This is a genomic window from Cupriavidus plantarum, assembly GCF_905397285.1.
GTDB classification, from domain to species: domain Bacteria; phylum Pseudomonadota; class Gammaproteobacteria; order Burkholderiales; family Burkholderiaceae; genus Cupriavidus; species Cupriavidus plantarum.
The window spans coordinates 1-456381 of record NZ_CAJPUX010000003.1; the positions used below are offsets into that span (position 1 = coordinate 1).

The window sequence follows — 456381 nt, forward strand, 5'->3', positions numbered from 1 at the left end:
GACCTCCTCAGCGTGACAACCCCTTATGCCTGGTGACCATAGCGAGTTGGAACCACCCCTTCCCATCCCGAACAGGACCGTGAAACAACTCCGCGCCGATGATAGTGCGGATTACCCGTGTGAAAGTAGGTCATCGCCAGGCTCTTATGCTCAGAACCCCTCAGCGCACTCCGCTGAGGGGTTTTGTTTTTTGGGCTTTTGTTTTTTCGCAACGCGAATTTCCGGTCAGGGTACCGGAGCATTCCTGGCTCAATCCCCATCTGATATCTTCACCTTCAAGTTCTGCGCATTGTCGTGGAACGATGCAGTCAGCAACAGCAAAGCCGTGGTGCCAAGTTGAAGCATTGACATAGCGCCGTAGCGGCAAAGAAAGATTTGGGTGGGGGAAAGTCATGGGGGCCAAGATGTTTCGGCCAGCGGGTTGGGCTGGTGCGGCGGGCTTGCTGCTGCTTGCAGGATGCGCATCGACAGCACATCCCCCCGAGGACCCTGCCAGTCTTGCCGCCGCCTCTGCGGTCGATTGCAAGACGTTCGCCGCAAAAGCCGCCATGAAGGCGGCAGTCACTGCCCCGCTGCTTCCCACGCTCGATCCCCTGGAACTCGCCAACCGCGCCGGCAATCCGGAAGCGGATGCGGGTACCGGCGCGGGCGCGGTGGATGGCGAAGGCGAGATTGATGCCGTCATCGCGCCGCCATTGGCGACGCTGCCGCTGTTCTCCACCGCTGCGGGTCCCGCAAAGACGCCCGCTGGCTGGCAGCCCTGGACCATCAATCGGAACAAGACGCCGACGCGCTACGCGCTGACCCAGGTCGACGAGCGCGTGGTACTGCATGCGGAGGCCGACAATTCGGCGTCGGGCCTGTACGTGCCGCTCGAGCAGCGCGCTGCCGGGACGATTCGCTGGACGTGGAAGACGCGCGACGTTATCCGCGGCGCGGACAATGCCGAGAAGCAGCGCGAGGATGCGCCACTGCGTTTGTTCGTTGCGTTCGACGGCGACCATTCGACGCTGTCGCTGCGAGACCAGCTGATGTTCGAGATGGCCCGCATCACCACCGGGCGCGAGATGCCCTATGCCACGCTGATGTATATCTGGGGCGGGCGCCGTGGCGAAGGCACCGTGCTGTCCAACCCCCATACCGATCGCGTGCGCATGATCGTCGTCGACTCCGGCACGCGTCATGCCAACGAATGGCGCTGCCATGAGCGCGATTTGCGCGCGGACTACAAGAAAGCGTTCGGCACCGACCCCGGCAAGGTCATCGCCGTCGGCCTGATGACCGATACCGACAATACCAAGACGCGCGCCGAGGCCTGGTACGGCGATATCGCCCTGGACTGAACAGGGCGAGCCGATTAGATGGAGCAGACGAGCGGTTCGGACCGGTCGGCGAGCGCGAGCATTGCGAAGGTAGCGAGCCAGTGCGTGGCCACGTAGTGGCCATCCACGGCTTGCGACAGCGATGCCTCGAGGTGCGCCGACCAGGCTCGGACCGCGTGCGCCTGCATCGGTTCGGGAAGGGCGGGAGCGAGAAGCTTCCAGCACCACGCGCGCGACAAGTTCAGGCCGTCGAGGTGCGATAGCTTCGGATCCGAACGGTCGCTGACCATGACCGGCGTCATCCACGTGGCGAGATCCGCCTGCGTAGGGGCGAACATTTCCCACCATTCGTCGAAGTCGCAGCCGTCGAGCACGTAGCGCATCAGCACGGCTTCGGTCATGCCGCCCGAGAGAAATTCGTCGCCGCCCGGCTCATAGCGGGCCGGATAGCGTTGATCGTGACCGAACCAGCGATGGGCGCGGCGCACGATCGCGCGTTTCAGCGCCGGATGCGAGTCCGTGTTCGCGTACGACAGCGCCATGATCAGCGCGAAGGCGCTGTTGGCGTGCGTGCCCGTGCGAATCGGAAAATCCGCGATATCGAGATAGTCGATGAGACGTTGAGCGAGATAACCGGCCAGCGGCGCGCATGTGTTGGCCCAGCGTTTGGCCTGCGAGTCCGTGGCAGCGAGCGTGTGCAATTCCGCCTGCAGGCGCAATACCCACGCCCAGCCGTAGGGACGTTCGAACGTCCTGGAACCGGCGTGCTCGAAGTACGCAAGCTCCGTCGCGATGGCGTCGGGCTGCAGCTGCTTGTCGAGCGTGGCGCGGATCTCCGCGGCGATCTCGAGCGAGGGGCGCTGGGCCAGCACGCGCACCAGCAGCCAGTGCATGTGCACGCTCGAGTGCCAGTCGTAGCTGCCGTAGAACACCGGATGCATCGTGATGGGCTCGCCGATATCGTCCGGGCCCGTCATCAGGTGATCGACCTTGTACGGATATTTCCGGACGATGTTGTCGAGGGCGACGCGTGCAAAGCGCGTGCTTGTGGCGTCGTCCAGCAGCATAGACGTCATGAGGTCACGCCGGGGCGAGCCACTTTTCCACGAGCTTGACGAAGAACGTCGAGCCCACGGGCAGCAGTTCGTCGTTGAAGTCGTAGCTGGGGTTGTGCAGCATGCACGGGCCCATGCCATGGCCGGACTCGCGGTGCTTGCCTTCGCCATTGCCGATGAACAGGTAGCAGCCGGGCTTCTCCCGCAGCATGAACGAGAAGTCTTCGGCGCCCATCGTCGGCTCGTAGTGGCCATCGACGTTGCTCGCGCCGACGAGTTCGCTGGCGACGCCTACCGCGAACTCCGTTTCGGCCGGAGTGTTGATGGTCGGCGGATAGTTGCGGTGGAACGTGAATTCCACGGTGCAATCGAACGCCTGCGCCACCGCGCGGGACACCTCTTCCATGCGACGTTCGATCAGGTCCAGCACGGGCACCGTGAACGTGCGCACCGTACCGCCGAGCCACGCTTCGTTCGGCACGATGTTCGTGGCGTCGCCGGCGTGGAACTGCGTGACCGAGATCACCGCCGTGTCGATCGGGCGCTTGTTGCGCGTGATGATGCCCTGCAGTGCCGAGACGATTTGCGCGCCGACGAATACGGGATCCGCGCCGTTGTGCGGCATGGCCGCATGCGCGCCCTTGCCGCGCACGACGATCTTGAATTCGTTGCTGGACGCCATGAAGGGGCCGGCGGTGGTGCCGAACGAGCCGGCGGGCATGCCCGGCCAGTTGTGCATGCCGAAGACCGCGTCGCACGGGAAGCGCTCGAACAGGCCGTCCTTGATCATCTCACGCGCGCCGCCGCCGCCTTCTTCGGCCGGCTGGAAGATCAGGTTCACGGTGCCGTCGAACGAGCGGTGCTGCGCCAGATAGCGCGCGGCGCCAAGCAGCATCGCGGTGTGGCCGTCATGCCCGCATGCATGCATCTTGCCCTTGTGCTGCGAGGCATGGCCGAAGGTGTTGGCTTCCTGCAGGGGCAGGGCGTCCATGTCGGCGCGCAGGCCGATGGTCCGGTTGCTGCCGCCATTGCGGATCACGCCCACGAGGCCCGTGGTGCCGAGGCCGCGGTGCACCTCGATGCCCCACGATTCGAGCGTGCTGGCGACGAGGTCCGCCGTGCGCTGCTCTTCGAAGCACAGCTCCGGATGCGCGTGGATGTCTCGTCGGATCTTCTGGATTTCGGCTTGCGCCTGGAGGATTTCGGGGAGGAGTTTCATGATGCCGGTGGGTACTGGCGAATGGGGACACCCCAAGATCATACGACGACCGTCATCAAAGCGCCAAAGCATGCACTTGCGATCACGTTCGGGAGGCCACGCAGTCTCGCACGTGCCGCCACCACCCGCGCGGGTGGGTTTTCACGCATGGCGTGGAGGGGTTACTGCTGGAACAGTTCATGCTTGAAGTGCCCGGCCAGCCGCGCGAGATTCCACGATGCGTAACACGCCGCACCAAAACGGCGCGACGCGGCGATGCGGCTGATTGATCGATGGTCAGTTCATACAGATTCCGATACCGATAGGGGGATTCGCGCGATGTTCCTTCGCCATGCCAAGAAGGCGGCTCGACAGCTTTGCGGTGCAGCGCTGCTTACCGGGGCCCTCGGCCTCGCGGCAGCCGCACCGGTCCACGCAGCGGACCTGCGGATTGCCATGAGTTCGCCGCCGACCTCGATGGATCCGCATTTCTATAACCTGTTTTCGAATATCAACGTCTCGGAGCACGTCTTCGACACGCTGATCAAGCTGGATCCAGACAGCCGCGTGATCCCGGGCCTGGCCGAGTCCTGGAAGCTGGTCAACGACACCACGTGGGAATTCAAGATCCGTAAGGGCGTGAAGTGGCATGACGGCTCGGAACTGACCACCGAGGACGTGGTGTGGGCGCTTGACCGTCCGGCGACCATCCAGAACAGCCCGGGCAAGTTCGACGTCTACACGAAGGCGATCGTCAGCAAGAAGGTCATCGACAAGTACACGATCCAGCTGGTCACGGCCCAGCCGTATCCGCTGATGCTGAATGACCTGACTTCGGTCTTCATTGTGCAGAAAAAGGCGACGCAAGGTCTGTCGTCGGACGACTTCGCACAGGGCAAGGGCATGATCGGCACCGGCCCGTTCAAGTTCGTGAGCTACGCGCGCGACGATCGGGTCGAACTGGTGCGCAACCCCGACTACTGGGGCCCGAAGCCGGCGTGGGACAAGGTAACGCTGCGCTTCATCCCGAACCCCGCCACCCGGCTGGCCGCGCTGCTGTCGGGCGACGTGCAGGCGATCGAGAATGTGCCGACGCCTGACCTGCCCAAGGTGCGCCAGGATCCGAAGCTGAATTTCTTCTCCAAGATCTCGCACCGCGTGATCTACCTGTACTTCGATACCAAGCGCGACAAGTCGCCGTTCGTCACGACGAAGGACGGTCAGCCGATGGACAAGAACCCGCTGAAGGACGCGCGCGTGCGCATTGCCATCAGCACGGCCATCAACCGCCAGGGCATCAAGGACCGCCTGATGGAAGGCCTGTCCGAGCCCACCAACAACCTCGTGCCGTCGACGCTGTTCGGCTACAACCCGGAACTGAAGACGCTCAAGTACGATCCGGAAGCCGCCAAGAAGATGCTGGCGGACGCGGGCTACCCGCAGGGCTTCGGCCTGACGCTGCATACGCCGAACAACCGTTACGTCAACGACGAGCGCATCGCGCAGACGATCGCGCAGAACCTGACGCGCGTCGGTATCGTGACCAAGGTGGAAGGCATGCCGATGGCCACGTATGCGTCGAAGGGCGGCAAGCACGAATGGTCGTTCGGCCTGGTGGGCTGGGGCGCGCAGACGGGTGAAGTGAGCTCGCCGCTGCGCGCGCTGCTTGCCTGCGAAGACTCGAAGAAGGGCTTCGGTACGGTGAACTGGGGCGAGTACTGCAATCCGAAGATGGACACGGTGCTCGAGAAGGCCCTGGCAACCGTGGACGATAACGAGCGCTCGAAGCTGCTGCAGGAAGCGACGGCGATCGGCATCCTCGATGGCGGTATCATCCCGATCCACCATCAGGTGACGACGTGGGCGACGGTCAAGGGCATCTCCTATGTGCCGCGTACCGACGAACGCACCTACGCGCATAACTTCAAGCCGCAGTAACGTGGCCGGCCAAGCCGCCATCATGGCGGCTTGACGCGGGACTGGCCGATGGTCTGGTCGGCCGGTCTCGCGAAAGGATAGTGTCCCCAACATGCTGGTCTTCATCATCCGGCGCCTGATGCAGAGCATTGTCGTGCTGCTGGTCATGTCGCTGCTCGTGTTCCTCGGCGTATTCGCCATCGGCAACCCGGTCGACATCCTGATCAGTCCGCAGGCGGACCAGGAAGACATCAAGCGCACCATCGCGGCGCTGGGTCTCGACAAGCCCTTGTGGGAGCAGTACTGGATCTTCCTGCAGAACGCGCTGCACGGTAATCTCGGCACCTCGTTCGCGCACGGAACGCCCGCGCTCAAGCTGATTTTCGAACGCATGCCCGCGACGATGGAACTCGCGGTCTGCGCAATCCTGCTGGCCATCGTGCTCGGCATTCCGCTGGGCCTGATCGCGGGCCTGCGGCCGAACAGCGTTGCGGCCAAGTCGATCATGACGATCTCGATCCTCGGCTTTTCGCTGCCGACGTTCTGGGTTGGGCTGATGCTCATCGTCGTCTTCGCCGTGCAGCTTGGGTGGCTGCCTTCCAACGGGCGGGGCGAGACCGTGTCCGTGCTCGGCGTGCCTTTGAGCTTCCTGACGATGGACGGGATCCGGCATCTGATCCTGCCGGCCATCACGCTGTCGCTGCTCAATATCGCGATGGTGATCCGCCTTACGCGCGCGGGCACGCAGGAAGCGATGCTGCAGGACTACGTGAAGTTCGCGCGCGCGAAGGGCCTGTCGAGCTCCCGCATCGTTGGCGTGCACGTTCTCAAGAACATCATGATTCCGATCGTCACGGTGATCGCGCTACAGTTCGGCTCGATCATCGCGTTCGCGATCGTTACCGAGTCGATCTATGCGTGGCCCGGCATGGGCAAGCTGATCATCGACTCCATTCAACTGCTGGACCGGCCCGTGATCGTCGCGTACCTGATGGTGGTCGTGACGCTGTTCATCCTGATCAACCTCGTGGTCGACATCGTGTACAGCATGCTCGACCCGCGTGTTCGCATCGCCGACAACAAGGGCTGACGTCATGAGTCTTACTACCGCACCTCAAGGGACGCCAGCCGCCGCGGCCAGGCCGCAGCGCGAGCAGACGCCGTGGCGCCGCTTCGTCGGGCAGTTCGTGGCGAGCAAGCTGGCCGTTACCGGGCTGGTCGTACTGGCGCTGATTCTGCTGGTGGCGATCTTCGCGCCGCTGCTGTCCCCGCAAAATCCGTACGACCTCTCGTCGGTCAACATCCTCGACAACTTCCGCCTGCCGGGCGAGCGCGGCGACGATGGCATGCTGTTCGTGCTGGGCACGGACGAGCAGGGCCGCGACGTGCTGTCGGCGGTGATGTACGGGCTGCGCATCAGCATTGCCGTGGGCGTGGTCAGCACCATCATCGCGCTGATCGTCGGGGCGACGCTTGGCCTGCTGGCTGGTTTTCTCGGTGGCCGCACGGAGGCGATCGTCATGCGCGTGGCCGATCTGCAGCTGTCGTTTCCGCCGATCCTGCTCGCGCTGATCCTGCTGGCGCTGCTCGGCCGCGGCATCGGCAATATCGTGATCGCGCTGGTCGCGGTGCAATGGGCGTATTACGCGCGGACCACGCGCAGCGCGGCGCTCGTCGAGCGGCGCAAGGAATATATCGAGGCCGCGACGTGCCTCGGGCTGCCGGCGGGACGCATCATGTTCCGCCATCTGCTGCCGAACTGCCTGCCGCCGCTGATCGTGATCGCGGCGCTGCAGGTCGCCTCGGCCATCACGCTGGAGGCGACGCTGTCATTCCTCGGCCTCGGCGTGCCGGTGACCGAGCCGTCGCTGGGCTCGCTGATCGCCAACGGGCAGCAGTTCCTGCTGTCGGGCAAGTACTGGATCAGCTTCTTCCCGGGCATCGCGCTGGTCACCACGATCGTGGCCATGAACCTCGTCGCGGACCAGTTGCGCGACGTGCTGAATCCGCGTCTGCAGACGCAATAAACCAGGGAGCGCACGATGAGTCAGCCGACCTTGGTTGTCGAGCATCTCAAGACGCAGTTCTTTACGCGCGCGGGCGTTGCCCGCGCGGTCGACGACGTATCGTTCACGGTGCGCCGGGGCGAGATCATGGGCCTGGTCGGCGAGTCCGGGTCCGGCAAGTCGATGACGGGCTATTCGATCATGGGATTGATCGATCCGCCTGGCAAGGTCGTGGATGGGCGCATCGCGCTCACGAGCCGCGATGGCGTGACGCGCGACCTGCGCGCGCTGACCCCCGCGCAACAGCGCGATGTGCGCGGCAATCGGATCGCGATGATCTTCCAGGATCCGATGATGACGCTGAACCCCGTGCTGCGCATCGATACGCAGATGATCGAGGCGGTGCTCGCGCACGAGAACGTGAGCAAGGCGGTGGCACGCGAACGGGCCCGCAATGCGCTCGCACGTGTGGGCATTCCTTCGCCGGACGAGCGGTTGCAGTCGTATCCCCATCAGTTTTCGGGGGGCATGCGGCAGCGCGTGGCGATCGCCATCGCGCTGCTCAACAAGCCGGACCTGATCATTGCGGACGAGCCGACCACCGCGCTCGACGTAACCATTCAGGGCCAGATCCTCTACGAGATGCAGACATTGTGCCGCGAGTCCGGGACCGCCCTGATCTGGATCACGCACGACCTGTCCGTGGTGGCGGGGCTCGCCGATAGCGTGTGCGTGATGTATGCGGGCAAGATCGTGGAGTCGGGCAGCGTGCAGCAGGTGCTCGAGCGTCCGGAGCATCCGTACACGCATGGTCTGATCAGCTCGGCGCCATCGCGCAATCCGCGCGGCGCGCCGCTGCGCCAGATTCCGGGCATGACGCCGTCGCTGCTGAACCTGCCGGGCGGCTGTTCGTTCCGCGAGCGTTGCCCCTATGCGACCGATATCTGCAAGACCGAGCCGCCGCTCGCGCAGATGGCCGATGGCCGCGGCCTGCGTTGTTTCCACCCGGTCGTTGCGCAAGAGGAGGCCGCATGAGCGCACCTGTGATCGATTCCGCCCGCGTGCCGGGTCCCGCGGCGGCCGCCACGGCTGCGGGCGTCACCGAAGGCACGCCGATGGCGCCGCTGCTCGAGCTGCGTCAGGTGTCGAAGCGCTTCGTCAAGTCGCTCGACACGGCCGCCAAGATCGCCAACGTGCTCGGCGCGCGCATGCGCGAGGAGGTCGTGCACGCGGTGGATCGCGTCGACCTGTCGATTCGCTCGGGCGAGGTAGTCGGGCTCGTCGGCGAGTCGGGCTGTGGAAAGTCGACGCTCGGCCGTATGGCGGTGGGGCTGCATTCGCTCACCGAGGGCGAGCGGTATTGGCGCGGCACCGATCTCGATCGGCTGCCGCCTGAGAAGCGCCGCGAGCGGCAGCTTGCGATCCAGATGATCTTTCAGGATCCGTATGCCTCGCTGAATCCGCGGCTGCGCGTGCTCGATATCGTCGGCGAGGCGCCGGTGGTGCATGGCATCGTGCCGAAGGCGGAGCAGCGCGCGTACGTCGACGACATGCTTGTGCGCGTGGGGCTCGATCCCACGGTGCTGCGGCGTTTTCCGCATCAGTTCTCGGGCGGGCAACGCGCGCGGATCGGCATCGCGCGGGCGCTGGCGGTGCGGCCCGAGTTTCTCGTTTGCGATGAATCGGTGGCGGCGCTCGACGTTTCGATCCAGGCGCAGGTGCTGAACCTGTTCATGCGCCTGCGCGAAGAGCTGAACCTCACGTACCTGTTCATCTCCCACGACCTCGGTGTGGTGAAGCACATCAGCGATCGCGTGGTGATCATGTACCTTGGGCGCGTGGTCGAGTCGGCACCGACGGAGGACGTGTTCGCGTCGCCGAACCATCCGTACACGCAGGCCCTGCTGGCCGAGGCGCCGAAGCTCGAGGTGGGCAAGAAAACCTACGTAGCCATTCGTGGCGAGATTCCTTCGCCGCTGAATCCGCCCACGGGGTGCCATTTCCATCCGCGGTGCCCGCATGCGATGGAGCGTTGCCGCGTGGAGCAGCCGGCCTTGAAGGAGATTGCGCCGATGCGGTTTTCGGCGTGCCATCTCAACGATATGGCATGAGGGAGGCCCTCTCCTTTTTTGAAAAGGAGAGGACGACAGGACGGCTTAGCGGATGACCACGCCGCGCGAGTTGATGATCGTCATCTCGACGAATCGGGAGCCGACGTGGTTGTCGGGCCCGAACTGGACGATGAAGCCGCCGAGGTCCACGTTGCGCATGCCCTCGAGTGTCGTGACAAATTTCTCGCGCGTCAGGTCGCGGCCCGTGCGGCGCAGCCCTTCGACGAAGGCCTTCGCGGCGATGAAGCCCTCGATACTCGCGTAGTCGAAGTCGTTCTGGCGGCCCGCCGCCTGCAGCATGCGCAGGTATTCGCGTACCACCGGCAGCGTCGCGTTGCCGGGATGCGGCATCACCTGCGAGATGATCACGCCGCTGCCCTGCGGACCCACTTCCCTGGCGAGCGCCTGCGTGCCCACGAACGACACGTTGTAGAACTGGCCCGTATAGCCGCGGCGCAGCGCTTCCTTGACGAAGGCGCCGACGGTCCGGTACGCGCTGACGAGCACGACGGCATCGGGCTTGGCCTTCATGGTTTCCTGCATCGCGTCGCCGATCTCGACGGTGTTGCGGACCACGTTCGCGCGGGAGACGAGCTGCACGCCGCTGTCGGCCGGGAGTGCCTTGATCGCGTGTTCGACGCCGTCCAGGCCGGACTTGCCGTACGCATCGTCGTTGTAGACGACGGCCACGCGCTTGAGGCCGGTCGTGCGAATCTGCCGCACGATGGCCAGGGTTTCCTCGTCGTAGCCGGCGCGCACGTGGAACACGTAGCGGCTGCGCGGTTCGCGCAGCGACTGGGCGCCACTGAGCGGCGCGAAGAATGGGACGCGGGCCTGGTTCGCGAGCGGCACGGCCGCCTGGGAGGTCGGTGTGCCGACATAGCCGAACAGCGCGAATACCCGGCTTTCCTCGATCAGCTTCTTCGTATTCTTGATGGCCTCGTCTGGCTCGTAACCGTCATCGAGCGCCTGCAGTTCGATGCGGCGGCCGAACACGCCGCCCTGCTGGTTGATCGCGTCGAAGTACAGCCGCGCGCCCGCGTTCATCTGCTTGCCTAGCGCGGCGGTGGGACCGGTGAGCGCGGCGGACTGGCCGATGAGAATCGTATCGGCGGTGACGCCGACTTCCGCTGGCGAGGTGTTCGCCGCGAGCGCGGCGCCGGAGAGGCCGAAACCTGTTGCCATGGCGGCGGCGCACGCCACCAGCACGCCGGCGAGGCGCCGGCGCTTGACCCTTGATTGCAAAACCATTGTGATAGCCCCGTCAATCCAACAATTCGTGCTTGCTGCGTGCGCGGCCGCCGGTCTGTCGCCGGGCTGTTGCTAGCGCCCGGACATCATAATCCAAGAGTGTGAATTGCAACGGAAATATGACGGTTCCGGCTGTTCGGGCGAGGCAGCCGCGCCACAGCCGGGGCTACCGGATGGCCTGTCCGCGGGCGTTGAGGACGGCGAGCTCAACGAATTTCGAGCCGACGTGATCGTCGGGCGAGAACTGCAGATGGAAGCCGCCGAGATCGGTCGCGCGCATGCCTTCGATCGCGGCGATGAACTTGTCGCGGGTCGGATCGCGGCCGGCGCGGCGCAGGCCCTCCGCGAAGGCGAGCGCGGCGATGAAGCCTTCGAGGCTGGTGTCGCTGTAGGCGCCGTCCTTGCCCGCGGCCTTGAGCAGCCGGTGATAGTCGCGGACGAGCGGCAGCTTGGCGTTGCTTGGGCTCGGCATGACCTGCGAGACGACGACGCCCGCGGCCTGCGCGCCAAGGGCTCGGGCGAGCGAGAGGGCGCCTACCGAGGAGAGACAATAGAACTGGCCCGCGTATCCGCGCCGCAGCGCCTCGCGGATGATGGCCGCGGCGGTGCCGTAGGCACCGATGACTACGATGGAATCGGGCTCCTGCTGGAGCACGGCGGCCGCCGTAGCGCTGACATCCAGCGTATTCCGCGCCACAGTGTGCCGGCCGGTGATGCGGAGGTGGTCCGGCGTGCTGGCCTGCACCGCGCGCGCGATGCCATCGAGTCCTTCCTGTCCGAAGGTGTCGTCGTAATGGACCACCGCCAGCCGGCGCAGGCCGGATGACGCGATCTGGCGCACGATCGCCGCGGTTTCGCGGTCATAACCCGCGCGGACGTGAAATACCTGCCGGCTGCCCGGTTCGCGCAGCGTGCGGCTGCCCGTGAACGGCGCGAACAAGGGGATGCGCGCCTGCTCCATGAGCGGCAGCGCGGCCAGTGTCGTACTCGTGCCGACGTAACCGAACAGCGCGAACGTCCCGTCCACGATGAGCTTGCGCGTGTTGCGCAGGGCTTCGTCGGGCACGTAGGCGTCGTCGAGCGCGTGCAATTCGATCGTGCGGCCGAGAATGCCGCCTTGCCGGTTGATCTGGTCGAAGCAGAGCCGCGCACCGAGATTCAGCTGGGTGCCGAGTTCGGCCGCGGGTCCCGTGAAGGGCGCCGACTGGCCGATGACGATGGCGTTCGGCGTGACGCCGGGTTCCGGCCGGCTGCCCGGGCGGCTATCGGGTCGGCTATCGGGGCGGCTATCGGCGGGCCGCATCTCGGTGCGTGGCTCCGCCGCGCCGGCGGGGCGTCCGAGGGGGAACGGAGCGGCGAGCGCCGGCAGCATGCGGGTCAGGCGGGCGCAGAAGCGCCTGCGCCCGTCTCCGGAGGATCGGTTCATATCGAAGTTTCGCGAAATTATGTGGGGCGGGAAGCGTAAGACGGACGGGTGCGGCGGCGCGGGATTCGAATACAATCTTTAGAAATTCCCGCCGCCGTGCCTCGCGCCGTGCCTCGTGCCGTGCGTTGATTCGCGCGAGCCGGTCGTCTGTCCCCCGATTTCGTTTTTCGTCCCCCATGGCCACCAGCATCGTCCGCGCCGCCTGCCCCCACGATTGTCCCGATACCTGTGCCTTGCACGTCACCGTCGAGGACGGCCGCGCGATCAAGGTTGTGGGCGACCCCGATCACCCCGCCACCCGTGGCGTCCTGTGCACGAAGGTATCGCGCTATACGGAACGCACGTACCACCGGGACCGCCTGCTGACGCCGCTGCGGCGCGTGGGCAAGAAGGGCGAAGGGCGCTTCGAGCCGATTTCCTGGGACGCGGCGCTGACCGAGATCGCCAACCGGCTGTCCGACATCGCCGGGCGCGATCCGCAGGCGATCGTGCCCTATAGCTATGCAGGCACGATGGGCCTTGTGCAGGGCGAGAGCATGGCGGCCCGGTTCTTCCACAAGATCGGCGCGTCGCTGCTGGACCGGACGATTTGTGCCAACGCGGGCGCGACCGCGCTGCGCTATACGTTCGGCGCGTCGGTCGGCATGGACATCGAGTATGTGTCCGACGCAAAGCTCGTGATCATCTGGGGTGGCAATCCGATTGCCTCGAACCTCCATTTCTGGACGCGCGTGCAGGAGGCGAAGCGGCGCGGTGCGACGCTCGTGGCGATCGACCCGTATCGCTCGCTGACGGCCGAGAAGTGCCACCGCCATATCGCGCCGATGCCGGGCACGGACGGCGCACTGGCGCTGGCCATCATGCACGTGCTGATTCGCGACGATCTGCTGGATCACGACTACATCGCGCGGCATACGGTCGGTTTCGACGCGCTGCGCGAGCGCGCGGCCGCGTTCACGCCCGCGCGGGCGGCCGACATCTGCGGCGTGCCCGTCGACGACATCGAATGGCTCGCCGGTCTCTATGGCCGCACCGCGGTGCGGGAGCGCCAGCCGGTGGCCATCCGCCTGAACTACGGCATGCAGCGCGCCCATGGCGGCGGCCAGGCCGTGCGCGCGGTGGCGTGCCTGCCGGCGCTCGTCGGTGCGTGGCGCCATGCGGCGGGCGGCATGCAACTTTCGACGTCGGGCTTCTTCCCGGTCGACAACGTGGCGCTGCAACGGCCCGACCTGCTGCCGGACTGGCCTCGCGTGCCGCGCACGGTGAACATGAGCACGATCGGCGATGCGCTGCTCGACGACGGGCGAAGCGGCAACGGCCCGAAGATCGAGGCGGTGGTCGTCTACAACAGCAACCCTGTGGCGGTGGCGCCGGAATCCGCGAAAGTGGCGGCCGGTTTCGCGCGCGAGGATCTGTTCACGGTGGTGCTCGAACACTTTCAGACCGATACGGCGGACTATGCCGACATCGTGCTGCCCGCGACGACGCAGCTGGAGCACGTGGACGTGCACAAGGCCTATGGCCACACGTACTTCCTCGCCAACAACCAGGCCATCGCGCCGATCGGCGAATCGCTCCCGAATACCGAGATTTTCCGGCGGCTGGCCGCGCGCATGGGCTTCACCGAACCGTGCTTCCAGGACAGCGACGAGACGATCGCCGCGCAGGCTATCGACCGCAACGACGCGCGCGCCCAAGGCATCGACTGGGACACGCTGAAGGCCGAGGGCTGGCGCAAGCTCAACGTGCCAGCGGCGCCGTTCGCCGAAGGCAATTTCCCGTCGCCGTCGGGGAAGTGCATGTTCTATTCGGAAGCGATGGCGCGCGACGGGTTCGATCCGCTGCCCGCCTACGTGCCGCCCTACGAGTCACCGGCCACGGCAACCGAACTGGCCTCACGGTATCCGCTGGCGATGATCTCGCCGCCCGCCCGGAACTTCCTGAACAGCTCCTTCGTGAATGTCGATAGCCTGCGTGCGACCGAGGGCGAGCCGCATCTGGACATCCATCCGCGGGACGCGGCCGCCCGCGGCATCGCCGACGGCGCGATCGTGCGCGCGTTCAACGACCGCGGCAGCATGCGGGCGCGCGCGCGCGTGACCGAGCGTGCGCGGCAGGGCCTCGTCGTAGGGCTGTCGATCTGGTGGAAGAAGCTCGCGCCGGACGGCAAGAACGCCAACGAACTGACGAGCCAGCGCCTGACCGACCTGGGCCGCGCGCCGGTTTTCTACGACTGCCTCGTGGAAGTGGAGGCGGCGAACGAGACCGAAACCGAGGTTATCGCGCCATGATCGGGCGGCCGGCCAGCCGGCGCGTGGCGGGTGCGATCGTCGCACTCGCTGCCGCCTTGCTCCTGGCCGGCTGCGACACGCTGGGGTATTACTACCAGTCCATCGGCGGCCACCTCGGCGTGATGGCGCAGGCGCGGTCGCTCGACGATGCGATCGCCAATGCGAAGGACGCCAACGACGCGCGCCTCGCGCAGCGGCTGGCACTGGCCGGCAGGATGCGCGACTTCGCTTCACGGGAATTGCTGCTGCCGGACAACGGCAGCTATCGCCGTTATGCGAACCTGCATCGGCCCTATGTGGTGTGGAGCGTGTTCGCCACGCCCGAACTCTCGATGGACCTGCACAAGTGGTGCTTTCCGATTGTCGGTTGCATCACGTACCGCGGTTACTACGCGCAGGAGGATGCCGAACGCTACGCGGCGGATCTGCGCAAGGAGGGCTACGACGCCTACGTGGCCGGCATTCCCGCCTACTCAACGCTCGGCTATTTCGACGACCCGCTCCTGAACACGTTCGTATACCTGCCGGAAGGCGAACTCGCGCGGATGATCTTCCACGAACTCGCGCATCAGGTCGTTTACGTGCGCAACGACACCGCGTTCAACGAATCGTTTGCCACGGCCGTGGAGACCGCTGGCGTGGAGCGATGGTTAGCCGAGGACGCGTCGCCGGACGCGCGCGCGAGCTACCGTCTCTACGACGAGCGCCGCGTGCAGTTCCGCGCGATGCTGCTGCGTACGCGCGACCGGCTCGTCGCGCTCTATCGGTCCGATCAGGATGCGGATGCCAAGCGGCGCGCAAAGGCGCAGATCTTCACGGACCTGCGCACCGAGTATGAAACGCTGAAGACCTCGTGGGGCGGCTACAGCGGGTATGACCGCTGGTTCGACCGGCCGCTGACCAACGCGCAGCTGGCGGCGGTGGCTACGTACCAGCAATGGGTGCCTGCCTTCACTGCGTTGCTCGCGCAATGCCACGGCGACTGGAAGTGCTTCTATGCTGCGGCGGGGCGAATTGGCGACCTGCCCGCGAAGGAGCGCGATGCGGCGCTGCGCAAGCTCGCGCCGCCCGCCACGCAGGTCGAGCCGCTGCAGGCGGACCGCGCGGGACGGTGATCGCCAGCACCGGCGAATCTGAATCGTCCTAGTCCGGGCGCGCACATGCGAGAATTGCGCACCATGTCACACGCCCCAAAGAAGACTCATACCGGACCGCGCGCCGCCGAGGCGCTGACGCTTGCGGAAGACGGGCCGGCGCGCGCCCATGTGGCCGAACGGCAGGAAGCGCGGCGGCGGCAGATCCTCGATGCCGCGGCGCAGCTCTTCTATACGAAGGGCTATCCCGGCATGACGATGAACGACCTGTGCCGCGCGCTGGGCGTGACCAAGCCCGCCGTCTACTATTACTTCACCGACAAGTACGAGATCTTCGACATCCTGTGCCGGGAGTCCGCGCAGACGTGCCTGCCCGTGATTCGCGAGACGGCCGACGCGTCGCTGCCCGTGCGAGAGCGGCTGCAGGCCTGCCTGCTCGAGCTCGCGCGCCGATGCGTGCGCTGCCATATCGCGGCCACGCTGAGCTTTCGCGACAACCAGTACCTGAAGCCGGATACCGTGGCATGGCTCGAGCGCATGGCGCGCGATTTCTATGGCGACCTGTACGCGCTGCTGGAGGAGGGCCGCGCGGCCGGCGTGCTGGCGTTCGGCGATGCGCGCGTGACCGCGCATGCGATCGGCAGCATCATCGGCTTCATGTACACGTGGCACCAGCCGGGGCGCATGGACGACGAGCTGCTCTCGCGCGAACTGGCCGCAAACATGATGAAACTGGTGCTGCCCTGATAGGGGTAATCCCTCGCTGCCGATGTTCCGGTGTCGCATAATTCACGATTTCGATGAATCGTGATGTCGAGGACTTCGTCTAACGTGTTGTCTTAGGCGGGGCGCACGTTTAGGATTCCCCAAAAAAGCGAACGACCATTCAGAAATTCAGGAGACCGGCGTATGGAAAAACTGTGGCTGAAACAATATCCGGCAGGCGTCCCCGCGGAGATCGATGCCAGTCCGTATCGTTCGCTGGCCCAGTTGCTCGAGGAATCGTTCCGTACCTACGCGGCCAAGCGGGCATTCGTGTGCATGGACGCGTCCATCACGTATGGCGAACTTGACCGGCTCTCGCGGCAGTTCGGCGCATGGCTGCAGTCGCGCGGCCTGAAGCCTGGCACGCGCGTGGCCATCATGATGCCGAACGTCCTGCAGTATCCGGTAGTGCTGGCGGGCGTGCTGCGCGCCGGCCTCGTCGTGGTCAACGTCAACCCGCTGTACACGCCGCGTGAGCTCGAGCATCAGCTGAAGGACAGCGGCGCCGAGGCGATCGTCATTCTCGAGAATTTCGCGGCGACGCTGCAGGCGGTGCTGCCGAACACGCCGGTGCGTCACGTGGTGGTCGCCAGCATGGGCGACATGCTGGGCACGGTGAAGGGCGCGATCGTCAATTTCGTCGTGCGCAACGTCAAGAAGATGGTGCCCGAGTGGCAGTTGCCGAACTGCGTGCGCTTCAACGACGTCCTGCGCGAATCTCGCCAGATGATGCTGGCGCCGGTGAACACGGGGCCGGACGACATCGCGTTCCTGCAATACACGGGCGGTACCACGGGCGTCTCGAAGGGCGCCGTGCTGCTGCATCGGAATATCGTGGCCAATGTGCTGCAGTCCGAGGCATGGATGCAGCCCGCGCTCGACAAGGGCGCGAAGATCGACCAGGTGATCACGATCACGGCGCTGCCGCTGTATCACATCTTCGCGCTCACGGTCTGCTGCCTGCTGGGCATGCGCAATGGCGGCCTGTCGGTGCTGATCCCGAATCCGCGCGACATTCCGGGCTTTATCAAGGAGCTGCAGAAGTATCGCTTCAACATGTTCCCCGCCGTGAATACGCTCTACAACGCGTTGCTGAACCATCCGGACTTCGACAAGATCGACTTCTCGGGGCTGCGCGTCGCGAATGGCGGCGGCATGGCCGTGCAGGAGGCGGTGGCAAAGAAGTGGCTGGCGCGGACACGTTGCCCGATCATCGAGGGCTACGGCTTGTCCGAGACCTCGCCGTCGGCCACGTGCAATCCGACCGATACCGATGCGTTCTCGGGGACCATCGGATTGCCGCTTCCATCGACCGAACTCGCGATCCGCGACGACGATGGCAACGACGTGCCGCTGGGCCAGCCCGGCGAGATCTGCCTGCGCGGGCCGCAGGTGATGGCCGGCTACTGGAATCGTCCCGACGAGACCGCCAAGGTCATGACGCCGGATGGGTACTTCAAGACGGGCGACATCGGCGTGATGGATGAGCGCGGCTATACGAAGATCGTCGACCGCAAGAAGGACATGATCCTGGTGTCGGGCTTCAACGTGTATCCGAACGAGGTGGAAGGCGTCGTGGCCGAATGCCCGGGCGTGCTCGAAGTGGCCGCGGTGGGCGTGCCCGACGTGCATTCGGGCGAGGTCGTGAAGCTGTTTATCGTCCGCAAGGATCCCGCGCTGTCGGAGGAGTCCGTGATCGCGTTCTGCAAGGAGCGGCTCACGGGATACAAGCGTCCGAAGTACGTCGAATTCCGTACCGAACTGCCGAAGACCAACGTCGGCAAGATCCTGCGTCGCGAGCTACGCGACAGCCGTCAGGCGGCCTGACGCATCCCTGCACTTTCCCACGAAGTGCCCGCTCAACACTCGTTGGACGGGCCCATCTGCGGCTGCTGCGAGCCATCGACGTAGGTCAGCCGCACGCAGGTGCCGACGTCGAGCCCCGGCGCCGCAGGCGCATTGACGGACGCGACGGCGCCGTCCTGCGTGCGCACCTTGTACTGGAACAGGTCCACCTGTTGCGGCGGTGGCTGCTTGTTGAACAGCCGCGACAGGTCGAACGCGAAGCCGACCCCCACGCCACCGCCCCCGCCACCGCTGAACCCGCCCGCGCCCACGCCCACCCCTGTGCCGCCATAGGACGGCGCCTGCGTGACATCGACGCGTGAAAGATAGGTCTTCTCGGTAACCTGGCCGAGCTTGACGGTGGCGTTGATGGGCGTGACCTGCGGTGGCTGCGGCTGGCTGGCGCAGCCGGCGAGCGCCGCAATCAGCAAGCCACATATCGCGGAGGAAGCTGTAGCCCGCAACGATGACGGAAATGCGGGACCCGCTAAAGCGGAACCGGTTCGGTGGATGCGGTCGAGTGTCATGGCGTGGTCAGGCTGGTTTTGAGGGTGCCGAGCAGTCGGAACAGCGCGTCCCGATCGGCTTCGGCGAGCCCCGCGAATAAACGTTCGACCCACGCTTCATGCGCAAGTGCCATGCGCGAGAAGGCTTCGCGTCCGGCGGGCGTCAGCCGGATCAGATAGGCGCGCCGATCGTTGGGCAATGACTCTCGCGAGACGAGGCCCTCCTGCTGCAGCTGATCGGTGATGCCGGTGACGTTGCCACCCGTGACCATCATGCGGCGCGACAGCTCTCCCATCTTCAGGCCTTCGGGATGACGGTCCAGCTGCGACATGAGGTCGAACCGCGGTAGCGTGACCGAGAACTGCTGGCGCAGGCGAGAGCGGATATCGGTTTCGACCAGCGTGGTGCAGGTCAGCAGCCGCAGCCAGAGGCGCAGCGCCGCGTGGCCGCCCTCGCCGACGCGCGTCTCCAGATCCAGCGAGACGAGATCGGCGGGCGCCGGATCGTCGGGCGCCGCATGGGAGGCGGCACCGGTTGCGACGACATCCGGGTCGGTAACGGGTCGTGCGAGGGGCCTGGGCATGGCGAAGCGGCGGGCATTTGTTGATGCTTCAAGTATATGCCCATGGCCGCCACGCCCGGCGGGAGAGACTCAGTCGACCTTGGCGCCCGAGTCCTTCACGACCTTCGCCCATTTGACGTGCTCGGACTTGATCAGCGCGGCGAACTGCTCTGGCGTGTTTCCGCTCGGGTCCGCGCCCTGCGCGAGCATGCGTTCGCGCACGGCGGGCGTGGCCAGGCTCTTGGCGACTTCCTGCTGGATCTTCTGGATGATGTCGGGCGGCGTGCCGGCAGGGGCGAGCAGGCCAAACCACGAGCTCGCTTCGTAGTTCGGTAGCTTGGCCGCCTGCGCGACGGTGGGCAGGTCCGGCAGCGCCGGCGAGGGCTTGGCGCTCGTCACGGCCAGCGCCTTGATCTTGCCGCCCTTGATCAGCGCCATCGACGACGGCAGGTTGTCGAACATGACCTGCATGGTGCCGCCGGACAGGTCCGTGAGCGCCGGACCGCTGCCGCGGTACGGGAAGTGGACCATGTAGGTCTTGGTCTGCGTCTTGAAGAGTTCGCCGGCCAGGTGGATCGAGGTGCCATTGCCGCTCGAGGCCATGTTCAGCTTGCCGGGGTTGGCGCGCGCGTAGGCGATGAGGTCGTTGACGCTGTTGATGTGGTTCTGCTGCGCGAACGCGGGGTTCACCACGAGCACGTTGGGCACCGAGGCCACCAGGGTGATCGGCGCGAAGTCCTTGATCGGATCGAACGGCAGCTTCCCGTACAGCGACTGGTTGATGCCATGCGTGCCGACGGTGCCCATCAGCAGCGTGTAGCCGTCGGGCGCGGACTTGGCCACCATGTCCGCACCGATGTTTCCGCCCGCGCCGGGACGGTTATCGACCACGACGTTCCAGCCGGCCACCTTGGAGAGCTCCGCCGAGACGGCGCGGGCGAGGATGTCGGTGGTGCCGCCGGCCGCGAACGGCACGACGAGGCGGATCGGCTTGGTGGGGTAGGGGTCAGCGGCGTGCGCGGCAGGGAAGGCGAAGGGCAGCACGGCGCTGGACAGCAGCAGCGCGATGGCGCGGCGGCGAGGTTGTTGCATGGCGATGTCTCCGGAATGGGGCCGGGATGGGTCCGGTCTCGCCGCCCATTCTAGTTGCATGTGGCGCACATCGTGGATGAGGGAAATCCCACCGTTGGCGCTGGGGCCTTCGGCGGTGGGATTCCCTTGCGCCGGAGAATCAGAACTTGTGCCGCACGCCGACCGCCACGCCGATCATCGTGTTCTTGCCCTGTTGCGGGAAGTAGCCATTGGCGAAGCTGACCGCCGACGTGTCGAAGTTCAGGCCCGAGTTCTTGGAGAAGCCCGTGGTCAGGTACACGTCGGTGCGTTTCGAGAAGTTGTAGTCCGCCACGAAGCTGATCTGCCACGGGTTTGCCGGATTGTTCGACGGCGAGGCCAGCGTGGGGCGCAGTTGCTTCAGGTCCTGATAGAAGTACGCCAGCGTGAGGCTGAGCGGCGCGTTCACCTGATAGTTCAGACCGGCCCAGTAGTAGTTGTCCCGCTGGAGCTCGCTGCCATCGGGCGCGGAGATGCGGCCCCAGCGGTAACCGGCCATCAGCTTCGCGGGCCCGTACGTGTAGCTGGCAGCGGCGCCGATCTTCCGCGAGCGGCCCGGATCGTTGATCGTCGCGGTCGGGCGCCATTCGTCGTAAGCGATAGCCAGGCCAAGGGGGCCGGACATGTATAGCAGGCCCGCACCGCCGCCCGCGTTGTTGTCGAAGTTGCCGGGGGTTTCGCCCGCGCCGCCGTTCGCGAGCGGATTCAGGCCGATGGCCGCGACGCCCGTGCCGAAGCTCCAATGCGCTTCCGCGGTGAGCGCGCCGAACACGGCCGTGTACTTCACGGTGTTGTCGGAGCGGAAATTGGTGCCCAGCTGCGCGACCACGGGCTCGTAGATGGTGGCGTAACCGGTCGGCGAGAAGTTCGCGAACATGTCGAACATCGTCGTGTACTGGCGGCCGAAGGTCAGCCGTCCCAGCGAGTCGTTCTGCATGCCAACGTACGCCTGACGGCCGAACAGGCGGCCGCCTTGCTGCGATCGGCCGTCATCGACGCCGAAGCCCGACTCGAGCACGAACAGCGCCTTGGTGCCGCCGCCGAGATCTTCGGTACCGCGCAGGCCCCAGCGCGATCCGGACAGGCCGCCGCCCGTCTGCAGCCCGACGCGGCTGCCGCCGCCCGGTTGGTTGAAGCCGGGTGCAAGATGGTTGTTGTACTCGATCGGCAGATCGACCACGCCGTAGAGGATCACGCTGGACTGAGCGGTCGCCACGCCGGAGAACAAGCTTAATGACGCAAGCGCGAGAAGTGATTTCTTCATGCTCGGTTATCTCCATATAAGAATTATGTGGAGCGCGGAAGAATCTCCTTGCTGCCTCTCTCTCTCATTCGACCGCGCCCGGCTTCCTTGCGAAGCCGGAGAACACTCTAGCGCAGGGAGTCATGCTGTTGACCCTGAGGTAAACGTCTTGTCTGCTTTTCACAACTAAGGGTTTGTGGGGACGGAAGCCAGCACTGGCGCGGCATTGCGGGAGGCGTACACCGACGGCCGGAGTACAATGCGGGAAATCCCGGACCGGCGGCGCCGCGTTTTCGCATGACGACGAGGCCTGCTGGAAACTCCTCATTGCCTATCCATCGACATACATGGACTCCCTGATTCGAGAATTCGACGTGGCATTGCGCGCGATCGCGGGCGTGACCCGCGCGGGCCGCGAGAATCCCGCGAACCGTCTCGCGCCCGATACCGAACCGTTGTCGGCCGCCGAGCGCCAGCACGTGGCCGGGCTCATGCGAATCAACCATGTGGGAGAGGTTTGCGCGCAGGCCCTGTACCAGGCGCAGAAGCTCACGGCGCACAGCGCGCCGGTACGCGCGCAGATGGATCAGGCCGCGCGCGAAGAGGAAGACCATCTGTCGTGGTGCGCGGACCGGCTGCGCGAGCTCGGTTCGCGACCGAGCCTGCTCAACCCCGTGTGGTACGCCGGAGCGTTCGCGATCGGCTGGCTCGCGGGCCGCGCGGGCGATCGCGTGAGCCTCGGTTTCGTCGCCGAGACGGAGCGGCAGGTCGAGCATCATCTGACGAGCCATCTCGACAAGCTGCCGGCAGCCGATGGCCGCTCGCGCGCGATCCTCGAACAGATGCGCGACGACGAGATCCGTCATGGCGATGCCGCGCGAGACGCGGGCGGCGTGCCGCTGCCCAATCCGATCCGCGCGCTCATGCGTGGTGCATCGCGCGTGATGACCACTACCGCGTATCGCGTCTGAGCGCTGTCGGGCGCGGTCCGATCGCGGGCATTTTCAACGGCCTTTTCGCGCTGCCCGCGGGACCTGTGGAAAACCCGCGCGAGCCCTTGCGCGAGCGGGCCGCGCGGCAAAACGTTGTATCCTTCGCAACGGCGCAAATTCGCGTCGATCGCCCGCGCCAGCGGGGTGTCGTCGAGCCGTTCTCAGGTGGTTTCTCCGGTTTACTCCCTAAGATCTTCATTTCATTGATATTTCACTGTCATGGTGCGTGAAGTTGGCGCGCTAAGTCTTTGTTCTGATTCGAAAAACCCCCTTTTCTCTCCCCTTACACAGCCTTGACCGGCCAAAGTGCTTACTCTAAAGTGGGAAATTGTGTGAGCAAGTGTGTTTTTGTGTGATTTGGGGGTGCATTGCTGCGATCATTCCGGGAAGCTAACGGATTTGCAGCGAGGTCGGTCGCAAAAACGAGGGCAAGACGCGGGGGGAGAGTTTGTTCCAGGGAGCTTCGGCGCTGTCGCTGGATGCCAAGGGCCGGATGTCCATTCCGGCAAGGCATCGCGAGGCGCTGCATCAGCAGGCCGAGGGCCGGGTGACGCTGACCAAGCACCCGGATGGCTGCCTGTTGCTGTTTCCCCGACCCGAATGGGAATCCTTCCGTAGCCGAATCGCGGCTCTGCCGATGGACGCGCACTGGTGGAAGCGCATCTTTCTGGGCAATGCCGCCGACGTGGACATGGACGGCGCCGGCCGTGTGCTGATCGCACCGGAGCTGCGCAGTGCCGCCACGCTCGACAAAGAGGTCATGCTGCTCGGCATGGGCAGTCATTTCGAAATCTGGGATGCCGCGACGTACACCGCCAAGGAACAACAGGCGATGGCGCAGGGCATGCCGGACGCGTTGAAGCAATTCTCTTTCTGAAGAGGTCATGAGCCCTACCGGAACGCCGGGGACCACCGCCCTGCGCCATCGCACCGTGTTGCTGGACGAGGCCGTCGAGGCGCTCGTCTGGCGGCCCGACGGCGCCTACGTGGACGGCACCTTCGGCCGGGGCGGGCACAGCCGCGCCATCCTCGCGCGGCTGGGGCCGGCCGGAGCGCTCGTCGCGTTCGACAAGGATCCGGCAGCAATCGCAGAAGCGGGCACCATCCAGGATGCCCGCTTCTCCATTGAGCACGCGAGCTTCGGCACGATGGGCGAACGCCTGACCGGCCGCGCGCCGCTCGCGGGAGTGTTGCTCGACCTGGGGATCAGTTCGCCCCAGATCGACGAGGCGGCGAGGGGATTCTCCTTTCGTTTCGATGGCCCGCTGGACATGCGCATGGACACCACGCGCGGCATGACCGCGGCCGAATGGCTCGCGCAGGCGGACGAGCAGGACATTGCCAGGGTGATACGAGACTATGGGGAAGAACGGTTTGCTGTACAGATTGCAAAGGCGATTGTTGCTCGCCGGCGCGAACCCGGCGATGGCGGCCCCATCGCCACTACTGCCGACCTTGCCGCGCTCGTGGCGAAAGCCGTCAAAACACGCGAGAAGGGTCAGGACCCTGCGACCCGCACCTTTCAGGCTCTACGGATTTTCGTCAATCAAGAGCTTGAGGACCTCGAAAGAGGTCTGAAGGCGGCGTACGAACTGCTCCAGGTCGGAGGCCGCCTCGTGGTGATCAGCTTTCACTCGCTCGAGGACCGCATCGTCAAGCGGTTCATGCAGGCGCACGCGCGTCCGCAGATGGGGGCCGACCCCGCGCTACGCCGTGCGCCGCTGCGCGCGGCCGACCTGCCGCAGCCCACACTGAAGCTTCTTGGCCGCCTGAAGCCGAGCGACCAGGAGGTGGCCGATAACCCGCGCGCGCGCTCCGCCGTGATGCGCGTGGCCGAGAAATTGTCTTCAGGATCGGTGACGGCATGAACCGACTGACCTTCTTCCTGCTCGCCGCGCTGGTGTTCTGCGCGCTGTCCCTCGTCGGTGCCCAGCACCAGGCGCGGACGCTGTTCGTCGCCCTCGAGCGCGCGCAGGCGGAGGAGAAGCAGCTCGACATCGACTGGTCTCGCCTGCAATACCAGCAGAGCGCGCTCGGCAAGAGCGCGCGCATCGCCGACGCGGCCCGCACGCAGTTGAAGATGGCGTCCGTGATGCCGGGCAAGACCCAGTATCTGGCCGGCATCGCGCTGCCCGCGGCGGCGCCGGTCGCGAGCGCTCCGGCGCCGGAGGCAAGCAAATGAGCCTGGCCCGTCCGAGCCTCGGCGCGCGCGCGCGCGGCAACACGCGCAACAACGGCGCGGCGCGCCAGCAGGCGCAGCCGCAGTCGCGCCCGCGCACCGGTCAGTTCTCCGCGAGCCCGGTGCTGGGCCTGCGGCTGCCGATGTGGCGCTCCAAGTTCGTCGTGTTCCTGATGTTCGCGGCGTTCGCGGCGCTGGGCGCCCGCGCGCTGTGGATCCAGGGGCCCGGCAATCAGTTCTACGAAGCCGAAGGCAAGAAGCGCTTCCAGCGCACGCTGGAGCTGCCCGCCACGCGCGGCAAGATCCTCGACCGCAACGGGCTGGTGCTCGCAACGAGCCTGCCGGTGAAGGCCGTGTGGGCGGTGCCCGAGGACGTACCCAACGATATCGCGGCGGCGGACAGGCGCCAGCTCGCGAAGCTGCTCGACATGTCCGAGAAGGACCTGCAGCGCAAGTTCGACGAGGACAAGAGCTTCGTCTACCTCAAGCGCCAGGTGCTGCCGGACGCGGCCGACAAGATCGCCGCGCTCAAGATCGACGGTATCCACCAGACGCGGGAGTACAAGCGCTTCTATCCGGAAGGCGAGGCGATGGCGCACATCGTCGGCTTCAATAACGTCGAGGACAAGGGCCAGGAAGGCGTGGAACTCGCGCGCGAGGAACTGCTGGCCGGCAAACCGGGCGCGCGCCAGGTCATCAAGGACCGTCTCGGCCGCGTGGTCGAGGACGTTGGCATCCTGAAGACGCCGCGCGATGGCCGCGACATGCAGCTGTCGATCGACGCGAAGATCCAGTACCTGGCGTTCAACGAAGTGAAGGCCGCCGCCGAGCGCAGCAAGGCCAAGGCCGTAAGCGCCGTCGTGCTCGACGCGCAGACCGGAGAAGTGCTCGCGCTGGCCAACTGGCCGACGTACAACCCGAACGACCGCTCGCGCCTGACGGGCGAGCAACTGCGCAACCGCGTGCTGACCGATACGTTCGAGCCGGGTTCGATGATGAAGCCGATTACGATCGGCCTTGCGCTGCAGCTCAAGCGCGTGACGCCGTCGACGGTGGTCCAGACCACAGGCAAGTACAACTTCGAAGGCGCGACCATCACCGATACGCATAACTACGGCGCGTTGACGGTCGGCGGCGTGATCCAGAAGTCGAGCAACATCGGCACGACCAAGATCGCGATGATGCTCAAGCCGCAGGAAATGTGGGACATGTTCACCAGCGTCGGCCTCGGCCAGGCGCCGAAGATCGGCTTCCCTGGCGCGGTGGCCGGGCGCGTCCGGCCGTTCAAGAGCTGGCGCCCGATCGAGCAGGCGACGATGTCGTACGGCTACGGCCTGTCGGTGTCGCTGTTCCAGATCGCGCATGCCTATACGATCTTCGCGCACGATGGCGAGATCATTCCCGTATCGATGTTCAAGACCAACGGCCCCGCCACCGGCGAGCGCGTGCTGTCGCCGCAGGTGGCGCGCGACGTGCGCGCGATGCTCGAGACCGTGACCGCGCCCGGCGGCACCGCGCCCGAGGCGCAGGTGATGGGCTATCGCGTCGGCGGCAAGACCGGTACCGCGTACAAGCACGTGGGCCGCGGCTATGACCGCAGCAAGTATCGCGCGTCCTTCATTGGCCTGGCGCCGATGTCGAACCCGCGCGTGATCGTGGCGGTGAGCGTGGACGAGCCGACCGCCGGCAGCCACTACGGTGGCGCCGCGGCGGGCCCGGTGTTCTCGCAGATCATGGGCGGCACGCTTCGCGCGCTGAATGTCCAGCCCGATTCGCCGATCCGCCAGCTCATGGTTAGCGACAAGGTGCAGGAGAGCGAGCCATGGACGGGGACCCAATGACGGCCAAGCCGATGCTCCCCTCCGAAGTCTCCGCACAGGCCAGCGACGCGCTGGCCTGGCTGCATGCGCGGGTGCCCGCGGGCGCGCGCCTGACCGGCGATACGCGCCGGCTTGCGCCGAACGACGTTTTCTTCGCCTATGTGCTCGGGAACGCGCGCCTGTCGACGGATGGCCGACCGCATATCGCGAGCGCCATCGCCGCGGGCGCGTCGGCGGTCGTGTACGAAGCCGACGGTTACGCATGGAAGGACGGCGATGCCGCGCCGCATCTGGCCGTCAGCGGGCTGCACCGGCTTGCCGGGCCGATCGCCGCCGGCTGGTATCGCATTGCGGAGCGCGATCTCGCCGTGACGGGCATCACCGGCACCAACGGCAAGACTTCGTGCGCGCAGTGGCTCGCGCGCGTGCTGCAGGCCGCCGGTACGCCCTGCGCGACCATCGGCACGCTCGGCACGGGCTTTCCCGATGCGCTGCACATGACGGGCTTCACCACGCCCGATGCGGTCCAGCTGCAGCAGAGCCTCGCCGACCTGAACGATGCGGGCGCGCGCGCGGTGGCGATGGAAGTGTCGTCGCACGGGCTCGAGCAGGGCCGCGTGGCGGGGACGCGCTTCGCCGTCGCGGTGCTGACCAACCTGACGCAGGATCACCTCGACTATCACGGCACGATGGCCGAATACGAGGCCGCCAAGCGGTTGCTGTTCCAGTGGGATGGCCTGGGCTGCGCGGTGATCAACCGTGACGATGCGATGGGCCAGCGCCTGCTGGCGAACGATGCCGCCGGCACGACCGCGCCACGCGTGATCGAGTACGGCATCGATGGCGATGCGTCGCCGTCGGCGGCGCGTGCCGAGTGGCTGCGCGCGACGGACGTGCGCGCGACCGCGACCGGCACCGCATTCCATATCGACGGCAGCTTCGGCAGCGTGGACGTGACGACACCGATGATCGGCGCGTTCAACGTCAGCAACCTGCTGGCCGTGCTTGCCGCCGCGCTCGCCAACGGCGTGGCATGGGATGCCGCGATCGCCGCGCTGCGCGCGCTTGCGCCCGTGGATGGCCGCATGGAACTGTTCGGCGGCCACGAGGCGCCGCTCGCCGTGGTGGACTACGCCCACACGCCCGATGCGCTGGCCAAGACGCTGGACGCGCTGCGCCCGGTGGCCGCCGCGCGGCAGGGCCGCTTGTGGTGCGTGTTCGGCTGCGGCGGCGACCGTGACGCGACCAAGCGCCCGCTGATGGGCGAAGTCGCCGAGCGGCTGGCCGATGAGGTCGTGCTGACGAGCGACAACCCGCGCAGCGAGGACCCGCAGGACATCCTGGACGCGATCGCCGACGGCATGCACGACCGTGCGCGTGCGCGCCAGATCGAGGATCGCGCGGCCGCGATCCTTTACGCCATCAAGCATGCGGCATCCGCCGACGTGGTGCTCGTGGCCGGCAAGGGCCATGAAGCGACGCAGGAGATCCAGGGGCGCAAGCGTCCGTTCTCCGATCGCGAGCACGTGCGGCTGACGCTCGGTACCCGCGGGGTGTCCGCATGACCTCCGCAACGAACTCCACAATGAACGCATCGAGCAACATGATGACCACGCTGCAGCAGGCCGCGAGCTGGATCGACGGCGCGCGCGTGTCGGGCGATGGCGCCTGTGCGTTCTCGCGTGTGCATACCGACAGCCGGACCGTGGCGCCCGGCGACCTGTTCGTCGCGCTGCGCGGCGAACGGTTCGACGCGCACGACTTCCTTGCCGATGTGGTGGCGCGTGGCGCGGCCGCGGTGCTGGTCAGCAAAGACGTCAGCGTGGGCGTGCCGGCGATCGTCGCACCCGATACGCGCATCGCGCTGGGCGACCTCGCGGCCGGCTGGCGCCGCACCTTCACGCCGCCGACGGTGGCCGTGACGGGCAGCAACGGCAAGACCACGGTCAAGGAAATGATCGCCGCGATCTTCGCGGCGGCCGTCGGCGAAGCCGACCGCCTCGCCACGGGCGGCAATCTGAACAACGACATCGGTCTGCCGCTGACGGTGCTGCGCCTGCGCGCGCATCACAAGCTGGCCGTGCTCGAACTGGGGATGAATCATCCCGGCGAGACGATCTATCTGGCGCGTATCGCGCAGCCGACCGTTGCGGTCATCACTAACGCCCAGCGCGAGCACCAGGAATTCATGGTGAGCGTGGAGGCGGTGGCACAGGAACACGCGCATGCGATCGACGCGCTGCCGGCCGATGGCACGGCGGTGTTTCCCATCGATGCCGAAAGCGGTGGCGCCCATGCGGAAGTCTGGCGCAAGGCCGCGGGCCATCGCCCCGTACTGTCGTTCGGCACCGATGCGGGGGCCGACGTCCGTGCGACGGTGACGCTCGACGATGGCGTGCAGGTGCTGCACGTGACGGCGCCGGGCAAGACGTTCGACGTCCGGCTGCAACTGCTGGGCACGCACAACGTGCGCAACGCGCTCGCCGCGACGGCCTGCGCGCTCGCGGCCGGTGTCGACGTGGCGGCGATTCAGGCGGGACTGGCCGGTTTTGCGGCGGTCAAGGGCCGCCTGCAGGTCAAGCACACGCCCGCGGGCGCGGTGGTGATCGACGACAGCTACAACGCCAATCCGGATTCGATGCGCGCCGCGATCGACGTGCTCGCGGGGTTTGCCGCACCGCGCGTGCTGGTGCTCGGCGACATGGGCGAGGTGGGCGATCAGGGCCCGGCGTTCCATACCGAGATTGGCGCGTACGCGCGCGAGCGCGGTATCGACACGTTATGGGCGACCGGCGAGCTTGCCGTGCATACGGTGCATGCGTTCGGTCAGGGCGCCACGCACGTGGCGACCGCGGAAGCGCTGATACAAGCCCTGATACAAGCGCTGCGGGACGACAAGGGAGGGACGGCGGCCGATGCGGGCGCCGTGCTGGTGAAGGGATCGCGCTTCATGCGCATGGAACGGATCGTCGATGCGCTGGTCGCACCCACTTCCGTTCAATCACGTAAAGACTAACGATGTTATTGGCTCTGGCCCAGTGGCTGCAAAACGATTACAGCTTCCTGCGGGTCGTCAACTACCTGACATTCCGCGCGGTGATGGCCAACCTCACCGCGCTGGTGATCGGCCTTGGCTTCGGTCCGTGGGTCATCCGCCGCCTGACCGAAATGAAGATCGGCCAGGCCGTGCGCACGATCGGCCCGCAGACGCACCTGGTCAAGTCCGGTACGCCGACGATGGGCGGCGTGCTCGTGCTGATCTCGATCGCGATCTCCACGCTGCTGTGGTGCGACTGGGGCAACCGGTTCATCTGGGTGGTGATGCTGGTCACGCTGGGCTATGGCGCGGTGGGCTGGGTCGATGACTACCGCAAGGTGGTCTATCGCGATCCGCGCGGCATGTCGAGCCGCGAGAAGTTTTTCTGGCAGACGCTGATCGGCCTCGTGGCGGCGACGTACCTCGCGTTCTCGGTGTCGGAAGCGAGCAACGTGCGCGTGTGGACGCTGTTCCTCAGCTGGATCGAGGGCGGCTTTCTGGCGGACGTGCCGTACAAGACGAACCTGATCGTGCCTTTCTTCAAGGAGGTCAGCTATCCGCTGGGCGTGGCCGGCTTCATCGTGCTGTCGTACTTCGTGATCGTCGGCTCCAGCAACGCGGTGAACCTGACCGACGGGCTCGACGGCCTCGTGATCATGCCCGTGGTGCTCGTCGGCGGCGGGCTCGGCGTGTTCGCGTACGTGATGGGCAGCTCGGTGTACAGCAAGTACCTGCTGTTCCCGCATATCCCGGGCGCGGGGGAATTGCTCATCTTCTGCTCGGCGATGGCTGGCGCGGGGCTCGCGTTCCTCTGGTTCAACGCGCACCCGGCCAAGGTTTTCATGGGCGACGTGGGCGCGCTGGCGCTTGGCGGCGCGCTGGGCACGATCGCGATCATCGTGCGCCAGGAGATCGTGCTGTTCGTGATGGGCGGCATCTTCGTGGTGGAAACGCTGTCGGTGATGCTGCAGGTCACGTGGTTCAAGTTCACCAAGCGCCGTTACGGCGAGGGCCGGCGGCTGTTCCGCATGGCGCCGCTGCATCACCACTTCGAGTTGAGCGGCTGGAAGGAGACGCAGGTGACGGTGCGCTTCTGGATCATCACGATGCTGCTCGTGCTCATCGGGCTGTCGTCGCTGAAGCTGCGGTAATCGAACGTATCAACAAATCCATCGGATAGAAGGCGGGAATACGAAGTGTTTGGCGCGTTGCAGAAACCTCATGTGCTGGTATTGGGCCTCGGCGAGTCGGGGCTGGCCATGGCACGCTGGTGCGGCCGGAACGGCTGCCGCGTGCGCGTGGCCGACACGCGAGAGGCGCCTGCCAACCTGACCGCGCTGCAGGCCGAGGTGTCGAACGCCGCGTTTGCGGGAGGCGCCTTCACCGACGCCCTGCTGGAAGACGTGACGCTCGTGGCGATCAGCCCGGGCCTGTCGCCGAACGAGCCGGCCACGCGCGCGCTGCTCGACGCGGCGCAGGCACGCGGCATCCCGGTCTGGGGCGAGATCGAACTGTTCGCGCAGGCGCTCGGCTATCTGGAGGGCGTGTCCGGCTACGCGCCGCGCGTGCTGGCGATCACCGGTACGAACGGCAAGACCACCACCACCGCGCTGGCGGGGCGGCTTGTCGAACGCGCGGGCAAGACCGTCGCGGTGGCGGGCAATATCAGCCCATCCGCGCTGGACAAGCTGTCGGCGTGCATCGACAGCGCCACGCTGCCCGACGTCTGGGTGCTGGAGCTGTCGAGCTTCCAGCTCGAATACACGTTCTCGCTGGCCCCGCATGCGGCCACGGTGCTGAACGTCACGCAGGATCACCTCGACTGGCACGGCACGATGGAAGCGTATGCGGCCGCCAAGGCGCGCATCTTCGGGCCGGCCGAAAAGGGCTGCGTGCAGGTGCTGAACCGCAACGACCGCCTGACGATGGACATGGCGCGCAAGGGCGCGACACCCGTGACCTTCGGCACGGACCTGCCCGAACACGCCGGCAGCTATGGCGTGTTGCGAGAAGGCGGCATGCCGTGGATCGTGCTGGCTGAGCCCGATAGCGAGGCCGATGGCGAGCAGAAACCGCGCCGCCGCAGGCAGGCGGAGGCCGTCGAGGAAGCGGTGCCCGTGCGCCATAAGCGCCTGATGCCGGCGGACGCGCTGCATATCCGCGGGCTGCACAACGCGACGAACGCGATGGCCGCGCTCGCCCTGTGCCGCGCGATCGACCTGCCGATGTCGGCGCTATTGCATGGCCTGCGCGAATACCGCGGCGAGCCGCACCGCGTGGAGTGGGTAGCGACGATCGACGAGGTCGAGTACTTCGACGACAGCAAGGGCACCAATGTCGGTGCGACGGTGGCGGCGCTCAACGGGCTGGACAAGCGCGTCGTGCTGATCGCGGGTGGCGAAGGCAAGGGCCAGGATTTCTCGCCGCTGGCGGCGCCGGTTGCGCAGTACGCGCGCGCGGTGGTGCTCATCGGCAAGGACGCGGGCGAATTGCGCGCGGCGCTGGAGGCCACCGGCGCGAACCTCGTGGACGCGGCATCGCTCGAGGCGGCCGTGATCCAGTCGGCCGGGCTTGCTCACGCCGGTGACGTGGTGCTGCTGTCGCCGGCCTGCGCGAGTCTCGACATGTTCCGCAATTACGTGCATCGCGCCGAGGTGTTCCGCGGCGCGGTGGAAGAACTGGCACTGTCCCGGGGGATCCTGCCATGAGCGACACACAGGTCAAGCGCAGCGGTTTCATCGGCGCCACCATCGGCAACGCGTGGGGTGGCCTGCGCGATGCCGTCTCGGGGGTCAAGCCGACGCGTTCCCGCATGATGGAGTACGACCAGCCCCTGCTGTGGGTGTCGATCGTGCTGCTGGCGTTCGGCCTGGTAATGGTCTATTCGGCATCGATCGCGCTGCCCGACTCGCCGCGCTACGCCAACTATCGCGAGAGCCATTTCCTCGTGCGCCATGCGTTCGCGCTGCTCATCGGCCTTTCCGCGGCGCTCGTCGCGTTCCAGATTCCCGTCAAGGTGTGGGATCGCTACGCGCCCAAGCTGTTCGTGATCGCGCTGCTGCTGCTGATCGTGGTCCTCGTGCCGTTCGTCGGCAAGGGCGTGAACGGCGCGCGGCGCTGGATTCCGCTCGGTGTGATGAACTTCCAGCCATCCGAGCTCATGAAGCTCGCGGTGGTGCTGTACGCGGCCAACTACACGGTCCGCAAGCAGGAGTGGATGCAGACGGTGTCGAAGGGCTTCCTGCCGATGGGCGTGGCGGTGGTGGTGGTGGGTCTGCTGCTGCTGCTTGAGCCGGACATGGGCGCGTTCCTCGTGATCGCGGCCGTCGCTATGGGCATCCTGTTCCTCGGCGGCATCAACGGCAAGCTGTTTGCCGGCCTCGTCGGCGTGGCGGTGGGCGCGTTCGCGCTGCTGATCACCGCTTCGCCCTGGCGGCGCGAGCGGATCTTCGCGTACCTGAATCCATGGGAAGAAAGCAACGCGCTGGGCAAGGCGTACCAGCTCACGCACTCGTTGATCGCGTTCGGGCGCGGCGAATGGACCGGCGTTGGGCTGGGCGGCAGCATCGAGAAGCTGCACTACCTGCCTGAAGCGCACACCGACTTCATCCTCGCCGTAATCGGCGAGGAATTCGGCTTCATCGGCGTGCTCGTGATGATCGTGCTGTTCTACTGGCTCGTGCGCCGCGCGTTCGGCATCGGCCGCACCGCGCTCCAGCTCGACCGCACGTTCGCGGGCCTTGTCGCCAAGGGCATCGGCGTGTGGATCGGCTGGCAGACCTTCATCAACATGGGCGTGAACCTCGGGCTGTTGCCGACGAAGGGGCTGACGCTGCCGCTGGTCAGCTATGGCGGGTCCGGCATCCTGATGAACTGCATCGCGCTGGCGATCCTTCTTCGCATTGATTATGAGAACCGGGTGTTGATGCGCGGAGGAAAGGTATGACGGATCGCACGCTGCTCGTGATGGCTGGCGGCACCGGGGGGCATGTGTTCCCGGGGCTGGCGGTCGCGCGTGCGTTGCGCGAGGAAGGTTGGCGCGTGGTCTGGCTCGGCAATCGCACGGGCATGGAAGCGACGCTGGTGCCGAAGTACGACATCCCGATGGAGTTCATTCAGTTCGGCGGTCTGCGCGGCAAGGGTCTTGTGACCAAGCTGCTGTTGCCGCTGAACCTGCTGCGCGCGTTCGCGCAGAGCATCGGCGCGCTGCGGCGCGTGCGGCCGGACGTAGTGCTCGGCATGGGGGGCTACATCACCTTCCCGGCCGGGATGATGGCCTCGCTGCTCGGCCGTCCGCTCGTGCTGCACGAGCAGAACTCCGTGGCGGGCCTCGCGAACAAGGTGCTGGCGAAAGTCGCGGACCGCGTGCTGTGCGCGTTCCCGGACGCGCTGCCGAACAGCGAATGGACGGGCAACCCCGTCCGCGAGGAGGTCGCGCATCTGGCGACGCCCGAGCAGCGCTACGACGATCGCACCGGTCCGCTGCGCGTGCTGGTCGTGGGCGGCAGCCTGGGCGCGGCCGCGCTGAACGACGTGGTCCCGAAAGCCATCGCGCTGCTGCCCGAGGCGGCACGCCCCGTGGTCCGGCATCAGGCGGGCGCGAAGCAGATCGACCAGCTGCGCGCCAACTACGCCGCGGCGGGCGTGCAGGGCGAGTGTCTGCCGTTCATCGACGACATGGCCGCGGCGTATGCCGAGGCCGATCTGGTCATCTGCCGCGCGGGCGCGATGACGGTATCGGAAGTGGCGGCCGCCGGTGTGGCGGCACTGTTCGTACCGTTTCCGCACGCGGTGGACGACCATCAGACCACCAACGGCGCCTTCCTGTCGAAACAGGGCGCGGCGCTGCTGGTGCCACAACATGAACTGACCGCGCAGGGGCTGGCACAGACGCTGGCCAACCTGTCGCGGCCGCAATTGAAAGACATGGCGCGCCTTGCGCGCGGCCTGGCCAAACCGGAGGCAACCCGGCGCGTCGCCGAGATTTGCCGCCAGATGGCGGGTGCATGACAGAACGGAATCGATGAAGCATATCGTCAAGAACATCCACTTCGTAGGAATCGGCGGCGCCGGCATGAGCGGCATCGCGGAGGTCCTGTTGAACCTGGGCTACAAGGTCTCGGGTTCTGACGTGGGCAGCAACGCGGCCACCAAGCGCCTGGCTTCGCTCGGCGCGCGCGTGGCCCATGGGCACGACGCCGCGAACGTGGAGGGCGCCAACGCGGTGGTCGTGTCGACCGCCGTCACGAACGACAACCCCGAGGTGCTGGCCGCGCGCGCGCGCCGCATCCCGGTGGTGCCGCGCGCGGTCATGCTGGCCGAACTGATGCGCCTGAAGCAGGGCGTGGCGATCGCCGGCACGCACGGCAAGACCACGACCACGAGCCTCGTGGCCTCCGTGCTGGCCGAGGGCGGACTCGATCCGACCTTCGTGATCGGCGGCCGCCTGAACTCGGCGGGCGCCAACGCGCGGCTGGGCACGGGCGACTTCATCGTGGCCGAGGCCGACGAATCGGACGCGTCGTTCCTGAACCTGTTCCCGGTGATGGAAGTCATCACGAACATCGACGCGGACCACATGGACACCTATGGGCACGACTTCGCGCGGCTCAAGCAGGCGTTCATCGAGTTCACGCAGCGCCTGCCGTTCTACGGCATCGCCGTGCTGTGCGTCGATGATCCAAACGTGCGCGAGATCCTGCCGTTCGTGTCGAAGCCCGTCGTGCGCTACGGCTTTGCCGAGGATGCGCAGGTGCGCGCGGTGAACCCGCGTGCCGTCGATGGCCAGATGCACTTCACGGTTCTGCGCCAGCTCAACGGCCATACGGAGCCGCCGCTCGACGTGGTGCTGAACCTGCCGGGCCTGCACAACATCCAGAACGCGCTGGCGGCGATCGCGATCGCCAGTGAGCTCGAGGTACCCGACGCGGCCATCGTCAAGGCACTGCGCGAGTTCCACGGCGTGGGCCGTCGCTTCCAGCGCTACGGCGAGGTCGCGACGCCCGACGGCGCGGGCACCTTCACGCTCGTCGACGACTACGGTCACCACCCGGTGGAAATGGCCGCGACGCTAGCCGCGGCACGCGGCGCGTTCCCGGACCGCCGGCTGGTGCTGGCCTTCCAGCCGCACCGCTTTACCCGCACGCGCGACTGCTTCGAGGACTTCGTCAAGGTGCTGGGCACGGTGGATGCGCTGCTGCTGGCCGAGGTCTACGCGGCCGGCGAGCAGCCGATCGTCGCGGCCGATGGCCGTGCGCTGACGCGCGCGCTGCGCGTGGCCAACAAGGTGGAGCCCGTGTTCGTGGAGCAGATGGACGAGATGGCGCAGGCGATCCTGACCGCGGTCCGCCCCGGCGACGTGGTCGTGACAATGGGCGCCGGCTCGATCGGCGGCATTCCGGGACAACTGGTGTCCCATCGGCAACAGGCAGGAGGCCAGGCATGAGCTTCGTCGCCCATCCCAACATCGACCCGGCATCGCTGGGCAAGGTCGGCGTGCTGTTCGGCGGCCGTTCGGCAGAGCGCGAGATTTCCCTGCTGTCCGGCAACGGCGTGCTGGCCGCGCTTCAGGCGAGGGGCGTGGATGCCCATGGCTTCGATCCGGCCCTGCGCCCGCTGACGGACCTCGTCGCCGAGAAATTCGACCGCGTCTTTATCGCGCTGCATGGCCGCTACGGCGAAGACGGCACGATGCAGGGGCTGCTCGAGCAGTTCGGCATTCCCTATACGGGTAGCGGCGTGCTCGCGTCCGCGCTCGCGATGGACAAGCAGGCGACCAAGCGCCTCTGGATCACGCACAACCTGCCGACGCCGCGCTTCGCAATGCTACGCGCGGATACCGATTTCGCCGCAGTGGTGGCGGATCTCGGCCTGCCGCTGATCGTCAAGCCCGCGCGCGAAGGCTCGTCGATCGGCCTGACCAAGGTCACCGCCGCGGACCAGATGCGGGCCGCTTACGAGAAGGCAGCCTCGCTGGACCTGGACGTCATTGCCGAGTCGTTCATCGACGGCGACGAGCTCACCTGCCCCGTGGTAGGGGAGGGCGCCACCGCGGAAGCGCTGCCGGTCATCAAGATTGTCGCGCCCGAGTCGAACTACGACTATCAAAATAAATACTTCACTGACGCTACCCAATACTTGTGCCCGTCGGGCCTGCCTCCCGAGGTGGAAGCCGAGGTGCGCAAGCTCGTGGTCGACGCGTTCCGCGTGCTCGGCTGCCGCGGATGGGCGCGTGCCGACGTCATGCTCACGCGCACCGGCAAGCCTTACCTGCTCGAAATGAATACCTCGCCCGGCATGACCGGCCATTCGCTCGTGCCGATGTCGGCGCGCGCGGCCGGCATCAGCTACGAGGACTTCGTGCTGCAGGTGGTTGCCCAGGCCACGCTGGAGCTGCATCCGAACGAACACTGGAAACCAGAGTAACTCAAGTCACGCGAATCCGAACGAACGATATGTGGCATAACGCACGCCTGCTCAACATCATCGCCTCCGCGCTCTATGCGCTGGTGGCGCTGATGGCGCTCGCGGCCGGCCTGTTGTGGCTGGCCCAGCGGCCGGTGTTCGCCATTACCCATGTCGATCTGTCCTCGATGGACGGCGCCGCGCTCCGTCACGTGAACGGGCCGAGCGTGCGCGCCAACGCGCTGGGCAAGCTGTCGGGCAACTTCTTCACGCTCGACCTCAATGCCGCGCGGCAGGTGTTCGAGTCGGTGCCGTGGGTACGGCGCGCGAGCGTGCGCCGCGAATGGCCGAACGGCCTCGCGGTGGAAGTGGAAGAGCACGAGGCGCTCGGCACGTGGGGCGGCGCGGACAGCGGGCGCCTGATCAACACGTATGGCGAGGTGTTCGTCGCGAATACCGCCGAGGCGGAAGAAGATGCCCAGCTGCTGGCGCTCGACGGGCCGCCGGACAGCGAGGGCGACGTGGTCGAGAAGCTCGAGGTCATGCGTGAGTGGTTCAAGCCGTTGAAGGCGGAGCCGCTCGCCGTCGCGTTGTCGTCGCGCTATGCGTGGCGCGCGCGGCTGTCCAACGGCATGGTCGTCGAACTCGGCCGAGAGCAGACCGACGAGGACCGGGCCGCGATGGAAGCCCGGGTCAAGCGGTTCGTCACCGCGTGGCCGCAGGTCACCGAGCAGTGGGGCCGGCAGATCGAGTACGCGGATCTGCGCTATCCCAACGGCTTTGCGATCCGCGCGGCCAGCGTGCGCTTCCTGACCGATGCGCAGGCGGCGGCAGCGGCGAAGGCCGCCGCGGCAGGTAACAGTCCCAACAACAATCCGACGCGACTCAAGAGCAAGAACGCGGAGAAAACTCGATGAGCAAGGAATACAAGGACCTTCTGGTTGGTCTGGACATCGGCACCTCGAAGGTGGCGGCGGTGGTCGCGGAACTGCGCCCCGACGGCAGCTACGAAGTGATCGGGATGGGCCAATCCGAGTCCAAGGGGCTGAAGAAGGGGGTTGTGGTCAATATCGAGGCCACCGTGCAGTCGATCCAGCGCGCGCTCGAGGAAGCGGAGCTGATGGCCGACTGCAAGATCTCGGAAGTCTTCACGGGCATCGCTGGCAGCCATATCCGCAGCTTCAACTCGAGCGGGATGGTGGCGATCAAGGACAAGGAAGTCACGCAGACCGACGTGGCGCGCGTGATCGAGACCGCCAAGGCGGTCAACATCCCGACCGATCAGCAGATCCTGCACATCCTTACGCAGGAATTCATCATCGACGGGCAGGAGGACGTGCGCGAGCCGATCGGCATGAGCGGCATCCGCCTCGAGGTGAAGGTGCATATCGTGACGGGCGCGGTCAGCGCGGCGCAGAACATCGTCAAGTGCGTGCGCCGCTGCGGCCTCGAAGTGCACGACCTCATCCTGCAGCCGCTCGCCTCGAGCCTCGCGGTGCTGACCGAGGACGAGAAGGAGCTCGGCGTGGTGCTCGTCGATATCGGCGGCGGCACGACGGACATCGCCATCTTCAGCGAAGGCGCGATCCGCCATACGGCGGTGATCCCCATCGCGGGCGACCAGATCACGAACGACATCGCGATGGCCCTGCGCACACCGACGCCCGATGCCGAGGACATCAAGATCCAGTACGGCATCGCCAAGCAGGCGATCGCCGATCCGGAAGACATGATCGAAGTGCCCGGCGTGGGCGATCGCGGCACGCGCACGCTGTCGCGCCAGGCACTGGCCGCGGTGATCGAACCGCGTATCGAAGAGCTGTACTCGCTCGTGCACCAGGTGGTGCGCGAGTCGGGCTACGAAGAACTGCTGTCGTCGGGCGTGGTCATCACGGGCGGTACCGCGATGATGCCCGGCATGGTGGAACTGGGCGAGGACATCTTCCTGAAACCCGTGCGCGTGGGCGTGCCCGAGTATCGCGGCAACCTGCACGAGGTGGTGAAGAGCCCGCGCTATTCCACGGTCATGGGCCTGCTGCTGGAAGGCCGTGTGCAACGGATGCGCGGCCGCAAGGTGGCCGTGCAGAGCGGTTCGGTGAAGCAGGTGTGGACACGCATGAAGGAATGGTTCGTCGGTAACTTCTGACCCACCTTTCCTGGACGCTTGTTTTTCGTTTTTTTTAACTCGTTATTTTTGTTTTTTTGTTCAGAAACCAAGGGTTGCGGCGGGGAGGCTGCAGCGTTTGGGGACTGATTCTTCTCGGAGGCAGTGATGGACTTTGACATGATCGAATCGGAGATGCAGGACGGCACCATCATCAAAGTGGTCGGCGTGGGTGGCGCGGGCGGTAACGCCGTGCAGCACATGATCAGCCGCGGCGTGCAGGGTGTGGAATTCATCTGCATGAACACCGACGCGCAGGCGCTGAAGCGTTCGACCGCTTCGCGCGTGCTGCAACTCGGCAATACGGGCCTGGGCGCTGGTGCCAAGCCGGAAGTCGGCCGCAACTGCGCCGAGCAGGCGCGGGAGCAGATCGCCGACGCGCTGCGCGGTGCGCACATGGTCTTCATCACTGCCGGCATGGGCGGCGGTACCGGTACGGGTGCGGCGCCGATCGTGGCGCAGGTGGCCAAGGACATGGGCATCCTGACGGTGGGCGTGGTCAGCAAGCCCTTCGAGTTCGAAGGCGCGCGCCGCGCGAAGGTCGCCGAGCACGGCTCGAGCGAGCTGGAGTCGTCGGTGGACTCGCTGATCGTTGTGCTCAACGAGAAGCTGTTCGAAGTGATGGGCGACGACGCCGAGATGGACAAGTGCTTCCAGTGCGCGGACGACGTGCTGCACAACGCCGTGGCCGGCATCGCCGAGATCATCAATGTCGATGGTCTGGTGAACGTCGACTTCGAAGACGTGAAGACGGTGATGGGCGAGCAGGGCAAGGCCATGATGGGCACGGCCACCGTGTCCGGCGTGGACCGCGCGCGCCTGGCCGCCGAGCAGGCCGTGGCCAGCCCGCTGCTGGAAGGCGTGGACCTGTCGGGCGCCCGTGGCGTGCTTGTGAACATCACGGCCAGCCGCTCGCTGAAGCTGTCGGAAACCAAGGAAGTCATGAACACCATCCGCAGCTACGCCGCGGAAGATGCGACCGTGATCTTCGGTACGGTGTACGACGACTCGATGAGCGACGCGCTGCGCGTGACCGTGGTGGCGACGGGGCTGGGCCGCTCGGCCAAGAAGCAGCAGCCGATGACGCTGCTGAAGACCGGTACCGACAATAATCCGGTGCAGATGATGGCCGGTATGGTGGCGGCGCCGACGCATGCCTCGCCGGACTACAGCGGTCTGGATACGCCGGCGGTGTGGCGTTCGTCGCGCGAATCCGCATCGGCCCACGTGGCCGCGCTGCAGGAGAAGGGCGTCGATACGTACGACATTCCCGCGTTCCTGCGCAAGCAGGCGGATTGAGTCCCTCCGGCGGTGCCGCGCCGCGGCCGCGCCAGACCGGACGAGCCGCGCCCCACGCGCGTGACATGAGCGCTCCCCATCCGCTCTTGCCACGCGGGGCCTGACTCGTCCCGACCCTGGCGGGCCGTCACGCGACGCCGCGCAGGAAAGCCTCCGCCCGCATCCCGTTGCCGGGTCAGGCGTGCCAGTGGCCGCCTCCCCGGACTGTTGCCCGCCCTGCCCGGCGGCGGGATGCCGTCGTCCGCCCTGCAGTCGGCCTGCGCTATCGAAATGCGCGGGTGGACTGCAGGGCGGACGGCATTTCGGAAAACGTGTTTCAATTGCCACCCGCATGGCCGCCCGCATGTCCATTCATTGGACCGGGGCCGGATCGGCCCCTATGATGCAGGCAGGCTTCAACCGAAAGGACACCCAGCATGATCGCCGTTGGAAACCGCGTGCCCGACGCCACGCTCTATGAATTCTTCGAGGTCGAGGCCGGTGGCTGCGCGCTCGGTCCCAATGCGTTTCCGGTGTCCGAACTGGTGAAGGGCCGCAAGGTGGTGGTGTTTGGCCTGCCCGGCGCCTTCACGCCGACCTGCTCGGCCAAGCATGTGCCCGGTTACGTGGCGCTGGCCGACGCGCTGCGCGCGGCCGGTGTAGACGAGATCTGGTGCCATTCGGTCAACGACGCCTTCGTGATGGGCGCGTGGGGCCGCGAGCAGCAGACCGGCGGCAAGGTCCGCATGATGGCCGACGGCGCCGCGGAATGGGCAAGGGCGCTCGGTCTCGATCAGGACCTCGGCGGCCGTGGCCTCGGCGTGCGCGCCAAGCGCTATGCCATGGTGATCGACGACGGTGTGGTGACCCACCTTGCCGTGGAAGCGCCGGGTGAGTTCAAGGTCAGCAGTGCCGAATCGGTCCTTGCAGCGTTGCGCGGCTGATACGGCTGCACCTTCACATTGTGATCTTTTCGCTATATATGACGGTTTTGCTAACACCCCGAAACAAAGTGGTGCAGCGCAATACACAGGGCGGTGGTAGTATGGCGTTATTGAAAAGAGACGCCCATAGCTTTAAGCAATAGTAGCGACGTAGCACAAGGCGAGGCGGAACCATTGAGGCGGTCATGCTCAAACAGCGCACTATCAAATCTCTCGTGAAGACGGTTGGCATCGGGTTGCACTCGGGCCGCAAGGTGACCCTGTCCCTGCGTCCCGCGCCCGCGGATGCCGGCATCGTCTTCACCCGCGTCGACCTGCCCGAGCCGGTCGAGATCCCCGTGGCCGCATCGGCCATCGGCGACACGCGTCTGGCATCCGTGCTGCAGAAGAACGGCGCGCGCGTCTCGACGGTCGAGCACCTGATGTCCGCCTGCGCGGGCCTCGGCATCGACAATCTCTACGTTGACGTGGACGCCGAGGAAATTCCGATCATGGACGGCAGTGCCGCATCCTTCGTGTTCCTGCTCCAGTCGGCAGGGATCGAGGAGCAATCGGCCGCCAAGCGTTTCATCCGCGTCAAGAAGGCGGTGGAAGTGCGCGAAGGCGACAAGCTCGCGCGCCTCGAGCCGTTCTTCGGCTTCAAGCTCGCGTTCACGATCGACTTCCGTCATCCGGCCGTGGACAAGACGGGCCAGACGTTCTCGATCGACTTCGCCGATACCAGCTATGTGCGCGAAATCGCGCGCGCCCGCACGTTCGGCTTCGCGCATGAAGTAGAAGCGCTGCGCGAGATGGGCCTGGCGCGTGGCGGCAGCCTCGACAATGCGATCGTGCTCGACGAGCACCGCATGCTGAACAACGAGGAACTGCGGTACGGCGACGAGTTTGTCCGTCACAAGATCCTCGACGCGATCGGCGACCTCTATGTCGTGGGCCATCCGCTGATCGGTTCCTATGTCGCGCACAAGTCGGGCCACGGCCTGAACAACCAGCTGCTGCGCGCGCTGCTCGCGGACCAGGAAGCGTACGAGATCGTGACGTTCGACAAGGTGGAGGACGCACCTGTGGCGTTCCTGCCGCAGATCCAGCCGGCCATCGCCTGAGTCCGATTCCGCGGGTTCCAGACGCCGGTTCCATCGTTAACGCGCTGAGAAAAGCCCTCGCTACGAGGGCTTTTTTTTTGCCCGGCCGTTCCCGCACGCGTTTGCCGCCCATACACGCCGACACAAACCGGCGATGCGAATCGCGCCAATGCGGGCGTTTGCGCGCGAAGCGCCGCGGGGCGCCTGTCACGCTAGGGTATTCGCGACGTATTTGCGACATATCACAGGACTCCGCATGCATGCCCACCTCCCCGACACCACGCTGTTCTATGACATCGACGGCGCGGAGTACGACCCCGGCAGCGGCGAACTGCTGCGCAAGCCCGTGCTCGTGGTGCTGCACGGCGGTCTCGGTTTCGACCACGCGTATCTGAAACCCGGCCTCGGCCCGCTGCGCGACCACGCGCAGCTGCTCTATGTGGATCTGCGAGGGCAGGGCCGGTCGGGCCGTCCGCCGCTCGAGACCTGCACGCTCGAGCAGATGGCGGACGACGTGGCGGCGCTGTGCGCGTCGCTGGGACTGCCGCACGTGCATGTGTTCGGGCATTCGGCCGGCGGCTTCGTTGCCTTGCATCTGGCATTGCGGCATCCCGCGCTGGTCGCCGGATTGATCCTGTGCGGCAGTTCGCCGACGGTGCGGCCGATCATCGAGGACGAGGCGGCCGAGCCCGCGCCGTCGCTGGCATCGCGGGCCGGTCCCGAGACGCTGGCGGTGGCCGGCCGCGTTTTCGGTGGCGACATCACCGAGGAGAGCGTGGACGACTTCTTCCGGGAGGTGGGGCCGTTCTATGCGGCGCCCGCGCACATGCATGTCCCGCCCCGGCTGACCGCCCTCAGCACCATGGATGTCGCGATGATGCGGCATTTCATGACGGCGATCGCGCCAGGCTACGACCTGCGGCCGCGTCTCGGCGGCATTGCGGCGCGTACGCTCGTGATTGTCGGAAGGGAAGACTGGGTATGTCCGCCGCGCGCGAGCCGGGCGCTGGCGCGCGGCATCCCGGGCGCGCGGCTCGTCGTGCTCGACGACGCGGGGCATTTCACGTTCTCGGAGACGCCGGCGGCGTTTCTCGATGCGGTCCTCGGGTTCCTGCCGCCCGCCGCTCCCGTGTAGGCGGACGAGGCGGACGAGGCGGACGAGGCGGACGAGGCGGACGAGGGGGGGCGAAGCGGGCGGACTATCGAACTATCGCCGCCCGTGCCGCGCCAGCAGCGCGTCCACGGCCGCCTTCAGCGGCGAGTCCGGCAGACTGCGCGACAGCTGGTCCATGCTGGAGAGCCCCAGCGGCGTCATGTCGCGCCGGCGCTGCCGCACGACAGGGCCGGTGTCCCAGTCCCCGCGCCCGGCCTCCGGTTGTACCCGTACACGGATTGCGGTAACCTGCGAGCCCCGCTGCTGCAGCCGGGAAAGCAACGTCGGCGCCACCTGACGCACACGCGCCGCCGCGGCGCCGTGGGCGGCCAGCAGCAGCAAGGTGTGCTCCGACTGCGGACCACGATTGTCGTGCTTGATGCCGGCGACCGAGATGCCCGACCGCAGGCCCTGCAGGCCTTGTGGCAGCAGCGACAGGACTTCCGCTTCCAGAGACGCCAGATCCCGCGCCGTCCGCATCAGGGACGACACCGGACCGGCCTTTTCCAGCCAGTCGTTCAGCGGCTTGGCGGCCTGCGTCTGGAGCGCGTGGTGTGTGAACATTCGCATGCCGTGAATTCTAGCGTGCAATCCCGCGCCCACGAGAGCGCTGGAGCATGCCGGCATGCATGCCCGGTCGCCGGGCCTTGGTCGGAAGGGGTATGTCATGCAGGTCATCATGGTGCATCCGCGCGGCACGCGCGTGCTGCGGTTCGAACTCACGCGCCTGCGCGTCGCGCTGGCGGTCGTGCTGATATGCGCGGTCGTCGCGGGCGCCTCCTCGGCGCTGACGTGGCTGTTCGCGAGCCGGCTCGCCGGCAGCGCCGCCGTCGCGCGCGACAACGACTACCTGCGCGAGAACCTCGCGGTGATGGCGACCCGCGTGGGCGAGCTGCAGGCGCGGATGGTCCGCCTCGACGCGCTTGGCGAACGCGTATCCGGCCTGGCCGGCATCTCCCCGCAGGACTTCGACTTCCGGCACGTGCCGCCTCGCGGCGGTCCGGAAAAGCCCGCCCGATCGTCCGATCTGACGCTTCCCGACCTGGAGGCCGCGCTGCGCCAGCTCGGCGAGGACGCCGACCACCGCGCCGATTACTTCAACGTCGTCGAAACCACGTTGCAGGACCGTCAGCTCAGCGACAAACGCCTCCCGCGCGTGATGCCGGTCGCCACGGGTTACAACGCCTCCAGCTTCGGCGCCCGCATCGATCCGTTTTCGGGACGCCGCGTCCAGCACGACGGCGTGGACTTCGCGGCCCCCGCCGGCACGCCGATCGTCGCGGCCGCGGGCGGCGTCGTGGTGGCGCAGGAATGGCACCACGAGTACGGCAACATGATCGACATCGACCACGGCAACGGTCTCAGGACGCGCTATGCGCACGTGTCCCGCTCGCTGGTCCGCAACGGCGACCTCGTGCGCGCGGGCCAGAATATCGCCCAGGTGGGCAGCACCGGCCGCTCGACGGGCGCCCATCTGCACTTCGAGGTGCACGTCGATGGTCAGGCGCGGAATCCGGCAGGATTTCTGATGACCGCGACGGCCCCCGCGCCTACGGACCGCGCCGCCATTCGCTAGTAATGAACCCGGCTCCCGGGGTGGCGTCAAACCGGGGGTGGCAAGGGCCGGGCCGCACCACGCCCGCGTGATAAACTCGGCGTTTCGCGCCAGTTTTTTCCCGCGCCAACGTTTCCAATGTTCTCGCGCCGCGGCCCCAGATCCGTACGTTCCGAATCCGGCCGCGCGCAGGTGAAAGCACTCGATGATCACGGGCCTTCTCAAGAAAGTCTTCGGCAGCCGCAACGAACGGCTGATCAAACAATATCGCCGCACGGTCGCGCAGATCAACGCGCTCGAGCCGAAGTTCGAGAAGCTCTCGGACGACGAACTGCGCGGCATGACCGAGGCCTTCCGTCAGCGTCACGCCGGTGGCGAATCGCTGCAGGCGCTGCTGCCCGAAGCCTTCGCAGTCTGCCGCGAGGCAAGCAAGCGCGTCATGAAGATGCGGCACTTCGACGTGCAGATGATCGGCGGCATGGTGCTGAACGACAACAAGATCGCCGAAATGCGCACCGGCGAGGGCAAGACCCTGACCGCGACGCTGGCCGTCTATCTGAATGCCATCACGGGCAAGGGCGTGCACGTCGTGACCGTGAACGACTACCTCGCGCAGCGCGATGCCGAGTGGATGGGCCGCCTGTACAACTTCCTGGGCCTGTCGGTGGGCGTGAACCTGTCGCAGATGCCGCACGACCTGAAGCAGGCCGCCTACGCCGCCGACATCACGTACGGCACCAACAACGAGTTCGGCTTCGACTACCTGCGCGACAACATGGTCTACGACCCGTCGCAGCGCGTGCAGCGTCCGCTGAACTACGCGATCGTCGATGAAGTGGACTCGATCCTGATCGACGAAGCGCGCACGCCGCTGATCATTTCCGGCCAGGCCGAGAATCAGACGGATCTGTACCAGCGCATGAACGGCATTCCGAAGCTGCTCGAGCGCCAGATCGGCGAGGAGAAGGCGGACGGTACCGGCGTGGAGAAGCCTGGCGACTACTACGTCGACGAGAAGGGCCATCAGGTCTACCTGACCGAGGCCGGCCACGAAAAGGCCGAGCAGATTCTCGCGCAGCAGGGCCTGATCGCCGAAGGCGAATCGCTCTACGCGCCGCAGAACATCACGCTGATGCACCACCTGTATGCCGCGCTGCGCGCCTATAGCCTGTTCCATCGCGACCAGCATTATGTGGTGCAGAACGACGAAGTGATCATCGTCGACGAATTCACGGGCCGTCTGATGACGGGCCGCCGCTGGTCGGACGGCCTGCACCAGGCCGTGGAGGCCAAGGAAGGCGTGACGGTCCAGCAGGAAAACCAGACGCTGGCGACGATCACGTTCCAGAACTACTTCCGGATGTACGAGAAGCTGGCCGGCATGACCGGTACGGCCGACACGGAGGCGTACGAATTCCAGGAGATCTACGGCCTCGAGGTCGTCGTGATTCCGACCAACCGCCAGGCGCAGCGGAAGGATCTGCAGGATCAGATCTACAAGACGTCGAAGGAACGTTACGACGCCGTGGTGCGCGACATCCGCGACTGCTACGAGCGTGGCCAGCCGGTGCTGGTGGGCACGACGTCGATCGAAACGTCGGAGTACCTGTCCGACCTGCTGAACAAGGAAAAGCTGCCGCACCAGGTGCTCAACGCCAAGCAGCATGCCCGCGAGGCGGAGATCGTCGCGCAGGCGGGCCGTCCGAAGATGATCACCATCGCGACGAACATGGCCGGCCGCGGTACCGACATCGTGCTCGGCGGCAATGTGGAAAAGCAGGCGGGCTTCATCGAGGCGGACGTCAACCTGTCCGACGAAGAGAAGGCCGTGCGCATCGCGCAACTGAAGGACGAGTGGCAGTCGCTGCATGACGCGGTCAAGGCGGCCGGCGGCCTGCATATCGTCGGCACCGAGCGTCACGAGTCGCGCCGGATCGACAACCAGCTGCGTGGCCGTGCCGGCCGCCAGGGCGACCCGGGCTCCTCGCGCTTCTACCTGTCGCTCGACGACCAGCTGCTGCGCATCTTCGCGGGCGACCGCGTGCGCGCGATCATGGAACGCCTGAAGATGCCCGAGGGCGAGCCGATCGAAGCCGGCATCGTCACGCGTTCGATCGAGTCCGCGCAGCGCAAGGTGGAAGGCCGCAACTTCGACATCCGCAAGCAACTGCTGCAGTACGACGACGTCGCCAACGACCAGCGCAAGGAGATCTACAAGCTTCGTAACGACGTGCTTGAGGCGAAGGACGTCGGCGAGATGGTCGGCAACCTGCGCGAGAGCGAGCTCGTGGAAATGTTCCGCGAGCACGTGCCGGCGGAGTCGATGGAAGAGCAGTGGGACATCGCGGGCCTCGAGCAGCGCCTGCGCGACGACTGGAACCTGACGGTGCCCCTGGCCGCGACCATCGAGAGCGCGCAGAGCATCGAGGACGAGGAACTGCTGAACCTGATCATGACGGCGGCGCGCGAGCAGTACGACGCCAAGGTGAACCAGGTGGGCCGCGAATCGTTCGCGGGCTTCGAACGCTCGGTCATGCTGCAGAGCATCGACACGCACTGGCGCGAGCATCTGGCCGCGCTGGACCATCTGCGCCAGGGCATCCATCTGCGCGGCTATGCGCAGAAGGATCCGAAGCAGGAATACAAGCGCGAGTCGTTCGAACTGTTCGCGCGTCTGCTGGACGTGATTCGCGCCGAAGTGACGCGCGTGATCTTCAACGTCCAGATCCAGTCGCCGGAGCAGCTCGAGCAGGCGTCCGAGCAGATCGAGGAAGGCCTGGCCCATCTCGAGAACGTGCAGTACAAGCATGACGAGTTCGCGGAGGGCGCCGAGCCCGTCGAGGACGCTTCGCTGGCACGCCGCGGCACGGCCGCTGCCGCCGCGGTCGCGATGGGTGGCGACGTGGCGCTGGCGGGCATGCCGAAGGTCGGTCGCAACGATCCGTGCCCGTGCGGCTCGGGCAAGAAGTTCAAGCAGTGCCACGGCCGTCTGAGCTGATCTTGCTCTAACCGCCGGTTGTCTCGTTGATTCCGTTCATGCCCGCGCGATGCGGGCATGTTCGTCAGTAGGACCCCAATTCATTTCGCAGAGGTATCGCACATGGCCGTCAACCTTCCGCTGCCGAAGGCAGAGAACCTGAAATCCGTGGCCGGCGTCGAGCTGGGCTGGGCCGAGGCGGGCATCCGCAAGGCCAACCGCAAGGACGTGCTCGTGGTCCGCGTGGCCGAGGGCAGCACGGTGGCGGGCGTGTTCACGCAGAACCGTTTCTGCGCGGCGCCCGTGCAGGTGTGCCGCGAGCATCTGGCGGCCGGCAAGGGGATTCGCGCGCTGGTCGTGAACACGGGCAATGCGAACGCAGGCACCGGCGAGCCGGGCCTCGTGGCCGCGCGCGCGACGTGCGATGCGGTGGCCGCCAAACTCGGCATTGCCGCGGACCAGGTGCTGCCGTTCTCGACGGGCGTCATCCTCGAACCGCTGCCCGTGGATCGCCTGACCGCCGGCCTGCCGGCCGCGATCGCCAATGCCAGGCCCGACAACTGGCTCGCCGCCGCCGAGGCGATCATGACCACCGACACGCAGCCGAAGGCCGCCTCGCGCACGGTGCAGATCGACGGCAAGACCGTGACGCTGAGCGGCATCAGCAAGGGCGCGGGCATGATCCGCCCGAACATGGCCACGATGCTCGGCTTCATCGCGATGGACGCGGGCGTGGCGCAGCCGGTGCTGCAGAAGCTCGTGGCGCATGCGGCCGACCACTCGTTCAACAGCATCACGATCGACGGCGATACCTCGACCAACGACTCGTTCGTGCTGATCGCCACCGGCAAGTCGGGCCTTACGGTCGACCGCGCCGAAGGCCCGGCGTTCGACGCGCTGCGCGAAGCGGTGACCTCGCTCGCGCAGGAACTCGCGCAAATGATCGTGCGCGACGGCGAAGGCGCCACCAAGCTGATGACGATTCGCGTCGAAGGCGGCAACAGCGTGGCCGAGTGCCGCCAGATCGCGTACGCGGTTGCCCACTCGCCGCTGGTCAAGACCGCGTTCTTTGCATCGGACCCCAACCTCGGCCGCATCCTCGCCGCGATCGGCTATGCCGGCGTGAACGACCTCGACGTGAACCGCGTCAACCTGTGGCTCGACGACGTCTGGGTCGCGCGCGATGGCGGCCGCAACCCCGAGTATCGTGAGGAAGACGGCCAGCGCGTGATGAAGCAGGCCGAGATCACGGTGCGCGTGGCGCTGGGCCGCGGCAACGCGGAGGCCACGGTATGGACGTGCGACCTGTCGCACGACTACGTGTCCATCAACGCCGACTATCGTTCGTAATCCCTCAAGCCGCAGTCAACCGCAGCAGAACTCGCCCCGCCATGTCTGATCTTGCCAATCGCCTCGATGCCTTTCTTGCCCGACTCGAACAATGGTTGCCGCCGCAGCTGACTGATGCGGACTGGCAGGAGGCGGTAGCGTTCCGCTGGCGCAAGCGCCAGAGCCTGTTCGGCAACATCGGATACCTGCAGGCGATCAAGCAGCTTCCCCCGATCCATCTGGACGACCTCAAGAACATCGAGCGCCAGAAGGACGCGATCGTCGCCAATACGCGCCAGTTCGTGAACCGGCTGCCGGCGAACAACGTGCTGCTGACGGGCGCGCGCGGCACGGGCAAGTCCTCGCTGATCAAGGCTTGCCTGAACGCTTACGTGAAGGACGGCCTGCGCCTCGTCGAAGTCGACAAGGACGACCTCGGCGACCTCGGCGATATCGTCGAGCAGCTGTCCCAGCGCCCCGAGCGCTTCGTGATCTTCTGCGACGACCTGTCGTTCGAGGATGGCGAGTCCGGCTACAAGTCGCTGAAGTCGGCGCTCGACGGCTCCGTGGCCGCGCAGTCGGACAACGTGCTGATCTACGCGACGTCCAACCGCCGGCACCTGCTGCCCGAGTACATGAAGGACAACGAGACCTATCGGCACACCGACGATGGCGAGATCCATCCCGGTGAAGTCGTCGAGGAAAAGATCTCGCTGTCGGAGCGCTTCGGCCTGTGGCTGTCGTTCTACCCGCCCAAGCAGGACGAGTACCTCGCCATCGTCGGCCACTGGCTGTCGCACTTCGGCTGCACCGAAGAGGACATTGCCGCGGCGCGCGGCGATGCGCTCGTCTGGGCGCTCGAGCGCGGTTCGCGGTCGGGCCGCGTGGCGTGGCAGTTCGCGCGCGACTGGGGCGGCAAGCACGGCAAGCCGTACGCATGAGCGAGGCACGTATCGATACCGGCCTCGGCGCCGACGGCCAGCCGCGCAAGGTCACCGAAGTCGCCGTCGGCGTGATGGTGCAGCCCGACGGCCGTTTCCTGCTCGCGCAGCGTCCGGCCGGCAAGCCATACGAAGGCTACTGGGAATTCCCGGGCGGCAAGCTCGAGCCAGGCGAATCGGTGGAAGCGGCACTGGCCCGCGAGCTGCATGAAGAGCTCGGCCTCGACGTGCTGCGAAGCGAGCGCTGGCGCGTGCTCGAACACGACTATCCGCACGCGTATGTGCGGCTGTTTTTCTGCAAGGTCACGGCATGGCGGGGGGAGCCCGTCGGTCGTGAAGGCCAGGCGTTCGCGTGGCAGGCTGTACCCGTGGACGTTGCGCCGCTGTTGCCGGCCACGATTCCCGTGGTCGAATGGCTGGCGGAGGAAGCTGCAAGTCGTTGAAACGCGCCGGGCAGAGCGCGCTTTCCCACTACCAACGGAGTGTCCGCATGCAGCGTCTCGAACGTGTTGCCGACGATATTTCCCTGCCTGAACTGACCTTGCGCGGCGTCATCCTCGGCGCGCTCATCACGGTGGTCTTCACGGCCTCCAACATCTACCTGGGCCTCAAGGTCGGCCTGACCTTTTCCTCGGCGATTCCCGCAGCCGTCATCTCGATGGCAGTGCTGCGGCTATTCCCCGGCGCCAATATCCTCGAGAACAACATGGTGCAGACGCAGGCTTCCGCCGCGGGCACGTTGTCCTCGATCATCTTCATCCTGCCCGGCCTGGTCATGCTGGGGCATTGGCAGGGCTTTCCGTTCTGGCAGACGCTCGCGGTTTGCGGGGCTGGCGGCATGCTCGGCGTTATCTTCAGCATTCCGCTGCGCCATGCGATGGTCGTCAACAGCGACCTGCCGTATCCCGAAGGCGTGGCCGCGGCCGAGATCCTGCGCGTGGGCAGCGCCTCGCAAGCCGAGGGTGCTCATGCATCCACGGGGCTGGCGGACCTCGTGGCGGGCGGCCTCGCGGCGGGGCTGTTCAGCTTTGCCGCGGGCGGCTTGCGCGTGCTGGCCGAAGGCGCCAATGCATGGCTCGCCGCGGGCGCGTCGATCGTGCGACTGTCGATGGGCTTCTCACTGGCGCTCGTCGGCGCGGGTTATCTCGTCGGCATCGTCGGCGGGCTCGCCATGCTATTGGGCCTGATTCTCACGTGGGGCATCGCGGTGCCCTGGCTCACGGCGATCACGCCAATGCCGGCGGATGCGACGCTTGCCAGCTTCGGCACGAAGATCTGGAGTACGCAGGCACGCTTCATCGGTGCCGGGACGATCGCGATTGCCGCGATCTGGACGCTCGCCACGCTGTTCAAGCCGATGGTGGAGGGCGTGCGTGCGTCGATGGGGGCTTCCTTGGGTGCGCTCCGTGGAGCGGGAACACATGGGGGCGCCAGCATGGAGATTCCCCGCACGCAGCGCGACATGCCCGCCAGGTGGATCGGCGCGCTGACGCTGTTGCTCGTGGCGGTGCTGGCCATCACGTTCGGCATGTTCCTCGCCCCCGCGCCGCTCGCGGCGGGCCCGACGTGGAGGCTGGTCGCCTGCGCGGTGCTGTTCGCGTTCGTGTTCGGTTTTCTCGTGGCGGCCGCATGCGGCTACATGGCCGGGCTGGTCGGGTCGTCCGCAAGCCCGATTTCGGGCATCGGCATCATCGCGGTGATCCTCGTGTCGCTGTTGATCCTCGGCGTGGGCACGCTCGACGGATTGCTCGGTACGCCCGAAGGCGGCAAGTTCGCCATCGCGCTGGCCATCTTCACGACGTCCGCGGTGGTCGCCGTGGCATCGATCTCCAACGACAACCTGCAGGACCTGAAGACGGGCTGGCTCGTCGGCGCCACGCCGTGGCGCCAGCAGGTGGCGCTGCTGATCGGCTGCGTGGTGGGGGCCGCGGTGATCCCGCCCTTGCTGGAACTGCTGTATCACGCGTACGGCTTCGCGGGCGCGCTGCCGCGTCCGGATATGGATCCGAACCAGGCGCTGGCCGCGCCGCAGGCCACGCTGATGACCGCAATCGCCACCGGCATTTTCACGCATCAGCTCAACTGGACAATGATCCTGATCGGTGTCGCGCTCGGTGTGGTATTGATCGCGATCGACGAGGGGCTGCGGCGCCGGGGCGGCGTGGCGCGGCTGCCCGTGCTCGCGGTCGGTATTGGCATCTACCTCCCGCCGACCATCAGCTCCGCGCTCGTGGTGGGCGCGGTGTTGTCATGGTGGCTGCGGCGCGCGGAACGGCGCCGTGCCGAGGCGCACGGAGACGACGTGGCGCTCGCGCTAGAACACGCGGACCGGCGCGGGACGCTCCTTGCTTCGGGTCTGATCGTCGGGGAAAGTCTGGTAGGCGTGGCGCTGGCCGCGGTGATCGGCCTGTCAGGCCGCGAGGCGCCGCTCGCGCTCGTCGGCGAGGGGTTTGCGCCCACGGCCCAATGGCTGGGGCTCGTGGCGTTCGTGCTGGTATGCGTGGCGTTCTGCCGCCGCGTGCTGGCTGCGGCGAGGTAGCAGGCGAGGCAGGAGACGCGGCAGGAGACGCGGCTTCAGTCTTCGGGATCTTCCGGCAGGTCCGGCGAGGGCGTCTCGCCGGGCTTGCCGCCGATCACGTACTTCTCGGCGGCCCAGGCGCCAAGGTCGATCTGCTTGCATCGATTGGAGCAGAAGGGCCGGAACTTGTTCTCGGGCACCCATACGACATCGGTGCCGCAGGTGGGGCATTTGACAACGGCAGGCATCAGGGTTCTTGCGTCTGCAACTTCAGAAATTGCACAGTTTGAGCAGGAAGGGGATGTCGGCATCGACCGAGCGCGGCCGCATATCGCCGTCCTGCTGGGTAAAGCGGACCCAGAGCATGTACTTGTTAGCACTCATCTCGGGGATGAACGCCAGCAGCGATTCGTCGAGGTAGACCTGCATCAGCTGGTAGCTGCGGCCCGATAGCATCTGCTGATAGCTGCCGCCCGTCGCGATGACCTTGCCGCTCTGGCCCGACTCGCGCAGCAGGCGCAGCACGATCGATGCGCCCATGCGCAGCGACGCCAGGGGACGCGCCCATTTGAGGATGTCGCTGCGGCGGTCTTCCACCGGGCGGTGCTGCCACGCGTAGTAGGCGGGCAGGTCGAATTCGCAGGTGCCGCCGGGAATGATCGCGCGGCTGCGGATGCTGGTCAGCCATTCGTTCTCGGTCAGCAGCTGGCCGGCCTTGCCGAAGGTCTGGTTCAGCGCGGCGATGCCCTGTTCGATCTCGGAGATCACGGCCACCAGCGCATCCTGATCGATCTGCGGGTTCGCGCGCAGCGGCGCCAACGCCTGGCGCTGCCGCTCGAGTTCCTTGATCAGGTCCGTCTTGAGGTCGGCGCGGCCCGCCACGTCGATGATCTCGAACAGCGTCGTGATCGCGACATGGTGCTGCAGGGCGTGTTCCTGCGCGAGGAAATAATCCAGCCGATCGAACAGGTCTTCCAGCCGCAGAAGCGTCCTGATTCGCTCGTTGAAAGGATATTCGTACAGGATCAAGTCGTTGTCCGTGCTGCAGGCCGCTTGCGCCGTGTGGCGCCGAGTGGCGATGGTCTGGCCAGATGCGGCAGTTGGGTCCCGCGTCGCTTGCGGGCACTTACACCGTTCGGCGAGCCGAACTTCGGTGATTTGTGATTTTTCCCGCTTGTTTTCAGCGCATTCTATGCGAGTCAGGGCCTGACGACAAATCCAATTGTTACGAAATTTGGATCGCCCCGCGCCTCATCGCGCTCCATCGCGCATCATCGCGCCGCGATTCCCCCACGAGTGGCGCGGTACAGCGCATCGAGGCGTTCCACCTGTGGCGGCAGTGCCTCGGGCGGCCCGTCGTTGTCGATCACATCGTCCGCGCAGGCCAGCCGGTCCGCGCGCGTGGCCTGCCGGCGCATGATGGCTTCCACCTGCTCGCGCGTGAATCCATTGCGCGCCATCACGCGCGCGACCTGGGTTTCCTCGCGGCAATCGACCACGAGCACGCGGCCCACGCGCTCGCGCCACGTGCCGGACTCCACGAGCAGCGGCACCACATAGATCAGATATGGATGCGCTCCGGCCGCGCGAATCGCGTCGGCGCGCGCCACCGTCAGCGAGCGAATGAGGGGATGCGTGATGGATTCGAGCGTGCGTTTGGCTGACGGGTCCGAGAACACGCGCGCGCGCATCGCGTCGCGATCCATCGCGCCGTCCGGACGCAGGCAGGCGGCCCCGAAGGCCTCCACGAGCAAAGGAATGGCCGCGCCGCCCGGCGCCGTGATCTCGTGCGCGAGCAGGTCGGTGTCGATCAGCGCGGCGCCCCGCGCGGCGAACAGGTCGGCCACCCGGGTCTTGCCGGAGCCGATACCGCCGGTCAGTCCGATTTCGAGCATGCGTGCGGCAGGGAGGAAGTCGTCGATGCCGCAACGATACAGCAATCGCGGGACGCCTCCGCCCGGCGCGCGCGCGGCCTGGGTAAAAGGTCAGTGTATGCCGAGGTCCAGCGGCAGCAGGTCCGCGCCGAAGAACAGCACGAGCAGCCCCGCGCCCGCGATGAACGGACCGAACGGGAAGGGCGTTTCCCGCCCCTGCCGGCGCACCACGAGCATCAGGATGCCGAAGACCGCGCCGACCACCGAGGACAGCAGCACGAGCGCTGGCAGCGCCTGCCAGCCGAACCACGCGCCGAGCGCGCCCATCAGCTTGAAGTCGCCATAGCCCATGCCTTCCTTGCCACGCACGAGCTTGAACAGCCAGTACGCCGACCACAGCACGAGGTAGCCCGCGGCCGCGCCGATCACGGCATCGGCCAGCGGCACGAAGACGCCTTTGAGGTTCAGCAGCAAACCAAGCCACAGCAGCGGCAGCGTGATCTGGTCGGGCAGCAGCTGCGTGTCGGCATCGATCATCGTGGCGGCGATCAGCGCCCAGATCATGACCAGGGCCGCGAGCGCCTGCACGGTCGGACCGTAGTGCCACATCGCCAGCGCGCTGAGCACGGCGCTGGTCAACTCCACGAGCGGGTAGCGCACGCTGATCCGCGTCTTGCACCCCGCGCAGCGGCCCCGCAGGAACAGATAGCTGACGATGGGGATGTTCTCCCATGCGGCAATCTGGTGCCCGCAGTGCGGGCACGCCGAGCGGGGCACCACGAGGTTGTAGCGCTCGGGATGGGGCAGCGGTTCCCCGCGCAACTCGGCGATGTAGTTGGCCTCGTCGTGCTCCATCATGCGCGGTACCCGGTGGATCACCACGTTGAGGAAGCTGCCGACCATCAGGCCGATGAGTCCGGCCGCGAAGACGAGAAAGGCCGGCGGCAGCGCCGCCAGCTCCGATACCTGCAGCATGCGTTACACCACCTGTCCCAGCTTGAAGATTGGCAGATACATTGCCACGACCATGCCGCCGATCAGCACGCCGAGGATCACGATGATCAGCGGTTCGATCAGGCTCGAGATCGCGGCCACGGCGTCATCGACCTCACGCTCGTAGAACTCGGCGACCTTGAGCAGCATGTTGTCGAGCGCACCGGATTCCTCACCGATCTGCGTCATCTGCAGCACCATGTTGTCGAACACGTGCGTGGCCTGCATCGCGTTGGTCAGGCTGGTACCGATGCGGACGGCCTGTTCGATCTCGCGCGTGGCATCGTAATACAGCCAGTTGCCCGCGGCGCCAGCGACCGATTCCATTGACTCCACGAGCGGCGTACCGGCTGCGAACATGGTGGCCAGCGTCCGCGTCCATCGCGCAATCACGGCCTTGCGGAACAGGCTGCCGAAGATCGGCAGCTTCAGCAGCGCGCGGTCGTGAAACCGCTGGACCTTCTCCGATTTACTGCGCGCCCGGAAATAGCCGACGATCGCCACCATTGGCGCGAACACGATAAAGTACCAGTTGCTGACAAAGAAGTCCGAGATGCCGATGACGACCAGCGTCGGCGCCGGCAGGGCCGCGCCGAAGCTCGAGAACACGCCCTTGAAGGCCGGTATCACGAACAGCATCAGGATCACGGTCACCGCAAAGGCCACGGTCAGCACCGCGATCGGATAGATCATCGCGGACTTGATCTGGCTCTTCAGCGCAATGGACTTCTCCATGTACAGCGACAGCCGTTCGAGCAGCGCATCGAGGATACCGCCCTGTTCGCCGGCGTCGATGAGGTTGCAGTACAGCGTGTCGAAGTACTTCGGATGGCGGCGGAACGCCATCGCCATGCTGCTGCCGGCCTCGATGTCGAAGCGGATGTCGGACAGCAGTTGCGTGAAGTTCGGGTTCGCATGGCCGCGCGCGATGATGTCGATCGATTGCAGCAGCGGAATGCCGGCCTTGAGCATCGTCGACAGCTGGCGCGTGAAGTACGCGATGTCCTTCTCGGTAATCTTGCGGCCGCGCGCGGCCTTGCGCTTCTTGAGCTTGACGACCGTCAGGCCCTGCTTGCGTAGCGTGGCGGTGACCTCCGCCGCGCTCTCCGCGCGTTGCTCGCCGGTGAAGGTCTTGCCCTTGCGGTCCTTGCCTTCCCACTCGAAGATGTACTGCGTGGGCGCCTTCCGCCCTTTGGTTGAACCCGTTGTACCCGTTGCCCGGGACGATGCCGCTGTCCGGGCGCCCGCCGCTGGTGCGCGCGTCGCCATGTTGTGACCCCCGACAAAAATTTCTTATTGGACTGCTACGTCGTTACGTATTCGTGGTGGCCAGCACTTCTTCGAGTGACGTGACCCCCTGCTTGACCTTCAGCAGGCCAGCCTCGCGCAACGATAGCACGCCATCGCGGCGCGCCTGCTCGGCGATTTGCAGCGCCGTGCCGTGCGAAAGGATGATCTGCTGCATGGCTTCCGTGATGGGCATCACCTGATAGATGCCGCACCGTCCCTTGTACCCGCTGCCATTGCAGCGCTCGCACCCGACCGGGTGATACGGCTGCCAGGAGCCGTCGACATCGGCCTCCCGGAATCCCGCGTCCAGCAACACGTCGCGCGACAGGTCGCCCGCGCGCTTGCACGTGCACAGCCGTCGCGCGAGACGCTGCGCGGTAATCAGCAGCACGCTCGATGCGATGTTGAAGGGCGCCACGCCCATGTTCATCAACCGTGTGAGCGTGGTGGGCGCGTCGTTCGTATGCAGCGTGGACAGGACCAGGTGGCCCGTCTGCGCGGCCTTGATGGAGATATCCGCGGTTTCGAGGTCGCGGATTTCGCCGACCATGATGATGTCCGGATCCTGCCGCAGGAACGACTTGAGCGCGGCCGCAAACGTCAGGCCGGCCTTGTCGTTGACGTTGACCTGGTTGATGCCGGGCAGCTGGATTTCCGCCGGATCCTCGGCGGTGGAGATATTGATGTCGCCCTGGTTCAGCAGGTTCAGGAACGTATAGAGCGACACGGTCTTGCCGCTGCCGGTCGGGCCCGTGACGAGCACCATGCCGTAGGGGCGCTTGATCACGTCGAGAAGCAGGGCCTTCTGGTCGGGCTCGTAGCCGAGCTGGTCGATATCGAGCTTGTCGGACGAAGACTCCAGAATCCGCATCACGATCTTCTCGCCGAACAGCGTGGGCAGCGTGGAGACGCGGAAGTCGATCGCCTTCTCGATCGTTTCCTTGCCGTCCTTGTCCTTCGGCAGTGTAAGCAGTAGCTTCATGCGGCCGTCCTGCGGCACGCGCTTCTCCGAGATATCGAGGCGCGACAGCACCTTGATCCGCGTCGCGATCTTGTCGCGGATATCGAGCGGCGGCCGCGCGACCTCCTGCAGCACGCCGTCCACGCGGAAGCGAATGCGATAGAAGAACTCGAACGGTTCGAAGTGGAGGTCCGACGCGCCGCGCTGGAAGGCTTCCGTGAGCAGCTTCTGGAGGAAGCGCACGACCGGCGCGTCGTCGATCTCGTTGCCGGTGCCCTTGCGCGCGCCCGCCGCGGCGACGGGATCGTAGTCGATCATCTTCGTCGGCGTGGCGCCGATCCCGGGCGAAATGTTCTTGAGCGTGCCCGGCGCCTCGCCGGCCGACCGCACCTGCTTCATCAGCTTGTCGTGTTCGACCACGACCGTTTCCACGGGCAGGTTGAACTTCTGCTTGATGGCGTCGATACCGGCCTGGTTCGCGGGATCGGACATCGCGACGATCAGGCGGTTCTCGCGGCGGCCGAGCGGCAGCAGCCGATGCGCATGGAAGTCGCGGTTGCCCGCGAGCGCGGGCGGCACGCGCGCGAGGTTGTACTGCGCGAGGTCGAGCAACGGGAGCTGATACTTGTCCGCGGCAAAGATCGCGACGTCGTGCGCGCTCATCGTGCCGCTCGCGATGATCTCGTCGATCAGCTGCGTTTTCTTCTCACGCGCCGTCTGTTCCAGCTGGGCAAGCAACGCGGGCGCGATCCGCCGGCTCTGCGCCAGGGCGAGGCCTAGTGTCATGGCAATACGATGCGTATGAACGCGCCGCCCAGTGCGCCGGCAAAACAGCCCGGGGCCACGGCAACGCGCATGGTTGACTACGGCGGGAGCGGCGGGGCGAACGTCCCGGATTCGGGCCAGTTTGCCGGTGGGGTCACTTTTTGTAAAGCGAGGCGGGAGGCGGTGTTGGCGTTTGCGCGACAGTCCGCAACCCTACTTGCGCGGGGCTGTCACAAGTCAATGTGCAACGGGAGATTTGGTCGGGCGGGAAAAGGATCAGAATGGATCGGAAAAGCGCCCGGAAAGCAAAAAAGCCGCACATTGCTGTGCGGCTTTTTCTTTGAAATCTGGTCGGGGTGAGAGGATTCGAACCTCCGGCCTCTACGTCCCGAACGTAGCGCTCTACCAGGCTAAGCTACACCCCGATTTCGTTTTTTCTTCGCTGTGGTTTACTGCGCGTCGGGCGTTGTGTGTTACGACTGACGTTGCAGCGAGAAAGCACACAAGTCTATCAGCGTTTCTTTCAGTTGGGAAGGGGGAAATTGCATTGCCGCTTTTTCCGCGGCTTCCGCCTCGCGTTGCGCGGCCGCGAACGTCACGTCGAGCGCGCCGCTTGCGTGGATGGCCGCGAAAACCGCGTCGAAGTGTTCGGTGCCGCCCTGGACGATCGCGTCGCGCGCGAGTTCGCGTTGTTCCGACGTGCCGTGCTCGAGCAGATGCAGCAGCGGCAGCGTGGGCTTGCCCTCGCGTAGGTCGTCGCCGGCGTTCTTGCCCATCTGCTCCGCGCTTGCGGTGTAGTCCAGCATGTCGTCGATCAGCTGGAACGCGGTGCCGATGCGGCGGCCGTATTCGGCGGCCGCTTCTTCCATGGCCGCGTCCGCGCCCGCGAGTACCGCGCCGAGTTGCGCGGAGGCTTCGAAGAGCTTGGCGGTCTTGTAGCGGATGACCTGCAGGTACCGTTCGACGGTCACCTCGGGGTCATGCATGTTGAGCAGCTGGAGGACTTCCCCTTCCGCGATCACGTTGGTCGCGTTGGAGAGGATCTCCATGATGCGCATGCTGCCGGCGTCGACCATCATCTGGAACGCGCGCGAATAGAGGAAGTCGCCCACGAGCACGCTCGCGGCATTGCCGAACACCGCGTTGGCGGTCTCGCGGCCGCGGCGCAGTTCCGATTCGTCGACGACGTCGTCGTGTAGCAGCGTGGCGGTGTGGATGAACTCGACGACAGCCGCCAGTTCGTGGTGGCGATGGCCGTCGTAGCCGAAGGCGCGGGCCGACAGCAGCAGGATCACGGGACGCAGGCGCTTGCCGCCCGCGCCGATGATGTATTCGCCGATCTGCTCGATCAGCGGCACTTCCGATGCCAGTCGATGACGAATGACGGCGTCAACGGCGCGCATGTCGGCAGCGACCGGGGCAAGCAAGGCAGTGGCGGAAGACTGGGACAAGATGATCACCGTTACGCAAAACCGGTGGATTATATGCGAACCATGTGAGGGAATGGCTGCCGCGCGGCGCGGGTCCTATAATGCGCGCATGGACAAGACCCGCGCATCCCGCCGGCAGTCGCGACGCACCGTGTGGTGGATCGCCTTTGCCGCGCTGGCCGGCTTTCTGCTGGCCGATCTGACCTGACGCCCCGCGCCCGGCAAGTGCCTGAGCCGCCGCTGGCGGCCCGAGGCTGGCTATCTATTTGTTTCCTTTGCGCTTTTCCGCAAGCTGGTATAGAATTGCCGGTTCCTTCGGTCTGTCTCGGCTGTTCTGCCCAGGCATTTCGGAGTCAGGGGCGTAAGAAGCGGCGCCCGCCCGTGAGGGATTGGCCAACCTGGTTGGCTTGCCGGGCAGCATTTTTCGCTTCATTCACATCGAGAGGTTCGACAATGTACGCGGTCGTAAAAACCGGCGGCAAGCAATACAAGGTTGCTGCTGGCGAAAAACTTAAAGTAGAACAGATACCGGCAGACATTGGCGCAGAAATCACGCTGGACCAGGTGCTCGCAGTGGGCGCCGGCGACCAAATCAAGTTTGGTACGCCGCTGGTGAGCGGGGCTTCCGTCAAGGCTACCGTGATCTCCCAAGGTCGTCACGACAAGGTGAAGATCTTCAAGATGCGCCGTCGCAAGCACTATCAAAAGCGTCAGGGCCATCGTCAGAATTACACCGAGCTGCGCATCGACACGATCGTTGCCTAAGCGAAATTCGGCCTAGACAGGAGTAAGACATGGCACAGAAAAAAGGCGGCGGTTCCACGCGGAACGGCCGTGATTCGGAATCGAAGCGCCTGGGCGTGAAGGTGTACGGTGGCCAGGCCATCAACGCCGGCGGCATCATCGTTCGTCAACGCGGTACGCGCGTGCATGCTGGCGAAAACGTCGGCATCGGCAAGGACCACACGCTGTTCGCGCTGGTTGACGGTCACGTGCAGTTCGCCGTCAAGGGCGCTGCCAAGAAGCAGCAAGTCAGCGTCGTTCCGGCGGCCTGATAAGAGCCTTTGCAGCACGAAGGCCCCGCAACGCTTGCGGGGCTTTTTCATTTCTGGCGACAATGTTGAGGCCGCCAGCCGAAGCCCATACGGAAAATCATCATGAAGTTCATCGACGAAGCCCGAATCGAAGCGATTGCCGGCAATGGCGGCAACGGGAGCGCGTCGTTCCGGCGCGAGAAGTTTGTGCCGTTTGGTGGCCCCGATGGCGGTGACGGCGGCCGCGGCGGCAGCGTATTCGCGCAGGCCGACCGCAACATCAACACGCTGATCGACTTCCGCTACGCGAAGAAGCACGTGGCGAAGAATGGCGAGAACGGCCGGGGTTCCGACTGCTATGGCGCCGCCGGCGAAGATGTCACGCTGCGCATGCCCGTCGGCACGCTGATCACGGACATGGATACCGGCGAGATCGTCGCCGACCTGACCGAGCACGGCCAGACCGTCTGCCTTGCCGAAGGCGGCATGGGCGGCTGGGGCAACCTGCATTTCAAGTCGAGTACCAACCGCGCGCCGCGCCAGCAGGTGGACGGCAAGCCGGGCGAGCGCCGCATGCTCAAGCTCGAGCTCAAGGTCCTGGCCGACGTGGGTCTGCTCGGCATGCCCAACGCGGGCAAGTCGACGTTCATCTCGCATATCTCGAATGCGCGGCCGAAGGTGGCCGACTATCCGTTCACGACGCTCCACCCGAATCTGGGCGTGGTCCGCGTCGACCACGAGCAGTCGTTCGTGGTGGCCGACATTCCGGGCCTGATCGAAGGCGCGGCCGAAGGGGCGGGCCTGGGCCATCAGTTCCTGCGCCATCTGCAGCGGACCGGTCTGCTGCTGCATATCGTGGATCTCGCGCCGTTCGACGAGAACGTCGATCCGGTGGCCGAGGCGCGCGCGATCGTCAACGAGCTGAAGAAGTACGACGAGGAGCTGTACGCCAAGCCGCGCTGGCTCGTGCTCAACAAGCTCGACATGGTGCCCGAGGAAGAGCGCGCCGCGCGCGTGAAGGACTTCGTCAAGCGCTACAAGTGGAAGGGTCCGGTGTTCCAGATCTCCGCGCTGGCCGGTGATGGCTGCCGCGAACTGATCTACGCCATCAAGGACCATCTGGAGGCGATCAAGGCCGCGGAAGCCGCGGCGCTCGCCGATCCCGATATCCGGCTCGACGATCGCCTGCACAATGTGGACCGCGGCGACGGCGAATCCTGATCGCTCCCCGATCTTCAATTTTTTCGGTACCCCACCATGCAATCGGTCATCGCGCAGGCAAAACGCATCGTCGTCAAGGTGGGGTCGAGCCTTGTCACCAACGACGGCAAGGGACTCGATCACGACGCGATCGCGCGCTGGGCCGCGCAGATCGCCAAGCTGCGCGCGGCCGGCAAGGAAGTGGTGCTGGTCAGCTCGGGCGCCATCGCCGAAGGGATGCAGCGCCTCGGCTGGACGCGGCGTCCGCGCGAAATCCACGAGCTGCAGGCCGCCGCCGCCGTCGGGCAGATGGGGCTGGCGCAGGTCTATGAAACGCAGTTCGGCCGCTATGGCATCCGCACCGCGCAGGTGCTGCTGACCCATGCCGACCTGGCCGACCGGGAGCGCTACCTCAATGCCCGCTCGACGCTGCTGACGCTGTTGTCGCTCGGCGTCGTCCCGATCATCAACGAGAACGACACGGTCGTCACCGACGAAATCAAGTTCGGCGACAACGACACGCTCGGCGCGCTCGTGACGAACCTGATCGAAGGGGATGCGCTGGTCATCCTCACCGATCAGCGCGGCCTCTACACGGCCGATCCGCGCAAGGACCCGAACGCCGAGTTCGTGCACGAGGCCATGGCTGGCACGCTCGAGCTCGAGGCGATGGCCGGCGGCGCGGGCAGCGCGATCGGCCGCGGCGGCATGCTGACCAAGATTCTCGCGGCCAAGCGCGCGGCCAAGTCGGGCGCGCACACGACGATCGCGTCGGGCCGCGAAGCCAATGTGCTGGAGCGTCTGGCCGAGGGCGAAGCCATCGGCACGCAGTTGCTCGCGCCGACGGGCCGGCTGACCGCGCGCAAGCAGTGGATGGCGGACCATCTGCAGCTGCGCGGGCGCGTGATCATCGACGCTGGCGCGGTGGAAAAGCTGACGGGCGGCGGCAAGTCGCTGCTGCCGATCGGCGTGGTGGAAGTGCAGGGGGAATTCGCGCGCGGCGAGGTCATCGCGTGCGTGGATCCGGCGGGACTCGAAGTCGCGCGCGGCATCACCAACTATTCGAGCGCCGAGGCCCGCCTGATCGCGCGCAAGCCGTCATCGGAGATCGAGACGGTGCTGGGCCATCTGAACGAGCCCGAGCTCATCCATCGCGACAACCTGGTGCTGGTGTAAGGCGATGCGGTGCCGCGCGGGAGCGCGGCACCGCTCCGGATTACTTGCGGAAGGTCGGGGCGTACGCGCGCAGGTCGCGCACGAGCTTTTCCGGCTTGCCGGCGACGGTGCGGCCGTCGCAGAAATAATCGGTGGCAAGCGTCGACGCATAGCTGTTGCGCTGGCGCGTCGCCATCCGCTGCCAGTCGTCCATGCCGCGGTTCGAAATCCAGTCCTTGCTGCCGGTCGGCATCGTCGCGTAGATCTTGCGCTCGAACGCGTCGCAGCGCATGCCTTCATAGCTCACGTTCCGCGCGCCGGTCTTGCTCGTGATGACCACCGTGTAGCGCACGACGTTGTCGGCGCCCACGCTGACGGACTTGGCATCGACCGCGAAGTCGAAGTTGCCCGAGTCGTTGACGGAGAACGGAATCAGATCGGCGTCCTGCGGCGGGGCCGGCAACACCGTTTCGCCTTCCTTGAAGGGCTTGGTGTCGAACGGATCGAGCCAGGCGACCTCGCCGTCGTCGTGTTGCTTGCTATTGGTCTTGCAACCTCCCAGCACGAGGCAGGCTGCAACAAGCAGCAGCCCGGCGCGAGCGGCCGGGCCGGTAAAGCGTTTCATCAGGACTCCGTTTGGTCAGTAGGCGCCGGATCGGCCGGCGCGGCAGGTTCGGCCGCCATTGTCGCAGAGTGAGCGGGCGCGGCCGCAGCGGGCGCGCACGACGAGACCGCCGGGCGCTGTCCGCCTTGCCGGCCGTGGCCGCCATGATGGTTGCCGTACGGGCTCAGCGGCACGCGGCTGCGATGCAGGAAGCGCGACAACTCGGTCAGCGCCATCTGGTAGACGTCGCGCTTGAACTCGATGACGGCATCCAGCGGCACCCAGTACTGGCTCCAGCGCCACGCATCGAATTCCGGATGGTCGCTGGCGCGCAGCTGGATGTCGCAGTCGCGACAGACCATGCGCAGCAGGAACCAGATCTGCTTCTGGCCCCTGTAATGGCCGCGGATTTCGCGGCGAATGAACTTGTCCGGCACCTCATAACGCAGCCAGTCGCGCGTGCGACCGACAATCCTGACGTGCTCCGGAAGCAGGCCGACTTCTTCTTGCAGCTCGCGGTACATGGCCTGTTCCGGCGTCTCGCCGTACTTGATGCCACCTTGCGGAAACTGCCAGGAATGTTCGCCGATTCGCTTGCCCCAGAAGACCTCGTTGCGTGCGTTGATGAGGATGATGCCGACGTTCGGGCGAAAGCCTTCACGATCGAGCATGACTGCACCTCGAATCCTTTAGAATTACGTCGATTATAAAGGAAGCGCGCGGGTCGGCCCGGCGAGGGGAATGCTGGTTTTCCCCGAGCGGCAAGGGCAGTTTCAGGCGCGTCTGCCTGGACGTCGCGCACCCCCGTCTCGCCCACCGAACGAACTTACGCAGAGATCGCAGAGAAATCAACGGATGAAAGCCTCGCAATTCTTCATTTCCACGCTCAAGGAAGCGCCCGCCGACGCGGAAATCGTGTCGCACAAACTGATGATGCGTGCCGGCATGATCAAGAAGCTCGGCGCCGGCATCTATAACTACATGCCAGTGGGCCTGCGCGTGATCCGCAAGGTGGAGAACATCGTCCGCGAGGAAATGAACCGTGCCGGGGCGGTGGAGCTGTCCATGCCGGTGATCCAGCCGGCGGAGCTGTGGCAGGAAACGGGCCGCTGGGACAAGATGGGCCCGGAGCTGCTGCGCCTGAAGGACCGCCATGAACGCGATTTCGCCGTCCAGCCGACCTCGGAGGAGGTGGTGACGGACATCGCGCGCAGCGAAATCCGCAGCTACAAGCAGCTGCCGGTGAATTTCTATCAGATTCAGACGAAATTCCGCGACGAGCGCCGTCCGCGCTTCGGCATCATGCGCGGCCGCGAATTCACGATGAAGGATGCGTACTCGTTCGACCGCGACGTCGAAGGGCTAAAGGTCTCGTACAAGTCGATGTATGACGCGTACGTGCGCATCTTCCAGCGGTTCGGTCTCGAATTTCGCGCGGTGGCCGCCGACAACGGCGCGATCGGCGGCTCGGGCTCGCACGAGTTCCACGTGATCGCCGACACCGGCGAGGACGCCATCGTGTACTGCCCGACTTCGGACTACGCGGCCAACATGGAGGCGGCAGAGGCGCTGCCGCTGATCGCCAGCCGGGCCGCGCCCACGGAGGCGATGGTCAAGGCCTCGACGCCCGGCAAGGCCAAGTGCGAGCACGTGGCCGAGTTCCTCGGCATGCCGCTCGAACGTACGATCAAGTCGATCGTGCTGGCCAAGGACGCCGCGGAAGGTGCCAATACGGGCGCCGAGATCTGGCTGCTGCTGTTGCGCGGCGACCACGAACTGAACGAGGTCAAGGCCTCGAAGGTGCCGGGGTTGCTGGACTTCCGTTTCGCAACGGAAGCCGAGATCGTCGAGACGTTCGGCACGCCGCCGGGCTACCTCGGTCCCGTCGGCACGAAGAAGCCCGTCAAGGTCGTTGCCGATCGCACGGTCGCGAACATGAGCGACTTCTGCGTTGGCGCGAACGAGCGCGACTATCACCTGACGGGCGTGAACTGGGGCCGCGACCTGCCCGAGCCGATCGTCGCGGATATCCGCAACGTGGTGGCGGGCGACGCCTCGCCGGACGGCAAGGGCGTGCTGGACATCTGCCGCGGCATCGAAGTCGGCCACGTGTTCATGCTCGGCACGCGGTATTCGGAATCGATGAACGCGACGTACCTGGACCAGAACGGCAAGACGCAGCCGATGCAGATGGGCTGCTACGGCATTGGCGTGACGCGGATCCTGGGCGCGGCGATCGAACAGAACTTCGACGAGCGCGGCATCATCTGGCCGGCTGCGATCGCGCCGTTCGCCGTGGTGATCTGCCCGCTGGGCTACGACCGCTCGGAAGGCGTGAAGGCCGAGGCCGACCGCATCCACGCGGAGCTGCTCGCAGCCGGCGTGGACGTGATCATCGACGATCGCGGCGAGCGTCCGGGCGTAATGTTCGCCGACTGGGAACTGATCGGCGTACCGCATCGCGTGGTGGTCGGCGACCGTGGCCTGAAGGAAGGCAAGGTCGAGTACCAGGGCCGTCGCGATACCGAGGCAACGCAGGTCGCCGTGGCCGATATCGTCGCGCACGTGCGCGGCAAGCTCGCGAACTGAGTGCCATGAACGCCCGGCCGCACCGCTCCGCTACGCGCCTTCGTCCGCTGCATCGGCTGATGCGCGCGGGCGGTCTGGTGCTCACGCTGGGGCTGACGCTGACGGCAGGCGCGGCGTATGCCGGCGCGCAGAAGGAGGAGGCGCTGGCCGACTCCGTGCGCGGCGCGCTGGCCGCGGCGATCGCCGACAACCGGCCCGTGCGGCCCGCGTTCGCGAGCGGCACGGAGCGGCTTGGCTACCTGAAGTGGCTCGGCGAGATGTCGCGCCGCCTCGAGGCGAAGATCCCGGAGCCGCAGGTGCGCGTGGAGCTGATCGAGACCGTGTATTACGAGGCCAAGCGCGCGGGGCTCGAACCGGCGCTCGTGCTCGGTCTCGTCCAGGTCGAAAGCGGATTTCGCAAATACGCGATCAGCTCGGCCGATGCGCGCGGCCTGATGCAGGTCATGCCGTTCTGGGTGCGCGCGATCGGCGATGGCGACACGCGCAAGCTCTTCCACCTGCAGAGCAACCTGCGGTACGGCTGCACGATCCTGCGCCACTACCTCGACCGCGAGAGCGGCGACCTGTTCCTGGCGCTCGGCCGGTACAACGGCAGCCGGGGCCGGCCCGAATATCCGAACGCGGTGCTGGCGGCGTGGAAGCGCTGGCAGTATTCTGAAGCGACGGTGACCATGGCCGGCGACCCGGAGCCCGCGGCGCCCGCGCGGCGCGCATTGCCGCCGGAAGCGCCCGCGCGCAATCCTTTCTCGCCGCAGCGGATCACCAATCCATCCTGACGTAACGCGATCATGACCATCGAGACGAAGGGCGGCTATTGCTCCTCCTCGCCCGAGCTGGAGCACTGGCTGGCGCGACATATCGAACAGGGATTCGGCGCCGAGGCGCTGGTTCGCTCGATGCTGCGCTCGGGCTACGACGCGGCATTCGCGCGCGACACCGTGGCGGCCGCATTGGGACTGCCGATGCCGCCGACGGCCGCGGCGCCGATGCGTACGCCGATGATGGCGCCCGCATCCGTGGGGTTGTCGGCCGTGTCGGCGCAGCAGCCGGCGGGCAGCGACGTCGCGCAACAGCCGGGCGGCAACGCGTTCCGGCATCTCGGTCATACGATTCCCATCCTGTTCGCGCTGGAAGCCCCGCGGATTCTGCTGCTGCAGAACCTGCTGACCGATGCCGAGTGCGACGCGCTGGTCGCGTTGTCGCGGGGCAGGCTCGAGCGTTCGCCCGTGGTGAATCCCGATACCGGCGACGAGAATCTGATCGACGCGCGCACGAGCATGGGCGCGATGTTCCAGGTGGGCGAGCACGCGCTGATCGAACGCATCGAGGCGCGCATCGCGGCGGTCACGGGGCTTCCCGTCGAGCATGGCGAAGGCCTGCAGATCCTGAACTACAAGCCCGGCGGCGAGTACCAGCCGCACTTCGACTTCTTCAATCCGCAGCGCCCAGGCGAGGCACGCCAGTTACGCGTCGGCGGCCAGCGCGTGGCCACGCTCGTCATTTACCTCAACAGCCCGCCTGCCGGTGGCGCCACGGCGTTCCCGAAGCTCGGGCTCGAGGTGGCGCCGGTCAAGGGCAATGCGGTGTTCTTCAGCTATCAGTTGCCCGATGGCGGCCTCGACGATCGCACCCTGCACGCCGGGTTGCCGGTGGAGTCGGGCGAGAAATGGATCGCCACCAAGTGGCTGCGCGAACATCCGTACCGGAGCGCGATCTGACGCGTACCGGCACCTTTTAGCTAAACCGTACCGGTACTGTATAGGCGGAGCCGCCTAGACTTGGGTGTTCCATCGTTACCCGTTTCTGGAATTCCCATGGCTCTCGGTCAGCTTCTTGCCGGCTCCGGCATGTTCGCAGCGTTCTGCGCGTTCGCGCTCGTTTCCTCGATCACCCCCGGTCCGAACAACACGATGGTGCTGGCCTCGGGCGTGAACTTCGGCTTTGCGCGCACGGTGCCGCATCTGCTGGGCATCAGCATCGGTTTCTCGCTGATGGTGGCGCTGGTCGGATTGGGTCTGGGTTCGGTGTTCACCGCGCTGCCGTGGACATGGCACGTGCTGCGCGCGGTCGCCGCCGTCTATCTGGTCTGGCTCGCGTGGAAGCTGGCGACGTCGGGCGGCGTGCAGGACCGCGACGTCGCGCGGCCGATGACGTTCCTCCGCGCGGCGGCGTTCCAGTGGGTGAATCCGAAGGCGTGGGTGATGGCGGTGGGCGCGTGCAGCACCTACGTGCTGCACGGCAATGTCTGGCTCAACGTGCTGCTGATGGCGGGCGTCTTCGCGGTAATCAACCTGCCGAGCGTGGCGATGTGGGCGGTGTTCGGATCCGCGCTGCGCCGCTGGCTTGCGTCGCCACGCGTGCTGCGCGCGTTCAACGTGACGATGGCGCTGTTGCTGCTGGCGTCGCTGTGGCCGATCCTGGCCGGCCACCACGCCTGACCTTCATTCCCCTCGGCACTCTCCTCAGAGCAGCGCGCGAATCGTGCCGAGGTTGCGCCAGTAGCCCTTGGCGTCCATGCCGCAGCCGAACACGTAACGGTCCGGCACCTTGAAGCCGCAGAAGTCCGGATGCATGGGCTTCGGCTTCGACAGCGTCTTCTCGCACAACACGGCCGCGTGGAACTCCTTCGCGCCCATGTCCATGATGCGCTCGCGGATCGCGGCCATCGTCTCGCCTTCGTCGAGGATGTCGTCGAGCACGAGCACGATGCGGTCCTTGACCGATTCGCGCGGCGCCACGCGCCACTGCATCTCGCCACCCACCGTCTTGTTGTTGTAGCGCGAGAGGTGAATGTAGTCGAACTCCAGCGGAAACTGCAGCTTTGGCAGCAGCATGCCCGTGAAGACGACGGCGCCTCCCATCACGGACAGCACGAGCGGAAAGGCGTCACCCATGCGGGCGGTGATCTCGCCCGCCATGCGGTCCAGCGACGCTTCCACTTCCGCGGCGCTGACGATTTCCTCGGAGCTGGACCAGAGTTCGCGAGCCTGTTCTGCGGTCAACATGATCGATATCCTAGTTTGTGGAGGCTCAGCGGTTGAAGAGGCCCTTCATGCCGCCCTTCATCGCGCCCATCTGGCGCATCATCTTCATCATGCCGCCGCCCTTGAGCTTTTTCATCATGCCCTGCATCTGGTCGAACTGGTTCAGCAGCCGGTTGACTTCCTGCACCGGCACGCCGGCGCCCGCCGCGATGCGGCGCTTGCGGCTGGCCTTGATCAGTTCCGGCTTGGCGCGTTCCTGCGGCGTCATGCTGTTGATGATGCCTTCCATCCGGCGCACCTGCTTCTCCGCCTGATCCATGTTGGCGCCCTGCGCCTGCTGGGCGAACTGCGCGGGCAGCTTGTCCACGAGGCTGCCGATCCCACCCATCTTCTTCATCTGGCCAATCTGCGCCTTGAAGTCCTCGAGGTCGAAACCGCCGGTCTTCTTGATCTTCTTGGCGAGCTTCTCGGCGGCGTCCATGTCCACGCCGCGCTGCGCTTCCTCGACCAGCGCGAGGATGTCGCCCATGCCAAGAATCCGCTGGGCCATGCGGTCCGGATAGAACGGCTCTAGTCCGTCCAGCTTTTCGCCGACGCCGACGAACTTGATGGGGCGGCCCGTCACGTGGCGGACGGAGAGGGCGGCACCGCCGCGCGCATCGCCATCCAGCTTGGTCAGCACGACGCCCGTCAGCGGGAGCGTGTCGTTGAACGCCTTGGCCGTGTTGACCGCGTCCTGGCCGAGCATCGCGTCCACGACGAACAGCGTTTCGGCGGGCTTGAGTTCGGCGTGCAGCGCGGCGATTTCTTTCATCATCGCCTCGTCGATACCGAGCCGGCCGGCCGTATCGACGATCAGCACATCGTGATAATGCTTGCGCGCCCAGTCCACCGCGGCGCGCGCGATGTCCACCGGCTTCTGGTCCGGCTGCGACGGGAAGAAGTCCGCGCCGACCTGCTCGGACACGGTTTTCAGCTGGGCGATAGCGGCGGGACGATACACGTCGCACGACACGGTCAGCACCTTCTTCTTCTTCGTTTCCTTGAGCCACTTCGACAGCTTGCCGACCGTGGTCGTTTTGCCGGCGCCCTGGAGGCCCGCCATCAGGATGATCGCGGGCGGCTGGACGTTGAGGTTCAGCTCGCCGGCCTTGTTGCCGGCGGTGACGGCTTCCTCGCCGCCGATGACCGAGGTCAGCTCGCGCTGGACCACGCCGACCAGCGCCTGGCCGGGGGTCAGGCTCGAGACGACGTCTTCGCCGAGCGCCTTTTCCTTGACGCGGGCGATGAATTCACGGACCACCGGGAGGGCGACGTCGGCCTCGAGCATGGCAAGGCGCACTTCGCGCAGCATCTCGGCGGTATTGGCCTCGGTCAGTCGGGCCTCGCCGCGCATGGTCTTGACGACCCGCGCCAGGCGTTGTGTGAGGTTGTCCAGCATGGCAGAAAAGGGGGAAGTTCCGGCTAGGGTGAGGCGCCTGTGCGACGCTCGTCCACGGTCGTTGCAGGAGCTTGCGCCTGCGGGAGCCGCCGACAAGGGCACTAAGGTAAACTGCGCAAATGGTCATTGTACTGTATGCCCTGACGGCACTTCTCTATTGCGGCCTGGCCTTTCACGGCTGGTCGACACGGCACCCCCGGCTCGCGGCCGCCGGAGGCATGCCGCTGGGCCAGCCCGGCGCGGCTTCTGCGGCCCTCTCGTCCCCCGGGCCGCTCGGCGTGCCCCCGGGCGGCGGCCGCTCGGACAGCCAGCCGGCGTGGTGGCATCTGCTGATGCTGGCGGCGCTGGCGAGCCATGGCCTGCTGCTTCACGAGACGATCTTTCCGGCCGACCGCATGGTGTTCGGCTTCGCGTTCGCCCTGTCGGCGATGCTCTGGCTCGGTATCGGCATCTACTGGATCGAAAGCTTCTTCTTTTCGCTCGCGGGTCTCGGGCTGATCGTCGTGCCGGTGGCGATGATCGCGAGCCTGATGCCGCTGGCGTTCCCGGGCGCGCAGATCCTCGGCTATGCCGCGCGGCCGCTGTTCAAGCTGCATTTCATCATCGCCAACGTGGCATACGGCCTGTTCACGCTCGCCGCCTTCCACGCGTTCCTGATGTTGCTGGCCGAGCGCCGGCTTCATGGTTTCCAGGGGTCGCCGACGCACGAGCGCGTGCAGGGGCAGTGGCTGGGCCGCTGGCTGGACCTGTTGCCGCCGTTGCTGACGCTCGAGAAACTGCTGTTCCGGCTGATCGGCGCGGGCTTCCTGCTGCTGACGATGACGATCGCGTCAGGCTTCCTGTTCTCCGAGGAACTGTTCGGCCGCGCCTTCCGCATGGACCACAAGACCGTGTTCGCGATCATCTCGTGGGCCATGTTCGGCGGTATCCTGATCGGCCGGCATTTCCGCGGCTGGCGCGGCCGTACCGCGCTGCGCTGGGTCATCGCCTCGTTCGGCATCCTGCTGCTCGCGTATGTGGGCAGCCGCTTCGTGCTCGAAGTCATCCTGCATCGCCTCACCTGAGCGCCGCCTCATGGCAAGAATCCTGATCCTGCTGGCCGTCGTGCTTGGCATCCTGTGGTGGCTGCGCGGCCGTGGCGAGACGCGGCAGGTGCCGCCGCGCGGCAAGGACCGGCCCGCTGCACGGCCGGAAGGTCGCACGGAGGGTCGGACGGAAGGTCGGACAAACGACGGATCGGCCGATGCCATGGAGCCGATGGTCCAGTGCGCGCAATGCGGCGTGCATCTGCCGCGCAGCGAGGCGCTCGGCTGGCAGGGGCTCCATTACTGCCGGCGCAGCCATTTGCCCGATCACACAGAACCGGGCGGCACGCGCTCATGAGCACGCACCCGACGGGCGGCACCCCGCGCGCGGGCAAGACGGCGTCGCGGTCTTCGACGGGGGCCGGGCAGAAGGGCTCACAGACCGGCGCACAGACCGGCGCACAGACCGGCTCACAGACCGGCTCGCAGAAAGCCACGCAGAAGGGATCGCAGACGGGATCGCAAAAGGGATCCCAGAAGGCCGCCTACCGGCATGCGCCCAATCTGCTCGACAAGGGCACGCCGTTCACCAGCGGCAGCGTGTTGCGCCAGTTGTGGCGGCAGCCCGAGCCGCCGGAATTCCACTGGCGGCTGCTGCGCTATTTCTGCTGGACCCGGCTCGCCGTGGCCCTGCTGCTGCTCGGCTATGCGTGGCTGCCGCTCGATCGCGCCCCGCGCGTGCTGGTGGCCACCGAGGGCATGCGCGTGGTCCACGCCATGCCCGCGATCGTGCCTTACCTCGTCATCGCCATCCTGCTGGCGGGCGCCGCGTTCTGGCGGCGGCGGTTCCAGTTGCGGGTGCGCGTCGAGGTCCTGCTCGACCTGCTCATGCTGGCGGCGATCTTCCTCGTGGTGACCAAGGGCAGTCACGGCGAAGGCGTCGCAATGATCTTCCTGCTGCCCGCGCTCGAAGCGGGCGCGCTGACGAGCCTGCCGTTCGCGCTGTTCACGGCCGCGATGTCGGCGCTGGTCGTCATGAGCGAACCCTTCGTGCATACGCTGCTGTCGCGGCAGCCGGACGCGGATCTGCTCGGCTCCGGACTGTTCAGCCTGGTGTTCATGATCGCCGCGTTCGTCATGCATATGCTGGCCAACCGGCAGATCGCGCAGGAACAGCTGGCGCTCGCGCGCGAGCATGAACTGCGCATGCAGCAGCTGGTCAACCGCTTGCTCGTCAACGACATGCAGGATGGCGTGATGCTGGTGCGCGCGAACGGCGCGGTGGTCGCGGCCAATCCGGCGGCCGTGGTGCTGCTGGGGGTGCAGCCGCACGAGCGGATTCGCGAAGGGCAGATCCGCGCTGGCGAACGCGAGGGCGCGCTGTTCGACCTGCGCCGCATTCCGCGGCTGCAGCCGCTGATGGAGATGCTGCGCGACTGGCTGCGCACGAAGGACGACGTGCCCCGCATCCTGCAACTGCTGCCGCTGCCGGCGCAGCCGACCGCGGGCGGGCCGATGCTCCATACGCGGCTGCGCCTGCGTTTCGTGCTGCCGGGGCTTGCGGGTGTGCGTTCGACGCTGTCGCAGGCGTACACAGTGCCGACCTCCATCGATACCGAGGGCTGGAGCGACATGTCGCCGGAGACCGCGGCGCGCATGCGGCTGGCCATCGCGCAGAACGAGGCCATGGCGTGGAGCGCCGAGGACGAAGCGCTGTTGCGCAGCGAGATGCGGGACACGCTGCTCGTGCATATCGAGAGCTGGGAGCGGATCGCCGAACAGGTGCAGCAGGAAAAGCTGGCCGCGATGGGCCGCCTCGTGGCCAGCGTGGCGCATCAGATCCGCAATCCGCTCGCGGCGATCAGCCAGGCCAACGAGCTGCTGGCAGACTCGGTCCGCTCGGAGGGCATGCGGGCGGAGGCGGGTGCCGGATCGGATGCGGGCGGCGCGGGCATGGGACATCCGGCCGGCGGCGATGTCGACGCGCGGCTGCTGCGGATCATCAGCGACAACGTGCGGCGGCTCGACCAGGTGGTTTCCGACGTGCTGCAGCTGTCGCGCCGGCCCCGCACGGAGCATAGCTCGGTGAAGCTCGCGCAGGCGCTGCCCGAGATCGTGGACCGATGGCGGCTGGAAATGCGGTCGCGCGCGGGCACGCGCGCGGATGTCAATGCGAACGCCATTCGCATTACCGTGGACCTCGCCCAGCCACTGATCTTCGACGCCTCGCAGCTGCAGCAGGTGCTCGGCAATCTGCTGGACAACGCGTGGCGGTACTGCAGCCGGCTGCCGGGTTCGATCCGCCTGCTGGCGCATGCGTTGGATCAGCACCACGCCGAACTCATCGTCTGGAACGACGGCGCGGAGGTATCGCGCGAGCATCAGCGCAGCCTGTTCGAGCCGTTTTTCACCAGCAACGCCCAGGGGACGGGCCTCGGGCTGTTCATGGCGCGCGAGCTCTGCGGCGCCAACGATGCGCAGGTGCGCTACGGCACCATCGCGCTCGAAACGTTGCTGGATCGCACAGGGATGCTCGCGCCGGGCGCTCGCGATACACTCCCGGCCAAAGCCTTCGTGCTGACGATGCGCATCGATACGCCTGACGCGGCCGCCGGCCATTGAATGCCGAACGACCGAACGGCCCGAACAACGAGTACCCTCCTGCCCACCATGCCCGCCCGACCTCCCACCCTCGATCCGATTCTCGTTATCGACGACGAGGCCGATCTGCGCGAGCTGCTCGAGATATCGCTGCGCCGGATGGGGCATGACGTCGTCATGGCGGGCTCGCTCGCGGAGGCGCGCCAGCGGCTCGCCGAGCGGCGCTACAGCCTGGTGCTGACCGACATGCGGCTCGGCGACGGGCTCGGGATCGAGATCGTGCGGCAGCTGTCCGCCGCGCCGGAGCGCGTGCCCGTGGCGGTGATCACGGCCTATGGCAGCGCCGACAACGCGGTGGACGCGCTCAAGGCCGGCGCGTTCGACTACATCGCCAAGCCGGTCTCGCTCGACCAGCTGCGCACGCTCATCCTGAACGCGCTCGGGCGCAAGCAGAGCGATGGCGCCGCGGGAACGCCTTCCGACAGCGCCGAGGCGAAGGAGCTCGGCGAACGCATGATGGGACTGCTGCCCGGCCTCTCGCCGGCCATGCAGGAGGTACGCCGTTCGCTGTCGCGCCTTGCGCGAAGCATGGCGCCAGTAGTCATCAGCGGGGAGTCCGGCAGCGGCAAGGAGCGCGCGGCGCGGGCGATCCACGCGGTGAGCGCGCGCGCCGCGCATCCGTTCGTCGCGGTCAACTGCGGCGCGATTCCCGAGTCGCTGATGGAATCGGAATTCTTCGGCTACGTGAAGGGCGCTTTCACGGGCGCGGACGCCGAGCGCGGCGGTTTCTTTCAGGCGGCCAACGGCGGCACGCTGCTGCTCGACGAGGTGGCCGACCTGCCGCTGGCGATGCAGGTGAAGCTGCTGCGCGCGCTGCAGGAGCGGCGCGTGCGCAAGATCGGCGCGAACAAGGAAGACGTGGTGGACGTGCGCGTCATGTGCGCGAGCCACAAGGATTTGGCGGCGATGGTCGCGACGGGAGCGTTCAGGCAGGACTTGTATTACCGGCTGAACGTGCTGGAGCTGCGCATGCCGACGCTGCGCGAGCGCGCCGAGGACGTGCCCGTGCTGGCGCGCGCGATTCTGGAGCATCTGGCCGTGCGCTATGGCGATGCCCATCCGCGCCGCCTGTCCGGCCCGGCGCTGGCGCGGCTGACCGCGTATCCGTTCCCGGGCAACGTGCGCGAGCTCGAGAACCTGCTCGAACGCGCCTATGCGTTCGCGGAGGGCGAGGAGATCGACGTGGCGGACCTCGGGCCGCTCGAGGCTGGCATGGAGCGCGCGACAATGCTGCAGCCGCCGCCGTTGCCGCCCGTGGTGTCGAACACGGCGCCGGTGTGGGGCACGATGGGGGGCTGGTCCCCGACGCCAGCGGGCGCGCTATCACCCACCCACGTGCCCACCCACGTGCCTACCCATGCGCCCGTAGCCACCCACGTGGCTGAACCCGCGCCGGAGGCCGAGCCCGCGTCCGTCGCGGTGGATCCGCTCGCCCAGGCGCTTGGCGACGTCAGTTTTCCGATCGACCTGCCCGCGCGGCTGGAGGCCATCGAACGCGAGCTGATCCTGCGCGCGCTGCGGCAGACCGGGTTCAACCGCACGGCGGCCGCGCCGCTGCTCGGCCTGAACTTCCGGCAGCTGCGCTATCGCATCCAGCAGCTCGAGATCCGGGACGAGCGCGAGGGGCGCGACGTGGGGGTGGAGATCCCGGTCGACACCCTGCCCGAAATCCTGCGGGAGGGGGAGGGCAGCGATGGCTGATCGGGCCGCTAAAACCGCTGACGCCGCTGACGCCGCTGACGCTTCGCACGCTGCCCACGCCGCATCGGACGCGGACTTCGTGCCGAACGCTGACGGGTGGGTGCCCGCCGCGCGCCACCTGCCGTCCCCGAACTACGACGCACGGCCGGCCGACCTGCCGACCGACCTCGTGGTGATCCACAACATCAGCCTCCCGCCGGGGCAGTTCGGCACCGGCGATATCGAGGCGTTTTTCCAGAACCGGCTCGATATCTCGCGCGATCCGTTCTACGAGCAGATTCGCGACGTCCGCGTTTCCGCGCACTTTCTGATCGCACGCGATGGGGCGCTCATGCAGTTTGTCGCGTGCACGCAACGAGCCTGGCATGCCGGGCAATCCGAATTTCTCGGTCGCCCGCGCTGCAACGATTTCTCGATCGGCATCGAGATCGAGGGGACCGACGATGTGCCGTTCACCGCGGCGCAATATCGGACGGCGGCCGCGCTCGTGCGCGCGTTGCGGCTCGCCTACCCGATCGACGCCGTGGCCGGGCACAGCGATATCGCGCCGGGCCGCAAGACCGACCCCGGTCCGCACTTCGATTGGGATCGGCTCGCCAAACTGGCGCAACTGCCCCCCGCGCTGCTGCCATATCGTGCATGAGGCACCTGCCTCGTCACCAGCGTTGTCCCCGCTCCCTGTAGGCCTATCGTCGCCTTTTCGCCATAGAAATAAATTTAAAGGTATGTGCGGAAGCCCGCATCCCTTGGCGCATCGGGGCTGGCGGGAATGTGGCGCTGCCGCATCCGGAAAACAGAGGGCAAATCACCCTTGTCAAGTCTGTTCATTCGCGGCCGATTCACTATACTTAGCCCAGTTTTTCGAGGCGACCACAATATCTAGTGGTCCCCTCCAGGGACCGACCCCAATGTGAGGCGTGCGGCGGCATGGGATGTGCTGCCGGCGCCGCAGCAGCGGAGCGGGTCGGGGCAATACCAGAGTCCCTAGCAGAATGATCGCCAGTGCAGTGGGGTTCTCGCCCGGCAAAGCCGGAACCGAGAGTGTCTTCTGAAGCGCATTTTGCTAGGGACTTTGTCACTTCCAAATACAAGGGGAACTACCTCATGCAAACGGCCCAGAACGAACTCGCCACTGGCGTATCGAGCGCTGTCGGTGCAGCCGGCACGTCGCAGTCCACCTCCGCCGCTGCGGGAACGGGTTATCAGGACTACAAGATCATTCGCCGCAATGGCGCCGTCGTGGCGTTCGAGCCGAGCAAGATTTCCGTCGCCGTGACCAAGGCCTTCCTGGCCGTCAACGGTGGCACGGGTGCCGCCTCCGCGCGTGTGCGCGAACTGGTGGAACAACTGACGCAGTCGGTCGTGCGCGCGCTGCTGCGCAGCCGCCCGAACGGCGGCACGTTCCATATCGAGGACGTGCAGGATCACGTGGAACTGGCGCTGATGCGTTCGGGCGAGCATGAGGTGGCCCGTGCATACGTGCTGTATCGCGAGAAGCGTTCGCAGGAACGCGCGCAGGCCAATGCGCAGGCTGTGGCCCGCGTGCAGGAAGCCGGCGGCGTGGCCGTCAACGTGCTGGACGCCGGCGTCGTGCGTCCGCTGGACCTCGTGGCGCTGCACGAGCTCATCGACACGGCCTGCAGCGGTCTGGGCGAAGGCGTGAGCGCCGAGCCGATCCTGAAGGAAACGCTCAAGAACCTGTACGATGGCGTGCCGCTGACGCAGGTCTACGACTCGGCCATCCTGGCCGCCCGTACGCTGATCGAGAAGGATCCGGCGTACAGCCAGGTCACGGCCCGCATCCTGCTGCACACGATCCGCAAGGAAATCCTTGGCGCCGAAGTGACGCAGTCGGAAATGTCGGTGCGCTACGCCGAGTACTTCCCGAAATTCATCGCGCGCGGTATCGAAGCCGAACTGCTCGACGAGAAGCTGGCCACGTACGACCTGGCCCGTCTGGGCGCGGCGCTGGACGCCTCGCGGGACTTCCAGTTCAACTACCTCGGCCTGCAGACGCTGTACGACCGCTACTTCCTGCATATCGACGAGACGCGCATCGAAATGCCGCAGGCATTCTTCATGCGCGTGGCCATGGGCCTGGCGCTCGAAGAGAAGGACCGTGAAGCGCGCGCGATCGAGTTCTATCAACTGCTGTCGTCGTTCGACTTCATGTCGTCCACGCCGACGCTGTTCAACTCGGGCACGCGCCGTTCGCAGCTGTCCTCGTGCTACCTGACCACGGTGTCGGACGACCTCGAGGGCATCTATGAGGCGCTCAAGGAAAACGCGCTGCTGTCGAAGTTCGCGGGCGGCCTGGGCAACGACTGGACCAATGTGCGCGCGCTGGGTTCGCACATCAAGGGCACCAACGGCAAGAGCCAGGGCGTGGTGCCGTTCCTGAAGGTGGTGAACGACACGGCCGTGGCCGTAAACCAGGGCGGCAAGCGCAAGGGCGCGGTGTGCGCGTACCTGGAGACGTGGCACCTGGACATCGAGGAATTCCTCGAGCTGCGCAAGAACACCGGTGACGACCGTCGCCGCACGCACGACATGAACACGGCCAACTGGATTCCGGACCTGTTCATGAAGCGCGTGATGGAAGGCGGCGAGTGGACGCTGTTCTCGCCGGCGACCTGCCCGGACCTGCACGACAAGGTCGGCAAGGCTTTCGAGACCGCCTACCTCGGCTATGAAGCCAAGGCCGCCAGCGGCGAGCTCAAGCTGTTCAAGAAGATCCCGGCCGTGCAGCTGTGGCGCAAGATGCTGGGCATGCTGTTCGAGACCGGTCATCCGTGGATCACGTTCAAGGATCCCTGCAACATCCGCAGCCCGCAGCAGCACGTGGGCGTGGTGCACAGCTCGAACCTCTGCACGGAAATCACGCTGAACACGAACGACAGCGAGATCGCCGTCTGCAACCTGGGCTCGGTCAACCTCGTCGCGCACCTGAAGCAACTGGCCGACGGTTCGCACGTGCTCGACCACGAGAAGCTGCAGAAGACCATCCGCACCGCGATGCGCATGCTCGACAACGTGATCGACATCAACTACTACGCCGTGGACAAGGCGCGCAATTCGAACCTGCGCCATCGTCCGGTCGGCATGGGCATCATGGGCTTCCAGGACTGCCTGCACGTGCAGCGCGTGCCGTACGCCAGCGATGCCGCGGTGAAGTTCGCCGACACGTCGATGGAAGCGGTGTGCTACTACGCGTACCAGGCATCGACCGAACTGGCTGAAGAGCGCGGCCGCTACAGCACGTACGAGGGCTCGCTGTGGGATCGCGGCATCCTGCCGCAGGACTCGCTGAAGCTGCTGGCCGAAGAGCGTGGCGGTTACCTCGACGTGGATTACTCTTCGACGATGGACTGGGATGCCCTGCGCGCCCGCATCAAGCAGCACGGCATGCGCAACTCGAACTGCATCGCGATCGCGCCGACGGCGACGATCTCGAACATCATCGGCGTGTCCGCGTGCATCGAGCCGACGTTCCAGAACCTGTATGTGAAGTCGAACCTGTCGGGCGAGTTCACGGTGGTCAACGACTACCTCGTGCGTGACCTGAAGGCCCGTGGCCTGTGGGACGAGGTGATGGTTGCCGACCTGAAGTACTTCGACGGTTCGCTGGCCCGTATCGACCGCATTCCGCAGGACCTGCGCGACATCTACGCCACCGCGTTCGAAGTCGAGCCGACGTGGCTCGTGGAAGCCGCCAGCCGCCGCCAGAAGTGGATCGATCAGGCACAGTCGCTGAACATCTATATGGCCGGCGCGTCGGGCAAGAAGCTGGACGACACGTACAAGCTTGCATGGACGCGCGGTCTCAAGACCACGTACTACCTGCGCACGATCGCCGCCACCCACGTGGAGAAGTCCACGGTGTCGCGCGGTTCGCTGAACGCGGTGTCGTCGGGCGCGGACAACGGCGGTGTTTCGGCGCTGGACAAGGCGGCCGCCGCGGCGCCCGTGATGCCGGAAGCCGAGGGCGCGGTCTGCACGATGCGTCCGGGCGATCCTGGCTTCGACGAGTGCGAAGCCTGCCAGTAAGCATTGCCATGCCGGGCCGCGTTCATGACGGCCCGGTAGCGACCCAATCAATCGGAGAAACACTATGCTGAGCTGGGAAGACGACGCTCAAGCTGCATCCCAACCGCAGGCTGCACCGCAACCCGCGTTGCAACCCGCATTGCGCACTGCCGACGAGCAGGGCGCGCTGCCGCCGGCCGCCACGCAGCCCGCGGGCATTCTTGGCAATCTGCCGGCGTCTGGCGATCAGGCCTCGCGCCGTGTGAACGCCGCCGACAAGCGCGTGATCAACGGTTCCACCGACGTCAACCAGCTGGTGCCGTTCAAGTACAAGTGGGCGTGGGAAAAGTACCTCGCCGGCTGCGCGAACCACTGGATGCCGCAGGAAATCAACATGTCGCGGGACATCGCGCTGTGGAAGGATCCGAACGGCCTGACCGAGGACGAGCGCCGCATCATCAAGCGTAATTTAGGCTTCTTCGTCACGGCCGATTCGCTGGCCGCGAACAACATCGTGCTGGGCACCTACCGCCAGATCACGGCGCCGGAATGCCGTCAGTACCTGCTGCGCCAGGCCTTCGAAGAGGCCATCCACACGCACGCCTACCAGTACATCGTGGAGTCGCTCGGCCTCAATGAAGCCGAGATCTTCAACGCGTATCACGAAGTGCAGTCGATTCGCGACAAGGACGAGTTCCTGATTCCGTTCATCGACACGCTGACCGATCCGTCGTTCAAGACCGGCACGCCGGAGAACGACCAGAAGCTGCTGAAGTCGCTGATCGTGTTCGCCTGCATCATGGAGGGCCTGTTCTTCTACGTGGGCTTCACGCAGATCCTCGCGATGGGCCGCCAGAACAAGATGACGGGTGCCGCCGAGCAGTACCAGTACATCCTGCGCGACGAGTCGCTGCACTGCAATTTCGGTATCGACCTGATCAACCAGATCAAGCTCGAGAACCCGCACCTGTGGACCGCCGAGTTCAAGGCCGAGATCACCGAACTGTTCAAGAAGGCCGTGGACCTCGAGTACCGCTACGCCGAGGACACGATGCCGCGCGGCGTGCTGGGTCTGAACGCGCCGATGTTCAAGTCGTACCTGCGTTTCATCTGCAACCGCCGCTGCCAGCAGATCGGCCTCGAGCAGCTGTTCCCGAACGAGGAAAACCCGTTCCCGTGGATGAGCGAGATGATCGACCTGAAGAAGGAACGCAACTTTTTCGAAACCCGCGTGATCGAGTATCAGACGGGTGGGGCGCTGTCCTGGGACTAATGGAATCGTGAGACTTCCTGAAGTCAAAGCTTGAAAGCATAAAACAGGCGACGCACTTAGCGTCGCCTGTTCCGTTTTGTGGGCGTCACAGTACTAAACGCGGGTCAGTCCGCTAGCGGTCCAGACGTTGGTGACCGAACTAGACTCGTAGTGGCAGAGATGAGACAACTGCCCCGTGAAGGTGCTCATTGTCTCCATTACGCCAGCTGTTGCGGGACACAGCAGTCTCCCCACCTGAACGATGAGATCGTGCGCCACAGGTAGATTGAGATGGAAGATCGGCTCGTGATGTGCCACCCGATTGCGCAGCTGGCGGAGTTCTTCCAACTGCAGCTTTAGCCGGGCGCGCTTAGGGGCTTTTTGCGGCTTGAAGGCCCGATGCAGGCATGGTGTCCAAAGCGAATGTTCCAGACGGGGGGCCAGTAGGCGCGGCCAAAAGCCGAATGGGAGCTCAGCAATGATCTTTCCGGGCGGTATCGCGACGTCGCGTGGCCAATGCTTAGTCGAGCTTCGCTGAGCTTGGACAAGCTGAGCTCGCATTTGAACGTCCATCAGGGCGAGAAACTTAGTCACCTTGAACCAATCGCCGCCGTATTGCGCTGCCAGCTCGGCATCGAATTTGTTGCGTAGGGCGATCTCGACGTAGTGCAAGTCGGTCATGATCGCTGCGCTGATCTTTGCGTTTGCTACATACAGCCGCACTGCATGCGACAGGTCCTGTTTTGCTGCGCCGAGGTATTTACCTAGCCTATGACGGGTCAGCGTGGAGACGACACATTCCAGCCGCTCGCCGTCCAGTTGCAGTACCGTATCAATTGCTTCCATCGTCGTATTCCGAAATTGGTGGCAGCGGTAGCTAAGGGGCTTGCGTCTCCTTCCCAGAGAGGCGTACGATTCGCCGCTACGGAAGCCCCCGGTGTGACCTCTGCGAAAGCATGCCCCCGGGGGCAATTTCATTTGCGCGCAGCATGTTTGCTCACGAGCGCGCGGGCCGCACGGGCCGTAGCGGCATGGATTACTTCCCCCTCGTGTGAATCCAATCGATAGATTCTGTGTCGCGGCGTCCATCGCGGATATGGGATGATTCTCAATTTCGATACCTAGATGCTCATGGCCTGCGATAGGTAGTCCTTGAACTCATGGAGGACATTCGCGAAGCCAAGGAGTCGTCGGAACATACGCTTTTAGCCGTCTATGCACTTGAGACGATCCGGCAAATCGTCGAGACGGATCGGCAAGGGCCCGGTGCGGTGGGCGCCTAGACTGAAGTCATCGATCGCCGTGGTCGCAAGCCGTCAGCGACGCGATGCGATCTGTAATGGATCGATGTCTTCAGGAGCCCATCATGCAAACCCATACCTTCCGCGCTTCCACGCGGTTGCGCACGCTTGCCACGGTTGTTGCCTTTGCCGCCGCCACGGCGGTCTCGTTTTCGGCGCACGCGGCTGACGCTGCCGCCGGCCCTGTTACGCATGCCAGTCTGATGAAGGAGCTGTCGGAGCTGCGGGCGGTGGGCTATGACCTGTTCGATGACAATTTTCCCGAATCGCTGCAGCGGGCCGAGCGGAAGCTCGAGGCGAAGCGGCGGGCGCAGGAGCAGGGGATTGCCGTGCAGGGTTCGTCGGCGAGTTAAGTGTTATTTTATCCGGGTGCAATTGACATCTGATATTTCACCCGGATAGAATTCGCGCATCATTCATGCGTGGAGACACCGATGTCATCCCTCCAACAAGCCACCGCCTTTGCTGGCGATCAGCGGCTGGCTAGTGGTTCTTATCTGGAGGTTGCGCTAGCGATCCGCGACGCTGTGGCGTCAGGGTCCGACGCGACAGTTCTCGCTTTTGACGACGCCACCGGTCGCCAGATCGATTTCGATCTTCGGGGCACGGATGCGGATATTGCAGCGCGGCTGGCTGCGCCCGAGGCGCCCAATGCAACCAACGCAGGCGGCGAACGCAAGCGCGCCGGACGCCCTTCGCTCGGCGTCGCGGCGCGAGAGGTCACGCTGTTGCCGCGCCATTGGGAATGGCTGGGCGACCAGCCCGGTGGCGCGTCCGCGACCCTGCGCCGGCTCGTCGATGCCGCAAGCACCTCGCCGGAGGCCGACATGCGCCGCGCGCAGCAGACGGCAGACCGCTTCATGTCGGTGATGCTCGGCAACCAGCCCGGCTACGAAGAAGCCTCCCGCGCCCTCTACGCCGCGGACCGCGAACGCTTCATGACGCTGAGCCGCAAATGGCCCAAGGACCTGCGCGAGCACGCGCGCAAGCTCGCGGCGGGGGCGTTTGCAGGGTGAATGTGGTTAGCGACGAGGCCAGTCTGAGAACGCTACCCGTGTCAGGAGAACTTCCCCGTCAAGCCGCCATCGACCAGCAGTTCCGTGCCCGTGACGTAGGCGGCGGCGTCTGAAGCCAGAAAGGCGCAGGCGTTGGCGATGTCCCAGGCGGTGCCCATTCGTCCGAGGGGGACCTGTCTGGCGCGAGCCGTGCGGGCGTCATCGAGGCTTGTTTCGGAGAACATTTTGGCCACCGTGTTCGCGATACGTGGGGTGTCGATGAGGCCGGGGACGACCGTGTTCGCGCGGATGCCATTGGCGGCGTATTGCTGCGCCAGCATGCGGGTGAACTGGATCACCGCGGCCTTCGTCACGCAGTACGACAGGTGCGGGTAGCCGAGGTAGCGCATGCCCGCGACCGACGAGATCGTGATGAGCGCGCCGCGGCCTTGTTCGATCATGTCCGGGAGCACCTGGCGCGACGCCAGCAGCAGGCTTCTGACGTTGACCGATTGCGCCTGGTCGAAGTCCTCCAGCTTCGTGTCCAGCGGCCCGCCGGTTTTGCCGATGCCGACGTTGTGGTGCAGGACGTCGATCACGCCGAAGCGTGCTTTGGCCTCGGCGAACAGCCGGGCGACGTCGGCTTCGTCCGCCACGTCGCCGATGAAGGTGTCTGCCGTGCCGCCTTCATCGCGGATGAGCCGCGTGGTCTCCTCGGCCGACGCCCGGTCGCGGTCCGCGACGCAGACGCGGGCGCCCAGGCGCGCGTACGTGACGCACGCCGCCCGGCCGATGCTCCAGCCGGGACCCGCCGAGCCGCCGCCGGCGACGAAGATGGTGCGGTTGGCGAGACTCAGGGGGACTGCCGGCGAAGCAGCGGTGGTCGTCATCAGCCATGCTCCGTGTTTTTGCCGCCCTTGCCGCCCTCACCGACATACGGGATCGCATGCTCCACCGTATCCCAGATGAACCGCCCCGACGGACTCTGCTGTTCCTCGACGATATGGGCGACGAGCCCCGCCGCGCGCGAGATGACCGCGAAGCCGCGCATGACGGCCGTCGGCACGCCGATCTCGCCGAGCAGGGCAGCCACCGCGCCCGTGGCATTGATCGTGATCGGGCGGCCGGCGACCTCGTCCACCGCGGTGGACAAGCGTTCCAGCGCGCGGATATGCCGGCCGTCGAGTTCCGATTCCGCGCGGCCGAGCTCGAGCAGCTTGTACGCGCGCGGATCCACCGGTTTGTGCAGATGGTGGCCAAAGCCCGGCACCGGGCTTTTCAGGCCCTTGTAGTGGCGCGCAATCGCCAATGCCTCGGCATCCGGATCGTCGGCGGCGAGAATGCGATCGAGCAGCTGCGAGCAATTCTCCATCGTGCCGACGAACGAGCTACCCACTGCCAGCAATCCCGCAGACACAGCCCCTTGCAGGTTCTCCGGCGCGCTCATGTAGATGAGCCGCGTGGCAATCGCGCTCGGGGTCAGGCCATGCTCCATGAGCACGATGAGCACGACATCGGTGATGCGCATATCGACCGCGCGCGGTTCGCGGCCGAGGATCTGCATCAGCATGACCTCGGTGAAGGTCTTTTTGCCAAGCAGGTCTTCGACGAGATCGGCATCGCGGTAATGCAGGCTCGTGAGCGTGTGGGTGCAAAGGCGGGTGACGGGCGGTTCGTTGTGAGCCATGATGCTTGTCTCCTTCAGGCTGCGTGTTGCGAGAGCGCGAGCTCGCGCACGGATGTCTTGAGTACCTTGCCAACGGTCGACCGCGGCAGGCTGGTATGGAAGTGGATGCGCTTGGGCGTCTGCACGGGTCCGAGCCGCCCGCGCACGAAGGCGATCAACTCCTCCTCGGTCGCGGTGCAGCCCTCCCGCAGTTGCACGGCCGCGTGCACGGCCTCTCCCCACTTGTCGTCCGGAATCCCGAAGACCGCGCTTTCGTGCACGGCCGGGTGCTGGCCCAGCGCGTTCTCCACGTCGATCGGATATACGTTGAAGCCGCCCGTGATGACGACATCGCGCAGCCGGTCCTTCAGGTAGAGATAGCCGCGTTCATCGATGAGCCCGCGATCGCCCGTATGGAGCCAGCCATCGACGATCGTCTTCGCGGTCAGCTCGGGCAGGCGCCAATAGCCGGTCATGACGAGATCGCCGCGCGCGACCACCTCGCCGACCTCGCCAGTGGGCAATATCGCGCCCTCGGGCGACATGATCGCGACATCGCTGAACCACGTCGTGCGCCCCACGGAAGCCAGATTTGAAGGGTCTTCGAAATCCTCGGGCCGCATCACGGTGAGCAGTTGCGGCGCTTCGGTCTGGCCATAGGTGGTGGCCATCACGGGGCCGAAGAACTCGCGCGCGACGCGCAGTTTTTCCGCGGGCATCGGCGCGCCGCCATAGATCAGCCGTCGCAGGCGCGGATAGTCCGCGCGCGATGCACCCGGCAATGCCATCAGCATGTAGATCAGCGTCGGCGGCATGAACGCGATGGAGCCGCCGCGCTCGCGGAACGCCGTCCGCACCGCTTCCGCGCCGCTGCCATCCATGATGACGTGACAGCCACCCTGCGCGAGAATCGGCACGACATACGTTGACGTGCCATGCGTGACGGGTGCGGCCACGACGTAACGATCGTGCTCGTCGAAGCCCCACACGTGAATCTGGTTGACGATGTTCGCCACCCACGCGCGGTACGGCTGCATGACGCCCTTGGGCGCACCCGTCGTGCCGCCCGTGAACTTGATCGCCTGTGTCGCATCGCGATCGAGCGACAGCGTGGGACGCGGCGCGCCCGCATACCTCAGGATCTCGGCATCGAGCGCGCGCGTCGTTACGTGTTGTCCCGGCGCACCGTCCAGCAGCGCGGCAATGTCCTCGTCGAACACGAGGATCGACGGCTCGGTGGCATCGACGATCCGGCGCAGTTCGAACTGCGTGCTCTTGGGGTTGAGCGGCACCCAGATCTTGCCACTCGCGAGTACCGCGAGCAGTGCGGTCAGATGCGCGGTGGAGTTGCCCGCGCAGATGCCCACACGGCTCTGCGGCGCCGGGTCACGCGCCTGGAGCGCGGTGGCCAGCGCGGCCACGCGTTCGGCGAGCACGCGGTAGGTGACGGTGCCGTCCGGCGCATCGATGGCGATGTTGTCGGGCCAGCGGTCCGCGGCGCGCCAGAAGAAATCGATCGGTAGCATGGGGTTCCTTCGGAGACGAATACTCAGTTGACGCGCGCGCCCGATTCCTGCACGACGTCGCGCCAGCGCCTGATCTCGGAGAGGGCGAATGCGCGGCATTGCTCGGGCGTGCCGGGCTCCGGCGTGGCGACGAGTTCCTGCATGCGCTGGCGCACGTCCGGCGCGGCCAGCGACTTGTTGAGGGCGGCATTGATCTTGTCGACGATGGGCCGCGGCGTGCCGGCGGGCGCGGCGATGGCGAACCACGACTGGACGTCGAAGCCCGGGAAGCCGGACTCGGCAACGGTGGGGACCTCGGGCAGAAGGGACGAGCGTTGCGCGCTGGTGATGGCGATCGCGCGCAGGCGGCCCGCCTTGATGTGCGGCATGGCGGAGGGCGTGTTGTCGAACATCGACTGCACCTGGCCGCCGAGCAGATCGGTCACGGCGGGCGCGCTGCCCCGATACGGCACGTGCAGCATGTTGCTGCCGCTGCGCATGCGGAAGATTTCGCCCGACAGGTGGATCGACGAGCCCGATCCCGAGGACGCGAACGTGACGCCGTTCGGCGACTCCTTGGCGAAGCGGATGTACTCGGCCACGGTATGCACGGGCAGCTTCGGATTGACCACGAGCACATTGGGAATCTTGGCGATCATGCCCGCGAGCTCGAAATCCCTGACGGGGTCGTAGCCAAGCTTGTCGTAAAGGGAGGCGTTGATCGTATTGGCAATGGTGTACACATACAGCGTGTAGCCATCGGGCGGCGCCTTGGCGACGACCTCGGCGCCCACGTTGCTGTTGGCGCCCGCGCGGTTATCGATGACCACCGGCTGGTCAAGGTTCTCGCCGAGCTTCACGGCGACCAGACGCGCGAGCACGTCGGTGGCCCCGCCCGCGGCGTAACCGACCACGAGGCGCACGGGTTTGGTGGGCCACGCGGCGGGCTGCGCGTGGGCGGCCTTCGGGGCGATAAGGAGGGCGCCGAACAGGGTGCCGAATATGGTGCCGAATACCGCGGCGGCGGCCAGCAGGGCAGGGGCGGCCGACAGGCGTGTCAGCGTCGTCCGGACGGATGGGAAGGTCATGGTTGTCTCCTGGATGGAATGCCAGTCGCGCGCGTCCGTCTTGGTGGTTTTTGTGCCGCGCCGTGAGGCTGCGGCATACTGCGGACTGCATCGTCGACGTGGAAATTCTTTCCCATGAGTTCCCGAGCTGCCACCAGAAACGTCCGCCAGACGGACGATTCATCCCACATCAGGGCGACCCCGCAGTCGGCCGCGGCCGATTCGCCGGAGGCGGGCGCACGCGCATTGCGGCGCGGACTGGCGTTGCTCGACGCGATTCTTGCGGGCGGCCGGGAAGGCCTGCGGGTGGTCGATCTGTGCCGCGTGGCGGGCCTGGAACGGCCCACGGTCTATCGTTTGCTGGCAACGCTGATCGAGAGCGGCTACGTGGCGCCGCGCGGGCGTTTTCGCTATGTCACGGGACCGCGGCTCGCGGCGATGCCCCAGCGGCAGGCCTCGACGGACGTCGCCGAGCGCATCAGGCCCGTGCTGTCGCGTGTGAGCCAGGCCTGCGGCGATGCCGCGTTCGCGATCGTGCGCGACGGGCCGCTATCCCAGTGCGTGGCGCGGCATGTCGGCACGCATCCCGTGCAGGTGCTCGTGATTCAGGTGGGCACCCGGCAACCGCTCGGCGTGGGCGCGGCGGGACTCGCGTTGCTCGCGGCGCTGCCCGATGCCACCGTCGGCGAGATCATCGCGGCGAATGCCGAATCGCTCGGCCAGTACAACGGCATGACGCCCGACCGCATGCGCATTCTCGTGCGGGCAACGCGCGAGCGCGGATGGTCGGTCATCGGCAATCACGCGACGCGCAACGTGCTGGCGGTAGGCATGGCCGTCTCCAATGCGGACGGCGAGCCCGTGGCGGGCATCAGCGTGGCGACGACGCTCGCGCGCATGCCGCGCGAGCGTCAGCAGCTGATCGCGCGCGTCATGCGCGAGTCCGTGGGCGCCCTGCTGCCTCGCGGGCTGTAGGGCGCGGTTTGCGCTTGGGCTTGACCGTGCCCGCCCGCAACGGCAGTTCGGGGCGGCCGATCTCCGCCTGCAGGAAGTCGATGAACACGCGCAGCTTCATCGGCATCGCGGCACGGTTGTAGTAGTAGAGGTACAGCGCCGCGGGCGAGGTCCAGCCGTGCAGCACTTCGACGAGCCGGCCCTCCGCGAGCGCGGCGGCCGCGGACTCGCGCGCGAGGTAGGCAAAGCCGAAACCGTCGCAGGCCGCGCGCAGCAGCAGGCCGGTATCGTTGGACGACACGCGGCCCGTTACGGCCAGGCGCAGCGGCTTCCCTTTCTCCTGCCCTTTGACGCCGCCCTTCTTGCGGCCCGGCGCTTCGTCCCTCTCTTCGAACTCCCACTTGTAGAGCGCGCCGCTGTCGGCGCTGCGGTAGTTGATGCACTCGTGCTTGAGCAGGTCGCGCGGATGTCGGGGTGTGCCCCGCGCGGCCACGTATTCGGGCGAGGCGGCGACGATGAACGGCACGGACGCGATCAGCGGAATGGCCACCATGTCGTCGCCTAGCACGCTGTCGAAGCGAATGCCCGCATCGTAGCCCTTGGTGACGATGTCGACGAGGCTGTTGTCCACCGCTACGTCGAGGCTGATGTTCGGATGCGCGGCGAGAAACCGGCGGAGCAGCGGCTCGATGATCAGGCGGCTCGCGGTGGACGGAATGTTCAGGCGCAGCGTGCCCATCGCCACGTTCGACGCGACGGAGACATCGTGCATCGCGAGTTGCAGTTCCTCGAGCAGCGGCGCCACGCGATCCATGAACGCGCCGCCCGCTTCAGTCAGGCTGACGCTGCGCGTGGTGCGGTTGAACAGGCGCGCGCCGAGCTGCGCCTCGAGCGTGCGCACCGCATAGCTCGCGGCCGAGACGGAGATGCCCGAGGCGTCGGCGGCGGCAGTGAAACTCTGAGTCTCCGCCACGCGCATGAACAGGCGTAGCGACTGGAAATCCGGCTCGCTCATTGTGAAAATCCATTTCAAGAAGCTAGCCGATTATCGTCGTTTTCAGCAGAAAGCGTGCGGGGCTCGCAATTGCCTCAAAACGTCGCGGACGTTTTCAGAATCGGCTCACACACACACGGGCGCCGTGTTTCTACGATCGTGGACTTCGACCTGTCTGGAGTGTCCGCGATGCTTGCCGCCGTTCTTCACCGCCTGGGAGATGTTCCCCGTCTCGATGCCTTCGCCGAACCCGCGCTTGCCCCCGGCGAGGTACGCGTTCGCGTGGCCGCCGCCACGATCAAGCCGCTCGACGTGGCCATCGCCCGCGGGCATCACCACCGCAGCCCGCTCGTGCTGCCCGCCATCTGCGGCACGGACGGCGTGGGGTACCTGGATACGGGCGAGCGTGTGTACTTCACCGGCGTGCGCGCCCCCTATGGCGCGATGGCGACCTTCGCGCCCGCGCAATGCGTGGCGATGATTCCGGACGATGTCGATAACGTGACGGCCGCGGTGGTCGTGGACCGCGCGCTCATGGCGTGGCTGCCGCTGCGGTGGCGCGCGCGCGTGCAGCCCGGCGAGACCGTGCTGGTGGTGGGCGCGACGGGACTGCTGGGGCGCATGACGGTGCAGGCCGCGCGGCTGCTTGGCGCGGGACGCGTGATCGCGGCGGGCCGCAAGACGAGCGAGCTGGAAGCCCTCGGCGCGGATGGGGTAATCGATCTTCGCCTGCCGCCGACGCAACTCCATGCGGCGTTCGCGAGTCATGCCGCGGGCGGCATTGACGTGGTGATCGATTTCATCTGGGGGCCGATATCGGAGGTGCTGATCGCCGCGCTCTCGATGACGTCGGGACACGGCGAGCGCGGCGTGCGCATCGTGTCGACGGGCGAGGTCACGGAAGGGCCGATCGAACTGGCGGGCGCGCATTTGCGCGACGCGCCGGTACTGCTGATGGGGAACGGTCCCGGCAATCGCCCGTCGCCGCGCGAACTCGAGGCGATGATCGAGGAGATTCTCGGCCATGCCGCGGGCGGCGCCTTTCGCGCCGATGCGGAATTGCTGCTGCTGGCCGATATCGCGCAGGCATGGGAGCGTGCGCGCGCGTGCGAAAAGGCACGCGCGGTCGTGGTAAGGGTGGGATAGGGTAGTGCCCGCCCTCAGGCGGCCTTGCGTTCCTCGACCTGACGCTCCCCGCCGAGCGCGTCGGTGATGTCGCCGAGCATCTGCGCGAGTTCGCCGGCCATCAGCGCGAAATCGGCGTCGAAGCGCTCGTCCTCGTCATGCGCGGTGGCGTCGTTCTGTTCCTTGATGACGTCGAGCGGCGCCACGCGTTTGATGGCGAGCGATTCGGTCATGACGAAGGACACGCGATCGTTCCACGTCATGGCCAGGCGCGTGCAGCGCTTGCCAGCCGCGATATGGCGTTGCAGGTCCTCGGGGTCGAGCGGATGGCGCACGTAACGCACGGTGGCCTTGCTCTCGGCGCTCGATTGCAGCTCGATTTCCTGATCGATGCTGAACCCCGCGGGCGCGGTGTCCGAGGACAGCCATTCCGTCATCGCGGCCACCGGCGACTGGTTCACGTGCAGGCCGACGACCGGCAGTGGATCGATCGCCTTGAACAGCATGCCGCGCACTTCGTCGGCCTTGGCGGTACCGGCCGCGTCGATCGCGAGCCAGCCGTTGACGGGGTCGATCCATACGCGCGTGTCGCGGCGGATGCTGAACGCGCGCGGCAGCAGTTCGTCGGTGACCTGCTCCTTCAGTTCCTTGAGTTGCTTGCGGCCGGGCTTGAAGCCCTGTTGCTCCTCAAGCTCCGCCGCGCGCGCCTTCGTGACCTGATTGACGACGGTCGCGGGCAGCAGTTTTTTCTCGGTGCGCAGCAGCAGGAGCATCTGCTTGTTGACGCAATGGACGAGCGGGCCATTATCGCGGGGCGCTGCCCAGCCCTGCGTCTGGGGCTCGAGGCTCGTGCCGGGGAAGAACGCGTGCTTGGCGAGGCAGGCTTCCACCTCTTCCGCGCTCAGCGTCCACGGGGCGGAGAAGCGGTGCAGCTGAAGATTCTTGAACCACATGTGAATTCGGCGCCGGTCTCTGGCGAAAGGAGAAAGGGTCGAATTCTATCCGCTCGCGCGGCCGAGTCCGAAAAGCGCGCGAAAAAAAAAACGGGACGTCGCGGTGTGTCCGCGAGGTCCCGTCTTGCCGGCGTTTAGCCGAATCGTCGGTCAGATGTCGAGCTTCGAGATCTTCGTGCCTTCCAGGCTCAGGCCGGCCATCAGGCCCGCATTGGTCAGCGCGAAACCGACGATCGGCTGCTGGGCCGTGTTGGTGTCGAGCTGGCCGTTGGCGCCGATTGTCGCCAGCGCCACGGTGGCATCCGCGCCCGCGGTCCAGCCGCTGCTGTTGACGAATTTGTTGTACGCGTCCTGCGTCATGAACATCAGGACGAAGGCCTTGGACTGCGCACCGATCTGCCAGCCGATCGAGCCGGAGATCGCGCGGTAGTAGCCACGGTTGGCGCCGCCCGAGCGCAGCACGCCATCGCCGTACTCGCCGCCGACCACGAAGCCAGCCGACAGCAGTTTCGGGAACACGAGAATGCCGCGCGCGCGGTTGCCGAGCTCCTGGGAGCCACGCACGGAGCTGTACAGCCGGTTGAGCGTATCCGTGGCGCCCGCGTCGATCTCGCGCCGTTTGGCGGCCTTGTCGGACGTCGCGTCCGGACCGGTGGTGGTGCACCCAGCGAGCGACAGAGCGCCGAGGGACAGGCCGGAGATGCCCACGAGGCCGGCGCCGCCGGCGGACAGGAATGTTCTACGTTTCATTGGTTCCTCCAGGAGGGGTTCGTGTGTTGCAACCGCCTCTACAGCATAGGCGTACAACGCACATTCGCCAATGCGATGTTGTCTGACACGGAGGGGGTTCGCATCTGACAAGCACAGACATACTTTCTTGCAATTACTTGCAAAAAACCCGCGTCGGTTTGAAACAATGCAGCCTGTAGACCATCATTCAACCTCATGACGATCATCGAGATCGCTCTCTCAAACGCCCCCATGACGACATCTCACGCCGTGACTCGCTCCCTCCTGACTCGCCTCTCCTTCGCACCGCTCGCATCGCTGGCCGCCGCCGCGGTGCTGTCGCTCGCCGCCTGCTCTTCCTCGCAGCCGCCGGGCGACAGCGCGCAAGCCGCCAGCGCCGAAGCCGCCGCCGCCGCGCCCGGCCCGACGACCGCGGCGGGAGCCGATGCGGCCTGGCTGAAGCAGCGCGTCAAGTACATGGATTGCGTGCAGGAACGCGCGAAGGCCAACCTGGCCGCGAAGGGCACGTCCAAGGATGTCGCGGCGAGTGCGATCGACGCGTGCAAATCGCAGCTGTCCACCATGCACGACGCGTTCCAGGATTACCTTTCGGCGCAGATGTCGTCGTCGCATGGCAAGGCGAGCGCGCGGCAGGCCGCCGATCGCGTGACCAACGACACGCGCGAGAAGGCGCGGTCTTACCTGACCCAGTACGTCGAGCGCCAGCGCTACGAAGCCGGGCAGCGCTGAGCCCCCCGCTGAGCCCCCTTATAGCATCGCCAGCGGCTCTGGCCCGCGTGGCGGTGGAAAGATGCGGTCGAGTTCCGTCAGCTGCTGCGGCGTGAACGCGACCTCCAGCGCGCGCACGTTCTCGCGCAGCCGGTCGCGATGGCTGGTCTTCGGAATCGCGATGATGTCGTCGGACTGCAGCAGCCAACCGAGCGCGGCCTGCGCCGGCGTCATGCCGTAGCGCTCCGCGAAGGCGCGCAGCGCGGGCTGGCGCAGCAGGCGCGCCTGCTCGATCGGCGAGTACGCCATGACCGGCACGCCATGCTCGCGGAGCCAGGGCAGCAGGTCGTACTCGATGCCGCGGCGGCTCAGGTTGTAGAGCAGCTGGTTCACCGCGATACCATTGCCGCCCAGCACTTCCCAGAGTTCTTCCATGTCGGCGAGGTCGAGGTTGCTCACGCCGAAATGCCGGATCTTGCCAGCGGCCTGCAGGCGAAGAAACGCCTCGATGGTTTCCTCGAACGGCACACCGCCGCGCCAGTGCAGCAGGTAGAGGTCGAGCCGGTCCGTGCCGAGCCGGCGCAGGCTGCGTTCGCAGGCGGCGACCGCGCCCTCGAGGCCCGCGTTGTGCGGATACACCTTGCTGACGAGGAACACGTCGTCGCGCCGGCCGCCGATGGCTTCTCCCACCAGCGATTCGGACGCGCCCTCGCCGTACATCTCGGCGGTATCGATCAGCCGCAGACCGAGGTCGAGCCCGAGCCGCAGCGTGGCGATTTCCTCGGCGCGCGTGCGCGCGCTATCGCCGACGTTCCATGTCCCCATGCCAAGCGCGGGTACCGGCTCGCCGCCGGGCAGCATGACCGATTTCATGTGCAACCTCCGTCGATGTTCCGGTCAGACCAGACCGGTCGCGTAGTACACCGTGATAACGAAGAATACCGCCAGTGTCTTGATCACCGTCACCGCGAATATATCGCGATAGGACTCGCGGTGCGTCAGGCCCGTGACCGCGAGCAGCGTGATCACGGCGCCGTTGTGCGGTAGCGTGTCCATGCCGCCGCTGGCCATCGACACCACGCGATGCAGCACCTCGAGCGGGATGTGCGCGGCCTGCGCGCCCTGGATGAACGCGTCCGACATGGCCGCAAGCGCGATGCTCATGCCGCCCGAGGCCGAACCCGTGATGCCCGCCAGCGTGCTGACCGATACCGCCGCGTTGACGAGCGGATTTGGGATGCTGCGCAGCGCGTCGCTCACGACGAGGAACCCCGGCAGGGCCGCGATGACGCCACCGAACCCGTACTCCGAAGCGGTGTTGAGCGAGGCCAGCAATGCGCCGCCCACCGCCGCCTTGGTGCCGTCGGCGAAGCGCGTGCGGACGGCGCCGAACGCGGTAACCAGCACGACCAGAATGCCGAGCAGCAGGGCACCCTCGACGGCCCAGATGGCCGTCACGCCCGCGATCTTGGTTTCGATGGGATGCGGCAGGCCGGGCAGCGTCACGCTGTTCGACTCGCCGTACCAGCGCGGGATCATGCGCGTGAGCCAGAAGTTGGCCACACCCACCACGACCAGCGGTAGCAGAGCGAGCAGCGGCGGCGGCAGCTTGCCGCCTTCGCTGTGCTGCGGCTCGTTGAGCAGGTTGGTGCCGTAGCCCTCGCCACGCGCCATCGCGGCGCGGCGGCGCCATTCCAGATACGACAGCCCCACGATGATGATGAACAGCGATCCCACGACGCCGAGGATCGGCGCCGCCCATGACGTGGTCTTGAAGAACGTGGTCGGGATGATGTTCTGGATCTGCGGCGTGCCGGGCAGCGAATCCATCGTGAACGAGAACGCGCCCAGCGCGATCGCGCCCGGCATCAGGCGCTTGGGGATATTGCTCTGGCGATAGAGCTCCGCGGCGAACGGGTAGACCGCGAACACGACCACGAACAGCGACACGCCGCCATAGGTCAGCAGTGCGCAGACGGCGACGATCACCGCGTTGGCGCGCGAGCGGCCGATGTATCGGATCGCGGCGGCGACGATCGACTCCGAAAACCCGGAGAGTTCGACGACCTTGCCGAACACCGCGCCGAGCAGGAACACGGGGAAGTACAGTTTGACGAAGCCGACCATCTTCTCCATGAAGATGCCCGAGAACACCGGCGCCACGGCCGAGGGGTCCGTCAGCAGCACGGCGCCGAGCGCCGCGATGGGCGCGAACAGAATCACGCTGTAGCCGCGGTAGGCGGCAAACATCAGGAAGGCGAGCGCCGCCAACACGATGAGGAACGACATGAGGTCTCCAGATATGGGAATTTCAGCCCGGGCACTCTGCCACAGGTTTGCCGATTGCGTCGGCCACAGGCGCCGTAACAATTTGTGATGGGCGCTGGTAAGGCAAGCGGCCCGCTCGAGGCGGGCCGCAGTGCTTCTATATATAGAAGCAGAAACTATTCTCTGCATCGTGCGGGGGCCGATGGGGCGACGGCCGCGATGCGGGTTTGCCCGCATGCGTTGTCGCACGCCCGGCGCGCGACTCCCCGCGCTACTGATCGCGCTACTGATCGCGCTCCCAGGTCTGGGTGCGGCCGATCAGGCTGATGCCGATGAAGCCGCGTACGTTGAGTTTCCTGCCATCGTCGGCGAGCGACATCTTGCACTTATAGAGCTTGCCCGTTTCCGGATCGAGGATCTCGCCGCCCGACCAGTCGTTGTCGCCGGTCTTCCGCAGACCCGTCAGCAGCGTCATGCCCATGATGGGCTGGTCCTTACGCGAGTCGGTGCACTTGTCGCAGACCTTCACCTTGGTGTCGGTGCTCTCCACGAGGCTGCGTACGAGCTTGCCGCTGTACACGCCATCCTTCTCGGTGATCTCGATCAGGCCGCGCGGCTTGCCGGTGGCATCGTCGATGGTCTTCCACATGCCGGCCGGTGTCGCCTGCGCGAACGCGGCGGTGCTGGTGGCGAGCGCGAGCGTGAACAGGCTCGCGCGCAGAAGGGCTCGGGGTGTCAGGGTGCGCATGGCGATCTCCTTTGGTTTCTCTGGCGACGCCAATCTACTGGCGCGCGGCGTTCCCTGCAATCACCAACGATCGTTTGCGTACGCACCAGCACGTCAGTGGATGCCCCCCGCGAACGCAGCGTCCATGCGGGAAGTGCCGATTTTTGTCATGCAACAAACCGCGAGCCGAAGCATTCCTCTAGCGCTGCCCGCATGCGTGTTCGCACGATGCCGAACGCGTCGTCGATGCCGAGCGGAAGCGAAACGCCGACGCACGCCGTCGGTCGGTGCCAGCCTGTTCGTCGCGCCTCGCGCGACGGGTCCAACGTCGGTGGCGACGGCAACGGCAACGCCGATGGCAATGGCAACGTGTGGATGTCGGCGGATCGCTGGCAACGATCGAAGTCTGACCTCGCAAATGCCAGCGTCGCGCGTCGCGAAGACGAGGTCGACCGATGGTGGAGGGTGTCCGATCGCACGAACGCGGCATCGTGTCGTGACAAACCGTTGCGTTGGCGCATCACTCATCCGCGACGCGCGCGAGCGAGATCGCACGCGCGTCGTCGCGATTGGCGGACGCGTGCGCGCGCATCGTGCGCGACGTGTCGTCATGCCGCGCGCGCAACGGTCTTCGACGCGCGCGATGGCGGTCCGACACCGCCCCACCACGCGTGCCGCGATGGTGCGCCACGCCTGCGCGCGCGATCTTCACGTTTGCCGCAAACGTCCTATTCATGCGGGTTTGGAGCAGACGCATCGCAATGTAGCGAGGGCATGTCGAGGGTGTCTCGCACCATTCACGCGACGTCGCGCGCGGTCGTCGCACGCTGCGCCGACAACGTTCGCGACGGTGGAAATCGCGCGCTGCCGAGAAGTGAAATCGAGAGAGGAAAGGAACTTCGACGCGTAGATCGAAGTCGAGAGCAAGAGGACGTTCGATGATGCCGATGCATCGACGCGATGCGAGATCTAGTTGGAGTCGTTCGCACGCGCAAGTTTTTTTGCACTTTTTTCTTAACATCATCGAACAAACGAATTATGATTCGCCTTGACAAGCGTCTCACTTCATTGCAGCGCGCATCGAGACACGAAGCAAGAAGCAAGAAGTCACGATGAAGGGTTGCAGCGAGGCGATGGCAGCGAGGGTGGCAAGACGAGGTAGCAGTGGATCGATGCAGTCGATCAACGCAGCCACCCACGTAACAAGCCGAGGCCAACGCCGCAGCGCGTGAGACGCAGGCAGTTGAGCGGGTAGTCGAACGGGTAGCCAAGGAGCACCAGAACTTTGACGCAGAACAAGCCGAGCTGGCTTTTAAAAACGCGTGCAGTGTCCTGTAGCCCATTAACGGGGTGGGCGAGCTACCCCCTGACGATTGCCATCCGCCGTGCGCGAGGCCTTGCCCGCACCGTGGAACCGCTGACAGATATCTCCTCTTTCCGGACCGTGCGCCCAAGAGATGCGCGACGCGGACCGATCGAATTTTCCAGGGCACGGCTTGCCCGGGAGACGCGCGTGAAGACTGCCAATGCGGTCTTCGGCGATATTCCCCGCAGCCGTTTTCGCACCGCGGGTCGCGGTGTCCCTGCCACCGAATTCATTAGCGTGCGGCCAACGTTTTTCACGTGTTGCCGTGCGCCGATGAATCGCTCGCTCGACTGGGGTCAGGCTGTATCGCACCTCGGGTCGGTCGGGTCGCCAACTTAGGTCATTCGATATTCACGTTAGTGAAGGAGTTATCCATGGCAACTGCTGCAAAGAAAAAGCCGGCGGCTAAGAAGGCCGCCAAGCCGGCCGCCAAGAAGGCCGCCGTGAAGAAGGTCGCCGCCAAGAAGGCCGCTCCGGCCAAGAAGGCTGCCGCCAAGAAAGTCGCAACCAAGAAGGTAGCGGCCAAGAAGGTTGCAACCAAGAAGGTAGCTGCGAAGAAGGTTGCAGCGAAGAAGGTCGCGACCAAGAAGGTAGCGGCGAAGAAGGTCGCAACCAAGAAGGTTGCCGCCAAGAAGGCGCCCGCCAAGAAGGCCGCGGTCAAGAAGGTTGCCGCCAAGAAGGTAGCGACCAAGAAGACCGCCGCCAAGAAGGCTGCACCGGCCAAGAAGGCTGCTGCCAAGAAGACCGCCGCCAAGAAGCCGGCTGCGAAGAAGGCTGCTGCCAAGAAGCCTGCCGCGAAGAAGGCTGCCTCCAAGAAGGCTGCCCCTGCCGCGAAGCCTGCCGCTGCCCCTGCTGTTGCCCCCGCTGTCGTCGCCAAGACCGCGCTGAACCCGGCAGCGGCCTGGCCGTTCCCGACGGGCAACCGTCCGTAATCGTTTCGCCTTGCGCGAACGATCACGACAAGGAAGTACCTGCGCACGCCCTGTGCGTCGCAAAGACCGGATACCGCGTATCCGGTCGGCATGACGGAAGTCCTGCAGACCCGCCGAAGCGCTTGCCCGGCGGGTTTTTTCTTTGGGGCTTTCGTGAGCGGATATCGTCCACCAAAGAAAAACGCCGTGGCCTTGCGGCTCACGGCGTATCGGGTAGGCGTATCGGGTAGGTGTATCGGGGAGCGCGCGGTATCGAGCCGATACCGGACTTCCGGACCTCAGTGCGTGACGCGCGTGGTGCCGCCCGATGACAGCAGTCGTACGCGCTCGCCGGGGCGGAATACCTCGTCCGCTTCCTGCGTGATCGCGCGCATCTCGCCGTTGTCCAGGCGCACCGTGATCTCGAGCCCGCGGCGCTGCTGCAGCTTGTTCTCGGCCGCGCTGCCGGCGAGACCGCCGATCACCGCGCCGAGCAGGCCCGCCGCCACCGAACCACCGCCACTGCCGATCGTGCTGCCCGCCGCCACGCCGCCGAGCGCGCCGCCGGCGATGGTTCCGGCGCCCGTCTGCGGGCCCTGTATCAGCACTTCGCGCACGCCCTCGACCACGCCATAGCGGACCGTCTGCTCGCGTCCTGCCTGGCCGGTCGCGTAGACGCTGTTGGAGTTCGACCAGCTCGCGCAGCCGGACATCAGCGTGGCCGCCGCCAGCGCGGCGACCATCGCGATCCGTCCGCCATGCGTCGTGTGATGAGTGGAGTGGTTCATGGTGTTTCCCGTAAAAAAACAGACCCGAATGACGGACGGCCTGAGCGGTGACGCGCGCTACTGTGACCCTGTCAGCCGTAACGCTTATCAGCCGTAACGGTAACCGAATGCCGACTGGAAGCGGTTGCCGATCTCTTCGCGCGACAGCCAATGGTTCTGCGGACCCTGTTGCGCGATCTTGAGCGCGCCCATCAGCGAGGCAAGCCGGCCGGTGGTTTCCCAGTCCAGGCCATTCTCGATGCCGTAGAGCAGGCCACCGCGGAAGGCGTCGCCGCAGCCCGTGGGATCGACGACGCGCTCGGCCGGAACGGCCGGGATCGCGATCTGCTTGCCATCGGCAAAGACGCTCGCGCCGCGTTCGCCGTGCGTCACGATGAACGCGCGCACCTTGGCGGCGACTTCCGCGCTGGTCCACGCCGTACGCGACAGCAGTACCTGCGCCTCGTAGTCATTGACCGTCACGTAGCTGGCGAGTTCAATGAACTGCCGCAGGTCCTCGCCGTTGAACAGCGGCATGGCCTGGCCCAGATCGAAGATGAACGGAATGTCCGCTTCCGCGAACTGGCGCGCGTGGTGGAGCATGCCTTCGCGGCTGTCCGGCGCGACGATGCCGATGGCCGGGCGCTTGCCCGCCGCGAGCGCGTCGTTCACGTGCGTCTGCTGCGACTCGCTCATCGCGCCCGGGTGGAACGCGGTGATCTGGTTGTTGTCGAGGTCGGTCGTGATCATCGCCTGCGCGGTGAAGAGCTCCGGCAGCGTGCGAATGAAATCGGTGCCGATGCCGAGGTCGCGCAGGTACTGGAGATAAGGACCGGCATCCTGGCCGACGGTGCCCATCACGATCGGATCGCCGCCGAGCATCTTCAGCGTGTACGCGATATTGCCCGCGCAACCGCCGAACTCGCGCCGCATGCCGGGCACGAGGAACGAGACGTTCAGCATGTGAATCTGATCGGGCAGGATGTGTTCGCGGAAGCGTCCGTCGAACGTCATGATGGTGTCGTAAGCGACGGAGCCGCAAATCAGGCTGGCCATTCTTTCTCCAGATTTGCCCGGCCGTGCCGGGCGGTCAACATTGCAATAAAAAGAAGCCGATTACTTCAGTGCGGCAAGCGCGGCGTCGTAGTTTGGCTCTTCCTTGATCTCGGGCACGAGCTGGCTGTACGTGACGGTGTTGTTCTCGTCGAGCACCACCACCGCGCGCGCGGTCACGCCGGCGAGCGGGCCGGTCTTGATATCCACGCCGTACTGCGACTTGAAGTCGCCGCCGCGCATCAGCGACAGCGGCACCACGTTGGCCAGGCCTTCCGTCGTGCAGAAGCGGCCCATCGCGAACGGCAGGTCCGCGGAGATGGTCAGCACCACGGTGTTGTCGAGGCCGCTCGCGGCGGTGTTGAACTTGCGTGCGGAAGCCTGGCAGACGGGCGTGTCGAGGCTCGGCACGATGTTCAGGACCTTGCGCTTGCCCGCGAAGTCCGCGAGCGTGACGTCCTTCAGATCCTTGCCGACGAGTTTGAAGTCGGCGGCCTTGTCGCCGGCCTGCGGGAACTTGCCTGCGACTTCGATCGGGTTGCCGCCGAGGGTAACGTTGCTCATGGTGTGCTCCTGTGCTGATGTTGGAATCGGGATGCAATACGGGGACGGCTACGCGCGCTTTCGCGCGTTCACACGTTCGCACGGGCGCGCATTGGCGCACGCGGGATGCCTGCGAACAGGGTATCTCAGGCGTATCTCAAAGGTAGAAAATCAGGGGTAGAAAATCAGCACGCGGTAGTTGGCGGCCGCCTGCTGTGTCCGGAATCGTACCCGAACCGGCAGCTCGCTGCCCGCGCGCAGGCCGCTTGTCGCGAACCCGCGCTGCGCGGGTTCCAGATACTCGGCTGGCTGCAGCACGCGGCGCAGCAGCAACTGATCCTGCAGATCGGTCATCACGAGTTCGATGGCGGGCAGGGCGGTGGTCGCGCGGCCCTGGTTGCGCATCGTGACGGCGAGCTGATAGACGTCGGTGGATTCGTCCTGCTTCTGCAGTTGCGAGCTGTCGATGCGCAGCGCTTCCAGGTCGCGCCAGGGCGGCACCACGCAGTGCAGCGGCGCGCATGCGGCTTCCAGCGCGGGACGCAGCGCGGGGAAAGTGCCGGCCAGCTGGCTGCGTGCGAGATACGTCGCCTCCATCAGCGCGGCGATCGCGAGCATCGCGACTGCCACGCGCGCGAGCGTGCGCTTGCTCGTGGGCAGCGTGACCTTGTGCTCGCGCTGCCGCTGCGGGCCGCGGGTGTGGCGCAGGAAGTCGGGGGCGAAGGCGGGGGTGCGGGGCTTGTCCCGATCTTCGCTCGCGCGGCGGTCGCCTTCGCTGGTGCCTTCGTGCGTCCCTTCGCTATCTGTGCCCGCTGCCTTATCGTCCTGGTCCTCGCGGTGGCGGCGGCCCAGCCAGTGCTGAGCGGTCGACGCGTGGGCGGCGGCCGGTGCCGCCGCAGTCGAGTATGCGTCGGCGTCGGAGCGGGCGGTCTCGGAGGCGGCGGCCGCGCCGCCGGGGTCGGCGGCGCTTGCTGAACGATCGGCATCCGCGGCGCGGGCTTCGGCGGTCTCCGTACGCAGGAATCCGCTTGCGCTCGGAATCACCGGTGCCCCAAACGGATCGCTCGCGGTGGCTGGCCCGGCGCTATAGGCCCCCGCCGCGGGGATGCCTGCCGGCGGTGGTGTGCGCGCTGGCGCGGGGTCGTCGCCGAACGCGCCATGATCGAGCGCCGGCCAGGGGTCGGGCGGCGGTAAGGCCGGTTCGGCGGCTTCGGGCGGCTCCTGCGCGGTTCGCGCGTCGCGCGCTTGCGCTACCTCGGTATCGAGCCTGGCCTCGGCACGGACCTCAGCGTTATCGCGAACCTCGGCGTCGGCACGGGCCTCTGCGTCATCGCGGGCCTTGGCGTCTGCACGGGCCTCGGCGTCATCGCGGGCCTTGGCGTCTGCACGGGCCTCGGCGTCGGCACGGGCCTCAGCGTCATCGTGGGCCTCGGCATCGGTACGGGCCGCGGCGTCGTCGCGGGCCTCGGTGCTCTGCGCGGTCTCGCGTCCGGGCGCCGCTTGTTCTTCAGCCGCGCGCGCGGTGGCCGAGGCTTCGTCCGCCTTCGGCTTGGGCCCGGTCGCGGGCTCGTCGTAGCCGCCGAGCGTCTCGGACTCGGCCATCATCATCGTGGGCGAGTCGAGGGCGGGGACTTCGTAGCCGGGGTCGTAGCCCGGGTCGAACGGCTGCGACGCCTCGTGCGCGCGGGCTTCGGCCTGGCGTTGCTCGGCATGCGCGAGCGCGGCCTCCACCGTCAGCCCGGCAGCGCCGGGCGTGGGCGCAATCGATGGCGCGGGGCGCGACTCAGGCGGGGCGGAGGCTCCTGACGTACCGCTCGACGATTCGGGCGACGTACCGACCGACGTACCGTCCGAACCACCGCCCGAACCACCGCCCGAACCACCGCCCGACACGGGGGACGTGGAGGACGCGGAGGGGGACGAGGAGGACGAACGCGGCGACGCGGGCACCTCGATCAGGTGTTCGCGCGCGTCGAAGACGGTTTCACACTGGCCGCACCGCACCAACCCCTGCCGCAGCCGCAACTGATCCGCCACGAGCCGGAACGCGGTACGGCAGGCCGGGCAGCGCGTGACGAGCTTGACGGCGGCCATGGGTGGGCCTCAGGCAGACTGGGAAACCGAGGTCACGGGGCGGGTGCCGTGCAGGCAGACCCAGCCTTCCTCGCTGCGCCAGACCGTCATCGGCAGCCATGGCGCATAGGCGGCGGCCACTTCGTCGGCCTGCCGCTCGAGCACGCCCGAAAGCACGAGACGGCCACCGGGGCGCACGCGCGCACTCAGCATCGCCGCCATCAGCTTGAGCGGATTGGACAGAATATTGGCGACCACGAGGTCGTGGGTCGCTTCGGATACCGACTCGGGCAGCGCAAACTCGGCGGCGACGCGGTTGCGTTCGGCGTTGTAGCGCGACGCTTCCACCGCGTTGGGATCGATGTCGATGCCCAGGGTGTCGCCGGCACCCAGCTTCTTCGCGACGATCGCGAGGATACCGGAGCCGCAACCATAATCGAGCACGGTCTCGCCGCGATGCAGATGCTGTTCCAGCCATTGCATGCAGAGACGCGTGGTGGGATGACTCCCGGTGCCGAACGCCAGCCCCGGATCCAGTTCCAGGACCACCGCATCGGGCTCCGGTGCGTCGTGCCACGACGGCACCACCCATAACTTCTCGCCGACGCGAATCGGCTCGAACTGGGATTGCGTCAGGCGCACCCAGTCCTGATCCTCCACCGCGCGCAGCGCATGCGCGGGCACGGGACTCACGCCGAGCGCATTGGCGGCCGCCGCGAGGGCGAGCGCGGGATCGACGTCGTCACCAAACAGCGCGACCACCCGCGACCGGTCCCACGCAAGACGCGTGGGTTCCAGCCCCGGTTCGCCGAACAGCGGCTTTTCATCGGGCGTGTCGGCATCGGCGTCTTCCACCGACACGGACAACGCGCCCAGATCGAACAGGGCGTCGGACCAGGCCTCGGCCTGATCCTGCGCAACCTCGATCACACATTCCTGAAAAGCCACGGCTCTCCCTTGTTGCGATGCCTGCGAACTTCAGGCCTCTGGCCCTCAGGCCTTCTCGCCCTTGGCCACGGCCTTCTGCGCCAGGCGGTGTTCCAGATAATGGATGCTGGTGCCGCCTTCGACGAAGTTGGCGTCCAGCATCAGGTCACGGTGCAACGGCACGTTGGTCAGAATGCCGTCCACGACCATCTCCGACAGCGCGATGCGCATGCGGGCAATGGCCTGCTCCCGCGTGGCGCCGTACGTGATGATCTTGCCGATCATCGAGTCGTAGTTGGGCGGCACGAAGTAGCCATCATACGCGTGCGAGTCGACGCGCACACCGGGGCCGCCCGGCATATGCCATGCGGTGATGCGTCCCGGCGACGGCGTGAACTTGAACGGGTCCTCGGCGTTGATCCGGCATTCGATCGCATGGCCGCGCAGCTGCACGTCCTTCTGGCGGAAGCGGAGCTTTTCGCCAAACGCGATGCGAATCTGTTCCTGCACGATGTCGATGCCGGTGATCAGCTCCGTGACCGGATGCTCCACCTGCACGCGCGTGTTCATTTCGATGAAATAGAACTCGTTGTTCTCGTACAGGAATTCGAACGTGCCGGCGCCACGATAGCCGATCTTCTTGCAGGCCTCGGCGCAACGATCGCCGATGCGCTCGATCAGCCGGCGCGGGATGTGCGGCGCGGGCGCTTCCTCGATGACCTTCTGGTGGCGCCGCTGCATCGAGCAGTCGCGTTCGCCCAGCCAGATGGCCTGCCTGTGCTCGTCGGCCAGAATCTGGATCTCGACGTGACGCGGGTTCTCGAGGAACTTCTCCATGTACACCTCGGGGTTGCCGAACGCGCGTCCGGCTTCCTCGCGGGTCATGTTGACCGCATTGATCAGCGCGGCCTCGGTGTGCACCACGCGCATGCCGCGGCCACCGCCGCCGCCCGCCGCCTTGATGATCACAGGGTAGCCCACGCGACGCGCGGTCGCGAGAATCTCCTTCGGATCGTCGGGCAGGGCGCCGTCGGAGCCCGGTACGCAGGGCACGCCGGACTTGATCATCGCCTGCTTGGCCGAGACCTTGTCGCCCATCAGGCGAATGCTCTCGGACGTCGGGCCGATGAACACGAAGCCCGATTTCTCGACGCGCTCGGCGAAGTCCGCATTTTCGGACAGGAAGCCGTAGCCCGGGTGGATGGCCTGGGCGTCCGTGACTTCGGCCGCCGAGATGATGGCGGGCATGTTCAGGTAGGACAGCGGCGAAGGTGCCGGGCCGATGCAGACGGCCTCGTCGGCAAGCTTGACGTACTTGGCTTCCTTGTCGGCTTCCGAGTACACCACCACGGTCTTGATGCCCAGCTCGCGGCAGGCGCGCTGGATGCGAAGCGCGATTTCGCCGCGGTTCGCGATCAGAATTTTTTCAAACATGGTCTCTCTCTGCGAGAACAGAAGCGAGCCCGCGCGTGGCCGGGGGCGGCGCGGGAGGGGCTCGCGGCCGGCGGCGCCGGCCCGATGCGCATCAGCCGATGACGAACAGCGGCTGGCCGTATTCCACGGCCTGGCCGTTCTCGACCAGGATTTCCTTGATCACGCCAGCCTTGTCGCACTCGATTTCGTTGAGCAGCTTCATGGCTTCGATGATGCAGACGGTCTGGCCTTCCTTGACCGCGTCGCCGACATTGACGAACGCCGAAGCGCCCGGGGACGGCGCACGATAGAACGTGCCGACCATCGGCGACGTGACCACGTGGCCAGCCGGCAGTTGCGGCGCGGCGGGAGCGGCTTCGGCGGCCGGCGCGGCAGCTGCCGCGGGCGCGCCCGGCGCGGCGGGCAGCGCCTGTACTTGCGGCATGGCGATCGGTGCCACGACCTGCGGCGGTGCCTTCACGATGCGCACCTTGCCGTCGCCTTCGGTCACTTCCAGCTCCGAGATGCCGGATTCGGCCACCAGGTCGATCAGCGTCTTAAGCTTGCGCAAGTCCATCTTTTGTCCTCCAGAATCGGGTTGTCCGGTCACCATTGCGCGGATCGCGCGCACGGCGGCGGGGAATCGTTCATGACAAAGGCGCCTGGCGGTCGCCATGGCGCCTTGTCGTCAATCGGGTCGTCGGGCTAGCCGTTCGGCGCGGCTTCCTGTGCGAGCACATACTCGAGCGCCAGCAGGTATCCCTGCCAGCCCAGTCCGCAAATCACGCCTACCGCCTGATCGGAGAAATAGGAGTGATGACGGAACGGCTCGCGGCGATGCACGTTCGACAGGTGGACCTCGACGAACGGAATCGCCACCCCGGCCAGCGCGTCGCGCAGTGCCACGCTCGTATGCGTGTACGCGGCCGGGTTGATGATGATGAAGTCCACACCTTCGACGCGGGCCGCATGAATGCGGTCCACGAGCGCGCCTTCGTGGTTGGACTGGAACGTGTCCAGCGCCAATCCGGTCTCGGCGGCACGCTTGGCCAGCGCTTCGTCGATGTCGGCCAGTGTCGTGTGCCCGTACGTCTCCGGCTCGCGCGTTCCCAGCAAGTTCAGGTTCGGTCCATGGAGGACGAGCACCTTGCCGTAGCGGGCGGCGCGGCTAGCGGAGCGGTTTGCGGACACGTTCAGGGTCACAGTGACTCGACCAGATCAACGAAATTGCGCGGAGATTACCGTAGCTTAGAGGGATTTGTCTAGCGGGGGATACAGCGCGCACCACGGTGCAAGGCGCCTCTTCGGCCACTTTTCTGCATTTTGCGCGCCCGCCAGCGCTTGTGGGGCCTGAATTCTGCGGGATCGACGGGGATCGCCGTCAATTATCGGAATTTAGCGACGAGATCGCGTTTTACGCCCCGTCGCAAATCGCCGTCAGGTCCTGGGCCCGTCAGGTCTTAGGCAATACGGCGCGCAGTTCTTCCATGTGGACGCGCCCCAGTTTGGAGAACTTCACGGCGCCGTCGGGCGCGATCACCAGTGTGTAGGGCAGGCCGCCCTGCGCATTGCCAAGGCTGCGCGCCAGTTCGGTGCCCGCGAAACCGGCGACCGCGAGCGGATAGGCCACGGGCACCTTCTGCAGGAATTGTTCGATGTTCCTGGCGGAATCGATGCCAATGCCGATGAATTCTACATTGCGGGCGGTGTATTCCTTGTGGAGCGCCGTCAGTTCGGGCATTTCCTCCACGCAGGGGCCGCACCACGGCGCCCAGAAATTCACGACCAGCGTCCTGCCGCGCAGTTTGCTCAGATCGACCTCGCTGCCGTTCGGCGAGGGAAGTTTTGCCTGATACAGGGCCTCCACCGCGCCATCCGCGGCGGGCTTCGGCGAGAACACCGAATGGCTCGCGTAAACGCCGGCGGCAGCGGCGATCACGGCGAGCAATATCCACAGCCAGAGGCTGCGGCGGCGGGGCGATGGGCTTGGGGAGGTGGTCATGTTGGGTGCCGGAGGGCGTCTCTCTCTATATATATACGTTGAGATGTGATGTCGGGAGGCTCACGCGTCGAGCATGGCGCGCACCGCCGTCAGGTCGGCGCGCGCCACCCGGCCGCTGGCGTCGGCCCGCACGGCGCCGCGCTCGTCGTCCGCGTCATAGAGGGCGATATGCAGGCCCAGCGGGGCGCCCAGTACCTCGCGCACCTCGGCCGCCAGGAGCCGGGCCTCGCGGTGCGCCGGCCATTGCCCGCGCCATAGGAAGCTGAGCGTCTCCACGTCGGCGCGCCCGCCGAAGTGCCGAGACTCGCTGGTCTCGAAGTCGAGGCCGGCGTTGAGCAGGTGCAGCGCGACATCCTTGGGACTATCGCAGAAGCATTGCAGATAGATATCGGAGTGCTCGGTCGCCGTGCCGTTGAGGACCGCGCCAACCAGATAGGGCCGGAACGCGGCGAGATCTTCCATCGCCAGCACGGCGACCCGCCGCATCAGTTCGAGGATGCGTGGCTGGCTCTCGCCGTGGAACAGCGCCTGGTAGGCCCGCACTTCGGCCTCGATGGTCTCGTTATCGGGCAGCCACTCGCCCGCGACGCGGACGTCGCCGAGCAACTGGCGCGCGGCCTTGCGCTTGGCGGTGGCGTAGTCGGCGCCATCCTCGGCAATCATGCGCGCGGCGGCCTGCGCGATTTCTTCGCGCAGACGGGTGAGATCGGTAGGGGCATGTCGGGACATGCCGAAATGATACCGGACCCGTCCGCGGCCGTTGCTGCGGCATGTAAGCGCAAGTGACGGCGTGCGTTGGGGCGTACCCCCTCGGGTACAATCGACCGCTCCCTGCCCGGGCGCGCGCGAATGGTCCCCGGGCTTCAAGATTTCCCCCGACGCACCATGCATATTCATATCCTCGGCATCTGCGGCACGTTCATGGGCGGCCTCGCGGTACTCGCCCGTCAGGCGGGCCACCGCGTCACCGGCTGCGATGCCAATGTCTACCCGCCCATGAGCACGCAGCTCGAGGCGCAGGGTATCGAACTGATCGAAGGGTTCGACCCGTCCCAGATTTCGCTCGAGCCGGACCTGTTCGTGATCGGCAACGTGGTCTCCCGCGGGAATCCGCTGATGGAGGCGATCCTCGATCGCAATTTGCCGTACACGTCCGGCCCGCAATGGCTCGGCGAGCATGTGCTCGCGGGCAAGTGGGTGCTCGCGGTGGCCGGCACCCACGGCAAGACCACGACCACGTCGATGCTGAGCTGGATTCTCGAAGACGCCGGTTACGAGCCGGGCTTCCTCGTGGGCGGCGTGCCCCAGAACTTCGGCATTTCCGCGCGGCTGACGGCATCTGACTTCTTCGTCATCGAGGCGGACGAATACGACACCGCCTTTTTCGACAAGCGCAGCAAGTTCGTCCATTACCGTCCGCGCACGGCGATCCTGAACAACCTCGAATACGATCACGCCGACATCTTCCCGGATCTCGCGGCGATCGAGACCCAGTTCCACCACCTCGTGCGCACGGTGCCCCGTCAGGGCCGCCTCCTCGTCAACGGCAACGAACCGAGTCTCGCGCGCGTGCTCGAGCGCGGCTGCTGGAGCGAAGTCGAGCAGTTCGGCATGGGCAACTGGCGCGAGGGCAATGCCGCCACGCCGGTGCCAGAGGGCAAGGACGGCTTCGATGTCTGGTTCGATGACAAGGGACAGGAAGCGCTGCAAGGCACGGTGATCTGGGACCTGCAGGGCACGCACAACCGCATGAATGCGCTCGCCGCCATCGCCGCGGCGCGTCACGTGGGCGTGCCGCCCGCGCGCGCGATCGAGTCGCTGAGCCGCTTCGCCAATGTCAAGCGGCGCATGGAAGTGCGCGGCGTGGCGAACGGCGTCACCGTGTACGACGATTTCGCGCACCATCCCACCGCGATCCAGACCACGCTCGACGGCCTGCGCCGCAGGGTGGGGGAGGCGCGCATCCTTGCCGTGCTGGAGCCGCGTTCCAACACGATGAAGCTTGGCGTGATGAAGGCCCAGCTGCCCGCGAGCCTCGAAGGCGCGGACCTCGTGTTCGGCTATGGCGCGCCCGGCGGCAAGGACGCGCTGGGCTGGGATCTCGCCGAATCGCTTGCACCGCTCGGCGACAAGGCCGCGGCATTCCAGGACATCGGCGCGCTGGTGGCCGCCGTGCGCGCGGCCGCGAAGCCCGGCGATCATGTGCTGGTCATGAGCAACGGCGGCTTCGGCGACGTCCACCGCAAGCTGCTCGACGCGCTCGCTGCGCCGCTGGCGTAAAGGGAGCCACGATGCTGCTGTATCTGCACGGCTTCCGCTCGTCGCCGCAGTCGTTCAAGGCGCGGCTCGTGCAGGAGCGCATGCGCGAGTGGGGCGTGGGCAAGGCCTACGCCTGCCCGATGCTCGATGTGTCGCCGGCCGCCGCGATCGAACGGGCCGAGGCGGCCATCGCCGGTGCGCGGGCCGGGGGCGATACCGAAATCGCGATCGTCGGCTCGTCGCTCGGTGGTTTCTACGCGCGCTGGCTCGGCGAACGTCATGGCTGCCGGACGGTGTTGCTCAATCCGGCCATCCACCCGTGGACCGATCTCGAGAAGTATCTTGGCGATCAGCCGCTATGGCATGGCGGCGGCTCCGTGCGCGTGGAGCGCGCGCACCTGCAGGAACTGCTCGACTTGCGGGTCGAGGCCATCACCGATCCCGCGCGTTATTACCTGATTGCCGCGACCGGCGACGAGGTGCTCGACTATCGCGAGATGGTGGCGGCGTACCCGGGCGCGCACGTCCGCGTGATCGAGGGCAGCGACCATGGCATCAGCGAATTTGCCGACTACGTTGACGATGTGCTGAGCTTCTGCGGCTATCGCCCCGCCGCATGACGGGCCCACTCCACAGGCATGCCGGTGTTGCGCGGGCGCGCGGCGGCGGCGCGTGGCAGGCCCATCTGCCCTACGATGCGACCATTTCGCCGAACCTGCGCCGCTGGGTGACCGGCGACGCGGGCTCGCTGACCGCGCGGCTGATCTCCGCATCGGCGCAGTTCCGCGTGGCACGCCTCGCGCAACGGCTGGCCATGCCCTATGCCGACGAGTGGCGGGCGCTCGGCCTGCCCGCGCCGGCGCCCGTGCTCACGCGCGAAGTCATGCTGATCTGCGACGAGGTGACCGCCATTTATGCCCATACGATCGTGATCGCGCGCCATGCGCGGCGCGACTGGCCGTTCCTCCGCGGGCTGGGCGAGCGTCCGCTAGGCGGCCGGCTGTTCGTCGATCCGCGTGTCTCGCGCACGCCGTTCGAGTTCGCGCGGCTGCGGCCCGATCATCCGATGCGCGTGGCCATGCGGCGTGTGCTGCCGGACCTCGCGCGCGCGCCGATGCTGCCCGCGCGGCGGTCCGTGTTCCATCGCGGCGGCGGCGCCATGCTCGTCACCGAAGTCTTCCTGCCCGACCTCCAGTCGCGGCCCGCGCCCGTGCGCCGGCCGTGACCGGCGGGTCCGCTTCTTCCCGTCCCGAACCCGGCCGGGGCACCATTGCGGGGCCGCGGCGACGGCGGTGCGGTATCATGCCCGCTCCCCCCTCGTCGTCGAGCCCGGTGCGGTGTCCCGGCATTTCTGAAAGTACCGATCCATGCAGTTGTTGTTCGAAGAAGGCGGCGAAATTCGCGCCGGCACCGTGCTCGCCCAGCAGGGCGAGGCCTATCAGGTCGAATTGCCCGCGGGCAAGCGCACCAAGGTCAAGTCGCGCGACGTGCTGTTGCAGTTTGCCCAGCCGTCGGCGATCGAACTCGTGCGGCAGACCGGCGACCTGACGGCGGAGATCGATCTCGACTTCCTCTGGGAATGCGCGCCGGCCGACGAATTCGGCTTCGCGGACCTTGCCGGCGAGTACTACGGCGCCGGCGCCGATGTCGTGAAGCAGGCCGCGCTCGCCATGGCCCTCCATGGCAATCCGGTCTACTTCCGCCGCAAGGGGCGCGGCCGCTATCAGCGCGCGCCCGAAGACCAGTTGAAGGCCGCGCTCGCCGCGCTCGAACGCAAGAAGCAGCAGGCGCTGGTGCAGGCCGAGTATGAGGCCCAGCTCAAGGCGATGACGCTGCCGGAATCCTTCCGCGGCAAGGTCCTGCAGCTGCTGTTCCGCCCCGACAAGAACAGCCTCGAATACAAGGCGATGGACGCCGCGTGCACGGCGCTCGGCATGACACCGATGCGGCTGATGGTCGCCGTGGGCGGCATCGCGAGTCCGCGCGCGCTGCATGAGGCCAAGTTCCTGGCCGAATGCTTCCCGAAGGGCATCGGCTTCCCCGACGTGACGGTGCCCGAGCCCGCCGGCGACCTGCCGCTGGCCGACGTGCAGGCGTTCTCGATCGACGACGTGACCACGACCGAGATCGACGACGCGCTGTCCGTGACCACGCTGCCCGACGGCAAGCTGCGTATCGGCGTGCATATCGCCGCGCCGGCGCTTGGCATCCAGCGTGGCGACGCGCTCGACGCCATCGCGCGCCAGCGTCTGTCCACGGTCTATTTCCCGGGCGACAAGATCACGATGCTGCCCGATGCGGTCGTCGAGCGTTACACGCTGCAGGAAGGCCGCACGTGCCCGGCGGTGTCGCTGTATGTCACGGTCGATATGCAGGGCGCCGAGGGCGGCCAGCCGCTGATCGTCGGCAGCGAGACGCGCGCGGAGCGCGTGCCCATCGCCGCCAACCTGCGCCACAACCTGCTGGAGGACGTGGTGACGGAGGCCGCGCTGGCCGCGGGCACGGGCGACTATCCGTTCCGCGAAGCGCTCACGCAGCTGTACCACTTTGCCGGTTTCCTTTACGACGAGCGCCAGAAGGCGCGCCTCGCGAGCGGCTTGCGTCCAGAGTCCCACAATCGCGCGGACTACAGCTTCTATATCGACACGCTCGACGACGGCAGCGAACGCGTCCGCATCGAGCAGCGCAAGCGCGGTTCGCCGCTCGACAAGATCGTCGCCGAACTGATGATTCTCGCCAACAGCACCTGGGGCAAGCTGCTGGCCGACCACGGCGTGCCGGGCATCTATCGCACGCAGAAGGCGTGGGGCATGCATCGCACGCGCATGCAGACCTATCCGGCCCCGCATGAAGGGCTCGGCGTGGCGCAGTACGCGTGGAGCACGTCGCCGCTGCGCCGCTATGTCGATCTGGTGAACCAGTGGCAGATCATCGCGGTGGCGCAGCATGGCGTGACCGCCAAGCTCGTGGCGCCGTTCAAGCCCAAGGATGCCGACCTGCTCGCGGCCGTTGCCGATTTCGAAGGCACGTACGCGGCCTACGCCGACCATCAATCGACGATGGAACGCTACTGGTGCCTGCGCTGGCTCGGACAGGAGACGCGCGACCGCATGCTGGCCGCGGTGCTCAAGGAAGGCGCGGTGCGCTTTGCCGAGATTCCGCTCGTCACGCGCGTGCCCGAACTCGCGCAGGCGTCGCGCGGCACGCAGGTCATGCTGGAGATCGCGAGCACCGACGAGATTTCGCTCGACGTGTCCTGCCGCGTGCTGGAAGTGTTTGCCGGCGACGCGGTGCCCGAGGACGACCTCGAGCCCGATGAAGAGACCGCCGAGGAGTCCGCCGAGGACGCCGCGGAAGCGGCTGCTCAGGAAGCGGCGGAGGCCGCGGCGGAACGCGGTACCGAGGGTGGGGCCGACGGCAGCGATAGCGCCGGCGCCGGCGAGGAGACGGCCGGTTTGCGAGACGCGTCGAAAGTGCAGGGCGAGGCAGCCGAAGGCGATGACGCGGAGGCGTCGGCGGCGCGCGACATCCCCCCTTCGCCCGCGCCCTGATCGCTTCGGAAAAGCGGTTGGCTCCCTTACAATCCAGTCTGCCCGCCAACCGCTTCCAGCCAACCGTCTCAGACCGTGACCGCCACCCTCGCCGCTCCCCGCCCAAAGCGTACGTCGGGTCCATTGGGTCCGTCAGGTCCCTCAGGTCCCTCAGGTCCCTTAGGTCCATTAAGTCCGCTGCGCCAACGGTGGCGATCGAGCAGTACGCTGGTGAAGGCGCTGGTGGTCTCGCTGCTGATCCATGGCGTGCTGCTGACGGTGCGGATCGCCGCGCCGGAAGTGTTCGAGATCAAGCGTTCGGACCCGATGCTCGACGTCGTGCTCGTCAATTCGAAGTCGGCCGACAAGCCGCGCAATCCGACGGTGCTGGCGCAGGCCAACCTCGATGGCGGCGGCGACCATGACGTACAGCGCGCCACCACGCCGCTGCCCGCGCAAACCGAATCCAAGGATGGCGACCTCGTGCGGCAGGTGCAGCGCCGCGTCGAGCAGCTGGAGCAGGAACAGCAGCGGCTGATGACGCAGGCGCGCGAGGCCGTGCCGTCCGTGCGCAGCCAGCCCATCAAGCCCGGCGAGCAGCGCGTGGATCCGCTCCAGCGCGGCCAGGACGACCGCACGAGCATCGATGAAATGGCCAAGCTCGAGGCCGAGATCGGCAAGAACCTCGAGCACTACGCCAAGCGTCCCAAGCGCATGCAGCTGACCGCGACGAGCGCGCAGGGCGTGGAGTACGCCCAGTATTACGACCGCCTGCGCCGCAAGATCGAGGCACGCGGCACGAGCGATTTCCCGCAGCGCAACGGCAAGCCCCTGTACGGCCAGCTGATCCTCGTGATCAACGTCAACCGGACGGGCAAGCTAGGCTACAACCGTGACGGCTACAACGTCGAGGCGATCGACGTGGCCAAGAGCTCGGGGGATCCCGCGCTGGACCGCCAGGCCGTGGCCATCGTGCGGGCGGCGGCGCCGTTCGGCCAGTTCTCTCCGGAAATGCAGGCTCGCCAGGACATCCTCGAGGTCATTTCCACCTTCAAGTTTTCGCGCAGCGGACTCGACGTCCGGCTGCAGCCGCGCTGATGAAAGAAACCCAGAATCAGGCCGACCGCTACGTGGTGATCGGCAATCCGGTGGCGCATAGCCGCTCGCCGGCCATCCACGCCGCCTTTGCCCGCCAGACCGGCGAAGCGGTGCAGTACGACCGCCTGCTCGCGCCGCTCGACGGGTTTGCCGACACCGTGCGCCAGTTCTTCGCCGAGGGCGGCTACGGCTGCAACGTGACCACGCCGTTCAAGCTCGAGGCCTACGACATGTCTGACCGCCTCACCGATCGCGCGGAAGCCGCGGGCGCGGTGAATACGATGTGGATCGAGGATGGTCTGATCCACGGCGACAATACTGACGGCATTGGCCTCGTGCGCGATATCCAGGACAACCTCGACACGCTGCTCGAAGGCCGCCGCATCCTGCTGCTCGGCGCCGGTGGCGCCGCCATGGGCGCGATGCTGCCGCTGATCGAATGCCGTCCGGACCGGATCGTCGTGGCCAACCGCACGGCAGCGCGCGCGAGCGACATGCTCGAGGCGTTTGCCGAGGCCGGCAACCAGTACAACGTGGAACTCTGGGGCGGCGGCCTCGATGCGCTCGAGGGCCTGTCCGAGGACGAAGCGTGCGACGTCGTCATCAACGCTTCCGCCAGCAGCCTGCAGGGCGAGGTGCCGCCCGTGCCCGGGTTCCTGCTCGGACCGGACGTGCTGGCCTACGACATGATGTACGGCGCGGTGCCGACCGTGTTCCTCGCGTATGCGGCCCAATGCGGCGCGCGTACCAGCGACGGCCTGGGCATGCTCGTCGAGCAGGCCGCCGAGGCGTTCTATAACTGGCGCGGCGTGCGGCCTAAGACCGCGCCCGTGCTGGCCGAGTTGCGCGCCGCGCTGGAAGCGGAAGCGCGGGCCGGCAACTGACCATAGGCCATGCGCTGGCTTGGCTATGTGTGCGGATGCCTGCTGGCGGGCGTGCTCGCGATGCAGCTGTATTTCTTCCTGCAAATCGCGAGCTGGCAGTACATCGATCCGTCGTCGTCGTCGTTCATGCGCGCCGAGCACTGGCGCCTGTGCGGCGTCAACTTCTGGAGCTGTTCGCTCGACCATCGATGGGTCCGCTACGACGATATCTCGCGCAACCTCAAGCGCGCGGTGATCGCGAGCGAGGACGCGGACTTCGTCAATCATCCCGGTTATGAACTCGATGCGATGCTCGATGCCTGGGAGCGCAACAAGCAGCGCGGGCATATCGTGCGCGGCGGGTCGACCATCACGCAGCAGCTGGCCAAGAACCTGTTCCTGTCGTCCGAGCAGAACTACCTGCGCAAGGGGCAGGAACTCGCCATTTCGTGGATGCTCGAGTTCTGGCTCGACAAGCAGCGCATCTTCGAGATCTACCTGAATTCGGTGGAGTGGGGCGAGGGGGTGTTCGGCGCGGAGGCGGCCGCGCAGCATTACTTCAAGACGAGCGCGTCGAAGCTCGGCGTCGGCCAGGCCGCGCGGCTCGCGGCGGCATTGCCAGCGCCAAAGTGTTTCGACAAGAAGGCCTACTGCGCCAATGTGCGCGTGAACTTCCGCGTGAAGGCCGGCATCATCGCGCGCCGCATGGGCGCGGCGACCCTACCGGACTAATCGCGCTAGCCCAGCCACCCTTTCCTGCGGAAGTAGATGAGGGGCACCGCCGCGGACACCGCCATCAACCCGAGCGCCCACGGATACCCCGCGGCCCAGTCGAGTTCCGGCATGACCTTGAAGTTCATGCCGTAGATGCTCGCGATCAGCGTGGGCGGCATCAGCGCCACCGACACCACCGAGAACAGCTTGATGATCTTGTTCTGGTTGATGTTGATGAAACCGACGGTCGCATCCATCAGAAAGTTTATCTTGTCGAACAGGAACGCGGTGTGGTTCTCGATGGAGTCGATGTCGCGCAGGATCTGCCGCGCCTCGTCCTGCTGCTCGGCCGACAGCATCTGACTGCGCATGAGGAAGGACACCGCGCGGCGCGTGTCCATGACGTTGCGGCGGATGCGGCCGTTCAAGTCTTCCTCGCGCGCGATCATTTCCAGCACGTCGGCGGCCGCGGCGTCGGTGACATTCTCCGCGAGCACGCGGCGGCTCGCTTCCTCCAGCCGCTCGTAGATCTCCTCGATCGAGTCCGCCGAATATTCGGCGTCCGTCGCGTAGAGATCCATCAGCACGTCCTTGGCATTGCGTACCGAACCGGGCCGCATGCGCGCGCGCAGCCGCACCAGGCGGAACACGGGCAGGTCTTCGTCGTGAATCGAAAAGACGACGTCGCGCGTCAGTACGAACGCGACGCGCACGTTGCGCGAAGTGCCTTCCTCGTCAAGGAGGAAGTCCGTGCGGATATGGATGTTTTCGTCCTCGCCTTCGAAATACCGGGCGGACGCCTCGAGGTCGCCGAGGTCTTCAAGCTCGGGCAGCACCACGCCATAAGCTTCCTTGATCCACGCCAGCTCTTCGTCGTCGGGACTGACGACGTCGATCCAGATCGGCTTGTGCTGCAGCAGCTCGTTGCGTTCGTCGACCTGCTCCTGGGCAAGCCGTCCTTTCTGGAGGACGAACAGGTTGATCATCCGCGATTCCTTGTGACTGATGACGCTGTGTCGGCTGCCTAGTCGGGAAGGGACTTCCCGGGATTCTGATGGCCGCGAGTGTAGCCCAACGCAGGGGGGCTTGTTAAGCGAAATATGGCCGATTTTCGCGTTAGTGGCGGCGGCGCAGCGATGGGCCCAGCATCACGCTCGACAGTGCGGCGAACATGAGCACGATGGCCGCGTAATCCTGCCAATGGGGGCGCTCGCCGAGCAGCAGCATGCCCGAAAACACGCCCACCACGGGGATGAACATGATCGACAGGCTGGATACCACGGGCGGCAGGCTGCGTGCCAGCGCGAACCACACCAGATGGCAATAGGCGAACACCACCACGGCGTTGTAGCCGATAGCGGCCCATTCGATCCCGTTGGGCATGCGCCATCCCGATTCCAGCAGCAGCGAGCCGAGCAGCAGGAACGGTAGCGCCACCACGAGCATCCAGAAGGTCAACGCGCCGATCGGCACGTCGATCTGCGTGCGTTTCATCAACTGCGTGCCGAAGCCCCAGCCCGCCGCCGCGCCGAGCATCAGCAGCGTACCCGTGGGGCTGCCGGTGATCGCGGCGATTTCGCCCGATAGCAACAGGATCGTACCGACCAGCGCGCAGCCCATGCCGATCCACGCCGATAGCGCGATGCGCTCGCGAAACAGCAGCAGGCCCCACACGACGGCCCAGATCGGCATCGTGTAGCCGAGGATGGCCGCGCGGCCCGAGGACAGCATCTTGACCGCGCAGATCGCCAGCAGGTGCCACACGACCATGTTCGGGATGGCGAGCTTGACCACGGTGCCCCAGGCGGCGCGCGGTACCGCGAGCGAATCGCCGCGCAGCCGCAGCGCCACGCCCAGCGCCACGACGCCGCCGGCCATGCAGAGCAGGCGAAAACCGAGCGCCGGGAAATGGGCCACGCCGATTTTCATGACGGGCCAGTTGATGCCCCAGGCGAGTGTGAGAATGACGAGCAGGATGAGACCGCGGCGGTCCAGAGTCATGGGTGGGCGGGCGCTTGGCGGCATGCCGCGCTTGCGCTTGTCTTGTTATCGAGGAAGGAGGGACGATTGTGCGAGATCACGCCAACGATGCCCGCGGATCACGCCAACCATAGCATGCGGCGGTAGAATTGGCGCCAACGACCCTGGCGTCATCCTGATATCGAGCTTCCCATGACCTTCACCGAGCAGCTGTCCGCCGCCTGGCAGCGCAACGATTCCCTGCTATGCGTCGGCCTGGACCCGGATCCCGCCAAGCTGCCCATGTCGATGACCGGCACGGGCGGGGCCATTTTCTCGTTCTGCCGTGAAATCGTCGATGCCACGGCGGATCTCGTCTGCGCGTACAAGCCGCAGATCGCCTACTTCCATTCGCAGCGCGCGGAGGACCAGCTCGAGCAGCTGATCGAATATATCCACGACGCGCATCCCGGGATTCCGGTGGTGCTGGATGCCAAGCGCGGCGATATCGGCTCGACGGCCGAGCATTACGCCATCGAGGCGTTCGAGCGCTACAAGGCGGATGCGGTGACGGTGAGCCCGTACATGGGCTTCGATTCGATGGAGCCGTACCTGGCGTATCCCGGCCGCGGCGTGATCGTGCTGTGCCGCACGTCGAACGCGGGCGGCTCGGACGTGCAGTTCCTGCCGGTGGATGGCAAACCCGTGTACCAGGTCGTGGCCGAGGCCGCGCGCGAGCGGTGGAACACCAACGGCCAGATGGGGCTCGTGGTGGGCGCCACCTTCCCGGCGGAAATCGCCCGCGTCCGGCAGATCGTCGGCGACATGCCGCTGCTGATTCCGGGCATCGGCGCCCAGGGCGGCGACATCGAAGCCACGGTCAAGGCAGGCCGCACGGCCGACGGCACCGGCATGATGATCAATTCGTCCCGCGCCATCCTCTACGCCAGCCGCGACAAGGACTTTGCCGCCGCGGCCCGCAAGGTCGCCACGCAGACGCGCGACGCGATCAACCGTTACCGGCACGGTTGAGCAGGGGGGCGTTCCCCTACGTCCCCTACGTCCCCTACGTCCCCTACGTCCCCTACGTCCCTTACGTCCCTTACGCCTCGTTCCGAATCAGCTCCAGCAAACCCCGCAAGGCATGCTCCGCCGCCTGCCGGCGGATCTGCGCGCGGTCGCCGCGGAAGCGCTGGGTGCTGGTGAGCGTGGTGATACGGTTGCTCCAGCCGAAGCAGACCATGCCGACAGGTTTCTCGGCAGTCCCGCCGCCAGGCCCGGCGACCCCGGTGATCGACAGCGACACCTGCGCCCGGCTGTTGAGGAGCGCGCCTTCCGCCATGGCATGCGCCACTTCCTCGCTGACCGCGCCATGATCGCGAATGAGCTTGGCGGGCACGCCGATCATCGTGCTTTTGGCCTCGTTCGAGTAGGTCACGAAGCCGCGCTCGAACCAGCCCGACGAGCCCGAGATATCGGTAATGGCGGCCGACACCAGCCCACCCGTGCAGGATTCGGCGGTGGCAAGCATCAGCGAGCGCTCGGAGAGCGCCACGCCGATCTGGACGGCAAGTTGGTCGAGCAGGCGACTGACGGACATGATCGTGGGATCGGCAGGGGATCGGCTGGGGATAGAAACCGGGTACGCGTCTTAGAACGAACGCCACAACGCGAACACGAGCAACGTGTAGAAGGCCGCGAGCAGGTCGTCGAACATCACGCCGAACGCGCCCATCAGGCCGGGACCCTTCATCGTGCGGTCGTAATAGCGGATCGGCGCGGGCTTGGCGATATCGAACAGCCGGAACCACAGAAAGGCCGCAAGCTGGCCCCAGAAACCGGTCGGCGTGACGAACAGCATCACGATCCAGAACGCGACGATCTCGTCCCAGACCATGCTGCCATGGTCGAAAACGCCCATATCGCGGGCCGTTCGCGCGCAGGCCCACAGGCCCACGAGGAAACTGCCCGCAATGACCCACAGCCACGTCGTGGGTTCGATCCACATCGAGATGACGACGAACGACAGCCAGCCATACAGCGTGCCGACGGTACCCGGGCCGACGGGCGAGAGCCCCGACCCGAAGCCGTAGGCGATCAGGCGCGCGGGATGGCCGAACATGAAGCGCGCGGTCGGCCGGGTGATACGCACGGTCTGGCCGGCTTCAAGCGTGACGGGGTCGGCGGCGTTGCCTTGGGCGGCGCCGGGAGGATAGGCGGACATCGGATGAATCGGCTCGGGTATCTATGTTCTTGTCAGTCGGCGCTCGCTCGAGCGCCGCGCATGCCGGCATCATGACATGGCTTGTGGCGCCCCGTCATGCAGTAACGTCGCGGGGGCATCGCGGCGGGTACGTTGGTTGGCACACGCGCCAGGACGGTCAAGGCGACGCGAAATGATCGAACGCCGCACCGTCGAACCGGCACGGATTGCCCTCGCGATCGACGAGTCGCAGGCCGGCTTCCGGGGTGATCGCCCCGACGCGCGTGAGCGGCAGTGCTAGCCGCGTGGCGATGCCTGCGAGTGTCTCCCGCGCATCGGCCGGCGCGGTAAAGCAGAGCTCGTAGTCGTCGCCGCCGGTCAGCGTGCACAGGCGCTGACACTCTTCGGGCTGCCTGGCGAGGATTTCCGAACGCGGCAGCGCATCGACATCGAGCCATGCGCCGACGGCCGAACGGGCCAGGATATGGCCAAGATCGCCCACCAGGCCGTCGGAAATATCGAGTGTCGCATGCGCCACGCCGCGCAGCGCCATGCCCAGCGCGACGCGCGGCGTCGGCGTATCCATGCGCGGCCGGACGGCGGTGAAGTCGGGTTCTGGCAGCAGCCATTCGCCTCGGAAATCGCCTAGCGCAAGCCGCGCATCGCCCAGCGTGCCCGAGATCCAGATGTCGTCGCCGGGCCGGGCGGCATCGCGGCGCAGCGCCTGGCGCGGCGGCACGTCGCCGAACACGGTGATCGACAGCGTCAGCGGCCCGCGCGTCGTGTCGCCGCCAATCAGCTCGCAACCGTGCAAATCGGCAAGTTCCAGCATGCCCGCCGCGAGTTCCGCGAGCCACGGCGCCTCGGCACTGGGCAGGGCGAGCGCGAGCGTGAACGCGCGCGGCTCCGCGCCCATCGCGGCGAGGTCGGACAGATTCACCGCAAGCGCCTTGTGGCCGAGCGAGCGGGGCGGGACGTCCGGAAAGAAGTGGCGGCCGGAGACGAGCATGTCCGTGCTGATGGCCAGCTGATGGCCGGGCCGCCCCTCGATCAGCGCGCAGTCGTCGCCGACGCCGAGCGCGGCCTTGTGGACCGGGCGCGTGAAATAGCGGCGGATCAGGTCGAACTCGGATAAAGGTTCAGGCATCGGCGGGCGGGACGGGGCACGGAAGGTGCGGGAGAGGTGCGGGAAAGGTGCGTGAGATCGGCGGCGGAAAGGCGTTCCAGGCGGGAGGGAAGCCGTGGAGAATACGGCTGGTCAAGCCCGGCGGCATGCGGCATATTGTACCGAAACGCAAAGCTGCCCCGCGTAAAACGCTTATTGTGAAATAATATTTCACAATATAAAATGCGAGGCTCTTATACAGAGAGACAGCGGGTACGGAGCCGGCCCGCTTCGGTCCCCGTCACATTCACGTGCGGCTCCACCGATCGGAAGATGCGCAGATGACAAGTCCTCAGCAGTCCCCGTCCCAAGACGACCTGAAACAACAGCAGCGTGAGGCGCTGCGCAAGGCCGCACTCGAATATCACGAGTTTCCGACGCCGGGCAAGATTTCCGTAACTCCCACCAAGCCGCTTTCGAACCAGCGCGATCTGGCGCTGGCTTACTCGCCGGGCGTCGCCGCCGCGTGCGAGGAGATCGTCGCCGATCCGGCCAACTCCTTCCGCTACACCGCGCGCGGCAACCTCGTGGCCGTGATCACCAACGGCACCGCCGTGCTCGGTCTCGGCGACATCGGCGCCGCGGCATCGAAGCCCGTGATGGAAGGCAAGGGCGGCCTGTTCAAGAAGTTCGCCGGTATCGATGTGTTCGACATCGAGATCGACGAGAAGGATCCGGAAAAGCTCGTCGACATCATCGCCTCGCTCGAGCCGACGTTCGGCGGCATCAACCTCGAGGACATCAAGGCGCCCGAGTGCTTCTACGTCGAGCGCAAGCTGCGCGAGCGCATGAAGATTCCCGTCTTCCACGATGACCAGCACGGTACCGCGATCGTCGTGGGCGCGGCCGTCATCAACGGCCTGAAGGTCGTGGGCAAGGACATCTCCGAGGTGAAGCTGGTGGCCTCCGGCGCCGGCGCGGCCGCGCTGGCCTGCCTGGACCTGCTCGTGGACATGGGCCTGAAGCTCGAGAACATCTGGGTCACGGACATCGCCGGCGTGGTGTACGAAGGCCGTACGGAACTGATGGATCCCGAGAAGTCGCGCTTCGCGCAGAAGACCGACAAGCGCAAGCTGGCCGAGGTCATCGAAGGCGCCGACATCTTCCTGGGCCTGTCCGCCGCCGGTGTGCTCAAGCCCGAGATGGTCAAGGGCATGGCCAAGGACCCGCTCGTGCTGGCCCTCGCCAACCCGAATCCGGAAATCATGCCGGAGCTGTGCAAGGAAGTCCGTCCGGACGCGATCATCGCGACGGGCCGCACCGACTATCCGAACCAGGTCAACAACGTCCTTTGCTTCCCGTTCATCTTCCGCGGCGCGCTGGACTGCGGCGCCACGACGATCACGCGTGAAATGGAAATCGCCGCCGCCAACGCGGTGGCCGAGCTCGCGCGTCAGGAACAAAGCGACGTCGTGGCGACGGCGTACGGCATCCAGGACCTGTCGTTCGGTCCCGAGTATCTGATTCCGAAGCCGTTCGACCCGCGCCTGATCGTGACGATCGCGCCGGCTGTGGCGGAGGCCGCCGCCAAGGGTGGCGTGGCCGCGCGTCCGATCGAGGACATGGACGCGTACAAGCTGCAGCTGCAACAGTTCGTGTACCACTCGGGCACGCTGATGAAGCCGATCTACGCGGCCGCGCGCAAGGTGGAGATGGACCGCAAGCGCATCGTCTTCGCCGAGGGCGAAGAAGAGCGCGTGCTGCGCGCAGTGCAGGTGATCGTCGATGAGAAGCTGGCCAACCCGATCCTGATCGGCCGTCCGGCCGTGCTGACGCACCGCATCGAACGCTTCGGCCTGCGCCTGCGCATGGGCGTCGACTTCACCGTGGTGAACCCCGAGCACGACGAACGTTTCCGCGATTACTCGGACACGTATTACAAGATGATGGCGCGCGAAGGCATCACGCCGCAGTACGCCAAGCTGGAGATGCGCCGCCGCACCACGCTGATAGGCGCGATGCTGATCAAGAAGGGCGAGGCGGACGGCATGATCTGCGGTACCGTGAGCAACACGGCCGCGCATCTGCGCTACATCGACCAGGTGCTGGGCGGCACGCATTGCGTGTACGCGGCGATGAACGGCCTGGTGCTGCCGGGCCGCCAGATCTTCCTGGTGGACACGCACGTCAACATCGACCCGACGCCGAACCAGCTCGCCGAGATCACGATCATGGCGGCGGAAGAACTCAAGCGCTTCGGCATCGAACCCAAGGTCGCGCTGCTGTCGCACTCGAACTTCGGTTCGTCGGACTCGCCTTCGGCGATCAAGATGCGCGAGACGCTCAAGATCCTGCGCGACCGCGCGCCGGACCTCGAGGTCGATGGCGAAATGCACGGCGACAGCGCGCTGGACCAGAAGCTGCGCGACTCGCTGGTGCCGGACGGCGCGCTGGTCGGCGAAGCCAACCTGCTCGTGTGCCCGAATATCGACGCCGCCAACATCTCGTACAACCTGCTCAAGGTCGCCGCGGGCAACAACGTGGCGATCGGCCCGATCCTGCTCGGTGTGAACGGTCCGGTACATATTCTGACGCCGTCGGCCACGGTGCGCCGTATCGTCAACATGACGTCCCTCGTGGTCGTCGATGCCGCCGCCAAGCGCTAAGCCAGGCTTTCCGCACGCGTGTATGAAAAAGCCGGGTTTGCCCGGCTTTTTCATTGTGTAATGGTTGCAATGTAAGTGTGTGCACACATATCAATAACATATTGAAACAATTGAAGAATTCCCGCGCCCACCCCCGCAGGGATTGATTAATCCGCGCCGGACGCGTAACCTTACGCCTTTGAATACAGGCGGAGTCCCCACGATGGCGAGTAGGCTGGCCCAGGCATGGAAGGGGTTGGTGCTGAGCGCGTCGGTGGTGGCGTCGGTAGCTGCATCGGTGGCGACGTCGGTGGCTGTGGCGGGTACGGCGGGAACCATCGCCGTGCAGCAGTTGCCCAACGAGGCGCAGCGCACGCTAGAGCGCATCGAGTCCGGCGGACCGTTCCCGTATGACAAGGATGGATCGCGCTTCGGCAACTACGAGCGCATCCTGCCCCAGCAACCGCGCGGGTACTACCGCGAGTACACCGTCAAGACCAACAGCCGGAACCGGGGAGCGAAGCGGATCGTATGCGGTGGTGATCAACGCGCCGCCAACGATTGCTATTACACGGAAGACCACTACAACAGCTTCAAACGGATAACCAAATGACGACTGACATTTTCGGATTGGGCGACGCCCTTGCCGCCCGCGAAGAGCGCGGCGCCGGAGATGGCTGGCATCGGGCCCAGCATCAGGCCCAGAACCTCTACGACAATGTGCTGATGATGCCCCGACAAGAGCTCACGCACGGACTACCGCCCGCATGCGCGCCGATCGTGGTGCCCGGGTCCGAAGACGGCACCAACGAGGGAGCCATGAACCTGTTCAAGACGGTGCGCCCGAACATCGTCCAGTCGATTCGCGCGTTCCGCGTGCCGGAGCTGGCCCAGGCGGCCGCTGCGCTTAACCAGCATTTCCTGTACGCGAATTGCGCGAACTGCCAGAGCAAGGCGGAGATCCTGGAGACGATCGCCACCGAGTTCATGTTCCCGAAGCATTTCGGCAAGAACTTCGATGCGCTGTCCGATTGCCTGACCGACATGATCCACAAGGCGGGCCCGCAGCCGGGCTTCGTGATCGTGCTGGAAGGCCTGCCGATCGCGCAGAAGTTCGACAAGGAAGCGCGCGAGGTCCTGCTAGACGTTTTCCGCGACGCGGCCGAGTTCTGGGCCGAGCGAAAGGTGCAGTTCCGCGTGTTCTACTCGTTCGCCTGATACCGCCCCGGACACAGACCGTTTCGCTGCATATCAAAACGCCCGCCGGAAGCGGGCGTTTTGTTTTGGCGGCGCTCAGGCGTCGGGAACCCGGCCATCGGGCGTGAGCCGGTCGATCAGTTCCGGCAGCCCCGCGCTGAGGCTGGCCGCGACGTCGTCATGCGACATCCCCGTGGTCTCGGCGAGCGACTGCAGCGCGCCACTGCCGCCGAGCGCGTTCGACAGCTCGGTCGGACTGACCGGTTCGTTGTTGCCCGTGCCGATCCACGAATCCACCTGATGGCCCAGTCCCGCCTGCGCGAGCACGTCGCGCAGCGCGCCGATGCCGCCCGCCGCGGCACCCATGGCCTGCGCGCTCCCGGCCGCCTCGCCCTGACCGCCGAGCAGTCCGCCGAGCAGCGAGCCGAGGTCCAGTCCGCCCGGCGCCGGCGCGCTGCCGCCGCCGAGCATGCCGCCCAGCACTCCGCCGAGGCCACCGCCAAGCATGCCGCCCAGTCCGCCGGCGCCACCGGGTTCCGCCCCCGTGCCGTCGGCCTGTCCGCCCTTGTTGCGCATGGCCAGCATCGCCAGCAGCCCCAGCGCCATCATGATCTTTGGATCGAGGCCGCCGGCCCCCTGGCCGCCCGGGTGTTGCGCGTTGCCGCCCAGCACACCGCCCAGTACGCTATCGAGTAGTCCCATGATCGACTCCTTGCAGTGATTAACGGAGAGGCCGTCAAAATCCGCCGAGCACGGCGTTCAGCGTTGCCAGGCAGGCCAGCCCGGCGGTTTCGGTGCGCAGGATGCGCGGTCCCAGAGATACCGCGGTGAAGCCCGCGCGCAGTGCCATGTCTTCTTCCTCGGGCGCCAGCCCGCCTTCCGGGCCGATCAGCAGCGTCACGCCGCTGGCCAGCCACGCCGCGCGTTCGGCCGCAGCGAGCGTGGGCAGCGATGCCGTGGCGCGCGGCGACACCAGCAACCGGGCGCCAGCCGGAGCCGAGGGCGGCGCCGCGAGCCATGCTTCCACGGTAGCCACCGGCGCGAGCGCCGGCAAGCGGTTGCGGCCGCATTGTTCGCAGGCGGCGGCGATCAGCGCCTGCCAGTGGGCTTCGCGCTTTGCGGCGCGCTCGCCGCTGAGCCGCACCACCGAGCGGTGCGCCTGCAGCGGCTGGATCGCGGACACGCCGAGTTCCACGGCCTTCTCGATCAGCCAGTCCATCTTGTCGCCGCCGGCGAGCCCCTGCGCGAGCGTGACGCGAAACGGCAGTTCGGCTTCGGCCGCGTCGTGCGGACCTACCTGTACGACGGCGCGGCGCTTGCCGAGTTCGACCAGCGTGGCCGGATGGCTGCCGCCGCGTCCGTCAAAGAGGGTCACGGCGTCGCCGGGCGCGAGGCGCAGCACCTGCGCGTGGCGGACGACGGTGTCGGGCAGTTCCAGCGTGGCGTCGGCGGCGAGCGCCGCTTCGACGTAAAAACGGGGAGGCATCAGGGCGTATCGGAGTTGTCGCGGGGAGTTTCGCTGGCAGTGTCAGGTTGGCCGAGGTGTTTGCCGAAGCCCCACCGGTAGCCGTCCGGATCTTCGACCATGCAGTAACGGTCGCCCCAGAACTGGTCCGCGGGCGGCATGACGCTGATTGCGCCCGCGCCGATCGCGCGCGCGAACATCGCGTCGACGTCCTCGCAGTACACGTAGAAGGTCTGCGACGCTTCCACGCCGAGCGAGCGAGGCGTGCGCGCGGTGCTGCCCCACGCGCCCTCGGGCGCGAACATCACCACGAGCTGGCCCTGGTAATGCATTTCGGCATGGGTCGGCACGCCGTTCTCGTCGAGGACGTTGTGGACCGTGAAGCCGAACGCACGGCTGTAGAAATCGAGCGCGGCACGTCCGCTGGCGACCGTCAGGTAAGGCGTGAGCCAGGGCGTGTTGGGCGGTCTGGGCATGATGGGCTCCGGATGGTCTCCTCATTGGGGCAGGCACATGTTACGCGGGCGCGCCGCCGCTGTCGCGCCCGCCGGGCGGGAGGGCGCGCGGATGACAACTCTGCACTTGCCCCCGCGGTATGCGCGGAACCGTCCGGAAACCGCCCGGAACCGCTGGCGGGCGGTCTGGCAAGACGCGTCCTTCTGCTAAAATTGCGGTTTTCCCGCCGCCAGGTTTCCGCCCGCATGTCTGCCCTCGCACATCCCGCCACTAGTCCCTATGCTTCCCAGCCCGCACAGCTGATGGCCAACGCAATCCGCGTGCTGGCCATGGATGCCGTGCAGCAGGCCAATTCCGGCCACCCCGGCATGCCGATGGGCATGGCAGACATCGCCGTGGCGCTCTGGAGCCGCCACCTGAAGCATAATCCGGCGAACCCGCACTGGGCCGATCGCGATCGCTTCGTGCTCTCCAACGGCCACGGCTCGATGCTGCTCTACGCGCTGCTGCACCTGACAGGCTACGACCTGCCCGTGAGCGAGCTGAAGAACTTCCGCCAGTTGCACAGCAAGACGGCCGGTCACCCCGAATACGGCATCACCCCGGGTGTCGAGACCACGACGGGCCCGCTTGGCCAGGGCATTACCAACGCGGTCGGCATGGCGCTGGCCGAGCGTCTGCTCGCCGAAGAATTCAATCGCCCCGGTTTCGACCTCGTCAATCACCACACCTACGTGTTCCTCGGCGACGGCTGCCTGATGGAAGGCATCAGCCACGAAGCCTGCTCGCTGGCCGGCACGCTCAAGCTGAACAAGCTGGTCGCGCTGTGGGATGACAACGGCATCTCGATCGACGGCGACGTGGTGCACTGGTTCAACGACGATACCCCGAAGCGTTTCGAGGCCTATGGCTGGAACGTGATCCGCGCGGTCGATGGCCACGACGCGGCCGCCGTCGATGCGGCGATCACGCAGGCCAAGAGCAGCGACAAGCCGACGCTGATCTGCTGCCGTACCGTGATCGGCAAGGGCTCGCCGAACAAGGCCGGTGGCCACGACGTCCACGGCGCGCCGCTGGGCGGCCAGGAAATCCTGGCCACGCGTGAGGCGCTGGGCTGGGCCCATGCCCCGTTCGAGCTGCCGGAAGAGGTCTACGCCGCATGGGACGCCAAGGCGACCGGCGGCGCGCTGGAGAAGGCCTGGAACGCACTGTTCGACGCCTACGCCGAAGTGCATCCGTACGAAGCCGGCGAATTCAGCCGCCGCATGCGAGGCGAACTGCCGGAGGGCTTCGACGCCGCGGTGGACGCATTCATCGCCAAGTGCGAAGAGAAGGCCGAGACGATCGCCACGCGCAAGGCGAGCCAGAACACGATCGAGGCCATCGGCCCCGTGCTGCCGGAATTCCTCGGCGGTTCGGCCGACCTGACGGGCTCGAACCTGACCAACTGGTCCGGCAGCAAGGCCGTCCGCGCCGATGCATGGGGCAACCACATCAACTATGGTGTGCGCGAGTTCGGCATGAGCGCGATCATGAATGGCGTGGCGCTGCACGGCGGGTATATCCCCTACGGCGGCACGTTCCTCACGTTCTCCGACTACAGCCGCAACGCGCTGCGCATGGCGGCGCTGATGAAGATCCGCACGCTGTTCGTGTTCACGCACGACTCGATCGGCCTCGGCGAAGATGGCCCGACTCACCAGTCGGTGGAGCACGTGGCCAGCCTGCGGCTGATCCCCAACATGGATGTCTGGCGTACCGCCGACACGACCGAAACGGCCGTGGCATGGGCGCAAGCGCTGCGCCGCGAGAACGGCCCGAGCTGCCTGATCTTCAGCCGTCAGAACCTGCCGTTCCAGAAGCGTGATGACGCCACGCGCGCCAACATCGCGCGCGGCGGCTACGTGCTGCGCGACGGCACCAACCCGCGCACGAAGCGTCCGGACGCCGTGATCCTGGCCACGGGCTCGGAAGTCGGACTCGCGGTCGGCGCGGCGGAACAGCTCGCGATCGACGGCCTGCATGTGCGCGTGGTGTCGGTTCCCGCCACCACCGTGTTCGACAAGCAGGATGCCGCGTACAAGGCCAGCGTGCTGCCCGCGGGCGTGCCGCGCGTGGCGGTGGAAGCCGGCGTGACGGACTTCTGGTGGAAGTACCAGGTCCAGGCCGTGGTCGGTATCGACACCTTCGGCGAGTCGGCGCCTGCCGGCGTGCTGTTCAAGCATTTCGGGTTCACCGTGGAGAACGTCGCCGATACGGTGCGCGCCACGCTGGCCCAGTAAGCTTTCATCGATTCAACAGGAGATAGACATGACCATCAAGATCGGCATCAACGGCTTCGGCCGTATCGGACGCATGGTATTCCGCGCCGCTGTCGCCAACTTCAAGGACGTCGAAGTCGTCGGCATCAACGACCTGCTGGAGCCGGACTACCTGGCGTACATGCTGAAGTACGACTCGGTGCACGGCCGCTTCGACGGTGAAGTGTCGGTCGATGGCAACACGCTGGTCGTCAATGGCAAGAAGATCCGCCTGACCGCCGTCAAGGATCCCGCCGAGCTGAAGTGGGGCGAGATCGGTGCCGACGTGGTGGTCGAGTCGACCGGCATCTTCCTGACGAAGGAAGGCGCGCAGAAGCACATCGACGCGGGCGCCAAGAAGGTCATCATGTCGGCGCCGTCGAAGGACGACACCCCGATGTTCGTGTACGGCGTGAACCACGAATCGTACGCCGGCGAAGCGATCATCTCGAACGCCAGCTGCACGACGAACTGCCTGGCCCCGATCGCCAAGGTGCTGAACGACAAGTGGGGCATCAAGCGCGGCCTGATGACCACCGTGCACGCCACCACCGCCACGCAGAAGACCGTGGACGGCCCGTCGAACAAGGACTGGCGCGGTGGCCGCGGCATCCTGGAAAACATCATCCCGTCGTCGACGGGCGCGGCCAAGGCCGTGGGCAAGGTGATTCCGGTGCTGAACAAGAAGCTGACCGGTATGTCGTTCCGCGTGCCGACGTCGGACGTGTCGGTGGTCGACCTGACCGTCGAACTCGAAAAGCCGGCCACGTACGAAGAAATCTGCGCCGAGATGAAGTCGCAGAGCGCTGGCGCGCTGAAGGGCGTGCTGGGTTACACGGAAGACAAGGTCGTGGCGACCGACTTCCGCGGTGACGCCCGTACGTCTATCTTCGACGCCGAAGCCGGTATCGCGCTGGACTCGACCTTCATCAAGGTCGTGAGCTGGTACGACAACGAGTGGGGCTACTCGAACAAGGTGCTCGAGATGGCTCGCGTGGTGGCGAAGTAATCGTCGTCATCCAATGAAAAAGGCGCGGACGCTTCCGCGCCTTTTTTTATGGCCGCGCCGATGGGTTCGGGACCAGCGGCCGGGCATCGACCGCGTCGCCATCGACGATGAAATGCCCGCCGGCCACATGATGGATCGTGCGCAGGGCGTCCTGACCGTCGAAATGCCACCGTCCATTGCTGAACACGCGCGTGTCCGCATGGGCCGCAATGACTTCGCCGAGGAACAGATCGTAGGTTTGCTGGATCGATGCCTCGGGCAGCAGCCGGCATTCGAGCCACGCCGCGCAGCCTTCAAGCAGCGGTGCATCGATCACATCTCCCTGAAAGGTCTGCAACCGATAAGCGGCAAACTTGTCAGTCTGCTGCGCGGCGAGCGCCTGTCCCGAACTGGAACCGAGCGCTTCCGTCAGATCGACCTGCGAGACCGTTGGCACCTGGAGCGCGAACGTGCCGCTGGCTTCGAGCAGGTGCCGCGTCCACGTGGATTTATCCACCACGACGGCGACCTTGGGTGGCGCGAAGTCGAGCGGCATGGCCCAGGCGGCCGCCATGATGTTGCGCTGCCCGCCGTGCGCGGCGCTGACCAGAACGGTCGGGCCATGGTTGAGCAGACGGTAGGCCTTGGCGAGTTCGACGGGGGCGCGGAAGCTGGACATGAGGAAAACGGCTAAAGCCGTAGTGCGGACCCTGGTGTGGGCATTAGGGCATCTACTATAGCCACAAGGCAAAAACCGCGTCATAAAGTCAGAGATCGACATAATCTGTCGCGATCATGTCAAAGGCGGATCAAAAAGCCCGGATCGAGAGTGCAAGAAATGCTGAATTTGCTTTCCGAGGCAGTTTTTTCCTCTTACACTAGAAGAATCTGTTGACATCTGATGTGCAACCCGAGCAAGTGGCGGGGCCATCGACGAAGCGAACGTCGCCGAATAACGTACCGAGCATGGACCGGGCCTGATCATGGTGAACGTTGATACCAAGCTGCTCGTGATTTTCACCGAGCTGCTAAGCAAACGAAACGCCACATATGTGGCGGAAAAAATGCACATGACCGCGCCGGCCGTGTCGCATTCGCTCGGGCGCCTGCGCGAGATCTTCGACGATCCGCTCTTCATCCGCGTCCCGCACGGCCTGACGCCGACCCCGCGTGCGCTGGAACTCGGGCCCAAGATCCGGGACATGCTGGACCTCTGGTCGTCGATCAACGAGGGCGACGCCGACAATTTCGATCCGGCCGTGGCCACCGGCACGCTGAGCATCGGGTTTGCCGCCGAACTGGGCGACACCGTTTTCAACCGCTTTGTGCTCCGCATCAAGCAGCTCGCTCCCGACCTCCACATCCGCCTCGTCGAATCCCATTCCTGGGAAGCCGACGTAGCCTCGATGCGCGCGAACGAACTCGACGTCGCGTTTTCGCCGTTCCCGACGCGCCATCCCGAGATCGTCGAGGAAATGGTCACGTCGCTGAACCTGTGGGTCTGCGCGCGCAAGAACCATCCGGTGCTGAAGTCCGAATGCACGCTCGAGCAATATCTGGACTGCAGCCATATCTTCATGGCCCATTCGGGTGGCGCGGGCCGGCCGGCCCCGGCGCTGATCCCGCTCGACTACGCGCTGCAGCAGCGCGGGCTCAAGCGCAACGCCACGCTGACCGTCCATTCGTGGCGCGCGCAGGCCGAAATGGCGGCGCAGACCGACATGATCTTCACGGTCAACGCGCTGACGAAGGACATGGCGTGCGAGACCTACGGCCTCAAGGCGTTTCCGCTACCGGCCGAGCTCAATACGATGCTGGGCCTGAACATGTTCTGGCACCGCAGCCGCAACACGCATCCGATGCTCGTGTGGGCGCGCGGACTGTTCCGTCAGGTGGTGGGCGAGTTCGTGGGCCTGCCGCAGGTCTCGCGCGCACAACGCGCGGTGCTGGAGCAGGACATCGCGCAGGAACCGTAAGCGCGACACTCCTGACGGAAGCATAAAAAAACCGGCGCCTGGCGCCGGTTTTTTCGTCGCGAGACGTCCGGTCATGGCCGGCGCCGCCGCTTATCGTTTGGGTTTGTGGGGGCAATCGTTCTTCGTGCAGTTGCCGTAGAGCGACAACGCGTGTTCCTGCAGTGCAAAGCCACGCTCGCGCGCGATGCTCTGCTGGCGCTTCTCGATTTCGGAGTCGAAGAATTCTTCGACGCGGCCGCAATCGATGCACACCAGGTGATCGTGATGCTTACCTTCGTTCAGTTCAAAGATGGCCTTGCCCGATTCGAAGTTGTTGCGCGACAGCAAGCCGGCTTGTTCGAACTGGGTCAGGACGCGATAGACCGTGGCGAGACCGATATCCATATGCTCGTTGAGCAGGATGCGGTAGACGTCTTCCGCGCTCAGATGGCGTTGTTCGCTGGTCTGGAAGATTTCAAGGATCTTCAGGCGGGGGACGGTCGCCTTCAGGCCGATATTTTTGAGGTCCGCCGGACTCGGCATGGGCGTGACTCCCTAGAGTACAATGTCTGGATAGCTGAATCATAAGGGTTTTGGCGACAAAAGTCGCCTCGGTGCCCAGACCGCCACCGGTCATGGCGCGCCGTGCCGGGCCCGCCGCATCCGCGGCGCGCGCCCAGGTCACACGGCCCACCCCTCCTTTTTTGAAGCGAGAGACATGCGTTCAAACCGTTCGACCGCCATGCGACCGACGCTGGTGACTTCCCTGCTGGCCGCCACGATGCTGGTGGGTGCCTGCTCGGCATATGACAGCACCTCGCGCAAGGTGGCCAACGCCATCACGCCGTACCGTATCAATATCGTCCAGGGCAACTTTGTGTCTCGCGAAGCCGCCTCGCAATTGCGAGAAGGCATGACGCGCGACCAGGTGCGCTTCCTGCTCGGCACGCCGCTGCTGACGGACGTGTTCCATGGCAATCGCTGGGATTACGTCTTCTCGTTCCGCCGCGGCAGCACGCCGGTCGTGCAGCAGCGCCGCTACACCGTGTACTTCCAGGACGACAAGCTCGTGAAGTTCGGCGGCGACGAACTGCCGTCGGAATACGAGCTCATCGCGGAAATCGACGGCTTCAAGGCCGTGCAGAAGAATCAGACCGTTACGAAGATCCTGACCGGCACCAATACGGACGCTCCCGTGGGCCCGAAGGGCGCCCCGGCGCCGCCCGCGGATGCCGCGAATCCGGTCCCCGCCACGGAGGCACCTGCCACCGCGCCCGCCGCCCCCGCCGCTGCATCGCCGCAGGCCTCCGAAGCACCGGCCGCCGCCGCCAACGGCGTGGTCGTCAAACCGGTCAATTGATACACGGGCCGGCGACACACAGGCCGACGTCCGGGTGGACGGAGCCCGGTGCACAAAGCGGCCCGCCGGCGCTCCGTCCCGTACGCATTCCCCAGAGCCGGTCCCTGCGGACCGGCGCGCATTCCCTACCGCCCCCACTTACTGATACCGCCATGAATATCGCCATTGCAGGCGCTTCCGGCCGCATGGGCCGCATGCTGATCGAACATGTCCTCGACACCGAGGGCGTCACGCTGTCGGGCGCGCTCGATGTGCCGGGCTCGCCGGCGCTGGGCCAGGACGCGGGCCTGCTGCTGGGCCGCGAAACCGGCGTGAAACTGACATCTGACATCGAAGCCGGCCTCAAGGGCGCGGACTGCCTGATCGACTTCACGCGTCCGGCGGGCACGCTCGCGCATCTGGAAGCCGCGCGCCGGCTGGGCGTGAAGATGGTGATCGGCACGACGGGCTTCGACGCCGCGGGCAAGGCCGCGCTGGCGGAGGCCGCAAAGGATATTGGGGTGGTATTCGCCTCGAACATGAGCGTGGGCGTCAATGTCACGTTCAAGCTGCTGGAGGCGGCAGCCAGGCTGCTGTCCACGGGCTATGACATCGAGATCATCGAGGCGCATCACCGTCACAAGGTCGATGCGCCCTCGGGCACGGCGCTGAGCATGGGCGAAGTCATCGCCGACGCGCTCGGCCGCGACCTGTCGAAGGTGGCCGTGTACGCCCGGGAAGGCCACACCGGCGAGCGCGATCCGGAGTCGATCGGTTTCGCGACGGTGCGCGGCGGCGATATCGTCGGCGATCACACCGTGATGTTCGCGGGCATCGGCGAACGCATCGAGATCAGCCACAAGTCGTCGAGCCGCCGCTCGTATGCCGACGGCGCGGTGCGCGCGGCGCGTTTCCTCGCGGACAAGCCCAACGGCCTGTTCGACATGCAGGACGTGCTGGGCCTGAAGGCGCGGTCGTAACTGCCCCCGCAAACGTATAATCGTTGTTTTTGCCGCACCTCTGACCCACCCATCATGCAAGACAAATACCTTCCGTCCGCCGTTGAAGAAGCCGCCCAGCAGCACTGGCAGGCGACCGATGCCTACCGGGTGTCGGAACATGCGACGGCGCCCGACGGCAAGGAGCGCGCCAAGTTCTACGCCTGCTCGATGCTGCCGTACCCCTCGGGCAAGCTGCATATGGGCCACGTGCGCAACTACACGATCAACGACGTGATGGCGCGCTACCTGCGCATGAACGGCCATAACGTGCTGATGCCGATGGGCTGGGATGCGTTCGGCATGCCCGCCGAGAACGCCGCACTCAACAACGGCGTGGCGCCGGCCGCCTGGACCTACGACAACATCGCTTACATGAAGAAGCAGATGCAGTCGATGGGCCTCGCGATCGACTGGTCGCGCGAAGTGGCGACGTGCAGCCCGGACTATTACCGCTGGAACCAGTGGCTGTTCCTGAAGATGCTGGAGCGCGGCATCGCGTATCGCAAGACCGGTACCGTGAACTGGGACCCGGTGGATCAGACGGTGCTCGCGAACGAGCAGGTGATCGACGGCCGCGGCTGGCGTTCGGGCGCGGTGGTCGAGAAGCGCGAAATCCCGATGTACTACCTGCGCATCACCGACTACGCCGAGGAACTGCTCGGCGACCTCGACGGCCTGGGCTGGCCCGAGCGCGTCAAGGTGATGCAGCAGAACTGGATCGGCAAGAGCGTGGGCGTGCGTTTCGCGTTCCCGCACAAGATCGCGGGTGCTAACGGCGAACTGATCCAGGACGGCAGGCTGTACGTGTTCACGACGCGTGCCGACACGATCATGGGCGTGACGTTCTGCGCCGTGGCGGCGGAGCATCCGCTGGCCGCGCATGCGGCCGCGACGAATCCGGAACTCGCCGCATTCATCGAGGAATGCAAGATGGGTTCGGTCATGGAAGCCGACATGGCGACCATGGAAAAGAAGGGCATGCCGACGGGTCTCAAGGTCACGCATCCGCTGACCGGCGACGAAGTCGAAGTCTGGGTCGGCAACTACGTGCTGATGAGCTACGGCGACGGCGCCGTGATGGGCGTGCCCGCGCACGACGAGCGCGACTTCGCGTTCGCGCGCAAGTACGGTCTGCCGATCCGTCAGGTCGTGGACGTCAAGGGCCAGGAATACTCCACCGAAGCGTGGCAGGAGTGGTACGGCGACAAGGAACACGGCACGCTCATTCATAGCGGCAAGTACGACGGACTGGGTTATCGCGCCGCGGTGGAGGCGATCGCCGCCGATATCGCCGCGCTGGGCCTCGGCGAAAAGAAGACGACGTGGCGCCTGCGCGACTGGGGTATCTCGCGCCAGCGCTACTGGGGCACGCCGATTCCGCTCATCCATTGCGACAGCTGCGGCGTGGTCCCCGTGCCCGAAAACGATCTGCCCGTCGTGCTGCCGGAAGACCTCGTGCCGGACGGTACGGGCAATCCGCTCGCGAAGGACCAACGCTTCCTCGCGTGCACGTGCCCGTCGTGCGGCAAGCCCGCGCGCCGCGAGACCGACACGATGGATACGTTCATCGACTCGTGCTGGTACTACATGCGCTACACGTGCCCGGACGCGCCCACGATGGTCGATGCGCGCAACGATTACTGGATGCCGATGGACCAGTACATCGGCGGTATCGAACACGCGATCCTGCATTTGCTCTACGCGCGCTTCTGGACCAAGGTCATGCGCGACCTGGGGCTCGTGAAGTTCGACGAGCCGTTCACCAACCTGCTCACGCAGGGCATGGTGCTGAACGAGACGTATTACCGCGAAGACGCGAGCGGCAAGAAGACCTGGTACAACCCGGCCGACGTGGATGTGAAGCTCGACGAGCGCGGCCGTCCGATCGGCGCGACGCTCAAGGCCGATGGCCAGCCCGTGGTGATCGGCGGCGTGGAGAAGATGTCGAAGTCGAAGAACAACGGCATCGACCCGCAGGCGCTGATCGACCAGTACGGCGCGGATACCGCACGCCTGTTCGTGATGTTCGCCGCGCCGCCCGAGCAGCAGCTCGAGTGGAGCGGTTCGGGGGTGGAAGGCGCGTCGCGCTTCCTGCGCCGCGTATGGGCGTTCGGCCATGCCAATGCCGAGGCCATCCGCGCGGCGAAGGGCGCCGCGCCCACGGCCGACGATGCCGACCTGCGCCGCGAGATCCATGGCGTGCTCAAGCAGGCCAACTACGACTACCAGCGCATCCAGTACAACACCGTGGTCTCCGCGACCATGAAGATGCTGAACGCGCTCGAAGATGCCAAGGGCGCGTCGCCGGGCGCGCGCCGCGAAGGCTTCGGCATCCTGCTGCGCGTGCTGTACCCGGTGGTGCCGCACATCGCGCATGCCTTGTGGGAGGAGCTCGGCTACGCGGGCGAAGCCGGCGAGCTGCTCGACGCCGCCTGGCCGCAGGTCGATGAAGCCGCGCTGGTGCGCAGCGAGATCGAACTCGTGCTGCAGGTCAACGGCAAGGTGCGTGGCAGCATCACGGTGCCCGCCGATGCCGACCGCGCCGCCATCGAGGCGGTGGCCGCCGCCAGCGAGATCGTCGCGAAGTTCGCCGCGGGCGCCACGCCGAAGAAGATCGTGGTCGTGCCGGGCCGCCTCGTGAACGTGGTGCTGTAACGGCCGTCGCCGCTCATTGAAGGAATCCGCCAAGCCATGACTCGACCGAACCTGCGCCGCCGTGCGTTTCTTGCCACGACACTCGCTACCGCGATGGCCGCCGGTCTGGCGGGCTGCGGTTTCCACATGCGCGGCACCGCCGACTTCGCGTTCAAGAAGCTGTACGTCGGCATTCCGGCGAACTCGCCGATGGGCGCGGACCTGCGGCGCACGATCCTCGGCGGGTCCGACACGATTGTCGTGGACGATCCCAAGCAGGCCGATGCGCTGCTCGACGTGCTGGGCGACACCCGCGGCCGTTCGATCCTCTCGATCACGACCGAAGGCGTGGTGCGCGAATACCGGCTGAGCCAGCGCTTCAGCTTCCGGCTGCGCGATCAGGCGGGCAAGGAGCTGATTCCGCCGTCGACGATCCTGCTGACGCGCGACATCACATACAACGAATCCGCCGTGCTGGCGAAGGACTACGAAGAGCAGCAGCTCTATCGGGACATGCAGCGCGACATCGTGCAGCAGCTGATGCGCCGTCTGGCGGCGGTCAAGGCCGTCTGACCGTTTCGCGATGCAACTTAGGCTCGACGGTCTCGACGCCCATCTGAAGCAGGCCCAGGCCAAGGGCCTGTCGCCGCTTTACGTGGTGCATGGCGACGAGCATCTGCTCGTGCTGGAGGCCGTGGACCGGCTGCGCCGCGCGGCGCGCGACTCGGGTTATACCGAACGCGACGTGCTCGTGGCGGAGCGCGGCTTCCACTGGAGCCAGCTCGTCGAGGCGCAGCAGTCGATGTCGCTGTTCGGTGACCGCAAGATCGTCGAACTCCGCATTCCTTCGGGCAAGCCCGGCAAGGATGGTGGCGAGGCGTTACGCGCCGTGGCCGCGCAGCCGTCACCCGACGTGCTGATGCTTGTCACGCTGCCGCGCCTCGATTTCGCGACATCCAAGTCCGCGTGGTTCCAGGCGCTGGAAGGAGCGGGGGTGTCGATCAAGGTCGATACCGTCGATCGCACGCGGCTGCCGACCTGGGTCGGCGAGCGGCTCGCCTTGCAGCAGCAGCGCGTGGAGGGCGGCGAGCCCGGACGCCGCGCCCTGCAGTTCATCGCCGACAAGGTGGAGGGTAACCTGCTCGCGGCCCATCAGGAAATCCAGAAACTCGGACTGCTCTATCCCCCCGGCGAACTGAAATTCGACCAGGTCCACGACGCGGTGCTCAACGTGGCCCGCTACGACGTGTTCAAGCTGTCGGAGGCGATGCTCGCGGGCGATGTGCCACGGCTCGTGCGGATGCTCGAAGGGCTGCGCGGAGAGGGCGAGGCCACGGTGCTGGTGCTCTGGGCGCTGACCGAGGAAATTCGCGTATTATCCAAGGTCCGGCAAGGGCTGGCGGCCGGCAAGCCCGCCGCGGTGCTGATGCGCGAACTGCGTGTCTGGGGCCCGCGCGAGCGGCTGGTGCCGCAGGCGGCGCAGCGGTTGTCGATGCCGCAGCTCGAGGCCGCGCTGGCGCTGGCCGCGCGGCTCGATCGGCAGGTGAAAGGGTTGTCCGACCTGCCGCCGGGCGCCGCGGCCAGTCTGCCGGCAGAGCCATGGGATGGCCTGCAACAGCTGGCGTTGCTGATTGCCCGCTGAGGGCGGTTTGCCGAACCGTTGCGGTTGCGCCCCTGGGCGGATGCATCCGTAGCCCATCCCTGCCGCACCCCACAAGATTGCACGACCGCCGGGACAGGACCCGGCCACGATCATGACCGAGTTCGATCTCAACCAGTATATGGACCGCGTCGGCCAGCAGGCCCGCGCCGCGTCGCGCGCGATGGCGCGTGCCTCCACCGCCGACAAGAACCGCGCGCTCTTGACCATCGCGGCGGCGATCCGGCGCGATGCCGACAAGCTCAAGGCGATCAACGCGCGCGACGTCGAGCGCGCGCGCGCGAATGGGCAGGACGCGGCGTTCGTCGACCGGCTCACGCTGTCGGACAAGGCCATCACGACGATGGCGGCCGGCCTCGAGCAGATCGCCGCGCTGGCCGATCCGATCGGCGAGATCTCCAACATGAAGTTCCGCCCGACGGGCATCCAGGTGGGCCAGATGCGCGTGCCGCTCGGGGTGATCGGCATCATCTACGAATCGCGTCCGAACGTGACCATCGATGCGGCGGCGCTGTGCCTGAAGTCCGGCAACGCGACGATCCTGCGCGGCGGATCGGAAGCCATCGAATCGAATACCGCGCTGGCCGCGCTGGTGGCGGAGGGCCTCTCCGCCGCGGGACTGCCGGCGGAAGCGGTGCAGGTCATCGAGACCACGGACCGTGCGGCCGTGGGCCGCCTCATCACGATGACGGAATACGTGGACGTGATCGTGCCGCGCGGCGGCAAGAGCCTGATCGCGCGGCTGATGGAAGAAGCGCGCGTGCCGATGATCAAGCATCTGGACGGCATCTGCCATGTCTACGTCGATGACGACGCGGACGTGGAGAAGGCCGTGCGCGTGTGCGACAACGCCAAGACGCAGCGCTACGCCCCCTGCAACACGATGGAGACGCTGCTGGTCGCGCGCGGCATCGCCGCCACGGTGCTGCCGCCGCTGTGCCGCATCTATCAGGACAAGGGCGTGGAGCTGCGCGTGTGCGCGGACACGCGCGCGACGCTGGAAGCCGCCGGCTTCACGGGCCTCGTGGATGCGACCGAGGAAGACTGGCGCCTCGAATACCTGGCGCCGGTGCTCGCCATCCGTACCGTGGACGGGCTCGATGCCGCCATTGCCCATATCAACACCTACGGCTCGGCGCACACGGACTCGATCATCACCGAGAACTACAGCACGGGCATGCGCTTCCTCCGCGAGGTGGACTCCGCGAGCGTGATGATCAACGCCTCGACCCGCTTCGCCGACGGCTTCGAGTACGGCCTCGGCGCGGAGATCGGTATCTCGAACGACAAGCTGCATGCGCGCGGCCCGGTGGGTCTGGAAGGGCTGACTTCGCTCAAGTACGTGGTCTTTGGCCACGGCGAGATCCGGAGCTGACGCCCATGCTCTGGATCAAGTCGTTCCATATCCTGTTCGTGATCTCGTGGTTCGCCGGGTTGTTCTATCTGCCGCGGATCTTTGTCAATCTGGCGATGGAAACCGATGCCGCGGCCACGCAGCGGCTGCTGCTGATGGCGCGCAAGCTGTTCCGCTTCATGACGATTCTGGCCGTGCCCGCCGTGGTGTTCGGGCTGTGGCTGTTCCTCGGCTACGGCATTGGACGCGGACCCGGGCAGGGGTGGATGCATGCCAAGCTGGCGCTGGTGGTCGTGCTGATCGGCTATCACCATGGCTGCGGTGTGTTGCTGCGCAAGTTCGAGGCGGGCCGCAATACGCGGTCGCATACGTTTTATCGCTGGTTCAACGAATTGCCGGTGCTCGTGCTGCTGGCGATCGTCATCCTGGTCGTGGTCAAGCCCTTTTGAACTGAGGACATGATGAGCAAGCAGGTCGAGTATTTCATGGCGCCACAGTCGCCGTTCGTCTATCTGGGGCATGCGCGCTTCGTCGAGATTGCCGCGCGCCACAAGGCGCAGGTCGTGCTCAAGCCGTGCGACCTCGGCAAGGTCTTCTCGGTGTCCGGCGGACTGCCGCTGGCGCAGCGTCCGCCGCAGCGCCAGGCGTACCGCCTCGTCGAAATCCAGCGGTGGGCGGAATTCCTCGGCATGCCCGTGAACCCGCATCCGACGTTCTTCCCCGTGTCCGGCGATCCGGCCGCGAAGGTCATCATCGCGGCGCAACTTGCCCATGGCACCGCGCGCGCGCTCGAACTGGCCGGCGCCTACTGCCGCGCGGTGTGGGCGGAGCAGCGCAATATCGCGGACCCCGCCACGCTGGCGCAGATCGCCGATGCGCTCGAGTTCGACGGCGCCGGCCTGCTCAAGGCCAGCGAGGCGCAGGCCGTGCAGGCCGCCTACGCGCAGAACACCCAGGACGCAATTTCGGCGGGCGCTTTTGGCGTGCCGTGGTTCGTGCTGGACGGTCAGCCCTATTGGGGCCAGGACCGCCTCGAATTTCTCGACCGCGCGTTGGCTGCCGGTTGAGGTTGTTTTTGTCTTGAGTCACGTATGTCCATGAACGAACGGTCGCAGACCGAAAGCTTCTTCGCCCCCTGCCCGCGCGGTCTGGAAGCCGCACTGGCCGAGGAGCTGCGCGAGATCGCGCAGATGCCGGCCGTGGCCGCCACGGCGCCGTTCGCCGTGCACAAGGAAATGCCCGGCGGCGTGCCGTTCTCGGGTCCGCTGGCGGCCGCGTATGCGGTGAACCTGCACTCGCGCATCGCCAGCCGCGTGCTGCTGCGCGTGGCGCAGAAGCGCTATCGCCACGAAGACGATGTGTACGCGCTGGCGCGCGCGCAGCGCTGGGAGAACTGGTTCTCGCCGGATGAGACGCTGCGCGTCGACATCACCGCGCACAAGTCGCCGCTGCAGAGCCTGAATTTCGTCGGACTGCGCGTCAAGGACGGCATCTGCGATGCCATGCGCGACCGCCTGGGCGCGCGGCCCAGCGTCGATACCGTGAGCCCGGACGTGCGCGTCTACGCGCATCTGACCGAGTTCGACTGCACGATCTACCTCGATACCACGGGTGAGCCGCTGTTCAAGCGGGGCTGGCGCATGGAGAAGGGCGAGGCGCCGCTCAAGGAGAACCTTGCGGCTGGAATCCTGCGTCTGGCCGGCTGGGTGCCGGGTCAGACCGCACGACCGTTCTACGACCCGATGTGCGGCAGCGGCACGTTCCTCGTCGAGGCCGCGCAGGTCGCGCTCGGGCTGGCACCGGGCGCGGCTCGCACCTTCGCGTTCGAATGGCTCAAGGGCGCCGATACCCGCGCCTGGGAGGCGCTGCGCGCCGACGCCCAGCGCGCGCGCGAGGCGGCGCAGCGCATCGATCCCGCCACGCTACGCGTGGTCGGTTCGGATATCTCCACGGGAATGCTCGGCATGGCCGAGGCCAACTGGGAACGCGCGGGCTTGCCCGGTGCGGCGCAACTGAAGCAAGTGGACGCTCGCTTTGTACAGCCGCCTTTTGCGGAGCCCGGTATGCTGCTTATGAACCCGCCATACGGTGAGCGGATTGCCGTGCGCGGCGAGCGCCGTCAGCCGGCCGACGAGCCGCCGCGCGACGAGGCCGAGGAAGCCGCCGCGAACCAGTTCGCGAGCGCGTTCGCGACGACGCTCAAGCAGCAGTTCGCGGGATGGCAGGCTTGGGTGTTCACGGGCGACATGTCGATGCCCAAGCGCATGCGGCTGAAGGAATCGCGCCGCACGCCGCTGTTCAACGGCAACATCGAATGCCGGCTCTTCCGGTTCGATATGGTGCGGGGCGGCAATCGCGCGGCCGCGGAAGACAAGCCGCAGTAGGTTCTGCGAGGCCTGGGCCGATCGTTCTGGCCGCTAGGCCTTGCGGTGCGTCAGCGCTTCGGGGTTGCGCGCGAACTCGGCCAGGAAGCTCTGGAGGCTCACGACGGGCTCCTGCAGCAGATGGCGCGGCAGGTCGAACAGGGCGTAGAAATATTCTTCTCGCCCTTCGCAGCGCTCCGCCGGCAGGCAGTACTGCTCCCAATCCACGCATGCCGGCGTGTACATGCCGTTGCCGGGCCAGAAGAACGGCACGATGCGGCCTTCCCGCAGGCCCTCGATCAGCGCGGCCGGCGCTTCGTACGCCTCCGCCGACTCCACCTGGCTCATCAGCCCCGCGCGCGTCTCGATGACCATCAGCGTCGCATGGCCCTGCGCGGTCAGCAGCAGGATGCCGACCGGGTTCGGATACAGGTAGTACTCGACGAAGTTGTAACGGGCGACGGTCTGCCGCACGCGCTCGGCCATGACCGGATCGGACAGGAACGAATACGAATGCCGCGTCAGCAGTTCGCGCAGCGTGCGCGACAGCGTGGCGAAGTACTGTTGCTGCAGCGCCTCGATCTCCTGATCGAGCCGCGCGACCATATTCGGGTCGTGCTTCTTGACGTAGCGGTCGATCAGGCCGTTGTTGAAGCCCTGGATCGCAATGCTCTCGTCGGCGGTGCCCGTCAGCAGGATGGTCTTGCACGGCAGGTCGGAGAGCGCCTGGCAGAACTCGAGCCCGTCCATCTGCGGCATCGAGTAGTCGACGACGATCACCCCGGGCTGCAGGAAGCGATGCACGTCGTGAATCTGCCGGTGGATGCGGTCGACGTCGAGCTGCACGGTACGCCGTTCGCTGAGGAACGTCAGGTCGTCGTGCGTGACACGTACGGGCAGGAAGCCCGGGTAGCGCGTGTCGTACGACTCGCGGATCCATGCCAGCGCCTCGCGCGGATCGGTGAAGCTGACCACCGCACGCGATGCATCCATCTGAAAGGCCAGACTGTCGATGAACGACTTGCTGTCGTCAACGAGTACGGTCAGGACTGGGTGATGGAAGACCGACAGGTTTCTGTCGTGCGGGTTGAAAGTCATGGTGCGATAGATGTCGGCTGACGGCGGCGGGCTGGAGCGAAGGCCAGTATAGCGCGCCAGCAGGTCCGTGCAACCTGCGCACCGCAAAGCATGCGGCCGGCGTTGTCAGCCGGCCGCATGACTTCGATAACGTTGATTTCAGGTCTTCACGACTCTTTAATCTGAAGACCCGTTCGCGTGGAAAACCGCACGATCATTCGACGGCCTTGACCATGTCCTCCACGACCTTCTTGGCATCGCCGAACACCATCATCGTCTTGTCCATGTAGAACAATTCGTTGTCGAGGCCGGCGTAGCCCGCCGCCATCGAACGCTTGTTGACGATGATCGTCTTGGCCTTGTACGCCTCGAGGATCGGCATGCCCGCGATCGGCGACTTCGGATCGGTCTTGGCCGCCGGGTTGACCACGTCGTTGGCGCCCAGCACCAGCACCACGTCGGCCTGCCCGAACTCGCCGTTGATGTCCTCCATCTCGAACACCTGATCGTACGGCACCTCGGCTTCCGCCAGCAGCACGTTCATGTGGCCGGGCATGCGGCCCGCCACGGGGTGGATCGCGTACTTCACCGTCACCCCGTGCTCGGTGAGCTTGGCGGTCAGTTCCTTGAGCGCGTGCTGCGCGCGGGCGACGGCCAGGCCGTAGCCCGGGACGATGATCACGGTCTCCGCATTGCTCATCAGGAACGAAGCGTCGTCGGCCGAACCGGACTTGACCGGACGCTGCTCCTGCTTGCCCGCGCTCGCGCCGCCGGCTTCGCCGCCGAAGCCGCCCAGAATCACGTTGAAGAACGACCGGTTCATCGCCTTGCACATGATGTACGAGAGGATGGCGCCGGAGGAGCCGACCAGCGAGCCGGCGATGATCAGCATCGGGTTGTTCAGCGAGAAGCCGATGCCCGCCGCCGCCCAACCCGAGTACGAGTTCAGCATCGACACGACCACGGGCATGTCCGCGCCGCCGATCGGGATGATGATCAGCACGCCGAGCACGAACGCGATCGCGAGCATGATCAGGAACGGCAGCCATGCCTGCGACAGGAAGAAGATGATGCCGAAGCCGATCATCGCGATGGCCAGCAGCAGGTTCAGCCAGTGCTGGCCCGGGAACACGACGGGCGCACCCTGGAACAGCCGGAACTTGTAGCGGCCCGCGAGCTTGCCGAACGCGATGACCGAACCGGAGAACGTGATCGCGCCGACGAAGCAGCCGATGAACAGTTCGACGCGGTTGCCCGTCGGGATCAGGTGCGAGCCCGGCGCGGTGATGCCGAACGCAGCCGGCTCCGCCACGGCCGCCACGGCGATGAACACCGCGGCGAGGCCGATCAGCGAGTGCATGGCCGCGACAAGCTCGGGCATCTTGGTCATCTCGACCTTGCGCGCCACGTAGGCGCCGATGCCGCCGCCGACGACGAGCGCCGCGAAGATCAGGCCGATGCCGGTGCCGACCGAATGCTGCGCCGCGCCCGCCGCGAGGAATTCATTCTTGAGCTTGACGATGAGGACCAGCGTGGTCACGGCGGCGATGGTCATGCCGGCCATGCCGAACGCGTTGCCGCGCCGCGCGGTGCCCGGGGACGACAGGCCCTTGAGCGCCTGGATGAAGCAGACCGACGCGACGAGGTACAGCAGCGTGACGAGGTTCATGCTGATGAGTTCCATCACGCGCCCTCCTTGCCGGCTCCCGCCTTCGCCTTCGGTTCCTTCTTCTTGAACATCTCCAGCATGCGCTGGGTCACGAGGAAGCCGCCGAACACGTTCACCGCGGCAAGCGCCACCGCGAGCGTGCCCATCACGCGGCCCACACCGCCTTCGGTCAGGCCGGCGGCGAGCATGGCGCCGACGATGATGATGGCCGAGATCGCATTGGTCACGGCCATCAGCGGGGTATGCAGCGCGGGCGTGACGGTCCAGACGACGTGGTAGCCCACGTAGATCGCCAGCACGAAGATGATCAGGTTGATCACCGTATGGTTCACCATCTCCATCGACTTCTCCCTCCGTTTGCTTGAATTCTTCAGAATGCGGAAAACCGGGTCGACTTCTGTTGCTGCGGACTACGCAGGCGGGGCATCCTGGCTCGGGATGCCCCCGCCTTCAGGTCAGACCTGCTTGATTTCCTTGATGCCGTTCTTCTCGTTGACGAGAATCACCTTCGGCTTGTACGTGCGGATTTCCTCGTCGGTCATCGGTGCATAGGTGCAGATGATCAGATGGTCGCCGAGGTGCGCGCGGCGCGCCGCGGCTCCATTGAGCGAGATCTCGCCGGTACCGCGCGCGCCCTTGATGATGTAGGTGGAAAAGCGTTCGCCGTTGTTCACGTTGTACAGCTCGATCTTCTCGAACTCTTTCATGTCGGCGGCTTCGAGGAGATCTTCGTCGATTCCGCACGAGCCCTCGTAATTGAGGTCCGCCTGCGTCACGGTGACGCGGTGGAGCTTGGCGCGGAGCATGATGCGTTGCATGGGTAATACGTCCTTCAGGAGTGAAACATGCGGCGCCGGTCCATGCCGGCGCCGTCGGTGGGTAAAGCGGGGTCAGGCGGCCTGTCGGACAAGCTGGCCGTCGCGGCACATCAGGCAGGCCGCGACGATGTCGTCTTCGAGGTTCAGCGTGTAGCGGCCATCCTTGTCGATGACCAGCTTGAGAAAATCGAGCACGTTGCGCGCGTAGAGCGCGGACGCGTCGGCGGCCACCATGCTGGCCAGGTTGGTATGGCCGACGAGGATCACGCCGTGGCGTTCCACGACTTCATCGGCCACGGTCAGCGGGCAGTTGCCACCCTGCGCGGCGGCGAGGTCGACCACGACCGAGCCGGGCTTCATCTGCTGGACGGTTTCTTCCTTCAGCAGTACCGGCGCCTTGCGGCCCGGAATCAGCGCGGTGGTGATGACGATGTCCGCCTGGCGCGCGCGTTCGTGCACGAGCTCGGCCTGGCGGCGCATCCAGTCGGCGGGCATCGGGCGCGCGTAGCCGCCCACGCCCTGCGCGATCTCGCGCTCCTCGTCCGTCAGGAACGGCACGTCGAGGAACTTGGCGCCGAGCGATTCGATCTGCTCCTTCACGGCGGGCCGCACGTCGGACGCTTCGATCACCGCGCCGAGGCGCTTGGCCGTCGCGATGGCCTGCAGTCCCGCGACGCCGGCGCCGAGGATCAGCACGCGCGCCGCCTTCACGGTACCGGCCGCGGTCATCAGCATCGGCATGAAGCGCTGGTAATGATGGGCGGCGATCAGCACGGCCTTGTAGCCGGCGATGTTGGCCTGCGACGACAGCACGTCCATGCTCTGCGCCCGCGTGGTGCGGGGCGCGGCCTCGAGCGCGAACGCCGTGATCGAGGCCGCCGTCATGCGCGCGTTGTTTTCGATGTCGAAGGGATTGAGCATGCCGATGAGCACCGTGCCGGGCTTCATCAGCGCGCGCTCCGCGTCGTCGGGCGCGCGCACCTTGAGCACGATCTCCGCGCCGTAGGCCTCGGCCGCCGAGCCGATACGGGCGCCGACGGCCTCGTACGCGCCGTCGGGCTGGCTCGCCCTGACGCCCGCGCCGGTCTGCACCGTGACCTGGTGCCCCTGCGCCACGTACTTCTTGACGGTCTCCGGGGTGGCGGCGACACGAGTTTCGCCTGCCCGCGTCTCCAGCGGGATACCGATGTGCATCGTCAATTTCTCCTTATGAGATATCAATCCGATACCGCAGTTTTTGCGCAGCTTACCCGAATATGCGTGGGGATGGTGACCGAGCTGTCGGATTTTTGTCGGATCGCCACGACCCATTTTGTCTTCGCATCAAACCGGCGAATTGATGCGGTTTAGCGCGGACGCGGTCGCCTTTTGACACCGAATTGATACGTGGCTCCGTATCGTGCGGGTCACGCCGCCCGGGGACCCTCGGGCGCGCGCACCTCCAACTCGTCTTTCATCGTCATGATCGCCTCGCGTCTGTTTACCGCCGTTCCCTCCACCGTCATCCTGACTGCCGCGCTCGCCGTGCCCCTCGCGATGCCAGTCTCTTCCGCCATCGCGCAGGAGGCCTCGGCCGCGGAGACGGCCGGCGAAGTCTCTCCCCACACGTTCACCGCGAACGTGACGCTCGCCAGCGAATACCGCTATCGCGGCCTCATGCAGACCGACCGCCGCCCCGCGATCCAGGGCGGCTTCGACTATGCGCATTCGAGCGGGCTGTACGTGGGCAACTGGAACTCGAACATCAGCTGGCTTTCGGACAGCAACGCCGAAGTCTCGGCGCCCATCGAGATGGACTTCTACGGCGGCTTCCGCAACAGCGTGAACGTGGCCGGCGCGGACATCGCCTACGACGTCGGCGTGCTCGAGTACTACTACCCGGGGGACTATCCCTCGGGCTTCACGCGTCCGTACACCACCGAGGTGTATGCGAGCGTCGGCTACGGTCCCGTCACGCTGAAGTACTCGCATGCGCTGACCAACCTGTTCGGCTTCGCGGACAGCAAGAACAGCTATTACGTGGACCTCTCGGCCAACGTGCCGCTCAACGTCTGGGACCTCACGTTCAACGCGCACGTCGGCTACCAGAAGGTCCGCAACGTCGTGGATGCCTCGTACACGGACTGGAAGGTCGGCCTGACGAAGGACTTCGGCAAGGGCCTCTCGGTCGCGGTGGCGTACCTCGATACCAACGCGGCGCGCGGCGTCTATACGAACACCCAGGGCCGCTACATGGGCCGCGCCACGGCGTTCGCGTCGATCACCAAGACGTTTTGACGCGTTTTTGACGCGGGGTCGCCGCATTGCTGCATCAAATTGAGGTGCGCGTCCCTAGCATGGAAGCATGTTCAACAGACGACTCGCGAAGCGCGCGGGTCAACGTCCATGCGACAGACCAGCCTTGCCATCGCCTTTGCCTCCGTGCCGCGACGCCGTCCGGCGCCGGCCCAACGTGCCCTGCGCACCGACGGCGATGGTCAAAGGATCCGCATTCGCCTTGCGGTGGCTTCCGCCCAGGTGTTCGCGCTGCGGCAAACGCTGCATCGCGCGATCGGCGAGCTGGCGCGTGTCTACGTCGTGGAGGTCGATCACCGCCACGACGAGACCACGCTGCATGTGGAAGTGGAGCGGGGCGGCCGCGACGCGGCAATGCACGCGATCATGGCCGCGCTGCCGGCCGCGGAGTTCGGTGTGACCTCGGTCCTGGGGAACGATCATGCCGCGCACTGATGGCGCCGATGGCGCCCTGCATGGCGGCCTCTGGCTGCCGATGATCACGCCGATGCGCGACGGCGAGCTCGACCTCGATGCCGCGCAGCGGCTCGCCGCATGGTATGCGGCGGAGGGCGTCGATGGCCTGATTGTGCTCGGCACGACGGGCGAGGGCGGCCTGCTCTCCGATGCCGAGCGGCTGTCGCTGACGGAAGCGGTCTGCGAGGCCGTGCGCGGCGTTGTGCCCGTGATGGCGGGCGTGGGCGCGGTCGATACGCGGGCCGTGTGCGAGCAGGTGCGCCGGCTCGAGCGGTTCGACCTTGCCGGGTACCTCGTGCCGCCGCCGTATTACCTGCGCGTGTCCGACGAAGGCATCGCCTGGCACGTGCGCCGCGTGGCCAGCCAGACGCCGCGCGCGCTGATGCTCTACAACGTGCCCAAGCGGACGGGCGCATCGATTTCCCCCGCGCTCGCGCTGCGGCTGGCCGCGCATGGACAGGTCCGCGCGATCAAGGAGTGCGATCCCTCGCATATGCAGGCGCTGGCCGCGCACGATGGCATCGACGTGTATTGCGGCGAGGATGCCGCGATACTCGATCACCTGCTGGCCGGCGGCGCCGGCGCGGTGCCCGCCGCCGCGCATGTCCGCCCCGACCTCTTTGTGCAATTGCTGCGTCTTGCGCGCGCGGGCGATGAAGCCGGTGCGCGCGCCTTGTTCGCGCGGCTGTCCCCGCTGATCGCATTGCTGTTCTCGGCGCCCAACCCGTCGCCGGTCAAGGCTGCCCTCGCATTGACGGGCCATGCGCGCGACGAAGTGCGGCTGCCGCTGACGCCCGTCGATCCGGTGCTGCTGCGCCGCCTGGAGGCCGCGCTTGCCCAGTTGCCGCCGCGGCAAACGGTGCACGCCCACGCGGCCTGACCGACGAGACACTCGGTGCACGATCCCCCGGCAGCCGGTAAAATGCCGGATTGCTTAAAAATTGTGCATCATGTCACGTGACTGGAACGCCAGTGTCACGGTTGCCGCAGTCATCGAGCGCGGCGGCCGGTTCCTGCTGGTCGAAGAGGAAACCCCCGCGGGCCTGCAGCTCAACCAGCCAGCCGGCCACCTCGAACCGGGCGAAAGCCTGATCAACGCCGTCATCCGCGAGACGCTGGAGGAGACCGCGCATACGTTCGAACCGCGCGCGCTGATCGGCTGCTATATGAGCCGCGGCAAATCGTCCCGCGACCAGGGCGATACCACCTATATCCGCTTCGCGTTCACGGGCGACCTCGGCTCGCTCGACGCGGGCCGCCAGCTTGACACCGGCATCGTGCGCACCGTGTGGATGAGCATCGACGAACTGCGCGCCTGCCGCGAACGGCATCGCTCGCCGTTGCTGATGGCCTGCGTGGAGGACTACGTCGCGGGCAAGCGCTTCGCGCTCGACGTGCTTTATACGCATCCGACGGCGGTCGCCACGGAGGTGGCGCCATGAGCGGACGCCGTGTCGTGGTGGGCATGTCCGGCGGCGTCGATTCGTCGGTCACCGCGTGGCTGCTCAAGCAGCAGGGATACGAGGTCATCGGCCTGTTCATGAAGAACTGGGAGGACGATGACGACAGCGAGTACTGCTCCACGCGGCAGGACTGGCTCGACGTCGCGTCCGTCGCGGACGTGATCGGCGTGGATGTGGAGGCCGTGAACTTCGCCGCCGAGTACAAGGACCGCGTGTTCGCGGATTTCCTGCGGGAATACTCGGCGGGCCGCACGCCGAACCCGGACGTGCTGTGCAACGCCGAGATCAAGTTCAAGGCGTTTCTCGACCATGCGATGTCGCTGGGCGCGGACCTCATCGCGACGGGTCACTACGCGCGCGTGCGGCAGGCCGATAGCGGCCGGTTCGAGCTGCTGAAGGCGTTCGACCATACCAAGGACCAGAGCTACTTCCTGCACCGGCTCAATCAGGCGCAGCTGTCGCGCACGCTGTTTCCGCTGGGGGAGATACCGAAGACGCGCGTGCGGGAAATCGCGGCCGACATCGGGTTGCCCAATGCGAAGAAGAAGGACTCGACCGGCATCTGCTTTATCGGCGAGCGGCCGTTCCGCGATTTCCTGAATCGCTACCTGCCGACGAAGCCCGGACCGATGAAGACCGACGACGGCAAGGTGGTGGGCGAGCATATCGGGCTGGCGTTCTACACGCTGGGCCAGCGCAAGGGCATCGGCCTCGGCGGGAGCCGCGATGGCAGCGGCGACGCATGGTATGTCGCGCGCAAGGATATGGCCAGTAACACGCTGTATGTCGTGCAGGGGCACGACCATCCGTGGCTGCTGAGCGCGAGGCTCGATGCGGCGGACCTGTCGTGGGTCGCTGGCGAGGCGCCGGCGAGCGGGCTGGAGATCGCCGCCAAGACGCGTTACCGGCAGAGCGACGCGCCGTGCACGGTGGCGGCGGCAAGCGGCGACGCGTTGCAGCTCGCGTTCGCCGAGGCGCAATGGGCGGTGACGCCGGGACAGTCCGCCGTGTTGTATGACGGCGACGTCTGCCTCGGCGGCGGCATCATCCAGTGACGGCTGTATCAGGACGATTCTGGCGTCGTTGCGCGGCCTTGCCGTACCGTTTGTACTGTCTGCGGCCGCGCGCCTAGCCAGAACCGCTGCGCTTCGCCCTGATGCAGCCTTGAAGCGTCAGGACGATTCTGGCGTCGTTGCGCTTCGCCCTGATACAGCCCTGGAGCGTCAGGCCGAGGGCGGCTGCGTGTCGAGGAACGACTGCCGCTTCTCGATCTTTTCCTGAAACGCGGCGAGGGTCGGATGGCGTTCGCGCCAGGGGATCTCCGGAAAGCGGAAGTCCAGATAGGCGAGCGCGCAGCCCACGGCCACGTCGGCGAGCGAGTAGTGGATGCCCGTGCACCACGGGCGATCGCCCAGGCCGCTGGCCATCGCCACGAGCGCCGCGTCGATCTTGCCGCGCTGGCGCGCGACCCACGTTTCGCTGCGTTGCGCTTCCGTGCGCTGCGTGCTTTCCACGCGCACGAGCAGCGCGGCGTCCAGCAGGCCATCGGCCAGCGCCTCCCAGCAACGGACCTCGAGCCGCTCGCGGCTGCCCTGCGGAATCAGGCGGCTGACCGGCGACAGCGTGTCCGCGTACTCGACGATCACGCGCGAATCGAATACCGCGCCACCGTCTTCCATGATCAGGCACGGCACCTTGCCGAGCGGATTGAACTGGCCGATCGTGGTGTGCGGCGACCAGACGTCCTCCTCGATCATCTGGTAGTCGATCTTCTTCTCCGCCAGCACTACGCGCACCTTGCGCGCGTAGGGACTGGTCCGGGATCCATACAGCTTCATTCTTCTCCCCTTGAGCTTGTTATGAAGTGCATCGGCGCTCCATGGCAGGCAGATGGCAGTCTTTCCCGCCCAATGCACTTCATAACAGGCTACCGGAGCGGCGTGCGCGAGTATACCCGCGCGCGCCCCGGAATGACGCACCATTGCGGCCTGCCGCACGCTGGCGTGCACGACTCCTGTGCGGCCATCGCACGGTAACGGTCACGATGGTAAAATCCCGCGTCGCGCGATGCCGCGCCGGCCCCCACGCGATGCCGAACAGGCTTTCTCGTGCGGCGCATCGGTCGCTTCCTTCCGCGCCCCGCCCCTTATTCCTCCGTTATTTCCTCCGGTAGCCCGCATGTCCACGTCTTCGCTTTCGCCACTCACCGCCCTGTCTCCCATCGATGGACGCTACGCCGCCAAGGCCGATGCGCTGCGTGAATGGCTGTCCGAAGCCGCCTTCATGCGCAACCGCGTCAAGGTCGAGGTTCACTGGCTGATCGCGCTGTCGCAGGCCGGGCTGCCCGACGTGCCGAAGTTCTCGGCGGACTCCGAAGCGAAGCTGCTCGCGCTGGTGGAAAACTTCACCGAGGCCGATGCCGCCCGCATCAAGGACATCGAGGCCGTGACGAACCACGACGTCAAGGCCGTGGAGTACTGGCTCAAGGAACAGGTCAAGGGCAACGCCGAGCTCGAGGCCGCCAGCGAATTCATCCATTTCGCCTGCACGTCCGAAGACATCAACAACACCTCGCACGGCATGATGCTGAAGGGCGCGCGCGACGGCGTGGTGGTGCCTACGCTGCGCCGCGTGCAGGCGCGTCTGGTGGAGCTGGCCAAGCTCAACGCGAGCCAGCCGATGTTGTCGCGCACGCACGGCCAGCCCGCGAGCCCGACCACGCTCGGCAAGGAAATGGCCAACGTGGCGGCGCGTCTGGAACGCGCGATCGTGCGCATCGAGCGCGTGGAACTGCTGGGCAAGATGAACGGTGCCGTGGGCAACTACAACGCGCACCTGTCGGCCTATCCGGCGTTCGACTGGGAGTCGTTCTCGAAGTCGGTGATCGAGCAGCGCCTCGGGCTGACGTTCAACCCGTACACGATCCAGATCGAGCCGCACGACTACATGGCCGAGCTGTTCGACGCCGTCGCGCGCGCCAACACGATCCTGCTGGACCTCGACCGCGACGTGTGGGGCTACATCTCGCTGGGCTACTTCAAGCAGAAGACCAAGGCCGGTGAAATCGGTTCGTCCACGATGCCGCACAAGGTCAACCCGATCGACTTCGAGAACTCGGAAGGCAACCTCGGCCTCGCCAACGCGGTGCTGCGCCACCTGTCCGAGAAGCTGCCCGTCTCGCGCTGGCAGCGCGACCTCACGGACTCGACCGTACTGCGCAATATCGGCGTGGCATTCGGCTACAGCCTGCTGGCCTACGAGGCCTGCCTGCGTGGCCTTGGCAAGCTCGAGACGAACCCCGAGCGCCTGAACGAAGACCTCGACAACTGCTGGGAAGTGCTGGCCGAGCCCGTGCAGACCGTGATGCGCCGCTTCGGCGTGCCCAACCCGTACGAACAGCTCAAGGAGCTCACGCGCGGCAAGGGCATCTCGCGCGAAGCGCTGCAGACGTTCGTCGCGGGCCTCGCGATTCCGGACGATGCCAAGAAGCTGCTGCTCGAGATGACGCCAGGCAGCTACATCGGCAAGGCCGTGGAACTGGCCAACAAGATCTGACGCCGTCCCGCATCTACGCCGTCCCGCACTACGACGACGTCTGACTGCGGTGGCCCGGGGCGGGAGGCAACTCCGCCTCGAGCACTGTGCCGCTGGCCGATTCGGTCAGCACGAGGCGATGGGTGCCGGGCCGGAACGCGATGTTGGTCACGGTACCGCCCGCATGGCCCATGGGGCTGCGGATGAAATGCGTGCACCAGCCATGCGCGTCCAGCACGAAGGCGCCGCCGAGGCTCGCGTGGGCCACCACGAGGCGCCCGTGCGCATCCATGGCGAGGCCATCGGGGCCACTGGTGCCGAAGAACGTCTGAAACGCGCCCGCCTTCGACACCGAGCCATCGGGCAGCAATGGCATGCGCCATACCGCATTGGCGCGCGTCGCGGCCACATACAGGAAGCGTTCCGTCGGATCGAGCGCGATGCCATTCGGACTCGGCACGTTCGCCAGCAGCAGGTCCATCTGGCCTGACGGCCGCAGGCGATAGACGCGGCCCGTCGGATCGTGGAGGCCCGTCTGGCCCTGGTCCGTGAAATAGAGATTGCCCTCTTTATCGAACGTGAGGTCGTTGACGCCGCGAAAGCTCTCCGAGTTGCGATGCCCGCGCACGACCTCGACGTCGCCCTGCGACGGATCCACCCGCAGAATGCCGCAGCGATAGTCGGCGACCCACAGGCTGCCGTCGCGATGCAGCGCGATGCCATTGGGCCAGCCTGCTGTTTCGGCGAACACTTCCCACCGCAGATTTGGCCCGATGCGGAAAATGCGGCCGTGCGGAATGTCGGTGACGAACAGATTGCCCTCGCGGTCGAACGTCGGGCCTTCGAGAAAGCTGTCGACGATCTGTCCGGGTTTGTTGGCGTCCGCCCATTCGCTGCGGCGCGCGATGCGGAGGTCGTCGGGCATGCGCGTGAGCACGCGTGCCTCGATGATCTGCGGGGGCGTAAAGTTGACGTTCCACATGTCGTCCTGCTCCTGATCTCGTTACCGTTGACTCAATCCGGCTTGATATTTGCCGCCTTGATCACCGCGCCCCAGCGCTGGATCTCGTCGTTCAGCAGCTTCGTGGCCTCCGCGGGCGTGCTGCCCACCGCGTCGAGCCCCTGCTCCTGCAGGCTCTTCCGCACCTCCGGCGTATTCACGGCGTCCACCATCTCTCTGTTCAGCTTGTCGATGACGGGTTGCGGCGTGCCGGCCGGCACCGAGAAGCCGACCCAGAACTTCATGACCATCTTCGGCAGGCCGACCTCGGGCGCGGCGGGCACGTCGGGCAGCACGGGCGAGCGCGTGTCGTTCGCCAGCATCAGCGCGCGGACCTTGCCGCTCTTGATATAGGGCAGGGCGGTGGGCAGCGAGGTGATCAGCGCCTGTACCTGTCCGCCCATGAGGTCCTGCAGCGCGGCGCCCGCGCCGCGGTAAGGCACGTGCACGAGGTTGACGCCGGCGAGGCTGTTGAACAGCGCGCCGCCCATATGCGTGTTGGTGCCGTTGCCGCCGGAGCCGTAGTAATACTTGCCCGGATTGGCCTTGGCCAGCGCGATGAACTCCTGCACCGTCTTCGCCGGCACGCCCGGATGGACCACGAGCACATGGGGCATGGCCGCGGCCACGGTCACCATCCTGATGGCCTTGTGCGGATCGAAGGGCAGCTTCGGCAGCAGCGTGGCGGCGATCGCATACGACATCTCCGTCGTGAGCATCGTGTAGCCGTCCGGCGCCGCGCGCGCGACCGTACCCCATCCGATGACACCGCCCCCGCCCGTACGGTTATCGACGAGCGCGCTGGTGCCGCGCGCGCTCATGCCTGTGGCAACGAGCCGCGCGACGAGGTCGGTGGAGCCGCCCACCGAAAACGGCACGATGATGGTGATCGGCTTGGACGGAAACGCGTCCGCCGCGAGCGCGGCGGACGCGGTCATGGATGCGACGGCCAGCGCGGCGCAGGCGCGGAGCCAGGTGCGACGGCGGTGGTGACGGTGATGGTGACCCTCGTGGGGCCGGCGCGGATGGGCGGGCATGTTGTCTCCTGAAGCACGGTGTCCTGCTCGACATGCTCTGCGGCATGTGCGTCGATGCGCTACGGCGCGGGTTTCGCAGTGTTCTGTTAGTTGGAACGTCGTTCGAATTATCTTCCGACTCGGCCTCGTGCGTGTCAAGACGGGCCGACGACAGTGACGCCGCAACGTGGAGATAACGCGGAGACGCCGTGGGGCCAACGCTGGCGGCCGCGCGGGTGGCGGCTGCGACATCCCGTCACATCAAATCATTTGAACAACTTAATGAAGTTCGGACTTTCAAGCTGCACGCCGGTCCCCCAATAATGCGAGAATCGCTGGCGCAGTACGTGGCCAGTCAGAACAACAAGACCCCCTCGATCCGAAAGGGAAGCATTCATGAATTCGACGAAGGTGCTACAGGCGTCCGCGACGCCGGCCCCTGCGACCCGTTACACCGCGACCGCGATCGGCTTCCACTGGCTGATCGCCTTCGGCATCTTCGCGGCGTTCGGCCTTGGCCTGTACATGACGAGCATCCACGGTTTCACGCCGACCAAGCTCAAGCTGTTCTCGTGGCACAAGTGGCTGGGCGTGACGATCTTCGCGCTGGCCGTCCTGCGCGTGTTGTGGCGCGCCACCCATGCCGCGCCGCCGGTGGCCGCGAACACGCCCGCATGGCAGGCGCGCGCCGCCGCGGGCGCGCACCATCTGCTCTATCTCCTGATCCTCGTCGTTCCGGTCACGGGCTATCTCTATAGCTGCGCCGCCGGCGTGCCCGTGGTGTATCTCGGCCTGTGGAAACTGCCGATGCTGGTCGAGCCCTCGGAGACGACGGCCGCCTTGCTCAAGGTCACGCACATCTGGCTCAATTACACGATGGCGGCGATCGTCGTCGTCCATGCGCTGGCCGCCGTCAAGCATCAAGTCATCGACCGCGATGGCACGCTGGCCCGCATGCTGCCGTTTTTGCGCTGATATTTCCGTCAGCGTTATTCCAAGCAAGGAGTTGCAGATGACAAGCATCACCCGCCGCGGCCTGCGTCCGCTCGTCACCGGTGTGGCAGGCCTGGCGGCCGCCGCATCGCTCGCCTCGGTCGCCAGCCTCGCATGGGCGCAGGTGGATACGGCGAAGAGCGCCGTCACCGCGACCGCGCGCCAGATCGGCGTGCCGATGGAAGGCAAGTTCAGGAAATTCGACGCGACCGTCGACTTCGATCCCAACAAGCTCGCAACCTCGTCGGCCAAGATCGAGATCGACGTGTCGAGCTTCGAGATCGGCGACGCCGAGACCAGCAAGGAGGTCAAGGGACGCGAGTGGTTCGACGCCGCGAAATATCCGAAGGCGACGTTCCAGTCGACGAGCATCAAGAGCAGCGGGGCGGGCAAGCTCGACGTGGCGGGCAAGCTGACCATCAAGGGCAAGACCGTTGACGTGGTCGTACCGGCGACCTATCGCCAGGACGCCGCGGGGCAAGTGTTCGATGGCGTGCTGCCGATCAAGCGCACCGCCTTCAACATCGGCGAGGGCGAGTGGAAGGACACTTCCGTCGTCGCCGACGATGTACAAATCAAGTTCCATATCGTGACGGCGAAGAAGGGTTGACCCTTCGCGCCGCCGTTACCCTCGATCGATCCACCAACCTTCTCACCTTATTCGGGAATTTTCCATGCAAATGCGTACCCTCTCGCGTGCCCTGACCGCCGGCGTCGTTGCCGTGGCGGCCGCTTCCGCGACCTTCGTGGCCTCGGCCGCGCCGACCACCTACAACCTCGATCCGACACACACGTATCCGAGCTTCGAGACCGACCACTTCGGCGGCCTGTCCGTGTGGCGCGGCAAGTTCGACAAGTCGAGCGGCGTCGTGACGCTGGACCGCGCGGCCAAGGCCGGTACCGTCGAAGTCAAGATCGACGCCGCGTCGGTGGACCTCGGCAATGCCAAGCTGAACGAGCATGTGAAGGGCCCCGAGATGTTCGACGTGCAGGCGTTCCCGGACGCGACCTACAAGGGCAAGTTCACGAAGTTCAAGGGCGACGTGCCGACCGAGATCGACGGCGTGCTGACGCTGCGCGGCGTGTCGAAGCCCGTGAAGCTGGAAATCCGCCAGTTCAAGTGCATGGAGCACCCGATGCTCAAGCGCGAAGTGTGCGGCGCCGATGCGTCCGGCACCTTCAACCGCGCCGACTTCGGCGTGGACTACGGCGCGAAGTACGGCTTCAAGCAGGACATCAAGCTCGCCATCCAGGTCGAAGGCGTGAAGGCCGACTAAGCGTCCGGCCCGCAATTATCTGCCTCACACCGCGCGGGCTCCCGCGCGGTGCCCCGCGGCACCGATCGGGCGCGTTCTCCCCGCGCCCCGATCGAATGCCCATCTCCGGTGCGTCGCCACCCCTTTTCCATACCCCACGAATTACGGTATCCGCGCGGTTGTACGTAGGACGACAGCCACAGTACAATGGGTCGCCGCAGTCTCACCCGGGGAGCGTGTCCATCGGTATGGACGTCAACCCGATTCGCATCCTAACCGCATAGCAACCGGTCACGCGCATACGACATGAGCCTTGGCTGCATTCCCTGATTCCGGTCACCCGCCGCGAGACCTCTTGCCCGAGCTGTACCCGGCCTGCCGTTCACGGCGCCCTGGCGCGCAGCGTTTTTCGGATTTCCCTGGCGCGATACCGTGTACTCCAAAACGCAAATCGATCCGGTAGTTAGCTTCCGCAACTCGCAGGGCGAGCAGGTGCGCGGAACGATCATCAATCTCCAGAGAAAGTCTCTGGTGATGGAAATCTATAACCCATACTCGATCGTGCAGGTCAGCGAGGTGCTGAGCGAGCTCAGCGTCCGCATGGGCACGAAGAACGCGTACCTCGGCAAGGCCGTGGTCATGAGTCTCGTGAATACGGGCCTGACCGCGGTGGTGTCGCTGACGCTGATCGACGAGTGGCGCGAACTCACCGACGTCAACAACGAGCCCAAGTCCGTGGCTCGCGAGGCCGAGATGTTCGTGCAGGACTGGGACACGCGCTTCAACATCCGCCGCGACTATCAGATCGTGGTCAATGAAATGCGCGCGTATCTGTCCGAAGTGTCGCGCTGGGTGGAGCAGGTCGACCTGACCGAGTCGCTGCCCAAGGTCGAGGGACGCCTGCGCGAGGACGTGTTCTACGAACTCGCCACGCCGCTGATGACGAAGGTCAAGACGTACCTCGACTGGCTCGAGGGCGAAGCGCAGCGCGTGGACCCCGAGATCGCGCCCGTGCACCGGACCTACGCGCAGGCCGCGCTGCACCCGCTGCTGCTGCGCGCGCCGTTCGTGTATCGCACCTTCACCAAGCCGCTCGGCTATGCGGGCGACTACGAGATGGTGAACCAGATCCTCAGCGATCCGCAGCAGGGTCCGACCACGTACTTCCAGATCGTCAACACGGCGTTCCTGAAGGCGGCGGTGGCCACCGCGCACCGCAACCGCATCGATCTGCTCGTGGACTTTCTCACGCGACAGGCCGAACGCGCGCGCGCCGCGGGCCGGCCGTTCCGCGTGCTGAACGTCGGCTGCGGGCCCGCGTTCGAGATCCAGCGATTCGTGCGCGAGTATCCGAATCCGGAACTGCTGTCGTTCCAGCTCGTGGACTTTAGCGAGGAAACGCTCGAGTACACGAAAAGCTCGATCGAGCGCTCGGCCGCTTCGGCCGGCCGCAAGGCCTCGGTGGAGATGGTCCATCAGTCGGTGCACGAACTGCTCAAGCGGCGGATCGCGACGGACGAGCCGGACTGGCGCGCCTTCGAGGCGGTTTACTGCGCGGGCCTGTTCGACTACCTGTCCGACAAGGTCTGCGCGCGGCTGCTGACGTATTTCGCCTCGCGCACCAAGCAGGGTGGCGAGCTGCTGGTGACCAACGTCCATTCCGATAATCCCGAGAAATTCGGCATGGAGCATTTGCTCGAGTGGTATCTGATCTATCGCAACGAGGCCGGTATGACCTCGCTGTTGCCGGAGAACTCGCATGCACACCGACTCTATGTCGATGAAACCGGGGTCAATGTCTTCGCCGAAGCCACCATCCAGTGACAGCGAGGCCGAGCTTCCCGCCCCGAACATGAGTGCCAATCAACTGTACGCCGGCTATCAGACCGAGCTGGCGGAGTTCCGTCTCGCGTTCTCGCGCGGGGGCGCCTACACGGCCATCGCGCTCGTGATGCTGGGCGTCGGGCTCGACTATGGCCAGTATCCGGAGCAGCAACTGCCGTTCGCGATCGCGCGCGTGCTCGTGTCGCTGCTGATCGCCGGCGTGGTTGTCGCGCTGTACCGCGAGACCGGCCGCCGCTTTGCGCCGTGGCTCACGCTCACGTGGCTGCTGCTGCCGCAGATCATGATCGCGTGGATGATCTCGCAGACCGAGGGCGTGCAGTCGCCTTACTACGTGGGCCTGAACCTCGCGATCTTCGCGTCGGGCATCGCGCTGCCCTTCGGGCTGTGGCAGAACGTCGTGTTTGGCATCCTGTCGTACCTGCTCTATGCGGCCGCGTGTTTCATCCATCCGGGCGGCATCGAGCCCGTGGGGACGTTTATCGTCAACTCGCTGTTCCTGTTGTTCGCCGCGGCCGCCAGCGGGGTGTACACGTTCTTCAACGAACGCGCGCGCTTCATGCTGTTCCGACTGAAGGCCGAGGTGGCGGAGAAGAACGTCGAGCTTGAGGACATCAACCGCCAGCTTGTCGACATCAAGGGTCAGATGCTCCAGCAGGAGAAGATGGCCGCGATCGGTACGCTGGCGGCCGGCCTGCTGCACGAGGTGAACAACCCCGTGAATTTCTGCCTGATGGCGATCGAGGTCGCCATGGAAGAGCCCGTGACGAAGAAGGAACCGATGCTCGAGGAATGCCTGGTCGATGCCAAGCAGGGCATGCAGCGCATCCAGCATATCGTGTCCGACCTCAAGACCTTTGCGTACCGCAAGCCGGGCGCCGAGGTCGAGGGCACGCCGTTCCTGTTCGAGAAGGCGCTCGACTCCTCCGTGCGGCTGACCGCCCACGAACTGCGCGGCGTGAAGATGACGCGCGAGATGCCCGACGACACGCTCGTGTTCGGCGACGAGGCGGCGATCATCGGCGTGCTGATCAACCTGTTCTCGAACGCCGCGCTGGCGATGCGCAAGGCGGGCACGCAGGGTCCCGCGATCCATACCACCGTGCGCTGGCTCGACGGCCGCCTGCACGTACGGGTCCAGGACAACGGCCCGGGCATCGCGCCCGAGCATCTGGCGCGCGTGTTCGAGCCGTTCTTCACCACGCGCGAAGTGGGGCAGGGCCTGGGCCTCGGCCTCTCGATCAGCTATGCGGTGGTCGAGCGCCACGGCGGCGTGCTGTTCGCGGAGAGCGAAGTCGGCCAGTGGGCGGCGTTCGCGTTCGATCTGCCGCGCGCGGAATGAGAGTGGGGCTGTCATGAGCGATATTCCTCAGGTCCGGCCGACCGTCCTCTATGTCGACGACGAGGAGATGGCTTGCAAGTACTTCGCGCGTGCCGTTGGCGGCGAGTACGACGTGCTGGTCGCCACGAGCGCGGACGAGGCCACTGGGATCCTGCGCACGCAGGCCGCGCGCATTTCCGTGCTGGTCACGGACTTCCGCATGCCCGGCCGCGACGGCGGTTCGTTGCTGCGGCAGGTCGCCCAGGACTATCCGGCGATCGTGCGCATCCTCGTGACCGCTTATGCGGATAAGGATATGTTGCTCGAGACCGTTAACAACGGTGAGGTGTTCCGCATCCTCGAAAAGCCGATTGCCGTGAACGGCGTGCGGGAGGTGCTGCGCCTGGCGCTGGAGCGGCATCGGGAGCGCGCGGTCCGCCAGCAGCGGCTGATGGCGATCGACGAAACGCTGGCGTTCCTGGCGCACGAACTGAACACGCCGCTCGCGGCGATCGCCAACTTCGCGCGCGGCATCGAGGCGCGCGTGAGCGGCGACGATGGCGCCCAGCGGCTCGGCGAGATCGGGCAGGCGGCGGGCAAGATGCATGACAACGCGCAGTATTGCCTCGCGGTGCTGTCGTCGTTCCTGCAGTCGGTGCGGAACAGCGCCGGCATGTCGGCCGCGCAGGGGACGCGATCCGCGACGTCGGGAGAGCCGGTTTCCGCGGGCTCGCTCGTGGCGTCGCTGCTGGACACCTATCCGTTCGCGGACGCACAGCGCGACTGGGTCCAGGTGGAAGTACACGGCGATTTCCCGGTGCCGACGCTGCCGAACTGCGTGGCGCTGGTGTTGTCGTCGGTAATGAGCAATGGCTTGCGCGCGCTGGCCGATGTACGCGGCCCCGTGTTGCGCTTCGTGGTCGTGGCTGGCGAGCATCCCGAAATTCGCATTTCCGACAACGGGCCCGGCATTCCGCCCGAAGTCATGGAGCGGCTGCTTGTCGACCCCGTCACGACGCATGCGGGTGCCGGTGGCAGCGGGCTCGGCATGATCTTCTGTAACCGCGTCATGCAGTCTTTCGGTGGCGGCATCCGGATTGCTTCGGCATCCGGCGCCGGCACGACCGTGACGCTGGACTTCCCCAATTTCAAGAATCGTATGCACAGGAGTGATCGATGAGCGAACTGAATACAACGCAGGCACCCCCCGCGATTCTGTTCGTGGATGACGAGGCGACCGCCGTCAAGTACTTCCAGCGCGCCATCGGGCAGCTGGCGCCCGTGGTCACGGGCGGATCGGTGGAGGAGGGCAAGGCGCTGCTCGACGCGCATGGCGACAGTCTCGCCGTGCTGGTGTCGGACCAGCGCATGCCCGGCGAGTACGGGAACGAGTTGCTGCGTTACGCGCGCGAGCGGTATCCGCATATCGTGCGGATCCTGACCACGGCGTACTCCGAACTCGACCAGACCGTCGAGGCCGTGAACCAGGGTCAGATCCACCGCTATATCAAGAAGCCGTGGGACATCACCGCGCTGCGCATGGAGCTCAAGCAGGCGCTGGAGCTGTCGGGTCTGCGGCGTGAGCGCGACCAGCTGATCCGCGAAAAGCTGTCGGTCATGCAGAAGCAGACCGTCGCCGCGCGCATCGGCATGGTGCAGGCGCTGAGCGTGAGCCTGATCGGCCCGGGCCGCTTCCAGCCCGTGGAGACTTACCTGGCCGGCGCCAATCTGGCCGGCGCGAAACATCCGGAACCGGACTGGAACCGCATGGACTACGCCGACCTCGTCGGCGCGGAGAGCCAGCGCAGCGGTGCCTTCGGCCATGCGGTGAGCGTGAAGCTGGCGGAACTGCGGGCGCGTCTGTCGGGCCGCGGTGCCGCCGATGCGGTGGCGGTGCTGGCAGAGGTGGTCGGCGGGGCGGGGACCGGGACGGGAGCCGACAGTGCGGTGCGCCGCGATGGCGACGCCGTCACGTGGACCGCGCCGGCGCTGCTGTCCGAGTTCATCGAGAAGCCGGTTGATGAGGCCGTCTCCGCCGCCCATGCGGGCTGGCTCGCCGCGCTCCTGTGGCTGGAGGAAGCCGGTGGCGCCCTGCAGCTCGTGCGCGAGGGCGATGCGATTATCGCGCGGGCCGGCGCGCGGGGCGAGTCGTTTGCGTCGGACCGGCTGGCGGTGTGGATCGAGAAATTGTCCGAGACCGAATAAGCCGCTAACGACGACGAAAAAAGCCCGGGAGATCCCGGGCTTTTTTGTGGGCACCGACCGTCAGGCCTGTGCGCTAGGCCTGTGCTCCAAAGTTCGGATCGTTCCGATCCGAATTCTCGCCACCCTTCTTCTCGCCCTTGACGAGGTCCTCGCGCTTGACGCCGAGCCACATCGCGAGGGCCGCGGCCACGAACACCGACGAGTAGATACCGAACAGGATACCGACCGTCAGCGCGAGCGCGAAGTAGTGCAGCGTGGGGCCGCCGAAGAAGAACATCGACAGCACCATCATTTCGGTCGAGCCGTGGGTGATGATGGTCCGCGAGATCGTGCTCGTAATCGCGTTGTCGATGATCTCGTGCGTCGTCATCTTGCGGTACTTCCGGAAGTTCTCGCGAATCCGGTCGAAGATCACGACCGACTCGTTCACGGAGTAGCCGAGCACCGCGAGAATCGCCGCGAGCACCGACAGCGAGAATTCCCACTGGAAGAACGCGAAGAAGCCCAGGATGATCACCACGTCGTGCAGGTTCGCGATGATGCCCGCGACCGCGAATTTCCATTCGAAGCGGAACGACAGGTAGATCACGATACCGATCACCACGCAGAGCAGGGCGAGCAGACCGTCGGTGGCGAGTTCCTTGCCCACCTGCGGGCCGACGAACTCGACGCGCTGGAGCTTGACGTCGGGCGTGGCGGCCTGCAGCGAGGTCATGACCTGCTGGCTCTGCTGCGCCGAGCTGACGGGCTTGCCGTCCGGGCCCTTCTGCACCGGCAGGCGGATCATCACGTCGCGCGAGGTGCCGAAGTTCTGCACCTGCACGTCGGTATAACCGAGCTTGCCGACCTGGCCGCGAATCTGCTCCAGGTTGGCCGCCTGCTGATAGTTGACCTCCATCACGGTACCGCCCGTGAATTCGATCGACAGGTGCAGGCCCTTGTGGAAGAGGAAGAAGACGGCTGCGGCAAACGTCAGGAAGGACACCACGTTGAAGACCAACGCGTGCTTCATGAACGGAATGTCGCGCTTGATGCGGAAGAATTCCATGATGTTGTCCTCGGTGTCCGCTTACTTGGCTGCGGGCGGCTTGGCGGCCGGCTTGGTGGCGGGAGTTTCCGCGCCCGGCTTCCAGATCTGGCCGATCGACACGCTTTGCAGCTTCTTCTTGCGCCCGTACCAGAGGTTCACGAGACCGCGGTTGAAGAAGACCGCCGAGAACATCGACGTGAGAATACCCAGGCAGTGCACGACGGCGAAGCCGCGCACAGGGCCCGAGCCGAATGCGAGCAGCGCGAGGCCCGCGATCAGCGTGGTGACGTTGGAGTCGAGAATCGTGGCCCACGCGCGGTCGAAACCGATCGAGATAGCCATCTGCGGCGAAGCGCCGGCACGCAGTTCTTCCCGGATCCGTTCGTTGATCAGCACGTTCGCATCGATGGCCATGCCGAGCACCAGCGCGATAGCGGCGATGCCGGGCAGCGTCAGCGTGGCCTGCAGCATCGACAGCACCGCGATCAGCAGCAGCAGGTTGACGGCCAGCGCGGCGACGGAGAACACGCCGAACAGCATGTAGTACAGCACCATGAACACGGCCATTGCGCCGAAGCCGTAGGCGACGGAGTCGAAGCCCTTCTGGATGTTGTCGGCGCCGAGCGACGGGCCGATCGTGCGTTCCTCGATGATGTCCATCGGCGCGGCCAGCGAGCCGGCGCGCAGCAGCAGCGCGAGGTCGTTCGCGGCTTCGGTGGAGTAGGAACCCGTGATCTGGAAGCTCGAGCCCAGTTCGGACTGGATCGTCGCCACGGTCAGCACTTCGCCCTTGCCCTTTTCGAACAGCACGATGCCCATCGGCTTGCCGATGTTCTCGCGCGACACGTCGCGCAGCACGCGGCCGCCCTGGGCGTCCAGCTTGATATTGACCGACGGACGCTGGTTCTGGTCGAAGCCCGCGGAGGCGCTCTCGATGCGGTCGCCGGTGAAGATCACCTGCTTGCGCAGGATGACCGGCGCGCCGTTGCCCTGCGTGAACAGCTCGTCGCCGAACGGCACGGGGTCGCCCGGACGCGGGTTGCGCGGCGCGTCCGGATCCGCCAGGCGGGCCTCGAGCGTCGCGGTCCGGCCGATGATGTCCTTGGCCTTCGCGGTGTCCTGCACGCCGGGCAGCTGCACGACGATGCGGTCCGCGCCCTGTTGCTGGATCACGGGCTCGGCCACGCCGAGTTCGTTCACCCGGTTGTGCAGCGTGGTGATGTTCTGCTTGACGGCGGCGTCCTGCACGGCGCGGCGCGCGGCTTCCGTGAACGTGCCGACGATGTTGTTGCCGTCGTTCGTGAACGCCAGTTCGCGCAGGTTGTCCGCGAGCAGGCCGCGCGCGCGGTCGGCGTCGGCGGCGTTGCTGAAGCGCACGGTCAGGCGCTCGCCATCGCGCTCGATGCCACCGTGGCGGATGTTCTTGTCACGCAGCAGCGTGCGCGCGTCGCCGGAGAGGCTGTCGAGCTTCTTGTCGACGGCGCCTTTCATGTCCACCTGCAGCAGGAAGTGCACGCCGCCGCGCAGATCCAGGCCCAGGTACATCGGCAGCGCATGCAGCGAGGTCAGCCATTGCGGCGAGCCCGACAGCAGGTTCAGCGCAACCACGTAGGTCGGGTCGTTCGCGTCCGGGTTCAGCGCGTGCGACAGAACGTCCTTGGCCTTCAGCTGATCGTCGGTGGTGCGGAAGCGCGCCTTGATCGAGCCGGAGCCCGCGACGTCGAAGAACACGCCGTCCGGCTGCAGCTGGCTCTGCGCCAGCACGTCCTCCACGCGTTTCTGCATGGACAGGTCGACCTTGACCGTGGCCTTGCCCGAGGAAACCTGGACCGCGGGGGCCTCGCCGAAGAAGTTCGGCAGCGTGTAGATGATGCCGATGGCAAGCGCCACCAGGATCACGATGTATTTCCAAAGCGGATAACGATTCATCTTTGGCCAGTCGTTGCGATCGGGCCCGCCGGGGCCGCCGCGGAAAGCGGCGCGGCGTGGCCGGACCGGTTGGCAAACAGCCGCCTGGCAGTCCTGACGGGACCTCGCGGACCCATCTGGCTGGTACAGGCGGCTGCGGGGGCGTGCGTGTGACGACGAAACGTCAACGCACGCCGGTTTGGTTTGCCGGGGAAGACGCGCCGCTCAGAGCGACTTCAGCGAACCCTTGGGCAGCACCGTGGTGACGGCGTTCTTCTGGACCGTGATCTCGGTACCTTCCGAGATTTCCAGCGTCACGTAGTTTTCGTTCACCTTGGTGACGCGACCGAGGATGCCGCCAGCCGTCACGACTTCGTCGTTCTTCGCCAGTGCTTCCAGCATCGCCTTGGATTCCTTCTGACGCTTCATCTGCGGGCGGATCATGATGAACCACAGAACCGCGAACATCAGGATGATGGGCAGGAAGCTCATCAGGCCACCTGCCGCGCCACCGGCGCTGGCAGTCTGGGCAAAGGCGTTCGAAATCAGCACGTTACTTCTCCGTCACAAATATCAATCAGGGAATCGGGCATTCTATCACCCGGTCTATGTCCCGCTAGTGCATTCTAGGGCGATTTGCGGGTTTGTTTGGGCCCCCGGATTCGACAGCGGGGCACCGAAAAGTTCGCGCTATTGCGTGCCGCGCGCGCGATCCTCGGCGAAGCGGCGGCGGAACGCCTCGAAGCGGTGCTCCTCGATGGCTTCGCGCATTTCGGCCATCAGTTCGAGGTAGTAATAGAGGTTGTGAATCGTGTTCAGGCGCGCGCCCAGGATCTCGCCCAGGCGGTACAGGTGGTGCAGGTACGCGCGCGAGAAGTTGCGGCACGTGTAGCAGCCGCATTGCTCGTCGAGCGGGCGCTGGTCGCTGCGGTGGACCGCGTTGCGGATCTTGACGTCGCCGAAGCGTGTGAACAGCCAGCCGTTGCGCGCGTTGCGCGTCGGCATCACGCAGTCGAACATGTCCACGCCGGCCGCCACGCCCGCCACGAGGTCCTCCGGCGTGCCCACGCCCATCAGGTAGTGCGGCTTGTTCGCGGGCAGGCGCGGCCCCACGTGCGCGAGCACGCGCATCATGTCTTCCTTCGGCTCGCCGACCGACAGGCCGCCGATCGCATAGCCGTGGAAGTCGAGGTCGGACAGCCCGGCGAGCGACTCGTCGCGCAGGTCCTCGAACATCCCGCCCTGCACGATCCCGAACAGCGCGTTGGGGTTGGGGCCGAGCTTGCCGCCATCGAATTCGTCGCGGGAGCGCCTGGCCCAACGCAGGCTCATGCGCATGGAGCGCGCGGCCTCTTCGTGCGTGGCGGGGCGGCCGTCGATCTCGTACGGCGTGCATTCGTCGAACTGCATCACGATGTCCGAGTTCAGCGTGCGCTGGATCTGCATCGAGATCTCTGGGGACAGGAACAGCTTGTCGCCGTTGATTGGCGACGCGAACGTGACGCCTTCCTCGGTGATCTTCCGCAGGTCGCCGAGCGAGAACACCTGGAAGCCGCCCGAGTCGGTCAGGATCGGCTTGTCCCAGCCGATGAAGCGATGCAGGCCGTCATGCGCGCCGACGACGTCGAGTCCCGGGCGCAGCCACAGGTGGAACGTGTTGCCGAGGATGATCTGCGCGCCGATCTCGTTGAGCTCGAGCGGCGACATCGCCTTGACCGAGCCATAGGTGCCCACGGGCATGAAGATCGGCGTCTCCACGACGCCGTGGTTCAGGGTGACGCGGCCGCGCCGCGCGGCGCCGTCGGTCGTGATCAGTTCGAAATTGAGCATGGGGGAATCCGTGTATCGGGGCCTTCAGGGCCGGCGGGTCAGCAGCATCGCGTCGCCGTAGCTGAAAAAGCGGTAGCGCGCGTCCACCGCGTGGCGGTAGGCGGCGCGGATCGCTTCCACGCCGGCGAGCGCGGAGACCAGCATCAACAGCGTCGACTTCGGCAGGTGGAAATTGGTGATCAGCGCGTCGATCATGCGGAAGCGGTAGCCGGGCGTGATGAAGATGTCCGTATCGCCGCTGCCGGCCGCGAGGGTGCCGTCTTCGGCCGTGGCGGCCTCCAGCGCGCGCAGCGAGGTGGTCCCCACGGCGATCACGCGGCCGCCGCGCGCGCGCGTCTCCCGCACGGCCTGCGCGAGTTCCTCGGAGATGGCGTACCACTCGGCGTGCATCTTGTGTTCGGCGAGATTCTCGGTACGCACGGGCTGGAACGTGCCCGCGCCGACATGCAGCGTCAGAAACGCGCGGCGCACGCCATGCGCGTCCAGCCGCGCGAACAGCGCGTCGTCGAAGTGCAGGCCCGCCGTCGGGGCGGCCACCGCGCCGGGATTCCGTGCGTAGACGGTCTGGTAACGCGACTCGTCGTAGGCGTCGGGGTCGTGCGTGATGTACGGCGGTAGCGGCAGCCGGCCATACTGCTCGATCAGGTCCAGCGCGGGCGCGGGAAAGCGCAGCGTGAAGAACTGATCGACGCGCGGGCCCACGGTCACCGTGAAGGCGCCATCGGCCAGTTCCAGCGCGCTGCCCTCGGCGGGCGTCTTGGAGGCGCGGACCTGCGCGAGCACCGTATCAGTGTCCACCACGCGCTCGACGAGCACCTCCACCTTGCCGCCGCTGGGCTTCTGCCCGAAGAAACGCGCCTTGATCACGCGCGTGTCGTTGAAGACGAGCAGATCGTCCGGACGCAGGTATTCGACGATGTCGCTGAACGCGCGATCGAGCATGCGCACGGCCTCGGCCGTGTCTTCGGGCGCGGTCCGGTCGACCACGAGCAGCCGGCTGGCGCTGCGGTCGGGCAGGGCGGACTGCGCGATCAGTTCGGGCGGCAGCGGGAAATCGAAGTCGGAAAGCGTCAGGGACGTCGGCATGGAGGACGGGAGTGCCGCAGGCGGCATGGGTACAATCGGCGGGTCCGACATTGTACATACACCCCCGTATCCGCTCTCGATGCCCGCCGCCACCGACGCCGCCGAACCGACGCAGGAAGCCAGCCCGAAGCCAAAGGCGGCCGCCAAGCCGTCCACTGCCGCCGCGCGGCTGGCCAAGCTCGGGCTGCGCCGCAGCGTGGACCTCGTGCTGCATCTGCCGATGCGCTACGAGGACGAGACGTCGATTCTGACGATCCGCGACGCCATCGCGCGCGCGGGCGCGGGCATGGCGGCGCAGGTCGAAGGGGTGGTGACCTCCAACGAGGTCACGTTCCGGCCGCGCCGCCAGCTCGTGGTCAAGATCGCCGACGAAACGGGCGAGCTCACGCTGCGTTTCCTCAACTTCTATGGCAGCCAGACCAAGCAGATGGCCGAAGGCGCGCGCCTTCGCGTGCGCGGCGACGTGCGCGGCGGTTTCTTCGGGGCGGAAATGGTCCACCCCACCGTGCGGCCCGTGGCGGAAGGCGAGGGGCTGCCGGACCGCCTGACGCCAGTGTATCCGGCCACGGCGGGCATTTCGCAGGCCTACCTGCGCAAGGCCATCGGCGGCGCGCTGCAACGGACGCCGATGCCCGAGACGCTGCCGCAGCCGTTGCTGCGCGGCCCGCTCGCCAGGCTCCGGCTCGCGCCGCTCGCGGAATGCCTGCGGCTGCTGCACAACCCGCCGCAGGGCGAGAGCGAGGCCGCGCTCGCCGACCGGTCGCACCCGGCATGGCAACGCATCAAGTTCGACGAACTGCTGGCCCAGCAGATCTCGCTCCGCCGCTCGCAGGCGGCGCGGCGCGAAAAGACCGCGCCCTCCATGCCGCGCGTGCAGGGCAAGCTGCTGACGCGCTTCCTTGGCGCGCTGCCGTTCGGGCTGACGGGCGCGCAGCAGCGCGTGGTGGAAGAGATTGCCGCGGACATGACGCGGCCGCATCCCATGCACCGGCTGCTGCAGGGCGACGTCGGCAGCGGCAAGACCGTGGTGGCCGCGCTGGCCGCGTGCCAGGCGATCGACGCGGGTTATCAGGCCGCGCTGATGGCGCCCACCGAGATCCTCGCGGAACAGCACTACCGCAAGCTCTCGGCGTGGCTCGCGCCGCTCGGCGTGCCCGTCGTCTGGCTGGCGGGCAGCCTCAAGGCGCGCGAGAAGCGCGAGGCCGCCGCGCGCGTGGAATCGGGCGAGGCGCAGCTCGTCATCGGTACGCACGCGCTGATCCAGGACACCGTGCGGTTCGCGCGGCTCGGCCTGTCGGTCGTCGACGAGCAGCACCGCTTTGGCGTGGCGCAGCGGCTGGCGCTGCGTGGCAAGGCTTCGGAGACCGAGGCGAGCGCCGTCGCCGACGAACGTGTGCCGCACCAGCTGATGATGTCCGCCACGCCGATCCCGCGGACGCTCGCCATGACGTACTACGCGGATCTCGACGTGTCCGTGATCGACGAACTGCCGCCGGGCCGCACGCCGATCGTCACGCGGCTCGTCAACGACGCGCGCCGCGACGAGGTGATCGACCGCGTCCATCATGCCGCCGCGGAAGGCCGGCAGGTCTACTGGGTGTGCCCGCTGATCGAGGAAAGCGAGGCGCTCCAGTTGCAAACCGCGGTAGAGACGTATGAAACGCTCGTTGCGGCGCTGCCGGACTTGCGCGTGGGGCTCGTCCATGGCCGCCTGCCGCCCGCCGAGAAGGCGGCCGTGATGGACGACTTCAGCGCGGGCCGGTTGCAGGTGCTCGTGGCGACGACGGTGATCGAAGTCGGTGTGGATGTGCCCAATGCCTCGCTCATGGTGATCGAGCACGCCGAGCGCTTCGGTCTGGCGCAGCTGCACCAGTTGCGCGGCCGTGTCGGACGCGGCACCGCGGAGTCCGTCTGCCTGCTGATGTACCAGGCGCCGCTGTCCCCCACGGCGCGCGAGCGGCTGGCGACGATGCGCGAAACCACGGACGGCTTCGAGATCGCGCGGCGCGACCTGCAGATTCGCGGTCCCGGTGAATTTCTCGGCGCGCGGCAGTCCGGCGAAGCGATGCTGCGGTTCGCCGACCTCGAAACCGATGCATGGCTCGTGGAATACGCGCAGGAAGCGGCCGAGGCCATGCTGGCGCACTTTCCCGAGGCCGTGGAGGCGCATCTGACGCGCTGGCTGGGCGGCCGCGAGCATTTCCTGAAGGCCTGATCCATGTGATGCGGGAAGGACTTTCGCGCGCGGGTCTGACAGCGGCGGCAATAGAAGCTAAAATCTATCGCTTAACCGAACCTGATAAGTCATGACGCTCACCGAACTCAAGTACATCGTCGCCGTCGCTCGCGAACGCCACTTCGGGCGCGCGGCGGAAGCGTGCTTCGTGTCGCAGCCGACCCTCTCGGTGGCGATCAAGAAACTCGAGGACGAGCTGAACGTTCAGATCTTCGAGCGTGGCACATCGGAAGTCTCGGTGACCGCGATTGGCGAGCAGATCGTGGCGCAGGCCCAGCGCGTGCTGGAGCAGACCATGGCGATCCGCGAAATTGCCAAGCAGGGCAAGGATCCGCTGGCCGGGCCCCTACGCGTGGGGGTGATCTACACGATCGGGCCGTATCTTCTGCCCATGCTGGTCAAGCAGATGATCGAGACCGTTCCGCAGATGCCGCTGATGCTGCAGGAAAACTACACGAACAAGCTTATCGAACTGCTCAAGCAGGGCGAGATCGACTGCGCGATCATGGCGGAGCCGTTCCCCGACTCCGGCCTGACGGTGCGGCCGCTCTACGACGAGCCGTTCGTCGTCGCCGTGCCGCGTGGCCACCAACTGGCCCAGCAGAACCAGGTCGATCCGGACGAGCTCAAACAGCAGACCATGCTGTTGCTCGGCAGCGGGCATTGCTTCCGTGACCATGTGCTGGGCGTCTGCCCGGAGCTGTCGCGCTTCTCGCAGGCGGCGGACGGTATCCAGAAGACCTTCGAAGGCTCGTCGCTCGAGACCATTCGCCATATGGTCGCAAGCGGCGTCGGCATCACGGTGCTGCCGCGGACCTCGGTGCCGGACCTCAAGCCGCGTAACGACATGCTCGCTTATGTTCCGTTCGCCGATCCCGTACCGGATCGCCGCGTGGTGCTGGCGTGGCGCAAGAGCTTCACACGCCTCCCCGCGATGGAAGCGCTCGCCACTGCAGTGGCCGCTTGCGACCTGCCGGGGATTCGTCGCATCTCGGATAGCGCGCTGGAGGAGCCGGTCGCTGCATAGCCCATGACTATTCGATAGTTAGAAATAATCAAATTCTGACTGTCGATAGTGTTATGTACACTTCCCTCATCGATGCCATCGCATTGCGTAACAGATAGGGGAAGTCATCATGGTCAGGCAATTCATGCAGGAATACGCCACGCTCCGCCAGGACGCGGCCCAGGCCCCGCGCGCGCAGGAAGCCGCGCGGCTCCGCCTCAAGCTCCACCGCAAGGAAATCGGCATGGCCGTCGTTGCGCTGGGCGCGATGGCGATGTTCCTGGACGCCGCCCGCGCGTTCGCGGCACTGGCTACCTGACACCCACCCACGGTTAGTACCGGCGGATAGTGGTGTGTGTGCAACATCCAATGCGATAATGGATCAACCCCGCGAGGAAGAATCTCCTTGTGGCATGACTCGCATTTGACCGAACGGAGCTGACCTACCATGGCAAAGAAAAACGAGATGAGCGTGAACATCGGTATTTCCGACAAGGACCGCAAGAAGATCGCTGAAGGGCTGTCGAAGCTGCTCGCGGACACGTACACCCTCTACCTCAAGACCCACAACTTTCACTGGAACGTGACGGGTCCCATGTTCAACACGCTGCATCTGATGTTCGAGACGCAGTACACGGAACTGGCCCTGGCCGTGGACGCCATCGCCGAGCGCATTCGCGCGCTGGGCTACCCGGCGCCGGGCACGTACAAGGAGTACGCGAAGCTGTCGTCGATTCCCGAGGAAGATGGCGTGCCTGAAGCCACCGAGATGATCCGCAAGCTGGTCGAAGGCCAGGAAGCCGTCGTGCGCACCGCGCGCTCGCTGTTCCCCGCGATCGACGCGGCCGGCGACGAGCCCTCGGCCGACCTGCTGACGCAACGCATGCAGACGCACGAAAAGACCGCATGGATGCTGCGCGCAATGCTGGCCTGATGGGCTGAAGCGCGTCCGCGCGCGGATGTCATGAAACGCGCCCCGGCTTACAATGCCGGGGCGCGTTTTTTCTTTCGCCTCCCGAATTCATATGTCCCAACCCGCCGCCGCCCCCCATCAGCCCAGCCGCCTCGCGCTCTATGCCCGCCTGATCCGCATCGACAAGCCCATCGGCACGTTGCTGCTGCTGTGGCCGACGCTGTGGGCGCTGTGGATGGCCTCGGACGGCGTGCCGGACATGGGCATCTTCGCGATCTTCTTCCTTGGCACGTTTCTGATGCGTTCGGCGGGCTGCGCGATGAACGACTGGGCCGATCGCGACTTCGACAAGCACGTCAAGCGCACGAAGGAGCGTCCGCTGACGGCCGGCCTCATCGCGGGATGGGAAGCGCTGGCCATCGCCGCCGCGCTCGCGCTCGTGGCGTTCGCGCTGATCCAGCCCCTCAACGCGCTGACCAAATGGCTGTCGGTGATCGCGGTGGTGCTCGCGGGCAGCTATCCGTTCTTCAAGCGTTTCTTTGCGATTCCGCAGGCGTACCTCGGCATCGCATTCGGGTTTGGCATGCCGATGGCCTACGCGGCCGTACAGGGTTCGGTGCCGCCCGTGGCGTGGATCATGCTGGCCGCCAACGCGTTCTGGTCGGTGGCCTACGACACGGCCTACGCGATGGTCGATCGCGACGATGACCTGCTGATCGGCATCAAGACGTCGGCGATCACGTTCGGCCGTTACGACGTGGCCGCGATCATGCTTTGCTACGCGGTGTTCCTGATCACGATGGCGTGGGTCGGCGTGGAACTGTCGCTCGGCTGGCCGTATCAGCTTGGCGTGCTCGCCGCGGTGGGCTGCGCGATCTATCACTACACGCTGATTCGCGGGCGCGACCGCATGCGGTGCATGACCGCGTTTCGCCATAACAACTGGCTCGGTGCCTGCCTCTTTGCGGGCACCGCGCTGGCCTACGCTCTTAAATAAGCGCCGGAATCACGCTTAATCCCGACCGAACTCCGCGCCCATTTCCCTGCCGCGCGCGGCAGCCGCATGCATCGCGCGGACGAACGCGTCCGCGATGCCGCCCGCATCCATCGTCGTCAACGCCGCATACGTGGTGCCGCCCTTCGACGTGACGCGCTCGCGCAGCGTCGCCACGGGCTCCGTGGACTCGCCGGCGAGTGTCGCGGCGCCGCGGAAAGTTTCCACCGCCAGCTTGCGGCCCTGTTCGGCGGACAGGCCGAGTTCGGTCGCCGCGCGCTCCATCGCTTCGATGAAATAGAACACGTAGGCCGGGCCGCTGCCCGAGATCGCGGTGACCGCATCGATCTGGGCATCGCCCTCGACCCACACGCACTGCCCAACGGCTTCCGCCACGGCGGTCGCGATCTCGCGGTCCCGCGCGGAGAGGCCGTCCACGGCGGCCAGACCCGTCATGCCCATGCCCGCAAGCGCCGGCGTGTTGGGCATCGCGCGGACCAGCCGCTTGTGACCGCCAAACCAGCGTTGCATGTCCTCCAGGCGGATGCCGGCCGCCACGCTGATCACGAGGCCGCCGCCGCCCTGACGCGCGGCCATATGCGGGGCGAGTTGCGCCGCGGCTTCACGGAATTGTTGCGGCTTGATGGCAAGCACCAGCACGTCGCTGCCGCCGAATGCCGCATCGGGCGTCTCCAGCGTCTGCACACCGAAGACGCGCGTGAGGCGCTCGCGCGCATCGGCGAACGGATCGACCACGCGGATCGCGGAGGCCGGCACGCCGCGCGCGATCAGCCCGCCGATCAGCGCGGACGCCATGTTGCCGCCGCCGAGGAAGCCGAAGGTGAGGGTGTCGAGCATGCTGTCTGGTCCTTGGTAAAAGTTGGCGGGCGGGCGGCGATGCCCGCGCCGGTGTCAGTTCTTCGCGGCGCGCGCGCCAAAGATCGCCGTGCCGATGCGCACCATCGTGGCACCCTCGGCGATCGCGGCGTCCATATCGCCCGACATGCCCATCGAGAGCGTGTCCACATCGAGCCCGGCCTGGCGCAGCGTGCCGAGCAACGCGCGCATCGCCGCAAACGGGCGGCGTTGCGCATCGGGATCCTCCTCGGGTTCGGGAATCGCCATCAGCCCGCGCAGGCGGAGCCGGGGCAGGCCGGCGACTTCGCGCGCGAGCGCGAGGACCTCGTCCGGCGCGACGCCGCTCTTGCTGTCCTCGCCGCTGATATTGACCTGCAGGCAGACGTGCAGCGGCGGCAGACCGTCCGGACGCTGGTCGGAAAGCCGTTGCGCGATCTTCAGCCGGTCGATGGCATGCACCCAGTCGAATTGCTCGGCGACGGGGCGCGTCTTGTTACTTTGCAGGGGGCCGATGAAATGCCATTGCAGGCGGGCGCGTAAATCGTCCAGCGCGGCAATCTTGTCCAGCCCTTCCTGGACGTAATTCTCGCCGAAAGCGGTTTGTCCGGCGTTGAAGGCGGCCCGTACGTCAGCAGGCGAAACGGTCTTGGAAACGGCCAGCAGCTTGACCTGCGAGGGGTCTCTGCCAGCCTGTTGTGTGGCCGCCGCGATGCGATTTGTCACGGCTTGCAAGTTGGCGGCGATTACAGACATAATCCGGCGAACATACCAAAGTAGTACACAACAACAAGTCGTAATTTTTGGGTGGGGTCATTATAGATGGACATCGCGCAGCTATTGGCTTTCGCCGTCAAGAACAAGGCGTCCGATCTCCACCTCTCGGCAGACATGCCGCCGATGGTGCGTATCCACGGCGACATGCGTCGTATCAACGTTGCGGCAATGGGGCACAAGGATGTCCACGCCATGGTGTACGACATCATGAGCGACTCGCAGCGCAAATCCTATGAAGAACGGCTCGAGGTCGACTTCTCGTTCGAGATCGGCGGCCTCTCGCGTTTCCGCGTCAATGCGTACAACACGCAGCGCGGCGCGGCGGCGGTATTCCGAACCATTCCCTCGAAGGTGCTTACGCTCGACGACCTGCACGCGCCCGCGGTCTTCGCGGACCTGTGCATGAAACCGCGCGGTCTCGTGCTCGTGACGGGGCCGACCGGCTCGGGCAAGTCGACGACGCTCGCGGCGATGGTCGATCACCGCAACGACAACGATATGGGTCACATCCTCACGGTCGAGGACCCGATCGAATTTGTGCACAGCTCGAAGAAGAGCCTCATCAACCAGCGCGAGCTGGGTCCGCACACGCATTCGTTCTCCAATGCGCTGCGCTCCGCGCTGCGCGAGGATCCGGACGTGATCCTCGTTGGCGAATTGCGCGACCTCGAAACCATCCGCCTGGCGCTGACCGCCGCGGAAACGGGCCACCTGGTCTTCGCGACGCTGCACACGAGCTCCGCCGCCAAGACGATCGACCGGGTCGTGGACGTGTTTCCGCCCGAGGAAAAGGACATGGTCCGCACGATGTTGTCGGAATCGCTGGAGGCGGTGATCTCGCAGACGCTGTTGAAGACGCGCGACGGCAATGGCCGGACGGCGGCGCACGAGATCATGATCGCGACGCCCGCCATCCGCCACCTGATCCGCGAGAACAAGATCGCGCAGATGTATTCGATGATGCAGACGAGCAGCGGGCTCGGCATGCAGACGCTCGACCAGTGCCTGTCGGACCTGATCAAGCGCGGCATGATCAACTACAACGACGCGCGGGCGATTGCGAAGAACCCCGACGCCTTCATGGGCTGAGGAGGGCATGGCCATGCTCGATCGAGATTCCGCTTCCAAGTACATCAACGACCTGCTGGAACTGATGGTCAACAACCGCGGCTCGGACCTGTTCATCACGTCCGATTTCCCGCCGGCCATCAAGGTCGATGGCAAGATCACGCCCGTCTCGCAGCAGCCGCTCAATCCGGCGCAGGCGCTCGGCCTCGTGCGTTCGATCATGAACGAGCGGCAGATGCAGGAGTTCGACAACTCGAGCGAGTGCAACTTCGCGATCACGGCGCCGAATGCGGGCCGTTTCCGCGTGTCGGCCTTCGTGCAGCAGGGCAAGGCGGGCATGGTCGTGCGAACGATCAACACACGCATCCCGTCCGTGGAGGACCTCGACCTGCCGCCGTCGCTGCACGACATCGTGATGGCCAAGCGCGGCCTCGTGATCGTGACGGGCGCGACGGGCTCGGGCAAGTCGACGTCGCTCGCGGCGATGCTCGACTACCGCAACGCACATTCGTACGGCCACATCATCACGATCGAAGACCCGATCGAATACGTGCACGCCCATCAGAACTGCATCGTCACGCAGCGGGAAGTGGGCATCGATACCGAGTCGTGGCATGTGGCGCTGAAGAACACGCTGCGGCAGGCGCCCGACGTGATCCTGATCGGCGAAATCCGCGATCGCGACACGATGGAATACGCGATGCAGTACGCGGAAACGGGCCACCTGTGCCTGGCCACGCTGCACGCCAACAATGCGAACCAGGCGATCGACCGCATCGTCAACTTCTTCCCCGAGGAAAAGCGCCAGCAGCTGCTGATCGACCTGTCGCTGAACCTCAAGGCGATGATCTCGCAGCGGCTGCTGCCGCGCGCGGGGCAGAAGGGCCGCGTGCCCGCCGTGGAAATCATGATCGGCACCCCGATGGTGGCGGACCTGATCTTCAAGGGAGAGATCCACGAGCTCAAGGAAGTCATCAAGAAATCGCGCGAGCAGGGCATGATCTCGTTCGACCAGGCGCTGTTCGAACTCTACGAGGCGGAGAAGATCTCCTACGAGGATGCGCTCAAGAACGCGGACTCGCTCAACGACTTGCGGCTCATGATCAAGCTCCGCAGCAAGCGGCATCGCGATACCGATATCGCCGCGGGCACGGAACACCTCAACGTGATCTGATCAATGCGGTATGCTGGCGGCTCCTTTCCAGGAGCCAGCCCCATGAGCAACGATATTCGTAACGTCTACCAGTTCGAGGCGAACGCGCTGACGGGCGAGCCCGTCTCGCTCTCGGCATTCCGCGGCAAGGTCCTGCTGATCGTCAACACCGCCAGTGAATGCGGCTTCACGCCCCAATACACGGGCCTGCAAACGCTGCATGACGTGTACGGCGAGCGCGGCTTCGAAGTGCTGGGCTTTCCATGCAACCAGTTCGGCAAGCAGGAGCCCGGCGACGCGGCGCAGATCGGCGCGTTCTGCGAGTCGCGCTTCCAGGTCACGTTTCCGCTGTTCGCCAAGATCGATGTCAATGGCGCCGAGGCGCATCCGCTCTATCGCTGGCTGACGGTCGAGAAACCCGGCGTGCTCGGCACGCAGGCCATCAAGTGGAACTTCACAAAGTTCCTCGTGCGCCGGGACGGCACCGTCTTCAAGCGCTACGCTCCGACCACCAAGCCCGAGGACATCCGCGGCGATATCGAGACGCTGCTCGCGGACCCCGGCGCCTGACGCGCTGGGGTTCGTGTCACCCAAGCATCCGATCGACCAGCTCCACCCAGTGCATGACCGGTGTATCCGTGCCGCTTTGCAGATGCGTGATGCAACCGATGTTGGCGGACACGATGGTCTCCGGCGATGTCGCTTGCAGCTTGGCCAGCTTGTCGTCGCGTAACCGATAGGACAGCTCGGGCTGCAGCACCGAGTACGTGCCGGCCGAGCCGCAGCACAGATGATTGTCGGCGCAGAGCTTGACCTCGATGCCGAGGCCCGTGAGCAGGCTCTCCACCTTGCCGCGGATTTGCTGGCCGTGTTGCAGCGTGCACGGCGGATGCCATGCGATACGGCGGCTGCTGCGCGGCACCGCGCCGGCGAGCCGATGCAGCTCGTCCGAGAACGCGGGCAGAATTTCCGAGATGTCTCGCGTGAGCGCCGACACGCGCGCCGCGCGCTCGGCATAGGCAGGGTCGTCACGCAGCAGATGGCCGTAGTCCTTCACCATCGCGCCGCATCCCGACGCATTCATCACGATCGCTTCCACGCCCTCCTGGATGTATGGCCACCAGGCGTCGATATTGGCGCGCATGTTGTCGAGGCCGCCTGCGTGATCGCCGGTATGGAACCGGATGGCGCCACAGCAGCCCGCTTCGCGCGCAACCACGGTCTGCACGCCAAGACGGTCCAGCACGCGCGCCGTGGCGGGATTGATGTTGGGCGACATCGCCGGCTGCACGCAGCCTTCCAGCAGCAGCATCTTGCGCGCATGCGCGGTCGTGGGCCACTTGCCCGGCGCGGCCATCTTCTCGGCAGCCGGAACCTTGTTACGCAGCGTCCGCGGCAGGAACGGGCGCACGAGCTGGCCCATACGCAGCGCGGGACGGAACAGCGCTGGGCGCGTGAGACTTTCGCGCAGGGCCCATCGTTTGAAGCGCTCGTTCGCGGGGCGCTCGATGCCGGCATCGGCGAGTACGTCATCGACGACCTTGCGGCCGATATCCACGAGGCGGCCATAGCGCACGCCGGACGGGCATGTGGATTCGCAGTTGCGGCAGGTCAGGCAGCGATCGAGGTGCAGGCGCGTGGATTCGGTCACGGGCTGACCTTCCAGCATCTGCTTCATCAGGTAGATGCGGCCGCGCGGGCCGTCGAGTTCGTCGCCGAGCAGCTGGTACGTGGGGCAGGTGGCCGTGCAGAAACCGCAGTGCACGCATTTGCCGACGATCGATTTGGCTTCCTCGCCCTCGGGCGTGTTGCGCAGGAATTCGGCCAGGGTGGTTTGCATGGTGAGGACCTTGGCGTAGCGGTTCAGAGACCGGGATACATGCGTTGCGGATTGAAGATGCCGGCGGGATCGAACGTGGCCTTGAGCCGTTGATGGATGGCCATCAGCGGCGATGCGAGCGGCGTGAACACGCCCACGTCCTTGTCGCCGTTGCGGAACAGCGTCGCATGGCCGCCGACGGCCCGCGCGGCCGCGCGTACGGCCTCTGCGGCGCTGTCATCGGCCTCGGCGGGCGCGAGCCACCAGCGCTGGCCGCCGCCCCATTCGACGAGTTGCGCGCCGGGCAGCGGCAGCACGGGCGCCGTGGTCGGCGTGGCGATGCGCCAGAGCGCCGCCCCCATCGGTCCGGATGGGGTGGCGGACTGAGGCGCGAACGCGGGAGCAAAGAAGTCATGAGATTGCTCGCGCAGGCTGTGCCACAGCGCGACGGCCTCGGCCTCGTGCACGCGTTCGCCGCCGAGTTTCTCGCAGGCGGAACGGATCGCGGCGGTGGCGCCGGACAGGCGCACATGCAACACGCCGTCGTGCCATGCGGATGCGGCCAGTGGCAGCGGCTGCCCGCCCCATGTATTCAGGCGGTCGAGGGCCTCTTCCTGCGACACCTCAAAGCGCAGCGTGGCGTCGCCGAACGGCACGGGCATGACCTTCAGGGATACCTCCAGCACGATGCCCAGCGTGCCGAGCGACCCGGCGAGCAGGCGCGACACGTCATAGCCCGCGACGTTCTTCATGACCTGTCCGCCGAAGCTCATCACCTCGCCATGGCCGTCCATCAACTGTGCGCCGAGCACGAAGTCGCGCAGCGCGCCTGCCGATTGCCGGCGCGGGCCAGACAGTCCGGCCGCCACGGCGCCACCGAGCGTGGCGAGGCCGGGCGCGCAGAAGTGGGGCGGTTCGAAGGCGAGCATCTGCCGGCAGTCGGCCAGGGCGGCCTCGATCTCCGTCAGCGGCGTGCCGCAGCGCGCGGTGATCACGAGTTCGGCCGGATCGTAGTCAACGATGCCCCGGTAGGCGGTGGTGTCGAGCACGTTGCCAGTCAGCGCCTGACCATAGAAGTCCTTGCTGCCGCCGCCGCGCAGCCGCAATGGCATACGGGTTTCGTTGGCCGCGCGAATGGCCGCGCGAAAATCGTCGAGAATCGCTTCCATGAAGACTGTGGGGGTTGTCTCGTTGTCGTCGCTATCGTTATCGGTGCTTCAGTATCTTCAGGGCCTTCAGAGGCACTAAAAGCGCGGCAGATCAGGGTGGGGCAACAGTCCGCGCTTCACATGCATCTTCCCGTATTCGGCGCAGCGCGCGAGCGTGGGAATCGCCTTGTCCGGATTGAGCAGGCGCGCGGGATCGAACGCGGCCTTCACGCCGAAGAACGCCTCGCGCTCCGACGGCGAGAACTGCACGCACATCGAGTTGAGCTTCTCGACGCCCACGCCATGCTCGCCCGTGACCGTGCCGCCGAGCTCGACGCACGACTCGAGGATATCGGCGCCGAAGAGCTCCGCGCGGTGCCACTCGTCCTGGTCCTCGCCGTTGAACAGGATCAGCGGATGCATGTTGCCGTCGCCCGCGTGGAAAACGTTGATGCACCGCAGGCCGTACTTGTGCTCCATCTGCTCGATGCGCTTGAGCAGGGTGCCGATGTGCTTGCGCGGAATCGTGCCGTCCATGCAGTAGTAGTCGGGCGAGATGCGCCCCGCGGCCGGGAACGCGTTCTTGCGGCCGCTCCAGAAGCGCAACCGCTCGGCCTCGCTCTGCGACACCGTGATGCGCGTGGCGCCGGAGGCGCGCAGCACCTCGCTCATCCGTTCGATTTCCTCGGCCACCTCTTCGGGCGTGCCATCGGACTCGCAGAGCAGGATGGCGGCGGCGTCGATGTCGTAGCCCGCGTGCACGAATTCTTCCACGGCGGCCGTGGCGGGACGGTCCATCATCTCGAGGCCCGCGGGGATGATGCCGGCCGCGATCACGTCGGCCACGGCATTGCCGCCTTTCTCGACGTCGTCGAAGCTGGCCATGATCACTTGCGCGAGCTGCGGCTTGGGAATCAACCGCACCGTGACCTCCGTCACCACGGCGAGCATGCCCTCTGAGCCGATAACGGTGGCAAGCAGGTCGAGGCCGGGCGCATCGGGCGCCTCGGAGCCGAACACGACGACGTCGCCTTCCATCGTCACCCCGCGCACGCGCAGCACGTTATGGACCGTCAGGCCGTACTTGAGGCAGTGGACGCCGCCCGAGTTCTCGCTGACGTTGCCCCCGATCGAGCAGGCGATCTGCGACGAAGGATCGGGCGCGTAATAGAGGTTGTAGGGCGCGGCCGCCTCGGAGATCGCGAGGTTGCGGACACCGGGCTGGACCACGGCCGTGCGCGAGCGCGCATCGACGTCGAGGATGCGCTTGAACCTGGCGAGCGACAGCACGAGACCGCCGGCAATCGGCATCGCGCCGCCGGACAGGCTGGTGCCCGAGCCGCGCGGCACCACGGGCACGCCCAGCGAATGGCACAGGCGCAGGATTTCACAGACCTGGTTTTCGGTATCGGGCAGCACCACGGCATCGGGCACCTGCCGATAGGCCGCGAGTCCGTCGCATTCGTAAGGCACGGTGTCTTCGGCTTTCCACAGGATCGCCGTGTCCGGCAGGATGCGCGCGAGGCCGGCCAGCAGCGCGTCGCGGCGCCGATCGAGGGCGGGGTCGCGCGCGGGCTGTGCGGGGTGGGCGAGGGACGGGTCGTCGTGCGGGGCGTTCATGGCAACTCCAATGGCAACCTCCCGGAGCCGGAAAACGGGCCGGCCGGGTGGGCTGACTATAGCGCAGGCCCCCCGCCGCGGGCGCGATTGCCACGTGAATTCGGCGTGGCGGACCGATCAAAACTGCTCATGCCACGCGCGGCGCGAGTCCGGTATGTCTGCCTCCAGCTTAGTGCGCCTGCACGAGGGCAACTACCAGTCAAGGCCCAGCAGCCAGTCCACGAAATAGCGCGCTTCGGGCTTGAGCGGCGCCTGTTCCCGCTCGACGATGTAATAGCCATGCGGCGACACCGATTCGATATCGAGCAGCTTCACCATCTGGCCGGCCGCGAGCCACTGGCGCGCCATGCGCTGCCGCACGAGCGCCACGCCCTGGTTGGACGCAATGGCCTCGAGCAGCAGGCCGATGTCATTGAACTGCGGGCCGGTCTGGGGCTCGGGCCAGTCGAGGCCGGCCGTCTCGAACCACGGCCGCCACGGTTCCAGCGGGCTGCGCAGCAGCACGAGGTTGTGCAGGTCCGCGGGCTTCGTGATCGAACTGCCGTTGATGCGGTCGTAATACTCGCGTCCGCAGGCCGGAAACACTGGCTCAACGAGGAGTTTGGTGGTGCGCAGGTCCGGATAACGCCCCGTGCCGTAGCGCACCTCGACGTCGGTATCCTCGGCCTTCACGTCGAGGAACGGAATGGCGAGATGCAGTTCGAGGTCGATATGCGGGTACAGCGCGCCGAACTCGGGCAGGCGTGGTACCAGGTGCTGGCGTCCGAACGTGGGCGGAATGGCCACGCGCAGGCGTGTGCGCAGCTTGTTGTATTCGGGCCGCGCGAGCTCGTTGAGCGACTTGAGCGCGTCCTGCACGTTGCGCTGGTAGCGCGTGCCCGCCGCGGTGAGGCGCAGCGCCGCGTTGGAGCGCACGAACAGATCCTCGCCCCAGAGCTCCTCGAGGTTCTTGATGCGGTGCGACACGGCGCTGGGCGTCACCGAGAGCTCTTCGGCCGCGCGGGCAAAGCTGCCCAGCCGCGCGGCGGCCTCGAAGGCGATGAGCAGGTGCAGCGGCGGGACGCGATGGAAGACCGAGGCCATGGTTCGGCGCCCCGCTCAGCGCGATGCGCTGAAGATCTTGCCGGGGTTGAGGATATGGTTCGGGTCGAGCGCGTCCTTGATGGCGCGCATCAGGTCCAGCGCGTCCTCGCCATGTTCCTGCACGAGGAACGCCTTCTTGTGCAGCCCCACGCCATGCTCGCCGGTGCAGGTGCCGCCCATGGCCAGCGCGCGCTCGACGATGCGGCGGTTGATGGCCTCCGCCTCCGCCATTTCTTCGCGGTTCGCCGGATCGACGAGGATCGCCACGTGGAAGTTGCCGTCCCCGACATGGCCCACGATCGGGCAGGGCAGGGCCGAGGCATTGAGGTCGCGCTCCGTCTCCGTCACGCACTCGGCCAGCCGCGAGATCGGCACGCAGACGTCCGTGGTAACCGACTTGCAGCCCGGCTTGAGCTGCAGCATCGCGAAGAACGCGGTGTGGCGCGCGTTCCAGAGCCGGCTGCGGTCCTCCGGGCGCGTGGCCCATTCGAAGCCCTGCCCGCCATGCTCGGCGGCGATCTGCTGCACGGTCTCGGCCTGCTCGCGCACGCCGGCTTCGGTGCCGTGGAATTCGAAGAACAGATGCGGCGTCTCCGCCATCGTCATGTTGTCGTGACGATTGATGGCGCGGATGGCGAGCGCATCGACGAACTCCACACGCGCCACGGGCACGCCAAGCTGGATCGTCTCGATGGTGGCGCGCACGGCGTCGCCCATGCTCGGGAACGCGCAGACCGCGGCGGAGATAGCCTCCGGCTGCGGGTACAGGCGCACGGTCACCTCGGTGATGATGCCGAGCGTGCCTTCGCTGCCGACGAACAGGCGGGTCAGGTCGTAACCGGCCGAGGACTTCCGGGCGTGTGTACCGGTGCGGATCACGCGGCCATCGGCCGTCACGACAGTCAGCGCCAGCACGTTCTCGCGCATCGTGCCGTAGCGCACGGCGTTGGTGCCGGACGCGCGCGTGGCGCTCATGCCGCCGATCGAGGCATCCGCGCCCGGATCGATCGGGAAGAACAGGCCGGTGTCCTTGATTTCCTGGTTCAGCTGTTTGCGCAGCACGCCCGTCTGCACGGTCGCGGTCAGGTCTTCCGCATGAACCGCGAGCACGCGGTTCATCTGCGACAGGTCCAGGCTGATGCCGCCGGCCACGGCCAGCAAATGGCCTTCGAGCGACGAACCAGCGCCGTACGGGATCAGCGGCACCGCATGTTCGTTGCACAGGCGCGCCACCTCGGCGACTTCCTCGGTCGTGTGGGCGAAGACCACGGCATCGGGCGGCTCGGGCGGGAACGGCGACTCGTCGCGGCCATGATGCTCACGCACGCCGGCGGAAGTGGTGAAGCGGTCGCCGAAGCGCGCCGCCAGCGTCTGCGCGACGATGTCCGGCAGCGGCCGGCGGGCAAGCGCGGAGGCAGGGGTGGGGTGATTCATGATGGGGCGTCTCCGGCAATATTCTCGAATGCCGACATTCTACGCCCGCGGCTTCCTGCGCTTCCCCTCCGGGCCCATAATGCGCGCATTCCTCATCGACACCGCATCGGACAACAAGGAGACCGCATGGGCAATCGCCTGTCGAAGATCGCCACGCGTACCGGCGACGCCGGGACCACGGGCCTGGGCGACGGCAGCCGCACCGGCAAGAACAGTCAGCGCATCGCCGCTATCGGGGACGTGGACGAGCTCAACTCGCATATCGGCGTGCTGCTGACCGAATCCGGCGTGCCGGACGACGTCCACGACCTGCTGGTCGCCGTGCAACACGACCTGTTCGACCTGGGCGGCGAACTGTCGATTCCCGGCTACACGTTGCTGCAGACCGAGCAGGTCGCGCAACTGGACACGTGGCTGGAACATTACAATGGCGCGCTGCCGCGCCTGGCCGAGTTCATCCTGCCGGGCGGTTCGCGCGCGGCAGCCACCGCGCACGTCTGCCGGACGGTCTGCCGGCGCGCGGAGCGGGCGCTGGTGGGGCTCGGCGCGACGGAGGCGCTCAACGAGGCGCCGCGCCAGTATCTGAACCGGCTGTCCGACCTGCTGTTCGTGCTCGCTCGCGTGCTGAACCGGGAGGCGGGCTGCGGCGACGTTCTGTGGCAGCGCGAACGGAAAAGTTCATAATAAGCCGCTTCAATGGGCTAGTAGAGGTGCGTGTGGCGAGCCACGGCCACGGGCTGGCGGGTCGGACGGCATAACCGAGAAATTTACTCGGAAATGTCATTTTGACCCTTGAAAAGCCCTCGGACGGCCACATTTCGCACTCAGGTTGAATTGCAGCCCCCCAAGAGCGCGGGGCTCAATAGGAGAGAATACAAATGGGTAAGATCATCGGTATCGACTTGGGTACCACCAATAGCTGCGTTTCGGTACTGGAAGGCAACACGCCGAAGGTTATCGAGAACTCCGAAGGCGCCCGCACGACGCCTTCCATCATCGCCTACATGGAAGACGGCGAAATCCTGGTCGGCGCGCCGGCCAAACGTCAGGCGGTGACCAATCCGCGCAACACGCTGTATGCCGTGAAGCGCCTGATCGGCCGCAAGTTCGAAGAGAAGGAAGTCCAGAAGGACATCGGCCTGATGCCGTATGCCATCGTCAAGGCCGACAACGGCGACGCATGGGTCGGCGTGCGCGACCAGAAGCTGGCACCGCCGCAGGTGTCCGCCGAAGTCCTGCGCAAGATGAAGAAGACCGCCGAGGACTACCTGGGCGAGCCGGTGACCGAGGCCGTGATCACGGTGCCCGCGTACTTCAACGACTCGCAGCGCCAGGCGACCAAGGACGCCGGCCGTATCGCGGGTCTCGACGTCAAGCGCATCATCAACGAGCCGACCGCGGCCGCGCTGGCGTTCGGCATGGACAAGAACGAGAAGGGCGACCGCAAGATTGCCGTATATGACCTCGGTGGCGGTACGTTCGACATCTCGATCATCGAGATCGCGGACGTGGACGGCGAGAAGCAGTTCGAAGTGCTGTCGACCAACGGCGATACGTTCCTCGGCGGTGAAGACTTCGACCAGCGCCTGATCGACTACATCATCGGCGAGTTCAAGAAGGAACAGGGCGTCGATCTGTCGAAGGACGTGCTCGCGCTGCAGCGCCTGAAGGAAGCCGCCGAAAAGGCCAAGATCGAACTGTCGAGCTCGCAGCAGACCGAAATCAACCTGCCGTACATCACGGCGGATGCCTCGGGTCCGAAGCACTTGAACCTGAAGATCACGCGCGCCAAGTTCGAAGCGCTGGTCGAGGAACTGATCGCCCGCACGATCGAGCCCTGCCGCATCGCGATCAAGGACGCCGGCGTGCGCGTGAGCGACATCGACGACGTGATCCTGGTCGGCGGCATGACCCGCATGCCCAAGGTGCAGGAACAGGTCAAGGAGTTCTTTGGCAAGGAAGCGCGCAAGGACGTGAACCCCGATGAAGCCGTGGCCGTCGGTGCCGCGATCCAGGGTGCCGTGCTGTCGGGCGACCGCAAGGACGTGCTGCTGCTGGACGTGTCGCCGCTGTCGCTGGGTATTGAGACCCTTGGCGGTGTCATGACCAAGATGATCGCGAAGAACACGACCATCCCGACCAAGCATGCGCAGGTGTTCTCGACCGCCGACGACAATCAGCCCGCGGTGACCATCAAGGTCTACCAAGGCGAGCGTGAAATGGCGACCGGCAACAAGCTGCTGGGCGAGTTCAACCTCGAAGGCATTGCGCCGGCGCCGCGCGGCACGCCGCAGATCGAAGTGTCGTTCGATATCGACGCGAACGGCATCCTGCACGTGGGCGCCAAGGACAAGGCAACCGGCAAGGAAAACCGGATCACCATCAAGGCGAACTCCGGTCTGTCGGAAGACGAGATCCAGCGCATGGTGAAGGACGCCGAGGCCAACGCCGAGGAAGACAAGAAGGCCCGCGAGCTGGCCGACGCGCGTAACCAGGCTGACGGTCTGATCCATTCGACCCGCAAGGCGCTGACCGAGCATGGCGACAAGCTCGAAGCCGGCGAGAAGGAAAAGATCGAAGCCGCGATCCGCGAACTCGAAGAAGCGGCGCGTGGCGGCGACAAGGCGGAGATCGACGCCAAGGTAACGGCGCTGTCGGAAGCCGCGCAGAAGCTGGGCGAGAAGGTCTACGCCGACATGCAGGCGCAGGCCGGTGCGGCGGGCGCCGCGGGCGATGCGGGTGCGGCCGGTGGCGCGCATCAGCAGCAGCAACCGCAGGACGACAACGTCGTGGATGCCGAGTTCAAGGAAGTCAACGACAAGAAGTAATGCGGGAACGGGCGGCGGCGCGGGGAATGCCGGCGCCGCCCCCGACCCGACGCCGGGCGACGGAGATCCGATTGCGGTGAGTACCGCACCCGGATGCCGCGCTCGGCTTTTTTGCTTATTCATCAGGTAAGAGCCACCATGGCAAAACGTGATTACTACGAAGTGCTCGGGGTCGGCAAGAACGCGAGCGACGACGAAATCAAGAAGGCTTATCGCAAGCTCGCGATGAAGTACCACCCGGACCGCAATCCGGACAACAAGGACGCCGAGGACAAGTTCAAGGAGGCCAAGGAGGCCTACGAGATGCTGTCCGACGCCGACAAGAAGGCTGCGTACGACCAGTATGGTCACGCCGGCGTGGACCCCAACATGGCCGGCGGCTTCGGCGGCCAGCAGGGGTACGGCGGCTTTGCGGAAGCCTTCGGCGATATCTTCGGCGACATCTTCGGCCAGCAGGCGGGCGGCCGCCGCGGCAACGGTCCGCAGGTGTATCGCGGGACCGATCTGCGCTACAGCATGGAGATCACGCTCGAGCAGGCCGCGCATGGCCACGAGGCGCAGATCCGCGTGCCGCACTGGGACGAATGCGACCACTGCCACGGCAATGGCGCGGAACCGGGCTCGTCCGTCGAGACCTGCCCGACGTGTAACGGCGTCGGCCAGGTGCGTGTGTCGCAGGGCTTCTTCACGATGCAGCAGACCTGCCCGAAGTGCCACGGCAGCGGCAAGTTCATCCCGAAGCCATGCACCAAGTGCCATGGCCAGGGCAAGCTGAAGTCGCAGAAGACGCTCGAGGTAAAGATTCCGGCCGGGATCGACGAGGGCATGCGTATCCGTTCGTCGGGCAATGGCGAGCCGGGCATCAACGGCGGTCCTCCGGGCGACCTGTACGTCGAGGTCCACATCAAGCCGCATCCGGTGTTCGAGCGCGATGGCGACGACCTGCACTGCCAGATGCCGATTTCGTTCGCGACCGCGGCGCTGGGCGGCGATATCGAGGTGCCCACGCTGAACGGCCGTGCGTCGTTCCCGGTGCCCGAGGGGACGCAGGCGGGCAAGACGTTCCGCTTGCGTGGCAAGGGCATCAAGGGTGTGCGTTCCGGCTATCCGGGCGACCTCTACGTGCACGTGGCCGTCGAGACGCCGGTCAAGCTGACCGAGTCGCAGAAGGAACTGCTGCGCCAGTTCGATCGCTCGGTCCATGAAGGCGGTTCGCGCCATAGTCCGCAGGAGCAGTCCTGGCTGGACAAGGTGAAGAGCTTCTTTAGCTGATCTATTGCCGAGTGCAAGGTCGAGTGAAAGGCCGGACGCGAGTCCGGCCTTTTTCGTTTCCGGGAGCGATGCGCGATAATGCGGACGTCTCGCGTCCTGCCTTGCCTGCCCCTTGCCGTCTCCCGTCCCTTTCTCCCCTCGCTCGCCTTTCGTCCTGCTCGACGACGCCACGGCCGCGCCGGACAATGCCGCCTCGCGCCTTTACACCGACTTCGCGCGCGAGGACGTCATCCCATGCGGCGGCGATGGGCGTGCGCCAGAGGCGCTCGATGCGCTGCTGAGCGCTGGCTGGGCGGAGAATCTGCACGCGACGCTGTTCGCCCCCTACGAGTTCGGCGGGGCGCTCGTGGATGCACCGGTGCACGTCGAGCCGGTGCACGTCAGGAATACGCTGCCGTTCCACGATGGCGCGCTGCGGTTGCTCTGGTTCCGTACGCTCCACCACATGACCGCGCCCGACGTCGGCGCATGGCTCGCATCGGTGGCGAGCCCCGAGCCGGCCGGTGCGATCGATGTCCACAGCGACACGCCATGGCCCGCGTACGAAGCAGCCATCGCGCGCATTCACGACTGGATCGAGGCGGGCGATACCTATCAGGTCAACTTCACGCAACGCCTGCGGTTCTCGATGTTCGGCGACCCCGTGACGTTGCACGCCGGGCTGCGCGCCGCGCAGCCGGTGCCCTACGGTGTGCTCGCGCATCTGCCCGGCGATCGCTGGGTCTCGTCGCTCTCGCCCGAGCTGTTTGTGGCGCACGATGGCCACGGCCATCTGCTTGCGCGTCCGATGAAGGGCACCGCGCCACGCGCCGCCGATGGTGACGCCAACCCCGACGCCGATGCGGAGATCGCCCGGGCGCTTGCCGCGGACCCCAAGAACCGCGCCGAGAACGTGATGATCGTCGATCTATTGCGCAACGACCTCGGCCGTGTCGCGGTGCCGGGCAGCGTGAAGGTGCCGGACTTGTTCGCCGTCACGCCCTTCGGCCGTGTGTGGCAGATGACCTCGACCGTTACGGCCGACGCGCGCGCGGGCACGGGCTTCGGTGACCTGATGGGTGCGCTGTTTCCGTGCGGATCGATCACCGGGGCGCCCAAGCGGCGCACCATGGAAATCATCGCGGCGCTGGAGTCGTCGCCGCGAGGCCTGTACACGGGGGCGGTCGGCTGGCTCGATGCCGACGGCGCGTTCGCCATGTCCGTGGCCATCCGCACGCTCGTGCTCGATGCGCGGGGGCGCGATGGATTGCGGCGGGGAGAGATGGGCGTCGGCGGCGGCATCGTGCACGACAGCGTGGCGCATGACGAGTATGTGGAATGCGCGTGGAAAGCCCGCTTCCTGACCGCGCACGATCCCGGCTTCACGCTCTTCGAGACGATGCATGCGCGGGATGGCGTATGCCTCGAACAATCGCGCCACCTCGCAAGGTTGTCGCAAGCGGGGGCGGCGTTCGGGTTTGCGTTCGATGCGGACGCGGCGGCGCGGGCGGTGGCGGCCGAGGCGGCCGGCCTGGGCGACGGCGACTGGCGGTTGCGCGTGAGCGTGAACAAGATCGGCACGCTCGCCTTCGCGAGCGGCGCGCTGGTACCGCTCACCGAACCGGTGTTCGTGGACTGCGCGGCCGAACCGTTGCCCGATGCCGATCCGCTACGGCGCTACAAGACCAGCGCCCGCGCGGTCTACGATGCGGGCTGGCAGTCCGCCGAACAGCGCGGCGCGTTCGACCGGCTGTTCTTCAACACGCGCGGGGAGCTACTCGAAGGGGGCCGCACCTCGGTGTTCGCAAGGATCGACGGCGAATGGCTCACGCCACCGCTGTCGTCGGACATCCTCCCGGGCGTCATGCGGGCGGTCATGCTCGAGCAGGGCCACCCACTGCTGACGACCCCGGCCCGCGAGGCCCCCATCACGCGCGCCATGCTCACCCGCGCGCAGCAGATCGTGGTGTGCAACGCGCTCCGCGGGGCGATGGTGGCGGTACTGAAGGACTAGACGAAGGGGGCAGGCGAGAGGCGGGCGAGGTGAGACGGCCGTCCTTTACACGCTGAACGTATGCTCGGGCGCCGGGAAACTCCCATCCTTCACCGCCGCCACATAGGCCCTCACCGCCCCCTCGATCGACGTCTGTCCCTCCATGAAGTTGCGCACGAACTTCGCCTTGCGCCCCGGGTAGACGTTGATCATGTCCTGCAGCACGAGCACCTGGCCCGTGCAATCCACGCCAGCGCCGATGCCGATCGTCGGCACCTTGAGCAGCGAGGTCACCGTTGCGGCCAGCGTGGCCGGCACAGCCTCCATCAGCACGATCTGCGCGCCAGCGTCCTGCAATGACACCGCATCGCGCTTGAGTTGCGCCGCGCTCTCGTCGGTCTTGCCCTGCACCTTGAACCCGCCCAGCGCATGCACCGACTGTGGCGTGAGCCCAATATGCGCGCAAACCGGAATGCTGCGCTCGACCAGAAAACGTACCGTCGGCGCCAGCCATTCGCCGCCTTCGATCTTGACCATCTGCGCGCCCGCGCGCATTAGCTCCACCGCGCTGGCATAGGCCATCTCCGGCGTAGCATAGGTACCGAACGGCAGGTCCGACATCAGCAATGCGGTCTGATTGCCGCGCGCCACGCATTCGGTGTGGTAGACCATGTGCGCGAGCGTGACGGGCAGCGTCGTCTGCTGGCCCTGCATGACGTTGCCGAGCGAATCGCCGACGAGGATCACCTCGACGCCGCAGAAATCGAGCAGCGCGGAGAAGCTCGAGTCGTAAGCGGTCAGCATGACGATCTTTTCGCCGGCATCGCGCATCGCCTGCAGCCTGGGGATGGTGACGGTCTTGCGGGAGGGGTCGAGGAGGTAGCTCATGGGAATCCGTATCGTTATCGCGCGGCGAAATTCAGGAAGGCTCTGCGGCCCCGCATCGTTTCGATGCGCGACATCAGTGTACGGAAATCGTCGTCATTGTCTACCGGGTTGAAATGCGCGGTATCCACGATCATGACCGGCGCCTCGTCATAGCGATGGAACAGCTCGCCGTAGGCATCGGAAAGTCGCTGCAGATAGGCCTCGTCGACATGAGACTCGCCCGGCAGCCCGCGCCGCGCGATGCGCTCGCGCAGAAGGGATGGCGTCGCCTGCAGCATGATAACGAGGTCCGCCCGTTGCGGCCGCGGCGTCATGCGCGCGGCGAGCGCGTCATAGAGCGCGAGCTCATCCGCCTCGAGCGTGAGTGCCGCGTACAACCGATCGCGTTCGTAGAGGAAGTTGGTGACCATGCGCTGCGTGGCGAGCAGCGCCGCGTGCCAGTGTTCGAGCTGCTGGACGCGCGCATTGAGGCACGACAGCTGCATCGGCAGCGCATAACGCTGCGGCTCCCGATAGAAACGTTCGAGAAACGGACTGCGCCGCGCGCCGTCCGGCAGTTCGCCGGCCTGGAGCGTGCGCGCGAGGCGCTGGGCCAGCGCGCTCTTGCCGGAACCCACGGGACCTTCGATGACGATGCGGCGGAGATGATCGAGCATGAGTCAGCGCGCGTGGAATCGAAAGAAAAGGCCAAAACACGACGCTGAGCCGAAGCCCGCGGCGCGGACCGGGCTCAGAACGCGGCCTTACCCTGTTGCGCAAGCCGCGGACACTTGCATGAGGAAAACTTCTCGATGCGCTGGTCGCGTACGCCGGGCAGGTGATCGGCCGCGCGGCCGCGGCCCGGAATCACGAGTTCGGCGTCGAGTTCGACCAGCGGCACCAGCACGAACGCGCGCTCGGTGATGCGCGGATGCGGCACCGTGAGCGGCTCGCTGTCGATGATGTCGGTACCGAACAGCAGCAGATCGAGGTCGAGCGTGCGCGGCGCGTTGCGGAACGGCCGCTCGCGCCCGAATTGGTCCTCGATGTGATGGCAGATGCGAAGCAGCTGTGACGCCGTGAACGGCGTCTCCACCTTCACCACGGCGTTGAAATAGTCGTCACCGCCGGCATCGACCGGCGCGGTGCGATAAAACGAGGATTTCGCCACCACGGTGATCCCGACCTGCTGGGCCAGGCACACGATGGCATCCTTCAGTGCCTGGCGGGCATCGCCAATGTTGGCGCCGATGCCGATATAGGCAAGTGTCATTTATGAGTCCTCCGGCTGGGCGCGGCCGGACCCTGTTGCTGCGGCCTGACCCCCATCCGCCGCGTCCGTGTCGCTCCGCGAGGCAACTTTATCCGATTTCCGCGGGCCGCGCCGACGACGCTTTTTCTTCACGCCGCCGCCTTCGCCAGTTCCCTCTCCGCTCGGACCCGCGCCCGCGTCGCCCTGCGGGCCGTGACCCGCCGCGCGCGCGTTACGCGAAGGCCGCACCGAGGCGATCAGATCTTCGCGCTGGTCGGGCGGCGCGTTCTGGAAATCGGCCCACCATTGCGCGAGCTCGGCGGGCTGCTCGCCCGATTCGCACCGCAGCACCAGGAAGTCGAAGCCGGCGCGGAAGCGCGGCGACTCCAGCAGGCGGAACGGCATGCGGCCCACGCGCTTCTCGAAGCGCGGCTGCATGCCCCAGATGTCGCGCATGTCGGTGACGAACCGGCGCTGGATTGCGAGCTGTCCGGTCTGCTTCTCGAGCACCATGTCCATCGCGGTATTGAGCGCGGCGATCGGATGCTCGCCTTCCTCGCGCAGGCGCTCCCAGCGCTGCAGCACGTGGTGCCACAGTAACGATGCGAAGAGGAAGCCCGGCGACACCGGCTTGCCGGCCTGCACGCGGCGGTCCGTGTTGTCGAGCGCCAGTTGCACGAAGCGCTGGCCCATCGGCTGTTCGATGGCGACGTCGAGCAGCGGCAGCAGGCCCTTGTGCAGGCCCGCCTTGCGCAGTTCCTGCAGAGACGCCCACGCGTGGCCCGACATCAGCAGCTTGAGCATCTCGTCGAACAGGCGCGCGCTCGGCACGTTGTGGATCAGCGAGGCGAGCCCCGCAATCGGTTCGCGCGTGTGTTCGTCGATCGTGAAACCGGTCTTGGCCGCGAAACGGACCACGCGCAGCATGCGCACGGGGTCTTCGCGATAGCGCGTGACGGGATCGCCGATCATGCGCAGCGTGCGCGCGCGAATGTCCTCCATGCCGTGATGGTAGTCATGCACGGTCTGGGCGGCCGGATCGTAGTACATCGCGTTGATCGTGAAGTCGCGGCGCTCCGCGTCTTCCGCCTGCGAGCCCCAGACGTTATCGCGCAGCACGCGGCCCGACGCGTCGATCGCATGCGTCTTGCTGTCGAGCTCGCTGCGCTTGAGGCGGCGCCCCTCGGGCAGCGTCTCGCTGGCCACGGCGTCCACGAGGGCCCGGAACGTCGACACCTCGATGATCTCCTGCTCGCGCCCGCCGTAGAACGTCACGTGCACGATCTGGAAGCGCCGGCCGATGATGCGCGAACGGCGGAACAGCGCCTGGACCTGGTCCGGCGTGGCGTTGGTCGCCACGTCGAAGTCCTTTGGCTTGATGCCGAGCAGCAGGTCGCGCACGGCGCCACCGACGATGAAGGCCTGGTAGCCGGCCTGCTGCAGCGTCGAGGTAACCTTGACCGCGTTGCGCGAAATCAGCGAGGGATCGATGCGGTGTTCGTCCACGCCGACGATACGCGGCGTGTGCGCGCGGCCGAGCAGGCGCTGTTTGGGCCCTGGCTTGCCCAGCAGCCGGTTGATGAGCTTCTTGATCACGTCAGAACAGGTCCATGATGCGCCAGCCGGCCGCGGCGGCGTGATGGCGCAGGCGGTCGTCCGGGTTGGCCGCGATCGGGTCGCTGACCTTCTCGAGCAACGGCAGGTCGTTGGCGGAGTCGCTGTAGAACGTCGTGGTGCCAAAGTCTTCCCAGCGCGCACCCAGGCTCTTGAGCCACGATTCGACGCGCGTGATCTTGCCCTCCCGGAAACTCGGCACGCCTTCCACTTCGCCGGTAAAGGCGCTCTCCGGCTTGCCATCCACGGTCGCGGGTTCGGTCGCGATCAGGTGCTTGATGCCGAAGGCGGCCGTGATCGGCGCGGTAACGAAGCTGTTCGTGGCGGTGACCACGGCGCACAGGTCGCCGGCTTCGAGGTGCTTGTACACGAGCGCGCGGGCCTGCGGCGTGATGACGGGGTCGATGACCTCGCGCATGAAGCGGCCGCGCCAGTCGTCGAGGCGGTCGCGCGGGTTCGCGGCCAGCGGCGCGAGCGCAAATCGCAGGAACGCCTGGATGTCGAGCGTGCCCGCCTTGTATTGCGCATAGAACTCGTCGTTCTTGCGGCGATAGGATTCCTCATCGACCACGCCCATGCGGACGAGGAAGCGGCCCCATTCGTGGTCGCTATCGGTCGGGATCAAGGTGTGGTCGAGGTCAAACAGTGCCAGATTCATGGGCGGCGATTTTACCTTAAGGTGCATGAGCCGGTCGGTTGCGGCGTTTTAAGGCGAGCGGGCGGACCGAGGGTCATTCCCGCCGCTGTGCATTCCCGCTGTTCATTCCCTCAACTCGGCGAACATCTCGCGCAGCAGCGGCAGGGTTACCGCGCGCTTGCGTTCGAGGGAGTAGGTGTCCAGCGCGTCGAGCAGGGCCATCAGGCTGGGCATGTCGCGATAGTGCCGCGTGACGAGCCAGTGCGGAATCTCGGGGGAGAGCTGCAGGCCGCGCTCGCGGGCGGCCTGGATCAGCGCGGCCATCTTGTCCTCGTCGGACAGCGACGCGACCTGGTAGACGAGACCCCAGCCCAGTCGTGTGCGCAGATCTTCACGTACAGGCATCGCGCGGGGCGCGGCGCCCCCCGCCACGACGAGCGCTGTACGAACGTGGGCGCGCACTTCGTTATAGAGCGAAAACACGGCGATCTGGCGCGCCTCGTCGAGCAGTTCGACGTCATCGACCGTATAAAGCTGGCAGGACGGGTCGAAGATGAAATCCGCGAGCGCGTGGTGCGGGCTCAGGTAGCGGCAGTTCAGGCCCGCATGGAAGCCGGCGTCGCACAGCGCGTGTAGCAGATGCGTCCGGCCCGAGCCAACTTCGCCCCACAGGTAGATCAGGCGGTCGTCGGCATGCTCGGCCGCAATGGCCCCCGGCAGTTCGCGCAGGCGCTGCAGGGGCTCGCGGTTCGACGCCACGACGAAGTTCTCGAACGTGGACGGCGGCGGATGGCCTAGTTCGAGCGATAGCTGCTTGGGACGCGATGACATGACGGTTGAAGGCTCTGTTTCGACGCGAGGGCGGCTCGGTTCTGTCATTAGTTGCGATACAGGTCGCTCGCGATATACACACGCCGGACCTGCCGCGCCGCGACCAGCAGCACCGCGCAGGTGGGCAGTGCCAGCAGCACGCCGAAGAACCCGAACAGCTGTCCGAACGCCAGCAGCGCGAAGATGACCACGAGCGGGTGCAGCCCGATGCGCTCGCCCACTAGCCGCGGCGTCAGGTAGAAGCTTTCCACGAATTGACCGATTCCGTATACCACCGCGACGGCGCCAATGCCGTACCAGTTGCCGAATTGCAGCAGCGCCGCAAGGATCGCGAGCACCAGCCCGAGTCCGAAGCCGATATACGGGATAAACACGGCCAGGCCCGTGAAGATGCCGACAGGCACGCCCACGTCGAAGCCGGCGACCGACAGGCCGATCGAATAGATCGCGGCCAGGATGACCATGACGAGGATCTGGCCGCGCAGGTACTGGGACAGCAGCGCATCGGTCTCGTTGGACAGTTCTCGCACCTTCGGCACCCAGCGCCGGGGCACGAGGCGCTCGATACGGCGCATGACCATGTGCCAGTCCATCATCAGGTAGAACATGACGATCGGGATGATGAACAGCATGCCGCCGATCGTCAGCAGCGCGGAACCGGAGACCCGCACGTAGTTGAGCATGATCGTCAGCAGGTCTTCCGGGCTGGCCGAAAAGCGGTCCGACAGCATGCTGCGCAGGCCCGGAAAGTCGAAGCGGACCCGCACGCCCAGTTCCGCCAGGCGCGGCGCGACCACGTTGTTGAGCTTGTGCAGCAGCGCGGGCAGCTGTTCGCGCAGCTGGGGAATTTCCCGCTGCAGCACGGCGATCAGCAGCAGCACCAGCAGCACGAGGATCACCGCGAGGAGGCCGATCATCAGCGTCACGCCGATGAAACGGGGCACGCGCCGGCGTTGCAGCCAGTCCACACCCGGATTGAGGATGTACGCGAAGATGAACGCGAACAGAAACGGCGTCAGGACGGGCGCCAGCGCCAGCACGGCGGCGAAAAGCGCGGCCGCCGCGGCGATCCAGACGAGGATCCGCTTGACGTCTTGCGAGAGCAGGGGGGCGTTCATCGGTGAGGCAATGGGCGAAGCGGGCGGGCAGGCATTCGGACTGGCTTCTGACTGGCCATCGGCGACGCATTCGGCGACGCAATCGGGCAGTACTGGAAGCCGGGTGCCGGTATCCGTTAAAATCGCGATTCTACTGGACTCTTGCCTGCTTCCCGCGTCACACGGGACCGGGGGAGCCGGTCCGGACCACCTATTCCAAGTCAAGCAGGACTCTCATGAGCGCATCTTCGCCCACCGGCCAGGCAGGCCTTTCCTACCGCGACGCCGGTGTTGACATCGATGCCGGCGACGCGCTGGTCGACCGCATCAAGCCGTTTGCCAAGCGCACGATGCGCGAAGGCGTGATGGCTGGCATCGGCGGCTTCGGCGCGCTGTTCGAGCTGTCGAAGAAATACCAGGAGCCTGTGCTCGTTTCCGGCACCGATGGCGTGGGCACCAAGCTCAAGCTCGCATTCCAGCTGAACCGCCACGACACCGTGGGCCAGGATCTGGTCGCCATGAGCGTCAACGACATCCTCGTGCAGGGCGCCGAGCCGCTGTTCTTCCTCGACTATTTCGCCTGCGGCAAGCTGGACGTGGACACGGCCGCGACGGTCATCCAGGGCATCGCCCACGGTTGCGAACTGTCGGGCTGCGCGCTGATCGGCGGCGAGACCGCCGAAATGCCGAGCATGTACCCGGACGGCGAGTACGACCTGGCCGGCTTTGCGGTCGGCGCGGTGGAAAAGCGCAAGATCATCGACGGCACCACGATCGCCCCGGGCGACGTCGTGCTGGGCCTCGCTTCGTCGGGCGCGCATTCGAACGGCTACTCGCTCGTGCGCAAGATCATCGAGGTGTCCCGTCCCGACCTCAATGCGGACTTCCATGGCCAGCGCCTCCAGGACGCCATCATGGCGCCGACGCGTATCTACGTGAAGCCGCTGCTGTCGCTGATCGACACGCTGCCGGTCAAGGGCATGGCCCACATCACCGGTGGCGGCCTGACCGAGAACGTGCCGCGCGTGCTGGCCGACAACCTGACCGCCGTGATCCAGAAGGATGCATGGACGCTGCCGCCGCTGTTCCAGTGGCTCCAGGCGCAGGGCAACGTGGCCGACGCCGAAATGCATCGCGTGTTCAACTGCGGCATCGGCATGGTCGTGATCGTGTCGAAGGACGACGCCGACCGCGCGATCCGTCATCTGCAGGCCGCCGGTGAAGCGGTGTACCAGATCGGCGAGATCCGCGAGCGTGCCGAAGGCCAGGCGCAGACCGTGGTGGTCTGAACCACCGACTGAGCCCGACGCATTCGCGTAGAAGAAAAGCCGGCGCAAGCCGGCTTTTTTTATCGCCCGCTCACGCCCCGCTCCATGCCTCCTCGCTGATGCGCGCGGCAAGCGGCCGGCGCGGTTCGCGCGTGCGTGCAAGGTGTTCGAGCGCGGGTTCGATGACTTCGGCGAGCTTGCGGAAAGCGGGCGCGATCTCGGCCTCCGGCACGCATGCATAGCCAAGCAGCAAGCCCTGCTGCGCGCGCGTGTCGTCCGTGTAGTAGCGCGACAGCGGCCGCGCCGACAGCCCCTGGGTGCGCGCGGCCATGCTGATGCCGAGGTCGTCCGCGCCCGGCGGCAAGTGCATCACCATGTGCAGGCCCGCCTCGTGCGTGGATGTGGGCCAGTCCGCGCCGAATCGGGCGGCAATGGCTTCGCGCAGCAGCGCCTGCCGTTGCGCATATCGCTGCCGCATGCGCCGGATATGCGTGGCGTAGTGGCCTTCCTCGATGAAGTCCGCGAGCACGGCCTGCTGCACGAGCTGACCTTCGCGATACAGCTCGGAGAGCGCGAGCGCGAAATGCGGCGCGAGCGGTTTGGGCAGGACCATGAAGCCCATGCGCAGTCCCGGAAACAGCGTCTTCGAGAACGTGCCCATGTAGATCACGCGGTCGTGTTCGTCGAGGCCCTGCAGCGACGCCACGGGACGGCCCTCGAAACGGAACTCGCTGTCGTAGTCGTCCTCGATGATCCACGCGCCGCGCTGCCGCGCATACTCGAGCAGCATGCGCCGGCGCGACAGGCTCATCATCATGCCGAGCGGATACTGGTGCGACGGTGTGACGAAGATGAAGCGCGGCGGATCCTGCAGCGCCGCGGCCTGCGGCGCGATGCCTTCCTCGTCGACGGGCACCGGAATCGGCTCCACACCCGCGCTATGCAGCAGGCTGCGCGTGCCCCAGTAGCCTGGGTCTTCCATCCACGCGCGATCGCCGGGGTCCGCGAGCAGCCGCGCGATCAGATCGACGGCCTGGTGGATGCCCGTGGTCACGACGATCTGGTCGGGCTCGCAACGCACCGAACGCACCACGCGCAGATGCTCGGCGAGCTGCTGCTTGAGCGGCGCGTGGCCGCCGTGATGCGCATAGGTAAGCAGCTGCGGACTCGGATGCCGCCAGTGCTTGTTCAGCAGTCGCGACCACACGCCATGCGGAAACAGCGAGACGTCCGGCACGCCCGCGACGAATGCGCCCCACTGGCGATCCGATGCGCTCGCGTGGGAGACCAGATGCTGGCCCCGCCGCGAGAGCGCGGAGCGGCTCGCGTGTGGATGCATACCCGGCTGCGGGGCGGGCACATGGATGGTGCCATTGTGCGCACCGCCGTTGTGCAATGCACGATGGTCGGGAACGGTATGCGACACGAAGGTGCCACTTCCGCTCGACGCGGTGACGTAGCCCTCCGCGAGCAGCTGCTCGTACGCATATAGCACCGTGTTCCGCGACACGCCGATGTCCTTCGCGAGCGCGCGCGACGCAGGCAGCTTGCTGCCCGCAGGCACAGCACCAGCAAGGATCTCCGCGCGGATGATCGCGTACAGCTGGCGATTCATGTGCTCGTTCGACTTGCCCGTCAATGCGCCACCGGGACGCTCGAGCCGTTGCAGCAGCAATTCCGAAAGCAGTGTCTCTTTCAAAGTGGCCCCGCGCAAAATTAAAGACATGGACCTACCGATGGTACCAACCATCGGCTAATTTTCCATCCATGCCGATGTTGTTTTTCCGGGAGTGCTCATGACGCAAAGCGCGGTTGCTACGAACCCAGCGACAAAATCAGCGACGAACCTGACGAAGTCCTCCATCGCGGAGGCCGTTCGCGAACTCGTGCCGTACATGGTGGAGACGCTGTCCGATCTCGTGGCCGCGCCGAGTCCGTCGGGCAACGAGCAACCCGCCGTCGACGTCATGGAGCGCGCGCTGCAGGACCTCGGCCTGCCGTCGGAACACATCGTGCTGAACACCGCCGCGCTGAAGGACCTCCCGTTGTACTCGCCGTCGTGCTGTCCCGATGGCGGCCGCTACAACCTGCTGGCCACGCATCGTCCCGCCACGCGCGGCGGCCGCTCGGTTCTGTTCAACGGCCACCTCGATGTCGTGCCCACGGGGCCCGCGTCGATGTGGCGCCGCGATCCGTTCGCGCCCTATGTCGAAGACGGCTGGCTCTTCGGCCGCGGCGCCGGCGACATGAAAGCGGGCATCGTCTGCGCGCTGGCCGCGTTCAAGGCGCTGAAGGCGCTCGGCGTGCAGCCCGCCGGCGCGGTCGGCTTCAACGCGGTGCTCGAGGAAGAAAACACCGGCAACGGCGCGCTCGCGACGGTCGCCGCATTGCGCAGCGCGGTGGGCGCGGGCAAGCTCGCGTCGTTCGACACGGTGCTGATTCCCGAACCGCTCGGGGAAGGACTCATGAGCGCGCAGATGGGCGTGTTCTGGATGTTCGTCGAACTCACGGGCCGTCCCGCGCATGCCGCGTACATGACGACCGGCGTCAATCCGATCGAAGCGGGCATCGCGGTGATGGCGGACCTGCGCAAGCTCGAGGCGCAGTGGAACCTGCCCGAGAACCGGCCTGCCGTGTATCGCGATCACGCGCATCCGATCAACTTCAATCTCGGGCAGATCCAGGGCGGTGAGTGGAATTCGTCGGTGCCCTGCACGTGTACGCTCGGCGTGCGCATCGGCTTCTATCCGCAGATGAACGTCGACGACGCGAAGGCGCAGGTCGCCGCTTGCGTGCGCGATACGGTTGCACGGCTCGCGAGCAATCTCACGCTGAATATCCGCTACGAAGGCTTCCATGCGCCGGGGTGCGAGTTCGATCTCGACAATGCCCCCATGCAGGCGCTCGCGCGCGCGCATGAACAAGTCCATGGCACGCCGCCCGCACGGCAGGCGACCACCGCGACCACGGATGCCCGTCACTTCCGGCTGACGCTCGACACGCCGGTCACGTGCTACGGACCGGAGGCTCGCAATATCCACGGGATCGACGAATCGGTGTCGATCGACAGCATGGTGCGCGTGGCGACCACGTTCGCACTGTTCCTGCACGACTGGTGTGGCGTGGAGCCCGCCGTGGACTGACCGCACCGCGCATTCCTTTTCCACCCCTGAAGTCCTTCCCGGCTGACGCCCGCGCAAGCGAACGCGGCCGGTTGCCCTCACTCGTCCATATCACTCGTCAGAAAAAAAGGATTCGACCGATGGAACGCACCATGAAACCACTCGGCAGCACGACGCGCACGCACATCAGGGGGAGCCTGATGTCGATGGTCATCGCCGCGGCGGCGGTAGTCGCGGGCTTCGCCAGCGCCAGCGCCTTCGCCCAGACCGCGGGCGGCACGCTGTCCGGCATCGTTCAGCCCGAGCCACCGATTCTCGTGAGCGCGCTGAACTCGCAAGCGCCCACGCAGTACATTGCCGGCAAGATCTATCAGGGCCTGCTGACGTACTCGCCGGATCTGAAGCCGCAGCCGGAACTCGCCAAGTCGTGGAAGATCTCGCCGGACGGCCTGACCTACACGTTCGAGCTGCAGAGCGGCGTCAAGTGGCACGACGGCAAGCCGTTCACCTCGGCGGATGTGGTGTTCTCGATCGACAAGCTGCTGCGCGAGGTGCACGTGCGCACGCGCGCCGTCATCAACAAGTACATGGCGTCGATCCGCGCGGTCAACGACTCGACGGTCGAGATCAAGCTCAAGGAGCCGTTCCCGCCGTTCATCTCGATGTTCGAGACGGGCACGATGCCGATGATGCCGAAGCATCTGTACGAGGGCACGGACTATCGCAACAACCCGGCCAACCAGAAGCCCATCGGCACGGGACCCTTCATGTTCAAGGAATGGAAGAAGGGCGCGTACATCAAGCTCGCCAAGAACCCGAACTACTGGAAGAAAGGCAAGCCTTACCTCGACGAGCTCGTGTTCTATGTCATCCCGGATTCCGCCTCGCGCGCGGTCGCGTTCGAGAAGGGCGACGTGCAGGTGCTGCGCGGCGGCGACGTGGACAACGTGGACGTCAAGCGCCTGCGCGCGCTGCCTAACGTCGAGTACACGACCAAGGGCTGGGAGATGTTCGCGCCGATGGCGAGCATGCTGCTCAACGAACGCAAGCCGCCGTTCAACAACGTGAAGGTGCGCCAGGCCGTGATGCATGCGCTCAACCGCAAGCTGATCGTCGACAACATCTTCTTCGGCATGGGCAAGCCCGCGGTGAGCCCGTTCGCGTCGAGCACGCTGTTCTTCGACAAGAACATTCCGCAGTTCGAGTTCAACCTCAAGAAGGCCCGCGAGGAGATCAAGGCATCGGGCGTGGACGTCGGCCAGTATCCGGTCAAGATCCTTGCGACGTCGTACGGCGCCAACTGGGACCGCCTGGACGAGTACGTGAAGCAGATGCTCGAGCCGCTGGGCTTCAAGGTCAGCATCGAGTCCGCCGACGCGGGCACGTGGGCCGCGCGCGTGGGCAACTGGGACTTCGACATGACCATCACGTACACGTACCAGTACGGCGATCCCGCGCTGGGCGTGGAGCGTCTGTACGTGGCGCGCAACATCGTCAAGGGCACGCCGTTTGCGAACGTGCAGGGCTACAACAATCCGCAGGCGGACGAGCTGTGGACCAAGGCGGGCATCACGATGGATCCGGCCGAGCGCCAGAAGCTCTATAGCGAAGTGCAGCGGATTCTCATGAACGACGTGGCCAACGCCAACCTGTTCGAGATCGAGTTCCCCACGCTCTATCGCAAGAACGTCAAGAACCTCGTGACGACCGCCATCGGTCTCAACGAGTCGTTCGACAACGTATCGATCGAGAAGAACTAGCCCCGGCAACCGTCGCCGCTGTCCCGGCAAGGGGCGGCGGCGACGGCTGCGATGCGCAGATTCCACGCGGAGCGTTCGCCGTGAATTTCCTGTCCTTCTTCCTGTCCCGGCTCGGCAAGGCGCTCGTCGTCGTGCTGGGCGTGGTGATCATCAACTTCTTCCTGATCCGCCTGGCGCCGGGCGACCCCGCCACCGTGATGGCGGGCGAGGCCGGTGCCGGCGATGCCGCCTACGTGGCGCAGTTGAGGGAGCAATTCGGCCTCGACAAGCCGGTCGTCACGCAGCTTGCGATCTACCTGAAGGGGGTGGCGCACCTCGACCTCGGCTACTCGTACCGCAATCACCTGCCCGTGCTCGATCTGATTCTGGACCGCCTGCCGGCGACGTTCCTGCTGATGAGCGGGGCGTTCCTGTTCTCGATCGTGCTGGGGGTGCTGCTCGGCGTGATCGCCGCGCGAACGCGATACGAGAACCGGCGGCGCTGGATCGACAGCGCCGTGATGTCCGGGGCGCTGCTGCTCTACGCCACGCCGCTGTTCTGGCTGTCCCTGATGGCGATCATCCTCTTCTCCGTGGTGCTCGGCTGGCTGCCCGCGTTCGGCATGGAGTCGGTGGGCGCGGGCTATACGGGCCTCGCGCGCGTGCAGGACATCGCGCTGCATATGGTGCTTCCGACCGTCTCGCTCGGCTGCTTCTTCATGGCCGTGTATGTGCGGCTGACGCGCGCCTCGATGCTCGAGGTCATGGGCATGGACTTCGTGAAGACCGCGCGCGCGAAAGGTGTGCCCGCCCGGCGTGTGATTCGCGTGCACGTGCTGCGCAACGCGCTGCTGCCCGTCATCACGTTCGCGGGTATACAGCTGGGCCAGATGGCCGGGGGCGCGGTGCTGACGGAGACGGTGTTCTCGTGGCCCGGCATTGGCCGGCTGATGTTCGACGCGCTGCTGCAGCGCGACTATCAGCTGCTGCTGGGCATTTTCTTCGTGACGTCGGCGCTCGTGGTCGTCTTCAACCTCGCCACCGACATTCTCTATCGCTTCATCGACCCGCGCATCGCCGTCGGGGGCAGGGAGGCCGCCGCATGACATCGTTCTTTCGACGCTATTGCCGCAACGCCGGCGCCGTGGCGGGCCTGCTCGTGCTGCTCGCCGTGGTGGCGGTGTCTTTCCTGGCTCCGCTGCTGTACGAAGAGTCCCCGTGGATGATGGTGGCGGACCCGCTGATCCATCCCTTCGCCGACATGGCGTATCCGTTCGGTACCGACATGCTCGGACGCGACATCACCGCAGGCTTGCTCTATGGCGCGCGCGTGTCGCTGCTGGTCGGCGTGATCTCGACCGCGGTCGCGCTCGTGTTCGGCGTGCTCATCGGCGCGGTAGCCGGGTATTGCGGCGGCCGCATCGACGACGCGCTGATGCGGTTCACGGAATTCTTCCAGACCATCCCGCAGCTCGCGATGGCCGTCGTCATCGTCGCGATCTTCAACCCGTCGATCTATTCGATTGTCGGCGCGATCTCGGTGGTGTCGTGGCCGCCCGTCGCGCGGCTCGTGCGCGGCGAGTTCCTCACGCTCAAGCAGCGCGAGTTCGTGCAGGCGGCCGTCGTGATCGGGCAGCGTCCGTTACGGATCATCGTCACGCAGATTCTGCCCAACGCGATGTCGCCGATCATCGTATCCGCCTCGTTCATGGTGGCGACGGCGATCCTGACCGAGTCGGCGCTGTCGTTTCTCGGTCTCGGCGACCGCAACATGATGAGCTGGGGATTCATGATCGGCGCCGCGCGCACGATGATCCGCGAGGCGTGGTGGATGAGCGTCTGGCCCGGCGTGGCGATCCTGCTCACGGTGCTGGCGATCAACCTGATCGGGGAGGGGCTCAACGATGCCATGAATCCCCAGTTGCGCCGCCGGGGCGAATGAGCGAGCGAGTACATAAGCGATGAGCGAAACGAAGCCCATGACAATTCTTCACGCCGAGCCCCTGCTCTCGATCCGCGACCTGTCCATCGCCTTGCCCGCCGGCGGGGATCGGCCCTACGCGGTACGCGATATCTCCTACGACCTGCATGCCGGCGAGATCCTGTGCATCGTCGGCGAATCCGGTTCCGGCAAGTCGATGAGCGCGAACGCGATCATGGGCCTGTTGCCGCCGTATCTGAAGCCCGAGCGCGGCCAGATCCTGTTCCGGGGCCGCGACTTGCTCGCGCAGGACGAGAACACGCTGCTCGGCATGCGCGGCAAGGACATCGCGATGGTGTTCCAGGAGCCGCTGTCCGCGCTGAATCCCGTCATGACGATTGGCGACCAGATCGCGGAAGTCATGCGCGTGCATCGCGAGTATCCGGGCGAGGCCCGCGCGCGCCGCGTGCTCGAGTTGCTGGCATTCGTGGGCTTACCGGACCCGGCCACGATCGTGCACAGCTATCCGTTCCGCTTGTCGGGCGGCCAGCGCCAGCGCGTGGTCATCGCGATGGCGCTGGCGCTGGAGCCGGCGTTGCTCATCGCTGACGAGCCCACCACCGCCCTCGACGTCACCACGCAGGCGCAGATCCTCGCGTTGATCCGCCGCATTCAGGCTGAGAAGGGCATGGGTGTGATGTTCGTCACGCACGACTTCGGCGTGGTGGCGGAAATCGCGGATCGCGTCGCGGTGATGGAGAAGGGCGTGCTCGTCGAACTCGGCACCGCGGAGCAGGTGCTTAACGACCCCCGGCATCCCTACACGCGCCGCCTGATCGGCGCGGTGCCGCACGGCCGCGCGCGCGACGGCGCCCATGCGGACGATGGCACGGTGCTGGAAGTGCGCAACCTACGCAAGACATATGTTTCCGGCGGCGGGCTGTTCGCGAAGAAACGCGTGACCCATGCCGTCGACGACGTGAGCTTCCGGGTGCGCCGCGGCGAGACGCTCGGCATCGTCGGCGAATCGGGCTCGGGCAAATCGACCATCGGCAAGTGCCTGCTCAAGCTGACCGGCGTCGATGCGGGGGAAATTCTCTTCGACGGACACGACCTTGCGCGATTGTCGGAGCGCCAGTTCCGGCCAATGCGCCGCGCGGTGCAGATGATCTTCCAGGACCCGTTCGCCTCGCTGAATCCGCGCCACACCGTGGGACGCATCATCGCCGACGGTCCGATCGCCAGCGGCGTGCCGCGCGAGACGGCCTATGCGCGGACGCGCGAACTGCTCGAACTGGTGGGACTGGAGGCCTCGGCCTTCGACCGGTATCCGAACCAGTTTTCGGGCGGGCAGCGCCAGCGTATCGGCATCGCGCGCGCGCTGGCGCTGGAGCCGCGCGTCCTCGTCGCCGACGAATCGGTGTCCGCGCTCGACGTGTCCGTGCAGGCGCAGGTGCTCGCGCTGCTCGCCGACCTGCAGAAGCGGCTCGATATCGCGCTGATTTTCATCACGCACGACCTCCGCGTGGCGGCGCAGATCTGCCACGAGGTCATCGTCATGCATCGCGGACGCGTGGTCGAGTCAGGGCCGCCCGGGCAGATCTTCGATGCGCCGCGCCATGACTACACGCGCCGGCTGATCGACGCGATTCCCGGCAAGGAATGGGATCCGACGCGCGTCCGCGCCGCCGCCTGATACATCACAACGCCACATACAACAACGCGACACACCCTCATATCTGGAGCGACCATACATGAAGAACGCCGAACTGCTGCGCCGCAAGGATGCCGCCACCCCACGCGGGGTAGGGGTCATGTGCAACTTCTACGCCGAGCGTGCCGAGAATGCGGAGATCTGGGACGTCGAAGGCAAGCGGTATATCGATTTCGCGGCCGGTATCGCGGTGCTGAACACGGGTCATCGTCATCCTAAGCTCGTGGCCGCATTGCAGGCGCAGCTCGAACGCTTTACACATACGGCCTATCAGATCGTGCCGTACGCGAGCTACGTGGAACTGGCCGAACGCATCAACCAGCGCGCGCCGGGCCGCTCGGCACGCAAGACGGCCTTCTTCACCACGGGCGCGGAAGCGGTCGAGAACGCGATCAAGATCGCGCGCGCGGCAACGGGCCGCCCCGGGGTGATCGCGTTCTCGGGCGGCTTCCATGGCCGCACGATGATGGGCATGGCACTCACGGGCAAGGTGGCGCCCTACAAGGTGGGCTTCGGTCCGTTCCCGGGCGAGGTCTATCACGCGCCGTTTCCGTCGCCGCTCCAGGGCGTGACCGTGGAGGATGCCAGCAAGGCGCTTCAGCATCTGTTCAAGGCCGATATCGATCCACGGCGCGTCGCCGCGATCATTTTCGAACCGGTGCAGGGCGAAGGCGGCTTCAACGTGGCGCCGCCCGAGTTCGTGCGCATGCTGCGCGCCGTCTGCGACGAGCACGGCATCCTGCTGATCGCCGATGAAGTGCAGACAGGCTTTGGCCGCACTGGCAAGCTGTTCGCGATGGAGCATTACGACGTGGCGCCCGACCTCACGACGATGGCGAAGAGCCTCGCGGGCGGCATGCCCTTGTCGGCAGTATGCGGGCGCGCGGAAGTCATGGACGCCCCCGCGCCCGGCGGGCTCGGCGGCACCTACGCGGGCAATCCGCTTGCCGTCGCCGCGGCGCTGGCCGTGCTCGACGTGCTCGAGTCCGAACAACTGATTCCGCGCGGCGCGGCGCTGGGCGAGCGGCTCGTGACGCGACTCAAGAGCCTGAAGCCGCGCGTGCCGCAGATGGCCGAGGTCCGTGGCATCGGCGCCATGGTTGCCGTGGAGTTCCGCCGCGCCGATGGCAGCCCCGATCCCGAGTTCACGCGCGAGGTCCAGAACCGTGCGCTCGAGCGCGGCCTGCTGCTGCTCTCGTGCGGCGTGTACGGCAACGTCATCCGCTTCCTGTTCCCGCTGACGATTCCGGACGCCGTGATGAACGAGGGCCTCGACATCCTCGAAGACGTTCTTACACGATAACTCCACACCGAGACAACGATGACCCGACCCCAGGCAGTCCCGACCGTGCAGGTCGACAACGAACGCGTGATCGTCACCGAATGGCGCTTCGCGCGCGGCGCGGAAACGGGCCACCACCGCCATGGCTACGACTACGTGGTCGTGCCGATGACGACCGGCCCGCTGCTGCTGGAAACGCCCGCGGGGCAGGTCACGAGCGAGCTCGTCGCGGGCCGCGCGTACTACCGGTCAGCGGGCGTGGAACACAACGTGATCAACGGCCACGATGGCGAATGCGTGTTCGTCGAAATCGAGTTCAAGACCGCGCCCGGCGCCTGACGACCGCACACCAACCTACTATGCCACCGACCATGCGCGCCTTCTTCTCGGATGACCAGTTATCGCACCAGCCCCGGCAATTCATGCGCGTCGGCCGGCTGTGCGAGCCCACCGACGTCCCCGCGCGCGCGGCGGCGCTGCAACGCGCGCTGGCCGCGCGGGCGATCGCCGTCACCGCGCCGCCGGACTACGGACGCGCGCCGCTCGAGACGGTCCACAGTCCCGCCTATCTCGACTTCCTGTCCACGGCCTATGCGCGCTGGACCGCGCTTGCCTCGCCGACGCTCGATCCCGGCATCGAGGTGCTGCCGAACCTGTCGCCGTACCACAGCGGCCGCATCGACCAGACGCGCCGAGCGCCGTGCCCCTCCGACAGCATCATCGCGCAGACCGGCTATTACCTCGGCGACCTCAGCTGTCCGCTGGGTCCCCATAGCTGGCGGTCCATCGAGCGGTCCGCCCACAGCGCGGTGGCCGCGGCGCGGCATGTCTCCGCGCCGGACGCGGGCGGGCTTGCCTACGCGTTATGCCGCCCATCCGGCCATCACGCCCACACGGATCGCGCGAGCGGGTTCTGCTACGTCAACAACTCGGCCATCGCCGCGCAGACGTTGCTCGAACGCTTCGACAAGGTCGCCGTGCTCGACGTCGACGCCCATCATGGCGACGGCACGCAGCAGATCTTCTATCAGCGCTCCGACGTGATGACGATTTCGCTGCATGCGGACCCCAACGGCTACTACCCGTTCTACACGGGCTATGCCACGGAACGCGGCCACGGCGCGGGCTACGGCTATAACCTCAATTTTCCGCTGGCGCATGGCACGGCGGATGCGGGGTTCCTCTCGGCGCTCGACAGCGCGCTGGACGCGCTGCGCGACTATCGTCCGCAGGCCCTCGTGCTCGCGCTCGGCTTCGATACCTACGAGCACGACCCCATCAGCGTGCTGCGCGTGGGTCTCGATGCCTATCGCGGCATCGGCGAACGCATCCATGCGCTGGGCGTGCCGACCGTGGTCGTGCAGGAGGGCGGCTACGAGGTCGATGCCATCGGCCTCGCGCTCGAGGCGTTCCTTGCCGGCTTCGTGCCGGCCACCGTCTGATCGAACGAGGAGCAAGATATGACGACGATGCGGATCGATGGCGACCGGTTGTGGCAATCGCTGATGGCCCTCGCGGAAATCGGGGCCACACCGAAGGGCGGCAACGCGCGGCTCGCGCTGACCGCGCTCGATGGGCAGGGGCGGGACCTCGTTACGCGCTGGATGCGCGAGGCGGGGCTGACCGTGACGGTCGACCAGGTCGGCAACATCTTCGGCCGCCGCGCCGGTCGCAACGACAGCCTGCCGCCGGTCATGACCGGCAGCCATATCGACACGCAGCCCACGGGGGGCAAGTTCGACGGCTGCTTCGGCGTGCTGGCGGGGCTCGAGGTGATGCGCACGCTCAACGACCGTGGCGTGACGACCGAAGCGCCACTCGAGCTTGCGATCTGGACGAACGAAGAGGGCACGCGCTTCGTACCCGTGATGATGGGTTCGGGCGTGTTTGCCGGCAAGTTCCCGCTCGAGGTGGCGCTGTCCGCCACCGACGTGGCGGGCAAGCGGGTGGCGGACGAGCTGCGTGCGATCGGGTATGCGGGCGAACTGCCGGTGGGTGGCCGCGCGATCGGCGCCTACTTCGAAGCGCATATCGAGCAGGGCCCCATCCTGGAAGCCGAAGACAACGTGATCGGCGTCGTCACGGGCTCGCTTGGCCTGCGCTGGTACGACGTGACGGTGACGGGCATGGAGGCGCACGCGGGCCCCACGCCGATGCCGCTGCGGCGCGATGCGCTGTACGGCGCCACGTTCCTGATGCAGGAGGTCATCCGCATTGCGAATGACTTCGCGCCGCATGGCCGCGGCACGGTGGGCGTGGTGGACGTTCATCCGTCGTCGCGCAACGTCATTCCGGGCGCGGTCACGTTCTCGGTCGATCTGCGCCATCAGGACGCGGCCCAACTCGCCGCGATGGATGCGCGCTTCCGCGACGCCTGCGCGCGGCTGCAATCGGGAGCGACCACGGGCACCGCGCTCGACGTGAAGATCGTCGATGTCCAGTACTTCCCGCCGACACCGTTCGCGGACGCGCTCGTCGCGCGCGTGCGGGAAGAAGCGGCCCTGCGCGGCTACACGCATCAGGATATCGTGACGGGCGCGGGGCACGATGCGGTGTACATCGCGAGCGTGGCGCCGACGGCGATGATCTTCGTGCCGTGCAAGGACGGCATCAGCCATAACGAGATCGAGGACGCGCGTCCCGAGCATCTCGCGGCGGGCGCGAACGTGCTGCTCGGCGCGATGCTGGCGCGGGCGGGTCGGTGAGACCGCCCCGGTGATGTCCTAAGCGGACCCGAGCCGCGTGAGCGCGTCGCCGGTCACGCGGCAGATGCGCCAGTCGGGCATCACGTCCGCGCCCATCGCCTCGTAGAAGTCGATCGACGGCTGGTTCCAGTCGAGCACCGACCACTCGAAGCGGCCGCATCCGCGCGCGACGGCGAGCGACGCGAGATGGCGCAGCAACGCCTTGCCGATGCCATGGCCACGCCATGCGGGCTCGACGAACAGATCCTCGAGGTAGAGCCCCGGCTTGGCGAGGAACGTCGAGAAGTTATGGAAGAACAGCGCGAAGCCGACCGCCTGCCCGCCTTCGACCTCTGCGATAACGGCCTCGGCATGGGGCCGCTCGCCGAACAGCGCCTGTTCGATCTTCTCGGGCGTCGCCTCGACGAGATGCGTGAGCTTCTCGTACTCGGCCAGCGCCGAGATCAGGCGGAACAGCGTTGCGCTATCGGCGGCGGTGGCGGGGCGCAGCGTGCAGGAAGTCGTACCGTTGTGAGCCATGTCGGTCATGTCGGCCTTGGGAAGGGGTTCAGAGAGTCGTCATGCAAACGCGATATCGGCAACCTGCCGCACATAATCGCCCGCAAGGCAGTCCACCGTCACGCGCTCGGGCGTGCTCCGCAGCCACGTAATCTGCCGCTTGCAGAGTTGCCGCGTGGCGACGATGCCGCGCTCGCGCATCGTGTCGTAGTCGCACTCGCCATCGAGGTACTCCCACACCTGCCGATAGCCCACGCAGCGAAGCGACGGCAGCCCCGGATGCAGATCGCCGCGCGCGCGCAGGCGCTTGACTTCGTCGATCAGCCCCAGTTCGAGCATCGCATCGAAGCGCGCGGCGATGCGCGCATGCAGTACGGCGCGGTCCGACGGTTCCAGCGCAATGACGCGAAAGCGCGCATCGGCACTGCCCGTGAACGTGCGTGCGGCGGCTTCTCGCGCGAGCAGCGCGGACATCGGTTGTCCCGTCAGGCGATGGATCTCGAGGGCGCGCTGAATGCGCTGCGCGTCGTTGGGCGCGAGCCGCGCCGCCGTGACGGGATCGACCTCCGCGAGCATCGCGTGCAGCGCGGGCCAGCCACGCGCGGCCGCGAGCGCATCGAGCTCGGCGCGGATCGCGGCATCGGCGCGCGGCAGATCGTTGAGCCCCTGTGTCAGCGCCTTGTAGTAAAGCATCGTGCCGCCCACGATCAGCGGCAGGCGGCCACGCGCGCGAATGTCTTCGATCAGCCGTTGGGCATCCTCGACAAACTGCGCGGCGGAATAGCTGTCGGCGGGATCGACGATATCGATCAGGTGATGGGGCGCCGCATCGAGCTCGGCGCGCGTCGGCTTGGCCGTGCCGATGTCCATCTCGCGATAGACCAGTGCGGAGTCGAGGCTGATGATCTCGATCGGCGCGCGTTGGGCAAGGGCCAGCGCGGCGGCGGTCTTGCCGGACGCGGTGGGGCCGAGCAGGCAAACGATCGGAGGGTGTTGCACGGGTGCGCTCACTGGCCGCGCAGGAATAGCCGATCGAGCTCCGCGACCGATAACTGCACCCAGGTGGGCCGGCCGTGATTGCACTGATCGGCGCGCTCGGTCTGCTCCATCTCCCGCAGCAACGCGTTCATTTCCTCGACCGTAAGCTTGCGGTTCGCCCGTACGGCACTGTGGCATGCCAGCGTGGCCAGTAATTCGTTCTGCCGTTCGACGAGCACGCGCGAGCCGCCGTAGGCATGAAGGTCGCGCAGTACGTCGCGCGCCAGCGCCTCGGCATCGGCCTGCTTGAGCAGCGCGGGGATCGCGCGCACGGCGAGTGTGGTCGGCGAGACCGGCGCGATATCGAAGCCCAGCTGGCGCAGCGTGTCCTGATGCTCCTCGGCGGCGCCGATTTCCACCGCGCTCGCTGGCAGCGTCACGGGAATCAGCAGCGGCTGCACCGCCAGCTCGCGCTCATCGAGCGCCGTCTTGATCTGCTCGTACAGGATGCGCTCGTGGGCGGCATGCATATCGACGAGCACAAGCCCGCGCGCGTTCTGCGCGAGCACGTAGATGCCGTGCAGTTGCGCGATCGCGTAGCCGAGCGGATGCGCGTCATCCGCGCCTGCGCCGTCCTCCACGCCGAAGCCGGGTGCGCGGCCGGGTCCCGAGACGCGTCCCATGCCGTCGAGCAGCCCGGGCGGATCGTCCGCGCGCGCGGCCTGCGCATCGGCCAGCCATGCCGGCGGGCGCGACGCGGGCAGATACCCGCCCGCGCCCACTTCGGAAACGGCTCCGCCGTTGCCCGCGTAGCCACGGCCGCCGCCCGTGGCGTCACGGACCATGCCGAGGTACGCCTGGCGCGGCTGCGCGATGCCGAGCTCGGTCTGGCGGCCCGCGGAGTAGTTGATCCACTGCGGCGCAGCGCCGGCACCCGGTCCGGCGCCGCCGATCGGCCGCGCCGCGGGCATCGGCATCCCGCCCGCAAGACCGTCCGCTCCCGCATCGGTATGCAGGCTGTCGCCCTGTTCGCCAGCCTGCCGCGCCAGGCAGCGCTGCACCGCGTGATAGACGAACTGATGCACCGCGCGCGATTCGCGGAAGCGCACCTCGATCTTGGACGGGTGCACGTTCACATCCACCATCTCGGGCGGCAGGTCGAGGCACAGCACGTACGACGGAAACCGGTCGCCATGCAGCACGTCCTGATAGGCGCTGCGCACCGCATGGTTCAACAGCTTGTCCCGTACGAAACGGCCATTGACGAAGAAGTACTGCTGGTCCGGCCTGCCGCGCGAGGCGGTAGGCAGGCCCGCAAAGCCGTACAGATGCAGCGTGCCGGCTTCCTCGTCCAGCGGCAGGCGCGCCCGCGCGAACTCGTCGCCGAGCACCTGTGCCGTGCGCGTGGCCACGTCGCCCGCGTTCCAGTGTTCGAGCGGCTTGCCGTTGTGGTGGACAGAAATCGTGACGTCGGGCCGCGCCAGCGCGACGCGCCGGACCATCTCGAGGCAGTGGCCAAGCTCCGTTTGTTCCGATTTGAGGAACTTTCTGCGCGCTGGCGTGTTGAAGTACAGGTGCTGCACGTCGACCATCGTGCCGACACCGCCCGACGCCGGTTGTAATTGTCCGGAGTCGGCGCTGACCTGCGATGCATGCGGCGCGTCCGCGGTGCGGCTGGTCAGCACGAGGTGGGAGACGGATGCGATCGAGGCCAGCGCCTCGCCGCGGAAGCCGAGCGTCAGCACGGCCTCGAGTTCGTCGAGGGAGGCGATCTTGCTCGTGGCGTGGCGCATCAGCGCCACCGGCAGTTCGTCGGCCGGGATGCCGCAGCCGTTGTCCGTGATGACGATGCGCCGGACGCCGCCTTCCTCGAGCCGGATGCCGAGCTGGCTCGTGCCCGCGTCGAGCGCGTTTTCGAGCAGTTCCTTGACCACGGAGGCCGGCCGCTCCACGACTTCGCCGGCGGCGATCTGGCTGATCAGCTGGTCGGGTAAGGGCCGGATGGGCCGCGCAGGCTGGGCGCGTTGGGCGGATGGGGAGGCGTCGGCTGGCATGCGGGCAATTATACGTGCGCGTCCGAACATTCTTGGGCAGCGCCACCGCGCGCGGCAGGGTCGCAAGTGCGCTGGCGGCCCGGCCGCTCTTGTATGATGGGCACCTTCATCTGGAGTGAGGACTGATTTGGATACCGTACTGCAACTGCTCGACATGGTGCTCCACGTCGATAAATTCCTGGGCCAGTTCGTCCAGGACTACGGCGTCTGGGTGTACGGCATCCTGTTCGCGATCGTGTTCGCCGAAACCGGCCTGGTCGTGCTGCCGTTCCTTCCCGGCGATTCGCTGCTGTTTATCGCGGGCGCGATGTGCGCCACCGGCGCGATGAACGAATGGGTATTGTCGGGGCTGCTGCTCGTGGCCGCCATCAGCGGCAATACGGTCAACTACATGGTCGGCAGCTGGATCGGGCCCAAGGTGTTCGAGCATGAATGGCGGTTCCTTGACCAGAAGGCGCTGCGCCGCACGCACGATTTCTACGAACGCCACGGCGGCAAGACGCTCGTGATGGCGCGCTTCATCCCGATCGTGCGCACGTTCGCGCCGTTCGTGGCCGGGGTGTCGCAGATGACGTTCGCGCGCTTCCAGCTGTTCAACGTGCTGGGCGCGCTGCTGTGGGTGGTGGGCCTGGTGTTCGCGGGCTACTTCTTCGGCAACCTGCCGTTCATCAAGCAGTACCTGAACCTGATCGTGCTCGCCGGTATCGGCGCCGCCGTCGTGCCGCTGGTGCTCGGCGGCCTGTGGCGCCTGGTGCGCGGCAACAAGCGCCGCGCCTCCGCGGACCGCTAAAGAGAACGGGGCCATCGGCCCCGTTTTTTAGCTCAGGCTTCGGCTCATCATCCGAAGCGCCGGCATGCGATCGCGGATCTGCGTGGTGTCGGCCGCGTCGGGCCGCGCCTGCACATACGCTTCCAGGTCTTCGAGCGCGGGCCGAAAGCATTCCAGATTCGCATAAGCGAGCCCGCGGTCGCGCACTTCCTCGATCGAATTCGGCAGCAGGATCACCAGACGGTTCTGCACGGCCAGCAATCGCTGCCAGCGCGACTCCTGCAGATAGATCGCCTTCAGATTGCGCAGCATGCGCGCGATGATCTCCCGATGGCTCGCCACCTGCAGGAACAGGCCGAGCGGGACCTGATTGGGATCGCCAATACCCTCCCGTTCGAGGTAGGGGTCGAGCATCTCCTGCAACTGCTCCTTCGACAGCGTCTCCCCCGTCAGCGGGTCCAGCACCACCTCGCCCGCCGGAATCGTCATCCGGACGAGGAAATGGTTCGGGAACGACACCCCCTTGAGCGGCAGACCGATCTGCTGCCCCAGTTCCATGAACAGCACGGCGAGCGAGATCGGAATCCCGCGCCGCTGTTTCATGACGACGTTGAGGTAGGAGTTGTCCGGATCGTAGTAGTCGTTCGCATTCGCGCCGAAACCGAGATCCCGATAGAAGAAATGATTGAGCAGCCGCAGGCGCTGGATGGCCGGGGTGCCGTCGGCGATCCGTCGTTTGAGCCGCACCGCGAGCATGTCCAGGGCGGCCAGTTCGGCCTGCAGGTCCAGATCGGGGTACGCGTCCTGGGCAATCGAGAGCGCGGTCTCCGTAAGCGGAATGCCATGCTCGTCCGCCACGAGACTGGCGAAGTAATCCAGGACTTTCGTGGATGTCATTGCGGGTTCCTGATGGCGGTGTCCGTGGTCTTCCGCCGGAACGCGGAATACCTCAGCCCCATGAGCCACAGTGTACCGAAGTAGACCACCGCTGCAAGTACCAGGCACGATGCCATCAGCGCGATCCGCAACCCGGGCGTCGCGCCCAGCGCGATCCAGTCGAACGTGCGGGTAAACCAGAGCAGCATGCCGGCAAGAATCAACACGGCCGCGAGCAGTTGCAGCAGGAACATGCCCCAGCCCGGCGCCGGCCGGTAGAAGCCGCGGCGGCGGAGGCCGAAGAACAGCAGCAACGCATTGACGGTGGCGCCGAAGCTGATCGAGAGCGCCAGGCCGGCGTGCCCGAACTGCGGCACGAACACCGCGTTCGATGCCTGCGTGATGACCAGCACGAGCAGCGCGATCTTCACGGGCGTGCGGATGTCCTGCCGCGCATAGAATCCCGGCGTCAGGATCTTGATGAGGATGAGCGCGAGCAGACCCGTACCGTACGAGACCAGCGCCTGCCGCGTCATCTCCACCGCGTGCGCGTCGAAGCGGCCGTAGTGGAACAGCACCGCGGTCAGCGGCGTGCCGAACACGAAGAGCCCCACGGCGCAGGGCACCGCGAGCAGGAACGTGAGCCGCAGGCCCCAGTCGAGCAGGCCCGAGTATTCCTCGCGATCGTCCTCGGCACTGGCACGGGACAGGCTCGGCAACAGGATGGTGCCCAGCGCCACGCCGAGCAGCGCCGTCGGAAACTCCATCAGCCGGTCGGCGTACGTCAGGTACGACACGCTGCCCGCCGCGAGATGCGAGGCGATATTGGTGTTGATGATCAGGCTAATCTGCGCCACCGACACTGCCAGCAGCGCCGGCAGCATCTGCCTGATGACGCGCCGCACGCCATCGTTGGCCCACGCCTTGCGCACACTGAACGACAGCCGCGGCATCACGCCGAGCTTCCGCAGTGCGGGAATCTGGATCGCGAGCTGCAGCACGCCGCCCGCCAGCACGCCCCACGCCTGCGCATAGATCGGCTGGGCCATGTGCGGGCCGACGAACAGCGCCGCAAAGATCAGGCAGAGGTTCAGCAGGACCGGCGTGAACGCGGGCACGCCGAAGTTGCGCCAGGTATTGAGGATGCCCGAGGCCAGCGCGACCATCGAGATCAGCCCGATGTACGGGAACATCACGCGCGTCATGAACACGGCGGCGTCGTAGGTCTCGCTCTGGCCGCGGAAACCCGTGGCCACGGCGGTCATGACGAGCGGGGCGCCGATCACGCCGAGCGCGGACACCGCCACGAGCACCCACGTCATGATCGTGGACACGGCATCGATCAGGGAACGGGTGTCATCGAGCCCGCGCCGGCCGTGGTACTCGTTGAGAATGGGCACGAAGGCCTGCGAGAACGCACCCTCGGCGAACACGCGGCGCAGCAGGTTGGGAATACGGAACGCGACGTTGAACGCATCGGTCATGTCCGAGGCGCCGAATGCGCGGGCAATCAGGATTTCGCGCATCAGGCCGGTGATGCGGGAGAGCATCGTCAGACTGCTGATGGTGGCGAGCGCTTTGAGCAGGTTCAAGATGGATCGGGAACGATAGGAGCCGGCGGGACGCGAGTCTGACGCGCGCGGCGCCACAAAGTTGCCATGACGCCACGGTGGACGGGCACGATGTGACGCAATCGATGCGCTATGGCGCGATGTGGCGCCTATTATACGGACGGTGTTGCGCGCGACTGTCGGCTGGGACACCATCCTCACTTCGATCTTGCCTCGGCGTCGGCCGTGTGTGTATAATCGCCGATTCGCAAGGACAGTCGCGTTCCGGATTCGTAGAGGGAAGCCCGCAGGGCAGCACCGCGAGAATATCCCGGGTCGCACGATGTGACTTCACGGTTGCGTCCGAGGCGTCCCAATACGTTATTCGCGTTGCCCCGGGGCACGCATTCTGAATTCAGGAAAAGAGATCAAATGGCAAATTCCGCACAAGCTCGCAAGCGCGCGCGTCAAGCCGTCGCTCAGAACGCCCACAACTCCAGCCTGCGCTCGCGTCTGCGCACCGCCGTCAAGGCCGTTCGCAAGGCCATCGACGCCGGCGACAAGGCTGCTGCTGCTGAAATCTTCAAGCAGTCGCAGACCGTGATCGACAGCATCGCCGACAAGAAGATCGTGCACAAGAACAAGGCTGCACGTCACAAGTCGCGTCTGTCGGCTGCTATCAAGGCCATGGCTGCCTGATAGCGGTTCGCAGTCCTTGCCGAGGCTTCCCCGGGAGCCCGGCATAAAAAAAGCTCGTCATACGACGAGCTTTTTTGTTTTGTCTTTTCTCTTCTTTCCGCGGTTTCGATCGGCGGTTCTGTCGGCGCCGGCCTGGCGCTATCGGTTCAATCGATGTAGCAGGCTTCCACGAGCTGGAGGTCGTTATCGCGCGCGAAGTTCAGCACGAAGTCGAGCGCCTTGGGTTCGATATCGCGCAGCCGCACATCGACCACCACATTCTTGATCCCGCCGATGATCACCGGACGCACGTACGGCGAGTACGTGTAGCGCGGATCGCCGGAGTCGCCCTCCGGCCGGAACTGTGCCATCACGCCGCACAGCCGCTCCGCCCAGTCGCTTGGACGAAAGGTCTTGCCTTCCTTGGTGATGCCTTGGATGAAATATTCGCGAACGTTGGAAGTCATGGGACTGCGGGGCGTCGGTGTCTTTGGGGCACTTTTGGTGCCGGGGCGGGCGGTGGCGCTGGTGTGCCAAGCCCCGCGTGAATCAGCGAGTATTATATCTTATATAAGAGTTACGCATAAGAGCTTCGGTTCCCCGGAGCCCCCCGTCATGGGGTGACTCCGGGCTCGCCAAAGCCTGAATAATCCCTTATGATCTTTGCAGTTAAATTGCGTAAGCGACGGAAAAGGCGGCTCTCCGACGGGCCGCCTTAATTGTTTTATGAGCTCAACCCCGATCAAGCATTACCTGCAGTTCAACGACCTCTCTGCCGAAGAGTACGAGTACCTGCTGGACCGCGCGCAGATCCTCAAGGCGAAGTTCAAGAACTACGAGACCTGGCACCCGCTGCACGACCGCACGCTGGCCATGATCTTCGAGAAGAATTCCACGCGTACGCGCCTCTCGTTCGAGGCAGGCATCCATCAGCTCGGTGGGCACGCGGTCTTCCTCAACACGCGCGATTCCCAGCTGGGCCGTGGCGAGCCGATCGAGGATGCGGCACAGGTGATCTCCCGCATGGTAGACATCATCATGATCCGAACGTTCGGTCAGGAGATCATCGAACGCTTTGCCGCGCATTCGCGCGTGCCGGTGATCAACGGGCTCACGAACGAATATCACCCGTGCCAGGTGCTGGCTGACGTCTTCACGTACATCGAGCAGCGCGGCAGCATCCGCGGCAAGGTCGTCGCGTGGATCGGCGATGCCAACAACATGGCCTATACGTGGATCCAGGCCGCCGAGCGGCTCGGCTTCACCTTCCATTTTTCGGCGCCGCCGGGCTATCAGCTCGATCCGGCGATGGTGCCCGCGTCGGCCGCCAGCCTCGTCAAGGTGTTCGACAACCCGCTGGACGCCTGCGACGGCGCGCATCTGGTGACCACGGACGTGTGGACCAGCATGGGATTCGAGGCGGAGAACGAGGCGCGCAAGCGTGCGTTCAAGGACTGGATGGTCACGACGGCCATGATGGACCGCGCCGCCCCGGACGCGTTGTTCATGCACTGCCTGCCCGCCCACCGCGGCGAGGAAGTCGAGGCCGCGGTCATCGACGGCCCGCGCAGCGTCGTGTGGGAAGAGGCCGAGAACCGTCTGCACGTGCAGAAGGCGCTCATGGAATACCTGCTCTGCGGCAGGTATTGAGCGCGGGCTCCTCAGTCATCCACTATTCAAACAAGCAGGAATCGGTAATGAGCGAAACCCAGGCGAGCGATAGCCAGGCGCAGTTCGACAACGTGAGCGTGGTCAAGAAGGCCAATCTGTATTTTGACGGCAAGTGCGTGAGCCACACGGTGGTGTTCCCCGATGGCACGCGCAAGACGCTGGGCGTGATCTTTCCCGCCGCGCTGACGTTCGGGACGGGCGCGCCCGAGATCATGGAAATCAACGCGGGGTCGTGCCGCGTGCGCCTGCAGGGCGCGACCGAATGGCAGACTTATGGCGCGGGCCAGCAGTTCAGCGTGCCCGGCGACAGCAAGTTCGACATCGAAGTCACCGAGACGCTCGACTACGTTTGCCATTTCGGTTGAAACCGCGGCCGGAGCCGATCGTCAGACGATGACCGGTTCCGCTTCGATTCTTACGCCGAACCGTTCCTCGACGGTATCGGCGATGCGGCCGGCAAGCGCCAGCAAGTCCCGCGCGCTGCCGCCGCCATGGTGTACCAGCACCAGCGCCTGCTTGCCATAGACGCCCACCGGGCCGTCGTTCACGCCCTTGAATCCGCATTGATCGATCAGCCAGCCGGCGGCCAGCTTGTAGCGGCCATCCGGCTGGCGATAGCTGACGAGCGTCGGATGGCCGGCGGCGAGCGCGTCGCGCTGGGCCGCCTCGACGATCGGATTCTTGAAGAAGCTTCCCGCATTGCCGATGACGGCGGGGTCCGGCAGCTTGCGCGAGCGGATCGCCACCACGGCATCGCGGATGCGGCCGGCCTCGGGGGGCGCGACACCTTCCAGTTCGCGCGCGAGTTCGGCGTAGCCCAGCGCGGGCTGCCACGGGCGCGGCAGGCGCAGCGTCACGGCGGTGATGATGTAGCGGTCGCGGCCCGCATGCTTGAAGACGCTGTCGCGGTAACCGAACGCGCACTGTGCGGCATCGAGCTCGACAAAGGCGCGGGTTTGCCGGTCGTAGGCACGCACGCTGGCGAAGCGTTCGCAGAGCTCCACGCCATACGCGCCGATGTTCTGAATCGGCGCGGCCCCCACGGTACCGGGGATCAGCGCAAGGTTCTCCAGGCCGGGCAGGCCGTCATCGATCGTGCGGCAGACGAGGCCATGCCAGTTTTCGCCCGCGCCGGCGGTAACATGTACGTCTGCGCCGGTTGCATCCACGCGATATCCGGGGATCTCCATCAGCAGTACGAGCGCGTCGAGATCGCCCGACAGCACGACGTTGCTGCCGCCGCCGAGCACCACGACCGGCAGGTCCCGCGCGCGCGGGTCGTCGAGGGCCTCGACAAGGTCCTGTTCGCTGCGGACATGCACGGCGAGGCGCGCCCGGACATCGAATCCGAATGTATTGTGGCGGCGCAGGGGATAAAATTCTTGGAAATCTGCCATGCAAGTGAGCCCGTGTCGTGGGCAGGATTGGTGGGCAGGATTATACGTAACCGGTCGCGCGCGCCCAGCGTGCGCGAGACCCAGGAGAAAGAAGATGCCGTCGTTCGACGTAGTATGTGAAGCAAATATGGTGGAAGTGAAGAACGCCGTGGAGCAGTCCAACAAGGAGATCTCCACGCGTTTCGACTTCAAGGGTTCCGACGCGCGCGTCGAGCAGAAGGAGGGCGAACTGACCGCCTATGCCGATGACGACTTCAAGCTCGACCAGGTGAAGGACGTGCTGATCGGCAAGATGGCCAAGCGCAATGTGGACACGCGCTTCCTCGATCAGGGCAAGGTCGAGAAGATCAGCGGCGACAAGGTCAAGCAGGTCATCACGATCAAGAAGGGCGTGACGGGCGACCTCGCCAAGAAGATCGTGCGCATGATCAAGGACAGCAAGATCAAGGTGCAGGCGAGTATCCAGGGCGACGCGGTACGCGTGTCGGGCACCAAGCGCGACGACCTTCAGTCCGTGATCGCGCTGCTGCGCAAGGAAGTCACCGAAGCCCCGCTGGACTTCAACAACTTCCGGGACTGAGCATGGCGCCCGCGCTGAAGTACGCCGCGCTTACTTGAGCGCGGGCAGCCCGCCGATCTTCGCGCCGGGCTTGATGCCCTTCTGCGCGAACCACCCCTTGTTCATCTCGAGCGCATAGCGCACCGCCGCGCGCGGGCAGTGGTTGTCCTCGGTTTGCGGAGCCATGTCCTCGATATTCACGATGCTGCCGTCATCGGCCAGGAAGGCGATCGACAGCGGCAGGTTCGTGTTCTTCATCCAGAAGCAGTGCCCCGCCTTGTCTTCGAACACGAACAGCATGCCGGCGTTGGCCGGCATGTTCTGGCGATACATCAGGCCACGTTCGCGCGCGGCGGGGTTATCGGCCACCTCGGCGTGGATCGCGTACATGCCCGCGTTCAGGTTGATCGTGGGCAGCGCGCTCTGGGCATGCGCCAGGGGGGCGAGGGCGGTCAGCGCGAGGGCGCAGGCAGCCAGCGAGGTCTTGAGCACGGAAGGCATGGCGGGAACGTTCGATAGGTTCGACGGCAGACCGTGAGCATAGCGCAGCACGGGCGCGCCGGGGTGGCGCCGGGCGGGTATCGGAGGATGGATAACAAAAAGGCAGGCCGCCTGAGCGAGCCTGCCTTCGGTTCACGCGGGCGGTGACGCCCCCGTGACAAAGCCAGTGCGCCAGCTTACGCAGCCGGTGCCGAAGCCGCGGCCTTCTTGGCGTGCTTCTTGTGCGAGGTCTTCTTCTTGGCGGACTTGGTGGTCTTCGAGGCAGCAGCGGGCGCGGCGGCATCGGCGGCAGGTGCCGAAGCTTGTGCGAAAGCGCCGGTAGCGAACAGGCCGACAACCAGGGCAGCGATCAGTTTTTTCATTTGCGAGTACCTCGAATGGAATGCAGTCTGGGAAAGATGACGCGCTGGTCAGCGTGTCTGCCTCCAAAACGAGACCGTCTCTCCGCACGTTGACCACAGAAATGTACCTATTTGTAACGCCGTCTTACGGGGCGGGACGGTGTTGAGGGCGGCCGGGGCGCGCGCGGCGCGGCCTGCGGCAGGCCGAGGGCCGAGGGCTGGACCTCGCGGGACTGCCCCGGCAACAGGCCCAGATCGGCGAGCCGCAGCGCGCCGATGGCCACGCGTACGAGGCGCAGCGTCGGGTGACCGACGGCCGCGGTCATGCGCCGGACCTGCCGGTTCTTGCCCTCGCGGATTTCGATTTCGACCCATGTGGTCGGGATGGCCGCGCGGAAACGGATTGGCGGATCGCGCGTCCATAGCCAGTCCGGCTCGCCCACGATGCGCGCGCGGGCGGGCTGCGTGGTGAAGTCGCCAAGATCCACGCCACGGCGCAGCCGCGCAAGGGCGCCCTCGTCGGGCACGCCTTCCAGCTGCGCCAGATAGACCTTGGCGAGCTTGTGCCCGGGATCGGCGATGCGCGCCTGCAGCACGCCGTCGTCGGTCAGCAGCAGCAGACCCTCGCTGTCGGCGTCCAGCCGGCCGGCAGGATAGACATCGGGCGTATGCACCCAGTCCGCCAGCGTGGGCCGCGACGGGTGCGGCGAGAACTGGCTCATGGTGTTGAAGGGTTTGTTGAGGGCGATCAGCGTCATGGGCGCAGATTATGGCGGCATGGCGCGGATTGCTGCAAAATGCCTCGCGACGCAAATGAGGAGACGCTCATGTACCAGCACATCACGATTCCCGCCGGCGAGAAGATCACGGTCAACGCGGATGGCACGCTCAACGTGCCGGACACTCCCATCATTCCGTACATCGAAGGGGATGGCACCGGGATCGATATCACACCAGTGATGCTGCGCGTGGTCGATGCGGCCGTGGCGAAATGCTATGGCGACAAGCGCCGCATCGCATGGATGGAAGTCTATGCGGGCGAGAAGTCGACGCGCGTGTACGGTCCCGACGTGTGGCTGCCCGACGAGACGCTCGACGCGGTAAAAGAGTATGTCGTGTCGATCAAGGGCCCGCTGACCACGCCCGTCGGCGGCGGCATCCGCTCGCTCAACGTCGCGCTGCGCCAGCAGCTCGATCTCTACGTCTGCCTGCGCCCGGTGCGCTATTTCAAGGGCGTGCCGTCGCCCGTGCGCGAGCCGGAGAAGACGAACATGGTGATCTTCCGCGAGAACTCGGAAGACATTTACGCGGGCCTCGAGTGGGAAGCCGAAAGTGCGAACGCGAAAAAACTGATCGCATTCCTGCAGAACGAGATGGGCGTGAAGAAGATCCGCTTCCCCGAGACGTCGGGCATCGGCATCAAGCCCGTTTCGCGCGAAGGCACGCAGCGTCTGGTGCGCAAGGCCATCCAGTACGCGATCGACAACGACCGCCCGTCGGTGACGCTCGTGCACAAGGGCAACATCATGAAGTTCACCGAGGGCGCGTTCCGCGACTGGGGCTACGAGCTCGCGCAGCAGGAATTCGGCGCGGAACTCGTGGATGGCGGCCCCTGGTGCAAGCTGCGCAATCCGCGCACGGGCCGCGACATCGTGATCAAGGACGCGATTGCGGACGCGTTCCTGCAGCAAATCCTGCTGCGTCCCGCCGAGTATTCGGTCATCGCCACGCTGAACCTCAATGGCGACTACATCTCCGACGCGCTGGCGGCGCAGGTGGGCGGCATCGGCATCGCGCCGGGCGCCAACATGTCCGACTCCGTCGCGATGTTCGAGGCCACGCACGGCACCGCGCCCAAGTATGCGGGCAAGGACTACGTGAACCCCGGTTCGGAGATCCTGTCGGCGGAAATGATGCTGCGCCACATGGGCTGGACCGAAGCGGCCGACCTCATCATCGCCTCGATGGAGCGCGCGATCCTGTCGAAGAAGGTCACATACGACTTCGCGCGCCAGCTCGAAGGCGCCACGCAGGTCTCGTGCTCAGGCTTCGGCCAGGTCATGATCGACAACATGTGAGCGGCGCCGCCGCTCACAACCGGTCCCATCTCAGTCCTCGACCGCGCGGTCGTTCCGCTGCTGCACGGGCCGCGCGTTCATCGGGTACAGCTGGCGGAACGCCGCCAGCTGCGCCGCAGAGATCTGCACGGGTTCCTTGAGGACGCGCCATTGCACGCCTTCGCTGCAGGGCGGCGTGGTCAGCGAGCCGACGAACGCATAGAATGCGCGATCGGTCGGCAGGAACGCCGAGGCGTCGAGCGGATGCGGCAGCTTCGCTGTCCTGCCGGCGCGCTTTGGCATGGCCGCGAACACGTCCGCCAGCGCCGCGTTCTCCTGCCCCTCCTCGAACATCACCGCCACCACGGCAAGATTGCCCGCGTTGTCGCGATGGACGAGGTGAGCGGCCATCGGATACACCTTGCCATCGAAGCGCTCTTCGCTGGGCGTGTGGAAATGGACGTTCGACAGCTGGTAGGTCACCGCATCCACGCGGACGCTGCCGCCGTCCTCGACATCGAATTCGACCGTATGGCCGTTGTTGACGGCGGAGGTCGCCCCCGCGCGATAGGCGAAGGCGAGGGGCATGTGCTTGCCCGGCGAGGTGTCGCGGATATCGATCGGGGACTGCGCGTGCCCGCGCTGGCACGCGGCATACGCGGGATCAAGTTCGGCCCAGTGCTCGGGTCCGGTCTTGCCGCTATAGCTCCAGTGCGCGGAGCCCGCGCTTTCGCGGCCCTGGGTGGTGCCGAGCCAGGCGGCCGAGCCGACCAGCGCGACGGCGAGGAGGGTGCGTTTGATCATGACAGTGCAAATGGAAAAAAATACGACCCGACACTGTCTCGAAAGGCGTGTCGTCCGATCTTGCGTTTGCGCAAGCGCTTGTCATCTTTCGGAAAAGTACGATCTACACGCAGGTGTTATAGCAGCGGGCGCGCGCGAGCGCGGTCAGAAGCCGGCACCCCAGAAATACGCGTCGCACAAAACAAAAAGCCCGGAAAATCCGGGCTTTCTGCTGGATGCTTGGCTGGCTTGCGACTGACTCGCGATTGCTTGTGACGGCTTGCGAGACGGATCCCGTTCCGGAAGCGTACCCGCCTCCAGCATCCGTGGACCGTCGAGCTCTATGGCCGGTACGGTCTGCGCATTTCCTTAAGCGGCGTCCTGAATGTTCGTGGCCTGCTTGCCCTTCGGGCCCTGGACCACTTCAAACGAAACGCGCTGGCCTTCCTTCAGCGTCTTGAAACCTGCCATCTGGATGGCCGAAAAGTGCGCAAACAGTTCTTCTTCGCCGTCGTCCGGCTTGATGAACCCAAAGCCCTTGGCGTCATTGAACCATTTGACGATACCGCTTGCCATAAACTCCCCCAACGAAATAACAGTTTCAAGCGGGGGAACGGTTCGGGCGCGGGAATGCGCAAGGGCGCCGGGAAAACCAGCGCGCCACCGATGCCGCAAGCCTCCCGCTCACGGATCCATCCGGGCCGGACTTGTCTGCGTGGCTCGCCGACCGTGCCCGAATGTGCGACCGATTTTTCTGGCAAACCCCAAGGCTGTCAAGCTGGCAGATTCCCCACTCGGCGTAGGGTGTGGTGGGATTGAAACGGCTGGCAATGGTACCGTGGAGGGCGCGCACCAGACCGTGTCAGGCTTGACGGACCGGCCGGCGCCGCGGCGGTGCGGCTGCACCACGGACGTGCGCGAGGCCGACTTCGGGCGGCGTTCAGTGCGCCGGCGCACGCAGGATTTTTCGCAGCGGCGGGCTCTTGAATCCCGCGTCTTTTCCCCAAATTGCAGACTTGTGAGTAAGGGTTAGAATAAGGCCATGGTTACACGGCTGGCGAATACCCCACAACGCGAAGCAGGCACCGTCATCGAACGGCGAGAGCAGCAGCTCAAGCCCCCGGCGATGTACAAGGTGGTCCTGCTTAATGACGACTACACTCCAATGGAGTTCGTCGTGATGATCCTGCAACAGTATTTCAGCAGGGACCGGGAGACGGCGACGCAGATCATGCTCACCGTCCATCGGGAAGGCAAGGGCGTCTGCGGCATCTACACGAGAGATATCGCGGCGACCAAGGTGGAATTAGTGTCAACCCATGCGCGGCAGGCGGGGCATCCCCTGCAGTGCGTGATGGAGGAAGCATGATTGCGCAAGAATTGGAAGTAAGCCTGCATATGGCTTTCGTCGAGGCCCGCCAGGCCCGCCACGAGTTCATTACCGTGGAGCACCTGCTGCTGGCGCTGCTCGACAATCCCACGGCGGCCGAGGTGCTCCGCGCCTGCGCCGCCAACATCGAGGACTTGCGCACCAGCCTCAAGAACTTCATCGCCGACAACACGCCGGTGGTGCCAGGTACGGACGAGGTAGACACGCAGCCGACGCTGGGTTTCCAGCGCGTGATCCAGCGCGCCATCATGCACGTGCAGTCGACTTCCAACGGCAAGAAGGAAGTGACCGGCGCCAACGTGCTCGTGGCGATCTTCGGCGAAAAGGACTCCCACGCGGTGTACTACCTGCAGCAGCAGGGCGTCACGCGCCTGGATGTCGTCAACTTCATCAGCCACGGTATCCGCAAGGACCAGGCCGAGCCGGCGAAGCACGGCGAGGGCAATGCCGAGGGCGAGGGCGGTGACGGCAAGGAAAGCCCGCTCGAGCAATATACGCAGAACCTGAACGCGCTGGCCAAAGCCGGCAAGATCGACCCGCTGATCGGCCGCGAGAGCGAAGTCGAGCGCGTGGTGCAGGTCCTGTGCCGCCGCCGCAAGAACAATCCGCTGCTCGTGGGCGAGGCCGGCGTGGGCAAGACCGCGATCGCGGAAGGCCTCGCATGGCGCATCACCAAGAACGAAGTGCCCGACATCCTCGAAAAGGCGGTCGTGTATTCGCTGGACATGGGCGCGCTGCTGGCCGGCACCAAGTACCGCGGCGATTTCGAGCAGCGCCTGAAGGGCGTGCTGAAGTCGCTCAAGGACAATCCGAACGCGATCCTGTTCATCGACGAGATTCACACGCTGATCGGCGCGGGCGCCGCGTCGGGCGGCACGCTGGACGCGAGCAACCTGCTCAAGCCGGCGCTGTCGTCGGGCCAGCTCAAGTGCATCGGCGCGACGACCTTCACCGAGTATCGCGGCATCTTCGAGAAGGACGCGGCACTGTCGCGGCGCTTCCAGAAGATCGACGTCATCGAGCCGTCGGTGGACCAGACCGTGCAGATTCTGCGCGGCCTGAAGTCGCGCTTCGAGGAACATCACGGCGTGAAGTACGCAGCGTCGGCGCTGACCGCCGCGGCAGAGCTGTCGGCACGCTTCATCACCGACCGCCATCTGCCGGACAAGGCCATCGATGTGATCGATGAGGCTGGTGCGGCGCAACGCATCCTGCCGAAGTCGAAGCAGAAGAAGACCATCGGCAAGACCGAAATCGAAGACATCGTTTCCCGCATCGCGCGCATCCCGCCGCAAAGCGTGAACCAGGACGACCGCAGCAAGCTGCAGACGCTCGAGCGCGACCTGAAGTCGGTGGTGTTCGGGCAGGATCCGGCGATCGAGGCGCTGTCGTCGGCGATCAAGATGTCCCGCGCGGGTCTGGGCAAGACGGACAAGCCGATCGGCTCGTTCCTGTTCTCGGGCCCGACCGGTGTCGGCAAGACCGAAGTGGCCAAGCAGCTCGCGTTCATCATGGGCATCGAACTGCTGCGCTTCGACATGTCGGAATACATGGAGCGCCATGCGGTCAGCCGTCTGATCGGCGCGCCGCCGGGATACGTCGGGTTCGACCAGGGCGGGTTATTGACCGAGGCCGTGACGAAGAAGCCGCATTGCGTGCTGCTGCTCGACGAAATCGAGAAGGCGCACCCGGACATCTTCAACATCCTGCTGCAGGTCATGGACCATGGCTCGCTGACCGACAACAACGGCCGGCGCGCGGATTTCCGCAACGTGATCATCATCATGACCACGAATGCGGGCGCGGAAACCATGAATCGGGCGACGATCGGCTTTACGACGGCGCGCGAACAGGGCGACGAGATGGCCGACATCAAGCGCATGTTCACGCCGGAGTTCCGCAACCGTCTGGATGCCACCATCAGCTTCCGCGCGCTCGACGAGGAAATCATCCTGCGCGTCGTGGACAAGTTCCTGATGCAGCTGGAAGAGCAGTTGCACGAGAAGAAGGTGGAAGCCAGCTTCACCGAGAAACTGCGCAAGTTCCTGGCGAAGAAGGGCTTCGATCCGCTGATGGGCGCGCGGCCGATGCAGCGCCTGATCCAGGACATGATTCGCAAGGCGCTGGCGGACGAGCTGCTGTTCGGCCGTCTGGTGTCCGGCGGCAAGGTGGCCGTGGATCTGGACGACGAGGATCAGATCAAGCTGACCTTCTCCGAGGCCGATCCGGAACCGCCGGAGGCCCCGGAAAGCGAGCAGCGTGCGGAGGCCTGATCGGCGGGAATAGGCAGGGTCGCCCGGCATTTATGGGCGATAGACGGGCGCGATGCCTGCAAAATGCATATTCCTCGTGCAAAATACAGGGCGGCGGCATGCCGCCCTTTTTCTTTTTTGCTTGTTGCGGTCCCCGGATCGCACTGCCGAGTCTCCGATGTCCTCTCCCGAACGCACGCGGCTGCGCCGCCTGCTGCTGAAATCCCTGCCCGTCGGCACCTCGTCGATTGCGCTCGGATCGCTCTCGTCCCTCGCATCGCTCGCGCACGCGGAAGGCCCGGCCAATCCGGCCAGCAACCGTCCCATCTCGATGGTCCTGCCGTTTCCACCTGGCGGGAGCGTGGACATCGTGGCGCGCCAGCTTCAGCCCGGCCTCAAGACGGCGCTCGGTCAGACAGTGGTCGTCGACAACAAGCCCGGCGCAGGCGGCCTGATCGCGAGCAACGCCGTGGCGCGCGCCAAGCCTGACGGCAATACGCTGCTGATGGCGTTCGATACGCACGCGATCAATCCTTTTGCGTACAAGAACCTGCCTTACGACACCTTCAAGGATTTCACGCCGGTCTCGCAGTTGGTGCGTTTTCCGCTTGTGATCGCGGCCAATCCGGCCGTGATGGCGACCAATGTGCGCGAACTCGTCGAACTGGCGAAGGCCCGCCCGGAAGGCATCCGCTATGCGTCGTCCGGCATCGGTAGCCTGAACCAGCTGGCGGCCGAAGCGCTCGCCACGGACGCCGGTGTGCACTTTCTCCATGTTCCCTACAAGGGCGGCGGCCCGGCGGTGCAGGCCGTGCTGGCGGGGGAAGTCGATATCTTCTTTAGCAGCTACGCCGCGGTGCAGGCGCATATCGCCGCGAAGACCATCAAGGTGCTCGGCGTGACCGGCACCTCGCGCCTGCGCCAGCTGCCGCAGGTGCCGACCGTGGCGGAGCAGGGGTTCAAGGGCTTCGAGGCATATTCGTGGATTGGCGTATTCGGTCCGGCCAATCTGCCGGCCGACACGGTCGCGCGCCTGCACGACGCGCTGGCGGGGTCGATTCGTCAGCCGCGCGTGGTCGAGGCGCTGCAGGCGCAGGGCTTCGAGATTGCCGTGGGCACGCCCGCGGAACTGGGCAACCTCGTTCGCCACGAGCATGACAAGTGGCAGGCGGTCGCCCGCAAGGCGAATATCCAGTTCGATTGATGCGCCCCTTTTGACCGGTCCCATGTCCTTACTCGAACCGTACGATCACGCCGTCATCGTCTGCCAGAACCTCGATGCGGCGGTCGGGCAATGGAAGCGGCTCGGTTTCACGCTGACGCCGCGAGGCTATCACACGCTGGGCTCGCAGAACCACTGCATCATGTTCGCGCGCGACTACCTGGAACTGTTGCATGTGACCGCGCCGACCCCGAGCCGGCAGTATTACTGGGACGCGCAGCAGCGTGGCGGCGGTTGCGCGGCGACGTCGTGCAAGAGCCGCGATGCCTTCGCCACCGCCGAGCGCCTGCGCGCGGCCGGCATCGAACGGTCCGATCCGATCGAATTCTCGCGGCCGGTCCGCCTCGAGGACGGCAGCGAGCACGCGGCGACGTTCCGCGTGACGGCGGTCGATGGCGCGCCCGGCGCGCGGTACTTCGTCTGCGAGCACCGGACGCCCGAGCTGCTCTGGCGTCCCGAGTGGATGTCGCATGCCAACGGGGCCACGGCCGTTGCCGCGATGTACCTCGTGGTGCCGGCGGCCGAGGTCGAGTCGGCGGGACGCGTCTATGCGGAAATGACAGGAGGCGAGGCCTCGCCGCTGAAGGATGGGGCCGTGCGCATCGCCATCGATGGGGCCGACCTGGTGGTGACGTCGGCCGCGAATCTGGCTGCCCAGACGGGGACGGACGAGATCGTGCGCGAGGAGAACGGCTATGCCGCCATCCGGCTGCGTACGTCGGATATCGATGCGGCACGCGCGCACTGGCGCAATGCCGGTATCGCGGCGCGCGACCTTGGGCCCCGCGACACGCTGATTCCGGCCCACGCCGCGAACGGCGTGGCACTGCTGTTTACGCAGGCGGGCTGATCAGCCCTTGGCGTGCGACACGCCGGTCGAACCGAAGCCGCCCGCGCCGCGGGCGCTGTCCGCCGAGAATTCCGTCACCGTGGTGAAGACCGGGCGCAGCACCGGCACGAACATCATCTGAGCGATGCGCTCGCCGGGCTGGATCACGATCGGCTCGGTGCCGGGCGCATTGCGATTCCACACGCTCACCATAATCTGCCCCTGGTAATCGGCGTCGATCACGCCGATCGAGTTCCCGAGCACGAGGCCCTTCTTGTGGCCAAGCCCCGAGCGCGGCACGATCGTCGCCGCCATGTACGGGTTGCCCATATGCACGGCGATGCCCGCGGGAACCAGTTGCGCGGGCGTGCCCGCCTCGATCGTGACCGGGCCGTCCACGCAGGCGTGGAGGTCGATGGCGGCGGCCATGTCGCTCTGGTAGGCCGGCAGGCCCCATTCGTTCAGGCGCGTGTCGAGGACCTTGATTTCGACGGTCGGGTTCAGTGCAGCGGTCATGATGTCCGGAATTTGAAGCAAAGACGCGATGTTAGCGCAGTCGCGCTGGCTATCCCTCACGTATCGAGTTCGAACGCCTCGGCCAGCAACTGATACGTGCGCTGCCGCGCCGCGTAGCTCGCGGTCACGCTGAGCACGACGAGCTCGTCCGCCGCGAATCGCTCCCGAAGCGCCAGCATCTGCTCGGTGACGATCTCTGGCGTGCCGCAGATCGTGCGCGGCCGTTCGCGTTCGATGATCATGCGGTCCCGCTCGGTCGGCGAAAAGTCGCGCGCCTGGGCGAGGGAAGGAATCGGGGCATTGATACCGTAGGCCATCTGCACGCGGCGGATATCGACCGCGCGCATGAGTTCGTCCGCTTCGTGCTGCGTATCGGCGCAGATCACGAACACGGCTGCGGCGCTGTACGGGGTTTGCTCGTAGCCCGCCTCGAACCTTTCGCGATACTGCGTTGCCACGGCGTGCCCATAGTGCGCGTTGATGAAATGCGCAAAGGCAAAGCGCACGCCGAGCTTCGCGGCCAGCGCGCCGCCGAAATCGCTCGAGCCGAGTACCCAGATCTCGGGGCGCGTATCGATGGCCGGCTGCAGCAGCACGCCCTCGGCGATATGGCCGGGCGGCACCTCGCCGCTCAGCAGCCACGCCAGGTCGCGCACCTGCTCCGCAAACTGGTCGCCACGGTTGTAGTCGCCCATGGCGACGGCCTGCGCGGTCCGCATGTCGCCGCCGGGCGCGCGGCCCACGCCGAGGTCGATGCGATTAGGAAACAGGCCCTCCAGCATGCGGAACTGCTCGGCCACCTTGAACGGGCTGTAATAGGGCAGCATGACGCCGCCCGATCCCAGGCGGATGCGCCGCGTCACGCTGCCGAGTCGCGCAAGCATGACCTCGGGCGCGGGATTACACACGCCCTGCAAGCCATGGTGTTCCGCGCACCAGTAACGCGTATAGCCGAGGTCGTCGGCCATCTGGGCCAGATCGACCGTGGCGGCCAGCGCGTCGCGGGCCGTATGGCCGGCGATCACCGGGCTTTGGTCGAGGACGGATAGCCGCATGCGCGGCCGGTCGTTCTGCGTGGCGGTCATGCAGGGCTCCCGGAGTGGTGTCGGATAGGAGAGCGTCGCGGAGGCGCGTCGGCCGGGACGACGGCGATGGCGTAGGCGATGAAAGTCAGGGCAGGCGTCGCGGCAGCCGGTCCGCGATCGCGCCCACGAGCTGGCGCGCGAGGGCAAGCTTGTCCGCGCGTGGCAGGCGCGTCATGCCGTTGGCATCGAACAGTACGATCTCGTTATCGTCCATGCCGAACGTGTGATGACCGATATTGCCCACGAGCAGCGGCACCCCCTTGCGGCGGCGCTTCTCCTCGCCGTACTGCGCGAGGTTCTCGCTCTCGGCCGCGAAGCCGACGCAGAACGGCGCGTCGGCGCGCGCGGCGACGGCGGCGAGGATGTCGGGGTTCTGCACGAACTGCAGCGTGGGTGTGTCGGTGTCGTTGGCCTTCTTCAGCTTCTGGTCCGAGACGGAAGCAGGGCGCCAGTCCGCGACTGCGGCCACCGCGACGAACACATCCACGTCGCGCAATTGCGCCAGCACGGCGTCATGCATCTGCTGCGCGCTACGCACGTCGGTGCGTGCCACGCCGCGCGGCGTGGGCAGGGCAGTCGGGCCGGCGACGAGCAACACATCCGCGCCGGCCTCGCGCGCGGCACGTGCGATGGAGAAGCCCATCTTGCCCGACGAGAGGTTGGTAATGCCACGGACCGGGTCGATGGCCTCGAACGTGGGGCCCGCCGTGATCAGCACGCGCTTGCCGGCGAGCGGCTTCGGCTGGAAGAACGCAATCAGGTCCTCGACGATTTCCTCGGGCTCGAGCATGCGGCCATCGCCAATCTCGCCGCACGCCTGGTCGCCGCTGCCCGGGCCGAGAATGGCAACGCCATCGGCGCGCAGTTGCGCCGCGTTGCGCTGCGTCGCCGGCGCCGCCCACATCTGGCGGTTCATGGCCGGGGCGAGCAGCAGCGGGCAATCGCGCGCGATGCACAGCGTGGTGAGCAGGTCGTCGCACAGCCCGTGGGCGAGCCGCGCCATGAGGTCGGTGGAAGCGGGAGCGATGAGGATGGCATCGGCCTCGCGCGACAGGTCGATGTGCGCCATGTTGTTGTCGACGCGCGCATCCCACTGAGAGGTATAGACCGGGCGCCCGGACAGCGCCTGCATGGTGACGGGCGTGATGAAATGCGTCGCCGCCTCGGTCATGGCCACCTGCACGGTGGCGCCGGCCTTGGTGAGCAGGCGGACCAGTTCCGCCGACTTGTAGCAGGCGATGCCGCCAGACAGGCCGAGGACGATATGCTTGCCGCGCAGATCCATGGAAAAGCTCTGTGGGAACGATGATGGCGCATGATACCGCCACCCCGTCCCACGTGCTTCAGTGACGGTTCAGTGCCGGCGCACCCGCCGCAGCTCGTCGACGATCAGCAGCACCGCGCCAACCGTGATCGCGCAATCGGCGACGTTGAACGCCGGGAAGTGCGTGTTGCGCAGATGGAAGTCGAGAAAGTCGATCACGTGGCCATGGACCACGCGATCGATCACGTTGCCGATGGCGCCGCCGAGGATCATCGAAATCGCCAGGCAGAACATCTTCTGCCCGTTATGGCGATACAGCAGCCAGACGATGAAGCCGGCCACGACCACGGCCAGCGCCGTGAAGAACCAGCGCTGCCAGCCGCCGGCATCCGCGAGGAAGCTGAACGCCGCGCCCTTGTTCCACACCAGTACGAGGTTGAAGAAGCTCGTGACCGGACGCGATTCGCCGTACACGAAGGTGCGGCTGATCACGATCTTGAAGAACTGGTCGAGAATCACTACCAGCACGGCAAACGCCATCCACAGCAGCGGCGTGGTGCTGCTGCCGCGGCCGGCCTTGCTGTTGCCGCTGCCCTTGCGGCCGGCGGGACGCGCGCGCGAGGAGGACGAAGAGGAAGACGAGGCCATCAGGCGTGGCTCCTGTGTTCACCGGCGCCGAACAGGTTACTGTCGCAGCGGCCGCAGAGGGTGGGGTGAGCCGGGTCGTGGCCCACGTCGGCGCGGTAGTGCCAGCAGCGCTCGCACTTGGCGTGCGCGGACGGCGTGACCGTCACGAGCAGATCGCCGCCTTCCGGCGCGGGCTCGACCTTGGCCGCCGACGTCAGCAGCACGAAGCGCAGGTCGTCGTCGAGGCTCTGCAACGCGGCCAGCACCGGACCGCCCGCGGCGATCGTGACTTCCGCCTGCAGCGACGAGCCGATCTCGCCCTCGACGCGCACGGCCTCGAGTTGCTTCGTCACCTCAGCACGCACAGCGCGGATCTCGTGCCATTTCTGCAGCAGGTCATCGGCGTTGTCCACGGCCGGCACGTCGTAATACGTGCTGGTGAAGATCGTGTCGGTGTGCTCGGTGCCATGCGCGAAGATCTGCCACGCTTCCTCGGCCGTGAACGACAGGAACGGCGCCATCCAGTGCAGCATCGCCTGCGTGATGTGATACAGGGCGTTCTGCGCGGCGCGGCGCGCCTGCGAGTTCGGCGCCGTCGTGTACAGGCGGTCCTTCAGCACGTCGAGGTAGAAGCCGCCGAGGTCTTCGGAACAGAACGTCTGGAGCTTGGCGACGACAGGATGGAACTCGTACGCCTGGTAGTGCGACAGCACTTCCTTCTGCAGGCGGTCGGTCAGCGCCACGGCGTAGCGGTCGATCTCGAGCCATTCCGACGCGGGCAGCGCGTGCTGCGCGTGGTCGTAGTCGGTGAGGTTCGACAGCAGGAAACGCAGCGTGTTGCGGATACGGCGATAGCCTTCCACCACGCGCTTGAGGATCTCGTCCGAGATCGACAGTTCGCCCGAGTAGTCGGTCGAGGCCACCCAAAGACGGATGATCTCGGCGCCCATCTTGTTCGCGATGTCCTGCGGCGACACGGTGTTGCCGACGGACTTCGACATCTTGCGGCCCTCGCCGTCGACCGTGAAGCCGTGCGTGAGCAGCGCCTTGTACGGCGGCTTGCCATAGAGCATCGACGCCGTCAGCAGCGACGAGTGGAACCAGCCGCGATGCTGGTCGGATCCTTCGAGGTACAGGTCGGCGAGGCGGCCATCGGGTTCGTCGGCCGACGGATCGTAAAGGTCCTCGCGGTGCGAGCCGCGGATCACGGTCCAGTGCGTGGTGCCCGAGTCGAACCACACGTCGAGCGTGTCGCGGTTCTTCTCGTACAGCGCGGCTTCCTCACCGAGGAGGTCCTTCGGGTCGAGCGTCTGCCACGCCTCGATGCCATGCTGCTCCACACGTCTGGCGACTTCCTCGAGCAGCTCGGGCGTGCGCGGATGCAGCGCGCCCGTTTCCTTGTGCAGGAAGAAGGCCATCGGCACGCCCCACTGCCGCTGGCGCGACAGCGTCCAGTCCGGACGGTGCGCGATCATATTGTGCAGGCGCTGCTTGCCCCAGGCGGGGTAGAACTCGGTGGCCTCGATGCCCGCGAGCGCGGTCTCGCGCAGCGTGGGGCCGTCATTGGCCGGCACGACGTCCATGCCCGCGAACCATTGCGACGTGGCGCGGTAGATGATCGGCGTCTTGTGACGCCAGCAGTGCATGTAGCTGTGCTCGTACTTGTGTGAGTTGAACAGGTTGCCCGATTGCTCGAGCACCGCCACGATCTTCGGATTGGCATCCCAGATCATCTGGCCGCCGAACAGCGGCAGCGTGCTGGCATAGACACCATCGCCCATCACGGGGCTGATAATGTCCGCGTCCGGCATGCCGTGCGCCTTGCACGACTGGAAATCTTCCACGCCATACGCCGGGGCCGAGTGCACGATGCCCGAACCGGTATCGGTGGTCACGTAGTCGCCGAGGTAGATCGGCGACAGGCGGTCATAGCCGGCGTCCATCTTCGCGAGCGGATGGTGGAAGCGGATCTCCGACAGCGCCTCGCCGCGGGTCGTGGCCACGACCTTGCCTTCGAGGCCGTACGTCTTGAGCTGTTCTTCCACGCGCTCGGTCGCCAGGATCAGGTAGCCGCGCGGCGTATCGACGAGCGCGTACTCGACTTCCGGATGTACGTTGAGCGCCTGGTTCGACGGGATCGTCCACGGCGTGGTCGTCCAGATGACGATCCAGCCCGGCTTGGCTTCGAGCTGGGCCAGCGGCACATGGAAGGCGTGCGCCAGCTTGTCGGTCTCCGCGAACGGAAAGCCGACGTCGATCGACAGGTCGACCTTGTCCTTGTATTCGACCTCTGCCTCGGCCAGCGCCGAGCCGCAGTCGAAGCACCAGTTCACGGGCTTCAGGCCGCGGAACACGTAACCCTTCTCCATGATCTTGCCGAGCGCGCGCAGTTCGTCGGCCTCGTTGCTGAAGTTCATGGTCAGGTACGGATTCGCCCAGTCGCCGAGCACGCCGAGGCGCTCGAAGTCCTTGCGCTGGCGCGCGATCTGCTCCGTCGCGTAGGCGCGGGCCTTCGACTGGACTTCCTGCACGGGCAGGCCCTTGCCGAACTGCTTTTCGATCTGGATCTCGATCGGCATGCCGTGGCAGTCCCAGCCCGGCACGTACACGGCGTCGAGGCCCGTCAGGCCGCGCGCCTTCACGATCATGTCCTTCAGCACCTTGTTGACCGCGTGGCCGATGTGGATGTCGCCGTTCGCGTACGGGGGGCCGTCGTGCAGCACGAACTTCTTCGCGCCCTTGCGGGCCGCGCGGATCTTCTTGTACAGCTGCTTGTCCTGCCATTGCTTCACCCACAGCGGCTCGCGCTTGGGCAGGTCGCCCCGCATGGGGAACGGCGTATCCAGCAGGTTGACCGGATACTTGCTTTTCTCGGGCTTGGCGCGTTTGTCGTCGGACATGTCTTGATTCTCGGGATACGGTCGGGCGCGGCGGTGGTTCGATGTCGCCGCGCGATCATTCGGATAACTGGCGGTGAGGCGGAGGGTGGCGGGCCACCGGCGCCGCGGTACGAGGTACCGCGCGCCGGCTCCGCTACCTAATTCGGTCGGTCGCCGACGTCGCGTCCGGCGCGGTCAGGCCAAAAAACGCCCGCGCATCGGCACTGTCCTTCGCGATGGCGGCGGTCAGTTCTTCGAGGCTGTCGAAGCGCGCCTCGTCACGCAGCTTCTTCATGAACTCCACGCGCACGATCTTGCCGTAGAGGTTGGCGTTGAAATCGAACAGATGCACTTCCAGCAGCACGCGGCCCGCGTCCTCGATAGTGGGACGCACGCCGATGCTGGCCACGCCGGGAAGTGGCCGGTCGGCCAGCCCATGGACCTGCACCACGAAGATGCCATTGACCGCGGGGCGCTTGTGGGAGATGCGGAGGTTCAGCGTCGGAAAGCCAAGATCGCGGCCCAGCTTGCGGCCATGGATCACGTGGCCGCTGATCGCATAGCCATGGCCGAGCAGGCGCCGCGCGTGTTCCAGATCGCCGTCTTCCAGCGCCTGGCGCACCGCCGAGCTCGAGATCCGCACGCCGCCTTCGGACACGGAGCCCATCTGCTCGACGTCGAAGCCATACTGCTGGCCCGCTTCGCGCAGGAAGTCCACGTCGCCGGCGCGCCGCGCGCCGAAGCGGAAGTCGTCGCCGACCAGCACCCAGCGCGCGTGCAGGCCGTGCCAGAGCACGTTTTCAACGAACGCCCGCGGCGACTGCGCGGCAAAGTGGGCATTGAAGTGTTCCACCACCACACGGTCCACGCCATTGGCGCGCAGCGCGTCGAGCTTGTCACGCAGGAGCGCGATGCGCTTCGGGGCGCGATCGGGCGTGAAGAATTCGCGGGGGTGCGGCTCGAAGGTCATGACGCACAGCGGCAGGCCGCGCGCGTCGGCGGCCGCGCGGGCGCGCGCGAGCAGCGACTGGTGGCCGCGGTGCACACCGTCGAAATTGCCGATGGTGAGCGCGCAGGGCGCCCGGCTTTCGGCGTTGGGCAGGCCGCGGAAGACTTTCACGAGGACGGCGACAAAGCAATTCGGGGAAAACGGGCATTATAAGGCGAATGGCCCCGTCTGCCCCATTTGGCGGCGCGCCGGCCCCCTTTGTGGCCGATGCGGCGCCGAAACATGGCGCGGCGCCGCAAAAGGCGGCATGATATGCGCCACTCGGAATACCAATCGCGCGACACATGCAATGACCGGCGCGCCCTGCGCATTCTGTCGTTTCTGGCAGATTTCGGCGGGTCGGGCGGCGCCGCGGTGTCAGCGTCAGATGTCAGGGTCAACTCTTGAACGCGCTGCTCAACAAGTTACTGCCCCCGCCCGGGCCGCCGCTCGACACCGAGACGCGCGCAAAACTGCTTGCCACGGTGCACCGCGTGTCCCCGACGGGCATCGGCGCGTCGCTCATCCTGCCCGGCATGACGGCCGCCGCGTTCTGGAACGAGGCGCAGCACGTGGCGCTGCTCGTGTGGTGCGGGGCGATGCTGGTGCTGACCGCGACGGTCGCGTGGTTCTACTTCGGCTACAAGCGCGACGGCGGCCGCATGAGCCGCTCCGCCCACACGCGCAAGTGGTGGAACAACATGCGCATGTACGCGTTCGTCACGGGCCTCACGTGGGGCAGTTCGGCGCTGCTGCATCTCTACACGGACTCGAGCGTGTTTTCGGCGGTCCTGTATCTGCTGACCCTCGGCGTGCTGGCGGGCGGCGCCACCTCGCAATCGCCGGTGCCGTCGAACCTCGTCTTCGCGGGCGTGCCCATCCTCGTCCCCAACGTGCTGCTCGCCGATTTCGCGTTTCCGGGGCATGGCGGCTACGTGCAGGTGTTGCTGATCGTCTACGCGCTGATGCTCGCGCGCCATGCGCTGAACCTCCAGCAAACGCTCGTGCGGGCGATCCAGCTGGAGAGCGGGAGCCGCCGGCTCGCCAAGCAGTTCCAGGAAGAGAAAGAACGCGCGCTCCACGCAAGCGAGGAGAAGTCGCGCTTCCTCGCCGCGGCCAGCCATGACCTCAGGCAGCCCGTGCATGCGCTCGTGATGCTCGTGGAAGCGTTGCGCGCGCGCAACCAGTCGAGCTCGCTGCATCCGCTTGTCGAGCAGGTCGCGGCCGGCACGCAGACCATCGACCTGCTGTTCCGCTCGCTGCTCGACCTGTCGAAGCTCGAGGGCCGCAAGGTGCTGCCGACGCTGGAACCGTGCGACCTCAACGGGCTGATCCACGACGTGATGAGCCAGTTCGCGGCCGATGCGCGCGAGAGCGGCCTGTCGCTGAACCCGCGCGTGCCAGACGAAATCTATGCGATGGCGGAGCCCGTCCTCCTGCGGCGCGCGTTGTTCAACCTGGTGCAGAACGCGCTGCGCTACACGAAGCGCGGCGGCATCCTCGTCACGGCCCGGCAGCGCCGCAAGCACATCCGGCTCGAAGTGTGGGACACGGGCGCGGGTATCACGCCCGAGCATCTGCCGGACATCTTCTCGCCGTACTATCAGGTCCACAACCCGCAGCGCGATCCGTCGCAGGGGCTGGGACTCGGCCTCGCGATCTTCAAGGAGTGCGTACGGCTGATGCGCGGCACCTATGGCGTGCGTTCCGTGCCGGGCAAGGGGTCCGTGTTCTGGTTCGCGCTCGCGCCGGCGCCGACCGAGTCCATCGCGAGCATCCGCGCCATGCGCGCCAATGCGCGCGCGGAGGAGGCGAGGCCCGAGCCGATGCGCGGCACCGTGCTCGTAGTCGACGATGACAATCAGATCCGCAAGGCGTGGATCGCGCTGATGGAAGCGTGGGGGATTCGCGTCGCCTGCGCGGCGCATGGCGCCGAGGCCGACAGCCTGTTCCGCAAGGGGTTGAAGCCGGACATCATCTTCTGCGATCTGCGCCTGCCGGGCAGCGAGAATGGGCTCGATCTGCTCGAGCGGTGGCAAACCACGCAACCGCAGGCACGCAGCGCGCTGCTGACGGGCGATCTGAAATCCGACGCGCTGGTGGCGGCGGAAGAGGCGGGGTACTTCGTGCTGCCGAAACCGGTCGATCCGGCGGCATTGCGCATGCTGCTGCGCCGTTGGCTGCATCCGGCCTGACCCTGATCCGGGCGCTACCCGAGGGTTGCCCGAGTCAGGCCTGAATCGGCCGGGCGCTTTACTGGCGCAGGCGGAAACGCTCCATGCGCGACATCACCTGCATGCGGGTGCGCACGCCGAGCCGCTGCAGGATCGCGGAGACGTGCTCCTTGACCGTGTTCTCGGTCAGGCCGAGCTTGCGCGCGATGACCTTGTTCGGAAGACCTTCCAGCACGAGCGCGAGCACCGAACCCTGACGCGGCGTCAGACCCAGTTCCGCCGGGGTGACCGGAATGCCGTGCGCGGGGCCGAACTGCTGGGAGCGGCCGCTGAGCGCTTCGTCGGTCGGAAAGCTCGTATCGCCGGCCAGCACCTTGCGGACCGCGGCGGTGAACGCGTTGGCATCGAGGTGCTTGCCCACGAAGCCGCATGCGGAGAGGGCGCGGGCCCGGCCCACGATCTCCGGCGTCGCTTCCGCAGACATGAAGATGAATCGCGCGCCGGGGATCACGGTCTTGAACGACTGCATGGCATCGAAGCCCGTGCCGTCGTTGAGCCAGATATCGAGCAGCACGATATCGGGACGCAATCCCTGTTGCAGCGAGTTGAGCGCCTCTTTGGCACTGCCGGCCGCGTGAACCGCGACGTCCGGCATGACTTCCGCGAGAAACGCGGTCGTGCCTGATAGGGCCATAGGATGATCATCGACCACCAACAGAGTCGGTGCAGTGTTCGACATGCGTATTCCCGTCTAATTTCCCAGCTCGTCCTTGTTGTCACCTCGCCTTGCCTAAGGGGGCGCGTGGACGTAACGGCCACTCTAACAGAGCGAGTGAGGCGTCACAATCCATCCATCGCAAGTAATTTCCGCCATCTCGCCATGGGAATTTGCCGATGGATGCAAATTTCCCGTGAATTAAGCACCTAATACGCTCGCTTTGCGAGAGTTTAAGCTTTGACTTGGTAGAATTGCGCGATGAAAAATATTGTGATCCTCATCTCGGGGCGTGGCACAAACATGGAAGCCATCGTTCGTGCCTGCGAATCCGAGCGCTGGCCTGCCCGAGTTGCGGCTATTCTGTCGAACCGCGCGGATGCTCCAGGCCTGCAGTTCGCCGCCGAGCATGGTATCCCCACGGTCGTTATCGACCATCAGCATTATCCCGACCGTACCGCTTTCGATACGGCTATGCGCGACGCGATCGATGCCCATGCGCCGGATCTGGTAGTTCTTGCGGGGTTCATGCGCATTCTCACGCCGGCTTTCGTCGATCATTACGCGGGCCGCATGTTGAATATTCACCCGTCGCTGTTGCCGAGTTTTCCTGGCCTCAGGACGCATCGGCAGGCGCTCGATGCGGGCGTCAAGCTGCATGGCGCGACGGTGCATTTCGTGACTCCTGAGCTCGATCATGGTCCGATCGTGATGCAGGGGGCACTCGATGTTCAGCCTGGCGACACACCCGAGTCGCTGGCGGAGCGTCTGCTCGCGTGCGAGCACATCATCTATCCGCGTGCCGTACGCTGGTTCGTCGAGAACCGGCTGCGCGTGCAGGACGGCATCGTTCACGTTCACCCGGCCGAACCGCAGTGGTTCCTGGCCCTTTCAGCCAACGCCGGCGTGGCAGGTATCCCATCATGACAATCAGTCGTAATCACGCAACACCTCAGCAAGACCGACCGCGCAATCGCAGCAAGGGCAAGTCGAGCCCGATCCGCAAAGCGGGCGCCAAGCCCACCGGCACCGACGGCGCGTTCGCGCGCAACAGCAGCGGCCTGCAGGCGTTCCATCTGCAGCATATCGACCGTCTGCTCGGCAAGGTGCTGCTGTTCGCGCGCCCGGCCGATGCCGTGGTGAGTCATTATTTCCGCGAGAACAGCAAGCTGGGCCATCGCGAGCGCGGCATCATCGCGGAGGCCATCTTCGCGGTGTTGCGCCGACGCGTCGAATTCGGCCAGTTTGCCGAAAGCGGCACGGGTTCCGCGACACGCCGTCTGGGTCTGCTGGGCCTTGCCGCCACGCTGGGCCGCGACGCGCTCACGCCGTTTCTTTATCCCGACGAAGCCGAGTGGCTCGACCGTCTGACCACGATCGAGCGCGCGAGCCTCGCGCCGCGCGTGCGGGCGAACCTGCCCGAGTGGCTGTACGACGATCTCGTCGCGCGCCATGGCGAGGCCTTCACGGCCGCGCTCGGCGATGCGTGGCTGCGCCCCGCGCCGCTGGACCTGCGCGCCAATCTGACCAAGGTGTCGCGCGAACAGGCCATCGAGGAACTCGAGACCGCGGGCATTGGCGCCGCGCCCACGCCGATGGCGCCGGCCGGTATCCGCCTGACGGGCAAGCCCGCGCTGAATCAACTCCCGCTGTTCATCAACGGCGGCGTGGAAGTGCAGGACGAAGGCAGCCAGTTGCTGTGTCACCTCGTGGCGCCCAAGCGCGGCGAGATGGTCGTGGACTTCTGCGCGGGCGCGGGCGGCAAGACGCTGGCGCTTGGCGTGGCGATGCGCTCGACCGGTCGTCTGTATGCATTCGACGTGTCGGAAAAGCGGTTGTCGAACCTGAAGCCGCGGCTGGCGCGCAGCGGGCTGTCCAACGTTCATCCGGTGCTGATCGACTCCGAGCGCGACGCGAAGGTCAAACGTCTGGCCGGCAAGATCGACCGCGTCCTCGTGGACGCGCCGTGCAGCGGGCTCGGCACGCTGCGCCGCAATCCGGACCTCAAATGGCGTCAGACGCCGGAGTCCGTGGTCGAGCTGACGGAAAAGCAGCGCGCGATTCTCGATTCCGCCGCGCGCCTCGTCAAAGGCGGCGGCCGCGTCGTTTATGCGACGTGCAGCGTGCTGGAAGCCGAGAACGAAGCGATCGTGCGCGATTTCCTCGCAACCCACGAGAACTTCCGGCTGGTTCCGGTGCAGGAAGTGCTGGCGGAACAGAAGATCGAAGTCCCCAATTTGTCCGCGGATAGCGGCATGTTGGCGCTGTTTCCGCATATCCACCAGACCGACGGATTCTTCGCGGCGGTCCTGGAACGGACGCGCTGATGCCCGAGGCGGCTGTTGCGGCGTCCGAACATCCCCCGTTCGGACGCATGCTCGATGACCTGATCCGCGATGCAGGCGGTCAAGCGTTCTTCTGGCAGATCGGGGTGCTGGCGGGCTGCCTCGTGGTGGCGTGGTTTCTCGCGCGTCATGTCGTGAAGCGGCTGGATGCCCGGCATGCCACGTCCAGCTTCGCGCTGCGCTTTGCCGCCACCAGCCTCGAGCGGGCGATGTTCCCGCTCTTCGGATGGCTGCTCGTCCTGGGCGCCCGCTACGCGCTGGCGCCGTTCTGGTCGGTGAGCGTGTTGCGGCTTGCGCTGGTGCCGCTGTTCGGCATCACGTTCCTGTATTTCGCGTTCTATATCCTGCGGCGCGTGATGTCCGGCAACGGCCAGCTGCAGGGGATGCTCGTCCTCGTCGAGAAGGTGCTGACGACGCTCGTGTGGCTCGGCATGGGACTGTACGTGCTCGGCCTGCTCTGGGACGTCATTGGCTGGATGCAGGCGGTGCGGTTCTCGGTAGGCGGCAAGCATGACGTGAGCCTCGCCAGCACGCTGCTCGGCGCGGTCTGGATCCTGCTGACCGTGCTGGTCGCGATGTGGTTCGGCTCGTGGCTCGAGGACCGGCTGATGCGCGCGCCGAGTCTCGACACCAACCTCAAGGTCGTGCTCACGCGCATCGCCAAGGCATTGCTGCTGGTGGTGGCGCTGCTGCTGAGCCTGTCGCTGGTCGGGATCGACCTGACCGTACTGTCCGTGTTCGGCGGCGCGCTGGGCGTGGGCCTCGGTCTGGGCTTGCAGAAGATCGCGAGCAACTATATTTCGGGATTCATCATCCTGCTGGACCGCTCGGTCAAGCTCGGCGACCAGATTACCGTGGACAAGTACACGGGCATCGTTGCGCAGATTCGTACGCGTTACACGGTCATCCGCAATGGCGACGGCGAGACGCTGGTGCCGAACGAGCAGCTTGTGGCGCAGTCGGTACAGAACCATTCCTTTACGAACAACGTGCGCGTGGCAACCCGCGTCCAGGCGGATTACGCCGCAGACCCGGACCACGTGATTGCGCTGCTCGAGGAATGTGTGCGCGATCTGCCACGTGTGCTGGCCGATCCGAAGCCGGCAGCGTTCCTCGTGACGTTCGCCGAAAGCGGCATCGAGTACGAAATTGCCGTCAACATCGCCGATCCGGAGAAGGGCAAGCTCGGTGTGCAATCGGCGATGAACCGCGCGATCTGGCGCACGTTCCAGGCGCATGGCATCTCGATACCCTATCCGCAGCGCGAGATTCGTGCGATGCCGGGGTCACACGCGGAACCAACGCCGCAGGGGGCGCTCCAAGTCGGGGAAAAAGCGGATGTTCCGCCTGCCACGATCCGGTAGAATAGGGGGTTGTCGCGGGTAAGAGTTTCGGCTGTGCAGAAAGACTGTGAACGCAACTGGAACCAGCCGCGCGCCCCACACCATACAGCCGCCAGATTGCAGCGGCTCGTACCGCGAACCGCCCGGGCCCTTGAAGTCGCGCCGGGTGCGTCGAGATAGCTATCGCAATCGATGATTCTTTCGCAGACGTTTTGCTGCGCACTGAGTGGGCTGGCACGACCCGTGCTGGACTACAGACCTGTTTAATCGACGGAGAACAGTTTGTTCGACACAATTCTTGACTGGGCCGCCAATGGCCTTGCCAACTGGACCTGGTGGGAGATCACCCTTTACACGCTGGTGATGACCCATATCACCATCGCGGGCGTCACCATCTTCCTGCACCGCTGCATGGCGCACCGGTCGCTGGACCTGCATCCCATCGCCCAGCATTTCTTCCGTTTCTGGCTGTGGATGACCACGGGCATGGTGACGAAGGAATGGACCGCCATCCACCGCAAGCACCACGCCAAGTGCGAAACCGAGGACGATCCGCACAGCCCGCAGACCCGTGGCATCCGCAAGGTGCTGCTGGAAGGCGCCGAGCTGTATCGCGAGGAAGCCAAGAACAAGGAAACCATCGCCAAGTTCGGCCACGGCACGCCTGACGACTGGATCGAGCGGAACGTTTACTCCCGCTTTGGCTGGCAGGGCGTCGGCCTGATGCTGATCATCGACGTCGCGCTGTTCGGCGTGATCGGCCTGACCGTGTGGGCCGTGCAGATGCTGTGGATCCCGATCCACGCCGCAGGCGTCATCAACGGCCTGGGCCACTGGTGGGGTTATCGCAATTACGATTGCGAGGACGCCTCGACCAACGTGTCGCCGTGGGGGCTGATCATCGGTGGCGAAGAGCTGCACAACAACCACCACACGTACCCGACCTCGGCCAAGTTCTCGATCAAGTGGTACGAGTTCGATGTGGGCTGGGGCTACATCCGCGCGATGCAGGCCGTGGGCCTGGCCAAGGTCAAGAAGGTCCCGCCCAAGGCTCGCCTCGTCGAGGCCCGTCCGGTCGATCACAACACGCTGGAGGCGATCATCGCCAACCGCTATGACGTGATGGCCCGCTATGCCAAGGCCGTGAAGGGCGCGTTCCGCCAGGAACTGGACAAGCTGAAGGAAGGCCGTGTGGCCGAGTACAGCAGCCTGAAGCCCGCGCGCAAGTGGTTCCACCGCGAGGAAACCAAGCTCGCCGCGACGCAGCGCCAGCAACTGGCCAGCATCGTCGAGCAGAACAAGGCGCTGCATACGTTCGTGGAAATGCGCCGCGAGCTCGCCGTGATCTGGGGCCGCTCGAACATGACGCGAGAGCAGCTGCTGCAGGCGCTGCAGGCCTGGTGTCACCGCGCCGAGGCCAGCGGCATCGAAGCGCTGCAGGATTTCTCGCTGCGCCTGCGCCGATACGCCTGATACAATCGGCCGCACCACGAAGGAAGCCCCGCACCTCGCGGGGCTTTTTTTATGGTTAAACTCTTTTCCGTGTTCGATAAAGGGCGCCGCAAGTACGGCGCCGTGCGGGTGGCAGAGGAGTACCGCAAGACATGACCCCACAAACATCCCCCCCACAAGCATCCCCATCGACGACCTCGATCAAGACCGTCGAGTTCGAAAAGCCGAACCTGACGGACGCCGATATGGGTGCCGGCACGAGTTGCGTGGCCCATGCCTGGGCCAAGGTGCCGCCGGTGCTGTCGCAGGACGAGCGCGCGGCGCTCAAGGATCGCATCCGACGCCTGCTCAAGGCGCGCAATGCGGTGCTCGTCGCGCATTACTACGTCGATGCCGATCTGCAGGACCTCGCCGAGGAAACCGGCGGTTGCGTATCCGACTCGCTCGAGATGGCGCGCTTCGGGCGCGAGCATCCGGCCACCACGCTGGTCGTGGCCGGTGTGCGCTTCATGGGCGAGACCGCGAAGATCCTCAGCCCCGAGAAAACCATCCTGATGCCCGATCTCGACGCGACCTGCTCGCTCGACCTCGGCTGTCCGGCGGACGACTTCGCGGCCTTTTGCGATGCGCACCCGGATCGGACCGTGGTGGTCTATGCGAACACCAGTGCGGCCGTGAAGGCGCGCGCGGACTGGATGGTGACGTCGAGCATCGGCCTGAAGATCGTCGAGCACCTCCATGCGCGCGGGGAGAAGATTCTTTGGGCGCCGGACAAGCATCTCGGCGGCTTCATCCAGAAGCAGACCGGCGCGGACATGCTGTTGTGGCAGGGCTCATGCCTCGTGCATGACGAGTTCAAGGGCATCGAGCTCGATCTGCTGCGCAAAGAGCATCCGAACGCGAAGATCCTCGTGCATCCGGAGTCTCCGGCCAACGTGGTGGCGCTGGCCGACGTGGTCGGCTCGACGACGCAGCTGATTACCGCCGCGCAGCAGCTCGATGCGACGGAATTCATCGTGGCCACGGACAACGGCATCCTGCACAAGATGCGGATGGCGGCTCCGGGCAAGCATTTCATCGAGGCGCCGACCGCCGGCAACAGCGCGACGTGCAAGAGCTGCGCGCATTGCCCGTGGATGGCGATGAACGCGCTTTCAAATCTCGCCGAGGTGCTCGAGAAGGGCCACAACGAGATTCACGTCGATCCCGAGATCGGCCGCCAGGCTTATACATGCATCGACCGCATGCTGGATTTCGCCGCCAGGCAGAAAGCCAACGTGCGCCCGTCCTCCGATCTCGCGCGCGAATCGCAACTGTTCCAGGGAGTGGGTCCGGCATGAGCGTCAATCCGGTATTCGACAGCTACGGTCCCGCGCTGCGCACGGCGCTCGCCGCCAACGTCGGCGATGCGATCGACGAGGATGTCGGCAGTGGCGACCTGACAGGCCTGCTCGTGCCGGCCGACAAGATCGCCCACGCGCGCGTGATCGTGCGCGAGTCGGCGGTGCTCTGCGGACGCCCGTGGTTCGAGGCCTGCATGAAGGCCGTGGACGAGCGGCTCGAGGTGCGCTGGTTCAAGGAAGAGGGCGCGCGCATGGCGCCCGACGACGTGGTGTGCGAGATCACCGGTCCCGCGCGCGCGTTGCTCACCGCGGAGCGGCCGTCGCTGAATTTCCTGCAACTGCTGTCGGGCGTGGCGACGGCCACGCGGCGATACGCGGACCTGATCGAAGGCACGCGCGCCCGCGTGCTGGACACGCGCAAGACACTGCCGGGTCTGCGCCTTGCGCAGAAGTACGCGGTGAAGATAGGTGGCGGCGAGAACCAGCGGCTGGCGCTGTATGACGGCATCCTGATCAAGGAAAATCACATTGCGGCGGCGGGCAGCATTACCGCCGCGATGCAGGCCGCGCTGGCGCTTGGCGCCGATGCCACGATCCAGATCGAGGTGGAGTCGATCGCCGAACTCCAGGAGGCGCTGGCCGCAGGGGCAACGTCGGTGCTGATCGACAACTTCACCGTGCCGATGATGCACGAGGCCGTGCGGGTCAACGCGGGCCGTGCGCTGCTCGAAGTGTCCGGCAATGTGAATGCCGAGACGATCCGCACGTACGCCGAGACCGGCGTCGATCGCATCTCCGTCGGCGCGCTCACGAAGGATGTGCGCGCGACCGACTACTCGCTGCGGATTATCGGCTGAGGTTTTTCTGTTTGCCGTTGCGGTGCGCTTCCGCGCGCCGCGTCATCGGCTGCAGCACGGTCGGCAACGCCTTCGGCAACGTATCGGGATAGTCGCGGCTGAAATGGAGGCCGCGGCTCTCGTGCCGCGAGTAGGCGCTGTCCACGATCAGCGACGCCACCTCGACGAGGTTGCGCAGCTCGAGCAGATCGCGGGTGACGCGGAAGTTCGCGTAGTACTCCGCGATCTCCTCGCGCAACAGGCCGATGCGGTGCTGCGCGCGCTCGAGGCGCTTGTCCGTGCGCACGATCCCCACGTAGTTCCACATCATGCGCCGCAGTTCGTCCCAGTTGTGGGAGACGACGACTTCCTCGTCGGCATCGGACACGCGGCTCTCGTCCCAGGCGGGCAACTGGATGTCCGGCGCGCCGGCCTTGCTCTGCGAAGCGATGTCGGCCGCTGCCGCGCGGCCGATCACGATGCATTCCAGCAACGAATTCGAAGCGAGCCGGTTTGCGCCGTGCAGGCCCGTACAGGCCGTCTCGCCGACCGCGTAGAGGTTCGACAGATCGGTACGTCCCGACGTGTCCGTCACCACGCCGCCGCAGGTGTAATGCGCGGCGGGCACCACGGGGATGGGCTCGCGCGTGATGTCGATGCCGAGCTCGAGGCAGCGCGCGTGAATCGTCGGGAAATGTTCCTTCAGGAATTCCGGCGGCTGGTGCGTAATGTCGAGGTACACGCAGTCGAGGCCGCGCTTCTTCATCTCGAAGTCGATCGCGCGCGCCACCACGTCGCGGGGCGCGAGTTCCGCGCGCGAATCGTGGTCCGGCATGAACCGCGTGCCGTCGGGCAGCTTGAGCAGGCCGCCTTCGCCGCGCACGGCTTCCGAAATCAGGAACGACTTGGCGTAGGGGTGGTAGAGGCAGGTCGGATGGAACTGGATGAATTCCATGTTGGCGACGCGGGAGCCCGCGCGCCATGCCATCGCGATACCGTCGCCGGTCGCGGTATCGGGATTGGTGGTGTACAGGTACACCTTGCCCGCGCCGCCGGCCGCGAGGACCGTGTGCGTGGCGGTGATGGTGCGCACCTCGCCGGTTGTGTCGTCGAGCACGTACAGGCCGTAACACTTGTTGCCGGGCAGGCCCAGCTTCTCCGCGGTGATCAGATCGATCGCGAACTGGTCCTCGATGATGGTGATGTTCGGATGCCGGCGCGCCTGCTCGGCAAGCGTGGTGACCACGGCGTGGCCTGTCGCGTCGGCCGCGTGGATGATGCGGCGATGGCTGTGGCCGCCTTCACGCGTGAGGTGAAAACCGAGCTCGGCCTGATCGTCGCGCGTGAACGGCACGCTGCGGTCGATCAGCCACTGGATGGCGTCGCGGCCATGCTCCACGATGAAGCGCGTCGCACCTTCATCGCACAGCCCGGCACCGGCAACCAGCGTGTCCTGCGTGTGTTCGTCGTAGCTGTCGCCTGAATCGAGCACCGCGGCGATGCCGCCCTGTGCCCAATCGCTTGCCCCCTGCGTCATCGCGCGCTTGGTGAGCATCGCCACGCGGTGTGTCTCGGCCAGTTGGAGGGCGACGGTCAGACCGGCCAGTCCGCTCCCGACGATCGCGACGTCGTAGTTCATGGTGCAGGAATCGCGCGGGCGGGCGCGTGGCATGAGGGAAAGCTCGGAAGTGTACACCCACGCCAAAACAAAAAACCCCGCTTGGAGCGGGGTTCTTCGTGAAAATCAGGACCAATTACTTGATCTTGGTTTCCTTGTAAGCGACGTGCTTGCGGGCGACGGGATCGAACTTCATGATCTCCATCTTTTCCGGCATGGTGCGCTTGTTCTTGGTCGTCGTGTAGAAATGACCCGTACCTGCGGTCGATTCCAGCTTGATCTTGTCGCGTCCGCCTTTGCTGGCCATGGTGTACTCCTAATTAGACTTCGCCACGTGCGCGCAGATCTGCGAGCACGGCGTCGATGCCTTTCTTGTCGATCAGGCGCAGACCGGCGTTCGAGACGCGCAGGCTCACCCAGCGGTTTTCCGATTCAACGAAGAAGCGGCGGTTCTGCAGGTTGGGCAGAAAACGGCGCTTGGTCTTGTTGTTTGCGTGGGAAACGTTGTTGCCGACCATCGGCGCTTTCCCGGTCACTTGACAGACGCGTGCCATGAAGCACTCCTAAATCTTTTTCGTGGACAATGTTCGCAACAGATCAACAAAAGGCGCGCGGCCCGGACTGCAGCGGTTGAGACTTCAGCAAAACGAGCATTATAGACCGGAAGCGCAAGGGGAATCAACGTCTTCCGCGCTTTTCGGTCAGGGAGTGTGGTGCCGTGCACTGGGCGGCACTTCCGGGGCGGGCATCAGATCGTGCTCGGCGAAGGAGTACACGGCGTTGCCCGCCACGATGTAGTGGTCGAGGAGATCGATGTCGAGCGTGCCGAGCGCGCGGGCCAGGCGGCGCGTGGTCGCAACGTCGCCGCGGCTCGGTTCGGCGGCGCCGCCCGGATGGTTATGGGCGACGATCACGCCAGCCGCATTATGGAACAATGCCTGGCGCGCGACCTCGCGCGGATAGACGCGGGTCTGCCGCAGCGAGCCGCGGAACAGTTCCTCGCTGGCGATGAGGCGGTGGTGGGTGTCCAGATAGAGGCAGTGGAAGGTCTCGTGGGACAACTGCGACAGCGTGAGGCGCAGGTAGTCGCGCACGGCGCGGGACGTGCCGAGCGGGCGGGGGGTACGTAGCGATTCGGCGAGCGCGCGGCGCGCGAGTTCGGGCACGACCAGCAACTGCGCGAACTTGGCCTGTCCCATGCCCTTGACTTCGGCGAGGCGGGCCGGATCGGCGGCGAACAGCTGCGTCAGCGAACCGAAGCTGCCGATCAGTTCGCGGGAGAGGTCGAGCGCGGTCTTGCCGGCGGCGCCGACGCGCAGGAACACGGCAAGCAATTCGGCGTCGGACAGCGTGGCGGCACCCGCCTGCAACAGCTTTTCGCGGGGTCGTTCGCTGACGGGCCAGTCGGTTATCGGCATGATTCGGCTCCTCGCCGGGTTGCCGGCAGGCGCGCCGGTCGGCGTCAGTTGGTCCAGTCGCATACAATACGGGTTGTTGACCGGTTGATCACCCATGAATTTGCAAAACTTTGCGTCGGAAGCGGAGGGCGGCCCGGCGGGCCGCAAGACCGTACAGGCGGACTCCTTCCTGACCCTGCACTACAGTGTTTCCCTTGAGAACGGCACCGAAGTGGTAAGCACCTTCGAAGAGAAGCCCGCCACGCTGCTGCTCGGACAAGGCCAACTGGCGCCGATGCTGGAACAGGCGCTGCTCGGCATGCCCGAAGGGGAGCGCATGACATACCGGCTTGCGCCGGAACTTGCGTTCGGCCCGCGCAATCCGGAACTGCTGCAGTGGGTCTCGCTGGCGACGCTGCGCGAGAACAGCTCGTTCGACGAGGATTACTCGCCGGGCGATCTCGTGGAATTCAATGCGCCGGGCGGTGGCAGTTACGCCGGCGTGCTCAAGGAGTTCGGCGAGACCGCCGCGCTCTTCGACTTCAATCACCCGCTGGCCGGACAGACGATCCTGTTCGATGTCCAGCTGATCGGAATTCTCTGATGTCCACCGTTGCGGAACGTTCCATGCTCGACAATCAGCCCGCCCTCGATGCGGAGATCCTGCTCGCTCAGCCGCGTGGTTTCTGCGCCGGCGTCGACCGTGCCATCGAGATCGTCGAGCGCGCGCTCGAGCGATTCGGTTCGCCGATCTACGTGCGTCACGAGATCGTGCACAACGCCTACGTCGTGGAGAACCTGCGCCAGAAGGGTGCGGTCTTCGTCGACGAGCTCGATGAAGTGCCGTCCGGTTCAACGGTCATCTTCAGCGCGCACGGCGTTTCCAAGGAAGTGCGCGCGGACGCCGTGGAGCGCGGCCTGACCGTGTTCGACGCGACGTGCCCGCTCGTGACCAAGGTGCACGTGGAAGTCGGCAAGATGCGCGCCGAGGGCTGCGAGATCATCATGATCGGCCATCGCGGCCACCCCGAGGTGGAAGGCACGATGGGCCAGTCGGAGCAAGGCATGCTCCTCGTGGAATCCGTCGAGGACGTGAAGCGCCTGGAAGTCGCGGACCCCTCCCAGCTGGCGTACGTCACGCAGACCACGCTGTCGGTCGACGAGACCGCCGAGATCGTGGCCGCGCTCAAGGCGCGTTTCCCCGAGATCCGCGAGCCCAAGAAGCAGGACATCTGCTACGCCACGCAGAACCGCCAGGACGCCGTGAAGTTCATGGTGCCGCAGGTGGAAGTCGTGATCGTCGTGGGCAGCCCCAACAGCTCGAACTCCAACCGCCTGCGCGAACTGGCGGACCGCCTCGGCGTGCCGGCATACATGGTCGATGATCCCGCGCAACTGCAACCCGAGTGGGTCGCGGGCAAGCGCCGCATCGGCCTGACCGCGGGCGCCTCCGCTCCCGAGGCGCTGGCACAGGCGATCGTCGAGCGCCTGCGCGCGCTGGGCGCGCGATCGGTGCGCGCGCTGGAAGGCGTGGAAGAAAACATGTCCTTCCCGCTGCCGCGGGGACTGGCGAGCGTTTCGGTCTGACCCGCCCGCTGCAATGAAGAAACGGCACCTTGATGGTGCCGTTTTTTTTCGCCTCGTTTTTGCGAACGCTTATGTGAATGTGCCGACAGCCAGACAATATCAGGGTAATCCCGCAATCACGGGTTTTCCCTATTATGGTGCGCCCAGACATTATGCACATTGGAGAGGCATTGCTGAATTAGAAATAAATGCCTATTTAAAACCGTGTCTATTATGCGCTGTGCGGCGCGCGGCTTTAATGCCACTTTTGGAGATGTGGGCACGATTCTTGATAGGGTTAGCGACGGGTCCATCGGGTGGGCTTAGATTGCCCCAATCTGTGCATTGGGGAAATTCCCTAGCGCAATTGATGGGAAAACGGTTCAGGTTGTTGCGTCGCATATTGCGTCCGCAAAAAATCGGGATACAATGCGCGGCGTTTCAAATTGAAACTAAACAAAGGCGGTACAGGGGAGCGTTCGGGAGGGTCCAGTTCTCCCCTGTTTTTGTGAATCCTAGGAGATCACTCATGCAATTCACGTTTGCCAAGATTCTGCCGATCGCGGCTGCAGTGGCGCTGGTCGCAGCCTGCGGCAAGAAGGAAGAAAAGCCTGCCGATGCCGCCGCATCGGCGCCTGCCGCGGCCGCAGCGCCCGCAGCCGGTGGCGGCGAAGTCGTCGTCAAGATCGGCCACGCGGCACCGCTGACGGGCGGCATCGCCCACCTTGGCAAGGACAACGAGAACGGCGCGCGCCTGGCCGTCGAGGAAGCCAACAAGGCCGGCCTCGAGATCGGCGGCAAGAAGATCAAGCTGGAACTGGTGGGCGAAGACGACGCCGCCGATCCGAAGACCGGTACCGCCGTGGCCCAGAAGCTGGTGGACGCCAAGGTCGTGGCCGTGGTCGGTCACCTGAACTCGGGCGTGTCGATTCCCGCCTCGAAGATCTACAGCGATGCCGGCATCGTGCAGATCTCGCCGTCCTCGACGAACCCCGACTACACGAAGCAAGGCTTCAAGACCACGTACCGCGTGGTCGCGACCGACGCCCAGCAGGGCCCGGCGCTGGCGAACTACGCCGCCAAGAGCCTGCAAGCCAAGAGCGTGGCCATCGTTGACGATGCCACCGCCTATGGCAAGGGCCTGGCCGACGAGTTCGAGAAGACCGCGAAGGCGTCTGGCGTGAACGTCGTGGCACGTGAAGCCACGAACGACAAGGCCACCGACTTCAAGGCCATTCTGACCAAGATCAAGGGCAAGAAGCCGGACGTCATCATGTACGGCGGCATGGACGCCACCGGCGGTCCGTTCGCCAAGCAGGCCAAGGAACTCGGCATCGCGTCGAAGATCGTTGGCGGCGACGGCGTGTGTACCGACAAGGTGGCCGAGCTGGCTGGCGATGCCGTGCAGAACATCATCTGCTCGGAAGCCGGTCTGGCCCTGTCGAAGATGGAAACCGGCGCGGACTTCGAGAAGCGTTACCAGGCGCGTTTCAACGCCCCGGTGCAAATCTACGCCCCGTTCACGTATGACGCCGTCAACGTGATCGTGGACGCCATGAAGCGCGCCAACTCGGTCGAGCCGGCCGCCATCCTGGCCGAAATGCCCAAGACGAACTACAAGGGCGTGATCGGCAACATCGCCTTCGACGAGAAGGGCGACATGAAGGAAGGCACCATCACGCTGTACGAGTACAAGGACAAGAAGAAGTCCGTCCTCGACGTCGTGAAGATGTAATACCGGGCTTACCGGCCCTGACGAACGGCACCGTGAGTACCTTGCGGTGCCGTTCTTTTTAGTCCGTCGTACGCGATTGGCATCCTTACAAGGATGGGAGCGGACGGGCGCAGCACACCCGCCTATATTTACACCACACCCATCATCGACGACCTCCTCGTCCGGGGCATGCAAACCATGCTTGCCGGACCGGAGCTGAAGCAGGAGTTTTCATGGATATCTTTATCCAGCAGATCGTGAACGGTCTGGTGCTCGGCAGCATCTACGCGCTGATCGCACTGGGCTACACCATGGTCTACGGCATTCTGGGCATCATCAACTTCGCGCATGGCGATGTCCTGATGATTGGCGCGCTGACCGCGCTTTCCGCCATCCTCGGGCTGCAGAAGTTCGCGCCCGGACTGCCCGAATGGCTGACGCTGGTGATCGCCACGCTGATCGCCATGCCCGTGTGCGCGGTACTCTCGTACACCATCGAACGGGTCGCCTATCGACCGTTGCGCAATGCGCCGCGCCTCGCGCCGCTCATCACCGCGATCGGGGTCTCGATCATTCTGCAAACCATGGGGATGCTGATCTGGTCGCGTAACCCGCTGACCTTCCCGCAGCTGCTGCCTTCCGAGCCGATCGACATCGGTTCCACCGGCGCCACGATCACCGGCAAGGAAATGGTGATCATCGGCATGGCCGTCATGGTCATGTCCGGCCTGCTCGCCCTCGTCAACCGCACCAAGCTCGGCCGCGCGATGCGCGCTACCGCCGAGAACCAGAAGGTGGCGGGCCTGATGGGCGTGAACCCCAACTTCGTGATCTCGGCCACGTTCATGATCGGCGCCGCGCTCGCAGCGCTGGCCGGCGTGATGATGGCCACCAACTACGGCAACGCGCACTTCTACATGGGCTTTATCCCGGGCCTGAAGGCGTTCACGGCGGCCGTGCTTGGCGGCATCGGCAACCTCGCCGGCGCCATGGTCGGCGGCATGCTGCTCGGTCTGATCGAAGCGCTTGGCGCCGGCTACATCGGCGACCTGACCAATGGTGTGTTCGGCTCGAACTACCAGGACGTCTTTGCATTCATCGTGCTGATTATCGTGCTCGTGTTCCGTCCGTCCGGCATCATGGGCGAACGTGTCGCGGACCGTGCCTGAGGAGAGCGAATCCATGAATACCCCGATTCCATCCACGGCCGTCGCCGCGCCGTCGAAAGTTCCGGCGAAGACCCTGGCCGCGCTGCTCGGCTTCCTCGTGATCGCCCTGTGCGCGCCGTTCTTCGTGCAGTCGTTCGGCGGCAACTACTGGGTGCGCGTGCTCGACTTCGCGCTGCTCTACATCATGCTGGCGCTGGGCCTGAACATCGTGGTGGGCTTTGCCGGCCTGCTTGACCTGGGCTATATCGCGTTCTACGCGGTGGGCGCCTATTGCATGGCGCTGCTGGGCTCGCCCCACCTCGCCAACCAGTTCGAGGCGATCCAGGCGCTGTTCCCGACCGGTATCCACCTGACGATGTGGCTCGTCTTGCCGATTGCCGTGGCGGTGGCCGCGACATTTGGCGTGCTGCTGGGTGCGCCGACGCTGAAGCTGCGCGGCGACTACCTGGCCATCGTGACGCTGGGCTTCGGCGAGATCATCCGGATCTTCATGAACAACCTGGACCGTCCGGTGAACATCACCAACGGCCCCAAGGGCATCACCGGCGTGGACCCGGTACATATCTTCGGCTTCGACTTCTCCAAGTCCCACGAGATCTTCGGGATGAAGTTCACGCCGGTGTTCATGTACTACTACCTGCTGGTGTTCCTGGTCATCGTGATCGTGTTCATCTGCCTGCGTCTGCAGAACTCGCGTATTGGCCGCGCATGGGTGGCGATTCGCGAAGACGAGATCGCGGCCAAGGCGATGGGCATCAACACGCGCAACATGAAGCTGCTCGCATTCGCCATGGGCGCATCGTTCGGCGGCGCCTCGGGCGCGGTGTTCGGCGCGTTCCAGGGCTTCGTGTCGCCGGAATCGTTCACGCTGTGGGAGTCGATCTACATCCTCGCGATCGTGGTGCTCGGCGGCATGGGCCATATCCCGGGCGTGATCCTGGGCGGCATCCTGTTGGTCGGCTTCCAGGAACTGCTGCGCGTCGTGGCGGAACCGCTGCAGACGGGCCTGTTCGGCCACGTGATCGTGGACGCGGAAGTCCTGCGTCAGCTGCTGTTCGGCGTGGCCCTCGTGGCGGTGATGCTGTTCCGCCCGGCCGGTATCTGGCCGTCGCCGCGCAAGGAAGATCGCCCCGTGGTGCGCCGCGCCGGCAGCATCGGCCGTCTGTGAACGAAGGAGGAACAGGTATGAGCAACAACGATTTCCTCCTGTCCGTACAGGGGGTCAACAAGCGATTCGGCGGCCTGCAGGCGCTGTCCGAAGTGGGCCTGCAGATCAAGCCGGGCGAGATCTATGGCCTGATCGGGCCGAACGGCGCGGGCAAGACCACGTTCTTCAACGTGATCACCGGTCTGTACACGCCGGACTCGGGCGAATTCGTGCTGGGCGGCCAGCCGTACCAGCCGACGGCTGTGCATGAAGTGGCCAAGGCCGGCATTGCGCGCACGTTCCAGAACATCCGCCTGTTCGGCGACATGACCGCGCTGGAGAACGTGATGGTCGGTCGCCACGTGCGGTCGAAGGCCGGCATCCTCGGCGCCGTGTTTCGTCCGCCTTCGGTGCGGCGCGAGGAAGAGGGCATCGAGGACATGGCGCACGACCTGCTCGACTACGTCGGCATCGGCAAGTACGCCAACTTCACGTCGCGCAACCTGTCGTACGGTCACCAGCGCCGCCTGGAGATCGCGCGCGCGCTGGCCACCGAGCCGAAGCTGCTGGCGCTCGACGAACCGGCGGCGGGCATGAACGCCACCGAGAAGGTCGAACTGCGCGGCCTGCTCGACAAGATCCGCGGCGATGGCAAGACCATTCTGCTGATCGAGCACGACGTGAAGCTCGTGATGGGGCTGTGCAACCGCCTGACCGTGCTCGACTACGGCAAGGTGATCGCACAGGGTCTGCCGCAGGAAGTGCAGAACAACCCCGCGGTGATCGAGGCCTACCTCGGCGCGTCGGCGCACTGATCCGGGAGGCGAATCGAGATGAAACAGACAATCCTGAAGATTTCCGGCCTGAAGGTCGCGTACGGCGGCATCCAGGCCGTCAAGGGCGTGGACCTCGAGATCCACGACGGCGAGCTCGTCACGCTGATCGGGGCCAACGGCGCGGGCAAGACCACGACCATGAAGGCCATCACGGGCCTGCAGGGCTGGGCCGGCGGCGACGTGGAGTACATGGGCAAGTCCATCAAGGGCGTGCCCAGCTACACGCTGCTCAAGCAGGGCCTGGCGATGGTGCCGGAAGGGCGCGGCGTGTTCGCGCGCATGACTATCACCGAGAACCTGCAGATGGGCGCGTACACGCGCAGCGACGAGGCCGGCATCAAGGCCGACATCGATCGCATGTTCGAAACGTTCCCGCGCCTGAAGGAGCGTGCCAACCAGCTGGCCGGCACGATGTCCGGCGGCGAGCAGCAGATGCTGGCGATGGCGCGCGCGCTGATGAGTCAGCCCAAGCTGCTGCTGCTCGACGAGCCGTCGATGGGTCTCTCGCCGATCATGGTCGAGAAGATCTTCGAGGTCGTCCGGACGGTATCGGGGCAGGGCGTGACGATCCTGCTCGTCGAGCAGAACGCGCGCCTGGCGCTGCAGGCCGCGCACCGCGGTTACGTGATGGAGTCCGGTCTCGTGACGATGAGCGGCGACGCGCGGCAGATGCTGGACGACCCGAAGGTGCGTGCCGCTTATCTGGGTGAATAACCCTTGAGCGGATGTATGCCAGCATGAAAAAAGCCCCGCATTGCGGGGCTTTTTCGTGGCCCGCGAAGGGTCAGGCCAGCTTCTTCAGCAGCGTGCGCAGCATGCCGATCATCTGGTCGATCTCCTCGCGCGTGACGTTCAGCGCCGGCATGAAGCGCAGCAGGTTCGGCCGCGGCGAGTTCAGCAGCAGGCCTTCCGGACCCATGTCGCGCGCCTCTTCCACGATCTGCGGGCCGATGTCCTTGCCGAGCATCAGCGCGCGCAGCAGGCCGTCGCCGCGCTCGCCCGCGAGGCCGAATTCGGCGGTCAGGGCCAGCAACTGCTCGCGCAGGTAGTCGGCCTTCGCGCGCACGTCCTCGAGGAAGCCCGGGGCCACCAGTTGCTCGATGACGGCGGCGCCGACCGCGGTCATCAGCGGGTTGCCGTTGTAGGTACCGCCCTGGTCGCCGGCCTCGAAGCTCGCGACGTCGCCCTTGCACAGCAGCGCGGCCAGCGGCACGCCGCCGCCGATGCCCTTGCCGAGCGTCATGATGTCCGGCTCCACGCCCGACAGTTCGTACGCGAACAGCGTGCCGCAGCGGCCGCAGCCCGTTTGCACTTCATCGACGATGAACAGCACCTTGTGCTTGTCGGCCAGCGCGCGCAGGCCCTGCATGAATTCGCGCGTGGCCGGAATCACGCCGCCCTCGCCCTGCACGGGTTCGAGCATGATGCCCACGGTCTTGTCGTTGATCAGCGCTTCCACCGACGCCAGGTCGTTGAGCTCGGCCTTCGGAAAGCCCGGCACTTGCGGCGCGAAGATCTTGTCCCAGCCAGCCTTGCCCGACGCGCTCATCGTGGCGAGCGTGCGGCCATGGAAGCTGTGGTTCATCGTGATGATCTCGAACGCGCCGTTCTTGTGCTTCTGGCCCCATTTGCGCGCGAGCTTGATCGCGCCTTCGTTGGCTTCCGCGCCGCTGTTGGCGAAGAACACCTTGTCGAAGCAGCTGTTGTCTGTGAGCAGCTTCGCCAGCGCGAGCATCGGCTCGTTGTAGAACGCCGGGCTGGGGTTCAGCAGCTTGCGCGCCTGCTTCTCCAGCGCCGCGATCATGCCTTCGTTCGAATGGCCGAGGCTGTTCACGGCCCAGCCCTGCACGAAATCCAGATAGCGCTTGCCGTTGTGATCCGTCAGCCACGACCCCTTGCCTTCGGTGAAGACCAGCTCGGGGCGGTTGGTGATGTACATCAGGGATTGGACGGGATACTCAGCAAATGCCATGGCGGACTCCTGGGGTCGGCATGAAACGATGAACGGAATGTGAAGGGTGCGCGGAAAACAAAAAGCCACGGGGGCTGCCCGTGGCTCGTTGACCTGAACTAACGCTGTCGACGATCAGCCGCGTGGCACCCCGGAGAGGGGCAACGTACGGGATTGGCGTCGGATGTGGCGTTGGTTCATGGCGGCCAATATAAGGCGCATGCGTCCCGGTGTCAAAACGAAATTTGTCGGACCCCGGTGGCATCGTTGTGTCGGCGGAACGGCCTGGGGCCAGATCCGGGCCGAGTCAGGCCGCGCCGGAGGCGTGCAGATCGGCCTCCGAGGTGAACGAATCGGCGAAGAACGCGTCCTCGTGCAGCCGGCACTGGGCCGTGAAATCCTGTCGCGCGGCGTTGACCATGACGGGCGCGCCGCACGCGTAGACCTCGTGGCCGGACAGGTCCGGATGGTCGGCGATCACGGCCTGGTGCACGAAGCCCGTGCGGCCCGTCCACTGGTCCTCGTCGGCGGCGTTGGACACGACCGGCACATAGCGGAAGTTCGGCAGCTCGCGCGCCCACTGCTCGCAGAGCGCGTGCATGTAGAGGTCGCGCGGACGGCGGCCGCCCCAGTACAGCGTCATCGGACGCTCGATGCCCGTGTACTTCGCGTGCTCGACGATGGCCTTGATCGGCGCGAAGCCGGTGCCCGACGCCAGCAGGATGATCGGCTTGTCCGAGTCCTCGCGCAGGAAGAAGCTGCCAAGCGGGCCTTCGAAGCGCAGGATGTCGCGTTCCTTCATCGCCGGTGCGCCTTCCTTCGCCCCGAACACGTAGTCCGTGAACGCGCCGCCGGGCATATGGCGGATATGCAGTTCGATCGGGCCTTCCTCGTGCGGCGCGGTGGCGATGGAATAGCTGCGGCGCTTGCCGTCGCGGAGCAGAAACTCGACGTACTGGCCAGCCAGGAACTGCATGCGCTCCGTGGCGGGCAGTTGCAGGCGGACGGACACGACGTCGTCGGCCAGGCGCTCGATGGTCTGCACGCGGCAGGGAATCTTCTTGATGGGGATGTCGCCGGCGCCATGCACCTCGCGGCATTCGATCGTGATGTCCGACGTGGCATTCGCGCAGCAGAACAGCGCGCGGCCTTCGGTTTTCTCCTGCGCCGTCAGTGCCGAAGCGGCATGATCGCCCTGCACGAAGGTGCCGTCGATCACGCGCCCCTTGCAGGAGCCGCACGCACCGTTCTTGCAGCCGTACGGCATGCCGATGCTGTGGCGGAGGGCGCCGCCGAGGATAGTTTCGTCAGCGGCCACTTCAAACTTGTGGCCACTGGGCATGACGGTAACTTGATAAGCCATAATCGGGTCTATGAGCCAAACTCTGTCGCCGCTCGCGGCAACGCTTCCTGTGACACGTGCTGTGACACCTGCTGTGTTCCTGTCGCCCACCGCGTCTTCCCCGCGGGCCAGCGCACCTCGCCGGCTCGGCCGTCCGCGCCTGCTGATCGTCGGCTGCGGAGACGTGGGCACGCGCTGCCTGCGACTTCTGGCGGCACGCATGCGCGTGTTCGCGGTGACATCGCAGCCCGCGCGGCGGGACGCGTTGCGCAACGCGGGCGCCGTGCCGATCGTGGCCGACCTCGACCGGCCCGCCACGCTCGCGCGGCTGCGCGGGCTCGCGGACCGCGTGCTCGACCTCGCGCCGCCACCCGGGCAGGGTGAGGGCGATCCGCGCACACGGGCCTTGCTGGCCGCGCTGCGCCGGACCGCCTGGCGCCAGCGGAGGTCGCAACTGAGATTGCAACCGAGGTCGCAACCCACGGGCGCTGCGTCCGTCTGGCGGCACGGCGACGAGCCCGTCATTCTACCCGAGCGGGGCTGGCATCGGGCGACCTTGCCCGCCCCGGCGAATACGCCGGCCGGCGTGTTCGTCTACGCCAGCACGACGGGCGTGTATGGCGATCGTGGCGGCGCGCGGGTCCAGGAGTTTCATACGGTGCGGCCGCAAACCGCGCGGGCGCGCCGCCGCGTGGCCGCCGAAGGCCTCGTGCGCGCGTTCGGCAGCGAAGCCGGGTGGCGCGCGAGCATCGTGCGCATTCCGGGCATCTATGCCGAGGACCGGCTGCCCATCGCGCGCCTGCACAAGCGCACGCCCGCGCTCGCGCCGCAGGACGATGTGTACACGAGCCATATCCACGCCGACGACCTTGCCCGCACCATGATCGCCGCGTTATGGCGCGGCCGGCCGCAACGCGTGGTGCATGCCAGCGACGATACCGAGTTGCGCATGGCCGACTACTTCGACCTCGTGGCGGACCAGCGCGGCCTGCCGCGCCCGCCGCGCATCACGCGCCAGCATGCGCGCGAGGTCATCGATCCGACCCTGCTGAGCTTCATGAGCGAGTCGCGGCGGCTCGACAACCGGCGGCTCAAGCGCGAACTCCGCGTGCGGCTGCGGTTTCCCACGGTGCGCTCGTTCTTCGAGGCTTGATCCCGAACTAACCCTCCTGGGTGCTTCGGTGGTGGCATGGCGTTTGCGTAAGGGTCGGCTTGTCTATACAGCGTGCCTGTCCCGCGCCTCCTTTTGGTGCGTACGCGGCGCAAGCCGCGTCGGGCTCGGTGCAAACCCTCCATTGACTTGTATAGACAGGTGCCGCTAGATTTCCATCACCCGTCCTACAAGGAGTCGATAGCAATGATCCGAGCAATGCTTGCCACCGCTTTGGGAGCCACGGCGCTGGCCGCCGGCGCCGTTCAGGCGCAGAACGTGCCCGTGACGCTCGGCATGAGCGGATGGACGGGGTTTGCGCCGCTGACGCTCGCGGACAAGGCCGGCATCTTCAAGAAGAACGGGGTGGATGTCGAGATCAAGATGATCCCGCAGAAGGACCGGCACCTCGCGCTGGCGTCGGGCGCGATCCAGTGCGCCGCCACGACGGTGGAGACGCACGTCGCGTGGAACGCCAACGGCGTGCCCATCACGCAGATCGTCCAGCTCGACAAGTCCTACGGCGCCGATGGCCTGGCCGTGCGCGCCGACGTGAAGTCGTTCGCCGATCTCAAGGGCAAGACCGTCGGCGTGGATGCGCCGGGCACCGCACCGTACTTCGGGCTCGCGTGGATGCTCAAGAAGAACGGCATGACGCTCAAGGACGTCAAGACCACGACGCTGTCGCCGCAGGCCGCCGCGCAGGCCTTCGTCGCGGGACAGAACGATGCGGCGATGACGTACGAGCCGTACCTGTCGACGGTGCGCGCCAATCCGGACAAGGGCCGCATTATCGCGACCACGCTCGACTACCCGATGGTCACGGATACGCTCGGCTGCGCGCCAAAATGGCTCAAGGACAATCCGAAGGCGGCGCAGGCGCTGGTCGACAGCTACTTCGAGGCGATCGACATGATCCGCCGCGATCCGGCGAAGTCGAACGAGATCATGGGGGCCGCGGTCAAGCAGACCGGCGAGCAGTTCGCGAAGTCCTCGGCGTACCTGCGCTGGCAGGACAAGGAAGCGAACCGCGCGTTCTTCGGCGGCGAGCTCGCGAGCTTCAGCAAGGAGGCCGCGGCGCTGCTGCTCGAGATCGGCGTGATCCGGCAGGTGCCGGACGTGACCACGCTGTATGACGCGCGCTTCCTGAAGTAAGCCGCCGCGCATGGAGACGTTGGCATGAGTTCCTCGACACACGCTTCTTCCCCCGCCACGGGCTCTGCGGGCAGCACAGGCACCATGGGCACCACAGGCACCGGCGCGGCACCGGCGGCGCTGGCCTCGCCCGCGGCGTCGACCGCGCGCCGGCATCCCTGGCGGCTGCCGCTCGAGCCCGTGTCCCCGCGCGCGCGCTGGCTGCTCGGGCTGTCGTTCTTCGTTCTGTTCTTCGCGGTCTGGGCCGCCGTGACGTTCGGCGGCCTGGTGCCGAAGACCTTCCTCGCGGATCCGTTGACGATGGCGCGCGAGGGCGTGATGCTGTTCACGCAGTACGGCTTCATCGGCGATATCGGCATGACGGTCTGGCGCGTGATTGGCGGCTTCGTGCTCGCCGCGGTGCTGGCCGTGCCGCTCGGTATCGCGATGGGCGCGTACAAGGCGGCCGAGGCGTTCTTCGAGCCGTTCATCTCGTTCTGCCGCTATCTGCCCGCGTCCGCGTTCATCCCGCTGCTGATCCTGTGGGCGGGCATCGGCGAGACGCAGAAGCTGCTGGTGATCTTCATCGGCTCGTTCTTCCAGATCGTGCTGATGGTGGCCGTCACGGTCGGCGGCGCGCGCCGTGACCTCGTCGAAGCGGCCTACACGCTGGGCGCCACGCCGCGCGGCATCGTGCGGCGCGTGCTGATTCCCGGTGCGGCGCCCGAGATTGCGGAAATCCTGCGGCTGGTGCTCGGCTGGGCCTGGACCTACGTCATCGTGGCCGAGCTCATCGGTTCGTCGTCGGGCATCGGCCACATGATCACCGACAGCCAGGCGCTGCTGAATACCGGGCAGATCATCTTCGGCATCATCGTGATCGGCTGCATTGGGCTGGTGTCCGATCTCGTCTTCAAGCTGGCCAATCGCCGGTTGTTTCCGTGGAGTGCTATCCGGTAAATGACAAGATGAGCGCACTATCCATCCAGCAGGTATCCCGCACCTTCGTCAGTCCCAATGGCGGCGAGACGCAGGCATTGCAGCCCGTGGACTTCGAGGTCCGCGACAACGACTTCGTGACGATCCTCGGGCCGTCGGGTTGTGGCAAATCGACATTGCTCCGGATCGTGGCGGGACTCGACCGGCCGACCGGCGGGCGCGTGCTTCTCGACGGGCAGCCCGTGTTCGGCCCCGGCGCCGACCGCGGCATGGTGTTCCAGTCATACACGCTGTTCCCGTGGCTGACGATCGAGCAGAACGTGCGCTTCGGTCTGCGCGAGCGTGGCATGAGCGCGGCCGAGCAGCGCGAGCGCAGCGATTTCTTTATCGCCCGCGTGGGCCTCCGCGGGTTCGAGCAGCATCTTCCGAAGCAGCTGTCGGGCGGCATGCAGCAGCGCACGGCGATCGCGCGCGCCCTGGCGAACGATCCGAAGATCCTGTTGCTCGACGAACCGTTCGGTGCGCTGGACAACCAGACGCGCGTGCTCATGCAGGAGCTGCTGCTCGGCATCTGGGAGTCCGCGCGCAAGACGGTATTATTCGTCACGCACGATATCGACGAAGCCATCTTCATGGCGAACCGCGTCGCGGTGTTTTCCGCGCGCCCGGGTCGGATCAAGAGCGAGATCGCGGTGGATTTTGCCCATCCGCGCCATTACACGATCAAGACTTCTTCCGAGTTTTCCGCCCTGAAAGCGCGGCTGACAGAGGAAATCCGGGAGGAGATTCGCGCCGGGGCGACGACCGCGGACGCGCACTGAATGCCATGAACCACGCAGCCAGCCCGGCGTCCCAGACCGGCGCCCCCAACGCTCCCGCCGCGCTCTACCAGCAGGTGAAGGACTATATCGCGCGCGAGATCCAGAGCGGCGCGTGGCGTCCGGGCGATCGCGTGCCATCTGAACAAGAGCTGGTGACGCGCTTCTCGGTGTCTCGCATGACGGTCAACCGTGCGTTACGGGAGCTGGCGGAACAGGGCAGGGTGGTACGCGTGGCCGGGGTCGGGACCTTCGTGGCCGAGCACAAGCCGCAATCGACGCTGCTGTCCGTGGTCAATCTGCAGGACGAGATCCGTATGCGCGGGCACGACTATGCCTGCGACGTGATCCTCGTGGAGCGCGTGGCGGCGTCGATCGAGGTGGCGGCCGCGCTGGACCTGCATACGGGCGAGTCCGTGTTCCATTCGGTGTGCGTGCATCGCGACGATGGCGTGCCCATTCAGCTGGAGGACCGCTACGTCAATCCGCGCGTGGCGCCTGACTTCATTACGCAGGATTTTCGCAATACGCAGCCCGGCGAGTACCTGCTGCGCAACGTGCCGTACGACCAGGTGGAGCACGTCGTGGACGCAATCTCGGCGACGGCCGAGCAGGCGGCGCAGCTCGAAATGCCAGCAACGCAGCCATGCCTGCTGCTGACGCGGCGGACGTGGACGGCGGGTGTGCCGGTGACCTTCGTGCGATGTCTGCATCCCGGCAACCGGTACCGGCTGGGCAGCCGCTTCCGCGCGGACGGCAATCCCGCGTTCGGTTAGGCCGGCAAGCATCGCCGGCGTGGGTTTGGGTTTTCAATCCGCGGATTTTAAGCTAACCTGTATAGACAGGCTTATACAAGAGATTCGAGCGAGACATGACGACGACACATTCGAACGACGCACGGCCCTTGCTGGTGCTGACGCCCGGCGAGGTCACGCTGAGCGACCTGCGCCGGATTTATCGCGGCGAGGTGCGGATTGCCATGGACGACGCGGCGTGGGCCGGCGTCACCGCGGCGCAGTCCACGGTGCAGGACATCATCGACGCCGACGCGGTCGTGTACGGCATCAATACGGGCTTCGGCAAGCTCGCGCAGTCGCGCATTCCCCATGACAAGCTCGCGGAACTGCAAAGGAACCTCGTGCTGTCGCACAGCGTGGGTACCGGTCCGGATCTGCCAGCCGATACCGTGCGCCTGATCCTCGCGATCAAGGCGATCAGCCTCGCGCGCGGGCATTCGGGCGTGCGGCCCGCCATCATCGACGCGCTGCTGGCGCTGGCCAACCATGAGGTGACGCCGTGTATTCCGGCAAAGGGGTCGGTCGGCGCCTCGGGCGACCTCGCGCCGCTCGCGCACATGTCCTGCACGCTGATCGGCGTGGGGGACGTGATGGTCGGCGGACAACGGGTGTCGGCGCGCGAGGGGCTCGCCCATGCCGGGCTCGACGTGTTCACGCTGGGTCCCAAGGAAGGACTGGCCCTGCTGAACGGCACGCAGGTTTCCACCGCGCTGGCGCTGGCCGGCCTGTTCGCGGCCGAGGATGCGTTCGCGGCCGGCATCGTGGCCGGGGCGCTGTCGCTCGAGGCGATCAAGGGGTCGGTCAAGCCATTCGACGCGCGCATTCATGCCGCGCGCGGGCAGACCGGGCAGATCGCCGTGGCCGCCGCCGTGCGCGCGATGCTGGACGGCAGCGAGATCGTAGATTCGCACAAGGCGTGCGGCCGTGTGCAGGATCCTTACTCGATCCGCTGCCAGCCGCAGGTGATGGGTGCCTGCCTCGACAACCTGACGCACGCCGCGCGCGTGCTGCGCATCGAGGCGAACGCGGCATCCGACAATCCGCTCGTGTTCGCCGGAGAGGGGGACGAAATGGGCGATGTCGTGTCGGGCGGCAACTTCCATGCGGAGCCTGTTGCGTTCGCGGCGGACATTATCGCGCTGGCGATTGCCGAGATCGGCGCGATTTCCGAGCGGCGGCTCGCGCTGCTGCTGGACACGGGGCTTTCCGGTTTGCCGCCGTTCCTCGTGCGCGATGGCGGGCTCAACTCGGGCTTCATGATCGCGCAGGTCACAGCGGCCGCGCTGGCCTCCGAGAACAAGGCGCTGTCGCATCCGTCGAGCGTGGACAGCCTGCCGACCTCGGCCAACCAGGAAGACCACGTGTCGATGGCCACCTATGGCGCGCGCCGGCTCGGCGAGATGGCCACGAATACGGCCGTGATCGTGGGCATCGAGGCGATGGCCGCCGCGCAGGGCATCGAATTCCATCGGCCGCTGAAGTCCTCGCCGCTGATCGAGAGCGAACTGGCACGCATTCGCGCGCGTGTCTCGTTCGTGGAATCCGACCGTTACCTCGCGCCCGATATCGAGTCCATGAAGCAATGGGTGCAGCAGGGCGATGCGGGGGCCGGCTGGCCCGCCGCCGTGCGCGATCTGCTGCCAACCAATGTCTGAACCGCGCCCAAGCCGTTGCTGAACCCGGCGCGCGACCCCACGCACACGTTACACAGGATCTTCCGACCATGAACGCCAACGAACATCAATTCGCCCAGACGGCCGCCACCCCGCAACGCGGTCCGCGCGAGGTCCGCGCGCCGCGCGGCAATACGCTGCATTGCAAGAACTGGCTGATCGAGGCCGCGTATCGCATGATCCAGAACAACCTCGACCCCGAGGTGGCCGAGCGTCCGCAGGACCTCGTGGTGTATGGCGGCATCGGCAAGGCGGCGCGTAACTGGGAATGCTTCGACGCGATTCTGGACAGCCTGCGCCGCCTGGGCGAGGATGAGTCGCTGCTGGTGCAGTCGGGCAAGCCGGTGGGCATCTTCCGCACGCATGCCGATGCGCCGCGCGTGCTGATCGCGAACTCGAACCTCGTACCGCACTGGGCCAATTGGGACAAGTTCAACGAGCTCGATCGCGCGGGCCTGATGATGTACGGCCAGATGACGGCGGGGTCGTGGATCTACATCGGCACGCAGGGCATCGTGCAGGGCACGTTCGAGACGTTCGTCGAAGCGGGGAATCAACACTATGGCGGCGACCTCTCCGGCAAGTGGATCCTGACGGCGGGTTTGGGGGGCATGGGCGGCGCGCAGCCGCTCGCAGGGGTTCTGGCGGGCGCATGCGTGTTAGCGATCGAGTGCCAGGAGTCGCGCATCGACTTCCGCTTACGCACGCGCTATCTCGACAAAAAGGCGACGACGATCGATGAGGCGCTGGCCATGATCGACGAGGCCACGCGGAACAAGCAGGCCATCTCGGTGGGTCTGCTGGGCAATGCGGCCGAAATCGTGCCGGAACTCGTGCGCCGCGCGCAGGCGGGCGGCATGCGGCCGGACATCGTGACCGACCAGACCTCCGCGCACGACATCGTGAACGGCTATCTGCCGGAAGGCTGGACCGTCGAGCAATGGGAAGACGCGCGCAAGCACGACCCGAAGTCGGTGGAAGCGGCCGCGCGGCCGTCGATCGTGAAGCATGTGCAGGCGATGCTGGCCTTCCAGAAAATGGGCGTGCCCACGCTGGACTATGGCAACAACATCCGTCAGGTCGCGTTCGACGAGGGCGTGACCAATGCATTCGATTTCCCGGGCTTCGTGCCCGCGTATATCCGTCCGCTGTTCTGCCGCGGCAAGGGACCGTTCCGCTGGGTGGCGCTGTCGGGCGACCCGGAGGATATCTACAAGACCGACGCGAAGATGAAGGAACTGTTTCCCGACGACAAGCCGCTGCACCGCTGGCTCGACATGGCGCGCGACCGCATCGCGTTCCAGGGCTTGCCCTCGCGCATTTGCTGGGTGGGACTCGACGAGCGTCATCGCGCCGGCCTGGCGTTCAACGAGATGGTGAAGTCGGGCGAGCTCAAGGCGCCTGTCGTGATCGGGCGCGACCACCTCGACTGCGGCTCCGTGGCGTCGCCGAACCGCGAGACCGAGGCGATGCGCGATGGCTCGGACGCGGTGTCGGACTGGCCGCTGCTCAATGCGCTGCTCAACACCGCGGGCGGCGCCACGTGGGTGAGCCTCCATCATGGCGGCGGCGTGGGCATGGGTTTCTCGCAACATGCGGGCGTGGTGATCGTGTGCGATGGCACCGATGCGGCCGCCAGGCGCATCGAGCGCGTGCTGTGGAACGATCCGGCGACCGGCGTCATGCGTCATGCCGATGCGGGCTACGAGACCGCGATCGAATGCGCGCATGAGAAGGGTCTCGATCTGCCGATGGTGAAGGGCGCATGAGCGTGCCGGGCGTGCGGCGCTTCTCGCTGGCGACGATCGCGCCGATGCCGTGGAAGAACGGTGGCGGCACTACACGAGAGATCGCGGTGTCGCCTGCGGGCGCCGGCATGGACGACTTTGCGTGGCGCATCAGCGTGGCGGATATCGCCGCCGATGGGCCGTTTTCCGCGTTTGCCGGCATCGACCGGCAGATCGTACTACTCGACGGCGCGGGTGTGGTGTTGCGGTCGCGGGAGGAGCGGGCGCGGGAAGATGGATTCGTACATCGGCTCGACCGCGTGGGGGAGCCGTTCGCGTTCGCGGGCGATGTCGCGGTGGATGCGACGTTGATCGACGGGCCGACGCGCGACTTCAACGTGATGACGCGGCGCGGCCGGTGCCGTGCCGTCGTCGAGGCGATGCGGACGCCCGTGCGGATCGACGGGACCGGTGCGACGCTGGTGCTTGTCATCGCTGGCCACTGGCGCGATGGGGACGGCGAGCCGCTCGCGGCCGGTGACGGTATGCTGTGGACCGACGCGCCCGGTGTTGGACCCGGTATCGAGCCCGGCGTAGCGTCCGTCGCGCGTACCACGCTGACCCCCCAGGACGATGCCGCGCTGTGCCTGCGGGTCGCCATTGATGGAGAGCCGAGATGACGAAGTTTGGAACCGCCGCGGACGGCATCTGGCACAACGGCCACCTGCTGCCCGATGGCGATCCTGCCCATGCCATTCGCGACGGAGCGCTGGTCGTTGCCGATGGCCGCATCGTGTGGATGGGCGCCCATGCCGCGCTGCCGGCGGTGTATGCCGCGACATCGATACCCCGGCACGATGCCGCGGGGGGATGGATCACGCCCGGACTCGTCGATTGCCACACGCACCTCGTGTACGGCGGGCAGCGCGCCGACGAATTCGCGATGCGGCTCGCGGGCGCCAGCTATGAGGACATCGCGCGCGCGGGAGGCGGCATCGTGTCCACGGTGCGCGCCACGCGTGAAGCCAGCGACGATGCGCTCTTCGCGCAGGCGGCGGCGCGGTTGCAGCCGCTGCTTGCCGAGGGGGTGACGGCCATCGAGATCAAGTCCGGCTACGGCCTGTCGCTCGATGCCGAACGGCGCCAGTTGCGCGTGGCGCGGCGGCTGGGCGACGCGTATGGGGTGGCGGTGCATACGACATTCCTCGGCGCGCATGCACTGCCGCCCGAGTATGCGGGACGCGCCGACGATTACATTGCGCTGGTATGCGAGACCATGCTGCCGGCGCTTGCCGAAGAAGGTCTCGTCGATGCCGTCGATGCGTTTTGCGAGTCGATCGGTTTCTCCGCGGCGCAGACCACGCGCGTCTTCGAGGCGGCCGCGCGCCATGGCCTGCCCGTCAAGCTGCATGCGGAGCAATTGAGCAATCTCGGTGGCGCCGCGCTGGCGGCGCGTCATCGTGCGTTGTCGGCCGACCATCTCGAGCATCTCGACGAGGCGGGCGTCATGGCGATGGCGGCCGCCGGTACGGTCGCGGTGCTCCTGCCCGGCGCCTATTACTTTCTGCGCGACACCCATCTGCCGCCAATCGCGCTGTTGCGCGAGCATGGCGTGCCGATCGCGATCGCGACTGACCACAATCCGGGCACATCGCCCACGACGTCGCTGCTGCTGATGCTGAACATGGCCGCGACGCTGTTCCGCATGACCGTTCCGGAGGCGCTGCGAGGCGTGACCGTGCATGCGGCACGCGCCCTCGGCGCGGCGGACCGGCATGGCGTGCTGGCCGCCGGGCGCGATGCGAACTTCGTGTTGTGGAACGTCGCCTCGCCGGCCGAGCTGGTCTATTGGTTCGGCCGCAATCCGGCCGCGCTGGTCGTGAGGCAGGGGAACGTCTATCGGGGAGCCGGGGCATGAGCGTCGCAAGCCAATTGTTCGCGCGGCAGGCGCTTTTGCCGGGAGGGTGGGCCCGCGACGTGCTGCTGGGCTGGGACGCATCGGGCCGATTGACCGCCGTGACGCCGGAGGCGACACCGGAGGATGGCATCGCCCGCGCAGCGGGGCCCGTGGTGCCGGGCATGCCGAACCTGCATTCGCATGCGTTCCAGCGCGGCTTTGCGGGGCTGACCGAGATGCGGAGTGCGTCGGACGGCGACGATCCGGCCGGTGGCGACTCGTTCTGGAGCTGGCGCACGCTGATGTATCGCTTCGCACTGCGGCTGTCGCCCGACACGCTCGAGGCAATCGCCACGCAGCTGTACGTGGAGATGCTGCGCGCGGGCTACACCAGCGTGTGCGAATTCCATTACGTGCACCACGACACGGATGGCAAGCCGTATGCGGATGGCGCGGAGATGTCGCTGCGCCTGCTGCGCGCGGCGCGGCGGGCAGGCATCGGCATGACGCTGCTGCCCGTGCTGTACCAAACCGCTGGATTCGGCGGCAAGCCCGCACAGCAGGATCAGCGCCGTTTCCTGCATCGCACCGAGGCGATGCTGTCGCTATTGCAGCGACTGGCGCCCGAATGCGCGGCCCATGGCGCGAGGCTGGGTCTCGCGCCGCATTCCCTGCGCGCGGTGCCGCCGGACAGCCTGCGCGATGCGGTGGCGGGGCTGCATGCGATGGACCCCGGTGCTCCCGTGCATATCCATATCGCGGAACAGCAGCGCGAGGTCGATGACTGCCTCGCGCAGACCGGCACGCGGCCCGTGGCATGGCTGCTCGACCATGCCGAGGTCGATGCGCGCTGGTGCCTCGTGCATGCCACGCATATGGATTGGGACGAACGGCGCCGCCTCGCGGAGAGCGGGGCGGTGGCGGGCATCTGCCCGACCACCGAGGCGAATCTCGGCGATGGCGTGTTCGAGGCCGCGCCGTATCTCGCGCGGCAGGGCGCGTGGGGGATCGGGTCGGACAGCCATGCGAGCGTCAGCGTGGCCGAGGAACTGCGCACGTTTGAATATGGGCAGCGCCTCGGCTTGCAGCGGCGCAACGTGCTGGCGTCCGACGCGCATCCGCAAGTGGCGGACCGGCTGTGGCTCGAGGCGGTGGCCGGGGGCGCGCGGGCGGCTGGCCGTCCCGTGGCAGGTCTGGCAGTCGGCAATCAGGCCGACTTCGCGGTGCTCGATGGGGCCAGCGTCGCGCTGGCGGGCCTCGATGGACCGCGCGCGCTGGCCGTTCATGTGTTCGCCAGCCACGGGCATGAGACACTAGCGGAAGTTCGCACCGCCGGCGTCTGCCGCGTGCAGCACGGCAGGCACCCCCTCGAGGCGGAAGCCGGCCCGCTGTTCACGGCCGCGCGCGCCCGGCTGCTGGCCGATTGATTTCGTTATACGCCCCACACGTCTACCTTCGATGTCCTTCTCCACCGATACCCCCGCTTTCACGCTGCATCGCGGCACGCGCCCGTTGCTGGTGTCCATGCCGCATGTCGGCACCTATCTGCCGCCGTCCGTGGCTTCGCGCCTGACCGACGAGGCGCGTACCGTGCCCGATACGGACTGGCACATGGACCGGCTGTACGACTTCGCGCGCGAGCTTGGCGCGTCGATTCTCATGGCAACGCACTCGCGCTACGTGATCGACCTGAACCGCCCGCCCGATAACGCGAACCTGTATCCGGGGCAGGACACCACGGGCCTTTGCCCCGTCGATACGTTCGACAAGACGCCGATCTATGCCGATGGCACGAACGGTCCCGACGACGCGGAGATCGCGCTGCGCCGCGACAAGATCTGGCATCCGTATCACACCGCGCTGCAGCAGGAACTGGCGCGGCTGCGCGCCGAGCACGGCACGATCGGCCTGTGGGATGCGCATTCGATTCGGTCGGTACTGCCGCGCTTCTTCGAAGGCAAGCTGACCGACTTCAACCTCGGGTCGGCGAACGGCGCCAGTAGCGATGCGGGACTGGCCGCGCGCATGCTCGAGATCGCGAATCTCGTGCCGGGCCATACGGCGGTGCTCAATGGCCGGTTCAAGGGCGGCTATATCACGCGCCAGTACGGCAATCCGGCCGGCGGCGTGCATGCGATCCAGCTGGAGCTGGCGCAGAGCGCGTACATGATCGAGAGCTACCCGTTCGACTACGACGTGTCGCGCGCCTCGCGCGTGCGGCCGGCGATCCGCAAGATGCTGGAGACCATGCTGCAGTTCGTGGAATCGAAGGTGTAAGGAGAGGGGGGGCAGCCCCCCGTCTTTCATTCTTTTCGTCTTGATTAGCCTTATTTTTTCACCACGTTCTTGTCCGCCTTGTTGCCGGTCGCCTGGTTGTACTTCTCCACGTACTCCTCGAACAGCTTGCGGATCGAGCGGCCGATTTTCACGTAGTCCGACTCATTCAGGTTCGCCAGCGACACGCGCCCAGACGGATGCCGCGTGCCGAACCCACGCCCCGGCAGCAGCACGACGCCCGCTTCCTCCGCGAGCCGGAACAGCAGTTCCACGGGCTCCTGCGAACTCAATACCCATTTCACGAATTCCGGACCGATGGCCTTGCCGCCAAGCTGTTCGATATCGAGCAGCGTGTAGTAATCGACGATGTTCGGATCGCCGTCCTCGGGCGCGATGCCGATCTCGCGGAACAGCGCGGCCTTGCGCTTGCGGATCAGCCGCTTCATTGCCTGCTTGTACGCGTCCGGCGTGTCCATGAGCGAGAACAGCGAGAACAGCACCATTTGCACCTGCTGCGGCGTCGATAGCCCCGCGGTGTGATTCAGCGCGACGGTACGGCTGTCGGCCACCACGCGGTCGATGAACTTGAGCGTGTCGGGCGTGGTCGTGATCGAGTTATACCGCTTGTGCAAGGACTGGCGCTGGGCCTCGGGTAGCGACCTGAGCCGTTCGTCGAAGATATTCTCGCGATGGGTGGCGATGACGCCGAGCCGCCAGCCCGTGGCGCCGAAGTATTTCGAGAACGAGTAGACGAGAATCGTGTTGCGCGGGCATAGCGCGAACAGCGACGTGAAATCGTCGGCGAAGGTGCCGTACACGTCGTCGGTAAGGATGATCAGGTCGGGACGCTCCTCGATGATCGAGGCGAGATACTCGAGGCTCTCGTCGCTCATGCGCACGGACGGCGGGTTGCTCGGATTGACGAGGAAGAATGCCTTGACCTTGGGATCGCGCAGCTTGTCGAGCTCCTTGTTCGGATACTGCCAGCGCGCTTCGGGGTCCGCGTTGATATTGAGCTCGACGAGCTGGTAGTCGTTGAGCTCCGGAATCTCGATATACGGCGTGAAAATGGGCATGCCCAGCGCGATGGTGTCGCCGGCCTGGAGAAGATGGTTCTCGCGCATCGAGTTGAACAGGTACGTCATCGCGGCGGTGCCGCCTTCCACCGCGAACAGATCGAACTCGCCGATGAACGGATGGCTGCCGATCATCTCCTTGCGGATGTACTGGCCGACGATGACCTCGGAGAGCCGTAGCATGCGGTCCGGTACCGGGTAGTTGCACGCGAGGATGCCCTCGCACATCTCGTACAGGAAATCGCCGGCGTCGAGGCCGAGCTGATCGCGCACGTAGGACACCGCGCCCGCGAGAAACTTCACGCCCGGCGTGTCCCCGCATTCACGCGCGAACAGGTCGAAGCGCTCCTCGATGCCTTCCCGCCGCGGAAAGCCGCCCACGCCTTCCGGCATGTACGAGAACGAGCGCTCGGACTCGCGCATCGCGAACAGGCCGAGCTGCCAGAAGCCGTGCCGCGGCACGGTGGCGAGAAAGTTCGGATTGCCGCGCCCCGCGTTGAGCATCAGGCAGTCGCTGCGGCTGCTGGCGAGCTTGATGAGTTCGTCCTTGAGTTCGAACGGCGACAGGCTGGACAGGGTGGACAGATCGGGTTTGCTCATGGTTTCGCTCCTCTTAGACGAGACCCACGACCAGCGGGCCGAGCAGGGTCAGCAATACGTTGGCGATGGCATAGGTGATGGCGAACGGCACGGTCGGCACGGGGCTCTCGGCCTTGTCGAGAATGCCGCCGAAGGCGGGATTGGCGCTCCGCGATCCGGACAGCGCGCCCGCCAGCAGCGCGGCGTTGTCGTAGCGCAGCACGTAGCGGCCGAACAGCATCGTGAGGAACAGGGGCAGCAGCGTGACGACGGCGCCGAGGATGAAGATCGTCAGCCCCGACTCCTTCAGCGTGGAAACCGCCTGGAGGCCCGAGTTGATGCCGACGATCGCGACGAACGCGGCGAGCCCGAAGTCCTTGAGCAACTGGCATGCGGCGGTCGGCATGGCGCCGTACATCGGATGCTTGGAACGCGCCCAGCCGAACACGAGTCCCGACAGCAGCGCGCCGCCGCCCGAGCCGAGCGTGAGCGGGATCGAGCCGATGCGCACGACCAGCAGGCCGATCAGCAGGCCGACGAGCACGCCGGCGCCGAAGTAGACGAAGTCGGTCTTCTCGCTCGGCTGCAGTTCGTAGCCCGCGCGCTGCGCGGCGCGCCTGGTGTCTGCGGGGGTGCCGTAGAACGTGATGATGTCGCCGTGCTGCAAATGAACGTCGGGCAGCAGCGGCAGCGGATGATCGTTGCGCTCGATGCGTTCGAGGTACACGCCATGACGCATCTCGCGGCTGACGTTGGCCACGATCTCGCCGAGCGTCTTGTCATTCATGCCCTTGAGCGTGAAGACCGCGCGGCGCGTCTGCATAACGGTGCCCATGCCGTCCGCGTCGGCCACTTCCTCGCCGATCGTCAGCGCGGTGGGAACCATCGCGTCCCGCCGGCCGACCATCAGCACGAGGTCGCCGGTCTGGAGCACCGTGTCTTGCTGGACATCGACAGGTTTGCCCGCCCGCTGGATCTTCTCGACGGTGACGAGGTCATCCCCGCCCATCTCGATCTGCGACACGGTCTTGCCCGCGGCACCCGTCACGCGGAACAGGCGGCCGACGAGGCGCGGCAGTGCGCCAGCCTGGCCCGGGCCGTATTGCGGCAGGCCGCCGTGCATGGCGGCTTCGACCTTCTTCGAATCGGTCTTGAGGTCCGATCCCATGAAGCGGGGCAGGATGTTGACGCAGACGATGATGGCGCCGAGCGATCCGAACACGTATGTCACGGCATAGCCGATGGCGACGTTGGCCTGCAGCGTCTTGACCTGGTCGGGCGGCAGGCCGAGCTTCGTGATGGCGTCGCCCGCGGTGCCGATGATCGCGGACTGCGTCATGCCGCCGGCGGCGAGTCCGGCGGCCAGCCCCTTGTCGAGATGGAATAGCTTGGCGAGCACGACCACCGTGATAAGGCCGGCGACGGCCATGAACACCGCCATCGCGATCTCGCGCAGCGAGCTTCGGTTGAGCGAGTTGAAAAACTGCGGGCCGCTTTCATAGCCCACGGCGTAGATGAACACCGCGAACATCACGGCCTTCACGCCGTTGTCGATCTCCACGCCCACCTGACTGATCACGACGGCGGCCAGCAGCGAGCCGGCCACGCCGCCCAGCTGGAACTTGCCGAATGTGAGCTTGCCGATGGCGTAACCCACCGCCAGCGACAAGAACAGCGCGGATTCGGGGGATTTCTGGAAGATGTTGTGCAGCCATTCCATGTAGACCTCCTCTTGCTGTGAAGCGATGCAAACCGGGGGCCGGCGGGGCGGTTGGCCGCGCCGTGCGTGATGCAGGATGTCGATGCGCGTCTTCACGCGCGTGCATGCTCGATGCGTTGCCGCCGGCTTCAGCGTGCGGCGATGGATGCGGCCATCGTTACGGCAATGGGTCCCAGCAATGGCAGCAGCACGTTGGAGATGGCATAGGTGATCGTGTAGCCGATCACGGGCGTGCCGTTTCCGGCGGCATTGGTCAGCGCCATGATCGTGGGGGTACTGCAATGCTGGCCGGCTACCGCGCCCAGGAGGATGGGCAGATCGAGCCGTAGCCAGCGGCGGCCGATGAACAGCGAGATCGCGGCGGGGATCACGGAGATCAGCACGCCAGCGATCGGCAGGACCAGGCCGTATTCGGCGATGAGGCGCAGCGCGTCGGGTCCCGCGCTCAGTCCCACGGCCGCGATGAACGTAGCCAGGCCGAAGTCCTTGAGGATCTCCGCGGCGGGACCTGGCAGCGACCCCATCACCAGCAGGCGCGCGCGCAGCCATCCGAAGGCGAGGCCCGCGACGAGGCAGCCGCCGCCGGTGCCGAGCGTGAGATGCGCCTTGCCCAGATCGATGGACAGCGAGCCGACCCACATGCCGAGCAGAATGCCGATGCCGAGGAATACGAAGTCCGTGCGAATCGTGGGCACGACGGCGTAGCCGAGCTCGGGTACCGCGTGCCGCACGGCGTCGCGCGGGCCGGAGAGGGTGAGCACGTCGGCGCGCTGGAGCACCGTCTCCGGCAGCAGTGGCACGCGGTGCTGCATGCGCGTGAGGTTGGCGAGATACACGCCGCGGCCGGCGCCCACGTCGGCCATTTCGCGGAGGCGGGCGAGCGACACGCCGACGACCTCGCGGCGGGTCAGCAGCACGCTCTGCTCGCACTGAATCACGTTGTCAAATTCGGCGGTGAGCGCGGCATTGCCGCCGACCTCTGTGCCCACCTCTGCGCGCCAAACCGTCGCGCGAACGCGACCATCGCATCGCGGCGGCCGACCGCGAGCACGATGTCGCCCGCGCGCAGGATGTCATCGGGCGCGGGCTTCAGCGTCTCTCCTTCGCGCAGGATGCGGCGGATCGTGACGCCCATCGCGACGCCGCGTTCCACGTCGATGACCGTCTTGCCTTCCTGTGCAGCGTCTACGCGCAGGACGCGGGAAACGATGCGTGGCAATGCGTCGAGCTGGCCGTCTGGCCTGTCGTCCTGTCCGCCGAGCTTCTGCCAGAGGCGCTGCGCGGATTCGCGCAGGTTCTCGCGCAGCAGCCATGGCGCGAGCTGGCTCGTGAACAGGACGATCGATATCAGGCCGAACAGGTACGTCACGCTGTACGCCGTGACGATATGGCTCTGGAGCACGCGTGTTTGCTCGGGGTCGGTGCTCAGGTGCGCGACGGCCTCCGAGGCGGTGCCGATGACCGCGGATTCGGTGGCGGCGCCGGCGAGCAGGCCCGCGGCGGTGCCGGGGTCGAGCCGCAGCAGCGGTACCGCGATGGCCAGCAGCGCGAGCAGGACGAAGACTTCGACCAGCGACAGCAGGCCGATGCGCCATTCCTTCGCCACGTTGGCGAAGAACTGAGGGCCGCCCGTGAAGCCAAGCGCGAAGATGAACAGCGCGAACGCGACGTTGCGCACGTCGTCGTCGAGCCGCACGCCGGCCTGTCCGATCACGAGCGCGGCGATGAGCGTGCCGCAGATGCCGCCGAGCTGGAATGGGCCGAAGCGGATCGCGCCTACCGCGTGGCCGACCGCCAACGCCAGAAAAAGCGCGATCTCGGGGTTGCCGGCGAGCAGGGCGAGGGCGTGGTCCATGACGCGAATGCGGGCTCCAGGTCGTCCTTGCAGACGCGACGGCAGTCGGTGTCTGCAACGGTGTGGAGGATTATCCGCCCCGGGTTACGCGTCAGGAATTGAAACGTTTCGTGGGTGATTTAAACGACTTCAACATCGCCAGGCCGCGAACGGAACCGTCGCGGCCTTTCGCGTGCGGTTACTTGCCGCTATTGAGACGGTCCTGGATATGCTGGGCGCGCGCGGCCGAGCCGGGATGCGAGCTCAGCAGGCTCGAGCTGCCGCCATCGAGCTTGGCGAGCTTCTGGAACGCGGTGACGAGCGCCTGGCGGTTCTGTCCGTTCTTGGTCAGCAGATCGTACGAGTAATCGTCCGCGGCGCTTTCCTGCCGCTGCGAGAACTGCGCGTTGACGAAGGTCTCGCCGAGGTCGCCGATCTGCGACGACGACAACGCGGTGAGCGTCGTGTTGCCGAGCGATCCGAGCAGCCCGCGCGCCGCCGCGGTGGAGTAGGCCACCTGCATCGCGGCCTTGGTATGGCCGAGTGCCACGTGCCCGATCTCGTGGCCGAGCACGCCACGCACTTCGTCGTCGCTCATCAGGTCCATGAGGCCGCTATAGACACGCACGCAACCGTTGGCCATCGCCCATGCGTTGACATCCTTGGTCATGTAGACCTTGGCATCGAGCGGCAGCCCCGTGTTCTTGAGCCCGGCCATGATGTTGGTCAACCGCTTGGCATAGGTACTGTCGGCGGTGGCGACGGTGTTTTTCTTGTCCATCTCCGCACAGGACTGATCGGAGAGCTGCTTCACGTTGGCGTCGGACAGCGACGCGGCGGAGAAGAGGCTACCGCCCGCCTGCGTCAGCCCATCGTAGTTCGTGCCGGCACACCCGGCCATCAAAAGCGCGCAGCCAAAAGCCGCCGCCGTCGCGGAGATGCGAGTCATGGTCGTTCCCTGGAGTTCATGTTGTCATGTTGGCGGCACGCGCTACTGCGATGGCAGGCCGCATCCCGCAGGATAGACCGCCACCCCCGACGCGTGAAGTAGGCGAAGTCTTACAAACACGCGTGCGGTTTCAGAGTCGTCTCATTGGAAACCGCAGCACCTTTTGCGCACGCTTGCCGCTTAGCGTCGCCCTGTTTGCATGAGCAGGCCATGCGATCGGCGCGGCTTGGCAAGGTGTGAATTAAAAGTTACGATGTGGGACAGTCCGAAATCGAAGTGGTGTTGTACCGGCGCGATGACGGGTTCGAACCGGTAACCGACTGGCTCGCCTCGGTTCGCGACAAGCGTGCCGCGGCGCGGATGCGCATTCGCATGTACCGCCTGACACAAGGGCTGTTCGGCGACGTGAGACCGGTGGGCGGCGGCATACTGGAATTGAGGGAAGACGTGGGCCCCGGATATCGGCTGTACGTCGCGCGGCACAGCACGGCATTGGTCGTGCTGCTTTGCGCGGGAAGCAAGCAGACGCAGGCTGCCGATATTCAACTCGCACAGGTCTACTGGACCGAATGGAAGCGGAGTAATGCATGAACAAGAGCATGAGCGTGAGCAAAAGCGTGAGCAAGAGCAAAGCACCTCGCAAACCTGCAACCGGAGGGCCGGCAAGATATGCCGCGTCCGTGCCGCTGAGCGAGGCCACCATCGAAGCCCTTGGCCAGGATCGTGAGCTGGCCGTGGAGTTTCTCAGGGCCGCAATGGAAGAGCTCGACGATCCGGAGAACCGCGCGGTGGGTCTGCTGGCATTGCGTGACATCGCCGAGGCCTACGGCGGTATGACCGCAGTGGCCCAGGAGGCTGGAATCACGCGAGAGGCCCTCTATCGCGCGCTGTCTCCTAGCGGCAACCCCACGCTCAAGACGATCGTGGCGGTGCTGCGTGCCGTCGGCATGCGCCTCTCCGTCGTGCCCGCATGATCCCGCCGGGGTCGGCGACGCGTGCCTGTGCGTTGGCACGGCCGTCCCGCAGGGCAAGTCCCGCAAGACGGTCATTGGCCAGCAGCGCGGCCGGCGGGGATGGCGTTGCAACGCGCGTGCGCACGCGATGAAAAGCTGACACGCTCTGGTTCACACGCCATCGTGCCGCACGCTATTCCGGTTCAGCCTTCCCGCCCATGCCGCCGCAGCAGCCACGCCGCCGCCACGAACAGCGTGGCGCCCGCCGCGACCATGCCGACCGCCGGCACACGGCTGCGATCCCGCCAGCCGCCGTCGATCGACATGTTGCCGGTACTGGGCCGGAACAAGTTGCCATCGGTCTTCGGCGCGGGCGGCGCGCCCCGCAGATAGCCGCGCACGAATAACGACGATCCGAGGCGCAGCAGGGTCGGGGAGACGATGTTGCCGATGCGGGACAGCGTTGCCATCACGCCGACGGCTGTCGATCGGCGGTGCGGGGAGTGGGCCGCGTGGACGATGGCGCGGGCCACGGCGCGGGGATCGGCCCGTGGCGGCGGTGGCTTGATGACCTTGCCCGTGTAGTTGGCGCCGTGCGCGAAGCCGGGGCTATCGACGACCATCGGGAAGATGTCGCACACGTGAATATGCGGCCACGGCGCGAGTTCGAGCCGCAGCGCCTCCGAGAACCCCCTCAGCCCGTACTTGCTCGCGGTATAGGACGTGGCCATCGGCGTCGGCGACCACGCGCCGAGCGACAGCACCTGGATCAACGTGCCTTTGCCGGCTTTCTTGAAATATGGCACGACCGCGCGCGCGCCCAACAGATAGCCGAGCAGGTTCGTGCGAATGATCTGCTCGTGCGCCGCGGCGGGCGTGTCCTCGATGGCGCCGGCCGCGCCGACGCCCGCATTGCTGACCCATACGTCTATCTGACCGCCGTGCGAGGCAGCGAACGCCGCCGCGCGGTCCGCGAGGTCCTGCATGTCGCGGGGATCGGTGACGTCGGTGGGGACGCCGATGACCTGCGCGCCGAGCCGCCGGCATTCGGCACAGACGACCTCGAGGGCCGCCTCGCCCCGCGATGCCAGCACGAGCCGCGCGCCCTGGCGGGCGAACCGTTCGGCGGTGGCGCGCCCGATGCCGCTGGAAGCGCCCGTGATCACTACGGTAGGGGAAGCGGTGGCACGCATGGGGTCTCCTGTCGTCCTGATGGTCCTGATGATGCTGCTAGTCCTGTTCGCCGAGGTGGAGTCTGTCGGCGACGCATCGTTCATGCCATCGGCCCCGTCGTGGCGGGCAACAGGCGTGAGAACGGCGCTAACGTTGCTTGCCGGCGCTTACCGGCGATGCGGGACGTGCGAGCGGGACGGACCCGGAATGCGAGGGCGGAAGCTGGAAAAAGAAACCCGGAAAAATTGACGCGTCGAAGCTGCTGACCGAAGTCACTGAAGATGGTGCCCGGGGTCGGACTCGAACCGACACGCCTTGCGGCGGGGGATTTTGAGTCCCCTGCGTCTACCTGTTTCACCACCCGGGCATTGGGTGAGGCACTGCCGATGCAGCACCTGCGATGAATCGGGGATTATGCCGGAAATCGGAAGGCGGAACAACGGGGCGGCAACTATCGGCCACGTCTCGCGTTGGTGGTGCGGTTGCGGTCGTAGAAGCCCGGCGGCTTGCGGGCGACCCAGCGGATGAAGGTGGCGATCACCGGATGGGCCCGCAGCGTTGGCCAGTCGTGATAGGTGGCCGCGAGTTCGGATTCCGTAAAGACCGAGTGGATCTTCTGGTGGCAGATACGGTGCATGGGCACGACCTCGCGGCCGCCCTGGCTTTTTGGGATCGGGTGGTGCAAATCGGTGCTGGCGTCTTCGAGCAGTGGACGGCCGCATAGCGGGCAGCGCGCGTTGGCCGCCACCGGGATAGCGGGCGGGCCGAGTTGATCGTGTGCGTTGGCGCGGAGCCGGCGTTTGACGACCATGGCGGTGTCCATGGAAAGGGTTCGAGCGAGTACGTTATCAGATCGTGTAGCATCACAGCGCCACCCTCGTGATCCCATGACGAACGGAACCGCCATGTCAGCCCATCCCACCCTGGCCAGTCTTGCCGAGCTGCCCTCGCAGGATCCCGCCTTCTACACGCAGGCCTACAATAACCGCGCGCTCGTGCCCGACCATCCCGTCCACATGGCGCGATGGGCCGCGGACTCCGCGCTCGTCCGCGCGCGCGTCACGTTCCGCGAGGGGCTCAGTTATGGCGCGTCCGACTCGCCGTACGCCTACGCCGAAACGCTCGATTATTTTCCCGCGGTGACCAGCGTCGACTTCGCGCTTCCGCCGCTGCTCGTGTTCATCCACGGCGGCTACTTCCGCTCGTTCGACAAGAGCGACCACAGTTTCGTTGCCACCCAGTTGCCGCGCAAGGGCGTGTCGGTGGCGGTAGTCAACTACGCGCTATGCCCGGAAGTGAGCGTCGAGGCGATCGTGCGGCAGGTGCTGCAGAGCGTCGCATGGCTCTATCGCCAGGCCGATGAACTCGGCCACGATCGCGATCGTATTTATCTGGCCGGCCATTCCGTCGGCGGCCACCTCGTGGCGATGCTGATGGCGGCGCTCTGGCCGCAGTTCGGCGCCGATCTGCCGGCCGATCTCGTCAAGGGCGGGGTATCGATCAGCGGGCTCTACGACCTCGAGCCGCTGCGCCGCGCGGAATTCCTGCAGGCCGACCTGCAGCTGACCGAGGCCGACGTCGCGCGCCTGTCGCCGGCCTTCCTGACGCCGGCGACGGACGCGCCCTTCATCACCGCGGTGGGTGAGCTCGAGTCGAGCGAATTCCATCGCCAGAAGGCGCTGATCCGCGCCGCATGGCCCAACAACGTGCGCGAGGATATCCCGCTGCCGGGCAAGCACCATTTCAATGTGATGGACGACCTCACGCGCGAGGGCACGCCGTTGCTGCGTGCCATCCTTGCCATGGTCGGCGCGGTGTAGTTACTTCCCGTCGCCTTCGAGCACGCGCAGCAGCGACGACGTATCGTCCTTGCCCCAGCCGTTTTCGATGAGCTTGTCGAGCTGGGCCGCGGTCGCGCGCATCGCGGGCAGGGGCAGGCCAAGCTCGTCGGCGATGCCGTTGGCGAGCCCGAAGTCCTTGTAGTGCAGCCGCGCCTCCATTCCCGGCGCGAAGTCGCGCGACACCATCTTGGGGCCGAGCAGATCGAGCATGCGGCTTCCGGCGAAGCCGCTCGCCATGGCGTTGAACACGCGCTGCGTGTCGACGCCCTGCGCGCCCGCGAAGCGCATCGCTTCCGCGATGCCCTCGATGTTGACGACCTGCGCGATCTGATTGCACAGCTTGGCTACCTGACCCGCGCCATGATCGCCGATGTAATTGATGTGCTTGCCGAGCACGGCCAGCAGCGGGCGCACGCGTTCGAGCGCGGCTTCGCTGCCGCCCACCATGATCGTCAGCGTGGCCGCCCGCGCGCCGATCGCACCGCCCGACACGGGGCAGTCGAGCATCTCGATGCCGCGCTCGGCCAGCGCCGCCGCGATCTCGCGCGTGACGATCGGCGAGATCGTGCTGTGGTCGATGCAGATCGTGCCCGGCGCCGCGCCGTCCGCCACGCCGTGCTTGCCCAGCAGCACCTCACGCACGTCTTCGGACGACGTCACGTTGGTGAACACGACCTCGGCGCCGCGCGCCGCTTCGGCATGCGTGAAGAACGGTTCGGCGCCGAGCTTGCGCGCCGCGTCGGCGGCTTCCGGCCGGCGGACCGAGGCCCGCACGGTATGGCCGGCGGCGATCAGGTGGCCCACCATGGGCGCGCCCATCACGCCCAGGCCGATGAATGCAACGGTAGTCATGAAACGCTCTCCATGGTCTAGACTTTGGCGCGCAGTTTCCAGAGCGACGTCACTTCGGCCACGCGCGCGGCGTGCAGCGGATCGTCGGCGTCGGCGGCCTTCGGGTGGCGCGGGCGGATATCCGAGCGGCCCGCCACGACCAGCCCCGCTGCCTCGATCCAGCCCAGCAGTTCCTCGCGTGTGCGCAGGCCCAGGTGCTCGGCGAAGTCAGACAGCAGCAGCCAGCCTTCGCCATCGGGTTCAAGATGCGCGGCGAGGCCGGACAAGAAGCCGCGCAGCATGCGGCTCTCGGGATCGAACACCGCATGCTCGATCGGCGATGACGGCCGGGCGGGCACCCACGGCGGGTTGCACACGACGAGCGGCGCGCGGCCGGCGGGGAACAGATCGGCCTCGGTGACCTCGACGCTGTTCGCATACCCCAGTTGCGCGAGGTTCGCGCGCGCGCACGCGAGCGCGCGCGGATCCTGATCGGTGGCCACCACGCGTTTCACGCCCCGGCGCGCGAGCACCGCGGCGATCACGCCCGTTCCGGTGCCGATATCGAACGCCAGCGATGACTTCGCAAGCCCGGCAGGCAGCGGCTCGGCGGCCACGAGGTCGAGGTACTCGCCACGCACGGGCGAGAACACGCCGTACCACGGGTGGATGCGGTCTTCGAGCGCGGGAATTTCCACGCCCTTGCGGCGCCATTCGTAGGCGCCGATCATGCCGAGCAGTTCGCGCAGCGACGCCACATAGGGGGCATCGGTCTCGCCATGCACCTGCACGCAGGCCTCGTGCACGTCCGGCGCGCGGCGCAGCGGCACCACATGGTCCGCATCGAAGGGAATCAGCAGCATGCCGAGCGTGCGCGCGCGCTGGGACTGCGCAAGCCGATGCAGGTGGAAGGCTTCGGTCACGCTGGCCGGTGCCTTGGCCCCCTTCGCCGGGCGCCTGGGTTTGCGGTCCGTGCGGCGGGCCATGGCCTGCAGCAGCTGACGCGCGTTCTGGAAGTCGCCGCGCCACAACAGCGCGGTGCCCTCGCAGGCGAGCCGGTAGGCGGTATCGGCCGAGGTCGTGTCGTCGGCGATCACCACGCGCCTGGGCGCGGGCACGCCGGCCTCGGAACGCCAGCGCGCGCTGCGCTCGGCGCCGTCCTCGGTCCAGTGGATGGTGGGTTCGGGAGAATTTGCGGACATACGTAGAGAGAGCAGGCCGGTCAGAGCTCGTAGGCTTCGTGGTCGCCGGACATCGCCTGTTCGACCAGCTTGCGGTTCAGTGTGGGCGAGAACAGTTCGATGAACGTATAGACGAAGCTGCGCAGGTAAGCGCCTTGCTTGACGGCCAGATGGGTCACATTGGTGCCGAACAGGTGGCCGGCCGGGATGCCACGCAGGTTGCGGTCGCGTTCGGGATCGAAGGCCACGCCGGCGACGATGCCGACGCCGAGGCCGATCTCGACATAGGTCTTGATGACGTCGGCATCGACGGCCTCTAGCACGATGTCGGGCTGCAACTGGCGCAGCTCGAACGCCTTGTCGATCTTGGGCCGGCCCGCGAAGTTCGGGTCGTAAGTAATCAGCGGATACGCCATCAGGTCCTCGAGCGTCAGGTGCTTGCGTTCGAGCAGCGGATGGTCGAGTGGCGTCACCACCACATGTTGCCATTGATAACCGGGCAGCGAGACCAGCCCACGGTCGCGGGAAATACCCTCCGTGGCGATCGCGATGTCGGCCTGGTCGTGCAGCACCATGTCGGCGATCTGCGCGGGGTTGCCCTGCTGGATGGACAGCCGGACCTTCGGGTAGCGCTTGGTGAACTCGCCGACGACGCGGGGCAGCGCGTAACGCGCCTGCGTGTGGGTGGTGGCGATGGTGAAATTGCCCTGATCCTGTGCCGCATAATCCTTGCCGACCCGCTTGAGGCTCTCGACCTCCTGAAGGATCTTCTCGACGGAGGTCAGGATACGGCGCCCGGGCTCGGTCAGACTGCGGATGCGCTTGCCGTGGCGGGTGAAGATATCGACACCCAGCTCCTCTTCCAGCTCGATAATCGCCTTCGAGACGCCCGGTTGTGACGTATAAAGCGCTTTTGCCGCTTCGGTCAGATTGAAATTCTGACGGACGGCCTCACGGACGAATCGGAACTGATGCAGGTTCATATAACTTCGGTCGTATAAACAAACAACTTCTTATTAGTTTGAGATATGAGGCCAGTTTATTACGATTTGCGAACTTTGTTAATGAATGGCCCAGTGTCTTCGCGCGCCGCCCCCGCAGGCGCCCGACCCGCCCGGCAGGGGCCCTTCGTTATCGCCTTGTAGAGCGCCTGTATGTCCCTTGCCTATACCGTTTCCGGTCTGCTGGTCGGTGTCCTCGTCGGTTTGACCGGCGTGGGTGGGGGTTCGCTCATGACGCCGCTGCTCACGCTGCTGTTCGGCTTCTCGCCGGCCACGGCGGTCGGCACCGACCTCGCATTCGCGGCAATCACCAAGGGTTTCGGCACGATAGCGCACCGCGCGCACGGCCACGTGCAATGGCAGGTGGTACGCCGCCTGTGCCTCGGCAGCCTGCCCGCCGCCGTCGCCGCCATTCTCGTCCTCAAGAGCGCCGGCGAACTGGACGCCCAATGGCTGCACGCGATTCGCATGACCATCGGCATCTCCGTGCTGCTGACGGTGGCTTCGCTGCTGTTCCGCAAGCAGATGCTCGACTGGCTCGCGCGCCATCCCCGTTTCCAGCTCGAAGGCCGCGCGCAGACGATTGCCACGGTCATCGTCGGCGCCGTCATCGGCGTGCTCGTGACCGTGTCGTCGATCGGCGCGGGCGCGGTCGGCGCGACGCTGATCCTGCTGCTGTATCCCCGCATGAAGCCGGCCGAAGTGGCTGGCACCGACATCGCCTACGCGGTGCCGCTTACCGCGTTGGCCGGCCTCGGCCACGTGTGGCTCGGCACCGTGCACTGGAACCTGCTCCTCGCGCTGCTGGTGGGCTCGATCCCCGGCATCTGGCTCGGCGCGCAACTGTCGCGGGCATTGCCCGAACGGCTCGTGCGCGCGGCCCTGGCCACGACCTTGACGCTCGTCGCGATCAAGCTCGTCTCCTGAGCGCCCCCGATTAAACGACGAATACTGAACGGACCCACACCATGTATCAGTACGACCAATATGACCAACGCATCGTCAACGAACGCGTTGCCCAGTTCCGTGACCAGGTGCAGCGCCGTCTCTCCGGCGAACTGACCGAGGAAGAATTCCTGCCGCTGCGGCTGCAGAACGGCCTTTACATGCAGCGCCATGCGTACATGCTGCGCGTGGCGATTCCGTACGGCCTGCTGTCGTCGAAGCAACTGCGCATGCTCGCGCATATCGCGCGCACGTACGACCGCGGCTACGGCCACTTTTCGACGCGCCAGAACATCCAGTACAACTGGATGGACCTCGAGCGCGTGCCCGACGTCCTGGCCGACCTCGCCAGCGTGGAAATGCACGGCATCCAGACCTCGGGCAACTGCGTGCGCAACATCACGACCGACCACTTCGCCGGCGTGGCGCCGGACGAGTACGTCGATCCGCGCGTGCTGGCGGAACTGCTGCGCCAGTGGAGCACGTTCCAGCCGGAATTCGCGTTCCTGCCGCGCAAGTTCAAGATCGCGATCAACGCGTCGGCCAACGACCGCGCCGTGATCCAGATGCACGATATCGGCATCGAGGCCTATCGCAACGCTGAAGGCGAGACGCGCCTGCGCATCTGGGCCGGTGGCGGCCTGGGCCGCACGCCGATCCTGGGCACCGTGATCAAGGAAGACCTGCCGTGGCAGCACCTGCTGTCGTACGTCGAGTCCGCCATTCGCGTGTACAACCGCTATGGCCGCCGCGACAACAAATACAAGGCCCGTATCAAGATCCTCGTGAAGGCGATCGGCGCGGAGAAGTTCGCGCAGGAAGTCGAGGAGGAATGGCAGTTCAGCAAGGACGGTCCCGGCACGCTGACGCAGGAAGAGTTCGACCGCGTGGCGCAGTACTTTGCCCCGCCGGCCTACGAGAAGCTGCCCGATACCGATGCGTCGTACGAGAAGCACCTGCTCGAGGACAAGGCGTTCGCGCGCTGGGTCAGCCGTAACGTGCACGGCCACAAGGTGGCGGGCTACGCGGCCGTCACGCTGTCGACCAAGCCCGGTCCCGCATCGCCCCCGGGCGACGCCACCGACGTGCAGATGGACACGGTGGCCGACCTGGCCGACCGCTTCGGCTTCGGCGAACTGCGCGTGGCGCACGAGCAGAACCTGATCCTGCCGGACGTGAAGAAGCGCGACCTGTTCGAGCTGTGGCAGCTCGCGAAGAAGGCCGGCTTGGCCACCGCGAACATCGGCCTGCTGACCGACATCATCGCTTGCCCGGGCGGCGACTTCTGCTCGCTGGCCAACGCCAAGTCGCTGCCGATCGCGGCGGCGATCCAGGAGCGTTTCGAGGATCTCGACTACGTGTACGACCTCGGCGAAATCTCGCTGAATATCTCGGGCTGCATCAACGCCTGCGGGCATCACCACGTGGGCAACATCGGTGTGCTCGGCGTCGACAAGGACGGTTCCGAGTGGTACCAGGTCACGCTCGGCGGTGCGCAGGGCAATGACGCGTCGCTCGGCAAGGTGATCGGCCCGTCGTTCAGCGCCGAGGAAATGCCGGATGTGGTCAGCCGCATCATCGACACCTTCGTGGCGAACCGCATCGAGGACGAAGCCTTCATGCAGACACTGTCGCGCATCGGCATCGCGCCGTTCAAGGAACGCGTGTACGCCGACAAGCAACGCGAGCGCGCGGAAGCCTGAAGACCGGGAGAAAACGAACATGGCAAAGATCATTCAACTGCAACGCAGCGCCGCCGAAGTGCGTCCGGTCATCGTGGAAGACAACTGGACCGTGCTGCGCGCGACCGAAGCCGAACCGCTCGACGACGCGCGCATTGCCGCCGCCGTGCAATCGAAGGACGCGGTGCTGTTTCCGCTGAGCGTGTGGAAGGCCAGCGCAGCGCTGCTGGCCGGCCGTGACAAGGCCATCACCGGCGTGTGGCTGGCCCCGGAAGACGAGCCGGCCGATGCGGAAGCATTGTTCCCGCAGGTCTCCGTCGTCGCGGTGGACTTCCCGGTGTTCCGCGATGGCCGCGGCTTCTCGACGGCCTATCTGCTGCGCACGCGCTATCACTGGGCGGGCCAGCTGCGCGCCATCGGCGACGTGCTGCGCGACCAGCTCAACTTCATGAAGCGTTGCGGCTTCGATGCGTTCGCGGTGCGCGCGGACAAGAACATCGAGGACGCCATCAAGGGCTTCACCGAATTCACCGTGGCCTATCAGGCTTCGGTCGATGAACCGCTGCCGCTGTTCCGCCGCGCTCGCGCGGAGGTGACGGCGGGAAGTGGGGCGCAATGAGCGTCGTGCTGTCAGACATCCCCGTGGTCGATGCCTCCGCGGAGGTGTCGTCCCTGCGCCCCCCAGCGCTGTGGACGATGCCGCTGTACACAGGCTCGATCGAGGCCCTCGAGGCCAAGGAACAGGCGTTGGCCGAACGGCTGACGGGCATCGCGTCGCGCTTTTTCCGCGCGCGCTTCGCCACGAGCCTGGCCGCCGAGGACATGGTGCTGACGGACGCGATCCTGCGTGGCAACGAAGGCGTGCGCGCCGGCATCCGCGTGTTCACGCTGAACACGGGCCGCCTGCATGCGGAAACGCTGGCGGTGCTGGACAAGGTGCACGCGCACTACGGCTACGTGATCGAGCAGTTCACGCCCGATGCGGAAGCGATCGAGAACTACGTCAGGCGCAATGGCGAGAACGCGTTCTATGACAGCGTCGACCTGCGCAAGACCTGCTGCGGCATTCGCAAGGTCGAGCCGCTCAACCGCGCGCTGTCGCACGCCGATGCGTGGATGACGGGCCAGCGCCGCGAGCAGGCGGTGACGCGTTCGGAGCTGCCGTTCGAGGAAATGGACGACGCGCGCGGCATCCCGAAGTTCAACCCGCTCGCAGACTGGACCGAGGCGGAAGTCTGGGCCTACCTGACGCGCCACAACGTGCCGATCAACGCGCTGCATGCCAAGGGCTATCCGAGCATCGGCTGCGAACCGTGTACGCGCGCGACCAAGGCTGGCGAAGACGTTCGCGCTGGCCGCTGGTGGTGGGAGTCGAAGGACTCCAAGGAGTGCGGGTTGCACGAACAGAACATCAAGCATTAAACGAGGCCACACGACATGGGCATCATGACCGAAATCGCCGAAGCAGACGTGACAAGCAACGTTGCCAGCAACGTCGAGCACCTGCTGCAGGTACAGAACGACCACCTCGACCGGCTGGAAGCCGAGTCGATCTACATCATCCGCGAGGTGGTGGCCGAGTGCCGCAATCCCGCGCTGCTGTTCTCGGGCGGCAAGGATTCGATCGTGATGCTGCACCTGGCGCTCAAGGCGTTCCGGCTCGGCGATCGCAAGACCGAACTGCCGTTCCCGCTGGTGCATATCGATACCGGCCACAACTATCCCGAGGTCATCACGTTCCGCGACAAGCGCGTGGCCGAGATCGGCGCGCGCCTCGTGGTGGGCCATGTCGAGGATTCGATCAAGCGCGGTACCGTACGTCTGCGCAAGGAAACCGATTCGCGCAACGCCGCGCAGGCCGTGACGCTGCTGGAGACCATCGAGGCGAACAAGTACGACGCGCTGATGGGCGGCGCGCGCCGCGATGAAGAGAAGGCGCGCGCGAAGGAACGCATCTTCTCGTTCCGCGACGAGTTCGGCCAGTGGGATCCGAAGGCGCAGCGTCCGGAACTGTGGAGCCTCTACAACGCGCGCATGGCGCCGGGCGAACAGATGCGCGTGTTCCCGATATCGAACTGGACCGAGCTGGACGTGTGGCAATACATCGCCCGCGAGAAGCTCGAACTGCCGCCGATCTACTACGCGCACCAGCGCGAGGTCGTGCGCAAGAATGGCCTGCTCGTTCCCGTGACGCCGATCACGCCGAAGCAGGATGGCGACGAGAGCGAAGTGCTGTCGGTCCGCTTCCGTACCGTGGGCGATATCAGCTGCACGTGCCCGGTCGCGAGCACGGCTGCCTCCCCGGTGGAGATCATCGCGGAAACCGCGGTGACGGAGATCACCGAGCGTGGGGCGACGCGCATGGACGACCAGACGAGCGAGGCGTCGATGGAGCGCAGAAAGAAAGAAGGTTACTTCTGATCGCCGCCTCGCACGTTACGGACAAGGATTACCCATGAGCACCCAATCGAATCATCAAGGCCTGCTGCGATTCATCACCGCGGGCTCCGTCGACGACGGCAAGAGCACGCTGATCGGCCGCCTGCTGTACGACAGCAAGGCGGTTCTGTCGGACCAGTTGACCGCGCTGGCGAACGCCAAGAACAAGCGCACCGCCGGCGAGCAGATCGACTTCTCGCTGCTGACCGACGGCCTCGAGGCCGAGCGCGAGCAGGGCATCACGATCGACGTAGCCTACCGCTACTTCTCGACCGCGCGCCGCAAGTTCATCATCGCGGACACGCCGGGCCACGAGCAGTACACCCGCAATATGGTCACGGGCGCGTCGACGGCCCACGCCGCGATCGTGCTCGTCGATGCGACCCGCGTGACGGTCACGAACGGCCGCGCCGAGCTGCTCGCGCAGACCAAGCGCCATTCCGCGATCCTCAAGCTGCTGGAACTGCAGCACGTGATCGTGGCGGTCAACAAGATGGACCTCGTCGAATTCAGCGAGCAGCGCTTCAACGAGATCCGCACCGCCTACGCCGAACTGGCCGAGCAACTGGGCCTGAAGGACGTGCAGTATGTGCCCGTGTCCGCGCTGCGCGGCGACAACATCGTGCACGAGAGCGAAGCCATGCCGTGGTATCAGGGCGAGCCACTGCTGCCGCTGCTGGAAGCGCTTCCCGTGGTGGACGCCGCCCCGACGGGCGACGCCGCGCTGCGCTTTCCGGTCCAGCTCGTCATCCGTCAGGACGGCGCGCAATCGGACGACTTCCGCGGCTACGCGGGCCGCGTGGAAGCGGGTACCGTGCGCGTGGGCCAGAAACTCCGCGTGCTGCCGGCCAACCGCGAAGCCGTGGTGGCCGAAGTGCTGACGCCTAACGGCAGCGCGGACTCGGCGAATGCCGGCGACACGGTGACTGTACGCCTCGCCGAGGACGTCGATGTGTCGCGCGGTGATATGTTTGTGTCGGCGGAGACGGCAGCGGTGGCCGCGAAGAAGCTGCAGGCGGACCTGTGCTGGTTCGACGACGAATCGCTGAACCCCGCGCGCAAGTACGTGCTCAAGCACACGACGGCCAGCGTGTTCGCGCGCGTGTCGGCAGTGGATCGCGTGCTGGACGTCCATACGCTCTCGCACGAAACCGGCCGGCATGATATCCGTCTGAACGATATTGGCGCGGTACAGATCTCGCTGCAAAAGCCGATCGTGTGCGATGCCTATGGCGACAACCCCGCCACGGGCGCATTCGTGCTGATCGACGAAGCGACGAACCATACGGTGGCGGCGGGTATGATCCGTGCTTATGCCTGACCGGTAGAGGCCGTCAGGCCCATAGAGACAGGCAGTCAACGATGAACACCCCACAAGACAAGGCGCGGCGGCCCACCCCCGGCAAGGTGTACCTGATTGGTGCAGGCCCCGGCGCGGCCGATCTCATTACAGTGCGCGGCGCACGGTTGCTGGGCGAAGCCGAGGTCGTGCTGCACGACGCGCTGGTCTCGCCCGAGATGCTCGCGTGGTGTCCGCAGGCCGAGCTGATCGAAGTGGGGAAGCGCTGCGGCCAGCGTTCCACGGCGCAGTTGTTCATCAACCGCCAGATCGTCGATCTGGCGAACAAATACGAGCGCGTGGTGCGCCTCAAGGGCGGGGATCCGATGCTGTTCGGCCGCGCCGACGAGGAACTCCAGGCGCTGGAGGCCGCCGGCATCGCATACGAAGTGGTGCCCGGCATCACCGCGGCGCTCGCGGCGGCCAGCGCCATCGCGCGCCCGCTGACCAAGCGTGGCGTGTCGCGCAGCGTGGCATTTGCCACGCAGGCCAAGGCCGCGGATGCGGTGGACGTCGATGCGGACGTCAAGGCCGATACCATCATCTACTACATGGGACGCGATCAGGCGGCCCGTATCGCCGCTCAGCTGATTGCGCGCGGCAAGCCCGCTACCACCCCCGCATGGGTCGTTGAAGCGGCCACCACGACGCGCCAGCGCAGCCATCAGTTCACGCTGCGCGAGATGGCGGATGGCGACGCGGCGGCCTGGATGGATCCGGTGCAGCCGAGTCTGCTGATGATTGGGGAAGCGTTGGGGGCACGGGACACGGAGTTGTCGTCCGCGTTGTCGTCGCACCCCGGCGACGCAGCGACCTTCCGCGCTGCCTGAGCTGCTACAAGCCGAGGCTGAGCCGCTGAACGCCTAGGCGCTCAACGACGCCGCGCAATACGCGGCAATCGCATCCAGCACGCTGTCGGACTCTCCGACGGCGGTCGCCGTCTCGATCCGCATTGCCGGATACTGCTGACGGCACTGGTCCACGAGAGCCGGAAAATCGCGCCGCAAATGGCCGCCCTGGCCAAAGAACACCGGCACGATCGTCACCTTCGACGTCCCCCGCGCCGCGAGTTCCGCGAGCGCGTCGGGCAATTCCGGCGTCATCAATTCCAGAAACGCGAGCCGCACCTCGCAGTGCGGCAGCAGCGCCGCGAGCTTGGCGTGGAGCCGGTCGAACGGCTCGCGCCAGCGCGCATCGCGCGCGCCGTGCGCGAACAGGACCAGCGCCTCGACGGCTGGGGAAGCAGGGGAGGGTGTATCGGGCATGCCAGTCTCAGTGTCGATCCACCCAGCGCAACGCGGTCAGCCCAACGAGCAGGTAGAGCGTTCCGGGCACCAGCGCGGAAATGATCGGCGGCCACGTGTGCAGCAGGCCCACGTGCGAGAACAGCGTGTTGGCCAGGTGGAACGACAGGCCAAGCATGATGCCGCCGAACACCTTGACACCCACCGCGCCGGCCCGCGCGTGCAGGTACGCGAACGGCAGCGCCAGCGCGACCATCACGAACAGCGTGAGCGGGTAGACCACTTTCTTCCAGAACGCGATCTCGTAGCGCTGCGTGTCCTGCTTGTTGTCGCGCAAATGGCGGATGTAGCGGAACAGGTCCACCGTGGACATCCGTTCCGGGGTCACCAGCAGCACCGACAGAATCTGAGGCGTGAGCTCCGAATGCATGACCATGTTCGGGAACTTGGCCTGCTCGGCGCGGAAGTCCGGGGCGAGCGCGTCGCGGCGCGCGCCTTCCTCATGCGGCAGTTCGATGAACCGCGTCTCGTTGACCTGGTTCAGTTGCCAGGACTGGCCGCCCTGATAGCGGCCTTCCTGCGCCACGCGAATCACGCGCAGCCGGTAGGTGCTGTCGAATTCGTAGATCGTGATGCCGTTGATGCTCTGGTCCGCCTTGAGGCCCTGCACGTTGACGAAACGCGTCACCTCGCCGCCGGCGCTGCCGGACGTGGTGTCCTTGTCACGGTCCTTGACCCAGACGCCCGAGCGGAAGCCCGACGACACGGTCGCGCCGATCGCCTGAAGCTTGATCTTCTGCGCGTATTGCTCGGCCGCGGGGCCGATGAACTCGCCAAAGATGAACGTCGTGAGCGCGAGCGGCACCGCGAGCTTGAACAGCGAGAACAGCGCGCGCCGCGTGTTGAGGCCCGCCACGCGGAAGATCGTGTACTCGGACTGGCTCGCCAGCTGGGAGAACACGTAGATCGCGCTGATCAGCACCGCGATCGGCAGCACCTCGTACACGCGCGTCGGCGCCTCGAGCATCACGTGGAAGAACGCGATCAGCGACGTATAGCCGCCCTGCACGCTTTCCAGCTCGTTGAGCATGTCGAAGAACACGAACAGCGCGAGCACCGCGAACAGGATGAAGAAGAAGACCCCGTAGATCAGCCGCGCGAAATACCGCTCGTAGGTGTGGAGGATCCTCATGCGCGGCCTCCGTCCGCCTTGCGGCGGCCCAGACCGAACACGGCACGCCAGCCGCCGAGGCTCCGGTTCTGACGGTAACGGAACATCATCACCGCGCCGAAAAGGACGGCGAGGTGGATCGGCACGAGCGCCGTCCAGAACGAGAGCGCGCCCGACCGGACCCAGGCCTGGGCCAGGTTGATCACGTTACTGTAGGTCAGGTAGATGAGCACCGCGAACACCAGCGGCGTGTATCGGCCGAGGCGCGGGTTCACGTACGCGAGCGGAATCGCGATCATCACGAAGTTGAACGCGAGGATCGGCAGCGAAACGCGCCACAGCAGCTCGCCCATGTTCTCGCGCGTGGGATTCCGCAGCAGATCCATGGTGAGGCGGCTCTTGGCGGGCAGGTCCGCCTCGGTCTCGGGCGGTTTGGTATCGACCTTGACGGCATAGCGCTCGAATTCGAGGATGCGGTAGTCGAGCTGGCCCGGCGTGCCGGCGTAGCGGCGGCCGTGCTCCATCACGACGAGGCGGTCGCCGTTGGGCATCGTCTCGAAGTGCCCCTGATGGGACAGCGCCACGCCGACCTTGTTGGCTTCGGCGTTGGCGACGAACACGTTCTGCGCATTCTTCATCTGCGCGTCGATGCCTTCGATGAACAGCACGTAGTTGCCGTTCGCGGGCTCGATGAAACGGCCCGACGCGATCATGGACAGGACGCCGCGCTGCTGGAAGCGGTCGCGAAACAGCGCACTCTGCTGGTTGGCCCACGGCCACGCGAACATGCCCAGCAGCAGGGACATGATGATGAACGGCGTGGCGAACTGCAACACCGGTTTCACAAAGTCACGAAGCGAGATGCCGGCGGAGAACCACACGACCATCTCCGAGTCCTTGTACCAGCGCGTCAGGACGATCAGCGTCGAGATGAACAGCGTGGCGGATAGCAGGATGGACAGGTAACCGATGGTCGCCAGGCCAATCAGCATCAGCACGTCGTTGGGGCTGGCCTTGCCGTTGGCGGCGAGCCCCAGGATGCGGATGACGAGCGACGTGAGCATGAAGGTCAGCATGACCAGGAACACCGCACCGGCGGTGTACGCGAGCTCGCGTCGCAAAGCTTGTTGAAAGATCATGCGGAGTCGGTTCCGGGCTGCCGGCCGGAGCGGGCGATGTACCGGGGCGCCGAGGAAGCTGGCAGGACCGCGGGGCTGTCAGCGTGGCGTGTCGGCGGCGGCGAGTCGCGGATGAAAATCGCGGATAATGGGGGCTTTCTTTTCGACGAGCCCCTGGAAGGAAGCGCGATGGAATTTAGCACAAAAGCCCTGGATTGGAGCAAGGCCGGCCAAAATGGTTTCCTGGCGACCAAGACCGACTGCCTGGTGGTCGGCCTGTTCGAAGGCCAGAATCTGGCCGGCGTGGCCAAGGCGCTGGATGTAGCCACCAAGGGGCTGGTGGCACGTCTGGTCAAGCAGGGCGACTTCGAAGGCAAGCGCGGCACGCACCTGATGCTGCACGAAGTGCCCGGTATCGGCGCGGCCCGCGTGCTGCTCGTGGGATTGGGCAAGGAACCCGACTTCCACGACAAGGCGTTCGCGGAATCCGTGCGCACGGCGATTCGTGCGCTGGCCGGCACGCGCGCCACCACGGCGCTGTGGGCGCTGGCGCCGCAGTCGCCGATCCAGCGCGACGTGGCCTGGTCGGTGATCACCACCATCACGCTGGTGCGCGACGCCGGCTACCGGCTGCTGGAACGCCATCCCGAGCTCAAGCGCGCGCCGCGCGGCGCCAACGGCGCCGACCGCCCGTCGCTGCGCAAGATCGTGCTGGCCGTGGATACCGCGGACGCCAAGGCGGCGACGCAGGCCGTGGTGCGCGGCACCGCGATCGCCAACGGCATGGACCTGGCCCGCGACCTCGGCAACCTGCCGTCGAACATCTGCACGCCGACCTACCTGGCGGACGCCGCGCGCGGCATTGCCAAGCGCCACAAGCTCAAGGCCGAGATCCTGGGCCGCAAGCAGATCGAAGCCCTGAAGATGGGCGCGTTCCTGGCCGTGACCAAGGGCAGCGTCGAGCCGCCGCAGTTCATCGTGCTGCGCTACGACGGCGCGGGCGCCAAGCAGGCCCCGGTCGTGCTGGTGGGCAAGGGCATCACCTTCGATACGGGCGGCATCTCGCTGAAGCCGGGCGAGGGCATGGATGAAATGAAGTACGACATGTGCGGCGCCGCCTCGGTGCTGGGCACGATCCAGGCCGTGGCCGAGATGGGCCTGCGGCTGAACGTGATCGCCGTGGTGCCGACCTGCGAGAACATGCCCAGCGGCGTGGCGACCAAGCCGGGCGACGTGGTGACGAGCATGTCGGGCCAGACCATCGAAATCCTGAATACGGACGCCGAAGGCCGCCTGATCCTGTGCGACGCGCTGACCTACGTCGAGCGTTTCAAGCCGGCCGCGGTGGTGGACGTCGCCACGTTGACGGGCGCGTGCATCATCGCGCTCGGCCACGTGAACAGCGGCCTGTACGCGCGCAACGACCTGCTGGCCGACCAACTGCTGGACGCGGGCAAGAAGGCGATGGATACCGCATGGCGCCTGCCGCTGGACGACGAGTACCAGGACCAGCTCAAGTCCAATTTCGCCGACATGGCGAACATCGGCGGCCGTCCCGCGGGCAGCGTGACGGCGGCGTGCTTCCTCGCGCGTTACACCGAGAAGTACGACTGGGCCCACCTGGACATCGCCGGCACCGCGTGGAAGAGCGGCGCGGCCAAGGGCGCTACGGGCCGCCCGGTGCCGCTGCTCGCGCGCTTCCTGATGGACCGCGCGGGCTGACGGGCCGCGGAGCCGCACGATGACGCGCATCGACTTCCACAGCAACGTGCCCGACACGCTCGGTTATGTCTGCCGGCTGGTCCGCAAGGCCTACGGCGCCGGGCAGAAGATGGTGGTGCACGGCTCGCCGCAGCAGCTGTCGCAGCTGGACCAGCGGCTGTGGACGTTCTCCGCGCTCGACTTCCTGCCGCATTGCGGGCTCGACAGCCCACAGGCGGCGGTGACGCCGATCGTGCTGGCCGCGACGCTCGAAGGGGTGCCGCACCACCAGATCCTGATCAACCTCGAGGGGGAAGCACCCGCGGAGTTCGCACGGTTCGAACGAATGATCGAAGTGGTTGGCGCCTCGCCGGAGGCGCGAGAGGCCGGCCGCGCCCGCTATCGTTTTTACCGCGAGCGCGGTTATCCTCTTGCGCATCACGACATCGGGCAATCCGCCAAAGGAGAGTCGGCATGAGCGAGCGCACCACATCGCGGGTGATTCCGCGGCTCGGACCCCACGACAGCATTCCTCTGCTGACCGAGGTCATCGACCTGCCCGCCACGCAGGAACCCGCGGATCCCGCCCTCGGCGCGGCGTCGGCGGACGGCGTGATCGATACCGCGGACATGCCCGTCTCGGGTGTGGTGACGCAGGTCGGCAACGTTGGCGAGGATAGCGAGGGGCATGCCGGCAGGTTGAGCGACCTGAATGACATGAGCGACCTGAGCGATGTCGTGGCGTTGCACGACGTCGTGGAGCTGAACGATGTGGTGGAACTCGACGACGACCGCGATCCGCCGATCCTCGATGCAACGCCCTATTTATCGGGCGAGGATGACCTGCGCGCGGTCCGCAGCGAGTTGCTGACCCGCGTGATGATGCGTTTCCGCACAGAATGGCCGCAGGTCGTGGAGGCGCATACCGAGGCGACGCTGCAATCGCGCCTGGCGCCGCTGACGGCGCAACTGGCCGCGGAGCTCACGCGGGCGCTGGAGGCGCGGCTCGTCGAGTGGCTCGACGCCACGCTCGAAGAGATTGAGCGTGACCCCATCGAGCGCGACCCCATCGAGCGCGACCCCATTTCACGCGACCCCGGCCGCCTGTAAGCGCAACGTCAGGCGCGCGCCGTATCCCTGGCCCCGCCCGCGCGGCGGTACGCCCACACCATCATGATCACGCCCGCCAGGATCATCGGCAGGCTCAGCCACTGGCCCATCGAGAAGTTCAGCGCCAGCAGGCCAAGGAAGTTATCCGGCTCGCGCGTGAATTCGGCGAGGAAGCGGAACACCCCGTAGCCGAGCAGGAACGCACCGGACACCGCCGCCGTGGGCCGCGGCTTGCGCGAGTAGAACCACAGGATGATGAACAGCGCGACGCCTTCGCCCGCGAATTGATACAGCTGCGAAGGATGGCGCGGGATGTTGTCGCCCGCCTGCGGGAAGATCATGCCCCACGGCAGGTCGGTCGGGCGGCCCCACAGCTCGCCGTTGATGAAATTGCCGATGCGGCCGGCCGCGAGTCCGCACGGGATCAGCGGCGCGATGAAGTCGGTGACCTCGAACCAGCGGCGGTTGCGCAGCCGCGCGAACACCCAGACCGCGACGAGCACGCCCAGGAAGCCGCCATGGAAGGCCATGCCGCCTTCCCATACCTTGAAGATTTCCAGCGGATGGGAGAGGTAGTACGTCGGCTTGTAGAACAGCACGTAGCCGAGCCGCCCGCCGAGAATCACGCCGAGCACGCCAAAGAACAGCAGGTCGTCCAGGTCGCGCGTGGTCCAGCCGCGCAGGAAGTTATGCGGCTGGCGGACGCGCAGGCGGCCGAACCACAGGAACATGATGAAGCCGGCCAGGTACATGAGACCGTACCAGCGGATGGCCAGCGGTCCCAGGTGGATGGCGACCGGATCGAATTGCGGGTGAACGAGCATGGATTCGGAGAGAGTGATTGGGAGGCTAGGCGCCTGTTATGTTTATCTGCATCATGCCGACCTGGTGCGTCAGTGCGGTGTCAGCGCGGCGTCAGCGCGATGCCGCCGGCGATATCGATGAACGACTTCAACACCGGCGCCACGCCCGCCGCGCCCTCGCGCCAGACGAGACCGGTCTCGATATCGGGTCCCGCTTCCCGCAGCGCGAGGTAAGAGACCCCGGTCCGCCTCAGATTGCATAGCGAGGCAGGCACGAGCGCCACGCCCATGCCGGCCGACACCAGACTGACGATGGTCTGCATCTGGATCGCTTCCTGCGCGACCGTGGGCGTCAGGCCCTCGCGCGCATAGTAGCCCGTAATGATGTCATAAAACGCTGGCGCGCTTCGCCGCGGGAAGATGATCAGCGGTTCATGCGCGGCATCGCGCAGCGAGATGGCATCCCCCGTGGAGCGCCAGCCGTCGGGCACGGCCAGCACGAGCGGCTCGCGCACGAGCGGCAGGTACGAGAGCCCCTGCGGCATCGCGGGCAACTGCGGACGGATCACAAGGCCCGCGTCGATGCCGCCATCCATCAACGCTTCGAACTGGACGTCGCTCGTGGCTTCGCGCAGGTGGAGCTGCACGTCGGGATGTCTTGCGCGGAACTGCCGGAGCAGATCGGGCAGGATGCCATAGTCAGCCGTGCTGACGAAGGCGAGCGTCAGCGAACCGATCTCGCCGCGCGCAAACCGCTGGGCAAGCGCGGGCAGCGCGCCCGCGTCGGCGAGCACCCGGCGCACCTCCGGCAGCCATTGCTGCCCCGCGGGCGTGAGCATGACCGAGCGCCGCGTGCGTGCGAATAGCCGGACCCCGATTTCCTCCTCGAGCGCCTGGATCTGCTGCGACAGCGGCGGCTGGGTCATGGCCAGCCGCTGGGCCGCGCGGCCAAAGTGCAGTTCCTCCGCGACGGTGACAAAGTACCGCAGTTGCCGCAAATCCACGGCGGCCTCCCTTTGTGCTGGTGATATGTTTTTCGACTCAATAAGGCTCAAATAATATATTTGACACGCCAAGCTGCAAAGGGTCATGCTGTCGTCCACAGAAAACGACAAACGGGCCTCGCGCGCCGCGGCGGCCTGAAACCCCTGGAGATCCCCACCATGGCATTCAACAAGCGGTCCCGGCACATCACGCAGGGCGTGGCCCGTTCCCCCAACCGTTCGATGTACTACGCGCTCGGTTACGAGAAGGAAGACTTCGACAAGCCGATGATCGGTATCGCCAACGGGCATTCGACGATCACGCCGTGCAATTCGGGCCTGCAGCGCCTGGCGGATGCCGCGGTGAACGCGGTGAAGGAAGCCGGTGCGAATCCGCAGATCTTCGGCACGCCGACGATCTCCGACGGCATGTCGATGGGAACGGAAGGCATGAAGTTCTCGCTGATCTCCCGCGAAGTCATCGCGGACTGCATCGAGACCGCGGTGCAGGGCCAGTGGATGGACGGCGTGGTCGTGATCGGCGGCTGCGACAAGAACATGCCGGGCGGCATGATCGCGCTCGCGCGCACCAACGTGCCCGGCATCTACGTTTATGGCGGCACGATCAAGCCCGGCAACTGGAAGGGCAAGGACCTGACGATCGTTTCGGCCTTCGAAGCCGTGGGCGAATTCACGGCCGGCCGCATGAGCGAGGAAGACTTCGAGGGCGTGGAGCGCAATGCGTGCCCGACCTCGGGCTCCTGCGGCGGCATGTACACGGCCAACACGATGAGCTCGTCCTTCGAAGCGCTTGGCATGTCGCTCATGTACTCATCGACGATGGCGAACCCCGACGACGAGAAAGTCGGGAGCGCGGCCGAGTCGGCGCGCGTGTTGTACGAGGCGATCAAGAAGGACATCAAGCCGCGCGACATCATCACCAAGAAGTCGATCGAGAACGCGGTGTCGCTGATCATGGCGACGGGCGGCTCGACCAACGCGGTGCTCCACTACCTGGCGATCGCGCATTCGGCCGAGGTCGAATGGACCATCGACGATTTCGAACGCATCCGCCGCAAGGTCCCGGTGATCTGCAACCTCAAGCCGTCGGGCCAATACGTGGCCACGGACCTGCATCGCGCGGGCGGCATTCCGCAGGTGCTCAAGATCCTGCTGAACGCGGGCCTGCTGCACGGCGACTGCCTGACGATCACGGGCCGCACGCTGGCCGAGGAACTCGAGCACGTGCCCGACCAGCCGCGCGCGGACCAGGACGTCATCCTGCCGATCGAGAAGGCCCTGTACAAGCAGGGGCACCTCGCGATCCTGAAGGGCAACCTCGCGGAAGAGGGCGCCGTGGCCAAGATCACGGGCCTCAAGAACCCGGTCATCACGGGGCCCGCGCGCGTGTTCGACGACGAGCAGAGCGCGATGGACGCGATTCTTGCCGACCGCATCCAGGCCGGCGACGTGCTCGTGCTGCGCTATCTGGGCCCGAAGGGCGGCCCCGGCATGCCCGAGATGCTCGCGCCGACGTCCGCGATCATCGGCAAGGGCCTTGGCGAATCCGTGGGCTTCATCACCGACGGACGCTTCTCGGGCGGGACGTGGGGCATGGTGGTGGGGCACGTGGCGCCGGAGGCGTTCGTGGGCGGCACCATCGCGCTCGTGCAGGAGGGCGACTCCATCACCATCGACGCGCATCAGCTCAAGCTGCAGCTGAACGTTGACGACGCCGAACTCGCGCGCCGCCGCGCTGCGTGGAAGGCGCCGGCGCCGCGTTACACGCGCGGCGTGCTGGCCAAGTTTTCGAAGCTGGCGTCGACGGCAAGCAAGGGTGCCGTGACGGACTGACCACGTGGTTGCCGCCACATGGCCGAAAGGGCTCGCCGGAGGCGGGCCCTTTATGTTTTTCGTAGAAATGCGATTTTGTCGGAGGCTGACGTTGCACAGAATGCAGACATCTCAATCGTCCAGCTGGTTTGTCTCATCATGTGCCGTGCTCCGTCACCCTCTGCTTCCGTCCGGCTTCGCGCCGTGCGCGCCACCGTCCCCGCCCTGATGGCGTTAGCCGGGATGGCCGCGGGCCTCCTTCCCACCGTCGCGGTGGCGAGCGACACCGTCCCGTTCTCGATTGGCGCGAGCATCGTGCCGACGTCCTGCAATGTCTCGCTGTCGCAGGCAACGCTCGACTTCGGCACGATCCCCGCCGCGGCGCTGAGCGAATCCGCCGCGACGAAGCTGCCGTCGCGCGACGTCACGGTGACGGTCGCGTGCGATGCGGCCGCTTCGGTGGCGCTGGCGATGACCGACAACCGGCAGGGCAGCGAATCGCGCGACAGCGGCAATCCGACGTTGTTCGGCGTCGGCCTCGTCAACAACAAGACGGTCGGGAATTTCACGCTGGCCACCGGCAATGCGGTGGGCGACGGTAACGTGACCGATCCCATCGTGCGCAACGGCGGTGGCGCCTGGTCGCGGCTCAGTGGCGATCTGTCGGGCGCATCGGACTATCAGTTGTCGTGGGCGCCGAAAGGCAATGTCGCGCCGGGCACCTACAAGACCATGCAGCAGACCTTCGCGGTCTCGCTCGAAATCGCCGCGAAGAACAATCTGCCGCCGCTGAGCCAGGGCGTTCCGATCGATGGCTCGATGACTTTCTCGGTCGTCTATCTCTGATTTGTCTTAACGCGCCGCTTCGCTAACGAGCCGCTTTGCTAACGCGCCGCCTCGCGAATTGCCTCGATCCGCTCGCGGGTGAGCGGATGCGAGGCGAAGAAATCGCTTCCCTCGTCGTTCTTCTTTTCTGCTCCGGTCTCTACGCCGTTCTCTGCTTGTTTTGCCTTCCCGCCTCGCCGTGCGTGCGCATCTTCCAGCTGCTGCAGGACATCGGCCAGCGCCGTGACCGGTAGCCGGTTCGCGCGCAGCACGTCAATCGCAAATGCATCGGCCTCGCGCTCGTGCTCGCGCGAATAGCGCATCGTCAGCATCGCCGCGGGCACGCCCGCGAGAATCGTCGAAAAATCTCCGAATACATACACGGCGGCCGCGCCGATGGCCGAAGCCTGGATCACCTGCTGCAGGCCATGGCGCTGTGCGACGTGGCCCGCCTCGTGCGCGAGCACGCCCATCATGCCGGCCCCCGTGCCAGCGAGGGCCACCAGCTCGTCGGTGACCACGATGGTCCCGCCGGGGAGCGCCAGCGCATTGGGGCCGATGCGCGCGCCCTTGCGGAACTGGATGTCGTAGCGATGGCCGGGGTCCGCAGGCAGCTTGAGCGCCGCGAAGTTGTCGCGGATTCTGCGTTGATCGGCTTCCGATAGTTTCGTCGCTTCCACCATCCGCGCGTCGAGCGCGTCGAGCGTCGCCTGTCCCAGTTGCGCCTCGACGGACGCCGGCACCGCGTCGGCCAGGATGCGAGCCCCCCATGGCAGTACGACGTAATAACAGACCGCGCACGCGGCGACGAGTCCGGCGGCGGCGATGCCGACGAGCCGCCAGCTGTTTTGCGCGCGCGACACCCAGCCCTCGCGATGGCCGGTTGCCGCCAGCAGCGCGTCAAACGCGGCATGATCGGTGATCTCGCAATAGGCGCCATCGCTGAACGTCACGAGGCGCGGTGCGCGTCGCGTACGTTCGGACACGCGGAGCGAGGCCAGCGGCGCGCGCCTCATCTCGTGTCCGCGCTCGTCGCGCAGGATGGCGTTGCCGCCCATGACATCGAGCGTGACCGCGTGCGCGCGTGAGGAGCGGGTGTCGTAGTACGAGGCGGCAACCATGGCGGTTATCGGTCAGAGCGCGATATCGATGTCATACCACTCTGCTGCGGCGTCGCCCAGCGCGCCGACCTGATCGATTTCGGCCGCGATGAAGTGGTCGAGCGGACCGGCCGCGAGGAGGGTCATCGATTCCACGCAGTAGCGGGTGGTGCGGACGCGGGCGAAGGGCAGGAACAGGCCGAGTGTCAGCATGATGAGGATCACGTTGGTCAGCATGACGAAGAACAGGCGGCCGGTGCGTACGGTGCTGCGGAAGCGGTGATCCGCGAGCGTCGTGGCGCTCCAGACCGTGTTCTGCAGCCGCGCGCGATATAACGGCGCCGCGAGCATGAAGGAGAGCCACAGGCCCACGCTGGCGCCGGCAATGGTGGCTGCCGCAGTTGAGCCCGCCGCCGCGCCAAGGAGGGTGCCGAACAGCGCGCCGAGCACGGCACCGCCGCCCGCCAGCAGAATGCCCATGAGCGACACGGCGAGGTACACGCGATAGAACGCGCGCACGGGTGCGTGAAACGCAAATGGCGCGGTACCGAAGCGCGCGCGGCCATGCTGGAACTGCTTGAGGCGTTGATGCGCGAAGGGCGTCAGGATGCCGAGCGTCAGGACCGCCAGCAGCGGGTAGAGCAAAAACACCTTGTACCCTTCACCATCCTCCCCCCGAAACGCAAACCGAAGCCCGCGATAGCTCGAGTTGGCCAGCCGGAAACGCAGCGAACGCACGAGCAGGAACGGCATGACCGCGGCGACGATCAGCACGACGACGAGCGGCAGGGCGAGGTGGATCTCGCCGGACAGCTGCAACGCGCCGAACAGCACGAGCGCGATGATGCGGCCCTTGAGGATCGCCAGCGGCTTGCCGTGGTAGTCGAACGTGGCGTTGTCCACGCGGGTATTGCGGTAGAAGTACTGCAGCGTCCGCACCTTCGCCCAGGCCGAGTAGATGCCGAACGTCACCATCGTGAGCAGCGTGTTGACGATCCAGATCCGAAAGTATTCCGAGCCCGACCCCGTGAACGTGAACGGCAATTCGCGCGACGGTGCCGCGTTGTGTTCCCCTTGCATGCTGACCTCTCCGTTTTTGTTGTTTCATCGATGCAACCGTTCCGGCCGGTGCGCCGGTGCCCGCCGAAAGCGCAGGCGACCGCATTGTCGCACTCGCGCGACGGGCTGACGTGACAGATACCCGACAAATGGGCGCGTGATGCGTGCCGGCAACGCTGCGGTAACGGTGCGACCGCGTCCTCCGGCCGTAACGGGCGAGCAACATTCTGTTACATCGAGCGTCATATGTAACAAGTTCTCGATCGTCACCATCTATGAAATCAACGAGTTAGGTCGTGTGGCACGGTCTTCGCTATGTCATTTGTTACAAGACACCAACGTAGAACGGGAAATCGGTGCGGGAGAATCGGTGCCGGACAGCATCGGCACTTGCAGGGGGAGGCGTGGGACTGGCGCCGGTCGAATCAATCTGGTCCACGTGTGGCTGGCACATCGCCGGTCCGCGATGAGACGCTACGCGGCATCTTTCAGGCGCGGACGACTGTCCTCAGGGAGGGCGACGGTCGTCCGCCGCACCTCGTTCTCTATCCCTTTTCTTCACCCCTTTTGGCCAACTTCTGGTTTTCCCTCGTTCGGGAAGACACCGGGTTGTCACCCTCGGTCGGCCGCCCATAATTATGAATTATTGCGGCTTGGAGGCGACATGCGAATCGTCCAGCAGGCGCTGTATCTCGAGGTGGCGGACCGGTTGCGGGCGATGATCGACGATCATGCGCTGATGCCCGGCGCATGGATCGACGAGGTCGCGCTGGCCGCGTCGCTGGGTATCTCCCGTACGCCGCTGCGAGAGGCGTTGAAAGTGCTTGCGGCCGAAGGGCTCGTGCGGCTGGAGCCGAGGCGCGGCTGCTTCGTCAACGAGCTGACCGAACAGGACCTCGACGAGATCTTTCCGTTGATGGCGTTGCTCGAGGGCCGTTGCGCCTATGAGGCCGCGCGCAATGTCACGCAGGACGACCTCGACGCGCTGGAGACGCTGCACGCCGAACTCGCGCGGCACGCGGCCGACGAGCAGATCGACGCGTACTACGAGACGAACTACCAGATCCACGAGGCGATCCAGCGGCTGGCCGGCAACCGCTGGCTGTCTGGCGTGGTGAGCGACCTGCGCAAGGTGCTGCGCTTGTCGCGCCACAAGAGCCTGAAGCTCGAGGGCCGCGTGCACGAGTCGTGCGCCGAGCATTTGTCGGTGTTCTCGGCGCTGAAGGCGCGCGATTCCGAAGGGGCCGAGGCGCTGATGAAGACGCATGTGCTGCGCCAGCGCGCGGCGTTGCGCATGCTGGATGGCGCGGAGCGCTCGAACGTCGTGCGCATGCCTCTTTCTTCCCCCGCACCGGAGACGCCATGACCCTCGATACGACCGAACAGAAAGTCAGCGCGCCGCTCGAGAACGAGCGCGCCGGCGATACGCTGCTCGCGCGATTTGGCCGGTGGTGGGGCAGGAAAGGCGACGATGCGAATGAAGGCGCCCCATCTGCCGCCGCCAGTGCCGCCACCGCCCAGCTCTCCGCGCTTCCCGTGCTTTCGGCGCGCGTGCAGCGCCGCCATCGCGAGCAACTGCGGCAATGCTTCGACGCGCGGCTGACCGACGGCGCTGCCAATACCGCCGCGCAGGCCTGGCGGCAGGAGTACGAGACGGCCCCCGAGCCCGTACGCCAGGCGATGCTGGAGGTGCTGGCGGAGGTCGCGGCCTCGGGCAGCGATGCGGCAGCCACGCACGCCAGTCCATCCAGCCTGTCGCAGGCGCTGTCCAATGCGCGCATCCGTTTTTTCAAGCGGCTGGCGGCGCTCCATGGCCAGCACGGCGGCAGCGCCTGCGGCCTGCATTTCCTCATTCATCTGCGCGCGGACATGCTGCGCTGGCACAAGCGCATTCCGGGCCTGCGCGTGCTTGACGACGACCTCGAGGCGCTGTTCTCCAACTGGTTCGACGTCGGTCTGCTGGAGCTGCAGCCGATCACGTGGGACTCGCCCGCGTCGCTGCTGGAGAAACTGATCCGCTACGAGGCCGTGCACGAGATTTCGTCGTGGACCGATCTGCGCAACCGCCTCGACTCCGATCGCCGCTGCTATGCGTTCTTTCACCCGCGCATGCCGCGCGAGCCGCTGATCTTCGTCGAGGTGGCGTTCGTGCCCGAGATGGCCGCCAATGTGCAGGCGCTGCTCGACGAAGCCGCCCCGCTCGAGGATCTGAGACGCGTGAAGTGGGCGATCTTCTATTCGATCTCCAACACGCAGGCCGGGTTGCGCGGCGTGAGCTTCGGCAACTTCCTGCTCAAGCGCGTGATCGAGGAGCTGCAGCGCGAATTTCCCAAGCTCAAGCAATTCGCGACCCTGTCCCCGATTCCCGGGTTTGCCGACTGGCTGCGCCGGCAGGATGCCGCCGCCATTGCGGGCGTGCTCGGCGAAAAGCGCGTGGCACGCTGGACTGAACGGCACGGCGATGCCCCCGCCGACGGCGCGGCGTGGCTTGCCGCGCTCGCGCCCGACAGCACCGACGCGGCGATACGGGATACCGCGCTGACGCTGGCCGCGCATTACCTCGTGCGCGAGCAGAAAGACGGGCTGCCCGCCGATGCGGTCGCTCGCTTTCACCTGGGGAACGGTGCCTGCGTGGAACGGCTCAACTGGGGCGCGGATCTGTCGCGAAAAGGCCGCGCGCAGGGGTGCGGCATGATGGTGAATTACCTTTACGCGCCTGATGCGCTGGATGACAATCTGGCACGCCTTGGCGCAGGGAATCCGCGCGTCAGCCGCGCGGTGGGCAAGCTGCTGTGATCGATTGACTTTCCGTTTGAGAGAGAGAGGAGACAGTGCAATGGTTTTCCATCTGAAAGCGTGCGCGCGGGTGCTAGGGGTAACGGCCGCGGCGATATTGAGCGCGGCGCCCGCGCTGGCCGATACGTGGCCGAGCAAGCCGGTCACGGTGATCGTGCCATTCCCGGCCGGCGGCGGCACCGACGCGTTCGCGCGGCCCCTGACGGCCCAGCTGTCGAAGCAGCTCGGCAAGCAGTTCGTGATCGACAACCGCGGCGGCGCGGGCGGCACGGTCGGCGCGAGCATCGCCGCGAAGGCGGCGCCGGACGGCTATACCGTCTTCATCGGCGGTGCGCACCATGCGATCGCGCCGTCGTTCTATCCCAAGCTCGACTACGACATCGAGAAGGACTTCATCCCCATCACGGTGATCGCGCAGCCGCCGCAGGTGGTCGTGGTCAATCCGAAGGTGCAGGCCAAGACGCTGCAGGAACTCATCGCCTATGCGAAGGCGAACCCGGGCAAGCTCAACTACGGTTCCGCCGGTAACGGATCGTCGCATCATCTGGCTGGCGAACTGTTCAAGCTCGAAACCAAGACGTTCATCACGCATATCCCGTACAAGGGTGCCGGTCCCGCGCTGTCGGACCTGATCGCGGGTCAGGTCGATATTGTGTTCGATGGACTGGGATCGTCCGCGCAGCACATTCGCGGCGGCCGCATCAATGCGCTCGCGGTGGCGGCAACCAAGCGCTCGCCGGCCTTCCCGAACGTGCCGACCGCGGCCGAGGCCGGCGTGAAGAACTTCGAGGTGTCCACGTGGTATGCGATGTGGGTGCCGAAGAATACGCCGAAGGAGATTGTCGACAGGCTTTATGCCGAAACCCGCAAGGCGCTGGACTCGGCCGAGATGAAGGCCATCTGGCTCAACAACGGTTCCGAGATCCCGAACTTCACGCCCGATCAGTTCGCGCAGTTCCAGCGCGCGGAGATCAAGCGCTGGGCGGAAGTGGTGCAGCGCTCGGGCGCGAAGATCGACTGATGAGCGGCACGGTTTCGATCACGCGCGAAGGCGCGGTTGCCACCGTCACGCTGGCGCACGCGGGCAAGCTCAATGCGATCTCGGTGGACATGTGGCACGCGCTCGCGCGCGGGTTTGCCGAACTGTCCGCCGATGCCTCGTTGCGATGCGTGGTGATTCGCGGCGCCGACGGCAACTTTGCCGCGGGCGCCGACATCGCGGAGTTTCCCGAGGTGCGCGGCAACGAAGCCTCGCTGCGGCAATATCACATGGAGACGATCGCGCCCGCGCTCGCGGCCATCAGCGGTTGCGTGCATCCGACCCTCGCCATGATCGAAGGCGTTTGTGTCGGTGGCGGGCTCGAGATCGCCTGCAATTGCGATCTGCGCATCGCGGCGGACGACAGCCGCTTCGGCGTGCCGATCAACCGTCTGGGCTTTCCGATGGCGCCGGGCGAACTGCGCGGGCTGCTGGCCCTCGCGGGACGCGCGGTGACGCTGGAGATCCTGCTCGAGGGCCGTGTCTTTGGCGCGGCCGAAGCCGAGCGCAAAGGCTTGCTCACGCGCGTGGTACCCCATGCCGCGCTCGCGGAAGAACTGCATGCCACGGTGTCCCGGCTCTGTGCCGGCGCGCCGCTGGCCGCGCGCATCAACAAGACGACGATCGCGCGCCTGGCCCCCGCGCCGGAGCCGCTGACCCAGGCGGAACTGGACGCCCATTTCGCCTACGCGCGCAGCCGCGACCATGCCGAAGGCGTGTCCGCGTTTCTCGCGCGCCGGCCATCTGCTTTCACCGGGGAGTAAGATGTCGGCCGGCCGATCCCGCGCCGCGGCTGCGAGCCGCGCGTCGGCCCCGGTTTCGTGTGCTTCGTGCCGCCTGCTCCCGTTCTTATCGATCCACAATTCATGAACGCCAATCTGTTCGCCCTGTTCGAATCCCGCTTTCCGGCCGACCGTACGGCCTGCTGCATCGAAACCCATGACGGTCTCTACTACACGTGGGACGACCTCGATCGCGCCACGGCCAAGCTGGCCAACCTGCTGGTCGCGCTGAAGCTGCCCGCTGGCGCGCGCATCGCCGTGCAGGTGGAGAAGTCGCCGGAAGCGCTGTTCCTGTACCTGGCCACGCTGCGCGCGGGCTATGTGTATCTGCCGCTGAACACCGCGTACCAGGAAGCCGAGATCGACTACTTCGTCGGCAATGCCGAACCGTCGGTGGTCGTGTGCAGCAGCGGGAATTTCAACTGGGTGTCGAAGGTGGCGTTCCGTCATGGCACCGAACATGTGTTCACGCTCGATGACGACCGCTCGGGCTCGCTGCTCGCGCGCGCGGCCGCGCATCCGGACAAGTTCGAGACCGTGGCGCGCGAGGACGACGACCTCGCCGCGATCCTGTACACCTCGGGTACGACGGGCCGCAGCAAGGGCGCGATGCTCACGCACCGCAACCTCGCCGCCAATGCGCTGACGCTGCATGAGTACTGGGGCTGGCGCAGCGACGACGTGCTGCTGCACATGCTGCCGATTTTCCACGTGCACGGTCTGTTCGTGGCGTCCCATGGCGCGCTGCTGGCGGGCGCGAAAATGATCTGGGCGCCGAAGCTCGACATGGCGCAGATCCTGAAATTCCTGCCGCGCTCGACCGTGATGATGGGCGTGCCGACGTATTACGTCCGCATGCTGCAGGAGCCGCGCTTCGACGACGATACCTGCCGCCGCATGCGCCTGTTCGTGTCGGGCTCCGCGCCGCTGCTGCTGGAAACCTTCGACGCGTTCCGCGCACGCACGGGCCACACGATCCTCGAGCGCTACGGCATGAGCGAGACCGTGATGCTGGTGTCGAACCCATACGACAGCGCGCTGGGCGAGCGGATCGGCGGCACCGTCGGCATGCCGCTGCCGGGCGTGTCCGTGCGCGTGGTGGACGGTGATCAGAAGCCGTGCGCGCCGGGCGAGATCGGCAACATCGAGGTCAAGGGCCCCAACGTGTTCAAGGGCTACTGGCGCATGCCCGAGAAGACGGCCGAGGAATTCACGGCGGATGGCTGGTTCCGTACCGGGGACGTGGGCCGTTTCGGTGGCGCGATCGTCAGCCATGCCGGCGAGCGCAAGGTGCCCGACAACTACGTCACGATCGTGGGCCGCAGCAAGGACCTGATCATCTCCGGCGGCTACAACGTGTACCCGAAGGAGATCGAGAGCTTTATCGACGAGATGCCGGGCGTGGCGGAGTCGGCCGTGATCGGCGTGCCGCACAAGGACTTCGGCGAGGCCGTGGTGGCGGTGGTGGTGCGCAAGCCGGGAAGCGAATTCGACGAGGCGGGGCTTATCGGTACGCTGAAGACGCGCATCGCCAACTTCAAGGTGCCCAAGCGCGTGCACGTGGTGGACGAGCTGCCGCGCAATACCATGGGGAAGGTGCAGAAAAACGTGCTGCGGCAGCAGTTCGGCGCGCTGTAAGCGCGCCCCCCACTCCGCCGGCATCGGGGGAGGGGGAGAGCGGACAGGTGGGGGCGGGGCTTACTTCAACATCTGCACGGAGCCGTTCACGGACACCGTGACCTGGGCCTTGCCACCCTCGACGGGCACCGGCACCGCCGCATCGGCGGACATCGCCTTGGCCGCATACATGCGCGGCATCGGCGGCATCACGCCGCCGCTTTCGTTCACCGACACCTCGCGGATCGTGTAGCTGCCATAGCCGAACAGCTTCGTGGTCTGTTGCGCCTTGTCGCGGAACGAAGCCACGGCTTCTTCGGCGAGCTTGCTTTCAGCCGCCACGCGCGCCTCGCGCGAGAGCGAGAACGCGATGTTCTGCACCTGCATCTGGCTGGCGAGGTCGCCGGCAAGCTTCGATACCGCGGCGAAGTCGCGCGACTTGAGGACGACCTCCGAGCGGCCGCGCCACGTCGTGATGCGGCCGTTGCGATCGGTGGTCGGCTGGATCGTGAAGCCGCCCGATTGCGCTTCCACGCCCGAGACGCGCTTGGCCTGCGCGAGCACCGCGGCGGTCTTCGACGACAGTGCCGACGAGATCGCGCCCGGTTCCGCGCCTTCCTGCTCGGCGGCTACCGTTACCTGCACCACGTCCGTGGGCACTTCCGTCACGGCCTGCGCGGCCAGCGACAACACACCCGAGGGCGGCGGTACCGTCTGCGCGGAGGCCCCGGTGGAGGCGAGCGCGGCGGTACCGAGCAGCGTGGCGGCAAGCATGTTCTTCATATTGTTCTCCCGATCGAAATGTGGTGGCATTCAGACGCACCGGCGCGCGCTTCGTTCCGTAGGACAGGACTCCAGCGCGGGCGACAGTGTTTCGAGATGTATCACTTCATGAGCGTTTCGGTGATAAAGCGCCATTCGGCCGGCGTCACCGGCGTGATGGACAGGCGGTTGCCGCGGCGGAGCACGACCATGTCGGCGAGGGCGTCGTGCTCGCGCAGCGCGGGCAGCGAGATGAGCGGCGACTTCTTCACGAAGCGCACGTCGACGAGCGTCCAGCGCGGGTCTTCCGGCTTCGACGCCTTGTCGTAGTAATCGCTCTTCGGATCGAACTGCGTCGGGTCGGGGTAGGGCGCGGAGCAGACCTCCGCGAGTCCCGCGATGCCGGGCTCGGGACAAGACGAGTGGTAGAACAGCACGCCGTCGCCCAGGCGCATCGCGTCGCGCATGAAGTTGCGCGCCTGATAGTTGCGGACACCGGTCCAGGGCAGCGTGCCCTGTCTGGCGAGGTCGTCGATGCTGGCTTCGTCGGGTTCCGACTTCATGAGCCAGTATTGGCGGGCACGTGTGGTCACGGGAGGTTCCGCAAAAGGAAAAGGCAGTGGTTTCGTGAAAAACCACCGCCTTTTTTGGGGTCCCCGCCTCGGCCGCTAGATCGGCATCCTGAACCCAAGTGAGGTTCAGAGTGGCTGCGGAAGTCGTATTTTGGGTACATCACCCACTCAGGGAGTCCAGGCTTGGCCCAGACTATGAATGCAGCGACGCGCTCGCCCACACGACATGATCCCGCACCATGCAATGCATATCGGTTCAAGGAATTATGACCTTCACGAACCAGGCAGGGAAACTGTCAAACGTCTGACTTGTCATGGCTGTCATCTTTGATGATTACACCATTGTCAGACGTTTGCCGTTTCTTCAAGGATGGGATGAGAACGGCGGCCCGGCACGATAACCTGGCCATTGTCTGCTCCTTGCATCCACCGCTTTACATCTTAGCGCTGGGGTGCGGCGAACAGTGGCTCCACTATACACCGCGCTGCGAACCATACCAAGTCCGTCCTGCCGTATGGTTACATTTTCCACCGCGCTGTACACCCAACCACACTCAGGATATCGGTACGGCGCGATGGACTTCAAGGCTCACATGCGAAAAAATTTCAGCGCGCGTCCGTGCCCACATGCGCGTACTGCCGCAGCGCTTCGTCCGCGCGCTCGTTGAGTTCGCGAATCCGCGCGCGGACCGCGTCCACCGGAATCGCGCCGTCCTCTTCCTGCTTGCGGCGCAGCGCGAGCAGGTCCGATGCGATGCTGATCGCGGCCATCACCGCGACGCGTTCGACGCCCTTCGCGGACACATTGCCCTTCAGCTTGTTCATCTGCCCATCGACGAGGGCCACCGCTTCCAGCAGCGCGGCTTCGTTGTCCGGGGCGATCGCAAACCGGTAGGGCTGGCCCGCGATGGTGAGTTCCACTTGCTTGTTGCTCATGCGTGTTCTCCGGGAGCCGGGTGAGTGCCCGTCGCCGCGGCGGCCGCGCCGGGCTCGCCGAGCAGGTCCAGCTGACGCGCGTCGCTCGCGGTCGGCAGCTTGTCGAGAATCGACTGGATGCGCAGCTGGGCTTCTTCGATCTTGATGTTGAGCAGTTCGCGATCGGCCGCCATTGCTTCGCGTTCGCCGCGCAGTTGTGTCGCTTCGGCCTGCAGGCGGTCGATCTCCGCGCGCAGTCGCTGATTCTCCGCCGCCAGCGTATCCGCGTGATGGAGCACGCGCCCGATCTTGGCAGCCAGTTGTTCAAGTTCAGTAAGCATAGTTGCCTGTCCTGGTGTCGCCTGATGTCCGGTTTGAAGTCGGGTTTTCCGGATTCTAGCCGATGCGGAAGCGCGTACCGCCTTCGCCACCGATTCGGCCAAGCCGGTTCTGACCCGCATCGTGCGCGGAAGTTGCATCGGATGCGGGGAATTCCCCGGTTAACGGCGGCCATCGCGCCGCATTGACTGCATCTGTGAAACTCCCTACACTCGCGCACGTTCCAGGTGCTCGCCCGGCCGATTCGATGCGGCCAGGCAGTTCAACGGGAAACAGGGAGCCAGCGCCGGCAGCCAGCCGGAGCCAGCCAACCTGTGCTGCCCCCGCAACGGTAAGCGACCGCGAACGCGCGATGTCCCGGCCCCGGTCTGTCGACCCCGGCCCAGGCCGACGCGCCGCTTCGCAGGGCTGTCCGGAAGCCACTGCATGCGCCATGCATGCGGGAAGGCGGCCGGCCTGATGTCGTCAGCCCGGATACCGGCCTGAACGCGGGCGCGCGCGCAAGCGCCGCCACTTCGCCATACGGTCCGCGGGGGAACGGGCCTGGCACATCCACATCCCATCCTAGCAATGCGTGTAACGCTTCAACGGACCGCCGCGGCTCCCATGCCCCGGGTACGTCCAACCCTACGTCCCTCCCTGCGTCCGACCCTACGTCCCTCTCTGCGTCCGTCCGCGGCCGCCTGCAAGGGCGCGCTGGTCTCCATCGCGATCGGCTCGCTCGGCGCAACCGCGGCCCATGCGCAGACCGCCGACGGCGGCGCGTCGCGCCAGCTCGATCCCATCGTCGTGACCGCGTCGCGTACCGCGCAGGCCGTTTCCGACGCGCTGCCCCACACTACAGTCGTGACGCAGGAAGACATCGTGAACGCGCAGGCGCCCGACCTGCGCAGCCTCCTGCGCAACCAGGCGGGCGTCGAGTTCGCGACCAACGGCGGTCTTGGCGCGAACACCACGCTGTTCATGCGCGGCGCGAACTCGAATCAGGTGCTCATCCTGATCGACGGTGTGCGCGTGGCCGGTGTCAGCGGCGGCACCGCACAGCTCGCCAACATCCTGCCGGACCAGATCGATCATATCGAGGTGGTGCGCGGCAACGTGTCCGCGCTGTACGGGTCCGACGCGATCGGTGGCGTGGTGCAGATCTTCACGAAGAGCGGCGCGGGCCAGGCGCCTGCCGGCAATGCGTCGGTGGAATACGGCACGTACAAGACGCGGCAGGCGACGGCGGGCTATGGCGGACAGATCGGGGACACCTCGTTCAACGTGACGGGGTCGATCATCAAGACGGACGGCTTCTCGTCGGTCAACGTCGACCAGTGGCGCCGCGACAATCCGCGCGTGCCCGCCACGCGCGGTCCGAACCCGAACGACAATCCGTACGAGAACCGGAGCGTGTCCGGCCAGCTGCGGCACAAGTTCAGCGCGGACTGGGATGCCGGTGTGGCAGCGTACTACTCGAACAGCCAGCTGTCTTATGACAGCACGAGCACGACGGGCCTCTCGACCGACGACCTGCGCATGGACAGCGAGCTCTACACGCTATCCGCGTTCGTCAACGGCCGCGTGCTGCCGGACTGGACCACGCACATCAAGGTCGCGCAGAGCCAGGATCGCAGCGAGGGCACGAAGAACGGGCTGTTCGACAGCCTGTTCAACACGCGCACGCGCCAGGTCAACTGGCAGAACGAGTACGCGCTCGCGGCCGGGCACAAGCTGTTGTTCGGCACCGACTACCTGCAGCAGACGCTGGCGTCCAGCGCCTATGCCGCGCCGTCGCGCAACGTGTTCTCCGTGTATGGCGGGTATGAGGGCCGGATCGGCCGCAACCAGATCCAGCTGAATGTCCGCAACGACCATTACTCGGACTTCGGCAATCAGGCGAGCGGCTTCGCGGGCTATGGCTTCAATGTGACCGACGCGCTGAAGCTGATCGCCAACATCAGCAACGCCTTCCGCGCGCCGACGTTCAACGAACTGTATTACCCGGGCTTCGGCCAGCCGAACCTGAGCCCCGAGCGCGCGAAGTCTGCCGAGGTGGGCGTGCAGTACGACAGCGAGCAGACCGGTCTGCTGCGCGTGACGGCATTCGAGACGCGTTACGACAACCTGATCGTATCGACGGCCGTGGGCAACGGCCTGTTCCTCGCACAGAACGTCAACAGCGCGAAGGTGCAGGGCGTGGAAGCATCGTGGCGCGCCACGATCTGGGGCACCGATCTCGGCGCGGCCGTGACGTTCCAGAATCCGACCGACGAGACGAACCACACGCAGCTCGTGCGCCGCGCGCGCCGGCACGCGTCGGTGGACATCGGGCGCAATATCGGCCCGGTGCGTGTGGGCGGCGAATGGCTGGTGTCGTCGTCGCGGCTCGACAATGGGTCGCGCACGCTCGGCGGATACGGTATCGTCAACCTCACTGCCCGCTATAACATCACCAAGGAATGGTTCGTCGCCGCCCGTGTGGAAAACCTGTTCGACAAGAACTACCAGCTCGCGTATCCGTACAACACGCAGGGCAGGGCGGGCTACATCACGCTCGGCTGGCGGCAGAAATGACGGGACGCCATGGCTGAGTTCCGGCGCGCGCTCGCGATCTGGCTGATCCTCGCCATGGCGGGGCTCGGCGTGTTCGCGCTCTCGCTCGCGCTCGGTAGTGTCTCCCTCGATGCCACGCGGCTGTGGTCCGCGCTCACCGGCGCGGATCAGGGCACGGCCGGAGCCATCGTGCGCGAACTGCGGCTGCCTCGTGCGATCGCCGCGTTTGCCTGCGGCGGCCTGCTCGCGCTCTCCGGCGCGCTGATGCAGGTGCTGCTGCGCAATCCGCTTGCCGAGCCGTACGTGCTCGGCGTGTCGGGCGGGGCGTCCACCGGCGCGCTGCTGGCGATGCTCACGATGGCGCCGCTGTGGACCGTGCAGGTCGGCGCGGCCGGCGGCGCGCTTTGCTCGATGGTGCTCGTGGCGACCCTCGCGCGACGCGACCTGCTGCATCCGCAGGTGCAAGGCGGTCATCACGAGGCCGGCGCGCGGCTGCTGCTGACCGGCGTGATCATCGCCGCGGGCTGGGGCGCGCTGATTACCCTGATTCTTGCCGTCGCGCCCGAATCGCGGCTGCGCGGCATGCTGTTCTGGCTGACGGGCGATCTTGGCGGCACCGCCAGCTATGGGGCCGCGCTTGGGACGCTGTTGCTCGCGCTCGCCGTGGTGATGCCGATGGCGCGATCGCTCAACGTGATGCTGCTCGGCGAGACCGTGGCGCAGGCGCTGGGCGTGCAGGTGGGCCGCGTGCGGCTGGTCACATTCCTCGTGGCGTCGTTCGCCATTGCCGCGGCCATTACCACCGCGGGCTCCATTGGCTTCGTGGGGCTCGTCGTGCCCCATCTGGTGCGGCTGGCCTGGGGCAACGACCAGCGATTCCTGCTACCGGCTTCGGTACTGCTTGGCGGCACGTTGCTGATGGCCGCCGACCTGATTGCCCGCACGGTGATCGCGCCCGCGCAGTTGCCCGTCGGCGTCATCACGGCATTGCTGGGGGTGCCGACGTTCCTGTATCTGTTGCTGCGGAGGCCGCGATGACTGTCACGATGACTGCCTCGCCGGACTGGATGCGGCCGCGCGCGGAATGCCCGCGCCTCGTGTTGCATGACGTGAAGCTCCGCGCGGGCGAGCGCGTGCTTGTCGAGGGGCTTGGGCTGACCGTCGGCGCCGGTGAACTGTGGGTCGTGGTCGGCCCCAATGGCGTGGGCAAGTCCACGCTGATGGGCGTGCTGGCCGGCCTGCGTCAGGCCGATGGTGGCGAGGTACGGCTCGACGACGTGCCGCTGGCGCGCATCGCGCCGCCCGCGCTGGCGCTGCGACGCGCGTATCTGCCTCAGGCGATCCACGATACATTCTCGATGTCCGTGACCGATGCGGTGCGCGTCGGCCGGCATCCGCATCTGTCCGGATGGGGATGGAGCCGACGCGAGGACGATACGATCGTCGCCGATGCGATGACCGCCCTCGACCTCGATGGCTTTGCCCGGCGCGACGTGATGACGCTCTCCGGCGGCGAACGCCAGCGCGTGGCGCTGGCCGCGACGCTCGCGCAGCAGGCGCCGTTGCTGCTGCTGGACGAACCGGTGGCGCACCTCGACCTGCGCCATCAGATCCTCGTGCTCGATCTGCTGATGCGCCTCGTGCGCGCGGGCCGCCATGCGGCGGTGGTGATCGTGCACGACCTCAACCTTGCGCGCCGCTACGCGACCCATGCGCTGTTGATGGCCGAGGACGGCCACGCGCTGCATGGGCCCGCGGGCGACGTGCTCACGCCCGAACGATGCTCGCGCGCGCTGCGCACGCCGATCATCAGTGTCACCGATGGCACGCAATGGGCGCTGATTCCCGATGGAACCCCTCATGACGACCGATAATTCCCCGAACTCCGAAGACGGCGCGGCTGACGACGGCCGCGACGACCGCCACAAGGCGCGCATGGTGCGCAAGAAGGACGTCGTCGATCAGAAGATCGCGGCGGCGCAGATCGAGCGTGGCGTGATCGTCATCACCACCGGCAATGGCAAGGGCAAGTCGAGCTCGGGCTTCGGCATGGTGGTGCGCGCGATGGGGCACGGCATGAAGACCGCCGTGGTGCAGTTCATCAAGGGCGCGATTCCAAGCGGCGAGGAACAGTTTCTGCGGCGCTTTCCGGAGGAGTGCGCGTTTCACGTGATGGGCGAAGGCTATACGTGGGAGACGCAGGATCGCTCGCGCGATGTGGCGAAGGCAGAGGCCGCGTGGGACGTCGCGCGCGGACTGCTGTCCGATCCGACGGTGTCGCTGGTGCTGCTCGACGAACTGAACATCGCGCTGAAGCTGCATTACCTCGACGTGGACCGTGTCATTGCCGATTTGCGCGCGCGGCCGCCGATGCAGCATGTCGTCATCACGGGCCGTGGCGCGCCCCAGGCGCTGATCGACGCCGCCGATACGGTCACCGACATGACGCTGGTCAAGCACGCCTTCAAGGCGGGCGTGAAGGCGCAGCGCGGCGTCGAGATGTAGAGCAGTCTACAGTTACGAATATCTGGTCACCTACACGGTTGTTGCAACATGTCTTCGCTTCTCTCCTCCCTGTCCGATTATTCGCTTCCGCTGCCGCCGATCGAGGCGCCCGACGCCGCGCTACGGCCCGTGCTGCAGGCCGCCATCGACGACAAGACGAAGCCGCTCGGCGCGCTGGGCAAGCTCGAGGCGCTGGCATTGCGGATCGGCATGGTGCTGGGGACCACGAAGCCCGAGCTGAAGCGGCCGGCGGTGATCGTGTTCGCGGGCGACCATGGAATTGCCGATGCGGGCGTGAGCGCGTATCCGGCCGAGGTTACCGCGCAGATGGTGCTGAACTTCCTCAACGGCGGGGCCGCGATCAACGTGTTTTCGCGGCTGCATGGCATGACGCTCGAGGTGGTGGATGCGGGCGTGCGCGCACCGTTGCCCGCGTCTGCCGGCCTCGTGAATTGCCGCATTGCCGCCGGGACGCGCAATTTTCTGGAGGGGCCGGCGATGACCCCGGATCAGACCGTTGCCGCGCTGCAGGCGGGCATCGCGCGCGTGTTGCGGCATGCGCAGCAGGGCACCAATGTGATCGGGTTTGGCGAGATGGGCATTGCGAATACGTCTGCCGCGGCTTGCGTGATGAGCCGGCTGACGGGATTGCCGATCGAGGCGTGCACGGGGCGTGGCACCGGGCTCGACGATGCGGGGCTGTCGCATAAGCGCGAGGTCTTGTCGCGCGCGCTGGCGCTGCATGCCGATGCCACGGCGCCGCTCGATGTGCTGGCAGCGTTCGGCGGCTTCGAGATCGCGATGATGACGGGTGCCTTCCTTGCGGCGGCCGCGAGCCGGATGGTCATTCTGGTCGATGGGTTCATTGCCAGCGCGGCGCTACTCGTCGCCGCGCGTATTGCGCCGGCGGTGCTCGACTATTGCGTGTTCTCGCATTGCTCGCATGAGCAGGGGCATCGGGCGCTGCTGGCTGCGTTTGACGCCGAGCCGGTGCTCGCGCTCGATCTGCGGCTGGGCGAGGGCACGGGGGCGGCGCTGGCGTGGCCGCTGGTCAATGCGGCGGCGGCGTTCCTGCGCGAGATGGCGACGTTCAGCGGCGCGGGCGTCAGTACCGCGAGCGCCTGACCTCAAACGACAACACCCATGCGCGCCGCTGACGAACTCCGATTCTTCCTCACGGCGCTCGGCTATTTCACGCGTGTGCCGTTGCCCTCTGGGCTTGCGCGCTGGGTCGGCTTCACGCCCGAGCAGCTCAACGCGGCCGCGCGGTACTTTCCTCTGGTCGGCCTGCTCGTTGGCGTGATTGGCGCAATGGCGACGTGGGCGGCCGCGCATCTGTGGTCGCCTTCCGTTGCCGTGCTCGTCGGCATGGCCGCTACGCTGCTGCTGACCGGCGCGTTCCACGAAGACGGCCTTGCCGATTGCGTCGATGCCTTTGGCGGCGGCTATACGCGTGAGGACGTCCTGCGCATCATGCATGACTCGCGCGTGGGGGCGTTTGGCGCGATCGCCGTGGTTATCGCGCTGCTGCTCAAGTGGCAACTGTTGCTGCAGATCGGCACGACGGGTGGCGTGGCCGTATTGGTGGCCACGATCGTCGTCGCGCACGGCGCTAGCCGCGCGATGGCCATCACCTATCTCTCCACGCACGACTATGTCCGCGACGAGGGCAAGGCGCGGCCGGTCGCGCATCGGTTGCGGGGTGCCGGTTTGCTCTTTGCGCTGGTCTGCGGCGTGGTGCCGCTGGTGTGGATGTCCATGGGCGGGTTTCTGCCCGGGGGCGATGGCATTGGCGTCGCAGGCGCGCTGCCGTTTGCGCTGGTGACGCTGGTTGCGCTGTTGTTATTGCGGCTTGCACTCGGGGCCTACTTCGTGCGGCGTATCGGCGGTTACACGGGCGATTGCCTCGGCTTCGCACAGCAGCTTGCGGAGCTGCTTGTGTACTTCGTCGCCGCGGCATGGACGTGGTACTGACATGGACCTCATTCTGATTCGCCATGCGCGGCCGGCGTTGCCCGGGGACCCGTCATCGATCGGCGCATCGATCTGCTACGGCCGGCTCGACCTGGCGTTGGCCGCGCCATGTTCGCCGGCGTTGGCCGACATCGCCGCGCCGCTGCGCGGCTTCATGCCGTCGCGCATCGTCACGAGTCCCGCCTTGCGGGCGCGGGACACGGCGGAGGGGCTCGCTCGCACGCTAGCCGTCCCGGTGCCGTGCGAGATCGAACCGCGATTGCAGGAGCTGGACTTCGGCGCATGGGAGGGCATGGTCTGGGACGACGTTCCACGGGCCGACCTCGATGCATGGGCGGCCGATCTGATGCACGCTCGTCCGCATGGCGGGGAGAGCGCGGCGCAGGGGATGGCGCGGGTGAGCGAATGGGTTGGCGAGCGGGCTAGCGAGTGGGCTAGCGAGTGGAGCGGTGAGCGGGGTGGAGAGCCGACGAAGGTTGCGCCGGCATCGGGCGAGGCATGCTGGTGGGTAGTGGCCCATGCGGGGCCGATTCGCATGCTCGCCGCGCACTGGCTTGGCGTGCCGCTGGCGCGGACGCTGCAATGGTCGCTTGGATTTGGCGCGTCTTGTTGCCTGCGGTTGCAGGGGGGGCAGGCGCAACTGATCTGGTGGAATCGGACCGTCGATTGAGGCGTGACGGAAGGTTGCGCCGACCCGTCACGCGATGACCTCGCCGCGCCCCCCGCGATGCGCGTGGATCGCGGGCGGCATACCGGGGCGTATCGGGCTATCGGGAATATCGGGCGTATCGAGCGTATCGGACGTATCCGGCCGATCCAGCCTCGATTCAACGCGGCCGCCGCGAGCGGGCGATGTCGATGTCCTTGCAGATTTCCTCCGCGCCGCGCGCCACGCGCGGGCCCGCGCGATTGACGAGGTCGCCGTCGACGATGAACAGATTGTTGCGCGCGACGGCCGTGACCTGCTTCCATTTCTCCCACATCGTAAAGTCCGCGAGCGGCCGGTCGGGCCGCGTGGCGCCCATGCCGGCGGTGAGCATCACCTCGGGATTGCCGGCGACCACCGCTTCGGTGGAGACCGTCGGCACGAGCGGCGTCTCGTTCGCGAACAGATTGCGGCCGCCGCATAACGCCAGCATGTCGCTGATGAGGTGCTGGCCGTTGAGCGTCATCAGCGGCTGCTGCCAGACCTGATAGAACACCGTGACCGGCGGGCGGGAGGCGTAGGTCTTGCGCAATGTATCGATCTGCTGCCGGAAGTCCGCGGCGGCGCGGTTGGCCACTGTGCTGGTGCCCATCAGCGTGCCGAGCTTTTCGAGATTTTCCGGGATGGATTCGAGCCGGCGCGGCTCGCTGAAGAACAGCGGCATGCCGAGCGCGCGCAGGCGGTCGGTCTGCTTCTGCGCGTTGCCATGACGCCAGACGACGATGAGGTCCGGCTTGAGTGCGGCAATCCGCTCGAGATCGAGCGACTTGTTGTCGCCGACGCGCGGGATGTCCCTGGCTTCGTGCGGGTAGTCGCTGTAGGTCACCGTGCCGACGATCCGGTCGCCGCCGCCGGCCGCGTAGATGAGCTCGGTCACGTGCGGGGCGAGCGAGACGATGCGGCGGGCCGGTTGCGCGAGCGTGACGGCCTGGCCGGCGTCGTCGGTGGCCGTGACGGCGGCCTGGGCGGGCAGGGCCGTGAGGCTCGCGCCGAGCAGGAGTGAGGCAGCGAGCAGGGCTTGGATGGGCGGCATAGGGTGGGGCCCGGCGGGCGGTTCGGGGCGGTCTGGGGTGTTGGATAGTCGTGAGCGGCCAGCATGGTTTGCGCGGCCATCACGGCCATCACGGCCATCACGGCCATCACGGCCATCACGGCCAGCAGGGCCAGCAGGGCCAGCAGGGCCAGCAGGGCCAGCAGGGCCAGCGCGGCCAGCGCGGTCAGCGAGGTGAGAGGAGCTGGGCGTGGCGGTCATGGGCGCTGATGGGCGGTCAGGGGCGTTCAAAAGTCTTCAGGGGCGCTCAGGGGCGTTCAGGGGGGCGGCGCGGGTCAGCCAGCGGCCTGGGGCGCGGTACGTCGTGCCCCCGCGCTATCGCCAAGCGCGGCCTCGAGCCGTTGCCAGCTTTCATCGCGATTGGGTGGCAGGCCGAATCGCAGGCTCGCCGGGCAATCGCCCGCGGCCTCGAACAGCCGCGTCCACACGCCGGCCCGCGCAAGCCCGTCATGCAGCGCGGGCGCGTTGGCATCGGGCACCCAGCAGAACAGCGGCTGCGTCACCGTGGCCAGTCCGTGGCCGCGCAGGAGCGTGGCGAGCCGCTCGCCCTGTCGCGCGAGGAGAGACCGGGTGGCGGATTGCCACCCGCGATCGGCCAGCGCGTCGCGTGCGATCGCGCGGGCGGGTCCGGAGACGGTCCAATGGCCAAGGGCGTCGCGCAATGGGTCGAGTATCGCGCTTTCCGCGAGCACGAAGCCGCAACGCACGCCGGCCAGTCCGTAGAACTTGCCGAGCGAGCGCAGCACCACGAGCCCCGGCAGATGCGCGCTTGCCGCGAGCGATTGCCCCGGATGGCAGTCGATGAACGCCTCGTCGAGCAGCAGCGTACCCCCGCGCGACGACAGTTCGCCGTGCCAGCGCGCGAGCGTGGAGGCGGGGATCAGCCGTGCGGTGGGGTTGTTCGGATTGACCACCACGAGGTGGTCCAGCGCGAGCGTCGATGCCTGCGCGAGATCGGGGCGTGCAAAGTCCGCCTCGTTCAATGGGACCACGGTGTGCCCGGCCCGCGCGAAGGCGGGCGCGTACTCGCTATAGCCCAGCGCGGCGATGCCCACCCGGCCCGGCTTCAGCAGCGTGGGCAGCGTGCGAATCGCGGCCTGCGAGCCAGCGACGGGGAGGGCTTGCACGGCACCGTACGCGAGCGCGGCGGCTTCGGCGAGCCCGTCGTCGTCCTGCGGCAGGCGTTGCCATGCGTCGGCGGGTAGCGGCGGCACGGGGTAGCCGTCCGGGTTGATGCCCGTGGAAAGATCGAGCCAGTCGCCGGCGGCACGGCCATAGCGCCGCACCGCCGCGAGCAGGTCGCCGCCGTGGCGGATGGCGTGAAGGGAGTTGCTCATACGGGAACGCTATCCGGTGTGTCGCGCCGGGAGCGGGCAATGCCGCGTAGCGCAAGCCCGGTCATGCGAGGGCTCCGCGCAGGGCGAGGGGCAGGGTGAAGGGTAGGGTGAGGGGCACGCTGGCGGCTGCCAGCGCGAGCCATAGCCATAGCGTGCGGCGCACGAGCTGGAGGCACGCGCGGACGTGGCGGGCGTCGGGGGCTTCGCCGAAGCCCAGTGGCGGGCGGACTTCCCATTCACCGTGGTAACGCGCCCCGCCACCGAGCGCGACGCCGACCGCGCCCGCGCCCGCGGCCATGACCGGGCCCGCGTTCGGGCTCGACCATGCACGCGCCTGTGTGCGCCAGCACCGCAGCGCAGGCAGCGTCTTGCCGAGCAGCGCATAGGACAGCGCGGTCAGCCGCGCGGGAATCAGGTTGAGCCCGTCGTCGATGCGCGCCGCGGCCCAGCCGAAATGCATCAGCCTGGGCGTGCGATAGCCCCACATCGCATCGAGCGTGTTGGCGAGCCGGAATGCAATGACCGCCGGCGCGCCGCCGACGAGGAACCAGAACAGCGCCCCGAAAATCGCATCGTTGCCGTTCTCGAGCGCGGACTCGCAGGCGGCGCGGGCCAGGGCCTCGGTATCGGCATCGGCGGTGTCGCGCGACACGATGCGCGACGTCAGCATGCGCGCCGCGGGCAGGTCGCCAGCGGCGAGGGCGTCAGCGATCGGTGCGATATGTTCGGCAAGGCTGCGCGCCCCCAGCGCAAAGTACAGCGCCACCGCATGCAGCAGCCACGCGAGCCACGGCGCATACGGCGTCAGTTCCCCCAGTACGGCCCACGCCACCACGGAGGGGCCCAGCACGAGCACGGACCATGCGCACAGGCCAAACGCGCGTTGGGTCCATTTGGGACGGGACGGTCGATTGAAACGGCGTTCGCAGGCAGCGGCCAGCTTGCCGAAGCCCACCAGCGGATGCCACCGGCGTACCTCGCCGAAACCGCGGTCCAGCAGCACGCCGGCCAGCGCGGCAGCCACCGTGGCCGCCCAGGACAGCATGACCATGCGCGTTCAGCCCTTCACATTCACCGGGAGGCCCGCGACGATCAGGCGCACGCGGTCCGCGGCGGCGGCGAGCTTCTGGTTGAGGCGGCCGAGTTCATCGACGTAGAAGCGCGTGATCGAGCCCGTCGGCACGACGCCGAAGCCGATCTCGTTGGTCACGAGGATCACGTTGCCCGGGGTGGTGGGCAGCGCGGCGAGCAGCGCATCGATTTCTTCGGTGAACGCCGGCGGCGGCGTGATCACGCCGTGCTCGGGGTAGGAGCGGTTCTCGTCGAAGATCAGATTGTTGAGCCACAGCGTGATGCAGTCCACGAGGATGCAGCCCCCGTGGCGTGCGTTGGCATAGATCGCGTCGGCGAGGTGCACGGGCTCCTCGACGAGCGCCCAGTCGACGGGGCGCCGCGCGCGGTGCAGCGCGATGCGGAGCTCCATTTCCTCGTCGGGCGGGTCGGCGTCGTGTCGCGCGGTGGCGATGTAGGTCACGGGGCCGCCGGTGGCGGTCGCATGATCGGTCGCGAGCTGCTCCGCGAAGTGGCTCTTGCCGGAACGCGCGCCGCCAATCACGAGCGTCAGCTCGCGCGGCGCGACGCCGAGTGCGGCTTCGAGCGGCGCGGTGGCGACGACGGGCTCGCTCGCGCCAGCGGTGGCTAGGGCGTCGGTGGCGACGGTGGAGGAAATGCCGAGGGCCTTGGTATCCATCCGGCGTATTGTAGCGGTCGCATCGGGCACTCGCATGCATGGATATTGCAGACGCCGCCTCCCCGAACCGGAGAACGGAGCAAACCGTCCGCATGCGGCGATAATTGCCGCATGACCGCCCACACCCTCATCCCGTCCCTCCCGCCCTTCCCATACCCCGCAAGCGCCCTGGGCGGCACCCTGATGGTGCAGGGCACGACGTCCGACGCCGGCAAGAGTACCGTCGTCGCGGGCCTCTGCCGCGTGCTGGCGCGCGCCGGCGTGAAGGTTGCGCCGTTCAAGCCGCAGAACATGGCGCTCAACAGTGCCGTCACCGTCGACGGCGGAGAAATTGGCCGTGCGCAGGCGCTGCAGGCGCAGGCTGCCCGCATCGCGCCGCACACCGACATGAACCCCGTGCTGCTGAAACCGAGCAGCGACATTGGCGCGCAGGTCATCATCCATGGCCGTGCGCGCATGGACCTCGATGCGCGCGCCTATCACGCGTACAAGCCCACGGCCATGGCCGCCGTGCTGGAAAGCCATGCGCGGCTGCGCGAGGCGTATGGCGTCGTCATGGTCGAGGGGGCGGGTAGCCCCGCCGAGATCAACCTGCGCGCCCGCGATATTGCGAACATGGGGTTTGCCGAGCGCGTCGATTGCCCCGTCGTGCTCGTGGCCGATATCGATCGTGGCGGCGTGTTCGCGCATTTGCTCGGCACGCTCGACTGCCTGTCGGAAAGCGAACGCGCGCGCGTGACCGGATTCATCATCAACCGCTTCCGTGGCGATATCGCGCTGCTGCAACCGGGGCTCGACTGGCTGACCGAGCGGACCGGCAAGCCTGTGTTCGGCGTGCTGCCTTACCTGCATGGCCTGCACCTCGATGCCGAGGACGCCGTGGTGGCGACCCAGGGTGCCAAGCATGGCGATACGCTGTTGCGCGTGATCGTGCCCGTGCTGCCGCGGATTTCCAACCATACGGACTTCGACGCTCTGCGGGCGCATCCGGGGGTCGATCTGCGGTTCGTCGGGCCGGGGATGCCCATTCCCCCCGCGGACCTCGTGATCCTGCCGGGCAGCAAGAGCGTGCGGGCGGATCTGGCCTTCCTGCGCGCGAACGGATGGACGCAGGCGTTGGCGCGGCACCTGCGGTATGGCGGGAAGCTTGTCGGCATCTGTGGCGGCATGCAGATGCTGGGTCGGCGCGTGCATGACCCGGACGGCCGGGAAGGGCCTGCCGGGACCAGCGATGGACTCGGCCTGCTGGACTTCGACACCACGCTCGCGCCCGAAAAACAGTTGCGGCAAGTGAGTGGCCACCTTGCATTGGAGGACGGTACGGCGGCGGTGAAGGGCTACGAGATCCATCTTGGCGTGACCGAGGGGCCCGCGTTGGCGCGGCCCGCGTTGTGGATCGGGGAGGAGGCCTGCGTCGGTCGGGCGCGGCCCGATGGGGCGGTGTCCGAGGACGGTCAGGTGCTGGCGACCTATGTGCATGGGTTATTCGATGACCCGGCCGCCTGCGGGGCGCTGTTGCGATGGGCGGGGCTTGGCGGCGCCGCGGGCGTGGACCTCGACGCGTTGCGCGAGGCGTCGATCGAGCGGCTGGCGGACAGCATGGCGACGCATCTGGACCTGCGGACGATGCTCGCGCCGCTAGCCACAGCGTCGGATGGCGCACGGTGAAGGGCCGAAGCCGGTCCGAAAAGCCATGAGATCCCGCTACACTAACGCGTGGCTTCGGACCGGGCATGGCACGCGTTGACCGGCCCGCCCGGACCCACGCGGCCCGAAGCTGTTCCACTTTCGCGGTACGCTTTGCAGCACCCCTAGGCAGCACTCTCGGACAATGGAGGACATTCATGCCGGTAGTCGTGATCGCCAATCCCAAGGGCGGTGTGGGCAAGACCACGCTGGCGACCAATCTCGCCGGTTACTTTGCGAGCCAGGGGCACGCGGTGATGCTCGGCGATACCGATCGCCAGCAGTCGTCGCGTGCATGGCTGGGGCTGAGGCCGCCGTCGGCGCCGCCCATCCGTAGCTGGGACATCGACGGCGACCATATCGCGCGTCCGCCGAAGGGCACCACGCACGTGGTGCTCGACACGCCGGCCGGCCTGCATGGCTGGCGATTCCAGGACATCATGAAGCTCGCGCACCGCATCGTGGTGCCGCTGCAGCCATCGATGTTCGACATCCTCGCCACGCAGGACTTTCTCGCCAGACTGGCCGACGAGCGCCGCGTGCGCCATGGCGAGGTCGCCGTCGGCGTGATCGGCATGCGCGTGGACAGCCGCACGCGCGCGGCGGAGCAACTGCAACGCTTCGTCGAGGGCGTCGGGTTGCCGGTGCCCGGTTACCTGCGCGATACGCAGAACTACGTCCAGCTGGCCGCGCACGGGCTCACGCTATGGGACGTCGCGCCCTCGCGCGTGGCCCGTGATCGCGAGCAATGGCAGCCTGTCGTGCGGTGGGTGGAGACAGGCAGGGTGGAGACGGGCACGGAGGACGCGAGCCCGGTGCGGGCCGCCGCGGCCCATCGCCCGCCGCCCCAGCCCCCTTCGCACCCTACGCGCGCGACCCCCCACTAAGCTTTGCCAGTAGCGCCTCCGGATCCTGCCAGGTGACCCGCCGCACGAGCACCATATGGTCGGTGCCCGGAAACGGGTCCTCGAAGGCGGGCGCTTCCTCGCCGCCCAGCGCGCGGTAGAACGCGCGCGCCTGTGTGTTGCCGTCGAGCACATACAGGAACAGCGGCTTGCCGGGCCATTGCTCGATCGTGCGTCGCACGCAATGGGCCATCAGCCGCTTACCATAACCGCCGCCGTGATAGGCCGGCATGACGTGCAGGTTATCGAGATAGACGCCGTAACCGGGTTCGGCCAGCGGCATGAGGCAGCAGAAGCCCGCGGGCTCGCCATCGACACGCAGGATGGTGACTTCGATGGGCGCCTCCGCGCCCTCGAGCATGCGCGCGCGCCAGGTGGCCAGCCGCTCGGCCGGCGCGTGGGATTCCAGATAGGTGGCCGGGATCAGCCCGGCATAGGCATGGCGCCAGCTATCGCTGTGCAGCCGGGCCAGCAGGTCGGCGTCCGCGGGCAGGGCGGCGTCGAGTGTGATGCGGTGTGACGTGGGCATGACGTAAACGTGGAGATAAGGCGTAAAGCGAACTGCACCGCGCGGATCATACGGTACTGCTAGAATCGCGAATCCTTCGCATTTGCATTTCCGGATCGCCAATACCGGCATCCTACGCCCACCCCGTTCCGCCGATAGCTTTCGCCCCCATGGTTTCCGGTCGCCTGCGCACAGTTCTCATCAAGGTTCACCTGTATATCGGCCTGTCCTTCGGGCTGTTGTTCGTGCTGCTGGGCCTGACGGGCACCGCCATCGCCTGGCGCGACGAACTCGACGCGGCCCTCAATCCGGACCTGCTCGTCTCGTCGGCGCCCGCCCGCATCCCCGTCGGTGGTCCCTCGATTGATGCCATCTATCGAAAGCTCACCGCCGATCCGCACTACGGGCGTCCCAACACGCTGATGCTGCCGATGCACGAGGAAGGCGTGTTTATCGCGGCCTATCCGATCAAGGGGCCGTCGGCCGGTCCGGGGCGCTCGCGGCAGGTCATGATCGACCCGATCACGCTGGAGGTGAAGGGCGAGCGGCTATGGGGCGTGCCGGGGCTGTCGCGCCAGCAACTGCTGCCGACGCTGTTCCATCTGCACCGCTATCTGCTGACCGGCGACACGGGCAAGACCATCATCGGCATCACGGGGATGGTGGTCCTGATCACGGTCTTCGTGGGTCTGGCGCTGTGGTGGCCGAAGCGGAACCGGCGCTCGTGGCTGCAGGCGGTGCGCATCACGCACGGCGGCTCGTGGTCGCGCTTCAATTTCTCGCTGCACCGCGCGGGGGGCCTCTTCATCGCGCCCGTGATGCTGGTGAGCGCGTTCTCGGGCTGGTATCTGAATCTGCCGAAATGGGTGACGCCGATCATCTCCAGCGTGATGACCGTGTCGCCGCCGGTGAAGCATCACTCGGCGCCGGCCGCGCCCGATGCGGAGACGCTGTCGCCCGCGCTGGCCGTGGCGGCCGCGGAACGAGAGTTTCCCGGCGCGCTGGTCACGCGCGTGAGCCTGCCGCGCAAGGCGGGCGATACCTACGAGATCCGCCTGCGCCAGCCCGGCGAGATTCGTCAGGATTCAGGCGCCACGCGCCTCTGGCTCGATGCCCACACCGGGCAGCGCGTCGCCGTGCGGGACCCGAAGCAGGCCGCGTCCGGCGATACGTTCATCAACTGGCTGTTCCCGTTGCACACGGGCGAGGCGTTCGGGGTTCCCGGGCGCGCCTTCATGACGCTCTACGGCCTGACGCCGCTGGCGTTCGCGCTCACGGGCATCCTGATCTGGTGGAAGCGCCGCACCGGCCATCGCCGGCACCTGCAGCGCGAAGCGGAGCGCGCGCGCGGCAAGCTCAAGCGCGCGTGATGGGAGGCGTCAGTCTGCGGGGCAGGCTGGCCCGGCCGCTCAGATCTCGAGGTTGTCGATCAGACGGGTCGGACCGAGCTTGGCCGCGGTGAGCACCACGAGCGGCTCGCCCGCGAGGAATTCTTCCTGCGTCGGCGCCTGAAGGTTGTTGCGCTTGCGGATGGACACGTAGTCCGGCTTCCAGCCACGGTCGGCCAGACGCTTGACCGCATCGGCTTCCACATCGAGCAGATTCACGCTGCCGCCCAGCACGGTGTCGCGCACCTCGTGCAGCGTGCGATAGAGCACCGGCGCCTCGGTCCGCTCGTCCGCGCTCAGATAGCGGTTGCGGGAGGACAACGCGAGGCCATCGTCGGCGCGCACCGTTTCCGCGGGAACGATATCGATCGGCAGCGCGAACTGCTGCACCATGCGACGCACGATCATGAGCTGCTGGTAGTCCTTCTTGCCGAACACGGCCACGCGCGGCTGCGCGCACGAGAACAGCTTCATCACCACCGTGCAGACGCCCTTGAAGAAACCGGGGCGGAACTCGCCTTCGAGGATGTCGCCGAGGTCGTGCGGCGGCTCCACGCGATATTCCTGCGGCACGGGGTACATGTCCGACTCGGTCGGCGCGAACAGGACGTACACGCCTTCCTTCTGCAGCTTCTCGATGTCGTCCTGCAGCGTGCGCGGATATTTGTCGAAGTCCTCGTTCGGGCCGAACTGCAGGCGGTTCACGAAGATCGAGGCGACCACCGGATCGCCATGCTGGCGCGCCAGCCGCATCAGCGACAGGTGGCCCTCATGGAGGTTGCCCATGGTCGGCACGAACGCCACGCGATTCTGCCCGCGCAGCTGGTCCCGCAGCTCTTGGATGGAGGAAATGACTTTCATGAATATCGTGTGCTGTCGTGAAGGGAGCCCGGGAGTGCGGGCCGCGCCGGGTTGGTGCATTGCCAGCCGGCTGTCGGCGGATTGTAGAACATGCGGGGCGCCGCCGGGCATTGCCGGGGTGCGATGGCTGCCCAAGGCAGCGCGAATTCAGGTCGGCGTGTACGCCAATCGCACATAAATTGGCGCGAACGGCTCGGCCTGCGTGATCTCGACCAGCGACTCGCGCGACAGCTCGAGCATCGCGATGAAGTTCACGACGACCACGGGCACGCCCTTGCCGGAGCGGATCGCTTCGTCGAACAGCTCCGTGAATTCCATGAACCGCGCATGCTGGAGCCGGCGCAGGATCTGGCTCATGTGCTCGCGCACGGACAGTTCCTCGCGCGAGATCTTGTGGTGCTGGTTGAGCTTGGCGCGCTTGAGCACGTCCGCCCATGCGGACTGCAGGTCGATCGTCTCGACCTCGGGGAAGCGCGGCGCCAGGCTTTGCTCGATGAACACCTGCGAGCGCAGGAAGTCGCGGCCGAGCTGCGGCACGTGGTCGAGGCGCTGCGCGGCGAGTTTCATCTGCTCGTACTCGAGCAGGCGGCGCACGAGTTCCGCGCGCGGATCCTCGGCTTCCTCGTCGCTGTCGGCCTTCTTGACCGGCAGCAGCATGCGCGACTTGATCTCGATGAGCATCGCGGCCATCAGCAGATACTCGGCCGCGAGTTCGAGGTTGCTCTTGCGGATTTCGTCGACGTACAGAAGATACTGCCGCGTCACCTGGGACATTGGAATGTCCAGGACGTTGAAGTTCTGCTTGCGGATCAGGTACAGCAGCAGGTCGAGCGGACCTTCGAATGCCTCGAGAAAGATCTCGAGCGCATCGGGCGGGATGTACAGGTCCTGCGGCAGCTTGAACAGCGGCTCGCCATAGAGGCGCGCGAACGCGAGCCCATCGACCATCTCGGCCGGGCCCGCTGTGCCGCCGGAACCGGGAGCCACGCTGGGCAGCTCCACCGGCAGGGTCAGCTTTTCCTGAGACAACTCAGTTGTCGAGCGAGTAGACGTACGGCTTCTGGGCCACGCGCGACTCGGCGGCGCGCTCGCGCTCCTCGAGATCGATCGGCGACTTGTCCCACAGCAGGGAACGGCCTTCACGTTGTTCCGACTCGAGCGCGGGACGCTCCTTCTTGAGGGTCTTGAGGAACTGGGTGATGTCCGATTCGTACATGGCCATGATGAAACCTGTGCCCGGCGGGGGCGAGTTGGTGTGGTGGGGCTGGATTTTACCGTATCGGCGCCGTTCGCTGACGAAATTGCGCGGAATCGGCATCCGGCGCCCGCCGTCGCCCTGAAAGCCGCCTCCGTGGCCGATTTGTCGCAGTCGCGGGGCGCCGGGTGTGGTCAAATAGCGACTTCGCTGGTTCGATCTGACGGATGACGAGAGACCGGGGCCGCCGCGCCGCCACGACCCTTCTTCTACGCTTGTTACGGCCCCCCCGGGCCGCATCGTTCCCACGCGCGGCGCTCGTGCTGCTATGCGCGTGCGCATTGCACGCGGCGCCCGCCGCCGCGACCTACAAGGTGGAAGTGGACGCGCCGAAGCCGCTCGAGGACATCCTCAAGGAGCATCTGGACCTGGCCCGGTACGCCAGCCGCACGGACCTGTCCGATGACCAGTTCCAGTACATGGTGGAAACCGTCGGCGACCAGGTGCGCCAGTTCGCGTCCACCGAGGGCTGGTTCGACCCGACCACGACCGCGCGCGTGGAGGGCGAGGGGAACAGCCGCGTCGTCCATGTGACAGTCGATGCCGGGGCCCGCACGCTGATCCGCAGCGTCGATGTGTCGGTAACCGGCCCGGCCGCCACGCAATCGCCGGAGCAGGTGGCCGAGATGCGCGCCAAATGGGGGCTGCCCGTCGGCGACCCGTTCCGGCAGTCCGACTGGGACAAGGCAAAGGAAGACGCGCTGCTGACGCTGCAGAGCAAAAGCTACTACGGGGCGAAGCTCGCGTCCTCCCGCGCGCGGGTGGAAGCGGACGAGCATGCGGCGGACCTGACCGCAAAGTACGACAGCGGTCCGGCCTATATCCTCGGCCCCGTCAGGATTTCGGGGACGCGCCGCTATCCCGAGCAGATCATCCGCAACGTCAATCCGTTGTCCGAGGGCGAGCCCTATCGCGTGGAGCGGCTGCTGGAGCTCCAGCGCGCGATCCAGAACCAGCCGTACTTCTCCAACGCGCAGGTGGACCTCGAGGATCCGGAGCCCGACGCGGACAAGCCGGGCACCGTGATCGCGCCCGTGAGCGTGCGCGTGCGCGAGTATCCGGTGCACCGGCTCACCTCCGGTGTCGGTTTCACGACGGACACCGGCGCGCAGGTGGAAGGGCGCTACTCCTACTACAACCTGTTCAACCGCGCGTGGGTCTTCGACTCGCAGGCGCGGATCGAACAGAAGCGCCAGTATGCGTTTCTGGAGACGGCGATGCCGCCGGACTCGCACACCTACCGCAACAGCCTGTACGGCAGCTACGAACGCACGATCGACATCGAGAGCACCGACCTGACGAGCTGGCGTACCGGCCTCAAGCGCTCGCGATCGCGCGAGAAGTACGACACCACGTGGTCGCTTGACTTCTATTACGACAACCTGCTGCCGTATGGGCAGGAGGCGCAGATCTCCAAGGCGCTGGTGCCCGCATTCGCGTGGACGCGCCGCGATGTGGACAACCCCGTGTTCCCGCGCCGGGGCAACGTGATCAACACGCAGGTCGGCGTGGCGGCCAAGCATGTGCTGTCGGATGCCACGTTCCTGCGGCTCTATGGCCGCATCCGCCAGTACGTGCCCGTGGGCACGCGCGACCTGTTCATCGCGCGGCTCGAACTTGGCGCGGACCTGACCTCGTCCGATCCGGCCAAGGTGCCCGCCTCGCTGCGGTTCCGCGCGGGCGGCACCGATTCGATCCGCGGCTACAGCTATCAGTCCATCGGCACGCCGAACGGCGCGAGCGTGCTCCCCGCCCGCTATCTCGGCACCGGCAGTCTCGAGTACCAGTACTGGTTCAAGCCCGACTGGGGCGTAGCGGTATTCTGGGACGTGGGCACGGCGACCAATTCGATACAGGGCATCACGCTGTACAACGGCGTGGGGGTCGGCGCGCGCTGGCGCAGCCCGGTGGGTCCGCTGCAGCTCGATCTCGGCTACGGTATCCAGCAGAACCAATTCCGGCCGCATATCTCGCTGGGGGTGGCGTTCTGATGAACATGCCGGACATGCCGCCCGTGCCGCGTCCCGACGACGACGCCCCGCGCCCCACGCGCAAGCCCCGGAGGCGGGTCTGGCGCGTGCTCGCATGGATCGGCCTGATCCTCCTGCTGCTGGTGGTGCTGGCGATCGGCGCCCTGGTGCTCGCGCTGCGCACCGAAGGCGGCACGCGCCAGCTGTGGTCGGTGGCCACGCGACTCTCCGCGGGGATGCTCGCGGGCGAGTACGAGGGCGGCACCGTGGCGACGGGCCTGCGGTTGCGCAACCTGGTGTACGCGAGCGGCGAAGGCGACGCCACGACGCGCGTGACGATCGATCGCATCGATGGCACATGGTCGTTCGTGTGGTCCCCGGCGCGGCTGCATGTGCAGGACCTGCGCATCGGCAACGTGGACGCGAAGCTGCCGCCCGCCGCCCCCGAGCCTGCCGACCGCACGCCGGCACGCATGCCGGACTCGCTGTCGCTTCCGCTCGCCATCGATGTCGATACGCTGACGCTCGCGCAGCTGTCGGTGACGCAGGGGAACGCGCCGACCGCCACGCCGCTGGTGTTCAAGGACCTTTCGGCCGCGCTGCATTCGGATGGCGCGCGCCACCGGCTGACCGTCGATCGGCTCGTCACGCCCTACGGCAAGCTGCAGGCCAACGCGCAGCTTGCCGGTCCCCGGCCTTACCCGCTTACGGCAGAAGCGCTGCTCGAAGGCGAGTGGCAGAAGGAAACCTTTGCCTTGTCCGCCACGGTGACGGGCTCGCTCGATGCACTGCGCGCGCAGGTGGAGGCGACGGGCGACCGGATCCGCGGCCGTGCCACCGCGGAGGTCACGCCGTTCGGCCCCGTGCCCTTCACGCATCTGCTCGTCGATGGCGAACGCATCAACCCGCGGCTGTTCAGCCCCGGCGCACCGCAGGCCAACCTCACCGTGCACGCGGAGCTGCGGCCCGTCGAGGCCGTGGCGCCGCCGCCCGTGATCGCGCGGCCGCAGCCGGGCCAGACGGCCGCCAGCGCGGTGGCCGCGGCATCGGCGGCCTCGGCTTCCGCGCCGGTGCCGACGCCCCTTGCTCCCGGTACACCCGGTACGCCCGCATCGGCCACGCGGCCGCTGGCCGTCGCCGGCGAGCTTACCGTGCGCAATCTCGAGCCGGGCCCGATCGACAAGGAGCGGCTGCCCGTGGAATCGGTGCGCGCGCGCGTCGAACTCAGCGAGACCGCGCAGAGCGTGCGGGACCTGCGCATCGCGCTGCTGGGCAAGGGCGAGATTCTCGGGCAGGGCATGCTGCGGGAGGGGCGCGGCGGTTTCGATCTCGACGTGCGGCGGCTCGACGTGGCCGCGCTGCACACCGCGCTCGTGCCCACGCGGCTCGCGGGCCCGGTGATCCTGCGGCTCGAGCCGGGCCGGCAGAGCGTGGCGCTCGACCTCGCCGGTGGCGAACTCAAGCTGTTCGCCGATGCGCGTGTCGACGAGGAAGCGGTGACGCTCACGGCGCTGCGCGCGGGTATCGGTGCCGGCACGCTGACGGCCGACGGCAAGCTCGCGCTCAAGGACGAGCAGGCGTTCCAGTTCAAGGGCAAGCTCGCCAATTTCGATCCCGCGCGCGTGGCCAGGGTGGCGCCCGGCCGGATCAATGCGGACTTCTCCACCACGGGCTCGCTGGCAGCGGGGTCGGCGAAGGACCTGCTCCGCGTGGCGGTCGACTTCGCGTTGCGCGAGAGCGAGTACGCGGGGCTGCCGATGACCGGCAACGGCAAGATCCGCCTCGAGGGCGAGCGGCTGCTGCCGAGCGAAGCGTCGCTAAGCATGGCGGGCAATCAGGTGAACCTGCGCGGCAGCTTCGGCGCGCGCGGAGACCGGCTCAAGGTGGCCATCGATGCGCCGCAGCTGGACCGCCTCAAGTTCGGTGTGGCGGGGCGCGCGAAGGTCGATGCGGAGATCACGGGCACGATGAAGCGACCTGAGGTCGTCGGCGACTACAGCGCGCAGGGACTCGTCTTCGGTCCGCACAAGGTGGCGAGCGCCAGCGGGCATGCCGAGTTACGCGGCGGACTGGACGGCACGCTGTCCGCGCAACTGACCGCGCGCGACTATCAGGGGCCCGACGCGGCGATCCGCACGCTCGACGCGAACCTTGCCGGCACGCAGGCGAACCACACGTTCGACGCAAAGGCCGTGGGCACCGTGCGGCGCAAGCCGGTGCAGCTGAACCTCGCGGGGCAGGGGGCGTGGCAGGGCGGCAATCGAAACGGCGGGGGATGGAACGGCACCATCCGCACGCTCGAAGAGCGCGGCACCGTCAATCTCCGCCTGACCGCGCCCACGACGCTGCTGGTGGCGGACCAGCACATCAAGCTCGGCGCGGCACGATTCGCCTTCGATCAGGCCACGCTCGCCGTCGATGGGCTCGACTGGGACCATGGCCGCATCCGCACCGCGGGGGCGATCGACGGCGTGCGCGTGGCGCATGTGCTCGAGCTCGCGGCGCTATTCAGCGGCGAGGCGCCGCCCGTGCGGTCCGACCTCGTGCTCGACGGCAAGTGGAACCTCGCGCTCGCGGAGACGGCGTCCGGGTTTGCCGAAATCCGCCGGCGGTCCGGCGATGCGTCGATCAATGCGGGACGCGGATGGACGGCGCTCGGCCTGGGCGAGACGAAGCTGCGCGCCGATATCGCGGGCAACCGCATCGCGCTGCGCGGCGGTACCGTGGCGGAACGCATCGGGCGGATCGTCGTCGACGCGTCGGCGGGCCTTGTCACCGAGCAGGGGCTGCAAACCGTCGGGCCGCCCTCGACGCTCGATGGCACGGTGGCGTTCGATATCCCGCGCTTGAAGTCGCTCGAATCGTTCACCGGGCCGCAGTACGCGCTCGAAGGCAAGCTCGCCGCGAACCTCAGGCTTGCCGGCACGGTTGGCAAGCCACTGCTGACCGGGAATGTCGATGGCAGCGGCATCGGCGTGACGCTGTACGACCTGGGCATTCGCCTGACCGATGGCGTCGTGCAGGTCGTGCTCGACCAGAACACCGTGGAACTGAAGCAGGTGCGCTTCCGCGGGGGCGACGGCACGCTTACCGCGACGGGAGCGGTCAAGTTTGGCGAGTCCGACCCCAACATCACGGGCAAGATCGTCGCGGACAAGCTGCAACTGTTCGCGAGCCCGGAGCGCACGCTGATCGTCTCCGGCGAGGCGGGCATCGCGAACGAGGACCGCAAGCTCACGATCCGCGGCAAGTTCCGCGTCGATCGCGGGCTGTTCGATCTGCCGAAGGCGGGCGCGCCGGAGCTTGGCGACGACGTCGTGGTCATTCGCCGCCGGGACCAGCGCGAATTGCCCACGGCGAATGCGCCGGTGCCCGAGGACAAGCCGACGAGCCAGTTCAGCCCGGTGATCGACGTCGCGATCGACCTCGGCAACAACTTCCGCTTCCGCGGTGCAGGCGCGGACCTGCTGCTTGCTGGGCAACTGGGTATCGCGAGCGCGCCGCTCACGCCGATGCGCGCGACAGGCACGGTCCGCGTGGTCGATGGCACGTACGAGGCGTTCGGGCGCAAGCTCAACATCGAACGCGGCATCGTGAACTTCAACGGGCCGATCGGCAATCCGAACATCAATATCCGCGCGATGCGCCGCAATCAGGAAGTCGAGGCCGGCGTCGAGGTGACGGGCACCGTGCGGCTGCCGCGGGTGCGGCTGGTGTCGGAGCCCAACGTGCCCGACGAGGACAAGCTGTCGTGGCTGATGTTCGGCTACGGGGCCGAGAGCGCGGGCGCCGGGCAGCAACGGCAGCTCAGCGGCGGGGCGCTTGGCGGTGCGGCGCTCGGCATGATCGGCGGGCGCGCGGGCAAGGGAATCGTCCAGCATTTCGGCATCGACGAGTTCTCGATCGGGCCGAGTACGGCGGGCCTGAACGACCAGCAGGTGGTGAGCGTGGGCAAGGCCGTGACGGAGCAGATCTCGGTGGGCTACGAGCAGAGCCTGACGTCGGCGTCCAACATCGTGAAGCTGACGTGGGCGTTCTCGCGGCGGTGGTCGCTGATTGCCAAGGGCGGGTCGATCAACGGGCTGTCCGTGCTGTTCAACCGCCGGTTCAACAACTGGAGTACGCTGTTCTCGGGCAGTACCAACCGACGGACGACCGACGTGGATCCGGACCTGACGCCCGATGGCCGGCCGGCCAGCGAGCCCGCGGGCGATCCGGTCGAGGCGATCAAGCGTTGATTGCCCACAGGAGCCGATATGCGAAATTCTGACGCGTCAGCACGACGCCTTGCCGCCATGGGAATGTTTGCCGCCTTGCTTGGACTGTTTGGCTGCGACCAGCAGAAGGTCGATGAAGCGATGAAGAAAGCGGGCGATACCGCGCGGGGCGTGTGGAACAGCGTCAAGCCGGACAGCCAGCTGTTCAAGGGCATCGAGATCGGCCGGTCGACCGAGGACGATATCCGCCGGCAGGCGGGCAAGCCTGAGATCGTCTGGGAGGAATCCGATGGCGGCCGCCGGCTGGAGTATCCGCGGGGGCCGGAGGGCGGGACGACGTGGATGGTGACGATCGGCCCCGACAATACGGTCCGCAGCATCGAGCAGGTGCTCACCGCGGAGAACTTCGCGCGGGTACGGCCGGGGATCAGTCAGGATGCGGTGCGGCGCATGCTCGGCAAGCCGACCAGGATCGAGAAATTCGCGCTGAAGCAGGAGGAGGTGTGGGGCTATCGGTGGCACGAAACGCCCACGGACCGGGCGTTCTTCAACGTGCATTTCAACCCGCAGGGGACGGTGACGACGACATCGCGGAGCGATGATCCTTCCCGGCAGCAGGGAGGTTGAGGGCGGGAGCCCCCAACCGTACAAAGCTCAGCGGATGCGCATGCCCGGGACCGCGCCTTCGTGCGGTTCCAGGATCCAGAGGCCCGGGGTGGCCTTCTCGTCCGCCGCGCTGGCGGCCAGCACCATGCCCTCCGACACGCCGAACTTCATCTTGCGCGGCGCCAGGTTCGCCACCATGACCGTGAGCTTGCCCACGAGCTGCTCGGGCGAGTAAGCCGACTGGATTCCCGAAAACACGTTGCGCGTCTTGCCCTCGCCGAGGTCCAGCGTGAGCTGCAGCAGCTTGTTCGAGCCCTCCACCTTCTGGCAGTCCACGATCCTGGCCACGCGCAGGTCCACCTTTGCGAAGTCGTCGATCGTGATGGTCTCGGCAATCGGTTCGATCGCGGTGGCACCTTCGGTCGCCGCCGGTGCCGCGGCCTGCAGCGATTCGCGGTTGGCCGCGAGCAGCGCTTCCACCTGCTTGCCATCGACGCGCGTCATCAGGTGCGAGTACGGCTGCACCGGACGCGACGACGACAGCTGCGTATCGATCGCGCGCCAGTCGAGCGGCTCGACGTTCAGGAAGCGTTCCACATTGGCCGCCATCGTCGGCAGCACGGGCTTCAGGTACACGGTCAGCAGACGGAACGCCTCCAGGCACACCGAGCACGCCGCCTGCAGCGCCCCGCGCTTCGACTCGTCCTTCGCCAGTTCCCACGGCTTCTCGGTATCGACGAACGCATTCACGTTGTCAGTGAGCTCCATGACGAGGCGCAGCGCCTTGCTGTATTCCCGCGCTTCATAGAGCGCCGCGATCTGCGGAGCGGCCTCGCGCAGTTGCAGCAGCAGCGGATGCGCCAGCGCGCCGTCATCGACCTTGCCGTCGAAACGCTTGACGAGGAAGCCCGCCGCGCGGCTCGCGATATTGACGTACTTGCCCACGAGGTCGCTGTTCACGCGCGCGATGAAGTCGTCGAGGTTCAGGTCGAGGTCTTCCATGCTCGCGTTGAGCTTGGCGGCGAAGTAATAGCGCAGCCACTCCGGGTTCATGCCCGTGTCGATATAGCTCTGCGCGGTAATGAACGTGCCGCGCGACTTGCTCATCTTGGCGCCATCGACGGTCAGGAAGCCATGCGCGAAGACGTTGGTCGGCGTGCGATGGCCGGAGAAACGCAGCATCGCGGGCCAGAACAGCGTGTGGAAGTACAGGATGTCCTTGCCGATGAAGTGATACTGCTCGGCGGTCGAGTGCGGACCCACCCAGGCGTCGAAGTCGATGCCGCGCTGGTCGCACAGGTTCTTGAAGCTCGCGTAGTAGCCGATCGGGGCGTCGAGCCACACATAGAAGTACTTGCCCGGCGCGCCGGGAATCTCGAAGCCGAAATACGGCGCGTCGCGCGAGATGTCCCAGTCGGAGAGCGTCGACGCCTCGCCGTCGGCGCCGAGCCATTCCTGCATCTTGTTGGTGGCCTCGGGCTGCGCGAGGTCCGCCACCCATTCGCGCAGGAACGTCTCGCAGCGCGGATCGGACAGCTTGAAGAAGTAGTGCGTCGACGACTTGCGCACGGGCGTCGCGCCCGAGACGGTCGAGTACGGGTTGATCAGGTCGGTCGGCGCGTACGTCGTGCCGCAGACCTCGCACGAATCGCCGTACTGGTCCTTCGCATGGCACTTCGGGCACTCGCCCTTGATGAAGCGGTCCGGCAGGAACATTTCCTTCACCGGATCGTAGAACTGCTCGACATCGCGCGCATCGATCAGGTTCTCGGCCTTCAGCGCGAGGTAGATCTTCTCGCTCAGCACGCGGTTCTCGTCCGAGTCGGTGCTGTAGTAGTTGTCGAACGAGACCAGGAAGCTGTCGAAGTCGCGCTTGTGCTCGGCCCAGACGCGGTCGATCAGCTGCCTGGGCGTGATGCCTTCCTTCTCCGCGCGGAGCATGACGGGCGTGCCGTGCGTGTCATCGGCGCCGACGTAGTACACCTCGTTGCCCATCATGCGCTGGAAGCGCACCCAGATGTCGGTCTGGATGTACTCGACCAGGTGGCCGATGTGAATCTGGCCGTTGGCGTAGGGGAGGGCTGACGTGACGAGGATGCGACGGGCGGTCATAGGGGAGCCGATGGGTAATGCGAAGAGGGAAACGGCTATTCTAGCGGAAGCGCCGACGGTGGCGGCGTCGGGTGGGGACGGCGGTTGGAGATTGGAGCGCCGGGCAAAAAAAAAGCGCCGGTCGATACCGGCGCAGCTTTCCACAACGGAAAAGGAGGAGAAATCAGGCACCGCCCGGGAGGTCAGCCACCTATCGCGAGCCAGCAATCGGTAGCAAGCGGCACCTGAACTCTATGACTCGCTTATCCCTGAATTGGTTTCAAAAATATTTCGACCCGGCGATTCTGGGCGCGTCCGGCTTCGGTGGCGTTGTCCGCCACGGGCTGCGTCTGGCCCCGGCCTTCGGCGGTCAGGCGGTTGCGCGCGACGCCGCGATCACCCAGATACGACGCCACGCTCTGGGCGCGGCGCTGCGAAAGCTGCATGTTGTATTGGGCGTTGCCCGTGCTGTCCGTATGGCCGACGACGTTCGCGGTCACGTCCTGATGCTGGCCCAGCGTCTGCGCCACCTGGTCCAGCACGCTGCGGAACGACGGCTTGATCGAGGCGCTGTCCGTATCGAACGTCACCTGGCTCGGAATGTTCACCTTGAGCGAACCGTCCGGCTGCTCGGTGATCTGGGTGCCCGTACCGGCCGTGTCCTTGCTAAGCTTGCCCCGGATGGCGTTCCAGTTGTAGCCCGTCGCGCCGCCCAGGGCGCCGCCCACGGCGGCGCCGACCAGCGTACCGGTCGTATTGCCACCAATCAGGTTACCAAGCCCGGCGCCGACGGCGGCGCCCACGCCGGTCCCAACGGCGGTGTGGGTCTGCTGTTCCGTGGCGCAGCCGGCCACCAGAAGCGTGGCGACTAGCGGGACGATGGCGAACTTCGCGTGCATGCTTTCTCCTTCTGAGGTTTCCCTTGAATGTCTTACCGACGGCATACCGCATGGTAACGGCCTTTGCGCAGATTCGGCTGTCAGCGTTCGTCCGTATCTCATGCTGTGCAAGCGTACGGATGCAGCGGTGACAGGCGCACTACAATAGGCATATGCCGCGCGGTGCACAAGCGCCAGACTGTGAGAGATGTAAATGTCTGTAATCGCACACTCACTGTTAAGCTGGCCCCTGTCCGGGGCACCGCGCCTCGTTTGCGACTAATTGATCCCCTACAAAGCGGAGACCGTCTTGAGCCTCACCATTGAGCAGGTAACCGAAGCCCTGCGTTCCGTCATCGATCCCAACACCGGCCGCGACCTCGTGTCTTCGCGTTCGGCCCGCAATATCCGTGTGGACGGTGCGGATATCTCCCTGGAAGTGGAGCTTGGTTATCCTGGCAAGAGCCAGATCGAACCGATCCGCCAGCTCGTGATCGGCGCCCTGCGCAAGCTGCCGGGCGTCGGCAACGTGAGCGCGGCGGTGACGATGAAGATCGTCGCGCATGCGGTGCAGCGTGGCGTGAAACTGCTGCCCGGCGTCAAGAACGTGATCGCCGTGGCGTCCGGCAAGGGCGGCGTGGGCAAATCGACCACAGCCGTGAACCTGGCGCTGGCGCTGGCCGCCGAAGGCGCCCGGGTGGGCATGCTGGATGCGGACATCTACGGCCCGAGCCTGCCGATGATGCTCGGCATCAGCGGCCGTCCGGAGTCCACCGACGGCCAGACCATGGCGCCGCTCGAGGGCCATGGCATCCAGGCCAACTCGATCGGTTTCCTGATCGAGCAGGACAACCCCATGGTGTGGCGCGGCCCGATGGTGACCTCGGCGCTGGAACAGCTGCTGCGCCAGACCAACTGGAGCGATCTCGACTACCTGATCGTCGACATGCCGCCGGGCACCGGGGACATCCAGCTGACGCTGTCGCAGAAGGTCCCGGTGACGGGCGCCGTGATCGTGACCACGCCGCAGGACATCGCGCTGCTGGACGCCAAGAAGGGCCTCAAGATGTTCGAGAAGGTGGGCATTCCCATCCTCGGCATCGTCGAAAACATGGCGGTGTACTGCTGCCCGAACTGCGGTCACGTCGAGCATATCTTCGGCGAAGGCGGCGGCAAGCGCATGAGCGCCGAGTACCACGTGGACATGCTGGGCAGCCTGCCGCTGAACCTGTCGATCCGCGAGCAGGCAGACGCCGGCCGTCCGACTGTCGTGGCCGAGCCTGATGGCGCGATCGCGGCGATCTACCGCGAAGTCGCGCGCAAGGTGGCGATCAAGGTCGCGGACAAGGCGAAGGACATGACCAACAAGTTCCCGAGCATCGTCGTGCAGAACACCTGAGAACCGTGCGAGCCGTGATGTCGTCATCACGAAGCCGCCCATAAGCCAGCGATAAAATCGCGGCCACATTCACCGTGAGGAGGTTTGTATGAAACGTGTACTTTTCGGTTTGGCAATCGGCGCGGCCGCGGCAGCTATCGCGGGCTGCGGCATGATGGGCGACCAGCGCAGCGGCGAGACCGCCAGCGCGGCGGCACCGGCGGGCGGCGGCGCGAAGGCCGCGGCCCCGCTGGTCGCCAAGAGCGGGACCAATACCGGAGGGCGCGTCACGTTCGAGCAGCAATCGGGCGGTACCCTCGTCACGGTGTCCGTGACGGGCCTCGCGCCGGGCTCTGTGCATGGGTTCCATGTCCACGAGAAGGGCGATTGCTCGGCGCCCGACGCGATGAGCGCCGGCGGCCATTTCAACCCGACCGCGAAGCCGCACGGACAGATGGCGATGGGCGACCATCACGCCGGCGACATGAACAACCTGACCGCCGACGCCAACGGCAACGTGCGCGTGCAGTTCGTGATGAAGGACGTCACGGTGGCACCGGGCGCGTCGAGCGTGATCGGCCGCGCCGTGGTCGTGCACAAGGATCCGGACGACTACCGGACCCAGCCCACCGGCAATTCGGGCGGCCGCATCGCCTGCGGGGTGGTCGCGGCGATCTGATCGGCGGACCGGGGTCGGACCGATGCCGTAGCCGGCCGGCGGATGCCTGTACAATCCGGCCTCATCGCGCGGCAGGGGCCGCCGGCCCCTTTTTACATCCTATGAGCATCAAGTCCGACAAGTGGATCCGCCGCATGGCGGAGCAGCAAGGCATGATCGAGCCGTTCGAGCCGGGCCAGGTCCGCGAGCAGGACGGCCGCAAGATCGTGTCCTACGGCACGTCCAGCTACGGCTACGACATTCGCTGTGCCGACGAATTCAAGATCTTCACCAATATCAACAGCACCATCGTCGATCCGAAGAACTTCGACGAGAAGTCGTTTGTCGACTTCAAGGGCGATGTTTGCATCATCCCGCCGAACTCGTTCGCGCTGGCGCGCACGATGGAATATTTCCGGATTCCGCGCAGCGTGCTCACCATCTGCCTGGGCAAGAGCACGTATGCCCGCTGCGGCATCATCGTCAACGTGACACCGTTCGAGCCCGAATGGGAAGGCTACGTGACGCTCGAGTTCTCCAATACCACGCCGCTGCCCGCGAAGATCTACGCGGGCGAAGGCTGCGCACAGGTGCTGTTCTTCGAGAGCGACGAGGTCTGCGAGACCTCGTACCGCGACCGTGGCGGCAAGTACCAGGGTCAGCACGGTGTCACATTGCCGAAGACCTGACCGCATCATAATGCGGCCTGCTTTAAGTCCAATTTTCTCCGAGGACGCCCGATGAAATTCCGCTTTCCCGTCATCATCATCGATGAAGACTTCCGCTCCGAGAACATTTCCGGCTCGGGCATCCGCGCGCTCGCGCAGGCCATCGAGGCCGAGGGCATGGAGGTGATGGGCCTGACCAGTTACGGCGATCTGACGTCGTTCGCCCAGCAGGCCAGCCGGGCGTCCACGTTCATCGTGTCGATCGACGATGACGAGTTCGTGCGCGCCGACGACCAGCCCGAAGCGGCCGCGATCGAGAAGCTGCGCGCGTTCGTCAACGAAGTGCGCCGCCGCAATTCGGACCTGCCGATCTTCCTGTACGGCGAGACTCGCACGTCGCGGCATATTCCGAACGACATCCTGCGCGAACTGCATGGTTTCATCCATATGTTCGAGGACACGCCGGAATTCGTGGCGCGGCACATCATCCGCGAAGCGAAGGTGTACCTCGATTCGCTGGCGCCGCCGTTCTTCAAGGCGCTGATCGACTACGCGCAGGACAGCTCGTATTCGTGGCACTGCCCGGGCCACTCGGGCGGCGTGGCGTTTCTGAAGAGCCCCGTGGGCCAGGTGTTCCACCAGTTCTTCGGCGAGAACATGCTGCGCGCCGACGTCTGCAACGCCGTGGACGAGCTGGGCCAGCTGCTTGACCACACGGGTCCGGTTGCCGCATCCGAGCGCAACGCCGCGCGGATCTTCAACTCGGATCACATGTACTTCGTGACCAACGGCACGTCCACGTCGAACAAGATGGTGTGGCACGCGAACGTGGCCCCCGGCGATATCGTCGTGGTGGACCGCAACTGCCACAAGTCGATCCTGCACGCGATCATGATGACGGGCGCGATTCCGGTGTTCCTGATGCCGACGCGCAATCACTACGGCATCATCGGCCCGATTCCGAAGAGCGAGTTCGACCCCGAGACGATTCGACGCAAGATCGCCGCGCACCCGTTCGCGAGCAAGGCCGCGAACCAGAAGCCGCGCATCCTGACGCTGACGCAGGGCACGTACGACGGCGTGCTGTACAACGCCGAGCAGATCAAGGAGATGCTGGCGACCGAAATCGACACGCTGCATTTCGATGAAGCGTGGCTGCCGCATGCGTCGTTCCACGACTTCTATCACAACATGCACGCGATCGGCCGCGGCCGTCCGCGCAGCAAGGACGCGCTCGTGTTCGCGACGCAGTCCACGCACAAGCTGCTGGCAGGCCTGTCGCAGGCGTCGCAGATCCTCGTGCAGGACTCCGAGACGCGCAAGCTGGACCGCTACCGGTTCAACGAGGCGTACCTGATGCACACCTCGACGAGTCCGCAGTACTCGATCATCGCGTCGTGCGACGTGGCGGCGGCGATGATGGAAGCGCCGGGCGGCACCGCGCTGGTGGAAGAAAGCATTCAGGAAGCGCTGGACTTCCGCCGCGCGATGCGCAAGGTGGAAGGCGACTACGTGGCCGACAACGGCGACTGGTGGTTCAAGGTGTGGGGCCCGGACGCGCTGGCCGAGGATGGCATGGCGGACCGCGAGGAGTGGATGCTCAAGGCCAACGAGCGCTGGCACGGCTTCGGCGACCTCGCCGACGGCTTCAACCTGCTCGACCCGATCAAGGCCACGATCATCACGCCGGGGCTCGACGTGGACGGCGAGTTCAGCGACCGCGGCATTCCGGCGGCGATCGTCACCAAGTACCTGGCCGAGCACGGCATCATCATCGAGAAGACGGGCCTGTACTCGTTCTTCATCATGTTCACGATCGGCATCACCAAGGGCCGCTGGAACTCGCTCGTGACCGAGCTGCAGCAGTTCAAGGACGACTACGACCAGAACCAGCCGCTGTGGCGCGTGCTGCCCGAGTTCGTGGCGCGGCATCCGCAATACGAGCGCATGGGCCTGCGCGACCTCTGCGATGCGATCCACAGCGTCTACAAGGCGAACGACGTCGCGCGCGTGACCACCGAGATGTACCTCTCGGACATGGAACCCGCGATGAAGCCGTCCGACGCGTGGGCGATGATGGCGCACCGCGAGATCGAGCGCGTGCCCGTGGACGAACTCGAGGGCCGCGTGACCGCGATCCTGCTGACGCCGTACCCCCCGGGCATTCCGCTCCTGATTCCGGGCGAGCGCTTCAATCGCACGATCGTCCAGTACCTGAAGTTCGCGCGCGAGTTCAACAAGCTGTTCCCGGGATTCGAGACCGACATCCATGGGCTCGTCGAAGACGAGATCGATGGCCAGAAGGCCTACTTCGTGGATTGCGTGAAGCAATAACTTCCGGCGCGCCACTGCCATGAAAAACGCCCCTTGCGGGGCGTTTTTCTTTTGGGGCTTCGCGTGCCCGAGGCTCAGTTCTTCTTCTCGAACTCGAACTGGGGCGCGGCCGGTTCGCTCTCGCTCTGCTGGGGCACGTTGAGGTCCAGCGAGCCGGAGTTGGAACCCGGCGCCGATGCCGGCGCTGTCGGCGGCGGCACGTTCTCCGCTCCCCCGCCACCTCCAAGCGGAATACTGATCTCCGCCGAGTTGCTGTGTTTCAGCGATCCCTTGTCGAGGAACATGGTCACCATCCCCGGCCAGAACATCACCAGCAGCACCATGACCATCTGCAGGCCGACCCACGGCAGGGCGCCCCAGTAAATGTCCGAGCTCTTCACTTCCTTCGGCGCGATGCCGCGCAGATAGAACAGCGCGAAGCCGAACGGCGGGTGCATGAACGACGTCTGCATGTTCACGCACAGCATCACGCCGAACCAGACCAGCGCGGCCGTGGCCGCCGCCTCGGGATTGCCGCCCATCGAGTCCGCGACCACCGGCGCCAGCACCTTGACGGCGACCGGCGCGAGCATCGGCACGACGATGAACGCGATCTCGAAGAAGTCGAGGAAGAACGCGAGGAAGAAGATGAACAGGTTCACCACGATCAGGAAGCCGATCCAGCCGCCTGGCAGCGAGGTGAACAGATGCTCGACCCACGCACCGCCATCGACGCCCTGGAACACCACCGAGAAGCAGGTTGAGCCGATGAGGATGAACACGACCATTGCGGTGATGCGCGCCGTGGACTGGTAGGCATCGACGATCAGCAGGCGCAGGTCGGTGAGTTGGCCCGCGCGCAGCAGCAGCCAGACGACCACGAGGTAGGCGACGGCGAGCGGGATGCGGAACGCGTGCGAGCCGAACGCGAATACGCCGATTGCGGCGGCCACGAGCGTGGCGGCGATACCGACACGGTAGACGTTGCGGTCGATGCGGTTGAAGCCCTTGTCGCGGATCACGGCCAGCACGAGCGCGCCGACGGCGCCCATCGCGCCCGATTCCGTCGGCGTGGCGATGCCGAGCATGATCGTGCCGAGCACGAGGAAGATCAGCACCGCGCAGGGGACGATGCCGCGCAGGCATTTTGCCCACAGCGCCCAGCCGCGCAGCGTGCGCGCTTCCGCGGGCACGGGCGGCAGCCAGTCCGGCTTGATGCGCGTGAGCACGAAGGTGTAGAGCGCGAACAGCGCGATCTGCACGACCGACGGGCCCCATGCGCCGAGGTACATGCTGCCCACGTCGGCACTGCCGGCCGGCGTCTTGAGCTGGTCGGCCAGCACCACGAGCACGAGCGACGGCGGCACCAGCTGCGTGATCGTGCCCGACGCGGCCAGCACGCCGGTGGCGTACTTCATGTTGTAGCGGTAGCGCATCATCACGGGCAGCGAGATCATCGCCATCGCAATGACCTGCGCGGCCACCGTTCCGGTAATCGCGCCGAGGATGAAGCCGACGATGATCACCGAATAGCCGAGACCGCCGCGCACGGGGCCGAACAGCTGACCCATCGAGTCGAGCATGTCCTCGGCGAGCCCGCATTTTTCGAGAATCGCCCCCATGAACGTGAAGAACGGGATCGCCAGCAGCAGTTCGTTGGCCAGCACGCTGCCGAACACGCGCGTGGGCACCGCCTGCAGGAACTGGATCGGAAAGTAGCCCCATTCGATGGCAAGGAAGCCGAACGCCAGACCGACGGCCGACAGCGAGAACGCCACCGGGAAGCCGATCAGCATGAACAGGACCAGGCCGCCGAACATGAGCGGCGGCATGTACTCCAATGGGATCATTGAACGGGCCTCTCGTATTTCGATTCGATGCGCACGAGGCCCTTGAGGGCGGCAAAGCGCTTGATGAGTTCGGAAATGCCTTGCAGGGTGAGGAAGGCGAAGCCTAGCGGTACGACGAGCTTGATCGGGTAGCGGGGGAGCCCACCCGAATTACCCGACTGCTCGAGGATGCGCCACGAGGGCAGGAACAGCGAATCCCACGACAGCCACGTGAACAGGATCGTCGAAGGCAGGAGGAACACGACGATGCCGAAGATGTCGATCCAGTGCTGGGCGCGTTCGGAGACGTTGCCGTAGATCAGGTCCACGCGCACATGCTCGTTGCGCTGGAACGTGTAAGACGCGCCGAACATCACGGCCACGGCGAACATGTACCACTGCAGTTCGAGCGGCCAGTTGTCGCTGAGGTTGAAGCCGTAGCGGAGCAGGGCGTTTCCTGCGCTGATCAGGCACGACAGCAGGATCATGATGTTTGCAAGCCTGCCCGTGTGCTGATTCAACCTGTCGATCTGCCGTGACAGACCAAGCAAGTAGTTCATGGGTTGTCTCCCCCGTATTTTGCGGCGCCTAGTGTATCTGTAACAAAATGCTGCGGCGCTCCGTAGTTGTACCTATCGATGGCGCGCGCGCAACGTACAGACGTAAAAAAGCCGCCGGGCGAATGCCTCGGCGGCTTTTTTGTTGCGCAGACTTACGTGAAACTTACAGGGCAGCGCGTGCGTTGCTGATCGCTGCGCGAACCTGATCGGGCGCGGTGCCGCCGATGTGGTTGCGCGAGGCAACCGAGCCTTCGAGCGTCAGTACGGCATGCACGTCGTCACCGATGAGCGAGGCCTTGTCGCCGAGGCCCGACGCGTCGCGCAGTTCGGCCACGGTGAGGTCGGCCAGATCGCACTGGCGCACGTCGCAGGCGCGCACGGCATGGGCCACGGCCTCGTGCGCATCGCGGAAGGGCAGGCCGCGCTTGACCAGGTAGTCGGCAAGGTCGGTCGCGGTGGCGTAGCCCTGCAGCGCGGCGGCGCGCATCGCGTCCGGCTTGACCGTGATGCCGGGCACCATGTCCGCGAAGATGCGCAGCGTGTCGACGACCGTATCGACGGTGTCGAACAGCGGCTCCTTGTCTTCCTGGTTGTCCTTGTTGTACGCGAGCGGCTGGCCCTTCATCAGCGTCAGCAGGCCGATCAGGTGGCCGTTGACGCGGCCGGTCTTGCCGCGCGCGAGTTCGGGCACGTCCGGGTTCTTCTTCTGCGGCATGATCGAGCTGCCCGTGCAGAAACGGTCGGCGATGTCGATGAAGCCGACGCGCGGGCTCATCCACAGCACGAGTTCTTCCGAGAAGCGCGACACGTGCGTCATCACGAGCGCGGCGGCGGCGCAGAATTCGATGGCGAAGTCACGATCGGAAACGGCGTCGAGCGAGTTGCGGCACACGCCGTCGAAGCCGAGCTGGCTCGCGACAAATTCGCGATCGATCGGGTAGCTGGTACCGGCCAGCGCGGCGGCGCCCAGCGGCAGGCGGTTGACGCGCTTGCGGCAGTCGGCCATGCGCTCGGTGTCGCGCGTGAACATCTCCACGTAGGCCAGCAGATGGTGGCCGAACGTCACGGGCTGGGCGACCTGGAGGTGGGTGAAGCCCGGCAGGATCGTGTCGGCGTGCTGCTCGGCAAGGTCCAGCAGCGCGCCGCGCAGGGCGCCGAGCAGGCCGATGATGTTGTCGATCTCGCTGCGCAGCCACAGGCGGATGTCGGTGGCCACCTGGTCGTTACGCGAGCGGCCCGTATGCAGGCGCTTGCCGGCGTCTCCGACCAGCGCGGTCAGGCGCGCCTCGATGTTCAGATGGACGTCTTCGAGGTCGAGCTTCCACTCGAAGCCGCCGGCTTCGATCTCGCCACGGATCTGCGTCATGCCGCGCTCGATCTCGGCACGGTCGGCTTCGGCGATGATGCCCTGCTTCGCCAGCATGGCCGCGTGGGCCAGCGAGCCCTGGATATCGAACAGCGCGAGGCGCTTGTCGAAGAAGACCGAGGCGGTATAACGCTTCACGAGGTCGGAGACCGGCTCGGTGAAGCGGGCGGACCAGGCTTCGCCTTTCTTGGCAAGTTGGGAAGTCATGACGGCAGGGCGCAAAAACGGGAAACCGCGATTATATGCCGACCCGTGCGCGGCAGCCGCCCTATGCGCCGCGGATGTGGCGCGCGCGTCGCCTCAGAAGACGATCCTCAGCGGGAATCGTCATCTCAGGCGTCGTCATCAGGTTTCGAAATACGTCGCCCCGTCGCGGACGAGTTTCCTCAGCGTCCGCAACGCGCCAAGCATCTCCACACAGTCCGGGCAATCCTCGAGATGATGCTCGAGCCGGACACTGTCCCCCGCGCCGAGCTCACCGTCGGCGCAAACCTCGAGCAACTGGCGGGCATCGTTGCAGTTCATGTCGGAGACCTCAGGGCGTGGACGAGCGAAGGAGCACGATGGTCGCGGCGAGTTGACGCCGCGCGCGGGACAGCGTGGCCTGCACGGCCTCGCGGGACGTATCGGTGATGGCCGCAATGTCGCGATAGTGCAGCCCCTCGAGCTCGCGCAGCACGATGGCGACGCGCCCGGCCGTCGGCAACCGTTCGAGCGCCGCCTGCACGAGGTGCACGTCCTGCTCGTGCAGCCGCAGCATCGGGTCGCCGGCACTGGGCATGCCGGGGTCCAGCATGTCGCGCTGCGGCGTGCCCGGCGGCTGCTGCGCGCGCCATGTCGCGTGGACCAGCCCGAGCAGCCATGTGCGCGGCCGCTCGCCGTGGAAGCCGTCGATGGCCGCTTCGGCCTGACGCATCGATGCCTGCGCGAGGGCGTCGGCATCGCGTGCGTTGCCGCACAGCCAGCGCGCGAGGTTGTGCGCGGCGTCCGCATGTGGCTGCAGCGGCGTGGCCCGCGGCGCGTCGGGGTGCCGTGCCGCCGCATGGCGATCGTCGCCGTCGCGCGACGACAGCATGGTCGTTCGCGACGCGGCGGACACGTTGAACGGGGTGGACCACAGCCTCATGCGCTAACCCTCCCACCATCGTGATGACGGCGGACCTAGTGTAGCGTCGGCGTTGCCATCGCGCTCGACTTTCTGTGATGCGCCTGCCGCATCAATCGTGGCGCGATTCCGCGAGCGGGCGCTCGCGCGGCGCGCGCGGCGATGCTGCACTGCCGCGAGCACGTGCGGCCTTGCGGCGCACGTACCAGTAATGCGCGCGATCGAGGTACAGGTAAACCACAGGTGTCGTGAACAGCGTCAGCAGCTGCGACACGAGCAATCCGCCGACCATCGCATAACCGAGCGGGCGGCGCAGTTCCGATCCCGCGCCATGGCCGAGCATCAGCGGCAGGCCCGCGAGCAACGCGCACATCGTCGTCATCATGATCGGGCGGAAACGCAGCAGGCACGCTTCGTAGATGGCCTCCTGCGGGGACAACCCGCGTTCACGCTCCGCCTGCAGCGCGAAGTCGACCATCATGATCCCGTTCTTCTTGACGATGCCGATCAGCAGGATCACGCCGATCAGCGCGATGACCGTGAAGTCGTAGCCGCCGAGCAGCAGCACGAGCACCGCGCCGACGCCCGCGGACGGCAGCGTCGAGAGAATCGTCAGCGGATGGATATAGCTCTCGTACAGCAGTCCAAGCACGATGTACACGGCGATCAGCGCGGCCGCGATGAGATACGGCTGCGAGGCGAGCGAGGCGCCGAAAGCCTGCGCGGTCCCCTGAAACGCGCCCGACAGCGCCGCGGGCTTGCCCATCGCCGCGAGCGTCTGGTTGATGGCGTTCACCGCATCGCCGAGCGACGTGCCCTGCGACAGGTTGAACGAGATCGTCACGGCGGGAAATTGCCCCTGATGGCTGATGGACAGGTACGACGTGCGGTTCGTGTCGATGCCGACGAACGCGGACAGCGGCACCTGCTGGCCCGTGATCGGCGACGTCACGTAGAGCTTGTCGAAGAGGCGCGGATCTTCCTGCAGCTTCGGCGTGGCTTCGAGGATGACGTGATAGCTGTTGATTTGCGTGAAGTACTGCGCCACCTGCCGTTGTCCGATGGCGTCATACAGCGTGGCGTCGATCAGCGCGGGCGTGATGCCGAAGCTGGACGCGCGCGCGCGGTCGATGGTGATCATCGCGGCGGCCGCGGCGTTCTGCTGGTCGGACGCGACGTCCGCGAGTTCCGGCAATTGACGGAATCGCTGCAAAATGCGTGGCGCCCAGTCGTTGAGCTCGGCGAGGTTCGCGTCCGTCAGCGTGAACTGGTATTGCGTGCGCGATAGCCGGCCGCCGACGTTGATGTCCTGCCCCGCCTGCAGGAACAGGTTGGCGCCCTCGACCTTCGCGAGCTTTGGGCGAAGGCGCGCGATGACCTCGTCGGCGGTGGCGGTGCGTCCTTCGTCTTTCGGCTTCAGCGAGATGAAGAAATTGCCGGTGTTGACCGTGTTCTGTCCGCCGGTCATGCCGACCGCGGTCACATCGGGGTCCGCGCGCACGACATCGGCGAGCGCGACCATGCGCGCGTTCATCGACTTGAACGACGCGTCCTGCGCGGACTCGGCGAAGCCGAACAGGAAGCCTGTGTCCTGTTGGGGAAAGAAGCCCTTGGGGATGTACAGGAACAGCGCCACCGTCGCGGCCACGGTCAGGAGGAACGCGCACAGCGTGAGGAACTGATGGCGCATCACGCGATCGAGCCCGTGGCGGTAGGCGTCGAGCATCGCGCCGAAGCCGCGTTCGAACAGCTGGAACAGCTTGCCATGATGCCCGGCGTGCGCGGGGTCGTGCGGTTTGAGGAAGCGCGAGCACAGCATCGGCGTCAGCGTCAGCGACACGATGACCGAGACCGCGATCGTCAGCGTGACCGTGACCGCGAACTCGCGGAAGAGCCGGCCGACGATGCCGCCCATCAGCAGCAGCGGGATGAACACGGCGACGAGCGACACCGAGATCGAGATGATCGTGAAGCCGATCTCGGCGGCGCCCTTGAGCGCGGCGTCCATCGGCGTCATGCCGTCCTCGACGTGGCGGTAGATGTTCTCGAGCATCACGATCGCGTCGTCCACGACGAAGCCGACGGCGATGGTCAGCGCCATCAGCGACAGGTTGTCGCGCGAGTAGCCGAGCATGTACATGCCCCCGGCGGTGCCGAGCAGCGCGAGCGGCACGGTGACACTCGGGATCAGCGTGGCGGGCAGGTTGCGCAGGAACATGAAGATGATCATCACGACGAGCGCGATGGTCAGTACGAGCGTGAATTCGACATCGGCCTCCGATGCGCGGATGTTCTGCGTGCGGTCCGCGAGGACGTTGACCTGCACGGATGCCGGGATCGATGCGCGCAGCTTCGGCAGCGCGGCCTGGATGGCATCGACAGTGGCGATGACGTTGGCGCCCGGCTGCTTGGTCACCGCGAGGATGATGGCGCGGCCGTTGCGAATGGTGCTGTCCTCGGGCGCGGCTTTGCCCGCGAAGCCCCAACCCGCGAGTCTGGCGTTCTCCGGACCGTCGATGGCCACGCCGACGTCGCGTACGCGCACGGGTGCGCCGTTGCGATAGGCGAGCACCATGTCGTTCCACGCGGCGGCCTTGGTGAGCTGGTCGTTGGTGTAGACGTTGAACGCCTTGCTGGGGCCGTCGGTGCTGCCGGTGGGCGCGTTGACCGTGGTGGAGGCGATGACGCCCCGGATGTCTTCGAGGCTAATGCCCAGCGCGGAGATCTTGCCGGGATCCACCTGGATGCGCACCGCCGGCTTCTGTTGCCCGCCGATGTTGACGAGGCCGACGCCCGAAATCTGCGAGATCTGCTGCGCAAGGATGTTGTCGGCATAGTCGTTGACGGCCGTGAGCGGCAGCGCGTCGGACTGCACCGCCATCACGAGGATCGGCGAGTCGGCCGGATTGATCTTGCGGAACGAGGGCGGGCTCGGCAGGTTCGTCGGCAGTTGTCCGCCGGCGGCGTTGATCGCGGCCTGCACGTCGACGGCGGCGGCGTCGATGCTGCGGTTGAGATCGAACTGCAGCGTGATCTGCGTCGAGCCCTGCGCGCTTTGCGACGTCATCTGCGAGAGGCCCGCGATGAGCGAGAACTGTCGCTCGAGCGGCTGCGCGACGTTGGACGCCATGGTTTCCGGGTTGGCGCCGGGTAGGCTGGCCGTGACCTGGATGGTCGGGAAGTCGACCTGCGGCAACGGGGCGATCGGCAGCAGGGGCCATGCGGCCACGCCGACGAGCAGCAGCGCGACGGCGAGCAGCGAGGTGCCGATCGGGCGCTTGATGAAGGCGGCGGAAATGCTCATGAGCGGGCGCCTGCCGTTTCCACGATTTTCGCGCCGGCGCGCAGCTTGTACTGACCCTCCGACACGACGCGGTCCCCAGCCGCGAGCCCCTTGCCGATGACGGCACGGTTACCCTGCAACTCCGCCACGGTAACGGGCTTCATGGCCACGGTGTTGTCGGGCTGCACGGTGTAGACGTACGTGCCCGCATCGTTGCGCTGGATCGCCGACGACGGCACCGTGATCGCCCGCGCGCGTCGGCCGAGCACGAGCCGGGCATCGACGTACTGGCCGGGCCAGAGGGCGTGCGTGGGGTTCGGGAAGCGCGCCTTGAGCTGGATCGTCCCGCTCGTGGTGTCGATGGTGTTGTTGACCAGAATCAGCTTGCCTTCGCCGAGCCGCTTGCCGGACTCGCGTTCATTGGCGTCGACGATCAGCTGCGCGCCGTCGGTTGTGGCCCCGTGGATCTGGGAGACCGCTTCTTCCGGCAGGGTGAAGACAACGTCGATCGGATCGATCTGGCGGATGACGACAAGACCCGTGGTGTCGGTCGCGTGCACGATATTGCCGGGATCGACGAGGCGGGCGCCGACGCGGCCCGCGAGCGGGGCGGTGATCGTCGTGAAGTCGAGCTGCACGCGGGCGAGGGCGATCTGCGCGTCGTCGGTGCGCACGGACGCCTCCAGCTGGGCGACTGTGGCGCGCTGGGTGTCGAGCGTCTGTTGCGTGGTGGCGTTCTCCTTGATCAGGCCCTGAAAGCGCGTCAGGTCGAGCCTGGCGTTGGCGAGGGTGGCTTCGTCACGCGCCCGCGTGGCCTGGGCCTGCTGCAGTTGGGCTTCGAACGTTCGCGGATCGATGCGCGCGAGCACCTGACCCAGCTTCACGTCCTGTCCCTCGACGAAGCCCACGCTGACGAGCTGGCCATCGATGCGCGGCGTAACGGTGACGGTCTGCATCGCCTGCACGGTGCCCACGCCGACGAGGCCGATATCGACATCCTGCGCTTGAGCGAGCGCCGTGGTCACGCCGACTGGCGGCGTGGGCGCTTTGACGGGCTTCGGCGCCAGCACGCGCCAGACGACGTAGCCGCCAACGCACGCAACGATAATCGCCGCGATGGCGATGCGGCCGAGTCGGCGTGGGTGGGGGCGGGAGGTCGGGGTCATGGTCGTGTCGGTAGCGTGCTGGGGGTGGGGCGGCAGGGGTGGGACGGCATCGGCGGAACGCCTCGGTCGGGCGTGGACCGGCGTCAGCGCTCGGGCCCAGCGGTCATGGCGGAGCGGATGGGCGCGTTCGCGCGCGTTTCGGGGTGGCCGGGCGGGCCGACCACGTCAGTGGTCGCGACGGTGGCGGTGGCGGTGGCGGTGGCCGGCGCCTTTGTGTCGCCGACCGCCGCGAGCGGGGCGTCGTGCGTGGTCATCGGGGGCGGCGATTGCAAGGCGCTGGACTGCCAGCCGCCGCCCGTGGCCTTGACGAGCGCGACGCTTGCCGCGAAGGCGCGGCCGCGCAACGTGATGGCCGTGCGCGCATTGGTCAGCGCGAGCTGCTGCGCCGTGATGACGCTCAGGTATTGCGCGGTGCCGGCGCGATACTGGGCCAGCGACACACGTTCGGCGCGCCGCGCGGCGTCCACCGCCCGGTCCTGCACGACCACCTCCCGATCGAGCACGCGCAGTGCCGAGAGGCTGTCTTCGACCTCCTGCAAGCCGGAAAGCACCGTCTGTCGATACGCCGCGGCACTCTGGTCGTAGGCCGCGACGGCCTGATCGTTACGTCCGCTCCGCAGGCCCCCATCGAAGATCGTCTGCGCGAGCCCCGCGCCGAGCGCCCACACGCGGCCCGGTGCGATGAACCAGTTGGCAAGATTCGCGCTGCTGCCGCCGCCCGACGCGGACAGCGTCAACTGCGGGTAATACGCCGCGCGCGCCACGCCGATCTCCGCATTCGCGGCGGCCATCCGCCGCTCCGCGGCGGCGATGTCCGGGCGGCGTTCGAGCAGCGTGGAGGGAAGGCCCGGCGGGATGGCGAGCAGGCGCATGGGGAACGACGCGCCCCCGGCACGCCCGGTGTCGGCATCCGCGCCGGCACCCGCTGGTGTGTCCTGCGGCGACGGCAGGCGCGCCAGCGCGAACGCACCGGGGGCTTGTCCCGTCAGCACGGCAATCGCATGCTCGAGCTGCGTCCGCTGGACATCGAGATCGATCCCCTGCGCGCGTGCGGACTCGAGCGTGACCTGCGCGAGCGAGACATCGGCATCGGTGGCAATGCCCGCGCGAAACTGGCTCTGCGTGAGCTTCAGCGACTCCTCGTCCGCCGCCACGGTGCGATCGAACAGATCCTTGAGCACGTCCGTGATCCGCAGCTGGATGTAGTCCTGCGCGACTTCGGCCTGAATCGACAATCGCGCCGCGGCAAGGTCGGCCGCGGTCGCCTGCTCGGTATCGCGCGCCGCCTCCACCGCGCGGCGCACGAGCCCCCACAGATCGACTTCCCAGCTCGCATCGAGCAGCGCCGCGTGGTTGTTGGAGACCGACGGCACCCCGTTCGACACCGCGCGGCTGCGGCCCGTCGACACTTCGGCACCCAGCGTCGGAAACAGTCCGGCGCGTGCCTGCCGCGTGAGCGCTCGGGCTTGCCGATAACTGGCCTCCGCCTGCCGCAAGGTCTGATTGGCCGCCATCGCCGCATCGACGAGCCCATCGAGCGTCGTGTCGCCATACGCCGTCCACCAGTCCTGTCCCGCATCGATGCTGGCCGGCTGCGCGACCTTCCAGTCCGGGTCAGGCGGCGGCTGCTCCCGCCAGTTCGCCGGTAATTGCCGGTCGGAGAGCGTAGGCTTGACGTAGTCGGGACCGACCGTGCATCCGGAAAGCAACGCCAGCGCGGCAAGCGCGATCGTGGTGACGGCGGCAGTGACAACGGTGCGCGCGGCACCGGGTGGGACGGCGGTCGGGGGGACGCTCGGGGGGGCGCTCGGGGTGACGCTCGGGGGGGCGCTCGGGGGGGCGCTCGGGGTGACGCTCATGGGCGGACTCTGTCGGCAAGCTCAGGCGCGACGGTCTGCTTACGCAGCCATCGCATGCCATGCCACTCTAAGCCGCGGGAGGGTGCCGCCATATGTCGGGTTACACGTGGCGTATTACGGCGTGTTTCTCTACATTACGCAATGTTTCGAGAGTCGTACCAAGTCGCCTTCACCGCGCATCCGACGCGGGTCCGCACGCCATCATGGGGTCTTGAGGAGACATGACAATGGCAACACTGCACGACCATCGCTATCCGAACGAATCGGCCGAATACCGCGACGCGCGCAATGCGCTGCTCGAGGCCGAAATCGCGCTGCGCCGCCAGACCGAAGCGGTCGCGGCCATGCGCCGCGCGCTGCCACCGGGCGGCCGCGTGGAGGAAGACTATCTGTTCGAGCAAGCTATGCCAGGCCAGCCCGCGCAGGTCCGGCTCTCCGAGCTGTTCTCGCCGGGACAGGACACGCTCGTGCTGTACAACTTCATGTACGGGCCGAACATGAAACAGGCCTGCCCGTCGTGCACGTCGATCCTCGACGCGATCGACGACGTCGTGCCGCACGCGCGCCAGCGCATCGGTTTCGCGGCGGTCGCGCGCTCGCCGTTGGAACGCCTGCTCGCCTACGCGCAGCAGCGCGGCTGGCGTCACCTTCGGCTGCTGTCGTCGGCCAATAACGCCTACAACGCTGATTACCACGGCGAAACCGCCGAAGGCAGCCAGATGCCGATGCTCAACGTCTTCACCCGCCGCGACGGGGAACTGCGGCACTTCTACGGCACCGAACTCATGTTCACGAAGGGCGAAGACGGTCAGGATCCGCGCCACGTCGATCCGATCTGGCCGCTCTGGCACCTCCTGGACTACACCCCGGAAGGCCGCGGCGACTGGCGGCCGGCGCTCAGCTATTGAATTTTTTGCTCGTATCAGGGAAAACCCTTATCAAGTTCCTGCCTTGAAAAGGAAATACCCCGTCCCTATAATTAGCACTCGTCGGGGTTGAGTGCTAACAGCACGGTCCCGCGGGTGCGTCGAGTCGCTCGAACCGCGCCACCACTTCCGATGGAAACCTGATGGTCGTCCGGATGTTCTGGAATGAACGGCAATCCGAACGGCCATTTGTGAATCGAAACTCACTTTTTTGTATTAGGAGTCCGTATGAATCTGCGTCCCTTGCACGACCGCGTGATCGTGAAGCGTCTGGACAACGAAACCAAGACCGCGTCCGGCATCGTGATTCCCGACAACGCCGCGGAAAAGCCTGATCAAGGCGAAGTGCTGGCCGTGGGCCCCGGCAAGAAGGATGACAAGGGCAACTCGATCGCCCTCGACGTGAAGGTGGGTGACCGCGTGCTGTTCGGCAAGTACGCCGGCCAGGGCGTGAAGGTGGATGGCCAGGAACTGCTGGTCATGCGCGAAGAAGACATCATGGCCGTGGTCCAGAAGTAATCCGCGCCCACCCCGTACAGCATTCAGGAGAATCAGAACATGGCAGCAAAAGACGTAGTGTTCGGCGACGCCGCCCGTGCCAAGATGGTCGAAGGCGTGAACATCCTCGCCAACGCAGTGAAGGTGACGCTGGGCCCGAAGGGTCGTAACGTGGTGCTGGAGCGCAGCTTCGGCGGCCCGACCGTGACCAAGGACGGTGTGTCCGTGGCCAAGGAAATCGAACTGAAGGACAAGCTCCAGAACATGGGCGCGCAGATGGTCAAGGAAGTGGCTTCCAAGACCAGCGACAACGCCGGTGACGGTACCACCACCGCAACCGTGCTGGCCCAGTCGATCGTGCGCGAAGGCATGAAGTTCGTGGCCGCCGGCATGAACCCGATGGACCTGAAGCGCGGTATCGACAAGGCTGTCGGCGCCGCCGTGGAAGAGCTCAAGAAGCTGAGCAAGCCCACGACGACCAGCAAGGAAATCGCTCAGGTTGGCGCCATTTCGGCCAACAGCGATGCCTCGATCGGCGAGCGTATCGCTGAAGCGATGGACAAGGTCGGCAAGGAAGGCGTGATTACCGTGGAAGACGGCAAGTCGCTGGCCGACGAGCTGGAAGTCGTGGAAGGCATGCAGTTCGACCGCGGCTACCTGTCGCCGTACTTCATCAACAACCCGGAAAAGCAGGTTGTTGCCCTGGACTCCCCGTTCGTGCTGCTGTTCGACAAGAAGGTGTCGAACATTCGCGACCTGCTGCCGGTGCTGGAACAAGTGGCCAAGGCTGGCCGTCCGCTGCTGATCATCGCTGAAGACGTCGAAGGCGAAGCCCTGGCGACCCTGGTGGTGAACAACATCCGTGGCATCCTGAAGACCGCCGCCGTGAAGGCTCCGGGCTTTGGCGACCGCCGCAAGGCCATGCTGGAAGATATCGCCATCCTGACGGGCGGTACGGTCATCGCCGAAGAAATCGGCCTGACGCTCGAGAAGGCTACGCTGCAGGACCTGGGCCAGGCCAAGCGCATCGAGATCGGCAAGGAAAACACCATCATCATCGACGGCGCCGGCGACGCATCGGCGATCGAAGGCCGCGTGAAGCAAATCCGCGCCCAGATCGAAGAAGCGACCTCGGACTACGACCGTGAGAAGCTGCAAGAGCGCGTGGCCAAGCTGGCCGGCGGTGTTGCCGTGATCAAGGTTGGCGCTGCGACCGAAGTCGAAATGAAGGAAAAGAAGGCACGCGTGGAAGACGCGCTGCACGCTACCCGCGCTGCCGTGGAAGAAGGCATCGTCCCGGGCGGCGGCGTGGCACTGCTGCGCGCGCGCGCCGCGATCTCGAACCTGGCGGGCGACAACCCCGACCAGAACGCCGGTATCAAGATCGTGCTGCGCGCGATGGAAGAGCCGCTGCGTCAGATCGTGCTGAACGCCGGTGAAGAAGCCTCGGTCGTCGTGGCCAAGGTCATCGAAGGCAAGGGCAACTACGGCTACAACGCGGCCTCCGGCGAGTACGGCGACCTCGTGGAAATGGGCGTGCTGGACCCGACCAAGGTGACCCGCACCGCGCTGCAGAACGCCGCTTCGGTGGCTTCGCTGATGCTGACGACCGACTGCGCCGTGGCGGAAACGCCGAAGGAAGAGTCGGCGCCGGCAATGCCGGGCGGCATGGGTGGCATGGGCGGCATGGAAGGCATGATGTAATTTGCCTTCGCTGTCGCGGCGTTAGCCGCTACGCAAGCTGTACGAAAAAACCCCGCGGGTGCGAGCCCGCGGGGTTTTTTCATGCCTGCCTGTTTCATGGCCTCACAGTTGCTGAAGCTGGACCGGCGCGCCGGGCTTGCCGTCCGCTTGCGGCGCGATGATCAGATAGCGGCGCTGGTCCGTCGCGGCGTTCTCCGGTGTCACGACCTGCCGGATCGGTCCGATCGAATTGACGATCGCCGAGCCCGCCGGGTTGGTCATGAAAGCGGCGAGCGGTTGCAGGTTGCCGCTGCCGTCCGGGCGCTCGGCCAGGGCCAGCACATATGGCGCCTTGGGTTGCAGTCCCGTGACGGAGGCCTGCAAGACCTGCACGAGACCCTGATCGAAGAGCGACACGCTGGTGGGGGCGGTCTTCGCACCGGCCGGGGCGAGCGTCAGGTGCGCGGTTTGTCCCGCCACGCCGAGCGGCTGCAGGTTCTGCGTGCCATCGCCCTCGGGCACGGCGTTCGGGACGTAGGCGATGGCCTGCGGCGCCTGTCCGATCGGCACGTTGGCGACGACGCGCTGCGTGGCGGTGTCGATCGCGGCCAGCGCGTCGGCGTTCTCCAGACCCACATAGATGCGCGTGCCGTCCCCCGATGGCCAGACGCCGTGCGGCAGCTTCCCGACCGGGATCGTGGCGACCTGCGAGAAGTCGTCGGTGCGGAACACCTTGACCTCGTTGAGTCCGCCGATGGTGACATACGCCAGCGTGCCCGTTGCCGTGCGCGCGAAATTGACATGGTTGGTGATGGGGCCCGTCTCGAGCGTCTTGATCGGCGCGAACGGCGGCTTTGCGTCAAAGACCTGCGTGCGGCCCACATCCTTGAGCGTGAACCAGACCTGCGTGCCGTCCGGCGATGCGGCGATGTTCGGGCAGAACGGGCTTTCCTGCTTCACGGTGCCGACGATCTTGTGGTCCGCCACGGAGACGACCTTGGTTTCCGGATTGAACGACGAGCAGATGTAGCCGTACTTGCCGTCGGGAGAGAAGATCTGCATACCTGGGCCGGCAGGCGTCACGATGCGCGTCTTCTCCTCGAACGTCCTGGCGTCGAGCACGGCGACGTAGTTCTCGCCGCGCACGGTGACCCAGATTTCCTTGCCGTCGGGCGTGTAGAACGCTTCGTGCGGAGAGCGGCCCACATAGGTGGTGTGCTTGACCGTATTGGTCTGCGTGTCGATGAACGTGACCGAGTTGGAGCCGATCGAGACGACCGCGAGGGTCCGATGGTCGGGGGAAAAGCCCATCCCGTGCACGAGCACCTGCCCGCGGTAGAGCGGGCTGAAATTGCCCGGCGACGGATCGCCCAGGCGGATGACACCGAGCAGCCGGTGATCGGCGGGGTCCGTGACGGAGACCGTGTTCGAGAATTGCTCGGCGGTGTACACCCGGTCGCGGTGGCTGATGGGGATATCGGGCGCGGTGGCGGCGCCCGGTGCCTGGCCCGCGAAGGCGGTGGCGGTGAGGGCTGTGGCCAGCGTCAGCGCGGTGCCGAGGCGCGCGGCGAGTCGAATGTCGAACCGAATATGGAGTAGATTGGCAAGTGGTTGGGATGTCATCGTTTTGTCGGGGGAGGGAGAAAGTGGGTCACTCGTGATGCGACATGCGCATCGTGTGGGAATGGGCGGAATGGGCAGCGGGCGCGGCCGCCGGCAAACCAGAGGCCGGGGAGGCCGGGGAGGTCGGCGCCGGTGCGGAAGGCGGCGCAGGCTGCCCCAGCGCGAGCTGCATGGCGGCGATCTCCTGCTGCTGATCGACGATGATTTCCTGCGCGATGCGGCGCAGCTGCTCGTTCTTGCCGTAACGCAGCACGGCCTGCGCCATGTCGATCGCGCCCTGATGATGCGGCGTCATCATCGCGACGAAGTCGCGGTCCACGTCGCCAGTGGGCCGGATGTCCATGTCGTTCATCATCCTCGTCATGGCCGCTTCGTTCTCGGCGAGGAAGGCCGCCTCGCCGGCAGGTGGGGCGGCAGGTGGGGCGGCATGAGCCAGCGGCATCGCGGCGGCGGCCAGCCATGCCAGCAGGTATCGGGGGACGCGTGCGCGCCATCGCCTTCGCAGCGGTGGGGAGTGGCGCAGGTGGCTGGGTTGGCTTAAGTGGCTTAGGTGGCTTAGGTGGCTTAGTTGGCTGAGGTGGCGTAGGGTGTGCAGGAGTCGAACATTCAGGCGCATGGGATCTCTCCATCGGGTCGTTGCGGGGTATACACGCCCCCCGCGCGCTTATTCCGCCATGCCCCCCTGAAAAAATTCCTGCGGCCGCCTGGAATAAACTGGGTGCTCGCCGTGTATGCCCCAGGTAAGGGCGGCGGGATGCCGCCACCAAACCGGAACCGACAGGAAACCGACGATGAACATCCGGGATGTTCTGATCGATCATGTGCCGCGCCTGCGCCGCTATGCGCGCGCGCTGATCCAGAACCGGGAACTGGCCGACGACCTCGTGCAGGACACGCTGGAGCGCGCGCTCGGCCATGCGCATCAGTACCGGCCGGACAGCGATCCCCGCGCATGGCTGTTCGCGATCATGCATAACGTCCATGCCAATCAGGCGCGGCGGGCGTCCGCGCGCGCGCCGCATGTGGCGATGGAGGGCGACGTGCTGGACGCCGCGATGGACGCGGCGGGGTTTGTGGGTAGCACGGGCATGCCCGACGGCCAGACGCGCGCGCTCGAACTGCGCGATCTCGATGCCGCGCTGGCAAAGTTGCCGGCCGAGCAGCGGGAAGTGGTGCTGCTGGTCGGTCTGGAAGACATGAGTTATGCCGAAGTCGCGCAGACGCTCGGCATTCCGCTCGGCACCGTGATGTCGCGCCTGTCGCGCGGGCGTGAGCGGTTACGCATGCTGATGGCGGGAGAGGCTGGCACATCCGGGCAGGGCGGCGCCACGAAACTGAGGGTAGTGCGATGAACGACCAACGACCAACGGGTTCGGCCGATGCGGCCATCGGTGACCTGGAACTGCATGCTTACGTCGATGGCGAGCTGCCGGGCGAGCGTCGTGCCGCCGTGGAGCGCGCGCTCGAGGCCGATCCCGCGCTCGTGGCTCGGGTGGACGACTACCTGTCGCAGAAGCGGCTGCTGCATGCGCGTTACGACGCCGTGCTCGATGAAGCGGTACCGCGTCGATTATGGCCAGCGGCCGACGCGCGGCCATGGTCGCGCACGACCACCATGCTCGCGATGGCCGCGATGCTGGCGCTCGGCGTGGGCATCGGTATCGGGATGAACGGCGTCATCGGCGGCGGGGCGCCGCGCGCGTGGGTGGCGATGCAGGACAGGCCCTCGCAGAGCGCCGCCTCGCAGGGCGGGTTGTCGGGCGCGGCCGCGCAGGGCGCCGATTCCTCCGCCGGCTTCGCCCGCCGCGCGGCGCTCGCGCATGTGGTTTTCATGCCCGACGTCATGCGGCCCAAGACGATGGATGGCGGGCATGAGCAGGACTTCGTGAACTGGCTCGCGCAGCGGCTCGGGACGGATGTTCATCCGCCGATGCTCACGCGGAGCGGGTTCGAACTCGTGGGAGGGCGTCTGCTGCCCGATGCCAATGGCGACGTCGCGCAGTTCATGTATCGCGACGCGCAGGGGCAGCGGATCACGCTATGTGTCTCGCGCCGCAAGGCGGATAGCGGCACGACGGCGTTCCGGCTGTATCAGGACGGTTCGGTCAACGTGTTCTACTGGATCGATAGGGATTTTGGCTACGCGGTGTCAGGCGGCATTGGCCGCGACGTGCTGCTCGAACTGTCACACGATGTACACGAGCAGATCGCGAAGCGAGGCGGGTGACCGAAGGGTGAGCGCGAGAGGGAGGCGGGACAGCGCCATCACACCTCCACCACATAATTCCAGTCGAACCGCGGATTCTCCATCTCGCCGGTCCGCCGGGACCGGTAGCCGCGCGGATTGCACACGACGCGCGCATCGCCGATGCGGTAGTCGAAGCCCGTATGCGTGTGCCCGTGCACCCAGAGATCGGCCTGCATCACGAGGTCCGGCCGTTGCGACAGGAATCCCGCGGAGACGATGTCGTGTGCATAGCGCGGGTCGAGGGACCCGATGTCCGGGCCGTGGTGCGTGACCACCACCGTCTTGCCCTCGAAGGGCTCGGCAAGCGCCGACTCCAACCATGCCGTCGCGCGCAGGTGCCGGGCGAGCGCGTCCGCCGGCGTGAAGAGCCGCAGCGTCCCGTCCGTCGCGTCCGTCCCATCGTCCCCGGCGGTATGGATCAGCCGATGATCGACCATCACGCTCGCACAGGCCGTCATCGCGTCCTGCATGCGATCCTCGCCAAACAGCTGGTAGTCGGTCCACCACGTCGTCCCGATCACGCGCACGGGTGTGCCGTCGCCATCGGTGAACCGCGCCACCCCGCCATTGAGCACGATCACATGGTTGAATTCGGCCGCGGCAGAAGCCAGCAGGCGGTCCGCCAGCGCGAAGTTGCTCTCGTAGTACTCGTGATTGCCGGGCACATAGACGACGGGCACATCGAACGTGCGCGCGGCCCAGTCGACGCCTTCGCGGCCATTCGCAATGTCGCCGGCGAGGATCACGAGATCGGCGTCGCAGACCGGAATCTCGGACGGCATGTCGTGCTCGAGGTGCAGATCGCTGAGCAGGCGCAGCTTCATGGACGGCTCCCGGATGCATGAGGTGAACGTGCATCCGATTCTCCCATAGCTATCTGGAAATGCGCAGGATCTCCGAAGCGAGTTTCGCGAAGCAGGGGCGCAGATCGTTGATCGTGGCCGCGTAGCAGTACACGCCGCTAGGCTGCTTGTTGTTGTACTGCGAGGCGTCGGCCGTATTCGCCATGTTGCGGAGCAGATCCGCGTCGAAGCCGCCGTTGCCGTCGAGCCCGAGCGTAAAGATATAGATGCCCGCATCCCGCATCGACGATGCCATCGCCAGCGGCACATTGGTGGCCGCGCGATACACGTTGCGCGCGAGGTCCGTGCCGTTCGTGGACGCCGTAACCGTCTTGGGCTTGCTGCCGACGATCAGAAACTCCTTGTCCGCGGCGTTGTGCACGTTGTAATAGGTCGGCATCTGGCTCGGCACCTTGTTGCCCGTCACGCCGTTGCAGTTGCCGCTCAGGGTCGTGTCCTGCTGATCGGGCGCCATATAGCCGGCGGGAGAGGTATCGTTCTCCCCCTCCACCATGATCCCGCCCGCGCACGTGCGATTGCCGTTGAGCGGATAGGTGGCCGCGAGCGTGTTCGGACGTCCATCGGAGAAGAACACGATCACGCGCAGGCTGGAACGGTTGGTCTGGGTAATGCTGTCCAGTTGCGCGCGCGCCTGCCACAGGCCTTCGGCATAGTTGGTGTAGCCCCCGTTACTCAGGCCCGTGATCTTCGTCTGCATCGCTGGCCGATCGAAGCCGCGCTGCGTGGTGCGGATGGCGATGTCCGACACCGCGCCCGAGGAAAAATGCACGAGCCCCACACGGTCCGTGGTCGGACTGAACTGATTCAGGAAGCTGTTGGCGTTGGAACGTACCGTGCTCCAGACGGGATTCATGGACCCCGACGAATCGATTACGAAGACCATGTCGAGGTCCTTGCGAATCGTGGTGGAGTTGGCCGCCACCGCAACGTTGTTGAAGCCAAGCACCTTGAGCAATGTGAGCGGCATCGTGCTCGTCGCGGAGACCGAGATCGTGACCTTGCCCTGTTCGAACTGCACCGTCGGCGTGTTCAGCGTTGGCGTGCCGCGCAGGTAGCCGTTGGCGAAGTTCGCGTGGAAGAAGTCGGAAGCGGCCTGCTGCGCCGCGGCGTTCTGCTGGGCCTGCGTGGTGCCGTTGGTGACCGCGCGCGCAGCCGCGACGGCGGCGGAATCCACGGCGGCGTTGAGGCGCGCCTTCGTCACGTAGGCCATGCCCGCGTCGACCGCGAGCCCGACGATGCCGGCGAGGCCGATCATCGTCAGTGCCGCGATCAGCGTGATCTGGCCCCGTTGCCTGGGTAGGGTTCTCATGGCGCCTCCTGCGTCGTTGTGGGACCGCTCAAAACACCGTTGACGAATACAGGTTGGGACCCAGCGTCGGCATACGCAGCGTGCCGATACCGAGTCCCTGGAAGAACATGTTGAAGCTGTAGTACGACTCGACGACCCAGATGACCTGTCCGTCGGCGATCTTGCCGGTCATCGTATTGGCGGTCGGTGAGCCGGTGCCGGGCGCGGGGAGCCCCGAGCAGCTGCCGTCGTTACCCCAGCGGCCACAGCCGGCGTACGTCTTGCTCGCGGGCGCGCTGCCGCCCATGCTCCAGCCGCCCGTCCATCGATATTGCTCGAGCACGATATTGCGAACGGTGCAGTTGGTGCCGGACTTGTTGCAGTTCTCGGCATTGCCCATGACCTTGGTCACGTAGATCATGCCGCGCTGGGGCATGTCGAGCGGCGGCGTGGTCTGCGCGAGCGAGTTCATGATGACCTGCGGCGTCTGCGAGCTGCGGGACGCGAGACTCGCGCCTTCGCGCGTGAGGTTGACGAGGATGAGGTTCGCCTGGATCGCGCGCGCGAAGTCGATGACGGGCAGCGTGAGGAAGACGAAAATCGGCATCAGGATCGCGAACTCGATGACGGCGATGCCGCGCTGGCGTTCATGCCGTGCGTGCCCTGATTGTCGTGTGGGGCGTGCGGGAGTCATCAGAAGGCCTCGTTGCGCATGGTGGCCGCCACGCGAAAGCGGTACTTGCCACCGGTGGATCCGTAGAACGCGGCCACGACGGGCGTGAGCAGCGGCCAGTTGCAGGTGACCTCGATGATCACGATGTCGCCGGCGGAGCCGAACATGCCCGCGCCGTTCGCCTGCGATGTACCATTGACCCACGTGGTGACCTGCGCGCCCGACATGTCGTACACGCCCAGCGAGGTGTCGTGGATTTTCTCGAGCACCGCGCGATAGCGTTGCTGGCTGCTCGTGTTCGGGTCGAGGTTGCTCTGGCCCGTGACGGCATAGCGCGCCCCTTCGCGCACGGCATGCTGCATCGTGAGGTTGGCCCACATCATCGCGCTGAAGTCCACGACCGAGAACAGCGTGAGGAAGAACAGCGGGGCCACGAGCGCGAACTCCACGGCGCTGGCGCCGCGCGATCGTCGGGGCCGGCGGCGTCCGGCCGCGCAGGCGGCGCGGAGTTGGAGGCAGGCGCGAGGCAGCGGGGCGCTCATGGCTATTCCTCTCATGGCAGGTTGCGGTACGCGACCAGAGCTAGCCGCCCTGGCCCATCATGAACGGCATCAGCGCGCGATAGAACTGCAGCGCGGGAGAGCCGAGCAGTACGACCATCAGCGACGGAAAGATGAAGAAGATCAGCGGGAACAGCAGCTTCACCGCGATCTTGGCCGCGCATTCCTCGGCGCGCTGACGCCGGCGGGTGCGCAGCGTATCCGCCTGCACGCGCAGCGACTCGGCGATGCTCGTGCCGAAGCGGTCGGCCTGCACGAGCATGCTCACCAGCATGTCCACGTCGTCGACATCGGTGCGCAGCGCCAGGTTGCGCAGCGCCTTCTCGCGCGAGAGGCCGGCGCGCAACTCCAGCACCAGCAGTTCGAGTTCCTCGCCAAGCGCGTGATGCTGACCATTCTGTTGTCCGCGCTGCTGGCCGCTCAACTCCTCGACGACCTTGAGCAGCGCCGCATCCAGCGCAAGGCCCGCTTCCACGCAGACGGTGATGAGGTCGAGCGCATCGGGAAACGCTTCGAAGATCTCCTGCTTGCGCTGGCGGATGCGCCGGCGCAGGACGAGGTCGGGCAGATAGAAGCCCGCGATCGCGGCCGCGAGCATCGCCACGGGCAATAGCCGCGGATTGTCCTCGCTCACCACACCGCCTGTGGCAAGGAACACGCCGAGCGGGAATGCGAGGGCGAGCGCGGTCTTGGCCGCGAAATAGACGGGAATCGCAGCGGGGCTGCGCCAGCCCGCGTTCATGAAGCGCGTGCGCAGCACCGACCCGTCCCATCCTTCCTTGGGCACGGCAAGCTTCGCGAGCGGCTTCGAAGCGTGCGCCAGCCGCTGGAGCCATTCGTCCTGCAGCACCGAAGGGACGTCGTCCTCGCCCGCATCGGCGCGCGAGGCCTGCTGGATGCGCCGGCGCATCGCATCGGGCTGGAGCAGCAGCATCGCCGCGAGCGCCGCGCCGAAGGCGAGCACGAAGGTCAGCACCAGTACCGCGATCTGTTCGATGTTCATGTCGGTCTCCTCTGGGCGCGTCCGCGTTGTCTAGATGTGGATCCGTACGATGCGGCGCATCCACAGGAGCCCCAGCGCCATCAGCAGCAGCGCGTAGCCCACGATCCACGGCCCGGCCGGATCGTTACGCAGCGGCTTGAGGAAGCCCGGGTTCACGAGGTACATCGCGCCGGACAGCGCGAACGGCAGCAGCGCGAGGATGATCCCGGACAGCCGGCCTTCGGCGGACAGCACGCGCACCTGGCCGACCAGCTTCATGCGCTCGCGGATGATGTGCGCGACGTTGCCGAGAATCTCGGCGAGATTGCCGCCCGATTCGCGCTGGATCAGCACCGCGATGACGAGGTAGCGCAGGTCCGGCAGCGGGGCGCGCTCGGCAAGGTTCTTCAGCGCGTCGTGCATCGAAGCCCCGTAGTTGATCTCGTCGAACGTGGTGCGGAACTCGGCGCCGAGCGGGTCGGAGAGTTCGGCCCCGGCCATGTCCAGCGCGCTGGAGAACGAGTGGCCCGCGCGCAGCGCGCGGCTGATCATGTCGGCGGCTTCGGGCAGTTGCATCTCGATGCGCGCGAGGCGGCGCGCGCGCCGGCGCTGCACGTGCCAGAACGGCAGCGCGAGCCATCCGGCGCAGGCGGCGGTGAGCATGAGGTCGGGCACGCCCAGCAGCTTGCCGAGCAGCCACAGCGCGAGCGGCGGCAGCAGCGTGATCGTCGTGAAGGTCGATACGTTCCAGCGCAGGCCGGATTGCATCAGCAGGCGATCGAGCGCGTCGATGCGCGGCATCCGCTTGAGCAGCGCCGCGACGAACGGCGAGCGGCTGAAGGCGCGATCCTTCACGATGGACCCCGCGCCGCCATCGTCCTGCCAGCTCGCCTCCGACACCGCGCGCAGGCGCCGGTCGAATCGGCGGGCGGCCGCGCTATGGCGGCGCATCCACCATTGATAGCCAAGCGCCAGCATCACCACGATGGCGATGAACAGCGAGAGCGCGAAGCCGATCAGCGTGTTGTCCATGGCGGTCTCCGGTCAGATACCCGTCAAACGTCGAAACGCACGGAAGGCTCGTAGAGCCGCTCCGGTACCGACAGACCGAACGCGGCGAGTCTGTCCGAGAAGTGCGGCCGCACGCCCGTCGCGCAGAAGTAGCCCTTGACGCGGCCGTCGGCGTCTACGCCCGTGCGCTTGAACGTGAAGATCTCCTGCATGTTGACGACGTCGCTCTCCATACCCGTCACCTCCTGTATGCTCAGGAGCTTGCGGCGGCCATCGGTGAGGCGCGACACCTGCAGGATCACCGTGATGGCGGAGGTGATCTGCTGACGCATCGTGCGCGGCGGCAGCGAGAGGCCCGCCATGCTGACCATGTTTTCCAGTCGCGTGAGCGCATCGCGCGGGCTGTTCGCGTGGATCGTCGCGAGCGAGCCTTCGTGGCCCGTGTTCATCGCGTGCAGCATGTCGAGGGCCTCCGCGCCGCGCACCTCGCCAAGGATGATGCGGTCTGGCCGCATCCGCAGCGCATTGCGCACGAGCGATCGCTGCGTGATTTCGCCGCGGCCCTCGATGTTGGGCGGCCGCGTCTCCAGCCGCAACACATGGTCCTGCCGAAGCTGGAGTTCGGCCGCGTCCTCGATCGTTACCACACGCTCGCTCGATGGAATAAAGCCGGACAGGATGTTCAGCATGGTGGTCTTGCCGCTGCCCGTGCCGCCCGAGATCAGGATGTTCAGCTTGGCCTTGACCATGGCCTCGATGAGCTGCGCCATCGGCGGCGTCATCGTCTGGAGCTCGATCAGGTCCTTGACCATCAGCGGCTGCACGGAGAAACGGCGAATGGAGAGCAGCGGGCCATCGACGGCCGACGGCGGAATGATCGCGTTGATGCGCGAGCCGTCGGGCAGGCGCGCATCCACCATCGGGCTCGATTCGTCGATGCGCCGGCCGACGCGCGACACCATGCGGTCGATGACCTTGAGCAGATGCGCATCGTCGTGGAACGTCACGTCGGTGAGCTCGAGCTTGCCGCGCCGCTCCACATAGACCTTGCTGGCGGTGTTGACGAGGATGTCGGAAATCGTCGGATCGGCGAGCAGCGGTTCCAGCGGACCGTAGCCGAGCATCTCGTCGCGCACGTCCGAGACGAGGCGGCGGCGTTCGGCCTCGTTGATCGGGATGTTCCGTTCCTCGACGATGCGTTCGACGAGCAACGCGATCTCGCGGCGCACCTGATCGGGCGTGAGGCGCTGGAGTTTTTCCAGTTCCACGCGCTCGATGATCGCCGCGTGGATCTCGAGCTTGAGCTGCTGATAGGCGGCATTCGCGGCGCCATGGACACCAGGATGGGCGGCGCCCGATGCGACGGCCTGAGCGCCGCTGCCGTGACAGGCGCTGGCCGCGCCGGCATCGGCGCCCGCCACGTGATCCGGCATCGCCTCGCCGGCTTTCTCGAACAGTTGCGCGCGCAGTGACATGGCGGCTCTCCGTGATGAGGGTCAGGCCTGCTTGCCCAGCGTGAGCGGGCGAGCCGGCGCGGTGCGATGGCCCAGCAGCCGCGAGAGCAGGCCCTCTTCGCGTGCGCCGGGCTGCGGGAACATGTCGTCCACCATGTGCGTGAACGCGCGCGAGATCGCGCTGTGAGGCGCGAGCTGCAACACGGGCACACCCTGGTTCGCCGCTTCGCGCGCGGTTTTCGGATCGGTGGGCAACGTATGGGCGACGCGCGCGCCGAGCGTCTCTTCCAGCGTGCGGGCGGTGATCGGCGCGTGCCGGTCGTACTGGTTGACGATCAGCTGCGTGCGGTCGGCGGGATAGCCGAGCGAGCGGAAGATGTCGAGCAGATGCCGGCCCGCGCGCAGGTAGGGCAGGGACAGCTGCGTGACGCAGTGGATGGTGTCGCTATGGTCGAGCACCATGATCGACGAAGGGTTGATCTCCTGCCCGACGTCGAACACGAGTACGTCGTACGCGGGCCGCGCGAGGTCGAGGATCAGTTCCAGATGCGCGGCCTTGAGGTCGCCTGCCTTCACCGGGTCCCCCGCGCCGGCGATCACGTCGAGATTCGGATGCGCGTGGGTAATGCACGCATCGAGCAGCGCGAGGTCGAGGCGGCTGGCCTGCTTGCAGATGTCGGCGAGCGTCGCGGGCGGCTTCTTGTCGGTAACGAGGAATGCCGCGTCGCCGAACTGCTGTACGAGGTCCACGAGCAGCACGCGCTTGCCGCGCAGCGTGGCCACCGCGTGCGCGAAGTTGGCCGCGACGAACGTGGTACCGGCGCCGCCCTTGCACGACGAGAACGAGATCGTGCGCGCCTCCGCCTGGATCTCGGCGGGGGTGCGCGCGGCCACGCGGGCGAGTTCCGCGTTGAATTCGCGCGGGTCGAGCGGCCAGCGCAGCACGCTGCGCACGCCCATCCGCATCGCGCGCATCAGCAGGTCCGCGGTGGGGTTCGGCGTGACGAGGATGCAGGGGACGTCGCCAGGCTCGGGAAAGCGCTGGCGCAGGCGTTCGAGCACGTCGGCGTCGAACTCGTCGGCCAGCAGCACGAGGAAGTCCGCGGGATGGATCAGCCCGGCCATGCCGAGCGCCTTGGCTGGCTCCGCACAGACGAGTTGCGGCTGGCGCTGGATGTCGGCCTGCTGGGCCAGCGCCAGCATCTGGCGTGCGCGCGTGTCGTCGTCCGACACCAGGATGAGCTTTGCCATGAGGAATCTCCGTTGGTCTGCGTGCGTTGTGGATCAGGGCGAGCCCACGCTGCCGCCGCCTACGCCGATGACGTAGGCGCTCGTGTCGGTCGGCGGGTTGCGGAACGACTGGTTGTAGCGATCCATCGCGAACGTCGCCGCGCGGCCATCGACGCCGGTCACGGGGTCGGGGTTGTACGGCGCGTTGGGGTTCAGCGTCTGCATCATGCGTACGGTGCGCACGGCGTCGCCGAAGTTGGCATCCCATACAGGCGAGGTGTTCATGCAGCCCGTGAGGCCAAGCGCGGCGATCACGGCGAGCGCGGTGAGCGGGGTGAGCGGGGTGAGGTTGAGGTGCTTCATGTCGGTCTCCTTGACGATGCCAGGCGGACTACTGCGTGCTGCCGGTGGTGGCCAGCGCGGCTGTGGGCGTGAAGCCGCCGCTCGCTGGCTGCTGGGGCATCGGGGCCGGCGGGGCGAGGGGCGTCGCCGTGACGGTCGGGTCCGCGACCGTGGTGACCGTTGCCGGCGGCGGCGCGATCGATGTGGTCGGAGACGGCGCGCTGCCGGGTGCGGGCATCGGCGCCGGCTGCGGCGCGAGCATCGGCGGCGTGCGCGGATGGCCTTCCATGTTGCCGTTGATGAAGACCTCGCCGGGGGCGACAGGCCCGAACGAATCCGTGGGCATCGGGTAGTTGGCGGGCAGCGGCTTGACGAGCCGCGGCGTCACGACGAAGAGGAGTTCGCTGCGGTCCTGCTGGAAGCTCGTGCTGCGGAAGAGGTTGCCGAGAATCGGCAGTTCGCTGGCGCCGGGCAGTCCCTTGAGGCTCCCCGTTACGTTGCTCTTGATCAGCCCGCCGATCGCAAAGCTCTGGCCATCCATGACCTGCAGCGTGGTCGACGCGCGCCGCGTGTTGATCAGCGGCAGGATCGTCGAGCCCGACAGGTTCGGCGCGGTGAGCGCGACGCCCGTGGGCGACAGCTCGGACACTTCCGGCGCGACCTTGAGGTTGATGCGGCCGTTGGCCAGCACGGTCGGCGTGAAGCGCAGCCCCACGCCGAAGGTTTCTTCCTGCAGCACGATCGAGGTCACGCCGCCGAACGTCGATTGCGGCACGGGGATGAACACCTTGCCGCCCGCGAGGAAGCTCGCCTCCTGCCCGCTGATCGCCATCAGGTTCGGTTCCGCCAGGATCTTGACGAGGCTGTCGCCTTTCTGCGCATCGATCGCGACCTGGAACGGAAGGTTGTTGGCCTTCGACCCCGTGATCACGCCCGATGCGCCCGACAGGAAGTTCGCGAGCAACCCGAACGACCAGCTGCCGAACGCGCCCTGCAGGTTCGCCGCGGCGCCGAGCTGGTCGATCAGCGTCTTGGAGACCTCGGCCACCTTGACCTCGAGCATCACCTGCTGCGGCGCATCGACGGAGAGCATGTTGATGATGCGCGGGCTGCGGATGGGCATGCCGCCGTTGCCCGCGGCGGCGAGGTTGTTTGCCATCGGCATCATGGCGCCACCCATCGCTCCGCCCATGGCCATCGCCGGCATCATGCCCGGGGTGCCCGGCGCGGGCGTTGGCGTGCCCATCGGCTGCTGCGGCGCCTGCAGCGGGCTGCGGCTCTGGCGTTGCACGAACGCATTGGCGATATCCATGATCTGCTGCGCGACGATCGCATCCGGCACGTTGCCGGACAGCACGAGGCTGTCCGCCGCGGCGGAGACGCGCACGCCGCGCGCCTGCGGCAACAGCGAATGCAGCGCGGACTGCAGGCCCGCCGGATCGGCGCCGACCGTCACGTCGATCACCGTGCAACGGCCGCTGCGGCCCTGCACGATCATGTTCGTGGTGCCGATGTCGAGGCCCAGCACATAGAGCGTCTGCGGGGACACGAGCATCGCCTGCACGATGCTCGGATTGCCAAGCGTGCGTGTCCGCACGGGCTCGGGCAGCGGCAGCATGCGCGACTTGCCGACGGGCACGGTGACCTGTTCGGGCTCTGCCGCCGCGCCCGCGCAGCTGGGGCCGCGGCTGACACTACCGTCGGCCGGCGCTGGCGGCGTGGCCGCCGCGCCGATGGTCAACTGGATCGGACCGGTCGCGGCGATGCGCGTCGGCTGTGCCGCGGCGGCGGCTTCCTCGGCGGCCTGGACCTGCTCGCTGGCCAGCCAGACGCTGGCGAAGGCGAGGCTGGCGAGCGTGGTGGTACGCAGGACCCTATGCATCCGCGCGCGGGATGCGCACCGTGCCGGGCTTGCCGGTCGCGTGGTCCGTGCGGGCGTGTGATTGGCTTTCATTGGATTCCCCCGGTGGTGTTGGACACGGTGCGTCAGAAGCACTCTTGGTTCTGCTGCATCCCGCTGATCACGCCGACGCACTGGCCGTTGAGCTTCTTCTCGACGATGCGCTGCACGACCTGCACGGCACGGACGACCGGCGTGGGCGCCGGCGCCGCGGCCTGCACCACGGGCTCGTTGAGCAGGCTGCGCTTGGTCGCGCCCGCGGTATCGACGGGGCGCTGCTCGACCTGGTTGCGGAGCACGAGCGAGAGCGATCCGACGCTGCGCGCGAGGTCGAGCTTCTCGGCTTCGACGGGCGATACTTCCAGCGTCACGGCGTTGACGACCTTGGGCTTGGTCTCGTCGCGATTGACCTCCTGCGCGACGGCCAGCACGAGGATCTTTTCGAGCACGATCTTCGAGATCGACTGCTCGGGTTGCCCCGCATCGCTCTTGCCCGCGTCCTTCTGCGTGTTGACGATGATGTCGACGAAGCTGCCCGGAAGCGCGAAGCCCGCCACGCCGACCACGTCATTCACGCGCACGGTGATGGCGCGCTTGCCTTCCGCGATCACGGCGGAGAGGCCGCCCTTGGTGCCCGCGGGTGTGAGCTTCGACTCGAGAATCGGCTCGCCGCGCATCACGCTGGCCTTGGTCACGCGGCCGTCGACCGTGGAGACGTCGGACATCGCGCCGGGTGGCAGGCTTTCGCGCGGCCAATCGACGAGCTTGACGAACTCAGGCGCGAGGCGTTGTCCGAGGTTGATGTCAGCGGTGGCCACCGCGACCTTGGTGGTGCTGCCGGCGCTCTGCTGGACCATCCAGCGCGAGGCCATCACGACTGCCGCGAGGCCCGCGAGGGCCGCGACCAGCAGCATCACCAGTGTGCGTACGTTTCTCATTTCAAGGTCCCTCCGGTCTGTCTGCGGTGCGTTCGATGTCTTCGATGCGAGCGCGTGCACGCTCCCCTGGCCGCGCCGGTAGCCGGCGCGCCATGGTCGCAATGCGGTGATGCGTTGATGCGGGGTAGTGCGGTGTCCCGTTCGCTAGCGGAACGTTCGGGCGTGCTGCCGCATGTTGCGCGCCGCCTGCAGCGGCGCGTCGCCCTGCGGCGTGCGGCTCCAGAAGCGGGAGGGGCAGGGGCGCGCGGGGGCGGCAGTGGTGCCGCTGGCGTCGCTGTCGCGATCCTTGCGTGAAGTGCGGTCTGACCTGGCCATGTTGCTTCTCCCGTTCCTTCGTTGTGCTGGTATGCGTCTGCCGGTGCGTGGCGTCAGATGACGCCGGTCATCACCAGCAGCACGCCTCCCGCGATGGCGACGGCATAGGGCAGCCGCGCCGTCGTTGTGACCGTCGTTGCGGTATGTGTCGAACCGTTCGTGCCAGCGCGCCAGCTGAACGGCAGCATCAGCAGCGTGCCGACGACACCGGCCATCGTGCGCCGCACGTGCCGGCGCGCCACCATGGTCCACACTGCCATCGCCCCGCCGCACAGCAGCGTGGCGATCAGGATCTCGAGCGCGGTCTCGGAGCCGACGAACGCGCCCACGCAGGCCATCAGCTTGGCGTCGCCCGCGCCGACGGCGCTGACGAGGTACAGCACCACGAACGGTGCGATGCCGGCCGCGAGGCCGGTGAACCAGCGCCACGTCCCCGGCGCGGCGCCATGCAGCGCGGCCTGCACGACCAGGGCGGCAATGGCGCCCATGGCGACGAGGCGGTTCGGAATGCGGTGACTGCGGAGGTCGCTCGCGGCGGCCGTGCCCACGAGTGCCAGCAGGCAGGAGGCGGTCAGCAGATCGAAGGTGCCCAGGCGAGCGATGTCGCCCACGGCGACCAGAGGCTCGAAGAACCCGGACAGCAGGCCCGAATGGGCATCGGCTGAGGTAACGGCGCGCATGATGGGGTCCTCGGAGGCGATGAGTGATGGAGACTGGACGCGCGACGCGGAGCCCGGAAAGTGGCGTGACTTCCCGGGCCGCGCGGCGCGCTGCCCGATCGGTCGGCTCAGGTCGAGGCGGCCGTCAGGGCGGTCTGGATACGCGTCCAGATCGTCGTGACCGCGGTTTCGATCGCCGGGCCCGCGGCGACCATGCAGAGGGCCACGAATGCGAGCAGCAGCGCGTATTCGATGCCAGCGGCGCCGTCTTCCTCACGAGCAAAACGCTTGATGCCTTCGAACATGGTGTTCATGTCCTTCTCCTTCACGTCATGGTTGATGGGAAAAAAGCGCCCGCTGGAGACCGGGCACAAGCTTCGGCCGGCAATGCCGACCGGGCCAAACCGGACCGTGGCCGCTGGCGCGGGCGCGTTCCCGTTCCACCCTGCCCAGGCGGCCCGCCGCGGCCAATGACCGTTGCGTGGCACGTCGCCCGGTGCCTGGCTGCTCCCGGCAAGCCATGCACCCTCTCGGGCGCCGCGGACCGATCCAGACTTCTCCAGGGACCGGCTCGCGCCTGAAAGTGCTGCAACCCGCGTTGACGGTCCCGTTTCCGGGTCCCGTCCCAGGCGGCACTGCAGCGTGCCAGCCCGGCTTTCCTCCCCCCGGGCGGGATCTCGCACTGCGATCCTCGATGCCCGTTCCCCGTCCCCACTTGTGCCTTTCCGCTTTCTTCCGTCCGGTCCGCTGTTGCATCGGCCGTCCGTCGTGGTTGCGGAACATGGAGCGACGAACGTGCCATTGAGGCTAAGTCATTGATTTATATAGGGGTGGGTAGCACAGGGTGCGTCGTTTCCGAGACTGTGTAACCAATTGTTTCTGTGCGGTTACTAGTCTTTTTGAGCACATTGCCGGCCTCTAACGGTCTTTTGTGACCGAAAAGGCGTATGAAACACCGTCAAATGTGACGGATGTGATGCTGGTGAGCGGGTTCTGCCGGATACGGCAACAGCGGACCAAAATGTTGCATGGATGAAGCGCTGATATCGGCATATGCACGCGCGAACCCGACTGAAGCGCGCACGCTACATCTTTCGGCGCGACCGAATGCACGAGGGCATTTGGCAGGCGGCGTGGGGAGGCCTGGGGGGTGGCGCTGCAAACTGGGTGAGTCCCCACTCATCCTTTTGGGCGAGGCGCGCACCGGAAGGATCGCGTGCGGCACGCCCGCCTCGTCCAGAGGATGGAGACGGCAAGCAACATCCGGCGCGAACGCGCGCGGGGCCAAATGGTTGCATTCGTGAAACCTGTGGGTCCTCAGCGCGCGAGTTGTTAAAAACGTGAAGCGCCGAATACACGACATCCAGGCGATTACCCGACCGTCCGGTCTGGGAACTGTTTCAGACGGGAAACGGCAGTGAAGATTGTTCGACCTGCTCGCAGAGCCATTGGTAAAAACGCTGGATGGCGCGCTCGCGAGGATTTCCTTCCCGCCACGTGACCCAGTAGTGAAGGCTCGAGGGGATGCGCGCGGTGCCGACCTGCACGAGCTGGCCGCTGGCGAGGTAGTCGCGGGCGAGCTGCGCGCGCGCCGTGGCGACGCCAAGGCCCGCCACCGCCGACTGGAGCATCAGGCCGGCATCCTGGAAGATCGGCCCGCGCTCGGGTTCGACCGGCGGCAGCCCGGCCACGACGAGCCAGTCGCGCCAGGGGCGCAGCGCGAAACGCAGCATGGGCAGGCGGGGGAGGTCGGCCACGGTGAAGCCGGGATACTGCGCGAGCAAGGCGGGACTCGCGACCGCGATCACGTAGTCCTCGATCAGGTTGTGGCAGACGAAGCCGGGCAGGTCGATGCGCTGGTGCCAAATGCCGACGTCTACCGCGTACGGGTCGGGCGGCGGCGAGATCTCGGCATGGAGCCGCAGATGCAGGTCGAGCTCGGGCGCCTGCGCGTGCAGGCTCGGGAGGCGGCGGATCAGCCAGGCGTTGGCGAGGTCCGCCATCACACTCACCTGCAACTGCACCACGGGCGGCCCCGCGTCGTGGGTGGCTTCGCGCAATGCGGACTCGAGGTCGTCGAGCGTGTTGCGGACCTGTTCCGCAAGCCGCGCGCCCGCGCTCGTCGGCGTCATCGAGCTGCCCGTTCGCTGAAACAGCTTGGTCCCGAGGCTATCCTCGAGCCCCCGGATGTGGTGGCTGATGGCGCTGTGGGTGAGCGCTAGCTCCTCCGCCGCGCGCGTAAAACTCCGATGCCGCGTGGCCGCCTCGAGCGCGCGCAGGGCCTGCAGCGGGGGCAGATGGAAGGGACGCTGCGGGCGGTCGGGGTGGTCCGGCAGCGTCGGCGCGCCGGGCGAGGGGTCTGGCGTCTCGGGGCGCCTGGCGGCGGACGAACGTGGAGGTGGAGAAGGTTTGACCATGGCCGTCAAATTCTACTCACAATGGGCGCGGGTATCTTTCGTTGGCCTTGCACCGTTTTGGTGACGACAATGAAGCGATGAACCCCACCACCGCCGCTTCCGAAGCCATCTCTCATTCGAGCCACCGCCCCGCGATGGACACCGCCGCCGCGGCCAACACAACAAAGCGGCCGCAGCCGCCCGCGTCGGCGAATGCCCGATGGCGCGTGCTGGCCGTGTTCTCGCTCGGCTTCCTCGTCTCCTATATCTTCCGCGGCGTCAACCTCGGCTTCGCGCCGCATCTCGTCCGTGAGCTCGGCCTCACCGCGGGCGATCTCGGGCTGCTGACCAGCTTCTACTTCCTCGGTTTCGCCTGCGCGCAACTGCCTGCGGGCCTGCTGCTCGACCGCTTCGGCCCGCGCCGCACCGAAGCGGCATTGCTGTTGCTGGCGGTCGCCGGCTCGCTCGTGTTCGCCTCGGCCCCCGGTATGGTGGGATTGGCGGCCGGCCGCATGATGATCGGCATCGGCGTATCCGTGTGCCTCGGCGCCGCGATCCAGGCGCTGTCGATGTGGTTCCCGCTGTCACGCATGCCGTTGCTGAACGGCGTGGTCATGGCCATCGGCGGCCTCGGCGCGGTGGTTGTCGGCACACCGCTCGCGTGGCTGCTCTCGTGGACGGACTGGCGCACGCTGAGCGCGGCCATGGGCGGCGTCTCGCTGGCGATGGCCGTGCTGCTGTGGTTCGGCGTGCCCGACGTCCCGCGCGCCGGACGCGAGAGTCTGGTCGAACAGCTGCGCGGCACGCGCGAGATTCTTGGCAGCGAGCGCTTCTGGCGCGTGGTGCCCCTCACGCTGCTGAACCAGGGCATCTTCCTCGCGGTGCAGACGCTGTGGGTCACGACGTTCATGCGCGACGTACAGGGACTGGCCGCCGCCGACAGCGCAAGCTATGTGTCGGTCATCGGCATGGCGATGATGGCGGGCTGTGTCGGCGCCGGCTGGGCCGCCCGCCATCTGGAACGCGCGGGCATCAGCCTCTACGCGTTTGCGGGCTTCGGCATGATGGGCTTTATCGCGATCCAGGTTCTGCTGATGCTGCGCGTGCCCGTGCCGCTCGCGGTGTTATGGGCCGCATACGGCGTGTTCGGCTCGAGCGGGATTCTGACGTATGCCGTGCTCGCCAGGCGCTTTGCCGATGCGATGATCGGCCGGGCGACCACCGCCCTGACGCTGACGGTGTTCCTCGCGACGTTCGCGTTCCAGATCGGCATCGGCTTCGTGCTCGATTTCTGGCCGGCTAACGACGGGCACTATCCGATGGCCGCGCACTTGACGGTATGGACGGGACTGGTCGTGCTGCAGGGACTGGCGGCGGTGTGGTACATGCTGGGCCGCAACCGCGGCTGAGGCGCATCCCTCGGTTACAACACGATCGGACGGTCGTCGAGCTCGTTCGGGTTGTAGCCGCCATCGGACGGGTAATGCTCGATCAGCAGCGCGTGGATACGCGCGATGGCATCGAGCACGGGATCCACGGACAGGTTTTTCGCAAGCCCCCGCGCGAGGTCATCGCAGATTTGCCGCCACGCAGCAGGGCTCACGCGCGCGTCGATGCCGCGATCGGCAAGCAGTTCCACCGCATGGTCCGCGAGGTTGATATACAGCAGGACGCCCGAATGGTCCTCGGTATTCCAGACCTCGAGCGCCCCGAACAGCGCGCGGGCGCGCTGGCGCGGCGTGACACCGGCCCACGCATGGCCAACGGGCAGGCTCGCCTCGATCGCCACGCGTACTTCGCCGCGATGATGCTGCTCGCCCGCGTGCACGGCCACCTGCAGCCGGTGCTGGGCATCGGGCGGAAAGGCCTTCCGCGCGGTCCCCTGCGCGGTACCGAGATGTCGCAATGCGCGTTTGAGCGAGGGCATCGATGGGCCTCCTGTTACCAGTTGCCCGAGGCGCCGCCGCCATCGAACGAGCCGCCTCCGCCGCCGCCGAAGCCACCACCGCCGCCCCCGCCACCCAAGCCCCCGCCACCGAAGCCGCCACTGCCGCGTCCCCAGCGCTGGCCGATCTCGTATCCGGTCATGCCGCCGAGTCCGCCCGCTGCCACATCGGGCCAGCCGCGCCGTCCCGTGACGATATGCGGCCCCCGCGCGGCGCGCTTCAGCGCGGAGAGGAAGAAGAACGCGATGATCGCGAGCGGGAACAACACGGGCAGCCAGTCCTGCCACGACGACTGCTGCGCGCCTTGCCGCGCCTGCGGCGCCGCGAGGCCTTCCTTGTCGATCGTCGCCTGAATCGCGGTGATACCCGCGGCGAGGCCGCCGTAGAAATCCTTCTGCCGGAAATGCGGGGCGATCACGTCCTGCAGGATGCGCTTGGACATCGCATCGGTCAGCGACCCCTGCACGCCGCGGCCGACCTCGAGCCGCAGGCGGCGCAGGTCCGGCGGATTGTTCATCGCGACCATCAGGATCACGCCATCGTCGATACCCTTGCGTCCCGCGCGCCAGGCGTCGGCGACGCGAATGCTGTACGCATCGATCGTCTCGGGCGCGGTGGTCGCCACCATCAGCACGAAGATCTGGCTGCCGCGCTGCTGCTCGTACTCGGCCAGCACATTCTCCAGCGCGCTACGCTGATCGGGTTGGAGCGTGCCGGTCAGGTCGGTCACGCGCTGGGTCAGGGGCGGCACGTTGACGAAGCCGTCCGTCGTGCCCTGCGCGAGCGCGGGCCGCGGGCACGCGGCCAGAAGTGCCATGCATAGCAGCGCCGCGCTCAGCAGCGCCATGCCTGGCAGCGCGAGCCAGCGACGGGTGGGCGGGAAGGCCGCGAGCGAACGCATGTGGCGTCAGAATTTGACGGCCGGCGGCGTGGAAATCGCCTTCTCGTTCTCGACGGAAAACGACGGCTTGACCGGGTAGCGGAACACCATGGCGGTCAGATTGGTCGGGAAGCTCCGCGCGAGCACGTTATAGGACTGGACCGCGGCGATGTACCGCTGGCGCGCGACGGTGATCCGGTTCTCGGTGCCCTCGAGCTGCGACTGCAGATCGCGGAAGCCGGCATCGGCCTTCAGCTGCGGATAGTTTTCGGATACGGCGATCAGCCGCGACAGCGCGCTCGTCAGCTGGCCCTGTGCCTGCTGGAACCGCGCGAAGGCCTCGGGATCGTTCAGCGTCTCGGGCGTGACCTGCACGCTCGTCGCCTGCGCGCGCGCCTTGGTCACGGCCTCGAGCGTCTCGCGCTCGTGGCTCGCGTAACCCTTGACGGTGTTGACCAGATTGGGAATCAGGTCGGCCCGCCGCTGATACTGGTTGACGACCTCGGCCCAGGCTGCCTTGACGGCTTCGTCTTTGGCCTGAAAGTCGTTGTATCCGCAGGCGGTCAGCAGGCTGGCGGCCCACAACAAGGCGAGCCAGCGAAAAACGTGAGTCGGGAATGCGCGCATCGATTGGCTCCTGAACAGAAGGTGCGACAGGAACCAGTGTAGCGCAGGGTCAATGCGCGGCGACCCCCGGTCCGGTCAATCCGCTGCGAATGCCTGCTTCGCGGCCGCTACCGTCGCGTCGATGATCGCGTCGTCATGCTGTGCCGACACGAAGCCCGCTTCGTATGCCGAGGGGGCAAGGTACACGCCTTCGTTCAGCATCGCGTGGAAGAAGCGGTTGAAGCGGCCGACGTCGGACTCCGTCACTTCGGCGAAGCTCGTCGGCACCTCGTTGCGGAAGTAAAGCCCGAACATGCCGCCCACCGCATCCGCGGAGAACGGCACGTTGGCGGCGCGCGCCGCGGCGGTCAGGCCGTCGGCCAGCTTGCGCGTCTGCGAAGCGAGGCGGTCGTAGAAACCCGGCGCCTGGATCAGCCTGAGCGTCGTCAGGCCCGCGGCCACGGCAAGCGGATTGCCGGACAGCGTGCCGGCCTGATACACGCCGCCCAGCGGCGCGAGCTTCGCCATGATGTCGAGCCGGCCGCCGAACGCCGCCGCGGGCATGCCGCCGCCGATGACCTTGCCGAGGCACGTCATATCGGGCTTGATGCCGTAGTGCGCCTGCGCGCCGCCCAGCGCCACGCGGAAGCCGGTCATCACTTCGTCGAAGATCAGCACGGCGCCGTGCTGGCTGCACAGGTTGCGCATCGCGCGGAGGAACGCTTCGCTCGCGCGCACGAGGTTCATGTTGCCCGCCACGGGCTCCACGATCACGGCGGCGATCTCGCCGGCATGGCGCGCGAAGGCTTCTTCGAGTTGCTGCACGTCGTTATAGGCAAGCACCATCGTATGGCGCGTCACGTCGGCGGGCACGCCGGCCGAGGAGGGCGCGTTCTGCGTGGTGTCCGCGAACGTCAGCAGGCCGGAGCCGGCCTTCACCAGCAGGCTGTCCGCATGGCCGTGGTAGCAGCCTTCGAACTTGATGATGAGGTCGCGGCCCGTGAAACCGCGCGCCAGCCGCAGCGCGCTCATGGTCGCTTCGGTGCCCGAGGAGACGAGGCGCACCTGTTCGATCGACGGCACGAGCTTGCAGATTTCCTCGGCCATCTCGATCTCGCCCTCGGTCGGCGCGCCGAAGGAGAAGCTCTGCGCGGCGGTTTCCTGTACCGCGCGGACGACGTCCGGATGGGCATGGCCGACGATCATCGGGCCCCAGGAGCCGATGTAGTCAATATACCGCTGGCCGTCCGCGTCCCACATGTACGCCCCCTCGGCACGCGTGATGAAGCGCGGCGTGCCGCCCACCGAACGGAAGGCGCGGACCGGCGAATTGACGCCGCCGGGGATGGTTTGCTGGGCACGGTCGAAGAGCTGCTGGTTACGGGACATGGTCACGGAAATGTTGGGATGGGTTTGCCGCAGTGTGTCACGACACGGCAATGTTGGGGCAAAAGAGGCGAACCGCGCGCGTTTCCATCGTCAACTGCCTGTAACATGCGCGAACGCGTGAGAACTGACCTGAATCATCCGGCGACGCGCTGGCGCGCCCCGCATCGATTCGGGTACCATCATGCGCTGGATTTTAATGGAGAGTGGCAGAAGCCTGAATATGGAATACAAGACCTGGATGTGCCTGATCTGCGGCTGGATCTATGACGAGGCCACCGGCGCCCCCGAAGACGGCATCGCGCCCGGAACCCGCTGGGAAGACGTCCCGATGAACTGGACGTGCCCCGAGTGCGGCGCGCGCAAGGAAGATTTCGAGATGGTTGCCATCTGACGCGGGTTTTTGCCCCGCTGGCGCGCCGTAGCGCCAAAGCGACAGATCGGCGGGCGGCCTCCGGGGCCCCGGATTGACGGCCCCTCGCCGAGAAGTCACACTCTGCGGCACAACAGGATAGACGCAGTACATCAACAGAGACCCGTCCCGATTCTTTGCGATGCGTGGAACGGGTCCAGGCATGACAGCGCCGGCTGGGTTGGCTGGCTTTTTTTGACTGGGAAACAGGATATCGGGGGCCGCCGCCGCAGCGCTTGCTGTGTCGTGCGGGTGTTCTCAAGTGAATACTGGCGCCTGCTTTCGCGCGGGCAGCCGGTCGCGGGAACAACATGCGGGTCACGCAAACAGAAGAAAACGGCCGGGTCACCGGCACGGGTCAGTTGGGTCAGCCGGCGCATTCGAATCAGGCCGGTGGCATGGCGGGTCGGGCGGTCGCACACCGCAAGATTCTCGTCATCGACGATTCAAGCACCATCCGCCGCACGGCGGAGATTTTCCTGTCGCAGGCAGGCTGTCAGGTCATGCTCGCCGAGGATGGCTTCGACGCGCTCGCCAAGATTGGCGACATGCATCCCGACCTGATTTTCTGCGACATCCTGATGCCGCGCCTCGACGGCTATCAGACCTGCTCCCTCATCAAGAAAAGCCCGCGATTCCACGCGATCCCGGTGATCATGCTGTCCTCGCGGGACGGCGTGTTCGACCGCTCGCGCGGCAGGCTCGTCGGCGCGCACGACCATCTCGCCAAGCCCTTCACCCGCGAAGCCCTGCTGCAGGCCGTCGAGGCCTGCCTGCCGGGCGCCGTACCGGAGGAGGGCGCGGCCGTGGCGGCCTGAACGGGGCCGCCGCAGCATTCCCAGGAACATACCAATGACCATCAGCAAAATTCTCATCGTCGACGACTCGCCAACCGAAGCCCTGTTCATGTCCGATCTGCTCGGCAAGAAGGGCTTCAAGGTTTCCGTGGCCGGCAACAGCGACCAGGCCATGGCACGGCTCGAGACGGAAGCGTTCGACCTGATCCTGATGGATGTGGTGATGCCCGGCCAGAACGGCTACCAGACCACGCGCGCGATCAAGCGGGACGACCGCTACAAGGACATCCCCGTGATCATGTGCACGAGCAAGGGGCTCGACACCGACCGCATCTGGGGCATGCGCCAGGGCGCGTCGGACTATGTCGTGAAGCCCGTCGACGGCGAGGAACTGCTGTCGAAGATCGCGGCGCTATCGCAGTAACCGGGCCCCGACGACCGCATTGCTGTAGTCGCTACCTTGCCACCCCGGCGGCGCTGCGCCGAAGCAGTCCGCCATCCGCCTTGGGTATTCCGATCATGAACGCGCCGCGCCAGGACCTCCGAGCCCGTCAGACCAGGTTGCAGGACTATCAGGCCATGCTGGCCCGGCGCCTGCGGGAGGCGCGCAGCCTGCCCGCGGTGGACAGCTACCTCGGCGTGCAGGTCGGCCAGCGCCACTGGCTGCTGCCGCTGCCGGAGACGGGCGAGGTGCTGGAGATGCGTCCGCCCGCGGCCGTGCCGCTGACGCAGCCCTGGTACCGCGGGTTGATCAACGCGCGCGGCAACCTGCTCGGCGTGATCGACTTCGGCATGTTCTGCGGCGAGGCGCCGACGCCCGTGCAGGCGGGCAGCAAGATCGTGGTGCTGTCGCGCAACGTGGAGCGCGCGTGCGGCATCATCGCCACGCGCGTGGTCGGCCTGCGGCATGCGGGGGATCTCAGCCTGCCGCACGGGGAGGTGCAGCCCGCGGCATCGGCGTGGGAAGGCGCGAGCTTCGCGGACCGCGACGGCCGCGACTGGCAGGTGCTCGACATCCGCCAGTTGCTGGAGGCCCCGGCGTTCCTGCAGGCTGGCCGCGTGGCCGCCTGATATCGGTATCGGTTCAACGGTCAAATAAAAAACAAGAGGGTTGCTATGGGTATCAAGAAGATCAGCCTGGGACGCCGGGGAGCGGCGGCCGGCGCGGCGCAGGCGCCCGCGGGCATCGGCCCGGGTAGCGTGTTCGCGCAGCGCAAGGGGCAGAACGGGCTGGGACGGACGCCCGTGGAGCAGATGTCCTCGTGGCTGACGCGCATGCCGTTCGCCTCCCAGCAGCGTGTGCTGACGGGCGGTGTGGTGGTGTCGCTGCTGGCCCTGCTGGCATCGGTCTACCTTGATAACCGCCAGGCGACCAACGGCGCCGCGCAGATCGAAATCGCCGGTAACATGCTGATGCACTCGCAGCGTCTGGGCAAGGCGGTGCCGGTGGCGCTGCTCGGCAATGCCCAGGCATTCACGCAGCTTCGCCAGTCGAAGGAAGAACTTGCGGCCGACCTTCAGGCGCTGCAGGACGGCAGCGACGAGCGCCACGTGCGCGCCACGACCGGCGCCGCGCAACCGCTGCTGGACCGCGCGATCGAATCGTGGAAGCGTTCCGAGAAGAGCGCGGGCGACGTGCTCGCGCAGCAGCCGATCCTGACACAGATCGGCCAGACGCTGCAGATCTTCAACGCCTCGAACCCGGAACTGCTCGAGGCCGCTGAGCAGGTGGCCGCGATCAAGCTGCAGGCCGGCTCGAACGCGCGCGAGGTGGCTGCCTCCGCGCAGCTCGTGATGCTGACGCAGCGTCTGGGCAAGAACCTCAACGAATTCCTCTCGGGCGAAGGCGTCAACCCGGAGACCGCGTTCCTGCTGGGCAAGGACACGAACACGTTCCGCGAAACGCTGGACGGCCTGCTGAATGGTTCCGAACCGCTGCGCCTCTCGGCCGCGGCCGACGCGGAAACGCGCACTTACCTCCAGCAGCTCTCGCAGCGTTTCGAGGCGGTGCAGAAGACCACGCAGACGATCCTGCAGAACCTGCCCGGCCTGATCGCCGCCAAGCGCGCGCAGCAGCAGATCTTCAACGACAACGAGGCATTGCGCGGGGAACTGGGCACGCTGCAGACCGCCTACGCGGAAGCGGCGCGTTTCCGTCCGTGGACGCTCGGCGCGATGATCGTGTCCGCGCTGGCGACGCTGTTATTCCTCGGTGGACTGGCCGCGCTGTATCTGCGCGACTCGCGCCTGCGCGCGGTGGAAGCCGAATCGCGCGAGCGCGAAGCGGAAGCGCGGCGGATGGAGGAAAAGCGCACCAACGACGCGACCCAGAAGGCCATTCTGCAGCTGATGAACGAACTGCAGGACATCGCCGACGGTGACCTGACGCGTCAGGCGACCGTGACCGAGGACATCACCGGGGCGATCGCCGACTCGGTGAACTACACGGTGGAAGAACTCCGCGAACTGGTCGGCCGGGTGCAGCAGACCGCCGGGGAAGTGCAGACCGCCTCGAGCCAGGTGCAGGAGACCTCGGTGCAACTGGCCGCAACGACCGAAGAACAGTCGCGCCAGATCCGGCAGACCGGCGAGTCCGTCGTGGAGATGGCCGACCGCATCACGCAGGTGTCGCGCGGCGCGGCCGAGTCCGCCAACGTGGCGCGCGCATCGCTGTCCGCGGCCGAGCAGGGCCAGCACGCCGTGCAGAATGCCATCGCGGGCATGAACGACATTCGCGAGCAGATCCAGGAAACGTCGAAGCGGATCAAGCGGCTGGGCGAGTCGTCGCAGGAGATCGGTGAAATTGTCGAGCTGATTTCGGACATTACCGAACAGACCAACGTGCTGGCCCTGAACGCCGCCATCCAGGCCGCATCGGCCGGCGAGGCGGGCCGCGGCTTCTCGGTGGTGGCGGAAGAAGTGCAGCGGCTGGCGGAACGCTCGGGCGAGGCAACGAAGCAGATCGGCGCGCTCATCCGCACGATTCAGACCGATACGCAGGACGCCGTGCACGCCATGGAGCGCAGCACGCAGGGCGTGGTCGAAGGCGCCCGCCTGTCCGACAACGCCGGCGCCGCACTGGTCGAGATCGGCCGCGTGTCGCGCCAGCTGGCCGAGCTGATCGAGCAGATCTCGCAGACCACGTCGCACGAGGCGGACCTCGCCACCAACGTGGCCCGCCATATCGAAGGCATTCTGCAGGTGACCGCGCAGACCACCGCCGGCACGCGCCACACCGCGAGCTCGGTGCGCCAGCTGACGGCCCTGACCGAAGAGCTCCGCAACTCCGTGTCGCGGTTCAAGATCGCCTGAGGATTTACTTCCGGGCACAACCCAAGCCGTCATGTCCCTGAATTTCACCGTCCCGAGCGCCCTCAACGAGCCGAGCGATGCGACCGACGCGATCGCGGCGATCGATGCCCTCGACGCGGCTGCCGCCTCTGCCACCGCTCCCATCGGCAGCAGCGACAGCGGCGAGGCAGCGGTGGCGCAGCGCGACCTGTCGGTGCTCGCCTGGCTCGCGCCGAGCCTGCGCGCGGCGCTCGACGATGCCGCGAGCGAACTCGGCCATTACATGGAAGAGGTCCGGCAGACGCCCGAGGCGCTAGGCGCGCGGGACACCACGTCGCTGCGCCTGGCGGGCCAGCAGCTGCATCAGGCGGCCGGCGCGGTGCATATCGTGGGACTGCGCGGTGTGGACGTGTATTGCCAGGCGTTGCGCCGGCTGCTCGAGGCCATCGACGCGGGCACGGTGGCGGCGGACGCCGCCACGCTCGCGGTGTTCCGCCATGGCGTGCAGGCGCTGGCCGAGTATGTCGACGACCTGATGGCCGGCGACGCCGAGGACCCGTTACGCCTGTTCCGTCCGTATTCGGATGCGCTCGCGCTGATGAAGGAAGAGCGCATCCATCCGGCCGACCTGTGGGTCGAGGAACTGCAGATGCTGCCGGGCATGCTGCTGCCGACGCGCTCGGCGTCGGCGGTCACGCGCGCGCGTCAGCGCTTCGAAGCCGCCTTGCTGCGCGCGCTACGGCTGCCCACCCCGTGCCACGATGCCTCGCTGTTACGCGAGGCGTGGCTGCCGCTGCAGGCCGCGCTCGACGAGGTGCGCGCTCACGAGCAGGACTCGCGCCGCGCGACCGATCATCCCGATCGCGGAATCTGGCACGTGCTCGCGCTGGTGTTCCGTTCGCTCGCGCATGGGCTGCTGCCGTCGGACCTGCTCGCCAAGCGTTTCGCGGCGCGCGCGCATCTGTTGCTGCGCCAGTACCTGCAAGGTCAGGTGCGCGTGCCGCAGGCGTTGCTGAACGATGCAGTGTTCTTGCTCGTGTCGACGGGCTTGACGCCGCCTGGGAAGACACCCTCGACGCCGGATGCCCCGTCGCCCGCGATGCAGGCGTCGCTCGAGGTGCTGCGCATCGATATCGCCCGCTGCTTCCAGGCCTTCCGTATCGATGCCGCCCATGCCGGGGCGCACGCGGATTTCCGCCTGCGCTACTACGGCTGGCTCGATCCGATCGATTCGCAGAACCTGCAGCAGGCCGCGGGCGCCCTCGAGCGCGCGGCTGGCGGCGCACGGGGCCCGGCTACCGATACCGCCGAATGGGAACGCGCGCTCGCGTCGCTCGCGGAGGCCGCGATGCCGCTCGCGCAGCCCGCGCTCCAGCAGCTCATCGCCACGGCCGCTGCAAGTCCCGGCGCGCGGAACGCGAATACCGGGAATGCCGATTCATTCGGGCCGGCTGGCCTCGTTCTGTTTCTCTCGCGCGCGCTGGCCATGCCGTGGCGCGTGCATGGCAACTCGGGCCACCCGGCCGCGGCCACCTTCGCGGCGCGCTGCGAAGTGCTCACCGCGTGCCTGAAGGATCCAGACGCCGCGGTGCCGGACTGGCTCGCCGAGATGGTCGAGGCGGCGCGGGCGCAGGCCCTGCGCGCCGAGGCGGTGACGCAACTGCGCGCGCAGCTCGACAGCGGCGAATCGTGGCTCGATACGTATGACCGTAATGCCGCCAATCCGGCGGGCCCCGGCGCGCCGGCGGTGTCGAGCGCGCTGGGCGACGCCATTGGCGCGTTCGACGCGCTGCACGCCACGCTCGAACGGCTGCGCGATAGCGCCGCGATGCCGGCGGGCATCGCCGCCGAAGGCGATGCCGCATGCGTGGCGGTGGCCGCCGTCCGAGAGTGCCTCGCCGCGCTCTCCGCGCTGGGCGGTGCCACGACCGCCGACATGCGTCTCGAACGGTTGTCGGCGATCGCGTCGGAACTGGGCGCGGTGCACGCCTTCGTCGATACGCTCGAATTTGGCCGTGGCAAGCGCGATGCCGATCCGCTCGCCGATGTCGAGAGTCTGCTGACGGGCTCGGGCGGCGCGATGGACGGCGCGATGGTGGGCATGAACGACGGCGCAATGTACGGCACATCGGGCGGTGCGCTGAACCCGCTGGCCGCGGCGCGCGCGGCGGCCGTCGACGCCATTCGCGTCGGTGCCGGTGCCGATTCCACCGAAGTGGCGCGCCTGCGCTCGGCATTACAGGTGGTGTCCGATCAGGCCGCCATCGACGACGACGCCGCGCTGCGCAAGCAGGCCCACGACGCCACCACGCAACTGCACGCATGGCTCGCCGGTAGTGAATCGGCGGCCGAGCGGCTGGTGGTCGCGCTTGCCGAGCCGATGCCGGTGGCCCCGCCGGCCGCGCCTGCGGGAGACACCCGGCCGGCCGCGCCGATGCCGACCGATGCGGCCGCGATCGACGCCGAGCTGCTCGACATTTTCCTGGCCGAAGCGGAGGAAGTGCTCGGCAACATCGCGCTCGACCTGTCCACCGGGCTGGACGCATTCCGCAATGCCGACGTGCTGAGCCGCGTCCGCCGGGCGTTTCACACGCTCAAGGGTTCGAGCCGCATGGTCGGCCTCACGCGCTACGGCGAGGCGGCATGGGCGATCGAGCAGGTGATGAACCTGTGGATCGCCGAGGCGCGCGAGCCCGTGCCCGCGCTGCTGGCGTTGCTCGAGCGTGCACATGCGCTGCTGGGCGACTGGGTCGCGGCGCTCCAGCGCGATCCGGCGGCGCTGCGCGACATCGCCTCGCTGGTCGAGGACGCGCAGCAGCTGCGCGAGCCGTCGCAGGGCGGAGCGCAGGGGGGCGCGGACGCGGGTGCGGATGCGCCCATGTCGCTCGACGATTTGCTGGCCGCGCATTCGACGGCGGGCGTCGATCCCCGAGATACGCGAGATACGCAAGATACGAGCACGAAAGCGGACGGCGCCGAGGGAGCCGAGGGAGCCGAGGGAGCCGAGGGAGTTGAGGGAGTTGAGCCTCGCGCGACGATCGTCATCGCCCCGTTCAATGACGCGGGCGATGCCATCGGCGAGGCCGGCGCGGACGACAGGCTGCCCGAGATCGCCACTGCCCCGGTCTCGGCGGACGATACCAACGTGCTGCCGTTCCGGCTGCCCGATGCGCTCTCGAACGAGGACGATCACTTCAAGGTCATTGGGCCGATCCGCATCGGCCTGCCGCTCTACAACGTCTATCTGCAGGAAGCCGACGATCTGCTGCGCCAGTTCGCGACCGATCTGTCCGAATGGCGCCTGTCGGGTTATCCGTCGCCGAGCGATCTCTCGCTGCGCGTCGCGCACACGCTGCAGGGCAGCGCGTCGACGGTGGGCCTGGAGCCCGTGCGCGAGATCGCGGGGGCGCTCGAGCGTTTGCTGCTGGTGCTCGGCAACCATCCGGTGGTCATGCATCCGGGTGACTTCCGCCTGCTCGAGCAGGCCGTGGAGCGGCTGCGTGGCATGCTTCATCAGTTTGCCGCGGGCGTGTGGCCCAATGCGGAGCCCGCGTTGTGCCGCAGCCTCGACGAATTCGGCGAGCGCGCGCTCGTGCGTCCGCGCGTGAACCTGCCGCCCCCGGAGGTCAACGCCGGCAACGAGAGCTCCGTCGCGCAGTTGTTCGAGAAATCGTTCGAGCAATCGTTCGAGCAGCCGCAGGCATCGGTGCTGCCGCTTGTGACGGAGTCCCCGCTGAAGGCGGGTGCGGCATCGTCCGATGCGCTCCCGGCGCTCGATGCGGCCGCGCCACACCTGACGCCCGTCACCGAACTGCCCCCCGTGCACGACGCGGTGGTGCTCACGCTCCCGGGCCGTCAGCCTGCGTCGTTCGCGCACGATCCGTCGCACCACGAGGTCGTCGAAATTCGCGCGCCGGAGCCGGAACCCGATGCATCGCTCGATGCCGCGATGCTGGACCCCGCGCTCGTCGAGATCTTCCTCGAGGAAGCCCATGTCAGCGCGCCCGAGCTTGGCAAACTGCTGCGCACGTGGGAAGCCGCGCCCGAAGAGACGCAACACGGCGGCCTGATGCTGCGCGCGCTCCATACGCTGAAGGGCAGCGCGCGCATGGCCGGCGCGATGTCGCTCGGCCAGGCCGCGCATGAAATGGAAACGCTGGTCGAAGCCGCGGTGCGCGGCCAGCGCATCGAGCCCGATCTGTTCCGCCGGCTCTACGCCTGGTACGACCGTATCCTCGCGCACGTCGATGCGCTGCAGAACGGCCGCCTGCTGCGCGCCGACGATGCGGACGTCGTCAACGGACTTGCGGAAGCGCCTGCGAGCGCGGCGGGCGATCGTCCTCCCGCGCCGGCGTCCGCGGCCGACGGCGGCGTCGCGACGGTAGGCGACAGCCAGCCCGCTGACGCCCATGCGCTGGCGCCACGCTCCGCGCCGGTTCCCGCCGTCCCGGCACCGGCCCAGCTCTCGACACAAGCCGACGGAGAACGCCAGCGGGCGATGGTGCGGGTGCAGGCGCGCGCGCTCGACACGCTGATCAACGACGCCGGCGAAGTCGGTGCCACGCGCGCGCGTCTCGACAGCGAACTGGAGGCCCTGCGCTCGTACCTCGGCGAACTGAACGACAACGTCGCGCGTCTGCGGGGCCAGCTGCGCGAGATCGAGATCCAGGCGGAAACGCAGATGGCCTCGCGCATCGCCGATGCGCAGCACAATCAGGAATTCGATCCGCTCGAGTTCGACCGCTTCACCCGCTTCCAGGAACTCACGCGCATGATGGCCGAGTCGGTGAACGACGTGGCCACGGTCGAGCAGAACCTGCAGCGCGGTTTCGACCGCGCGTCGGGCGATCTCGCGGCGCAGGCGCGTCTGACGCGCGGGCTGCAGCGCGGCCTGATGCAGGCGCGCATGGTCCAGTTCGATGCGCTGGCCGAACGTCTCTATCGCGTGGCGCGTCAGGCCGCGGGCGAGACGGGCAAGGAAGTGCGGCTGCTGATCAAGGGCGGTACGGTGGAAATCGACCGCTCGGTGCTGGATCGCATGGCCGGCCCGATCGAGCATCTGATCCGCAATGCGGTGGTGCATGGCATCGAGCCCGCCAGCGCGCGGCAGGCGGCAGGCAAGCCCGCCACCGGCTCGCTGTCGCTCGAAGTGCAGCAGGAAGGCAACGAGGTCGTGCTGCATTTCTTCGACGATGGCGGCGGGCTGGACCTCGCGCGCATCCGCACGCGGGCGATCGAACGGCAACTGCTCTCGCATGACGATGACGCGAGCGAGGCGCGGCTGACGGAGATGATCTTCGCGCCCGGCTTCTCGACCGTCGATGCGGTGTCCGAGCTGGCGGGCCGGGGCGTCGGCATGGACGTCGTGCGCGCGGAAACCGTGGCGCTCGGCGGCCGGATCAACCTGACGACCGAGGCGGGGCGCGGCACACGGTTCACCGTGCATCTGCCGCTGACCACCGCGATCACGCAGGTGCTGCTGATCTCCGTGGGCAACCGGCTGTATGCGATGCCGAGCGGCATGGTGGACCAGGTGCACCAGCTGCGCTCGCAGCCGCTGCTCGAGGCCTATAACGCGGGCCGCTATGCGGCGGCGAACGGGGACGTGCCGTTCTTCTACTTCGGCACGCTGCTCGACGAAGCGCCGGCGATTGCGTCGGGCCGCAAATACTCCCCCGTGATCGTCGTGCGCTCGGGCGCCGAGCGGGTGGCCGTGCACGTCGATGAAGTCGTCGGCAACCGCGAAGTGGTGGTCAAGCACATCGGGCCGCATCTCGCGCGTCTGGAAGGTATCGCGGGCGCCACGACGCTGGGCGATGGCGAGATCGTGCTGATCTACAACCCGGTGGTGCTCGCGCAGCGCTTCGTGCGCGAGCGTGGGGAGGGCGTGGACCAGCGCGCCGCGCTGGCAATGCCCAATGCGGCCGCCACGGCCGCCACGGTCGCCACCGTCGATAGGTTCGGCGCGGTGGCGGAAATCGGCCGCGCGGGCGACGCAACGCCGGTCGCCGGACTGGCGACGCGTCCGACGGTGATGGTGGTGGACGATTCGCTGACCGTCCGCAAGGCCAGCCAGCGGCTGCTGTCCCGCGCCGGCTACCAGGTCGTCCTCGCGCGCGATGGCGTGGATGCGCTGAAGCAATTGCAGGAGGTCATGCCCGATGCGATGCTGGTGGACATCGAGATGCCGAACATGGACGGCTTCGACCTGACGCGCAACGTCCGCGCCGACGACCGCACGCGGCACATGCCCATCATCATGATCACCTCGCGCACGGCGGAGAAACACCGCAGCTACGCCATGGAGATCGGCGTGAACGTGTACCTCGGCAAGCCGTATAACGAGGATGAACTGCTGCGCACGCTGCACGAACGCCTCGGCGAGCGGGCGGCGGGCACGGCGGGCTCCGTGGCGCAGATGCTGGGCGAGTAGTCCGGTTCCCTTCATGTCGATCAAGCCCCGCTCGCGGCACCGCGGCGGGGTTTGTTCCATTTGGCATTCCCCGCGGGCCTTCCCCGTGCGGGCGCCCGGCTCGAATCGGCGATAATGCCGCATTGGCATTCGCTCAATTCATGAGCTGGAGACATTCATGCACGCCCAGCATTTCGTAGCCAACCGGCTGATCGCGCCCGATTCGGGCATGCGCATCAAGGTGTTCGATCCTTCCAACGGCGAGCCGTTTGCCGAGATCGCACGCGGGAATGGCACCGATATCAGCGTGGCCGTGCACGCCGCGCGGCGCGCGTACGAAGGCGCGTGGGGCGCGATGGCGCCGGCCGAGCGTGTGCGACTGCTCAATCGCGTGGCGCTGACGCTCATCGACCATGAGGAGGAGCTCGCCGCGCTGGAAGCGCGCGACACCGGCAAGCCGCTGCGCCAGGCGCAGTCGGACGCGCGCGCCGTCGCACGGTATTTCGAGTTCTATGCGGGTGCGGTGGACAAGCTGCATGGCCAGACGATTCCGTATCAGCCCGGCTATACGGTGCTGACCGTGCGCGAACCGCATGGCGTCACGGGCCACATCATTCCGTGGAACTATCCGCTACAGATCTTCGGCCGCAGCGTCGGCGCGGCGCTCGCGGCAGGCAACGCCTGCGTGGTCAAGCCCGCCGAGGATGCCTGCCTGTCGTTGCTGCGCGTGGCGGAACTGGCCGCGGAGGCCGGACTGCCGGAAGGCGCGCTCAATATCGTGACCGGTTACGGGCACGAAGCCGGCGCGGCGCTCGCGCGCCATGCGGACATCAACCATATCTCGTTCACGGGCTCGCCCGAGACGGGCAAGCTCGTCGCGCAGCTGGCCGCCGAGCATCATGTGCCGGTGACGCTCGAACTTGGCGGCAAGTCGCCGCAGATCGTGTTCGCCGACGCCGACCTCGACGCGCTGCTGCCGGTCATCGTCAACGGCATCGTGCAGAACGCCGGCCAGACCTGCTCGGCCGGCAGCCGCCTGCTCGTCGAACGGCCGATCTACGACGCGCTGCTCGACCAGCTCGCGGGCGTATTCGAGTCGCTTCGCGTGGGCCCGTCCGCGCTCGACCTCGAATGCGGACCGCTGATCAGCCGCAAGCAGCAGCAGCGCGTGTGGGACTTCGTCTCCGACGCGCAGCACGCGGGCATCGCGGTGGTCGCGCAGGGGCATATCGTCGGCGAGGCGCCGGAAGCTGGCTACTATCAGGTCCCGATGCTGTTCCGCGACGTCCCGCCCACGCACCGCCTCGCACAGGAGGAAGTCTTCGGTCCGCTGCTCGCGGCGATGCCGTTCGACACCGAGGAGGAAGCGATCGCGCTGGCCAACGGCACGCCATACGGCCTCGTCGCCGGCCTGTGGACGCGCGATGGCGGCCGCCAGCTGCGCCTCGCGCGCAAGCTGCGCGCGGGCCAGGTCTTCATCAACAACTACGGCGCCGGCGGCGGCGTCGAGCTGCCCTTCGGCGGCACGGGCCAGTCCGGCCACGGACGCGAAAAGGGTTTCGAGGCCCTGTACGGATTCACGACTCTCAAAACCATCGCCATTCAACATGGGTAACATCAATTTTCTGTCGGTCGCATTTGCCATCTTCTTTTTCTGGATGGCATGGCACGTCAAGAACAAGCGCGCCACCAATCCGTCCGGCATGCCGCGCCTGCAGGTCTTCAAGCGCAAATGGGGCGATACCGTGGGCGATCGCGTCCACTGGTGCCTCTATGTCGCGCTGCCGTTCCTGCTGGCGCTGATGATGGTCGCGAACGCGCTGCGCGGACGGGGGCCGTTCTCGCATTGAGGTTCCGATACTGAAGATACCGAGTTCGAACGAACCGGCCCGGATCGTCGGCGTCAGACCGCGACGGGCTCCAACGAGGAGACACCATGACCGCAACGACTGTGAACCGCGGCGTCAGCGACGCCGCGTCGGAGGATGCCATCTATCGCAAGGTGAGCTGGCGCCTCGTGCCGTTTTTGCTGCTGTGCTACGTGGTCGCGTATCTGGATCGCGTCAACGTGGGCTTTGCCAAGCTGCAGATGCTCAACGACCTCAAGTTCAGCGAGACGATCTACGGGCTCGGGGCGGGCATCTTCTTCATCGGCTACTTCCTGTTCGAGGTGCCGAGCAACGTCATCCTGCATCGCGTCGGCGCGCGCATCTGGATCGCGCGGATCATGATCACGTGGGGCCTGATCTCGGGCGCTATGATGTTCGTCACCACGCCGATGATGTTCTATGTGCTGCGGTTCCTGCTCGGCGTGGCGGAAGCGGGGTTCTTTCCGGGCATCATCCTTTACCTGACCTACTGGTATCCGGCGGATCGGCGCGGACGCACCACGACCTACTTCATGACCGCGATCGCGCTCTCGGGCGTGATCGGCGGGCCGTTGTCCGGCTGGGTCATGCAGGCGTTCGACGGGCATAACGGCTGGGCCGGCTGGCAGTGGATGTTCCTGATCGAGGGCGTCCCGTCGATCCTCGTGGGCCTCTGGGTACTCGCCTTCCTCGACGACCGGATCCGGCATGCGAAGTGGCTGACGGAAGACGAGAAGGCCGTGCTCGAGCGCAATATCGCCGCGGAAAATCAGCACAAGGAGGACCCCCCGATCGGCCGCGTCTTCTCCAGCCCGCGGGTGTGGCTGATGGCGGCTATCTACTTCAGCTTCGTGATGGGCCTGTACGGCGTGAGCTTCTGGCTGCCGACGATCATCAAGCAGACGGGGGTCAGCAGCGCGCTGCACATCGGGCTGCTGACGGCCATCCCCTACGGCTGCGCGGTTATCGGCATGGTCCTCTTCGCCTCGAGCGCGGACCGGCGCGGAGAACGCCGGTGGCATATCGCCATTCCGGCGTTGATCGGCGCAATCGGGCTGGTGCTGTCGGTCCACTGGCGCGGCGACACCACCATGGCCATGGTGGCGCTCACGATCGCCACGATCGGCATCCTGACGACGCTACCGCTCTTCTGGAGCCTCCCGACGGCGTTCCTCGCGGGCACCGGCGCGGCGGCGGGCATCGCGCTGATCAACTCCCTCGGCAACCTCGCGGGCTTCATCAGCCCGTATGCGGTCGGCTGGCTCAAGGACGCCACGCAGAGCACGGACTCTGGCATGTACCTGCTGGCGGGCTGCATGGTGGTGGGCGCGGCGCTGGCATTGTCGGTGCCGGCACGGATGGTGAACCGACGCTAGCACCGTCGCTTCCATATCCGACCGGCTATAATGCCCGCCATCCGACAACACCAGCCATCTGGAGAATCCGTATGAGCTTCAACCTCGTCTCCCCGGGTAAGGACATCCCCAACGATTTCAACGTCATCATTGAAATCTCCGCCCAAAGCGATCCCGTGAAGTACGAGGCCGACAAGGAAACCGGCCTGCTGTTCGTGGATCGTTTTATCGGCACCGGCATGCGTTATCCCGCCAACTACGGCTTCATCCCGCAAACGCTGTCGGGCGACGGCGATCCCGTGGATGTGCTCGTGCTGACGCCGTTCCCGATCCTGGCCGGCGCCGTCGTGCGCTGCCGTGCGCTCGGCATGCTCAAGATGACCGACGAAGGCGGTGTGGACGCGAAGCTGGTCGCCGTGCCCGTGGACAAGCTGTCGCCGGCCACCGCGTTCATGAAGGGTCTCTCGGACGTGCCGCAGAACCTGCTCGACCAGATCAAGCACTTCTTCGAGAACTACAAGGCACTCGAGGCAGGCAAGTGGGTCAAGGTGGACGGCTGGGCTGGCATCGAGGAAGCCCACAAGGAAATCAGCGACGGCGTGGCGAACTACAAGAAGTAAGCCGCACCCGGCGCCGCAATAAAAAACCGCCAGCGATGGCGGTTTTTTTTGTGCGTCAGCGCCTGGCGAACGGGTTCCGGTCGTCGAGCTCGTCCATGTAGGCGCTCATCCCCTCCCGTTCCCGTTCGAGGAACCGCTCCACCGCATCGGCGAACGAAGGATGCGCCAGCCAGTGCGCCGACCGCGTCGCCACGGGCAGGAACCCGCGCGCCATCTTGTGCTCGCCCTGGGCGCCCCCCTCGAACGTGCCGATACCTTCCGCGATACAGAACTCCAGCGGCTGGTAGTACGCCGTCTCGAAATGCAGGCAGGGATGATGCTCGAGCGCGCCCCAATAGCGGCCGTAAAGCGTGCTCACGCCGGGGCTAGCGTCGTAGACTACCAGCGACGTGGCGATCGGCCGGCCCTCGCGCTCGGCCACGACCAGCAGCAGGTTTTCAGGCATCGCATCCCCGATCCGCCGGAAGAAATCGAGGTTCAGATAGGGCGTGGAATGGTGCTCGCGATAGGTCTGCCGATAGCACCGGTTGAACAGCTTCCACGCCTCGTCGTCGATCTCCGCCCCGCGCAGCCAGCGGAACGAAATACCCGCCTCGGCGACGCGCCGCCGCTCGGCACGGATGTTCTTGCGCTTCTTCTGCGAGAGCGTCGCCAGGAACGCATCGAAGCTTTCGTAACCCGCATTGGTCCAGTGGAACTGCACGCCGTGCCGCATCATCATGTCGGCGGCCTCGAGCAGCGGCGCTTCTTCGGCCGAGGGGTAGAGCACATGGAGCGACGACATGCCCGATTCCTCGGCCAGCGCCAGCGCCACGCGCACGAGCAGCGCGCGCGCATCGGCACTCTCGGCCAGCAGCCGGGACCCGCGCACGGGCGTGAAGGGAATCGCGGACAGCCATTTGGGGTAGTACTCGACGCCATGCCGTTGATAGGCATCGGCCCACGCCCAGTCGAAGACATACTCGCCGTACGAATGCGCCTTGGCATAGAGCGGCATGGCGGCGGCAAGCCGGTCGCCGCCGTCCTGCCCCTGATCGGCCTTGTCGCCGGTGGCCCACAACACCAGATAGCGCGGCGACCAGCCGGTGTCGTCCGTCGCGCTGCCACTCGCATGCAGCGCGTGGAGAAAGGCATGGCGCAGGAAGGGCGTCGGCTCGGACTGCGCCGCGAGCAGCGCGTCCCATTGCGCGGGCGCGATGCGGGCAAGATCCTCGACGATCTCGGTACGGAATGCGGCGGGGTCGGAACCGGTCGTACCGTTGTCGGTCGTACTGGCATCGGCCACGCGTTGGCGAGCGGTGGGGGAGTCGGACATCGTTCCACGGATGTGCCGCAACAGGCGGCGCCGGACGAGTCTACCGGAAACGGCGGCACGATGCTGACACCGCCGCGCCCGCCCGCGCGAGGCGTAAAATGCCTCCCAATGCATGGCGAAGCGCCAGAAGTACCCACGTCGCCCTCGATACGGGCCCCAGACAAGGCAGACATGACGCATCCGTTCTTCAACCTGTATTCGCACGGCTTCGCACGCGTGGCGGTCGCCGTGCCCGAGTGCCGCGTGGCCGATCCCGCGTACAACGCCGAACAGACCATCGCCCTCGCACGCGAGGCGGCGGCCAACGGCGTCGCGCTGGTCGCGTTCCCGGAACTGGGCCTGTCGGCCTACACCTGCGACGACCTGTTCCATCAGCGCGCGCTGCTGCGCGAATGCGAACTGGCGCTGCAGCAGATCGTGGAAGCCTCGTCGACCCTCGCGCCGGCCATCGTCGTCGGCATGCCGCTGCTGGTCGAGCACCAGTTGTTCAACTGCGCGGTGGTGGTGGCGGGCGGCACGATCCGCGGGGTCGTGCCCAAGAGCTACCTGCCCAACTACTGGGAGTTCTACGAAGCGCGCCAGTTCAGCGCGGCGGACAATGCCACCGTCTCGCGCATCTCGCTGCTCGGCACCACGGTGCCGTTCGGCGCGGGGCTGCTGTTCGAGGTCGAGAACATCCCGTTCTTCCGCTTTCACGTGGAGATCTGCGAGGACGTCTGGGTCCCGGTGCCGCCGTCGTCGTTCGCGGCGCTGGCCGGCGCGACCGTGCTCGTGAACCTGTCCGCGTCGAACATCGTCGTCGGCAAGTCCGGCTACCGGCATCAGCTCGTGTCGCAGCAGTCCGCGCGGTGCCTGGCCGCGTACCTGTACACATCGGCGGGCAAGGGCGAATCGACGACCGACCTCGCGTGGGATGGCCAGGCCCTGATCTATGAGAACGGCGAACTGCTCGGCGAGTCGGAGCGCTTCTCCAACGACTCGCATCTGTTGTGCGCCGACGTCGACGTCGAGCGCCTGTCGCGCGAACGCATGCACCAGGTCACGTTCGGCCATTCGGTCCGCCGCCACCGCGAGGAGGTGGAGAAGTTCGAGGTGGTGTCGTTCCGCGTGGAAGTGCCGACGCTGGACGCCTTGCCGCTCGCGCGCGAGGTCGCGCGGTTCCCGTACGTGCCGGCCGACCCGCGCATGCGCGACGTGCGCTGCATGGAGGTGTACAACATCCAGGTGCAGGCGCTCGTCCAGCGGATGTCCTCCACCAGGCTGTCGAAGGTGGTGATCGGCGTATCCGGCGGCCTCGATTCCACGCACGCGCTGCTGGTCTGCGCCAAGGCGATGGACCGGCTGGGCCTGCCGCGCGCGAACATCCTCGCCTACACGATGCCGGGATTCGCCACGAGCGATCGCACGCTGAAGCAGGCGCGCGAACTCATGGAGCGCGTGGGATGTACCGCGGCCGAGATCGACATCCGCCCGAGCTGCATGGCGATGCTGAAGGACCTCGACCACCCGTTCGCGCGCGGGGAGCCCGTCTACGACGTGACGTTCGAAAACGTGCAGGCCGGCGAGCGCACCAACCACCTGTTCCGGCTGGCCAACCACCACGGCGGCATCGTGATCGGCACGGGCGACCTGAGCGAGCTCGCGCTCGGCTGGTGCACCTACGGCGTGGGCGACCACATGTCCCACTACAGCGTGAACGCCAGCGTCCCGAAAACGCTGATCAGCCACCTCGTGCGCTGGGTGGCGGACACCGGGCAGGTCGTGGAGGAGGGCAAGGAGGTGCTGCTGGCCGTGCTCGATACCGATATCAGCCCGGAACTGGTCCCGGCCGGCGCGGAGCAGGGCGCTACAGACAAGGCGCCCGGCCAGAAGACCGAGCAGATCATCGGGCCGTACGAGCTGCAGGACTTCAACCTTTACTACACACTGCGCTTCGGCTTTTCGCCGTCGAAGGTCGCCTTCCTCGCGCAGTCTGCCTGGGGCGACCGCGAACGCGGCGGCTGGCCAAACGGCCCGGAAGTCGCGCGCAACGCCTACGAACTGGCCGAGATCAAGCGTGTTCTGGGGATTTTCGTCGATCGATTCTTCCGAACGAGCCAGTTCAAACGGTCTTGCATCCCGAATGCACCGAAAGTGGGCTCGGGCGGTTCCCTGTCGCCCCGGGGGGACTGGCGCGCCCCGAGCGACGCGGAATCGGCGGTCTGGATGCGCGATCTGGCCCGGATTCCGGACTGACGGGCGGACTCTCCGATCCGGCAGAATCGTTTCGCGCTAAAATCCGTCATCTTTGACGACAACACGCAGGGGCCAGACATGAAGCAGATTACCGCGATCATCAAACCGTTCAAGCTCGACGAAGTGCGCGAGGCGCTGGCCGATGTGGGCGTGACCGGTCTGACGGTCACCGAGGTAAAGGGCTTCGGCCGCCAGAAGGGGCATACCGAGCTGTACCGCGGCGCCGAGTATGTCGTGGACTTCCTGCCCAAGATCAAGATCGAGGTCGTGGTCGCCGAGAATCAGCTCGACACCGTGCTCGATTCGATCGTCAAGGCCGCGCACACGGGCAAGATCGGCGACGGCAAGATCTTCGTCACGGAGATCGAGCGCGTGATCCGTATCCGCACGGGCGAGCAGGACGAAGCCGCGGTCTGAATTTTCGGACTCGTAAAAAAACCGGCCGATGGCCGGTTTTTTATCGCCTTCTCTCTTCAGCTCGGCAGCTTCCACCCAAACTGCACCGACACCAGCCGCATCGTCATCGTAACGAGCGCGCCCGCGAGCAGCGCCACCTCCTGCTCAGCGCGCAGCCACGTCAATCCCACATAGACCCAGCACCCGACGAACGAACACGTCGCGTAGGGCGAGCGGTCCCGCAGGATCATCGGCACCTCGTTGCACAAGACATCGCGCACCACACCGCCGAACACCGCGGAGATGATGCCCATCATCACGGCCACGGTCGGCGTCATCTGCGCGACGAGCGCGAGCGAGGTGCCGGTGACCGAGAACAGGCCGAGCCCGATCGCATCGGCCACGAGCATCGCGCGATCGGACGCCACCGAGCTGACCACGCGGAACACGATCGCCGCGCCGATGGACATCACGAAGATCAGCATCACGTAGTACTCGTGCTCGACCCAGTAGAACGGGCGGCGATCGAGCAGCACGTCGCGTACCGTGCCGCCGCCGAATGCGGTGGCGAACGCGACGATGAACGTGCCTACCGCATCGAGCCGCTGCTTGCGCGCGTCGACCACGCCGGAGATCGCGAACGCGAGCACGCCGATCACCTCCATGACATGGAGGATCAGGGGCAGGCGCCCCATCAGCAGGTCGAAGGGCAGATGCAGATGCATCAGCTGCGAGGCTGACGCAACAACACCATGACCGCGCCCGCGCCGCCCATCGTCTCCCGGGCCTGCACGAAAGCGATCACCTCTTCTTTCTGCACGAGCCAGCTGCGCACCTTGCCCTTGAGCACGGGCAGCTTGTCGGGCGAGCCATTGCCCTTGCCGTGGATCACGCGCACGCAGCGCACGCCATTGCGCACCGAGCGCCGCAGGAATTCGGCGAGCGCTTCGCGCGCTTCCTCGCGGCGCAGGCCATGCAAGTCGATCTTGTCCTGCGGCACCCACTCGCCGCGGCGCAGCTTGCGGATGACGTCGAGGCCGATACCGGGACGGCGGAACGACATCTCGTCGGTATCGAGCAGATTCTCGATATCGAACTCGTCCGATAACGAGGCGGCAAGCACTTCCTGGTCGTTGCGCTGGGTTTGCACCGGAACCGGTGCGGGATGCTGCGGGGGATGGCTGACGCGATTGCGGTCGCGCAGCGAATTGACGTTGCCGATACTGGCGCGGAAGACATCGGCTTCCTCGCGCGCGCGCTGCGCGGCCGCCTCGGCGGCAATGCGCTCGGCCTCGCGCCGTTCGGCGTCGGCCTTCATCGTGTCACGCAGGCTGGCGAGGTCGCCTAGCCCCAGGCGTTGCGCGGTCGGTTTGGGTTTGGGGGCGCCTTGCGACATGGAAACTTCTCCGTAAGCACGACGCCGATTATAGCCGCACGCCCTGCCCACCGGCCGGCGGGCAGGGCGTGCGAAAAGCCGAGCTCAGAAGATTACTTCAGCGCTTCGACGTAACGCTGCGCGTCGAGCGCGGCCATGCAGCCCGTGGCCGCGCTGGTGATCGCCTGACGGTAGATCTGGTCCTGCACGTCGCCGGCCGCGAACACGCCCGGAATGCTCGTCGCGGTGGCGTCGCCGGTCAGGCCGCTCTTGGTCACGATGTAGCCGTTGTTCATCTCGAGCTGGCCCGTGAACAGGTCCGTGTTCGGCTTGTGACCGATGGCGATGAACACGCCCGCGAGCGTCTTGGCCTCGACCTCGCCCGTCTTCACGTTGCGGATGTTCACGCCCGTCACGCCCGAATCGTCGCCGGTCACTTCGTCCAGCACGCTGTCGAAGCGGATCTCGACGCGGCCTTCCTTCGCGCGCTGCAGCAGGCGATCGCGCAGGATCGGCTCGGCGCGGAAGTCGTCGCGGCGATGGATCACGGTGACCTTGCTCGCGATGTGCGACAGGTACAGGGCTTCCTCGACGGCGGTGTTGCCGCCGCCAACCACGGCGACTTCCTGGTTCTTGTAGAAGAAGCCGTCGCAGGTCGCGCAGGCGGACACGCCGCGGCCCATGAACGACTCTTCCGACGGCAGGCCCAGGTACTGCGCCGAGGCGCCCGTGGCGATAATCAGCGCGTCGCACGTGTACTCGCCCGCATCGCCGATGAGTCGAATCGGACGCTCGGTCAGCCTGGCCGTATGAATGTGATCGAAGATGATTTCGGTATTGAAGCGCTCGGCGTGCTCCAGGAAGCGCTGCATCAGTTCCGGGCCCTGTACGCCGTTGGCGTCGGCGGGCCAGTTCTCCACGTCGGTGGTGGTCATCAGCTGGCCGCCCTGGGCCAGGCCGGTGACGAGAACCGGGTTCAGGTTGGCGCGCGCCGCGTAGACAGCGGCGGTATAACCCGCGGGACCGGAGCCGAGAATCAGCACTTTTGCGTGTTTGGACATGATGCGTTCCTGTGACTGGCGCGGCTTCCGGACTTTCCGGAAGCCTCACGCCGGCTTGAATTCGAAGCCGCCATTATAAGTGGTGCGGCATTTGCTCACTGTTGCAAATTCCAATGGGGGCGATAGCGGCCGGCAAGGGTAAAATGGCCGCCATCGTCCACATTCGGCACTTTGTCTCCTGCATGGCCCGAGCTACCACGACAACCCGTACCGACCCGTCCGCGCTGCCTTCCCGCATCGGCAAGCTGCTCGGCGAAGTACGCTGGTTCCTGCTGCTTGCCGTCACGCTGGGCTTCCTCTGCGTGCTGGCGAGCTACAGCAAGGCGGACCCCGGCTGGTCCCACGCCAATCAGGTGGCCGACATCCATAATCTCGGCGGCCGCGTCGGCGCCTGGCTCGCCGATGTCCTGTTCTTCATCTTCGGCTTCTCCGCCTACTGGTGGAGCGTGCTGCTCGTCCGCCGCTGCTGGCGCGGCTGGCGCGCGCTGACGGCCGAACTGCCCGAACGCGCCCATCTGGAAGCCGGCGAGGGCAGCGCGGCGGTCAGCTGGATCGGCTTCGGCCTCACGCTCGTGTCGAGCATGGGCCTGGAGGCCATCCGCATGTACCCGCTGCGCGCCGCGCTGCCCCGCGCGCCGGGCGGCGTGCTCGGCGACCTGCTCGGCGGCTGGCTGCAGATCGCGCTCGGTTTCTCCGGCGCGACGCTGCTGCTGCTGACGATGTTCGCCATCGGCCTGTCGCTGTTCTTCCATTTCTCGTGGCTCTCCGTGGCCGAGCACGTCGGCGGCTTCGTCGAGTCGCTGTTCCTTGGCTTCAAGGCGCGCCGCGAAAGCAAGCAGGACCGCATCATCGGCGAGGCCGCCAAGGTCGAACGCACCGAAACCGTCGAGGTGCAGCGCGTGCGCAACGAGGAAGCCACACCGGTGCAGATCGTGCGTCCGCAGGCCGTGCCGAAGCACGAGCGCGTGGAGCGCGAAAAGCAGCAGCCCCTTTTCGCCGACATCCAGGACTCCGACCTGCCGCCGCTGTCCCTGCTCGACCCGATTCCCGCGCATCAGGAAACCGTGAGCGCCGAAACGCTCGAGTTCACGTCGCGCCTGATCGAGAAGAAGCTCAAGGACTTCGGCGTCGAGGTCAAGGTCGTGGCCGCCTACCCGGGCCCCGTCATCACGCGTTACGAAATCGAGCCGGCCACGGGCGTCAAGGGCAGCCAGGTGGTGAACCTCGCGCGCGACCTCGCGCGTTCGCTGTCGCTGGTCTCGATCCGGGTCGTGGAGACGATTCCGGGCAAGAACTACATGGGACTCGAACTCCCGAATCCCAAGAGGCAGACCGTGCGCCTGTCCGAGATCCTCGGTTCGCAGGTCTACAACGAGAGCGCGTCGAGCCTGACGATGGCGCTCGGCAAGGACATCGCCGGCAAGCCGATGGTCGCCGACCTCGCCCGCATGCCGCACTGCATGGTGGCCGGCACGACGGGCTCGGGCAAGTCGGTGGGGATCAACGCGATGATCCTCTCGCTGCTCTACAAGGCCAAGGCCGAGAGCGTGCGCCTGATCCTGATCGACCCCAAGATGCTGGAAATGAGCGTCTACGAGGGCATTCCGCACCTGCTGTGCCCGGTGGTCACGGACATGCGCCAGGCCGGCAACGCGCTGAACTGGGCGGTCGGGGAGATGGAGCGCCGCTACAAGCTCATGAGCAAGCTCGGCGTGCGGAACCTTGCCGGGTACAACAAGAAGATCGAGGAGGCGGCGGCCAGGGAAGAGAAGATTCCGAACCCGTTCAGCCTGACGCCGGACGCGCCGGAGCCGCTCGAGAAGCTGCCGACCATCGTGATCGTGATCGACGAGCTGGCGGACCTGATGATGGTCGTCGGCAAGAAGGTCGAAGAGCTGATCGCCCGGATCGCGCAAAAGGCGCGCGCCGCGGGCCTGCACCTCGTACTGGCCACGCAGCGTCCGTCGGTGGACGTGATCACTGGCCTCATCAAGGCCAACGTGCCGACGCGTATCGCGTTCCAGGTCAGCAGCAAGATCGACTCGCGCACGATCCTTGACCAGCAGGGCGCGGAAGCGCTGCTCGGCATGGGCGACATGCTGTACCTCGCGCCGGGCACGGGGTTGCCGATTCGCGTCCACGGGGCCTTCGTCTCCGATGATGAAGTTCACCGCGTGGTCGACAAGCTCAAGGAAGCGGGCGAGCCGAACTATATCGAGGGCATCCTCGAAGGCGGCCTTGTCGATGGCGACGGCGGTGGCGACAGCCTCGGCGGCGGGGCGGGCATCGGCGGGGGCGGAGGCGAGGCCGATCCGCTGTACGACCAGGCCGTCGAGGTCGTCATCAAGAACCGCCGCGCGTCCATTTCGCTGGTCCAGCGGCACCTGCGCATCGGTTACAACCGCGCCGCGCGGCTGCTGGAGGACATGGAAAAGGCCGGACTGGTGTCGGCGATGTCGGGCAACGGCAACCGCGACATTCTCGTGCAGGGCGGCGGCGCCGCCGCGCGCGACGAAGAGTAGGCCGGGCCGGCACCGCCCGGCTAACGCACTGTTACGTCCGTCACAGGCGCGCCGGGAATCCCCCGGCCGCGCCACGCTCTAACCGGACAGCTCCACAGGAAAGGATCCAGACTCATGCGTTTTCGCGTTGTTGCCTCCAAAGCTATGTACAAAGCGATGTCCAAGGCGGCCTCCACCGTCGCGGCATGTGCCACCGTGGCGCTCATGTCGGCAATGACTCCCGCCCACGCAGCCGCCACCGACCAGTTGCAGAGCTTCGTCTCGAGCGTGAAGAGCGCGCGCGGCGAATTCACGCAGAAGCAGGTCAAGGGGCAGGGCGACATCCTCAAGGTGGCCGGCCAGTCGAGCGGCACATTCACGTTCGCGCGTCCCGGCAAGTTCGTGTGGCGCTACACCAAGCCGTACGACCAGCTGCTGCAGGCCGACGGCCAGACGCTGTACATCTACGACAAGGACCTGAACCAGGTGACCGAGCGCAAGCTTGACGGCGCGCTGGGTTCGAGCCCGGCCGCAATCCTGTTCGGCAGCAACGACTTCGAGAAAAATTTCACCGTGGCCAACGGCCCGACGCGCGACGGCATCGAGTGGCTCGAGCTGAAGCCGAAATCCAAGGACACGCAGTTCGAGCGGATCGGCATCGGCTTCAAGGGCGGCAATCTGGAGGCCATGGAGCTGCGCGACGCGTTCGGCAACACCACGCTGCTGACGTTCACGAACATCCAGAAGAATCCCTCGCTGCCGGCCGACACGTTCCGGTTCGTGGTGCCGAAGGGCGCCGATGTCATGAAGCAATAAGGTCGATCGATGTTCCACGCTCCCATCTCCGCCGCCCTGCCCAGAACGCGGTCCGCGATTGCCGCGTTGTCCCTGACCGCCGGCGCGCTGCTGGCCGGGTGCGCCGCGCCCGGCGCCGCGCGCCATTTCGACGTCGATGCGTTCCTGCGCGGCTCCGATACGGCGTTGCCGGAGGTCATCGGCAACGCCGACTTCCTCAAGGCCACGCGTGCCTCCGCCACGCAGTGCGCGACGCTGTTGCAATCGCCGACGAGCGGGGCGCTCGAAGAGTTGCCCTCCGCGGGCCTGCGCCCTGCGTGGCTGTTGCATCCGGCCGGCACGCCGGACAAGGTATGGCTGATCGTCAGCGAGACGGGCGGCGAACGCAGCTGCCATGGCCCGCTGCCCGCCGACGCGATGAAGACGCTGGCCGAGCGGGCGAAAGGCGGCTGACTGGGGCGGCTGACTGTCTCCTGACTGTCTCCCGGCTTGTTCGATTCCGAGATGACAAATTTGTAATTTGACCCCCTGTATGCGAATGATTATCGTCATCGGTTGACATCCGACCACGGAGAAGATCGATGATGAAATCAAGGGGGAGGCTGGGTGTGACCATGGCGGCGAGCGTGGTCACACTGCTGGGATTGTCCGCAACGGCCGCCGCGCAGGAGAAGGTGCTCAATCTGTACACGGCGCGTCACTATCAAACCGACGAGTCGCTGTACAACAACTTCACGCGGCAGACCGGCATCAAGATCAACCGCATCGAGGGCCAGGAAGATCCGCTGCTCGAGCGCATCCGCAATGAAGGCGCCAATAGCCCGGCCGACGTGTTCATCACCGTCGATATTGGGCGGCTCTGGCGCGCCCAGCAGGCCGGCGTGTTCGCGCCCGTGAAATCGAAGGTGCTGGAGTCGCGCATTCCCGCGAACTATCGCGATCCCAATGGCGAGTGGTTCGGTTTCTCCGCCCGCGCGCGCGTCATCGCGTACAACAAGGCCGCGGTGAAGCCCGGCGATATCGCGCGTTACGAGGACCTCGCCGATCCGAAATGGAAGGGCAAGGTCTGCACGCGGTCGAGCGGGCATGTCTACAACCTGTCGCTGGTGTCGAGCCTGATCGCGCACGATGGCGAGGCAAAGACGGAGGCCTGGGCTCGCGGCGTCGCCGGCAATCTCGCGCGCGCGCCGAAGGGCGGCGACACCGATCAGCTCAAGGCCGTCGCGGCCGGCGAGTGCGATGTCGCGATCTCCAACACCTACTACATCGCGCGCCTGCTCAAGTCCACGAAGCCCGAGGACAAGGCCGTGGCCGACAAGCTCGGCGTGGTGTGGCCGAACCAGTCGAGCCAGGGCGTGCACATGAACATTTCCGGCGGCGGCATGCTCAGGCATGCGCCGAACAAGGAGGCCGCCGTGAAATTCCTCGAGTACCTCGCGAGCGACGAGGCGCAGGCCTACTTCGCCGACGGCAACAACGAGTGGCCCGTGGTGCCGAGCGTGAAGATCGCCAATCCCGCGCTCGAGGCGCTCGGCACGTTCAAGGCCGACAAGATCAACGTGGCGGAACTCGGCAAGTACCAGTCCGAGGCGCAGAAGCTCGTCGACAAGGCGGGCTATCGCTAGACGTTACCGGCACCGCCGGGCACCGCCGCGCCTCACAGCAGGAAGCGGCGGTTGTCGTTCGGCGGATACTGGCTTTCGACCTTGCGGAACTTCAGGCGGGTACTGCTGGTGAGCTTCCGCTTGGCCATGCGCTTCTGCAGCTGGCGATGGACCGCGCCGATATGGCCGACGGAGCCCTGCGCATAGGGCTTGCCGTCGGTGGCGCCCGCGAGGCCGCCGCCCGCCGCGAGCGCGGCATTGGTTTCCGCGGCCGTCTTCGCGATCAGCACGTCCAGCACCTGCCGCGCGCGCACGGCGGCCTGCAGCATCGCGTCGCCGGGATTGGCGCGCGCGCGCACCGCATCCTGCGGCAACCGAACGCTGCCGGCCACGCGGCGCAGCGCGGCACGCAGTTCGCCGCCGTCGAGCGCGGCTTCCTGCACGATCCACACGGCGTCATGGCGCAGCCAGCCTTCGACGTCCTGCAGGCGGCGGAGCAGCGCGGGCATGAGCAGGCGTCCGCCGAACCGGCGTCCGCGGCGAATCGCATGCAGGCCGATGCGGCGCATCTGCGGGTTGTCGCTGTCGATCAGATCCTCGATGACCCGGTCCGCGTCGTCCTGGGACTCCATCAGCTCGGCGAATTGCCCGGCCAGCGAAATCTCTTCCACATTGCTCAGCTTGTTCTTGGCCGCCAGCCTGGAAGTCTTGAACAACAACATGCGGTAACGCAGCATAAATACCCTCGAACGGAATAGCCGATAAATACCTGCTCGTGGCCACGCATGAAGACATGGGCCATTGGCGGTTGTCGGCACCTTCGAAGATAACTTTAGCTAGGTGTTTACCCTTATCTCGCTCGAATGGCACGTGATAACAGGATCACAGGCAGGATCCCGACCGCGACGATGACGAGGGAAGCGGTGGCCGCCTCGGCCAGCCGCTCGTCGGCGGCGAGGTTGTAGGCCTGCACGGCCAGCGTATCGAAATTGAACGGCCGCATGACGAACGTCGCGGGGAGCTCCTTCATGACGTCGACGAACACGATCAGCGCGGCCGTCAGCAGGCTGCCGCGCAGCATGGGGGCGTGGACGCGGCGCAGCGTCGAGGCGGGGCCATGGCCGAGGCTGCGGGCGGCGCTGTCCATTGCCGGTGTGATGCGCGCCAGTCCGGCGTTGACCGATTGCAGCGCCACGCCGAGAAAGCGCACGAGGTACGCATAGACGAGCGCGGTGATGCCGCCCGTCAGCAGCAGTCCCACGGACAGGTCGAGGTGCCGCTGCATCCAGTCCGCGAGCACGTTGTCGAGGCGCGCCACGGGGACCAGCACGCCCACGGCGATCACGGAGCCTGGCAGCGCGTAACCCATGCCGCAGAGGCGGGTCAACGCACGCACGAGCCTCGCGCGCAGTCCCGCGGGCGCGCCGCGTCCCGCATAGCCGATGGCCAGCGCCACGAGCACCGCAACGGCTGCCGTGATGCTCGCGAGCGTGAAGCTGTTGCGCACGAGCGCGATGAAACGCGGGCCGAACTGCGCGTCGCCATCGAGGAACGCCATGCGGCAGAGCATCAGCGCGGGGACCAGGAATCCCAGCAGCACGGGCAGCACGCAGAACCCCGTGGCCAGCCACCCGTGCCATCCCGCGAGCGTGCGGGGCGCGGGGCGCCTGTGCCCGGCGCGCGCGTCGTCGTGGACCCGCGCGCGGCCGCGGTTCATGCGCTCGATCCACAGGATGGCGATGACGAACAGCATCAGGCAGGCCGATAGCTGCGCGGCGGCGAGCTTGTCGCCGAGGGAGAACCATGCACGGAAGATGCCCGTCGAGAATGTCGGGATGCCGAAGTACGCCACGGTGCCGAAGTCCGCGAGCGTTTCCATGAGCGCGAGCACGGTGCCTGCCAGAATGCCCGGCCATGCGAGCGGCAGCGCGACGTGCCATGCGACGCGCCACGGACCGTGGCCGAGCAGTCGCGCGGCCTCGAGCGCGCTGGCGCCCTGTTGCAGGAATGCGGCGCGGGCGGTCAGATACACGTAGGGGTACAGCACGAGCGTGAACAGCACGATCGCGCCGCCGATCGAGCGGATATCGGGAAACCAGTATTCGCGCGCGCGCCAGCCCGTGAGGTCGCGCAGCCATGTCTGCACTGGCCCCGCGAATTGCAGCGCGTCGGTGTAGGCGTAGGCGATGACGTATGCGGGCATGGCGAGCGGCAGCACGAGCGCCCACTCCATGAGGCCGCGCCCCGGAAAGCGCGTCATCGCGGTGAGCCATGCGGTGGGGACGCCAAGCAGCAGCACGCCGGCGGTGACGCCCGCCAGCAGCATGAGCGTATTGCCGATGTACTCGGCCAGCACCGTATCGACGAGATGCCGCCAGGTATCGGTGGCGGGCGCGATGACGCTGGCCGCCACCACGCCGAGCGGGATCACGATCAGCAGCGCCATCAGGCACGCGAACGTGGTGAGCGGCGGTGGAAGGATGCGTCGGTGGCGGTCGAGCAGGAGCATCCATGCATTCTAGCGCCGCGGCTCTCTATAATCTGCGGCATGCGCAACGATCTCCCAGTCTCGGCCATCCCGATGACCCACGCGGCGAGCGTACCGCCCCGGCCGGTCGTCGAGGTAGACCGCATCGCCCATGCCTTCGGCCGCCACACGGTCATCGACGGCCTGTCGTTCTCGCTCACCGCCGGCACGATCGCCTGCCTGCTCGGCCCGAGCGGCTGCGGCAAGACCACTGTGCTGCGCGCGATCGCCGGGTTCGAAACGCTGCGCGCAGGCGAAATCCGGATCGACGGCGAGGTCGTCTCGTCGGCGGGCAGCGGCCTGCCGCCCGAGCACCGCCGCATCGGCATGGTGTTCCAGGACTACGCCCTGTTCCCGCACCTGACCATCGCCGACAACGTCGGCTTCGGACTCATCGGCACCCACCGGACGCAGCGCGACGCGCGCGTCCGCGAAATGCTCGCGCTCGTCGGCCTGCACGACGCCGGCAACCGGTACCCGCACGAACTGTCCGGCGGCCAGCAGCAACGCGTGGCCCTCGCCCGCGCGCTCGCGCCGCGCCCCGCGCTCCTGCTGCTCGACGAACCGTTCTCGAACCTCGACATCGACTTGCGCGAAAGGCTCGGGCAGGAGGTGCGCGACATCCTGCGCGCGCAGGGCACCACCGCGATCCTCGTCACGCACGACCAGCACGAGGCGTTCGCCATGGCGGACGAGATCGGCGTGATGCATGGCGGCAGGATCGAGCAATGGGGCGACGCGCATACGCTGTATCACCAGCCCGCCACCCGTTTCGTGGCGGGTTTCATTGGCCAGGGCGTGCTGCTGCGCGGCCGTGTGCGCAAGCGCGCGATCGCCCTCGCCATCGGCACGCTGCCATGGCGCAATGCGCTCGCGCTGGCCGACGGCACCGAGGTGGACGTGCTGATCCGCCCGGACGACCTCGTGCACGACGCCGCCGGCCCCCTGCGCGGCCGGGTCCTCGACAAGGCCTTCCGCGGCGCCAGCATCCTGTACACGCTGCAACTGGACGACGGCAGCCGCGTGCTCGCACTGGTGCCATCGCACCACGACCTCCCGCCAGGGTCCACCCTTGGCCTGCGTGTCGAGGCGGACGATGTCATCGCGTTCGAAGCGGGCGCCTTCTCCCGATCGTCTACACTGTGACGTTTCGCGTGTTAGTTGATGAGGTGCTTAGTTAGGTCATGACTGTGGCGGACTCGTTGTTCTCTGACTCCCCGGACCGTTCCCGGCAACCGCTCGCGGAACGCCTGCGCCCGCGCACGATCGACGAGGTCATCGGTCAGCAGCATCTGCTCGGCCCCGGCAAGCCGCTGCGCGTTGCGTTCGCGTCGGGCGAACCGCATTCGATGATCCTGTGGGGGCCGCCCGGCGTCGGCAAGACCACGCTCGCGCGGCTGATGGCCAATGCATTCGACGCCGAGTTCATCGCGCTGTCGGCCGTGCTGTCCGGCGTCAAGGACATCCGCGAAGCGGTCGAGCGCGCCGAGCAGTTCCGCATGCATGGCCGCCGCACGCTCGTATTCGTGGATGAGGTGCACCGTTTCAACAAGAGCCAGCAGGACGCCTTCCTGCCGCATGTCGAGAGCGGGCTGTTCACGTTCATCGGCGCCACCACCGAGAACCCGTCTTTCGAGGTGAACGGCGCCTTGCTCTCGCGCGCGGCCGTCTACGTGCTCAAGAGCCTGGACGAGGCGGAACTCACCGCGCTCGTGCGCCGTGCCACCGAAGAGCTGAACGCCACCGCCGCGGAGGGCGAACCGCCGCTGGAGTGGGACGAGGGCAATGGCGAGGGTGACAGCGACAACAACGCGCTGAACCTGATCGTCGCCTCCGCGGACGGCGATGGCCGCAAGCTGCTCAACAATATCGAGATCGTCGCGCGCGCGGCCCGCAACGCGAAGCAGGCGCGCATCGACACGGCGCTGCTCGGCAGCGCGCTCGCCGAGAACCTGCGCCGCTTCGACAAGGGCGGCGACGCGTTCTACGACCAGATCAGCGCGCTGCACAAGTCGGTGCGCGGTTCCGATCCCGATGGCACGCTGTACTGGTTCTGCCGCATGCTCGACGGGGGCGCCGACCCGCGCTACCTCGCTCGTCGCATCGTGCGCATGGCATGGGAAGACATCGGCCTGGCCGATCCGCGCGCGGCGCGCATCACGCTCGACGCGGCCGAGACCTATGAGCGGCTCGGCTCGCCCGAAGGCGAACTGGCCCTTGCACAGGCGCTGCTCTATCTCGCCGTGGCGCCGAAGTCCAACGCGGGCTACAACGCGTACAACGCGGCGCGGGCCTTCGTCGCCAGGGACAAGTCGCGGCAGGTGCCCGTGCATCTGCGCAACGCGCCCACGCGCCTGATGAAGGAACTCGGCTACGGCCACGCGTACCGCTACGCGCACGACGAGCCGGAAGCCTATGCGGCCGGCGAGCACTATCTGCCGGACGACCTGCGCGACCAGAACTGGTACCAGCCCACGCCACGCGGCCTCGAAGGCAAGATCGGCGACAAGCTGCGGCACCTGCGCGACCTCGATGAGGCGTGGCATCGTGCGCAGCAGGGCAAGAAGGGCGAGAAGGGCAAGTAGGACGAAGGGCAGGACGCGGCGGGAAGCGCCAGAACAGCCACGGGTAACCGGCGCAAATTGGCGCACCGTCGCCCCCTGCGGGTGCAGTAAAATGTCGCGTTCTCCGGCATCTCGCCGGATTCCGCACATCGCAGCAGCCCATCAAAGACCGCAACATGCTCGACATCCAGCTGTTCCGCAAAGACATCGACGCCGTGGCGCAACGCCTTGCCACGCGCGGCTATACCCTCGACGTGGCGGCGTTCCAGGCACTGGAAGCCGAACGCAAGCAGTTGCAGACCCAGACCGAGGATCTGCAGGCGCGCCGCAACAGCCTCTCCAAGCAGATCGGCATGCTCAAGGGCAAGGGCGAGGACGCCTCGGCCGTCATGGCCGAAGTGGGCGGCATCGGCGACAAGCTGACAGCGTCGGCCGCGCGGCTGGCCGAGATCCAGTCCCAGATGCAGGACCTGATGATGTCGATCCCGAACCTGCCGCACGAGAGCGTGCCGGTAGGGAAGGACGAGACCGAGAACGTCGAAGTCCGGCGCGTGGGCACCCCGCGCGAGTTCGACTTCGAGGTGCGCGACCATGTGGACGTGGGCGCGAAGCTGGGCCTCGACTTCGAGACCGCAAGCAAGGTCACGGGTGCACGCTTCACGATGCTGCGCGGCGGCGTCGCGCGCATGCACCGCGCGCTGGTCCAGTTGATGCTGGACACCCACACCGAAGAACACGGCTACACGGAAACGTACGTACCGTACATCGTCAACGCGGCCTCGATGCGCGGCACGGGCCAGTTGCCGAAGTTCGAGGAAGACCTCTTCAAGGTGCCGCGCAAGATGGGCGGCGAGGGCGAGGACGGTCAGGGCCGTACCGAGAACTTCTACCTGATCCCGACCGCCGAAGTGCCGCTCACGAACATCGTGCGCGACACCATTGTCCCGGGCGACACGCTGCCGCTGCGCTATGTCGCGCATACGCCGTGCTTCCGCTCGGAAGCAGGCGCATACGGCAAGGACACGCGCGGCATGATCCGCCAGCACCAGTTCGACAAGGTCGAGCTCGTGCACGTGGTCGAGCCCGAGCAGTCGATGGACACCCTCGAGCAGCTGACCGGCCATGCCGAGGCGATCCTGCGCAAGCTCGAACTGCCGTTCCGCACCATCGTGCTCTGCACGGGCGACATGGGCTTCGGCAGCACCAAGACCTACGACATCGAGGTCTGGATCCCGGCGCAAAACACGTACCGCGAAATCAGCTCGTGCTCGAACATGGGCGACTTTCAGGCACGGCGCATGGGTGCCCGCTACAAGGTGGGACAGGGCAAGCCGGAACTGCTGCACACGCTCAACGGCTCGGGCCTTGCCGTCGGCCGCACGCTCGTGGCGATCCTGGAAAACTACCAGAACGCCGACGGCTCGGTCACGGTGCCGGCGGCGCTGCAGCCTTATATGGGCGGCCTGACGCGACTCGTTCCGGAAGCGTAAGAAGAATATGAGCAGGGACTTGCATTCCCTGCAAAGATGTCGCTATAATCGCGGTTTCGCTGAAACGAAAACGAAGCGACCAAGTTACCGGAGAGGTGGCAGAGTGGTCGAATGTACCTGACTCGAAATCAGGCGTACCGGCAACGGTACCGTGGGTTCGAATCCCACCCTCTCCGCCAAATAAAAACCTGTCGTTAGATTCGACCACCGACAGGCACACACTGCATCAAATTCGAGCCGACGCCTGCGCAAGCAGCCGTCGGTTTTGTTTTTCCGTAGCACCCATCGTCAGCGGGGTTCGAAACCTACTGCATGAGACCCGACATACATTGTTCCCAACAACAACAAACACGGTCACATGTTAGTCGGCTACGCCCGGGTCAGCACTCAAGAACAAGAGACGCACGCCCAAACCGACGCACTGCGAGAAGCGGGCGTCGGTTTTATTTTTTCCGAAAAGCGATCCGGCGGTAGCGCTTCAAAGCGACCCGTATTGGAACAGATGCTGGCCACGATCAGCCAGGGTGATACGGTGGTCGTCTACAAGCTCGACCGCATCGCGCGATCACTAAAAGACCTTCTCATCATCATAGAGCGCATAGAGGCGGCGGGCGCTCAATTCCGAAGCTTAACGGAGCACATCGACACCCGATCACCAGCGGGTCGCATGATCTTTCAAATCGTCGGAGCGTTTGCTGAATTCGAACGTGAGCTTATACGCGAGCGAACAAAAGTGGGAATGGCCGCAGCCGCCCGACGCGGTGTGAAGATGGGGCGACCGACCGCAATGAGCGAACAGCAGGAAGCGGAAGCAATGCAGCTGTGGTTCACGGGCCGCTACACGAAATCAGCGCTAGCACGCCGATACGGCACCCACATCTCCAGCATCAAGCGTGCGATCAAACGCCACCGCGAACGCATACAGCCAAGCCTACTGGACGCTGCATAAAAAAACCGCGACCCGAGGGATGAGCCGGATCGCGGCACAACTCACTGCGACGTAATCATAGCCACTACGACACAGCGAAGCATCACCATACGGACAGAATCGAATCTGCACTGACAGTCATAGTCCTAGCGCTTGCGTAGTAACTGCGTCCTCAATAACTTCGCGAACACGGCGTTGCGCGTCGTGTCCTTGAACTTCAGATAGTCGTTGAGCGCCTCGACCAGCTCCGACGGCAACTCGACAGTAACGGCCACCAGCTCGTGGCGCGCACGATATGCGGCTTGCCTCTCAGCTGGCGTCATTGCCGTCCCTGTCGACGGACGACCGCGCTTGCGCTTCACCGGCACCAACTCACCAGTAACCTTGTCGCTAGCGTCTTTCATGTCACGCACCCTTACGCAAGAAACCACCAAGTTCACGAAGCACGAGCAGCCAAATACCGGCAAGGATCACGATACCAACCCAACGAATCGCCGGCATCCCATTCGCAAACCAACCGAACACCGAATTGATAATCCACACCGACCAACCACAAAACTCCGCATAGCTCACGATGCGATCTCCTATTTTCGTCACACGTAACGTCAATTCACAGAAGGCGAGGCACCGACAAAGAAGTAACGCCCACCGTCTGAGACATAAGCCTGTATCTCGTACGCTGGACAGACCTCCATTGCGGCCTTCATCGCATCAACAATGACAGCGTGCATATCGTTCGAATCTTGAACGAAGTAGGTCACAGGCTCTGGCACTACGATGCCCTTCGAAGACCAGTAGCGCTTTTTGTTGAGCTCGTGCGCATCAAACTCTTTGGTAACGTACTTCGCAATGTACGCAGCCAACGCATGACGCTTCCACTTGCCGCCTGTCTTTGGATTACGAACGTCCACATTCCCGTTAGGACGGCCCTGCTCATCAAGCCCAACGACACGACGCCAAACAGCGCGCACGAGGTTGTACACGAGACGACCATGCACAGCGACGTGGATATGCCAGGCGCCACGCTTCTGCGGCTCAGGCACCGCAACGTAGTGGTACATACCGGCACGTTTCATAGCCCGCATGAACGCCTTGAAATCCGCCTTCAAACGCTCGATGTCCTGCATGTTTTCGCGGTACGTAAGTGTCAGCAGCCTGTCAGCCTGAATTTCCTGACAACGCAAACGAACGTTCTTGCGCGCACGCTTTGCCGATGCGTGCCGAGACTGCTCGACATTCTCGGACTCACCTCGCTTTGCACGAGGCAGGGCACGAATTTCGTCCATGCGCTTACGCACAGCGAGCGGGTAGCCATAGAAGTTCACCGAGCCGTCGCCCTCGAAATACCGCATCCGACCAACGATAGTGTCTTTCCACGCGCTATCGACAAAACCGCGCTCGACATCGGCCTGTCGCATCCGCTCCTGATAGGCAACAGCATCGGTCGTACCGTCACAGAAGGGGGTCACGCCATCGTCATATCCTGCGATGGCTTTTGAATCTTGATAGTCCTGACCTATAATCTCATCACGCATGGCGAGTGTCCTAAACGTGTCGCTATGTAGGCCCCGGTCTGCACCAACAGATGCGGGGCTTTTTCTTTGCGGCCTCGAGGAGATATCGCCCGGAAAGCCGCGCCAGTACTTGTGTTCTTAAGTGTTATTACTTCAAGTCTAGGGGCTCGCTTCGCTCGCCCCGACTCGTGCTCCTCCGTGCGCGCGGTCGGGGCGAGCTTCGATGCCCCTGCGATTCGCGGAGACAGCCCGTCAAACGATCTTTGCTGAATCCCGGTGCCTACCCACCTTGATGCGCTGAAAATCGCTTGCAGGGGCTGTGGCGCGATGATCGCCGCGCCTTCCCATCACTCATCGCACCGCCCGCTACTCGGGTGCGCGAGCCTCGCTGAGCCGCTCGACAACGACCCGGAGGCCTGCCACCCGCCTATGCGATCCAGCCCGACCCCAAACGCGCCACCACTCCCGACGCTAGACGCAATAACGTGCCACGGATCCAGCTGCGATCGTGAAACAAAATTGCGCTAACCCTCAACCGACTCGTGTGCGGCCTCAACACGAGGCTTAGGCTTCGACGAGAACGAACCCTCGGCTGGCGTAACACTCACCTGCGGCGCGTCACAAACAGCAACCATGTCAACGTCGCCATAGCTGTAGCTCACTGCGCAGTCACTCACACGGCGAACCTTGTACCCCGCCTCAACGAGCTCATCCGACGTAGTACTGAAAACACGCTGACCGTTCTGAGACATAGCAAGCGAGTACACCTGACGCCCCGAGGCGAGCCTAACCAACCCCTGAACATGAACGCCAAGTCCGGAAAAAGGTCCGGCAGGTGAGGCAGACTTCCTGACGCCAGAAGCCGAGACGGCGGACGCACCCCCTACGCCGTGATCATCCGCGTGCGGGGCTACGGAGCGCGACGGGGCGACGACAGACGACGCTCCAGAAACACCCTGCAGCTGAGAAACAGCCGCAGGGTGGGCGGCATCCTTAGGCTTAGTCTTAACAGCAAGCGGGTTCATAGGCTTACCGCTGGACAACATCAACACGAGAACGACGAGCGCAATAGCGAGGCCGATGAACGGCCACCGCCGCCATAAAGGAACGATGTCGTTAGCGGCCAGCTCAGCACCGGCACCGGACTTAGTGTGGGACTTGTAGAACTTGAAATACCGCTTGTCGTATCGACGAACGGTGGTGTTCACGACCTCACCCCGAACACCGTCCATAACCTTGCGGATATAACCGCTATTACTGCCGAGCGCCGTAGCCTTGCGGACCTTGTAGCAGACCTGAACCAAGTCCACGATGTCTTTACAGACCTTGCCATAGCTCTGCGTGATCAACAAAACGTCAGCGAGCTCATGCCGATGCATGGCGTACCACTCGCGAACCTTGCGGCCAGTGCCATCACGCGGCAGACACATGTGAGCTTCATCTACGACGTACAGCGGACCTGAGCCACTCTCCGGATGTCGCCAAAGGTCACCGTAGCACTCCATAGTAGAAAAAGGGCGCAGGTAGACCTCATCGTCGGCAACGTCACCGAGAGCAGCCGAAAGACCAACACGCTTCTCAGCTCGACCCTTCGCATGCGTACGAACATCGATCAGCGCACGCTGTTCAGGTGGCAACTCGTCAAGAACGAGCGGCAGGTTCGTAATGACCTTACGACCCTGATTGAGCGCCGGAAGAACGTGGAAGGCGACAGCCTCATAACTCTTTCCGCCGCCGGGGGCACCAAGCAGAAGATTAATCATCGCTAGGCCTCCAGCGCCTCAAGGCGCTCCTGTATCAACTCCAACTTCCGCATAGCCGCATAGGACCGCGAAGCAAGCACCTCCAGCTGCTCGTCCCAATCGTTGTCGCCGAACTCGTTTTCATGCTCGTAATCCTCCCGAGACGTGACCTCGGATGCCAGGTCATTAAAGGCGTCCCGCGATTCGTCGTACTCAGCTTGGTAGTGCGCGGCAAGATCAACCAACCGTGCAATGAGAGCGCGCCTCTTGAACCCAAAGAGATCCATGACTTAACTCCCGAGCCGTGTGAACGGAATTACCTGCAGAGCAAGCTTGATCCCGATAGCCGCGAGAATGATCGCTAGACCCTCACCAACCCGGAGAAGACCGACGACATTCACAAGGTCGGCAGGAGCTCCGGATAGGTACTGAGCGGGGTTCAATGATGCAAACGCCTCAGTACCGGGCAACCCATTAAGGACCGTGCCCACGAGCCGCAACATCCCTTCGAAGGCCCAGCAAACCAGATCGGTACCAACCAGCCACGCCGCGGCGAACGCAGCAACAGCCAGCGACCCAAACCAACCCGCGAGCGCGGCGAACTTAGCCAACACCGCAGTGAAGAAAGCACCCATAAGACCCCCTAGAAAATGATTTTGCGAGCCGTGAAAGTGGCCGTGACAAGCACAACAAGCCCGAGGGCCTGCCATATCCAACAAGGAACCGAAATGTCGTACGAACCGTAAGAACCGAGCCGACCGCCCGGATTAACCGCCAACCGCCAAACGGGGCATTGACCAGAACCGAAGGTAGGAAACATCGTCTTGACAGCCTGAAAAAACGGAGTCGCCTGTACATCAGGCTTATTGGCCTGCCACACGCCGGCAATTCCCTGCGGATACTTCTGCGTGTAGAGCTTAGGAAGCTCAGGCATCGACGAGTCGGTGAACTGGATAACCGTATCGTTCTCCTGACCTGTAGAGGTATGAGACTCGCCTGTAGTGTTATTGGTGACAGTCGTCGTCGTGTTGTTCGTGACGTTCCAAACCATCGTGTTCGTACCAGCGGTATTCCCGGTCTGACCGAGGGTCATGGTGGGGGTGGTAGTCGTTGTCGTCGTGATCGAATCACCGTTGGCATTGGTGCTATTCGAGCTAGACACCGTTGACTTGCCGGTGACAGGCGTAGAAGGAAGGCCCCACGAGGCCGAGTCGACCGCATCCACAGGAACCCAGCCGCCGTTGTCATAAATATTCCGAACGACATCGGGAGCCATGCCCGGCGAAGAAGTCATCTTGTCCGTGATGGCCTGCTGAATCTGCGTATCCGTGGCGGGCGCGCTATCAACCGGCGCGACATAGCCAGGAGGCACGCAGGTACCAGAAACATTCGAGTGCGTAGGAGCGCAACCCGCGTTCCTACCCACCTGATAAGTTCGAGTGAGGACATCGACAACCACGCCATCCGACTTCCTCGCACGCTGGACAACGCACCACGCACCATCGGCACCGGCTGGATCAGTCCTCAAGACCGTGTAAATAGTCCCGTTCGGCCCGCTAGCAGACGTTTGAGCAGCCATATACATCACGCAAGTATCAAAGGCGTTCGAGGAGATGTACTGACTGCCGAGATTCCAATAGCCACCAGACGCAGGGTATGGCTTACCGTTCGGCGCTTGCTCCGGGACACCGTTCTTAGTCCATTGCCCATTGACCCACTGAATACCCTTCTCAAGCAGGATCGAACCAATGATGCCCGCTGCAATGCCGCCCGGCGTCGTGCGAGCGACACCGACGACACCACGACCAATCGACCCAAGCGGGGAACGAATGATGTCCTGCACAGCAACACGTGCAGCGCCCCCGAGTCCGCCACCGACAGGTATTTCCATGACGGCTCCGCGAGTCATCGTCACGCCGCCCGCATCGGCAGCAATACCAGACGGAACACCAGCACGACCGGCGCTATAAGCGTTCAGATCGCGCATCAACTGGTTGACCTGAGCCTGACTGGTCGAACCAACGATGTTCCCGTTCCCATCCCAATGGATGATCGTCTGACCGCGCGCCTGCCCAACGAAAAACAGCGCCACAAAGAGCGCTGTCAATATCCATACCTTGTAACGGTTAATCACGATACGCGCCCCCTGAACGCGAGGATGAACACAAAGGCACTGATACCGCCGAGCATCGCGATCAACACGTAGAACAGCGCTACCAGTGCCCCCGTCATGGCCTTGACCTCAGACCTTGCTGACGGCGCGCTTACCGAGCGTGATGCCCTTGAACGCGAGCGCGATAGCGATAACCGTCACACCGACGGTACCGACGAACGTAGCGACGGTGCTCAGATCCACTGCTGCGAAAATTGCTTCCATGCCTAACTCCCGAAAAAGCCGAGGAAACCGCCCCGGCAACGGCGGAGGGAAATCCCCCTAAACCTTACGAATCAGATCGATGGCAACACCGATACCGAACCCGAAAAACCACGCAGTAATAACCGCGCCGAAACCCCACGCATATGCGTAGGCGATGTCTTGTGCATTGATGCCAATGAGCGCGAGCTGTTCAGCCGTGCAGCAGGTCCCGTCCATCACCGACCCCGAGCCGCGCAGTACTGCGCATAGAGAGCACGCGACCTAGCGCGATGCGCAAGCAGGGCGGCCGCATCCTCGTCAACCAAGGCACGAACATGCAGCCACATAGAGGCGAGCCGGGCGATCATCACGCCGACGCAGACGGAGCAGGGCGCGCACCAGCGCGACTGAGAGGCTTGAGGCCCACGACCTCAAAGTCGATACGGCCATCGCGAACACGCGTACCGAAGTCGGGCAGGTAGTCACCCGGCGGAGTGTCCTTGAGCGCGTCCGCCACCATGACCGTGCCCACGTTGATTTGCTCGGGCTGACCCTCGCGTTGAGCGGTAATGACGCACTGCGCCTCATGCATCGAATACGGGCGACCAGTCTTTTGCGACGTGCCCGAGCGGCTGTTGATCGCAAGAATCGTGAGCTTGAAGTTCATGGCTTGTTACCTTTTGAGATGAATGAGACAGGCCGTGCCCGTCCGGAGCCGTTTACCCGGCGTTGTTTACCCACTACACTTCGGTCATTGCACCAAACGGTTACTACTAACCGAATGGTGAGCATCATAGTGCTAACCGTTTGGTTACTACTAATTGAGGTTATCTATGAGCTACAAGGAATTGATTGCTTTGGCGCTGCAAGGCAAAAGCGTCTACCAACGCTCCAAGGAACTGGGCGTGAATCAAATGACGCTAGGAAGGTATGTGAGAGGCGAACGACTACCGGACTATCAGACGGCGCTGATGCTCGCCCAAGAAGCAGGAGTAGATCCGGGCGAGGCGTTCGTCATGCTGGCGCAGGAAGAAGCGATGCGGTCAAGGGTTCAAAAGGGACCCTCTCCGCCAAAATAAAAAGCTGCTGACTGATTCGACCACCGGCAGACTACAAACGTAGTAAATCTGAAGCCGACGCCTGCGCAAGCAGCCGTCGGTTTTGTTTTATTCAGGGTTACTCGCCGAACCCCTCCGCCGGCGGCAACGGCGTTCCCGCTTCCGCGGGCAGCTTCGACACCAGCAGCTGGTCGATCTTGTGATGGTCGATGTCGAGCACTTCGAAGCGGAATCCCGCCACCGTGATCGATTCCGATTTCTTCGGAATACGCTTGAGCGCGTAGATCACGAGTCCCGCCACGGTATCGACGTAATCCTCGCCCGGCAGCGTATCGAGTTCCAGGGCCTTCTTCAGATCGACGATCGGCGTCAGGCCATCGACGAGCCATGACGAATCGTCACGGCGTACGATCTGTTCGTCCTCGGTCGAGTACAGGATGTCGCCCATCAGCGCGCCGACCAGATCGTCCAGCGTCACCACGCCCACCACCAGCCCGTATTCGTTCATCACCACCGCGAAGTTCTCGTGCATCTCGCGGAAACGCGTCAGAGCCTCGGAAAGCGTCAGCGTATCGGGCACCACGAGCACGTTCTTGTCGTAATGCTGGCCGATGTCCGCCAGCACGGCCGCACTGTCATGGGCGAGCAACTGCTGCAGGATGTCCTTCGAATCGATATAGCCGAGCACATCGTCGAGGTCGTGCCCGCATACGGGGTATTGCGCGTGCGGCTGCGTGACGAGCTTGCGTCGCACGCTCTCCGTGGTTTCGGCGAGGGTCAGGTAGACGACGTCGTCCCGCGGCGTCATGATCGCCGGAATGCCCTTGGAGTCGAGTTCGAATACGTTCTCGATCAGATGCAGTTCGTGCTTGCGCAGCACGCCGGCCTCCGCGCCCGCATCGACCATCGCGGCGATGTCCTCGGTGGTGATCTGATCGACCGGCTTGGTCGGCAGGCCCAGCAGCCGCAGCATCGCATCGGCGGCGCCGTTGAAGATCCAGACCAGCGGCTTCAGCACCTTGAGCAGCGTAAGGATCGGGCCGATCACGGCGACCGCGCACGCTTCGGGGAACGTCATCGCGATCCGCTTCGGAATCAGGTCGGCAAACTGGATGAACAGCAGCGTCACGATCAGGAACGAGCCGATATTGGCCACGCGCTGCGCATGATCGACGCTGAGGTAGGGCAGCAGCGCCTCGTAGGCGAGATCCGAGACATGTTTCTCGCCAAGGATACCGGCGAGGATCGCCACGCTATTCACGCCGATCTGCACGATCGTGAAGAAGTTGCCGGGTTCCTCCTTCAGGAGCATGACCTTGGTCGCGCGCGCATCCCCGCGCTCGGACATGGTCTGGAGCTTGGTACGGCGCGCGGCCGTCAGCGCAATCTCGGATACCGAGAAGAACGCGCTGATCGCCACGAGAAGAAGAAGGGTCAGGACGAACATGTGATCGATGATGGTGCAGCCATCATGGGGCTGTCAATGATCGAAGCTGACGACGGGTACAGCGAGCCGGGCGGCGAGGGACGCCGAGAGTTCCGCGGCCGCCTCGGCAAACTGCACGCGCATGTCGTCGACGAGGCTCGACGTCGCCCGATGGCTCGCGCGCAGCAGTTGCACTTCGAACGGCAGCGCTGGCGCAATGTCATGCAACATCACGCGCGTGGCGTCCGCGCTGAGCGCCGTGAACTGGTCGAGCAGGCTGATGCCGAGTCCCGCATCGACCAGCGACAGCGCCAGCGAGTACGTCTGCACCTCGAGTGTGGCGTGAGGCTCCAGCGCATGGCGCGCCAGCGTTTGCCGCACGAGCAGCCCAAGCGAGGTGTTGTCGTCGTGGCCAATGAACGGCCGATCCATGAGTCGCTGCATCGACAGCACGCCCCGACGGCTGCCGGAAGGCAACGGCTGCGCGCGCGGCACCGCCAGCAGCATGCGGCCCGCCGCTACCGGCTCGCTGGCGATCGCCTCGTGCCGCGGCGGCGCGTAGGCAAAGCCCACGTCGATCTGATTCGACAGCAGCGCATCGACGATCTCGTCCGTATGGTGCGTGAGCACCTGCACCTGCGTCTCGGGATGCCGCGCGCAGAAGCGCCGCACGGCGGGCACCAGCAACGGATTGGCGAGGCTGGGCGTGGCCGCTACCCGCAGGCGTCCCGCGCCCTTGTGCCGCAGGCTCTCCGACACGCGCCGCACGCGCTCCACCTCGCCATATAGCCTTTCGACATCCCCATAGAGCGCCACGGCCTCGGGCGTCGGCTGCAGCCGGCCGCGCACGCGCTCGAACAGACGGAAGCCGAGCGAGGCCTCGGCATGCTGCAGCACGCGGGTCACCACGGGCTGGGACACATGGAGCAGGCGCGCGGCCTCGCTGACGGTGCCCGTCAGCATCACGGCGCGGAACACTTCGATCTGGCGCAGGCGCATCGGCGTGGTGCGAAAAAAATCCGGTTTTGGTGCGGGAAATCCCCACTCGTGCTGGCGCGCGGGTATCCATAGCATGAAGACATATTCTGGCACGTATTCGCATTGGGCAAGCCGCGGCGCGTGGCATACGCTCTGGCCCATCGTCTTCAATCGGCAATGGCAATGCATGTAGCAATCGTGGGAGCGGGGGTGGTAGGCATGACCACGGCGTGGCGGCTGGCCAGCGAAGGGCACGAGGTCACGGTGCTCGAGCGCCGCGATGGCCCCGGCGAGGAAACGAGCTTCGCCAACGGCGGCCAGCTCAGCTACAGCTATGTGGCGCCGCTGGCCGGGCCGGGCGTGCTGTCGAAGGTGCCGGGCTGGCTGCTGCGGCGCGACTCGCCGATGCGCTTCCGGCCGAGCCCCGATCCCGCGCAATGGCGCTGGCTGCTGGCCTTCGCGCGCGCCTGCAATGCGGGCGCAAGCGACGCCACCACGCGCAAGCTGCTGCGGCTCGCTTTCCATTCGCGCGACCTGATGCAGGCGTTCGTGCATGGCGACGAAGCCTCCCGGGGCGGCGCGGGCGGACATGTGCCCGGTTACCGCGACGGCAGCGGTTTCGATTTTGCGCGGCGCGGCAAGCTGATCGTGCATCGCGACGCGGCCGCCTTCGATGCCGCGCGCCGTCTGCTCGACTATCAGGCGAGCCTCGGGTGCGAGCAGATCGCGCTCGACCGGGACGCGTGCGTGGCACTGGAGCCCGCGCTCGAACGCATTCGCGGCGATATCGCGGGCGCGATCCACACGCCGAGCGAGGAAGTGGGCGATTGTCATCGCTTCTGCGTGGCGCTGGCCCGATTGCTGCAAGGGAGGGCCAACGTGCGGTTGCGCTTCGGCACGCGCGTGACCGGCCTCAAGCGCGCGGGCGTCAATGGCGATACCCGCAATACGAGAATCGTCGGCGTGCATACGGCCGACGGCGATGTCGATGCGGACGCGGTCGTCGTGGCCGGCGGCATCGGCAGCGTGCCGCTGCTGCGGCCCGCGGGGGTGCGGCCGATGCTCTGGCCGCTCAAGGGGTACAGCATCACGGTGCCGATCGCGGACGGCACGCGCGCGCCGCATATCAGCGTGACGGACTTCGCGAACAAGATCGTCTACGCGCGTATCGGCAACACGCTGCGCGTGGCCGGCATGGCGGACCTCGTGCGTGGGGGCCCGACCATCGACGGCGAACGCGTCGCGGCCCTGGCCGCGCAGACGCAGGCGGTGTTCGGCATCGGCGGCGCGGACGATACCGCGGCGTTGCAGCCGTGGGCCGGTTTGCGTCCCGCCACGCCGAGCGGCCTGCCGCTGATCGGCGCATCGCGCGTGCCGGGCCTGTGGCTCAACATCGGCCACGGCGCGCTGGGTTTCACGCTGGCCATGGGCAGCGCGAGCCTGCTCGCCGACGCGATGGCGGGACGCCGGAGCGCGATCGACGCGCACGATTTCGATGCCACGGTGGCGTGACGCCGCGCCACCGGGCCGCCAGGAGTTTGTATTTGCAGTGCAAAGACGTGCCACCAAAGACGGTGCCACTAAAGACGTGCCACTAAACCAAGCCCCATCCAAGGAGCGAACCATGAAGAAACTGCCTGCCTCCCATCTGCCGCGCCGCGTGCTGGTCACCGCTGCGCTCGCCCTCGCCGCTGCCGGTGCGCAAGCCGCCGATGGCGATACGCTGAAGAAGATCAAGGAAACCGGCGTGATTTCGCTGGGTCACCGCGAATCGTCGATCCCGTTCTCCTATACCGATGGCAAGGAGGTCATGGGCTACTCGCAGGACATCATGATGATGATCGTCGACAAGGTGAAGGCCGACCTGAAGATGCCGAACCTGCAGGTCAAGCTCACGCCGATCACTTCGCAGAACCGCATTCCGCTCGTGCAGAACGGCACCATCGACATCGAGTGCGGCAGCACGACGAACAACCTCGAACGCCAGAAGCAGGTCGCGTTCTCGAACAGCATCTTCATCTACGGCATTCGCATGCTGACGAAGAAGGACTCGGGCGTGAAGTCGTTGGACGACCTCAAGAACAAGAACGTGGTCACGACCGCCGGCACCACGGGCGAGCGGCTGCTCGTGAAGATGAACGGCGAGAAGGCCATGAACATGAACCTGATCAGCACCAAGGATCATGGCCAGTCGTTCCTGATTCTCGAGACCGGCCGCGCCGCCGCGTTTGTCATGGATGAACCGCTGCTGTACGGCGAGCGCACCAAGGCCAAGAACGCGAACGACTGGGTGGTCGCGGGCGAGCCGCTGCAGGTCGAAAACTACGCGTGCATGTTCCGCAAGGACGACGCCTCGTTCAAGGCGCTCGCCGATGGCGTGGTGGCGGACCTCCAGAAGAGCGGCCGTGCCGAGAAGCTGTACAACAAGTGGTTCATGCAGCCGGTGCCCCCGCGCGGCATCAACCTGAACTACCCATTGTCGGACGACATGAAGGCGCTGTTTGCCTCCCCGAACGACAAGGCGTTCCAGTAAGCCTGACCGGACGGCGGGCCGTGGCAACCGATCCGGTGTGCTGGAGCGGTTATATAGCCATGATGAATCGTTATTTCGCGATCGATAGGGTTTGCGGTAGTGTTGCGTGCGTTGTAGGCTCGATGTGATCCTGCAACGCCGCCGCTGGGCACAATAACTACAGCACGACACTACCTGATACTGGAGAAGATATGCGATCGATTCGAAGCGGCCTGTTCTCGTCCCTGCTGGCGGTGGCGCTGGCCACCGGCGCCGCGCTGACCGCCACGGCCGCGAGCGCCGCCGACTTGCTGGACTCGGTCAAGCAGGCCGGCGTGCTCAAGATAGGTATCGAGGGCACCTATCCGCCGTTCGGCTATCGGGGCGCCAAAAACGAACTCGAAGGCTTCGATGTGGACGTTGCCCGCGCCGTCGCCGGCAAGCTGGGCGTCAAGCCCGAGTTCGTCACCACCGAATGGAGCGCGATCATTGCCGGCCTGCAGGCCGGCAAGTTCGACATCATCGTCAACCAGGTCTCGGTCACGCCGCAGCGCAGGCAGGCGCTCGACTTCTCCACGCCATACGTCTACTCGGCCGCGCAGCTGATTCAGCGCAAGGACGACAAGCGCGAGTTCAAGTCGCTCGAGGACCTGAAGGGCCACAAGCTCGGCGTCAGCCTTGGCAGCAACTACAACGACCTCGCTAAGTCGGTGCCGGGCATCGATGTGAAGACGTACCCCGGCGCGCCGGAATACCTGCGTGACCTCGCCTCGGAGCGCGTCGACGCGGCGCTCAACGACCGCCTGATGGTCAATTACCTGATCAAGAACGCCAACCTGCCGTTGCGCCCGGGCGCGGTGGTGCCCGGCGCCAGCTCGGAAGTCGCGATCCCGTTCCGCAAGGACAATCCGAAGTTCTCCGCCGCCATCGACAAGGCGCTGGAAGACCTGCGCAAGGATGGCACGCTCGCGAAGCTGTCCACCAAGTGGTTCGGCTCGGACGTGACCAAGGCCGCCGGCAAGTAAGGGCACCAAGTATCGCCACCAAGTAACGCCACAAGTAACACCAGTCGTCCAACGGGCCCTCCCGCCGCGCGCATCGTAGCGCGGGGGAGGGCCTTGTCGCAGGTATGATCGCGGCAACCGCCTTTCGCCCCTACACTCCATGTCCGCTCTCACGCTCGTCGCCGATTCGTTGCCGATCCTGTTACAGGGGGCATTGCTCACGCTCAAGTTCGCGGTGCTGTCGATGGTCTTCGGGCTGGTCATCGGCGTCGTGGTCGCGCTGATGGGCATCAGCCATTCAAGAGCCCTGAATGCGGTCTCGCGGACATACGTCAGCATCATGCGCGGCACGCCGCTGCTGGTGCAGATCTTTGTGGTGTATTACGGCCTGCCCGGGGTGGGCATCGCACTGGAGCCCACGCCCGCGGGCGTGCTCACGCTGAGCCTCAATGTGGGCGCGTATCTGTCGGAGAGCATGCGCGGCGCGATTCTGGGGATTTCGCGCGGCCAGTGGATGGCGGCCTACAGCCTTGGCCTGACGCCCGCGCAGACGCTGCGCTACGTGGTCGGTCCGCAGGCCCTGCGGCTCGCCGTGCCGAGCCTGTCCAACAGCCTGATCAGCCTGATCAAGGACACGTCGCTCGTCTCGGTCATCACCGTCACGGAGTTGCTGCGCACCGCGCAGGAGATCATCGCGGCCACGTATCAGCCGCTGCCGCTCTATCTGGCCGTGGCGGCCATCTACTGGGTATTGAGTACGGCGTTGTCGTTCCTGCAGCGCGGCCTCGAGCGACGTCTGTCGCTGCCGGGCCGTCACTGACAGGAACGGGAGGCGAGGGCGGGTCAGCCCTCGGTGATGCGCTTCTCGATATGGCCCAGCGCTTCCTCGACCTGATCCACGAGAATCAGGCACAGGTCGCCGGGCTGCAGTGCCGCCAGACCCGTATCGATGGCCAGGAACTCGCCACGTATCTCGTCCACGCGTGACGTGCGTTGCGCGCCCTGGAGGCCCTCGCGCAGCAGCGCGAGCACCTCGCCGTCTTCGCGGCCACGCTGGCACTGGTCCTGATACAGCACGACGTTGTCGAACACGCCGCCGAGGATCTGCGTCTGACGGCGGATGTCTTCGTCGCGGCGGTCGCCCGCGCCGCTGATCACGACCACGCGGCGCCTGGCCGGGATCGATTCCACCGCGTTGCACAGCGCCTGGATCGCGTCGGGATTGTGGCCGTAATCGGCGATCAGCGTCGCGCCGTTGTAGTCGAACACGTTGAAGCGTCCCGGCGCGGTGGCCGCGTCGTTGACGAACGTGGCAAGGCCGCGGCGGATGACCGCCCAGTCGATGCCCAGCGCCCACGCGGCCGCGATGGAAGACATCGCGTTCTCCACCTGGAAGCCGATGCTGCCGTTGCGCGTCAGCGGAATGTCCGCCAGCGCGATGCGCACCTGCGTCTCGCCTTCGGACGCGACGATCTCCGCGCCATCGACGAACACCACGCGGCGGCCCTGCGCCCGGTGGAGCGCCATCGTCGGCAGGTTCGGATCATGCGCGAAGAACGTTACCGTGCCCGGGCAGGCGTCGGCCATGCGCGCGACCATCGGGTCGGCGGCATTGAGCACCGCCATGCCGTGGGGCGCGACGTTCTGCACGATCACGCTCTTCAGCACGGCAAGATCTTCCACCGTGCTGATGTACGACAGGCCGAGGTGATCGCCTTCGCCGACGTTGGTCACCACCGCCACGTCGCAGCGGTCGAACGCCAGACCTTCGCGCAGCAGGCCGCCGCGCGCTGTTTCAAACACGGCCGCGTCGACATCGGGATGCAGCAGCACGTTACGCGCGCTGCGCGGGCCGCTGCAATCGCCGGTGTCGATGCGTTCGCCCTGGATATACACGCCGTCCGTGCCCGTCATGCCCATGCGCAGTCCGCTGGTCGCCAGCAGATGCGTGATCAGGCGGACCGTGGTGGTCTTGCCGTTCGTGCCCGATACCGCGACGACCGGAATGCGGCCATCGTCGCCGTCGGCGAACATCGTCGAGATGATGGCTTCGCCGACCGCGCGGCCCTTGCCATACGATGGCTGCAGGTGCATGCGCAGGCCCGGTGCCGCGTTAACTTCGACGATACCGCCGGCTTGTTCCTCGAACGGCTTGAGCATCGTCTCGCAGACCGCGTCGACGCCGCAGATGTCGAGGCCGACCATCTGCGCGGCCGCCACCGCGCGCGCGGCGATATCCGGATGGACGTCGTCGGTCACGTCGGTCGCGCTGCCGCCCGTGGACAGGTTCGCGTTGTTACGCAGCACCACGCGGGTGCCGTTGGCGGGCACCGACTCGGCGGTCAGTCCTTGCTTGGCCAGCACGGCCAGCGCGATATCGTCGAAGCGGATCTTGGTCAGCGACGTCGCATGGCCTTCACCACGGCGCGGATCGCTGTTCACGGTCTCCACGAGCTGGCGCACGGTGTGGACGCCATCGCCGATGACCTGCGGCGGATCGCGGCGCGCGGCGGCGACGAGGTGCTTGCCGACCACGAGCAGCCGGAAGTCATGGCCGGGAATGTAGCGCTCGACGATCACGTCGGACGAAATATCGGAGGCCACCTCGTAGGCGGTCATCACTTCCTCGCGCGTGCGGATGCGCACGGCCACGCCCTTGCCCTGGTTGCCGTCGCGCGGCTTGACCACGACGGGCGCGTCGATCTCCTGCGCGGCCGCCCACGCTTCCTCGGCGCTGCGCACCGAACGGCCGCGCGGCACGGGAACGCCGGCCGCATGCAGCAGGCTCTTGGTCAGTTCCTTGTCCTGGGCGATGGACTCGGCCACGGCGCTCGTCAGGTCGGTCTCGGCGGCCTGGATGCGGCGCTGCTTGCTGCCCCAGCCGAACTGGACCATCGAGCCCTGCGTCAGGCGGCGGTACGGAATGCCGCGTGCCACGGCCGCATAGACGATGGAGCCCGTGCTGGGGCCGAGGCGCACGTCCTCGTCGAGTTCGCGCAGGCGGTGCAGCGCGTCCTCGAGGTCGAACGGCGCATCGTCGCGCGCGGCAAGAATCAGTTGCTCGGCCAGCGAAAACGCGAGGCGGCCCACGTCCTCTTCGCTGTATTCCACGACCACCTGATAGGTGCCGGGCTCCACGGTCGGCGCGGTATTGCTGAACGTGACCGGGCAGCCCGCGGCGGCCTGCAGGCGCAGCGCGGCCACTTCCAGCGCGTGCGCGACCGAAGGCGAGCCGGTTTCGTCGTCGGGCCGCAGCGGACCGATGGCGGGGAAGCGCGCGCGCAGGCGGTCTTCGAAGCCGGGCAGTTCCGCCAGCAGGTGCGAGGCGTCGGAGCATGCCACGATCGCCTCGATCGCGGTATGCCGGCACCAGAGATTCGGGCCGCGCAGGGCCCGGATGCGAGAGACTTCCATAGAATCGCTTATCCGTTGTTCTATCCGGCGCCGCTCAATGGCGGCGCCCGCCGCGGCCGAGCCACTGGTGCACGAGTTCCACTGCCGATTCGGTCGAGGCCTCGTCGCACTGGAGCACCAGCAGGTCGCCGGCCACGAGCTGCGACAGCGCCGACTCGATGGCCGCGCGGCGGCCGCCTTCGTCGATGATCTTCGTGACGCGCCGGCCCTCGTACAGGCCCTTGCGCAGGAGCGCGCGCGCCTCGGTGTCGGGCAGGTCGCGCCGCACGCTGTGATCCTCGCAGAGGAACACGCGGTCGAACGTCTTGCCGATGATCTTGCCCTGACGCACGAGGTCTTCGTCACGGCGCTGCACGCCCGCGCCGAACACCAGCATGCGGCGCTCGGACGGGAAGCGGTCCAGCGCGGCCGCCAGTGCCTCCAGCGCCGGCGCGTTGTGCGCGTCATCCACGATCACGGTGGCGCCGTTGCGCTCGAACAGCGTGAAGCGGCCCGGCACGTCGACCTGGCCAACGTCGAACGTCACCACGCCCGCGCGGATCAGGTCGTTGGAGATGCCCAGCGCCCAGCCCGTCGCGATCGCGGCCAGCACGTTCTCCACCTGGAAGGCCACACGGCCCGCATAGGTCAGCGGAATTGCTGCCACATCCGTCAGCGCGGTCTCGCTGGCGCCCGTGGCAAGCACGACCTTGCCGTCGCGGACGTACACGGCCCGCTTGCCCGCGGCACGATGCGTGGCAATCGCGGGCAGGTCCGACGACAAACCGAAGAAGATCACGTCGCCGTCGCACAGCTCGGCCATCTCCGCCACGCGCGGATCGCGTGCGTTCAGCACGGCCACGCCGTCCTTCAGCACCACGTCCACCTGCGTGCGCATCACGCTGACCATGCGGTCGATGTCCTCGACGTAGTAATCGTCGAGGTGATCGGGTTCGTCGATGTTCGTCACGACGCCGACCTGGCAGCGGTCGTACGCGAGGCCTTGGGAGAGGATCGCGCCGCTGTCGTTCTCGAACACGGCGGCTTCCACCGCGCGGTTCATCAGGATGCGCTGGCCGGCGTCCCAGTTGGCCTGATCGCCGCGCTCCACCTGGCGGCGGTCGAGGAACAGGCCGTCGCTGCAGGCGAGGCCCGTATGCTTGCCCGAGAGCTGCAGCAGACGCGCGACGATGCGCGCGACCACGGTCTTGCCGTTGGTGCCCGTGATGCCGACCACCGGAATGCGGCCGTCATCGACCACGCCGTTCTGCTCGCGGAACAGGTGATCGACGATCGCGCGGCCCACCGGGCGCGGCGTGCCGTCGGCCGGCTTGATGTGCATCAGCAGGCCGGGGCCCGCGTTGACCTCGACGATCGCGCCGCCTTGCTCGGCCAGCGGTCGCGAGATGTCCTGCGCCACGAGGTCCACGCCGGCGATATCGAGGCCCACTACCCGCGCGGCCAGCGACGCATGCGCGGCGACGCTCGGATGCACGCGGTCGGTGACGTCGAACGCCACGTTGCCGTTGCGCTGGATCAGGATGGTCTTGCCCGCGGGCGGCACGGAGTCGCCGTCCACGAGGCCCTGGCGGCGCAGCTCGAGGCGCGCGGCCGAATCCAGGCGCACGCGGTTCAGCGGATGATCCTCGGTGCTGCCGCGGCGCGGGTCGGAATTGATCTGCGATTCGATGAGTTCGTCGATGGTCGACTTGCCGTCGCCGACGACGCTCGCGGTTTCGCCCATCGCGGCGGCCACGAGGCGGCCCCCCACCACGAGCAGGCGATGCTCGTTGCCGGGCACGAAGCGTTCGACGATCACGCCGCCGCCTTCGTCGATGGCCACCGCGTAGGCGGTCTCCACTTCCTCGCGCGTCATCAGGTTCGTGAACACGCCACGGCCATGGTTGCCGTCGTACGGCTTGACCACCACCGGCACACCGATGTCGGTGGCCGCGTCCCATGCATCCTCGGCGCTCTCGACCATGCGGCCTTCGGGCACCGGCACGCCGCACGACTGGAGCAGACCCTTGGTCAGATCCTTGTCGCGAGAGATGCTTTCCGCGATCGCGCTGGTGCGATCGGTCTCGGCCGTCCAGATGCGGCGCTGGCGCGCACCGTATCCAAGTTGAACCAGATTGCCATCCGAGAGTCGGAGAGAGGGAATGTCGCGATCGTCGGCGGCATCGACGATGCATGCGGTGCTCGGCCCGAGGCAATGTTCCTCGACGAGGTCGCGCAGTGTTTCGACGGCGGCGGGCACGTCGAAGGGGCGGTCTTCGATCGCGGCCATCACGAGGTCCCGCGCGGTGAACAGCGCGGCGCGCGTGACTTGCTCATGCCACGCGCGGACGATGACCTTGTAGACGCCCCGGACCGGGGTTTCGCGGGCCTTGCCAAAACCGCCGGGCATGCCGGCGAGGTTCTGCAGTTCCAGGGTCACGTGCTCGAGGATGTGGCCGGGCCACGTACCCTCCTTGAGCCGCTGCAGGAATCCGCCGCGTTCGCCGATGCTGCATCGATGTTCGATCAGTGTCGGCAGCCACGTGGACAGCCGCTCGTAGAAGCCTGGAATCTTGTTGGACGGAAAATCCTCCAACTCCCCGATATCGACCCACGCCTCGAGCACTGGCCGATATGTCCACATATTCGGGCCGCGCAGTGACATGACATCGAAAATCTCAATGTCCTTCTTTTTCATCGATTTAGCGATTTAGCTTTAGGCTGTTGGGCGGATGCCCACGAATGGAAAGCCTAACCTTTCAGTAACGTTACAACGAAACATTCGTTGACGCTTGTGACCCCGTGCGGCCTTGTGCAGTGCACAAGCGCACCCGCCCGTTTGCGTTATGTATACTTGCGGGCAAAATTGCGGGCCGCCAGCGGCCGCCCGCGCCAATTTGTTTCAAGTTATGTCTGTCTTTGACGTATTTTGCGCGTCATTCGGACGCTATCTGCGCCACAACGCGCGTCAACAATGACCCAGCTTTCCCCGTCAGTCCCTCCATCTTCCGGCATGCAAAGCGTGTGGGAGACCGAACTCGACGCGACCCCCGGCACGCTGGAACCCGGCGAGACGATCCTGGCCGGACTGAGGCTGGATCTCGACGAGCGGCTGCATTTTACCCAAGGGTGGGTGATTGTCACGGATCGCCGCGTGATCGCGCGCGCCCCCGGTGAAACGGCCGTTTCGGCGTGGACCATCGCGCCCGGCCTGTCGCTCACCCACGTCGACCATGCCGGCGTCGGCACGCTTGAGCTCGTCAACGATGCGGGCCGGCTGGCACGGTGGCGCTACACGCTTGGTTACAATCCCGACGCGCTGCGGCTGGCCGACCAGTTCGACGCGCGCCGCGACCTGCTCGTCACGGGCCTTGCCCCCGCCGCAAGCGACGTCGACGTGTGCCCAAGCTGCAAGGCGCCGCTGCCGCCCGGCGAGGACGAATGCCCGCAATGCAGCCGCGATCTCGAGGCGCCGCCGTCCACATGGGCGCTATTGCGGCTCTGGCGCTTCGCGCGCCCGTATCGCTTCGAGTTGCTCACCGGCTTCCTGTTGACGCTGTTCGGCACGGCCGCCACGCTGGTGCCGCCGTACCTGACCATGCCGCTGATGGACAAGGTGCTGATTCCCTACCAGAACGGCGTGCCCATCGACTACGGCCTCGTCTCGATGTACCTCGCGGGACTGCTTGGCGCGGCTCTTACCGCGTGGGGCCTCGGCTGGGCCCGCACGTATCTGCTGGCGCGCGTGTCCGAGCGCATCGGCGCGGACCTCCGCACCACCACGTACGAGCACCTGCTCAAGCTGTCGCTCGAGTATTTCGGCGGCAAGCGTACCGGCGACCTGATGGCGCGCATCGGCTCGGAAAGCGATCGCATCTGCGTCTTCCTGTCGCTGCACCTGCTGGACTTCGCGACCGACGTGCTCATGATCGCGATGACCGCGATCATCCTCATCTCGATCAACCCCTGGCTGGCGCTGGTCACGCTCGTGCCGCTGCCGTTCATCGCGTGGATGATCCATCTGGTGCGCGACCGCCTGCGTCACGGCTTCGAGAAGATCGACCGTATCTGGTCCGAGATCACCAACGTGCTGGCCGACACGATTCCGGGCATCCGGGTGGTGAAGGCATTCGCGCAGGAGAAGCGCGAGGTCGAGCGTTTCCGCGAAGCCAACAAGCACAACCTCGCCGTCAATGACCGCGTCAACGCGGTGTGGTCGCTGTTCACGCCGACCGTCACGCTGCTGACCGAAGTGGGCCTGCTCGTTGTGTGGATCTTCGGCATCTGGCAGGTATCGCGCAACGCCATCACGGTGGGCGTGCTGGTCGCGTTCCTCACGTACATCAGCCGCTTCTATACGCGTCTCGATTCGATGAGCCGCATCGTCTCCGTCACGCAGAAGGCCGCCGCCGGCGCCAAGCGGATCTTCGACATCCTCGACCACGTGTCGAGCGTGCCGGAACCGACGCGTCCGCAGCATCTGGAGAACGTGAAGGGGGCGATCGAGATGCGCGATCTCGGCTTCCGCTATGGCAACCGCGCGGTCATCCGCGGACTCGACCTCTCGATCGCGCCGGGCGAAATGATCGGCCTCGTGGGCCATAGCGGCTCGGGCAAGAGCACGCTGGTCAATCTGATCTGCCGGTTCTACGACGTGTCCGAAGGCGCGATTCGCGTCGACGGCATCGACATCCGTTCGCTGCCCGTGTCCGAATACCGCCGCCATATTGGCCTCGTGCTGCAGGAGCCGTTCCTGTTCTTCGGCACCATCGCCGACAACATCGCCTACGGCAAGCCCAACGCCACGCGCGAGGAAATCGTCGCGGCCGCGCGCGCCGCACATGCGCACGAGTTCATCCTGCGCCTGCCGCACGGCTACGATTCCCTGGTGGGCGAGCGCGGGCAGGCCTTGTCCGGTGGCGAGCGCCAGCGCATCTCGATCGCCCGCGCGCTGCTGATCGACCCGCGCATCCTGATCCTCGACGAGGCGACGTCTTCGGTGGACACGGCAACCGAGAAGGAAATCCAGAAGGCGCTCGACAACCTCGTAAAGGGCCGCACCACCATCGCGATCGCGCACCGCCTGTCGACGCTGCGCAAGGCCGATCGTCTCGTCGTGATGGATCGCGGTCAGATCGTGGAGGTGGGCAGCCACGACGAGCTGATGCCGAAGGAGGGCGCTTACTACAAGCTCTACCAGGCGCAGCTGCGCAATGTGGATGGCGAGGACGACGCGATCGGCGGCGGCAGCGAGGGCACGCTCGGCGAGCAGGCCGTGGCGCCCGAACCCGCGGGCGCCAAATAAATCGCGATGACGACTATGCAGAGCAACGACTTTACCCTCACGCGTAACCGCTTTGGCCGTCTGGTCATGACCCTCGCCGACGGCACCACGCACGAAGGCGTGATCCCCGTGCGCGCATTCCCGATCGCCGCGCCGGACGACGGCGTCGGCATGGTCAGTACGGAAGGGCGTGAACTTGCATGGATTCCGCGGCTGGACGCGCTGGCCGCGAACGAGCGGGAACTGATCGAACGCGAACTCGCGAGCCGCGAGTTCATGCCCGAGATCCAGCGCATCGTCGGGGTTTCGACGTACGCCACCCCGAGTACGTGGACCGTGCGCACGGATCGGGGCGAGACCGCGCTGGTGCTGCGCGGGGAGGAAGATATCCGCCGGCTGTCGGGCAGCACGCTGCTGATCTCCGACAACCACGGCATCCACTACCTGATTCGGGACCTGTTCAAGCTGGACAAGGCCAGCCGCAAGATCCTCGATCGCTTCCTGTAAGCGGGCTTCGGCCCGTCAGTGCAGCACGCGCGGCGACGGGCCGTCGCCATCGCCCTCGGCGGCCTCGTCTCCGTCGTCGCCATCGTCCGCGCCGTCTTCCGTATCCTCGTCCCAGTCCTCGTGCAGGACAGGCGTGTCCGCCGCGAGGTCCCACACCATCGAGTGCACGCGCACCGTGAACCATTCGCGGAACATCGCCAGCGTCAGTTCCTTGGGCCACAGCGCATCGGTGAACCACTCGCCGAGCATCAATTCGAAAAACGAGCGCCAGCGCGCCTCGACCCATTTGACCGTGGTCTCGACGTCGTCGGCAAACTCGGGGGGGACGAGGAACACGGTCTCGTCCTCGCGCACGGCTTCGAGCGTGAGCGTTTCAATCGGGTCGGGATCGACCGCCAGGATCCAGTCGAGGAACGGTTGCTCGGGGACGAGCATGACGGCGGCGCGATTGATGGAAAAACGAGGGTGGTCGTGCATGATCTCAGGCCGCGGGCGAATTCAGGCGTCTATTGTAGCCGCGCGCCGGTAGGCCGGAAGCGCGGCGCGTTCTGTTGTGCAGAGCAAAAGTCCTCAATGCCTGTTGCGTGCGCAGAACGGTTCGCAATACGTGCCTTTTTGGTGGGATCGTGCCGCGCTTATAATGGCCCGGCGTTTTTTCCGGAGTGAGGGTCACTGTCCCGGGCGGTATGTCCGCATCGGGCCGGAGAAAGCGCTGGCTGGCGCGGAACGAGCCTGCGAACCATTCGCACACCGACGCCTCGCCAGGCCACCGGTATGACGTGAATAACAAAAAGCGAGGTCAGTATGAGTTTCAAATTGACGGGTGTCGCCCTGGCATCGGTATCGGCTCTCCTGCTGTCGGCATGCGCGGACATGCAGATGGGCGCGAAGGATGCCAAGACAGTTGCCACCGGTTCCGCCGCGGGCAGCACGACGCAGAACGCGAACACCGGACTCCAGCGCTGCGACGCACCGCTCGGCACCGTTTCCATCATCGAGGACACTTCCGCTCCCTGGTACGGCATCCTCACCGGGCAATACAAGCTCGGCAGCACGGTGCCCGTGCTCAAGCTGCTGGTCCAGCAATCCAACTGCTTCGTCGTGGTTGATCGCGGCCGCGGTCTCGACGCCGCGATGTCGGAGCGCGCGCTCAACCAGACCGGTGAACTGCGCAAGACGTCGAAGATGCAGAAGGGGCAGATGGTGGCGGCCGACTACACCGTCAGTCCGACCATTACCTTCGCCGCCAACGACACCGGTGGCGGTGGCGCTTCGCTGCTCAACTATGTGCCTCACGTGGGCGGCATCCTCGCCGGCGTCGCCGGCAGCATGAAGAGTTCGGAAGCGTCGACGCTGCTGACGCTCGTCGACAACCGCTCCAGCGTGCAGCTCGCTGCCGCCGAAGGTTCGGCGAAGAACATCGACTACGGTCTGCTCGCCGCGTTCGCCAGCGACAACTCGCGCGGCCGCGCGGGCGCGTACTCGAACACGCCGCAGGGCAAGGTCGTGGTGGCGGCCTTCACCGACTCGCTCAACAACCTCGTCGCGGCCGTCAAGCAGTACAAGGCCCAGAACGTGAAGGGCGGTCTCGGCGCCGGCGGTCAGCTGAAGGTGAACTGACGGTCCACGAAGCTCCACCGAGGGTCAACCGAGCGTCAGTTGGCCCTCTGGCAATCGAAGGTCCGGGATTACAATGCACGGCATGCGTCGATCTCTCATGCCGTGCCTTGCCGCGTCTCTGCTGACCGCGGCAGTCCTACCCCTTCCCAGCCATGCCGCGGGCGAGCCTGCGGCGGGCGAACGCGTCTTCACGAGCAAGTGCGCGTCGTGCCATCGCGTGGGCCCGAACGCACGCGGCGGCTTCGGCCCGCAGTTGAACGGCATCGTCGGCCGCCAGGCCGGCAGCGCGAGCGATTACCGCTACTCGGACGCCATGAAATCCGCCGGCTTCGCCTGGTCGGAGGAGCGCCTGCGCGCGTTCATCAAGTCGCCGGGCAAGGTCGTGCCGGGCAACAAGATGCTCTTCTGGGGCATGCGCGACGACAAGGACATCGACGACCTGCTTGCGTACTTGCGCACGTTCCCTTGAGCGCAGGCATACGCCGGCCTCAGCCTCGGCCGCGCGGCGTCAGCAGGTCCGCAAGCCCGACGTTACGGAACAGCTCGGCCCGCACGCGATCTGCCACGCCGTTGACGATCTCCGCGCCGTCCTGCGACGGGTCCACATGCACGCGGAACGGCCGCTTGCCATGCGGCAGCCCCACCACGCGCACGATCTCGCGCGCCACCGCCTCGGGATCCGCATCGGCAGGCTCGAGGCTCGCCAGTCCCTTCAGCGCCTGCTCCGCGACGCCCGCGTAAGGACCTTCCTCGTACTCGGCCACGATATGCGCATCGGCCGGCTTGCCCGAATGCGCGAAATGATTGGTGCCCTTCGTGAAGGCGCCCGGCACCATGATCGTGGTCTCGATGCCCCAGCGCGAGAGTTCGGACGCGTACGACACCGCGAGCGCGTCCATCGCCGCCTTGGCCGCGAAGTAGGGCGCAAGGAAGGGCGGCGTGCCGCCACGCGTCGATGACGACCCGACCCACAGCAGCAACGCCTTGCCCTGCTTGCGCAGATACGGCAGCGCCGCGCGATTCACGCGCTGCGCGCCCAGCACGTTCACGTCGTACTGCTGGATCATCTGCTCCGGCGTGAACGCTTCGGCGGGACCAAAGACCATATGGCCCGCGTTGTGCACGATCACGTCGAGGCGGCCGGCATCGGCGAGCACGTGCGCGATCGCGCCGGCGACGGACGCTTCCGATTGCACATCGAGTTCGACGCTGCGCAGGTCGGCATCGTTGTTCTCGGACCACTGCGCGATCTCCGCGACGCGGGTTGCATTGCGGCCCGCGGTTTCACGCATCGAGGCATACACGGTGTGGCCAGCCTTGGCCAGCGCCCGCGCCGTCATGAGGCCGAAGCCCGACGATGCACCGGTAACGAGGATGGTGTGAGACATGATGATTCTCCATGGGTTGGGTCGTTGCATGAGAGGGGACAGGTTCAGCGGGCGGCGTCCTGCATGGCGTCTTGCTGGGCGTCTTGCACGATGGCGCGATACAACGAACGCCCCGCGTCGAGGTGCCGCCCGAATGCAAACCGCCGCGCGAGCATGTCGTCCATCTGGTCTCGCGCGATATGCATGACGTAGCTGTGCTCGGTGGCCACGAGCGCGAACGGCTGCACGCCGAGCAGATCCTGATCGAACCATTTGCCCGGATCGGCGTGGCGGCTCGACACGATGTGATCGCCCACGCGCAGCGTCCAGCCGCCATCGAGCAACACCCAGTAGCCGGCACTGGCGTCGGGGTGGCCGGGCCGCGTGCTGCTGGCGATGGTCCCGCCCGGCCGCACTTCCCACTCGCGGGAATGCGCGATGACCCAGCGCAGTTGGTCGGTGTCGAGCCCGGTGAAGAACGGCGTGTGCCGCAGCAGATGCAGATACGTGATGGAGGGTGTCATGGTCGGTTTCTCCGGGGTTGGCATCGCGTGTCCTTCGGGTGTCGGTTGGCGTGAAACCCATTCTGGACTGTTCGCCGGAAAAGATAATCGCTGCTATATTGCGATCACAATTCCATTTGCTTTAACTATCCGCCGCACGTGTGCTTATGGACCGCTTCAAGGAAATGCAGGTATTCGTCCGCATCGCGGACCGCAACAGCTTCACGCTGGCGGCCGAAGATCTCGACATCCCGCGCGCGACGGTGACCAACCTGATCAAGCGCCTCGAGGCAAGAATCGGCGCGCGCCTGCTCGAACGCACGACCCGTCAGGTCCGCCTGACGCACGACGGGGAGGCGTACTACTACCGCTGCGTCCGCCTGCTCACCGATCTCGAAGAAACCGAAAGCGCGTTCCGGGACGCGCCGCCGAAGGGCCTGCTGCGCGTGAATATGCAGGGCACGCTCGCCAGACATTTCGTCATGCCGGCGCTCGGCGATTTCATGCAGCAATACCCCGACATCTCGCTCCGCGTCAGCGAGGACGACCGCCTCGTTGACCTCGTGCGCGAGGGCATCGACTGCGTGCTACGCGCGGGCGTCCTGCGCGACTCGTCGCTGATCGGCAGGCAGGTCGCATCGATGCCGCAGGTCACGGTGGCCAGCCCCGCGTACCTGAAGGCCCACGGTACCCCCGGAACGCTCGACGATCTGAGCACGCACCGGATGGTCAGTTACCTGTCGAGCGCCACGGGCCGCCCCGCCACCCTCGACTTCACGGTCGGCAAGGAGATCATCGCCCGCCGCCTCGATGCCCGCATCGCCGTCACGGGCGCCGACCTCTACACCGGCGCGGCCCTGTCCGGCCTCGGCCTGATCCAGGTTCCCCGATACCGGATCGCCACCGAACTGGCCCAATCCCGCCTCCGCATCGTCCTCCCGAACCATCCACCCCCGCCGATGCCCGTCTCGGTCCTCTACCCCCAGAACCGCCAGCTCTCGGCACGGGTCCGGGTATTCGCCCAATGGCTGGCACAACGGTTCGCCGAGGCGGGGTGAGGGTTTGATGGTAATGCAATTGCATTGACATGGTAAGGCAGTTGCATTACCATGCGCGGCATCTGTGCCTCATGCCCCCGAGAGACCCATGCCCGCAACCATCGAAGTCGAGTCCACGCTGACCGATCGCTATCAAACCACGGTGCCCGAGACGGTGAGGCGTGCGCTGGGGCTCGGGAAGCGGGACAAGATCCACTACAGCATCCGCGCCAGCGGCGAAGTCGTTCTGACGCGCGCAGAGGCCAGCGAAGGGGAAGACCCGGTGCTTGAACACTTCCTGAATTTTCTGGAGCGCGACATCGCACGCCACCCGGAACGCGTTCGCCCAGTGGACGCGGCATTCGTGGCGCGTCTGCAATCGCTCGTTGGCAGCGTCAACGTCGACCTCGACGCGCCGCTGTCGGAAGACGATGAATGAGCCGGGGCAGTGCTATCTCGCTCGTGGTCCATGGCTGGTCGGTCTACGCGCATCCGCTATTCGTCGCGCAGGTGGAAGCGCTGACGGACGAGGTCGATGCCCTCAGGCAAAAGGACCCCACGGGCTACACCAAGAAGAACGCCACCAAACGTTTGGCAGCGATTCATTCGCTAGCCTTCGACGTCATCCCGCAGGACCCGACGCGGCCTGAATACCGTCAGGGCGGTACGCTCGGCGCGGCGCGCAAACATTGGTTCCGGGCCAAATTCTTCCAGCAATACCGCTTGTTCTTCCGCTATCACGCAGCCAGCAAGATCATCGTGCTCGCGTGGGTCAACGACGACGCGAAGCGCGCCTACGAGAGTGGCGACGATGCGTATCGGGTGTTCCGCAAGATGCTCGAAAACGGTCACCCGCCGGATGATTGGGATCAACTGCTGGCAGAGGCGCGTCAGGCAGTGCCCGGGTGACGCCCGTGGGATGTGCGAAGAAGAAACGCGCGAATACCGACCAAATAAAAAACCCCAGAAACTTTCGTTTCTGGGGTTTTTGTTACTTCGCGATGATTTTCAGTCGGGGTAACTGAAATCAAATATCTGGTGGAGCCGGCGGGAATCGAACCCGCGTCCGCAAGCCCTCCACAGAGAGTTCTACATACTTAGTTCTGTCATTTGATTTAACCGGCGCATCGCGGACGAACACGCTCTACGACGGCGAGTCACTAAGTTTTCGTCCCCCGGCCCGTGACACTCCGGGGGCTTATCTGACGTCAATGACCTCGCGTGGTCTTGCGACCCTAGCCCGTCAGCGAGCCAGTGCGAGGACGGCGGCCCTTAGGCTGCCAGTGCGTAACGTTCGTCGTTAGCAGTTATTGCATTCCCATTGATTAACGAGGTGACGGGTCCTCGGTATGCCCTCACTGCTTCGCAACCCACGTCGAAACCAGGTCGGCCCCAGTAAAGAGAAGACGGATTGTACCCGCTTCAGTTCCCTATGTGTGGACATGTCCGCCCAGATCAAGGGCGGCTGGCACATTTCAGGAAAGCGCGAGCAGGGGGAGGAGTTCGCGCGGGTGGTGGATGAGGTAGTCCGCGCCCCATGCCTCGGGCGGCACGCCTTCGCCGCAATACCCATACGCGGCCGTCACGGTGGTCATGCCCGCGGCCTTGCCCGCCTGGATGTCGCGCAGGTCGTCGCCGACGTACACGCAGCGAGCCGGCGCCACGCCGCTCACCTCGGCCGCGTGCAGCAGTGGGGCGGGGTGCGGCTTCGCGTGCGGCGTGGTGTCGCCGCTGACGATGGCCGAGGCGCGGGGCGTCAGGCCGATCTTCGCGACCAGTGGCACCGTGAAGCGCGCGATCTTGTTGGTCACGATGCCCCAGCGGATATCGGCGGCCTCGAGGCGGGCGAGCACGTCGTCCATGCCCTCGAACAGCCGTGTATGCACCGCGATGTCCGCCTCGTAATAGTCGAGGAACGTGTCGCGCAACGCGGGGAATTCAGGATCTTCAGGCCGCTTGCCGAACGCGGCGCCAATCAGGCCCCGCGCGCCGTGCGAGGCCACGGGACGTAACGTTTCATACGGCACGGGCGGATGACCGTGCTCGACCACGAGCCGGTTGGCGGCGGCCGCGAGATCCGGCGCGGTGTCGGCCAGCGTCCCGTCGAGGTCGAAGAAGACAGCGTCGAAGGATCGCATGGGTCTCAGCCGTGACGACGGAACGCCATCATGTAGTTTACGTCGGTGTCCTTGCCGAGCGCATAGACCTGCGTCAGCGGGTTGTAGGTCATGCCGCGCATCTCGACGAGTTCGAGGCCGACGTTGCGGGCGAATCGCGCGAGTTCGGACGGTGTGATGAACTTGTCGTAGTCGTGCGTGCCGCGCGGCAGCATGTTGAGGACGTACTCGGCGCCGAGAATCGCCAGCGCGTACGCCTTCAGGTTGCGGTTGATCGTTGAGAAGAACACCAGACCGCCCGGTTTCACGAGTGTGGCGCACGCGCGCACGATCGACTGGGGATCGGGCACGTGCTCCAGCATCTCCATGCAGGTCACCACGTCGACGCTGCCGGGAATGCGCGCGGCCAGATCTTCCACCGGGATTTCTTCGTAGGTCACCGCCACGCCGGATTCAAGGCTATGCAGGTCCGCCACCTTGAGCGCCTTGGACGAGAGGTCGATACCGCGCACGGTAGCCCCCGCGCGCGCCATGCTCTCCGACAGGATGCCGCCACCGCAGCCCACGTCGATGACCTGCTTGCCCGCCAGCCGCGCGATGCCATCGATCCAGCCCAGGCGCAGCGGGTTGAGCTCGTGCAGCGGTTTGAACTCGCTGTTCGGATCCCACCAGCGGTGGGCAAGCTCGCTGAACTTGTCGATCTCCTTCGGATCCGCATTGCGGCCGGAGGCGTGAGAGGAGGCGGGTGTGGCGATGGACGAAGGCGACATCGGGCTGGGTAATGGGGAATTCGGGGCTACTGTACCAAAAAAGCCGGGGCGAAAAAAAAGCCCAGCTTTCGCTGGGCTTTCTTCATCGGAAAAAATCCGATTAACGTGCGCTGCGCGTACCGACCACTTCCACTTCCACGCGGCGGTTCGGCTGCTGGCAGGCGATCTGAGCGGTGCGGTTGCCCTTGCACGACTTCGGATCGACCTTCAGCTGACGCTTGCCCTTGCCTTCGGTGTAGACGCGGTTGGCTTCCACGCCCTTGCTCACCAGGTAGGCCTTGACGGACTCGGCACGACGGATCGACAGACGATCGTTGTAGCGGTCCGAACCGAACGAGTCGGTGTGGCCAACGGCGATGATCACTTCGAGGGTGATGCCTTGCAGCTTCGAGACCAGATCGTCCAGCTTGGCCTTGCCTTCGGGCTTCAGAACAGCCTTGTCGAAGTCGAACAGCGTGTCAGCAGCGAAGGTGACCTTCTCGCTCGACACCACCGGTGCTGCCGGAGCCACCGGAGCCGCCGGAGCGGGTGCCGCGGCCGGGGCCAGGGCGCCATCGCACAGGGCGTTTGCCGTAGCCGGGGTCCAGGAGCTGTCGCGCCAGCAGAGCTCGTTCGTGCCGTTCTTCCACACGTACTCGCTCGTACCGTTGCCCCAGTTGTCGTTCACTGCCTTCTTTTCGTAGGGAACGGATTGGGCTTGAGCGGATGCAGCCATTACTGCGGTAGCTGCAACGAGCGCGAGCTTGGCAAATTTTTTCATATTTCTCCTCTCAGGATGAGATCACCGCAGGGTTACTGCGAGCAAATGGACGAAAACAAGTCATACATTCTTCGGAGTATAACATTCTCGATGTGGCGGATGCTCCACTTCGAACAACGTCTGGCTCTTCGCTGGGGAATTGTGCCACAAGGCTCGTTTCCTAAGAAGTAAATATATTCGATTCAACCAAGGCGTTTTAGGCCTGTGGTGTTTGTGCAACATCGCACTTGCGATGCCCGCAAACCCTTGTCCCGTCTGGCTTGCCGGCGATGGAGGGTACACACCCGAAGGCCGCCGGCGAGCCTGTGGAAGGGGGGCGGGGAGGGGTGTTCGCGCGTGATAGAATGGCGCGTTGCCCATCCCTCGCAGGCCGGTCTTCCGGCCGGCGGGATTCGGGCTTCATTCGCTTAAACCTGCCGCATAACCACGCCGCAATGGATCAATTCGCCAAAGAAACTCTTCCGGTATCGCTGGAAGAGGAAATGCGCCGCTCGTACCTGGATTACGCCATGAGCGTTATCGTCGGGCGCGCGCTGCCCGATGTCAGGGACGGCCTGAAACCAGTACACCGACGCGTGCTCTATGCGATGCATGAGCTCAATAACGACTGGAACCGCCCGTACAAGAAGTCGGCGCGTATCGTCGGGGACGTGATCGGTAAGTATCACCCGCACGGCGATACCGCGGTTTATGACACGATCGTCCGCATGGCGCAGAATTTCTCGCTGCGCTACATGCTCGTGGACGGTCAGGGCAATTTCGGTTCGGTCGACGGCGATAACGCCGCGGCCATGCGTTATACGGAAATCCGCCTGTCGAAGATCGCGCATGAAATGCTGCAGGATATCGACAAGGAAACCGTGGATTTCGAACCGAACTATGACGGTTCGGAAAAAGAGCCCGGTATTCTGCCCGCGCGAATTCCGAATTTGCTGATCAATGGCTCGTCGGGTATTGCGGTCGGTATGGCGACCAATATCCCGCCGCATAACCTGAATGAGGTGGTGGATGCCTGCCTGCATCTGCTGCGTAATCCCGATGCGACCGTCGACGACCTGATCGAGATCGTGCCGGCGCCCGATTTCCCGACGGCCGGCATCATTTACGGCATTCAGGGCGTCCGCGAGGGCTACCGTACCGGCCGGGGCCGCGTCGTCATGCGCGCCCGGACGCACTTCGAGGATATCGACCGCGGCCAGCGCCAGGCGATCATCGTGGACGAACTGCCGTACCAGGTGAACAAGCGCACGCTGCTCGAGCGCATCGCGGAGCTGGTCACGGAGAAGAAGGTCGAGGGCATTTCGGATATCCGCGACGAGTCTGACAAGTCCGGCATGCGCGTGGTCATCGAGCTCAAGCGCAACGAAGTGCCGGAGGTCGTGCTCAACAACCTCTATAAGAATACGCAGCTGCAGGACACGTTCGGCATGAACATGGTCGCGCTGGTCGATGGCCAGCCGCGCCTGCTGAATCTGCGCCAGATGCTGGACGCGTTCCTCTCGCATCGCCGCGAAGTGGTCACGCGCCGCACCGTGTTCGAACTGCGCAAGGCGCGCGAGCGCGGCCACGTGCTGGAAGGCCTCGCCGTCGCGCTGGCGAATATCGACGAGTTCATCGCGATCATCAAGGCTGCCCCGACGCCGCCGATCGCGAAGCAGGAGTTGATGGCCAAGGCATGGGACTCGAGCCTTGTGCGCGAGATGCTTGCGCGTGCCGAGAGCGATACCGCCGGCGGCCGCGCATCGTATCGCCCCGATGGCCTGCCCGCCGTGTTCGGCATGCAGCCCGACGGCCTGTACCGCCTGTCCGACGGCCAGGCGCAGGAAATCCTGCAGATGCGCCTGCAGCGCCTCACGGGCCTGGAGCAGGACAAGATCGTTCAGGAATACCGCGAGGTGATGGCGGTCATCGCCGATCTGCTCGATATCCTGGCGCGCCCGGAACGTATCACTACGATCATCTCCGACGAGCTCACCGCGATCCGCGGCGAATTCGGCGACGAGCGGCGCTCGCAGATCGAGCTCAACGCGACCGAACTCGATACCGAGGACCTGATCACTCCGCAGGACATGGTCGTGACGCTGTCGCACAGCGGCTATATGAAGAGCCAGCCGATCTCCGAGTACCGCGCGCAGAAGCGTGGCGGCCGCGGCAAGATGGCGACGGCGACCAAGGAAGACGACTGGATCGACACGCTGTTCGTCGCGAACACGCATGACTACATCCTGTGCTTCTCCAACCGCGGCCGCCTCTACTGGCTGAAGGTTTATGAAGTGCCGCAAGGCTCCCGCAACGCGCGCGGCCGTCCGATCGTTAACATGTTCCCGCTCTCCGAGGGCGAGAAGATCAACGTGATTCTGCCGGTACGCCAGTTCGACGCCGAGCATTTCGTGTTCATGGCCACCGCGCGCGGTACCGTGAAGAAGACCGCACTCACCGAATTCTCGAATCCGCGCAAGGCCGGCATCATCGCGGTCGACCTCGACGAGGGCGACTACCTGATCGGTGCCGCCGTGACGGACGGCCAGCACGACGTGATGCTGTTCTCGGACGCGGGCAAGGCCGTGCGTTTCGACGAAAACGACGTGCGTCCGATGGGCCGTCAGGCCCGTGGCGTACGTGGCATGAACCTCGATGAAGGCCAGACGGTGATCGCGATGCTCGTGGCGCCGGCCGAGAATGCCGAGGGTGAGAGCGCCGAGGGTGCCGAAGGCGCCGCCGTCGCGTCCGTCGGCAGCGTGCTGACCGCGACGGAGAACGGCTATGGCAAGCGTACCCCGATCGCCGAGTACACTCGACACGGCCGTGGCACCAAGGGCATGATTGCGATCCAGACCAGCGAGCGTAACGGCCGTGTGGTGGCTGCCGCACTGGTGTCGCCGGAAGACGAGATCATGCTCATCACCACCGGTGGCGTGCTGATCCGCACGCGTGTGGCCGAGATCCGCGAGATGGGCCGCGCGACGCAGGGTGTGACGCTGATCAACGTGGACGAGGGCACGCGGCTCTCCGGACTGCAACGCATCGTCGAGAGCGACGCCGACAACGGTGGCGCGGACGAAGCCGAGGCAACCGAAGGGGATAGCGGCGCCGATGGTGCGCCCGACGCGAGCGCGGAGTCGTAATTTTCTGGGTTATCGCGTTGTTATCGCCCGGAAGTTATCGCAATTCTCCGTAAATCGTAATCAGATGAAACAGTGGCTCGACGGCCCGGAACTCACACATGGGCCGTCGGACTAATGGGACATATTTTCCAGGGAGTCATAATGTTCAAAACGTATCGACGTATCGCTGTTCTGGCTGCTTTCGTGCCGGCGTTCATGGTCGCGCAGGGCGCCCATGCGCAGGACGCCGGCGCTGCCGGCGCTGCCGGCGCTGACAAGGACAAGACTGCGGCCATCAAGGAACTGCTGACCGTCATGCAAGCGGACCAGGCCGTCAAGGGCCAGGCCGACAACTGGCAGGCCGGCGCCAAGCAGGAAGCGCCGCTGGTGCTGGAACAGGTGCTGGTCGAGAACAAGACGCTCGACGACAAGAAGAAGCAGGCTGCCGTCGAGAAGCTGAAGAAGAACGGCGCCGTGCAGCGCATGGTCGATGGTGCGGGTACGCAGTTCTCGACCGACGCGTTCAAGCAGGACGCCCTGAAGGCGCATTACGATGCGTTCGGCAAGTACTACACGACGCAGGAAATCAAGGACCTGACGACGTTCCTGAAGTCGCCCACCGGTCAGAAGTTCATGGCCAACCAGGGCAAGGCGACGCAGGAAATCTGGGGCTCGATGATGCAGAAGTACGGCCCGCAGGTTGGCAAGTCGATGCGCGACGCCGCCGAGAAGGAAATCGCCGCGGCATCGAAGTAAGTCGCAATCTACCGGTCGATCCGCTGATCGGTTCGTGGGCGCGGTCCAACTGCGCCCGCGTTTGAGGGATAATGGCTGCCTGGCTCCAACCGGCAGCCATTTTCTTTTCTTCGCCCGATCCCCGATCCGCTCCATGAACGATCCTCAGACCCACATCTCCCCGCTTGCCGGCATCATGCAGCGCGCGTTGGCCGAGCGCGTGTACAACTTCTCGCCGGGTCCCGCGGCGCTGCCCGCCGAGGTGCTCCAGCAGGCTGCCGAGGAAATGCTGTCGTGGCAGGGCAAGGGCGTGTCGGTCATGGAGATGAGCCACCGCAGCAAGGAGTTCGAGAGCATCCATAACGCGGCGCTCTCCGACTTCCGCGAGCTGCTGAACATCCCCGACAACTTCCGGGTGCTGTTCCTGCAGGGTGGGGCGATCGGCGAGAACGCGATCGTGCCGCTGAACCTGATCGGGCGTCTCGGCGTTGCGCAACCGAAGGTGGATCTCGTCATGACGGGCCTGTGGTCGGTCAAGACCGAACAGGAAGCGCGCCGTTACGGCGCCACGCATATCGCGGCGACGAGCGTCGATAGCAACTACCGCACGATTCCCGACGTCGCGACGTGGGACCTCTCGGACGATGCGGCCTATCTGCATCTGTGCACGAACGAGACGATCGGCGGCGTGGAGTTTCACGAGGTTCCCGACGTCGGCCAGACCGACGCGGGCGGGAAGGGCCGCATCGTCGTGGCCGATGCATCGAGCCATATCCTGTCGCGCCCGATCGACTGGTCGCGCGTGCAGGTGGTCTACGGCGGCGCGCAGAAGAACATCGGCCCGGCCGGCGTGACGTTCGTGATCGTCCGCGAGGACCTGCTGGGTTTTGCGCATCCGCATTGCCCTTCGGCATTCGACTGGCGCATCGTCGCCGACAACAATTCGATGTTCAACACACCGCCCACTTACGCGATCTATATTGCGGGGCTCGTGTTTCAATGGCTCAAGCGCCAGGGCGGTGTGGCCGCGATCGAACAGCGCAACATCGCCAAGGCGAACGCGCTGTACGACTTCCTGGACCAGAGCGAGTTTTACCGCAACGATATCGATCCGGCCTGCCGCTCGCGCATGAACGTACCGTTCATCCTGCGCGACGAATCGCGCAACGAAGCGTTCCTGACCCAGGCGCGCGCGAACGGCCTGGTGCAGCTCAAGGGCCACAAGTCCGTGGGCGGAATGCGCGCGAGCATCTATAACGCGATGCCGCTGGAAGGCGTTTCCGCGCTGATCGAATTCATGCGCGAGTTCGAGCGGACGTCCGCCTGAGCGACTCGCGCTCGATTCACCCCCACGGCCATGCCGCGTGCATGGCCGACCAGGTTTCCATCATGACAAGCGAGAACAAGCAAGACGCCCCTGTGCAGCAAGACGCCGACGCGCAGGCCAGTGGCGCCGGACCGAGCGAACAGGAACGCGCGCTGTCGGCCGACCTCGCGCCGCTGCGCGGCCAGATCGATGCCGTGGACCGCGAACTGCTTGCCTTGCTCAAC

At 66.2% G+C, this 456381-nt stretch carries 418 protein-coding genes, 3 tRNA genes, 1 rRNA gene and 2 other RNA genes (1 of these 424 only partly in view); 230 read left to right on the forward strand and 194 right to left on the reverse strand.

Going from position 1 to position 456381, the window contains the following annotated elements; all coding sequences use genetic code 11:
* Positions 1–28: 28 nt before the first annotated feature.
* Positions 29–142: ribosomal RNA gene (rrf, locus tag KHP16_RS14675) — 5S ribosomal RNA — on the forward strand.
* A 250-nt stretch (positions 143–392) separates the two neighbouring features.
* Entirely contained in the window at positions 393–1343 is a 951-nt protein-coding gene (locus KHP16_RS14680; protein WP_121490478.1) for a DUF3047 domain-containing protein, read from the forward strand.
* Between the two features lie 14 nt (positions 1344–1357).
* Here KHP16_RS14680 and KHP16_RS14685 read toward each other — a convergent pair whose 3' ends face one another.
* Positions 1358–2398, reverse strand: a complete 1041-nt coding sequence (locus tag KHP16_RS14685) for a DUF2891 domain-containing protein (protein WP_211960596.1) — start codon at positions 2396–2398, stop codon at positions 1358–1360.
* A gap of 4 nt (positions 2399–2402) precedes the next feature.
* Complete coding sequence (locus tag KHP16_RS14690) at positions 2403–3596, reverse strand: M20 aminoacylase family protein (RefSeq protein WP_211960597.1); 1194 nt, start codon at positions 3594–3596, stop codon at positions 2403–2405.
* Between the two features lie 318 nt (positions 3597–3914).
* On the opposite strand from KHP16_RS14690, the gene KHP16_RS14695 reads away from it, so the two are divergent.
* The 5 genes from KHP16_RS14695 (at position 3915) to KHP16_RS14715 (ending at position 9609) form a co-directional block, all read left to right on the forward strand.
* On the forward strand, positions 3915–5513 hold the full coding sequence (locus KHP16_RS14695; RefSeq protein ID WP_109580014.1) for an ABC transporter substrate-binding protein: 1599 nt from the start codon (positions 3915–3917) through the stop codon (positions 5511–5513).
* A gap of 91 nt (positions 5514–5604) precedes the next feature.
* A complete protein-coding gene (locus tag KHP16_RS14700; RefSeq protein WP_115952825.1) occupies positions 5605–6582 on the forward strand; it encodes an ABC transporter permease in 978 nt (325 codons plus the stop codon).
* 4 nt (positions 6583–6586) lie between these two features.
* Positions 6587–7519, forward strand: coding sequence for an ABC transporter permease (locus tag KHP16_RS14705; RefSeq protein ID WP_109580016.1), 933 nt, complete (start codon positions 6587–6589; stop codon positions 7517–7519).
* A 15-nt stretch (positions 7520–7534) separates the two neighbouring features.
* On the forward strand, positions 7535–8533 hold the full coding sequence (locus KHP16_RS14710) for an ABC transporter ATP-binding protein (protein ID WP_109580017.1): 999 nt from the start codon (positions 7535–7537) through the stop codon (positions 8531–8533).
* Entirely contained in the window at positions 8530–9609 is a 1080-nt protein-coding gene (locus KHP16_RS14715; RefSeq protein ID WP_280528134.1) for an ABC transporter ATP-binding protein, read from the forward strand. The genes KHP16_RS14710 and KHP16_RS14715 overlap by 4 nt, the downstream gene beginning before the upstream one ends.
* A 45-nt stretch (positions 9610–9654) precedes the next feature.
* Here the strand turns inward: KHP16_RS14715 and KHP16_RS14720 are convergent, their stop codons facing one another.
* Entirely contained in the window at positions 9655–10860 is a 1206-nt protein-coding gene (locus KHP16_RS14720; RefSeq protein WP_109580019.1) for an ABC transporter substrate-binding protein, read from the reverse strand.
* 166 nt (positions 10861–11026) lie between these two features.
* Positions 11027–12286, reverse strand: a complete 1260-nt coding sequence (locus KHP16_RS14725) for an ABC transporter substrate-binding protein (protein WP_181366058.1) — start codon at positions 12284–12286, stop codon at positions 11027–11029.
* 176 nt (positions 12287–12462) lie between these two features.
* Here KHP16_RS14725 and KHP16_RS14730 point away from each other — a divergent pair, with 176 nt between their 5' ends.
* The 4 genes from KHP16_RS14730 to KHP16_RS14745 all read left to right on the forward strand — a co-directional run bounded on the left by KHP16_RS14730 (position 12463) and on the right by KHP16_RS14745 (position 18263).
* Entirely contained in the window at positions 12463–14577 is a 2115-nt protein-coding gene (locus tag KHP16_RS14730; protein ID WP_109580020.1) for a molybdopterin-containing oxidoreductase family protein, read from the forward strand.
* Entirely contained in the window at positions 14574–15692 is a 1119-nt protein-coding gene (locus KHP16_RS14735) for an aminopeptidase (RefSeq protein ID WP_109580021.1), read from the forward strand. The genes KHP16_RS14730 and KHP16_RS14735 overlap by 4 nt, the downstream gene beginning before the upstream one ends.
* A 63-nt stretch (positions 15693–15755) precedes the next feature.
* Positions 15756–16418: a TetR/AcrR family transcriptional regulator gene (locus tag KHP16_RS14740; RefSeq protein ID WP_181366059.1), complete on the forward strand. Its 663-nt coding sequence runs from the start codon at positions 15756–15758 to the stop codon at positions 16416–16418.
* A gap of 162 nt (positions 16419–16580) precedes the next feature.
* Entirely contained in the window at positions 16581–18263 is a 1683-nt protein-coding gene (locus tag KHP16_RS14745) for a long-chain fatty acid--CoA ligase (RefSeq protein ID WP_109580023.1), read from the forward strand.
* Positions 18264–18295: 32 nt separating this feature from the next.
* Here KHP16_RS14745 and KHP16_RS14750 read toward each other — a convergent pair whose 3' ends face one another.
* The 4 genes from KHP16_RS14750 to KHP16_RS14765 form a co-directional block, all read right to left on the reverse strand.
* Positions 18296–18745, reverse strand: coding sequence for a hypothetical protein (locus tag KHP16_RS14750; RefSeq protein ID WP_109580024.1), 450 nt, complete (start codon positions 18743–18745; stop codon positions 18296–18298).
* 59 nt (positions 18746–18804) lie between these two features.
* Positions 18805–19371: a MarR family winged helix-turn-helix transcriptional regulator gene (locus KHP16_RS14755; RefSeq protein ID WP_211960598.1), complete on the reverse strand. Its 567-nt coding sequence runs from the start codon at positions 19369–19371 to the stop codon at positions 18805–18807.
* Positions 19372–19440: 69 nt separating this feature from the next.
* A complete protein-coding gene (locus KHP16_RS14760) occupies positions 19441–20442 on the reverse strand; it encodes a Bug family tripartite tricarboxylate transporter substrate binding protein (RefSeq protein ID WP_109580026.1) in 1002 nt (333 codons plus the stop codon).
* Between the two features lie 139 nt (positions 20443–20581).
* Positions 20582–21724, reverse strand: coding sequence for a porin (locus KHP16_RS14765; protein ID WP_115952819.1), 1143 nt, complete (start codon positions 21722–21724; stop codon positions 20582–20584).
* Between the two features lie 326 nt (positions 21725–22050).
* On the opposite strand from KHP16_RS14765, the gene coq7 reads away from it, so the two are divergent.
* The 19 genes from coq7 to KHP16_RS14860 all read left to right on the forward strand — a co-directional run bounded on the left by coq7 (position 22051) and on the right by KHP16_RS14860 (position 43738).
* Entirely contained in the window at positions 22051–22674 is a 624-nt protein-coding gene (gene coq7, locus KHP16_RS14770) for a 2-polyprenyl-3-methyl-6-methoxy-1,4-benzoquinone monooxygenase (RefSeq protein ID WP_109580028.1), read from the forward strand.
* Positions 22675–23143: 469 nt separating this feature from the next.
* Positions 23144–23572 carry a division/cell wall cluster transcriptional repressor MraZ gene (mraZ, locus tag KHP16_RS14775; protein ID WP_109580029.1) on the forward strand — a complete coding sequence of 143 codons (429 nt, stop codon included), beginning with the start codon at positions 23144–23146 and terminating at the stop codon, positions 23570–23572.
* A 7-nt stretch (positions 23573–23579) separates the two neighbouring features.
* Positions 23580–24563, forward strand: a complete 984-nt coding sequence (rsmH, locus tag KHP16_RS14780; RefSeq protein ID WP_115952818.1) for a 16S rRNA (cytosine(1402)-N(4))-methyltransferase RsmH — start codon at positions 23580–23582, stop codon at positions 24561–24563.
* Positions 24560–24877 carry a cell division protein FtsL gene (gene ftsL, locus KHP16_RS14785; RefSeq protein WP_109580031.1) on the forward strand — a complete coding sequence of 106 codons (318 nt, stop codon included), beginning with the start codon at positions 24560–24562 and terminating at the stop codon, positions 24875–24877. Before rsmH ends, ftsL begins: the two co-directional genes overlap by 4 nt.
* The gene (locus KHP16_RS14790; protein ID WP_109580032.1) at positions 24874–26715 is read left to right on the forward strand and encodes a peptidoglycan D,D-transpeptidase FtsI family protein; all 1842 of its coding nucleotides are present in this window, start codon (positions 24874–24876) and stop codon (positions 26713–26715) included. Before ftsL ends, KHP16_RS14790 begins: the two co-directional genes overlap by 4 nt.
* Positions 26712–28259: a UDP-N-acetylmuramoyl-L-alanyl-D-glutamate--2,6-diaminopimelate ligase gene (locus KHP16_RS14795; protein ID WP_211960752.1), complete on the forward strand. Its 1548-nt coding sequence runs from the start codon at positions 26712–26714 to the stop codon at positions 28257–28259. The genes KHP16_RS14790 and KHP16_RS14795 overlap by 4 nt, the downstream gene beginning before the upstream one ends.
* A 20-nt stretch (positions 28260–28279) precedes the next feature.
* Positions 28280–29710 carry a UDP-N-acetylmuramoyl-tripeptide--D-alanyl-D-alanine ligase gene (locus KHP16_RS14800; RefSeq protein WP_244835823.1) on the forward strand — a complete coding sequence of 477 codons (1431 nt, stop codon included), beginning with the start codon at positions 28280–28282 and terminating at the stop codon, positions 29708–29710.
* A gap of 2 nt (positions 29711–29712) precedes the next feature.
* Positions 29713–30882, forward strand: coding sequence for a phospho-N-acetylmuramoyl-pentapeptide-transferase (gene mraY, locus KHP16_RS14805; RefSeq protein ID WP_109580034.1), 1170 nt, complete (start codon positions 29713–29715; stop codon positions 30880–30882).
* Positions 30883–30927: 45 nt separating this feature from the next.
* Positions 30928–32439 carry a UDP-N-acetylmuramoyl-L-alanine--D-glutamate ligase gene (gene murD, locus KHP16_RS14810; RefSeq protein WP_115952816.1) on the forward strand — a complete coding sequence of 504 codons (1512 nt, stop codon included), beginning with the start codon at positions 30928–30930 and terminating at the stop codon, positions 32437–32439.
* The gene (gene ftsW / locus KHP16_RS14815; protein ID WP_109580036.1) at positions 32436–33677 is read left to right on the forward strand and encodes a putative lipid II flippase FtsW; all 1242 of its coding nucleotides are present in this window, start codon (positions 32436–32438) and stop codon (positions 33675–33677) included. The genes murD and ftsW overlap by 4 nt, the downstream gene beginning before the upstream one ends.
* Positions 33674–34741, forward strand: coding sequence for an undecaprenyldiphospho-muramoylpentapeptide beta-N-acetylglucosaminyltransferase (gene murG, locus KHP16_RS14820; protein WP_109580037.1), 1068 nt, complete (start codon positions 33674–33676; stop codon positions 34739–34741). Before ftsW ends, murG begins: the two co-directional genes overlap by 4 nt.
* Positions 34742–34754: 13 nt before the next feature.
* Positions 34755–36176, forward strand: a complete 1422-nt coding sequence (gene murC / locus KHP16_RS14825) for a UDP-N-acetylmuramate--L-alanine ligase (RefSeq protein WP_211960599.1) — start codon at positions 34755–34757, stop codon at positions 36174–36176.
* The gene (locus KHP16_RS14830) at positions 36173–37156 is read left to right on the forward strand and encodes a D-alanine--D-alanine ligase (RefSeq protein WP_211960600.1); all 984 of its coding nucleotides are present in this window, start codon (positions 36173–36175) and stop codon (positions 37154–37156) included. The genes murC and KHP16_RS14830 overlap by 4 nt, the downstream gene beginning before the upstream one ends.
* 29 nt (positions 37157–37185) lie before the next feature.
* Positions 37186–38052: a cell division protein FtsQ/DivIB gene (locus KHP16_RS14835; protein ID WP_109580040.1), complete on the forward strand. Its 867-nt coding sequence runs from the start codon at positions 37186–37188 to the stop codon at positions 38050–38052.
* Positions 38049–39281 carry a cell division protein FtsA gene (ftsA, locus tag KHP16_RS14840; protein ID WP_017227546.1) on the forward strand — a complete coding sequence of 411 codons (1233 nt, stop codon included), beginning with the start codon at positions 38049–38051 and terminating at the stop codon, positions 39279–39281. Before KHP16_RS14835 ends, ftsA begins: the two co-directional genes overlap by 4 nt.
* 126 nt (positions 39282–39407) lie before the next feature.
* Positions 39408–40598 carry a cell division protein FtsZ gene (ftsZ, locus tag KHP16_RS14845; RefSeq protein ID WP_109580041.1) on the forward strand — a complete coding sequence of 397 codons (1191 nt, stop codon included), beginning with the start codon at positions 39408–39410 and terminating at the stop codon, positions 40596–40598.
* A gap of 416 nt (positions 40599–41014) precedes the next feature.
* The gene (locus KHP16_RS14850) at positions 41015–41521 is read left to right on the forward strand and encodes a peroxiredoxin (protein ID WP_109580042.1); all 507 of its coding nucleotides are present in this window, start codon (positions 41015–41017) and stop codon (positions 41519–41521) included.
* Between the two features lie 185 nt (positions 41522–41706).
* Positions 41707–42624 (forward strand): UDP-3-O-acyl-N-acetylglucosamine deacetylase, encoded by a 918-nt coding sequence (gene lpxC / locus KHP16_RS14855; RefSeq protein ID WP_211960601.1) that lies wholly within the window; start codon positions 41707–41709, stop codon positions 42622–42624.
* Positions 42625–42859: 235 nt separating this feature from the next.
* Complete coding sequence (locus tag KHP16_RS14860) at positions 42860–43738, forward strand: alpha/beta fold hydrolase (protein ID WP_211960602.1); 879 nt, start codon at positions 42860–42862, stop codon at positions 43736–43738.
* Positions 43739–43810: 72 nt separating this feature from the next.
* Here KHP16_RS14860 and KHP16_RS14865 read toward each other — a convergent pair whose 3' ends face one another.
* Positions 43811–44326 (reverse strand): DciA family protein, encoded by a 516-nt coding sequence (locus tag KHP16_RS14865; RefSeq protein ID WP_211960603.1) that lies wholly within the window; start codon positions 44324–44326, stop codon positions 43811–43813.
* A 97-nt stretch (positions 44327–44423) separates the two neighbouring features.
* On the opposite strand from KHP16_RS14865, the gene KHP16_RS14870 reads away from it, so the two are divergent.
* The 6 genes from KHP16_RS14870 (at position 44424) to KHP16_RS14895 (ending at position 53097) form a co-directional block, all read left to right on the forward strand.
* Positions 44424–45332 (forward strand): M23 family metallopeptidase, encoded by a 909-nt coding sequence (locus tag KHP16_RS14870; protein ID WP_109582547.1) that lies wholly within the window; start codon positions 44424–44426, stop codon positions 45330–45332.
* A gap of 184 nt (positions 45333–45516) precedes the next feature.
* Positions 45517–48309 (forward strand): preprotein translocase subunit SecA, encoded by a 2793-nt coding sequence (secA, locus tag KHP16_RS14875; RefSeq protein WP_115952811.1) that lies wholly within the window; start codon positions 45517–45519, stop codon positions 48307–48309.
* A 102-nt stretch (positions 48310–48411) separates the two neighbouring features.
* Positions 48412–49638 (forward strand): bifunctional glutamate N-acetyltransferase/amino-acid acetyltransferase ArgJ, encoded by a 1227-nt coding sequence (gene argJ / locus KHP16_RS14880; protein ID WP_109580047.1) that lies wholly within the window; start codon positions 48412–48414, stop codon positions 49636–49638.
* Between the two features lie 41 nt (positions 49639–49679).
* Positions 49680–50558, forward strand: coding sequence for an ATP-binding protein (locus KHP16_RS14885; protein WP_109580048.1), 879 nt, complete (start codon positions 49680–49682; stop codon positions 50556–50558).
* On the forward strand, positions 50555–51001 hold the full coding sequence (locus KHP16_RS14890; protein ID WP_109580049.1) for an NUDIX domain-containing protein: 447 nt from the start codon (positions 50555–50557) through the stop codon (positions 50999–51001). Before KHP16_RS14885 ends, KHP16_RS14890 begins: the two co-directional genes overlap by 4 nt.
* Positions 51002–51048: 47 nt before the next feature.
* Complete coding sequence (locus tag KHP16_RS14895; protein WP_211960604.1) at positions 51049–53097, forward strand: OPT family oligopeptide transporter; 2049 nt, start codon at positions 51049–51051, stop codon at positions 53095–53097.
* Positions 53098–53132: 35 nt separating this feature from the next.
* Here KHP16_RS14895 and KHP16_RS14900 read toward each other — a convergent pair whose 3' ends face one another.
* The 8 genes from KHP16_RS14900 to KHP16_RS14935 form a co-directional block, all read right to left on the reverse strand.
* Complete coding sequence (locus KHP16_RS14900; protein WP_109580051.1) at positions 53133–53324, reverse strand: DNA gyrase inhibitor YacG; 192 nt, start codon at positions 53322–53324, stop codon at positions 53133–53135.
* 22 nt (positions 53325–53346) lie between these two features.
* Entirely contained in the window at positions 53347–54105 is a 759-nt protein-coding gene (zapD, locus tag KHP16_RS14905) for a cell division protein ZapD (RefSeq protein WP_109580052.1), read from the reverse strand.
* A gap of 242 nt (positions 54106–54347) precedes the next feature.
* Positions 54348–54971: a dephospho-CoA kinase gene (coaE, locus tag KHP16_RS14910; RefSeq protein WP_109582548.1), complete on the reverse strand. Its 624-nt coding sequence runs from the start codon at positions 54969–54971 to the stop codon at positions 54348–54350.
* A gap of 90 nt (positions 54972–55061) precedes the next feature.
* Entirely contained in the window at positions 55062–55925 is an 864-nt protein-coding gene (locus KHP16_RS14915; RefSeq protein ID WP_109580053.1) for a prepilin peptidase, read from the reverse strand.
* Between the two features lie 3 nt (positions 55926–55928).
* Positions 55929–57212, reverse strand: coding sequence for a type II secretion system F family protein (locus KHP16_RS14920; RefSeq protein ID WP_109580054.1), 1284 nt, complete (start codon positions 57210–57212; stop codon positions 55929–55931).
* 43 nt (positions 57213–57255) lie between these two features.
* On the reverse strand, positions 57256–58980 hold the full coding sequence (gene pilB, locus KHP16_RS14925; RefSeq protein ID WP_109580055.1) for a type IV-A pilus assembly ATPase PilB: 1725 nt from the start codon (positions 58978–58980) through the stop codon (positions 57256–57258).
* 327 nt (positions 58981–59307) lie between these two features.
* Positions 59308–59384 (reverse strand) — tRNA-Pro (locus KHP16_RS14930).
* A gap of 48 nt (positions 59385–59432) precedes the next feature.
* The gene (locus KHP16_RS14935) at positions 59433–60362 is read right to left on the reverse strand and encodes a polyprenyl synthetase family protein (RefSeq protein WP_109580056.1); all 930 of its coding nucleotides are present in this window, start codon (positions 60360–60362) and stop codon (positions 59433–59435) included.
* A gap of 480 nt (positions 60363–60842) precedes the next feature.
* Here KHP16_RS14935 and rplU point away from each other — a divergent pair, with 480 nt between their 5' ends.
* The 4 genes from rplU to proB all read left to right on the forward strand — a co-directional run bounded on the left by rplU (position 60843) and on the right by proB (position 63799).
* Complete coding sequence (gene rplU / locus KHP16_RS14940) at positions 60843–61154, forward strand: 50S ribosomal protein L21 (protein ID WP_109580057.1); 312 nt, start codon at positions 60843–60845, stop codon at positions 61152–61154.
* A 29-nt stretch (positions 61155–61183) separates the two neighbouring features.
* A complete protein-coding gene (gene rpmA / locus KHP16_RS14945; protein WP_019449572.1) occupies positions 61184–61444 on the forward strand; it encodes a 50S ribosomal protein L27 in 261 nt (86 codons plus the stop codon).
* A gap of 102 nt (positions 61445–61546) precedes the next feature.
* Positions 61547–62644, forward strand: a complete 1098-nt coding sequence (gene obgE / locus KHP16_RS14950) for a GTPase ObgE (RefSeq protein WP_109580058.1) — start codon at positions 61547–61549, stop codon at positions 62642–62644.
* Positions 62645–62680: 36 nt separating this feature from the next.
* Complete coding sequence (gene proB, locus KHP16_RS14955) at positions 62681–63799, forward strand: glutamate 5-kinase (protein ID WP_109580059.1); 1119 nt, start codon at positions 62681–62683, stop codon at positions 63797–63799.
* Between the two features lie 40 nt (positions 63800–63839).
* On the opposite strand, the gene KHP16_RS14960 is transcribed toward proB, so the two are convergent.
* A complete protein-coding gene (locus tag KHP16_RS14960; protein WP_109580060.1) occupies positions 63840–64403 on the reverse strand; it encodes a CNP1-like family protein in 564 nt (187 codons plus the stop codon).
* Positions 64403–65053, reverse strand: coding sequence for an RNA pyrophosphohydrolase (locus KHP16_RS14965; protein WP_109580061.1), 651 nt, complete (start codon positions 65051–65053; stop codon positions 64403–64405). The genes KHP16_RS14960 and KHP16_RS14965 overlap by 1 nt, the downstream gene beginning before the upstream one ends.
* Before the next feature lie 184 nt (positions 65054–65237).
* On the opposite strand from KHP16_RS14965, the gene KHP16_RS14970 reads away from it, so the two are divergent.
* The 4 genes from KHP16_RS14970 to KHP16_RS14985 all read left to right on the forward strand — a co-directional run bounded on the left by KHP16_RS14970 (position 65238) and on the right by KHP16_RS14985 (position 69409).
* Positions 65238–66971 carry a proline--tRNA ligase gene (locus KHP16_RS14970; RefSeq protein WP_109580062.1) on the forward strand — a complete coding sequence of 578 codons (1734 nt, stop codon included), beginning with the start codon at positions 65238–65240 and terminating at the stop codon, positions 66969–66971.
* 59 nt (positions 66972–67030) lie between these two features.
* Positions 67031–67747 (forward strand): lytic transglycosylase domain-containing protein, encoded by a 717-nt coding sequence (locus KHP16_RS14975; protein WP_109582549.1) that lies wholly within the window; start codon positions 67031–67033, stop codon positions 67745–67747.
* A gap of 12 nt (positions 67748–67759) precedes the next feature.
* The gene (locus KHP16_RS14980) at positions 67760–68689 is read left to right on the forward strand and encodes a 2OG-Fe(II) oxygenase (RefSeq protein WP_109580063.1); all 930 of its coding nucleotides are present in this window, start codon (positions 67760–67762) and stop codon (positions 68687–68689) included.
* A gap of 96 nt (positions 68690–68785) precedes the next feature.
* On the forward strand, positions 68786–69409 hold the full coding sequence (locus KHP16_RS14985; RefSeq protein WP_109580064.1) for a LysE family translocator: 624 nt from the start codon (positions 68786–68788) through the stop codon (positions 69407–69409).
* 24 nt (positions 69410–69433) lie between these two features.
* On the opposite strand, the gene KHP16_RS14990 is transcribed toward KHP16_RS14985, so the two are convergent.
* Positions 69434–69976, reverse strand: a complete 543-nt coding sequence (locus tag KHP16_RS14990) for a hypoxanthine-guanine phosphoribosyltransferase (RefSeq protein ID WP_109580065.1) — start codon at positions 69974–69976, stop codon at positions 69434–69436.
* A gap of 25 nt (positions 69977–70001) precedes the next feature.
* Entirely contained in the window at positions 70002–71396 is a 1395-nt protein-coding gene (ffh, locus tag KHP16_RS14995) for a signal recognition particle protein (RefSeq protein WP_109580066.1), read from the reverse strand.
* A 119-nt stretch (positions 71397–71515) separates the two neighbouring features.
* On the opposite strand from ffh, the gene KHP16_RS15000 reads away from it, so the two are divergent.
* The 7 genes from KHP16_RS15000 (at position 71516) to KHP16_RS15030 (ending at position 82082) form a co-directional block, all read left to right on the forward strand.
* A complete protein-coding gene (locus KHP16_RS15000) occupies positions 71516–72460 on the forward strand; it encodes a cytochrome C assembly family protein (protein ID WP_109580067.1) in 945 nt (314 codons plus the stop codon).
* 10 nt (positions 72461–72470) lie between these two features.
* Positions 72471–72779, forward strand: coding sequence for a PP0621 family protein (locus KHP16_RS15005; RefSeq protein WP_121490493.1), 309 nt, complete (start codon positions 72471–72473; stop codon positions 72777–72779).
* Complete coding sequence (locus tag KHP16_RS15010) at positions 72776–75043, forward strand: ATP-binding protein (protein WP_211960605.1); 2268 nt, start codon at positions 72776–72778, stop codon at positions 75041–75043. Before KHP16_RS15005 ends, KHP16_RS15010 begins: the two co-directional genes overlap by 4 nt.
* A gap of 48 nt (positions 75044–75091) precedes the next feature.
* Entirely contained in the window at positions 75092–76783 is a 1692-nt protein-coding gene (locus tag KHP16_RS15015) for a sigma-54-dependent transcriptional regulator (protein ID WP_211960606.1), read from the forward strand.
* 79 nt (positions 76784–76862) lie between these two features.
* The gene (gene ampD, locus KHP16_RS15020) at positions 76863–77426 is read left to right on the forward strand and encodes a 1,6-anhydro-N-acetylmuramyl-L-alanine amidase AmpD (protein ID WP_244835824.1); all 564 of its coding nucleotides are present in this window, start codon (positions 76863–76865) and stop codon (positions 77424–77426) included.
* A gap of 461 nt (positions 77427–77887) precedes the next feature.
* A complete protein-coding gene (locus KHP16_RS15025; RefSeq protein ID WP_115952803.1) occupies positions 77888–80830 on the forward strand; it encodes a ribonucleoside-diphosphate reductase subunit alpha in 2943 nt (980 codons plus the stop codon).
* Positions 80831–80894: 64 nt separating this feature from the next.
* Positions 80895–82082, forward strand: a complete 1188-nt coding sequence (locus KHP16_RS15030; RefSeq protein ID WP_115952802.1) for a ribonucleotide-diphosphate reductase subunit beta — start codon at positions 80895–80897, stop codon at positions 82080–82082.
* Between the two features lie 93 nt (positions 82083–82175).
* Here KHP16_RS15030 and KHP16_RS15035 read toward each other — a convergent pair whose 3' ends face one another.
* Complete coding sequence (locus KHP16_RS15035; protein ID WP_211960607.1) at positions 82176–82907, reverse strand: Abi family protein; 732 nt, start codon at positions 82905–82907, stop codon at positions 82176–82178.
* Positions 82908–83427: 520 nt separating this feature from the next.
* Here KHP16_RS15035 and KHP16_RS15040 point away from each other — a divergent pair.
* Both KHP16_RS15040 and KHP16_RS15045 read left to right on the forward strand, forming a co-directional pair.
* The gene (locus KHP16_RS15040) at positions 83428–83715 is read left to right on the forward strand and encodes a DUF4148 domain-containing protein (protein ID WP_211960608.1); all 288 of its coding nucleotides are present in this window, start codon (positions 83428–83430) and stop codon (positions 83713–83715) included.
* An 81-nt stretch (positions 83716–83796) separates the two neighbouring features.
* A complete protein-coding gene (locus tag KHP16_RS15045; protein ID WP_211960609.1) occupies positions 83797–84378 on the forward strand; it encodes a DUF2239 family protein in 582 nt (193 codons plus the stop codon).
* A gap of 41 nt (positions 84379–84419) precedes the next feature.
* On the opposite strand, the gene KHP16_RS15050 is transcribed toward KHP16_RS15045, so the two are convergent.
* From KHP16_RS15050 to KHP16_RS15065, 4 genes are read right to left on the reverse strand one after another with little or no spacing between them, the layout of a single operon-like run.
* On the reverse strand, positions 84420–85247 hold the full coding sequence (locus KHP16_RS15050; RefSeq protein ID WP_211960610.1) for an SDR family NAD(P)-dependent oxidoreductase: 828 nt from the start codon (positions 85245–85247) through the stop codon (positions 84420–84422).
* Positions 85247–86044, reverse strand: a complete 798-nt coding sequence (locus tag KHP16_RS15055) for a citryl-CoA lyase (protein WP_115952791.1) — start codon at positions 86042–86044, stop codon at positions 85247–85249. The genes KHP16_RS15050 and KHP16_RS15055 overlap by 1 nt, the downstream gene beginning before the upstream one ends.
* 14 nt (positions 86045–86058) lie before the next feature.
* Positions 86059–87549 carry a class I adenylate-forming enzyme family protein gene (locus KHP16_RS15060; RefSeq protein WP_211960611.1) on the reverse strand — a complete coding sequence of 497 codons (1491 nt, stop codon included), beginning with the start codon at positions 87547–87549 and terminating at the stop codon, positions 86059–86061.
* A 23-nt stretch (positions 87550–87572) separates the two neighbouring features.
* Positions 87573–88616: a tripartite tricarboxylate transporter substrate binding protein gene (locus KHP16_RS15065; RefSeq protein WP_211960612.1), complete on the reverse strand. Its 1044-nt coding sequence runs from the start codon at positions 88614–88616 to the stop codon at positions 87573–87575.
* A 114-nt stretch (positions 88617–88730) separates the two neighbouring features.
* Between KHP16_RS15065 and KHP16_RS15070 the strand changes: the two genes are divergently transcribed.
* Complete coding sequence (locus KHP16_RS15070; protein WP_109580081.1) at positions 88731–89570, forward strand: IclR family transcriptional regulator; 840 nt, start codon at positions 88731–88733, stop codon at positions 89568–89570.
* On the opposite strand, the gene KHP16_RS15075 is transcribed toward KHP16_RS15070, so the two are convergent.
* The gene (locus tag KHP16_RS15075) at positions 89527–90564 is read right to left on the reverse strand and encodes a LysR family transcriptional regulator (RefSeq protein WP_109580082.1); all 1038 of its coding nucleotides are present in this window, start codon (positions 90562–90564) and stop codon (positions 89527–89529) included. The two genes, KHP16_RS15070 and KHP16_RS15075, sit on opposite strands and share 44 nt — an antisense overlap.
* A 168-nt stretch (positions 90565–90732) precedes the next feature.
* Here KHP16_RS15075 and KHP16_RS15080 point away from each other — a divergent pair, with 168 nt between their 5' ends.
* On the forward strand, positions 90733–91689 hold the full coding sequence (locus tag KHP16_RS15080) for a quinone oxidoreductase family protein (protein ID WP_109580083.1): 957 nt from the start codon (positions 90733–90735) through the stop codon (positions 91687–91689).
* Positions 91690–91703: 14 nt separating this feature from the next.
* Here the strand turns inward: KHP16_RS15080 and KHP16_RS15085 are convergent, their stop codons facing one another.
* The gene (locus KHP16_RS15085) at positions 91704–92621 is read right to left on the reverse strand and encodes a recombination-associated protein RdgC (protein WP_109580084.1); all 918 of its coding nucleotides are present in this window, start codon (positions 92619–92621) and stop codon (positions 91704–91706) included.
* Positions 92622–92771: 150 nt separating this feature from the next.
* Complete coding sequence (locus KHP16_RS15090; protein WP_109580085.1) at positions 92772–93371, reverse strand: BPSL1445 family SYLF domain-containing lipoprotein; 600 nt, start codon at positions 93369–93371, stop codon at positions 92772–92774.
* A 249-nt stretch (positions 93372–93620) separates the two neighbouring features.
* On the opposite strand from KHP16_RS15090, the gene KHP16_RS15095 reads away from it, so the two are divergent.
* Positions 93621–94100 carry a hypothetical protein gene (locus KHP16_RS15095; protein ID WP_244835825.1) on the forward strand — a complete coding sequence of 160 codons (480 nt, stop codon included), beginning with the start codon at positions 93621–93623 and terminating at the stop codon, positions 94098–94100.
* An 18-nt stretch (positions 94101–94118) separates the two neighbouring features.
* Here KHP16_RS15095 and KHP16_RS15100 read toward each other — a convergent pair whose 3' ends face one another.
* The 4 genes from KHP16_RS15100 to KHP16_RS15115 form a co-directional block, all read right to left on the reverse strand.
* Positions 94119–94952 (reverse strand): aldo/keto reductase, encoded by an 834-nt coding sequence (locus KHP16_RS15100; RefSeq protein ID WP_211960614.1) that lies wholly within the window; start codon positions 94950–94952, stop codon positions 94119–94121.
* Positions 94953–94976: 24 nt separating this feature from the next.
* Positions 94977–96368 carry a GntP family permease gene (locus KHP16_RS15105; protein WP_109580087.1) on the reverse strand — a complete coding sequence of 464 codons (1392 nt, stop codon included), beginning with the start codon at positions 96366–96368 and terminating at the stop codon, positions 94977–94979.
* 262 nt (positions 96369–96630) lie between these two features.
* Positions 96631–97095, reverse strand: a complete 465-nt coding sequence (locus tag KHP16_RS15110) for a DUF2147 domain-containing protein (RefSeq protein WP_115952785.1) — start codon at positions 97093–97095, stop codon at positions 96631–96633.
* A gap of 499 nt (positions 97096–97594) precedes the next feature.
* Entirely contained in the window at positions 97595–97810 is a 216-nt protein-coding gene (locus tag KHP16_RS15115) for a hypothetical protein (protein ID WP_115952784.1), read from the reverse strand.
* 1004 nt (positions 97811–98814) lie between these two features.
* Between KHP16_RS15115 and KHP16_RS15120 the strand changes: the two genes are divergently transcribed.
* Entirely contained in the window at positions 98815–99372 is a 558-nt protein-coding gene (locus KHP16_RS15120; RefSeq protein WP_109580090.1) for a histone H1-like DNA-binding protein, read from the forward strand.
* 278 nt (positions 99373–99650) lie between these two features.
* Here KHP16_RS15120 and KHP16_RS15125 read toward each other — a convergent pair whose 3' ends face one another.
* The 10 genes from KHP16_RS15125 to KHP16_RS15170 all read right to left on the reverse strand — a co-directional run bounded on the left by KHP16_RS15125 (position 99651) and on the right by KHP16_RS15170 (position 108858).
* A complete protein-coding gene (locus KHP16_RS15125) occupies positions 99651–100139 on the reverse strand; it encodes an outer membrane lipoprotein (protein WP_373561878.1) in 489 nt (162 codons plus the stop codon).
* Between the two features lie 87 nt (positions 100140–100226).
* Complete coding sequence (locus KHP16_RS15130) at positions 100227–101174, reverse strand: carbohydrate kinase family protein (RefSeq protein ID WP_109580091.1); 948 nt, start codon at positions 101172–101174, stop codon at positions 100227–100229.
* 60 nt (positions 101175–101234) lie between these two features.
* Positions 101235–101735 carry a thiol peroxidase gene (tpx, locus tag KHP16_RS15135; protein ID WP_109580092.1) on the reverse strand — a complete coding sequence of 167 codons (501 nt, stop codon included), beginning with the start codon at positions 101733–101735 and terminating at the stop codon, positions 101235–101237.
* 150 nt (positions 101736–101885) lie between these two features.
* Positions 101886–103808: a DUF3426 domain-containing protein gene (locus KHP16_RS15140; protein WP_211960615.1), complete on the reverse strand. Its 1923-nt coding sequence runs from the start codon at positions 103806–103808 to the stop codon at positions 101886–101888.
* Positions 103809–103817: 9 nt separating this feature from the next.
* A complete protein-coding gene (prmA, locus tag KHP16_RS15145) occupies positions 103818–104735 on the reverse strand; it encodes a 50S ribosomal protein L11 methyltransferase (protein ID WP_109580094.1) in 918 nt (305 codons plus the stop codon).
* Positions 104736–104780: 45 nt separating this feature from the next.
* Positions 104781–106148, reverse strand: coding sequence for an acetyl-CoA carboxylase biotin carboxylase subunit (gene accC, locus KHP16_RS15150; RefSeq protein WP_109580095.1), 1368 nt, complete (start codon positions 106146–106148; stop codon positions 104781–104783).
* A gap of 91 nt (positions 106149–106239) precedes the next feature.
* Positions 106240–106704: an acetyl-CoA carboxylase biotin carboxyl carrier protein gene (gene accB / locus KHP16_RS15155; protein ID WP_109580096.1), complete on the reverse strand. Its 465-nt coding sequence runs from the start codon at positions 106702–106704 to the stop codon at positions 106240–106242.
* Between the two features lie 128 nt (positions 106705–106832).
* Positions 106833–107318 carry a type II 3-dehydroquinate dehydratase gene (gene aroQ / locus KHP16_RS15160; RefSeq protein ID WP_109582553.1) on the reverse strand — a complete coding sequence of 162 codons (486 nt, stop codon included), beginning with the start codon at positions 107316–107318 and terminating at the stop codon, positions 106833–106835.
* Between the two features lie 262 nt (positions 107319–107580).
* The gene (locus KHP16_RS15165; protein ID WP_211960616.1) at positions 107581–108129 is read right to left on the reverse strand and encodes a TlpA family protein disulfide reductase; all 549 of its coding nucleotides are present in this window, start codon (positions 108127–108129) and stop codon (positions 107581–107583) included.
* 60 nt (positions 108130–108189) lie between these two features.
* Positions 108190–108858: a UDP-N-acetylmuramate--alanine ligase gene (locus KHP16_RS15170; RefSeq protein WP_211960617.1), complete on the reverse strand. Its 669-nt coding sequence runs from the start codon at positions 108856–108858 to the stop codon at positions 108190–108192.
* A 156-nt stretch (positions 108859–109014) separates the two neighbouring features.
* Between KHP16_RS15170 and mpl the strand changes: the two genes are divergently transcribed.
* The 7 genes from mpl (at position 109015) to mtgA (ending at position 116611) form a co-directional block, all read left to right on the forward strand.
* Entirely contained in the window at positions 109015–110409 is a 1395-nt protein-coding gene (gene mpl / locus KHP16_RS15175; protein WP_109580099.1) for a UDP-N-acetylmuramate:L-alanyl-gamma-D-glutamyl-meso-diaminopimelate ligase, read from the forward strand.
* 11 nt (positions 110410–110420) lie between these two features.
* Entirely contained in the window at positions 110421–111008 is a 588-nt protein-coding gene (locus tag KHP16_RS15180; RefSeq protein ID WP_211960618.1) for a YqiA/YcfP family alpha/beta fold hydrolase, read from the forward strand.
* A complete protein-coding gene (locus KHP16_RS15185; RefSeq protein WP_211960619.1) occupies positions 111005–111613 on the forward strand; it encodes a chorismate--pyruvate lyase family protein in 609 nt (202 codons plus the stop codon). Before KHP16_RS15180 ends, KHP16_RS15185 begins: the two co-directional genes overlap by 4 nt.
* A 142-nt stretch (positions 111614–111755) precedes the next feature.
* Complete coding sequence (locus KHP16_RS15190; protein ID WP_211960620.1) at positions 111756–113939, forward strand: ribonuclease catalytic domain-containing protein; 2184 nt, start codon at positions 111756–111758, stop codon at positions 113937–113939.
* Positions 113940–114146: 207 nt separating this feature from the next.
* The gene (locus KHP16_RS15195; protein WP_211960753.1) at positions 114147–115016 is read left to right on the forward strand and encodes an energy transducer TonB family protein; all 870 of its coding nucleotides are present in this window, start codon (positions 114147–114149) and stop codon (positions 115014–115016) included.
* The gene (aroE, locus tag KHP16_RS15200) at positions 115016–115900 is read left to right on the forward strand and encodes a shikimate dehydrogenase (protein WP_109580104.1); all 885 of its coding nucleotides are present in this window, start codon (positions 115016–115018) and stop codon (positions 115898–115900) included. Before KHP16_RS15195 ends, aroE begins: the two co-directional genes overlap by 1 nt.
* A 9-nt stretch (positions 115901–115909) precedes the next feature.
* Positions 115910–116611, forward strand: coding sequence for a monofunctional biosynthetic peptidoglycan transglycosylase (gene mtgA / locus KHP16_RS15205; protein ID WP_109580105.1), 702 nt, complete (start codon positions 115910–115912; stop codon positions 116609–116611).
* 5 nt (positions 116612–116616) lie between these two features.
* On the opposite strand, the gene corA is transcribed toward mtgA, so the two are convergent.
* Together corA and KHP16_RS15215 are read right to left on the reverse strand one after the other, a co-directional pair.
* A complete protein-coding gene (gene corA / locus KHP16_RS15210; protein WP_115952776.1) occupies positions 116617–117579 on the reverse strand; it encodes a magnesium/cobalt transporter CorA in 963 nt (320 codons plus the stop codon).
* A 130-nt stretch (positions 117580–117709) separates the two neighbouring features.
* Entirely contained in the window at positions 117710–118594 is an 885-nt protein-coding gene (locus tag KHP16_RS15215) for a DMT family transporter (RefSeq protein ID WP_211960621.1), read from the reverse strand.
* A 171-nt stretch (positions 118595–118765) separates the two neighbouring features.
* Here KHP16_RS15215 and pyrF point away from each other — a divergent pair, with 171 nt between their 5' ends.
* Positions 118766–119584: an orotidine-5'-phosphate decarboxylase gene (pyrF, locus tag KHP16_RS15220; RefSeq protein WP_109580108.1), complete on the forward strand. Its 819-nt coding sequence runs from the start codon at positions 118766–118768 to the stop codon at positions 119582–119584.
* Positions 119585–119654: 70 nt separating this feature from the next.
* On the opposite strand, the gene KHP16_RS15225 is transcribed toward pyrF, so the two are convergent.
* The 3 genes from KHP16_RS15225 to thiL all read right to left on the reverse strand — a co-directional run bounded on the left by KHP16_RS15225 (position 119655) and on the right by thiL (position 121902).
* Positions 119655–120152: a CinA family protein gene (locus KHP16_RS15225; protein ID WP_211960622.1), complete on the reverse strand. Its 498-nt coding sequence runs from the start codon at positions 120150–120152 to the stop codon at positions 119655–119657.
* A 51-nt stretch (positions 120153–120203) separates the two neighbouring features.
* Positions 120204–120776 (reverse strand): phosphatidylglycerophosphatase A family protein, encoded by a 573-nt coding sequence (locus KHP16_RS15230; protein ID WP_109580110.1) that lies wholly within the window; start codon positions 120774–120776, stop codon positions 120204–120206.
* A gap of 157 nt (positions 120777–120933) precedes the next feature.
* Complete coding sequence (gene thiL, locus KHP16_RS15235) at positions 120934–121902, reverse strand: thiamine-phosphate kinase (RefSeq protein WP_211960623.1); 969 nt, start codon at positions 121900–121902, stop codon at positions 120934–120936.
* A gap of 299 nt (positions 121903–122201) precedes the next feature.
* Between thiL and KHP16_RS15240 the strand changes: the two genes are divergently transcribed.
* The 3 genes from KHP16_RS15240 (at position 122202) to KHP16_RS15250 (ending at position 125723) form a co-directional block, all read left to right on the forward strand.
* Positions 122202–124526, forward strand: a complete 2325-nt coding sequence (locus tag KHP16_RS15240; protein WP_109580112.1) for an NADP-dependent malic enzyme — start codon at positions 122202–122204, stop codon at positions 124524–124526.
* A 202-nt stretch (positions 124527–124728) separates the two neighbouring features.
* Complete coding sequence (locus KHP16_RS15245) at positions 124729–125118, forward strand: ribonuclease (protein WP_109580113.1); 390 nt, start codon at positions 124729–124731, stop codon at positions 125116–125118.
* Positions 125115–125723, forward strand: a complete 609-nt coding sequence (locus KHP16_RS15250) for a barstar family protein (RefSeq protein ID WP_115952771.1) — start codon at positions 125115–125117, stop codon at positions 125721–125723. The genes KHP16_RS15245 and KHP16_RS15250 overlap by 4 nt, the downstream gene beginning before the upstream one ends.
* 75 nt (positions 125724–125798) lie before the next feature.
* Here KHP16_RS15250 and KHP16_RS15255 read toward each other — a convergent pair whose 3' ends face one another.
* Genes KHP16_RS15255 through KHP16_RS15265 form a run of 3 tightly spaced genes read right to left on the reverse strand, consistent with a single transcriptional unit; the run spans position 125799 to position 127643 of the window.
* Complete coding sequence (locus tag KHP16_RS15255; RefSeq protein ID WP_115952770.1) at positions 125799–126404, reverse strand: YidB family protein; 606 nt, start codon at positions 126402–126404, stop codon at positions 125799–125801.
* Between the two features lie 34 nt (positions 126405–126438).
* Positions 126439–127188, reverse strand: coding sequence for a 16S rRNA (uracil(1498)-N(3))-methyltransferase (locus tag KHP16_RS15260; RefSeq protein ID WP_211960624.1), 750 nt, complete (start codon positions 127186–127188; stop codon positions 126439–126441).
* Positions 127188–127643 (reverse strand): VOC family protein, encoded by a 456-nt coding sequence (locus tag KHP16_RS15265; protein WP_109580117.1) that lies wholly within the window; start codon positions 127641–127643, stop codon positions 127188–127190. Before KHP16_RS15265 ends, KHP16_RS15260 begins: the two co-directional genes overlap by 1 nt.
* A 225-nt stretch (positions 127644–127868) precedes the next feature.
* On the opposite strand from KHP16_RS15265, the gene tkt reads away from it, so the two are divergent.
* Together tkt and gap are read left to right on the forward strand one after the other, a co-directional pair.
* Positions 127869–129905, forward strand: a complete 2037-nt coding sequence (gene tkt / locus KHP16_RS15270; RefSeq protein ID WP_181366063.1) for a transketolase — start codon at positions 127869–127871, stop codon at positions 129903–129905.
* Positions 129906–129933: 28 nt separating this feature from the next.
* On the forward strand, positions 129934–130932 hold the full coding sequence (gap, locus tag KHP16_RS15275; RefSeq protein WP_109580119.1) for a type I glyceraldehyde-3-phosphate dehydrogenase: 999 nt from the start codon (positions 129934–129936) through the stop codon (positions 130930–130932).
* 46 nt (positions 130933–130978) lie between these two features.
* Here the strand turns inward: gap and KHP16_RS15280 are convergent, their stop codons facing one another.
* Positions 130979–131590 carry a flavin reductase family protein gene (locus tag KHP16_RS15280; RefSeq protein WP_211960625.1) on the reverse strand — a complete coding sequence of 204 codons (612 nt, stop codon included), beginning with the start codon at positions 131588–131590 and terminating at the stop codon, positions 130979–130981.
* A gap of 304 nt (positions 131591–131894) precedes the next feature.
* Here KHP16_RS15280 and KHP16_RS15285 point away from each other — a divergent pair, with 304 nt between their 5' ends.
* Positions 131895–132887, forward strand: a complete 993-nt coding sequence (locus KHP16_RS15285) for a LysR family transcriptional regulator (protein WP_211960626.1) — start codon at positions 131895–131897, stop codon at positions 132885–132887.
* A 90-nt stretch (positions 132888–132977) separates the two neighbouring features.
* Here the strand turns inward: KHP16_RS15285 and fur are convergent, their stop codons facing one another.
* Positions 132978–133409: a ferric iron uptake transcriptional regulator gene (gene fur, locus KHP16_RS15290; RefSeq protein WP_109580122.1), complete on the reverse strand. Its 432-nt coding sequence runs from the start codon at positions 133407–133409 to the stop codon at positions 132978–132980.
* Positions 133410–133584: 175 nt separating this feature from the next.
* Between fur and KHP16_RS15295 the strand changes: the two genes are divergently transcribed.
* The 9 genes from KHP16_RS15295 to KHP16_RS15335 all read left to right on the forward strand — a co-directional run bounded on the left by KHP16_RS15295 (position 133585) and on the right by KHP16_RS15335 (position 143238).
* Positions 133585–134226 (forward strand): outer membrane protein assembly factor BamE, encoded by a 642-nt coding sequence (locus KHP16_RS15295; protein ID WP_109580123.1) that lies wholly within the window; start codon positions 133585–133587, stop codon positions 134224–134226.
* 152 nt (positions 134227–134378) lie between these two features.
* Positions 134379–135185, forward strand: a complete 807-nt coding sequence (gene dapB / locus KHP16_RS15300) for a 4-hydroxy-tetrahydrodipicolinate reductase (RefSeq protein WP_109580124.1) — start codon at positions 134379–134381, stop codon at positions 135183–135185.
* Between the two features lie 54 nt (positions 135186–135239).
* Entirely contained in the window at positions 135240–137861 is a 2622-nt protein-coding gene (leuS, locus tag KHP16_RS15305; protein WP_211960627.1) for a leucine--tRNA ligase, read from the forward strand.
* Between the two features lie 36 nt (positions 137862–137897).
* Positions 137898–138413, forward strand: a complete 516-nt coding sequence (locus KHP16_RS15310; protein ID WP_109580126.1) for an LPS-assembly lipoprotein LptE — start codon at positions 137898–137900, stop codon at positions 138411–138413.
* A 10-nt stretch (positions 138414–138423) separates the two neighbouring features.
* On the forward strand, positions 138424–139482 hold the full coding sequence (holA, locus tag KHP16_RS15315; RefSeq protein ID WP_211960628.1) for a DNA polymerase III subunit delta: 1059 nt from the start codon (positions 138424–138426) through the stop codon (positions 139480–139482).
* Positions 139483–139594: 112 nt separating this feature from the next.
* Positions 139595–140875 carry a glutamate-5-semialdehyde dehydrogenase gene (locus tag KHP16_RS15320; RefSeq protein WP_121490520.1) on the forward strand — a complete coding sequence of 427 codons (1281 nt, stop codon included), beginning with the start codon at positions 139595–139597 and terminating at the stop codon, positions 140873–140875.
* A 5-nt stretch (positions 140876–140880) separates the two neighbouring features.
* The gene (locus KHP16_RS15325; protein WP_109580129.1) at positions 140881–141303 is read left to right on the forward strand and encodes a CopD family protein; all 423 of its coding nucleotides are present in this window, start codon (positions 140881–140883) and stop codon (positions 141301–141303) included.
* A 12-nt stretch (positions 141304–141315) separates the two neighbouring features.
* Complete coding sequence (locus KHP16_RS15330) at positions 141316–141921, forward strand: 2-hydroxychromene-2-carboxylate isomerase (RefSeq protein ID WP_109582554.1); 606 nt, start codon at positions 141316–141318, stop codon at positions 141919–141921.
* Positions 141922–141945: 24 nt separating this feature from the next.
* Complete coding sequence (locus KHP16_RS15335; protein ID WP_244835827.1) at positions 141946–143238, forward strand: THUMP domain-containing class I SAM-dependent RNA methyltransferase; 1293 nt, start codon at positions 141946–141948, stop codon at positions 143236–143238.
* 33 nt (positions 143239–143271) lie between these two features.
* Here the strand turns inward: KHP16_RS15335 and KHP16_RS15340 are convergent, their stop codons facing one another.
* From KHP16_RS15340 to KHP16_RS15360, 5 genes are all read right to left on the reverse strand, one after another.
* Positions 143272–144315 carry a response regulator gene (locus tag KHP16_RS15340; protein ID WP_109580130.1) on the reverse strand — a complete coding sequence of 348 codons (1044 nt, stop codon included), beginning with the start codon at positions 144313–144315 and terminating at the stop codon, positions 143272–143274.
* Positions 144316–144508: 193 nt separating this feature from the next.
* On the reverse strand, positions 144509–145981 hold the full coding sequence (locus tag KHP16_RS15345) for an NAD(P)(+) transhydrogenase (Re/Si-specific) subunit beta (RefSeq protein WP_109580131.1): 1473 nt from the start codon (positions 145979–145981) through the stop codon (positions 144509–144511).
* Entirely contained in the window at positions 145978–146304 is a 327-nt protein-coding gene (locus tag KHP16_RS15350; RefSeq protein WP_109580132.1) for an NAD(P) transhydrogenase subunit alpha part 2, read from the reverse strand. The genes KHP16_RS15345 and KHP16_RS15350 overlap by 4 nt, the downstream gene beginning before the upstream one ends.
* 114 nt (positions 146305–146418) lie before the next feature.
* On the reverse strand, positions 146419–146781 hold the full coding sequence (gene panD, locus KHP16_RS15355) for an aspartate 1-decarboxylase (protein ID WP_121490521.1): 363 nt from the start codon (positions 146779–146781) through the stop codon (positions 146419–146421).
* A 72-nt stretch (positions 146782–146853) separates the two neighbouring features.
* Positions 146854–147975 (reverse strand): Re/Si-specific NAD(P)(+) transhydrogenase subunit alpha, encoded by a 1122-nt coding sequence (locus KHP16_RS15360; protein ID WP_109580134.1) that lies wholly within the window; start codon positions 147973–147975, stop codon positions 146854–146856.
* A 267-nt stretch (positions 147976–148242) separates the two neighbouring features.
* Here KHP16_RS15360 and KHP16_RS15365 point away from each other — a divergent pair, with 267 nt between their 5' ends.
* The 5 genes from KHP16_RS15365 to mnmA all read left to right on the forward strand — a co-directional run bounded on the left by KHP16_RS15365 (position 148243) and on the right by mnmA (position 152050).
* Complete coding sequence (locus KHP16_RS15365) at positions 148243–149058, forward strand: TorF family putative porin (RefSeq protein WP_115952765.1); 816 nt, start codon at positions 148243–148245, stop codon at positions 149056–149058.
* 108 nt (positions 149059–149166) lie between these two features.
* Positions 149167–149511, forward strand: a complete 345-nt coding sequence (locus KHP16_RS15370; RefSeq protein ID WP_109580136.1) for a hypothetical protein — start codon at positions 149167–149169, stop codon at positions 149509–149511.
* A complete protein-coding gene (gene dapA, locus KHP16_RS15375) occupies positions 149498–150412 on the forward strand; it encodes a 4-hydroxy-tetrahydrodipicolinate synthase (RefSeq protein WP_109580137.1) in 915 nt (304 codons plus the stop codon). Before KHP16_RS15370 ends, dapA begins: the two co-directional genes overlap by 14 nt.
* A gap of 70 nt (positions 150413–150482) precedes the next feature.
* Entirely contained in the window at positions 150483–150974 is a 492-nt protein-coding gene (locus tag KHP16_RS15380) for an NUDIX hydrolase (protein WP_179593147.1), read from the forward strand.
* Positions 150971–152050 (forward strand): tRNA 2-thiouridine(34) synthase MnmA, encoded by a 1080-nt coding sequence (gene mnmA, locus KHP16_RS15385; RefSeq protein WP_109580139.1) that lies wholly within the window; start codon positions 150971–150973, stop codon positions 152048–152050. The genes KHP16_RS15380 and mnmA overlap by 4 nt, the downstream gene beginning before the upstream one ends.
* 168 nt (positions 152051–152218) lie before the next feature.
* Here mnmA and KHP16_RS15390 read toward each other — a convergent pair whose 3' ends face one another.
* A complete protein-coding gene (locus KHP16_RS15390; protein WP_109580140.1) occupies positions 152219–152833 on the reverse strand; it encodes a glutathione S-transferase N-terminal domain-containing protein in 615 nt (204 codons plus the stop codon).
* Positions 152834–153173: 340 nt separating this feature from the next.
* Here KHP16_RS15390 and purB point away from each other — a divergent pair, with 340 nt between their 5' ends.
* Positions 153174–154550, forward strand: a complete 1377-nt coding sequence (gene purB / locus KHP16_RS15395; protein WP_121490525.1) for an adenylosuccinate lyase — start codon at positions 153174–153176, stop codon at positions 154548–154550.
* 28 nt (positions 154551–154578) lie between these two features.
* On the opposite strand, the gene KHP16_RS15400 is transcribed toward purB, so the two are convergent.
* Positions 154579–155511, reverse strand: a complete 933-nt coding sequence (locus tag KHP16_RS15400; RefSeq protein WP_109580142.1) for an SMP-30/gluconolactonase/LRE family protein — start codon at positions 155509–155511, stop codon at positions 154579–154581.
* 32 nt (positions 155512–155543) lie between these two features.
* A complete protein-coding gene (locus KHP16_RS15405) occupies positions 155544–156566 on the reverse strand; it encodes a tripartite tricarboxylate transporter substrate binding protein (protein WP_244835828.1) in 1023 nt (340 codons plus the stop codon).
* Positions 156567–156941: 375 nt separating this feature from the next.
* Here KHP16_RS15405 and KHP16_RS15410 point away from each other — a divergent pair, with 375 nt between their 5' ends.
* The 7 genes from KHP16_RS15410 to KHP16_RS15440 all read left to right on the forward strand — a co-directional run bounded on the left by KHP16_RS15410 (position 156942) and on the right by KHP16_RS15440 (position 164162).
* Positions 156942–157520 carry a cytochrome b gene (locus tag KHP16_RS15410; RefSeq protein WP_211960629.1) on the forward strand — a complete coding sequence of 193 codons (579 nt, stop codon included), beginning with the start codon at positions 156942–156944 and terminating at the stop codon, positions 157518–157520.
* 37 nt (positions 157521–157557) lie between these two features.
* A complete protein-coding gene (locus tag KHP16_RS15415; protein ID WP_109580144.1) occupies positions 157558–158148 on the forward strand; it encodes a YceI family protein in 591 nt (196 codons plus the stop codon).
* A gap of 64 nt (positions 158149–158212) precedes the next feature.
* Positions 158213–158815, forward strand: a complete 603-nt coding sequence (locus KHP16_RS15420) for a YceI family protein (protein ID WP_109580145.1) — start codon at positions 158213–158215, stop codon at positions 158813–158815.
* A 411-nt stretch (positions 158816–159226) separates the two neighbouring features.
* On the forward strand, positions 159227–160618 hold the full coding sequence (locus KHP16_RS15425) for a class I SAM-dependent methyltransferase (RefSeq protein WP_109580146.1): 1392 nt from the start codon (positions 159227–159229) through the stop codon (positions 160616–160618).
* Positions 160619–160646: 28 nt separating this feature from the next.
* Positions 160647–161978, forward strand: a complete 1332-nt coding sequence (locus tag KHP16_RS15430; protein WP_109580147.1) for a sensor histidine kinase — start codon at positions 160647–160649, stop codon at positions 161976–161978.
* Positions 161979–161991: 13 nt separating this feature from the next.
* Entirely contained in the window at positions 161992–163137 is a 1146-nt protein-coding gene (locus KHP16_RS15435) for a hybrid sensor histidine kinase/response regulator (RefSeq protein ID WP_115952761.1), read from the forward strand.
* Positions 163134–164162, forward strand: a complete 1029-nt coding sequence (locus KHP16_RS15440; protein ID WP_109580149.1) for a response regulator — start codon at positions 163134–163136, stop codon at positions 164160–164162. Before KHP16_RS15435 ends, KHP16_RS15440 begins: the two co-directional genes overlap by 4 nt.
* A 73-nt stretch (positions 164163–164235) precedes the next feature.
* On the opposite strand, the gene secF is transcribed toward KHP16_RS15440, so the two are convergent.
* From secF to queA, 5 genes are all read right to left on the reverse strand, one after another.
* Positions 164236–165210, reverse strand: coding sequence for a protein translocase subunit SecF (gene secF / locus KHP16_RS15445; RefSeq protein WP_109580150.1), 975 nt, complete (start codon positions 165208–165210; stop codon positions 164236–164238).
* Positions 165211–165231: 21 nt separating this feature from the next.
* Entirely contained in the window at positions 165232–167121 is a 1890-nt protein-coding gene (gene secD / locus KHP16_RS15450; RefSeq protein WP_109580151.1) for a protein translocase subunit SecD, read from the reverse strand.
* A gap of 204 nt (positions 167122–167325) precedes the next feature.
* On the reverse strand, positions 167326–167652 hold the full coding sequence (gene yajC / locus KHP16_RS15455; protein ID WP_109580152.1) for a preprotein translocase subunit YajC: 327 nt from the start codon (positions 167650–167652) through the stop codon (positions 167326–167328).
* A 138-nt stretch (positions 167653–167790) separates the two neighbouring features.
* Positions 167791–168930, reverse strand: a complete 1140-nt coding sequence (gene tgt, locus KHP16_RS15460; protein WP_109580153.1) for a tRNA guanosine(34) transglycosylase Tgt — start codon at positions 168928–168930, stop codon at positions 167791–167793.
* 24 nt (positions 168931–168954) lie between these two features.
* On the reverse strand, positions 168955–170016 hold the full coding sequence (queA, locus tag KHP16_RS15465; protein WP_211960630.1) for a tRNA preQ1(34) S-adenosylmethionine ribosyltransferase-isomerase QueA: 1062 nt from the start codon (positions 170014–170016) through the stop codon (positions 168955–168957).
* A 79-nt stretch (positions 170017–170095) separates the two neighbouring features.
* Between queA and recG the strand changes: the two genes are divergently transcribed.
* From recG to ubiA, 5 genes are all read left to right on the forward strand, one after another.
* On the forward strand, positions 170096–172231 hold the full coding sequence (gene recG, locus KHP16_RS15470; protein ID WP_211960631.1) for an ATP-dependent DNA helicase RecG: 2136 nt from the start codon (positions 170096–170098) through the stop codon (positions 172229–172231).
* Between the two features lie 91 nt (positions 172232–172322).
* Positions 172323–173279, forward strand: coding sequence for a LysR substrate-binding domain-containing protein (locus KHP16_RS15475; RefSeq protein WP_115952760.1), 957 nt, complete (start codon positions 172323–172325; stop codon positions 173277–173279).
* A 109-nt stretch (positions 173280–173388) separates the two neighbouring features.
* The gene (locus tag KHP16_RS15480; protein ID WP_109580156.1) at positions 173389–173577 is read left to right on the forward strand and encodes a hypothetical protein; all 189 of its coding nucleotides are present in this window, start codon (positions 173389–173391) and stop codon (positions 173575–173577) included.
* A gap of 129 nt (positions 173578–173706) precedes the next feature.
* On the forward strand, positions 173707–174192 hold the full coding sequence (locus KHP16_RS15485; RefSeq protein WP_109580157.1) for a Dps family protein: 486 nt from the start codon (positions 173707–173709) through the stop codon (positions 174190–174192).
* A 91-nt stretch (positions 174193–174283) separates the two neighbouring features.
* Positions 174284–175168, forward strand: coding sequence for a 4-hydroxybenzoate octaprenyltransferase (gene ubiA / locus KHP16_RS15490; protein WP_109580158.1), 885 nt, complete (start codon positions 174284–174286; stop codon positions 175166–175168).
* Between the two features lie 15 nt (positions 175169–175183).
* Here ubiA and proC read toward each other — a convergent pair whose 3' ends face one another.
* Positions 175184–176023 carry a pyrroline-5-carboxylate reductase gene (gene proC / locus KHP16_RS15495; protein WP_211960632.1) on the reverse strand — a complete coding sequence of 280 codons (840 nt, stop codon included), beginning with the start codon at positions 176021–176023 and terminating at the stop codon, positions 175184–175186.
* A 54-nt stretch (positions 176024–176077) separates the two neighbouring features.
* On the reverse strand, positions 176078–176776 hold the full coding sequence (locus KHP16_RS15500; RefSeq protein WP_211960633.1) for a YggS family pyridoxal phosphate-dependent enzyme: 699 nt from the start codon (positions 176774–176776) through the stop codon (positions 176078–176080).
* Positions 176777–176842: 66 nt separating this feature from the next.
* Here KHP16_RS15500 and KHP16_RS15505 point away from each other — a divergent pair, with 66 nt between their 5' ends.
* The 3 genes from KHP16_RS15505 to KHP16_RS15515 are packed head-to-tail and all read left to right on the forward strand — an operon-like array spanning position 176843 to position 179588.
* Positions 176843–177886: a type IV pilus twitching motility protein PilT gene (locus KHP16_RS15505; RefSeq protein ID WP_109580161.1), complete on the forward strand. Its 1044-nt coding sequence runs from the start codon at positions 176843–176845 to the stop codon at positions 177884–177886.
* Positions 177887–177899: 13 nt separating this feature from the next.
* Positions 177900–179039: a PilT/PilU family type 4a pilus ATPase gene (locus KHP16_RS15510; protein WP_115952933.1), complete on the forward strand. Its 1140-nt coding sequence runs from the start codon at positions 177900–177902 to the stop codon at positions 179037–179039.
* Positions 179040–179093: 54 nt separating this feature from the next.
* Positions 179094–179588 (forward strand): glutathione peroxidase, encoded by a 495-nt coding sequence (locus KHP16_RS15515; RefSeq protein WP_280528141.1) that lies wholly within the window; start codon positions 179094–179096, stop codon positions 179586–179588.
* Between the two features lie 16 nt (positions 179589–179604).
* Here the strand turns inward: KHP16_RS15515 and glcF are convergent, their stop codons facing one another.
* From glcF to KHP16_RS15540, 5 genes are all read right to left on the reverse strand, one after another.
* The gene (glcF, locus tag KHP16_RS15520) at positions 179605–180858 is read right to left on the reverse strand and encodes a glycolate oxidase subunit GlcF (protein ID WP_109580162.1); all 1254 of its coding nucleotides are present in this window, start codon (positions 180856–180858) and stop codon (positions 179605–179607) included.
* A 23-nt stretch (positions 180859–180881) separates the two neighbouring features.
* The gene (gene glcE / locus KHP16_RS15525) at positions 180882–182006 is read right to left on the reverse strand and encodes a glycolate oxidase subunit GlcE (RefSeq protein WP_121490531.1); all 1125 of its coding nucleotides are present in this window, start codon (positions 182004–182006) and stop codon (positions 180882–180884) included.
* A 75-nt stretch (positions 182007–182081) separates the two neighbouring features.
* Positions 182082–183605, reverse strand: a complete 1524-nt coding sequence (locus KHP16_RS15530) for an FAD-linked oxidase C-terminal domain-containing protein (RefSeq protein WP_109580164.1) — start codon at positions 183603–183605, stop codon at positions 182082–182084.
* A gap of 192 nt (positions 183606–183797) precedes the next feature.
* Positions 183798–184688, reverse strand: a complete 891-nt coding sequence (locus tag KHP16_RS15535; protein WP_109580165.1) for a LysR substrate-binding domain-containing protein — start codon at positions 184686–184688, stop codon at positions 183798–183800.
* Between the two features lie 15 nt (positions 184689–184703).
* On the reverse strand, positions 184704–186122 hold the full coding sequence (locus KHP16_RS15540; RefSeq protein WP_115952756.1) for an FAD-binding oxidoreductase: 1419 nt from the start codon (positions 186120–186122) through the stop codon (positions 184704–184706).
* Positions 186123–186248: 126 nt separating this feature from the next.
* Between KHP16_RS15540 and KHP16_RS15545 the strand changes: the two genes are divergently transcribed.
* The 4 genes from KHP16_RS15545 to KHP16_RS15560 all read left to right on the forward strand — a co-directional run bounded on the left by KHP16_RS15545 (position 186249) and on the right by KHP16_RS15560 (position 192215).
* The gene (locus KHP16_RS15545) at positions 186249–186806 is read left to right on the forward strand and encodes a cob(I)yrinic acid a,c-diamide adenosyltransferase (RefSeq protein ID WP_211960635.1); all 558 of its coding nucleotides are present in this window, start codon (positions 186249–186251) and stop codon (positions 186804–186806) included.
* 194 nt (positions 186807–187000) lie between these two features.
* Positions 187001–188950, forward strand: a complete 1950-nt coding sequence (gene dnaK / locus KHP16_RS15550; RefSeq protein ID WP_109580168.1) for a molecular chaperone DnaK — start codon at positions 187001–187003, stop codon at positions 188948–188950.
* Positions 188951–189088: 138 nt separating this feature from the next.
* Positions 189089–190222, forward strand: a complete 1134-nt coding sequence (dnaJ, locus tag KHP16_RS15555) for a molecular chaperone DnaJ (protein ID WP_109580169.1) — start codon at positions 189089–189091, stop codon at positions 190220–190222.
* 112 nt (positions 190223–190334) lie between these two features.
* Complete coding sequence (locus KHP16_RS15560; RefSeq protein WP_211960636.1) at positions 190335–192215, forward strand: chorismate-binding protein; 1881 nt, start codon at positions 190335–190337, stop codon at positions 192213–192215.
* 45 nt (positions 192216–192260) lie between these two features.
* Here KHP16_RS15560 and panB read toward each other — a convergent pair whose 3' ends face one another.
* From panB to KHP16_RS15595, 7 genes are all read right to left on the reverse strand, one after another.
* On the reverse strand, positions 192261–193082 hold the full coding sequence (panB, locus tag KHP16_RS15565; RefSeq protein ID WP_109580171.1) for a 3-methyl-2-oxobutanoate hydroxymethyltransferase: 822 nt from the start codon (positions 193080–193082) through the stop codon (positions 192261–192263).
* A gap of 14 nt (positions 193083–193096) precedes the next feature.
* Positions 193097–193738, reverse strand: a complete 642-nt coding sequence (locus tag KHP16_RS15570; RefSeq protein ID WP_109580172.1) for a deoxynucleoside kinase — start codon at positions 193736–193738, stop codon at positions 193097–193099.
* 74 nt (positions 193739–193812) lie between these two features.
* On the reverse strand, positions 193813–194334 hold the full coding sequence (folK, locus tag KHP16_RS15575) for a 2-amino-4-hydroxy-6-hydroxymethyldihydropteridine diphosphokinase (protein WP_109580173.1): 522 nt from the start codon (positions 194332–194334) through the stop codon (positions 193813–193815).
* The gene (gene pcnB, locus KHP16_RS15580; protein WP_109580174.1) at positions 194335–195909 is read right to left on the reverse strand and encodes a polynucleotide adenylyltransferase PcnB; all 1575 of its coding nucleotides are present in this window, start codon (positions 195907–195909) and stop codon (positions 194335–194337) included.
* Between the two features lies 1 nt (position 195910).
* Positions 195911–196585, reverse strand: a complete 675-nt coding sequence (locus KHP16_RS15585) for a histidinol-phosphatase (protein ID WP_109580175.1) — start codon at positions 196583–196585, stop codon at positions 195911–195913.
* A 102-nt stretch (positions 196586–196687) separates the two neighbouring features.
* The gene (gene hda / locus KHP16_RS15590; RefSeq protein ID WP_109580176.1) at positions 196688–197395 is read right to left on the reverse strand and encodes a DnaA regulatory inactivator Hda; all 708 of its coding nucleotides are present in this window, start codon (positions 197393–197395) and stop codon (positions 196688–196690) included.
* A gap of 47 nt (positions 197396–197442) precedes the next feature.
* A complete protein-coding gene (locus KHP16_RS15595; protein WP_109580177.1) occupies positions 197443–198513 on the reverse strand; it encodes an AI-2E family transporter in 1071 nt (356 codons plus the stop codon).
* 215 nt (positions 198514–198728) lie between these two features.
* On the opposite strand from KHP16_RS15595, the gene purM reads away from it, so the two are divergent.
* Positions 198729–199781 carry a phosphoribosylformylglycinamidine cyclo-ligase gene (gene purM, locus KHP16_RS15600; RefSeq protein WP_115952751.1) on the forward strand — a complete coding sequence of 351 codons (1053 nt, stop codon included), beginning with the start codon at positions 198729–198731 and terminating at the stop codon, positions 199779–199781.
* A gap of 70 nt (positions 199782–199851) precedes the next feature.
* Here the strand turns inward: purM and pdxR are convergent, their stop codons facing one another.
* Entirely contained in the window at positions 199852–201459 is a 1608-nt protein-coding gene (gene pdxR, locus KHP16_RS15605) for a MocR-like pyridoxine biosynthesis transcription factor PdxR (RefSeq protein WP_183084690.1), read from the reverse strand.
* A 97-nt stretch (positions 201460–201556) separates the two neighbouring features.
* Here pdxR and KHP16_RS15610 point away from each other — a divergent pair, with 97 nt between their 5' ends.
* The 9 genes from KHP16_RS15610 (at position 201557) to KHP16_RS15650 (ending at position 212243) form a co-directional block, all read left to right on the forward strand.
* Positions 201557–202903 carry an ArgE/DapE family deacylase gene (locus KHP16_RS15610; RefSeq protein ID WP_211960637.1) on the forward strand — a complete coding sequence of 449 codons (1347 nt, stop codon included), beginning with the start codon at positions 201557–201559 and terminating at the stop codon, positions 202901–202903.
* Between the two features lie 131 nt (positions 202904–203034).
* Positions 203035–204642 carry an ABC transporter substrate-binding protein gene (locus tag KHP16_RS15615; protein ID WP_109582560.1) on the forward strand — a complete coding sequence of 536 codons (1608 nt, stop codon included), beginning with the start codon at positions 203035–203037 and terminating at the stop codon, positions 204640–204642.
* A gap of 80 nt (positions 204643–204722) precedes the next feature.
* On the forward strand, positions 204723–205727 hold the full coding sequence (locus tag KHP16_RS15620; RefSeq protein WP_109580181.1) for an ABC transporter permease: 1005 nt from the start codon (positions 204723–204725) through the stop codon (positions 205725–205727).
* Positions 205724–206563, forward strand: a complete 840-nt coding sequence (locus KHP16_RS15625; RefSeq protein ID WP_109580182.1) for an ABC transporter permease — start codon at positions 205724–205726, stop codon at positions 206561–206563. Before KHP16_RS15620 ends, KHP16_RS15625 begins: the two co-directional genes overlap by 4 nt.
* Positions 206564–206600: 37 nt before the next feature.
* Entirely contained in the window at positions 206601–208238 is a 1638-nt protein-coding gene (locus tag KHP16_RS15630) for an ABC transporter ATP-binding protein (RefSeq protein WP_121491267.1), read from the forward strand.
* A 58-nt stretch (positions 208239–208296) separates the two neighbouring features.
* Entirely contained in the window at positions 208297–209559 is a 1263-nt protein-coding gene (gene gabT / locus KHP16_RS15635) for a 4-aminobutyrate--2-oxoglutarate transaminase (RefSeq protein ID WP_109580183.1), read from the forward strand.
* Positions 209560–209577: 18 nt separating this feature from the next.
* Entirely contained in the window at positions 209578–209877 is a 300-nt protein-coding gene (locus KHP16_RS15640) for a cupin domain-containing protein (RefSeq protein ID WP_109580184.1), read from the forward strand.
* Between the two features lie 32 nt (positions 209878–209909).
* Positions 209910–210980 carry a histone deacetylase family protein gene (locus tag KHP16_RS15645; protein WP_109580185.1) on the forward strand — a complete coding sequence of 357 codons (1071 nt, stop codon included), beginning with the start codon at positions 209910–209912 and terminating at the stop codon, positions 210978–210980.
* Positions 210981–210998: 18 nt separating this feature from the next.
* Positions 210999–212243, forward strand: a complete 1245-nt coding sequence (locus tag KHP16_RS15650; protein WP_179593151.1) for a Zn-dependent hydrolase — start codon at positions 210999–211001, stop codon at positions 212241–212243.
* 18 nt (positions 212244–212261) lie between these two features.
* Here KHP16_RS15650 and KHP16_RS15655 read toward each other — a convergent pair whose 3' ends face one another.
* The 3 genes from KHP16_RS15655 to mutL are packed head-to-tail and all read right to left on the reverse strand — an operon-like array spanning position 212262 to position 215773.
* A complete protein-coding gene (locus tag KHP16_RS15655; protein ID WP_244835829.1) occupies positions 212262–212771 on the reverse strand; it encodes a GNAT family N-acetyltransferase in 510 nt (169 codons plus the stop codon).
* 30 nt (positions 212772–212801) lie between these two features.
* Positions 212802–213740: a tRNA (adenosine(37)-N6)-dimethylallyltransferase MiaA gene (gene miaA / locus KHP16_RS15660; protein WP_244835830.1), complete on the reverse strand. Its 939-nt coding sequence runs from the start codon at positions 213738–213740 to the stop codon at positions 212802–212804.
* An 8-nt stretch (positions 213741–213748) separates the two neighbouring features.
* Positions 213749–215773, reverse strand: coding sequence for a DNA mismatch repair endonuclease MutL (gene mutL, locus KHP16_RS15665; RefSeq protein WP_211960638.1), 2025 nt, complete (start codon positions 215771–215773; stop codon positions 213749–213751).
* A gap of 127 nt (positions 215774–215900) precedes the next feature.
* On the opposite strand from mutL, the gene KHP16_RS15670 reads away from it, so the two are divergent.
* Positions 215901–216563 (forward strand): DedA family protein, encoded by a 663-nt coding sequence (locus KHP16_RS15670; protein ID WP_115952747.1) that lies wholly within the window; start codon positions 215901–215903, stop codon positions 216561–216563.
* A gap of 27 nt (positions 216564–216590) precedes the next feature.
* Here the strand turns inward: KHP16_RS15670 and KHP16_RS15675 are convergent, their stop codons facing one another.
* Positions 216591–217439 carry a SirB1 family protein gene (locus KHP16_RS15675; protein WP_109580190.1) on the reverse strand — a complete coding sequence of 283 codons (849 nt, stop codon included), beginning with the start codon at positions 217437–217439 and terminating at the stop codon, positions 216591–216593.
* Complete coding sequence (murJ, locus tag KHP16_RS15680) at positions 217436–219010, reverse strand: murein biosynthesis integral membrane protein MurJ (RefSeq protein ID WP_211960639.1); 1575 nt, start codon at positions 219008–219010, stop codon at positions 217436–217438. The genes KHP16_RS15675 and murJ overlap by 4 nt, the downstream gene beginning before the upstream one ends.
* Positions 219011–219400: 390 nt before the next feature.
* On the opposite strand from murJ, the gene rpsT reads away from it, so the two are divergent.
* Complete coding sequence (gene rpsT / locus KHP16_RS15685) at positions 219401–219667, forward strand: 30S ribosomal protein S20 (RefSeq protein ID WP_109580192.1); 267 nt, start codon at positions 219401–219403, stop codon at positions 219665–219667.
* A gap of 146 nt (positions 219668–219813) precedes the next feature.
* On the opposite strand, the gene KHP16_RS15690 is transcribed toward rpsT, so the two are convergent.
* On the reverse strand, positions 219814–220113 hold the full coding sequence (locus KHP16_RS15690; protein ID WP_115952745.1) for a DUF3579 domain-containing protein: 300 nt from the start codon (positions 220111–220113) through the stop codon (positions 219814–219816).
* Between the two features lie 259 nt (positions 220114–220372).
* Here KHP16_RS15690 and argF point away from each other — a divergent pair, with 259 nt between their 5' ends.
* Entirely contained in the window at positions 220373–221296 is a 924-nt protein-coding gene (gene argF / locus KHP16_RS15695) for an ornithine carbamoyltransferase (RefSeq protein WP_109580194.1), read from the forward strand.
* 47 nt (positions 221297–221343) lie between these two features.
* On the forward strand, positions 221344–221682 hold the full coding sequence (gene ppnP, locus KHP16_RS15700; RefSeq protein ID WP_179593154.1) for a pyrimidine/purine nucleoside phosphorylase: 339 nt from the start codon (positions 221344–221346) through the stop codon (positions 221680–221682).
* 21 nt (positions 221683–221703) lie between these two features.
* On the opposite strand, the gene murB is transcribed toward ppnP, so the two are convergent.
* Positions 221704–222714, reverse strand: a complete 1011-nt coding sequence (gene murB / locus KHP16_RS15705; protein WP_211960640.1) for a UDP-N-acetylmuramate dehydrogenase — start codon at positions 222712–222714, stop codon at positions 221704–221706.
* Between the two features lie 94 nt (positions 222715–222808).
* Between murB and KHP16_RS15710 the strand changes: the two genes are divergently transcribed.
* Positions 222809–223294 carry a YajQ family cyclic di-GMP-binding protein gene (locus KHP16_RS15710; protein ID WP_109580197.1) on the forward strand — a complete coding sequence of 162 codons (486 nt, stop codon included), beginning with the start codon at positions 222809–222811 and terminating at the stop codon, positions 223292–223294.
* A 30-nt stretch (positions 223295–223324) separates the two neighbouring features.
* Here the strand turns inward: KHP16_RS15710 and KHP16_RS15715 are convergent, their stop codons facing one another.
* The 3 genes from KHP16_RS15715 to KHP16_RS15725 all read right to left on the reverse strand — a co-directional run bounded on the left by KHP16_RS15715 (position 223325) and on the right by KHP16_RS15725 (position 224873).
* A complete protein-coding gene (locus KHP16_RS15715) occupies positions 223325–223774 on the reverse strand; it encodes a DUF192 domain-containing protein (protein ID WP_109582563.1) in 450 nt (149 codons plus the stop codon).
* 176 nt (positions 223775–223950) lie between these two features.
* Positions 223951–224136 (reverse strand): hypothetical protein, encoded by a 186-nt coding sequence (locus tag KHP16_RS15720; RefSeq protein ID WP_109580198.1) that lies wholly within the window; start codon positions 224134–224136, stop codon positions 223951–223953.
* Positions 224137–224243: 107 nt separating this feature from the next.
* On the reverse strand, positions 224244–224873 hold the full coding sequence (locus tag KHP16_RS15725; protein ID WP_121490538.1) for a pseudouridine synthase: 630 nt from the start codon (positions 224871–224873) through the stop codon (positions 224244–224246).
* 69 nt (positions 224874–224942) lie between these two features.
* Here KHP16_RS15725 and icd point away from each other — a divergent pair, with 69 nt between their 5' ends.
* Positions 224943–226193: an NADP-dependent isocitrate dehydrogenase gene (gene icd, locus KHP16_RS15730; RefSeq protein ID WP_109580200.1), complete on the forward strand. Its 1251-nt coding sequence runs from the start codon at positions 224943–224945 to the stop codon at positions 226191–226193.
* Between the two features lie 30 nt (positions 226194–226223).
* Here the strand turns inward: icd and KHP16_RS15735 are convergent, their stop codons facing one another.
* Both KHP16_RS15735 and KHP16_RS15740 read right to left on the reverse strand, forming a co-directional pair.
* Positions 226224–226976 (reverse strand): carbonic anhydrase, encoded by a 753-nt coding sequence (locus KHP16_RS15735; RefSeq protein WP_109580201.1) that lies wholly within the window; start codon positions 226974–226976, stop codon positions 226224–226226.
* 348 nt (positions 226977–227324) lie between these two features.
* Positions 227325–227531, reverse strand: a complete 207-nt coding sequence (locus KHP16_RS15740) for a cold-shock protein (protein ID WP_109580202.1) — start codon at positions 227529–227531, stop codon at positions 227325–227327.
* Between the two features lie 466 nt (positions 227532–227997).
* Here KHP16_RS15740 and clpS point away from each other — a divergent pair, with 466 nt between their 5' ends.
* The 4 genes from clpS to KHP16_RS15760 all read left to right on the forward strand — a co-directional run bounded on the left by clpS (position 227998) and on the right by KHP16_RS15760 (position 232669).
* Positions 227998–228324 carry an ATP-dependent Clp protease adapter ClpS gene (gene clpS, locus KHP16_RS15745; protein ID WP_167468394.1) on the forward strand — a complete coding sequence of 109 codons (327 nt, stop codon included), beginning with the start codon at positions 227998–228000 and terminating at the stop codon, positions 228322–228324.
* Positions 228321–230618, forward strand: a complete 2298-nt coding sequence (gene clpA / locus KHP16_RS15750) for an ATP-dependent Clp protease ATP-binding subunit ClpA (RefSeq protein ID WP_109580203.1) — start codon at positions 228321–228323, stop codon at positions 230616–230618. Before clpS ends, clpA begins: the two co-directional genes overlap by 4 nt.
* 157 nt (positions 230619–230775) lie before the next feature.
* Complete coding sequence (locus KHP16_RS15755) at positions 230776–231801, forward strand: tripartite tricarboxylate transporter substrate binding protein (protein WP_115952741.1); 1026 nt, start codon at positions 230776–230778, stop codon at positions 231799–231801.
* A 22-nt stretch (positions 231802–231823) separates the two neighbouring features.
* Entirely contained in the window at positions 231824–232669 is an 846-nt protein-coding gene (locus tag KHP16_RS15760; protein WP_211960641.1) for a VOC family protein, read from the forward strand.
* On the opposite strand, the gene dut is transcribed toward KHP16_RS15760, so the two are convergent.
* The 6 genes from dut to KHP16_RS15790 form a co-directional block, all read right to left on the reverse strand.
* Positions 232670–233164, reverse strand: a complete 495-nt coding sequence (dut, locus tag KHP16_RS15765) for a dUTP diphosphatase (RefSeq protein WP_115952740.1) — start codon at positions 233162–233164, stop codon at positions 232670–232672.
* A 56-nt stretch (positions 233165–233220) separates the two neighbouring features.
* Positions 233221–234249, reverse strand: a complete 1029-nt coding sequence (locus KHP16_RS15770) for an LLM class flavin-dependent oxidoreductase (RefSeq protein WP_211960642.1) — start codon at positions 234247–234249, stop codon at positions 233221–233223.
* A gap of 85 nt (positions 234250–234334) precedes the next feature.
* Positions 234335–235534 (reverse strand): bifunctional phosphopantothenoylcysteine decarboxylase/phosphopantothenate--cysteine ligase CoaBC, encoded by a 1200-nt coding sequence (gene coaBC / locus KHP16_RS15775; protein ID WP_109580207.1) that lies wholly within the window; start codon positions 235532–235534, stop codon positions 234335–234337.
* Between the two features lie 69 nt (positions 235535–235603).
* Positions 235604–236161 carry a signal peptidase II gene (gene lspA / locus KHP16_RS15780; RefSeq protein ID WP_109580208.1) on the reverse strand — a complete coding sequence of 186 codons (558 nt, stop codon included), beginning with the start codon at positions 236159–236161 and terminating at the stop codon, positions 235604–235606.
* Positions 236161–239040, reverse strand: a complete 2880-nt coding sequence (ileS, locus tag KHP16_RS15785) for an isoleucine--tRNA ligase (protein WP_115952738.1) — start codon at positions 239038–239040, stop codon at positions 236161–236163. The genes lspA and ileS overlap by 1 nt, the downstream gene beginning before the upstream one ends.
* A 133-nt stretch (positions 239041–239173) precedes the next feature.
* Positions 239174–240139, reverse strand: a complete 966-nt coding sequence (locus KHP16_RS15790; protein ID WP_109580210.1) for a bifunctional riboflavin kinase/FAD synthetase — start codon at positions 240137–240139, stop codon at positions 239174–239176.
* Between the two features lie 272 nt (positions 240140–240411).
* On the opposite strand from KHP16_RS15790, the gene KHP16_RS15795 reads away from it, so the two are divergent.
* Positions 240412–242202, forward strand: a complete 1791-nt coding sequence (locus KHP16_RS15795; RefSeq protein WP_115952737.1) for an ATP-binding response regulator — start codon at positions 240412–240414, stop codon at positions 242200–242202.
* 58 nt (positions 242203–242260) lie between these two features.
* Here KHP16_RS15795 and KHP16_RS15800 read toward each other — a convergent pair whose 3' ends face one another.
* Positions 242261–242920: a response regulator gene (locus KHP16_RS15800; RefSeq protein ID WP_109580212.1), complete on the reverse strand. Its 660-nt coding sequence runs from the start codon at positions 242918–242920 to the stop codon at positions 242261–242263.
* Positions 242921–243157: 237 nt separating this feature from the next.
* Between KHP16_RS15800 and purN the strand changes: the two genes are divergently transcribed.
* The 6 genes from purN (at position 243158) to nadC (ending at position 250236) form a co-directional block, all read left to right on the forward strand.
* Positions 243158–243823 carry a phosphoribosylglycinamide formyltransferase gene (purN, locus tag KHP16_RS15805; protein ID WP_211960643.1) on the forward strand — a complete coding sequence of 222 codons (666 nt, stop codon included), beginning with the start codon at positions 243158–243160 and terminating at the stop codon, positions 243821–243823.
* Entirely contained in the window at positions 243820–245223 is a 1404-nt protein-coding gene (locus KHP16_RS15810; RefSeq protein WP_179593159.1) for an RsmB/NOP family class I SAM-dependent RNA methyltransferase, read from the forward strand. Before purN ends, KHP16_RS15810 begins: the two co-directional genes overlap by 4 nt.
* A complete protein-coding gene (locus tag KHP16_RS15815) occupies positions 245223–246605 on the forward strand; it encodes a mechanosensitive ion channel family protein (RefSeq protein ID WP_115952736.1) in 1383 nt (460 codons plus the stop codon). The genes KHP16_RS15810 and KHP16_RS15815 overlap by 1 nt, the downstream gene beginning before the upstream one ends.
* Positions 246606–246866: 261 nt before the next feature.
* Positions 246867–248057 carry a DesA family fatty acid desaturase gene (locus KHP16_RS15820; RefSeq protein WP_109580215.1) on the forward strand — a complete coding sequence of 397 codons (1191 nt, stop codon included), beginning with the start codon at positions 246867–246869 and terminating at the stop codon, positions 248055–248057.
* A 131-nt stretch (positions 248058–248188) separates the two neighbouring features.
* On the forward strand, positions 248189–249376 hold the full coding sequence (gene nadA, locus KHP16_RS15825; protein WP_115952735.1) for a quinolinate synthase NadA: 1188 nt from the start codon (positions 248189–248191) through the stop codon (positions 249374–249376).
* Complete coding sequence (gene nadC / locus KHP16_RS15830) at positions 249373–250236, forward strand: carboxylating nicotinate-nucleotide diphosphorylase (RefSeq protein WP_109580217.1); 864 nt, start codon at positions 249373–249375, stop codon at positions 250234–250236. The genes nadA and nadC overlap by 4 nt, the downstream gene beginning before the upstream one ends.
* Here nadC and nadB read toward each other — a convergent pair.
* The 4 genes from nadB to radC form a co-directional block, all read right to left on the reverse strand.
* Positions 250226–251854, reverse strand: coding sequence for an L-aspartate oxidase (nadB, locus tag KHP16_RS15835; protein ID WP_121490541.1), 1629 nt, complete (start codon positions 251852–251854; stop codon positions 250226–250228). The two genes, nadC and nadB, sit on opposite strands and share 11 nt — an antisense overlap.
* A gap of 115 nt (positions 251855–251969) precedes the next feature.
* Positions 251970–252140, reverse strand: a complete 171-nt coding sequence (gene rpmG / locus KHP16_RS15840) for a 50S ribosomal protein L33 (RefSeq protein WP_010814980.1) — start codon at positions 252138–252140, stop codon at positions 251970–251972.
* Positions 252141–252153: 13 nt separating this feature from the next.
* Complete coding sequence (rpmB, locus tag KHP16_RS15845; RefSeq protein WP_008644908.1) at positions 252154–252387, reverse strand: 50S ribosomal protein L28; 234 nt, start codon at positions 252385–252387, stop codon at positions 252154–252156.
* 147 nt (positions 252388–252534) lie between these two features.
* Complete coding sequence (gene radC / locus KHP16_RS15850; protein ID WP_109580219.1) at positions 252535–253251, reverse strand: RadC family protein; 717 nt, start codon at positions 253249–253251, stop codon at positions 252535–252537.
* A gap of 94 nt (positions 253252–253345) precedes the next feature.
* Here radC and KHP16_RS15855 point away from each other — a divergent pair, with 94 nt between their 5' ends.
* The 7 genes from KHP16_RS15855 to KHP16_RS15885 all read left to right on the forward strand — a co-directional run bounded on the left by KHP16_RS15855 (position 253346) and on the right by KHP16_RS15885 (position 260376).
* Complete coding sequence (locus KHP16_RS15855) at positions 253346–253834, forward strand: FKBP-type peptidyl-prolyl cis-trans isomerase (protein WP_211960644.1); 489 nt, start codon at positions 253346–253348, stop codon at positions 253832–253834.
* Entirely contained in the window at positions 253834–254817 is a 984-nt protein-coding gene (gene ispH / locus KHP16_RS15860) for a 4-hydroxy-3-methylbut-2-enyl diphosphate reductase (RefSeq protein ID WP_373561880.1), read from the forward strand. Before KHP16_RS15855 ends, ispH begins: the two co-directional genes overlap by 1 nt.
* Positions 254818–255325: 508 nt before the next feature.
* Positions 255326–256531, forward strand: coding sequence for a branched-chain amino acid ABC transporter substrate-binding protein (locus KHP16_RS15865; protein WP_109580221.1), 1206 nt, complete (start codon positions 255326–255328; stop codon positions 256529–256531).
* A gap of 212 nt (positions 256532–256743) precedes the next feature.
* Positions 256744–257679, forward strand: a complete 936-nt coding sequence (locus KHP16_RS15870) for a branched-chain amino acid ABC transporter permease (RefSeq protein ID WP_109580222.1) — start codon at positions 256744–256746, stop codon at positions 257677–257679.
* A 13-nt stretch (positions 257680–257692) separates the two neighbouring features.
* Entirely contained in the window at positions 257693–258847 is a 1155-nt protein-coding gene (locus KHP16_RS15875; RefSeq protein ID WP_109580223.1) for an ABC transporter permease subunit, read from the forward strand.
* A gap of 17 nt (positions 258848–258864) precedes the next feature.
* Entirely contained in the window at positions 258865–259641 is a 777-nt protein-coding gene (locus KHP16_RS15880; protein WP_109580224.1) for an ABC transporter ATP-binding protein, read from the forward strand.
* An 18-nt stretch (positions 259642–259659) separates the two neighbouring features.
* On the forward strand, positions 259660–260376 hold the full coding sequence (locus tag KHP16_RS15885) for an ABC transporter ATP-binding protein (RefSeq protein WP_109580225.1): 717 nt from the start codon (positions 259660–259662) through the stop codon (positions 260374–260376).
* Positions 260377–260446: 70 nt separating this feature from the next.
* On the opposite strand, the gene KHP16_RS15890 is transcribed toward KHP16_RS15885, so the two are convergent.
* Together KHP16_RS15890 and KHP16_RS15895 are read right to left on the reverse strand one after the other, a co-directional pair.
* The gene (locus KHP16_RS15890) at positions 260447–261634 is read right to left on the reverse strand and encodes an acetylornithine transaminase (RefSeq protein WP_109580226.1); all 1188 of its coding nucleotides are present in this window, start codon (positions 261632–261634) and stop codon (positions 260447–260449) included.
* A gap of 286 nt (positions 261635–261920) precedes the next feature.
* On the reverse strand, positions 261921–262976 hold the full coding sequence (locus KHP16_RS15895; protein ID WP_109580227.1) for a CDP-6-deoxy-delta-3,4-glucoseen reductase: 1056 nt from the start codon (positions 262974–262976) through the stop codon (positions 261921–261923).
* Positions 262977–263037: 61 nt separating this feature from the next.
* On the opposite strand from KHP16_RS15895, the gene KHP16_RS15900 reads away from it, so the two are divergent.
* The 11 genes from KHP16_RS15900 to hutG all read left to right on the forward strand — a co-directional run bounded on the left by KHP16_RS15900 (position 263038) and on the right by hutG (position 275367).
* Positions 263038–264108, forward strand: coding sequence for an NAD-dependent epimerase/dehydratase family protein (locus KHP16_RS15900; protein WP_244835831.1), 1071 nt, complete (start codon positions 263038–263040; stop codon positions 264106–264108).
* Positions 264109–264324: 216 nt separating this feature from the next.
* Entirely contained in the window at positions 264325–265260 is a 936-nt protein-coding gene (locus KHP16_RS15905) for an ABC transporter substrate-binding protein (RefSeq protein ID WP_373561922.1), read from the forward strand.
* A gap of 84 nt (positions 265261–265344) precedes the next feature.
* On the forward strand, positions 265345–266199 hold the full coding sequence (locus KHP16_RS15910) for an ABC transporter permease (protein ID WP_115952733.1): 855 nt from the start codon (positions 265345–265347) through the stop codon (positions 266197–266199).
* An 8-nt stretch (positions 266200–266207) separates the two neighbouring features.
* A complete protein-coding gene (locus KHP16_RS15915; RefSeq protein ID WP_211960645.1) occupies positions 266208–266999 on the forward strand; it encodes an ABC transporter ATP-binding protein in 792 nt (263 codons plus the stop codon).
* Positions 267000–267004: 5 nt separating this feature from the next.
* On the forward strand, positions 267005–267772 hold the full coding sequence (gene hutC, locus KHP16_RS15920) for a histidine utilization repressor (protein WP_211960646.1): 768 nt from the start codon (positions 267005–267007) through the stop codon (positions 267770–267772).
* 95 nt (positions 267773–267867) lie between these two features.
* A complete protein-coding gene (hutH, locus tag KHP16_RS15925) occupies positions 267868–269448 on the forward strand; it encodes a histidine ammonia-lyase (RefSeq protein ID WP_211960647.1) in 1581 nt (526 codons plus the stop codon).
* Between the two features lie 68 nt (positions 269449–269516).
* The gene (hutU, locus tag KHP16_RS15930; protein ID WP_109580234.1) at positions 269517–271235 is read left to right on the forward strand and encodes a urocanate hydratase; all 1719 of its coding nucleotides are present in this window, start codon (positions 269517–269519) and stop codon (positions 271233–271235) included.
* The gene (locus KHP16_RS15935) at positions 271232–271873 is read left to right on the forward strand and encodes a HutD/Ves family protein (protein ID WP_211960648.1); all 642 of its coding nucleotides are present in this window, start codon (positions 271232–271234) and stop codon (positions 271871–271873) included. Before hutU ends, KHP16_RS15935 begins: the two co-directional genes overlap by 4 nt.
* Positions 271870–273111 carry an imidazolonepropionase gene (gene hutI / locus KHP16_RS15940; RefSeq protein WP_121490549.1) on the forward strand — a complete coding sequence of 414 codons (1242 nt, stop codon included), beginning with the start codon at positions 271870–271872 and terminating at the stop codon, positions 273109–273111. The genes KHP16_RS15935 and hutI overlap by 4 nt, the downstream gene beginning before the upstream one ends.
* Positions 273108–274517 (forward strand): formimidoylglutamate deiminase, encoded by a 1410-nt coding sequence (locus KHP16_RS15945; protein ID WP_109580237.1) that lies wholly within the window; start codon positions 273108–273110, stop codon positions 274515–274517. The genes hutI and KHP16_RS15945 overlap by 4 nt, the downstream gene beginning before the upstream one ends.
* Before the next feature lie 31 nt (positions 274518–274548).
* Positions 274549–275367 carry an N-formylglutamate deformylase gene (gene hutG / locus KHP16_RS15950; protein ID WP_211960649.1) on the forward strand — a complete coding sequence of 273 codons (819 nt, stop codon included), beginning with the start codon at positions 274549–274551 and terminating at the stop codon, positions 275365–275367.
* Between the two features lie 50 nt (positions 275368–275417).
* On the opposite strand, the gene KHP16_RS15955 is transcribed toward hutG, so the two are convergent.
* The 5 genes from KHP16_RS15955 to loiP all read right to left on the reverse strand — a co-directional run bounded on the left by KHP16_RS15955 (position 275418) and on the right by loiP (position 281525).
* Positions 275418–277043, reverse strand: coding sequence for a bifunctional aspartate transaminase/aspartate 4-decarboxylase (locus tag KHP16_RS15955; protein WP_109580239.1), 1626 nt, complete (start codon positions 277041–277043; stop codon positions 275418–275420).
* Between the two features lie 13 nt (positions 277044–277056).
* Positions 277057–278742: an aspartate-alanine antiporter gene (aspT, locus tag KHP16_RS15960; protein WP_211960650.1), complete on the reverse strand. Its 1686-nt coding sequence runs from the start codon at positions 278740–278742 to the stop codon at positions 277057–277059.
* A gap of 128 nt (positions 278743–278870) precedes the next feature.
* The gene (locus tag KHP16_RS28370; RefSeq protein WP_244835832.1) at positions 278871–279731 is read right to left on the reverse strand and encodes an aspartate-alanine antiporter-like transporter; all 861 of its coding nucleotides are present in this window, start codon (positions 279729–279731) and stop codon (positions 278871–278873) included.
* On the reverse strand, positions 279677–280597 hold the full coding sequence (locus KHP16_RS28375) for an aspartate-alanine antiporter-like transporter (protein WP_244835833.1): 921 nt from the start codon (positions 280595–280597) through the stop codon (positions 279677–279679). Before KHP16_RS28375 ends, KHP16_RS28370 begins: the two co-directional genes overlap by 55 nt.
* 178 nt (positions 280598–280775) lie before the next feature.
* A complete protein-coding gene (gene loiP, locus KHP16_RS15970) occupies positions 280776–281525 on the reverse strand; it encodes a metalloprotease LoiP (protein WP_109580242.1) in 750 nt (249 codons plus the stop codon).
* A 255-nt stretch (positions 281526–281780) separates the two neighbouring features.
* Here loiP and KHP16_RS15975 point away from each other — a divergent pair, with 255 nt between their 5' ends.
* Positions 281781–282116 (forward strand): type II toxin-antitoxin system RelE/ParE family toxin, encoded by a 336-nt coding sequence (locus tag KHP16_RS15975; RefSeq protein ID WP_109580243.1) that lies wholly within the window; start codon positions 281781–281783, stop codon positions 282114–282116.
* Positions 282113–282499: an addiction module antidote protein gene (locus KHP16_RS15980; RefSeq protein ID WP_310794105.1), complete on the forward strand. Its 387-nt coding sequence runs from the start codon at positions 282113–282115 to the stop codon at positions 282497–282499. The genes KHP16_RS15975 and KHP16_RS15980 overlap by 4 nt, the downstream gene beginning before the upstream one ends.
* Before the next feature lie 182 nt (positions 282500–282681).
* Here the strand turns inward: KHP16_RS15980 and KHP16_RS15985 are convergent, their stop codons facing one another.
* The 3 genes from KHP16_RS15985 to KHP16_RS15995 form a co-directional block, all read right to left on the reverse strand.
* Positions 282682–283671: an SDR family oxidoreductase gene (locus tag KHP16_RS15985; protein ID WP_211960651.1), complete on the reverse strand. Its 990-nt coding sequence runs from the start codon at positions 283669–283671 to the stop codon at positions 282682–282684.
* A gap of 262 nt (positions 283672–283933) precedes the next feature.
* Positions 283934–284018, reverse strand: a tRNA-Leu gene (locus tag KHP16_RS15990).
* Between the two features lie 84 nt (positions 284019–284102).
* Positions 284103–284474 carry an HNH endonuclease gene (locus tag KHP16_RS15995; RefSeq protein WP_244835834.1) on the reverse strand — a complete coding sequence of 124 codons (372 nt, stop codon included), beginning with the start codon at positions 284472–284474 and terminating at the stop codon, positions 284103–284105.
* Positions 284475–284556: 82 nt separating this feature from the next.
* Here KHP16_RS15995 and KHP16_RS16000 point away from each other — a divergent pair, with 82 nt between their 5' ends.
* Positions 284557–285471 (forward strand): alpha/beta hydrolase, encoded by a 915-nt coding sequence (locus KHP16_RS16000; RefSeq protein ID WP_211960652.1) that lies wholly within the window; start codon positions 284557–284559, stop codon positions 285469–285471.
* Here KHP16_RS16000 and KHP16_RS16005 read toward each other — a convergent pair whose 3' ends face one another.
* Genes KHP16_RS16005 through KHP16_RS16015 form a run of 3 tightly spaced genes read right to left on the reverse strand, consistent with a single transcriptional unit; the run spans position 285472 to position 288487 of the window.
* Positions 285472–286344 (reverse strand): NAD(P)-dependent oxidoreductase, encoded by an 873-nt coding sequence (locus tag KHP16_RS16005; protein WP_121490555.1) that lies wholly within the window; start codon positions 286342–286344, stop codon positions 285472–285474.
* Positions 286345–286361: 17 nt separating this feature from the next.
* Entirely contained in the window at positions 286362–287525 is a 1164-nt protein-coding gene (locus KHP16_RS16010; RefSeq protein WP_211960653.1) for a methyltransferase, read from the reverse strand.
* Positions 287526–287545: 20 nt separating this feature from the next.
* Entirely contained in the window at positions 287546–288487 is a 942-nt protein-coding gene (locus tag KHP16_RS16015) for a CysB family HTH-type transcriptional regulator (protein WP_211960654.1), read from the reverse strand.
* 171 nt (positions 288488–288658) lie between these two features.
* Here KHP16_RS16015 and KHP16_RS16020 point away from each other — a divergent pair, with 171 nt between their 5' ends.
* The 7 genes from KHP16_RS16020 to cobA are packed head-to-tail and all read left to right on the forward strand — an operon-like array spanning position 288659 to position 295740.
* Positions 288659–289432 (forward strand): sulfite exporter TauE/SafE family protein, encoded by a 774-nt coding sequence (locus KHP16_RS16020; RefSeq protein ID WP_211960655.1) that lies wholly within the window; start codon positions 288659–288661, stop codon positions 289430–289432.
* A gap of 41 nt (positions 289433–289473) precedes the next feature.
* The gene (locus KHP16_RS16025) at positions 289474–291153 is read left to right on the forward strand and encodes a nitrite/sulfite reductase (RefSeq protein ID WP_115952721.1); all 1680 of its coding nucleotides are present in this window, start codon (positions 289474–289476) and stop codon (positions 291151–291153) included.
* Between the two features lie 19 nt (positions 291154–291172).
* A complete protein-coding gene (locus KHP16_RS16030; RefSeq protein WP_211960656.1) occupies positions 291173–291751 on the forward strand; it encodes a DUF934 domain-containing protein in 579 nt (192 codons plus the stop codon).
* Entirely contained in the window at positions 291748–292554 is an 807-nt protein-coding gene (locus tag KHP16_RS16035) for a phosphoadenylyl-sulfate reductase (RefSeq protein WP_109580262.1), read from the forward strand. The genes KHP16_RS16030 and KHP16_RS16035 overlap by 4 nt, the downstream gene beginning before the upstream one ends.
* A gap of 15 nt (positions 292555–292569) precedes the next feature.
* Positions 292570–293553 carry a sulfate adenylyltransferase subunit CysD gene (cysD, locus tag KHP16_RS16040; RefSeq protein ID WP_109580263.1) on the forward strand — a complete coding sequence of 328 codons (984 nt, stop codon included), beginning with the start codon at positions 292570–292572 and terminating at the stop codon, positions 293551–293553.
* A 34-nt stretch (positions 293554–293587) separates the two neighbouring features.
* Complete coding sequence (locus tag KHP16_RS16045; protein WP_109580264.1) at positions 293588–294892, forward strand: sulfate adenylyltransferase subunit 1; 1305 nt, start codon at positions 293588–293590, stop codon at positions 294890–294892.
* Positions 294893–294933: 41 nt separating this feature from the next.
* The gene (cobA, locus tag KHP16_RS16050; protein WP_211960657.1) at positions 294934–295740 is read left to right on the forward strand and encodes a uroporphyrinogen-III C-methyltransferase; all 807 of its coding nucleotides are present in this window, start codon (positions 294934–294936) and stop codon (positions 295738–295740) included.
* A 33-nt stretch (positions 295741–295773) separates the two neighbouring features.
* Here cobA and KHP16_RS16055 read toward each other — a convergent pair whose 3' ends face one another.
* Genes KHP16_RS16055 through lptF form a run of 3 tightly spaced genes read right to left on the reverse strand, consistent with a single transcriptional unit; the run spans position 295774 to position 298464 of the window.
* The gene (locus tag KHP16_RS16055; protein WP_211960658.1) at positions 295774–296175 is read right to left on the reverse strand and encodes a sirohydrochlorin chelatase; all 402 of its coding nucleotides are present in this window, start codon (positions 296173–296175) and stop codon (positions 295774–295776) included.
* A gap of 7 nt (positions 296176–296182) precedes the next feature.
* Positions 296183–297346 carry an LPS export ABC transporter permease LptG gene (gene lptG, locus KHP16_RS16060; protein WP_211960659.1) on the reverse strand — a complete coding sequence of 388 codons (1164 nt, stop codon included), beginning with the start codon at positions 297344–297346 and terminating at the stop codon, positions 296183–296185.
* Positions 297343–298464 (reverse strand): LPS export ABC transporter permease LptF, encoded by a 1122-nt coding sequence (gene lptF, locus KHP16_RS16065; RefSeq protein WP_109580268.1) that lies wholly within the window; start codon positions 298462–298464, stop codon positions 297343–297345. The genes lptG and lptF overlap by 4 nt, the downstream gene beginning before the upstream one ends.
* A 168-nt stretch (positions 298465–298632) precedes the next feature.
* On the opposite strand from lptF, the gene KHP16_RS16070 reads away from it, so the two are divergent.
* Genes KHP16_RS16070 through KHP16_RS16080 form a run of 3 tightly spaced genes read left to right on the forward strand, consistent with a single transcriptional unit; the run spans position 298633 to position 301254 of the window.
* Positions 298633–300165 (forward strand): leucyl aminopeptidase, encoded by a 1533-nt coding sequence (locus KHP16_RS16070; RefSeq protein ID WP_115952928.1) that lies wholly within the window; start codon positions 298633–298635, stop codon positions 300163–300165.
* 19 nt (positions 300166–300184) lie between these two features.
* A complete protein-coding gene (locus KHP16_RS16075; protein WP_109580269.1) occupies positions 300185–300622 on the forward strand; it encodes a DNA polymerase III subunit chi in 438 nt (145 codons plus the stop codon).
* The gene (locus KHP16_RS16080) at positions 300619–301254 is read left to right on the forward strand and encodes a hypothetical protein (RefSeq protein WP_211960660.1); all 636 of its coding nucleotides are present in this window, start codon (positions 300619–300621) and stop codon (positions 301252–301254) included. Before KHP16_RS16075 ends, KHP16_RS16080 begins: the two co-directional genes overlap by 4 nt.
* A gap of 8 nt (positions 301255–301262) precedes the next feature.
* On the opposite strand, the gene lgt is transcribed toward KHP16_RS16080, so the two are convergent.
* On the reverse strand, positions 301263–302078 hold the full coding sequence (gene lgt / locus KHP16_RS16085; RefSeq protein WP_211960661.1) for a prolipoprotein diacylglyceryl transferase: 816 nt from the start codon (positions 302076–302078) through the stop codon (positions 301263–301265).
* 80 nt (positions 302079–302158) lie between these two features.
* Positions 302159–303061, reverse strand: coding sequence for a LysR family transcriptional regulator (locus KHP16_RS16090; protein ID WP_109580272.1), 903 nt, complete (start codon positions 303059–303061; stop codon positions 302159–302161).
* A gap of 159 nt (positions 303062–303220) precedes the next feature.
* On the opposite strand from KHP16_RS16090, the gene ilvD reads away from it, so the two are divergent.
* Positions 303221–304894 (forward strand): dihydroxy-acid dehydratase, encoded by a 1674-nt coding sequence (gene ilvD, locus KHP16_RS16095; protein ID WP_109580273.1) that lies wholly within the window; start codon positions 303221–303223, stop codon positions 304892–304894.
* 183 nt (positions 304895–305077) lie between these two features.
* Entirely contained in the window at positions 305078–305719 is a 642-nt protein-coding gene (locus tag KHP16_RS16100) for a DUF1120 domain-containing protein (protein ID WP_211960662.1), read from the forward strand.
* Between the two features lie 38 nt (positions 305720–305757).
* On the opposite strand, the gene KHP16_RS16105 is transcribed toward KHP16_RS16100, so the two are convergent.
* Both KHP16_RS16105 and KHP16_RS16110 read right to left on the reverse strand, forming a co-directional pair.
* Entirely contained in the window at positions 305758–306819 is a 1062-nt protein-coding gene (locus tag KHP16_RS16105; RefSeq protein WP_211960663.1) for a M48 family metallopeptidase, read from the reverse strand.
* A 12-nt stretch (positions 306820–306831) separates the two neighbouring features.
* Positions 306832–307878, reverse strand: coding sequence for a YjgN family protein (locus KHP16_RS16110; RefSeq protein ID WP_211960664.1), 1047 nt, complete (start codon positions 307876–307878; stop codon positions 306832–306834).
* 643 nt (positions 307879–308521) lie between these two features.
* Between KHP16_RS16110 and KHP16_RS16115 the strand changes: the two genes are divergently transcribed.
* From KHP16_RS16115 to KHP16_RS16135, 5 genes are all read left to right on the forward strand, one after another.
* Positions 308522–309223 carry a GntR family transcriptional regulator gene (locus tag KHP16_RS16115; RefSeq protein ID WP_109580276.1) on the forward strand — a complete coding sequence of 234 codons (702 nt, stop codon included), beginning with the start codon at positions 308522–308524 and terminating at the stop codon, positions 309221–309223.
* Complete coding sequence (locus KHP16_RS16120; RefSeq protein WP_211960665.1) at positions 309220–310653, forward strand: malonyl-CoA decarboxylase domain-containing protein; 1434 nt, start codon at positions 309220–309222, stop codon at positions 310651–310653. The genes KHP16_RS16115 and KHP16_RS16120 overlap by 4 nt, the downstream gene beginning before the upstream one ends.
* A 40-nt stretch (positions 310654–310693) precedes the next feature.
* On the forward strand, positions 310694–311674 hold the full coding sequence (locus KHP16_RS16125; protein WP_109580278.1) for a Bug family tripartite tricarboxylate transporter substrate binding protein: 981 nt from the start codon (positions 310694–310696) through the stop codon (positions 311672–311674).
* A complete protein-coding gene (locus KHP16_RS16130; protein WP_211960666.1) occupies positions 311674–312456 on the forward strand; it encodes an enoyl-CoA hydratase/isomerase family protein in 783 nt (260 codons plus the stop codon). Before KHP16_RS16125 ends, KHP16_RS16130 begins: the two co-directional genes overlap by 1 nt.
* Positions 312457–312558: 102 nt before the next feature.
* Positions 312559–314112, forward strand: a complete 1554-nt coding sequence (locus tag KHP16_RS16135; RefSeq protein WP_115952714.1) for a malonate--CoA ligase — start codon at positions 312559–312561, stop codon at positions 314110–314112.
* A gap of 60 nt (positions 314113–314172) precedes the next feature.
* Here the strand turns inward: KHP16_RS16135 and KHP16_RS16140 are convergent, their stop codons facing one another.
* The 5 genes from KHP16_RS16140 to KHP16_RS16160 all read right to left on the reverse strand — a co-directional run bounded on the left by KHP16_RS16140 (position 314173) and on the right by KHP16_RS16160 (position 316681).
* Positions 314173–314874 (reverse strand): SIMPL domain-containing protein, encoded by a 702-nt coding sequence (locus KHP16_RS16140; RefSeq protein ID WP_109580281.1) that lies wholly within the window; start codon positions 314872–314874, stop codon positions 314173–314175.
* A 101-nt stretch (positions 314875–314975) separates the two neighbouring features.
* Entirely contained in the window at positions 314976–315416 is a 441-nt protein-coding gene (locus KHP16_RS16145; RefSeq protein ID WP_109580282.1) for an EVE domain-containing protein, read from the reverse strand.
* 86 nt (positions 315417–315502) lie between these two features.
* Positions 315503–315719: non-coding RNA, 6S RNA (ssrS, locus tag KHP16_RS16150), on the reverse strand.
* 312 nt (positions 315720–316031) lie between these two features.
* Entirely contained in the window at positions 316032–316361 is a 330-nt protein-coding gene (locus KHP16_RS16155) for a cell division protein ZapA (protein WP_109580283.1), read from the reverse strand.
* Complete coding sequence (locus KHP16_RS16160; RefSeq protein WP_109580284.1) at positions 316358–316681, reverse strand: hypothetical protein; 324 nt, start codon at positions 316679–316681, stop codon at positions 316358–316360. Before KHP16_RS16160 ends, KHP16_RS16155 begins: the two co-directional genes overlap by 4 nt.
* Before the next feature lie 604 nt (positions 316682–317285).
* Here KHP16_RS16160 and KHP16_RS16165 point away from each other — a divergent pair.
* Genes KHP16_RS16165 through cobC form a run of 7 tightly spaced genes read left to right on the forward strand, consistent with a single transcriptional unit; the run spans position 317286 to position 324366 of the window.
* Positions 317286–319238 carry a TonB-dependent receptor plug domain-containing protein gene (locus tag KHP16_RS16165; protein ID WP_211960667.1) on the forward strand — a complete coding sequence of 651 codons (1953 nt, stop codon included), beginning with the start codon at positions 317286–317288 and terminating at the stop codon, positions 319236–319238.
* Between the two features lie 9 nt (positions 319239–319247).
* Positions 319248–320255, forward strand: a complete 1008-nt coding sequence (locus tag KHP16_RS16170) for a FecCD family ABC transporter permease (RefSeq protein ID WP_109580286.1) — start codon at positions 319248–319250, stop codon at positions 320253–320255.
* A gap of 8 nt (positions 320256–320263) precedes the next feature.
* A complete protein-coding gene (locus KHP16_RS16175) occupies positions 320264–321091 on the forward strand; it encodes an ABC transporter ATP-binding protein (RefSeq protein WP_109582575.1) in 828 nt (275 codons plus the stop codon).
* Entirely contained in the window at positions 321078–321722 is a 645-nt protein-coding gene (gene cobO, locus KHP16_RS16180) for a cob(I)yrinic acid a,c-diamide adenosyltransferase (protein ID WP_109580287.1), read from the forward strand. The genes KHP16_RS16175 and cobO overlap by 14 nt, the downstream gene beginning before the upstream one ends.
* A gap of 48 nt (positions 321723–321770) precedes the next feature.
* Positions 321771–322847, forward strand: coding sequence for a nicotinate-nucleotide--dimethylbenzimidazole phosphoribosyltransferase (cobT, locus tag KHP16_RS16185; RefSeq protein ID WP_109580288.1), 1077 nt, complete (start codon positions 321771–321773; stop codon positions 322845–322847).
* A gap of 18 nt (positions 322848–322865) precedes the next feature.
* On the forward strand, positions 322866–323696 hold the full coding sequence (locus KHP16_RS16190; protein WP_211960668.1) for an adenosylcobinamide-GDP ribazoletransferase: 831 nt from the start codon (positions 322866–322868) through the stop codon (positions 323694–323696).
* A 1-nt stretch (position 323697) separates the two neighbouring features.
* Positions 323698–324366, forward strand: a complete 669-nt coding sequence (gene cobC / locus KHP16_RS16195) for an alpha-ribazole phosphatase family protein (RefSeq protein WP_211960669.1) — start codon at positions 323698–323700, stop codon at positions 324364–324366.
* A gap of 157 nt (positions 324367–324523) precedes the next feature.
* On the opposite strand, the gene KHP16_RS16200 is transcribed toward cobC, so the two are convergent.
* The 4 genes from KHP16_RS16200 to cobU form a co-directional block, all read right to left on the reverse strand.
* Entirely contained in the window at positions 324524–325435 is a 912-nt protein-coding gene (locus KHP16_RS16200; protein WP_211960670.1) for a cobalamin-binding protein, read from the reverse strand.
* 293 nt (positions 325436–325728) lie between these two features.
* Entirely contained in the window at positions 325729–326790 is a 1062-nt protein-coding gene (gene cobD, locus KHP16_RS16210; protein ID WP_211960671.1) for a threonine-phosphate decarboxylase CobD, read from the reverse strand.
* A gap of 61 nt (positions 326791–326851) precedes the next feature.
* Entirely contained in the window at positions 326852–327841 is a 990-nt protein-coding gene (locus KHP16_RS16215; RefSeq protein ID WP_211960672.1) for a CobD/CbiB family cobalamin biosynthesis protein, read from the reverse strand.
* A gap of 6 nt (positions 327842–327847) precedes the next feature.
* The gene (gene cobU / locus KHP16_RS16220; RefSeq protein WP_109580294.1) at positions 327848–328540 is read right to left on the reverse strand and encodes a bifunctional adenosylcobinamide kinase/adenosylcobinamide-phosphate guanylyltransferase; all 693 of its coding nucleotides are present in this window, start codon (positions 328538–328540) and stop codon (positions 327848–327850) included.
* 183 nt (positions 328541–328723) lie between these two features.
* Between cobU and KHP16_RS16225 the strand changes: the two genes are divergently transcribed.
* Both KHP16_RS16225 and KHP16_RS16230 read left to right on the forward strand, forming a co-directional pair.
* Positions 328724–330208 (forward strand): cobyric acid synthase, encoded by a 1485-nt coding sequence (locus tag KHP16_RS16225; protein WP_115952705.1) that lies wholly within the window; start codon positions 328724–328726, stop codon positions 330206–330208.
* A gap of 176 nt (positions 330209–330384) precedes the next feature.
* Entirely contained in the window at positions 330385–331113 is a 729-nt protein-coding gene (locus tag KHP16_RS16230) for a ParA family protein (RefSeq protein WP_109580296.1), read from the forward strand.
* Here KHP16_RS16230 and KHP16_RS16235 read toward each other — a convergent pair.
* Positions 331091–331660: a GNAT family N-acetyltransferase gene (locus tag KHP16_RS16235; protein WP_109580297.1), complete on the reverse strand. Its 570-nt coding sequence runs from the start codon at positions 331658–331660 to the stop codon at positions 331091–331093. The two genes, KHP16_RS16230 and KHP16_RS16235, sit on opposite strands and share 23 nt — an antisense overlap.
* Positions 331661–331809: 149 nt before the next feature.
* Between KHP16_RS16235 and KHP16_RS16240 the strand changes: the two genes are divergently transcribed.
* The gene (locus tag KHP16_RS16240) at positions 331810–333009 is read left to right on the forward strand and encodes a PepSY-associated TM helix domain-containing protein (protein ID WP_211960673.1); all 1200 of its coding nucleotides are present in this window, start codon (positions 331810–331812) and stop codon (positions 333007–333009) included.
* Positions 333010–333048: 39 nt separating this feature from the next.
* Here the strand turns inward: KHP16_RS16240 and panC are convergent, their stop codons facing one another.
* From panC to KHP16_RS16255, 3 genes are all read right to left on the reverse strand, one after another.
* Positions 333049–333888 (reverse strand): pantoate--beta-alanine ligase, encoded by an 840-nt coding sequence (panC, locus tag KHP16_RS16245; RefSeq protein ID WP_109580299.1) that lies wholly within the window; start codon positions 333886–333888, stop codon positions 333049–333051.
* Between the two features lie 147 nt (positions 333889–334035).
* Complete coding sequence (locus KHP16_RS16250) at positions 334036–334917, reverse strand: segregation and condensation protein A (RefSeq protein WP_109580300.1); 882 nt, start codon at positions 334915–334917, stop codon at positions 334036–334038.
* A gap of 1 nt (position 334918) precedes the next feature.
* Positions 334919–335110 (reverse strand): DUF3460 family protein, encoded by a 192-nt coding sequence (locus KHP16_RS16255; RefSeq protein WP_109582576.1) that lies wholly within the window; start codon positions 335108–335110, stop codon positions 334919–334921.
* A 200-nt stretch (positions 335111–335310) separates the two neighbouring features.
* On the opposite strand from KHP16_RS16255, the gene KHP16_RS16260 reads away from it, so the two are divergent.
* From KHP16_RS16260 to bamE, 3 genes are read left to right on the forward strand one after another with little or no spacing between them, the layout of a single operon-like run.
* Positions 335311–337134, forward strand: a complete 1824-nt coding sequence (locus KHP16_RS16260) for an autotransporter assembly complex protein TamA (protein ID WP_115952700.1) — start codon at positions 335311–335313, stop codon at positions 337132–337134.
* Positions 337134–341351 (forward strand): translocation/assembly module TamB domain-containing protein, encoded by a 4218-nt coding sequence (locus KHP16_RS16265; RefSeq protein ID WP_211960674.1) that lies wholly within the window; start codon positions 337134–337136, stop codon positions 341349–341351. The genes KHP16_RS16260 and KHP16_RS16265 overlap by 1 nt, the downstream gene beginning before the upstream one ends.
* Positions 341352–341408: 57 nt before the next feature.
* Complete coding sequence (gene bamE, locus KHP16_RS16270; RefSeq protein WP_211960756.1) at positions 341409–341957, forward strand: outer membrane protein assembly factor BamE domain-containing protein; 549 nt, start codon at positions 341409–341411, stop codon at positions 341955–341957.
* A gap of 27 nt (positions 341958–341984) precedes the next feature.
* On the opposite strand, the gene metG is transcribed toward bamE, so the two are convergent.
* On the reverse strand, positions 341985–344048 hold the full coding sequence (gene metG, locus KHP16_RS16275; RefSeq protein ID WP_109580304.1) for a methionine--tRNA ligase: 2064 nt from the start codon (positions 344046–344048) through the stop codon (positions 341985–341987).
* 242 nt (positions 344049–344290) lie between these two features.
* The gene (locus tag KHP16_RS16280) at positions 344291–344926 is read right to left on the reverse strand and encodes a YiaD family glycine zipper/OmpA-like lipoprotein (protein ID WP_109580305.1); all 636 of its coding nucleotides are present in this window, start codon (positions 344924–344926) and stop codon (positions 344291–344293) included.
* Positions 344927–345215: 289 nt separating this feature from the next.
* Here KHP16_RS16280 and apbC point away from each other — a divergent pair, with 289 nt between their 5' ends.
* The 4 genes from apbC (at position 345216) to KHP16_RS16300 (ending at position 349943) form a co-directional block, all read left to right on the forward strand.
* Positions 345216–346304: an iron-sulfur cluster carrier protein ApbC gene (apbC, locus tag KHP16_RS16285; RefSeq protein WP_109580306.1), complete on the forward strand. Its 1089-nt coding sequence runs from the start codon at positions 345216–345218 to the stop codon at positions 346302–346304.
* A gap of 88 nt (positions 346305–346392) precedes the next feature.
* Positions 346393–346962, forward strand: a complete 570-nt coding sequence (locus KHP16_RS16290) for a superoxide dismutase family protein (RefSeq protein ID WP_109580307.1) — start codon at positions 346393–346395, stop codon at positions 346960–346962.
* Positions 346963–347063: 101 nt separating this feature from the next.
* Positions 347064–347630 (forward strand): dCTP deaminase, encoded by a 567-nt coding sequence (gene dcd, locus KHP16_RS16295; RefSeq protein ID WP_109580308.1) that lies wholly within the window; start codon positions 347064–347066, stop codon positions 347628–347630.
* A 51-nt stretch (positions 347631–347681) separates the two neighbouring features.
* Positions 347682–349943 (forward strand): arginine/lysine/ornithine decarboxylase, encoded by a 2262-nt coding sequence (locus KHP16_RS16300; protein ID WP_109580309.1) that lies wholly within the window; start codon positions 347682–347684, stop codon positions 349941–349943.
* A gap of 74 nt (positions 349944–350017) precedes the next feature.
* Here the strand turns inward: KHP16_RS16300 and KHP16_RS16305 are convergent, their stop codons facing one another.
* The 8 genes from KHP16_RS16305 to KHP16_RS16340 form a co-directional block, all read right to left on the reverse strand.
* Complete coding sequence (locus KHP16_RS16305; RefSeq protein ID WP_109580310.1) at positions 350018–351772, reverse strand: TRAP transporter large permease; 1755 nt, start codon at positions 351770–351772, stop codon at positions 350018–350020.
* Positions 351769–352311, reverse strand: a complete 543-nt coding sequence (locus KHP16_RS16310; RefSeq protein ID WP_109580311.1) for a TRAP transporter small permease subunit — start codon at positions 352309–352311, stop codon at positions 351769–351771. The genes KHP16_RS16305 and KHP16_RS16310 overlap by 4 nt, the downstream gene beginning before the upstream one ends.
* A 163-nt stretch (positions 352312–352474) precedes the next feature.
* Positions 352475–353884, reverse strand: coding sequence for an argininosuccinate lyase (gene argH, locus KHP16_RS16315; protein WP_109580312.1), 1410 nt, complete (start codon positions 353882–353884; stop codon positions 352475–352477).
* A 138-nt stretch (positions 353885–354022) separates the two neighbouring features.
* Positions 354023–354202: an anti-sigma factor family protein gene (locus KHP16_RS16320; RefSeq protein ID WP_115952695.1), complete on the reverse strand. Its 180-nt coding sequence runs from the start codon at positions 354200–354202 to the stop codon at positions 354023–354025.
* 10 nt (positions 354203–354212) lie between these two features.
* A complete protein-coding gene (locus tag KHP16_RS16325) occupies positions 354213–354803 on the reverse strand; it encodes a sigma-70 family RNA polymerase sigma factor (protein ID WP_211960675.1) in 591 nt (196 codons plus the stop codon).
* 91 nt (positions 354804–354894) lie between these two features.
* Positions 354895–358086 carry an efflux RND transporter permease subunit gene (locus KHP16_RS16330; protein ID WP_211960676.1) on the reverse strand — a complete coding sequence of 1064 codons (3192 nt, stop codon included), beginning with the start codon at positions 358084–358086 and terminating at the stop codon, positions 354895–354897.
* Positions 358083–359231, reverse strand: coding sequence for an efflux RND transporter periplasmic adaptor subunit (locus KHP16_RS16335; RefSeq protein WP_121490575.1), 1149 nt, complete (start codon positions 359229–359231; stop codon positions 358083–358085). The genes KHP16_RS16330 and KHP16_RS16335 overlap by 4 nt, the downstream gene beginning before the upstream one ends.
* An 83-nt stretch (positions 359232–359314) precedes the next feature.
* On the reverse strand, positions 359315–361090 hold the full coding sequence (locus KHP16_RS16340; RefSeq protein ID WP_211960677.1) for an efflux transporter outer membrane subunit: 1776 nt from the start codon (positions 361088–361090) through the stop codon (positions 359315–359317).
* A gap of 227 nt (positions 361091–361317) precedes the next feature.
* Here KHP16_RS16340 and KHP16_RS16345 point away from each other — a divergent pair, with 227 nt between their 5' ends.
* The 3 genes from KHP16_RS16345 to groL all read left to right on the forward strand — a co-directional run bounded on the left by KHP16_RS16345 (position 361318) and on the right by groL (position 364218).
* Positions 361318–361998, forward strand: coding sequence for a DUF899 family protein (locus KHP16_RS16345; RefSeq protein WP_121490577.1), 681 nt, complete (start codon positions 361318–361320; stop codon positions 361996–361998).
* Positions 361999–362244: 246 nt separating this feature from the next.
* Positions 362245–362535: a co-chaperone GroES gene (gene groES / locus KHP16_RS16350; protein ID WP_109580319.1), complete on the forward strand. Its 291-nt coding sequence runs from the start codon at positions 362245–362247 to the stop codon at positions 362533–362535.
* A 39-nt stretch (positions 362536–362574) separates the two neighbouring features.
* Positions 362575–364218, forward strand: a complete 1644-nt coding sequence (gene groL, locus KHP16_RS16355) for a chaperonin GroEL (protein WP_109580320.1) — start codon at positions 362575–362577, stop codon at positions 364216–364218.
* A 102-nt stretch (positions 364219–364320) separates the two neighbouring features.
* Here groL and KHP16_RS16360 read toward each other — a convergent pair whose 3' ends face one another.
* Positions 364321–365820, reverse strand: coding sequence for a YncE family protein (locus KHP16_RS16360; RefSeq protein WP_211960678.1), 1500 nt, complete (start codon positions 365818–365820; stop codon positions 364321–364323).
* Positions 365821–365848: 28 nt separating this feature from the next.
* Positions 365849–366325: a DUF305 domain-containing protein gene (locus KHP16_RS16365; RefSeq protein ID WP_415831431.1), complete on the reverse strand. Its 477-nt coding sequence runs from the start codon at positions 366323–366325 to the stop codon at positions 365849–365851.
* A gap of 286 nt (positions 366326–366611) precedes the next feature.
* On the opposite strand from KHP16_RS16365, the gene KHP16_RS16370 reads away from it, so the two are divergent.
* A complete protein-coding gene (locus KHP16_RS16370; RefSeq protein ID WP_211960679.1) occupies positions 366612–367172 on the forward strand; it encodes an RNA polymerase sigma factor in 561 nt (186 codons plus the stop codon).
* Positions 367169–368047: an anti-sigma factor family protein gene (locus KHP16_RS16375; RefSeq protein WP_211960680.1), complete on the forward strand. Its 879-nt coding sequence runs from the start codon at positions 367169–367171 to the stop codon at positions 368045–368047. Before KHP16_RS16370 ends, KHP16_RS16375 begins: the two co-directional genes overlap by 4 nt.
* A 38-nt stretch (positions 368048–368085) precedes the next feature.
* Here the strand turns inward: KHP16_RS16375 and KHP16_RS16380 are convergent, their stop codons facing one another.
* From KHP16_RS16380 to KHP16_RS16450, 15 genes are all read right to left on the reverse strand, one after another.
* Positions 368086–368892 (reverse strand): metallophosphoesterase, encoded by an 807-nt coding sequence (locus tag KHP16_RS16380; protein WP_211960681.1) that lies wholly within the window; start codon positions 368890–368892, stop codon positions 368086–368088.
* Between the two features lie 49 nt (positions 368893–368941).
* Positions 368942–370240: a vWA domain-containing protein gene (locus tag KHP16_RS16385; RefSeq protein WP_211960682.1), complete on the reverse strand. Its 1299-nt coding sequence runs from the start codon at positions 370238–370240 to the stop codon at positions 368942–368944.
* Between the two features lie 28 nt (positions 370241–370268).
* Complete coding sequence (locus tag KHP16_RS16390) at positions 370269–370913, reverse strand: TadE/TadG family type IV pilus assembly protein (protein WP_109580327.1); 645 nt, start codon at positions 370911–370913, stop codon at positions 370269–370271.
* The gene (locus KHP16_RS16395) at positions 370913–371434 is read right to left on the reverse strand and encodes a TadE family protein (protein ID WP_179593204.1); all 522 of its coding nucleotides are present in this window, start codon (positions 371432–371434) and stop codon (positions 370913–370915) included. The genes KHP16_RS16390 and KHP16_RS16395 overlap by 1 nt, the downstream gene beginning before the upstream one ends.
* Before the next feature lie 40 nt (positions 371435–371474).
* The gene (locus tag KHP16_RS16400; protein WP_115952683.1) at positions 371475–372455 is read right to left on the reverse strand and encodes a type II secretion system F family protein; all 981 of its coding nucleotides are present in this window, start codon (positions 372453–372455) and stop codon (positions 371475–371477) included.
* A 30-nt stretch (positions 372456–372485) separates the two neighbouring features.
* Positions 372486–373466, reverse strand: a complete 981-nt coding sequence (locus tag KHP16_RS16405) for a type II secretion system F family protein (RefSeq protein ID WP_121490582.1) — start codon at positions 373464–373466, stop codon at positions 372486–372488.
* Between the two features lie 23 nt (positions 373467–373489).
* Complete coding sequence (locus KHP16_RS16410) at positions 373490–374920, reverse strand: CpaF family protein (protein ID WP_109580331.1); 1431 nt, start codon at positions 374918–374920, stop codon at positions 373490–373492.
* Between the two features lie 21 nt (positions 374921–374941).
* Positions 374942–376150, reverse strand: a complete 1209-nt coding sequence (locus tag KHP16_RS16415; RefSeq protein WP_109580332.1) for an AAA family ATPase — start codon at positions 376148–376150, stop codon at positions 374942–374944.
* Between the two features lie 33 nt (positions 376151–376183).
* Positions 376184–376492, reverse strand: coding sequence for a hypothetical protein (locus tag KHP16_RS16420; protein ID WP_109580333.1), 309 nt, complete (start codon positions 376490–376492; stop codon positions 376184–376186).
* A gap of 28 nt (positions 376493–376520) precedes the next feature.
* Positions 376521–378353 carry a type II and III secretion system protein family protein gene (locus KHP16_RS16425; protein WP_244835835.1) on the reverse strand — a complete coding sequence of 611 codons (1833 nt, stop codon included), beginning with the start codon at positions 378351–378353 and terminating at the stop codon, positions 376521–376523.
* Between the two features lie 104 nt (positions 378354–378457).
* The gene (gene cpaB, locus KHP16_RS16430; protein WP_211960684.1) at positions 378458–379309 is read right to left on the reverse strand and encodes a Flp pilus assembly protein CpaB; all 852 of its coding nucleotides are present in this window, start codon (positions 379307–379309) and stop codon (positions 378458–378460) included.
* Positions 379310–379453: 144 nt separating this feature from the next.
* Complete coding sequence (locus KHP16_RS16435; RefSeq protein WP_167468392.1) at positions 379454–379624, reverse strand: hypothetical protein; 171 nt, start codon at positions 379622–379624, stop codon at positions 379454–379456.
* 53 nt (positions 379625–379677) lie between these two features.
* Positions 379678–380304, reverse strand: a complete 627-nt coding sequence (locus tag KHP16_RS16440; RefSeq protein WP_211960685.1) for an A24 family peptidase — start codon at positions 380302–380304, stop codon at positions 379678–379680.
* 107 nt (positions 380305–380411) lie between these two features.
* On the reverse strand, positions 380412–380597 hold the full coding sequence (locus tag KHP16_RS16445; protein ID WP_373561881.1) for a Flp family type IVb pilin: 186 nt from the start codon (positions 380595–380597) through the stop codon (positions 380412–380414).
* A 1086-nt stretch (positions 380598–381683) separates the two neighbouring features.
* Positions 381684–382700 (reverse strand): LysR substrate-binding domain-containing protein, encoded by a 1017-nt coding sequence (locus KHP16_RS16450; RefSeq protein WP_109580337.1) that lies wholly within the window; start codon positions 382698–382700, stop codon positions 381684–381686.
* A gap of 134 nt (positions 382701–382834) precedes the next feature.
* Here KHP16_RS16450 and KHP16_RS16455 point away from each other — a divergent pair, with 134 nt between their 5' ends.
* A complete protein-coding gene (locus tag KHP16_RS16455) occupies positions 382835–384088 on the forward strand; it encodes an MFS transporter (RefSeq protein WP_211960758.1) in 1254 nt (417 codons plus the stop codon).
* A gap of 14 nt (positions 384089–384102) precedes the next feature.
* On the opposite strand, the gene KHP16_RS16460 is transcribed toward KHP16_RS16455, so the two are convergent.
* The 4 genes from KHP16_RS16460 to hemL all read right to left on the reverse strand — a co-directional run bounded on the left by KHP16_RS16460 (position 384103) and on the right by hemL (position 387500).
* Positions 384103–384606 (reverse strand): TPM domain-containing protein, encoded by a 504-nt coding sequence (locus KHP16_RS16460; protein ID WP_109580339.1) that lies wholly within the window; start codon positions 384604–384606, stop codon positions 384103–384105.
* Between the two features lie 14 nt (positions 384607–384620).
* Positions 384621–385526 carry a TPM domain-containing protein gene (locus KHP16_RS16465; RefSeq protein ID WP_415926787.1) on the reverse strand — a complete coding sequence of 302 codons (906 nt, stop codon included), beginning with the start codon at positions 385524–385526 and terminating at the stop codon, positions 384621–384623.
* Between the two features lie 6 nt (positions 385527–385532).
* Positions 385533–386132 carry a LemA family protein gene (locus KHP16_RS16470; RefSeq protein WP_115952678.1) on the reverse strand — a complete coding sequence of 200 codons (600 nt, stop codon included), beginning with the start codon at positions 386130–386132 and terminating at the stop codon, positions 385533–385535.
* A gap of 75 nt (positions 386133–386207) precedes the next feature.
* Positions 386208–387500, reverse strand: coding sequence for a glutamate-1-semialdehyde 2,1-aminomutase (gene hemL, locus KHP16_RS16475; RefSeq protein WP_211960759.1), 1293 nt, complete (start codon positions 387498–387500; stop codon positions 386208–386210).
* A 220-nt stretch (positions 387501–387720) separates the two neighbouring features.
* Here hemL and KHP16_RS16480 point away from each other — a divergent pair, with 220 nt between their 5' ends.
* The 10 genes from KHP16_RS16480 to ppa all read left to right on the forward strand — a co-directional run bounded on the left by KHP16_RS16480 (position 387721) and on the right by ppa (position 402252).
* On the forward strand, positions 387721–387891 hold the full coding sequence (locus KHP16_RS16480; RefSeq protein ID WP_109580342.1) for a rubredoxin: 171 nt from the start codon (positions 387721–387723) through the stop codon (positions 387889–387891).
* A 329-nt stretch (positions 387892–388220) separates the two neighbouring features.
* Positions 388221–388727, forward strand: coding sequence for a response regulator (locus tag KHP16_RS16485; RefSeq protein ID WP_109580343.1), 507 nt, complete (start codon positions 388221–388223; stop codon positions 388725–388727).
* A gap of 34 nt (positions 388728–388761) precedes the next feature.
* Positions 388762–389130: a response regulator gene (locus tag KHP16_RS16490; RefSeq protein ID WP_211960686.1), complete on the forward strand. Its 369-nt coding sequence runs from the start codon at positions 388762–388764 to the stop codon at positions 389128–389130.
* 95 nt (positions 389131–389225) lie between these two features.
* On the forward strand, positions 389226–389777 hold the full coding sequence (locus KHP16_RS16495) for a chemotaxis protein CheW (RefSeq protein WP_109580345.1): 552 nt from the start codon (positions 389226–389228) through the stop codon (positions 389775–389777).
* 45 nt (positions 389778–389822) lie between these two features.
* Positions 389823–392018, forward strand: coding sequence for a methyl-accepting chemotaxis protein (locus KHP16_RS16500; RefSeq protein ID WP_211960687.1), 2196 nt, complete (start codon positions 389823–389825; stop codon positions 392016–392018).
* Between the two features lie 31 nt (positions 392019–392049).
* Entirely contained in the window at positions 392050–398430 is a 6381-nt protein-coding gene (locus tag KHP16_RS16505; protein WP_211960688.1) for a hybrid sensor histidine kinase/response regulator, read from the forward strand.
* A 157-nt stretch (positions 398431–398587) separates the two neighbouring features.
* Positions 398588–400024: an aldehyde dehydrogenase family protein gene (locus KHP16_RS16510; RefSeq protein ID WP_109580348.1), complete on the forward strand. Its 1437-nt coding sequence runs from the start codon at positions 398588–398590 to the stop codon at positions 400022–400024.
* On the forward strand, positions 400017–400259 hold the full coding sequence (locus tag KHP16_RS16515; RefSeq protein ID WP_109580349.1) for a hypothetical protein: 243 nt from the start codon (positions 400017–400019) through the stop codon (positions 400257–400259). Before KHP16_RS16510 ends, KHP16_RS16515 begins: the two co-directional genes overlap by 8 nt.
* An 86-nt stretch (positions 400260–400345) precedes the next feature.
* Positions 400346–401653, forward strand: a complete 1308-nt coding sequence (locus tag KHP16_RS16520; protein WP_109580350.1) for an MFS transporter — start codon at positions 400346–400348, stop codon at positions 401651–401653.
* A 71-nt stretch (positions 401654–401724) separates the two neighbouring features.
* Positions 401725–402252: an inorganic diphosphatase gene (ppa, locus tag KHP16_RS16525; protein WP_115952675.1), complete on the forward strand. Its 528-nt coding sequence runs from the start codon at positions 401725–401727 to the stop codon at positions 402250–402252.
* A 55-nt stretch (positions 402253–402307) separates the two neighbouring features.
* Here the strand turns inward: ppa and KHP16_RS16530 are convergent, their stop codons facing one another.
* Positions 402308–403567 (reverse strand): GNAT family N-acetyltransferase, encoded by a 1260-nt coding sequence (locus KHP16_RS16530; protein WP_211960689.1) that lies wholly within the window; start codon positions 403565–403567, stop codon positions 402308–402310.
* A gap of 171 nt (positions 403568–403738) precedes the next feature.
* Between KHP16_RS16530 and KHP16_RS16535 the strand changes: the two genes are divergently transcribed.
* Both KHP16_RS16535 and glnK read left to right on the forward strand, forming a co-directional pair.
* Entirely contained in the window at positions 403739–405802 is a 2064-nt protein-coding gene (locus KHP16_RS16535; RefSeq protein ID WP_115952674.1) for an NAD(+) synthase, read from the forward strand.
* 78 nt (positions 405803–405880) lie between these two features.
* Entirely contained in the window at positions 405881–406219 is a 339-nt protein-coding gene (glnK, locus tag KHP16_RS16540) for a P-II family nitrogen regulator (RefSeq protein ID WP_061957551.1), read from the forward strand.
* Positions 406220–406275: 56 nt separating this feature from the next.
* Here the strand turns inward: glnK and KHP16_RS16545 are convergent, their stop codons facing one another.
* From KHP16_RS16545 to trxB, 3 genes are all read right to left on the reverse strand, one after another.
* The gene (locus tag KHP16_RS16545; RefSeq protein WP_109580354.1) at positions 406276–406923 is read right to left on the reverse strand and encodes a trimeric intracellular cation channel family protein; all 648 of its coding nucleotides are present in this window, start codon (positions 406921–406923) and stop codon (positions 406276–406278) included.
* A complete protein-coding gene (locus tag KHP16_RS16550; RefSeq protein WP_109580355.1) occupies positions 406923–407594 on the reverse strand; it encodes a Smr/MutS family protein in 672 nt (223 codons plus the stop codon). Before KHP16_RS16550 ends, KHP16_RS16545 begins: the two co-directional genes overlap by 1 nt.
* Before the next feature lie 92 nt (positions 407595–407686).
* The gene (gene trxB, locus KHP16_RS16555) at positions 407687–408634 is read right to left on the reverse strand and encodes a thioredoxin-disulfide reductase (protein ID WP_109580356.1); all 948 of its coding nucleotides are present in this window, start codon (positions 408632–408634) and stop codon (positions 407687–407689) included.
* 182 nt (positions 408635–408816) lie between these two features.
* On the opposite strand from trxB, the gene KHP16_RS16560 reads away from it, so the two are divergent.
* The 4 genes from KHP16_RS16560 to KHP16_RS16575 all read left to right on the forward strand — a co-directional run bounded on the left by KHP16_RS16560 (position 408817) and on the right by KHP16_RS16575 (position 413555).
* A complete protein-coding gene (locus KHP16_RS16560; protein ID WP_109582579.1) occupies positions 408817–411156 on the forward strand; it encodes a DNA translocase FtsK in 2340 nt (779 codons plus the stop codon).
* Between the two features lie 114 nt (positions 411157–411270).
* On the forward strand, positions 411271–411951 hold the full coding sequence (gene lolA, locus KHP16_RS16565; RefSeq protein ID WP_373561883.1) for an outer membrane lipoprotein chaperone LolA: 681 nt from the start codon (positions 411271–411273) through the stop codon (positions 411949–411951).
* A 9-nt stretch (positions 411952–411960) separates the two neighbouring features.
* Positions 411961–412383, forward strand: coding sequence for a hypothetical protein (locus tag KHP16_RS16570; RefSeq protein WP_109580357.1), 423 nt, complete (start codon positions 411961–411963; stop codon positions 412381–412383).
* Between the two features lie 131 nt (positions 412384–412514).
* Entirely contained in the window at positions 412515–413555 is a 1041-nt protein-coding gene (locus KHP16_RS16575; RefSeq protein WP_415831114.1) for a Fe(3+) ABC transporter substrate-binding protein, read from the forward strand.
* Positions 413556–413587: 32 nt separating this feature from the next.
* Here the strand turns inward: KHP16_RS16575 and KHP16_RS16580 are convergent, their stop codons facing one another.
* Both KHP16_RS16580 and KHP16_RS16585 read right to left on the reverse strand, forming a co-directional pair.
* Entirely contained in the window at positions 413588–414271 is a 684-nt protein-coding gene (locus KHP16_RS16580; protein ID WP_109580358.1) for a hypothetical protein, read from the reverse strand.
* 113 nt (positions 414272–414384) lie between these two features.
* Complete coding sequence (locus KHP16_RS16585; RefSeq protein ID WP_115952673.1) at positions 414385–416043, reverse strand: ABC transporter permease; 1659 nt, start codon at positions 416041–416043, stop codon at positions 414385–414387.
* A 39-nt stretch (positions 416044–416082) separates the two neighbouring features.
* Between KHP16_RS16585 and KHP16_RS16590 the strand changes: the two genes are divergently transcribed.
* The 5 genes from KHP16_RS16590 to KHP16_RS16610 all read left to right on the forward strand — a co-directional run bounded on the left by KHP16_RS16590 (position 416083) and on the right by KHP16_RS16610 (position 421064).
* The gene (locus KHP16_RS16590) at positions 416083–417207 is read left to right on the forward strand and encodes an ABC transporter ATP-binding protein (RefSeq protein ID WP_211960690.1); all 1125 of its coding nucleotides are present in this window, start codon (positions 416083–416085) and stop codon (positions 417205–417207) included.
* 44 nt (positions 417208–417251) lie between these two features.
* Positions 417252–418646: a replication-associated recombination protein A gene (locus tag KHP16_RS16595; protein ID WP_280528142.1), complete on the forward strand. Its 1395-nt coding sequence runs from the start codon at positions 417252–417254 to the stop codon at positions 418644–418646.
* A gap of 155 nt (positions 418647–418801) precedes the next feature.
* Positions 418802–420115: a serine--tRNA ligase gene (serS, locus tag KHP16_RS16600; protein ID WP_109580361.1), complete on the forward strand. Its 1314-nt coding sequence runs from the start codon at positions 418802–418804 to the stop codon at positions 420113–420115.
* 89 nt (positions 420116–420204) lie between these two features.
* Positions 420205–420294, forward strand: a tRNA-Ser gene (locus KHP16_RS16605).
* 179 nt (positions 420295–420473) lie between these two features.
* Positions 420474–421064 carry a recombinase family protein gene (locus KHP16_RS16610; RefSeq protein ID WP_211960692.1) on the forward strand — a complete coding sequence of 197 codons (591 nt, stop codon included), beginning with the start codon at positions 420474–420476 and terminating at the stop codon, positions 421062–421064.
* 125 nt (positions 421065–421189) lie between these two features.
* Here KHP16_RS16610 and KHP16_RS16615 read toward each other — a convergent pair whose 3' ends face one another.
* The 9 genes from KHP16_RS16615 to KHP16_RS16650 all read right to left on the reverse strand — a co-directional run bounded on the left by KHP16_RS16615 (position 421190) and on the right by KHP16_RS16650 (position 427322).
* Positions 421190–421447: a hypothetical protein gene (locus KHP16_RS16615; RefSeq protein WP_211960693.1), complete on the reverse strand. Its 258-nt coding sequence runs from the start codon at positions 421445–421447 to the stop codon at positions 421190–421192.
* Between the two features lies 1 nt (position 421448).
* Positions 421449–421616: a hypothetical protein gene (locus KHP16_RS16620; RefSeq protein ID WP_211960694.1), complete on the reverse strand. Its 168-nt coding sequence runs from the start codon at positions 421614–421616 to the stop codon at positions 421449–421451.
* A gap of 32 nt (positions 421617–421648) precedes the next feature.
* Entirely contained in the window at positions 421649–422578 is a 930-nt protein-coding gene (locus KHP16_RS16625) for a rolling circle replication-associated protein (protein WP_211960695.1), read from the reverse strand.
* A gap of 503 nt (positions 422579–423081) precedes the next feature.
* On the reverse strand, positions 423082–424320 hold the full coding sequence (locus KHP16_RS16630) for a zonular occludens toxin domain-containing protein (RefSeq protein WP_211960696.1): 1239 nt from the start codon (positions 424318–424320) through the stop codon (positions 423082–423084).
* Between the two features lie 2 nt (positions 424321–424322).
* Entirely contained in the window at positions 424323–424586 is a 264-nt protein-coding gene (locus KHP16_RS16635; RefSeq protein WP_211960697.1) for a hypothetical protein, read from the reverse strand.
* Between the two features lie 3 nt (positions 424587–424589).
* On the reverse strand, positions 424590–424934 hold the full coding sequence (locus tag KHP16_RS16640; protein WP_211960698.1) for a DUF2523 family protein: 345 nt from the start codon (positions 424932–424934) through the stop codon (positions 424590–424592).
* 8 nt (positions 424935–424942) lie between these two features.
* Positions 424943–426433: a hypothetical protein gene (locus tag KHP16_RS16645; protein WP_211960699.1), complete on the reverse strand. Its 1491-nt coding sequence runs from the start codon at positions 426431–426433 to the stop codon at positions 424943–424945.
* Between the two features lie 108 nt (positions 426434–426541).
* The gene (locus KHP16_RS28525) at positions 426542–426676 is read right to left on the reverse strand and encodes a hypothetical protein (RefSeq protein ID WP_280528135.1); all 135 of its coding nucleotides are present in this window, start codon (positions 426674–426676) and stop codon (positions 426542–426544) included.
* Positions 426677–427022: 346 nt separating this feature from the next.
* Complete coding sequence (locus KHP16_RS16650) at positions 427023–427322, reverse strand: hypothetical protein (RefSeq protein ID WP_211960700.1); 300 nt, start codon at positions 427320–427322, stop codon at positions 427023–427025.
* 166 nt (positions 427323–427488) lie between these two features.
* Here KHP16_RS16650 and KHP16_RS16655 point away from each other — a divergent pair, with 166 nt between their 5' ends.
* A complete protein-coding gene (locus KHP16_RS16655; RefSeq protein WP_211960701.1) occupies positions 427489–427734 on the forward strand; it encodes a helix-turn-helix domain-containing protein in 246 nt (81 codons plus the stop codon).
* 97 nt (positions 427735–427831) lie between these two features.
* Here KHP16_RS16655 and paeA read toward each other — a convergent pair whose 3' ends face one another.
* Together paeA and KHP16_RS16665 are read right to left on the reverse strand one after the other, a co-directional pair.
* Positions 427832–429160, reverse strand: a complete 1329-nt coding sequence (gene paeA, locus KHP16_RS16660) for a polyamine export protein PaeA (protein ID WP_121490594.1) — start codon at positions 429158–429160, stop codon at positions 427832–427834.
* Positions 429161–429193: 33 nt separating this feature from the next.
* On the reverse strand, positions 429194–430138 hold the full coding sequence (locus KHP16_RS16665; RefSeq protein ID WP_211960760.1) for a LysR family transcriptional regulator: 945 nt from the start codon (positions 430136–430138) through the stop codon (positions 429194–429196).
* A 162-nt stretch (positions 430139–430300) separates the two neighbouring features.
* Here KHP16_RS16665 and KHP16_RS16670 point away from each other — a divergent pair, with 162 nt between their 5' ends.
* The 4 genes from KHP16_RS16670 (at position 430301) to KHP16_RS16685 (ending at position 434453) form a co-directional block, all read left to right on the forward strand.
* Positions 430301–431629, forward strand: coding sequence for a D-amino acid dehydrogenase (locus tag KHP16_RS16670; RefSeq protein WP_211960702.1), 1329 nt, complete (start codon positions 430301–430303; stop codon positions 431627–431629).
* A 112-nt stretch (positions 431630–431741) separates the two neighbouring features.
* A complete protein-coding gene (locus KHP16_RS16675) occupies positions 431742–432650 on the forward strand; it encodes a glutamate/aspartate ABC transporter substrate-binding protein (protein ID WP_109580365.1) in 909 nt (302 codons plus the stop codon).
* Positions 432651–432841: 191 nt separating this feature from the next.
* Complete coding sequence (locus KHP16_RS16680) at positions 432842–433654, forward strand: transporter substrate-binding domain-containing protein (RefSeq protein WP_109580366.1); 813 nt, start codon at positions 432842–432844, stop codon at positions 433652–433654.
* A 139-nt stretch (positions 433655–433793) separates the two neighbouring features.
* A complete protein-coding gene (locus KHP16_RS16685) occupies positions 433794–434453 on the forward strand; it encodes an amino acid ABC transporter permease (protein ID WP_115952669.1) in 660 nt (219 codons plus the stop codon).
* Positions 434454–434476: 23 nt separating this feature from the next.
* Here KHP16_RS16685 and cphA (KHP16_RS16690) read toward each other — a convergent pair whose 3' ends face one another.
* Both cphA (KHP16_RS16690) and cphA (KHP16_RS16695) read right to left on the reverse strand, forming a co-directional pair.
* Positions 434477–437047 (reverse strand): cyanophycin synthetase, encoded by a 2571-nt coding sequence (gene cphA / locus KHP16_RS16690; RefSeq protein ID WP_109580368.1) that lies wholly within the window; start codon positions 437045–437047, stop codon positions 434477–434479.
* 34 nt (positions 437048–437081) lie between these two features.
* Positions 437082–439724, reverse strand: a complete 2643-nt coding sequence (gene cphA / locus KHP16_RS16695; RefSeq protein WP_109580369.1) for a cyanophycin synthetase — start codon at positions 439722–439724, stop codon at positions 437082–437084.
* A 276-nt stretch (positions 439725–440000) separates the two neighbouring features.
* Here cphA (KHP16_RS16695) and KHP16_RS16700 point away from each other — a divergent pair, with 276 nt between their 5' ends.
* Together KHP16_RS16700 and KHP16_RS16705 are read left to right on the forward strand one after the other, a co-directional pair.
* On the forward strand, positions 440001–442331 hold the full coding sequence (locus tag KHP16_RS16700) for a cyanophycin metabolism-associated ABC transporter (RefSeq protein WP_109580370.1): 2331 nt from the start codon (positions 440001–440003) through the stop codon (positions 442329–442331).
* A gap of 15 nt (positions 442332–442346) precedes the next feature.
* Positions 442347–442817, forward strand: coding sequence for a cyanophycin metabolism-associated DUF1854 family protein (locus tag KHP16_RS16705; protein WP_183084736.1), 471 nt, complete (start codon positions 442347–442349; stop codon positions 442815–442817).
* Positions 442818–442832: 15 nt separating this feature from the next.
* Here KHP16_RS16705 and KHP16_RS16710 read toward each other — a convergent pair whose 3' ends face one another.
* Positions 442833–443294, reverse strand: a complete 462-nt coding sequence (locus tag KHP16_RS16710; RefSeq protein ID WP_109580372.1) for a hypothetical protein — start codon at positions 443292–443294, stop codon at positions 442833–442835.
* 327 nt (positions 443295–443621) lie between these two features.
* On the opposite strand from KHP16_RS16710, the gene KHP16_RS16715 reads away from it, so the two are divergent.
* Positions 443622–444437, forward strand: coding sequence for a CsgG/HfaB family protein (locus KHP16_RS16715; protein ID WP_109580373.1), 816 nt, complete (start codon positions 443622–443624; stop codon positions 444435–444437).
* A gap of 82 nt (positions 444438–444519) precedes the next feature.
* On the forward strand, positions 444520–444906 hold the full coding sequence (locus tag KHP16_RS16720) for a c-type cytochrome (protein ID WP_109582583.1): 387 nt from the start codon (positions 444520–444522) through the stop codon (positions 444904–444906).
* 19 nt (positions 444907–444925) lie between these two features.
* Here the strand turns inward: KHP16_RS16720 and KHP16_RS16725 are convergent, their stop codons facing one another.
* Together KHP16_RS16725 and KHP16_RS16730 are read right to left on the reverse strand one after the other, a co-directional pair.
* Positions 444926–445825, reverse strand: coding sequence for an SDR family oxidoreductase (locus KHP16_RS16725; RefSeq protein ID WP_109580374.1), 900 nt, complete (start codon positions 445823–445825; stop codon positions 444926–444928).
* Positions 445826–445869: 44 nt separating this feature from the next.
* Positions 445870–446328: a cyclic nucleotide-binding domain-containing protein gene (locus KHP16_RS16730; protein WP_115952666.1), complete on the reverse strand. Its 459-nt coding sequence runs from the start codon at positions 446326–446328 to the stop codon at positions 445870–445872.
* A gap of 146 nt (positions 446329–446474) precedes the next feature.
* On the opposite strand from KHP16_RS16730, the gene KHP16_RS16735 reads away from it, so the two are divergent.
* From KHP16_RS16735 to KHP16_RS16745, 3 genes are all read left to right on the forward strand, one after another.
* Positions 446475–447365, forward strand: a complete 891-nt coding sequence (locus KHP16_RS16735) for a LysR family transcriptional regulator (RefSeq protein WP_109580376.1) — start codon at positions 446475–446477, stop codon at positions 447363–447365.
* 88 nt (positions 447366–447453) lie between these two features.
* Positions 447454–447783 (forward strand): type II toxin-antitoxin system PrlF family antitoxin, encoded by a 330-nt coding sequence (locus KHP16_RS16740; RefSeq protein WP_109580377.1) that lies wholly within the window; start codon positions 447454–447456, stop codon positions 447781–447783.
* Complete coding sequence (locus KHP16_RS16745; RefSeq protein ID WP_211960703.1) at positions 447780–448253, forward strand: type II toxin-antitoxin system YhaV family toxin; 474 nt, start codon at positions 447780–447782, stop codon at positions 448251–448253. Before KHP16_RS16740 ends, KHP16_RS16745 begins: the two co-directional genes overlap by 4 nt.
* Positions 448254–448380: 127 nt before the next feature.
* Here KHP16_RS16745 and ssrA read toward each other — a convergent pair.
* The 4 genes from ssrA to ompA form a co-directional block, all read right to left on the reverse strand.
* Positions 448381–448738, reverse strand: a transfer-messenger RNA (tmRNA) gene (gene ssrA, locus KHP16_RS16750).
* Positions 448739–448819: 81 nt separating this feature from the next.
* Positions 448820–449482, reverse strand: coding sequence for a phosphoglycolate phosphatase (gene gph, locus KHP16_RS16755; RefSeq protein WP_115952663.1), 663 nt, complete (start codon positions 449480–449482; stop codon positions 448820–448822).
* A 5-nt stretch (positions 449483–449487) separates the two neighbouring features.
* A complete protein-coding gene (gene ubiG, locus KHP16_RS16760) occupies positions 449488–450231 on the reverse strand; it encodes a bifunctional 2-polyprenyl-6-hydroxyphenol methylase/3-demethylubiquinol 3-O-methyltransferase UbiG (protein WP_109580380.1) in 744 nt (247 codons plus the stop codon).
* A 100-nt stretch (positions 450232–450331) separates the two neighbouring features.
* On the reverse strand, positions 450332–450991 hold the full coding sequence (gene ompA, locus KHP16_RS16765; protein WP_109580381.1) for an outer membrane protein OmpA: 660 nt from the start codon (positions 450989–450991) through the stop codon (positions 450332–450334).
* A gap of 434 nt (positions 450992–451425) precedes the next feature.
* Between ompA and gyrA the strand changes: the two genes are divergently transcribed.
* From gyrA to pheA, 4 genes are all read left to right on the forward strand, one after another.
* The gene (gene gyrA, locus KHP16_RS16770; protein ID WP_211960704.1) at positions 451426–454116 is read left to right on the forward strand and encodes a DNA gyrase subunit A; all 2691 of its coding nucleotides are present in this window, start codon (positions 451426–451428) and stop codon (positions 454114–454116) included.
* Positions 454117–454257: 141 nt separating this feature from the next.
* A complete protein-coding gene (locus tag KHP16_RS16775; protein WP_211960705.1) occupies positions 454258–454851 on the forward strand; it encodes a DUF2059 domain-containing protein in 594 nt (197 codons plus the stop codon).
* Positions 454852–454984: 133 nt separating this feature from the next.
* Positions 454985–456157, forward strand: coding sequence for a 3-phosphoserine/phosphohydroxythreonine transaminase (gene serC / locus KHP16_RS16780; RefSeq protein WP_211960706.1), 1173 nt, complete (start codon positions 454985–454987; stop codon positions 456155–456157).
* A gap of 62 nt (positions 456158–456219) precedes the next feature.
* Positions 456220–456381: the 5' portion of a prephenate dehydratase gene (gene pheA / locus KHP16_RS16785; RefSeq protein WP_115952920.1), read on the forward strand. 999 nt of this gene lie beyond the right edge of the window; 162 of the gene's 1161 nt are visible here — the first part of the coding sequence; it begins with the start codon at positions 456220–456222; its stop codon lies beyond the right edge, outside the window.

Excerpts from the sequence above, each read along its gene's own strand:
- KHP16_RS14680 (WP_121490478.1), top strand. The coding sequence starts at position 393 with ATGGGGGCCAAGATGTTTCGGCCAGCGGGTTGGGCTGGTGCGGCGGGC.
- KHP16_RS14685 (WP_211960596.1), bottom strand. The coding sequence starts at position 2,398 with ATGACGTCTATGCTGCTGGACGACGCCACAAGCACGCGCTTTGCACGC.
- KHP16_RS14690 (WP_211960597.1), bottom strand. The coding sequence starts at position 3,596 with ATGAAACTCCTCCCCGAAATCCTCCAGGCGCAAGCCGAAATCCAGAAG.
- KHP16_RS14695 (WP_109580014.1), top strand. The coding sequence starts at position 3,915 with ATGTTCCTTCGCCATGCCAAGAAGGCGGCTCGACAGCTTTGCGGTGCA.
- KHP16_RS14700 (WP_115952825.1), top strand. The coding sequence starts at position 5,605 with ATGCTGGTCTTCATCATCCGGCGCCTGATGCAGAGCATTGTCGTGCTG.
- KHP16_RS14705 (WP_109580016.1), top strand. The coding sequence starts at position 6,587 with ATGAGTCTTACTACCGCACCTCAAGGGACGCCAGCCGCCGCGGCCAGG.
- KHP16_RS14710 (WP_109580017.1), top strand. The coding sequence starts at position 7,535 with ATGAGTCAGCCGACCTTGGTTGTCGAGCATCTCAAGACGCAGTTCTTT.
- KHP16_RS14715 (WP_280528134.1), top strand. The coding sequence starts at position 8,530 with ATGAGCGCACCTGTGATCGATTCCGCCCGCGTGCCGGGTCCCGCGGCG.
- KHP16_RS14720 (WP_109580019.1), bottom strand. The coding sequence starts at position 10,860 with ATGGTTTTGCAATCAAGGGTCAAGCGCCGGCGCCTCGCCGGCGTGCTG.
- KHP16_RS14725 (WP_181366058.1), bottom strand. The coding sequence starts at position 12,286 with ATGAACCGATCCTCCGGAGACGGGCGCAGGCGCTTCTGCGCCCGCCTG.
- KHP16_RS14730 (WP_109580020.1), top strand. The coding sequence starts at position 12,463 with ATGGCCACCAGCATCGTCCGCGCCGCCTGCCCCCACGATTGTCCCGAT.
- KHP16_RS14735 (WP_109580021.1), top strand. The coding sequence starts at position 14,574 with ATGATCGGGCGGCCGGCCAGCCGGCGCGTGGCGGGTGCGATCGTCGCA.
- KHP16_RS14740 (WP_181366059.1), top strand. The coding sequence starts at position 15,756 with ATGTCACACGCCCCAAAGAAGACTCATACCGGACCGCGCGCCGCCGAG.
- KHP16_RS14745 (WP_109580023.1), top strand. The coding sequence starts at position 16,581 with ATGGAAAAACTGTGGCTGAAACAATATCCGGCAGGCGTCCCCGCGGAG.
- KHP16_RS14755 (WP_211960598.1), bottom strand. The coding sequence starts at position 19,371 with ATGCCCAGGCCCCTCGCACGACCCGTTACCGACCCGGATGTCGTCGCA.
- KHP16_RS14760 (WP_109580026.1), bottom strand. The coding sequence starts at position 20,442 with ATGCAACAACCTCGCCGCCGCGCCATCGCGCTGCTGCTGTCCAGCGCC.
- KHP16_RS14765 (WP_115952819.1), bottom strand. The coding sequence starts at position 21,724 with ATGAAGAAATCACTTCTCGCGCTTGCGTCATTAAGCTTGTTCTCCGGC.
- coq7 (WP_109580028.1), top strand. The coding sequence starts at position 22,051 with ATGGACTCCCTGATTCGAGAATTCGACGTGGCATTGCGCGCGATCGCG.
- rsmH (WP_115952818.1), top strand. The coding sequence starts at position 23,580 with ATGAGCCCTACCGGAACGCCGGGGACCACCGCCCTGCGCCATCGCACC.
- ftsL (WP_109580031.1), top strand. The coding sequence starts at position 24,560 with ATGAACCGACTGACCTTCTTCCTGCTCGCCGCGCTGGTGTTCTGCGCG.
- KHP16_RS14790 (WP_109580032.1), top strand. The coding sequence starts at position 24,874 with ATGAGCCTGGCCCGTCCGAGCCTCGGCGCGCGCGCGCGCGGCAACACG.
- KHP16_RS14795 (WP_211960752.1), top strand. The coding sequence starts at position 26,712 with ATGACGGCCAAGCCGATGCTCCCCTCCGAAGTCTCCGCACAGGCCAGC.
- KHP16_RS14800 (WP_244835823.1), top strand. The coding sequence starts at position 28,280 with ATGAACGCATCGAGCAACATGATGACCACGCTGCAGCAGGCCGCGAGC.
- mraY (WP_109580034.1), top strand. The coding sequence starts at position 29,713 with ATGTTATTGGCTCTGGCCCAGTGGCTGCAAAACGATTACAGCTTCCTG.
- ftsW (WP_109580036.1), top strand. The coding sequence starts at position 32,436 with ATGAGCGACACACAGGTCAAGCGCAGCGGTTTCATCGGCGCCACCATC.
- murG (WP_109580037.1), top strand. The coding sequence starts at position 33,674 with ATGACGGATCGCACGCTGCTCGTGATGGCTGGCGGCACCGGGGGGCAT.
- murC (WP_211960599.1), top strand. The coding sequence starts at position 34,755 with ATGAAGCATATCGTCAAGAACATCCACTTCGTAGGAATCGGCGGCGCC.
- KHP16_RS14830 (WP_211960600.1), top strand. The coding sequence starts at position 36,173 with ATGAGCTTCGTCGCCCATCCCAACATCGACCCGGCATCGCTGGGCAAG.
- KHP16_RS14835 (WP_109580040.1), top strand. The coding sequence starts at position 37,186 with ATGTGGCATAACGCACGCCTGCTCAACATCATCGCCTCCGCGCTCTAT.
- ftsA (WP_017227546.1), top strand. The coding sequence starts at position 38,049 with ATGAGCAAGGAATACAAGGACCTTCTGGTTGGTCTGGACATCGGCACC.
- ftsZ (WP_109580041.1), top strand. The coding sequence starts at position 39,408 with ATGGACTTTGACATGATCGAATCGGAGATGCAGGACGGCACCATCATC.
- KHP16_RS14850 (WP_109580042.1), top strand. The coding sequence starts at position 41,015 with ATGATCGCCGTTGGAAACCGCGTGCCCGACGCCACGCTCTATGAATTC.
- lpxC (WP_211960601.1), top strand. The coding sequence starts at position 41,707 with ATGCTCAAACAGCGCACTATCAAATCTCTCGTGAAGACGGTTGGCATC.
- KHP16_RS14860 (WP_211960602.1), top strand. The coding sequence starts at position 42,860 with ATGCATGCCCACCTCCCCGACACCACGCTGTTCTATGACATCGACGGC.
- KHP16_RS14865 (WP_211960603.1), bottom strand. The coding sequence starts at position 44,326 with ATGCGAATGTTCACACACCACGCGCTCCAGACGCAGGCCGCCAAGCCG.
- KHP16_RS14870 (WP_109582547.1), top strand. The coding sequence starts at position 44,424 with ATGCAGGTCATCATGGTGCATCCGCGCGGCACGCGCGTGCTGCGGTTC.
- secA (WP_115952811.1), top strand. The coding sequence starts at position 45,517 with ATGATCACGGGCCTTCTCAAGAAAGTCTTCGGCAGCCGCAACGAACGG.
- argJ (WP_109580047.1), top strand. The coding sequence starts at position 48,412 with ATGGCCGTCAACCTTCCGCTGCCGAAGGCAGAGAACCTGAAATCCGTG.
- KHP16_RS14885 (WP_109580048.1), top strand. The coding sequence starts at position 49,680 with ATGTCTGATCTTGCCAATCGCCTCGATGCCTTTCTTGCCCGACTCGAA.
- KHP16_RS14890 (WP_109580049.1), top strand. The coding sequence starts at position 50,555 with ATGAGCGAGGCACGTATCGATACCGGCCTCGGCGCCGACGGCCAGCCG.
- KHP16_RS14895 (WP_211960604.1), top strand. The coding sequence starts at position 51,049 with ATGCAGCGTCTCGAACGTGTTGCCGACGATATTTCCCTGCCTGAACTG.
- KHP16_RS14900 (WP_109580051.1), bottom strand. The coding sequence starts at position 53,324 with ATGCCTGCCGTTGTCAAATGCCCCACCTGCGGCACCGATGTCGTATGG.
- coaE (WP_109582548.1), bottom strand. The coding sequence starts at position 54,971 with ATGCTCGAAATCGGACTGACCGGCGGTATCGGCTCCGGCAAGACCCGG.
- KHP16_RS14915 (WP_109580053.1), bottom strand. The coding sequence starts at position 55,925 with ATGCTGCAGGTATCGGAGCTGGCGGCGCTGCCGCCGGCCTTTCTCGTC.
- KHP16_RS14920 (WP_109580054.1), bottom strand. The coding sequence starts at position 57,212 with ATGGCGACGCGCGCACCAGCGGCGGGCGCCCGGACAGCGGCATCGTCC.
- pilB (WP_109580055.1), bottom strand. The coding sequence starts at position 58,980 with ATGACACTAGGCCTCGCCCTGGCGCAGAGCCGGCGGATCGCGCCCGCG.
- KHP16_RS14935 (WP_109580056.1), bottom strand. The coding sequence starts at position 60,362 with ATGCGCGCCGTTGACGCCGTCATTCGTCATCGACTGGCATCGGAAGTG.
- rplU (WP_109580057.1), top strand. The coding sequence starts at position 60,843 with ATGTACGCGGTCGTAAAAACCGGCGGCAAGCAATACAAGGTTGCTGCT.
- rpmA (WP_019449572.1), top strand. The coding sequence starts at position 61,184 with ATGGCACAGAAAAAAGGCGGCGGTTCCACGCGGAACGGCCGTGATTCG.
- obgE (WP_109580058.1), top strand. The coding sequence starts at position 61,547 with ATGAAGTTCATCGACGAAGCCCGAATCGAAGCGATTGCCGGCAATGGC.
- proB (WP_109580059.1), top strand. The coding sequence starts at position 62,681 with ATGCAATCGGTCATCGCGCAGGCAAAACGCATCGTCGTCAAGGTGGGG.
- KHP16_RS14960 (WP_109580060.1), bottom strand. The coding sequence starts at position 64,403 with ATGAAACGCTTTACCGGCCCGGCCGCTCGCGCCGGGCTGCTGCTTGTT.
- KHP16_RS14965 (WP_109580061.1), bottom strand. The coding sequence starts at position 65,053 with ATGCTCGATCGTGAAGGCTTTCGCCCGAACGTCGGCATCATCCTCATC.
- KHP16_RS14970 (WP_109580062.1), top strand. The coding sequence starts at position 65,238 with ATGAAAGCCTCGCAATTCTTCATTTCCACGCTCAAGGAAGCGCCCGCC.
- KHP16_RS14975 (WP_109582549.1), top strand. The coding sequence starts at position 67,031 with ATGCGCGCGGGCGGTCTGGTGCTCACGCTGGGGCTGACGCTGACGGCA.
- KHP16_RS14980 (WP_109580063.1), top strand. The coding sequence starts at position 67,760 with ATGACCATCGAGACGAAGGGCGGCTATTGCTCCTCCTCGCCCGAGCTG.
- KHP16_RS14985 (WP_109580064.1), top strand. The coding sequence starts at position 68,786 with ATGGCTCTCGGTCAGCTTCTTGCCGGCTCCGGCATGTTCGCAGCGTTC.
- KHP16_RS14990 (WP_109580065.1), bottom strand. The coding sequence starts at position 69,976 with ATGTTGACCGCAGAACAGGCTCGCGAACTCTGGTCCAGCTCCGAGGAA.
- ffh (WP_109580066.1), bottom strand. The coding sequence starts at position 71,396 with ATGCTGGACAACCTCACACAACGCCTGGCGCGGGTCGTCAAGACCATG.
- KHP16_RS15000 (WP_109580067.1), top strand. The coding sequence starts at position 71,516 with ATGGTCATTGTACTGTATGCCCTGACGGCACTTCTCTATTGCGGCCTG.
- KHP16_RS15005 (WP_121490493.1), top strand. The coding sequence starts at position 72,471 with ATGGCAAGAATCCTGATCCTGCTGGCCGTCGTGCTTGGCATCCTGTGG.
- KHP16_RS15010 (WP_211960605.1), top strand. The coding sequence starts at position 72,776 with ATGAGCACGCACCCGACGGGCGGCACCCCGCGCGCGGGCAAGACGGCG.
- KHP16_RS15015 (WP_211960606.1), top strand. The coding sequence starts at position 75,092 with ATGCCCGCCCGACCTCCCACCCTCGATCCGATTCTCGTTATCGACGAC.
- KHP16_RS15025 (WP_115952803.1), top strand. The coding sequence starts at position 77,888 with ATGCAAACGGCCCAGAACGAACTCGCCACTGGCGTATCGAGCGCTGTC.
- KHP16_RS15030 (WP_115952802.1), top strand. The coding sequence starts at position 80,895 with ATGCTGAGCTGGGAAGACGACGCTCAAGCTGCATCCCAACCGCAGGCT.
- KHP16_RS15035 (WP_211960607.1), bottom strand. The coding sequence starts at position 82,907 with ATGGAAGCAATTGATACGGTACTGCAACTGGACGGCGAGCGGCTGGAA.
- KHP16_RS15040 (WP_211960608.1), top strand. The coding sequence starts at position 83,428 with ATGCAAACCCATACCTTCCGCGCTTCCACGCGGTTGCGCACGCTTGCC.
- KHP16_RS15045 (WP_211960609.1), top strand. The coding sequence starts at position 83,797 with ATGTCATCCCTCCAACAAGCCACCGCCTTTGCTGGCGATCAGCGGCTG.
- KHP16_RS15050 (WP_211960610.1), bottom strand. The coding sequence starts at position 85,247 with ATGACGACCACCGCTGCTTCGCCGGCAGTCCCCCTGAGTCTCGCCAAC.
- KHP16_RS15055 (WP_115952791.1), bottom strand. The coding sequence starts at position 86,044 with ATGGCTCACAACGAACCGCCCGTCACCCGCCTTTGCACCCACACGCTC.
- KHP16_RS15060 (WP_211960611.1), bottom strand. The coding sequence starts at position 87,549 with ATGCTACCGATCGATTTCTTCTGGCGCGCCGCGGACCGCTGGCCCGAC.
- KHP16_RS15065 (WP_211960612.1), bottom strand. The coding sequence starts at position 88,616 with ATGACCTTCCCATCCGTCCGGACGACGCTGACACGCCTGTCGGCCGCC.
- KHP16_RS15070 (WP_109580081.1), top strand. The coding sequence starts at position 88,731 with ATGAGTTCCCGAGCTGCCACCAGAAACGTCCGCCAGACGGACGATTCA.
- KHP16_RS15075 (WP_109580082.1), bottom strand. The coding sequence starts at position 90,564 with ATGAGCGAGCCGGATTTCCAGTCGCTACGCCTGTTCATGCGCGTGGCG.
- KHP16_RS15080 (WP_109580083.1), top strand. The coding sequence starts at position 90,733 with ATGCTTGCCGCCGTTCTTCACCGCCTGGGAGATGTTCCCCGTCTCGAT.
- KHP16_RS15085 (WP_109580084.1), bottom strand. The coding sequence starts at position 92,621 with ATGTGGTTCAAGAATCTTCAGCTGCACCGCTTCTCCGCCCCGTGGACG.
- KHP16_RS15090 (WP_109580085.1), bottom strand. The coding sequence starts at position 93,371 with ATGAAACGTAGAACATTCCTGTCCGCCGGCGGCGCCGGCCTCGTGGGC.
- KHP16_RS15100 (WP_211960614.1), bottom strand. The coding sequence starts at position 94,952 with ATGAAATCGGTCATGCTGCCCGGCGGCGAGCCGGTACCCGCGCTTGGC.
- KHP16_RS15105 (WP_109580087.1), bottom strand. The coding sequence starts at position 96,368 with ATGTCGTTCCTCATCGTGTTGGCGGCGCTCGCCTTCCTGATGTTTGCC.
- KHP16_RS15110 (WP_115952785.1), bottom strand. The coding sequence starts at position 97,095 with ATGCGCACCCTGACACCCCGAGCCCTTCTGCGCGCGAGCCTGTTCACG.
- KHP16_RS15115 (WP_115952784.1), bottom strand. The coding sequence starts at position 97,810 with ATGAATAGGACGTTTGCGGCAAACGTGAAGATCGCGCGCGCAGGCGTG.
- KHP16_RS15120 (WP_109580090.1), top strand. The coding sequence starts at position 98,815 with ATGGCAACTGCTGCAAAGAAAAAGCCGGCGGCTAAGAAGGCCGCCAAG.
- KHP16_RS15125 (WP_373561878.1), bottom strand. The coding sequence starts at position 100,139 with ATGAACCACTCCACTCATCACACGACGCATGGCGGACGGATCGCGATG.
- KHP16_RS15130 (WP_109580091.1), bottom strand. The coding sequence starts at position 101,174 with ATGGCCAGCCTGATTTGCGGCTCCGTCGCTTACGACACCATCATGACG.
- tpx (WP_109580092.1), bottom strand. The coding sequence starts at position 101,735 with ATGAGCAACGTTACCCTCGGCGGCAACCCGATCGAAGTCGCAGGCAAG.
- KHP16_RS15140 (WP_211960615.1), bottom strand. The coding sequence starts at position 103,808 with ATGGCCGCCGTCAAGCTCGTCACGCGCTGCCCGGCCTGCCGTACCGCG.
- accC (WP_109580095.1), bottom strand. The coding sequence starts at position 106,148 with ATGTTTGAAAAAATTCTGATCGCGAACCGCGGCGAAATCGCGCTTCGC.
- accB (WP_109580096.1), bottom strand. The coding sequence starts at position 106,704 with ATGGACTTGCGCAAGCTTAAGACGCTGATCGACCTGGTGGCCGAATCC.
- KHP16_RS15165 (WP_211960616.1), bottom strand. The coding sequence starts at position 108,129 with ATGACCACCTCCCCAAGCCCATCGCCCCGCCGCCGCAGCCTCTGGCTG.
- KHP16_RS15170 (WP_211960617.1), bottom strand. The coding sequence starts at position 108,858 with ATGTCCCGACATGCCCCTACCGATCTCACCCGTCTGCGCGAAGAAATC.
- mpl (WP_109580099.1), top strand. The coding sequence starts at position 109,015 with ATGCATATTCATATCCTCGGCATCTGCGGCACGTTCATGGGCGGCCTC.
- KHP16_RS15180 (WP_211960618.1), top strand. The coding sequence starts at position 110,421 with ATGCTGCTGTATCTGCACGGCTTCCGCTCGTCGCCGCAGTCGTTCAAG.
- KHP16_RS15185 (WP_211960619.1), top strand. The coding sequence starts at position 111,005 with ATGACGGGCCCACTCCACAGGCATGCCGGTGTTGCGCGGGCGCGCGGC.
- KHP16_RS15190 (WP_211960620.1), top strand. The coding sequence starts at position 111,756 with ATGCAGTTGTTGTTCGAAGAAGGCGGCGAAATTCGCGCCGGCACCGTG.
- aroE (WP_109580104.1), top strand. The coding sequence starts at position 115,016 with ATGAAAGAAACCCAGAATCAGGCCGACCGCTACGTGGTGATCGGCAAT.
- mtgA (WP_109580105.1), top strand. The coding sequence starts at position 115,910 with ATGCGCTGGCTTGGCTATGTGTGCGGATGCCTGCTGGCGGGCGTGCTC.
- corA (WP_115952776.1), bottom strand. The coding sequence starts at position 117,579 with ATGATCAACCTGTTCGTCCTCCAGAAAGGACGGCTTGCCCAGGAGCAG.
- KHP16_RS15215 (WP_211960621.1), bottom strand. The coding sequence starts at position 118,594 with ATGACTCTGGACCGCCGCGGTCTCATCCTGCTCGTCATTCTCACACTC.
- pyrF (WP_109580108.1), top strand. The coding sequence starts at position 118,766 with ATGACCTTCACCGAGCAGCTGTCCGCCGCCTGGCAGCGCAACGATTCC.
- KHP16_RS15225 (WP_211960622.1), bottom strand. The coding sequence starts at position 120,152 with ATGTCCGTCAGTCGCCTGCTCGACCAACTTGCCGTCCAGATCGGCGTG.
- KHP16_RS15230 (WP_109580110.1), bottom strand. The coding sequence starts at position 120,776 with ATGTCCGCCTATCCTCCCGGCGCCGCCCAAGGCAACGCCGCCGACCCC.
- thiL (WP_211960623.1), bottom strand. The coding sequence starts at position 121,902 with ATGCCTGAACCTTTATCCGAGTTCGACCTGATCCGCCGCTATTTCACG.
- KHP16_RS15240 (WP_109580112.1), top strand. The coding sequence starts at position 122,202 with ATGACAAGTCCTCAGCAGTCCCCGTCCCAAGACGACCTGAAACAACAG.
- KHP16_RS15245 (WP_109580113.1), top strand. The coding sequence starts at position 124,729 with ATGGCGAGTAGGCTGGCCCAGGCATGGAAGGGGTTGGTGCTGAGCGCG.
- KHP16_RS15250 (WP_115952771.1), top strand. The coding sequence starts at position 125,115 with ATGACGACTGACATTTTCGGATTGGGCGACGCCCTTGCCGCCCGCGAA.
- KHP16_RS15255 (WP_115952770.1), bottom strand. The coding sequence starts at position 126,404 with ATGGGACTACTCGATAGCGTACTGGGCGGTGTGCTGGGCGGCAACGCG.
- KHP16_RS15260 (WP_211960624.1), bottom strand. The coding sequence starts at position 127,188 with ATGCCTCCCCGTTTTTACGTCGAAGCGGCGCTCGCCGCCGACGCCACG.
- KHP16_RS15265 (WP_109580117.1), bottom strand. The coding sequence starts at position 127,643 with ATGCCCAGACCGCCCAACACGCCCTGGCTCACGCCTTACCTGACGGTC.
- tkt (WP_181366063.1), top strand. The coding sequence starts at position 127,869 with ATGTCTGCCCTCGCACATCCCGCCACTAGTCCCTATGCTTCCCAGCCC.
- gap (WP_109580119.1), top strand. The coding sequence starts at position 129,934 with ATGACCATCAAGATCGGCATCAACGGCTTCGGCCGTATCGGACGCATG.
- KHP16_RS15280 (WP_211960625.1), bottom strand. The coding sequence starts at position 131,590 with ATGTCCAGCTTCCGCGCCCCCGTCGAACTCGCCAAGGCCTACCGTCTG.
- KHP16_RS15285 (WP_211960626.1), top strand. The coding sequence starts at position 131,895 with ATGGTGAACGTTGATACCAAGCTGCTCGTGATTTTCACCGAGCTGCTA.
- fur (WP_109580122.1), bottom strand. The coding sequence starts at position 133,409 with ATGCCGAGTCCGGCGGACCTCAAAAATATCGGCCTGAAGGCGACCGTC.
- KHP16_RS15295 (WP_109580123.1), top strand. The coding sequence starts at position 133,585 with ATGCGTTCAAACCGTTCGACCGCCATGCGACCGACGCTGGTGACTTCC.
- dapB (WP_109580124.1), top strand. The coding sequence starts at position 134,379 with ATGAATATCGCCATTGCAGGCGCTTCCGGCCGCATGGGCCGCATGCTG.
- leuS (WP_211960627.1), top strand. The coding sequence starts at position 135,240 with ATGCAAGACAAATACCTTCCGTCCGCCGTTGAAGAAGCCGCCCAGCAG.
- KHP16_RS15310 (WP_109580126.1), top strand. The coding sequence starts at position 137,898 with ATGACTCGACCGAACCTGCGCCGCCGTGCGTTTCTTGCCACGACACTC.
- holA (WP_211960628.1), top strand. The coding sequence starts at position 138,424 with ATGCAACTTAGGCTCGACGGTCTCGACGCCCATCTGAAGCAGGCCCAG.
- KHP16_RS15320 (WP_121490520.1), top strand. The coding sequence starts at position 139,595 with ATGACCGAGTTCGATCTCAACCAGTATATGGACCGCGTCGGCCAGCAG.
- KHP16_RS15325 (WP_109580129.1), top strand. The coding sequence starts at position 140,881 with ATGCTCTGGATCAAGTCGTTCCATATCCTGTTCGTGATCTCGTGGTTC.
- KHP16_RS15330 (WP_109582554.1), top strand. The coding sequence starts at position 141,316 with ATGAGCAAGCAGGTCGAGTATTTCATGGCGCCACAGTCGCCGTTCGTC.
- KHP16_RS15335 (WP_244835827.1), top strand. The coding sequence starts at position 141,946 with ATGTCCATGAACGAACGGTCGCAGACCGAAAGCTTCTTCGCCCCCTGC.
- KHP16_RS15340 (WP_109580130.1), bottom strand. The coding sequence starts at position 144,315 with ATGACTTTCAACCCGCACGACAGAAACCTGTCGGTCTTCCATCACCCA.
- KHP16_RS15350 (WP_109580132.1), bottom strand. The coding sequence starts at position 146,304 with ATGGAGATGGTGAACCATACGGTGATCAACCTGATCATCTTCGTGCTG.
- panD (WP_121490521.1), bottom strand. The coding sequence starts at position 146,781 with ATGCAACGCATCATGCTCCGCGCCAAGCTCCACCGCGTCACCGTGACG.
- KHP16_RS15360 (WP_109580134.1), bottom strand. The coding sequence starts at position 147,975 with ATGCACATCGGTATCCCGCTGGAGACGCGGGCAGGCGAAACTCGTGTC.
- KHP16_RS15365 (WP_115952765.1), top strand. The coding sequence starts at position 148,243 with ATGATCGCCTCGCGTCTGTTTACCGCCGTTCCCTCCACCGTCATCCTG.
- KHP16_RS15370 (WP_109580136.1), top strand. The coding sequence starts at position 149,167 with ATGCGACAGACCAGCCTTGCCATCGCCTTTGCCTCCGTGCCGCGACGC.
- dapA (WP_109580137.1), top strand. The coding sequence starts at position 149,498 with ATGCCGCGCACTGATGGCGCCGATGGCGCCCTGCATGGCGGCCTCTGG.
- KHP16_RS15380 (WP_179593147.1), top strand. The coding sequence starts at position 150,483 with ATGTCACGTGACTGGAACGCCAGTGTCACGGTTGCCGCAGTCATCGAG.
- mnmA (WP_109580139.1), top strand. The coding sequence starts at position 150,971 with ATGAGCGGACGCCGTGTCGTGGTGGGCATGTCCGGCGGCGTCGATTCG.
- KHP16_RS15390 (WP_109580140.1), bottom strand. The coding sequence starts at position 152,833 with ATGAAGCTGTATGGATCCCGGACCAGTCCCTACGCGCGCAAGGTGCGC.
- purB (WP_121490525.1), top strand. The coding sequence starts at position 153,174 with ATGTCCACGTCTTCGCTTTCGCCACTCACCGCCCTGTCTCCCATCGAT.
- KHP16_RS15400 (WP_109580142.1), bottom strand. The coding sequence starts at position 155,511 with ATGTGGAACGTCAACTTTACGCCCCCGCAGATCATCGAGGCACGCGTG.
- KHP16_RS15405 (WP_244835828.1), bottom strand. The coding sequence starts at position 156,566 with ATGCCCGCCCATCCGCGCCGGCCCCACGAGGGTCACCATCACCGTCAC.
- KHP16_RS15410 (WP_211960629.1), top strand. The coding sequence starts at position 156,942 with ATGAATTCGACGAAGGTGCTACAGGCGTCCGCGACGCCGGCCCCTGCG.
- KHP16_RS15415 (WP_109580144.1), top strand. The coding sequence starts at position 157,558 with ATGACAAGCATCACCCGCCGCGGCCTGCGTCCGCTCGTCACCGGTGTG.
- KHP16_RS15420 (WP_109580145.1), top strand. The coding sequence starts at position 158,213 with ATGCAAATGCGTACCCTCTCGCGTGCCCTGACCGCCGGCGTCGTTGCC.
- KHP16_RS15430 (WP_109580147.1), top strand. The coding sequence starts at position 160,647 with ATGAGTGCCAATCAACTGTACGCCGGCTATCAGACCGAGCTGGCGGAG.
- KHP16_RS15435 (WP_115952761.1), top strand. The coding sequence starts at position 161,992 with ATGAGCGATATTCCTCAGGTCCGGCCGACCGTCCTCTATGTCGACGAC.
- KHP16_RS15440 (WP_109580149.1), top strand. The coding sequence starts at position 163,134 with ATGAGCGAACTGAATACAACGCAGGCACCCCCCGCGATTCTGTTCGTG.
- secF (WP_109580150.1), bottom strand. The coding sequence starts at position 165,210 with ATGGAATTCTTCCGCATCAAGCGCGACATTCCGTTCATGAAGCACGCG.
- secD (WP_109580151.1), bottom strand. The coding sequence starts at position 167,121 with ATGAATCGTTATCCGCTTTGGAAATACATCGTGATCCTGGTGGCGCTT.
- tgt (WP_109580153.1), bottom strand. The coding sequence starts at position 168,930 with ATGCTCAATTTCGAACTGATCACGACCGACGGCGCCGCGCGGCGCGGC.
- queA (WP_211960630.1), bottom strand. The coding sequence starts at position 170,016 with ATGCCGACGTCCCTGACGCTTTCCGACTTCGATTTCCCGCTGCCGCCC.
- recG (WP_211960631.1), top strand. The coding sequence starts at position 170,096 with ATGCCCGCCGCCACCGACGCCGCCGAACCGACGCAGGAAGCCAGCCCG.
- KHP16_RS15475 (WP_115952760.1), top strand. The coding sequence starts at position 172,323 with ATGACGCTCACCGAACTCAAGTACATCGTCGCCGTCGCTCGCGAACGC.
- KHP16_RS15480 (WP_109580156.1), top strand. The coding sequence starts at position 173,389 with ATGGTCAGGCAATTCATGCAGGAATACGCCACGCTCCGCCAGGACGCG.
- KHP16_RS15485 (WP_109580157.1), top strand. The coding sequence starts at position 173,707 with ATGGCAAAGAAAAACGAGATGAGCGTGAACATCGGTATTTCCGACAAG.
- ubiA (WP_109580158.1), top strand. The coding sequence starts at position 174,284 with ATGTCCCAACCCGCCGCCGCCCCCCATCAGCCCAGCCGCCTCGCGCTC.
- proC (WP_211960632.1), bottom strand. The coding sequence starts at position 176,023 with ATGCTCGACACCCTCACCTTCGGCTTCCTCGGCGGCGGCAACATGGCG.
- KHP16_RS15500 (WP_211960633.1), bottom strand. The coding sequence starts at position 176,776 with ATGTCTGTAATCGCCGCCAACTTGCAAGCCGTGACAAATCGCATCGCG.
- KHP16_RS15505 (WP_109580161.1), top strand. The coding sequence starts at position 176,843 with ATGGACATCGCGCAGCTATTGGCTTTCGCCGTCAAGAACAAGGCGTCC.
- KHP16_RS15510 (WP_115952933.1), top strand. The coding sequence starts at position 177,900 with ATGCTCGATCGAGATTCCGCTTCCAAGTACATCAACGACCTGCTGGAA.
- glcF (WP_109580162.1), bottom strand. The coding sequence starts at position 180,858 with ATGCAAACCACCCTGGCCGAATTCCTGCGCAACACGCCCGAGGGCGAG.
- glcE (WP_121490531.1), bottom strand. The coding sequence starts at position 182,006 with ATGGAAGCGATTCTCGACGATTTTCGCGCGGCCATTCGCGCGGCCAAC.
- KHP16_RS15530 (WP_109580164.1), bottom strand. The coding sequence starts at position 183,605 with ATGAACGCCCCGCACGACGACCCGTCCCTCGCCCACCCCGCACAGCCC.
- KHP16_RS15535 (WP_109580165.1), bottom strand. The coding sequence starts at position 184,688 with ATGGCCTCGGTCTTCCATCGCGTCCCGCCGCTGCACCTGCTCATCGCC.
- KHP16_RS15540 (WP_115952756.1), bottom strand. The coding sequence starts at position 186,122 with ATGAATCACCCCACCCCTGCCTCCGCGCTTGCCCGCCGGCCGCTGCCG.
- KHP16_RS15545 (WP_211960635.1), top strand. The coding sequence starts at position 186,249 with ATGGGCAATCGCCTGTCGAAGATCGCCACGCGTACCGGCGACGCCGGG.
- dnaK (WP_109580168.1), top strand. The coding sequence starts at position 187,001 with ATGGGTAAGATCATCGGTATCGACTTGGGTACCACCAATAGCTGCGTT.
- dnaJ (WP_109580169.1), top strand. The coding sequence starts at position 189,089 with ATGGCAAAACGTGATTACTACGAAGTGCTCGGGGTCGGCAAGAACGCG.
- panB (WP_109580171.1), bottom strand. The coding sequence starts at position 193,082 with ATGAGCTACCTCCTCGACCCCTCCCGCAAGACCGTCACCATCCCCAGG.
- KHP16_RS15570 (WP_109580172.1), bottom strand. The coding sequence starts at position 193,738 with ATGCTCGATCATCTCCGCCGCATCGTCATCGAAGGTCCCGTGGGTTCC.
- folK (WP_109580173.1), bottom strand. The coding sequence starts at position 194,334 with ATGACACTTGCCTATATCGGCATCGGCGCCAACATTGGCGATGCCCGC.
- KHP16_RS15585 (WP_109580175.1), bottom strand. The coding sequence starts at position 196,585 with ATGAATCTGGCACTGTTTGACCTCGACCACACCTTGATCCCGACCGAT.
- hda (WP_109580176.1), bottom strand. The coding sequence starts at position 197,395 with ATGTCATCGCGTCCCAAGCAGCTATCGCTCGAACTAGGCCATCCGCCG.
- KHP16_RS15595 (WP_109580177.1), bottom strand. The coding sequence starts at position 198,513 with ATGAACGCCCCCCTGCTCTCGCAAGACGTCAAGCGGATCCTCGTCTGG.
- purM (WP_115952751.1), top strand. The coding sequence starts at position 198,729 with ATGAGCGCATCTTCGCCCACCGGCCAGGCAGGCCTTTCCTACCGCGAC.
- KHP16_RS15610 (WP_211960637.1), top strand. The coding sequence starts at position 201,557 with ATGACGCAAAGCGCGGTTGCTACGAACCCAGCGACAAAATCAGCGACG.
- KHP16_RS15615 (WP_109582560.1), top strand. The coding sequence starts at position 203,035 with ATGAAACCACTCGGCAGCACGACGCGCACGCACATCAGGGGGAGCCTG.
- KHP16_RS15625 (WP_109580182.1), top strand. The coding sequence starts at position 205,724 with ATGACATCGTTCTTTCGACGCTATTGCCGCAACGCCGGCGCCGTGGCG.
- KHP16_RS15630 (WP_121491267.1), top strand. The coding sequence starts at position 206,601 with ATGACAATTCTTCACGCCGAGCCCCTGCTCTCGATCCGCGACCTGTCC.
- gabT (WP_109580183.1), top strand. The coding sequence starts at position 208,297 with ATGAAGAACGCCGAACTGCTGCGCCGCAAGGATGCCGCCACCCCACGC.
- KHP16_RS15640 (WP_109580184.1), top strand. The coding sequence starts at position 209,578 with ATGACCCGACCCCAGGCAGTCCCGACCGTGCAGGTCGACAACGAACGC.
- KHP16_RS15645 (WP_109580185.1), top strand. The coding sequence starts at position 209,910 with ATGCGCGCCTTCTTCTCGGATGACCAGTTATCGCACCAGCCCCGGCAA.
- KHP16_RS15650 (WP_179593151.1), top strand. The coding sequence starts at position 210,999 with ATGACGACGATGCGGATCGATGGCGACCGGTTGTGGCAATCGCTGATG.
- KHP16_RS15655 (WP_244835829.1), bottom strand. The coding sequence starts at position 212,771 with ATGACCGACATGGCTCACAACGGTACGACTTCCTGCACGCTGCGCCCC.
- mutL (WP_211960638.1), bottom strand. The coding sequence starts at position 215,773 with ATGCCAGCCGACGCCTCCCCATCCGCCCAACGCGCCCAGCCTGCGCGG.
- KHP16_RS15675 (WP_109580190.1), bottom strand. The coding sequence starts at position 217,439 with ATGACATCCACGAAAGTCCTGGATTACTTCGCCAGTCTCGTGGCGGAC.
- rpsT (WP_109580192.1), top strand. The coding sequence starts at position 219,401 with ATGGCAAATTCCGCACAAGCTCGCAAGCGCGCGCGTCAAGCCGTCGCT.
- KHP16_RS15690 (WP_115952745.1), bottom strand. The coding sequence starts at position 220,113 with ATGACTTCCAACGTTCGCGAATATTTCATCCAAGGCATCACCAAGGAA.
- argF (WP_109580194.1), top strand. The coding sequence starts at position 220,373 with ATGAGCTCAACCCCGATCAAGCATTACCTGCAGTTCAACGACCTCTCT.
- ppnP (WP_179593154.1), top strand. The coding sequence starts at position 221,344 with ATGAGCGAAACCCAGGCGAGCGATAGCCAGGCGCAGTTCGACAACGTG.
- murB (WP_211960640.1), bottom strand. The coding sequence starts at position 222,714 with ATGGCAGATTTCCAAGAATTTTATCCCCTGCGCCGCCACAATACATTC.
- KHP16_RS15710 (WP_109580197.1), top strand. The coding sequence starts at position 222,809 with ATGCCGTCGTTCGACGTAGTATGTGAAGCAAATATGGTGGAAGTGAAG.
- KHP16_RS15715 (WP_109582563.1), bottom strand. The coding sequence starts at position 223,774 with ATGCCTTCCGTGCTCAAGACCTCGCTGGCTGCCTGCGCCCTCGCGCTG.
- KHP16_RS15720 (WP_109580198.1), bottom strand. The coding sequence starts at position 224,136 with ATGAAAAAACTGATCGCTGCCCTGGTTGTCGGCCTGTTCGCTACCGGC.
- KHP16_RS15725 (WP_121490538.1), bottom strand. The coding sequence starts at position 224,873 with ATGACGCTGATCGCCCTCAACAAACCCTTCAACACCATGAGCCAGTTC.
- icd (WP_109580200.1), top strand. The coding sequence starts at position 224,943 with ATGTACCAGCACATCACGATTCCCGCCGGCGAGAAGATCACGGTCAAC.
- KHP16_RS15735 (WP_109580201.1), bottom strand. The coding sequence starts at position 226,976 with ATGATCAAACGCACCCTCCTCGCCGTCGCGCTGGTCGGCTCGGCCGCC.
- KHP16_RS15740 (WP_109580202.1), bottom strand. The coding sequence starts at position 227,531 with ATGGCAAGCGGTATCGTCAAATGGTTCAATGACGCCAAGGGCTTTGGG.
- clpS (WP_167468394.1), top strand. The coding sequence starts at position 227,998 with ATGGTTACACGGCTGGCGAATACCCCACAACGCGAAGCAGGCACCGTC.
- clpA (WP_109580203.1), top strand. The coding sequence starts at position 228,321 with ATGATTGCGCAAGAATTGGAAGTAAGCCTGCATATGGCTTTCGTCGAG.
- KHP16_RS15755 (WP_115952741.1), top strand. The coding sequence starts at position 230,776 with ATGTCCTCTCCCGAACGCACGCGGCTGCGCCGCCTGCTGCTGAAATCC.
- KHP16_RS15760 (WP_211960641.1), top strand. The coding sequence starts at position 231,824 with ATGTCCTTACTCGAACCGTACGATCACGCCGTCATCGTCTGCCAGAAC.
- dut (WP_115952740.1), bottom strand. The coding sequence starts at position 233,164 with ATGACCGCTGCACTGAACCCGACCGTCGAAATCAAGGTCCTCGACACG.
- KHP16_RS15770 (WP_211960642.1), bottom strand. The coding sequence starts at position 234,249 with ATGACCGCCACGCAGAACGACCGGCCGCGCATGCGGCTATCCGTCCTC.
- coaBC (WP_109580207.1), bottom strand. The coding sequence starts at position 235,534 with ATGGATCTGCGCGGCAAGCATATCGTCCTCGGCCTGTCTGGCGGCATC.
- lspA (WP_109580208.1), bottom strand. The coding sequence starts at position 236,161 with ATGGCCTCGTCTTCCTCTTCGTCCTCCTCGCGCGCGCGTCCCGCCGGC.
- ileS (WP_115952738.1), bottom strand. The coding sequence starts at position 239,040 with ATGTCCGACGACAAACGCGCCAAGCCCGAGAAAAGCAAGTATCCGGTC.
- KHP16_RS15800 (WP_109580212.1), bottom strand. The coding sequence starts at position 242,920 with ATGTCGAACACTGCACCGACTCTGTTGGTGGTCGATGATCATCCTATG.
- purN (WP_211960643.1), top strand. The coding sequence starts at position 243,158 with ATGAAAAATATTGTGATCCTCATCTCGGGGCGTGGCACAAACATGGAA.
- KHP16_RS15810 (WP_179593159.1), top strand. The coding sequence starts at position 243,820 with ATGACAATCAGTCGTAATCACGCAACACCTCAGCAAGACCGACCGCGC.
- KHP16_RS15815 (WP_115952736.1), top strand. The coding sequence starts at position 245,223 with ATGCCCGAGGCGGCTGTTGCGGCGTCCGAACATCCCCCGTTCGGACGC.
- nadA (WP_115952735.1), top strand. The coding sequence starts at position 248,189 with ATGACCCCACAAACATCCCCCCCACAAGCATCCCCATCGACGACCTCG.
- nadC (WP_109580217.1), top strand. The coding sequence starts at position 249,373 with ATGAGCGTCAATCCGGTATTCGACAGCTACGGTCCCGCGCTGCGCACG.
- nadB (WP_121490541.1), bottom strand. The coding sequence starts at position 251,854 with ATGAACTACGACGTCGCGATCGTCGGGAGCGGACTGGCCGGTCTGACC.
- rpmG (WP_010814980.1), bottom strand. The coding sequence starts at position 252,140 with ATGGCCAGCAAAGGCGGACGCGACAAGATCAAGCTGGAATCGACCGCA.
- rpmB (WP_008644908.1), bottom strand. The coding sequence starts at position 252,387 with ATGGCACGCGTCTGTCAAGTGACCGGGAAAGCGCCGATGGTCGGCAAC.
- radC (WP_109580219.1), bottom strand. The coding sequence starts at position 253,251 with ATGCCGATAACCGACTGGCCCGTCAGCGAACGACCCCGCGAAAAGCTG.
- KHP16_RS15855 (WP_211960644.1), top strand. The coding sequence starts at position 253,346 with ATGAATTTGCAAAACTTTGCGTCGGAAGCGGAGGGCGGCCCGGCGGGC.
- ispH (WP_373561880.1), top strand. The coding sequence starts at position 253,834 with ATGTCCACCGTTGCGGAACGTTCCATGCTCGACAATCAGCCCGCCCTC.
- KHP16_RS15865 (WP_109580221.1), top strand. The coding sequence starts at position 255,326 with ATGCAATTCACGTTTGCCAAGATTCTGCCGATCGCGGCTGCAGTGGCG.
- KHP16_RS15870 (WP_109580222.1), top strand. The coding sequence starts at position 256,744 with ATGGATATCTTTATCCAGCAGATCGTGAACGGTCTGGTGCTCGGCAGC.
- KHP16_RS15875 (WP_109580223.1), top strand. The coding sequence starts at position 257,693 with ATGAATACCCCGATTCCATCCACGGCCGTCGCCGCGCCGTCGAAAGTT.
- KHP16_RS15880 (WP_109580224.1), top strand. The coding sequence starts at position 258,865 with ATGAGCAACAACGATTTCCTCCTGTCCGTACAGGGGGTCAACAAGCGA.
- KHP16_RS15885 (WP_109580225.1), top strand. The coding sequence starts at position 259,660 with ATGAAACAGACAATCCTGAAGATTTCCGGCCTGAAGGTCGCGTACGGC.
- KHP16_RS15890 (WP_109580226.1), bottom strand. The coding sequence starts at position 261,634 with ATGGCATTTGCTGAGTATCCCGTCCAATCCCTGATGTACATCACCAAC.
- KHP16_RS15895 (WP_109580227.1), bottom strand. The coding sequence starts at position 262,976 with ATGGCTTATCAAGTTACCGTCATGCCCAGTGGCCACAAGTTTGAAGTG.
- KHP16_RS15905 (WP_373561922.1), top strand. The coding sequence starts at position 264,325 with ATGCTTGCCACCGCTTTGGGAGCCACGGCGCTGGCCGCCGGCGCCGTT.
- KHP16_RS15910 (WP_115952733.1), top strand. The coding sequence starts at position 265,345 with ATGGGCACCACAGGCACCGGCGCGGCACCGGCGGCGCTGGCCTCGCCC.
- KHP16_RS15915 (WP_211960645.1), top strand. The coding sequence starts at position 266,208 with ATGAGCGCACTATCCATCCAGCAGGTATCCCGCACCTTCGTCAGTCCC.
- hutC (WP_211960646.1), top strand. The coding sequence starts at position 267,005 with ATGAACCACGCAGCCAGCCCGGCGTCCCAGACCGGCGCCCCCAACGCT.
- hutH (WP_211960647.1), top strand. The coding sequence starts at position 267,868 with ATGACGACGACACATTCGAACGACGCACGGCCCTTGCTGGTGCTGACG.
- hutU (WP_109580234.1), top strand. The coding sequence starts at position 269,517 with ATGAACGCCAACGAACATCAATTCGCCCAGACGGCCGCCACCCCGCAA.
- KHP16_RS15935 (WP_211960648.1), top strand. The coding sequence starts at position 271,232 with ATGAGCGTGCCGGGCGTGCGGCGCTTCTCGCTGGCGACGATCGCGCCG.
- hutI (WP_121490549.1), top strand. The coding sequence starts at position 271,870 with ATGACGAAGTTTGGAACCGCCGCGGACGGCATCTGGCACAACGGCCAC.
- KHP16_RS15945 (WP_109580237.1), top strand. The coding sequence starts at position 273,108 with ATGAGCGTCGCAAGCCAATTGTTCGCGCGGCAGGCGCTTTTGCCGGGA.
- hutG (WP_211960649.1), top strand. The coding sequence starts at position 274,549 with ATGTCCTTCTCCACCGATACCCCCGCTTTCACGCTGCATCGCGGCACG.
- KHP16_RS15955 (WP_109580239.1), bottom strand. The coding sequence starts at position 277,043 with ATGAGCAAACCCGATCTGTCCACCCTGTCCAGCCTGTCGCCGTTCGAA.
- aspT (WP_211960650.1), bottom strand. The coding sequence starts at position 278,742 with ATGGAATGGCTGCACAACATCTTCCAGAAATCCCCCGAATCCGCGCTG.
- KHP16_RS28375 (WP_244835833.1), bottom strand. The coding sequence starts at position 280,597 with ATGGACCACGCCCTCGCCCTGCTCGCCGGCAACCCCGAGATCGCGCTT.
- loiP (WP_109580242.1), bottom strand. The coding sequence starts at position 281,525 with ATGACTCGCATCTCCGCGACGGCGGCGGCTTTTGGCTGCGCGCTTTTG.
- KHP16_RS15980 (WP_310794105.1), top strand. The coding sequence starts at position 282,113 with ATGAACAAGAGCATGAGCGTGAGCAAAAGCGTGAGCAAGAGCAAAGCA.
- KHP16_RS15985 (WP_211960651.1), bottom strand. The coding sequence starts at position 283,671 with ATGCGTGCCACCGCTTCCCCTACCGTAGTGATCACGGGCGCTTCCAGC.
- KHP16_RS15995 (WP_244835834.1), bottom strand. The coding sequence starts at position 284,474 with ATGGACACCGCCATGGTCGTCAAACGCCGGCTCCGCGCCAACGCACAC.
- KHP16_RS16000 (WP_211960652.1), top strand. The coding sequence starts at position 284,557 with ATGTCAGCCCATCCCACCCTGGCCAGTCTTGCCGAGCTGCCCTCGCAG.
- KHP16_RS16005 (WP_121490555.1), bottom strand. The coding sequence starts at position 286,344 with ATGACTACCGTTGCATTCATCGGCCTGGGCGTGATGGGCGCGCCCATG.
- KHP16_RS16010 (WP_211960653.1), bottom strand. The coding sequence starts at position 287,525 with ATGTCCGCAAATTCTCCCGAACCCACCATCCACTGGACCGAGGACGGC.
- KHP16_RS16015 (WP_211960654.1), bottom strand. The coding sequence starts at position 288,487 with ATGAACCTGCATCAGTTCCGATTCGTCCGTGAGGCCGTCCGTCAGAAT.
- KHP16_RS16020 (WP_211960655.1), top strand. The coding sequence starts at position 288,659 with ATGTCCCTTGCCTATACCGTTTCCGGTCTGCTGGTCGGTGTCCTCGTC.
- KHP16_RS16025 (WP_115952721.1), top strand. The coding sequence starts at position 289,474 with ATGTATCAGTACGACCAATATGACCAACGCATCGTCAACGAACGCGTT.
- KHP16_RS16030 (WP_211960656.1), top strand. The coding sequence starts at position 291,173 with ATGGCAAAGATCATTCAACTGCAACGCAGCGCCGCCGAAGTGCGTCCG.
- KHP16_RS16035 (WP_109580262.1), top strand. The coding sequence starts at position 291,748 with ATGAGCGTCGTGCTGTCAGACATCCCCGTGGTCGATGCCTCCGCGGAG.
- cysD (WP_109580263.1), top strand. The coding sequence starts at position 292,570 with ATGGGCATCATGACCGAAATCGCCGAAGCAGACGTGACAAGCAACGTT.
- KHP16_RS16045 (WP_109580264.1), top strand. The coding sequence starts at position 293,588 with ATGAGCACCCAATCGAATCATCAAGGCCTGCTGCGATTCATCACCGCG.
- cobA (WP_211960657.1), top strand. The coding sequence starts at position 294,934 with ATGAACACCCCACAAGACAAGGCGCGGCGGCCCACCCCCGGCAAGGTG.
- KHP16_RS16055 (WP_211960658.1), bottom strand. The coding sequence starts at position 296,175 with ATGCCCGATACACCCTCCCCTGCTTCCCCAGCCGTCGAGGCGCTGGTC.
- lptG (WP_211960659.1), bottom strand. The coding sequence starts at position 297,346 with ATGAGGATCCTCCACACCTACGAGCGGTATTTCGCGCGGCTGATCTAC.
- lptF (WP_109580268.1), bottom strand. The coding sequence starts at position 298,464 with ATGATCTTTCAACAAGCTTTGCGACGCGAGCTCGCGTACACCGCCGGT.
- KHP16_RS16070 (WP_115952928.1), top strand. The coding sequence starts at position 298,633 with ATGGAATTTAGCACAAAAGCCCTGGATTGGAGCAAGGCCGGCCAAAAT.
- KHP16_RS16075 (WP_109580269.1), top strand. The coding sequence starts at position 300,185 with ATGACGCGCATCGACTTCCACAGCAACGTGCCCGACACGCTCGGTTAT.
- KHP16_RS16080 (WP_211960660.1), top strand. The coding sequence starts at position 300,619 with ATGAGCGAGCGCACCACATCGCGGGTGATTCCGCGGCTCGGACCCCAC.
- lgt (WP_211960661.1), bottom strand. The coding sequence starts at position 302,078 with ATGCTCGTTCACCCGCAATTCGATCCGGTCGCCATCCACCTGGGACCG.
- ilvD (WP_109580273.1), top strand. The coding sequence starts at position 303,221 with ATGGCATTCAACAAGCGGTCCCGGCACATCACGCAGGGCGTGGCCCGT.
- KHP16_RS16105 (WP_211960663.1), bottom strand. The coding sequence starts at position 306,819 with ATGGTTGCCGCCTCGTACTACGACACCCGCTCCTCACGCGCGCACGCG.
- KHP16_RS16110 (WP_211960664.1), bottom strand. The coding sequence starts at position 307,878 with ATGCAAGGGGAACACAACGCGGCACCGTCGCGCGAATTGCCGTTCACG.
- KHP16_RS16115 (WP_109580276.1), top strand. The coding sequence starts at position 308,522 with ATGCGAATCGTCCAGCAGGCGCTGTATCTCGAGGTGGCGGACCGGTTG.
- KHP16_RS16120 (WP_211960665.1), top strand. The coding sequence starts at position 309,220 with ATGACCCTCGATACGACCGAACAGAAAGTCAGCGCGCCGCTCGAGAAC.
- KHP16_RS16125 (WP_109580278.1), top strand. The coding sequence starts at position 310,694 with ATGGTTTTCCATCTGAAAGCGTGCGCGCGGGTGCTAGGGGTAACGGCC.
- KHP16_RS16130 (WP_211960666.1), top strand. The coding sequence starts at position 311,674 with ATGAGCGGCACGGTTTCGATCACGCGCGAAGGCGCGGTTGCCACCGTC.
- KHP16_RS16135 (WP_115952714.1), top strand. The coding sequence starts at position 312,559 with ATGAACGCCAATCTGTTCGCCCTGTTCGAATCCCGCTTTCCGGCCGAC.
- KHP16_RS16140 (WP_109580281.1), bottom strand. The coding sequence starts at position 314,874 with ATGAAGAACATGCTTGCCGCCACGCTGCTCGGTACCGCCGCGCTCGCC.
- KHP16_RS16145 (WP_109580282.1), bottom strand. The coding sequence starts at position 315,416 with ATGAAGTCGGAACCCGACGAAGCCAGCATCGACGACCTCGCCAGACAG.
- KHP16_RS16155 (WP_109580283.1), bottom strand. The coding sequence starts at position 316,361 with ATGAGCAACAAGCAAGTGGAACTCACCATCGCGGGCCAGCCCTACCGG.
- KHP16_RS16160 (WP_109580284.1), bottom strand. The coding sequence starts at position 316,681 with ATGCTTACTGAACTTGAACAACTGGCTGCCAAGATCGGGCGCGTGCTC.
- KHP16_RS16165 (WP_211960667.1), top strand. The coding sequence starts at position 317,286 with ATGCCCCGGGTACGTCCAACCCTACGTCCCTCCCTGCGTCCGACCCTA.
- KHP16_RS16170 (WP_109580286.1), top strand. The coding sequence starts at position 319,248 with ATGGCTGAGTTCCGGCGCGCGCTCGCGATCTGGCTGATCCTCGCCATG.
- KHP16_RS16175 (WP_109582575.1), top strand. The coding sequence starts at position 320,264 with ATGACTGCCTCGCCGGACTGGATGCGGCCGCGCGCGGAATGCCCGCGC.
- cobO (WP_109580287.1), top strand. The coding sequence starts at position 321,078 with ATGACGACCGATAATTCCCCGAACTCCGAAGACGGCGCGGCTGACGAC.
- cobT (WP_109580288.1), top strand. The coding sequence starts at position 321,771 with ATGTCTTCGCTTCTCTCCTCCCTGTCCGATTATTCGCTTCCGCTGCCG.
- KHP16_RS16190 (WP_211960668.1), top strand. The coding sequence starts at position 322,866 with ATGCGCGCCGCTGACGAACTCCGATTCTTCCTCACGGCGCTCGGCTAT.
- cobC (WP_211960669.1), top strand. The coding sequence starts at position 323,698 with ATGGACCTCATTCTGATTCGCCATGCGCGGCCGGCGTTGCCCGGGGAC.
- KHP16_RS16200 (WP_211960670.1), bottom strand. The coding sequence starts at position 325,435 with ATGCCGCCCATCCAAGCCCTGCTCGCTGCCTCACTCCTGCTCGGCGCG.
- cobD (WP_211960671.1), bottom strand. The coding sequence starts at position 326,790 with ATGAGCAACTCCCTTCACGCCATCCGCCACGGCGGCGACCTGCTCGCG.
- KHP16_RS16215 (WP_211960672.1), bottom strand. The coding sequence starts at position 327,841 with ATGGTCATGCTGTCCTGGGCGGCCACGGTGGCTGCCGCGCTGGCCGGC.
- cobU (WP_109580294.1), bottom strand. The coding sequence starts at position 328,540 with ATGGATACCAAGGCCCTCGGCATTTCCTCCACCGTCGCCACCGACGCC.
- KHP16_RS16225 (WP_115952705.1), top strand. The coding sequence starts at position 328,724 with ATGGTGCAGGGCACGACGTCCGACGCCGGCAAGAGTACCGTCGTCGCG.
- KHP16_RS16230 (WP_109580296.1), top strand. The coding sequence starts at position 330,385 with ATGCCGGTAGTCGTGATCGCCAATCCCAAGGGCGGTGTGGGCAAGACC.
- KHP16_RS16235 (WP_109580297.1), bottom strand. The coding sequence starts at position 331,660 with ATGCCCACGTCACACCGCATCACACTCGACGCCGCCCTGCCCGCGGAC.
- KHP16_RS16240 (WP_211960673.1), top strand. The coding sequence starts at position 331,810 with ATGGTTTCCGGTCGCCTGCGCACAGTTCTCATCAAGGTTCACCTGTAT.
- panC (WP_109580299.1), bottom strand. The coding sequence starts at position 333,888 with ATGAAAGTCATTTCCTCCATCCAAGAGCTGCGGGACCAGCTGCGCGGG.
- KHP16_RS16255 (WP_109582576.1), bottom strand. The coding sequence starts at position 335,110 with ATGGCCATGTACGAATCGGACATCACCCAGTTCCTCAAGACCCTCAAG.
- KHP16_RS16260 (WP_115952700.1), top strand. The coding sequence starts at position 335,311 with ATGACGAGAGACCGGGGCCGCCGCGCCGCCACGACCCTTCTTCTACGC.
- KHP16_RS16265 (WP_211960674.1), top strand. The coding sequence starts at position 337,134 with ATGAACATGCCGGACATGCCGCCCGTGCCGCGTCCCGACGACGACGCC.
- bamE (WP_211960756.1), top strand. The coding sequence starts at position 341,409 with ATGGGAATGTTTGCCGCCTTGCTTGGACTGTTTGGCTGCGACCAGCAG.
- metG (WP_109580304.1), bottom strand. The coding sequence starts at position 344,048 with ATGACCGCCCGTCGCATCCTCGTCACGTCAGCCCTCCCCTACGCCAAC.
- KHP16_RS16280 (WP_109580305.1), bottom strand. The coding sequence starts at position 344,926 with ATGCACGCGAAGTTCGCCATCGTCCCGCTAGTCGCCACGCTTCTGGTG.
- KHP16_RS16290 (WP_109580307.1), top strand. The coding sequence starts at position 346,393 with ATGAAACGTGTACTTTTCGGTTTGGCAATCGGCGCGGCCGCGGCAGCT.
- dcd (WP_109580308.1), top strand. The coding sequence starts at position 347,064 with ATGAGCATCAAGTCCGACAAGTGGATCCGCCGCATGGCGGAGCAGCAA.
- KHP16_RS16300 (WP_109580309.1), top strand. The coding sequence starts at position 347,682 with ATGAAATTCCGCTTTCCCGTCATCATCATCGATGAAGACTTCCGCTCC.
- KHP16_RS16305 (WP_109580310.1), bottom strand. The coding sequence starts at position 351,772 with ATGATCCCATTGGAGTACATGCCGCCGCTCATGTTCGGCGGCCTGGTC.
- KHP16_RS16310 (WP_109580311.1), bottom strand. The coding sequence starts at position 352,311 with ATGAACTACTTGCTTGGTCTGTCACGGCAGATCGACAGGTTGAATCAG.
- argH (WP_109580312.1), bottom strand. The coding sequence starts at position 353,884 with ATGACTTCCCAACTTGCCAAGAAAGGCGAAGCCTGGTCCGCCCGCTTC.
- KHP16_RS16320 (WP_115952695.1), bottom strand. The coding sequence starts at position 354,202 with ATGAACTGCAACGATGCCCGCCAGTTGCTCGAGGTTTGCGCCGACGGT.
- KHP16_RS16325 (WP_211960675.1), bottom strand. The coding sequence starts at position 354,803 with ATGAGGCTGTGGTCCACCCCGTTCAACGTGTCCGCCGCGTCGCGAACG.
- KHP16_RS16330 (WP_211960676.1), bottom strand. The coding sequence starts at position 358,086 with ATGAGCATTTCCGCCGCCTTCATCAAGCGCCCGATCGGCACCTCGCTG.
- KHP16_RS16335 (WP_121490575.1), bottom strand. The coding sequence starts at position 359,231 with ATGACCCCGACCTCCCGCCCCCACCCACGCCGACTCGGCCGCATCGCC.
- KHP16_RS16340 (WP_211960677.1), bottom strand. The coding sequence starts at position 361,090 with ATGAGCGTCACCCCGAGCGCCCCCCCGAGCGCCCCCCCGAGCGTCACC.
- KHP16_RS16345 (WP_121490577.1), top strand. The coding sequence starts at position 361,318 with ATGGCAACACTGCACGACCATCGCTATCCGAACGAATCGGCCGAATAC.
- groES (WP_109580319.1), top strand. The coding sequence starts at position 362,245 with ATGAATCTGCGTCCCTTGCACGACCGCGTGATCGTGAAGCGTCTGGAC.
- groL (WP_109580320.1), top strand. The coding sequence starts at position 362,575 with ATGGCAGCAAAAGACGTAGTGTTCGGCGACGCCGCCCGTGCCAAGATG.
- KHP16_RS16360 (WP_211960678.1), bottom strand. The coding sequence starts at position 365,820 with ATGACATCCCAACCACTTGCCAATCTACTCCATATTCGGTTCGACATT.
- KHP16_RS16370 (WP_211960679.1), top strand. The coding sequence starts at position 366,612 with ATGAACATCCGGGATGTTCTGATCGATCATGTGCCGCGCCTGCGCCGC.
- KHP16_RS16375 (WP_211960680.1), top strand. The coding sequence starts at position 367,169 with ATGAACGACCAACGACCAACGGGTTCGGCCGATGCGGCCATCGGTGAC.
- KHP16_RS16380 (WP_211960681.1), bottom strand. The coding sequence starts at position 368,892 with ATGAAGCTGCGCCTGCTCAGCGATCTGCACCTCGAGCACGACATGCCG.
- KHP16_RS16385 (WP_211960682.1), bottom strand. The coding sequence starts at position 370,240 with ATGAGAACCCTACCCAGGCAACGGGGCCAGATCACGCTGATCGCGGCA.
- KHP16_RS16390 (WP_109580327.1), bottom strand. The coding sequence starts at position 370,913 with ATGACTCCCGCACGCCCCACACGACAATCAGGGCACGCACGGCATGAA.
- KHP16_RS16395 (WP_179593204.1), bottom strand. The coding sequence starts at position 371,434 with ATGAGCGCCCCGCTGCCTCGCGCCTGCCTCCAACTCCGCGCCGCCTGC.
- KHP16_RS16400 (WP_115952683.1), bottom strand. The coding sequence starts at position 372,455 with ATGAACATCGAACAGATCGCGGTACTGGTGCTGACCTTCGTGCTCGCC.
- KHP16_RS16405 (WP_121490582.1), bottom strand. The coding sequence starts at position 373,466 with ATGGACAACACGCTGATCGGCTTCGCGCTCTCGCTGTTCATCGCCATC.
- KHP16_RS16410 (WP_109580331.1), bottom strand. The coding sequence starts at position 374,920 with ATGTCACTGCGCGCGCAACTGTTCGAGAAAGCCGGCGAGGCGATGCCG.
- KHP16_RS16415 (WP_109580332.1), bottom strand. The coding sequence starts at position 376,150 with ATGGCAAAGCTCATCCTGGTGTCGGACGACGACACGCGCGCACGCCAG.
- KHP16_RS16420 (WP_109580333.1), bottom strand. The coding sequence starts at position 376,492 with ATGAAGCACCTCAACCTCACCCCGCTCACCCCGCTCACCGCGCTCGCC.
- KHP16_RS16425 (WP_244835835.1), bottom strand. The coding sequence starts at position 378,353 with ATGCATAGGGTCCTGCGTACCACCACGCTCGCCAGCCTCGCCTTCGCC.
- cpaB (WP_211960684.1), bottom strand. The coding sequence starts at position 379,309 with ATGAGAAACGTACGCACACTGGTGATGCTGCTGGTCGCGGCCCTCGCG.
- KHP16_RS16435 (WP_167468392.1), bottom strand. The coding sequence starts at position 379,624 with ATGGCCAGGTCAGACCGCACTTCACGCAAGGATCGCGACAGCGACGCC.
- KHP16_RS16440 (WP_211960685.1), bottom strand. The coding sequence starts at position 380,304 with ATGCGCGCCGTTACCTCAGCCGATGCCCATTCGGGCCTGCTGTCCGGG.
- KHP16_RS16445 (WP_373561881.1), bottom strand. The coding sequence starts at position 380,597 with ATGAACACCATGTTCGAAGGCATCAAGCGTTTTGCTCGTGAGGAAGAC.
- KHP16_RS16450 (WP_109580337.1), bottom strand. The coding sequence starts at position 382,700 with ATGGTCAAACCTTCTCCACCTCCACGTTCGTCCGCCGCCAGGCGCCCC.
- KHP16_RS16455 (WP_211960758.1), top strand. The coding sequence starts at position 382,835 with ATGGACACCGCCGCCGCGGCCAACACAACAAAGCGGCCGCAGCCGCCC.
- KHP16_RS16460 (WP_109580339.1), bottom strand. The coding sequence starts at position 384,606 with ATGCCCTCGCTCAAACGCGCATTGCGACATCTCGGTACCGCGCAGGGG.
- KHP16_RS16465 (WP_415926787.1), bottom strand. The coding sequence starts at position 385,526 with ATGCGTTCGCTCGCGGCCTTCCCGCCCACCCGTCGCTGGCTCGCGCTG.
- KHP16_RS16470 (WP_115952678.1), bottom strand. The coding sequence starts at position 386,132 with ATGCGCGCATTCCCGACTCACGTTTTTCGCTGGCTCGCCTTGTTGTGG.
- hemL (WP_211960759.1), bottom strand. The coding sequence starts at position 387,500 with ATGTCCCGTAACCAGCAGCTCTTCGACCGTGCCCAGCAAACCATCCCC.
- KHP16_RS16480 (WP_109580342.1), top strand. The coding sequence starts at position 387,721 with ATGGAATACAAGACCTGGATGTGCCTGATCTGCGGCTGGATCTATGAC.
- KHP16_RS16485 (WP_109580343.1), top strand. The coding sequence starts at position 388,221 with ATGCGGGTCACGCAAACAGAAGAAAACGGCCGGGTCACCGGCACGGGT.
- KHP16_RS16490 (WP_211960686.1), top strand. The coding sequence starts at position 388,762 with ATGACCATCAGCAAAATTCTCATCGTCGACGACTCGCCAACCGAAGCC.
- KHP16_RS16495 (WP_109580345.1), top strand. The coding sequence starts at position 389,226 with ATGAACGCGCCGCGCCAGGACCTCCGAGCCCGTCAGACCAGGTTGCAG.
- KHP16_RS16500 (WP_211960687.1), top strand. The coding sequence starts at position 389,823 with ATGGGTATCAAGAAGATCAGCCTGGGACGCCGGGGAGCGGCGGCCGGC.
- KHP16_RS16505 (WP_211960688.1), top strand. The coding sequence starts at position 392,050 with ATGTCCCTGAATTTCACCGTCCCGAGCGCCCTCAACGAGCCGAGCGAT.
- KHP16_RS16510 (WP_109580348.1), top strand. The coding sequence starts at position 398,588 with ATGCACGCCCAGCATTTCGTAGCCAACCGGCTGATCGCGCCCGATTCG.
- KHP16_RS16515 (WP_109580349.1), top strand. The coding sequence starts at position 400,017 with ATGGGTAACATCAATTTTCTGTCGGTCGCATTTGCCATCTTCTTTTTC.
- KHP16_RS16520 (WP_109580350.1), top strand. The coding sequence starts at position 400,346 with ATGACCGCAACGACTGTGAACCGCGGCGTCAGCGACGCCGCGTCGGAG.
- ppa (WP_115952675.1), top strand. The coding sequence starts at position 401,725 with ATGAGCTTCAACCTCGTCTCCCCGGGTAAGGACATCCCCAACGATTTC.
- KHP16_RS16530 (WP_211960689.1), bottom strand. The coding sequence starts at position 403,567 with ATGTCCGACTCCCCCACCGCTCGCCAACGCGTGGCCGATGCCAGTACG.
- KHP16_RS16535 (WP_115952674.1), top strand. The coding sequence starts at position 403,739 with ATGACGCATCCGTTCTTCAACCTGTATTCGCACGGCTTCGCACGCGTG.
- glnK (WP_061957551.1), top strand. The coding sequence starts at position 405,881 with ATGAAGCAGATTACCGCGATCATCAAACCGTTCAAGCTCGACGAAGTG.
- KHP16_RS16545 (WP_109580354.1), bottom strand. The coding sequence starts at position 406,923 with ATGCATCTGCATCTGCCCTTCGACCTGCTGATGGGGCGCCTGCCCCTG.
- KHP16_RS16550 (WP_109580355.1), bottom strand. The coding sequence starts at position 407,594 with ATGTCGCAAGGCGCCCCCAAACCCAAACCGACCGCGCAACGCCTGGGG.
- trxB (WP_109580356.1), bottom strand. The coding sequence starts at position 408,634 with ATGTCCAAACACGCAAAAGTGCTGATTCTCGGCTCCGGTCCCGCGGGT.
- KHP16_RS16560 (WP_109582579.1), top strand. The coding sequence starts at position 408,817 with ATGGCCCGAGCTACCACGACAACCCGTACCGACCCGTCCGCGCTGCCT.
- lolA (WP_373561883.1), top strand. The coding sequence starts at position 411,271 with ATGCGTTTTCGCGTTGTTGCCTCCAAAGCTATGTACAAAGCGATGTCC.
- KHP16_RS16570 (WP_109580357.1), top strand. The coding sequence starts at position 411,961 with ATGTTCCACGCTCCCATCTCCGCCGCCCTGCCCAGAACGCGGTCCGCG.
- KHP16_RS16575 (WP_415831114.1), top strand. The coding sequence starts at position 412,515 with ATGAAATCAAGGGGGAGGCTGGGTGTGACCATGGCGGCGAGCGTGGTC.
- KHP16_RS16580 (WP_109580358.1), bottom strand. The coding sequence starts at position 414,271 with ATGCTGCGTTACCGCATGTTGTTGTTCAAGACTTCCAGGCTGGCGGCC.
- KHP16_RS16585 (WP_115952673.1), bottom strand. The coding sequence starts at position 416,043 with ATGCTCCTGCTCGACCGCCACCGACGCATCCTTCCACCGCCGCTCACC.
- KHP16_RS16590 (WP_211960690.1), top strand. The coding sequence starts at position 416,083 with ATGCGCAACGATCTCCCAGTCTCGGCCATCCCGATGACCCACGCGGCG.
- serS (WP_109580361.1), top strand. The coding sequence starts at position 418,802 with ATGCTCGACATCCAGCTGTTCCGCAAAGACATCGACGCCGTGGCGCAA.
- KHP16_RS16610 (WP_211960692.1), top strand. The coding sequence starts at position 420,474 with ATGTTAGTCGGCTACGCCCGGGTCAGCACTCAAGAACAAGAGACGCAC.
- KHP16_RS16615 (WP_211960693.1), bottom strand. The coding sequence starts at position 421,447 with ATGAAAGACGCTAGCGACAAGGTTACTGGTGAGTTGGTGCCGGTGAAG.
- KHP16_RS16625 (WP_211960695.1), bottom strand. The coding sequence starts at position 422,578 with ATGCGTGATGAGATTATAGGTCAGGACTATCAAGATTCAAAAGCCATC.
- KHP16_RS16630 (WP_211960696.1), bottom strand. The coding sequence starts at position 424,320 with ATGATTAATCTTCTGCTTGGTGCCCCCGGCGGCGGAAAGAGTTATGAG.
- KHP16_RS16635 (WP_211960697.1), bottom strand. The coding sequence starts at position 424,586 with ATGGATCTCTTTGGGTTCAAGAGGCGCGCTCTCATTGCACGGTTGGTT.
- KHP16_RS16640 (WP_211960698.1), bottom strand. The coding sequence starts at position 424,934 with ATGGGTGCTTTCTTCACTGCGGTGTTGGCTAAGTTCGCCGCGCTCGCG.
- KHP16_RS28525 (WP_280528135.1), bottom strand. The coding sequence starts at position 426,676 with ATGGAAGCAATTTTCGCAGCAGTGGATCTGAGCACCGTCGCTACGTTC.
- KHP16_RS16650 (WP_211960700.1), bottom strand. The coding sequence starts at position 427,322 with ATGAACTTCAAGCTCACGATTCTTGCGATCAACAGCCGCTCGGGCACG.
- KHP16_RS16655 (WP_211960701.1), top strand. The coding sequence starts at position 427,489 with ATGAGCTACAAGGAATTGATTGCTTTGGCGCTGCAAGGCAAAAGCGTC.
- paeA (WP_121490594.1), bottom strand. The coding sequence starts at position 429,160 with ATGTTCGTCCTGACCCTTCTTCTTCTCGTGGCGATCAGCGCGTTCTTC.
- KHP16_RS16665 (WP_211960760.1), bottom strand. The coding sequence starts at position 430,138 with ATGCGCCTGCGCCAGATCGAAGTGTTCCGCGCCGTGATGCTGACGGGC.
- KHP16_RS16670 (WP_211960702.1), top strand. The coding sequence starts at position 430,301 with ATGCATGTAGCAATCGTGGGAGCGGGGGTGGTAGGCATGACCACGGCG.
- KHP16_RS16675 (WP_109580365.1), top strand. The coding sequence starts at position 431,742 with ATGAAGAAACTGCCTGCCTCCCATCTGCCGCGCCGCGTGCTGGTCACC.
- KHP16_RS16680 (WP_109580366.1), top strand. The coding sequence starts at position 432,842 with ATGCGATCGATTCGAAGCGGCCTGTTCTCGTCCCTGCTGGCGGTGGCG.
- KHP16_RS16685 (WP_115952669.1), top strand. The coding sequence starts at position 433,794 with ATGTCCGCTCTCACGCTCGTCGCCGATTCGTTGCCGATCCTGTTACAG.
- cphA (WP_109580368.1), bottom strand. The coding sequence starts at position 437,047 with ATGGAAGTCTCTCGCATCCGGGCCCTGCGCGGCCCGAATCTCTGGTGC.
- cphA (WP_109580369.1), bottom strand. The coding sequence starts at position 439,724 with ATGAAAAAGAAGGACATTGAGATTTTCGATGTCATGTCACTGCGCGGC.
- KHP16_RS16700 (WP_109580370.1), top strand. The coding sequence starts at position 440,001 with ATGACCCAGCTTTCCCCGTCAGTCCCTCCATCTTCCGGCATGCAAAGC.
- KHP16_RS16705 (WP_183084736.1), top strand. The coding sequence starts at position 442,347 with ATGCAGAGCAACGACTTTACCCTCACGCGTAACCGCTTTGGCCGTCTG.
- KHP16_RS16710 (WP_109580372.1), bottom strand. The coding sequence starts at position 443,294 with ATGCACGACCACCCTCGTTTTTCCATCAATCGCGCCGCCGTCATGCTC.
- KHP16_RS16715 (WP_109580373.1), top strand. The coding sequence starts at position 443,622 with ATGAGTTTCAAATTGACGGGTGTCGCCCTGGCATCGGTATCGGCTCTC.
- KHP16_RS16720 (WP_109582583.1), top strand. The coding sequence starts at position 444,520 with ATGCGTCGATCTCTCATGCCGTGCCTTGCCGCGTCTCTGCTGACCGCG.
- KHP16_RS16725 (WP_109580374.1), bottom strand. The coding sequence starts at position 445,825 with ATGTCTCACACCATCCTCGTTACCGGTGCATCGTCGGGCTTCGGCCTC.
- KHP16_RS16730 (WP_115952666.1), bottom strand. The coding sequence starts at position 446,328 with ATGACACCCTCCATCACGTATCTGCATCTGCTGCGGCACACGCCGTTC.
- KHP16_RS16735 (WP_109580376.1), top strand. The coding sequence starts at position 446,475 with ATGGACCGCTTCAAGGAAATGCAGGTATTCGTCCGCATCGCGGACCGC.
- KHP16_RS16740 (WP_109580377.1), top strand. The coding sequence starts at position 447,454 with ATGCCCGCAACCATCGAAGTCGAGTCCACGCTGACCGATCGCTATCAA.
- KHP16_RS16745 (WP_211960703.1), top strand. The coding sequence starts at position 447,780 with ATGAGCCGGGGCAGTGCTATCTCGCTCGTGGTCCATGGCTGGTCGGTC.
- gph (WP_115952663.1), bottom strand. The coding sequence starts at position 449,482 with ATGCGATCCTTCGACGCTGTCTTCTTCGACCTCGACGGGACGCTGGCC.
- ubiG (WP_109580380.1), bottom strand. The coding sequence starts at position 450,231 with ATGTCGCCTTCGTCCATCGCCACACCCGCCTCCTCTCACGCCTCCGGC.
- ompA (WP_109580381.1), bottom strand. The coding sequence starts at position 450,991 with ATGAAAAAATTTGCCAAGCTCGCGCTCGTTGCAGCTACCGCAGTAATG.
- gyrA (WP_211960704.1), top strand. The coding sequence starts at position 451,426 with ATGGATCAATTCGCCAAAGAAACTCTTCCGGTATCGCTGGAAGAGGAA.
- KHP16_RS16775 (WP_211960705.1), top strand. The coding sequence starts at position 454,258 with ATGTTCAAAACGTATCGACGTATCGCTGTTCTGGCTGCTTTCGTGCCG.
- serC (WP_211960706.1), top strand. The coding sequence starts at position 454,985 with ATGAACGATCCTCAGACCCACATCTCCCCGCTTGCCGGCATCATGCAG.